The following is a 461,373-nucleotide window of genomic DNA, read 5'->3' on the forward strand; positions in this document are numbered from 1 at the left end:
AGCCGCAGCGCGCTGCCGCCGATGCGGCCGTGGCTGCGGCCACCGAGCGGCTGGAACAGGCTGCGGCGCGCTGCGCCCAGAATCGTGAAGCCCTCGCCGCTAAACAGCGCGAATGGGCTGAGCGGTACCCGAGCTTCACGCCGGAGGACGCCGCCCGGCTTATGGAGTCCTTTGCTGCCAAGGATCGGCTGGCGGACGACCTGCGGGGCAGACTGGCGGTGAGCGTGCCGTTCATCGAAGAGAAAACGGCGAAGATGCAGGCGCTGTCAGGCGAAATGATCGAGCTGGACAAGACGCTGGTGCAGTGGGAAGTCCAGGAGCAGGGGAAACGGGAGCTGCAGCGGGAGAAGCAAGAGAGACTGCATGCGGTGGCCGGGGAGCGCCCGGTCGACGAGCTCCTTGCCGAAGCGCGGGAGAAGCTGGCCACCCTTCGCCAACAGGCGGAAAGCGGCCGGGGCCGGCAGACGGAAACCGCTGCCCGCAGTCACGAACTGGCTAAGGCGGAGGCGCTCGCCGTTCAAGCGGCCGCTGCCGCCCGGGAGCAGGAGGCGGAGCTTCACGCCCGCTGGCTTCAAGCGCTGGCGGCATCGCCCTTCGAGGAGGAGGCCGCTGTGCTGGATCATCTGCTCGCCCCGGGAGAAGCGGATTCCATCACCGCGACGGTGCAACACCACCGCAGCCGAGAACAAGAGCTGGCGATCAGCCTCAGCGAGCTGGACGTGAAGCTGGCAGGACAAACGGTCAGCGACGAGGAATGGCAGTTCAGCGAAACGGCGCTAACCGCAGCGAAAGAGCAGGATGAGGCGGCGTTGCAGCGGAAGGCCCGTGCCGAGCGGGACTGGGAGGACCTGCAGGTCCGTCACGTTCGCTGGCAGGAGCTGGAATCGGCCCGCGTCCAGTTGGAGCAGGAAGCCGGCCTGCTCGCCAAGCTGCAATCGGCGCTGCGCGGAAATGCATTTGTGGAATACGTCGCGGAGGAGCAATTGATGAACGTCAGCCATGCCGCATCCCAGCGCTTGAGGTTCCTGACGAAGCAGCGGTATGCGCTGGAGACCGACTCCGGCGGCGGCTTCGTGATCCGCGACGACGCGAGCGGCGGCGTGAAGCGCCCGGTCGCAACGTTGTCGGGCGGGGAGACCTTCCTGGCTTCGCTGGCGCTGGCCCTGGCTTTGTCGGCGCAGATTCAGCTGCGCGGTCAATATCCGCTGCAGTTCTTCTTCCTGGACGAGGGGTTTGGAACCCTGGATCCGGAGCTGTTGGATACGGTCATCACATCGCTGGAGCACCTGCACCACGAACATCTATCGGTGGGGATCATCAGCCATGTCGCGGAGCTGCGTTCGCGGTTGGCCCGCAAGCTGGTGGTTATTCCCGCGGAGAGCGGCGGCGCGGGTTCCCGCATCGAATTGGAACGGTTGTAACGGAAATGTACGAAACGGAGGAGCGGCATGAAAATACGGGTGCTGATCGCAGACGACAACTCTTTCATCCGAGAGGGAATGCGGATCATCTTGAACAGCTTCGAGGAATTTGAGGTGGCGGAGACGGTGCAGGACGGCCAGGAGGCGGTTGATTACTGCCGCCGTCATCCGGTGGACGTTGCGCTGCTGGATGTGCGGATGCCGAACCTGAACGGCGTCGAGGCCACTCGGCTGCTCACCAAGGAGGGATTGGCGAAGCCGCTGATCCTGACCACCTTCGACGATGATGAATACATCATGGAGGCGATCCGCTCCGGAGCCAAAGGGTATTTGCTGAAAAACAACGACCCGGAGCGGATCCGCGACGCGATCAAGAGCGTGCATTACGGCCATAACGTCCTCCAGGACGTAGTGCTGGATAAGCTGAAGCAGTCGCTTGCCACAGGTGGAGCTCCTAAGGAGGAAGGCGCGCAGCCAAAGCCCGAATCCGCGGACGCCCGGGCAGACCTCCCCGCACCCGGTCTCCATTCGTCCGCTGCATCTGTCCCGGAAGGCTCCGGACCGCCGCCAATTGAGGTGGAACGGTTCACCGAACGGGAGCTGGAGGTCATGGCGCGAATTGCCAAGGGCTTGTCCAACAAGGAAATCGCCAAGGAGATTTTCATTTCCGAAGGGACTGTGGCCAATTACATTACGTCCATCCTGAACAAAACCGGGCTCGAGCATCGCACGCAAATCGCCATTTATTATCTGACCGGGAGGGTCCGCTAAGCGATGGAACGATGGAGCATCGGCAACAGATGGCTTGTGCTGGGCCTGGCGGTAGCCTTGATTTATGCGGGTGAAGCCTCGCCGTCGCCGTGGCTGGTCTTGTTTGTTTTGCTATATCTGGCGCTGGATCTCACTGCGCTCCTGCTTCCCAAGGCGGCCTATCGGAATGCGATCTATGGGGGAATAGTCGTGTACAGCGCCTGCTGCGCGGTTTACGTCAACCCGGAGTTCGTGCTCCTGCTCCCGCTAAGCGCCTATGAAACGGCGAGAGGGACCGCGACGCGTGTCGTCATTACGGCATTGCTGGCGATCCCGCTGCTGTTCCTGGAGGGGGCGCTTGCCGTGGTCTACGCGTTTATTGTGGCGCTCAGCCTCCTCGCCGGGATCTGCGTCCATCGCCTTCTGCTGCGCCTGAGCCAGCAAGAGGAGCAACTGGACAAGCTGCGTCTGGATCAGCAGAAGCTGCGTAAGCAATTGCACGGCAACCAGGAGTTTATCCGGGCTTCGGAATACACCTTCAAGCTGGAGGAGCGGAACCGACTCTCTCAGGAGATTCACGACAGCATCGGTCATTCCATGACCGGGGCGCTGATCCAGATGGAAGCCGCCAAACGGGTGCTGCATCCCGATCCGGCGGGAGCGGAGAAGCTGCTGCAGAATGCGATCGGCATCGCCCAGGAATCGATTGAGCAGATTCGGCAAACGCTCAAGAACATGAAGCCCCCGGTGGAGCAGCTAGGGATTCATCGGTTGAGAAACGCCGTGGAGGCCTTCGGCAGCCGGTCCGGACTGCAGACCTCGTTCGTTCACAGCGGGGAGCTTGAGCAGATTACGCCGCTTTATTGGAAGGTCATTCATGACAACGTGACGGAGGCGCTGACGAATACGGCCAAATACGGGGAGGCTACCTCTGTGCAGGTCGAAGTGCGCGTGCTGGGCAAATGGATTCAAGCCGTCGTCACGGATAATGGCCGGGGACAAGCCAAAATCGTCAAAGGAATGGGGCTGCTCGGCATGGAGGAGCGGACGGCCGCGGTTAACGGCACCGTCATCGCGGACGGGTCGCACGGGTTCAAGGTGACGACCTTAATTCCATACGTTCCGCTTGCCGAATGAAGAATCTCACCCGCCGGGGGTCCCGTCTCCGCGATAATATGAACTTTCTCATGCACAAAGGATGAACTTATGCACTGACATAAGGGCATCCTTTTTTTCTACAATAAGGTCAAGAACGAAGCAGGAATGGAGAGGTTGGAATGAATGTATTGGAGATTCGCGATCTGACGAAGAAGTTCGGTGACTTTATCGCGGTTGATCATATGTCTCTATCGGTGAAGGAAGGAGAGATCTTCGGATTCCTCGGCTCCAATGGTGCCGGCAAGAGCACAACGATTCATCTGGTCGCCTCGCTGCTGCGCCCGACTGACGGGGAGATCCGCATCCTGGATAAGGATATCGCGAAGCACAGCCGATTCGCCAAAATGAATCTGGGGATCGTCCCGCAGGATTTGGCGATTTATCAGGACATGACCGCTTATGAGAACGTGAAGTTCTTCGCCGGGCTGTACGGCTTGCGGGGAGCGGAGCTCAAGGAACGGGCCGAGGAAGCGCTGCAATTCGTCGGCTTGACGGATAAAGCCAAGAGCTATCCGAAGAACTTCTCCGGCGGGATGAAACGCCGGTTGAACATCGCTTGTGCCATTGCCCACCGGCCTAAGCTGATCATCATGGATGAGCCGACGGTCGGGATCGACCCGCAATCGCGCAACTATATTCTGGCCTCTGTCCGCAAGCTGAATGAGATGGGCTGTACGATTATCTATACCAGCCATTACATGGAGGAAGTTGAAGAAATCTGCTCACGGATCGCCATCATCGATCACGGCAAGATTATCGCGGACGGGACGAAGGAGCAACTGATCGCCACGATCACCGACGTGAAGGAAGTGCGCATTGAGCTGAAGCAGGAGGGCGAAGCTTTCCTGGGGTTGATCCGGTCATTGCCCGGAGTGCGCACGGTAACGGCACAGGATGAAGTTATTCGGATCTATAGCGATCTGTCGGTGGATAACCTTAGCAGCATCCTGAAGCAACTGCTCGAGGGCGGTGCTGTCATCCGTTCTGTCGAGGAGCAGGACCCGAACCTGGAGACGGTATTCCTGACGCTGACGGGGCGAAATTTACGGGACTAGAGCGCGGTCGTTAACCCGATCGCACAGGGAGGAGACACAAGATGAATACATTATCGATTGCGCTCAAGGAGTTCAGGCGGGAGACGCGCAACCGTTGGACGTTGGTGTTTATGCTCGCGTTCCCGATCGTGCTGATGTTAATTCTCGGCACAGCCCTGTCGGACACCTTCAGCGGAACGGCGGAGATAGGCGACATTCACGTACTGGTTAAGGATCATGGCGGAAACCCGGCCTTGACGCAAGCTTTTCAGGCTTTTGCCCAGGAAACCGCTGACATGGGATTGTCGTTCGAGCGGATCCCCCCGGATGTAGACGGTCAAAAGGAAGTTGAAACAGGCCATTACGACGAATACCTTGAGCTGGGGGACTCAGGCATATCGCTTTACTTAAGCGGGCGGAATGCTATCCAAAGCAATGTCGTGCAAGGGTTGCTGACGGCGTTTGCGGAGCAATTCAATGCGGTTCTGGCCATTGAGAAGAACGCTCCCGGCCAGGCTGCCGAAGTTATGACCGCAGGTTCGGCGAATACGCGGGATTACATCGAGGAAACCTCAATCACCGCCGACCGGCAGCCGGGCTCGCTTGATTATTACGCGCTGGCTATGACCTCCATGATTGCCTTCTGGAGCTCGATTTCTGCCAGCCGGCTGATCTCCGGTGAGATTCGGCAGGGGACGGGCATGCGTCTGGCGGCATCGCCGGTGCGCAAAGGCGAAATTTTCGCCGGCAAGGTGCTTGGAAGTCTGTTGATTAACATGCTGTGTGTGCTCATCCTTATGGTTTTCAGTAAATTTGCCTTCAAGGCTTATTGGGGAGAACACTCGATTGCGGTGCTTACCGTATTGGGCTCAGAGGTTGTAATGGGCGTCAGTCTGGGGCTGGCGATCAGCTATGTGCTGAAAGATACGGCTACGCGGGGCGTGCTTATGATCCTTACTCAAGTGGCGGCATTCTTCGGCGGAGCGTATTTTCCCATGGGGGCGGATGAGAACTTGGGTCTGCTTGGTTACGCAGCCAATCTCTCGCCGATACGGTGGGTTAATATCGCGATAACACGGATGATCTATAACGATCAGGTCGCGGCAATGTGGCCGGTGGTGGTCTTGAATCTCAGTTTAGCCGCTGTGTTACTGCTCACGGCAGGGTGGATGATGCGGCGCAAGGAGGGGCTGTAACATGCTGAAAGATATAGGGTGGCTGGCTTCCCATATTCTGTGGACGACGTTTCGTAAACGCAAAAATTTGATTTTATATCTGGGCTTGCCGCTGGGCGGGATCTTGTTGACGGTCATCCTCTACGGCGGTGTCGGAGCGACCGGACTGCGGGTTGGCGTCGTCAATCAGGACGGGAACCACAAGGTTGCAGCGGATACGATTCAATTTCTGGAAGGGCTCGATCAGATTCGCCTGACGGAAGTCACGGAGACGGAGCTGCGAGAACAACTCGCTTCCGGGGAGTTGGACAGCGGGCTTGTACTGGGAGAAGGCTATTCGCAAAGCCTGCTCGCCGGAGAGCCGGATCACCTCCGCATTCAGTCCGTCAAAGGCGCGCAAGTCACCGCCTACCTGAAGGCAATGTTATATAATTATACAGGAAACATGGCGGCCCTCAGCCGGGCAGCGCAGGGCGACGAGGCGAAATATGCGCAGCTTTACGCGGATTACCAGAACTCCGGCTTGAAACTGATCGTCCAGTCAGCCGACAGCTCCGGAGAGAAAAGGCAAGCCATGACCTATCTAACGATCGGCTTCCTGATCTTGTTCATGATGATGTCGGCGGTGAATTTGTCGGAATTGATTCTGAAAAGCCGGGAGGACCGGACCTTCTTCCGTGTGATTTCCTCCCCGATCAACGCTAGAAATTTCGTGATCGCCAACCTTATGGTGAACTTGGTGGTAATGACGGTGCAGATCGCGGTTACCCTCTTCTTCATGGAGGAGGTGTTCCGAATCGATACCGGCATTCCGTTCGGGCAGATGGCGCTGCTTCTGATGCTGTTCTCCCTCGTCTCGATCAGCCTCTCGCTTGTGATCGTCGCCTTCTCCAAGAACAGCGGCGTATCCGGCGCATTGCAGAACATCATCATTACGCCGACTTGCCTGCTCGCGGGCTGCTTCTTCCCGAGCGAGATCATGCCGGAGACGGTGCGGCGGATTTCCGAGTTCATGCCGCAGCATTGGGTCCTGCAGTCGGTTGAAACGCTGCAGCAAGGCGAAGGCTTCGACCGGATTTGGTTTAACCTGACCGTGCTGGCCGCGTTCACCCTGGTGTTCTTTCTGCTCGCAGCCTACAAGATCGGACGCAACAACGACACGCGCAATTTCATATAAGGTAGTTCAAAAGTCGTCTTTTGATCATGAAGCTTTAACGATGAAGCGAATTCGACATCGAATCTTGAATTCAACCGGGCCTTCCGTTGCTCACGTAGCTACCACTACGCTCCGCTACTCAGTCCCTAGTTTCATCCAACCTTCTCGATGCTCAAAACCCGACTTTTGAACCTTTATTAAAATGACAACTCCCAGAAAAATAACATTTCAAGTAGTGATGTACATCACAGATACAGTATCACCCTGCTGTTATACTACAGTTAGCCGACATCATATTTGCAAGCACCCCGCCGGACGTATTGGTGACTGAGAACGAGATGCGATTTTCCGTCCAATACGTCCGTGCGAACAGCCAACTCAGTTATTGAGGACGCAGGGTGCTTCTTTTTTTTGTCCATTTTCGGTATGATGAGAAGTAGCAAATAGGATGCTGAGGAGGCTTTTCGATGGAAAATTGCTTGTTTTGCAAAATCGTAGAAGGTTCAATTCCCTCAAGTAAGGTTTACGAGGATGAACGCGTTCTCGTATTTCACGATATTCAGCCGGCTGCACCGGTGCATGTGCTGATCATCCCGAAGAAGCATATCGCCTCGATGAATGATGTCGCTTCAGAGGATCTGGCTTTGATCGGCGAGATGCATCGGATCGCGCAGGAAACCGCGAAGCAACTGGGCGTTGCGGAGAGTGGATACAGGCTGATCAACAACTGCGGACCCGACAGCGGACAAGCGGTGGCGCATCTTCATTACCACCTGATCGGGGGCGCTAAGCTCGGCGCTCTGGTGCAATCTTCAAACTCGCACGCGCTCTAAAACTTCTTTTAGAAATTGGAAGAGAAAAATGCGGGCGCTCAGGTTGACACCCTATTTCTCTTTCCCCTATAATGAAGTTTGATGAACCGTGTTATGCTCTTGGACGGTCTGGTCGGAGGGAGGGAAAACTGGTGTCTGAAACTAAAGTTCGCAAAAACGAGACAATTGATGCTGCACTTCGTCGCTTTAAACGTTCCATCGCGAAAGATGGAGTATTGGCTGAGGTGAAGAAACGTAAGCATTATGAAAAGCCAAGCGTAAAGCGCAAGAAAAAGTCCGAGGCTGCTCGTAAGAGAAAGTTTTAGGAGGATTTAATCAGCGATGAATCTTAGCGAGCGATTGAACGAAGATATGAAGCAAGCGATGAAGAGTCAAGACAAGTTCAAGCTCTCCACCATTCGAATGGTTCGTGCTACGATGAAGAATCTTGAAATAGATTTGAAAAGAACTTTGAACGATAATGAAGTGCTTGATATCCTAAGTCGTGAAATCAAACAGCGCAAAGATGCCCTCCAAGAATTTGAAAAAGCAGGTCGTGACGATCTTGCCGAGCAAGTGAAAGCGGAAGCGGAGATCCTTGCTGTGTACCTTCCTGAACAGCTAAGCGAAGAAGAAATTAAAGTCATTGTACAGCAGACCATCCAGGAAACCGGTGCTTCTTCGAAAGCCGAAATTGGGAAAGTGATGAGCGCGCTGATGCCTAAGGTGAAAGGCCGGGCAGATGGCAAACTCGTAAACCAGACGGTTCAACAGCTTTTGCCATAACTTCGAGAGACAAACACCTTTTACGATTTGATTCGTAGAAGGTGTTTTTTCATTTGTTACCCCTTAGAAAGCCAAGGTTGCCGCCCGAAGCAGCCTTGGCTTTTTGTTCTCCTTTTCCTCTCTCATAAATCCAAGCAGGGCCGCATAATTTGTACAGTAGGGGAAGGAGGATTGCCTCATATGAGCCGGTTTGTCCGCAAAATTCGCAAATGGACGGTTGATGCGCTCGACCTGCCCAGCGACCTTGTATTCGATTTGCCGAGGCTCACCTTAATTGGAGGTCAGCAGCTGTATATAGAGAATCATCGGGGCGTTGTCCACTTTTCCCCCGAAGCGCTGCATTTGGCGCTCAGTCAAGGCACGCTGGAGGTTGAGGGCAGCGGACTGGTCATTAAAGCAATCATGCCTGAAGAAGTGGTCGTGGAAGGCCGGATCTTTGGCATCAAATATCGTGGAACGGAGGAATGAAGCGTGAAATCACCGGCATTAAGCCAGTTGAGGGGCATCGTGACCATCACGGTCCGCGGAGGATCGATCGAACAGCTCGTGAACGAGCTGTCCCGCCAGGGGATCGAGATCTGGGATGTCCAGCCCCTGCCCGGAGGGCAAATGGATATGAAGATCGCGTTATCCGATTTCTTCCGCTTGCGGCCGCTCCTGAAGCGGACAGGCTGCCGGATGTCGGTCCGAGGGCGCTCCGGATTGCCGTTCATATGGGTCCGAGTGTGGAAGAGAAAGGGGTTCATCGCCGGATTTGTCCTGTTTCTGACGGCGATTTTTTGTTTGTCCTCCCTTGTCTGGGACGTCGAGGTGAGAGGGAATAAGGACATCGCTTCGCAGGACGTGCTTCAGGCGGCGAAACAGGAAGGCATCTACCCGTTTCAGTGGATTTTCCGTTTGCCTGATCAGGACAAGCTCTCTGCAGAATTAACCCGCAAGCTGCCGGGCACCTCCTGGGTAGGGGTTACCCGCACGGGAACGAGAATCACGATCCAGGTGGTGGAAGCGACGAAACCCAAGGATCAGAAGCTGGTCAGCCCCAGTCATCTGGTCAGCAAGCACGATGCTGTGATCACGCATATCTATGCGGAGAAGGGACAACCCGAGGTTGGCAAGAACGATCGGGTGAAGAAGGGCCAGGTGCTGGTATCGGGATTTCAGGGCGGCAAGCCGGTCGTTCCGCAAGCGGAAATCCGCGGTATCGTCTGGCATGAGTACAATATCCAGGTGCCGCTGGTATACAAGCAGAAGGTGTATACCGGAGAGAGAAAGCAGCGGGGATATTTATTTTTCGGCAATACGGCGATTCAGTTGACCGGCTACGGCAAAGTCGCTTACATGGCGTCGGAGACGATGATCGATCAGGACCCGTTGACTTGGCGCGGCTGGAAGCTCCCGATTGGCTGGATGACGGAGAAGGTCATGGAGACGACCGAACTGGAGCTGAAACGGACGGAAGAGCAAGCCAAACAAGAGGGGATCGAGCGGGCAAAACGCGATATTTTGGCCAAATACGGCACGGACAGCGTCGTAATGGATCAAAAAATTTTGCATGAGAAGGCCGACAATGGTAAAGTTTATATAAAAGTGCATTTCGAAGTAGAACAGAACATTGCGGAAGAAGTGCCGATAGTACATGATCAAGGAGAATGAGGCTATTTGTCGGAACAACTGGTGAACATCAAATTACCGCTGCACAGTGCGGCTGAAGGACTTTCGTTATTCGGCCCTCAGGACGTATTTCTGAAATTGATTGAACAGCATTTACCGGCAAGCATTGTATTGCGGGAATCGGAAATTACCATCCGCGGGGAGCAACGTGAAGCGGAGAAGGTAGAACAGTTGTTTGAAGTGTTACTTGAACTGATTCGGAACGGATACATCTTAACCGAACGGGACGTATTATATGCAATCGATTTGGCGAAGGACTTCCGTGCGGATCAGCTGCTTGATTTATATAAAGGCGAAATCGCCATCACCTACCGAGGCAAGCCGATACGGGTGAAGACCATCGGACAGAAGCACTACGTGACAACCATCAAGAAGCGGGACGTCGTCTTCGGCGTCGGCCCGGCCGGGACAGGCAAGACGTATTTAGCCGTTGTCTTAGCCATCACGGCGCTGAAGGAAGGCTCGGTCAAACGGATTATCCTGACGCGTCCGGCGGTTGAAGCGGGGGAAAGCCTTGGTTTTTTACCGGGGGACCTGCAGGAGAAGGTGGACCCGTATCTGCGTCCGCTGTATGATGCATTGTACGATGTTATGGGGCCGGAGCAAACCGCCAAGGCCTTGGAGCGCGGGCTGATTGAGATCGCTCCGCTCGCCTATATGCGGGGCCGCACGCTGGACGATTCCTTTATTATTTTGGACGAAGCGCAGAACACAACCCCGGAGCAAATGAAAATGTTCCTGACCCGGCTTGGCTTTGGTTCCAAAATGGTCATTACCGGCGACGTGACGCAAATCGATCTTCCCAAGGGGAAGAAGTCGGGGCTGGTGGAAGCCAAAGCGATTCTGAGCGGGATTGAAGAGATCGGGTTCGTTCAGTTTGCCGAATCGGATGTCGTTCGCCATTCGCTGGTGCAGAAGATTATTGTAGCGTACGACCGCGCTGCCGAAAACCAAGGGTAAGCTTGCATACGCTTTTAGGGTTTACCATGTTCAGGAGGGCTGTCTGAGATGACAAATGACGATCAGCAAAAGAAAGGGGCGTTTCAATCCAGAATTACGGGATGGAAACATAGCACCGGCGTGCGTTATGTTCTGTTCGCGTTGCTTGTCGTTATGTTTTACGTCAGTTTGGCGCCCAAGCTGCTTCCCGAAACGTATGACATCGCGGTAGGTTTGCCCAGCGACAAGGAAATTATGGCGCCGATGGACATTCCCGATACCAAGGCGACGCTGAAGGCGCAAGAGGAAGCGGCCGAGAAGGTAGGACAGGTCTATACGATTCTCCCGCTCCGCAATGAGACGCTGGTTGCGCAAATGCTTGACCGGATTTTTCGGTTAAACCAGGACGATCAGGTTACCGAGGACGACAAGATCAAGATCTACCGTGAGGAACTGCCGCAACGCGTGAAGGATTACGTGCAGAACTTCATCATGAATAACCGGAATTCCAGCGTTTATTCGCCAACCTTGTTTGAAGAGGTAACCCAGCGCGTTGATGAGCAGCAATACCATATCTCGGAAGAGACTTTTATCAAGATTCCCCGCTTGACGGCGGAGGATATCAATGAGATGAAGCCGGTTGCTGCGGATATCGTTGCCCGGCTGACCGCCGACCCGATCGTTGAGGCGCAGGCTGCGCGGGCGAAAGTCGCCGAGATGGTCAGTACCAGTTCCCTGAGCAAACGGACTTCACGTGAAGTCGTACAGGAGCTGGCTCGTTTGTCGATCACCGCCAACAAGTTCTACGACGAGGAAGCAACGAAGACGGCGAAGGTGGAAGCGCGCGAGAATACGCCTACCGTCTATATCAAGCAAGGGGATGTGCTCGTCCCAAAAGGCGAGAGAATTACCCAGGAAATGTACACCTTGCTGGAGAAGAACGGCCTGTTGAAAAATGAGGTTGATTATTCGCCGCAATTTGGGCTCGTTTTGCTGTCTTTGCTGATGGCGACCGGGCTGATTATGTTTATCCGCCAATCGGAAGGCGCAAGTCGGTTCAAGTACAACAATGCGCAGTTCGTCATGCTGCTGTTGATCATTCTCATCACGATCATATCCATGCATGTCATTAATATTTTGCAGACGGAACAGCAATCCTATATCGGTTATTTGGCGCCGATCGCTACCGGTGCAATGCTGATCACGCTGCTGCTGGATCTGCCGCTCGCTTACATATGCTCGATCCTGTTCGGGATTCTGGCCAGCATCATCCTCAATCAACGGCAAAGCGAAATTTTTGATTTTCAGTTCGGGTTCTTCGCTTTGGTGACTTCGTTTGCAGCGATTTTTGCCATTCACCGGGCCAGCCAGCGTTCCACGCTCCTTAAGGCGGGGATCATGATCTGTTTGTTTGGCGCATTGTCGATTTTTACGCTGCAGTTGATCGACAATCAGGACTGGACGCAAACGAGCACGTTGTATGCGCTTGGTTTCTCCGTGGCCGGGGGGCTGGTGACGACGATTTTGGTGATCGGTTTGATGCCGTTCTTCGAGGTTACCTTCGGGATCCTCTCCGCGCTCAAGCTGGTGGAGTTGTCGAACCCTAACCATCCGCTGCTTCGCAAGTTGTTGACGGAGACGCCGGGCACCTACCATCACAGCGTTATGGTCGGCAATCTGTCGGAAGCGGCAGCCGAAGCGATCGGCGCCAACGGGTTGCTGTGCCGTGTTGGCTCTTATTACCACGATATCGGGAAGACCAAGCGGCCGAGCTATTTTATCGAAAATCAAAACAACATGGAGAACCCCCACGACTTTATCGATCCGAAGCTAAGCAAATCCATCATTATCGCCCATGCTCGGGATGGGGTGGAAATGCAGAAGGAATATAAGCTGCCGAAGCCGATTCGCGATATCGCTGAGCAGCACCATGGAACAACGTTCCTGCATTATTTCTATCACAAGGCGCTGCGGTTGGCGGAAGAACAAGGGGTGGAACCGGATTTCACCGAAGAGGATTTCCGCTACCCGGGGCCTAAAGCTCAATCGAAGGAAGCGGCTGTGGTTGGCATCGCGGACAGTGTTGAGGCGGCGGTGCGCTCCTTGCGCAAGCCGACGGTGGAGCAAGTCGAGTCGATGATCGAGAAGATTATTAAGAGTCGTCTGGACGATCACCAGTTTAACGAGTGCGACTTGACGATGCGGGAACTGGATTTGATCGCACAAACGCTGAAGGAAACGGTCATGGGCATCTTCCACTCGCGGATTGAATATCCGGAAGAAGTGAAGAAGAGTAAAGAGAACGAGGAGAAGGACAGGGGGCAAAACGTAAATGGGCCTACAGCTGGCTTGGAGCAATGAGCAAGATAAAATGGAGATCCAGCAGGAGTTGATCGATCTCTTGGATCGCGTGCTGCAGATCGCCGGACAGGCCGAGGGCATTGCCGAAGGCGAGGTGGCGCTGACGTTCGTAGACGACGAGGCGATTCATGAGCTGAACCGCGATTACCGCGGAATCGACCGGCCGACGGATGTCCTGTCGTTCGCCATGAACGAATCGGTTGAGGAAGAACCGGAAATCGTTTATGAGCTCGAGGAAGATGAAGAGTTGGACGATTTGACCGACGTACTTGGAGATATCATTATCTCCGTAGACCGGGCCAAAGCGCAAAGTGAGGAATACGGCCATTCGCTGGAGCGGGAAATCGGGTTCCTGTTTGTGCACGGTTTTTTGCATCTGCTCGGCTATGATCATCAAGACGCCGCCAGTGAAGCGGAAATGATGGGGAAGCAGGAAGCGGCATTGGCCGAGGTTGGGCTTGTTCGCTGATGAAGCCATCACGCCGCTGGAGTTCGTCCTTTCGTTATGCGCTGGAGGGAATCGTCACGTCGTTGAAGACCCAGCGGCATGTGCGGTTTCATTGCGTTGCGGCCGTGATCGTGATTGCCGCGGCGATTGCGTTGTCTCTTCCTGGGAGAGACATGGCCTTGCTGCTGCTCGTCATCGCTTTGGTCATCTCGCTTGAGCTTGTCAATACGGCGATCGAAGCCGTCGTTGATCTCGCAGCCCCGGAGTGGCATCGTCTTGGCAAGATCGCCAAGGATGCCGCGGCCGGGGCCGTGCTGGTCGCAGCGGTTTTTGCCGCAGCGATCGGGATCTTGATCTTCTACGAGCCGGTGATGAGATGGCTGGGGCTGTCTTAACCTCGGGCAAGCCGGCGGTTCGAATAAGCTGTACCCGTACTTATTTTGCCTTTGTGAAGGAGATGCTAGGAATATGGATTACGGACAATTGATGCAAGAAGCCATTGAGGCCCGCAAGACGGCTTACATTCCGTATTCGGGATTTGGCGTTGGGGCAGCTCTGCTGGATAGTCAAGGCCGTGTACACCGTGGCTGCAATATAGAGAATGCCGCATACACGCCTGGGAACTGCGCCGAACGAACCGCGATGTTCCGGGCAATCGCCGACGGACACCAACCGGGGACGTTCCAGGCGATCGCCGTCGTTGGCGACACGGAGGAGCCGGTGGCTCCTTGCGGCGTCTGCCGCCAGGTGCTGCTGGAGCTGTGCGGCCCGGACATGCCCGTGATCCTGGGCAATCTGAAGGGCGACATCCGCGAGACGACGGTGCGGGAGCTGCTTCCCTACGCCTTCGCCCCCTCCCATCTAGACTAGAAGATGTATGTAGTGCAAAAAGACGTCTCCGGATCACGAAGCGGATGCAGCGCTGCAGATTCGGCGTCGAATCTTGGATTCAGCCGGGCCAAGTGGGTGCTTCCGAAGCATGTTTCCTACGGAAACATTTCAGGTGCTCACGTCCCCCAAACGTACGCTCCGCTCCTCGTGTCCTAGCGAGTGAGTGGTCCCTGCGGTCCGCTAACGGAAACAGGAGACGTTATTTACAGGTATAAGAGCACGGTGGGATTCTAACGGAAACAGGAGACGTTATTTCGGACAAAATGCGAGAAATGGACGTCGTAAGCGCCGAATAAAGGCCCTGGGTTCCGTTAGAGCGGGAAATAGCCGGGAAATGGGCAAATAAGGTCATTACGTTCCGTTACGCGCAGTTCGATCAACGCCAACAGGCGATCCACCTGCCGCACACGATCCACATGTCGCACACGATCCATATGTCGTATACGATCCACATGTCGCACACGGTTCACATGTCGCACACGGTTCACATGTCGCATCACGGTCCACATGCCGAACCACCGACCAACTAGCAACCAGGACTGGCCTGTATTCCAGTACCTCCTGCCCGCGTGCTAACGCGGGTTACTAGAACCAACACGGACATTGACGGTCAGAGCATGACCAGGTCATAACGAAAGGAATTCTATTATGGCAAAAGCAAAATTCAAATCCGGCTTCGTGGCGATTGTCGGACGGCCGAACGTGGGGAAATCCACGCTGATGAACCAGATCATCGGGCAGAAGATCGCCATCATGTCCGATAAACCGCAAACGACGCGGAATAAAATTCACGGCGTATACACGTCGGAAGAGATGCAGATCGTGTTTCTGGATACCCCGGGGATCCATAAACGCCAATCCAAACTTGGCGACTATATGAACACGACGGCGCTCAACACGCTTGGCGAGGTCGAGGCGGTGCTGTTCCTCGTCGATGCCGCGGAAGGGCTGGGGGGCGGCGACCGGTTTATCATCGAGCGACTCAAGGACTTGCGGACCCCTGTCATTCTGGTGCTGAACAAAATCGATCGCGTGGAGCCGGAGCAATTGCTGCCGCTGATCGAGGAGTACAGCAAGCTTCACTCGTTCAGCGAAATCGTGCCGATTTCAGCGATGCACGGGAACAACGTCAATACCCTGCTGGAACAGATCGGCAAATACCTCCCGGAAGGCCCGCAATATTACCCGGAAGATCAGGTTACGGACCATCCGGAGCAATTCGTTTGCGCCGAGCTGATTCGGGAGAAGATCCTGCACCTGACCCGCGAGGAAGTCCCGCATTCCATCGCCGTCACGATTGAAGACATGCGTGTCCAAGAGAACGGCGTGGTGAACATTTCCGCGGTGATTTTCGTCGAGCGCGATTCCCAAAAGGGGATTATCATCGGCAAGCAAGGGGCTTTGCTGAAGGAAGTTGGCAAGCAGGCCCGGCAAGACATCGAGAACCTGCTCGGGTCGAAGATTTTTCTCGAGTTATGGGTCAAGGTCAAGAAAGATTGGCGCAACCAGGAGCGCATCCTGAGGGACCTTGGGTTCCATAAGGACGCTTAAAGGGCTATTAAGGGGCTTTTATTTCCAAAAAACGGAAATGTTTCCGTAGGAAACATGCTTAGGAAGCATCCGCTTGGCCCGGGTGAATTCAAGGCGAAATCCTGCTGGGATTGAAGCTCGTGATCACAAGTCGACGAAATAAACCTCCTCTATACTGGGAGTTATTGCAACGCATAGATCCCGCTCATGCGCACATCCTATCTTTGAAGATGCAGGCGTCATTTCCGAAGAAAGGGTGAATACGAATGCGAGATTTTTCGTGGAAGTATTTTGCGATGACTGGAGATGTCGATGCTTACTTGCTTTATAAGGAAGCCAGCGGCCCGTACGAGGAGGAGGCTGCGGCTGCCGAAGAGCTGATTGTAGAGGAAGAAGCCGAGTAATACCGATCTTGCGGGAGAGGCGAGTTTGGGGGAGAAGAAATGCTCTACAGAGTGGAAGGAATCGTCATCCGCAGCATGGATTATGGGGAAGGCAATAAAATCATTACCTTATGCACCGAACAGAACGGCAAAATCGGGGTGCTGGTGCGCGGGGCCAAAAAGGTCAAGAGCCGCCACGCCGCCCTGACCCAGCCTTTTACACATGGAGAATACGTGTTCTTCCGTCAGAACGGCGGTTTGGGTACCTTAAACCAAGGTGAGATCATCGAATCTCACTTTTCTTTGCGTGAGGATCTTTTTCTGGCGGCCTATGCTTCGTATGCTTGCGAGCTGCTAGACAAGACGCTGCAGGACGAAGAGGTCGGCAGCTTCTGGTATACCCAGTTGAAGGCTTGTCTAACCGGCTTATCCTCGGGGAAGGATCCCCAGATCGTCATCCATCTATTTGAGATGAAAATCCTGCAGGCGGCCGGCTACGGCCCCTCGTTCGAGAGTTGCGTGTCCTGCGGCCGTGCCGACGATTCACCTTATGTCAGCCCGCGTCTGGGCGGAAGGCTGTGCAGAGCTTGCCGTCATCAGGACCCCGCTGCGATGCAGGTATCGCCGGGGGTACTCAAGCTGCTGATGCTGTTCGAAAAGATGGACCTGCGCCGGCTCGGCAACGTAGAGGTCAAAGACGAAACGAAACAGGAGCTGAAAACCGTGATGCGCGCATTTATGGATATGCAGCTCGGACTCAAGCTGAAGTCGCGCCATTTTCTCGATCAGCTCGACAAGTATGAAATTTGACGAACCAGATAAAATTAGTTAATATATAAAAGAATTTCTGTGCGTTGAACGGGAAGAGTAACGAGGCAAGGTCTATACATCGGCTGAACGGATCTTAAAGGATCTCCAGTCGAAGCAAGCGACCGGGGACGGTGAGAGCCCGGATAGACGGTCTTGTGAAACGGCGTCCCGGGAGCATAACCGATCGTGAAAAGCGGATTTGTCGGCAAGGGTCACCGATAGGCGGCCAGCGGCAAATCAAGTAGGGTGGAACCGCGGGAAGCAACAGCTCTCGTCCCTACGTCTGACAGCAGGCGTAGAGGCGGGGGCTTTTTATATTGCCCTGAACCGAGCTTGCTGAACAAACCTGAAGGTTAGGAGATGAGGTTCGCCATGAGTATTAACTTTCAACAAATGATCTTAACGCTGCAGCAGTTCTGGGCGGAGCAGAATTGTATCGTCGTGCAGCCGTATGACGTGGAAAAAGGAGCGGGTACCCTGAACCCGATGACGTTCCTGCGCTCCATCGGCCCTGAGCCGTGGAACGTAGCCTACGTTGAGCCTTCCCGGCGCCCGGCGGACGGCCGTTACGGGGAGAACCCGAATAGGCTGTACCAGCATCACCAGTTCCAGGTCATTATGAAGCCGTCGCCGGACAATATCCAGGAGATCTACCTGGAGAGCTTGAAGCGGCTCGGCATTAACCCGCTGGAGCATGACATCCGATTCGTGGAAGACAACTGGGAGCATCCGGGCCTGGGCGCCTGGGGCCTCGGCTGGGAAGTCTGGCTCGATGGGATGGAAGTGACGCAGTTTACTTACTTCCAACAGGTCGGCGGGATCGAGACGAATCCGGTCGCCGTGGAAATTACCTATGGCATGGAGCGCCTGGCCTCCTATATCCAGGACAAAGAGAATGTGTTTGATCTCGAATGGGTGGACGGGACATCGTACGGCGATGTTTTCCATCAGGCGGAATATGAGCATTCCAAATACACATTTGAAATCTCCGACGTGAAAATGCTGTTTACGCTGTTCAACATGTACGAGCAGGAAGCCGGCAAAGCGATGGAGCAGCATTTGGTGTTCCCGGCTTACGACTATGTGCTGAAATGCTCGCATACGTTTAACCTGCTGGATGCCCGCGGCGCGATCAGCGTGACCGAACGGACGGGATATATCACGCGGGTGCGGAATTTGGCGCGCCAGGTTGCCGCAACCTATCTCGAGGAACGCGAGAAGCTCGGCTTCCCGATGCTTCAGAAAGGGGGTGCCGCACGTGGCTAAGGACCTGTTGTTCGAAATCGGATTAGAGGAAATGCCGGCCCGGTTCATCCGCGCTGCGATGGAGCAATTGAAGGAGCGGACGGTGAAGTGGCTGGAGGAATCGGTCATTCAACACGGAGCGGTGGAAGCCTATGCAACCCCGCGCCGGTTGGCGGTTTGGGTTAAAGACGTCGCCGAGAAGCAAGAGGACGTGCATGAGGAGGTCAAAGGGCCTTCGCGCAAAATCGCCCTGGACGAGAACGGCGAATGGAGCAAAGCGGCGCTGGGTTTTGCCCGCAGCCAAGGGGCCAGTCCGGAGCAGTTCACGTTCCGGGAGGTTGGCGGCACCGAGTATGTCTACGTCAGCAAGAGCCGGATTGGCGTAGAGACGTCCAGCCTGGTCGCAGAGGGATTGCTGGGCATCTTGCAGGCGATGAATTTTCCGAAAAATATGCGTTGGGGGAATTACGACTTCAAGTTCGTTCGCCCGATCCGCTGGATGGTGGCGTTGTTCGGCAAAGACGTGATCGACCTGGAAATCGCCGGTGTGAAGTCCGGCAATGTGACGCGGGGACACCGGTTCCTGGGGAAAGAGACGGTCATTGAAGAGCCGGCGGCTTATGTGGAAACGCTGCGCGCCCAGCATGTCATCGCGGATGTAAATGAACGTCAAACCTTAATTCAAAACCAAATCAACGCCCTGGCGCAGGAAAAAGGCTGGCATATCGCAGTGAAAGAAGATTTGCTGGAGGAAGTGCTGTTCCTGGTGGAGACGCCAACCGTGTTGTTCGGCACGTTTGAGGAATCGTTCCTGAACATTCCGCAGGAGGTGCTGATCACCTCGATGCGCGAGCACCAGCGGTATTTCCCGGTGTTGAACGAGCAAGGCAATCTGCTTCCTTACTTCGTGACCGTGCGCAACGGCAACAACACCTCGCTGGATCTGATTGCCCGCGGCAACGAGAAGGTGCTTCGTGCCCGCTTGTCTGACGCGAAATTCTTCTATGAGGAAGATCAGAAGCTGGCGATCAAGGACGCGTTGTCCAAGCTGGAAAGCATCGTGTTCCATGACGAGCTCGGCACGATCGGGGACAAGGTGCGCCGCATCCGTCGCAATACGGAGAAGCTGTCGGCGATGCTTGGCACCGATACCGGGACGGCGGAAGCCGCCGCGCGTACAGCCGAGATTTGCAAATTCGACCTGGTGACGCAAATGGTCTACGAATTTCCTGAATTGCAAGGGGTCATGGGCGAGGATTATGCCCGCAAAGCAGGCGAACCCGAAGCGGTGGCACGAGGCGTATTCGAGCATTATCAGCCGCGTTTCGCCGATGATGCCGTACCGGCTTCTTCCGTTGGTTCGATCGTCAGCATCGCCGACAAAATCGATACGATCGCCGGGTGCTTCTCGATCGGCATTATCCCTACCGGGTCGCAGGATCCGTACGCATTGCGCCGTCAAGCGGCCGGGATTGTGCAGATCATCGTCGAACACCAGCTGTCGGTTTCGTTGACCGACATTTTCAAGCTGGCGCTGGAGACGCATCAACAATTCCGCGGACTCAAACGCAGCGAAGAGGAAATCTTGAAGGATCTGATGGAATTCTTTGGCCTCCGCGTCAGAAAGACGCTGTCGGACGAGAATCTCCGCTATGACGTTGTGGATGCGGTCCTGTCGGCCGGCTATGATGATGTCGTCTCTTCGGTTGCTCGCGGCAAGGCGCTGATGGAAGCCGTTGATACGAAGGAAGACTTCAAGTCGACCGTCGAATCGTTCGGCCGGGTCAGCAACCTTGCGGCGAAAGCGACCGGCGAGAAAGTTCGCTCCGATCTGCTCGCCGAACCGGCGGAACAAGCCTTGTATGAAGCGTGGCGTTCGGTCTCTACTGAATACCGGAATACACTCGCTTCGCGGGATGCCGCCGGTGCGTTGGAACGGATCGGCGGACTAAGAGAGGCAATCACCGTATTCTTTGATGCCGTTATGGTTATGGCTGAGGACGATGCGATTCGGACGAACCGCTTGGCCTTGCTGGCTGCAATCGATGAGGATCTCAAGGCATTTGCCGATTTCGGCAAATTGGTTTGGGCCTAATAGTTGGGAAGTGATGAGCGTGTGGCTGACGGTAAGCGAAGGGCTTGCCGTCAGCCATCCCTCGCTTATCGGCCAAAAACGCTGAGATTCGGCTTGTCCTTGTTTAGAATAGGCCGATTCAAGGTTATATTGTAATACATGGAGGCATGGAGGATGCGGATCGTCGTCGATGGGGATTCCTGTCCGGTCAAGACGGAAATTGCCGAAACAGCCGGCAGGTTTGGCGTACCGGTGCTGATGGTGGCCTCATACGATCATGTTTTACAGCCCGAACCGGGAGTGAAGGTTGTTCAGGTTGACCGGAGCGGTCAAAGCGCCGACCTCTATATCGCCGCTCACGTCGAGAAAGGCGATATTGTTGTGACCCAGGATTATGGCCTGGCAGCCCTGGTGATTGCGAGAGCTTGCTACGGCTTATCTCCCCGCGGCGATGTCTACCATGCCGGGAATATCGACTATTTGCTGGAGCGCCGCCACTACCAGGCTAAGGCAAGGCGCGCAGGGCACCACAGCAAAGGACCAAGGCCGTTTACCGGCGAAGATCGCGAGCGGTTTACGGAGGCTTTGTCAAAACTTTTGTCACGTTTGCAGGAGAATGTATAGTTTTAGCGAATTACTATTTACGTGTCACCCGAGAACAGCAAAATGTCGGTAATTTTGACATTTTCGATGATTCTCACGCGTGAAAGATGAAGGTGATTGGGATGAGTACCGGACGTGGCATTCCGGAGGAAGTCATCGAGGCGGTTCTGCGTCAGCATGATATCGTCGACACGGTCAGCAAGCACGTTCATCTAACGAAACAGGGGAAGTATATGAAGGGGTTATGCCCGTTTCATTCGGAGAAAACCCCGTCGTTTACGGTCACACCCGAACGCCAAATCTTCCATTGTTACGGCTGCGGCAAAGGCGGGAACGCCATCAAATTCAGGATGGAAATCGAAGGATTAACCTTCCCCGAAGCGGTCAGAGTTATGGCGGAAGAGGCGCACATCCCTTATGAGGATAAGGGGAGAGGCTACGGCGATTCACCGCGTAGCCAGGAGTTGGAAGAGCTGCTGCAGGCCCATGAATGGTCCTCCAAGCTTTATCATTATTTGTTGAAGAATACCGAATACGGCAAGCCGGCGATGGAGTATTTGAAATCCCGCGGCTTCACCGACAAAGCCATCGATACGTTCCAGATCGGTTACGCGCCCGCGAGATGGGATACGCTCGTCCAGTTTTTGGACAAACGATCATTTAATCTGGAAGCGATGGAGAAGGGTGGCTTGTTATCGTCCAGGCAGGACGGTTCCGGATTTGTGGACCGTTTCCGCGACCGGGTGATTTTCCCGCTTCATAATCGAAGCGGCAAAGTGATCGCGTTTGCGGGAAGAGTGCTGGGCGACGGGCAACCGAAATATTTGAACTCGCCGGAAAGCAAGCTGTTTACCAAAAGCCGAGTTCTGTACAATCTGCATCAAGCGAAGAACGAGATCCGCAAGACGGGGCAAATCGTCCTGTTCGAGGGTTACGGCGACGTGATCAGCGCATGGGAAGCCGGAGTTCATAATGGGGTAGCTACTATGGGGACCGCCTTAACGGAGAGCCATGCAGCAATCATGCGCGGCCTGGCCGACGAAGTGTTGGTCTGTTATGACGGCGATTCCGCCGGACAAGCTGCCGCATTAAAGAGCATACCGATTCTTGAAGGCGCAGGGTTTACCCAGGTGAAAATTGCATTGCTCAGCGAAGGGCTGGATCCCGACGAATTCATCCAAAAGTACGGAGCCGAGCGGTTCCGCCATCAAGTTTTGGACGGCGCGGTTTCCTCCGTCAAATTTAGGCTTATATATCTGAGGAAAAACCATATACTGCTAGAAGAAGACGGAAAGATCGCATATATCAAAGAGGCGATGCCGATTATTGCCGCGCTCTCCTCCCCTAGCGAACGGGAGATCTATCTGAAGGAGCTCTCCGCCGATTTGCAGGTCTCCTTCGACAGCTTGAAGCAGGAATGCAATGAGCTGAGAACGGTTATGCAAAAAAAGGCAGATGCCGGGGATAATAAGCCCGAAAGGTGGAATAATGGTAGGCATAAAAAAGGGCAGGCATCCATGCCGACGTTGCTGCCCGCTTTTCATGCGGCGGAACGGAGACTGCTCTCCTTCATGCTGCAGGACGAAGAGGTGTCCCGGTATGTAGGCGAACGCCTGGGGACAAATTTTAACATCGAAGATCATGTGGCGATTGCCGCTTATCTATACGCCTATTATGCGCAAGGGAAAACCCCGGATGCCAGCCGTTTCATCTCCTCACTGCAGGATGAGCGGTTAGAGCAGACGGTCATTTCAATCGCGATGATGGATACACCGGCCGAATGGACGACGCAGGAGCTGGACGATTGTATTCGCGAAATTCAGAAGGTTCCGCTGCTTGATCAGATCAAACGCAAGAAAGAAGAAATGGTAGCCGCGGAACGGGCCGGCGATTTTATGCGAGCGGCGCAAATTGCAAGTGAGATTATTGCCCTAGAGAGACAGTAAGACGACGGACTTTCGGTGATGTTTCTAGGGAGGAGGGAGCCAGAAATGACGAATGATCAACATACTGAACTAGAAACGGAATTAACGCTGGATCAGGCAAGGGATCAATTGATCGAACAAGGGAAGAAAAGGTCATCCTTAACTTATAAAGAAATCATGGAGAAGCTTTCGCCTTTCGATCAGGATCCGGAGCAGATGGACGAGTTTTTCGAACAATTGGCCGATCTCGGCATCGACGTAACCGGTGACGGCGACGAAGATCACCGGCGCGGCGGAGAAGGCGACGGCTCGCATGACGGCGACGATTTCAATTACGACGACGATCTCTCGCTTCCTCCGGGAATCAAGATCAACGATCCCGTCCGAATGTATTTGAAAGAGATCGGACGTGTACCGTTGTTGTCGGCAGACGATGAAATGGAGCTGGCCAAACGCATCGAGAATGGGGACGAAGAGGCAAAGCGCCGCTTGGCCGAAGCCAACCTGCGGCTGGTCGTCAGTATCGCCAAGCGGTATGTTGGCCGCGGCATGTTATTCCTGGATCTGATCCAGGAAGGGAATATGGGATTGATCAAGGCTGTGGAGAAGTTTGACCACAAGAAAGGCTTTAAATTCAGTACCTATGCAACCTGGTGGATTCGTCAGGCGATCACCCGCGCGATTGCGGACCAAGCCAGAACGATTCGGATCCCGGTTCATATGGTGGAAACGATCAACAAGTTGATCCGGGTATCTCGCCAGCTGCTGCAAGAGCTGGGCCGCGAACCTACGCCGGAGGAAATCGCGGCGGAGATGGAGCTTAGCGTGGAGAAGGTCCGGGAGATTATGAAGATCGCGCAAGAACCGGTTTCGTTGGAGACGCCGATCGGGGAAGAAGACGATTCCCATCTCGGTGACTTTATTGAAGACCAGGAAGCTCTGGCCCCGGCGGACGCTGCCGCTTACGAACTGCTCAAAGAACAGCTGGAAGATGTGCTGGACACGCTCACGGAACGCGAAGAGAACGTGCTTCGATTGCGCTTTGGACTTGACGACGGACGCACAAGAACCCTTGAAGAAGTGGGGAAGGTCTTTGGCGTTACACGGGAAAGAATCCGGCAAATCGAAGCGAAAGCGCTCCGCAAGCTGCGCCATCCTAGCCGCAGCAAGCGGCTGAAGGATTTCCTCGAATAGGCGGACCGGACCGCCTGCAACCTTGACCTTCTGCAGCTAAGCAGCAAGGTCATTTTTGTTGAACGGCGTAACGGAACGTAAAGACCTTATTTTAGGATTTCCCGGCGTTTTTCCGCTGTAACGGACTCTAGAGACCTTATTTCGCCCGGTTGACGGCCATTTGACTACTTTGGACCTTAATAAGGTCTTCTCGATCCGTTAGAATTCGGACCCGCTCAAATGCCGGTCGATAACGGCTCTGGGTTCCGTTAGTCGGTTGCGGAAGGCGCGGCGGCCTGGCTGAATTTCTTGAACAACCATGGGAGAAGGTGTTCTGCTTGGATCAGGATAAACGCAAGATCATTTTGAAGGAAATCGATCACTGGCGCAGAAGCCGCCTGTTGCCTGAGCAATATTGCGATTTCCTGGAAAATCTATATAAAGATCAGACCGAAGGATCGTCATCCCGTTCAGGTTTCACGCTGAAGACCCTGATTCAACAAGGAAGCCTGAAGCTATGGTCCCTTTCATTTGGAATAATTTCCTTCTTTTTCTTTATTGTTTTTTATTTTAACGTTTTTCCCTGGGGTTTGCAAATCGCCGTGGCGCTGCTGCTTTCGGCGGCCTGCTATGCCTTGTCGGCCTATTATCGGCGGAGTAAAACGTTGTTCTCCATGTCGATGGCCGGACTCGGCAGCCTGCTGCTGCTGGGCTTCGGCAGCTGGATCATTACCATCCAGGGGTGGCCGTCCGGCATCGGAACAACGCTGCTGATCGCTTTTTGCGGGTTCGTCTGGCTTGTCTTGGGGTACGCGCTGCAGCTTGGGATAATCAGTTACTGCGGGTTTGCCTGCGGGATGCTGTTGTACGCTTTCTTGCTCGGCCAAATGAACCCGGACGCGTCGTGGGGGATGCTGCAGGTGTTTTGGCTTCCGCTGGCGGCGATCTTCTTCTGGCTGAGCTGGCTCGGGTACCATCGGCTTAAGGCGATGGCTCCTGTGTTCTTTGCCGTTTCGGTTTCCTTATGGGTTATGCCGGAAGCCGATGCCTTCCTGCTGCGGGACGCCGAACTCTCTGCCATGCCGGCGTTGATTCTCCTAAAGATCATTGCGGCCTTTGTTATTTTGTTTGGATTACGGAAAAAATGGGTGGTGTGGATAACGACATGAAACTATCAGCTAGATTGCAGCTCATTGCCGATTGGCTTCCGCCCGGATGCCGGTTCGCCGATATCGGCTCGGACCACGCGCTATTGCCGGTTGCTGCGGTGCGCAGCGGACAAGCGGCCTTCGCCGTTGCCGGCGAGGTGAACGACGGCCCGCTGGAAGCGGCACGCCGCCAGGTGGCCGAGGCAGGAGAGGCGGGGCGCATCTCCGTGCGCAAGGGGGATGGACTCGCTGTCATCGCCATCGGCGAAGTGGACGCGATCACCATCGCCGGGATGGGCGGCGCGCTGATCGCTTCTATATTAGACGAAGGCCAAGCGAAGCTGGCCGGCGTCAAGCGGCTCGTGCTGCAGCCGAACGTAGGCGGTGAATTTGTCCGCCGCTGGCTGCTTGCGCACGATTGGTACTTGGCTGAAGAGGCCATTCTCGAGGAGGACGGCAAAATTTACGAGGTAATGATGGCCGAAGCAATGCCCGATGCGGAGGTGAGGAACGACGAATTGTACCGCGAACGCGAATTGGAGGACGGGCGGGTCCGTCTGACCCGCGAGTTGCAGCTTATGATGGGGCCAAGGTTAACGGCGGCACCTAACGCTGTCTTTTTCACCAAATGGGAATCGGAGCTGCGCAAGCTGGAGAGCATTCGCCGGTCGGTCGCCTCGTCAACGCTGGAGTCGTCCCGTCAGAAGGAAGCCGAGCTCGCCCGGTTATCGGAACAAATCAAGGAGGTGCTGGCATGTTTGCCAAGGGACAAACGGTAGTGCAATACGTGGAGCAGCTCGCTCCCAAGCATGTCGCAATGGAAGGAGATAAGATCGGACTTCAGTTGGGCAGCCTCCAGAAGGAGATTCGCAACGTGCTGGTCGCGTTGGATGTGAACGAGGAAGTGGTGGACGAGGCGATCTCCCTGGATGTGGACTTGATTGTCGCCCATCATGCCATCATCTATCGTCCGCTGCCCCATTTGCAAAGTGATACGCCGATGGGGAAGGTGTATGAGAAGCTGATCAAGAACGACATCACCGTGTATATTGCCCATACGAATCTCGATGTCACGGACGGCGGAATGAACGATTGGATGGCGGAGGCCTTGGGCATCGAAAGCGCCGGTTCGCTTGAAGATGTACATACGGACAACCTGTACAAACTCGTCGTATTTGTGCCGAAGGATCATCATGAGCAGGTGTTGAAGGCGATGCTTAACGCAGGGGCGGGTCATATCGGCAATTACAGCCATTGCAGCTTCAACCTCGAAGGTTACGGCACATTTAAGCCAGGGGAGGGAACCGATCCGTTCATCGGGACCGAAGGCAAGCTGGAGCGGGTGGAGGAGGTGCGTATCGAGACCGTTGTCCCCCACAGTTTGCGCAGCAAGGTCATCCAAGCCATGCTGAAGCAGCATCCTTATGAAGAGGTTGCGTATGATCTGTATCCCATGGATTTGAAGGGCCGCACCTTCGGATTGGGGCGGGTCGGCAAGCTGACGGAGCCGGTTACACTGCGGGAATTCGTAGAGCGGGTCAAAGCGCGGCTGGAGGTGCCGATGGTTCGGGTTGTCGGCGATTTGGACCGGCCGGTTCGCAAGGCGGCTGTCTTGGGCGGTTCGGGCGGACGGTACTGGAAAAACGCCCAGTTTCGCGGCGCCGACGTGCTCGTGACGGGGGATGTGGATTACCATACCGCGCAGGATGCCTGGATGGCCGGGGTCGCGATCGTGGATCCGGGGCATAATGCGGAGAAGATCATGAAACCCCGTGTTGCCGCCTGGCTGACCGAGAGGTTGACCGAGGACAAATACGCCACTCGCGTGCACATTTCCCAAGTCAATACGGAGCCGTTCCGGTTTCTGTAAGAGACTCGAGGGCAGCGGGAATCCGGAGCTGCCAATGCTGGAACTATACGTCAGGGTTACCGTCAATACGCTCTTGTCAGCAGACGGCAATGCCTGTATACTATCAAGTGTTGCCTTTCGAAAGTTTGACAGACAATCGCCGGCGGCTGAAGAGCCGCGGGAGGAAAGTCCGGGCTCCATAGGGCAGGGTGCTGGATAACGTCCAGTCAGCGCGAGCTGAAGGATAGTGCCACAGAAATGGACCGCCGATGGACTTCTCCACTTCGTGGAGTCGTCACAGGCAAGGATGGAACCGAGGTGTAAGAGACCCCGAGGAACGCTGGCGACTTCGTTCCTGGTAAACCCCACCTGGAGCAAGACCTAATGGGACGCAGCTTCTTCGCGAAGCGGCCTTAGCCCGAGGCGCGTCCGGGTTGGTTGCTGGAGCCGCCCAGTAATGTGCGGCCTAGATAGATGATTGTCACTCAAGGCGGGAGGGTAGTTCCCGTTATACCGCAACGAGTACAGAACCCGGCTTACGGCAAACTTTCAGCACTAAAGGGAACATGATTTATATCTATGGATAAAGCCTCCGCATCGCCTGGATGAATTCCGGCGATGCGGAGGCTTTTGGTTTAAGGGGTTATTGGATTATTGGACTCGTTCCACCGCATGCTCCATTTTACGCTGGATCGATTGCGGCCAGAATTGCAGCGGCGCTTCGCCGCCCCCGGCGGCCTGCAGCGCGGCATACACGTCGATTTGCCCGTATCCGTAGTATTTATCGCGCCCGGTATCCCCGAGATCGACCACGTTCTTCCGGATGATATCCATGACCTCGGTATTTTTCAAATCAGGGTTCACCGACCGGATCAGGGCGGCAAGAGCCGCAACGTGCGGACTGGCCATCGAAGTCCCTGACAACGCCGCATATTGGTTATCCGGGTAAGTGCTGGCGATGCTTTCGCCCGGGGCCATGACGTCGATGTAATCCCCGTAATTGGAGAAGGAGGCTTTCTGCAGATTGTAGTCTGTCGCCGACACTGACAACACTTCCGGATAAGCGGCCGGATAACCGGGGCGTTCGGTATTGTCGTTGCCCGTGGCAGCGATAAGCACGACATCCCGCTCGAAAGCGTATCTGATCGCTTCATGTAAGAACTGGGCATCGGCGTAGTTGCCAAGGCTCATATTGATCACCTTTGCGCCGTGGTCCGTCGCCCAGATGATGCCCTGCGCCACGGAATACGTTGTCCCCGAGCCGGATTTGTCCAGCGCCTTCACCGGTAAAATCTTGCCCCCCCACATCATCCCGGCAATTCCTTCACCGTTATTCACGTTGGCGGAGATGATGCCGGCCACATGGGTCCCGTGCCCGACATCGTCAAAGGGTTCCTTGTCCGGTTCAATGACGTTGTAGCCTTTCAGCAAGCGGCCCTGCAAATCGGGATGCTTCAGGTCTACCCCGGTATCGACGATGCCTACGATGACATCGTTGCTTCCCTTGGACAATTGCCAGCCCCGGTTCGTTTCGATAATCGGCAGATTCCATTGATATTCGGAGAAAAGCATGTCATTGGGGATCTCCGGCGTTTCTTCGGAAGAGCGGTTCTCCTCCTCGTTGAAGAAGCTCCCCGGATCGTCCCAGATGCTTCCTCCGCTCTCGTTGGTCAGATATAAATAATGCGGCTCGAGATACTTCGGCTGCCAGTTCTTCTGGAAATACTGGTGAAGCTGCTTCATGGACATCGTGTCCGAGCGAAATATATAGGTGCTGTTCAGCTGACGCGGCGGTTTACCCGAGATCTCCGTCAGGATTTGCTTCATTTGATCGGGGCTCGGCTTGCTCTGGAACGTGACGACGATTTCGTTCTCGTAATAATGGCTTGCCTTCTCGTTGTCATGCCCTGTTTTCACCGTAATGTCTTTCAGCGTATCCGCATGCACTGACTCCACCTTGAACCTGCCTTCCTTCGGGTAAGGGATCAGGCGCAGGTTCTTATGCTGATGGTCCTGAACTCGCCCTAATATGCCGATGTCCATCACCGCAATAACCCCTTGCTTCTTGCCCTTCGCCGGCTCTGCGGCAACGAAGTATTTCGGCTGCTTCTCCGGAAAACAAGGCGATTCGTAGGAGCTCGACTTGTTCAGCGCCTTTTTCGCGTAGTTTAAGTAGGTGTTCAACTGCTTCTTCACAGCCGGATCCGGGTTGAAGTCTTCCCGCCGGAATTGCCGGGTCCCGGCTGCGGCATCGTACCACAGGATGGCTTGAAACTGCTTGTGATCCTTCTGCAAATCCTGGGCGGAGTCAGGCAGCTTGCCGCCCGGGCTTTGAGCGAAGTCGGCCGCCAGCGAACGAAGATGTCCCCGAGCGTCCAATCGGGATAACCGTTCCGTTGCGGTCATATCGCGCTTCAATATGCTTTGCTTCAATTTCTGCTCCTCCGCCGGTTGCGGTACGGATAGCCGGCTTACGGAATTCCGCGGAGCTGCCTTGTCAGTGTCCGAGGAGGGGAAAAGAAGTGAAACCGCAGCTACTGCGGCGGCTCCCGTTAACCCCAAAGCGGCCCATCTGCGCCATTTCATCGGTTAGCCTCCTTTAAATCTGTCGATAGCCATAGCGTGAGGTGATGTCCCTGTTTTTATTCCTTGAGGGATACCGCATTCAGGTAAATTGTGTTACGATAATTTCGTTAATGACTATACCGATCATTACAGGTGAAGGAGAATTGTTCGCATGCCACAAGCCAATAACATCAGGCAGCTGTGTGAAGCCACTCGAGAGAAGCTGAAACAGGCGGCCGACAAGCTGGAGACCTTCTTGAACGAGCATTCGCTGCCAGAGCTTATGGAAGGCCAAGACGAAGACAGAGCATTGTTTTACCAAGGATTTATGTCCGACCTGCGGCATCTGCTCGTGTTCAGCGAGGTATGCTACGAGAAGCTGGGCGTTACTCTGCGCCGCGGCACCTTTGACGAAGAGGCTGCTGAGAAAGTGCTGTACCATGTGTATCATGATTGCGTGAATAACTTCTTCTATCCTAAAAACGAAAGCTACTCCGAAGACGGAAGGTACGCTTATACCGGGCAGGATGCCATTCGATTCCGCAAGAAGCCGGTTCGTGCGGCGCGCGACATCGTGCTGGATATCACCGGGGTCTTCGAGGAATTGCGCGATGACCTGACCTATTATGAAAGCGACTATTTGACCCAACTTCGGTTAAGACGTTCCGCCCAATAAATAACGAAATTAAAATCCAAGGATGCCGAGCTGCCGGCATCTTTTTATTTTGGGAACGATTATCTAATCGTCTGGCGCATAAGGGACTGGGACTGGGGAGAAAATGATACGCGAGGTGATCAACATGCCAAATGGGGAAAAACCCATGGTCAAATGTAGCGTATCCAACTGCACCTATTGGGGAGAAAAAAATGTGTGCAACGCCGACGTCATTATGATCGATGTCGATCAGCACGCGAACAGCCGCTATTCCGCGGAATTCGCCGGCGAAACGTTTGATACGGAACACCGAGATACCGCTCCGTCGTCCGCTGCCACTTGCTGCCATACGTTTTAGCCCAAGTCCAAATCGTCGTAAGAACAACATCATTTTAATGGAGGTGTTTGTGATGACGGATAACAACCCAAACAAACCGGGGCAACCATCCTTCGGCACAGGCCGGACCGATTATCCGCGCAAAGTGGACCGCGAGCACCGCGAGGAATATGCGGCAGAGGTTACTCCGGCAGGGACGTTCAGCGGCAATGTCGTTCGCAACGATCGTGCCGAAGAGACTCGCGATGCAGATCAAACGGAACGCACGGATCGCGCTAATACAGCCGGACGTACGGTGGGCTACGTCGGCGTCGGCCTGGGGATCGCTTCGTTATTCCTGTGGTCGATCATTTTGGGGCCGCTGGCAGCAGTGATGGGCTTCTATGCCTACAGCCAGGGCAACAAAACATCCGGAGCTTGGGCCATTGGCTTAGGCATCGTATCCACGTTAAGTTATTTCGTACTCATGCCGTTTACCCGCTGACAGACGTCCGACGGGCAACTGATGGCGGCGAAATCATGAACCGTTATTCGATCCGGCTAACGTCGCCTTCTGGACGTTGGCCTTTTTCCATTTCTGCAGCTTTTATCGAAAAAGGGTGGTATGCGTCGCGGATTGCGTGTAAAATATAGGCATCGAACTTGTTAATCCCCCAAAAAGAGGAGCTTATAGGTATGCAAATCGATCCGCGAACGATGGGACAATGGATTCAGCTTCAGTCCTTGAACCCTTTAGACTTGCAAGGAACCTCGGCGCAGCCGTCTTCCGGTAGTACGGACGGTTCGTTGTTTGATATATTGCTTCAGGAAATGATGATGGCAGAACAAGGCGAGAGGGCGTTGGGCGATACAGCTGATGCCGATCCACGTTCCTTATTCGAGTCGCTTCAAGGATATTTGTATTCCGCCGGGTCTGGCGACACCGCTTCGCTGGATGCGCTATTGGCTGAAATGAGTTTTCCCGATGGAACGCTCAGCGCGGTTGGGACGGTGGAGGATTCCACCGGAACGGCTCCGGCCGCACCGTCGGATTTACAGTCTTTGATATCCCAAGCCAGCGCAAGATACGGAGTGCCGGAAAGCCTGATTAAAGCGGTAATTGCGACGGAGTCGTCGTTTAATCCGCAGGCGGTCTCATCGGCTGGCGCCAAAGGCCTGATGCAGTTGATGGACGGTACGGCAAGAGGGCTGGGGGTCAGCAATCCGTTTGATCCCGCACAGAACATTGACGGAGGCACTAAATATCTGTCTTATCAGATCAACCGCTTCGGCGGGGAGATCAAGACGGCGCTTGCGGCGTACAATGCCGGTCCGGGAAGGCTGCAGCGGCTTGGAATCGCCAACGATGAGCAATTAATGGAGAAGTTCCATCTGTTGCCGCAGGAAACGCAAGGTTATATCGCCAAGATTATGAGAGCCCAAGCCAAATTCGAAGCCTAAGAAACCTAGTGGGTTTATCGTAAATGCGGTACATGAATTTGAAAGATCAAGTGGAAAACGCTCCGGTCGCGGTTGTCTCGGGTGAACGCGTTTTTCATTTGATCTTTTTTGAGATGAAGGTGATGAGATGATCTATTTCGACCATGCGGCGACGACACCGCCCTATGATGAGGTTGCCCGGACGGTAGCAGAAGTGATGGCACGTCACTATGGAAATCCGTCTTCGCTGCACCGTCTAGGCGAGGAGAGCGCCAAGCTGCTGGATAAAGCAAGGGAAGTCAGCGCAGCGGCCCTGGGAGTTCGGCCGGGGGAAATCGTGTTTACCGGCGGGGCGACGGAGAGCAACAATATGGCGATCAAAGGGGCTGCCCTTCAATATGCCAGCCGCGGCAAGCATTTGATCACGACCGCGACGGAGCATCCCTCCGTGCTGGAAAGCGTGAAGCAAATGGGGGCCTGGGGTTGGGAGACAACTATTTTACCGGTTGACGGGAACGGCTGCGTTACGGCTGAACAGGTGCGGGATGCGCTGCGTCCGGACACAGTGCTCGTGTCGGTCATGCAGGTGAACAACGAAATCGGAACCGTGCAGCCGGTGGAAGAAATTGGACGGGTCCTGAAGGCGTCCGCGCCCCGGGTTCTGTTCCATGTCGACGGAGTTCAGGGCTTTGGGAAGCTGCCGTTATCTTTGAAGGACAGCGGGATTGATATGTACAGCTTGTCTGCGCACAAGCTAAGAGGGCCCAAAGGGGTGGGGCTGCTGTACGTCCGCGAAGGGCTCCGACTTGCACCGTTGTTGGTTGGAGGCGGTCAGGAGGGGGGATACCGTTCCGGTACGGAGAACATCCCTTATATTGTGGCCTTCTCCAAAGCGCTGCGTTTGGCGGCGGAAGGCCGGGAAGTTCGAGCAAGCCGGCTGTATAGCTTGCGGGAGCGGTTGACCCAAGGTCTTGCGGAGCTGCCGGAGCTGACGGTGAATTCGCCGGCGCAAGGCGCTCCGCATATCGTGCATTTTTCTTACCCCGGCATGAAAGCGGAGGCTTTGCTGCATATGTTGGAGGAGGAAGGGTTTTATGTATCCACCCGCTCGGCCTGCTCTTCGAAGCGAAGTGAACCCAGCCGCATCCTGCTGGCTATGGGCAAGTCCAAGGATGTCGCCTCATCAGGCATTCGTATCAGCCTTGGCGATGAACATGAAGAACGAGACATAGACGCCCTGCTGGCCGCTTTGAAGCATTCGGTTATGCGGCTGCAGGCTTTACGATAGGAGAGAAACTAGAACATGCTGGAATATGATATGCTGCTGCTCCGTTTCGGAGAAATCACCCTCAAAGGGCGGAACCGGTCGCGTTTCGAGAAGGTGGCTCACCACCATGTCAAAGCGCTGCTGCACCCGTTTCCCCGGGCCGAGATCATCAAAGAATATGGTCGAATCTACATTGCATTAAACGGAGAGCCGCTGACGCCGATCGTCGATGCGATGAAGAACGTGTTTGGCGTCACCTCGATCTCCCCGATCAAGGTCGCTCCGTCCCGCCTGGAGGACATTATCCAAACCGCAGTAGACTTCGTCAAAGAGCTGAACCCGTCGCCGGGAACGAGATTTAAAGTCAGCGCGCGTCGGGTCTGGAAGCCGTTTCCCCAATCCACGCAAGAGATGAACAAGCTGGTCAGCGGACCGGTTCTGAACGCCTGTCCGGAGCTTCAAGTCGACGTCCATAATCCTGAACTGGATTTGCGAGTGGAGATTCGGGAACAAGGCACCTATTTGTTCTGCGAGGTGATTCCCGGTGCAGGGGGATTCCCGCTCGGTACGAACGGGAAAGCGATGCTGCTGTTGTCCGGAGGAATCGACAGCCCCGTTGCCGGCTGGTCCGCGCTGCGGCGCGGGTTGGAAATTGAATGCGTTCATTTCCACAGCTATCCGTTTACGAGCAAGAAAGCCGAGCAGAAGGTCATCGACTTAGCTGCGGTATTGGCGAAGTTTGCCGGGTCGATCAAGCTGCACCTCGTTCCGTTTACCGAAATCCAAACCAAGCTGGCCCAATCCGGTCAGGAGAATCTGATCATCACCCTGATGCGAAGATCAATGCTCCGCATTGCGACCCAGCTGGCGGAGCGGAATGGAGCCCTGGCTCTGGTAACCGGGGATAGCCTGGGGCAAGTCGCCAGCCAAACGTTGTCCAGCATGAATGCGATCGGACGCGTCACCGATCTGCCGCTGCTGCGGCCGCTCGTCATGACGGATAAAGTAGATATTATCGCTCTGGCTCAGCAGATCGGCACGTATGACCTGTCGATCTTACCCTACGAGGATTGCTGTACCTTGTTCGTTCCAAAGTCGCCGGCAACGAACCCGAATTTGCATGTATTGGAAAATGTCGAGCGCTCGCTGGAGGATCTGGACCCCATGATAACCAAAGCCGTAGAAGATACGGAGACCATCGTGATTCGTCCCGGGCGCAAGGTAGTGCGGCGAGAGCCGGCGGTGGATAACGTGGTGCAGGAGCAATGGTTTTAAGTCGCAAAAAAACCCGCCAAAGCCATGATTCATGGCTAGAGGCGGGTTTTGCTGTTCCTAGCGGGTTGCCGGATGGGTCTGCCGGCTCTCCGATTCCTTGCGATGTTGACGCTTCTTCCTATAACCTGCGAACAATACTCCGATGACGACAATCGCGATCAAGAGATAGCGCAGGACCGGGTTCTCCTCGAAGAAATGCAAGAAATGGCGTTCCTCGGTAATCATATTCGCGGCGGTATAAGCCAGCACCGCAGCACCCAGGTAGGCGATCCAAGGGAACTTGTCCAACAGCTTAATGAACAGGGTGCTTCCCCATACGACGATGGGCACACTAATCAGCAGCCCGATGGCGACCAGGACCATATGTTGTTTGGATGCACCTGCGACCGCGATGACGTTGTCGAGCCCCATGGCCGCATCGGCAATAATAATCGTCCGGACCGCCGGCCACAGCTTGTCTTTGGCTTCGATGTTCTCATGATCGCCCTCATCCGCCAGCACCTTGTAGGCGATGTAGATGAGCATCAATCCTCCGATCGCCAGCAGCCAGGGGATTTGCAGCAGCCAGACGACAATGAGAGTCGCGGCAATCCGCAGCACCACAGCCCCGGCCGTCCCGTAAAGAATAGCCTTCTTCTGGACGGTGTGAGGCAGCTTTCTGGCCGCCATCCCGATGACGATGGCATTATCACCTGCCAAAATAAGATCGATAAAAATGATGTTAATCAGGGCGAGAAAAAATGCAGCACTAAATAAGTCCACGTTATGTCACTTCCTCTATAGACGTATATACGTATTAAATCGTTAAATGGATTCATTTGTCCAGAGTGTTTTTTGTAAAGTGGCATAGCTTGGCTTCATTCCTCATACAAGTTGTAAGGGAGGGATGAGCCTTGGAACAATTGCTGCTGCTGTCGGAAATTTTGATCATTAATTTAGTGCTCAGCGGCGATAATGCCGTTGTTATAGCTATGGCCAGCAAGAACTTGCCGCTTAAGCAACGTAAGCGGGCCGTATGGTGGGGGGCGCTGGGGGCCGTAGTGCTGCGGTGCATCTTAACCTGGGTAGCCGTATTGCTGTTGAAAATTCCGTTTATTCATGCGGCGGGAGGCCTGCTGCTGGTTGCTATTGCCTTCAAGCTGCTGATGCCGCAGGAGGAGCATTCCCGCGTGGCTGGCGCAGGCTCGATGTGGAAGGCGGTGCAGACGATCCTCGCCGCCGACTTCATTATGAGCCTGGATAACGTGCTGGCGATCGCCGCGCTCGCAAAGGGCGATTTGTCGATCCTCGTCATCGGGATCGCCATCAGCATTCCGATCGTGGTATGGGGCAGCAACCTGATCGCCGATTGGCTGCAGCGCCTGCCGATCCTGGTGTATGCCGGGGCGGGCATCCTCGGATACACTGCAGGGGATATGCTGCTGCAGGATCCGCAGCTCGGACCGGCCCTTGCGGCGGCCGCCCCAGCATGGGCACATGCCGTCCCTGCGGTGACCGCCGCGGTCGTTATTATGTTCGGCTGGCTGCGAAAATATAACGCAGGCCGCGGTTGATCCCCTGAGGCAGTTCCATCCACGCCAACCGAAAAAAAACATCGCACCTGGACTTAGGCCGAGTGGTTTTTTGGGCCGATTTCATATAAACTGGAAGAGAAGGGGATGTCGTATTTTGCTGCGGCTTGTCCCTCATTGTCTTCTGGAAGGTGTGTGATGGATATGTCCGACAACAACAAGCTGATGACTGGCATCTTGATTCTCGCTGCCGGAGTCATTATCCTGCTCGGAAAATTAGGGGTGTTCAGCTTTCTCGGCAGAGCGCTATGGCCGCTGCTGCTGCTGATCCCGGGGATCGTGCTTCACTTATGGCATTTTTGGCGCAAAGGTCCAGCGGAACTGCTGCTTCCCGGCGCTATTCTGATCATTTACAGCCTCGTCTTCTTCACCGGCGTAATCGGCGGATGGCACACCTTGAAGTACACCTGGCCGTTCTTCTTCCTTGGCTTGGCTGTCGGTCTGTTCGAATACGGCTATTTCTCGCCTCAACGCCAGAACGGAATATTCATTGCTGCCTTGATTCTGGGGGCCATTTCGGTCCTGTTGCTCGGGTGGACGCTGTTCGCCTCGTCGATCGTGTATTTCTTGGCAGCGCTGCTGATTATTGCCGGGATCTGGTTGATCGCGGCCCGCGGCAATCGCCGCAGATCGTGGTGATGGATTGCGGCTCTTGAAAAATTCGAAATTTCGCGTATAATATAGGGGATATGTCAAGCGTCGGCATTTAGTCGACGCTTTGTTTTGTGGTTCAGGAGGCTGCACTTGGTTCTGTCGGGTAATCACCGTTCGAAGTGCAAACTTTATTTATATAACTTGTCATTAATCTATAGAGACGAAAGGATATGGAGATAAACCTATGCATGAAAGAAATCAAATTCGCAATATTGCGATTATTGCTCACGTCGACCACGGGAAAACGACCCTCGTCGACAAGTTGCTGCAGCAATCCGGGATTTTCCGGGAAAATGAGGCAGTTCAAGAACGCGCCATGGACTCGAACGATCTGGAACGGGAGCGCGGGATTACGATCTTGGCCAAAAACACCGCCATTACGTACAAGGACTATTTGATCAACATCGTGGATACTCCGGGACACGCCGACTTCGGTGGGGAAGTGGAACGGATTATGAAAATGGTTGACGGCGTTCTGCTCGTCGTGGATGCCTATGAAGGCTGTATGCCGCAAACGAAATTCGTGTTGCGTAAAGCGTTGGAGCATCACCTCACCCCGATCGTCGTGGTGAACAAAATCGACCGTCCGGCCGCACGCCCGGCGGAAGTGATCGACGAAGTCCTGGATCTGTTCATCGAATTGGAAGCCAGCGATGATCAGTTGGAATTCCCGGTGGTTTACGCTTCGGCTTTGAACGGGACGTCCAGCCTGGATCCGGAGAAACAGGATGACAATATGCTGGCGTTGTACGAAACGATTATCGATCATATTCCGGCACCGACGGAGAAGGTAGACGAGCCGCTGCAATTCCTCGTGACGCTGATGGATTATAATGAATATTTGGGCCGGATCGCCATCGGCCGTGTGAACCGCGGCATCATCCGCCAAGGCCAATCCGTGGCGGTCATGACACGCGAAGGCGGCAAGAAGACGGCGCGCATCGAGAAGCTGTTCGGCTTCCAAGGCTTGCGCCGCGTGGAAATCGAAGAAGCCGGAGCCGGCGACATCGTAGCTATTGCCGGGATCAAGGATATCAATATCGGGGAGACGATTGCCGATCCGAACCAACCGGAAGCTTTGCCGGTATTGAAGATCGACGAGCCGACGCTGCAGATGACGTTCCTTGTTAATAACAGCCCGTTCGCCGGCCGCGAAGGTAAATGGGTGACTTCCCGGAAACTGCGCGAGCGCTTGTTCAAGGAGCTGGAAACCGATGTTTCCCTGCGCGTGGAAGAAACCGACAGCCCGGACGCATTTATCGTATCCGGCCGCGGGGAGCTTCACCTGGGCATCCTGATCGAGAACATGCGCCGCGAAGGATATGAGCTGCAGGTGTCCAAGCCTGAAGTTATCGTGCGGGAGATCGACGGAGTCAAGATGGAGCCGATCGAACGGCTGCTCATCGATATCCCGGAAGAAAGCATGGGGGCGGTGATGGAAAGCCTCGGTTCCCGCAAAGCGGAAATGGTGAACATGATCAACAACGGAAGCGGCCAGGTTCGCTTGGAGTTCCTGATTCCGGCCCGCGGACTGATCGGCTACACCACGCACTTCCTGACGCTGACCCGCGGTTATGGCGTTATGAACCATGCGTTTGACAGCTACGGTCCGTTTATCGGCGGCCAGGTTGGCGGACGTCATGAAGGCGTATTGGTTTCCAGTGAGAATGGCGTTTCTACACTTTACGGGATCTTGTCGATCGAGGATCGCGGTATCCTGTTCGTGGAACCGGGCACGGAAATCTACGAGGGCATGATCGTCGGCGAGCATACCCGCGATAACGACATCGTCGTGAACATTTGCAAGGAAAAGCAGTTGACGAACGTGCGCTCCGCAACGAAGGACGAGACCGTGAAGATGAAAACGCCGCGGTTATTCTCTTTGGAGCAAGCGCTGGAATATCTGAATGACGACGAATATTGCGAAATCACACCGAAATCGGTTCGGTTGCGCAAGAAGATTTTGAACAAAAGCGAACGTGAACGGGCGGAAAAACATCGCAAAATGTCGGAAGCCAATTTATAATAGGAATAATGTTGCCATTTGAAGGAGGGATTCGTTATGCAGGTCTGGTTTGCGGACCATCCGGTCATTTCCTACGTGCTCATCTTCGTGCTGATTGTTTTTGTTTACAATAAAGTATTCCGGGCACAGCAGAAGCTGCCGCTGTTTAAGGAGATCATCCTGTACCTTCTCATGGCGCTGGGTTCGTTCTTGCTGCTCATCTTTCAGATCGACAAGCTGCCGATCATCCAATGTCTGCTGGTCGCTGTCGTTCTGATGCTCATGGTACGGATCCGTTATTTTGTTGAGGGACGACGGAAAAAGGAGAAAAATGAAGGCCCGCCGGCCGGGGATCCATCGGCATAATTTGCCTCCTGTAGGTGATCCGTAACTTTTCTTAAACCCGTTACGTCTTAATGGATGCGACAACATTTATAGAGAAATAAGGTGTTTGAGTTCATGAGTTCTAATCGCAGCGGCTTACCCCCTCGGGGGAACAGCCAAAGAGACAAGGCAAAAGGTTCGACAAAAGGTGCGAAGCCGGGTTCCGCTCGAAAGAGAAAAACCAGCGGCATTAAACGTTTTTTCCAAATCGTCCTGACCCTTGTGATTATCGGGGTGATCGGGGTTGGGCTTTATGCCGGTTATTTGTTCTATACGGCGGATCAAGTCATTGACGCGACCGGGACCACGGGGGAAGTAGCTCCTGAGAAATCGGCCAAGGTCAAGCCGATTACGATGCTGCTCCTCGGCACGGATTACCGTCCGGAGACCGGCACTCATCTTAGCGATGTGATGATGGTCATCGCCATGAATCCCGATACGAAATCCGCCACGGTCGTCTCTTTGCCCCGGGATACGAGAGTGAAGATGGACGGGTACAAGACGAACAAGATCAATGCGTTTTATCCGAACTTCCTGGCGGCCGAGAAGAAAACGGGAATCTCTGCTACACAGGAAATGAAAACGATGATGAGCAAGTTTTTTGATATCCATATCGACTATGTCACGGTGCTGAACTTTCAAGGGTTCCGCGATATAGTGGACGCGCTGGGCGGCGTGGACGTCAATGTCGATGCGAATATGTGTTACCGCGATAAGGCGGACGGTACGAACATCAACCTGAAGAAGGGTGCACAGCACCTGAACGGCGAAGATGCATTGGGTTTCGTGCGGTACCGCAAATCGAATTGCAAGCCGCAGACGAAAGGATCGGATGATTTCGACCGCAACCGCAGGCAAAATGAAGTGTTGCATGCTCTGATTGACCAGGCGAAATCGCTGAACGGTGTCATGGGCGCGGGGAAAGTGATCGAATCCGTCGGCAAGAATATGGAGACGGATCTGGAATCGCAGCAAATGAAGAACATGATTCAAGCCTATTGGAGCATTTCCAAGGAGAACGTGGATTTCATGCCGGTGACCGGGGATTGGAAGAGCCCTTTCGTTTACTTGCATGAAGATGAACTGGAAGCGGCCAAGCAGGCCTTAAAGAATCAGCTCGCCGGCATAAAGACGCCGGACCCGCAGCAGGAGAATGGCGAGGAGCCGGTCAACTGACGATTGAATGCAAGTTTTGCCGCATGCTATAATACAATTGATTTATAGGATAGCTGAAGCGTCTTATCGTTGGAATCCCATGCAACGCCGTACAGGAGGGCTGGTCATCATGTCCGAGGTCGTTACCCAATTGTCCGATTCGCTTTATTCGATTCTCCAGTCCGAGACTTTTGTATTGTTGAACACGGTGGATCAAGAGTCCGGCGGACCCACGTCCAGTGCGATCTCTTGGGTATATGCCGTGGATCATACGAAATTGCGGTTAGCCTTGGACCATCGCTCCAGGCTGGTTGGCAACCTTAAGGCCAATCCGCGGGTCACCGTAACGGTATTTGGCCGGGAGACCATTTATGCCGTTAACGGCCGAGCGGAGATCGCTCAGGATCCGCTCGAAGGTGTGCCGTTTAAGATGTGCTGCTTCGATATTTATATCGATGCGGTGCGGAACGCTTTGTTTTACGGCGCGCAATTGGTCTCTCCACCGGAATATACCAAAGTTTATGACCAGCGTGCTGCGGACATGCTGGATCGTCAAGTGTTTGAAGCCATGAAAAAAGCCTAGCGAGGTTGTCGCTAGGCTTTTTTTCCATCTTGGGACAAACTTAACGTAGATTTTGCCGCGTATTTCCACCGCCAGGGGCGATTTGCATTTGTTTCGGATTCTGATTTTGGTTCTGGTTTTGATTCTGATTCTGATTCTGATTCTGATTCGGATGAACGCCCTCGGGAGGACGGGTATCGTTCGGCAATTGCGGTACAATCCGTCCGATAATGTCCGCCAGCTCGGTGGCGAAACCGGAAACCGGCCGTCCTTCCCGAATTTTGTTGCCGATTTCGGCAATGCGCTGGTTCAGGTCGATATCGGCAGTGACGATGGCTCCCGCCCCGTGCGGATCTTTTCGAAGCGCTTCAGCTACCGTATATTTAATGCTTCCCACTCTTGCACGTTCGAGGCGGCTGTCCACGTCGATGCCGACGACGGCGGTTTTGCCCATGATGACACAATGCGCGCCTTTGACGCCGGGAACCTTTTTCACAAGCTGCTCCAAATAAACTTGTCTGTCACGGTCCGACATCGCCCTGTTGCCGTCGGTATCGGTGGTGGCGTAAGGGTCTACACTTTGCGCTCGGGGCGTATTCTCCGTTTGATTTCTTGGAGAGGGTGATGCCTTTTCAGAAGCAGTTCCGCAGCTGGTAAGCAGGGAAGCCGTCATTAACAAACACAGCCATATTCGCATGTTCGATCCGTCCTTTCGGAATTGATCTCTGAAGTACCGGGTTCAAATATCGATTTTAGATTTCCCGGGACGGGAAAAAATATGTATGGATCTCATTAGGCTGCACTGACCGCGGTGGAGGGGATAAGGGTGAAGAAGATCTTTGTATTGGATACGAATGTATTATTGCATGATCCGCGTGCCGTTTTTGCCTTTGATGAGCATGATGTGGTGATTCCGGCGGTGGTGTTGGAGGAAATCGACACCAAGAAGCGGAATGCCGACGAGATCGGCCGCAATGCGCGGGGGGTCTCGCGATTGCTTGACGGTTTACGGGAAACGGGGCATTTGCACGACGGCGTACCGCTGGAGGGCGGCGGGCGAATCAAGGTGGAACTCAACCATCGCAGCTTCATCAAAGTCCAGGAAATGTTCGGCGAAGTTACGAATGACAACCGGATTCTTGCAGTAGCTCTCAATTACCACCTGGAGCAATCGGAGTCGGCCACGCCGCGCCCCGTCATTCTGGTCAGCAAAGATGTGCTCGTCCGGATCAAAGCGGATGTTCTGGGGCTACATGCCGAGGATTACTTGTCAGACCGGACCGTTGGCCCCAGCGACCTGTATGCAGGTTACTCGACCATCAAGGTTCATCCGTCGGTGATCGATGAATTCTATTCGTATCGATTCCTGCCGATAAAGCCGCTCGGGCTAAATTATTCTCTGTACCCTCATGAGTTCGTGATTCTGAAAGATGAGATGGGTACGGGAAAATCCGCTCTGCTGAAAGTCAATGAAGACGCCACCCGAATGGAGCCGCTGTATCTCAGCAATGAGCCGGCTTGGGGCATCAGCGCCCGGAACGCCCAGCAGCGGATGGCGTTGGAGCTGCTGCTCAATGATGAGATTCCGCTGGTCACGATTACCGGCAAAGCCGGAACCGGGAAGACGCTGCTGGCGCTGGCGGCCGGTCTGCTGAAGGTAGAGGATGAACATAAATATAAGAAGCTGCTGATCGCACGCCCCGTCGTCCCGATGGGGAAGGATATCGGATATCTGCCCGGGGAGAAGGAAGAGAAGCTTCGTCCCTGGATGCAGCCGATTTACGATAATCTGGAATTCCTGTTTGATACGAAAAAATCCGGCGACATCGAGAAAATCTTGATGGGGCTTGGCAGCATTCAGGTCGAAGCGCTCACGTATATTCGCGGCCGCTCGATCCCGGGGCAGTTCATCATCATCGATGAAGCCCAAAACTTATCGCGTCATGAGGTTAAAACGATCGTGTCGCGCGTCGGGGAAGGCAGCAAAATCGTGCTGGTTGGCGATCCGGAGCAGATCGATCATCCTTACCTCGACGCGACAAGCAACGGCTTGACCAGCCTGGTCGAACGCTTCCGCGACCAGGGCATCAGCGGGCATATCACGCTGGAGAAAGGCGAGCGTTCGAAGCTGGCGCAACTGGCGGCGGATTTGTTGTAAAAGATTGCTCGCCTGCCTGGAGTCGCCGTTCATCCGCAGCGAGAAACCAGTGGCAGCTGAATCCGGCCGAATCAACGGAAGCAAGTAACGATCTCAGCCCTCTCTTGTCCGCCGCACTCCGCGGCGAGAAGCAACAGCCCGGCGAATCTTCGTGTGATTTTGATTCGCCGGGCTGTTTTTGCGGTTTGGAAGAACGCTAACGGAACCCAGAGACGTTATTCTGCAGCAGATAAGTAACTTGGAGCGCTAACGGAACCTAGGGACCTTATTTGGACACTTTTGGTGCTGCCAGTTACGTTTTGGGTCAAATAACGGCTCATAGTTCCGTTAGAACGGGAAATATCCGGGAAATGTGCAAATAGCGGCTCTACGTTCCGTTACAGCGGAAAGGGAACCTCACGCCATTCCGCCTCATATACATTTTTTTACGGGACAACTCCTTTGGCGATTTGCTACAATACGGAGTATCGGAATGTTTATGGACTTACGCTCCTAAATCGTGGAGAGGAAGAACAGGCGTGAAGCGAAAAAATCATTGGGTGCTGTTTGCCATCCTCCTGCTCGCTTTAATCAATCTGTCCCCAAGCGAAGAGACAACGATGGTTCGCCCGGAGAACCGCGGGGAGGCTCAGCCGGCAGCGCCGCCTGAATCCCGGACCTTGCAGGAGACGGGCCATATTCAAGTGGCGGTGCAGCTGAACGAGTCTGATTTTCGCCGCTTGGAGGAAATGAACCGGCAGTTTATGGCGATCTATCCGGTAAAGGTCGATCTTGTGAATGTCCCGGCGGAGGAGACCTATGCCACGTTCCAACGCCAGCAAATGAAGCTGGGGGAATCGCCGGACGTCTTGCTGCTGGATAATGTCTGGATTCGGCGCTTTGCCGCGGACGGCTACTTGCTGCCCACGGAAGGTTATTATTCCGGCTCATTGTCGGGGGAAGTGTTAAGCGCTTCCTTAATCCCGAATGAATGGAACGGTTACGTCTGGGGAGTCCCGCTGGATGTCGATCCTTACGTGATGGTGTATGACGCAGCCAAGCTGAAGCAACTGGGCCTTGAGCGTCAGCCGGCTTCGGCGGACGATTGGAACGCCCTGGTATCGACCTTCAAGAAACAACGAACCCAGCCCTACCTGTTAGGTTTGGATTTTCGGGATCCTTACGCGGCGGCAACGTTGATTTGGCAGCTTGGAGGAGGCTGGAAGCCAACGGGTTCCGAGCCCTTTTTTGCAGTGAAAGGCAACATGCCGCTCGCCTTGCAGCAATTGGAGCTGATCCGCCCTTGGCTTCTCGATGCGGGCCTGGACGGCTCCGACCCGTGGAGTAAGCTGAATGGCGGCGAGCTGACGATGCTCCTCACCACAGCGTCCGAGGCGCAGAAGCATACGCACTCCCGCACGAAAGTGTGGATGCCGGAACTGCAGCCGAATCTCGCGTCAGCCTGGATTCAAGGCCGCAGCTACGCGGTTTCTTCGCAATCGGACAACGCCGAAGCAGCCGGATTGTGGATTTCAGAAATGACCTCCGCGTTAAATCAAATGCGCTGGCACGAAGCGAACAGACATCTTCCTGTTATGAAAACCATTTATTACGAAGCCGCCCATAATAAGCTGCCGGATTGGCTCCCTGCCACGTTGGCCGCCGGATCCGGATCAGCTGTCCCGGCTAGCCCGTCGTTGCCGGGACAGCTGGGAGCCTTTGCGCCGCTCACCAACGATTATTTAAACGGAGCGATAAACGCCAAGCAATATCGCAGCCGGCTGACCGAACTCAGCCAGTAACGATGCCGCTTCTATAAAGCCAATTTCAATTTTACGGTTAACGTCCCCTCGGAGATGGCCGCATCGGTCGCTTCTACGAAGGGGACGATTTTTTTCGGATAAAATCCAAGATCGAAGTCCCGCTCCAATTCGGCCCGCGTGGTATCCGGCAGCGTCAAGCCGTTAAACAACAAGCGGTCCACGTGGAAGACGATCGAATTTTCCGGTTCCTGCTCAACCGTATAATGACCCTCAACCTCCAGTTCCAGACCCTCCCGGCTGCCCCGCGCAATGATCCTGTCCTTCTCAAAGCGGAAGCTCATGTCTTTCAGCAGCTCGCTCTTGCTATAGAGAAATGCGTTCAGCTCTTCTTCGCGGATCTCCAGGCGATAACCGCCCTTTTCGGCAACCAGGCTGTTCTCGTTCTGCTGTAAAAAGTCGGGGAACTGCGACATGGCGGAGCTGAGAGCCTGAAAATACTTACGCAGCTCATGTAATCCGATGTTCTTCCAATAAGCCGTAAGCTCTTGGATGAGCGCTTTGAGTTTCTCGGGGTCGGCGCTCAGTCCAAGGGTCTGATCAACGCTTTGCTGGAGCGCGGCCACCCGATTGCGCTGGAGTTGAAGATCTTCCTTCATCCGGGCGAGCTCGGCGGTGGTGGCATCCAGTTTCTTCTTGGTGCGAGCCAGTTCCGCATATTCCGACTTGTATTGATTTATTAGGGTTCGATCCCGATCCATGATGAGTTGATAATAGTCCAATACGGTAAAAAAATCCTTCAGGCTGTTCACGCTAAGCAAGGCGTACAACAAATTTTCCCGTTCCCCCATATAATAAGCGCGCAGCCGTAAGCCGGCTTGTTCCCGGCTGGTGCGGATTTGTTCGTTTTTATCGGTCAGTTGCCCTTGCAGCTCAAGGAGGGCGGTTTCCGCCGCCCGCTGGCGGGTTTCGATTCGCCCGATTTCCCGATCGATTTCCTGAATCGACAAGCTTTGTTCCAGGATCTGTTGTTCTTCGGCGGTGAGCGGTGCGGCAGCAACCGGGATGCCGATAAGATGAAGGGCCGCAAGCGGCAGCAACAGACAGAACGTTATGACGCGTTTCTTCAACAACGATCCTCTCCCGTCAGTGGTTGTACTATATATATGATAACAGGTTTGGAAATAGCAGAGCTCACAAAAAAAGGCGCCCCGGCCTGCGGCCGAAACGCCTTTCTGGAACTTATAAACTTTTGGGATTAGAGGGGCAAACCCATTTTGAAGACCGTCCAATAGCTGAAGCCGGTAAAAGCGACGATCATGTATCCCCAAAACAGCAGGATATAGGTTCTCTCGGTAAACTTCAGGTAGCCGAAAAGAACGAAAAAGGCGGTTTGCAAGAAGAACAGCAGAGCCATTTCCGTCAGATCGCCCGCAAAGGCCATAAGCCCAATAGCCAGAGTGAAGAAGCCAAGGACGCGGAACATGCGTGCCACGAGGTAATCCCCCTTTCTTATGTATCAACGAACCTTCCATTTCTTTTCCCATTATACCCGTTAGGCCGAAAAGTGTAAATGAAAAGTCGATTTTTAACCTGATTAATCCAGTGGTGACGTGACTTTTCTAACAGTAGTATCGGTGAATATGTGCAGTTGTTATTCGTTTCCGAAAACGTGAGGTATGGAGTCCCTTGATTTTGGAAATACATTTTAGTATCAAATAGATTCTATGAACTCTATGAGAGGCATAGAAATGGAGTAAGAAGCATTTTACCCATACGCCTGCCGGAGACCGCCGGTTGGAAGACGGTTAGACTAGGATGTCGTTAGGAGGTTTTTATAGCATGACAGCTGTGAGACAAGATGCATGGAGCGCAGAAGATGATTTGATTCTGGCCGAGGTGACTCTTCGGCATATACGGGAGGGCAGCACCCAATTAAACGCTTTCGAAGAGGTAGGGGAACGAATCGGCAGAACAGCGGCGGCTTGCGGTTTCCGGTGGAACAGTTGCGTCCGGAAGAAGTATGAAGCGGCCATCAGCATCGCTAAGGCTCAGAGACAGAAACGGAATTATATGAAAAAACAAACCCCGCTGACCGTGGGTTCCGGTATGGCTTCGCTCGCTTCCGTCGAAATGGACGACGGAGGGTATCGCAGCGATGGAGTAACGGAGGAAACGATCTCCATCGACGCGGTAATCCGGTTTTTGCGCGGATGGAAGAACACGGTTCAAGAGACCAACCGCCAAATGAAGGCGCTTGAGAAGGAACTGCGCGAGAAGGAAGAGGAGCTTGCCACGCTTCGCGAAGAAAACGAACGGTTATCGGCGCAGGTGAATGAGGTGCAAACCGATTATCGGGTGGTCAACGATGATTATAAGGCGTTAATTCAAATCATGGACCGGGCCCGGCGTTTAGCTTTCTTAAACGAAGAGGATGAGGAAAGCAAATCCAGATTCAAAATGGATGCGAATGGAAATTTGGAACGAATCGAATAAGAGGGATCTGTCACAAAATCTCGCCGGGATGGCGGGATTTTTGTGTTTTAGGGGGAGATTTTGATATAAAAGAAATAGATGAAGGAAAGGGCGTGGAATATCGTGCAATTTGACATCATCGGCGCTGGAGCCCTGGGGCTGTTGTTCGGCGGCAAGCTGGCGGCGTGCGGTGCGGCGGTGCGGTTCTGGACAAGAACGGCTGAGCAGGCCGATATGCTGAAGAAGAAGGGGATTCGGCTTGCCGAATCGGATGGGACCATGACCCTGATACAGGACCCTCAATTCGAGGCGTATTCTATTGAAGAAATCGGCGGGGGCCTTAAGTTGGATCCAGCCGATTGGCTGCTGTTGACCACGAAACAACGGCACTTGGATAACCGGCTCCTGGCTTCGATCGGCCGGCTTGTAGGTTCGGATACTAAGGTTGTGTGCTTTCAGAACGGAGTAGGGCATCTGGAACGGATCAGTACGGCGTTGCCCGGCGTGCCTCTTTATGCAGCAATTACAACGGAAGGTTCGAAACGGATAAGTCCATCTCACATTGAACGGGCGGGTTGCGGGATGACCCAAATCGGGGGGTACCGCGAATCGGCCGCTTTAGCTCAGCCTGCAGAAAGTTTCGTGAAAATGCTTGAGATAGCAGGATTTACCGCGTTTTTGTCGAAAGACATCGAGAGGGAAATCTACAGGAAGCTGCTGATCAACGCGGCCATTAATCCGCTGACGGCTTTATGGCGGGTAGCTAACGGACAGTTGCTGGAGAACGAGGAGCGGCTTAAGATGCTTCGTCAATTGTGCAATGAAGGCGTAGCTGTCTACGAAGCCTACGGGATTCCCTTTGATACGGACATGTTTGACCAGATCGCGGCAGTGTGTCGGGCAACCTCAACCAATACCTCATCGATGTTAAAAGATGTGCAGCAAGGCGTGCCCACGGAAATCGATTATATTAATGGAAGATTGGTCGAAATGGCGCGCCGCAAAGGGATCTCTGTTCCCGGACATGAGATGGTGTGGCAATTGGTTCGAGCGTTATAACCTAACATGGATATAAAAATATAGTTACTTACTTTGTAAGTAAGCTTTTAGTTTACAAAATTGATGCGGAGGTGAGGCGTTGGAAGCGTTGGTCTCTTCCTTTATCGTGTTGGCCATGATACCGGTCATCCCGTTTGGACTTGTTTATTTCATTTATTCCTATGTTAAACACGACAAGAAAAAGGCGCTGAAGCTGGCGATGGATGTGACGACGCTGTTTCTGATCTTCTCGGTTTCGGCATTGTTCAATAATGTATTTCATTCCACTTTTGGCTTCTATTTAATCCTCATGATCCTGCTGGTCGTTGGAGGGTTGATTGGCGGGGCTCAGACTCGCTTGAAGGGGAAGGTTGACGGCCGCAAGCTGATGCGTGTGGTATGGCGTCTGGCATTTGCGGCAACCGGAGTAGCCTATGTTCTTTTGTTCTTGATCAGCTTCCTTACATATATTACAGCGGCCTAGACCGAACTAAGGGGACAGCCGGTAAAATACCGAATAAATGGATGACATCCTTGGTTAATTGTTAAGAAAAACAAAAGTCAATATTGTATATTGGACTATTTTGTTAAAGAATCGCGCGGAATTTATCAAAATGCGCGATAAATCTTTAAATTTATGTTGGATTTTTTTGACCGCTGGTTGTATAATCTAAAAACATATACCAAAACATTTTAAGGGGGATATTGCTAGATGAAGAAGAGTAAAAGTCTTTTGCTTCTTCTGACGCTCGTTCTTGCAGTCGGCACTTTGCTTGCCGCATGCGGTTCGAACGGCGGGAACAATGGCGCCGCCAATAACGGCGCAGCTAACGGAGGCAATACGGCTTCCGACAATGGCAACAGCGGTGAAGAGAAGTTGGCCGCAGATCAAACGCTTAGAATTAACCTGAGCGCAGAACCGCCAACATTCGATCCTGCTCAAGCTCAAGACAGCCAAGCCAACACCGTGCTGAAACTGATGTACGAAGGCCTCACACGCATGGATGAAGGCGGTCAAGTTATCCCCGCTGCAGCTGAAAGCTGGAAGATCGACGGTACGAAATACACGTTCAACCTTCGCAAAGATGCAAAATGGAGCAACGGGGACCCTGTTACGGCGAATGACTTCGTATTCGCTTGGGAACGCGTGCTGAGCCCGAATACCGATCCTACAGCTCCTTATGCTTATCAATTATTTTATGTGAAAAATGCTGAAGACTATTATAATGGTAAAATCAAAGATTTCAGCCAAGTCGGCGTAAAAGCGGTCGACGATTACACGTTGGAAGTTGAATTGGGATCCCCAACGCCTTACTTCCTGGGCTTGACTTCCTTCTATACGCTGTATCCGGTTCACCAATCCGTGAAGGATGACCCGAAATGGGCGGTTGACCAAAGCAAAATGATCGTGAACGGCGCATTCACGTTGACCAACTGGATCAAAGGCCAAACGATCGAAGTAACCAAGAACGAAAACTACTGGGATAAAGCCAACATCAAACTGAGCAAAATCACGATGTCGCTGGTCAACAGCAGTGCGACGGAGTTGGCGTCTTACCAAAACGGCGAATTGGATCGCGCCGGTCATCCGAACGGCGAAATTCCAACCGACCAAATCCCGATCCTGAAAGATCAGTTGAAAGACGAACTGCAAATCAAAGGGATTGCAAGCACGTACTACTATGAATTTAACGTAACGGCTAAACCGTTCGATAATGTGAATATCCGCAGAGCTTTTGCGATGGCCATCGATCGTCAAGCGATCGTAGACAACGTAACCCTTGGCGGTCAAGTTCCGGCGTTCGGCTTTGTGCCTCCAGGTATCAAAGGCGCAAATGACGGTGATGAATTCCGCACCGTTCACAAAGACGACTACTTCACGGAAAACCTTGAAGAAGCCAAAAAACTGTTGGAACAAGGCATGCAAGAAGAAGGCTACACGAAACTGCCTGAAATCACTTTGATCTATAACTCCAGCGATGCTCATAAGAAAATCGCTCTGGCTGTAGCTGATATGTGGAAGAAAAACCTTGGCGTTGACGTGAAATCGGAAAACCAAGAATGGGCCGTATTCATCGAAAACCGTCAAAACCTGAACTATCAAGTTGCTCGTGCCGGCTGGACTGCCGATTACAACGATCCAATGACGTTTATGGATATGTGGGTGACCGGCGGCGGCAACAACGACACTGGTTTCTCGAACGAAGAATATGACAACTTGATTAAAGAAGCGAAATCCAGCGACGACATGGCAAAACGCGATGCTAACTTCGCGAAAGCCGAAGAAATCCTGATCAAGGACAACCAAGTTCTGATGCCGTTGTACTATTACACGAATGTTGCGGCAACCAAACCGTATCTGAAGGGTGTTTCGCTCGACTTCAGCGGCGCGATTGATTACAGCCGTGCTTACATTACGGATGAGCGTAAATAAGTTGTTGCAAATTGCATAGGAATTTCGGGATATATATGTGGGTATTCCATATATATCCCGTTTTTTTTGTGTGCGGTCTTCTTCCAAGCATTGCGTCCTTATACAAATATATGGAATAGACAAAGTAGTTCTTTTCACCTAAAATCGATATATGTCGAAATTTTATAAGAAGGAGGTGTGAACGGGCATGGTACGTTATATCGCCAATAAGTTTTTTTACATGTTGGTTTCGCTGTTTGTTCTTATATCGGCTACCTTCTTTCTGATGAAAGCTATTCCAGGGAGCCCTCTGACGTCAGAGAAACAAGTGCCTCCGGCCATCAAGGAACGCTTAATTGAACAGCTTGGACTCGATAAGCCCGTTTATCAGCAATATTTAAAATATTTGGGTGACATTGCGCAGGGTGATTTGGGAATTTCCATGAAAATGATTAACCAGGATGTATCCCACATCATCGGTCAAACGTTTTCAGCGTCTTTGAAGCTTGGGGCGGTTGCCATCGTAGTTGCGTTAATCGTTGGGGTACTGCTTGGTATGTTGGCAGCGCTGTACCATCGCAAATTGATCGACAATGTGGCGATGGTGTTAGCGGTGCTGGGCATCGCGGTACCTAGCTTCGTGGTAGCATCTTTACTGCAGTATGTGTTTGCTTCGAAGCTGCACTGGCTGCCGACGATGGGCTTCAAGGGGCCGATGTATTACGTGTTGCCTGTAGCTGCCTTAACGGCGCAACCGATTGCGTTTATCGCGCGATTAACCCGTTCTAGCATGCTTGAGGTCTTGCACGCCGATTATATCAAAACGGCCAGGGCGAAAGGCTTGGGCTGGATGGCGATCCTGTCCCGCCATGTCATCCGCAACGGGATTATGCCGGTGATCACGTATGTGGGACCGATGACGGCGAATATTGTGACCGGTTCCGTGGTTATCGAACAAATCTTCGGGATCGGCGGCATCGGCAAGCAGTTCGTGCAAGCCATCAGCGTCCGCGATTATCCGCTGATTATGGGGATAACGATCTTCTATGGGGTGTTGCTGATGGTGGCTCGCTTCATTACGGACATTCTCTACGTGCTTGTAGATCCGAGAATTAAACTTACGAAAGGGAAGGAGGGATAATGCGCATGGATACGAATCCGATCAAAGTGATGCCGACTCCGGTCGATCTGACAGCGGACGATTTCCGCAAAATCGGAACGGACGAGAAAGAAGCCGAAGTGATTCAACGCGAAAGTATTTCCGCTTGGCGTGACGCTTGGCAACGTTTGCGCAGCAACAAGCTGGCGATGACGGCATTGGTCATCTTGGCGCTGATTACGTTAACCGCGATTATCGCTCCTTTGCTCATCGGCAAGATTTACGGCTACAACTATTATTCGAACGATCTTTTAAATACGAACAAAGGGCCATCATCTACGCACTGGTTTGGCACGGATGACCTTGGCCGAGATATGTTCATCCGGACCTGGATGGGGGCGCGCATTTCCCTGATCGTTGGTCTGGCGGCAGCGTGTATCGACCTCTTGATCGGCGTCATTTACGGCGGAATCATGGGATACTTTGGCGGCCGCGTCGATGAAATTATGAATAAATTCTCAGAGATTTTATATTCCATTCCTTACTTGCTCGTTACGATTCTTCTGCTGGTCGTGATGGAGCCAAGCTTGGGAACCATTATCCTGGCTTTGACGATTACCGGTTGGATTAACATGTCGTGGATCGTCCGCGGCGAAATCATGCAGTTGAAAAACCGTGAATATGTGCTGGCTTCCCGCTCGATGGGTGCAGGACATGGACGCCTGTTGTTCCGCCACCTGCTGCCAAATGCGGTTGGCCCGATCATTGTTACGGTGACGTTGTCCGTACCGAACGCCATTTTCGCTGAAGCATTCCTTAGCTTCCTTGGGTTGGGCGTACAAGCTCCGATTGCCTCGCTGGGCTCGATGATCAACGATGCTTTGACCGGTTGGTTGTATTACCCTTGGCGCATGCTGTTCCCGGCGGTTCTGATCAGCTTGATCATGCTGGCGTTCAACATTTTCGGCGACGGTCTTCGCGACGCGCTGGATCCAAAATTGAAGAAATAGGAGGTGGAATGAATGGAGCCGATTTTACAAGTCAAAGATTTGCATGTTTCCTTCCAAGTCAAAGGTGGAGAAGTGAAAGCCGTCCGCGGCATGAACTTTGAAGTAGGGAAAGGTGAAACGGTTGCGATCGTCGGCGAATCCGGAAGCGGCAAAAGCGTCACGGCCCAAACGATTATGCGCCTGATTCCATCCCCTCCTTCCATCATTAAGCAAGGTGAAATTATTTTCCAAGGGCAAGACCTGTTGAAAAAGAGCAACAAACAAATGGAAACGATTCGCGGGAAAGATATTGGCATGATATTTCAGGACCCGATGACCTCCTTGAATCCTACGATCAGAGTAGGCCGACAAATTACTGAAGTATTAATCAAACATCAGAATATGTCAGCGGGTGAAGCGAAGAAACAGGCGATCGAGATGCTCAAGCTTGTTGGCATTAAGAATGCGGCAGCCCGCTTTAACCAATATCCACACGAATTCTCCGGGGGCATGCGGCAGCGCGTCATGATCGCGATTGCTCTCGCTTGCCGGCCTTCGTTGCTGATCGCGGACGAACCGACGACAGCGCTCGACGTAACCATCCAGGCGCAAATCATGGATGTGATGAAAGAGATGCAATCCCGTCTTGGAACCTCCATCATTTTGATTACTCATGACCTTGGCGTTGTCGCTGGCATGTGTGACCGCGTCATCGTTATGTATGCCGGTGAAGTGGTGGAAACCGGGACGAAATGGGAGATCTTTAAAAACCCGCAGCATCCTTATACCAAAGGTTTGTTGCGTTCGATGCCTCGTTTGGACCAAAAGAAAGGCGAACCGCTTATTCCAATTATCGGCACGCCGCCGGATTTGATTAAGCCGCCGATCGGTTGTCCTTTTGCGGCCCGCTGCGATCAGGCGATGAAGATTTGCGAACGCATCGATCCCGGTGCGACCGTATTCAGTGAAACCCATATGGCCCGTTGCTGGGATCTTCATCCGATGGCCAAGGAGGTACAGTCGTCATGAGCAAAGACAAAACCTTGATTGAAGTCGAAGGTCTCAAGAAATACTTTAACGTCGGCGGCGGTAACGTGCTGAAGGCCGTTAACGACATCAGCTTTTCGATCGCCGAAGGCGAAACGCTTGGCCTCGTTGGTGAATCGGGCTGCGGTAAATCGACCGCAGGCCGCACGATTCTGCGCTTGTATGAACCGACAGCCGGCAGCGTCCGCTTTAACGGCGTGGATATCAACAAATTGCCGCCGAAGAAAATGAAAGCGATGCGCCGCGACATGCAGATGATCTTCCAGGATCCGTATGCCTCGCTGAATCCGCGGTTTACCGTGACCGATATTATCGGCGAAGCGCTGGACATTCACGGTTTGGCCGGTTCCCACGCAGAACGCAAGAAACGCGTTGAAGAATTGCTGGATATGGTCGGTCTGAATCCGGACCATGCGACGCGTTATCCGCATGAGTTCTCCGGCGGTCAGCGCCAACGGATCGGGATCGCCCGCGCACTTGCGGTGAATCCGAAGTTCATCATCTGCGACGAACCGATTTCGGCTTTGGACGTATCCATTCAGGCGCAGGTCGTTAACTTGCTCGAGGATCTTCAAGAACGTCTGGGGTTGACGTATCTGTTTATCGCGCATGACTTGTCCATGGTTAAACATATCAGCGACCGGGTTGCTGTAATGTACCTGGGCCGAATCGTGGAGTTGGCAGAGAGTGAAGAGCTGTATGCCAACCCGATGCACCCTTACACGAAAACCCTCTTGTCCGCGATTCCGATCCCGGATCCGGAGGTTGAAGCCAACAAGAAGCGGATCCATTTGGAAGATTCCGCGAGCGGCCCAATCGGCAAGGAAGGTGCTGCAAGCGGCGGGTTGTACGACTTGGATAACTCTGAACTGGTTGAAGTGTCCAAGGGACATTTCGTCTCCATGCCGAAAAAAGGCTGATTGAACCTGTGAGCTCCCGCAACCGCAATTGACGGTTGCGGGAGTTTTTTGCGCCTATTCGTTACGGAAAGTTAGAAGTTCTGCAAAAGTAAGGATTTCTTTGACGGAGCAGCCGGACATCCGGTACAATCAAGGAAGGTTTTGATGCAGACAGGAGGACGCTACCGGATGAATGTCGTTCAAGAGCAATTATCGTTCGCGGGACCGCTGGCTGAAGTATACGTCAACCAGTTCTCCGCGGTTGAGTCATTATATGAGAGCGACCCGGGCCAGGCCGATTGTTGGGCTGAACGGGCCCTGTGGTTAGATCAAACGGAGCATACGCGCGTAGATCGGAAAGCCTTGGCTGCCCGGCTCCGAGAATATAACGGGCTTTATAACCCGGACCCGTCCGTCCAACGGGCGATCGATCAACTGGAGTTGCCCGGGACGGCGGTGATTGTCGGCGGGCAGCAGAGCGGGTTGTTCACCGGGCCGCTGCTTGTGGTCTACAAAGCCGTGACGATTCTCAAAGCGGCGAAGGCGGCTTCAGCCCAACTCAACCGCCCGGTCGTGCCGGTGTTCTGGATCGCCGGCGAGGATCACGACTGGGAGGAAGTCAATCATGCTTATGTGTTATCGCCGGAGCTGCAGGTGCGCCGGATCCGCATGCACCGGGGAGCGATGGACCGGCTGCCGGTCAGCTTCACGAAGGTGAGTGCCGAGGCTTGGGAGAAGGCCCTGTCGGAGCTGGAGTCGCTGCTTCCCGACAGCGGGCACAAGGCGGCGATCATGGAACTGGTACGAAGCTCGTGTGCGGATGCGGATCATCTGACGGCAGGTTTTGCCAAGCTGATCGGAGCCTTGTTCGGAAAACACGGCCTGGTGCTGCTGGATTCGTCGGATCCTGAGCTGCGCCGATTGGAAATCCCGGTGTTCGAGCGAATGATCCTGCAAAATGAGGAGCTGGAGTCGGCCTACCACGAGACGGTCCGCGACATGGCGGGGCTGGGGTACGAACCTTCCGCAGAAGTCGCTGAAGGCGGAGCCAATTTATTCTACATCAGCGAGCGGGAACGGCTGCTGTTGTTTAAGCGGGAGGGTCGGTTTGAAGATCGCAAGGGGAAGGTCTCTTTTACAGCAGACGGGCTGCTGGCGGAGCTGCAGGAACATCCGGAGCGGTTCAGCAACAATGTATTAACTCGTCCGTTAATGCAGGACAGCTTGCTGCCTGTGCTGGGCTCGGTTCTGGGACCCGGAGAGATCGCCTATTGGGGACTGACGCGAAAGGCGTTCCGCAAGCTGGGGCTGAGAATGCCGCTGCTGTTGCCGCGGGAGGCTTTTACCGTGGTTGATGGCACATTGCAGAAGTATATGAAGAAATACGAGCTAAGCTGGCATGAGGTGAAGGACGCTGAAACCTTCCGAAGCAAACGCGAAGCGTGGCTTGCCGCGCAGGAGCGGATGCCGGTCGATCAGCGGTTTGATGAAGTTGTTGCGGCGTTTGAGGCGTTGTACAATCCGCTGCTTGAGGAATTGGCCGGGGTGCAAAGCGGGCTGTCCCGAATCGGGGCGGTGAACCGGGGCAAGATCATCGACCAAATCGAATATTTGCGCGGCAAGACGAAGGATGCGATGGAGCAAATTCATGCGACCGGCTTGCGCCATTTTGACCGAATTCAATTAACGCTGTTCCCCTTGAACAAGCCGCAGGAGAGGGTTTACAATCTCTTGGATGCTTTGAACCGGTATGGGATCGATTGGATCGAAGACCTGATGGATATTCCTTATGAGTTAACTGGCAAACATCGAATTATCTATTTATAGGAGGCGGAGTAAATGAGTTCACAAGCGATTCAAAACAGCATCATTACCGATCTGAAGCTGGCGCCAGAGGGTCATTTGAAAATCGATTGGGTGGAAGCCCACATGCCGGTGCTGAACCGGGTCCGCAAGCAATTTGAGGCAGAGCAGCCGTTTAAAGGACTGAAAGTGACGATCTCGCTTCATTTGGAAGCCAAAACGGCTTATTTGGCCAAGGTTGTACAAGCGGGCGGGGCCGAGGTGACGATTACCGGCAGCAATCCGCTGTCGACGCAGGACGATGTGTGTGCGGCATTGGTTGAAGACGGCGTTACCGTCTATGCCAAATATAACCCTGAGCCGGAAGAATACAAGGCATTGTTGATCAAGGCGCTGGAGACGAAGCCGGATCTGATCATCGATGACGGCGGCGATTTGGTCTCGATTTTGCATGCGGAGCGGACGGACTTGCTGGAGAACGTGCGGGGCGGCGCCGAAGAGACAACCACCGGGATTTTGCGTTTGAAAGCGATGGACAAGGACGGACAGCTTAAATTCCCGATGGTAGCGGTGAATGACGCTTATTGCAAATACTTGTTCGACAACCGTTACGGCACCGGTCAATCGGTGTGGGACGGGATTAACCGGACGACCAACCTGGTCGTGGCCGGCAAAACCGTCGTTGTGGTCGGTTATGGCTGGTGCGGCAAAGGCGTAGCGATGCGGGCTAAAGGATTGGGCGCGAACGTGGTCGTCACGGAAATCGACGCGATCAAAGCGGTGGAAGCTGTGATGGACGGCTTCCAAGTGATGCCGATGCTGGAAGCTGCAAAAGTCGGCGATTTCTTCATCACCGTTACCGGCAACCGCGACGTGATTCGCGGCGAGCATTATGATGTGATGAAGGACGGCGCGATTTTGTCCAATGCGGGGCACTTCGACGTCGAAGTGAACAAGCCGGAACTTGCGGAGCGTTCTGTCTCCGTTCGTACGGTGCGCCGCAATATCGAGGAATATCAGCTGAAGGACGGACGGAAAGTGTATCTGCTGGCCGAAGGCCGATTGGTCAATCTGGCCGCAGGCGACGGGCATCCGGCGGAAATCATGGACATGACGTTTGCATTGCAGGCGTTGTCCTTGAAGTACGTGAATGACCGTTATCAGGAGATCGGTAAGGCGGTGGTAAACGTGCCTTATGAACTCGACGAGAAAGTGGCCCGCTTCAAGCTGGAAAGCCTGGGGGTAAGCATCGACACCTTGTCGGCCGAGCAGCGCGCTTACCTGGATAGCTGGCAGGAGCATTAACTGTTCATCATTCAGCAAACAGGACTATCTTGTGCAGAATAATCTGCCGGGATAGTCCTTTTTTTGTCGTGATTTCCTGAACCTCCTTGAAACAGCGGCAATCGCTGGCCAAGCGAATTCCAACATCGCGCTCACCTCCCGCCAAAAAAAATTATGAACAATAGAAGGATTTTCTCCTTCTATGCAGAATAGTTACATATCACAGTGGTGTAAAGTGGTGTAAAGTGGGGGAAAGAGGTAAGGAGTGAGTCACCAATGTTTATGGGGGAATTCCAACATAGCATTGACGATAAAGGCCGGATTATCATCCCGGCCAAGTTTCGTGATCTCCTCGGCAACTCTTTCGTGGTCACGCGCGGCTTAGACCAGTGCCTCTTCGTCTACCCGATGCAGGAGTGGGAAGTGCTGGAGCAGAAGCTGAAAGCCCTGCCGCTGATGAAATCCGACGCCCGCGCGTTTACCCGCTTCTTTTTCTCGGGGGCGACGGAATGTGAATGGGATAAACAGGGAAGGGTAAACTTGCCAAGCAATCTAAGGCAGTATGCCAAGCTGGAGAAGGATTGCGTTGTCCTGGGCGTGTCGAACCGGGTAGAAATATGGAGCAAAGACACGTGGGAGCAATATTTCCAGCAGTCGGAAGATACCTTCAATGAAATTGCAGAGAAACTGGTCGATTTCAACTTCGATCTTTAAGTGTGTGTTCATAAAGATGACTTTTTTGAACAACCACTTTAAAAATGAATTCAGGTTTGGGGGCGTAAGTCTTGTTCCATCACATCACGGTACTCAAAGAAGAAGCGACAGAAGGGCTGCGCATCAAGCCGGACGGCATTTACGTGGATTGTACGCTAGGGGGCGGCGGCCACAGCTCGGTGATCTTGTCCAAGCTGGGTCCAAGCGGAAGGCTGATTGCCTTCGACCAGGACGACTGGGCGCTGGACAATGCCAAAGAACGGCTCGCAGCCTATGCGGATAAATTAATTTTGGTCAAAAGCAATTTTCGTTATATCGAGCAAAAACTGCTGGAAATCGAGGGCGTGCCGCAGGTAAACGGGGTTCCCCAGGTGGACGGCGTATTGTTTGACCTTGGCGTGTCCTCTCCCCAATTTGATGAAGGGGAGCGGGGATTCAGCTACAACGCGGACGCTCCGCTCGACATGCGGATGGATCAATCGGCGCCGCTGACGGCACGGGAGATTGTGAATACGTGGCCGGAACGCGAAATCGCTCGTATCCTGTTCCAATACGGTGAGGAGAAATTTTCCAGGCGCATCGCCAGGGTCATCGCGGAACGGCGCGGGCAGGAGCCGATCGAAACGACCGAGCAACTCGTCGAACTGATCAAGGAAGGGATTCCGGCGGCCGCGAGACGGACGGGCGGACATCCGGCCAAACGCAGCTTCCAGGCGCTGCGCATCGCCGTCAACGACGAGTTGGGCGCCTTTGAGGAAGGGCTGCATGCAGCGATACGCTGTTTGGCGCCGGAGGGCCGAGTTTCCGTCATCACCTTTCATTCGCTTGAGGATCGAATCTGCAAGCAAATTTTCGCAAGCTATGTGGAGAAATGTACCTGCCCGCCCGATTTTCCCATGTGTGTGTGCGGCGGCAAAGGTTCGCTTAAATTAATCAATCGGAAACCGCTGGTTCCGTCGGAACAGGAGCTGGCCGATAATCCGCGGGCCCGCTCGGCAAAATTGCGCGTGGCGGAGAAATTGCAAACCAGTGTGGAGGTATCGTAAATGGCTTATACGCGTGGAAATCTGGCAGTTAAAGAGAAGCAAGCGGAACGCAGCCATCAGCCGCAGCGTTACCGGGAAACGACAAAGGTGGTCACCCGCCGATCGCCGCTGCCGGTTCGCGAGAAGCTTTTGTATATGATGACGGTGATGTTTTGCGTAGCGGTTATGGGCGGTCTGTTATGGCAAAATGTGTCACTTTACAACATCAAACGTCAAATGTTTAATTTGAATACGGATATTCAGGCGATCAATGCAGAAGTAAAGGAATTGGCCATCCAGAAAGAGAAGCTGGAGGAACAGATTCCGGCGAAGGCGAAGGAGCTCGGATATGTCCAGCCGGAAGTGGAAGGATTCCATGTCCAGGTTCCACCAGGAATGCTGGAGAAGGACGGCGTTAGCGAGGATACCGAGACGGCGGAAGCGAAGGAAGGCGTGGCTACGGCCAAGAAATAAAGTCTAAAGAGGTTTTGCCATGATCAAGCGAATAAAGCTTCGAACACTGCTGATAGGGGGATGTATTACCCTCTTTTTTGCTGTATTGATGGGTAGAGCGTTTTGGCTGCAGGTGGTGCAGGCGGATTTCTGGCAGGCGCATGCCGAGGTGTTATGGTCGACCAAAAAAACGCTGCCGGCGACGCGGGGAACGATTACCGATCGGAACGGCGACGTTCTGGCGGTAGACGCCCCGGCCTATACGGTTGCCGTTAATCCGGAGCTTATTAACAAATATGGTCTTCAGGACGAGGTGGTCCAAGGGCTCGGCAAAGTTCTCGGGAAAGACGAAGGCGAGCTGCGGGCCATTGTCAACGCCAAGAAGGAGTCCGGCGAGTTCTTTACGCAACGCGAAGTGCGGAATGAGGGCTGGAAAATTGACCAGGACCTGCGCGACCAGGTGCAAGCTTTCATCAACGAGCTGAAGACAGAACATGAGAAAATTCAGGACATCGGCATTTATTTGATCAAGGATCAGAAACGGTATTATCCGCATGAAAGCATCGCCTCCCACGTGTTGGGATACCTCGACCGCGAAGGGAAAGCCGTATCCGGGCTCGAGGCCTACTTCGACGAACAGCTCGAAGGCGTCGACGGCTCGATTGAGTACAAGCGGGACGGGCGCGGGATTGAAATTCCGAAAGCCAGCGAAATCTATAACCCGCCCAAAAACGGAAACAATCTGAAGCTGACCCTCGATTACACGATTCAGTATTATATCGAGCAGGCGATGAAGGAAGCGTATGATCAACTGCAGCCGATCAGTATGACCGTCATCGCAGCCGATCCGAAGACGATGGAAATTCTCGGCATGGCGAATATGCCTACCTACAACCCCAATGAATATTGGGCGGATGTCGATCAGAAGAACTTCTATAACCATGCGATCAAATCGGTCTATGAACCGGGCTCCACGTTCAAAATCGTAACCTTGGCCGGGGCGGTGCAGGACGGTTTGTTTAATCCAAACGCCACGTACAAGTCCGGGAACATTCGGGTGCCGGGGCAAACGATCCATGACTTGAAGCGATCCGGCTGGGGCGAGATCACTTATTTGGAGGGCGTCAAGCGCTCCAGTAACGTGGCGTTCGTCAAGCTGGGCTACGAAATGCTGGGGCCGGAACGGCTGAAGACGTACGTCGACCATTTCGGATTCGGGAGAAGGACCGGCATCGAACTGCCGGGCGAGTCCAAAGGGATCGTGGATCCGGTTCAGCAAGCCGACTTTGCGGCCATGGCTTACGGCCATGGCAAGCTGCTCGTTACGCCGCTGCAGCAAATTGTAGCGGTATCGGCAATCGCCAACGGCGGCAAGCTAATGGAACCTCATATCGTCAAATCGATTGCGGATCCGCAGACGGGAGAGACGTTGAACACCAAACCGAAAGTGGTCGAGCAGGTCATCTCTCCGGATAAGGCCAAGGAAGTCGGAACCTATTTGGAGCAGGTTGTCTCCGACCAAAAAATCGGCACCGGCCGCCACGCCTACATTGAAGGCTATCGGATTGCCGGCAAGACGGGGACCGCGGTTAAAGTTGTCAACGGCAAATACGATTATACGAAGCAGGTCGTTTCGTTTATCGGTTACGCGCCGGTGGATGATCCGAAGATCGCCGTGATCGTTCTGATCGATGAACCGAAGGATTCCGAGCTGGGCGGGGGAACCGCGGCAGCTCCGGTTTTTAAGAAAATCGTAAATCAAACGCTCCAGTACATGGGAGTTCCGAAGCAAGTGGAAGGCGGCGCGGCGGATGGCCGGACGAAAACAGTTGCCTCGGGTCCGAAAGTCCCTGATGTGGGCGGGCTGTCGGTGCTACAAGCCAAGGACAAGCTGTCGGCAAGCGGTATTTCCTACGCGACTTACGGGAAAGGAACCGAGATCATTTCCCAGTTCCCCAAGGCGGGCAGTACGCTGAAATCCGGGCAATTCGTTTACCTGCTCACGGAGAAAGGGTCGGACATCAATGTGCCGAACCTGCAGGGCGAATCGCTGCGCGATGCCATGGAAATATTGTCCGTGCTGCAGATTCCGGTCACGGCGAAAGGCGAAGGATACGTCGTTTCGCAGGAAGTCGTCAATGAAGACGGGGGCAGACGCGTGATTCTTACGTTGGAACCGCCCGACAAGGAGGAAGCTCCCCCCGGCGACGAGCAGACAGAAGAGGCAAGCGACGCCGGCGATGAAGGCGGCAATACGGGAGAGGATACAACCCAGGACTCACCATAGCTTGTTCTAACCCCTGGTTGTCCTGAATAGTCATGTGATGAGTACAATCATGATGATGTGTCAGGATGGGTTAGGGGGGCGACCTGTGAAAGTATCCAAGTTTACCGTCAGACGAAGACTGTTCTGGCTGTTGATGGTGTTGTGTTTGCTGTTTGCGGCGCTGGCCGTACGTCTTGCCTATGTTCAAATCGGGAAGGGCGCTGAGTTGTCGGCCAAAGCGGAGGATTCCTGGCGCCGCAATATCCCTTATTCGGCGAAACGCGGCGAAATCAGCGACCGGAACGGCAACGTGCTCGCTTATAATATTACGACGCCAACGGTCATGGCCATTCCGGTGCAGATCAAGAACCCGGAACAGACGGCCAGAAGCCTGGCGCCGCTGCTTGGAATGACCGAGGATTCGGTTCTGAAATCGATCACCAAGAGACAATCCATAGTCAGGCTGCAACCCGGCGGACGCAAAATTACGATGGAAAAAGCGCAGCAAATTCGTGATTTGGCTCTTCCGGGTATTGTTGTCGCCGAAGACAACAAGCGCTACTACCCGTTTGGGGGGCTGGCAGCCCATATTCTGGGGTTCACCGGAGGGTATAACCAAGGGCTGACCGGCGTGGAAAGCAAATACGACAGCCTGCTCAGCGGCATGAACGGCAGCGTGTCTTATCTGTCCGATGCCGGCGGACGACTGATGCCGGGTTCCTCGGAGAAATATGTGGAGCCCAAGGACGGCTTGAATTTAACGCTGACGATCGACAAAACGATCCAAAGCATCATTGAACGTGAGCTGGATCAGGCCATGGACCGGCTGCAAGCCAATTCCGCGCTGACGATCGCGATGGATCCCAAAACGGGCGAGATCCTCGGCATGGCGGCCAGACCGGGGTACGAACCCGGTGCCTATCAGGAATATGATTCGGCCGTGTATAATCGGAATTTGCCGATCTGGATGACGTACGAGCCGGGCTCCACCTTCAAGATTATCACCCTGGCGGCAGCGCTTGAGGAGAAGAAGGTCGATCTGCTGCATGACCGCTTCTTCGATCCCGGGTATGTCAAGGTGGGCGGAGCGACGCTGCGCTGCTGGAAGAAAGGCGGCCACGGCAGCCAAACGTTCCTGCAAGTCGTGGAGAATTCCTGCAACCCCGGATTTGTAGCCTTGGGTCAACGGTTGGGGAAAGAAACGCTGTTTCAGTACATCAAAAATTTCGGTTTCGGCAGCAAAACCGGGATCGACCTGAACGGGGAAGAAAACGGGATTTTGTTCAAGCTGCCGCAAGTGGGGCCGGTTGAACTGGCGACGACTTCGTTCGGGCAAGGCGTCTCGGTCACTCCGATTCAACAGATCACCGCGGTATCCGCGGCGATCAACGGGGGCAAGCTGTTTAAGCCTTATGTAGCCAAGTCCTGGACAAATCCGGACACCGGCGAGGTGGTTTCGGAGACGAAGCCGCAGCTGGTGCGGCAGGTCATTTCGGAGGAGACTTCGAAGCAGATCCGCACAGCGCTGGAAAGCGTCGTTGCCAACGGGACCGGCGGGAACGCGTTTATCGACGGGTACCGGGTCGGCGGGAAAACAGGGACGGCACAGAAGGTTGTAAACGGACGTTATTCGCAAAATGAGCATATCGTCTCGTTTATCGGCTTCGCCCCGGCGGACGATCCGCAGATCGTCGTATACACCGCCGTGGATAACCCGCAGGGCATCCAGTTCGGCGGGGTCGTCGCAGCGCCGATCGTTCGCAACATTATGGAAGATGCGCTGGAGTATATGAAGGTTCCGCCGCGCCAACAGCAGGTGGCCAAGAAATACAAATACGGAGAGACGCCGATCGTTACCGTGCCGGACCTGATTGGACATACCACGCAGGAGATCTATGAGGATATGAACATGAACTTCAATCTGGCAAGATCCGGCGCCGGCAACGTGGTTATCAATCAGGCTCCGAAAGCTGGATCCCGGGTGGAGAAGGGCTCGACCATCCGCATTTACATGGGCAGCGAAGCCGATGCTGAACAACAGCATGATCATAATCCGCTCACAAGTGAATAATATTCCTGAACTAAGCAATTTTTGGTGATAATATAGAAGAAGTGTAATTCACTCATAGAGCATGTAGTTGAAAGACGGAGGGGTAACCGATGCGGCTTAAGGAACTGGCAACATATTTAATGACTTCACAGATACGAGGGGATGGGGAAACGTCCTGTTCGGGAATCGCCATCGATTCACGCAAGGCGCAGCCGGGGGATCTGTTCATCTGCCTTCCCGGGCATACGGTGGATGGTCACGATTATGCCCGGCAGGCTGCGGAGCAGGGAGCGGCCGCGCTTGTGGTAGAACGCTGGCTGGATGGCGTTGCACTTCCGCAGCTTAAGGTGAAGGACAGCCGGCTGGCGATGGCGGTGCTCGGGGACGTGTTCTTCGGATCGCCAAGCTCGCGTCTGAAGGTGATCGGAGTGACCGGTACGAACGGCAAGACGACCACGACTTATCTGATCGAGCGGATTTTGCAGGATCAGGGCCGGGAAACGGGCTTGATCGGCACGATTCAGCGCCGGTTTGCCGGGCAGACCTATCCGATGTCAGGGACGACGCCGGAAGCGCTTGAGCTGCAGAAATATTTATATGACATGACTGAAGGCGGCGGAGCGTATTGCGTGATGGAGGTCTCTTCCCATGCATTAGACCAGGGCCGCGTCAAAGGGACCCGCTTCCGTACGGCTGTATTTACGAACTTGACCCAGGATCATCTGGATTATCATAAAACGATGGAAGACTACCGCGGCGCCAAGGCGTTATTCTTCTCCCGGCTTGGCAATACGTATGCCGAGAACCCGGAGGAACGCAGCTACGCGGTGCTGAATGCGGACGATCCGGCGAGCGCTTATTTCGCCAAGCAAACGGCGGCTGAAGTGATTTCTTACGGCGTGGAGCAGGAGGCGGACGTGCGGGCTTCGAACATCTCCATCACCGCCCGGGGGACGTCGTTCCATGTGGATACGTTCCGCGGCAGCGCGGATATCTCCCTGCGGATGGTTGGCAAGTTTAACGTATACAACGCGCTGGCCGCCATTTCGGCGGCGCTGCTGGAGGGCATTCCGCTGGAGCGGATCAAAGCCAGCCTGGAATCGGTCCGAGGCGTCGAGGGGCGGGTAGAGGCCGTTGACGAGGGCCAGGAATTCGCCGTGATCGTCGATTATGCCCACACGCCGGACGGATTGGAGAACGTGCTGCGAACCGTCAACGAATTCGCGAAAGGCCGAGTGATTTGCGTGTTCGGCTGCGGCGGGGATCGGGACCGTACGAAACGGCCGATCATGGGACGCATTGCCGCGAAATACGCGCAGCAGGTAATCATTACTTCCGACAACCCGCGAACCGAAGATCCGGATGCGATCCTGCGGGATATTGAGCAGGGGCTGGTCGACGACGGGGTGGATCGGGCGCGTTACGAGCTGATCGTTGACCGCCGGGAGGCCATCCAAAAGGCTATTGAAATGGCAAGCCGTGAGGATGTAGTATTGATTGCGGGGAAAGGCCATGAAACCTATCAATTGGTCGGCTCCAAGGTGCTCGATTTTGATGATCGAATCGTAGCAAAAGAAGCGATAAGGGGTTTGGCAAAGTGATTAATCGAAATTTAGCGGAAATTGCCGCGATGTGCGGCGGACAAATTCGGGATGCCGGCGATGCCGATATCCGGGTGCAAGGCGTGGTGACGGACTCCCGGCAAATTACGCCAGGCTGCTTGTTCGTACCGCTTGCAGGGGAGAGATTCGACGGCCACGATTTCGCCGCAGACTGCCTGCAGGCCGGGGCAGGCGCTTGCCTGTGGGCCAGATCCAAGGGGACGCCGCCGGGTCCGGCAGTGCTTGTGGACGACACGCTGGCCGCGCTGCAGGCGCTGGCCAAATCGTATTTGGCCGACACCGGGGCCAAGGTCGTCGGCATTACCGGCAGCAACGGGAAGACCACAACCAAAGACCTGGTCTACGCTCTGTTGTCTACGACTTACCGAGTGCATAAAACCAAAGGCAACTTCAATAACCATATCGGTCTCCCGCTGACGCTCCTGGCCATGCCGGAAGATACGGAGATTGCCGTGCTCGAGATGGGCATGAGCGGCCGCCATGAAATCGAGCTGCTCTCGAAACTGGGCGAACCGGAAACGGCGGTGATCACCAATATCGGCGAATCGCATCTGCAGCAGCTGGGTTCCCGGGAAGAGATCGCCAGGGCCAAGCTGGAGATCCTTGCCGGTATGAAGTCAGGGGGGCTGTTGATCTACAATGGGGACGAACCTCTGATCCCTCAGGTATTGGCCGAGCCGTCTACCGCGAAGCCGCAAGGACTGCATACGGCAACGTTTGGGCTTCGTCCGGAGAATGACGCCTATCCGACCGGCATTCTGCACACGGATCATCGGACCTTGTTCACGCCGTACGGCAGTGAAGGCGAGCCGATTGACCTGCCGCTGCTGGGCGAGCATAATGTAACGAACGCGCTTGCTGCCATTACCGTTGCCCGTCATTACGGCGTAAGCGAGGCGGCGATCCGCGAAGGCTTCGGGAAGGTCGAGCTGACCGGAATGCGCATCGAGGTGATTACCGGTCTGAGCGGCATCACAATCCTGAATGACGCGTATAACGCCAGTCCAACTTCCATGAAGGCGGCCATCGGCGTGCTGAACCATATGAAGGGCTACCGGAAGAAGGTTGCGGTGTTGGGCGATATGCTGGAGCTGGGCGCTTCCGAAGCGGAGTATCACCGCGAAATCGGCGAGCTGCTCACGCCGGGCAAGGTGGATCTGCTGTTTGCCTACGGGCCGCTCTCCCGCCATCTCGCTGAAGGGGCCAAGAAACAGATGGACCCGGATGCCGTTTACGCATATACTGATAAGTCTGAACTGATCCGCAAGCTGGTTTCACTGCTGCATCCGCAGGACGTTGTCTTGGTTAAGGCCTCCCGAGGGATGAAACTCGAAGAGGTCGTCGAGGCGGTTAAAACTAGCGAGCTGACACACTAATACCGGCGAAAGGGGGGGATCCCATGGATTTTGGACTCATCTTGCTAACGATCGGCGTATCCTTTATTCTGGCGGTCATCTCGGCTCCGCTGGTCATTCCGCTGCTGAGACGGCTGAAATTCGGCCAGCAAATCCGCGGTGAAGGGCCGCAAAGCCATTTGAAGAAAGCGGGCACGCCAACGATGGGCGGCATTATTATCCTGCTTGCGTTTACGCTGTCCTATCTTAAGTTTTCCGTCGTGAATATCGACTTCTACGTCCTCCTGATCGCTACACTTGGCTTCGGGCTGGTCGGATTTCTTGACGATTATATCAAAATCGTGTTTAAACGGTCCTTGGGTCTCACACCCAGACAGAAATTGATCGGACAGCTGCTGTTCGCCGGGATCATGTGCGCTCTGCTGATTTCGAAAGGTCACAGTACGGCCATCGGCGTTCCGGGGACGCACTTCGCGTTCGATTGGGGGCCGTGGTTCTACTATCCGTTTATTGTCATTATGATGATGGCGGTCACCAATGCGGTTAATTTTACCGACGGGGTGGACGGCTTGCTGTCCGGCGTCAGCGCGATTGCGCTGGGCGCGTTTGCGGTGATCGCGATGCAGGTGACTTCGCTTCCGTCCGCGGTTTGCGCGGCGGCCATGATCGGTGCCGTGCTCGGCTTTCTCGTGTTTAACGCCCACCCGGCCAAGGTATTTATGGGCGATACCGGCTCGCTGGGGATCGGCGGGGCGATCGGAGCGATTGCCATCGTGACCAAAACCGAGCTGCTGTTCCTGATCATCGGCGGGATTTTCGTCATCGAAATGCTGTCCGTCGTCATTCAGGTGATCTCCTTCAAGACACGCGGCAAACGGGTATTTAAAATGAGTCCGATTCACCATCACTTCGAATTGTCCGGATGGTCGGAATGGCGCGTTGTCGTTACATTCTGGTCGGTTGGCCTGGTGTTGGCGGTCATTGGACTTTACTTGAACAAGGGGTTGTAAATAAGATGAATCATCCAGAAGAATACCGGGGGCGCCAGGTCGTCGTTCTCGGTTTGGCGAGAAGCGGCGTTCAGGTCGCCAAAACCCTGCATAAATATGGAGCCGTCATTACGGTCAACGATAAAAAAGAAAGAGAACAGTGTCCCGAAGCATCCGAATTGGAAGCTTTGGGAATTTCTGTTGTATGCGGCGATCACCCGGACGGGCTGATCCACGAAGGCATTTCGCTGGTCGTCAAAAACCCCGGGATTCCGTATACCGCTCCTCCCGTGGCCAAAGCGCTCGAGCTGGGCATCGAGGTCGTGACGGAGGTAGAGGTGGCCTATCTGCTTAGCCCGGCTCCGATTCTTGGCATCACCGGCTCCAATGGCAAAACCACGACCACGACTTGGGTCGGCAACATGCTGGAGGCCGCCGGGATGAGACCGATCGTCGCCGGCAATATCGGCATCCCGCTGTGTGAGGCGGCGGAAGAGGCGGATGCGGGGAATTGGCTGGTCGCCGAGCTTAGCAGCTTTCAACTGAAGGGGACCCGGGCATTTCGACCGGAAGTCGCTTGCCTGTTGAACCTGGCGGAGACGCACCTGGATTACCACGGGACGATGGAGGATTACATCTCGTCCAAAGCCAAGCTGTTCAGCAATCAACGGGAGACCGATCGCGCCGTCATCAATTGGGACGACCCTGTGTGCCGGGAGCTTGTTCCGTATATTCACGCGAAGCTGATCCCCTTCTCCATGACCGAGGAGTTGAAGTCGGAAGGCGTCTACGTGGCGCCGTCGTACATTCCGGACGTCGAGGACGGGCTGTCCCGGCGCATCCTGTATCGCGGGCCCGACGGTGAGGTTCGCGGCATTATCGACGTTGACGAGATCGGCTTGCCGGGCCGGTTTAACGTCGAGAACGCCCTCGCGGCTGTTGCGGCGGCGATTGCAGCGGGAGCTGCGCCTGAAGCGCTTGCGGAGCCGCTGCGGACCTTCCGCGGCGTGGAGCACCGCTTGGAGTACGTAGACGAGAAGCAAGGCGTCGCTTATTACAACAACTCCAAAGCAACCAATTCGAAAGCCACGGCGATGGCTCTGGGCGCCCTGCAGGCCCCTATCGTGCTGATCGCCGGCGGTTTGGACCGGGGATCCGATTATATGGAGCTGCTGCCGATTTTCAAAGAGAAAGTCAAAGCCGTCGTTACGCTGGGTCAAACGAAAGAAAAAATCGCTAGAGTTGCCGAATTGGCGGGTCTATCGCATATCGTGCTGGTCGATACTGTGGACAACGCCGCAGATACGCTGCGTACCGCGCTGAAGGAGGCCTCCGGCCTGGCGGAGCCGGGAGATGTGGTTCTGCTCTCTCCGGCATGCGCCAGCTGGGATATGTTCCCTTCTTATGAAGAGCGTGGACGCATTTTTAAAGAGGCGGTGCATACCCTTTAAGTAGGGGGGTGGAAAAGCCCCTACTTTCTGTCAAGAGGTGGCATCCACGATGGGCAAGAGCCGTACGGCGCCGGATTTTTGGCTGGCGGCCAGCATTCTCGGACTGCTGGCGATCGGAATCGTGATGGTATACAGCGCGGGTTCCGTACTCGCTTTCCATGATTACGGCGATTCTTTCTACTTTGTTAAGAGACAGCTGCTATTTGCGGGGCTTGGATTCATTGCGATGGTTCTGATGATGAATTTGGATTACCGCCTGCTGCGGAAATACGCTAAAATCGGGCTGGTCCTCTGTTTTGCACTGCTCGTGATCGTGCTCATTCCCGGGATCGGGGTCGTACGCGGCGGAGCGCGCAGTTGGCTGGGGATCAGCTCCTTTGGGATTCAGCCGTCCGAATTTATGAAGCTGGGGATGATTCTGTTCCTATCCTACTGGCTCAGCAAGGAAGATTACAAGATTACGCATTTTACCAAAGGACTGCTGCCGCCGCTCGGTATTATCGGACTGGCCTTCGGCTTGATCATGCTGCAGCCCGATTTGGGAACGGGTACGGTGATGCTGGGCGCCTCTCTGTTGATCGTGTTTACTGCAGGTGCGCGCATCCGGCACTTGGCCGGCTTGGCTGCTGTGGGAGCGCTGGGGTTCGTCGGTTTGATTCTGGCGGCGCCCTACCGCCTGCAACGCATCACCGCCTTCCTGGATCCCTGGTCGGATCCGCTGGGAGCGGGGTATCAGATCATTCAATCGCTGTATGCGATCGGGCCGGGAGGTTTAGCGGGCTTGGGACTTGGGATGAGCCGGCAAAAATACAGCTACGTGCCCGAGCCGCAAACCGACTTCATCTTCTCGATCCTGGCCGAGGAATTGGGCTTTATCGGCGGACTACTGGTTCTGCTGTTGTTTCTGATCCTGGTATGGCGCGGCATGCGCGTGGCCATGACGATCGACGACACCTTCGGCAGCTTGCTGGCTGTCGGTATCGTTGGGATGGTCGGCGTGCAGGTTGTAATCAACATCGGCGTCGTCATCGGCCTCATGCCGGTCACCGGCATTACGCTGCCGCTGATCAGCTACGGAGGGTCGTCGTTGACGTTGATGCTGACTGCGCTGGGCATTTTACTTAATTTATCCCGTTACGCGAGGTGAGAATATGCGCGTCGTACTTAGCGGCGGCGGAACCGGGGGACATATCTACCCGGCGCTGGCCGTCGCCAGCCAATGCGCTGAGGAAATTCCCGGCTCCGAGTTTTTGTATATCGGGGGCAAGCGCGGGCTGGAAAGCTCGCTGGTTCCCAAGCAGGGAATTCCGTTTGAAGCAATTGAGATTACGGGCTTCCGCCGGAAGCTGTCGTTTGATAATGTGAAAACGATTCTGCGTTTTCTCAAAGGGGTGCAAACCTCCAAGAAGCTGCTAAAGGAGTTCAAACCCGATGTCGTGATCGGCACAGGCGGCTACGTCTGCGGCCCGGTCGTTTACGCGGCGGCCAAGCTGGGTATTCCCAGCCTCATTCATGAACAGAATGCCATTCCGGGATTGACCAACCGCTTCTTAAGCAAATACGTTTCGACCGTTGCCGTCAGCTTCGAAGGTTCCGGAACGGCGTTTCCTTCGGCCCGCAACGTCGTTTATACCGGGAATCCCCGGGCAACCACCGTTTGTGCGGCCGACAAGCGCAAGGGGTTTGATACCCTTGGTTTGCCGGAGTCGAGCTCCGTCGTGCTGGTTGTCGGCGGCAGTCGCGGTGCCAAAGCGATCAATGAAGCGATGGTTGAGATGGCTCCGCTCTTGAAGCAATCGGAGCATTTGAAATTTGTTTACGTGACCGGGGACAGTTACTATGCCTCGACGGTGGAGGCGATTTCGGCGAAGACGGGCGATTTGCCCGCCAATTTGCAGGTGCTTCCTTATGTACACAACATGCCGGAAGTTCTGGCGTGCACCTCGCTGATCGTGAACCGCGCCGGGGCTTCTTTTTTGGCGGAAATCACAGCGCTTGGCATTCCGTCCATCCTGATTCCGTCTCCTAACGTCACGAACAATCACCAGGAGAAGAACGCCCGCACGCTGGAGAGCGCCGGCGCGGCGGAGGTGATTCTGGAGCCGGAGCTGACGGGCCAAAGCCTCTATGCTTCCATTGAACGTGTCATGGGCGATTTACCGCGGCATCGTGCGATGTCGACCGCTTCCCGCACTTTGGGCAAGCCGGATTCCGCCCATCTCGTCGTGGAGGAGATGCGGAGGCTGGCGCAACAACGCACAAGCCGCAGTTAGCTGCGGTATGCCGGGGTCCAAGGTCTGGGCGAGTGTCACACTCTCCGTGAGGGAGGCATAAGATACTCTATAAATCGTGACAACCAAGCGGGGCGGAACGAGAATCCCCGCAGGACCCGGGCTCCGGCAGTCAGTCGGCTGCCGATTTGGTACAGCGGCACTTTGGCGTTTGATGCCGAACAGGATCCGCCAAACAAGTCAAGGAGGGTTATACGATGCAGCAGTGGATATCACAATTGACCAGACTGGAGGCTTTGGAGGTCTTGCCAGACGAGCCGATGTCGAAGTATACGACCTGGAAAATCGGCGGCCCGGCAGATGCGATGGTCGTTCCGCAGACTGCCCGGCAGCTTGCGGAGCTGATGCGTATTCTCCATGCGGAAGGCATCCCGTGGATGGTCGTCGGGAAAGGCTCCAACCTGCTCGTCTCCGACAAGGGCATCCGAGGCTGCGTCATTCGGCTGGGCGGTGAGCTGGAGCAGATTGCCTTCGACGGTACGGAAGTATGTGCCGGCGGCGGCGCGTCCACCGTCAGACTCAGCATCATGGCAGGCAAAGCGGGATTAACCGGCCTGGAATTCGCCGGGGGGATCCCGGGAACGGTTGGGGGCGCGGTCTATATGAATGCCGGTGCTCACGGGTCCGATGTGTCACGTATATTTAAATCCGCTGACATTGTTCTGGAGACGGGTGAATTGGTTGCATATACAGCGGAGGATATGAAGTTTGCCTACCGGCATTCCGTCCTGCATGAACAGCGAGGGATCGTGGCACAGGCATGTTTTTCGCTTGCCGCGGGGGATCGGCTGGAAGTTGCGGCAGCCATGGCGGCATACAAGGACCGCCGCCGCAAGACGCAGCCGCTGACGCAACCTTGCGCAGGCAGCGTGTTTCGCAATCCGCCCGGCGATCATGCCGCCAGGCTGATCGAAGCGGCGGGACTTAAAGGGACGAAGGTCGGCGGGGCCGAAGTATCCGTGCTGCACGCCAATTTCATCGTCAATACCGGGCAAGCGACAGCAGAGGACGTTCTTGCGCTCATGGAGCAGGTCAAGGCCGCCGTTCAAGGCGAATTCGGTGTGGCGCTGGTGCCGGAGGTCTTCTTCGTGGGTGAACGGTAAACTCGGAGGTGATACATTGGACAAATTGGTGATCGAAGGCGGGAAACCCCTATCAGGAACCATTCGTATCCATGGAGCGAAAAATGCCGCACTGCCGATCCTGGCCGCATCGCTGCTGGCGGAAGGCAAGGTACAACTTCGAAATGTCCCCCGCCTGCTCGATATTGATGTCATGTTGGGCATTCTCGGTCGATTGGGCTGCAAAGCCGTCCATTTGGGAGATACGGTGACCGTCGATACGTCGGGGGCGGATTCCAGCCATGTGCCGGAGGATTTGATGAAACAGATGCGCTCCTCTATTTTTTTGATGGGGCCGCTGCTTGCCCGATTTGGGGAAGTCTGCATCTATCAGCCTGGCGGCTGTGCGATCGGGGAACGGAAAATCGATCTGCATTTAAAGGGACTCGAAGCTTTAGGAGCAAAGATTGAGGAATACGATCAGCAAATCTGGTGCAGGGCCGGCAAGCTGGTTGGCACCGACATTCATCTGGATTTTCCCAGTGTGGGGGCGACTGAGAACATCATGATGGCGGCCGCACTGGCCGAAGGTACCACCATTATAACCAACGCGGCGCGGGAGCCGGAAATTCAGGATTTGCAGGACTTCCTGAATGCCATGGGCGCAAGCATTATCGGCGCCGGAACCGATACGATTACGGTCAGAGGCGTGGAGCGCCTTCTCCCTTGCGATTACGAGATCATTCCGGACCGCATCGTTGCGGGAACTGCACTGATTGCCGTCGCTGCAACCCGCGGCAGCGTCACGCTGACCCATAGCAATCCTTCCCATCTGGTATCCTTGCTGCATGTGCTTAAGCGGGCTGGTGTTCAAATTGGAGTAACCGATGATATAATAACCCTGAGCAGTGCGGGTCGTCCCAAAGCGGTGGAACGGATCGTGACTTCGCCGTATCCGTCGTTCCCTACGGATTTGCAGTCCCAGGTCATGGTGCTGTTATCCTTGGCGGACGGACTCAGCGTGATGAAAGAGACCGTATTCGAAGGCCGCTTCAAGCATGTCGGCGAGCTTGTCCGCATGGGAGCCGATATTACGGTGGACCTGAATTCCGCATTTATTCGCGGTGTTCCCCGGCTGTACGGAGCGACCGTCGAAGCGACCGACCTGCGTGCAGGAGCGGCGCTGGTGATCGCCGGTCTGGCGGCCCAAGGCCAGACGGTGGTCGAGCAGGTTCATCATATCGACCGCGGCTACGATCGGATCGAAACGATGTTTCAGCGGCTGGGAGGCACCGTGCGCCGTGAATCTCCCGCCCTGCGGCAGTTGGATCTGGCCTAAGCCAATGACTTGCCGTTATCGCGAACCTTCGTTGGTTAACAGCCCTAAGCTTGTGTCCCCTCCTCCGGAGGGGATCATAGGCTTTGTAATACTTATTCAGAAAGTTGCGGAGAGATGACATGCCAAAAGCAAATGTACCCGTCCTAAAAGAACCCGCGCCGAAGAAGAGAAGCGGCCGTAAAATCAAAACGATACTCATCTTGTTGTTCCTCGCCTTGCTGTGTGTCCTGTTTTTTCGTTCATCTCTTAGTAAAATTTCCGTGATTACGTTTGAAGGCAATACGTATACGACTGAAACGGAACTCCTTGAAGTTTCGGGTCTTCAGGTGGGAGCCCCGTTCTTCGCTGTCAGCGCAGATCAAATCGCCCGCAAGCTGGAAGGGGTTCCTTCAGTGAAGCAAGCTACGGTGGACAAGTCCTTTCCGGGCGGGATATCGATCCATATCGAGGAATATAAGGTCGCGGCATACGAGTTGACGGAGGACGGCGCATTGCGAGGTTTGCTTGCCAACGGGACCCGCATCGGCCTGAAGGGCGGATCCATGCCGGTGGACAAGCCGATCCTGACCGGCTGGAAGGCGGATGACGCAAGCTTGATCAAGCTTTGCCGAACTCTATCGCAAATTCCGGACGAGCTGACCGCCGACATTTCGGAGATCGTGCCTTCGCCGACCTTATCCTATCCGGACCGAATCAAGATGTACACCCGCTCTCGATTCGAGATCATCTCAGCCATATCGCTTCTGGCCAAAAAAGCGGAATACATGAACGAAATTCTGCAAACGCAGGACCCCGGAAAGCTGACGATGCTGGATGCCGATTCTTATGTTCCATACTCCGCGGAGGAGAACGGGGAGAGTGGACAAAATGATACTACTCATGATTGAAAAACAATGTTAAAATACATTTTATGGGCTAGTTGACGATCTCCCTCTTTTTTCTTCTAATTTTGCAGATATGGCCAGGATCTAACTCCGCAGGGTCAAGTGCTTCCTGCTTACTGGATGTAAAACTTGGAAGTCAAAAAATTTGTAGAAAAAAGAGGGAAAGGTTAACTGGCGTTGAATTAAGTAGATAGTGCATCTAACACGGCAAGTATATTTTGATGGGGAAATAGGAGGTGCCAGGGGCTTGAGCAACAATGACATCATTGTTAGTTTGGACATCGGTACATCCAAAGTTCGTGCTATTATTGGGGAAATTAGTAATGGAACCTTTAATATTATTGGGGTTGGATCTGCCGACTCGGAGGGAATTCGAAAAGGCGCGATTGTAGATATTGACCAGACGGTGCAGTCGATCCGCAGCGCTGTGGATCATGCGGAACGGATGGTAGATATTCAGATATCGGAAGTGTATGTCGGCATTTCGGGAAATCACATCGGACTCCAAACGAGCCACGGGGTTGTAGCCGTACAAAATGAAGACCGGGAAATTGGCGAGGAGGATATCGAACGCGTGCTTAAGGCGGCCGAGGTCATCGCTTTGCCGCCGGAGCGGGAAATTATCGATGTTGTGGCCAAGCAGTACATCGTGGACGGGTTGGAAGGAATCTCCGATCCGCGCGGGATGATTGGCGTGCGGTTGGAGGTTGAAGCGACGATCGTTACCGGTGCCAAGACGGCGATTCATAACCTGCTTCGCTGTGTGGAGAAGGCCGGACTGAAGGTGCGGGATCTGGTACTGCTATCCCTTGCCTCCGGGCAGCTGGCGTTATCCAAAGACGAAAAAACGATGGGATCCGTCCTGGTCGATATCGGTGCGGGTTCCACGACGATCGCTGTATTCGAAAGCGGCACGATCGTAGCGACATCCACGCTTCCGATTGGGGGAGAATTTATAACGAACGACATCGCTTACGGTCTTCGGACGTTGACGGACCACGCGGAGAAGGCGAAGCTGAAATATGGCTGCGCTGCGATTGAAGACGCGGCGTCTGACGTGACCTTTAAAGTCACGCGGATCGGAAGCAATGTGGACAAGGAGTTTACGCAGGAGGATCTGGCCGCCATTGCGGAACCTCGCGTGCAGGAGATTTTCCAGTTGATCCGCCAGGAAGTGAAACGTCTTGGCTACAGCGAACAGCCGGGGGGATATATTCTGATCGGCGGAACGGTATCCATGCCGGGGCTGCTCAAGATTGCCCAGCAGGAGCTGGAAGCCTCCGTACGGATCGCGGTTCCGGATTTCATCGGCGTTCGCGATCCCGCTTATACCGGAGGCGTCGGGATCTTGCATAAAGTGATCAGGAACTTTCGGATCCGCAGCGGCGGTTCGAATCCCAAGAAGAGCGCCAACCGGAGCAAGGCTCCAGGACCGCAGGAAACCGCTCGTCCGAAAACCGGCTTGATGGAACGACTCAAAAATTTGTTTAGCGAATTTATATAGGAGTACAGGAATGATGCACGGGCCATCCATGCATATTGAGGGGGAGATGGAAGAGTATGTTGGAATTTGATTTCGAAATGGAGAGCTTGGCACAAATCAAGGTGATCGGGGTTGGCGGCGGCGGAAGCAACGCGGTGAACCGGATGATCGAGAACGGCGTGCAGGGCGTAGAGTTTATTACGGTCAACACGGATGCTCAAGCGCTGCATCTGGCCAAGTCCGAACATAAATTGCAAATCGGGGACAAGCTCACCCGCGGTCTCGGCGCCGGCGCCAATCCGGAAGTCGGCAAGAAAGCGGCGGAAGAATCCCGCGATTTGATCGCGAATACGTTGAAAGGCGCGGACATGGTGTTTGTCACTGCCGGGATGGGCGGCGGCACCGGGACCGGCGCAGCGCCGGTGATCGCCGAAATCGCCAGAGAGTGCGGCGCGCTGACGGTTGGCGTTGTAACCCGTCCGTTTACTTTTGAAGGACGCAAGCGCTCTTCGCAAGCGGAGCTGGGCATCGAAGCCCTGAAGGAGAAGGTCGATACGCTGATCGTCATCCCGAACGACCGCTTGCTTGAGATTGTTGACAAGAAGACGCCGATGCTGGAAGCGTTCCGTGAAGCGGACAACGTCCTGCGTCAAGCCGTGCAAGGCATCTCCGACCTGATCGCCGTGCCGGGTCTCATCAACCTCGACTTCGCCGACGTGAAGACGATCATGACCGAACGCGGATCCGCCCTGATGGGGATCGGTCTTGCGACCGGCGAGAACCGTGCAGCCGAGGCGGCGCGCAAAGCGATTATGAGCCCGCTGCTGGAGACTTCGATCGAAGGCGCGCGCGGCGTGATCATGAACATTACCGGCGGAGCCAACCTGTCTCTGTACGAAGTGAACGAAGCTGCCGAAATCGTCATTTCCGCTTCCGATCCGGAAGTGAATATGATCTTTGGTGCGATTATCGACGAGAACATGAAGGAAGAAATCAAAGTGACGGTCATCGCCACCGGCTTCGAGAACAAGCCATTGCCTAATCGCAAGTCGGCGGCGTCTGCTCCCGGCGCTCCGGAGCCTCAGGAATCCCGTCCGAATTCGGCCTCCACGTTGCGACCGTTCGGCAATCAGCCAAGCGGCGACCAGTTGGATATTCCGACGTTTCTCCGCAACCGTTCGCGGAACAACAACGAATAGGTGATCAGCTTTTAATACGTCTTCCCCAAGACCTTGACCCGAATCCGGGACAGGGTCTTTTTTCTATTTCTCCATTCTGCGAATCTCTCCCGCTGTGTCGACAAAAATAGTGGCATTCTACTTTCAATTTTAGACAGACTTTCTCGTTCGTTCTCTTTATACTGATAAGCATCTACCCAGGCAGGTGAATGCCGTTGGTTGTCTATATCGATCTCCTATTTCTGATGAACCTATTGATCGATGGAAGCTTGCTCCTGGTTACGGCCTGGATGCGGAAGCAACAAATCATCCTTTGGCGGCTGGCTTTGTCCGCAACTGTTGGAGCGATGTATGTCGTCATGATGTTTTTGCCGGAGCTCTCGTTTCTGTACACGTTTCTGGTAAAGTTTCTTTTCTCTGTCGCGATGTTGTGGATCGCGTTCGGATTTGGAAGTTTGCAAAACTACTTACGGAATATGGGAGCTTTTTATATTGTCAATTTTGCGGCAGCCGGCGGGATTCTGGGTGTGCATTATTTGCTGCAGGACTCCGGGGAAATCTGGAGCGGAATTTGGTATTCGGCATCCGGCGGGCTTTCGTTCTCGCTTAAAATCGGAGCCGTGTTTATTCTGATTTGTTTTTTTGCCGTTTTGTTCTGGTTTAAGCGGGTGATCGATTCCCGTCAGCGGCAGGAACGGATTCACTCCTTTTTAGCTGAGCTTGAGGTGCGCGTCGAAGAGACAACGATTACCTGTACAGGACTGATCGATACGGGCAATCAATTATCGGATCCGCTGAGCCGGCTGCCGGTCACGGTTATGGAGGCTTCGCTTTGGGAGCGGGTTCTCCCTCCGTCGTATCGGGAGAAGCTGGCTGACGAGCGTGCGGACAACCTCATCCTGGAGCTGACGGAGGCCGGGGATTTTCCTTGGCCGGAGCGGCTGCGGCTGGTTCCCTACCGAGGAATCAACAAGGGAACGCAGTTTATGCTGGCGCTCAAGCCTGACGAAGTGACGGTGCGTCTGGAGGGGCGGGAGCATCGTTCGACCCGGGTGCTGATCGGCCTGGACGGGGGACGGTTATCGACGGAGGGAACCTACCGGGCGATTGTTCATCCCGCGCTGGTAGAGACAGCAGAGGCTAATGACAGTACAGGCACCATACGTAAAACGGGAACGTAACTTAGGAGGACACGAAACCATGCATGTAAAGTGGAAAATGATGCTGCAGCTGCAGTATTACCGGCTGCTGTTTCTTTTTGGACTAAAAAGCGAAGAAATCTACTATATCGGTGGCAGCGAAGCGCTGCCGCCCCCGTTGACGCGCGAAGAGGAGGAGTATTTGCTGCAGCGGCTGCCGAGCGGCGATTCGGCGATCCGGGCCATGCTGATCGAGCGCAACCTGCGGCTTGTGGTTTATATCGCCAGAAAATTCGAGAATACGGGGATCAATATCGAGGACCTGGTCTCTATCGGCGCGATCGGCCTGATCAAGGCGGTGAATACCTTTGACCCGGAGAAGAAGATCAAGTTGGCTACTTATGCGTCCCGGTGTATCGAAAACGAAATTTTAATGTATCTGCGCCGCAACAGCAAGATCCGCACGGAGGTGAGCTTCGATGAGCCGCTCAACATCGATTGGGACGGCAATGAGCTGCTGCTCTCCGACGTGCTTGGCACCGAGAACGATACGATCTACCGCAACATTGAGGAGCAGGTGGACCGCAAGCTGCTGCACAAAGCGCTCGATAAATTAACCGAGCGGGAACGCATGATTATGGAGCTGCGATTCGGGCTGGTTGACGGCGACGAGAAGACACAGAAGGATGTGGCCGATCTGCTGGGGATTTCCCAATCCTACATCTCACGTCTGGAGAAACGGATTATTAAACGGCTGCGCAAGGAATTTAACAAGATGGTCTAAATACGATCCTTCAGCAGGATTCGACATCAATCAGCTTCGTGATTTTGCTTCGTCATCGAAAGAGGGTTGCGGAATAAAAATACAGCCCCGGGAGATACTGTTCATTAGTTTCTCCTTGGGAGGTTTAGACACGATGACCCGAAACAAAGTCGAAATTTGCGGTGTCGATACCGCAAAATTGCCCGTTCTAACCAATGCGGAAATGCGTGAATTGTTCCACTCGTTGCAGCAGGACCACGTAAGATCAGCCAGAGAAAAGTTAGTAAATGGCAACCTGAGACTCGTGCTGAGCGTCATCCAGCGATTCAACAATCGGGGGGAGTATGTGGACGACCTGTTCCAGGTTGGCTGCATTGGACTCATGAAAGCCATCGATAATTTCGACTTATCGCAGAACGTCAAATTCTCCACGTACGCCGTGCCGATGATCATCGGGGAAATCCGGCGTTATCTGCGGGACAACAACCCGATCCGCGTCTCCCGCAGCCTGCGCGACATTGCCTACAAAGCGCTGCAAATGCGGGACAACCTGACCAATCAGAACTCGCGCGAACCTACGATTTTCGAGATCTCAGAAGCGTTAGGCTTGCCGAAGGAGGACGTCGTCTTTGCCCTTGACGCCATCCAGGATCCGGTCTCCTTGTTTGAACCGATTTACCATGACGGCGGCGACCCCATTTACGTGATGGACCAAATCAGCGATGACAAGAACAAGGACGTGTCCTGGATCGAGGAAATTGCTCTGCGCGAAGCGATGCAGCGGTTAGGCCGCCGTGAGAAAATGATCTTGTCCATGCGTTTCTTCGAAGGAAAAACGCAAATGGAGGTCGCCGATGAGATCGGGATCTCCCAGGCGCAAGTATCCAGGCTCGAGAAATCCGCCATTTTACAAATGCAGAAGCATGTGAAGTCGTAAGTTCGGTCCCTGCGGGGACCTTTTTTTGTTGTGAACATTCCCATATCCTGAACGGCTGCCTCTTAGGTATCATGGAAGTGATGCAGTACGCGTGTGAAGCGAGAGATGCAGGAGGGAAATAGGATGAAGTATTACATTGGCGAGTTTTCCTCGCTGCTGGGCATCACCCGGGATACGCTGAGGTTGTACGAGAAGCATGACATCGTCAAGCCGGTCAAGGACCGTCGCAACAGCTACCGCTATTTCAATGACCTGGATGCCAGGGATCTGCTGATGAGCCGGTGGTATCGAAGCTTGCAGATTCCGCTGCAGGACGTGGCCGGCCTCATTCGGAACGCTTCGCTGGGTGACATTCTCGACAAACTGGAGAGCAGCAAACAGGAGCTGGAGGAGGAAATACGTAAAAGCACGATGCTGTTACATAAGCTCGGCGAACTGAGCCGGGAAATTCAGAGCTTGGAGCGCCGGCTCTACCAATGCAGGGTGGTGAACAGGCCGGGTCTATATCGATTGAAGCAGACGGACAAGAATGATCTGCTCAACACAAAGGGCCTGGAAGGCACGATTAACGCATTGATGGAAGTGTTGCCTTACTCCTTTTATTGCTTCCGTATTGAGCGGGATTCCATCGAGTCGGAGGGGGACTCATTGGATTTCAGCTGGGGCTTATCGATCTCCGAAGACGAGGTGAGTCAGCTCGGAATTGAACTCGATGAGCATCTGGAGTATATTCCGCCGTCCCGTTGTGTGTCTTCCGTGATCCTGTCGCCTCAAAGCGAGGATTTCACCAAGGAATCGTTAAGATTTATGTTGGAGTACATGGCTGAGCAGCGATATACGATTTCCGGCGCGGCGACCGGGCGGTTAATGTTAACCGAAAATCATATAGGGACAAAGCGATCCTTCCTGGAAATACAAATCCCTATAGAGGAAATCTGTTGACCTTAGTGCGGCACCAAGGTTTATGATTGGAAAGAAGCCATTTTTCATCATTATATGTGAAAATAATCACAACAAATAGGCTTCGATATGCAGGAAGGGGAGATTAAGCAATGCGCAGCAAACGATTTAACAAAATGCTCATGTTATCCATCTGCATCGTTTTGGTTGCGGCGATGTTTGGCTGGGGGTGGCAATCCGGGAAATTGGGAAACCGCTCTTCGAAAGCGGAGGCCGCTTCGGAGTTTAAGGCGGGGACCTATACCGGGGAGGCCGAAGGCAAAGACGGCGTAATCCAAGTCAAAGTGACGATGGAGCAACCGGATCGGATCAAGGACATCGAAATTGTCAGCCAGACAGAAACCGAAGGACTTGGCGATTCCGCTTTGAACAAAATCAAAGAGCAAATTCTGGAGAACCAGTCGCTGGCGATCGACGCGGTAAGCGGCGCAAGCTTATCAAGCGAGGCCATGCTGAAAGCCGTGGAAGATGCCGTGAAGAAAGCGGGCGGCGATGTCAACGCCTTGAAATCGGTCAGCGTCAAGAAGCCCGGCGTAGGCAAGACGGAGAAGCTCCAGGCGGACGTTGTCGTGGTCGGCGCAGGGGCATCCGGCGTATCGGCAGCGGTGACGGCGGCGGACAAAGGGGCTAAGGTCGTGATCATCGAGAAAACCGGGGTGATCGGCGGGGCGAGCAACCTGTCTTGGGCCGGCAAATTCTATAATTCTTCCGCAGCGGTTTCCAGCGGATTAAAGGTGAATGTGGAGCAGGAAATCTCCAATTGGATCGTCAATAACCACTGGAGAGTGGATGCGGCGGCTATCCGCCAATATATTACGAAATCCGGGGACACCTACGATTGGCTGAAAAGCAAAGGGTACGTGACGACGTTTATGAACTTCGGCGGTGAGCAACTTCACGTGCTGCCGGCTTATAGTACCCGCGAGCAGACCCTTCGCAAGATGCTGGCGGCTTCCGTGGAGAAGAACGGCGGCAAAGTCATTACCGAAACGACCGCGAAGAAGCTGATGACGGACGCCAAAGGTGCCGTAACCGGCGTCGTAGCGGAGAAAGCGGACGGAACTACGCTGGAAATCAGTGCGAAGAGCGTGGTTATGGCAACGGGCGGATACGCCGGAAACAAGGAAATGGTGAAGGAAGCTTTTGGCTTTGAAGGCGTTAACGGCGGACTTGCGCAGAACATTGGCGAAGGTCTGAAAATGTCCTGGGCGGTTGGCGCAAAGGTGCCGGACAACTTCGGCGGTCAAATGCTGCATCAGACGTTGGCCAGAGGGACAAGCAACCTGAAGAAGCAATATTCGTCCTTTGAAGCCACCTATCCGATGATGCTGAGTTATCTGCCAACCTTGATGAACGTGGGTCCTTCGGGAGCCCGATTCCGTGACGAGGCGGCTACTCTGACAGCGGTCGCAGCGGCCAACACCAGTGCGTTTAACGGGCCGTATCATCTGGTGATCGTCTCGCAATCGCAGTTGAAGGCTTTGGAAGCGAAAGGCATGAACGGGATCAAAGCGCCGGGGCTGCCTGGACTGCCACCGGAATTTTACGCGGATTTCACCGAACAATTCAAGCTGGATACCCCATGGAAGAACGTCGTATCCGTGTTTGACTCGATGGTGAAAAATGGGGACGGGTTTAAAGGCAACACAATTGAGGAGTTGGCCAAAAATGCCGGAATGGACGCAGAGGTATTCAAAGAGGCGTTCAACAAATATACCCAAGCAACGAAAACCGGCGTAGACACCGAGTTTGGCAAATCCAAAGACTACTTGCAGCCGATGGGCGACGGTCCTTATTATGCAATCATCGCCGAAATCAACAACCTGGGTTCGGTTGGCGGCTTGCTCGTAAATCCGAAATTCCAAGTGCTGAACGACAAACGGGTGCCGGTGCAAGGACTTTACGCAGTTGGGCTTGAATCCGAAGGCGTGCTGTTTAACGACACTTATGTCGGCAATGGCGTAGGCATCGGTTATTCGTTCACCTCCGGACGTCTGGGCGGTGAGAACGCGGCTGCGGGGGCGTTGGGTAAATAATAGAATAGATGGAACCTGACTTGCGGGAGGACTTCATTTCCGGGATCTTTGGATCCCGGGTGAAGTCCTTTTCGCATTGCCTCCCGTTTCTTTTCCCGTGGCCAAGGGCGCATGTGCCGAATCTCTCGCACATATAGTAAAGGGACGGAGTGAATCAGACGGGACGGGGGCGGTAAAACCATGGATAATGTGGTGAGGGCGAGTATGAAAATATCCGATTTCCAGACGAAGGATGTCATTAATGTCGTGGACGGGAAGCGGCTCGGGCATATCAGCGACCTGGAGCTGGACTTGAGACAAGGGGTCATCGAAGCGATTGTCGTACCCGTCGGGGCTAAATTCATGGGGTTATTTGGCGGCGGCAGCGATTTGATTATCCCCTGGAAAAACATCGTAAAAATCGGATCCGATGTCGTTCTGGTCAAAATGGAGGAGCTGCGCGAATCCCGAACGCAAACGACCTACGATACTACCGTGTACATCGATCGGGACGGGCGGGCGGAGCGGCGAAGCTAGAAAACCGCAAGCGGCGCCGGGCTGATTTGTGGTAGACTTGTACTATTAGACGGAAGCCTCCGCTTGGCCCGGCTGAATTCAAGATTCGATGTCGAATATGCTTCTAGGAACTACTTCGTGATCAAAAGCCGTTTTTTTAATTACCTTAAGGAGATGGATGATGGAACCGTTTGTAAGGAATGCTAACGATCAACAACCGGAACGGTTCGAGCTGGCCCCTTGGTCGGAGCTGATCCCGGGATTAAGCGTTGGATTTACCGGTAGAACGGGCGGGGTCAGCGAACCGCCGTACGATCAATTGAATCTTGCCTACCATGTCGGCGATCATCCGCAGCAGGTCTTGGAGAACCGGCGCCGGTTAGCGAAAGCGCTGGGCTTCTCCCCGGAAGGCTGGACCTGCGGGGAGCAGGTTCACGGCAACGCCGTCGCCGTGGTTCGGTCCGAAGACCGCGGCAAAGGCTATCTGGACCGCAGCAGCGCTTTTCAGGAAACGGACGGGCTGTTGACGAACGCGCCGGGGGTGCTGTTGACTTCGTTTTATGCGGACTGCGTCCCGCTGTACTTCGCCGATCCCGTGCAGGGCGTCGTCGGCTTGGCTCATGCCGGCTGGAAAGGGACGGTTCGCCTGATCGCAGCAGAGATGGTCCAAACGATGGAGCGCGTGTTCGGCAGCCGGCGCAGCGAGATACGAACAGCGATTGGCCCCAGCATCGGGGACTGCTGCTACGAGGTAGACGAAGCGGTTATGGAGAAAGTCCGGGAGGCGTTGCCCCCTGAAGATGAACTGGCGGGGAAGAAGCCTTATGCTCCTGTACCTAATCGTGCGGGGAAAACGATGCTGAACTTGAAAGAAATGAATCGAATCATTATGATTAAAGCAGGAATATTGCCGACTCATATCGAATGTACAACATGGTGTACAAGCTGTCATCCGGAGTATTTCTACTCTTATCGGGCGCAAGGTGGCGTTACCGGGAGGATGGCAAGCTGGATAGGCATAAGAGAGAGGTGATCCTTCCCGTGTCGCTGAAGGAACGGATACAGCACGTGGAAGAGCGGATAGCTGCGGCTTGCGAACGTAGCGGAAGGAAACGCGAGGAAGTACATGTTGTCGCCGTAACCAAATATGTATCCGCCGAAGCTACGCGTGAAGTGCTGGAGGAAGGCATTAAGCATATCGGCGAGAACCGCCCGCAAATCGCCGTTCCCAAATGGGAAGCGCTGGACGGGCAAGGAACCTGGCATTTCATCGGCCATCTGCAGAGCAATAAGGTCAAGGATGTCATTGGGAGATTTCAATATATTCATTCGCTGGACCGGCTGTCGCTGGCCCGGGAATTGGAGAAACGGGCTGCCGCGCTGGGAATTAGCGTTACGGCTTTCCTGCAGGTGAATGTATCCGGCGAGGAGTCCAAGCAGGGGATTACGCCGGAGACGGCGGCGGATTTTCTGCGGGATCTCGCGGAAATGAAGCATATCCGGATTGCCGGACTGATGACGATGGCCCCGATCGAAGAGGAGGCAGAGCGGACAAGACCGGTCTTCCGACGGCTTCGCGAGCTGCGCGATCAACTGAACGCCTTATCGATTACCGCAGAGCCGTTGACGGAGCTGTCGATGGGCATGTCGGGTGATTTTGAAGTCGCGATTGAGGAAGGGGCCACTTGGGTGCGCCTAGGAACGATTTTAGTGGGGAAAGGGGAATTGACGTAATGGGAGTAATGAACCGGTTCATGAACTTTCTGGGCTTGCAGGAGGAGGAAGAGATCGTGGAACGCGAACGCTTTTCCGGGCAAGAAGATGCGGAAATTGAAACCCCAAGCTTTGAACCCCGTAAGAATCAGAGAGGAAACAACGTGGTCAGCATTCACTCCCAGAAGAATGTCAAAGTGATCCTCTATGAGCCTCGCTCCTATGAAGAAGCGCAGGAAATCGCTGACCATTTGCGTTCCCACCGTTCGGTCGTGGTTAATCTGCAACGGGTTCGCAATGATCAGGCGATGCGTATTATCGATTTCTTGAGCGGGACGATTTACGCACTTAGCGGCAGCATTTCCAAGGTTGGCGCGAATATTTTTCTGTGCACGCCGGATACCGTCGAAATTCAGGGGTCCATCACAGAAATTTTAACGGAGGATTCCGATTACAACAGAATGAGGTGATGACAGCTTGATAGGCTATATCGATTCCATCGTTTGGCTGCTGTACAATATTTATTTCTATATGATCCTGGTTTACATTTTGATGTCTTGGGTGCCTAACGCCCGCGACAGCTTTATCGGCGAACTGCTCGGCAAGCTGGTGGAACCTTATTTGGCTCCTTTCCGGCGGTTTATCCCCCCGATCATGGGGATGATTGACATTTCTCCGATTATCGCCTTGTTCGTTCTCCGATTGGCTGCTTTCGGATTAATGAGCGTTCTTCGCTTTATCTTCGGGTATTGAGATGAAAGCCGATATTTATGAACACTTCAAACCGGAGGAACGGCCGTTCGTCGACCGGGCCTGGGAATGGGTGGTGAATGCCGGGGATTATCATGAAGTCAAGCTTAGCGACTTCCTGGATCCGCGGCAGTGTTATATTCTGGAGTCTCTGGCGAATCGACATCCGGACACGCAAATTCGGCTGGACGGCGGTTATGAGGGCGCGGAACGACGCCGGGCGCTGATTGCTCCGGATTACCGGGATCTCAGCCAAGAACCGATGGGAATGAAAGTGCTCGACATCACCTCGGGGGACCAAAAGTTTCTTGCCCTTCAGCATGGTGATTATTTGGGGGCCATTTTGGGATTGGGTCTCAAACGCGACAAAATCGGCGACATACATGTCCGGGAGGACGGATGCCATGTCGTGGTTGCCGAAGAGATTGCTCCCTACCTGCAGTTGAATCTGCGTCAGGTGCATCGCGTCAGCGTATTCACCGGGCTGCTGAACCTGAGCGAACTCAGGACGATGGAGAAGGAGCTGGAGCCGCTGGAATTAACGGTGGCTTCTTTACGGCTCGATGGCATCGTCAGCGACGTTTTTCGCCTAAGCCGCAGCAAAGTGTTGATCCCGATCAAAGCGGGCCGTTGCCGGGTAAACTGGAGAACGGAGGAAGATCCCTCCACACCGCTGAAGGCGGGTGACGTGATTGCACTGCAAGGTTTCGGGCGGTTTAAAGTGCTGGAAGCGGGCAGCCTGACCAAAAAGGGCAGACATCGTGTCAAAATCGGTAAATTTGTGTGAGGCGTTTGCAGGAGATGGCGGATTCTTGTCGAATAAGATAGTTCGAACTGTTTCCTGAATGTATCTCGTGATTGGATTGACCACGTCTTCCCGTGAAGTGCGAGTTCATGAATTCCAAGCTTATGAACCATCGCCTTGCAGGGAAGTTTCGAAATTTCTAGGAGGTGGGGATCATGCCATTAACGCCGCTGGATATACATAACAAAGAGTTTTCCAGACGTATTCGCGGTTACGACGAAGATGAAGTCAACGAGTTTCTCGACCAAGTGATCAAAGACTACGAGATCGTGATCCGGGAGAACAAGGAGCTACATAACCAACTGTTGACTTTGCAAGAGAAACTGGATCATTTCGCCAATATCGAAGAAACGCTCAGCAAGACGATTATCGTTGCGCAGGAAGCGGCTGATGAGGTGAAGAACAACGCGAAGAAGGAAGCTCAGCTGATCGTGAAGGAAGCGGAGAAGAACGCGGACCGGATCGTGAACGAATCGCTGGCCAAATCGCGTAAAATCGCCATGGAAGTGGAAGAGCTCAAGAAGCAGGCTTCCATCTACCGGGCTCGGTTCCGTACGCTGGTGGAAGCGCAGCTGGATTTGCTCAGCAGCGACGGCTGGGATACGCTGGAGACCCGCGAACGTCCCGCTGACAAAGGGCAAGAAGTACAAGAATTGTATTAATCACAACAAACGCCATGGGGCTTCCAACAGAAGCATCCCATGGCGTTTTTTTATCTATCTCCGTCTATCCGATCGATTGGACGGGCTTGCCGGCGATATTCGGAAGGAGAGCTGCCGAGAGTTTGCCTGAACAGGGATAAGAAATGCTTCCTGTCCGCATAACCGACGGCTCGCATGATCTCCTGTACGGGGAGCCGGGTGGAGACCAGCAGTTCGCAGCTTGTCTCGATTCTTCTCTTCTGTACGTAATCGTTAAATGTGCAGCCCGCGTATTGCCGGAATAAGCGGTGAAAATGGCGTTCGCTTATATGATTGGCGGAAGCAAAGCTGCGGGCGGTCAGGGGGTGATGCAGGGACGTGTTGATTTGGCGAATGATTTCCTCCATACCTCGGTTTCCCGGCGCAGTTGCAGAACCGGACGCCTCGCGTTCCAAATGGCGTTCCAGCATGACGGCCAATTCGATGAACAAACTGTACAGCTTGATGAGATAGCCGGGGGCCCTTTCCGTAAATTCGCGGTAAGCCCTTCGGAACCAGGTACTCCATTGGCTGTCGCAATCCCGTAAATGGAGCCAACCCGGCCGACCCGGCGTGGCGGCCTCTTCTCCAAACAGGCAGCGTCTGGAACGGTTCAGCTCTTCAAAGCCTGGCAGGTGCTCCAAGCAGGACCGCAGTTTGCTCGGTTCATACAAGCAATTATATACGGTCAACGGTCGGCGGGAACCCGTGTGGCCGGGGCGAAACACATGTTTTGCTCCGGCCGGCAGCAGGAACAAATCGTTGGTTGCGACGCGAACAACCTCATCGTCTATAAAGTGAAACCCCTCTCCATCAGTGACGAGCACGATCTCTACAAACCGATGGCTATGCATTTGCAAATCAAACGTCTCCTCGGCACGGTTGAAGAACAAAGGCAGCGTATCTGTAAAAAAAGCGCTCCCGTCCAAAACCTTCTCCCCTCGGTACAAAGACAACCTGGATCCCTCCTTGGCTGCGGTTGCCCCTATTATAGGCGCAAGCCCAAGCGCGGGTCAATTTAGTTGACCGGGCCTGGGCTTTAGGTAGAGTTTATTGTGCCGGAACGGAACTTGCGGCCAATCGAATATGCTCGATGACGACTTCAACATCTCCCGGAGGTTGCACCTCGATATCGACGGCTTCCGGGGAAGCGATCCGCAGATGCATCCGAGCGGGGGCGGGCGCCGCCGCATGCGGGGCAGGCCGGACACCGGCCGCTGCGCCGGCGGACTTCGGCGATTCCAGGCGCCAGGAGACGTCGATTCGCCCGCCGCCCGGAACGGGGACCGAACCGCGGGCCCAGGATAACCCGCCGCAAGGCTGCGGTGCGATGAGGACCCGGCTCCAACCCGGCTCAAGACTGCGTACCCCGAGAACGTAAGCACCCAGGAAGTAGGCCGGTCCTGCGGACCAGGCGTGGCAATGGCTCCTTGTCAGCAGGTTCGGGTTCGCCCGATTTTCGGCGAAATGCGGATACATTTCCCAACAGGTCGTAGCCCCCCAATCGATCATTTGCCCGTATTGGTGGCGAATGTCTTCGATCATGACCTCCCATTCGCCCAGCTTGGCCAGCGCCTCGTAATAGAAGAAAGACATAAACGGGCTGCCGATTTGCACGAAGGAGCGAGGCGGGCGCCGAATGAGACCTTCAACGGAAGCGAGCCTGCGGGTCTTCGCCCCGGCTTGCTCAGGGATGCCGCACAATAAGGCGATGACTTGCGTCTGAATGCTGAAGATGTCGGAAGGCCGCCCGTCCGCATGGATGCAGTCGAGGTAGGCCTCGCGTTCTTCCGACCATAAATGAGCATTGATGGCCTCGGCCAACTGGTTGGCCTGAACGGTGTAGAACTTTTCAGCTTCGGCATTGCCGAGAACCGAAGCCAGTGCGGCTGCGGAAGACAACGCTTTAACCAGGAACATGTTCTGGTGCGTAACGATGCCGTCGTTAGGCTGGTCCATCGGAGCCCAATCGAGCAGGTTCCAACTGCGGATCTGCAGCAGCCCCTCGTCATTCAGCCGGCTTAAATAATGTTTCAGGGTGTACTCGATGTGCGGGAAGATATCTTTAGCAAAGGTGTTGTCCCCCGTTTGGCGATACAGCTCCAGACAGGCGATCACCCAGAAGAACGTCCAGTTGGGGATCACGCTGTTCCATCCGCTGGGCACCTGGTTGGCGTAGAACGGGGTCTGGAACTTAGAACCGGGGACGAGCCGCAGACAACGTTCCACGATCCGGTCAGCCCCGAACAGATAATAATTGATGAGCGCCTCATTTCGAGCGTCGCCGACCCAGAAGGTTTGCTCGTACATCGGACAGTCGACGAAGGTGTCCTCCATACAAAGCCGGGTCGTATGTTGACTGATTTGCCAAATCTCATTTAAGCGCGGATCGGATGACTGGAACTGGCCGATCTCAGCAATGGGATAGTTGCTCTGCAGCATCCGAAGGGAGTAGATGCGAACCGGGGCAACCGCGTCCCGTACCGTAACCTGGCAGTAACGCAGCCCTCTTCTCACCGGAGAAGTGTAGCGACGGCGCCCCCCGGCACAGATGTAGCGAAGCGTGTGATCCAGTCCATACGTATCCTGACGTTGTCCCTCATGCATAAATTCAAATCCGTAGAAATCAAGAACGGTTCCTTCCGGCGCCTCCACCTCGAACTCCAGATATCCCGACAGCTCCTTGCCGAAATCGATCACCAGCTCGGTATCCGCGTCAGGGAACCAGGGGACTTCGCCGGGGGCGGGACCGGGGATGACAACATTCTGCAAAGCGGCGGGAATGGACAGGGGGACTTCCTGCCTCTTCCATACGGAGAGGATAAAGACATCTTCCCGGCTGACCAGCGCTTCAGGAACGGGGCGAAGCCAAGTCGTAAATCCCAGCAGACCTGCCGCATCCGAGATTCCTTTGGCTCTCACATAATCCGGATGTGCGTCATTCATCGGCGGGGCCGGCTGATGATCGTAACGAATGCCGCCGTCGAAGGGGCCGAGGGTTACAAAAGCGGACGCATCATCCCGTTGGGTGAGGTTGTTATCCTGAAGGAACGAGAGGGGAGACAGAAACTCTAGCGGCTCCTCTGCATCCATGGCAAAATGATACCCGCCCCCGTGCGTGCCCCCGCTTACATCGATCAGCAATAAATGGTCGCCCGGTTCGAGATCCAACTGAAGGAAGCGTTCAGGGGCTTCCCCGGTGAGCGAGGTCTCGTCGTAATGAACCCCATCCAGGCTGCAGCTCCGAAAAGTCCCCCCAACATCGATAAATGCTAGCGTGGCTTTACCCTGCTGTTTACAGCGTATCACGGTCGCTAACCATCCTAGGAACTCCGCCGGGTTGGCCGTATCCGTGCTCTCTTCATAAAAATGGTTGCGCAGGTCGATTGCCGCGGTATACTGTACGGGCTTGACCTGACTAAGGCGCTCGATGCGCCGGGGATAAACGGGCTCTTCCGTCAAATAAGGAATGTCCCTCGGCACCGGCATTCCCCAAGGCTCGCAACCCGCCGGACCGATGACATCGGCTGGCTGCCACTCCGGGCCGGGTTTGTAATCCGGCCGAATCCAGGCGTCGTTCCAGAGCCGGGCGTCGATTTTCTCGGCAAAAGCGTGCTGGCAGGACATACGGGGGGAACGCCGGTCATGACCCGGGTGGATGACGGTTAACCAGGTGCCGTCGGTCGATACCTTCACACTGGAAGAGGCTGCTCCTGGATTGTGCCGGGCGCTCCCAACCTCCAATTGAGCCAGCAGCCCGCCGCGCCCTCGCAGATAATAGAAGTTGCTGATGCCAAAATGCATAACCATGACCGCAATAACATTGGTTTGTCCCGGTCTCAACAAATGGCTGATCTCGTATTCGTCATAGGCTAAACGGAATGGCCAGGATCGCGGAGGGCCTTGCCCAACCCGTTGTCCGTTGACGTATAGCACGTACCTGGAGTCGGCCGTCAATTTGAGATATACCTGCTCGTGATTCTCATCCGGCCACGTAAATGTTTTGCGAAAACAACTCCAATCGTTGCGCGGGCTGGCCTCGCCGGAGTGCCAGATCCATTTGGCTTGCCAGAGGGTCTGCATCGGTGTACTCGCTCCTTTTCGTATCAAGTGATCTCCCTTCCATTATAAGAGAGGAGGGATTGGAACAAAGGAGGGCATTCCGTACTCGTGTGGGGGAAAACGGACATTTAGGCATAACACAACCTTCCGTGAGGCAACGGCCCAAAGCGCCGGTTTGCTTGATGTTGACATAAGGGAGTCAATACGATATAACTATTTACATATTGTACTTGCATCATGGAAGCATTCGATGATGGGAACCAGTACGCTGCGATTTTGTTCCCCAGAGAGTTGGCGCCTTGCTGAAAGCCAACGTTCAAAGCGCGGACGGAAGATCCTCCCGGAGAAGCAAAGCTGAACTCTTTTTAATCGGATTTTCATCACCGAGAAGGTTGGATGAAGCTAGGGATGAATTTCCGCTTAGTAAGCTTTGCCGGTTGTCGGCCGTTATACCGACCCCATATGAAGCGTATGGGATCGAGGTGTCATGCCTATTTGCGGCCGCGTTCAGTCGGCGGCTGCGTTTGAAGCGCATGAAACAAGGGTGGTAACGCGAGCAACAGTCTCGTCCCTTTTAGGGGCGGGGCTTTTTTTATTTTCCAGGCTGAACCAAAGAAAGGAAGAGAAATATGAAGAAAGTCGACGTCAAAGAAAATGCGCGTACGCGCGACTTGCGGATTCTGGACAAATGGAGCCGCGAAAACACGTTCAAGCGGAGTATCGAAAACCGGGCGGGCCGGCCGAATTACGTTTTCTTCGAAGGACCGCCAACCGCCAACGGCTTGCCGCATATCGGGCATGTGCTGGGACGCGTCATAAAGGACTTTGTCGGCCGCTACCAAACGATGAAAGGCTATCGCGTCGTCCGCAAAGCGGGCTGGGATACGCACGGCCTGCCGGTCGAACTGGGCGTGGAGAAGGAGCTAGGCATCTCCGGCAAGCAGGAGATCGAGAAGTACGGAATCGAAGCTTTCGTGAAAAAATGTAAAGACAGCGTGTTCGGCTACGAAAAACAATGGCGCGAGTTTACCGAAGCGATTGCATACTGGGTGGATCTCGACGATCCGTACATCACCCTGAACAACAGCTACATCGAAAGCGTGTGGAACATCCTGGCGACGATCCATGATAAGGGCTTGCTGTATCGCGGTCATCGCGTCAGTCCGTATTGCCCTTGCTGTCAGACATCGCTGAGCTCCCACGAAGTGGCGCAAGGTTATGAAGACGTCAAGGACCTCAGCGCCACGGCCAAATTCAAGCTGAACGATACCGGCGAATATGTGCTGGCCTGGACGACCACGCCTTGGACGCTGCCGTCCCACGTGGCTCTGGCGGTCAATCCGGACATGGAATATGCCCGGGTACAGCAGGGAGACGGCGTATACATCGTCGCGAAGAATCTGGTCGAGAAAGTCATGAAAGGCGATTACACGGTATTGTCGACGCATAAAGGCTCGGAATTCGTGGGCAAAACCTACACGCCGCCATTCACCTACATTCAAGCGGAGAACATCAACGTCATCGTAGGCGCTTCGTTCGTCACCGACGCCAGCGGTACGGGGATCGTCCACATGGCGCCGGCGCACGGCGAAGACGACTACCGCGTCTGCCGCGAGAACGGGATCAGCTTCGTCAGCGTTGTCAACGGCCAAGGTCGTTATACCGACGTGGTGACTGATTTTGCCGGCCGCTTTGTGAAGGACTGCGATCTCGACATCGTCAAGCTATTGTCTGAGCAAGGAACGCTGTACAGCAAGGAGAAATACGAGCACAGCTATCCGTTCTGCTGGCGTTGCAAATCGCCGCTGCTCTATTATGCGATGGAGAGCTGGTTTATTGAAACGACCGCGGTGAAGGATCAACTGATCGCCAACAACAATTCGGTGGAATGGTATCCGGGGCATGTCCGTGAAGGCCGATTTGGCAAGTTCCTCGAAGAGCTGGTCGACTGGAACATCAGCCGGAACCGTTATTGGGGGACGCCGCTGAACGTGTGGGTATGCCCGGATTGCGGCGGGCAGTTTGCACCGCACAGCATCGCCGATCTGCGGGAGCATGCGGTCGGCCATGTCAGCGAAGATCTGGAGCTGCATAAGCCGTATGTGGACGAAGTGAAAGTCCATTGCCCGCACTGCGAAGGCGGCGTGATGGAGCGGACGAGCGAAGTGATTGACGTCTGGTTCGACAGCGGTTCGATGCCGTTTGCACAGCATCATTATCCGTTCGAGAACCAGGAGACGTTCGCGGAGCAATTCCCGGCAGACATGATCTGCGAAGGGATCGACCAGACGCGTGGCTGGTTCTACAGCTTACTGGCCGTATCCACGCTGTTCACCGGCCAAACGCCGTACAAGGCGGTTATCGCCACCGGCCACGTGCTGGACGAAAACGGGCAGAAAATGTCCAAATCCAAAGGCAACGTCATCGATCCTTGGGAAATCATCAATGAGTTCGGCACGGACGCATTCCGTTGGGCGCTCCTGTCCGATAGCGCACCTTGGAACAGCAAGCGGTTCTCCAAAGGGATCGTGGCCGAAGCTAAATCCAAAGTAGTCGACACGTTGGTGAACACGCATGCGTTCCTGACACTGTACGCCGGCATCGACGGCTATAAACCTGAGGATCATGCTTACCGTCCTTCGGAGAATAAGCTGGACCGCTGGATTCTGTCTCGTCTGAACAGCTTGATTCCGGTCGTTGACAAGGGGCTGGCCGTTAATGATTTCGTCAACTCCTCGCAAGCGATCGAAGGGTTTATCGACGAGCTGAGCAACTGGTATATTCGTCGTTCCCGCGACCGCTTCTGGGGCAGCGGCTTGACCGAGGACAAATTGTCCGCTTATCAGACATTGACACATGTGCTGCTGACGGTATCCAAGCTGATCGCTCCATTTGCTCCGATGATCGCCGAGGATATCTTTACTAACCTGGGCGGCGGAGAGAGCGTCCACCTGGCGGATTACCCGCAAGCGGATGAATCGCTGATCGATCTGGCTCTGGAAAAAGACATGGAAAGCGCGCGGCAAATCGTCGAACTCGCCCGCAATGTGCGTAACGAGAGCGGCATCAAAACGCGTCAGCCCTTGTCCAGCCTGATTGTGTCTATGGATCGCGAGTTTGCGGTCAGCGAATATGAGGAGATCATCAAGGAAGAGATCAACGTTAAGGCGATCGACATCGAAACGAGCGACAGCGGCTTCGTTGATTTCACCCTGAAGATGAACCTGAAGGTAGCCGGCAAGAAATACGGTAAAAATGTTGGCTTCCTGCAAGGATACCTGAAGAATCTTGCGCCGAATCAAACCCGCGCCATTGTGGAGCAAGGTCAATTTACGGCAACCTCTCCGGAAGGCGAGGAGCTGACGGTAACTGCGGATGAGTTGCTCGTCGAGAAACAGGCGAAGCCGGGGTACGCTTCCGCTTCCGGTTACGGATTAACCGTAGCGCTGAATACGGATATCACGCCGGAGCTGGAGCAAGAGGGCTGGGTGCGCGAAGTCGTTCGCGCCGTGCAGGATACCCGTAAGAAGCTGGATTTGCCGATTGAGAAACGCGTGCACCTCACCCTTGAGGTGGATGACGAATTGAAAGCGGCCATCACCGCGTTTGAGCATGTTTTGCGGGAGAACGTACTGATTACCGACGTTGCTTTCGGCAAGCCGCAAGGCCCTGCAGAAACGGTGGATCTCGGCAGCAAAACGATCGCTATTTCGATCGACGCATAAACGCCTGAATGGAGCTTTTCCAGGAGGGCCATAATAGTAGCAATTGAAGCAAACGAGCCTGCGGTCTCCCTAGAAGGGGAACGGGCTCGTTTGTGTTTTAGCAAACTCTGGGGAGCAAAGGATGGGGTGTACATGTCTCGTCGTAAACCGGCGCCCGAACCTGCGGCGGAGCCCTTGCCGGAAACGCCGGAGGAGCAGATGAACGCCATATACCGCCTAACCCTGAACTGGACCAGGCAGTTGGAGAAATCGCGCATCGCCGAATACACCGAATTGCTGAATCGTCCCTGGCGTCTGATTTGGCTGAATCTGTTGTCAGGCACAGCCCGGGGGGTAGGCGTGGCAATTGGCTTTACCTTTTTTGCGGCAACGATCATCTACATCCTGCAGGTTCTCGGGGCGCTAAACCTTCCGATTATCGGCGACTATATCGCGGACATCGTGCGAATTGTACAAAGGCAGCTTGAGCTTAATACGTATTAGAGCCGGTTCCCAGCGAATCCTCGCTGTCTAAATGCTCCGTTGCACTCATATGTTTCCGGTATACACCGTTGCGGTAAAAGCATACGTTCTTCCCGTAGATATCGGTGGCAACGAAGGACTCGTAAGGCTCAACGAATCCGTCCAACTCTTCGGACGCTTCGATCTCCATATCATTGTAATCGTCGATTTCTGAATCCTCGGCCAAAGCCGGCGAATTCGAGGTGCCGTAGCTCTCCACGATCTGCCAGGCGTCTTCCCCGTCAAACCCGTTTTGGTCGTCGCGTTCATCGAGGCTTGTTCGTCCGAACGGAGGGGACAAGAAGCTCTCCTCGACCGGCCGTTTGGCAGAAACGAAGGACTGCGGACTATGTTCTTTACAATACGCCGTTTCCGGAATGGCGCTGAGTCGTTCGTAACTGATCGGCTTGCCGCAAGTTGCGCAGTAGCCGTAGCTGCCGTCCTCGATCCGTTCGAGGGCATCTTCGACCCGGGCCAGATGCAGCTCATGATGCTCGGCGAGGGCCAGATCTTTTCCCCGCTCATAAACCTCCGAACCGAGGTCCCCGGGGTGATTATCGATCGGGCTGAGCTCATTCGTTTGATCACGCATCGATTCATTCATTCCATAATGATCATTGTCCGTTAGCTGATCGATTAAGGCGGTTTTCGCTTCCTTCAATTTTGCGGTGAGTTCCGCAAGTTGTGTTTTGGTTAAATGCGGCATGATTTTTGCTCCTTCCTTCCTGTGTCTAGAGCGGTTGGAGTAACGTCTCTCCTAGCGGTATTTTGTGCAGAACCATGACGAAATACCTAAGGAAAATCCTTTCGCGCATGGACGGGTCATTTCCGGCTGTGCTACAATATACAAGGCTTAGTAGAGGAATATCCTGCCGCTGTAGGGGCGGGAAATGAAAAACGAGGTGACTGACCGCGTGGTATATTTTTTGATTGCATTAATCGTTTTTCTGGTCGACCAAGGCACGAAATATTGGATCGCAACCGGACTGACGATCGGAGAGCAAATCCCGGTGATCGGCAACTTTTTCCTCATCACCTCCCATCGGAACCGCGGTGCGGCGTTTGGCATTTTACAGGATCAGCGCTGGTTTTTTATCGTGGTGACAACGGTCGTGGTGGTTGGGATCATCTGGTACTTGCTGAAAGTGAGAAAGCAACCCAATAAGCTGCTGCCTGTGGCGTTGTCTCTGGTGCTCGGAGGAGCCATCGGGAACTTCCTGGATCGCGCCGTTAGCGGGGAAGTCGTCGATTTTTTGATGTTTAACTTTGGGACGTACACGTTTCCAATTTTTAACGTAGCCGATACTTGTATTGTCGTTGGCGTGGCGCTGATCATTCTGGATTCGCTGCTGGAGCTTCGCCGGGAGAAGCAGGCTGCGGCCCTTCAGGAGCATGAGGAAAACGCATGAGTCTGGACAGCATACAGGAAGATTTCGAAGAAGAGAAGCTCGAGTGGGTGGCCGGTCCGGCCGACGCGAAGGAGCGAATCGATAAATTTGCCAAAACGCAGCTTGGGGAGGAGGTCTCCCGCAGCCAGGTGCAACTGTGGATTGAAGCGGGGAACCTGGTCGTTAACGATGCGCCGGTCAAAGCAAACTACAAGCTGGCGGAGGGGGACCGGGTAGTTCTGATTATCCCGGAAGCTGAGCCGACGGAAATTGTGCCGGAGAACCTTCCGCTCGATATTTATTATGAAGACGGGGATGTCATCGTTGTGAACAAGCCGCCGGGCATGGTGGTGCACCCCGCACCGGGACATGCTTCCGGGACGCTGGTGAATGCCTTGATGTTTCATTGCAAGGACTTATCGGGGATCAATGGCGAGCTTCGGCCCGGCATTGTCCATCGGATCGATAAAGACACGTCCGGTCTAATTATGGCGGCCAAGAACGACAAGGCGCATGCTTCGCTGGCAGCACAGCTGAAGGCGCACTCCGTCACCCGGAAATATTATGCCTTGGTTCATGGCAATGTGAGCCATGATCAAGGCACGGTTGATGCGCCAATCGGCCGTGATCCGCATGATCGCAAGATGTACACGGTGATCGAAAGAAACAGCAAGCATGCGGTGACCCACTTCCAGGTGGTTGAACGCTTTGGCGACTATACGTTGCTTGAGCTCAAGCTGGAGACCGGGCGGACGCATCAAATCCGCGTGCATATGAAGTTCATCGGCCATCCGTTGGTGGGAGACCCGCTTTATGGTCGCAGCAAAGGGATCAAGATGGACGGACAAGCCTTGCATGCCGCCGTGTTAGGATTCGAACACCCAGAAGACGCGCGTTATTTGGAATTTAGCGCGCCGATTCCTGACGATATGGAAGCGGTGTTGCACACGCTTCGAAACCGTTAAGCAACCGTTCAATGTTCATCTCCAGGAGACAGCTTGATCAAAAAGTACAAACGATCTGGTGATTAATCCATTCTCTAAATAGGCCGAATTCCTGCATTATTTAAAGTGCGAGTTCGAACCATTTGAGGATGGATTTTTCATGTAGATAAAGGAGATGGCGTTGGACATGAGTACGTTGAGCGGACAAGAGACATTCATTCAACAGCAGTTTGCAGAGCGCATTGGCGGGGCGAATTACGGCAAAGATACCGCTATTTATAAATTTGAGAAAATCAAACGTGCCAAAGCGGCAGCGAAGAAGGATTTTCCCGAGGTCGAGCTGATTGATATGGGCGTCGGGGAACCGGACGACATGGCCGATGCCGGGATCGTCGCCAAATTGGCGGAGGAAGCGGCCAAACGCGAGAATCGCGGTTATGCTGATAATGGGATCGCCGAATTTAAGGAAGCGGCAGCAAAATACCTTCACGAGGTATTCGGCGTAGAAGGCATCGATTCGGTCACTGAGGTGGTGCACTCGATCGGCTCGAAACCGGCCATTGCCATGCTGCCTTCCTGCTTTATTAACCCTGGCGACATCACGATTATGACCGTTCCGGGATATCCGATCATCGGCACGCATACGAAGTATTTGGGCGGAGAGGTTTATACGGTGCAACTGACCGAGGAGAACGATTTCCTGCCGGACTTGGATGCAATTCCGGAGGATATCGCCCGTAAGGCGAAGCTGATGTACTTGAATTACCCGAACAATCCGACAGGGGCAAGCGCGACGAGAGAGTTTTTTGGCAAAGTGGTGGATTGGGCAAAGAAATATCAAGTTGTCATCGTTCACGACGCTCCTTACGCAGCGTTAACTTATGACGGGCTAAAACCGCTGAGCTTCCTGTCTGTTCCAGGGGCGAAGGATGTAGGAGTTGAGCTGCACTCGTTGTCCAAGTCTTACAACATGACGGGATGGAGAATCGGGTTCGTCGCTGGCAATCCGCTTGTGGTGAAAGCATTCAGCGATGTGAAGGACAACAATGATTCCGGCCAGTTCATCGCCATTCAGAAGGCAGCCGCTTATGGGCTCGCCCATCCGGAGATTACAGAGCGGATCGCTGAGAAGTATTCGCGCCGCCATGAGTTGCTGGTTCACGCACTGAATAATTTGGGCTTCAAGGCGAAGAAGCCAAAGGGATCGTTTTTCCTTTATGTCGAAGCGCCAAAGGGTGTGGAAGGCGGACCGACGTTTGCTACAGCGGAGGAATTCTCGCAGTTTCTGATCCGGGAGAAGCTCATCTCTACGGTGCCATGGGATGATGCGGGTCATTATGTCAGATTCTCCGTCACGTTTATCGCCGACGGCGAGGATGAAGAACGTCGTGTCATTTCCGAGATTCAGCGCCGCCTCGGCGACTTGAAGTTTATATTCTAAACGTTTGGTGGTGCAGCGCGAAGCCGTCCCCAGGGCCGATAAATGACCTGAGGGGCGGTTTTGTTGTTTTTTCACGTAGTATTCAAATTGCCCCCTTCACATAAGTAGCTTATTGCTTCCCTTCACACATGTACCTTTTAGCTTGGCTTTTACACAGTACCTATTAGCTTCCCTTTTGCAATTGTACTTTTTGGCTTGGCTTTCACACATGTACCCTTCAGCTTTTCTTTCGCACACGTACCTTTTAACTGCGCTTTTATAGATGTTACCCTTAACTTCGCTCTCATACATGTACCTGGCCCCCCTTTTGCATGTTTATCCCTTTCGTTCAGTGGATGGAGTTTGAGACAAGGGGAGGGGAATCGATAAATGAAGAAAAACGAGGGCAATAAGTGAGAATTTACATGTCTTGATATAGGAACGTATGTTTGCTATAATAAATTCGAGCGAACATATGTACGGATTCTTTGTGATAGGGGGAACGAACGATCATGAATGTGGATGCGGTAATTGATCTCGAAACTTGCGCAACCCGTTATCATAGCGAGGAGGACTGTATGGAGGCGTTAATCGCTATGAAGTGGGCGAACGGCTTTGTTTGTCCACGCTGCAGTCATTCCCAGTACAATCGTCTGGATTCCCGGCGAATCCCCTTGTTTGAGTGCAGGAAATGCGCACACCAAACCTCCCCTTTGGTTGGTACGATATTTGAAGGAACCCATCTGCCCCTGATGAAGTGGTTTCATACTATGGAGTTATTTCTGCTCCCTGATGGTATTACGGCGATGCGGCTAAGCCAGATAATCAGGGTAACCTATAAGACCGCTTGGTTGATGCTGCACAAAATTCGCCATACCCTCGGAGAATTCAATGCCCGTGAGCTTTTGCGTGGAGAGGTGAAGGTGAACTGCGATCGATATGGAGGAGATCCTTCCCGTTGCAATCAGTTTCCGCATCCTAATGCGTTAGCGGTTGTAGCTGGCTGTACGGTAACGGAATCAGGTGAGTTGGAACAACTGAGAATCGACCTGGTATCGCAGAGAAAGGGGGAAGAGAGCAGCGCCACCCGGCGTAAACTCGTTGCATTTATCAATGGGCATGTAGATACGCATGCCTCGGTCATGCAGACATTCCCGTTGGCCTTCCGCTCTTATACGCCCTTGCGGAAAGTGGTAAGAGAAGCGTGGGGTTCGCTGAAGCGTACATATGTCGCCCTGGGACCCAGATATCTGCAGGCCTATTTGGATGAGTATACTGGACGTCGCCAATTGGACCGGCTTGGAGCAAGGGAAGTGCAGCATCAGCAGTTGTTGCGCATGTGTTTGGCGATTCCGACGATCTACTACAAAACGCTGATCGCACGCCAACCGCATCTGCCTCTTGCCGCCGCAGCCTAACTGACCGTACGCTAATTTATCCGTCGATTGGGTCTGTCAAGAATTTTGTGTAAACACTCCTAGAGAAATCCTACAGCCTACTTAAGGCAGATGAGGGCCGATGCGGTCGGGGAAGAAGACCGAGAGCTGAAGCAGGATCTGCCCCCAGTTTTGAACACGGCCTGTCCATTTGCGAGTAACGTCCATTGTCGCGAGGTAGAGCATTTTGAGCAAGGATTCATCCGTCGGGAAGATACTCTTTCCCTTCGTTACCTTGCGGAGCTGGCGGTGATAGCTCTCAATCATATTGGTCGTGTAGATCAGCTTTCGGATCTCCGGAGGGTACTTAAAGAACGTGGCAATCTCGTCCCAGTTCGTACGCCAAGAACGCACGATCAGCGGGTACTTGGATCCCCAGGTCTCTTCAAACCGGTCCAGCTCAACGAGGGCCATATCCTCCGTAGTAGCCTTGTAGATTGGCTTTAGATCAGCCGTTACTTTCTTTAGATCTTTGTACGAAACGTAGCGAGTGGAATTGCGGATTTGGTGAATCACGCACTTCTGAATCTCCGTCTTCGGAAAGCACGCCGAAATCGCCTGAGAGAAGCCCGTGAGGTTATCTACGCAGGTAATGAGAATGTCGCCCACGCCTCGGTTTCTGAGGTCGTTGAGCACGCTTAGCCAGAACTTCGAGGACTCATTCTCGCCAATCCACATGCCGAGGACGTCCTTGTTTCCATCGAGATCAATGCCGATGACCATGTAAGCTGCCTTGTTCACGATGGCGCCGTCTTGCTTGACCTTGAAGTGGATCGCGTCCATAAAGACAACGGCATACACGCCTTGTAACGGTCGATTCTGCCACTCTTTGATCAAGGGAATGAGTTTGTTCGTCACGTTCGAGATCATCGTCGGAGAGACCTCAATCCCGTACAGATGGTTCAGGTGATCTTGAATGTCACGGGTGCTTACGCCCTTGGCGTACATCGCGATAATCTGGTCCTCAATGCCGGTTACGTTCGATTGATGTTTCTTTACGATCATAGGTTCAAACTCACCTACTCTTAGACTTGCTTCCTTCTTAGACATAACCACTTCCTAAGTGTCTTACTGAATTAAACGTGTATACTTCCTATACGTATACGTAAATATTTCCTGAATTTTCTTGTTTTCTAAATGTGTAAATTTACTAAGTTAAACCTGCCTACTTCATAAACTCCTACTTCATGAACTCGTCTCCTTCACAAACCTGCTCACTTCACAAACCTGCTTACTTCATAAACCCGGTTACACTTGTCCGACCTTTGTTCGATCCCCTGTTCTAGATTTCAGTGCTTGGAAGTTTATACTGTTTATTTTCTTCTTTACACCACACGTTTTAACGAGGGGGCTGTTTTTGGATGTCTGATCAAAAGGGATAATCCTTCAAAGGGACCAGAAAGAAGAGGTGGCCTGCTGGATAAGCCGGGAAAAGTTACGGTTGAATAAATATAACACAGAATGTATAATTATAAACAATCATCCACACAGCAGGCTTCCACACGGGAGATAGAATGACCCTTATCCTCGGTACCTAACGGTCTTGGGCCGGGTGTCTTGACAGGCTAACCTCATTCTGTCATAATTCATGTAAACCATAAGCACCTTTAATTCAGTCCCGTGAGGCTGGCAAGGTAACGTGAATGGGGAATTGGGCGGACTTCGCTTATTTGCGGCGATCCTCTATGTCCAAGACCTACATGACAGTCATAGGCTAACTGTGGCTTAAGACTCCTTGCCTGGATTTCCGGCAAGGAGTTTTTTTATGCGCCTATCACGGACGATGCGAGGTGACCCTATCCCTTAAGGAGGTCGCAGGCTGTGAGCAACGAAAGTCATATCATAATGGACGAGACAGCGATTCGGAGGGCACTGACAAGAATTGCGCATGAAATTTTGGAGCGAAACAAAGGTATTGAAGGATGTGTGCTGGCCGGGATCAAAACAAGAGGTGTCTACCTCGCGAAGCGGCTGGCTGAACGCCTTGAGAGCATTGAAGGAACCGTTATTCCGTGGGGGGAGCTCGACGTAACGAATTACCGTGACGATAAAGAAGGACCCGCCCAGGGATCAGGCAAGGCCACCTTCCCGGTATCGATTCAAGGCAAGAAAGTCATCCTGTTCGACGATGTACTGTATACGGGACGTACGATTCGGGCGGCGATGGACGCAATTATGGACTGCGGCCGCCCAGAGTCGATCCAGTTGGCGGTGCTCGCCGACCGGGGGCACCGGGAGCTGCCGATCCGCGCCGATTACATCGGAAAGAACGTGCCGACCTCACGCGCAGAAGAAATCGAAGTGCTCTTGACTGAGCACGATGGCACTGATCTGGTTCGCATCCTGCAAGCGCGGGAGGGGAACTAAGATGGCGCTGACGGCAACTGCAGTGAAGGAACGCAGCCTCCTTGGACTAAAGGAACTAAGCGCCGCGGAAATCACCGCAATTCTCGACCGAGCTGCTTACTGGGATGCCAAGGAAGAGAAGATGATTCCTGTATTGAAGGAGAATTTCGTCGCAAACATGTTTTTTGAGAACAGCACGCGCACCCGCTTCTCGTTCGAAATGGCGGAGAAACGGCTGGGTGCCCAGGTGCTGAACTTCGCGGCCGCTGCCTCCAGCGTTGAGAAGGGCGAGTCGATTTACGACACGGTGCGCACGCTGGAATCGATGGGCATTGACGCGGGCGTGATCCGTTTGAAGCCTATCGGGATGCTGGAGGAGTTGGCCAAGCGAGTATCGGTGCCGCTGGTTAACGCCGGAGATGGCAATAATGAGCACCCAACGCAAGCGCTGCTGGATCTATATACGATGAAACAGCATTTTGGAGAACTCAGCGGACTGAAGGTGTCGATCATCGGGGACATCAAGCACAGCAGGGTCGCCCGCTCCAATCTGTGGGCACTGCAAAAATTCGGTGCCGAAGTGAAGCTCTGTGCGCCGGAGAACATGCAAGCCCCGGAACTAAGTGCATACGCGCCTTACGTTCCGATGGATGAGGCACTGTGCGCCGATGTAGTTATGATGCTGCGAGTGCAGTTGGAACGACATGCTGGCGGGTTGATCAAGTCGGCCGATGAATATCGTCTGCAATACGGCTTGACGGAAGAACGGGCCGCGGCCCTCGCGCCGCATGCGTTGATCATGCATCCGGCTCCGGTGAACCGGGGCGTCGAGATCGACGATGCGGTGGTCGAGCACCCGCAATCCCGGATCTTCAAGCAGATGCAAAATGGGGTTCCGATCCGCATGGCGGTCATGGAACGCGCTTTGCTGTAAGTCGGGGCCGGATAGCGAGTTGTTGCTGTCCAGACGGCGGACGTAATTTTCGGTACGTACTTCAATCAGCGGGAGGAGATTAAACGATGCGGCTTGTCGTAATCCATAATGCCAATATTTTGAACGAACAAGGGGAGCAGGAATTATCGCAAATCACGATCGAGGACGGTGTCATTGCCAAGGTCGAGAAAATGGGGCAAATCGGACAGAAGATTGACGATAACGGAGCACAAGTGATTGATGCCGGCGGCAGACTGGTTACTCCGGGATTTATCGATATGCACGTCCATTTACGAGAACCGGGGTTCGAGCACAAAGAGACGATTGAAACCGGCTCCAGATCCGCCGCGCAAGGGGGATTCACCACGATCGCCTGCATGCCGAACACCCGGCCGGTGACCGACAATCCTGATACGGTAAGGTTCGTATTGCAGAAGGCGGAGGAAGCCGGGCTGGTGAACGTACTGCCTTATGCAGCGATCACCAAAAGCGAGCTTGGCCGCGAGCTGACGGATTTCACTGCCTTGAAAGAGGCCGGCGCGATCGGGTTCACCGACGACGGCGTGGGCGTGCAAAGCGCGCAGATGATGAAGGATGCGATGCGGCAGGCCGCTTCGCTGGGAATGCCGGTGATTGCCCACTGCGAAGACAATTCGCTTGTGGAAGGAGCGCCGGTGGCTGAAGGGGAATTCGCCCGAAAGCATGGTCTTAAGGGAATTCCGAATGAATCGGAGGCGATTCACGTTGGACGGGATATTTTGCTGGCGGAAGCGACCGGGGTTCACTACCATGTGTGTCACGTCAGTACGGAGCAGTCGATTCGGCTGATCCGCCAAGCGAAGCAAATCGGCATCAACGTGACCGCAGAAGTGTGCCCGCACCATCTGATTCTGTCCGAGGAGGATATTCCGGGCCTTGATGCCAACTGGAAAATGAATCCGCCGCTGCGCTCCCGCCGAGACGTGGAGGCCTGCATCGCGGCGCTGGAGGACGGCACCCTCGACATCCTCGTAACCGATCATGCTCCGCATAGCGAAGAGGAGAAAGCGAAAGGCATGCAGCTGGCACCGTTTGGCATCGTTGGATTCGAGACGGCCTTCCCGCTGTTGTATACGAAGTTCGTCGCAACGGGCCGCTGGAGCCTGGCGATGCTGGTGCAGCGGATGACGGCGGATCCAGCTCGCGTGTTCGGTTTGGAAGCAGGCCGTTTGGTGCCGGGGGCTCCGGCTGATCTGACGATCGTGGATCTGGACGCGGAACGGACGGTGGATCCGGCGGCTTTTGCCTCGAAAGGCCGAAACACGCCGTTTGCGGGTTGGAAGCTGAAGGGCTGGCCCGTCGCGACGATCGTTAAAGGAAACCTGATCTGGAATGATGCGATCGAACTGGCCCGCTAATGGGCGGATGAGAATATAGTATTTCAGCTTATGGATAAAGGAGTGCTGCAGGATGCAGGCAAGACTATTGTTGGAGGACGGCACGCTGTTCACCGGAACCTCATTTGGAGCGGAAGGGGAAATGACGGGCGAAGTCGTTTTTAATACGGGAATTACGGGATACCAAGAGGTGCTGTCCGACCCTTCCTACTGCGGTCAAATCGTCACAATGACGTACCCTTTGATCGGGAACTACGGCATTTCGCGCGACGACTTCGAATCCATTGCACCGTCAATTCACGGCTTTGTGGTTCGCCGCTATGAACCGACCCCAAGCAACTGGCGGGCTCAATACAATCTGGGCGATCTGCTCAAGGAATACGGTATTCCCGGTATCACCGACATCGATACGCGGATGCTGACACGCCTGATTCGCCATCAGGGGACGATGAGAGGGATCCTAACCACCTCAACGAAATCGGTGGACGAACTGAAGGAATTAATGCTGGCCACCAGCATTGCCGAGCTGCGCAACCAGGTGGCGCAAACCTCGACGCACCATGTCTATAGCAGTCCGGGGTCCAAGGAACGGATCGTGCTGGTTGATTTTGGCGCGAAAAGCGGGATTCTCCGCGAGTTGAACAAACGCGATTGCGATGTGGTTATCGTGCCGCATGATACGACCGCAGATGAAATCCGCCGCCTGCATCCGGATGGCATCCAGCTGTCCAACGGGCCCGGGGATCCGAAAGATGTTCCTTACGCCGCTAAAATGATTGCAGAACTGCTCGGCGAGTATCCGATCTTCGGCATTTGCCTGGGTCACCAGCTGTTCGCTTTAGCCTGCGGCGCCGATACGGAGAAGCTGAAATTCGGCCATCGCGGCGGCAACCATCCGGTTAAGGAACTGGCCACCGGCCGCTGTTACATTACTTCGCAGAACCACGGCTACACCGTAAACGAGGCGTCCATCGCCGGCACGGAGCTGGAAGTGACGCATATCAACAACAATGACAAAACGATTGAAGGATTAAAACATAAGAAGTACCCGGCCTTTTCGGTTCAATATCATCCGGAGGCGGCCCCGGGACCATACGACAACAGCTACCTGTTCGACCGGTTCATCGAGATGATCCGCGAACATAAGCGGCAGAACCCGCAAAAGCCCCGCCAAGCCGAACTGATGGCCGCTGCGAAAGGAGAACTGTAAACCTATGCCGATCAACAAAGATCTAAAGAAAATCCTCGTCATCGGCTCCGGACCGATCGTGATCGGCCAGGCAGCCGAGTTCGATTACGCCGGAACACAAGCCTGCCAGGCGCTGAAGGAAGAAGGCGTTGAGGTGGTGCTGATCAACAGCAACCCGGCGACGATTATGACCGATACGAACATGGCCGACAAGGTTTACATTGAACCGATCACCTTGGAATTCGTTACGCAAATCATCCGCCAGGAGCGGCCGGACGGCTTGCTGCCTACGCTCGGCGGGCAAACCGGCCTGAACATGGCGGTCGAGTTGGCACGCGCAGGCGTTCTGGAGCGCGAGAATGTGAAGCTTCTGGGCACACAGCTGACATCGATCGAAAAAGCGGAGGATCGCGATCTGTTCCGCGAGCTGATGCGCGAGCTCGAACAGCCGGTGCCGGAGAGCACCATCATCACCACAGTGGATGAAGCGCTGAAATTCGCTGATGAGATCGGCTATCCGGTCATCGTCCGTCCGGCGTATACGCTGGGCGGTACCGGCGGCGGGATCTGCGCTACGGAAGAGGAGCTGCGCGAGACGGTAGCTTCGGGGATTCGCTACAGTCCGATTGGCCAATGTCTGATCGAGAAATCGATCGCCGGGATGAAGGAAGTCGAATACGAAGTGATGCGCGATGCCAATGACAACTGTATCGTAGTCTGCAATATGGAGAACTTCGACCCGGTAGGCGTACATACCGGGGACAGCATCGTCGTCGCACCAAGCCAGACGCTCTCCGACCGCGAATACCAGATGCTGCGCTCGGCTTCGCTCAAAATCATCCGCGCGTTGAACATCGAAGGTGGCTGCAACGTACAGTTCGCGCTGGATCCGCAAAGCTTCCAGTATTACGTCATCGAAGTGAATCCGCGGGTCAGCCGTTCTTCGGCGCTCGCGTCGAAAGCGACGGGCTACCCGATCGCAAAGATGGCGGCCAAAATCGCGCTGGGCTACACGCTCGACGAAATCGTCAACCCGGTAACGGGGCAGACTTACGCCTGCTTCGAACCGACGCTCGACTACATTGTCAGCAAAATCCCGCGCTGGCCGTTCGATAAATTCATCCATGCCAACCGCAAGCTCGGCACGCAGATGAAGGCGACCGGCGAGGTCATGGCGATCGGCCGAACGTTCGAGGAATCGATCCACAAGGCGGTCCGGTCGCTGGAAATCGGCACGCATCGCTTGTACCTGAAAGGCGCAGAGAAGATCGACGAAGAAACGCTGAATAACCGCCTGATCAAAGCGGACGACGAGCGGCTGTTCCTGGTCGCCGAAGCGTTCCGCCGCGGCTACAAGCTGCAGCAAATCCATGATCTGACTGGAATCGACTGGTGGTTCCTGGACAAAATCGAGCGTTTGGTGGAATTCGAGAAGACGATTGCGGGGGAAGAGTTCTTTTCTTACGAAACGCTATACGAAGCGAAGCGCTTAGGGTTCACCGACCGTGCGATCGCCGAGCTGCGCGCCGCAGGCCAACCGTCCGGCACGCATCGGACCGAAGCGGACGTGAGAAGCTTCCGCAAGGAGCACGGGCTGAAGCCGGTTTACAAAATGGTCGACACCTGCGCAGCCGAATTCGAGGCTTCGACGCCTTATTACTATTCGACCTATGAAACGGAGAACGAAGTCGTCCAAACCGACAAGGAGAAGATCGTCGTGCTTGGCTCCGGACCGATCCGGATCGGGCAAGGGATCGAGTTCGACTACTCGACGGTGCATGCGGTCTGGGCGATTCAGAAAGCCGGCTACGAAGCGGTTATCATCAACAACAACCCGGAGACGGTATCCACCGACTTCAATACGTCGGACCGCCTGTACTTCGAGCCCTTGTTCTTCGAGGACGTGATGAACGTGATCGAAGAGGAGAAACCGGTGGGCGTCATCGTTCAATTCGGCGGCCAAACGGCGATCAATCTGGCGGCTCCGCTGCAAGCAGCAGGCGTGCGTATCCTCGGCACGTCGCTCGAGAGCATCGATGAAGCCGAGGACCGCAAGAAGTTCGAAGCCCTCCTGTCGAAGTTAGGGATCGCGCAGCCGAAAGGCAGCACGGTAACTTCGGTGGAAGAAGCGGTGGGAACGGCGCAGTCGCTTGGCTACCCGGTGCTGGTCAGACCGTCGTACGTGCTCGGGGGCCGGGCGATGGAAATCGTATACTCTGACGAGGAATTGCTGCGCTACATGGAAGAAGCGGTGAACATTAACCCGCAGCATCCGGTGTTGATCGACCGCTACATGCTGGGCAAAGAGGTGGAAGTGGACGCCATCAGCGACGGTGAGACAGTGCTCATCCCCGGCATTATGGAGCATATCGAACGCGCTGGCGTTCACTCCGGCGACTCGATTGCGGTGTATCCGCCGCAGCATCTGTCCGATGAATTGAAAGAGAAAATCGTGGAGATCACGGTGAAAATTGCCCGCGAGCTGAAGACGATCGGTCTGGTAAACATCCAGTTCGTCATCTATAAGGATGAAGTATACGTGATCGAGGTCAACCCGCGTTCATCCCGGACGGTACCGTTCCTGAGCAAGGTAACGAACATTCCGATGGCGAACGTAGCGACTCAGTGCATCCTCGGTACGAAGCTGAGCGACCTTGGTTACCAAAACGGCCTGTGGCCGGAAAGCGCCCAGGTTGCGGTCAAGGTGCCGGTGTTCTCCTTCGCCAAGCTGCGCCGCGTCGAGCCAACGCTCGGACCGGAAATGAAATCGACCGGTGAGGTGATGGGGCGCGATCCGCAATATGCCAAAGCGCTGTATAAAGGCTTGATCGGCGCGGGGATGAAAATCCCTTCGACCGGAGCGATCATCGCCACAGTCGCCGATAAGGATAAGCAGGAAGCGGTTGACCTGCTGCGCGGTTTCTATCGCCTGGGCTACAAAATCATCGCTACGGACGGCACGGCGTCCGCGCTGATCGAGGCGGGCATCCACGTGACGACGGTCTACAAGCTGTCGGAAGGGGTACCGAACATCCTGGATCTGATCCGAAACGGCGAAGCTCACTTCGTCATCAATACGCTGACCAAGGGTAAAGAGCCGGAACGCGACGGCTTCCGCATCCGCCGGGAAGCGGTGGAGAACGGCGTCGTCTGCATGACTTCGCTGGATACAGTCCGCGCGCTGCTGGAGATGCTGGAGACGATCAACTTCTCCTCCCAGGCTATGCCGGCACTTTAATGGCTGGCTAACGGACACCAGAAGCGTTATTGACCCGGTGTTGGGCAGCTTCCGTTGCTAACGGACCGAGGAGACCTTATTTCGCTTCATAGCAGCTGTTCGGGCGCCGTGGGGGCTGAATAAGGCCCTTGGAGTCCGTTACAGCGGGAAATACCCGGGGAATGGGCAAATAAGGTCTTTCTGGTCCGTTGCTAGGGTTCACCCGAATCAATACACTTAAAGCAGCGGCTCGGAAGCATTATGCTTCGGAGCCGCAGGCATGAATGGAGGAGAGCGGATTTGCGTTCATTTGAAGAAGCGGCCGGAAGATTGATCGTCGGATTGGACTTCCCCGATGCCGATCAGGCGCGGGAGCTCCTGAAGGAACTGGAAGGGATTCCTTGCTATATGAAGGTGGGGCTGCAGCTGTTTTATTCGGCCGGTCCGGATCTGATTCGCGAGTTGAAGCAGCGGGGGTACTCCGTTTTTCTCGACGTGAAAATGCATGATATCCCGAACACGGTCAAAGGCGGAGCAAACAGCGTGACGAAGCTGGGCGTGGATCTGTTTAACGTGCACGCCGCAGGCGGGCTGGACATGATGAAAGCGGCCCGGGAAGGAGCATTGGCGGCGCTGGAGGACAATGGCGCGCTTACGATGCCGAAGATTATCGCGGTTACGCAACTGACGAGCACGAGTCGGCGAGTGATGAACGAGGAGATTGGCATCCCGGGAGAAGTGGAAGGTTCTGTTGTGCATTACGCAGAGCTGACTCGTCAGGCAGGGCTGGACGGCGTTGTCGCTTCACCGCTGGAGGTGACGGCGATCAAAGCGAAGTGCGGACAAGCCTTCCTGACGGTGACACCGGGGATTCGTCCGACGAACAGTCCGCAAGGCGATCAGTCGCGCACGCTAACTCCAGGGGAGGCGATGGCGCAGGGGACGGATTATATTGTCGTCGGCCGGCCGATCATCGCTGCACCTCATCCGCGCGAAGCGGCGGAATCGATCATTAAGGAGATGATGTAGTCATGACAAATGCAACCTCAGTTGAAGCACAAATCGCCGGCAGTCTGCTGGACATCGGAGCGGTGGCGCTCCGGCCGCATCAGCCGTTTACCTGGACCTCGGGGATCCAATCGCCGATCTATTGCGATAACCGGCTTACGATGTCGTACCCGGAAATCCGCGATTTGATCGCCGAATCGTTTGCGGCTCTCATTCGCAAGGAATACCCCGAGGCGGAGGTCGTCGCCGGAACAGCAACGGCCGGCATTCCGCATGCGGCTTTCGCATCGCAGAAGCTGGGCCTGCCGATGGCCTACATCCGCGATAAGGCCAAAGGCCACGGGAAAGAGAATCAAATCGAAGGATTGATCAAACCGGGGCAGAAGGTTGTCGTCATCGAGGACTTGATCTCCACCGGCGGCAGCTCGATCAAGGCGGCGCAAGCGGTGCGCGACGCCGGCGCAGAGCCGCTGGCTGTACTGGCGATTTTCAGCTATCAATTGGATAAAGCCGTGCGAGCGTTCGCCGATGCCAGCCTCCCGCTGCAAACCCTGTCCAACTATACGGCGCTGATCGACGTTGCCGTGAAGCGGGGCGACATCCAGCTGGAAGACCTGGAGCTTCTGCAGTCCTGGCGGCAGGATCCAGCTTCGTTCGGGAAAGCGTAATTTTCTATCCGGTTAGCGGAAAAGCAGCCTCTCATCGCGAAGAGAGCTGCTTTTTTACGTTCGACCGTCGGACATCGATTCCCGGTCGGCAGGTTGGCTTTCATAAGCTATTGCAGATAGGCTTCGGCCAGCTTGATCAATTGCTCCTTGCTGACTTGGAGGCCGGTTTCGATGTGGTAGTGGACGGAGTGCTTGCTGTTCGGCACATCTTCGACCCATTGAATGTTGCGGCCGCCGATGCCGGCATCCCCGCCGCTGAATTCTGTATACACCATATCCACGCCTTGCACTTGGAGGCTTTCCCGGTTTAAGCCGGCATCTTCGGGCACCAAAATGGTTTGCTTGCCGGGGATTCTGGCTATGGAAACCCGGATTTCCTGTTCGCCTTGTTTATAGGTTCCATTAATTCTCCAGTGGTCCGGGGAGGTCTCCAGCGGCATCATCGCGTAGCCTTTGGCCGACTCCTCGGCCTGTTTGCGCAGCGTTTCGGCGAGTTTCGATTCTTCCTGCGGCGTCATCGGCTTCTCGATTACGGTCGGAAAGAAGAAGACGGTGGCCCGCTCGAACTTATAGTTCCCGCCGATTCGCTCGAGCAGCTTGGCCGGTTGATCGGCCATTCGTTCGCGCAGTTGGGTCAGATCGTCGAAGTTGACCGGACGATACTCGACGTTGAGTTTATGTTCCGGATTGTTCGAGGCCAGGTAGAAAACGGCCGCCGTTCCTTCCTTCAGCAGATCGTCCGACAACCCGGCGCTCTTGAGCGAGCGGATCTGTTCGTCCAGGGAAGGCTTATGATACTCGGGACTGCTCTTGTCCAAAGTCCTTTCCTCTACTACGATTTCACCCTGTTTATTTTTAAGTATGTAGTGGTTCGTTGCCGCAACCGCGGTGGATACCGCCAACAACATCCCAGCTAACACCAGTGCGCTGACTTTACGTTTCATAATGAATCGCTCCTTCGGTTTGTGTTCGGTATACAGCCTGCTCATGACTTTGCCGCTCAGATCCGTATCGGGCAGCCGGTCTTCATGAAACAGGTGTCTTAGATCCTGATCCTTGTCCGATATCATAAGGCTCTACTCCCTTCGCTTGGGCATAATACTTCCGGAATTTGTCCACCGTGCGCCCATATTTCTTGCGCAGACTCGCATTGTTTTGCTGCAGGATCAGGCCGATCTCGTCATAGCTCTTTTCCTCCACACAGCGCAGAATGAGCAAGTTGCGCTCCTCCGCGGACAACTTCGTCAGGGCTCGCTGCACAAATTCATTGTAGCAGTTCTCCTCCACCCACCAATCGACGGGTCTATGCTGCCGCTCATCCCGGTAAAAGAAGGGGAGGTATTTGGCGAGCTTCCGCTTGCGCAGTACGTCGATGCAATGATTATAGGCGATTTTATACAGCCACGCCCCAAACGGGATCTCCCGGTTATACTTTCCCATGGAACGGTAGGCTTTCAAAAAGATCTCCTGGCCGCTGTCCTCGGCATCGCCGGCATCCCCCAGCATACGGAAGCAGTAATGAACAATCGGTTTCTGGTAGGCTCGGATAATTTCCGCGAATTTTTCCGTCTCTCCTTCCAGTACGTCGGTGATGATCCGCGACAACCTGACGTCGTCCACATCTCTCACATCCTTTCCACCCTATACAACGGTTTGCCCGGCCCATGATGTGACGGATCGAGTGAAAAAAATAAACAACCCCTGCAAAATGTCTGCTGGGGTTGAAGAAGCTCGGGCGTACTTGCCCGATTTATTTAAAATCATATCCTTCGTATCTTTCCGCATTTTTCAAGCTTGTCCACACGTCCGGCGACTCTCCGCCGATATGCCAGTAGGCATACCCTGCGACGCCGTATTTCACTCCTAACCGAAATTTCTCAGAAAGGGATCGGGCGTCCTCCAGCCAAATCTTGTGCTGTGTACCGTTCTTGCGGTACTCCAGGGTATATTGGCCGACCGTATCGTTCCATTTGGGCGTGCCGCCGTACTGGTTTACTCGTGTATTTTGCTCAGGGAGAGAAAGGTCCTCCGACGACACCGTAGCTCCGCTGCCGCTGATGCTCCAATCCCGCGTATACAGCGGCATTCCGAGGATGAGCTGGTCCGCCGGGACTTTGGCGAGCAGTTTGTCGAGGTGCTTCTGCACCCAGCCCAGCGACGCCACCGAACCGGCCGAAGCTCCGCTCCAGTGCTCATCATAGGCCATGATGACCAGGTAGTCGGCGCTCTTGGCCAATTCCGCGTAATCGTACGCATCCGACCAGTCGCTGCCGAGATCCGGCGGAAGATCGACGGACAACACCGCCGATACGGCATGCAGTTCCTTGGCCAGCTTGGAGATGAAGGCGGTGAACAAATCCCGGTCGGAAGCCGCGACGTTCTCAAAGTCGACATTGATGCCGTGCAGGCCATATTTTTGAACATAAGATTTCAAGCTTTGGATCGCGTCCGAGGACATGGAGCTCGAAGCAAGAAGCTTGTGGGTCGTTTCCTGATCAAACCGGTTGCCTACCATGGCCCAAACCTGTTTGCCGTTATTTTTGGCCCAGGCCGCCAGGGAGGGGACGCTGGAATCGGTTATTTTCCCGGTGCTTTCAAGAAAAAACCACCGCGGCACCAGCACGTTTACGTTTGATTGCATCACGGACTTCTGATAGGCTTCGGTCGATTGGCCGTACTGCCAGCCGAGTTGGAGCGGAGCCACCGCAGCGCTGGCCGCCATCGCATCGGTCCAGCGATTGTCCCGCAGCAGACGATCCAGGATCACCGCCGTCTCCTGTCGGGTGATCGGCTGTGTCGGATAGAACATCCCGCCGTTGCCCTGCATCAGCCCAAGCTGCGTAATGGATCCGATATACGGCTTGGCCCAGACGGCGGTCGCCGCTTCGTCCTTGTAGCCGGTCTGTGCGCCAGTCGATGCCGATGCCGTTGTTTGCTTCAGCGCCCGGATGATCCATGCAGCCGCCTCTTGGCGGGTCAACGGTTGATTCGGCTTGAATATTCCGTCACCCAGCCCTTCCGTCAAGCCCAGCTCGGTTGCTGCCTGGATTGTACCGTAATACCAGGCGCTCTTCGGCACGTCGCGGTAAGCGGGAATGGCGGATGCCGCCGGTTCCACGCGAAAGATCCGCGTCAGCGTCGTCAAAAATTCCGCTCTCGTAATCGAGCGAGCGGGAGAAAACAGGGTCTCGGAGGTTCCCTTCATCACGTGATCGGCATGTAAGCGAAGGATCGAATCTTTCGCATAACTGGCCGATATATCGCTATACGGGAGTTTGTCGGCAACTGCCGGATCCAGCCGAAAGATTAAGGCGGTAAATAGCAGTGCCGCAACGAGCAGAGAGGGGATCATTTTTTTCATGAAGTAGTTCTCCTTGCCGATTCTAGTAGAATTACCCTTAATTTTAACAGAATTGTAACCTATCATCAGCGCTTAAAATATGGAAAGAAAAAGTTCGAATTCGTTAATTCCGTTGTAACTTTTTGCCATAGTATTTCGTTTATAATGCAAGACGTGAGTAAATTGCTAGACAAGGCCAAGAAAACCAAGTTGAGGCAGAATTACAAATTAGGAAAATGGGAGAACGATACACGATGATGCGATGGCTTCGCAAAACAGAAAAAGTCGAAGTTCAATCCGGAGCGGACTCTCCGGTCCCGGAAGTGGATGAGGAAGCCGCCGCGGCCGCGGAGAATACGGCCCTAGAGAATGCAGCCGCCGAGGTCATTGTAGCTCGTGCGCAAGAGGAAGAGCCGGAGAAAGAAACCGGACCGATCCTTTCGGTCAAGGAGGTCACCCGTTCTTTTCCGGTAGGCGGAGGAGAAATCCAGGTATTGAAAGGGATTGACATGGAAGTGCTTCCCGGTCAACTCGTGATGCTTAAGGGCCGTTCCGGCTCGGGCAAAACGACGCTGCTTAATATGCTTGGCGGATTGGATCAGCCGACGTCGGGCGAAATTTGGTTCCGGAATCAGCCGCTGCATCAGCTGAACGATGACAACCGAACGCTGTTGCGCCGGGATCAGATCGGCTTTATTTTCCAAGCGTATGCCTTGCTTCCGCTGTTGTCTGCCTGGGAGAATGTCGAGCTGTCGCTGCGCATGGCGGGCGTCCCGCCACAGGAATGGAAGCGGCGCGTGACGCATTGTCTGGAGCTCGTCGGGCTGGGGAAACGGATGTTCCATCGTCCGTTTGAGCTGTCCGGCGGGGAGCAGCAGCGGGTGGCTATCGCCAAGGCGATCGCACACCGGCCGAAGCTGCTGCTGGCGGATGAGCCGACGGCCAATCTCGACTCGCAAATGGGAGCACAAGTCATGGCAGTATTCAAGAACATCATACAGACTGAACGCGTGACGATCTGTATGACTACACACGATCCTACAATCCTGGAGGTAGCGGACCATGTTTACGAAATGGTGGATGGCAAATTTATCGGGTAAAAGGGGGAAATCAAGACTAATTCGGACGCTGGGAGTCCTGTCCATCAGCTTGACGCTGGTTGCATCCACGGGCTGCGCCCTGCTGCCGAACGAAGAGGCGGAGGAGGACCTTCCGGTTATTACGCCGCCGACGATCTCGAAGAAACCGGAGTATGAGGTGCGAACGGAGACGATTGAGATCGGCGTGAGCGCTGTCGGCAAGATTATGAGCCAGCGGGAGGAACCGTTGTTTTTCACGGAGGATAATCTTCACGTCAAAGAAGTTTTGGTCAAGGCGGGAGACAAGGTTAAGCAGGGCGATGCTTTGATTCAACTGGACGTCGAAGATCTGCAGAAGGATTTACGCAAGAAGAAGCTGGAGTTCCGCAAGCAGGAAATCTCCATGAAGGAACTGCTGCGTACCAAGGATGAGAAGGACCCGATCGAATTTGAGGAGGCTTCCATCGTCTTTGAGGAACAACGCCAGGCGCTGGTGGATTTGGAGAAGACGATTGCGGACGGAACCCTGCGGGCGCCGTTCTCCGGCACGGTGATCTCCGTCTCCGCCCAGAAAGGCGCCGCCATCAAGGCTTATGATACGGTTGCGGTCTTGTCCGATACTTCTTCATTGGTTGTAGCGGCTCAGTTTGCCAAGGAGGATTTGGCGAAGGTCGCCGTCGGGATGAAGGCCAAGGTCGACATCAATGCGGCCGGGGTGTTCAATGGCAAAGTCAAAGTAATGCCGGTTGAGACCGGATCATCCGATAACGGGAACGGGAACGGCGGAGGAGGGAATCCTCCGGAGAAGGATACGATCGATAAGTATCTGATCGTCCAACTGGACAAATGGCCTGAGGGAATTGAACGAGGCCGGCCGCTTAGCGTATCCATCGTGACCCAGCGCAAGGAAAACGCCGTTTTGATTCCGATTTCCGCCCTGCGAACCATCGGCTCGCGTACTTACGTCCAGGTTGTAGAGGAGGACGGCTCGAAGCGCGAAGCCGACGTTGAGGTAGGCTTGCAAACCTCGACGGACGTGGAAATCATTAAAGGACTCACGCCGGGACAGAAAGTAGTGGGTCGTTAATGGGAGTACCTTTATTACGCTTGCTGTTCCGCAAAATGTGGAACACGAAATGGCTGACGTTGAGTACTTTACTGGGCCTGATCGTCGCCGTCTCGTTTACGGTCAGCATCCCGATGTATTCCGACGGGGCGTTGAAACGAGTCGTCGCAACTACGCTGAAAGCCGAAAGCGAAGGGCTTCCTGCAGGTTCGCTGATCATGAGCTATCAGGCGCCGGGCGGCGCGAAGACCGATGCGGCCGCGTTAACCGCCGTCAATCAATATATTGTGGATGAGGTGCCGAAGGAAATCGGCTTCCCGTTCGACGCTTACGTCAATACGCGGTCGATCCGCAGCACGGAGGTATTTCCGGAGGATCCGACCAAAGTCGATGCAAGCCGTACTCGGACGATGTCGATCATGTCCATGAGCGGGTTGCAGGATCATATCTCGATCTCCGGCGGCCAGGCGTATTCTGAGAAGGCCGACGGGAATCAGATCGAGGCCTTAATGCTGGAAGAGGCGATGTATCGTCAGGACCTGCATGTTGGGGACGTAATGGAGTATCCGGTGTACAGCGGCGTTGACGTGACGCTAAAAGTCAAGATCGTCGGCACCTTCCAGCCAACCAACGAAAATGATCCGTATTGGTATCAGGGTTTTGAAGGGATGATGAACAGCTTTTACGTCCCGGATCAAGTCTTTAATGACGACTTGCTGAATCGCTTATCGATTCCGCTGCACAGCTCCAACTGGTATTACGCCTTCGATCTCGGCGAGATCAAGACGGGTCAGCTGTCGCCGCTCTCCGATACATTGGACCGGCTGAATGTGGATTTGTACCAGAAGCTGAAGGACACGAAGGTGGATGTATCCTTTGGCAGTCTGTTAAACGATTTCCGCAAGCAAAGCTTGCAGATGCAGACGCTGCTGTTTACCCTGGCGGCACCGATGATTGCCATGGTGTTCTATTATATTGTCATGAACGCCCGCCAAGCGCTTGACAAGCAGCAAAGCGACATCGCCGTCCTGCGCAGCCGCGGAGCTTCCACAAATCAGATCATTTTGATCTATTTATTTGAGAGCTTAATCCTTGGGGTGGCTGCATTAATCGCGGGTCCTTTGCTCGGCTGGTTCATGTCGAAGAGCATCGGATCAGCGGACGGCTTCTTGACCTTTGTCAACCGGAAGTCCATTCCGGTAGGATTCAACTTTGACGCACTGGCGTTAGGAGCGGCGGCGGTGATCATCGCCATCTTGGCCACGCTGCTGCCGGCGGTCTCGTTCGCCCGCTCCTCGATCGTCAAGACGAAACAGAAGCAAGCCCGCTCCGACCGAGCGCCGTTCTGGCAACGTTGGTTCCTGGATCTCGTTCTAATGGGGATCTCGGGGTACGGCTACTACATGTTTAATCAGCGGCAGATGCTGACCTTCCAGACGGGGATGACCACGGATGAGCTGCAGGTGCAGCCGTTCCTGTTCTTCGTCCCGGCGCTGGCGATCTTCTCGATCGGGTTGTTCTTCCTGCGGGTGTTCCCGTGGCTGTTGAAGCTGATCGGCTGGATCGGCAAGAAGTGGCTGCCGGTTCCTTATTATCTAAGCTTGACGCAACTGTCCAGATCGTCCTCTTCTTATTATCCGCTGATGATTCTGCTCGTGTTGACGCTGGGCCTCGGGGTATACAACGCCTCCGCCGCGCGGACAATCGACCTGAATTCAACGGAGCGGACGCTGTACAAATACGGGGCGGATGTCATCATGCGGACGGTTTGGGAAGGCACGCCGGAGATGACTCGCCCATCCCAGGGAGGCTCCGGGCAAGGTCAAGGCGGCGGCTCGGGAGCTCCGGGCGGCGGCGGGAACCCGGGTGGAAGACCTGGCGGCGGGCCGGGCGGCGGCGGACAAAATCCGACCCCGACCAAGGTGAATTATTCCGAACCCCCGTTTGAAGTTTTCCGGAAGTTGGACGGGGTCGAGCACGCGGCGCGCGTGCTGCAGACGAAGGGGAACATCATCGTCTCCGGCCGCTCGGCGGGCCAAGGGAATGTGATGGGGATCGATAATATCGATTTTTCCAAGGTCGCCTGGTTCCGGAACGATCTGTTCCCAACGCACCCGTATCGTTATTTGAATTTCCTCGGGATGAACGAAAGCGCGGCTTTGGTGCCATCCAATATGGCCGAGAAATATAAGCTGAAGCCGGGGGACGTGTTTACGGTGGCCTTGGGCGAACAGACGGTGGAATTCGCCGTCTATGGGATTTTGCCCTATTGGCCTAGCCAATACCCTGATCAAACGCCGTTTATCATCGCGAATTTGGATTATATCTACGACCAGGTTCCGCTTATTCCTTACGAGGTGTGGCTGAAAATGAAGCCGGGCGCGAAGGTCGCTCCGCTGATTACCAAGCTGGCGGACGAAGGGATCGAGCTTTATTCGGTTGACGATGTACGCAGCGAACTTGCGGCGCAGAGCAAGCACCCGACGCGGGGCGGGGTATTCGGGATCTTGAGTCTCGGCTTCCTCGTCTCGGTGATCATATCGCTGATCGGGTACGTGCTTTATTGGTTCTTCAATTTGTCCGGCCGGGTGGTCCAGTTCGGGATATTACGGGCGATGGGCTTATCCCGCAAGCAATTGACGTTTATGCTGCTGGCCGAACAAATTTTGACCGCAGGTCTGTCGATCGTGCTCGGGATCGTCATTGGGAAGATCGCCGGGAAGCTGTACCTGCCGTTCCTGCAAACGGCGGACAACGTAACGACGCAAGTGCCGCCGTTCCGTATTGTGTTCGATAACCAAGACACGCTTCAGCTCTATGTCGTCGTGTTCGTAATGCTCCTGATGGGAGCCGGCCTGCTCTTCTGGCAAATCCGGCGCCTGCGCGTGCATCAGGCGGTAAAAATGGGAGAGGAGCGCTAAGAAATGATTCATTGCGAAGGACTTGTCAAAATTTTTAAATCCGAAGATATTGAAGTCGTTGCGCTCCAAGGCTTGAATTTGACCGTTGAACAAGGCGAAATGATGGCGATTATCGGCAACAGCGGCAGCGGCAAATCGACGCTGCTGAACATCCTCGGCGGGCTGGATCGGCCCTCGGCCGGTCAGGTGACCGTCGGGGGCTGGGATTTGCTCAAGATCCGCGATGACCAGCTGGTCGAATATAAACGGAATACCGTAGGTTTCGTTTGGCAGAACAACGCCCGCAACCTGCTTCCTTACTTGACGGCGTTGGAGAATGTGGAGATGCCGATGCTGCTGACCGGCAAGCTCGACCGGGCTTACGCGAAGGAACTGCTGGAGCGGGTCGGGTTGAAGCACCGGATGCATAACAAACTGCACCAGCTCTCCGGCGGTGAACAGCAGCGGGTGGCGATCGCCATTTCGCTATCGAACCGGCCAAAGCTGCTGCTGGCGGACGAACCGACCGGGTCAGTCGATACGGCAACCTCCGATCAAATCATGCAAATTTTCCGCGAGGTGAACCGGGAGCTTGGAATCACCGTGGTCATCGTCACGCACGACCTGACGCTGGCAGGGAAGGTGGACCGCGTGGTCGCCATCCGCGACGGCTTAACGAGCACCGAGTTCCTGAAACGGAATCCGAATCTCGATTTGGCAGCGGCTGAGTTGGGAGCCGGGGGATTGCAGGAAGTGCATGAAGCGTTCGTCGTTGTCGACCGCGTGGGTCGGCTTCAGGTTCCGAAGGAATACCTGGAGACCGTCGGGATCAGCGGCCGGGCGAGCATGGAGTTTGATGGGGAGAAGATCATTATCACCGCACCGAAATCATTAGAGGGGGATCCATCATGAGGTTAAGAAAATTGTTATCCGTATCGCTGGCCGCAACGCTGGCGCTGGGCCTGCTAGCTGGCTGCAACGGCGGCAAGGCGGCGGAAACCGAGCAGGAGAAGGTGCTGCGCATCGGAGTGCTTTACGGAGGATATGATGATTCTTATTTCCGTCAACAATATACTGATGTTTACGAGTTCACGCATCAGAATGTCCGCATCGAGGTGGTTCCGGCTATCGACCAAAGCCAATACCGTTACCAGGATGGCTCGCAGCCTTACGTACAGCCGGATTACCTGGACAGCATGAAGAAAATCATGACCGGCAGCAATCCGGTGGATGTCGTGGTGACCGATACGACCGTGTTAAATCAGCTGATCAAGGAGAATATGGTCAAACAGCTTGATCCGATGATTCAGGAGGATAAATTCGATACGTCGGACTTCGTGCCGGCGGTGCTTGACGGGATTAAGGATCTGGGAGAAGGCAGCCTGTATGCGTTAACGCCTTCGTTCTCTTCCTCTGCCTTGTACTATAACAAAAAAATCTTTGCGGATGCCGGCGTAGAGCCGCCAACCGATAACATGACTTGGGACGATATTTTTAATCTGGCACGCCGCCTGGCCAAAGGCGAGGGCAAGGATCGGGTATTCGGATTTTCATTTAGCCGGTACCAAGGCAATGATCCGTTCTGGGATATGCAGAACAATTATATAAGCGCGTTGCAGCTTAAAACGTTTGATGATAAAGCGGAAACGATGACCGTGAATACAACGCAATGGACCAAGGTTTGGGAAACGATCAGCAAGTTGGCCAAGGACAAAATCATTCCTGACAACAACAGCGGGATGATGGACGGGGAATGGAGCCCGATCACAAGCGACTTCTTCCTCTCCGGCAAAGTAGCGATGACGATCGGCGAGAACTATTATGTAAATGAAATTACAGACGCCAACAACAACGCTTCAAAAATTAAAAACTTCAAACCTGTAGATTGGGACGTGGTTACTGTCCCGGCTCATCCTGAGAAACCGGGTGTCGGGGGCAACATCTGGCTTAGCAATACGTTTGCCATTAACAGCGCGGCTTCAAACCCCGAAACGGCTTGGGACTTCATTAAATTTATTAACGGTGAGGATTGGGCAAAACTGAAATCCCGCAGCAATACTTATGAAATGCTGGCCCGCAAAACGTATATCAAGCCGAAGTCGGGGCTCGATTACAATATTCAAGCGTTTTATTTGCTGAAACCAGTACCTCCTACCGATCCGAAGCAGGATAAGCTGATGAGCGAGAAACCGGGGTTATATAGTGTGACCGACAGCGGGCGCAAGTTCTTCCAGGAGGTCCTGGAGAACAAGAAGACACCGGCAGAAGCGCTTAAGGAATGGGAAGAGAAGGGGAACAAAATGCTGCAGGAGATTAAAAACAATCCGAAAACCCAATTCCAGGAGGATGGTACGCCATTCGTTCCGAATGAAGGGGCTGCAGCAGGCGGAACCGTTATTAAAGGTTAAAGCTAAGGATTGCATAGGAAAGAACAGAAATTACCAGAGCGAGAAGAGGCCGCCGGACGGAATCCGGCGGCTTTTTTTGTTAAGGTTGGGTATTCTATAGGCAAGGACAATTTGCTCTAATTTACGAAAGGGTGGACGGAAAGTCATGCGTTGGGTCTATTTTAATAAATTGTACAGAACGAAATTTCAAGCCGGTTGTTTGGCTCGCCGATTGGAGCAGGACGGTTGGATCTACGGGTTCGACGATATGCGGCAAATCGAAATCTTCCGTTCCCGCAAGGGCAAATACGGTGTGCGATTTATTCCATAACGTATGGCTTGACGTGCCCTGCACAAATCGTGTATATTAATACTTGTCGCTATTTATTGACGCGGGGTGGAGCAGCCCGGTAGCTCGTCGGGCTCATAACCCGAAGGCCGCAGGTTCAAATCCTGCCCCCGCAATCCAAGTTTTCCCGGGCCCTTAGCTCAGTTGGTTAGAGCGGTCGGCTCATAACCGATTGGTCACAGGTTCGAGTCCTGTAGGGCCCATATGCGCGAAACCCCTTGCCTAGCAAGGGGTTTTTGCTATGTTTGGGGTTGGATTTGATAGTGAATTTGCTAATGGCGAAAAGGGAAATTTTCTCATTGAATAAAGAACATATATTCGCATATAATACAAACAAACGTTCGTATTTATTCAAGGGGGAGTTATGGTGAAATCGGCTAAGCGTATGATCATGCTTGGTGATTGCCAGTCCTTTTATGCCAGTGTGGAGAAAGCGGAGAACCCGCAGTATAAGGACCGTCCGTTAGTGGTTGCAGGAGATCCGGAGCGCAGGTCCGGGATCATTCTGGCAGCTTGTCCGCTCGCCAAGCAACAGGGGGTGACGACGGCGGAAACATTGGGGACCGCATTGGCCAAGTGCCCCGATCTCGTCGTGATTAAGCCACGGATGCAGACGTATATCAATGTCTCGATGCAGATCACGGATATCTACAAATCGTATACGGATTTGGTCGAGCCGTACTCCATTGACGAGCAATTTCTGGACGTCACCGGGTCTTTGCATTTATTTGCAGATTCCCCGGAGGAACTGGCGCGGATCATTCAAACCCATGTACAGGCAGCCACCGGTGTTTATGCCCGCTTTGGGATCGCGGAGACGAAGGTCCTCGCCAAGACCGCTTGCGACAATTATGCTAAGAAAAATCCGTCGGGTATATCTACCTTGACCAGAGAGATGCTCCCGGAAACCCTCTGGAAACGACCGGTGAAAGACATGTTTATGGTCGGGAGTCGGATGCATAAGCATTTTATGGCTATGGGATTACCCACCATCGGCAGCATCGCCCAGACTCCTCTGGCCAAGTTAAAACAGATGATGCGACAGAAGTTCGGTAAAAACTCGGATATTCAAGCTGAACTCTATTGGCGAATCGCTAACGGCATCGATGACAGTCCTGTAAAGCCGGGGACGCACCAAGTCCCTCCCAAATCAGTGGGTCACATGATGACCTTGCCTCGCGATTATTACAAGCTGGAGGATGTAAAGGTAGTATTGCTCGAATTGACGGAACTTGTCTGCATGCGCTGCCGTGAGTTGGGTTTCATGGGGGAGGTTATATCCGTCGCCTGCATGGGGGCGGATTTTGATCGCCCCACCGGTTTTTCGCGCCAGATGAAGATGCTGGACCCAACCAACGTTACCAAGCAAGTTTTCGAGGGGGTTATGACATTGTTCCGCCGACATTGGAACGGCGAGCCGGTCCGTAAGGTCGGCGTTTCTCTGTCCGGGTTGGTGGGGGCTGAAGAATACCAGATCACGTTGTTCGACGATCGCCCCAAGTATCAGGCGCTTGAAAAAGCGACCGATGAAATCAAACGTCGGTTCGGGGACTCGGCGATACTGCGGGCATCTTCGCTTACGACGGCGGGTCAAGCACGGCGGAGATCGCAACTGATAGGAGGTCATTTGAAATGAAAAAGCTGGAGGGAAACGGCCTTTGGGAGTCCAGCCGGATGATGCTGCCAGAGCATAAAGAAACCATTATTCGCAAGCAGGTCGAAGAGGGGAGGAAACCGCGACCCGAGCTGGATCCTCAGGAAGTGGAGCGGATCGAGCGGGCGATCGCTGAGGCGTTCCGGGAGCGCCGGCGGATCACCCTTCGCCTATGGGGCGAGTATGAAGATACGGAACTTCAAGGGGGAGTGGTAACCGTTCAGACTCATCTGCGTGAGATTAAACTATCTACTGGGAATGGAGAGTGGCAGTGGGTAAAGATATCGGATATTAGGGATGCCACCCTCTAAGCGGCCGCCCGCGAACCCCCTTGATCCTCAAGGGGGCTTTTTTCTACGAATAAGCTTGCTATAGAACGATCACGAGAACCGCCCAGACTAGAAAATAGCCTCCGATCCCAAGACAAATGAGCCCCCGGAATCTCATGGATTCCAGATAGGACTCGCTGGGTTCGGCTTCGCCTCTAACTTTCCAAGCCTCGCCCGTTCGCCAGAACACATCGGGTTTTCTGCGGACGAGAATCCCCAGCCCGATAAAGACAAGAGCGATCAGAACAAGTAAAAATCCGATGATAAGCCCTCCTTGCAACTATTGGATCCATTTCAAAAGGAGACGAGGCAAATACGCAATGAGGTCCGAGATCCAGGTTATCCTATCTGCCCATTGGGTGAAACGGGTGTTGTTGGTCTTCATCAATACCTCCTGCACGAAACGTTATCGATATTAAAATATACGGCTAACCTTATCATGAGTTGCAGTGTCTGAGAAAATCCTCCCCCTTAGTGGATTTCCGCCGGAACTCTTATCCAGAGAAAAAGGAGCCGCTTAAGCGGCTCCCTGAATCATTTGACTTGCTTCTGGATCACCAAACGATGGTATTCGTTGAGCAATTCGTCCAGTCGTTGACTTACTATGACCAGTTCCCTATCGACCAAACGTTTGTTTCCGGCGAGTCGGTTTAATTCCATCCGGAGCTCTTCAATTTTGAAGATTAGATCCAAGGCGAACAACTCCCAGAATTGAAGTATCTATGTCATACGTCCGCTGTGCACTGGCGACCGTCCTGCGGATCCCACTTTATATCTGTCCGCACCAGGCTAAAGTGGTACCTATACTTTCTATGTCCGTTTTTGTAAATCCTCCCTAAATCCTGAGATAAATTGCAAAAATCTGTCGATTCAGCGGAATTTATTCAAATTGCAAGTTTTTCGGAAACTAAAAAGGACCGCACAAGGCGGTCCTTCCTCAGAGAAAGAGCAGGGCAATTACTTGCTGTTTTGCGTTGGTGCAGGGTGGGCAGCTAAATATTCAACCGCATTGTAAGTCAGAACGGCGGCTTCCGCACGAGTTATCCGATCCAGAGGATGGAATTGCTCGTTCTCATCCAGCTTAGCAATTCCCAGCACGAGTGCGCGTTGGACGGTTCCCTGGTAGGAGACGGTGAGTTGGTCATCATCGGCAAATTCAACCGGTTTGATGTTGATTTTCGGAAAATCGCCATGCTTCTCCATCGCCAAAATCAGCTGGTGGGTGAACTCCTCACGCGTCATCGGCTTGTCTGGATCTACGGCGGCATCCAGATCAAACCCGTTGTTTTGAGCGATGACGAACGCAGGGGCATACCAAGCCCCATCCTTGACGTTGGTGAAAGAATCGCCGGCTCCCTTTGCGGCCTCCGTCTTCAGTTCCAGTCCCAGCAGGGTGACGATAAGCTGGATGCCTTGGCTGGTGGTCAATTGGTCGTCCGGCAGGGAGCTGTCGGGATTTTNCGCGTCATCGGCTTGTCTGGATCTACGGCGGCATCCAGATCAAACCCGTTGTTTTGAGCGATGACGAACGCAGGGGCATACCAAGCCCCATCCTTGACGTTGGTGAAAGAATCGCCGGCTCCCTTGGCGGCCTCCGTCTTCAGTTCCAGTCCCAGCAGGTTGACGATAAGCTGGATGCCTTGGCTGGTGGTCAATTGGTCGTCCGGCAGGAAGCTGTCGGTATTTACACCGCGGACGATACCTTTGGCCTGCAGTATGGATATGCTGTCTTTGGCGGCGGAGTGGCTGACGTCCTTAAAGGAGGCGGCAGCCGCGAAGCTCTCTCCGGCAAGCGACAGACTCAACATGGCGGCAGCAGACAACAGGGTTAGATTACGTTTGAACAAGGGGATCACCTCTGTCTTGTTATTATTGACAATTACTAGACGGAGGTTGGATGTGAATGTTGCAGTGAACCTTATGATTTTCCAAATGGAATAATTCTCGTCACGTGATTAATTTCATCTAGCCGAACCCAGACCGCTCCTTCTGTCGTCCGCAGCTGTACCTGGTCTGTTGCGGAACCCCATTTGGGCAGCCCGGTCATCATTTGCCCGTTATGCAGTTGAATAACTACCTGATGGCCGAGCGTGACCGCCATTTTTAATTCATGCATGAAACTAAATCCTCACCTTTCCTGAGATTCAAGCCGATCGGTTGATCCTTGATACCCTTAACTTACCATAAATCACATTCTTATAGTTTATCGGATGGGAGGAGGTTCGATTTTGGGTTGAAATTGATGCGAGTTCTGTATATAATCATAAATACGGGATTTTTCTGATGATGTGCCGGGGTGGCGGAATAGGCAGACGCACAGGACTTAAAATCCTGCGGTTGGTGACAACCGTACCGGTTCGAGCCCGGTCCTCGGCATTCAGTTCGGAAAGAGCGTATTCGTTAGACGAATGCGCTCTTTTTTTATAGGACAAAGGGATTATTTTCCTGAGAAAAGGTTACGAAATATCTCCTAAATGTCGATATAAAACGCAGAGGGCTGGAAAAGGGTTCCGGTAATTCAGCAATGAGACAAAGGAGAGGAATCAATGATTGCGAACAGGAAAGTGACGTATTGGATGCTCGTTATGACGCTGCTCCTTTCGGTGATGGCTCCGACAGGCGTGTTTGCCGCGGCTGGGGACATCAACTCGATCAAAATCGATGGGGAAAATACGACGATCGAGCTTGGGGTAGGCAAGACGAAACAACTCAAAGTAAATGCATCCGTTGAAGGTACCAGTTCAACCAAAGATGTGACTACAACCGTAGTCTGGGCAACCTCCGACGAGAGCGTTGTTAAGGTTGAAGAAGGATTGGTGACTGCGCTCAAGAGCGGAACCGCCACCGTCACGGCCTCTTATAATAATGCCACGACCCATGTCGGTGCCAAATCCTCAATCACCTTTAAGGTTACAGATACATACACCAAATTAACTTTGGATTACAAACTGGACGGGAAATACAGCCTGGACAGTTCCGCATCGGATCTAACCGTTACGGCCAAGGCGAAGGTGGACAATGCATCGATTGATCCGAAAGATGTGACAGAGGATGCGGATTGGACCTCCTCCAATGAAGGGGTGCTGACCATTGAGAAGGGCCAGATTACATTAAACGGTTCGGGGGAAGCCACAATTACGGCCAAGTATGCCGGATTGACCGCTTCTTTTAAAGCAAAGGTCACTTCGCCGTATTCCGGATTGAAATTGTATCAGGTCCATTCGAACTCGTCCGAAGATGAAATCGGGGAGAAGGAAGACCTCGAGCTGATCTTGGCGGACAAGGAAGTGAAACTTAGGGCCAAGACGATGTTGGCCAGCGGTTCCAACAGCACCAGCGATGTTACGGATAAAGCCGCCTGGGCTTCTAGCGATAATGGCGTAGCTACCGTGGAAGACGGAGTCGTCAAGATCGTGTCGACGGGGAAAGCGACGATCACAGCCACTTATCTGGGTACACAAGTCAAAGTGGATCTTTATGTGCGCGCTCCCTATGAGACGATCCTGTTGACGCCGTCCGGCGATCAAACGCTGTTTGTTGCGGAAACGCTGTCCGCAAGTGCCGGCGTGAGAGAAACAGCGAATGTGACGACGCCGGTAAAGGCAGAGTGGTCTTCTTCGAATAAATTAATCGCCACCGTGGACGAAAATGGTTTGATTTCCGCCAAAGCGACGGGATCAACTACGATTAAAGCCAGCTACCAGGGGGTAAGCAAGAGCTTCAAGTTAACCGTGCTTCCTACGGTGACTAAGCTTGAAGTTGAGAAGGAGCAGCTCGATATCTATCGCGGAGGCTCGGCAAGCTTGCCGAAGGTGACGGGCACGAAGCTGGATGGGGAAACCATCGATCTCAGCGATGCCATCACCTGGACTTCGAATCATGAAGACATCGCGGTAGTGGAAGATGGGAAGATCGTAACCAAGGATTTGGATGACACGGTTGTATCCACGGAAGTTACGCTAACCGGGAAGCTTGCTGAAGCCGGGACTGGACTGACACCCAATGCGAACTTCCCGATTCGGGGAACAACGGTCACGGTTAAAGTGAGCGTGAAGGAGAAGGTATTGACCTTGCTTGCTTCGCAAAATTCGATGAGCATCGTCATCGGGGAGGAAACCGCGCTGCCGCAAGTCACGGCCGTCTTCGAGAACGGGATGGAGCAGTTGAACCCAACCGGCGTGGAATGGACGGTATCGGGTTCCAATGCGGTGCTGAAGACGACGGCGAACGGGAAGAAGCTTAAAGGTCTCAGCAAAGGCTCGGCATCGTTGAAGGCGACCTATGAGAACAAAACCGTCAGTTTATCGGTTACCATCGAACCGAAGATTTCCCGAATTGTCGTGGAGCCGCAATCGATTGAGCTGAATATCAAGAAATCGAAATCGATCAAGGTTACCGGCTATTATACAGATGGCAAGAAGATAACCCTTTCCTCCAAAATGGGTTGGGTTTCCTCCGATGAGAAGGTCGCCACGGTGTCTTCCTCTTCGGTGAAGGCCGTTGCGGAAGGCTCGGCAACGTTAACCGGTTCTTATCAGGGCCAAACGGTAACCGTGAAGGTGAAAGTAATTCCGAAGCTGATGAAGCTGGAGGTCAGCGAGAAAAGACTGCAGATGGCTCCGGGATCGGCCAAAACGCTCGTGCTTACGGCAACTTATGACACCGGCAAGGTAGAGACGGTCACGGGCAGCGCCACTTGGACCAGTTCGAAAACCAGCGTTGCCAAAGTGTCGGCCGGCAAGATCGAAGCGATAGCGAAAGGCTCGGCTTCTGTCAAAGCGAAATATGGCGGCAAGTCGGTGTCGGTTAGCGTTTCGGTCAAACCATAAGCTCTGGAATAGGGAGTCTGCCTGAAGGAAGGCAGGCTCTTTTTTCTTGGAGTTAGCAAGTTTTGGTTGATTTCAACGTGGAGTATCCCCTATAATTAGAACAAATGTTCTGGGAAGAGGACTATCATCTATGATTACACAGAAGACAAGATGGACGTTCGTTTGGAGTTTCTTGCTTGGGTTAGGCGTACTCCTAACGGGCTGCACGCTGGAGAGCTGGGACCCGGTCGGGGGACCCTCGGCCGAGAACGCCGCATGGACTTCCGAAGTGCAGGGAGAAGGTCAACTCCGGGTGATCTACCTGGATGTCGGGCAAGGCGCTTCACAGTTGCTGATCTGCCCCTCCGGGCGCACGATGCTGATTGATGCCGGCAACAATGACAAGGAAGAGGAGATGCTGCATTACCTGCAGGCCTATGGGGTCAGCCGCCTGGATCTCGTGATCGGCACGCATCCCGATGCGGATCATATCGGCGGGCTGGATCGGGTGATCGACCGCTTGGATATCGGCGAAATATATATGCCGAAGATTCAGTCCAATACGAAGACGTTTGAGTCGCTTTTGAACTCCATTCGCCGCAAAGGGCTGAAGGTCAAGACCGCCAAAGCGGGACGCGAGCTGGCTTGGGACGAGCAGGTTCAAGTGAAGATGCTGGCCCCGGTTGCGGAGACAGACGACAACAACAACATGAGCGTGGTGATGAAGGTGACGTATGGCAAGACGTCCTTTCTGTTAACCGGAGATGCGGAGGCGGAAAGCGAGCGGGCGATGCTTGAATCGGGGGCGAACCTCAGTGCCGATGTTCTGCTGGTGGGGCACCATGGTTCGAAATCGTCGACCACGGCGCGGTTCCTGAACGCGGTGAAGCCAAAGTACGCGGTGATCCAGGTTGGCGACAACTCCTATGGACATCCGACGAAGACCGTACTGGATCGGCTGGCCAAGCAGCAGGTGAAGGTGTATCGCAATGATCTGCATGGAACTGTGGAAATTTCCAGCGACGGCGGAGGGTATCAAATTACGACGGAAAGGCCGGGGTGAAAATGATCCATATCGTGGAGGGTTTTGAAGGGGAAGTCTGTATCCTGGAGTCTGACGGGCACACCCGGAGCATTCCGCGGTCTCAAGTCGACCCTTCTGTCAAGCCGGGGGATGTCGTGGAATGGGACGGGGGGAAATGGGTCCCCAACCGGCAGGAGACCGAACGGAGAACCCGTCACATTCGTGCGTTAATGGAAGAAGTGTGGGAAGAAGAGTAGGGGAGCGTCACGACACTTTCAAGGAGGAATGATGAAGATGTTGATCAGGCCGCAGGCAGGAGAATACGCGAAGCATTTTGCCCCCTATATTGACGAGGTACCTGAGGGCGATTTGTTAGCCTATCTGGAAAATCAGCCCAAGCTCCTTCGTCAGAAATGGGCTGGCGTCAGCGAGGAGCAAGCCAACTATCGGTACGCCGAGGGGAAATGGAGCGTGAAGGAAGTGCTGGGGCATATGACCGATACCGAGCGGATCATGAGTTACCGGATGCTGCGAATCGCTCGAGGGGATTCGACGCCGCTTCCGGGGTTCGAAGAGGAATTGTTCGTCCGCCAAGCCGGGTTTGACCGATTGTCGATAGAGGAGTTGCTGCGCGGCTTCGAGATCGTGCGGGAAGCGACGCTGGCGTTGGTTCGCCAATTGGACGCCGCCGCCTGGACCCGGATGGGTACTGCCGCCGGAGAACCGGCCTCCGCCCGATCCTTGGCCTATAATATCGCGGGGCATGCGCAGCATCATGCGCGGATCCTGAACGAACGGTATATGCAAGAAGCCTAAACGAATCCGCGGGATCAACCCAAAACGGACGGGAGCAGCCATCTCAAGATGATTGCTCCCGTCCGTTTGTTTGCTTGCCGGAGATTATTCGTGGGACATGATCATTTCAAGCTCTCCGCTTAGGCGGTAAGGGCCAAAGCCGGCAGGCAAAATGAAGTGCTCGCCTTTGGCCAGATCGTAAGTATGGCCGCCCGCCGTAAGCGTACCGCTGCCTGCAAGTACGCTAAAGATCGTATACTTCTCGTTTGCGGACACCTCGGCTTCGGCGCCGGCAACGTTCCATTTCTCCACCGTAAAGAAGGAATTCGAGACGAAGGAAGTGACCGTCAAGCCGCCTTTTTGCGTGGTTTCGTAGGTGACAGGCACATAAGCTTGCGGAACGGTAGTAACGTCAATCGCCTTCTCCAGGTGCAATTCGCGCGCGTTGCCGTCTTTGTCGCGGCGATCATAGTCATAAACGCGGTAGGTCGTATCCGAGCTTTGCTGCGTTTCGAGCACCACGATGCCTTTGCCAAGCGCGTGCAGGGTACCGCTGGGAACGTAGAAGAAATCGCCCGGCTTGACCGGCACTTTGGTCAGGAAGCGGTCCCAGTCGCCGTTGTCAATCATCGCAACGAGCTCATCCTTCGTCTTCGCCTCATGGCCATAAATGATGACGGCACCGGGTTCGGCATCCACGATGTACCAGCATTCGGTTTTGCCAAGCTCGCCGTTCTCATGTTGGCCCGCATATTCGTCGTCCGGGTGAACTTGCACGGACAAATCGTCGGAGGCGTCGAGGATCTTCGTCAGCAGCGGGAATACCTTGGACGTGGAATGAAACAATTCCGGATGCGAGGTCCACAGATCCCCCAGCTTCATGCCTTGGTGCGGTCCATTCTTGACCACGCTTTGTCCGTTCGGATGCGCGGATACGGCCCAACATTCGCCGGTACGATCATTCGGGATATGATAACCGAACAGGTCTCTCAGCTTGGTCCCGCCCCAGATACGCTCTTGAAAAATCGGCTGCAAAAAAATCGGTTCATTCATCGTTATCGGACTCCTTTGTCTATGAATCAGTATGGAATATGGACTAAAGCTGCGGCGCCGATCAAGCCGGCATCCTGATGAAGCGCGGCAGGAACGATTGGCGTCTGCCGGCCCGAAGGGTTTAGCGCATACTTGGACACGTAGTCTCGCACGGCGTTAAACATTGGGGCGCCAACCTGGGAGACGCCGCCGCCAAGGACGAGCTTCTCCGGATCAAACGTATTGATCAGGGTTACGCAGCCTACGCCAATGTTCTTGAACACCTTGGCCACAAGCTCCTGAATCGAAGTATGCCCGGCCGCCGCCAGATTGAAAGCTTCCTTCGAGGAGACTTCGCGGCCGAGCAGGGCCGAGGCTTGTCTGGCGACCGCCGTGCCGGAGGCCACGTATTCCCAGCAGCCTTGCTGGCCGCATACGCAGGTGCCGGCGGAAGGGTCAACGACGAAATGCCCGACATCGCCGGCATTGCCAGTAGCGCCGGTGATGAGCTTGCCGTGGGAATAGATCCCCGCCCCGATCCCAGTGCTGATCGTGACGAACACGAAATGATCGGCATCCTTGGCGGCCCCAAGCCATTTCTCGGCCAAGGCGGCAGCGGTGGCATCGTTCTCAAGGCGGATCGGCCGATCAAAATGGCGCGCCAGCGAGGCCACGACGGGGAAGTTCCACCAGCTCCGCAGGTTCGGCGGCTCTGCGATTTTACCTTCCTTCGTGTTCAGCGGCCCCGGAGCCCCGACCCCGATCCCTACGAGCTCGGATGCTGCAACGCCTTGATCAGCGAGGATGTCCTGGACTGCGGCAGCCATCCGGTCCACCATGACTTCCGGCGTTACCGTCTGGTCGGTGGGCAAGGATACCTTCGCCTGCACATCCCCTGCGGCGCTGACCAGGCCGATGGCGGTTTTCGTGCCGCCGATGTCGATACCTATTGCATAACTCAACGTTCATTCCTCCTGTGGAAGTGAAGATCGCTTCATCACTTGACAAACTTGACAAAACTATGATTTGTAAAGTAGGATGTAGGCTAAGTGTAGCATGTTTCGAAAGGAATGAAAAGAATGGGCCGCAAAAAGAAGATATCCATGCAGGATATTGCCGACCAGCTCCAGATCTCTAAAAATGCGGTATCGCTTGCGCTGATGAACAAGAAGGGCGTCAGCGAAGAGATGCGCCGGCTCGTGCATCAAACCGCCCGGGAAATGGGGTACGGTCCTTATGCGCCCCAAGACCGCAGCAAGGCGAACATTCTGGTGCTCGTTCCCGAGCGAATTATGAGTTATCAGGATAATGACCACTTTCAATTTTTTCACGATATGATCTGGGGATTGGAGCGTTGCGCACGCAAAAAAGGCCTTAACGCCGTCATCATCCCTCTTGACCGGGAGACGGAAGCCGCACGTTCGCTGCCCGGACCGTTTACCGATATTCCGTATCGGGGCGTAATCCTGTTCGGGATTATCGACCGGGCATATGCCGAGCGTGTCTGGGAATTGGATACGCCGCTTGTGCTGATGGATTCCTATTACCGGGACCTGCCTTGTCCGGCGGTGACTTCCGCCAATCTGGAGGGGGCTCATACCGCTGTTGCCCATTTGATTCAAGCCGGGCACCGGCAAATTGGGTTTATCGGGCCGACGAACCTGTCGACCAGTCATGAGGAGCGCTGGTTCGGGTATCAGAAAGCGATGAAGGAGCATGGGATGGCCATCCGGGGGGCGGACTGTCTGACCACCTCTCGGGGGTACGACTATACTGCGGCGGAGCTTGCGGCATTTATGGACGGGCTGGAGGAATGGCCAACGGCATTCTTCTGCAGCAATGACCGGATCGCTTATTTACTGGCCGGCCTGCTGAAGGAGCGAAACAAGCGGTTGCCGGAGGACGTATCCATCGCGGGGTTTGATGATTTGCCCTACGTCAACAGCGAGGGGTTAAACATGACGACGATGCGGGTGGAGAAGGAGCGCATGTGCGATGCGGCGATTCAACTGCTGCTGTCAGACCTCGGCCGAGCCCGGGAAGCGATTCACTGGCAGGTCCGGCCGACGCTAGTGGTGCGCGAGTCCGTCGCCTTGAGGTCGTGAGGAGACGGAAATGGGCATGAAGCCCGTGTTGGATGAAAAAAAGGGTGCCCCGAGGATCGGTTAGCCGGTCCGTCGGGACACCCTTCTTCGCGATGCAGGTGTGTTGCCTGCACCCCAGATTATTTGTTCAGTGCTGCCTCGTAACGTTTCTCCACTTCGGACCAGTTGATCACGTTGAAGAAAGCGGCGATGTAGTCTGGACGTTTGTTTTGATATTTCAGGTAGTAGGCATGCTCCCATACGTCCAGGCCAAGGATTGGCGTTTTGCCTTCCATGATTGGCGAATCTTGGTTAGGCAAGCTGTAGACGGACAATTTGCCGTTAGCGTCTACGGCCAGGAACGCCCAACCGCTGCCGAAACGGGTTGTGGCTGCTTTGGAGAAGTCTTCCTTGAATTTGTCAAAGCCGCCGAGTTCGCTGTTGATTGCTTCAGCCAGTTTGCCGGAAGGTTGACCGCCGCCGTTCGGGCCGATCGTTTCCCAGAACAGGGAGTGGTTGGCATGGCCGCCGCCGTTGTTGCGAACGGCGGTGCGGATGCTTTCCGGTACGCTGTCCAGATCGGCAATCAGCTCTTCCACCGATTTAGATTGCAGTTCAGGAGCGGATTCCAGAGCTGCGTTCAAGTTCGTAACGTACGTATTATGGTGACGATCATGGTGAATCATCATCGTTGTTTCATCGATATGAGGCTCAAGTGCGTTGTTCGGGTAAGGCAAAGCAGGTAATTGATGTGCCATTTCGAATCATTCCTTTCTTCTCCAATATGTAATAGTAATTCCGACAAAACTAATTATAAATCTGCATTCCGCCTTAGTCAACATAAATGTATGTTAAGTATGTTAAATGAGGTTCAGGCATTGACAAATAGGCGCACGATCCTCATAATGATGGTTCAAGCAGTTAGAGTCACAAGTTTGGGGTGAACGACGTCATGGGGTTGGGCATCGTAATCGTTGAGGTGTGCGACAGCAACCTGATGAGCGCGCTTGAGCTGGAGAAGCTGGAGGAGGAGTATCCCGAAATTGCCGTGATGCGTCAGGACTGTCTTAGTTTATGCGGCTTATGCAAGCTTAGACCGTACGCGCTGGTGAATGGCAAACGAATCGCCGCCAAAACGACGGAGGAGTGTATCCGGCTCGTCAAGCAAGCCATCGAAGACGAGTTAAGCGTCTATGATAGATAACAAAAAGGGCAGCCCTTGGGCTGCCTTTTTTGAATTCGGATTGTTCCTCGTATTACCGGTTCCGATTCCGCTGACGAATCACATACACGCACTTCTTCCCTTGCTGGGCCAGGCATTCCGTGCGTTCGACATCGGCGTCCAGCAGGGATTCGAATAAATTCAGTTCGCAGTCGCAGGCATGATTGTAGCGGTTGGCGATTTGCGAGATTGGACAGTTATGCTCCATGAGCACATATTCGCCGCCATCGTTCTGCTGGAGCTCGGTCATATATCCGTTGTCGTTCTGAATTTCCGAGAGCGTCCGCACTTTCTCGGTCAGCGATTTGCCCTGCATGTCGGCCATGTATTTGCGACTTAGCTTCTCCTTGCGGCGGTCGAACAGGAGGTCAACCATTTCTTCACCGCTTTCCTCCGCCAGTTCGTCCAGCAGATCCAGCGTTAGCGAATGATATTTCTTCGGAAACAGCCCCTCAGCCAGCTCGGTTAATCCATACACCGCCGTTGGCCGGCCAGGCGTTTGTCGGATCATCTTCGATTCGATCAACCCGTCGCGTTCCATCGTGCCCAGATGGCGGCGTACCGCCATTTCCGTTATCAGCAGCTCCGACGTGAGTTCCTTGGCACTTAGAGGTCCGGCGGTTTTCATCAGATGAAGAATCCGCTCGCGGGTAGACAGGTCTTTGTTTGCATTCATGCGCGACACTCCCTCTCGGGTGATAGTTCCGGCGGTCTGTTAGCCTTGCGGGACGGCGAGGGCCGCTTCCCGGCACGCATCTGAGCAGAAGCCGTGATGCTCGTCTTCGCAATCCTCGCAGCACACATACTGCAGGTTGCACACGGGACAGTTGATATAACGGTCATGCGTCGTGCCGCAGTGGTGACAGCTGGCGATCACGATGTCCTCGTCCGTGCGGTTGATCGGCACGGAGATTCGTTCGTCGAAGACGTAGCATTTCCCGTCGAACAGGCGCCCGTTCACCTGCGGGTCCTTGCCGTAGGTAACGATTCCGCCCTCCAACTGGGCGACATCGTTGAAGCCCTCGTTGATCAGGAAGCCGGTCAGCTTCTCGCAGCGGATGCCCCCGGTGCAGTAGGTCAAGATCTTCTTATCCTTGTGCTCGCTCAGGTTCTGACGAATCCATTCCGGAAACTCGCGGAAAGAATCGATGTCCGGCCGAATCGCACCGCGAAAATGGCCGATATCGTATTCATAATCGTTGCGCCCGTCCAGAACGATCACGTCATCCTGCTGCAGCTGCTCGTAAAATTCAACGGGGGAGAGGCGTTTGCCGCTGACGGCGTTCGGGTCAAGTTCCTCCTCGTAGCGGAAGGTGACCAGCTCTTGTTTATGGCGAACGAACATTTTCTTAAACGTATGGCCTTCCGCTTCGTCGATCTTAAATACAATATCGGCGAACAGCGGATTGGCTCTGAGGTCGTTCATATATTTCTCCGTTTGCTCCACCGTGCCGGACAACGTCCCGTTGATGCCTTCGGCGGCGATCAGAATCCGTCCCTTGACGCCCAGCTCCTTGCAATACTGCAGATGCTCGGCGGTCAAGGCGGCGGGATCCTCGATTCGGACAAATTTATAAAATAATAATACGCGGTAGGCGTGTTGTTCCATTATTTTAATCACCCATCTATTCTATGTTGAATTCTACTGCATTGTAGTCCAAGGCTCCCGACTTAGTCAATATATAAGTATAGTAAGTATATTAATGCGGGTCTAGCGGATATTCTTTCCTTACCGGGCGAAGGAAGGATTAAATTTGAAATAAAGGTTGTCGATTCAGGCGCATGCTGGAGAGGGGGATATCTTTTTGAAAAATGGCTATGTCCGGTCTTGCTTGGCTTCCTGTTTGCGGTGCTGGGCTGCTGCTGATCCTTTTGTTGATTGCCAGCCGCTTGTATTTGGGTGTGCATTATGCCAGTGATATTGTTGGCGGCTTTCTGGCAGGTGCCGTGGTCGCCGTGATTTGCTCTTGGGGCGCTGTACGCCAGAGCCGCAGATAAAGAAGAAGACCCTCCGTCCGGAGGGTCTTCTATCATTGACGCGTTCGTTATGCCGTGCGTTTCACGTCCAGCGGTTGTTTAGGCGCCGGGGTGTGCGTTCCGGCCTCGTTTTTCTTGTGGAACAGCTTGCGGAGGTAAGGAAGTACATAGTAGTCGAGGCCGATTTTACCGGCATTGGCGGCAGCGACGAGAACCAGGACTTCAAGAATCAGCATTTGTGCGTTCGTGCTTACCGTACCCGAGAAGAGGAAGGCGGCGTTCATCACGAAGCCCATCAGTGCGGCGAAGGTGGTGAAGGTACCGAGAATGAGACCCAGGCCGACCAGGAATTCGCCGTAAGGCACCAGGACGTTGAAGAGATCGACGTTCGGCAGGGCGACGTGTTGCAGGAAGGTGGCCCACCAGCCTTGCACGGCCGGGTGGTCGCCGGCGCTGTTCGCGATCGCGCCGTTCAGGAAGCCTGCGGCATCGAAGCCGCCGGTGATTTTATGATAGCCGGCTTCGATCCATTGATAGCCGAGGTACACGCGGATGACAGTCAAGATCCACATCGCAACTTTGTTGGTTCTCAGGAAATTGTTAAACATGATTCCCACTCCTTTGGTTTATCGTTCTTTTTTGTTTTTTTGGATGATCATCTTTGATGTCTTTATTATATGTGATATTTTTCACTTGATATGTGATTTAAATCACAATTATTAAAAATTAAGAAAATTAATTTTAAATTAAAAAGCAAGGCGGGTTCGCGACCTGCCTTGCTGCATGTGCGTTATGGTTATGTCTTAGCTGGTTTCTTGGTGGGATTCTCGCGGTGATCCTCGCCCGTAAAGGTCTCCGCCCATTCGTCCATCATCTCGCCGACGAAATCCTCGAGCGTTTCCGTAGCGGAGGTTGGGTGTTTAGGTACGGGAATCGGATCGACGCCGGAGCCTTTGCCGGGAGGCAGGTTGCCTTGCGCCTTGTCGATGTCCATTCGTGCCTGCTCCTTTCCCATAAAGTCTAATGGTTGACCTTAATATGATGATCCGGCGTCACCTTATGCGTCAGCAGCTCGGATACGGTTACGAACCGATAACCTCGGCTTTGGAGTTCAGGCAAGATCACCTTTAACGCCTCGATCGTCTGCGTGCTGTTATGGACATAATCATGCATCAGGATGATATCGCCGTTGCGGGCGTTATTTAGCACCTTGCGCACGATCCTTTGAACGCCGGGCGACGCCCAGTCCTTCGTATCCTGGTGCCAGGACCAGAGGACCATTTGCAGGTCGTTGTGTTTGGTTAACTCGACGATAGCTTCATTATAATAACCGCCCGGCGGGCGGAAGAGGACCGGTTTACGCCCGGTTGTCTCAAGTACGGCTTCCTGGGTCATGTCCAATTCTTCCTTCAAAGTCTTTAACGCCAACCGTTGAAAGGAAGGGTGGTGATAGGAGTGGTTGCCGATTTCGTGTCCCTGAGCTTGCTCCAATCTGACGATATCGGGAAACCGCTTGACCCGGTCGCCAACGACAAAGAAAGTTGCCTTCGCATGGTACTGCTCCAGAAGTTCAAGAATCTTCGGGGTTTGCTGGTCATCCGGCCCGTCATCGAATGTTAAAGCGATATATTTTTCCGGCATCGGCACTTCCCATACAATGTCCCCGCGTTCCTCATAGTAGCTTCTTTCCTTACCCTGAGCCGGGGAGGATGCCTCCGCTGCAGGGGGGAGAAGCGAAGCGGAAAGGGCGATCGCAAGCGCAACCCCCAGTTTAATTTTTAACATCGGTTCTGCGTGCCTCCATCAACTGAACTTAAAAAGCTTATCCGGCCGGGGGAAAAAGTCCTTCCGGACGGCGCTGTCCGTTTAGTTTGGCTGAATAGCGACACTTTTATCCTTGTTCGCGGGCATTGTCCTCTTTTTCAAAAAAATCTCCGCCCTTCAACCGGTCGACAAACTGCTGCAGCCACTCGTAATAACTTACGGCATGCTTTAGCTTATGCAGATCCTCCAGGCAGCGCATGCGCTCCTCCTCGGAGGTCTCCATCTCCAGAATCGTCTCGGAGAGGGACGGAATGACAGCATCGAGGGCACTGCGCATCACATCGATTTCCCGTTGCAGCTTCGTGGCAAAAAAGGACTGAAACGCTTTGAAAAAATCCGTTTCTGCGGCATAGAGGTCTTTGCGGGCGTCCTTCTCGTCCAATTTGGTCACCATTTTCGAATCGATTAGCGAGCGGACGGCATAACTCATATTGCTCTTGCTCATATTCATGCTTTGCTGCATTTCCTCCAGCGTCATGGGCCGATCCTCGAAAAACATGATGCCGTACAGCTGCCCATAGGAGTAATTGACGCCGTATAAGTCCATCGTCTGTGCAATCGCATCGATCACCTTGGCGCGCAGCTCTTCCCGAAAATTTTGCGGTTCCGGCATTTTCCCTGATGTTGGCTTCTTCACCGTAACACCTGCCCTCGAAAAATTTACACACAGTTAATCGCTGCTTCACGCAGCGATAACCCATTGAAATCCAATTGATCGTACAATAAATATTGAACAGAACAAATTAATCATTAAATTCAGCTCTATTATAGCAAACATTCAATAAATATTGAATGAAATAAAAGGAGGATTTATGAAGCGTTCGATTTGGGCGGAAGAGGGCCGGGCATTGCTGTTTACGCTCCCGGCGATGGTGCCGCTGACGATGTTTTGGTTCTATCCGCTTGGGTACATCATCTACCTTAGCTTCACGGAATGGGACTTCATGAGCCCGGACAAGCTGTTCGTCGGCCTGCAAAATTATCGTGACCTGTTTACGAACCCAACCTTTTACCAATCGCTCCGGGTCACCGCGTTATTTTGCGCCGGCAGCGTAATTCCGGTCGTTGTATTTGGCTTGGCGCTGGCGCTGCTGCTGAATCGGAATATGAAGGGCGGCGCCGTCTACCGGATGCTGATGTTCTCCCCGTGGGTGACCCCTACAGTGGCGGTCTCTATCGTGTGGTCCTGGATTTTCGAACCCGAGGTGGGTTTGGCGAACACGCTGCTGAAGGTTATGGGGCTGGAGGGCATTCGCTGGCTGGAGGATCCGAGTTGGGCGCTGGTTGGCATCCTGCTCGTTACCGTCTGGAAATCGGCCGGGTGGGGGATGATCTTCTATCTCGTGGCGCTGCGAAACGTCCCCGCAGAGCTCCTGCAAGCCGCCTCACTGGACGGTGCAACCCGTTGGCGCAGGTTCTGGAACGTGACGCTGCCGCTGATCTCGCCAACGACTTTTTTCCTGGTGGTGGTTCAGTTGATTCAATCCTTGCAGGCATACGACCAGATCAATGTATTGACTCAAGGAGGTCCGGCCGGATCGACGCGCACGTTGCTATACCTGTACTATCAGTCGGCCTTTGATGCGTTTCAAATCGGACAAGCCTCTTCTGTCGCTATCACGCTGATTCTCGGGTGTGTCGGACTCTCGTTGCTCTCGTTCTGGGTTGGCCGCCGCACGGTACATTATTCTTCGTAGAGGAAAGGAGACCCTCCATGCAAGGTTTCAAAAAATGGGGCGCCGCGATCCGCCACCTACTTCTGGCGGCGGTATCGCTGCTGATGGCGTTTCCGTTCTATTGGATGGCGACCAGCGCGCTGAAGAGCAAGGATGAGATCTGGCAATTCCCGCCCACGCTCTGGCCGCATAACCCCAGATGGGGACAGTTCGCCGAGGCCTGGGCTGCCGCTCCGTTTGAACGGTACATGTTCAACAGCATTTTCGTTGCCGCCGCTATCGTTGCCATTCAAATCGTCAATTCGGGGATGATGGCTTACGCCTTGACCCATATGAAGTTCCGTTTGAAAGGGGCGTTTACGGCCTTGGTATTGGTAGGCTACATGGTCCCGAGTACCGCCGTATATCTGCCGGGTTATATTGTCCTGGGCCGGCTTGGTTTGCTGGATTCCTATGCCGGGTTGATCTTGTCCAACTGCGTGAGCGTGTTTTCGATCTTCTTGATTCGGCAAGCTTTCCTGCAGATCTCGCATGAGTTGGTTGAAGCCGGACAGATCGACGGGGCGTCGCATTTCCGCATCCTTGGGACGATTCTGCTGCCGCTTGCGCGCTCTTCGTTTGCGGTACTCGGACTGATTACCTTTATCGAGCAGTACAACAATTATTTCTGGCCGATGCTGATCACCAAAAGTCAAGACCTGCAGCTCGTTTCGGCCGGTCTGCGCAGCTTCTTCGTGGAGGGAGGTGCTTACGGGCTGAAATGGCCGCTCATTATGGCCGCCAGCGCCTTCACGATCGCACCGCTGCTCGTGTTGTTCGTGCTGACCCAGAAAACGATCATGCAAAGCGTCAATTTGTCCGCAGGTGCTAGTAAAGGATAGGCAACTATTTTTGAAATCATGGAGTGGAGGTTAGGAAATGTCGAATTGGAAAAAATCTTGGTTCGGGTTGTTCATGACTTGTACGTTCCTTCTTATCAGTGCTTGCGGCGGTGGCTCCGGCGCAGCGGGGAATACGGCGGATCCCGCCCAGGCGGCGCCGTCCGGGAACGCGGCAAATTCCGAAAATACAGCCCAAACGGCAGAACCGGTCACGATTGAGTTTTGGTACGGCCTTGGCGGGAAGTTGGGCGAAAACATGCAGACCTTAATCGAGAAGTTCAACCGCTCGCAGCAGGAAGTGATCGTCAAGCCAGTCGTGCAGGCCGACTACAGTGAGACGGAACAAAAGCTGCAGGCAGCGATTGCCTCCGGAACCGTACCGGCTGCGGTCCTGTCGTCCAATGTGGACTGGGCGCGCAAGGGTTATTACGCTCCCCTGGACGAGCTGATCGCCGCTACGCCGGATTTCCGTTCGGAGGATGTGGTGCAGACGTTCCTGGAGCAGGGGAAGGTTGACGGCCAGCAGTTTTTCCTGCCGATGTACGGCACGACGCAAGTGATGTATTACCGGAAGGACGCCTTCGAGAAGAACGGCGTCAAAGCCGAAGAGTTGACGACCTGGGAAGCGCTCGCCGAGGCGGCGGCGAAGATGACCGTGAAGGAAGGCGGCAAAACGGTGTTCTACGGCTGGGAGCCGATGTGGGGCTCAGGCAATATGATCGATGCGGTGTATAGTAAGGGCGGCAAAATTTTGAGCGAGGACGGCAACACGGTGCTGATCGATTCCCCGGAATGGGTGGAAACGTGGGAGCTGTTCCGCAAATGGATCCATGAGGACAAAATCATGCGCATTCATTCCGGCGGTCAAGGCTGGGAGTATTGGTACAAAACGATCGACGATGTGATGAAAGGCCAAGCGGCGGGTTATATCGGGTCCAGCGGCGATCAAGGCGACCTCGATTTCAACATGGTTGCAGCGATGGAGCAACCGGGCTGGGAAGGTGTCGGCGAGGGCCGGCCGGTTGCCGAGGCGATTATGGCGGGGATTCCGTCTGCAGCAAGCCCCGAGCAGCAGCAGGCCGCGATGAAATGGTACAGCTTCTTTATGAGTCCGGAGAACACCGCGTTCTGGTCGATGAACACCGGTTATATTGCGGTACGTCAATCGGCGCTGGAAGACCCTGAGTTCGTGGCTTACAGCGAGCAGAACCCGCAGGCAACCGTGCTGTTGAAGCAGGCGACGCATGCCTCGAAGCCGTTCCAGGACCCGACGGGCGGCAAAATCAGCGATGCGCTGAAGATCGCCGCCGACAAGGTGCAGATCAGCAATACGCCGGCAGCCGAAGCGCTGAAGGAGGCAAAGGAGACGGCGCAGCGTGAACTCGACCGAATCCGGAAATAGTCGTTCTCCTGGGGTTCTATTAACCGCAGCAGGGAAGGAGTTTGAGATTGAGGCGGTTCTGTTCGATAAGGACGGCACGCTGATGGACTTTATCTACACGTGGGGAAGGTGGGGCGAGCGGCTGCTCGCCCGTTTTTCCTCCGAATTAGCAAAGCGTCGGCGGCCGTCGCTATCTTCCGATTTGTTGCAGCTCTGGGGAATTCAGTACAATGCTGAGGGGCAAATCTCCGGATATGATCGGAACAGCCCGTTGTCGATGGGCACGGTGGATGATCTGCTGACGCTGCTGGCGCTGGAAGGCTACAAAGCGGGCCTCTCCTGGGCGGCAGCCAGGGTGCTTGCCGCGCAGTGCCGCATGGCCGCAGACGAGGAGCTGGAACGCTCCCGCACCGCCCGGCTGCTGCCGGGAGTTCAGCCGTTCCTGGAGCAATGCCGTCAGGCGGGGCTCCGGCTCGGCATCGTTACCTCCGATGAGACTGAGGCAGCGGAGAAACATCTGGAATGGCTGGGCATTCGTTCGTATTTCTCCGTATGCGTCGGGGCGGATCGGGTGGGCCGGGGCAAACCATATCCGGAAATGGTGGAGCTGGCCTGCCGGGAACTCGGTGTGGAGATTGGCAAGGCAGCCATCATTGGCGATACGGACGGCGATATGCAGATGGCCCGCGCCGCCGGGGCGGCGGCAGCCCTCGCTTTGGCTGAGGGTCAGGCCGAGGTGAGGGAAGGTTTCCCGTCGGCGAATGCCGTGATCGCGGGATATTACGAGCTGCGGCTCGGGCAAGTTCGGTAATACCGGAAAGGTGGAAGAAGATCATGGGGTGGTTATTCCTGGCTCTGGCCATCGTGCTGGAGTTGTCCGGCACGGTGTCGATGAAGCTGTCGGATAGCTTTACCCGGCTGGTTCCTTCGGTGCTGATGTTTATTTTTTACGGAGCCAGCTTTACTTGCTTGAACTTTGCGCTAGGATATATGAAAGTAAGTACTGTATATGCCATTTGGTCGGGGGTGGGCATCGTATTGATCTCTTTGGCGGGAGGCCTCCTGTTCCAGGAGAAACTGTCGGTGCCTTCGATCCTGTGGATCGGGGTGATCGTCCTCGGCGTCATCGGACTGAATTTGAGCGGCAAGGGAGGATAATGAAATGGGAGATCGAAATGTGACGCAAGAGGGCGAGGGCCGGCGGGACGAGGAGATTTTGCTTAGGTTTCAGGTGATCACCGACACGCATGTACGGAGCGACGAACAGCATACGCATAACGTCAATCTAGAGCGGGCTTTGCAAGATATCGCGGAGAACGGGGCTGGAAGCGTCGGAATCATGCATGCGGGGGACGTGACCGATCACGGGTTCCCGGAGGAATACGAAGTGTGGAATCGGATCTGGGAACGGTTTGGCGGGGCGTTGCCTCCGCTGTATGTGACGATGGGGAACCACGATGTCGCGCTCGGAAATTGGGAGGCGCGTTTGGGGCAATTTTTGCGCGGCACGGGGGCGGAAGGCATTTATCATGATCATTGGATTCACGGGTATCATTTCCTCTTTCTCGGAACGGAGGAAGGGTTGGAGTTATTCAGCTCTCTTTCGGCGAAGCAACTGGCTTGGCTGGACGAGAAGCTGGGGGAAAACGCAGCGGCGGACCGCCCGGCGTTCGTATTCCTGCATCAGCCGCTGCTGAACACGGTGGCCGGCTCCTACGAAGCGCAGCGCTGGTACGGCGTCGTGCAGGATGCCGAGCTGCGAGCCGTACTGGCCCGTTATCCGCAGGCGATCCTGTTTACAGGGCATACCCATTGGGAGCTGGATGCGCCTCACACTTCCTATGGCATCGAGGGCCAAGGGCCGGCGATGTTCAACGCGGCTTCGGTCGCCTACCTATGGACCGATGAAGACGAACACAAGGACGGCAGCCAGGGCTTCTACGTGGAAGTCTACCGCGACCATGTCCTCGTGCGCGGCCGGGACTTCGCCCGCGGCGAGTGGGTGGAGGCGGCGCAGTTTCGGGTCGAGTATCCGCGGGGTAGCAGGTGAATGGGTGGACGTATGGTGAACAGTAACATACTTTAACGAGAACGCGTTAACGAGAACGCGTTAACGAGAACGCGTTAACGAGAACGCGCTAACGAGAACGCGCTAACGAGAATGCGCGCCGAAAATGGCGCGTGTTTTTTGCGCGGTGCTAGGGAGGGGCGTAATACAGGCAAGAAGCAACCAGTCCGTTTGCTGGTGTTGGTAGTTGAATGGTGAATGGTGGTAGCTGAATGCTGAATGGTGGTAGCTGAGTGCTGAGTGCTGGTAGCTGAGTGCTGATGCTGAATGCTGAATGCTGAATGCTGAATGCTGAATGCTGGTACCGGTGCCGGTAGTTGAATGTTGATGCTGGTAGAGCTGTTTTGCTTGCTAGTTGCTAGCTCGGTTGCGCTAACGGAAACCAGAGCCGTTATTTGAGTCCGAACACAATGCCTCCCCTGTTAACGGAACTCACAGCCCTTATTTGGGCTTGAAGAGGTGAAATCGTCGCCGAAAGCGTCAAATAAGGTCACTCCAGTCCGTTAGCGCGGGAAATACCCGGGAAATGAGCAAATAAGGTCGCTATATTCCGTTAGAATTAGCTACTCTCCAATAGAGTTGGCAATCTGAACAAGCTCAGAAATCCGGTACAAAGGAACAAAATCACCATCTTCCACCTTGTTCGCCGCTAATGCATAGGTTAATCCTTGATTTCTCCAATATAACCCGCTTAAGTTCGGTGTGCTTTGGATCCAGGTTTGTGTCCCGTCGTTTAGTTTAGGGCCCTTTTTTCCCTCCGGCTTGGATTTATCCGGTGAATTGGAAACAGCCCAGATCAGTTGTTCTCCACGATCCTCATTCGCAAAGGTCAGTTGTATCAAATCGAAATTAGCAGGGACGATATCGGCAGCCTGATGGGTAATAGCAAAAGGAACCTTAGGAATAGGAACCTCAAAAGGTACCGCAAGCCGAGTTTCTTCAAAAGATTTGCAACACTCTGTGCCCGGTTCCCATACGGCTACTCCATTACTTATTGATAATCCTGCAGAATGCCGGGGAGTTTGATGGATATCCTCAGCAATGGGTGAGGCGCTTTTCGGTTTCTCAGTTCCACAACCACTAGCTAGGAGCAGAAGAGCAACAAGTAAACACACCTCTATTATTTTTTTCAAATTTATCGACTCCTGTTAAAGGTACCCATAGTCTAGATTATGAACAAATTTAGCCCGATCCTCTCCCATTAATACTAAGGAGCCACTAATTCAACCTTTATTCGGTCGGGGTCTTCAAAAAATAGAGCATAATAATTTTCTCCACCCGCGAAAGGATGCTTCTCTTTGTAAAGCACGTTCATTCCCTTGGAGCGAACTTTTACAGTCAACTCATCCACTTGTTCTCTCGAAGTCGCATGGAATGCCAAATGGTTCAGTCCAACCCGACAACGATGGTAGGGCACATCCAAGTGTTTTTCTTTTGCTTGAACAAACACAAGGTAGGTGTCTCCTAATTTCCAACTACGACCTTCTTCCCATTGCTGATATGGCGTATAACCAAGCTCTGACAGAAACCACCCCCAGAACTCAGCCGAACGCTTGAGGTCGGATACATATATCTCGATATGATGTAGTAATCCCAAATGATTTCGCCCCCTCTTTCAATTTCGTCATGGCCCTGATTCACACAGCCCTCATCAAAAATACCGCATCTACTTTTATAATCACGGAAAATCCAATGCGCCAGCACTGGAGAACAGTTCAATAATTCTGTGCTGGTTTTCCAGGACAAGACGTTGATCCGCTGATTTATTTTATCAAAAATTAATACTTATCACTATCGAGATATGGTTGGTATCCAGGGGGAATCATTAAGAAGGTGAGTACAGATATTGAGCGGCGCCGGGCAACTGGAGAGCAGATTGAGCCGCTGAAGAAGCGGGAAAATAGCAAGCGGATCGCCGAGCGGATGGGCTGGTCCAGCATTAAGATGCTAGACAGGTATTCTCACATCACGCCGCACATGCAGCAGGAGGCAGCGGACGCATTGGGAGAAATATTTTCTCGGCACCAAACTGAATAATTTGGAGGCTTATTTGAGTGCAAATAAGCCCCCATAAAACGCGAAAAACCCTTGATACCCAAGGGTTTTCGCTCTATGATCTGCAGTGGGCTCGAACCACTGACCCCCACCCTGTCAAGATGGTCAAGTAGTTTTGAGATGTAAGAAAATTATGTCAGCAAACCACGCATGACAGGGGATTTTAAGTATGAGAAGTTTAATTATTTAAGGGAATGAAGGGATAAAAATAGATAAATTCTTGACCAGTAGATTGACCAAATCAAAGTGTCAAAAGTATTACATCCAAATTGCCTGAGCCACAATATTATCAATTCTTTCAACCCAATATGTCCCTATATCATGTAAGCTTGCAATCGACTCTTGCTTGGTATTAACTAACTCCCCAATTGTGTTTATACCAGCACTTTTCAATATCCCTAAACGGTAACTAGTCAAACCGTAAGGATATGCTTTAGATTTTTCTAACCTTTCTATCGGCATGTTTAAAATTCCTAAATCCTTGTCTAATGAGGTTTCGGGCATTGTAATTTTCGAAAACTCATTTGCTGTGTCTCCTGCTTTAAATACTTGAGCGAACTCTTTTTCAGCTAAAAGTAGTTTTGAATACAAATCCGATGTAAGTCTAGAAGGAGAAATATATTCTAATAGAGTACAAATATTTATTGCATAGCGTGGACCTCGACCACCTGACTTCAAGGCCCTAGAGGTCTCTCTTTTAGAAATAAAACCTATATACTCCAGAATTTCAAAAACTTTCTTCAAGCGTTCTGTATGGTCTCTGTGTATAAGACATGATGCACCATAATCTGGTTTGCTAATAGAATCTGCAACAATTTTGAAAAGCAGTTCAGCAACTTCTTTCGCCGGGTCTACCAAGGGCTCATATGGACCCAGTTTTGGCTGCAATTCTTCAAAGAGAGGCCAGTAATAATCATTGCTTAAAAATTTTATGGTTTCTTCGAGATCAGGTAAACTGATTCCATCGTTTCTTTTTCTATCGAATAAAAAATTGCATGCATATATAAAAGCTCGGACATTGCCCATTACTGCCCTTCCAAGAAAAGTTGCAACCTCATCAAGCTTAAGCATTCTTGAGAATTCAATCTCAGAAACAAATTCTGGATATCTCTTTTTCATAATATCTGTAAAAAATGTACTAAATGAATTTGATAACTCGGTTCTAGCAATATCGATCACAACAGCATCATTTAATAAATCAAATCTATCCCCAAAAGCAGTAACTCCAGGGTAGATAGTAGCCTTGCAAGATATTTGGTTACTTGATAACGTTCTGAATACATCAAAAAATTCTTTTAGAGAAGCTTCGCGGCCTATGTGGGCAACATCATCAAAATATAATACTATTCTCCTACCGGAAAGATCAGATAATTGTGTTAGTTGTCTTTGAATATCAGATACGTCAGATGAAGGACTTAACTCTTGATATTTATAGTCTATTTTTCTTAAATGGGCGTTTACATGATTTACCAGAAATTCACATAGAATTCTTTCATATTCCAATCCAGTGGATCTTAATAGGGGTAAAGAACGACAACTTACATATATCCCCATTACTTTTTCCTCTATCGAAGGCGTTCTATTTATACGGTAGTACGCTTCTTTGAAGAGAGTACTTTTTCCAATTCCACGTCCACCGCGTAGCAGAACAGGACCATGAGCTATTAGTTTTAATATTATTCTATCCTCATACTCAGTGAATGTGTGATAACTTTCAAAATCCTGATCTGTAAAATCCTCTGCCGCAAGTGCTAATAAAATACTATTTTCATCCATCATAGAACCACCGATCCTTACTTATAAGTTTCTTTTATACCTAAATATGTTTCATAAGCTTCTTCAAGTAATACTGTGCAACTACTCGTATCAATAAAATGACTCAATAAACCAACTGTTGATATAAACTTCATCAAATCTTTTAAAGTGTCCTTTATTGTATTAGCATCAAGTGTATTTTCCAAATTTATTATCAACTCACTATGTACACCTTTTGATAAAGTTGAGTACAATTTTGTTACATCCTGCCTTAATCTTGGAGCAAGTTTGTCTATCGTGAAATCATCACCGTAATCGACAAAAAAGTGCGTTCCCAGATCCCTGTAGTCTAAAGCTTTAACAAAAGCAGGCTTCCAGAAAATTTCAAAGAAATATATGCCGAACAGTGGTCTTCCAACTTTGTCAGAAGACAATTCATTATGCCATAAATCAGAAGGGACCTTATCCCCATACTTTTCAAAAACATCTCCTGCCCACTGTACAGCAATTGGCATCCGCTTATCGGCAGAAAAGTTCTTCTTCTGTACATTTTTAATCGAGATTAATCTGACTGGATCAATCCTTCCTATCATTGTATTACAAAATGCTTCTAAAAGTTTTCTTCCGTAAAAGGAGCCTAGTAAACTAATATTCTCTTCCTCTTCCATGTTCATCAGCATGGGAACAATTGCATTTTCCATCTTTGTTATTATGTAAGATTGATACTGAAAAACATCTTTTAGTTCTGTATGCCTATTAAATTCCCCACAAATTAATCTAGATAAATTGCTCTGTAAAATATTCATATTCATTAGTACAAGACCCCATTAGTTTTAATTACATGACAAAATTATATCATGTATTATTGAATTGTAAGATACTACTTTTCTGGTTATTCTTTCAACAAAATGAGTTTCAGCGATTGAGAAATCCATAGTAGTTTCTCACAGCTTTATATTTTTTGAAATCACAACACTTCTACTCATCTGGAGAGGCAAAGAGGGTTAGGTGTGTTGTGAATTTTGGAATGGCCTTATTAATAAGGATTTTAGTGAAAGTTGACCATTTACTCAAAAATATCATCGCTGCTTTTTTGTAAAAACAGTTCAATTGCCCGTTTTTCTTCAGCATTTAACTCTGAATAAAGTACATCCTCTTTTAAGTTACTGATTCGCTCTGTGAGTTCATCCAAATCAAAAAACTCACCTATATTTTTTTTATTAATTTTCCAAATTCTTCGCCCAACATAATCTCCAAGTGAAGACACAGTTCCTTCACCGACAAAGTGGGAGATGAAAACAACCAAATCTCTATCATTATTTTTTAGTTCGTTGAGATAGCTATTAAGCAAATCGTGCTCCCCGTATCGTTTCCAGCAAAATAGCAGAGAAGCAAACTTTTTATGTTCTATAAGCCTTTTGTCTTTAGACCATCCTATGATTTTCGAGAGTAATTCAGCCTCTACGTTAGTAAGCTTTTCCTCGGACATAGTTTGTTTTTCTTTTGGTTCAGCTGGCCTTTCGTCAGTACCATATTCTCGTCGTAAATAACTCAAAAAGTGGGAGGGAGAATAGATACTGTTGTTACATGATTGAATGACTTCAAGTATTATTTCCTCTCTTTTCTCAAGAATATCAAAACGCCAAAATAAATTATAAAGTACTCTTGATAATCTGAAACTTGAATCAATAAATCCCCAAGCATCTGTTTTTTCAGGGAAACTATCCCCTAAATCAAGAAGCACTGAAGCAATTATTTTGATATTTTCAATAGGTACGATGTCTATATAATCCACGATTTTTTCAAGAAATCTGTTAATTCGATTATCATTAATTAGGCCTTGGACAAACTCTTTGAATTCAAATTTATTAATAGCTGTTTGATAAATAGCTGTTTTAATTACTTGGCTTGGTATCTCTTCCTTAGCCAGAGTTAATCTAAAATAGTTATCAAAATAGTCTGAACTACAAATTCTCTTTTGCTTTCTCCATTCAGATTGCCAGCCAGAGTCATACCTCGTTCCTCCCAGTATTTCCTCTAATCTAAGGAAGATTCTCTTTAATAGTTCAGTAATCTCTATGCCTTCAGATGAGGAGGAAATTATCTCATCATACTTCTTCTTCATCTCATCTTTCTTGTATTGTATATTCCAGAAAGAATCAATCGTTTCAATAAATAATCCTTTATTTTCTCTTATCTGGTGGTAAAGATCAGGGAGAAAAACTTGAATCGCTACAATGGAAATTAAGTCAACAGGATTAACATCATCTTTTATCATTTCAAAACTAAAAGAAAGTACATTGCAAAAGCGGTTAATATCACGCATGTTCTTTATAAACTGCTTAATACCTCCGAGATACACATTTCCCCAATATGTTATATCGAAGGACTCTTCTGGAATATCGTTAATAATGCTGTTCAACTTACTAAAAAATACTTCTTCCATTTCACTTTCATTAGCAGCTGGAACAGCAATCGGGACCTGAATAATCTTTTCCAAATAGTCGTCACCGGAACCACCTTGGAGTTCTTCCAGAGCAGCCACTACAACATCTTTATCAAAAGCTACTAAGTAAATGGTATTATTAAAATCCCCTAACGACTTTATTAATTGAAATATTTGTTTTATTTCTTGTCTGTTAAGCCTATCGATATCATCGATAATTATTAGTACTTTTACTTCTAAACTTAAAAGAAGTTCATTAATTTCGTTTTTTAATTCAGATAATTCTTTTGTGTCCTCTTTTAAAACTTCCGCGATATCAGAGCCTAGTTCGGAATATTGTCCGACTACCGGTATATACTTTAGAGGTTTCAACACCCTGGAATAAGATAATATTTTTTGGGTGATCATTTTAGCCTTTTCTGCGATTGTTTTTTTCTTAATTACAGCTATCATTTCATTGAAAAACTGTTGAATTAATTGATTTTGATCAGAGTAGTTCCATGGATTAAACTTAAGAATTATCATTCTATTTTCAAGATTGATTTGTTGGTCTTCGATAAATTCAAGACAAAGGTTGATAATTGAAGTTTTCCCCGTACCCCAGCTTCCGTATAGTCCAACCACAAAACTTTCTGGATTCGTATACCTCAAAAAAGCTTGCCCCAGAGAATGCGAAAAAGATGTTCTTCCTAGTGAATCTTCTTCTTTACGCTTAATAGGAATATCGCTGTTAAACATACGTTCCTCCTTGATAAGGGCTCTCTTCAGATAGATTTATACGAATTTTCATTCTGGAGACTCCTGTATTGTAAAAGTATTAAACCGTCTTAACATACTTTCGAATTGGGTCAAATTACATTGTTCTCCCAAAAAATATTATCACCTTCCGAACAATTGGTCTATTATCGGAATACATGTGTATTTCGTGAATTGCCATTTTTCAAATCTATATTATTGATTGGATACGCAAGCAAAATTAAGGGAGGAATAGCTTTTATGGACCAAGATATCTTAAAAAATCTAGTTTCAGATTCTCTGAGAGAATCCAGTGACAGCTATACAATTCAAGGATTATTTGAATGTTTTCCTACCACAAAAGAGTTGATTGGGGCATCGGAACAGCAATTATTGTCGATTAAAGGAATAGGAAAAGGAAAAGCAAGACAAATAACAGCAATGTTAAAGCTTGCAAAAATACTCACTTGTCCCGAGCCTTGTCAAAGCGTAATTAGAAGTCCTCAAGATGTATTCAATCTCCTTGAGCCAGAACTCCGTTTCGAGCAAAAAGAACACTTCATATGTCTCTTCCTTAACAGCAAAAACTGCCTTATCTTCAAGGAAATCATCTCTATTGGCTCTCTGAACGCAGCTATCGTGCATCCAAGAGAAGTATTCAATGCTGCTATCAGACGTTGCAGCGCTTCGCTTATTTGCGCACACAACCATCCTAGCGGCGATCCAGAACCTTCCCAAGAGGACGTTGCACTAACAAAGAGGCTGGTGGCAGCTGGTGAAATCATAGGAATTGATGTTCTGGATCATGTCATCATTGGTAACAATCGATTCTATAGTCTGAAGGAACATGGTCATTTCTAAAAAGTACGTCTAGCGCTTAAATTTTCGAATCATATATTTCATTCCATGCTTTTATCCACGGTTTAACCACGCTCTGTACCAATTCCTTACTATATCCACTTAAATCCGTACTATATCCTGTTGAGCCTCTTTCCTAAAAATTCTATCGTTTGATTAGGGGTGAGGGGAAATGAGCAGCATTGAATCTATTGGAGAAAATATAAGGCTCTTACGAAATAAACGCGACCTGAGTCAGGAGCAACTTGCTTTAAATGCTGGGGTAAATACGTCATACATAGGACAAATCGAACGGGGTGAAAAGAACCCAACGATTAAGACATTAGAGAAAATTTCATCGGCACTAAATATCGATTTGATCGATCTATTGTATCCTTCTTATCCCCCAAAAGGAGGTGTACAAGCTTTCTGTAAATATGTAGACGTCAATCTTACCCCTGAAAAGATAAAGCAGTGTCTGTTGGAAGTGTTAATTGATACAAAAATAGTCGGTGATAAAACCAATATTCTAAAAGAAGAATAATTGAGGAGGATTAGATGGGCGAAAAGATGATGGAAACAACGGGCAGAGCCGCAATAGCTGGAGGAGGAGCGCTTACGGGCGCTGCTCTTGGCGCTGCCTTAGGAACATTAGCTTGCCCTGGTATTGGGACGGGTATTGGTTACTTGGTAGGAGTTGGAGTAGGTTGTCTTGGAAGTATAAAGCTCACAAATAAATGGTTAAAGAAGGAGAGATTTTCTTGAATGAAAAATGGGAGCAAATCATAACATCAGCCAAAGACGCCGTAAGCCTTACTCTGGAAAACGGCTTTGATGTTTTTAAAACGGCCAAGGACTTGAATGATTCCTATGGCAAGAAATCGGATTCCGAGAAAAAGTAGTAATCCCAACAAATAAAAAAAAGGTGAGAAGAAAATGTTGAAAAGACTTGTTATTTTTACTGTATCAATCATAATATCATCTAGCTTGATCGGACAGAATTTTGTATCTGCTGCTGAGGCTCTGAATAAACGAATCATTCTTAAAGTCAACGATGCCGGGATGTTTATCGATGATGCCCAATTAACGACTTATATCGATCCGGTAACATATGCTGCACCAACAGTTGTTGATAACAGAGTTTTGTTACCTATAAGTAACATCATTAAAGAGTTTGGCGGGACATCAACCTGGGAACCAGCTCAGAAAAAGATAACCCTTAATCTGAACACGAACAAAGTGACTCTTACTCTCGATAGTAGGAAAGCGTATGTCAATGGAACACAAATTAGTCTGGATGTTGCCCCAACTACAATATCCGGGAGAACCATGGTTCCGTTAAGATTTGTTAGCGACCACTTAGGCTTGCAGCTTGTTTGGGATCAAAAAAATCAAATTATAGCGCTGTATCAAGGTGATTTTGACAATATACCTACAGACTATAGCGGATATTTCCTTCCGATCACCTCGGAGGATTCGAGCAGCGGTTCTTCTCAAGATAACAGCAGTCAAAATACCACAAGCGATAAACCTATATCTAAAGAAGGCGTAACCATCAAGGTAGGAGATCGCGTCCAATTCAGCTTCTTTTATGGTGAAGTAACAAAGATTGACGGTGGCCGAATTCTTGTTTATTGGGACAGTAAAGACAATCTATGGCTCAAAGACGAAGATGCAGATTTTATGGCTATGTTAGCGGGGATCAAGTACAAATCAAGCAGTTGGATTGATGCAAGTGATTTGACAGTCGAACAGTAGTATTAAAAAGCAGCAGACTACAAAGCGGTCTGTTGCTTTTTTTGGGTAAATTCCAGCTCTATCATTTTACGCAATCCTCTTAATTTTTTGAATTTGTGGTTATCTGGTAATGTAACCGGGTTTATATCCATTGCTCGTAATCTCTGTATTAAACTACTGAACTCTTTTGAGGCTTTTAAAGTATCCTGGCTATTCATAATAAAAAGGCTTTTTGCCCGATATATACTTCCAACTTCATTTATGCTTTTGATAATTCGAGTAAGTTTGATGCGCATTAAATTGCTTTTTTCATTTTTACGGACATGATCAATTGCATCAGTAAAAGCAAGGTAATCTCCTGAACCTACAATATTATCGAAAAAAGTAAGAATTGTTTTTTGACTAAAACTAGGGTTGAGAAAATGATATAGTTCTCCAGAACAGTTTCTGTATTGAATCTCTAATCTGAGAGTGTTTCTAACTGGTTCGATATTTACTTTCGGAATTAGTCCCTCTTGAATTTTTTTACCGAGCACAATATATCTAAAGTAAAAATTTACGGTTACATTTTTCGAAGCAATATAGAAATTATGTCTCGAGCCCATAAATAGTTGTGTTCTTTTATCATTCAACATATATGACGGTATATTAGATTTTTTGAAGAGGAACAAGTAAGTAAGAATAAGTTCTTCTTCAACTTGAAGATCAACGGCTGGGTCAATTCTCTTTACTTTCCAATGTAAAAGATCAGGCAAATATTCAAAGATCCCCATTATCTTTTTGAAGCTTTGCCGGGCCTTCTCAAATTCATAACCTTGGATAAGGTCAAAGTAATTTCCTTCATCAACAAGAAGTTTAGGACGGAGAAGAATCTCAATCGCTCGATAATTCTTTTCGCGGTTATATCTCAGTCTAATTTCCTCAAGTCCATATTTAGAAAGACAGAATGTAATATATGCGTTCTTATCCCCGGGAGCAGGAAATAACTTTGAACCAGATAAGCTGTAGCTAAGTGTGTTCAATCGTTCAAAAAGATCGTTATACTCCGTTTTGGTTAACTGATAAAAAATGTACATGGTATCAAACATAAGATAGTCACTCCAATCACAGTGTAGGATTTAACGAAGGTAAGAGGTACTCTACCAGAAGAGGGGGTAGTATATCTTAGCACTTCGATTAATACTCTGTTTGGAGTATGATGATTTATAACACTAAATAAAAAGGTACATAGACATTTAACATCATGTCTATGTACCTTTTTATTCATTCATAAATCCCTCAATGACCCATAATATCCAAATCTTCAGCCATTTTTTTTAATGATGTGGGCCTTGGCTTTCTCCATGATCTATCCTGTTCAAGTTCAACCATCTGTGCTCCCGATTCCTTTATAATGGAATTACGTTTTTGAATCTTACTATCTACAACTTCCATTATTTCAGGAATCATTTCTGTTTTAAAATTAATAACACGACAATAATCCATGTTACCGTTATTTTTGGACTTATATTGTGTTGTAGTATTATGTTCATTAAAAGTTATCAGATTGGAGTCATCTAATAATTTGGCGATCTTTTTATTACCAATAAAGATAGTTCGATTATCTAGTGAATCGCGAATACGATTTGATATTAATGTATAAATAGTTTCCCAATGTAATTTTAGCACTTTCTGCTGCTTCTCAAACTTAATTGTTCCATAAACATTACGGTCAAAATCTAAATGTGAACTCTCTTCAGAAATAATAATTTCGTCATTCTTAATTAATTCATATAGAGTTTCTAAAAAGAGTTCTACATTTGGTTCAAATATTGTTTTATATTGGTCATCAAATAATTCAAGAAAAACTTTTTTTGCTTTGTTACAATTGGATATACACTCTTCAGGTGTGATAAATCCTCTCTCAGTGGCGTATGTCATATAGAAATTATAAGCAATTATTTGATGGGCGAACCCATCTGTATACCTAGCGTTTGATTTTTTGTTAAGTTCGTCTCTTAACTTCTCAAAGTCCTTTTTGTAATCTTCGATAAAAGTCGAGTTAAGTTTACCGCTTAGCCACTCAAGGTAGTATTTAATAGAAGTTGGTATAAAAAAAGTGTCTTTGTACTTGTTATAACTTTTTGCCCTAATGGGATCAAAGGACTTTTTCTCCTGATTAAATAAATTATCCATCTTGACTCGAATGATACGTCTTATTGATGATTCATTTTTATCACTTTGATCTAAGAACCTTTCACCAGTTATAAGCAGCATTCCTTTGGAAATTCCACTATCGTAAGACAAAACAGTTCTATCTCCAAGTTCTCTAATTACGTCTTCGACCTTATTGATAACTGTGTATTCCTTTTGTGTAGTCTTCGATGTTCCAAAATCATCGATGATAAAAACACAGTCTTTTTGTTCTTGAATATTAGGTAGAAGCTCTAAAGTCTTGTGGGCGTCTACTCTAGCGACATTTTCCATCGTGAAAATGTTAGTAAAGAAAGTAGTAATTGTAGTTTTACCAAGCCCGGTGCCTCCCATAACCCATAGTAAATAATTTGGGGATAACGCTTTAGTCTGCATTAACGGGGTGGTTACTATTGCTGTTAATAAGAAACTTAGTAAGGAATAGGATAGTTTCAAATCAAATACTTCAGTAATCTCCATAACTCCAAGAAAAGCTTCTTTTTCTGTTAATTTCTCATCAATCTTTAATCTAAACTTGTTACTTTTAGTTCTTACATCCTCATTGACTTCCCCAATGTATCCACCACCATGTAGATAGAACCATTTGTTGCTGTAATAATGCCATCCAATGGTGTCATACTCAATCCAATTTTTTACTTGATCTTGTGCGTCAAAGAGAAGATCGAGAATGACCTTATAAGTAACTGCTTTTTTCCCATATAGTTCACAAAAAGGGCTCCATTTTTTAATCCAGTTACTGTTATGTAATTCCGAAAATGACACTTCGATTCTTTTCAATACTTGTTGCCCCCTTACAACTCCAATAAAAACGTATTTATAAGGTTCTACATCTCCAGTGTCTTTTGAGACCTTTTTTACGAGTTCTAAAGGGATAATAAAAAAGTTAGCAAGAGGTAGTTCTTTATTAAACAGTACTTGGCACAATTCACCATGTTTATTTACTCTGAACTTATCTTCTGAATAAAACCATCTGAAACGATTTATCCAGTCTTCCACTGTGAGCTTTTCTTCTTTTTGATTCATTTTGATTGCCTCACTTAAAAAAATATGAAAATACGATGGTAATGATGAATATCTAACAGATTTTCAGATTTTTTCTTTGTAATGAGAAAAGAGTAATGATTATGATTGATTATACTTAATTAAATCCAATTTTCAATAAACAATATGGTAATCGTATTGCCTAAAATTGAAAGTTTATATTATTTCTTTGAAAAATAAAGGAGGAATGGCGATGCTCGAAGACTATGATGATATTGTTGACATTGAATGCATGATGGGAATTCTTGCGATTGGACGAAATAAAGCGTATGAATTACTTAGGTCAGGCCAAATCAAATCTTTCAAAATAGGAAAATCATATAGAATTCCAAAGCAATGTATCAATGACTACATTTGGAAGAAAATTGAGCAAAAGCTAAAATGAATTGAGTCATGACCAATCGGTCGTGACTTTTTTGTTTTGAGATTAATGGAGGGAAACATAATGGCGGGTAGAACAGTAAAGAAAGACGGCAACAGTTGGTATTTCGTTCTTACACATGGAAAGAAAGCAAACGGGAAGCCAAATCAGTACAAAAAACGAGGGTTTAAAACGAAGCAAGAGGCGATACAAGCACTCAATGAACTGGAACACACATTACTTACCGGAACCTATATAAAGCCCCACAAAATGACCTATCGGCAATACATGCTTGAACAGTGGCTTGAGGATAAACAAACTAGGGTAAAGCAGCAAACCATCGGAACATATCGTTGGTTGGTTGAGCTACATATTTTACCAACACTAGGGCATGTAGAACTTACCCAGCTTACGCCAATGATGATTCAGCAACTTTACAACCGTCTTACCAAGGAGAAGTCGTTATCCGATGAAAACATTCAAAAAGTCCATACGCTAATAAATGATTCGCTTAAAAAAGCTGAACGTTGGGGACTTATCCAGAAGAATCCCGCTTCGCTGGTTGATCGGCCTAAGGCGGTAAAAAAAGAAATACAAGTTTGGAATCTGGAGCAAGTTAAGCTGTTCCTTAAGAACGCTGATTTAAATGCTCGGTATTTTATAGCCCCGCTTCTGGGATTAACCACTGGAATGCGAATAGGTGAGATATTAGGTTTGCGTTGGAAAGATGTAGACCTTGAACGGGGATTTGTTCGTGTAACGCAAACCTTAAGCAGTGATGGAAAAGAACTTATGCCTTACACCAAAACTGCCTCAGGAACGAGAACAATCGACTTGCCCCCTGAGACGATCTCATATTTGGAAATGCATAAGAAGCGAATTGATAAGGAACGTAAGTCCCCGTTGTATCATGATTTGGATTTGGTCGTTTGTACGGAGTTCGGCACTCCTACCAACAAGAGCAACATCAGGAGATTTTTCAATGCTCAGATCAATAAGCTGGGACTCCCCAAAATCCGATTTCATGATACGAGGCATACCCACGCCACACTTCTTCTAATTCAAGGCGTAAATCCGAAGATCGTTAGTGAACGTTTGGGCCATGCAGACGTCAGAATAAGCCTCGATACTTATTCGCATCTACTTCCGAGTATGCAGAAAGAAACCGCAATTATGTTTGGTAAAATGCTATTTGAGGAAGAAAAGGAGGAGGTTATTTTGAACTAGCCAGAGGTTCGAAAATTACTTTTAAGTACTGAGAACCCTTACGTGGTAAGGGTTCCTTCATTACAACTATCAGTGGTGAAACAATTGGGGAGTGGGTTCGGATATAATTCATGATGATTTACATTCTTCGTTATATCAACTAGATCTTAAATTGTTTTTCTTAGAAATTTGTGAAAAAGATACTGGTGAGAAAGGTAAATCTAATACGAATATAGAAAACTTATTATAAAAATAGGAGGTAGTAAAAGTGATCAAATCTAAATATTTTATTGAAAAATTTAACCAGCATAATATTAAAGTGCTTGCCGGTTTAATGACGGCTGACAAAATAGACATTTTCTTTAACTATAATGATATTGATGAGTTTTTAATTTTTACTACTGAGTTAGAAATGAATTATGTTTTTATGAATGTTGACTATTTGAAAGAACATGAGATTGAGTTTATAACAAATGAAGTGCTCGAAGATTATGGATCGCCACACGAGTATGTACGTGATATACAAAAAGAAGTTCAAGCCTACAATGAAAAAATGAAGAAATTGCAGAAGCGGGTTGGTGAAGAGCAAAGTATTCACTTTTTCTTTTCACATAATGGATCAATTTATTCATGGTTGTCTGTTGACGAAGAGTTAGAATACGAAGATGCAGATACTTTTCTTGAGGAACTTATTGACAATTATGACAATGAGATCAAAGAATATAAAGAAAACCAAAGAAGTTCAAATATTAGCATGCTATTAAAAAACAGAAATGAAATTGAAAGGCTTATACTCTCGGATAATGATTTTAAGTACCATACAACAAAAGATCTCAGAAGAACTTTTTCTAATATGTTGTATGAAGCGAATAGAGATTTTTTTAAATCGATAAAATTGCATGAGTATCAGTTATTTGATTTTGTTGAAATAACTTGGAATAAATACAAAGATAATGTTAAAAAGAAATAGTGCAAATTATTTGCGAATTCTAAGAACCTGAATTAAAGGAGGTAGAACATGTCTGTTACATACAGTTCAGAATATACGAATAGTTTCGCTCTTATTATTGGAATTAATAACTACCAATTTGTCAATCCATTGGACTATGCCTGCAATGATGCTCAAGAAGTTGCCTCAACATTAGTTAAGGAATTTGGTTTTTCAGAAGATAACGTTACACTATTACTAAATGAAGATGCGAGTAAAGCGAATATAATGAAACACTTTTTGAAATATGCAAACGGTAATACTGATACTGACGACAGGGTATTTATTTTTTATGCTGGACATGGACATACGATGACTGGAAAGCGCGGTGAAACTGGATTTTTAATTCCTGTAGATGGAAATCCTGAAGATATTTCAACCTTCATCAGGTGGGATGACTTAACACGAAATTCAGATTTGTTTAAAGCAAAGCATGTATTATTTGTTATGGATGCATGTTATGGTGGATTAGCTATTACAAGATCACTTCAACCAGGGAGTGCTCGATTTCTTAAGGACATGCTAAGAAGGTATACGCGCCAAGTATTAACAGCAGGGAAAGCGAATGAAGTTGTAGCTGATGCAGGAGGGCCTATTCCGGAACATTCTATATTTACTGGACACTTTTTAGAGGCGTTACAAGGGAAGGCTGCACAACCTGATGGTACAATTACAGCGAATGGAGTAATGGCATACGTATATCAAAAAGTCTCAAATGATATCCATTCAAGTCAAACACCACACTTTGGTTATTTCGATGGTGATGGTGACTTTATATTTAAAGCCCCTATTTTAAATTCATTAGTCGATGACAAGTATGATACAGATGTAATTGTAGAAGTTCCAGCTACTTTTACTGATAAAACGCTAAAGCGTGATACTGAATTAATTGAACTAATAAAAGAGTACTTATCTGAAGAACGGTTCCGTATTAAATTGGATGATTTAGTCAACACACAAATAAGAAAATCAATACAGTTATTGAATCAAGAAGAGTTTTCTATGGACGATAAAGATTTTACAAATCAAAATGTGGAAATGCGATTGTTTAAATATGAACAAGCAATTACCGAGCTTCAGCTTATATCAATATGCCTAGCTTATTGGGGAAGAGAAGTACAACAAATATCTATAAAGAGAATTATTCTTAGATTATCAGAAAACGTTAAATCAAATTCCGGTTATCAATTATGGGCTAATATGGAATGGCACCCATTGATGTTTTTGATTTATTCAACTGGCATAGCAGCAATAATAAATGAGGATTATTCAATGCTGAAGGCGATATTAACTACAAAAATCGCAACAAGATATGATGACAGCAAAGAATTAGTAGTAACTTTGTTGGATAAAATAGATGAACAATCAGTTGATATATATAAACAACTTTCTAATTACGAAAGAATGTATACGCCAAGGAGCGAGTACTTATTCAAAAAGCTTCAACCTTCTTTAGACGATTTACTCTTTCTCGGAGCCGGTTATGAGGAAGCGTTTGATAAATTTGAAATTATGCTTGCCCTAATCTATGCTGACAAATCTAAAAGGAGCGATGAGTGGTTCTGGGGACCTCCTGGAAGATTTGCATGGAAGTATAGAAGCCAAGGACGTGGTCAATTTGTGCAGATTAAGGAAGAGGCCAATGAAATGAAGAATGAATGGCCACCATTAAAAGCTGGGTTATTTAATGGGTCTATTGATCGATTTAATGAAATATACGCAAAATACCAAACGTTTTTACATAAACTCGGCTGGCATTGATAGACTTGACTATAGATGGAATTCAAAATATATTTTTTTCACTAAAATAAAATGGCTATAAGCGATCAGATAAAATTCTGATCGCTTTTTCTTTTATAACAATTGCCATTGGACATAAAAAAGAGACCTTCTTGACCAAATCTTGACCATTTGTATGAAATTGATTCATTTGCTACTTCTAAAAAAGTAGCGAGAAAGCAAAGAACCCTTACGCTGTAAGGGTTCTTTGAGTATGATCTGCAGTGGGCTCGAACCACTGACCCCCACCCTGTCAAGATGGTGCTCTCCCAGCTGAGCTAGCAGATCAAACTTATAGTAAAGACAAAATTTATCTTATCAGGCGGAGGGATTCTTGTCAACACTTCCCTGAAGTATAAGGAGCCGGGACCCTGCCAACAATGGAGGAGGAGCGACATCCGGTCAGGAAACGCTCTGCGAAGGGCACACTTGCGTCAGCGGAACGCTTTACATTCGGGGATTCGTCATGCCCTACATTCAGCGGAACGCCTTACATTTGGGGGATTCGCCATGCCCTACATTCAGCGAAACGCTCTACATATAGAAAGGAAGTTGAACAGATGCGTCGGACCTACCCAAACCGCCGGATCCGCCTTAACCCACATAACCATGATCACACTCCATCGCCAAATAATGAGATGAAGCAGCCGCGGGCTTGGTCCCTCTGGGCAGCCGTGGCCGGAGCCGTCCTGCTGCTGGCTATAACCAGCGCCTGCCGTCTGGCGCCGGACCCGGAGACGATGAACCAGCAAGCCCGCGCCTTCCCTTGGCCGTTTGGCCCATCGGTATCGGACGGCGTATATTCGCCCACGATCGTGGAGGATGTGTATTCCACGGAATAGACGCCTATTCCTCGTCCCACTTGCGGGAATAACCTTTCTTCGTCACGTAAAACATGGAGACGATCAGCAAAGCCGCGATCAGCACCGCAGCGGCAATCGTGATGCCCATGATCATAACCCCTTTGCCAGCTCCTTTCCGCCGATATATATGTAGAATAACTATACATGAAAATGATTTTTTTGTATAATGATGCAGTTTAAACAAACCAACAGACAAGCTTTAACGGGGAGGGGAACGAAATGTCGGCTGCAACGATCATCCATGTGGAGCACGAAGAACAATTGCACAAATGCCTGGACATCCGTAAAGAGGTGTTCGTCGAGGAGCAGAAGGTCCCCATTGATTTGGAGATTGACGAACACGATCAGATCGGCCCGGATGTACATCATGTGCTAATTGAATTGGAAGGGGCTTATGCCGCGACGGGCAGGCTGATTTACTATAAAGACAACGCGGCCAAAATGCAGCGGATCGCCGTTCGCCAGGAATTCCGCTCGAAAGGGGTCGGCAAAATCCTGCTGCTCGCCCTGGAGGAGCTGGCACGGGAGCTGGGGCTCACGAAATCGGTGCTGGATGCGCAATGCCAGGCCGAAGGATTTTATGCCAAACTCGGATATGAGACGATTTCGACCGAACCATTCGATGATGCCGGGATTCCGCACGTCCGGATGGTCAAACCGTTGAAATCCTAAAAACATAGATTATGAGGTTTCGGGGCAAGCTAGATCTAACCTGATGAAGAGGAGATGAACCAGTCAATGGCCCTGAATACCAGAGAAACCATTATTGCGATAAGAAAGAACGGCGACGGGGATTTGGAGGCGTTTAAAACGTCCAGCGGACGCGTGTTGGATTACCAGCAGGCACTGCAGGAAGTCAAAGCCGGTGCGATCGCCGGTGTCAACGTGTTCAAGGGGCGGGACGGAGAGATGTATATCCGCGGCGATGCCGACGGGGATCCGTCCAATAACCTCGACAATTTGCCTGGTTTCGAATAACGTTGACCATTCCCTATAACGAGAGAACCCTGCGGGCGTATGGCCCGCAGGGTTATTTTTTTACAGTGTATATACTTCGTGCTGACGCAGAAACTCCATTTCCCCGGTGGCCCCCCGGAACGACTCCATCTCATCCCCGTAATGCATTAACAGGGTCTTGCGTTGGAATTCGGCAGGCAAGGTCAACAATTCCTGCAGCGTCGTATGCACCTCGCCCGAACCGGTCAGTTGAACCTCATGCAGGATTCGGCGGCAACCTCGTTCGCGCACAAGCTTCTCCAGGAGCTCCGGTTGAAACGTCTTATCCGCACTGTAAAAAATCTCGTCATTGATATAAAGCGAATAACTCGGTTTCCCCGGGATATGCGGCGTTCGGATGATCTCCACCTTCAATTCAGGCGCAAGCTGCGCCGGCTGGCCTTCCGCCAACAACCGCACCTCAAAGACATCGTCCAGCGAGTGAATCACGCCGTCCTGGCTTAACCCGCCTTTCAGCGTATTTTCCCATAACGGCTCCACCAGATTCTCGGCGATATACAGGATCGGCTTCGGTGCTGTCCCGAATTTTCGGCGGAAGGCCAGTTCTTCCAATCCCCCGACATGATCGCCATGGATATGGGTAATCAGCACGGCGTCGATCTCCTCCACCGGTTTGCCGATCGCGTGCAGCGCCATGGGGGCGGTGATTCCGCAGTCGATCAGCAGGGTGAAGCCTCCGGCATAGAGGAGCGCGTTGTTGTTGAAATATTTTTTGGCAAACGCTCCGCCGGTACCCAGCATTTGCAGTTGCAATGGCATCAGGAATCCCCCTTTAGCAAAGTATGGATCATCTTTTAACTGTACACAATTTCCATAAGAAACAAAAGCCTGGCATCTCTCGCCAAAAAAAGTGCCGTCTTTTCCCATCACCACCGCAACTTGACCGGGATCGGAGAGTATAACTTTACATCAACAGGAATCAAATGGAGGGTCAAATTCATGAGATGGAGAAGAGTTGCATTACTGGTGGTTGCTTTCTCTCTAATGGGGGGTTCCCTGCTGTTTGCCGATGCCGCAAGCCAGAAGGTGAAATTGCTGCTGAATGGCCGCGAGCTGGAGGACGGCGGATATATCGTGGACGGGAAAACCTATGTGCCGGTTCGCAATCTTGAAGGCTTGGTCCAATATGACGACAGCGCCAAAACGGTGAATTACTATAAACCCAATGTGCACATGTTTCTCTTCACGGATGATGCGGTGTTTGGGGATGTGAAGAAGACGGGAAAGCTGAAGTTCAACGTATTTTCACAAATCGATAATTTACGTACGGATATCGCTGCGGTACGGGTGTCCATTACTGCTCCGGACGGGGCATCCAAAGAAATTCAGACGGATGAAATCAAAGAGCAGCGGGATAACTTCTGGTTCCGGACAAAGGATTTCACATACGATTTCAAGTCGCCGGGCCGGTATACCGTAGGGTTCTACATGCAGCCGTCGAACGGGTCGGATTTCGTATTAGTCTCGGAAAAGAGCATTAATGTCTTGAAATAACCGCATGGGGAGCCGCCGATCCGGCAGGATTCACGAAAATTGACCTGTCCCACCCAAAAGTGTTACGATACGGGGGAAAGAAGCGGGAGACCCTGCTTTGCTCCATTAAAACATACTTAAAGCGAGGTAATTTCATGAGCGACCACAATCACGAACACGGCGAAGCATGCGGCCACGATCATGACCATGATCATGAGCATGAAGAGTTTGTGTTGACGCTGACCGACGAAGAGGGGAACGACGTAGAGATGGTTCTTGTCGAAACTTTCGACGTTGGCGAGAAAGTATACGCGCTGCTGCTCGAGCGCAACAATCCGGAAGCGGACGGCATCATTCTCCGCATGGAAGAAGAGAACGAGGAAATGGTGCTTTACAATATCGAAGACGAACAAGAATGGAAACAGGTGGAAGCAGCTTATAACGAGCTTGTCGCCCAAATGGATGAAGCCTGATCTGAGTTTCGTCCCCTGGTTTTAAGATAAAAAGCTCCCCGGAAGCGGGGAGCTTTTTGATTACTTTGACTCAGAAAATCGGATCGGCTTCCACAATCACCTTAACCTTATCGATATACCGGTCCTCCGGCCCTTTCACCGGCAGGCCAACTTCGACGTGATCCACGATATAGTCAATATTGTCCTGGGAAATGACCTCGCCCGGAAGCAGAATCGGAATCCCCGGCGGATACACGTAGATAAACTCGGCGATAATCCGCCCGGCCGATTCCTTAAACGGAATCACTTCGGTATCCGCATAGAAGGCATCCCGCGGAATCAGGGAAAGATGCGGGATTTCCGGGATCTTGACGATCAGCTCGTTGGCGTTATTTTCTTTATAGTAGGTTTTGGACAATTCGCGCAGGGCGGTCAGCAAAATTTCAGCCGTTTCCTGCGTGTCCCCCGGCGTAATCAGGCACAGGATGTTGTACATGTCGCTGAGCTCCACTTCGATGTTGTAGTGCTCGCGCAGCCAGTTTTCCGTCTCATATCCGGTAATTCCCAAGTGCCGGACATGAATCGTCAGCTTGGTCGGATCATGGTCATACGTCGCTTCTCCGCCTAAAATCTCCCGCCCGAAGCAATACAAGCCTTCGATTTGGTTGATTTCCGACCGCAGGTAATGCGCCAGTTCCATGGCCCGTTCGGCCAATTCCCGTCCGTGCAGCGCCAGATTGCGGCGCGCCGTGTCGAGGGAAGCCAGCAGCAGATAGGAGGTGGACGTGGTCGTCAGCATGCTGATGATCGTCTGTACGCGCTGCGGGTTAACGTAACCATTCTTGGTATTCAGGTTGAGAACCGAGCTTTGCGTCATCGAACCGCCGAGCTTGTGCACGCTGGTGGCTGCCATATCGGCTCCCGCCTGCATGGCCGACATCGGCAGTTTCTCATGGAAATGAATATGCACGCCATGCGCTTCATCGACCAATACCGGCACGTGAAAGCTGTGGGCCAGATCGACGATTTCCTTCAAGTTGGCGCAAACGCCGAAATACGTCGGGTTAATCACCACAACCGCCTTGGCGTCGGGATGACGCTGCAACGCGCGGCGGACGGAAGAGGTTGTAATCCCGTGATCGATGCCGAGATTGGCGTCTTGCGCCGGCGAGACAAAGACCGGCTTCGCTCCGGCGAAAATAATCGCCGACATCACGGATTTATGAATATTTCTCGGGACGATAATTTTATCACCCGGCGAACAAACGGATAGTATCATAGTCATGATGGCCCCACTGGTCCCTTGCACCGAGAAATAGGTATAGTCGGCGCCAAAGGCGTCTGCGGCCAGCTTTTGCGCCTCTTCGATGACGCCGGTAGGCTGGTGCAGGTCGTCCAGGGGAGCGATATTGATCAAGTCGATGGACAAGGCGTTGTCGCCGATGAACTCGCGGAATTCTTTATCGGTGCCGAGCCCTTTCTTGTGCCCGGGAATATGAAATTGAACGGGATTGCCGGCCGCGTGCTTTTTCAGCGCAGTGAAGAGCGGCGTGCTTTGATGATCCATACGGGCCATCCCTGCCTTTCGTCTACATAATTTTCAAACAAGCTTGAGTATAGCAAAATGCGCCCGGAATGCAAGCGAATGACGACGGTTTTACGCAAAATTGACGGAATGCGGGTTAAATTGCCGAGTAAAACGGACAGAATGAGAAGGAAGACGTGATCGGAAACCAGGAGAGGGGGCTTTTTCGTGGAACTGACAAGCGGAATCACGCGAAAAAAATGGCTGAATCCCACGTTCGCCAGCCTGTGGCTTATCATGTTTTTGGTGGAATTCGTCAAGGGGTCGTTAATCGTATCCATCCTGCCGGTCTACATGGGGGATGTGTTGAGCCTTAGCGCGTTTGCAATCGGTTTGTCTTTTTCGATGCAGTATATAGGGGATAATCTGTTTCGCAGCCCGGCGGGCTGGCTGATTGAACGAATCGGCTTTCGCCGGACGATGAGCCTGGGGCTGTGCATCACGCTCGGCGCCGTGGCGATGATCGCGTTTCTCCCGTCCATGGGGTTTCTCGTGCTTGGCTGCGCGCTGCTGGGCATCGGAACCGCGCCGCTGTGGCCTTGCGTCTTAATGGGGATCACTGCCGTCACGGAGGAGAACAACAACTTTGCGACGGCGATGGGCGTCATTCAGATTTCCAGCCTTGGGGGAACCGGACTTGGGCCCGTGATCATCAACTTTTTCCTGCATGATTCCTATCGGCCCGTGTTTTGGTTCCTGCTCGGATGCATAGCGCTGGTCGTCCTGGTGTCGTTGTTCTTGCCGGGAAAATCGGGCGGTACTGCCGCCGCAGGCAAGGCGAAATCCGCCGTCTCGGGAGACGCCTCCCCCTTTGCCAAGAGCGGGGGGATCTGGAGGCAAATGCGCGCCTCCTTTCGTCATATTCGCACGCATCTGAACGTCAGCCCGCTGTTATATCCGGCGCTGTTCCTCCAATCGTTCGCCGTCGGTCTGCTGACGCCGGTGATCACGCTGTATGTTCGCAGCGAGCTCGGGCTGTCGCCGGAGACCTTCAGCGCCATGCTTGTCGTCGGCGGCGGGATTACCGTCCTCGGGCTGATTCCGATCGGCAAGCTGGTCGACCGTCTGGGGACACGCTGGTTTCTGCATACCGGCTTCGCCCTGGCGGCGGTGTCCATCGGCTTGTTTGCCCTGACGCGGGAGGTGGCGCTCGTTTGGTTGCTCGTGATCTTGATCGGTTGCAGCTATGCGTTTATCCTCCCGACGTGGGACACGATGATCTCGCATATGCTCCCCAGCGGGGAGAAGGGGACGGTCTGGGGCTTGTTCCTGACGATCCAGGGCTCGGGCATGGTCGCCGGGCCGATCATCTCCGGCAAGATGTGGGACCTGATCGGCCCGAACGCTCCGTTTCTGGCCAGCTCGGCTACGATGGCGCTGCTCTTCTTCCTGCATATCGGCCTCGCTCGCACGCCAAAAGCCTCCCCGAAGCCGTAAGGCAGGGGAGGCTTGATGCGTTTGAGGGCAAGCGAGGGGAGGCGAACCTAAAACGCGTTCTTGTACAGCGGCAGCAGCGTTTGGAACGTCTCTTCGACGGTGTGAATCAGCTTGCTTCCGTCGGACACAATCGGGTCGTTCCGTTCCAGCCGCAACCCGCACAAGGCTTCGGACTTCTTCACCGTCTTCAGCTGTCCGGCCCAGGCCTTCAACTGCTTGGCATCGGTATCCCGGTGCAGCGTCCCTTCCGGACTCATATGATCCAGGGACCAGTAGAATTCGGCCGGAATTGTCTTCTTGATCTGTGCTGCCTGCTTGTCCAGGTAATTTGCAAACACGGCCTTATTCGGACTTTCATAAATCACGGCGAAAATGATGAACAGATGCGTGGAGAACATCCCCACCTGAAAATGCGGCAGCGCTTTATACCCGCGTTTGCTGGCCGCCCAGGCGACCCATGTGTCGTTCGGCGGGTTGACCGTCCGGCGGGCATGCTTGGCCACATGCGGGAACATCTCTTCCCCGCTTAAGGCGGACAAGAAGGGAGCCAGCTCCGTGCCCAGCGTCTCCAGCTTCGGTCTAATGCGGCTTATGATCGCTTCCATCCGGGGCTCCAGGCCGGGGACGGTTAAGGCGTCGAAATCTTGTGTCGTAAATCCTTGAAAGGACATCGATAAATACCTCCAACTTGAGCATGAATCTGATGCGGTGCGATTTGCACGGTACCAGTATAACATATTTTCTGCGTCATCCCCGGCCCGTACCGGGTAAAAATAATCAATAAACCAAGTTCCCTTACATAAGATGAAGTATAAAATAAGGTAAACCGTTAGGAGGGAGTGCCGTGAACAAAAGTTACGAAGTGGAATACTGCAACCTGGAACTCCGATTCGACCGCCGGCACATTCAACAATTGATCCGCGACTTGATCCAAGACGGGTATTCTTTATATTGGAGCGAGAACGAATCGCTCTTTATCATCTCGGTCCGCACCGGACGAAAGCTGACCAAGCTGCGGTTTCAGCGTCTTCCCAAAGGATACAAGCTGGTAGGCGATTACGTCATTCGGGATGTCAAGCTGGCCGAATGGCTGGAGAAGCTGATCGGGGATCTGCGCGGTCATGCGGTGGTCAAACGGTTTAAGGATCGTCAGATCCTGGTCGAGAATATTTTGTTCGGGGAAGTCATACGTCTGGTTGAAATCTCGGGAATGGAGCATCGCGTCATCTATCAAAAAGGGCCGGTCGTCGACACGGCGCAGATGGCCGAATTGTTCGCATCCGAATCCGCGGAGCAGCAACTGGCGCAGCTGCAGGAGGAACTCGACGCCGAACTGGAACGATTGTTCGAAGCGATCCAGCAAGGGGACGCCGAAGCCTCCGAAGCCTGCAAGGAGAAGCTGCGCAAGCTGCGGCTCGAGTTGATGCAGTTGGAATGGTAACCCGGGAAAAAGCTCATCCTAAGGGAGGGAGTGCCTGTTCGATTTCGGCAACCTACCCAAGTCAATCCAAAGGCAAATCCTTGGCTCCCACGGCGTTGGGGGTTGTTTTTTGGGCGAATGGCGCGGGGTTCACTTCTGTACACAAAAGAGTTAAAATGATACTATTGAAAAAAATATAGTGTGCAAAGGATGGAGACCATGTCAAAACAACAAATCGGCGTCATCGGCTTGGCCGTCATGGGCAAGAACTTGGCCCTTAATATTGAAAGCCGGGGCTTTACCGTGTCGGTGTTTAACCGCTCCCCGGAAAAAACGCATGACCTGCTCGAAAACGAAGGCAAAGGCAAAAATCTCGTCGGCACGTTTTCCATCGAAGAGTTCGTGAACTCGCTGGAAACGCCGCGTAAAATTTTAATCATGGTACAAGCTGGTCCGGCGACAGACAGCACGATTGAACAATTGCTGCCGTACCTGGATCAAGGCGATATTATCATCGACGGGGGCAACGCGCATTTCCCGGATACGCAGCGCCGCAGCAAAGAGCTGGAGGCCAAGGGGTTCCGCTTTATCGGCACCGGGGTATCCGGCGGCGAAGAAGGCGCTTTGAAAGGACCTGCGATCATGCCGGGCGGCCAGGAATCCGCGTATAAGCTGGTTGAACCGATTTTGACGGCGATTTCCGCCAAGGTGAACGGGGACCCTTGCTGTACATATATTGGTCCGGACGGAGCCGGCCATTACGTGAAAATGGTGCATAACGGCATCGAATATGGCGATATGCAGCTGATCGGCGAAGCTTACCATCTGTTGAAAGACGTGCTGGGCGTCGATGCGAAGGAACTGCACGAGATTTTCAGCGAATGGAACAAAGGCGAGCTCGACAGCTATCTGATCGAAATCACCGCCGACATCTTCTCTCAATACGATGAAGAAACCGGCAAACCGATGGTTGACGTGATCCTGGATGCCGCGGGCCAGAAGGGAACCGGCAAATGGACAAGCCAAAGCGCCCTCGACCTGGGCGTGCCGCTGTCCATGATTACCGAATCGGTCTTCTCCCGGTTCCTGTCCGCGATGAAGGAAGAACGCGTGGCCGCCAGCCAAATCCTGAACGGACCGGCGAAGCAAGCGTTCAGCGGCGATAAGAAGGAGTTCATCGAGAACGTGCGCAAAGCGCTGTTCGCTTCGAAGATCGTCTCCTACGCCCAAGGGTTTGCGCAAATGCGCGCCGCTTCCGACGAATACGGCTGGGATTTGAAGTACGGCAATATCGCGATGATCTTCCGCGGCGGCTGCATCATTCGCTCTCAATTCCTGCATAACATCAAGGAAGCGTACGACCGCGACCCGGCGTTGAAGAACCTGCTGCTCGACCCTTACTTCAAAAATGTCGTGGAAAGCTACCAGGACGCCTGGCGCAACGTTGTATCCGCCGCCGTGGCGAACGGGATTCCGGTGCCGGGCTTTGCGAGCGCTTTGTCGTATTACGACAGCTACCGCACGGAACGCCTGCCGGCCAACCTGCTGCAAGCGCAGCGCGATTATTTCGGAGCGCACACGTTCAAGCGCGTTGACAAGGAAGGCGTATTCCATCATCAATGGTTCTAAGCCGAAGCGAACGGTTTGCCACGAAGCCGGAGGGACGATTACGTCTCTTCCGGCTTCTTTTTTTTCGAGTTGAAAATTGATGGGCCTGTGTTATGATATGAAAAAGTTTACTCTGCGCAAGTAGGTGAAAAGAATGGGACATCAACCGCTAAGCAATATCGTGTTGATCGGCATGATGGGCACGGGGAAGTCGACCGTTGGCTCGCTTCTGGCGGCCGAGACCGGGTTGACGCTCGTCGATCTCGACCAGCGGATTGCCGCGGAAGCCGGACGGACGATTCCGGACCTATTCGCGGCGGAAGGGGAAGCGTACTTCCGTGAACTGGAGTCCGCCGCGCTGCGGAGAACGCTGCAGGAGCGCGGAATCGTGCTGGCGACCGGCGGGGGCGCCGTACTGCGCGAAGAGAACCGCTTGGTCATGCGGGACGGCGGTCTGGTTGTGGCGCTCCAGGCGACGGCGGCGGAGATTATCGCGCGAGTTGGAGAGGATCCGGGCCGGCCGCTCCTGGCCGGAGGCGCGAAGGAACGGGTGACGGCGCTGCTGGAGGAGCGGAAGGAAGCATATACGTTTGCCCATCTGACGATCGATACTTCGGGCAAGAGCGCGGAACAGGTGGCGGCTGAGATTTTAACGCATTACCGCGGTTCTTGATTAATTACACTAAAGGGGAATGTGAACACTATGGACGTTATCGTAAGGCCTACGCCGGAGCTGAAGGGCGAAATCGGAGCATTGTCCTCCAAAAACTATACGACCCGGTACCTGCTGGTTGCCGCTTTGGCGGAAGGGACAAGCACGGTATATTACCCGGCGCACAGTGAGGACAGCGATGCCATGCGCCGCTGTATCGCCGATTTGGGCGCGGTGCTGGAAGAGGACGAGGAGAAGATCGTCATCACCGGGTTTGGGCGTCGGCCCAAGGATGTGAAGGAGCTGAATGTCGGCAACGCCGGCGCGGTGCTGCGCTTCCTGATGGCGATCGCGGCATTGTGCCCGGAGGTGACGTTCGTGAACACGTTTCCGGATTCGCTGGGGAAACGTCCGCATGACGATCTCATTGATGCGCTGGGTCAACTGGGCGTCGAGGTCAGCCACAACGAAGGCCGCCTGCCGATAACGATCCGCGGCGGGGCGCCGAAGGGCGGGAAGATCCGGGTATCCGGTTCGGTCAGCTCGCAGTACCTGAGCGCCTTGCTGTTCCTGACGCCGCTGCTGGCCGAAGACAGCGAGATCGAAGTGCTGAACGACCTGAAATCGAAGGTGGTCGTCGGGCAAACGCTGGAGGTGCTGGAGCAGGCGGGCATCGTGATCCATGCCAGCGACGATTATATGCATTTCCGCGTGCCCGGAGGGCAAAGCTACCAGGCCAAGACGTACACCGTGCAGGGCGATTATCCCGGCTCGGCGGCGATTTTGGCTGCAGCCGCGGTGACGAAGTCGGACGTCAAGGTGCACCGGCTGGCGGAGCGCAGCAAGCAAGGGGAACGCGCCGTCGTGGACGTCCTGCAGATGATGGACGTACCGCTGACCCATCGGGACGGTACGGTGCATGTGCAAGGGAACGGCCGGCTGCGGCCGGTGGAATTCGACGGCGATGCGGCGACCGATGCCGTGCTGGCGATGGTGGCGGCTGCGGTGTTCGCGGACGGGACGTCCCGCTTCTATAACGTGGAGAATTTGCGTTATAAGGAATGCGACCGGATCACGGACTTCTTGACCGAGCTGAGGAAAGCCGGAGCGAACGTGGAGGAGCGCCAGGCGGAGATTATCGTGCATGGCCGCCCATCCGGCCTGGAAGGCGGCGTGACGATCAACGCGCACTACGACCATCGCGTCATTATGGCATTGACTGTTGTCGGCTTGCGCTGCCGGCAGCCGCTGGTGATTAAGGACGCCCATCATGTGGCGAAGTCGTATCCGCAATTTTTTGACCATATCGTCTCGCTTGGCGCATCTGTGGAACGGGTAGAATAAACTTGAACTAAGAGGCAAGGCGTCGGCTGGGGCCGGCGTCAGCATAAGGAGGCATTGCAAATGGCATTTGAAAATCCAAGCCGTGAGGAAATTAAGGAGATTCTGCTGAGTGCCGGGAACATTGCGGTGGTCGGGCTGTCGGACAAAACCGACCGGACCTCGTACATGGTCGCTCAAGCGCTGCAGCAGAACGGGTATCGCATCATCCCGGTCAATCCGATGGTAAGCGGGGAGATCCTGGGCGAGAAGGTATACCCAAGCTTGTCGGACATCCCGGAGCCGGTCGATATCGTGAACGTGTTCCGCCGCAGCGAGCAGACGCCGCCGGTGGCGGAGGAAGCGGTGAAGATCGGGGCACGCGTGCTCTGGCTGCAGCTGGGGATCGTGAGTGAGGAAGCGTATGAAATCGCCTCGAAAGGCGGTCTGACCGTCATTATGGACCGCTGCATCAAGGTCGAGGACAGTATTTTGATCGGAAAACGAAGTTAAACGAATTATGCCAAGAGGACCCGTCCGAACCGGAGGGCCCTTTTTTGGCTTCTCGTTTTTCCTTTGACAAATTTAAGGGGCTAGGATTACCATAATGAAATAGACAGAGGGCATCCTATAGAGGAAGTTCATAAATCATCTTTTGATCACGAAGCTATACCTGAAGCTTATTCGACATCGAATCTTGAATTCAGCCGGGCCTTCCGTTGCTCACGTACCTCTATGTACGCTGTGCTACTCAGTCCCTAGCTTCATCCAACCTTCTCGGTGCTGAAAAGCTGATTTTTGAACTCTTATTAGAATGGAACTTACAAGCAGGACTAGGGGGTCACTACATGATACAGGGGATCGGAGCAGCAGGGGGCGTCGCCATCGGCAAAGCTTTTGTGCTGCCCGCCTGGGAATGGGACGTACCGGATCGCCGAATGGAGAAGGTGGATCTCGCCAAGGAATTCGAGCGGTTGTACGAAGGCATTCGCACGTCCAAGACCGAAATCGAAGTGATGAAGAACGAGATTAAGGAGACGGTGGGCGCGGAGGAATCCGGCATTTTTGACGCCCATCTGGCGATCCTGGAGGATCCCGTCTTTATGAGCGAGATCCGGGGAATCATCGAACGCCAATACAAGGCGGCGGAAGTGGCCGTTAAGGAAGCGATCGACCATTTTGTCACGATGTTTGACCTGCTGGACGATGAATATATGAAAGAACGGGCGCTCGACATCAAGGATGTCGGCAATCGCTTGCTCAAGCACTTGCTTGGGACGCCGGACATCACCTTGCCCGCGGATACGCAGCCGTATATATTGGTGGCCAAGGAGCTTTCCCCCTCCCAACTGGTGCATTTGAATCCGGAGAATGTGCTGGGCATGGTCACGATGGCCGGCGGCAAAACGTCGCACTCGGCGATCATGGCGCGAGCGCTTGGTATTCCGCTTGTATCGGGGCTCGAGAACAAGCTGGCCGAGCCGCTGCAAACCGGCGATATGCTGGTGATCGACGGGGACGAGGGATTGGTCTACCTCCATCCCGAACCGGCCGTCGTCACGCGGTACACGGAGCTGGCGGAGAAACAGCGTCGCCGCAAGGAGCAACTGCAACTGTTGGCCGCTGTGGAGGCGGTGACCAAAGACGGCGTACGCCTGCGGCTTGCCGGGAATATCAGCTCCGTCAAGGATTTGGAGCTGGCTTTGAAGCATGGAGCGGAGGGCGTAGGCTTGTTCCGCACGGAATTTTTGTATATGGACCGATCCACTTTTCCAGGCGAAGACGAGCAATTTGAGGTGTATCGTCAAGTCGCGGAGAAAGCCGGGCCGCATCCGGTTGTCATCCGGACGCTGGACATCGGCGGCGACAAGCAGTTGGAATACTTCGAATTGCAGGAAGAGGAGAACCCGGTGCTGGGTTATCGCGGGATCCGCATCAGTCTGGACAGCCGCGAGCTGTTCCGGACGCAGCTTGCTGCGGTGCTGCGCGCCAGCGCCTACGGCAAAATGAAGATCCTCTATCCAATGATCTCTTCGCTGGAGGAAATCCGCGGGGCGAAAGCGATTTTGGAGGAAGCCAAGCAGGACTTGACCCGGCGTGGACTCCCCTATGACCCCGATATTCAAGTGGGCATTATGATAGAAATTCCGGCTGCGGCCGCGATTGCCGATCTGCTGGCTCAGGAAGTGGACTTCTTCAGCATCGGCACGAACGACCTGGTCCAGTACGTGCTGGCCGTCGACCGGATGAACGAGAAGATCGCCCATATGTACCATCCGTTCCATCCGGCGGTACTGCGGCTGCTGCGCCAAACGGTGCAATCGGCCACAGAAGCGGGCATCACCGTCAGTGTCTGCGGCGAAATGGCCGGGGACGAGAAGGCGGTGCCGCTCTGGCTGCATCTGGGCGTCACCGATCTGAGCATGTCGCCGCAGGCGCTGCTGCGGGTGAAGCACCGCATCTTGAACTCCGATGCGCGGGAGAGCAAGGAAGTGGGCGCCGCCTGCTACCGCTTGTCGACCAGCGATCAGGTCGAAGCCGAGCTGATCCGCTATGCGCAGGAGCTGGAGCAGGAGCGGTTGAGCAGATAAGACGATCCTGCGAATAAAATAAGCCGTCCCCTAAGTCGGGTTCGACTCAGGGGACGGCTTATTTCGTTTCAGGCTCGGAATGAAGGGGTTGCTTGTTCGTGCAATTTGACCCCTGAACTGCAAAAGTGCAGGCGGTTTTTGTCGAAAGCGCCCGCGAGGCTCGTTGAAATGCAAAAGTGCATTTGATATTGGCGAATCGGACCCAATGAGGTCATTATAGCCGATGTGAACTGCACTTTTGCATTTGAATCCCGAATTTCGGGGAGTTCGGTTAGAATAGACTGCACTTTTACATTTGGCGGGAGCAGGCGCGGCGCGGGGAACTTTGCCCGGTGCGTCGTCAGTCATGTCCAAATCATGTCACACCGTTTCAGGGCAGGACGGAGGAGAGCCGATACGGCTACCGCAGTTCAGCCACCGCATCCACGAACGCTTTGCCGTAAGCCGGCAAGTCCGGCGGACGGCGGGCTGAGATGATATGCCCGTCCACAACGACGGGCTCGTCGAGCCAGATCGCCCCGGCGTTTTGCATATCGTCGCGGATGCCCGGCGTGGACGTTACGGTCACGCCTTTCAGGATTCCGGCGGAGATGAGCACCCAGCCGGCGTGGCAGATCTGCCCGATCGGCTTCTTCGCTCCGTGTAGCTCGCGGACAAGCTGCAGCACCTTATCGTAACGCCGCAGCTTGTCCGGCGCCCAGCCGCCCGGGACCAGAATCCCGTCATACGCGCTGGCATCGATTTCCTCAAAGGCCCATTCCGCTTCGGCGGGGACGCCGTATTTTCCGATGTATTTTTTGCCTTTCACCGGACCGGCCAAATGCACTTCAGCCCCCTCTTCGCGAACGCGGTAGATCGGGTACCATAGCTCCAAATCCTCAAATTCCTCATCCACCAGAGCAATAATTCTTTTGCCAGTTAATCTCAAATCCAACTCCTCCTGTCTTTTATGGTGCTTGACGAAAATTCGAATCAATATTTTAATTGTATCAAAAATGATGACTATTACTATGCCCGGCGGTTTCTGAAACCTTTCCAAATATGGCAATTTAAAGTATCATTCGCCAACAGAAGGAGATTCTCGCAGACGGGTCGAATAAGATCTATATACACGATAAATCATCGAAAAATAAAATGCAGAGGACTAAGATGAGGTGGTACCGTGCGAAAGCACTGTCATTGCGGGGAAATGATGAACCTAGGCTTCAGGCTGGTCATTTTTGAAGGAATCTATGAAATCGATCGCGTTCCCATCTACGAGTGCGAGGATTGCAGCTATTACGAGGTGCTTCCGGAAGTAAAGTCGGATTTGACGGACATGCTGGCCGAGCTTAAGAAGGAGCAGCCTCACGGCCGCGTATATTTTACCGAGCGGAACGAGCTGGCTGATCTGATCTTCGGCATTTACCGCCAATGGAACCGAACCGAGAGCGCTTCCTTTGAGAGCCTGCTCGAGCAGCAATGCGAGGAGCGAATCAACCTCTTGCTGGACTTGTACGGGGGAGCGAAGAACATCGGCGATCTGGACTGGATGAACGACATCTCCAAACGGCTTTCTCAATTGTCTAATTATGTCAAGAATCGACAACTTTCTAGGGCCAATTGACGACTTTACTCGATTTTTGCAAATCACTTTGTAAATGATGTTGTATTTTCATTTCTCTTTTTGTTAAGATATCAACAGAACATCTGGAGATTCTTATTCGAACAAAAGGGGATGAAACGTCATGTCCAAATGGATGAGAATACAATCGATCCAGGAGCTGAATGATGCGATGGAACGCTCCTTCAGTCAGCCGCTATTGCTGTTGAAGCACAGTACCCGCTGCCCGATCAGCGCCGGGGCACATAAGGAAGCGGAGGCTTACTTGAATGGGACTCCGCGTGAAGACGTTACATACGGGCTGATTTACGTCATCGAGAACCGGGACGTATCCAATGAGGCGGCCGAGCGGCTTGGCGTCCAGCATGAATCCCCTCAAGCCATCCTGGTCAAGGAGGGACAAGCCGTCTGGAACACGTCCCATTCCCGGATCACGAAGGCGGCGCTGCAGGAGATTTTACGCTGAATGAAGCGTTATCATTGCATAAAGTAGTATTTTGTCGTATCATAAATTTAATTGAAGCTCTGGAACTTTACCGGATGAACGAGTGAAAATCTATTGGCAATGGAGAGAAGAATGTGACGGTTACCATTTACGATGTGGCACGTGAAGCAGGCGTCTCGATGGCCACGGTTTCCCGGGTTGTCAACAACAATCCGAATGTGAAGCCGCAGACCCGGAAAAAGGTTTACGAAGCGATAGAACGGTTAGGCTATCGGCCGAATGCCGTAGCCAGGGGTCTTGCCAGCAAGAAGACCACCACGGTTGGGGTGGTCATCCCCGATATCTCGAATTCGATCTTTGCGGAAATCGCTCGGGGCATCGAAGATATTGCAAACATGTATCACTATAACATTATTTTGTGTAATGCCGACAAACGCAAGGAGAAGGAGATCCGCGTCATCAACACTTTGCTCGAGAAGCAAGTGGACGGGCTCCTGTTCATGGGCGGGACCGTAACGGAGGAACATATTCAAGCGTTCCAGACGTCCGCAGTGCCGATCGTGCTTTGCGCAACGAGCGACGAGAACGGGATGTATCCTTCCGTCGATATCGACCACGAGTCGGCGGCGTTTGACGCGGTCAGCACGCTCATCCGTCATGGCCATCGCGAGATCGCGATGATCAGCGGAACGCTGCAAGATCCGGCGAACGGCTATGCCAGATTCCAAGGGTACAAGCGCGCGCTGGAGACGGCGGGCATTCAGTACCAAGAGGATCTGGTGCGGATCGGCAACTATCGCTACGAATCCGGTGTGGAAGCGATGAAGTATTTCCTGGGGCTGAAGAAACGGCCGACAGCGATCTTCGCGGCAACGGACGAAATGGCCATCGGTGCGATCCACAGCATTCAAGACGAGGGCTTGAAGGTGCCGGACGACTTCTCGATCATCAGTGTGGATAATATCCGCATGGCTTCGATGGTTCGTCCTCAATTGACGACGGTCGCTCAGCCGATGTACGACCTCGGTGCGGTTGCGATGCGTTTATTGACGAAGCTGATGAAGAAGGAAACGGTTGAGAACCCGCGGGTGATTTTGCCGCATGAGACGATTTTGCGGTTGTCCGTCAGCCACGTTTAAAGGTCCGGCGGCTCGAAGCGTTTCTTGTAGAGAGATAAGCTACACATAGAAAATATATATGAAAAAGGTTAACTACGGATCAAAAAAGCTCCTTAATGCAAGGAGCTTTTTTGAGTATTCGGGGACGCACATTTGAGCCCGCACGGATGGACGGGAGAACAGGAGGGAGTGACAGGCATGAACCAAACGATTGGCCTGATGGGGGCCATGGATGAAGAAATCGCGCTGCTCCTTGAAAAAGTGGAGAATCAGGAGACGGTTGAGACGGCGGGAGTACGTTTCATCAAGGGGATCCTGCACGGACGGGACGTAGTCGTGTGCAAATCCGGCGTTGGCAAAGTGAACGCCGCAGCCACGACGCAAATTCTGATCGATCGCTTTGGCGCTGAGACGATTTGGTTTACCGGGGTGGCTGGAGCCGTCCACCCGGATTTGAAGGTGGGCGATATGGTGATCTCGTCAACTTGCCAGCAGCATGATATGGATGTGCGGCCGCTTGGCTATGCGCGCGGGGTTACGCCGTACCAGGATGTCTCCGACTTTCCGGCCGATCCTGCCCTGATTCGCTTGGCAGAGGAAGCGTGTGCCCGCCAATGCACAGACCATCAATTCCGAGTCGGACGGGTGCTGTCCGGCGACCAGTTCATCGCAGATCCGGAATTCGTCAGCACGGTTCTGTACGCGGAGTTGGATGGCGCTTGCGTCGAAATGGAAGGGGCGGCGCTCGCCCAGGTCTGCCATCGGAACGGGGTGCCGTTTATTGTGCTCCGTTCCATCTCGGACAAGGCCGACGGCTCTGCGGATATCACTTATGCCGAGTTTACGGTCTTGGCTGCCCAGCGCTCGTTTGCGATATTGGACGACATGGTGAAGCATGCCGGCGAGCTAAAACAATAAGACTCAGGTGGGGGTGCTAACCTCACCTGAGTCTTAGGGATAATCCTGCAAAGCGACCGCGAGAGTCTCGCGGTTTTTTGTCGTGATCTCCGCTCGGCGGGGGATGCCTTCCCAATGGGATAGGTCATCCAGCCAAGCGGCAGGGAGTCCGTACGAGGTCTGCGCCTGCCAGCGGTCAATCCAGGCTTGCGGCAGCGGGAGCAGCGGATCGCGGCGCAGGGCGGCGGCAAGCGGATGACCGCTCATCTCCAGCCAGAGCAGGCTCCATGCGCGGGGGACGACCCGCCAGAAGTCGTATCCGCCGCCGCCCATGGCGACCCAGCGGCCTTCACAGTACGTGTGGGCCAGCTCGTGCAGGATCGCCGGCATGTCCCGGTAGATCGACATGCTGCAATGCATATGCGACAGCGGATCCAGGGCATGGGCGTCGCAGCCGTGCAGGCTGACGATCAGATCCGGCTGAAAATGGGCGGCTAGCCGCCGGATCGACTCCTCGAAGCATTCCATCCAGGAGTCGTCTTCCGTATAAGGCTGCAGCGGCAAATTCATGCAAGCGCCGTAGCCTTGATGTTCGCCGCGCTCCGGCAGGAAGCCGGTGCCGGGAAACAGGTATTTGCCCGTCTCGTGGATCGAGTACGTGCACACGTCGGGGTCCGAATAGAAGCTCCACTGAACTCCATCGCCATGATGAACGTCGGTGTCGACGTACAGGACGCGTGCACCATAGTTGCGGCGGGCGTAATCAATGGCCACCGCGGCGTCGTTATAAACGCAGAAGCCGGCCGCTTTGGCCGACAGGGCATGATGGAGTCCTCCGCCGAGATGCAGGGCATGCGTCGCATGGCCGGAGAGTACTGCCTCCACGGCCGTAATCGTCCCCCCGGCAACCCAGGCTGCCGCTTCATGCATGCCGGGGAAATACGGCGTATCCTCGTCCAACAGCCCATACTGCTCGCCGCGCGTGATCCAGTCCGCCCCCGGATTCGGTCGGCTCAGCTGCTTCACGGCTTCGATATAGGCCGGCTGATGAACCCAGAGCAGCTCTTCATCGGTCGCCGTCCGCGCCAGGTGCATCTGCTGCGGCGTCAGTGCGCCGAGCTCCTGCAGTAAATCCATCGTTAGTTCCAGCCGGATCGGATGGAACGGATGGCCATCGTGAAACCGGTAATTCATCGCTTGCTCATGGTGGACAAATAAAGCGCTTCCAGGCATGGATGCATCACGCCTTTCTTTTTACTGTCAGTACATAAATCGCTGCTGAAAACGAATCCGGTCAAACTGCTCCTCGGAGGACAAAGGAACCTCCTTGCCGATCCGCACCATCAGGCAGTTGGCCGGATGGGAGCAAATCTCCGGGTCGTCGGTGGCATACCAGACCATGTCGACCGTCTTCATCAGCCGCTCCATCATACTGCGGTAATCCCACACGGAGAGGCCGCTGTTTTTCAAATCCCAATGCCAATAATATTCGGTTGTAAAAACGATGTATTTCTCCATCTGACCGTCTTCAAACGCCGTGCGGATCATCTTCGAACCGAGTCCGAGCGACCGGTAGTCATCCGCGACTTCGACGGCTCCGAGCTCGATCAGATCAGGCATGTTGCCCTGCGACCACCGTTCCATTTCGTCCGGGTAGTGAAAGGTCACATAACCTACGATGGTCGATTCCTCTCGGGCCAGGATGATGCGTCCCTCCGGAAGGCCGGCGATCTCCACCAATGCGGCGTGCTGGTCCGCCGGCTTGCGGAACGCGTCCAGATCGGGATGCATCTGTAAGGTTTGGAGATTCGAGGGGGGCACGGGGCCCTCTACTACAATTTCACGATTCTGATGGGGCAGGGTGTGGCGGATATACGTTTTTCGGTGTTCCATGGAACCGCCTCCTTTGCTCGTTCCCCTCACTTATAACAGAAAAATGAAAATTTGAAAAGTGTAGCCTGTGTGCGAAAACGTGTGCTATAATGTTCTCCGACATAAAATTTTCACAATTTCAGGCCGCATGTGTGATCGTTGTACTCGAAATATCGCCTCAATCGTTTGAGTTCAGTCGTTGCTTTTTCGATCAAAACGGATGCCCTCACCCATGAAGCTGAATTAAGCTTTCAACTTACACTGCTATGTATCCGTTTTCATAAACTTTGATCTATTGCTTGGGGATTTCCAAAGATTAAGGGAGGATGAAACGATGAGTCAACTGCAAGGGGAAGTCATTTCACCGGGCGTTCCGTCGTCCAACATGGGCAGCTACGAAGAGGCGTATAAGAATTTTCAATGGGAGGATGTCGAGAAGCAGTTCTCCTGGTACATCACGGGCAAAGTGAACATGGCTTATGAGGCGATCGACCGCCATGTAGATGCGGGTAAGGGCGAGCGGGTGGCGCTCCGCTTCAGCGATCCTTCGCGGGAGGAATCCTATACGTACGAGGACATGCAGGGACTGACGAACCGCTTCGCCAACGTATTGCGCAAATACGGCATCACGAAGGGAGATCGGGTCTTCGTCTTTATGCCGCGGACGCCGGAGCTCTATGTCAGCGTGCTGGGCACGCTGAAGGTCGGCGCGGTCGTTGGGCCGCTGTTCGAAGCGTTTATGGAAACGGCGGTCAAGGATCGCCTGGAGGACAGCGGAGCGGTGGCGCTGGTCACGACGCCGGCTTTGCTGCCGCGGGTGAAACGCGAGGAACTGCCCACGCTGCGGACCATCATCGTCGTAGGCGACGAAGTGGCAGCCGGGGACGGCATCGTCGATTATAAGGCGGAGATGGATGCCGCTTCCCCCGAAGCCGAGATCGAGTGGGTGAATCGCGAAGACGGCCTGATTTTGCATTATACGTCGGGGTCGACCGGCAAGCCGAAAGGCGTTTATCATGTGCATAACGCTATGATTCAACACTATCATACCGGCAACGTCGTGCTGGACCTGAAGGAAGGAGACGTCTATTGGTGTACGGCGGACCCGGGATGGGTGACCGGCACGTCCTACGGCATTTTCGCCCCGTGGCTGCACGGCGTGACCAACGTCGTCCGCGGCGGACGCTTCAGTCCGGCGGACTGGTACGAGACGATCCAGAAGAACCAGGTGACCGTCTGGTACAGCGCGCCTACCGCGTTCCGCATGCTGATGGGAGCGGGGCAGGACATCATCCAGCAGTATGATCTGTCATCGCTGCGCCACGTTCTCTCGGTTGGCGAGCCGCTCAACCCCGAGGTTGTTCGCTGGGGGATGAAGGTATACAACCGCCGTATCCACGACACCTGGTGGATGACGGAAACGGGCGGGCAGTTGATCTGCAACTACCCGTCGATGCCGATCAAACCCGGCTCGATGGGCAAGCCGGTGCCGGGTATCCAGGCGGCGATCATCGACGACAACGGCAAGGAGCTGCCGCCGTACCGGATGGGCAACCTGGCGATCCGTACGCCGTGGCCGTCGGTCATGCGGCTGATCTGGAACAACGCGCCGAAGTACGAGGAGTACTTCCGCATCCCCGGATGGTACATCTCCGGGGATACGGCTTACATGGACGAGGACGGCTACTTCTGGTTCCAAGGCCGGATCGACGACGTGATCAACTCCTCCGGCGAACGGATCGGCCCGTTCGAGGTCGAGAGCAAGCTTGTCGAGCATCCGGCCGTGGCGGAAGCCGGGGTCATCGGCAAGCCGGATCCCGTGCGCGGGGAGATCATCAAGGCGTTCATCTCGCTGCGCGAGGGCTTTACGCCGTCTGAGGAACTGAAGGCCGAGATCGCCAAGTTCGTCAAGGAAGGGCTGTCCGCCCACGCCGCCCCGCGCGAAATCGAGTTCAAAGACAAACTGCCTAAGACCCGCTCTGGCAAAATCATGCGCCGCGTGCTCAAAGCCTGGGAGCTCAACCTCCCGGCCGGCGATTTGTCGACGATCGAGGATTGAGGCAAGCAGAAAGAAGGTAGGAAGAAAGGAAGTCCCTTCAAGCGAAAGCTTGAGGGGACTTTTTTGGGTGGGGACGCGGGAGCCAGCCCTTTGGGGACGTGCCTCTGCTGCCGAATCGGAATTATATATGAAAATTCGAACTTATTCGCCCCTCTAAGGTGGATTGCCCCCAATATATATGAAATTTCACATATAATCGCCCCATTGAAGCCCCAGCCTTGAGATTATATATGAAAAATCGATGATATTACCTCCAAACGGGAGGTTCGCTACGGATTATGTTCGAAAAATCAGATATATCTACGGTTAGATCGAATCGCGCCCTATCGGCGAATTCCCCAACCTTGAAGTGAGCAGCAAAAAGCAGCAGGCGGGAGCCTGCTGCTTTTCCATTACTTGCTATACTGCACCGACGCCGACGGCGAAGATTCGCCCAGCACGTTGACGGCGGTGACCTGGACCCAGACGGAGCTGGAGTCGGTCTTGAAGGAGAAATGCGGGTCCGAGGTGGAGCCCACCTTCGTGTAAGAGCCGCCTTGGGCATCGGACACATAGACATTGTAGCTCGTCACCAGGTCGAGGGCGCCGTTCGCCTCCCAGCTGACCGTGAACCCGCGGTCGTCCTTCTTGACGCTCACGTTGGCGGGCGAAGCAGGGAGCAGGCCGCCGTCGCTGTTGTCGCCGATCGTCCCGCGGTTCCCGCCGTCGCTGCCGCTGCCCGCCGTCTCGCCGCTCGAGTCCGGCGTCGAGCCGCCGTCCGTGAACCCGCCGCCGCCAAAGGCGCTGACGATCGCGCTAGGAGCCGCTTCCTTGCCGGCTACGTCGACCGCCGTGACGTAGTACGCGGTGGCGCAGCTGGCCGAGCCGCCGTCCGTTATTGNAAGCTGGCCGAGCCGCCGTCCGTTATTGCGGCCGAGTCGCCTACCAGCGCCGCTTTCCCGGTATATTGGAACGTTACGCCGTCATCCGCGCGGTACAACCGGTAGCCGACAACGTCTTTCTCCGTATTTTCGCTAAACGTAATCGTAGCCGCTCCGCTGCCGCCGGACAAAGTCACATTCGCCGGAGGCGCTGGCGGTTGACCGTCGTCGACGCGCGGATCCGGTTTGTAAGGCGCATCTTCACCGGCATCCTTCGGCAGGTAGAAGCTCAGTGGTTTATGGCTGCCGGACATGCCGGCGAACGCTTTCTCCAGCTGTTCCTTGAGCTCTTCGATCGGCGTCTCGCGTTTGACCACGACCTTCTCGCGCAGCATATCGGAAGGCGTCGTTTCCTGCGGCACGTAGTTGATCCCTTCATACGTTACGTACTTGGCCCGAATCAGGACGTCGTCCGGTTCCTTTGGCACATACTTGACGTTGAAAATATCCGTAACCAGCTTGCCTGCCTGCTGCGTCAGTTGGGTCGGCAGTTTGCCGCTGTAACCGGACACCGTCTTCGACACGATGCCGTCCGGTTTGGTAAACGCTTCGGTTGCGAACAGCTCCGGTTCATTTGCGCTAACTTCATTCATGACGAGCGCCCAAATTTTGCGCGCCCGCGATTTCCCGGCTTCCGACAGCGTGTTCACCGGCTCGCGGTACCCGATCCATACGCCGAGCGTGACGTCCGGAGAGTAGCCCATAAACCAGACGTCGGCGTAGTTTTGCGTTGTTCCTGTCTTGCCGACGACCGGGATTTTGCCATAGTTCTTGAAGTCGCTCTTGATCGATTTGCCGGTTCCGTCCTTGATGACGGTTCGCAGCATATCGGTCATCAGGTAAGCCGTTTGCTCGGAGAAGACCTGCTGTGGCTCGACCTCATGCTTATAGACGATATCCCCTTTGGCGTCGGTGATTTTCTCGATCATGTAAGCATCGGTAAATTTCCCGCCGTTGGCAATTGAACTATACGCGTTGGTCAATTCCTCAACGGTGACGCCGTACTTCAAGCCGCCGAGTACGCCGGTTTGCGCGTTGTAGTCTTCGTCCTCCAGCGTCGTGATCCCCAGCTTCTTGGCGAAGTCCCAAGCTTTGTCGATGCCCACGATGTTGTTGAACACCCGGAGCGCCGGGATGTTCCGGGATTCGTTCAGCGCGGTCCGCGCCGTTACCAGGCCCTTGTAACCGCCGCTGGAGTTCACCGGAATGTGGAAGCCCTTCTGATAGTCCTTCAGAATGATCGGCGAATCGTCGATGATGCTGGCCGGCTGAACGAGCCCGGTTTCCAGGGCCGGCAAATAAGCGGCGATCGGCTTCATCGTGGAGCCTGGCTGCCGTTTCATTTGCGTGGCATAGTTCATTTGCTCGGTGTAGAAGTCGCGTCCTTCAATCATGCCGAGGATCGCGCCGGTCTTGTTGTCGATCATCATCGAGGCGACTTGCTCCAGGCCTTTCTTCTCGCTGAACGGAGAGAAGTTGTCGGCGTTGTCCGAGACCTTGTGCATCGAGTTATAGACCTTCTTGTCGATCGTTGTGTAAACCCGATAACCCCCGGTCAGCAGCTCCTGCCGGGCTTCCTCGAGGATTTGCGTGTTAGCGGCGACTTCCTCTTTGGTCATCTCGGGATTGTTCAGCATCGCAATCACAATCGCGCCCTGCCGTTCCGTCTCCAGCATCAGATACGGGAAGGTATCGTAAGCCTTCTTCGTTGATTTGGCCAGCGAACCCTTGATGTCGAAAGCCATTGCTTCGTCATATTGCGCCTGGGTGATTTTGCTCTCTTCGAGCATGCGCTGCAGCACCAACTGCTGGCGTTTGACCGCCCGGCCGAAAGCCTCTTCGTTAAACTCCCCTTTCCCGTTAAAAGCGGAATACGAGGAAGGAAGCTGCGGCAGACCGGCTAAATACGCCGCTTGAGCGATATTCAGATCCGCCAGATTGCTGATGTTGAAGATGCCTTTGGCCGCGGCTTTGATGCCGTAGACCTGATACCCGTTCGAGCCGTTGCCGAAGGGCACCTTATTCAGATAAGCCGTAATAATTTCTTCTTTGGATAAAAAACGCTCCAGCCGAAGCGCCAGCAGCATTTCCTTGACCTTCCGATCCTCGGTCTTATCCAGGTTCAGGAACACGCGCCGCGCCAACTGCTGCGTCAGCGTACTGCCGCCGGTTTGCACGTCCTCATGGAGCAAGCGCTGCTTGACCGCCCGCAGCGTCCCTTTGAAGTCGATGCCGAAATGTTTCTCGAATTGATTGTCCTCAATGGCAATTACGGCATCGAGCACGGTTTGCGGGATCTCCTTGTAAGTGACGGGGCGCCGGTCCTCTTCGGAGCGAAGCTGACCGATCGGTTGACCGTCCCGGAAATAGGCGAAGCCCGTCATTTCATTATGATTGATTTTCGCTTCAATGTCGGCACGCGACCGTACTGGATCGTCCTTGACGATGGAGGAGACGTATCCGAATACGGCCCCCCCGGCAAACAGAGCGCCGGCAAAGCCAAACAGAACGAGCCAACCCGTTATCGCCCAGGCGATCCGGCCTTTTTTGCGTTTCCGGGCGGGTTTAGCGGGTTTTTCGCTCCGGTTAGTGCGCCGCAGCTTGCCGGAGTTTTTGTCGTTCTCATGATCCATGCATGATCCTCCTTTATAAACAGCAACATTATAGCATAAAAAAGGGGATTTGGATGTTTTTTCAGCGCATTTTGGCGTGTTGTGGAGCCTGCGTTCGAATGCATATGACCTAGTTTTCGTAGGTTTGACTTTGCGGATGCATCTATGTTATATATTATTTTAAATCGCATATCGACAAAAGGCTTGGAAAGACTCAGTAGAAGGCGGAATCCCGTCGCTCAGAGAATCGGTGGTGGCTGCGAACCGAATGGGCGGATCCCTTTTGAATTACCGTCTGGAGCCGTCCGGGGGAACGCGCGGGTACGTACCCGAAAGAATCGAAGCGCCAGTAGTCCGGTACCGGGGGATCCCGTTATGTGAATGAAGTGAAAACCGTGAACCGTCCGTTTGGCATCCTTGCCGCGAGGACCGGGCAGCGGTTTTAATTAGGGTGGTAACGCGAGCGCTCCTTCTCGTCCCTTGGGATGAGAAGGAGCTTTTTTGCGTTCAATTTCATAGGTGGAGTCAACAATTTGGATGGAGGTAAGTGAAATGAAATGGGAAGAATTAAACGCAGCGCAGCAGGCCGAGGTGGAACGCCAGCTTCAGGTGATTTCCCGCGGCGTGGTGGAGATCGTGCCGGAAGACGAGCTTAAGCAGAAAGTCATCAAGTCGGTCGTGACCGGCAAGCCGCTGAAGGTGAAGCTGGGGTTAGACCCTTCCGCACCGGACATTCATGTCGGTCATACGGTGGTGATGCAGAAGCTTCGCCAGTTCCAGGAGTTGGGGCATCAGGTGCAGCTGATTATCGGCGACTTCACGGGGCGAATCGGCGACCCGACCGGGAAATCGGAAACCCGCAAGCAGTTGACCGAAGAAGATGTACAGCGAAATGCGGAGACATACCGCCAGCAAATTTTTAAAATTTTGGACCCGTCCCAAACCCAAGTCCATTTCAACTCCGAATGGCTGGCGCCGATGACCTTCGCCGATGTGGTGAAACTCTCTGCCAAGGTCACGGTAGCACGCATGCTCGAACGTGACGATTTTACGAAACGGTACTCGAGCGGGCAGCCGATCAGCATTCACGAGTTTTTCTATCCGCTCATGCAGGGCATGGATTCGGTGGCGCTGGAAAGCGACATCGAGCTGGGGGGAACGGACCAGAAGTTTAACCTGCTCATGGGCCGGACGCTGCAGAAAGAATACGGCAAAGACACGCAAGTCGCGATCATGACCCCGATCATCGAAGGTCTGGACGGCGTGCAGAAGATGAGTAAGAGCCTTGGCAATTACATCGGCATCGATGAAGCGCCTAATGAGGTATATGGCAAGGCGATGTCCGTGCCGGATGAGCTCATGACGAAATACTACGAGCTCGTGACGGACTTGTCACTGGAGGATTTGGCTGCCCTCAACGAAGGCCTCAAATCAGGGGGAGTTCATCCGCGCGATGCCAAGATGAGACTCGCCCATACGCTGGTGCGGATGTACCACGGCCAGGAAGCGGCCGATGCCGCCCAGGAGCATTTCGTGACCGTCTTCCAACAGCGGGCGCTGCCGGACGATATCGAGGAGAAGGAGATCCCTGCGGCCGAGCTGGAGAACGGGAAAATCCGCCTGATCAAACTGCTGACGCTGATCGGATTTGCGGCCTCCAACGGAGAGGCCAAACGCAGCATCCAGCAAGGTGCGGTGAAGCTGAACGAAGAGAAGGTGAGCGATCCGAATGCGGAAGTGGAGCTGGCCGGCGGAGAAATCATCCAGGTCGGCAAACGCAAATTCGCCAAGCTGTCGCTAAAATAATCAGCTTTCACAGATCGGAACGTAGAGCGATCCTTCGTTCCGATTTTTTTTATTGGGGCGGGCAAGCACGAAAAAACCGGCCGAAGTCGATAAGGACTTCGGCCGGTTTGGCATTGATCAATCTTAACGGTTGTAGAACTCGACGATTTGCTTCTCGTCGATGTCTTGCGACAGCTCGGAACGTTCTGGCAAACGGATGTATTTGCCTTCCATAGCGGTGTCGTTGAATTCCAGGTAAGCCGGAAGATGCGAGCGGTTCTCGAGAGCTTCCTTCACCGAGGACAGGCTGCGGCTTCTTTCGCGAAGACCGATCACATCGCCGATGTTCACACGGTAAGAAGCGATGTCCACTTTCTTGCCGTTCACGGTGACGTGGCCATGGGATACGAGCTGACGCGCGCCGGCGCGGGAGTTCGCGAAGCCCAGACGATAAACCAGGTTGTCCAAACGGCTTTCAAGCAGGAACATGAACGTTTCGCCCGCGATACCAGGCATATGTTGCGCTTTCTCGAACAGCGTGCGGAATTGCTTCTCGCCCAAGCCGTACATGTGGCGCAGTTTTTGCTTCTCGAGCAACTGTGCTCCGTAGTTGCTGATTTTTCTGCGTTGGTTAGGACCGTGTTGCCCCGGAGGGAACGGACGCTTCAAATCTTTGCCTGTACCGCTCAAGGAAATGCCGAGACGGCGGCTGAGTTTAAATTTAGGACCAGTGTAACGTGCCATTGTATAGGTAGACTCCTTTGTTAGTTAAATTTCGTATAGGGTTCTACTTGCGCGGGTTTTGTTTGGATGAGCGAAGGATAGATGGAAAGATACGCTCCCTGACAGGAAAGTTCAGCCGCTGTCCCGTCAGCAACAAAAACCGAGAGGGTGCTCGCATGCGTTACGCCCTAAGCAAGACTCTATCCAGTCTTCATCAACAATATATATTATATGATTTGAGGAGATAAAGTCAATAAGTGTTTTTGTTGGGAAAGGCGGTATTTTGTCGATAGGGCTTTTGACCTAAAAAAATGCTTTAAACCTTAGGAATTATAATGCAAAACGCTAAGGAACATAGTAAAATAGAGATAACAGACAAAATCAGATCCGGCGGAAAATGGACAAGCTTAAACTTCATGGAAGGGTAGCTTGTCCGTTTGGTATTTATCGCAAGTTGAGGGGTACATTCCAACGCAGCATATAAAGGAGCTTTTTTATGGCCGATCAATCCCTGGGTCAGCCGATGCTGAACCTGAATAACGCTTTCGGCCTGCCGCGGCTTGAGGATGGCGACAACGATACGGATTGGCTGCGGCAGCTTGATATTACCGTTCATGATTTTCCCTACATCGATTCGATCTTAAAACAAGGTTATGAAGAATGGCGCAAACGCTTAAGCGAAATGCCGGAGCTGGGCAAAGCCGGGTTCTTCATCGCCGGAAGTCGCGGCGAGAAGCTGCTTGCTGATTCGCCTCAACCCGGGCAGCGAATGGATCATTCCTGGCCCGTTCAAGTAGAAGAGATGATCAAACAGTGCCTTCACGAACGCCAAACGATGGCATCCGAGACCGCGGACGGGGTCTATGTGGCTGTGCCGGTGTTTACCCGCATCCACGGCGAGTTGTTCGCTGCGTTCGGCTGCTGCTTGCGCGACTGCGGGGTTACGGCGGCCGTCTTGTTCGCCAAAACGGCGGCACAACTGTTTCAAACCTGCTTCTATAATTGCTTTGAAGGCTTGTTCGTTGCCGACTTGCTGCGTATTCAACGGCAAGCCAAACGTGAGGAGCAGCGCCGCTCCAAGCTCTTTCAAATGGTGCAGAAGCTCCATGACAAGATCGACGTAGATTCGGTCCTGACGGAAGTGTTCGAACGGGTAGCCGGCATGTATCCGGCAGCCAGGCTGGAGCTGTTGATGTCTCAGGATCATTTAAGCCGCGATCCGCGGGTCAAGTCGCTGCAACTGCACGGGCAGGGAGACGAGTTGCCGATGAGGGCTTTCATGGAGGGCCGCATGCAGGTCAGGGAATCGGCGGATCCCGATGACGGGAGCGAAAGACGGCTGGAGATTGCCGTCCCCCTCAGCGGGAAACAAGGCGTATATGGGGTGTTCCACTTGCAGATTCGGCGGGAAGAGATGGATCAAGTGGATTTGCAGCTCATCGGAATGATGGCCGATACGGCGGGTACGGCGTTCGAGAACGCCAAGCTGTACGAGCAGTCCAATTTGCTGATCAACGAGCTGAGGCTGATCAATGAATTAACCAAACGATTGAACCAGAGCCTGCGGCTCAAGGAAGTGTTCCAGTTCGCTACCGAAGAGCTGTTATCGATTTTCAAGGCGGAGTACTGCTGTATCTCCCAACTGAACAAAGAGCGGGAAACGTTCGAAATCATGTCCAGCAACGTGCCGGGGCTGTCGAAGGAGCATTTTCCGAAGAACTACGGGTTCAGCGGGTTGGTCTACTCAACACAGGAGCCGATCATTCTGTCTGACTTTCAGGCTTATGGGAAGGTATCTTCGAGATTTATGGAGGAGACGGATTCCCGCTCGCTGATTACCGCACCTTTAATCGTCCGCGGTGAGGTCAACGGAGTCATTATGCTGGCGCACCGCAAGACTCGCTTCTTCTCCTATGACAATTACAAGCTGCTTCAGGTTCTGTCTTCACACATCGGACTGGCGATCGCCAATGCGTCGCTGCATGCGGAGGTTCGCCGGATGGCCAACCGCGATATGCTGACCGGACTTTACGCCCGTCACTATGTCGATGACGCCATCCAGGATTTCCAGAAGAAAGACATGAACGGGTCGCTGATTATCGTCGATATCGACCAGTTCAAGCAGGTGAATGACACGTTTGGCCACCAGACCGGGGATAAAATCCTAAAGCAGGTTTGCGCGATTGTCAAAAGCTCGATCCGCAAAACCGATATCGCCGCCCGCTGGGGAGGCGAGGAGCTGGCCGTGTACTTGCCTGGCGCGAGTGCCGAGAACAGCTATCAAATTGCGGAGACGATTCGGCTGCGGGTCGAGATGAATACCGATCCGCCGGTGACGGTTTCATGCGGGATCGCCGAATGGGTACGGGGCGACGATAAGCTCAGCGTGGAATCGCTCTTCTATCAGGCGGATATGGCTCTGTATAAAGCCAAGAACAACGGGCGCAATCAGACGCAAATCGGATCAAGAGACAACGCCCTCTAGATGCAGAACACCCCGACGGTACTCCGGGACCGCGGGGTGTTCTTATGTGTACGGCTGCATCACGCGAATAGAGCAGCCGTCCCCGTGGCAGGATACTGCTAGAACAGGCAAAGGGAATATCCGGTGAGATCCCGGTGTATTTTTCTAAAGGCGGGGGCTTGCGTATGTGGGGAACGATACAGAGAGGGCGGGTTTATCGGTTAGCGTTCATTGTGAACAGCCTGCTGTTCACGCTAGTGCTGGCGTCCTGCGGGATGAACGAATCGAAGACGCCGGAGCAGTGGTTCAACTTCACCTGGTCGGGGCTTGCGGGCTGCGATTCGCTGACGTTCCGCGGGCTGGCCGCCCTGCAGCGCGGGGACGGTCAAGCGCAGGAGGAGAGTCTCAGCTATACGGGCCGTCTTCAAGAACACCGGGAATTAAGCATTCGGGCCCATCCGGCGAACAGCGGGGCAGGGAACCTTGGCGGTCGGCTGCAGACGGCGGGGTTCCCGCAGGCCAGCGGATGGGAAGCCAAATTGCGGTTCGAGAATGGAAACTGGCTGGTCCAGTCCGAGAATCGCAATGCGCTGCTACAGGGGGTTGTTCGGTTGAATCCGCTGGATCAACTGGAGGAAATCCATACGGCCGCCAAGAAAACAATCACCTCGGAGAGCGGTGCAGCGCGGGGAACGAAAGTGCTTCGGATCGAAATGGATCCGGCCGAAGCCAGTATGCGGATAAAGGATCGTCTGCTGTCCGAAATGGAGCTGACGCGCGAGGGCGGGGGCGAACTGCTGGAGAAGGTTCCGGCGGACCGGCAGCAGCAGATGCGCAGCGAATTATCGAAGATTTGGACAGCGGGTCAGGATCAGTTGTCCGCCATGCTGGAGGAGATGAGAGCCACGGTCATTTACCATTTGACGATCGATCGCAAAACAGGATTGCCGGCCAGGCTGACTTCCGAGACGACGCTTCATTACTTGTCCGCTAAAGGCGTGCCGCAGCGCGAGGTGCTGCGAACCGATAACCGGTTCGAGAGCTATAAGTAACGCGACCTCTTGACTTAGGCTGACTTTCCGACCCCATCGTGCTACAATAACAGAAGAATTAACCAATGGTTAAACTATGCGGGACGATTGAACGGCAGAGCGCCACACATAGTCCCGCTGCGATTTTTTTTGGAGGAGAGTGAGCCAGATGCGAGATCCTAGAATTCAGAAGCTGGCGGAGAACCTAGTTGGTTACTCCGTTAATGTACAACCGGGAGAGAACGTCCTGGTCGAAATGATCGGCGATGAACGTGATTTGCTCAAAGCAGTGGTGGAAGAGGTAGGGAAGAGAGGCGGCCATGCCTTCGTAGAGATTACCGACCGCACTGTGCAGCGTTCCCAATTGAAGTATGCCACCGAGGACGGGATGAAAACCTGGGCCGAATACGATTTGAAGCGGATGCAAATGATGGACTGTTACATCGGCATTCGCGCGGGTGCGAACGTCAATGATATGTCCGACGTACCTGAGGAGAAGATGAAGCTCTACAACTCGCTTTATTCCCATCCCGTACATAGCGAGCAGCGGGTGAAGCACACGAAATGGGTCGTGCTCCGTTATCCGAACGCCAGCATGGCTCAATTGGCCAATACGAGCACGGAAGCTTTCGAAGATTTTTATTTCGACGTATGCAACCTGGATTATGCGAAAATGGACCGGGCCCAGGATGCCTTGGCCGAACTGATGAACCGAACGGACAAAGTTCGAATTCTAGCTCCGGGCACCGACCTGAGCTTCTCGATCAAAGACATTCCCGCGATCAAATGCTCCGGTCAGAAGAATATCCCGGACGGCGAAGTGTATACCGCTCCGGTGCGCGATTCCGTAAACGGCACGATCAGCTACAATGCGGCCACGCTGTATAACGGGAATACCTTTGAGAACATCAAATTCCGCTTCGAGAACGGCAAAATCGTGGAAGCCACGAGCAACAATACGAAACGGATGAACGAAATTCTGGATGCCGACGAAGGGGCCAGATATATCGGGGAGTTTGCCATCGGCTTCAACCCGCATATCCTGCATCCGATGAAGGACATCCTGTTCGATGAGAAAATTGCCGGCAGCCTGCACTTTACCCCGGGTCAAGCGTATGAGGAGGCCGACAACGGCAACCGTTCCTCGATTCACTGGGATCTCGTGCTGATTCAGCGTCCGGATTACGGCGGCGGAGAAATTTATTTCGATGACGTGCTGATTCGCAAAGACGGCATTTTCGTTCTTCCAGAGCTGGCAGGACTCAACCCGGAAAACTTGAAATAAGAAGAAATTTCCTTGCTAGGAAAGCGGATTCAATGTATGATTAAAGTATGTTATTTCCAAAGTTAAAGACGGAGGGATCCCTATGGCCACGAACAATGAAGCGGTAGTTGAAATTGCCCAAACAGCCGGCAAATTCACTTCTTCCATTGTGCTCCAAGCGGACAACAAGTACATCGATGTAAAAAGCATTCTAGGCCTCTTCACCACGCTCGTAAACACGAAGAGCTATGAGCTTCACGTTCACGGACCGGATGCGGAAGAAGCGAAGAAAGCCGTAACCGAAGCGTTCACCAAACACGGTTTGGATGTAAAAGTCGTCGCTGAATAAGGTAACGAAAAGAAACACTCCCGCTGGCGGCGGGGGTGTTTTTTAAATGCCTGCAAACGGCGGCGGTCAAGCGGTTTTTTACGAGAGAGGTTAATTTCAGCAGGTTCTTGTATTGGCCCTCAATTTCGTCTAATATTAAGATTAGAGCTAATGGTAGGCGATTTTGGACATAGGGGGGAAGAAGCATGACTTCATCTGAGTTGCAGGAGCAACTGAACCTGAAAGCACTTAATCTTCTGAAAGAAGATGCAGATAAAATTGAGAAGCTGATTGAAGTACAGATGGAGAACTTGGCCACCCGTTACTGCCCTCTCTATGAGGAAGTGCTGGATACCCAGATGTATGGATTCTCCAGGCAAGTAGACTACGCGATTCGCGTCGGACTTATTCAAGAGACGATAGGCAAGCAAATTCTCAGCAGATTGGAACGGAATTTGGCCTCCCTGTACGAAGCCATGAACAATAAGCAGCAGTAACTTGTTTGTTTGCTGTTAAATCATACAAGCGTATGTTCCCGCAAATCTTCGGGAGCACACGCTTGTTTTGTTTAGCGGGGAGTTATACGAGATAGAACGAAACGCCGAGAATGGCGTATACCGCGAGCAGCAGCAAACCTTCATACCAGTTGGTTTGGCCGTCCTGCGTAATCGACTTGGCGATAAACACGGAGACGCCGATCGCGGCCAACTCGATCACGGTAAAGACGATATCCATCGGATTGCCGAACAGATGGCTGACGAAGATGAGCACTGGAGCAACGAACAGCGCAATCTGCAAGCTCGAGCCTACGGCGATTTCTACGGCTGCCCCGATTTTGTTCTTCAAAGCCAGCATGATAGCGGCGCTGTGCTCGGCGGCATTGCCGACGATGGCCACGACGAACGCCCCGACAAACAGCTCGCTCAGCCCGAATTCGGCCGTAAAGGTATCCAGCGTATCTACAAGCCACTCACTGACGAACGCTACCATAACGGTGGCGATCACCAGATAGAGAATGGATTGCCCTTTCGACCAGGCCGGAGCGTGTTCGTGCGGCAGCTCTTCCGCGTCTTTCTCGCTGATGTCGGCAAGGTAATTCTTGTGGGTGACCATGGAGAACACCAGCCAGAGCAAGTAGGCGACGATCAGAATGCCGGCGACGACCAGGCTGAGCGTGGAACGGTCCTCTTCGTGCAGCACATGGGTTTGCAGAAAGATCGCCGGGACGAATAAGGCGATGATCGCCACGATCATCAGCGAGCCGTTCATACCGGCCAAGGCTACATTGTATTTTTGCACCTTGTGCTTCAAGCCGCCGGCGAACAAGCTGAGACCGAGCACGAGCAGCAGGTTGCCGATGATGGAGCCGGTAATGCTGGCCTTCACCATGTCAAACAGCCCTTCACGCACCAGCATGATGGCGATGATTAATTCGGCGGCGTTGCCGAAGGTGGCATTCAGGAAGCCGCCGAGCCGCTGCCCCGCGTAATGCGCCACACTTTCCGTCGCCCGGCCGAGAAAGCCCGCCACCAAAACCACGGCGATCGCGGAGATGATAAATTCCAGAGTTGGTGACCAATGCGCGTAATGCCCGATGGCACTAAGTGCAAAGAAAATCAACAACAATGCGGGGGAGATATACTTTTTCATGGAACACCTCGGGTTAGTCATTTTTTGGCAAAAAGCCGAATGTAACAATTTTACTCAAAATGATGCCAAAGGTCTATATTTGCTTTAAATCGACTTCCGATTTACAATAAAATTAATGAGGTTGAAGGAGGAATGACCATGACCGAACAACTGCAGTTGGATAATGGGCTGATTCGGATTTCAGACGATGTCGTCGCGAAAATCGCCGGAATGGCCGCTCTGGAGACACCGGGGATCGCCGCGATGTCCGGCGGGCTGTCCGAAGGTTGGGCAAAACGATTAAGCGGCAAAAATGTGCAAAAAGGCGTGACGGTCGAGGTCGGTCAATTGGAGGCGGCCATCGATCTGCGAATCATCGTATTGTACGAGACGCCGATCCACGAGGTTTGCCGGATGCTTCAGCAAAATGTTCGAGAAGCGGTAGAGAGCATGACGGGGCTTAAAATTGTAGAAGTGAACGTGAAAGTCGAGGGCGTTGCGTTTAAGGACGATGAAGTCTGATCGATCCTTCCTTGACCTTCTGCAGCATATAAAGTTTCGCTTTCGGCCTCGAATGACCGGACTAAACTGGCATAAGCAATAAGCACAAAGAAGACTACGGAGCGATTGTTCCGTAGTCTTCTTTGTCGTCAGCGCCGCATTTGGCTGCGCATTTCGAATGGCGTTGATTCGCGGATGACCACCGATTTGGTGCGTTCCTGCTTCACCGGCAGGGACGATTCGCGCGAAATGCTGAGCACGATGCCCATCGACACCATGGTGACGAGCAGCGAAGAGCCGCCGTAGCTGATGAAGGGCAAGGTGACGCCGGTCACCGGAATGGTGTTGGTGACGCCGCCGATATTGACGAAGGCCTGGATGGCGATCAAGCCCATGATCCCCACCCCGGTTAATGTGCCGAACGTGCTGTGGCAGCGCAGCGATACGAGCAGCCCGCGCCAGATGAAATAAACATAAAACAGCAAGAAGAGAAGCGTACCGATAAAGCCAAATTCTTCGCCGATAACGGAGAAAATAAAGTCATTGTACGCATTCGGCAAATAATGCAGCTTCTGAATGCCTTGTCCAAATCCGGTGCCGGTGAGCCCGCCGTGGCCGATCGCGGTGAGCGATTGAATCAAGTTGTAGCCGGTTCCCTGCGTGTCATGCCAAGGATCCAGGAAGGCTTCGATCCGGCCCATGCGGTAATCGCTACCGGTTGCGGAGGCAGGGTCGGGCGGGTTGATCTTGTCCCACAACGCCCCGACGCCTAGCACGATGCTGGCGCCAAATACGAGCAGCGCAATCGAGCCGAGAATGTGCTTCAAATTGGCACCGCCGGCGAAAATAATCAACCCGGCGGTAGCGACAAGAATGAGGCAAGAGCCAAGATCGGGCTGGAGCATGATCAAGCCGGCGATGAAGCCGACGATCACCATGACCGGGATATAGCCGGTTCGCAAATCGCGAAAGCGTTCGCCTTTCTTGGAAATCAGCGCCGATAAATACAGGATGGTCGTAATTTTCGCCAACTCCGTCGGCTGAATGCCTAATGACCCCAGCTTAAGCCAACTGCTCGCCCCATTGATGGCTCCCGCGAAGGGAACGATCAACAGCAGAATAATCGCCAAAATGAACACGGGGACAAACAGCTTCTTATATTTCTCATAAGGGATATTCATCGTCACGAACATGCCGACAAGCCCAAGCAAACCAAATATAATTTGCCGTTTGGTGAAATACATCGGGTTATAGTCGAAGTTTTCGTTGACCAGCGTGATGCTGGAGCTGGAGCTGAACACCATGACGATTCCGAAACCGACCATCAACAAAGTTAAGATGAGCAATTGAAAATCGGGGGCTCCGCGTCTCGGTTTCTCTGTGCCTTCTTTCATCGCCGCTTTAGGCCTCGAGAAGTTCCTTTAATTCCGTCAATTTATGATTGGCGGTCTTCATCACCATCGCGGGAATCTCAGACTCATACTCCAATCCGTGCGGAAAAGTGGCCCGCCCCATATAGACCGCTTCGATCGCCAGAACCGTGTCCGGACGTTCCAGTTTGCCTTCTACCGCCCGTGTGTTGATGCGGAGGTAATAGTCGCTGTTATTGTATTCGATTTTATAATCGTATGTAGCGCGGTAGTACTCCCATTGCCAACGTACGAAGCCAACCTTCTCTGCAGCTTCGTCCAAATAAGCCAAATCGCTTTGCAGTCCGTCCAATCCGGTATTTTCTACGATCATTGTAAAGAGTGCCCCCTTAAAATATTGGTTCAAAAGCTCACGGATCCAAATGTGAACTTTCCTCAAACTTATCACACTTATCCCCATGATATTATGTTTCCATCGGTTGTGCAAGCATGGGAAACCCTCGCAAATCAGCGGAGAACTCGCAAGGTTGACCTGATCTCCAAACCCATTTTCTGCTACAATAAGCTAAACAGGATCGTGGAAGAAAAGAGGAGTGGGACGATGGAGGAAAAGCTGTTGAGCGAATTGTTTCCGTCCATGGTGAAGCGGCGGCGGCATTTCCACCGCCATCCGGAGCTTTCTTTTATGGAGAAGGAGACATCGGCGCAGATCGCCGGGATCTTAAGGGAGCTGGGAGTCGAAACAAGCGTCAATGTTGGGGGATTTGGGCTTGTGGCCCGTATCCGAGGGGAGCTGCCCGGCAAGACGGTGGCGCTGCGGGCCGATATGGACGCGCTGCCGATCCAGGACGAGAAGACCTGCGAGTATGCCTCGCAGCACCCCGGTGTGATGCATGCCTGCGGGCATGACGGCCACACGGCAACGCTGCTGGCGCTCGCGGAATATTACAGCCGGACCAAGTCGAAGCTTCGCGGGGAAATCCGGCTGATCTTCCAGCCGGCCGAAGAGGTCTGTCCCGGCGGAGCGCTAGCGATGATCGAAGAAGGAGCGCTGGACGGGGTGGATGTCATCTACGGAGTGCACCTGTGGACGCCTATTCCCGTCGGCACCGCGGCAAGCGCGCCGGGACCGCTGATGGCCTCGACCGACGAGTTCTTCATCGAGGTGCAGGGACGCGGGGGACATGGCGGCATGCCCCATAAAACGGTGGATAGTATAGTGGCCGCCTCGGCGCTGGTGCTGCAGTTGCAAAGCGTGGTAAGCCGCTCGGTGGATCCGCTGGATCCGGCCGTCGTGACGATCGGCTCGATTCAGGGAGGCACGGCGCAGAACATTATCGCCGACCGCTGCAAGCTGTCCGGCACGGTTCGCTGCTTCCGCGAGGAGACGCGGGAGCTGATCCGCAATCGAATTCACGTCCTGGCGGCCAATACGGCCGAGGCGTACGGCGCAGAAGCCCAAATCAACTATATGATGGGCTACCCGAGCCTGGTGAATGACGAAGGGGAATACCGACGTTTTCAGAAAGTGGCTCCAGGAGTGTTTGGGCTGCGGGCGGAATTGTCGCCGAAGATCATGCCGGCCGAGGATTTCGCCTACTATTTACAGCAGGTACCGGGCTGCTTCATGTTCGTGGGAGCCGGGAACCCCGATAAAGGGGCGATTTATCCGCATCATCATCCCAAGTTCGACATCGATGAGGAGGCCATGCTGCACGCGGCCGGCTTGCTTGCGGCGATGGCGGAATCGTATCAGAACGAACACGCATAAACAAGCGCCCTCTTAGGCACGCTATGTCCGAAGGAGGGATTTAGTTGAGAAAAGTCAGTGAAATCATGACCCATGATGTCGTTACCGTGACGCCGCAGGATAATGTGTATGAAGTAGCTGTGAAGATGAAAGAAAACGATACGGGCTTCATTCCGGTGGTAGAAGGCGGAGATAAGCTCATCGGTGTCATAACGGACCGCGATTTGGTGATTCGCGGCATCGCGGAGAAACGTCCCGGCTCGACGGCGGTCGACGAAGTGATGACCAAAGGGATTAAGACCGCTTCCCGCGACATGTCCGTGGACGAGGCGGCCGAGTTGATGGCCCAGCAGCAAGTGCGCCGGCTCCCGGTATGCGACGGGGACCGCTTGATCGGGATCGTGTCGATCGGTGATATGGCCGTGCGTAATATTTTTGCCGATAATGCCGGTGAGGCGTTGTCCGACATCTCGGAGCAGGTCCATTAGTACGAAGAGAGAACAAGCGGGAGAGGTTCGCAGTCATAGAGGCGGACTTCTCTTTTTGCTGGCTGCGGCCAGCTGACCGAAAAGGAGGGCATAACCGATGACAGAAACGGGTGCATGCATCGTACAGCGAGACTTGACGGTGCTGCTGGAAAAGGAGCATCCCGGCTTCGAAACGGCACGGGAACGACTCTCCCATTATGCCGAGTTGGTGAAGAGCCCGGCTTATTATCATACATATCGAATGACTCCGCTCACCCTCTGGCATGCCGCCTCCTGCGGGATGAGCGCGGATACGGTACTGGAGGAACTCGCTTCCCTGGCCCGGTACGGGCTGCCCAGCGGAGTTTCGGAAGACATCCGCCGTTGGATGGACCGTTACGGACAGTTAAAACTGCGTCCGATGCCCGGCGAGGGTAACCAGTTGGAACTAGAGTACGGAGGCGTTGAAGGGACGGGCTTTCTGGAGCGTTTGGCCGGCAAGCTCGTTTTACCTGCAGGAACATGGAGGCTAGTGGACGAGCATCATCTCCTGCTTCCAGCCTCCTGGCGCGGGCGGTTAAAGCAGGAGCTCGCCCGTATGGGTTATCCTGTGATTGACGAAGCAGGGTATCACCAAGGCCGCAACCTGGAGTTTGCACTCCGCCAGGAGCTGGAAGGGGGGCGGCCGTTCCGGCTCCGACCTTACCAGCAGCAAGCGGTCGCCGCTTTTACAGGCAAGGCCGACGAGGGCGGCAGCGGTGTCGTGGTTCTCCCTTGCGGAGCGGGGAAAACCGTAGTGGGATTGGCGGCGATGGAACGTTTCCAATGCGAAACGCTGATCCTAACCTCCAATGTAACCTCGGTACGCCAATGGATTGCCGAGTTGAACTCCAAAACCACGCTTCCCGCCGAGGCGATCGGGGAATACTCCGGCGAGAAGAAGCAGGTTAAACCGGTCACGGTATCCACGTATCAAATCTTGACGCACCGCTCGCGGAAAGAAGAAGGCTTCAAGCACATGTCCTTGTTTAATGAACGCGACTGGGGTTTGATCATCTATGACGAAGTGCATTTGCTCCCGGCTCCGATCTTTCGGGCGACGGCGGATATTCAGGCGACGAGACGTCTTGGCTTAACCGCCACATTGATTCGTGAGGATGGCTGCGAAAGGGACGTCTTCTCCCTGATTGGACCGAAGCGGTACGACGTTCCATGGAGAACGCTGGAGGAGAGCGGATTTATCGCCCAGGTGGATTGTCAGGAAATCCGGGTGGAGATGCCCGCAACTCAGCAGGATCAATATGTTCAGGCCGAAGGGCGGGAGAAGTTTCGCATCGCCGCGGAGAATCCGTATAAGAATGAGATCGTGCGGCGGCTTCTCGACCGTCACCGGGATCGCCAAGTGCTGATTATCGGGCAGTATTTGGACCAACTGCAGAGCTTGGCGGGGGAGCTTCAAGTCCCGCTGATTACCGGAAGCACGCCGCAGGAGGAGCGGGGCAGATTGTTTCAGGCCTTCCGCGCGGGAGATTTGCGGGTGTTGGCGGTATCGAAGGTGGCCAATTTTGCAGTGGATTTGCCGGATGCGTCGGTGGCGATTCAAATCTCCGGCAGCTTTGGCTCGCGGCAAGAGGAAGCGCAGCGGCTGGGACGGATTTTGCGTCCAAAGCGGGACAACAGCCGGGCTTATTTCTATACGCTGGTTTCGGAGAACACCCGGGAGCAGGAGTTTGCGCTTCGGCGGCAGTTATTTTTGCTGGAGCAAGGGTACGAGTACGTCGTGCAGCGGGAGCAAGAGGGGGCTAGAGAATGAGCAAGGGATCGGGATTGCCGGCTTATGAAGATGAAGGGGCTCCGACTTCCGGGGAGCTGGGCGGGCCTCGGCCAAAGGCATCGGAACTGGGGGTGCTCCGGCTTTTGTTTCACCGTTATGCCGGGCAGCCGTTCAAGCTGGAGCAAGCTAATGCCGCTGCAGCCGGGAGTATATGCGGGGCTGACATACGCGCCGCGCTGCCTGCGCTGCTGCGCTCCGGAGCCCTTGCAGCGGTGCGCAAGGCCTGGGGCGAGAAGTTGTACTACATTCCGCTGAGCCAACTGCTGGAATTTTGGAAGATATGGGGATATGCGGAGCTTCAGGAGCAGAATCCGGCCCGTGTAGAGCTGATAAGGGAAGCGAAACCCGGCCTGGCGCTGGATCTGTTCCGTGCCTTAACCTGGATTGCGGGCAGCGGGCTGCGGATGACGGCCAAAGGGACGATTCATCAGAAGGAACGCGGCAAGCTGGAGAACCGGATAACGCTCCAAGCGGAGGATGTCGCGGGGCTGCGGCTGAATTATCCGCATCCGGATGTTTACTCGCCTGCGCTTGCGGTCGTCTTGGATCTGCTGTTGTCGCTGGGATTGATCGCCAAGGAAAGGGCGGTTTGGCGGGTCGCTCCCCCGGGATTGGCAGCCTGGCTGTCGCTAGACCTCCCGCAGATGAACCTCATCCTGCTGCACGAGCTGCTGCAGCGTTATATTCCGGCTGACGCCGTACTCCAGCATGTTGCTCTGCGAATGGCAGCGGCGGACCTGCGGCCCGGCGTCTGGTATTCCCTTGAGGAACTGCTGGGGTCTCTCCAAGACGAAGGGGGAATAGGGGCGGAGGGGGCTCCTTCCCCCGAGCAGGAAGCCTGGATCGCAGGATGGCTTGACGCCATGAGCGGATTCGGCTGGATGGAGCTTGGCCGCCATCCTGAGGATGGGGTGATGTTTCGCTGGTTGATCGAACGGGAGCCCGTCCAATCACCGACATCCCAAGCTCCTGCGGGCAAGCTAATTGTTCAGCCCGACTTCGAGATCTTCGTACCGCCGGACGTGCCGTTCTCCGTGCGTTTCGAGCTGGAGGCCTGTGCCGAACTGGCCTCCTTCGGCGTGATGAGCGTCTATCGTCTGACGCGGGCAGGGGTGGAGCAGGCGAGCCAGCAGGGCCGCCCGCCGCAGGAGATCCTGCGGCTGCTGGAAGCGCATTCCGCCGGCGTGCCGGATCCTGTCCGCGATGCACTGCTTCAGTGGGGCCGGGAGATCGGCCGCACGTCGCTGGCAGATGTGAGGCTGCTCAGTTGCCAAGACGCGGAAGCCGCGGAGCGGATTGCCGCCCTGCCGCTATTGGCGGGGAAGCTGGAGCGGATTGGCCCGCTTCATTTTCGGGTCAATCCAGCTTTTGAGGCGGAGATCATGAAGGCTCTGGATGATGAGCGGTTAGCTCCTCTTAACCGGGGAGAAGATTCGGACGAGTGGGAGGTTCCGAAGCTGACGGAAGTGACCTCGCCTGGCTTAGAGTTGCTGATGCAGCAAAAGGGTCAGGGATGGATTTACAAAGGCGCGGATCTGCATTTCTACGAGCCGGAACATGGTTCGCCGGACGAGGCGGAGCTGTTCCCCGGATTGTCCGAGATCCCCGCCATGTGGTGGAAGGAGTTGCGGCGCTATCACGCCTCAACCGCCCGGGAACTGGTCGAACGAGCCCTGGTATGGCACGCCAAGCTCCTGCTGCAACTTGGCGGGGAGACGGTTCTATGCGTGCCGCTAGCCGTAGAAGGGGAAGCGGAGTGGCAGGTAAAGGTCCGGCTGCTTCATTCGTCCGAGGAGCCAAGAGAGGAACGCGTAATCTCTCCCGGAGATTGGCAGGCGATCCGCCTGATCCTCCCGGAAGGTTTACGCTAAACGGGAGATTAGGAAGGATGAACCTCTTCTGCTCGCTAAAGGATTGTGGTATGATAATGACGTCTACCCTAGGGTGGAACAATAACCGCAAAAGCGAGATGAAAATTCATGAGCGTAATCGCAAAGAACACGGTCGACATGGCCGAAGTGCTGACAAACGCCTATGAATTGGGCGATATGATAAATCAATCCGCCGCTGTTTCCGAATACTTGTATTGGAAGCGGCGCGTGGAGGAGGATCACGAGATTCAGGCTTGGGTCAAGAAATTGGAGGCTCAGAAGGAGTTGTTCCGTGAGACCGAACGCTTCGGACACTTCCATCCCAACTACCACGAGGCCAAGGATAAAGTGGCTGAGGTGGAGCGGGAATTGGAGCGCTTCGAGGCGGTCCGCAGGTTCAAAGCGGCCGAGAACGAGTTGGACGATATCCTTCACCAGATGTCAGAAATGATCGCTTATGCCGTCTCCAATTCGATCAAAGTACCGAGCAATGATCCGAATCCAAAGGGTGGATGCGGCAGCGGAGGAAGTTGCAGCTGCGGCTAATGGCATAGGCAGCCGATAATTCCGGAAGCAGCGGCAGCGCCGTTGTTTTTCCGGAATTTTCATAGTTGAGGAACGGGAGGGGAAAGTCATGTTTCCGGAGCGTACAGGCTATATCATTTGGGTAAGCGACTTGAAAGCGGCAAGAAACTTGGATAAATACGGAAGCGTGCATTATCTGTCCCGCCGGATGCATTATGTGGTCATGTATGTCAATGCCGACCGGGCGGAGGAGACGATGCGGAACATCCGCAAGCTGTCCTATGTTCGCAAAATCGAGCGGTCTTACCGCGGGGAAATCAAAACGGAATACAGCAAAGACGTCCCGGATAAAACCCGTTTCTACGGATTGTAAAGGGAACAGCCTGACCGTCGGAACGTCAAAGCCGTGCAGCGATCCTCGTTGCGCGGCTTTTTTTGCCCAAGATACCATTGGGACGAAGGACCTGGAATTTGTCGTAAGTCTAAAGTTCTAAAATTCTCCTTATTCTTGGAAAATAAGCGCTGTGACCTTGTAGAAATTTAGGGATTGATGTAATATAATAGGCAAAAGTGCTTAGTTAAAAAGACCTAATCACTTAAGTTTCTATTTACATAGACCTATTTAATGCGAGGTGCGGCATGAGAGACAGGGCAACGGAACGCTGGAGAACCTATGAATCCTTCTATATTGCGCTAGGGGACAAGAGAGTTGCCGATATCGTAGTGACGAACCATGCCAAGCTCAGATATCAGGACAGAATCGATCGGGACAATATCGGGTTCGAGCAGATCGCCGGATGGGCCTGGGAATGTCTGAAGCAAGGTCGGATTACACCGTATTATCGGAAGGAAGAAGACGTCTATCTGATTGATGACGATCTTGTGATGGTTGCGGAATTTGCGGAGATTCCCGGCGAATTCGATTTAGCCGGAAGACCGATGCATCGGATGATCATCGTCACCTTTCTGGGGCGGATGTCTGAAACCATCGAGCTGCGCGATTTGAAATCCTATTATTCCTGGCTTCGCCACTCCCGGCGGATGACCCTGATGAAGAACAGCCGCAAGCGGAGATAGGACGATGTGGGATCATAGATACCGAGGGTTAAGAATCAAGCATGTCGGCGAGCGGCATGCTTTTTTTGTTAGCCGGGTCATGCTATTGTAAGGGAAAGAAAGCGAAAGGGGAGTGCCGGACGATGGCGTTGAACTACCACCAGCTGCATATTTTCTATACGGTGGTGCAGCGGGGCAGCTTCTCGGCAGCCGCCCAAGCTTTGCACATGACGCAGCCTGCCGTCACGATGCAGATCCAATCGTTGGAAGACTACTTCGGTACCAAGCTGCTGGTCCGATCTACGAAACGGATCGAATTAACCGAAGCCGGCCAAATCCTGCTTCCGTTCGCCCGTCAAAGTGTGGAGCTTATCCGCGAAACGGAGCAGGCTATGTCTCGGCATACGTCTATGCTGGAGGGGCGGCTTGTGCTTGGCTCCAGTCTGACGATCGGGGAATATGTCCTGCCTCGGCTGCTCGGCCCGTTTGGTCAGCGGTACCCGCATATCTCGATCGTGATGAAGGTCATCAATACGACGCAAATTATCGAGGAGATCGTCAACCATCAGTTGAATTTCGGTCTGGTCGAGGCGCCGGTTCAGCACCCGGACCTGGTATCCGAGCCCGTCATGGAAGATGAACTCAAGCTGATCGTTCCTTCAGGTCACCCGTTGTCGGGGAGGAAGTCCGTCACGGTGGAGGAAGCCGTCCATTTCCCTTTTGTGCTGCGGGAGAAAGGCTCCGGCACCCGTCAGGTGATGGAGGATGAAATGCGAAGACGCGGTGTCGATATCAGCCAACTCCATACGGTCATGGAGCTTGGCAGCACCGGTGCGGTGAAATCGGCGGTAGAAGCCGGAATCGGCCTCACGATTATTTCACCTTCCTCCGTCAAACATGAACAAGCGCTGGGACTCCTGGAAGTCCTGGACATCGAAGGGTTGTCGTTCAAACGGATGTTTTATTCGATCCACTTGAAATCAACGCTGCTGCCGGTAACTGCGGTAACTTTTCTGACCTTCCTGCGGGAATATTCGCAAACTACTTAAGAACAAAATGAAGGATGGGATAGGCATGGAACCATATTCAGCCAATGAACGCTACGACCTGCATTCGCATACCCAAGCCTCGGACGGGATGAATCAACCTGCGGAAAATGTAAGGCTGGCGAAGGAGAAAGGACTCACGGGCTTGGCCATTACGGATCACGACACCGTTGCCGGGATCGCGGAGGCGCTGTTGGCCGGGAAGGAGCTTGGCGTGGATGTCGTTCCCGGCATCGAAATCAGTACCCGTGCCGGAGGGAAGGATATCCACGTGCTGGGGTACTTCCTGAATACGGAAGACGAGCAACTTCTGGAGCGGTTGGCTCGACTTCGCTCGGTCCGCGATGAGCGGAACGGGCTGATCCTCGCCAAGCTGCAGCAGTTAGGCTTGTCGATTACACTGGAGGAAGTGAAAGACGGGTTGGCTCGGCCATTGCGTCCGGATGAGAGTCTGGGTCGCCCCCATATCGCCGATGCCCTCGTTCGCAAGGGCTATGCGACCGATATGCGCGATGCGTTTGACCGGTATTTGGCCGAAGGCAAACCGGGATACGCATCGCTGCCGCGCATCGCGCCGGAAGAAGCGATCGCATGGATCCGCGAGGCGGGCGGTGCGCCGGTGCTGGCTCACCCCGGGTTATACGGGGATGACGAGTTGGTTCGGTCGATCCTGGAGCGCGGGAAGCCGGACGGGATTGAAGTGTACCACTCGGATCACGGGCCGGAGGAAGAGCTGCGGTATACCGCCATGGCCGAGCAATACGAGCTGATCGTGACCGGCGGTTCCGATTACCACGGGGTACGGCAGGGCGTCGTCTTCCACGGCGACTTGGGCGGACGCACGGCGCCGCCGGGGGCGGTGGAACGGCTGAAGCAGGCGGCGGCAGCCGGGCGGGCTGCGAGAAATTAATAAAACGGTGCGTCCAAGGGCTTAAGAGCTCCCTGCGGCGCACCGTTTTTTATATACTCAAATGCAAAAGTGCAGCTCATTCTGCGGAAAAGTGCTTGTTTGGACAGTTGAACTGCAAAAGTGCAGCTCGTTCGGTGTTCAATCCTCCAAAATCCCCGCGATGCCTGGAATCTACTGCACTTTTACATTTGATTGACTCCATTTGGCGATTTCGGAGGGGATTCAACTGTACTTTTACATTTGGAATTGCAGGCGGGAGAGGGAGCAGGGGGCTCCCATCGAGCATCCGCACCGTGCTCCAACATCCGCATCGAGCATCAAGCACCCGCACCGTGCTTCAGGCATCCATTTGCAGCTTCATCCATCCATTGCGGCATCAGGCATCAGCCATTCTTCACCGTATTCGGCAGCGCCTTGATCAACTGCTCATCCGGCGTGACGTACAACGTCCGCTGATGGTCGTAAATCACGAAGCCGGGTTTGGCGCCACTGGGCTTGCGGACGTGGCGAATCAGCGTGCAGTCGACCGGGACGCTGCTGGACTCCTTCGCCTGGCTGAAATAAGCGGCGAGCTGCGCGGCTTCGTTCAGCGTTGCGTCGCCGTACGACTCGCTGCGGATCAGCACGTGCGAACCCGGGATGTCCTTCGTATGCAGCCAGGTATCGTTGGGTTTGCCCAGCCGGTTCGTGACGTATTCGTTCTGCAGGTTGTTTTTGCCGACGTAAATTTCGATGCCCTCCGACGAGGTATAGACGTGCAGCGTCGGACGGTCGGATTTTTTCTTCTTCTTGCCCCGTTTTGCCCGATCGCGCAAGTATCCCTGCTGGGTCAGCTCTTCGCGGATTTCGTCGATATCGCTTAACGTCGCGTCGTTTAGTTGCTGCAGCAAGCCTTCGAGATAAGCGATTTCCCCTTTAGCCAACTCCATTTGCTCATCGATTACGGCGAGGCTGTTTTTGAATTTATTGTACTTCTTAAAATAACGCTGCGCGTTCTCCGAGGGTGTCAGCAGCGGATCGAGCGGAATCGTCTCCATTCCCTGCTCCTCATCGTAGTAGTTGACGAGTTCCACGCTGGCGTCGCCTTTGCGGATCGCGTGCAGCGAAGGAAGAAGCAGCTCGCCCCAAATGCGGTAGCGTTCGGCATCCTCCGCTTCGTTCAAGTCCTGCTCCAGATTGGTCAGCTTCTTTATGTTCTTGTTCCGCTCGTTCTGCAGGAACCGCAGCAGGTCGCTCGTTTTCTGCTTGACCGTGTCCCGCAGCGCTTTATCTCCGTAGTAATCCTCCATGCATTCGCTGATCGAAGGATAGGTGCGAATCTCCCCGCTTGCGCTGGTGAGCCGGATGGCGGAGAAGATGCTCTTTCCCTTGGCGTTCTCACCGGTCATCGGGGCGTACCGCTGGTTGCGAACTTCCTCCATCAATCCGGAAAAAGCCAACCACAGCCGCTCCGCCTCCTCCGGGTTCAGCCCGATCTCCATCGCGGCACCGCCAACCCCCGCGCGGGCATAGATTTCGCCGGCGATCAGCGGGCTCAGGCCCCCGAACGCGTCGACCAGCCAGCCGCTGCCGGCGCCTTTGCCTTCGGCCGCCGCCGCTTGCCATGCGGCCAGAAAAGCCTCGCGATCCGCCTCGAGCGGATGGCGCTTATGCTGTTCCGGCGGCGCCGTATAGGCGAAGCCGGGCATCACAACCCGATAGCCGGAGATCGCCGGCGTCACGTGATGAATTCCGTCCAACTGGGTGCCGGTGGCCGGATCTATCAGGATGATGTTGCTGTGCCGTCCCATCAATTCGATGATGATTCGCTTGATGGACAAATCGCCAAGCTCATCGCGCGTACGGACGTCAATGTGGATGATGCGCTCCATGCCGACCTGGTTCACCGCTTCGATAGTTCCGCCTTCGCAGTATTTGCGCAGCAGCATGCAGAACATCGGGGCTTCCAGAGGGTTCGGGAATGAGGCATCCGTGAAATGAACCCGCGGATACGTCGGATTCGCCGACAGCAAGAGCCGTTTGTTCCCGGCCTGCGTGCGCAGGTGAAATACAAGGTCGCTTCCTGCGGGCTGATGTATTTTATTGATGCGACCGCCGATACAGACTTGCAGCTCGTGTACGATCGCTCTGGTTACGATGCCGTCCAATGCCATTTGATGATATTCTCCTGTTCTTCACCTTGGAATGATAGAAAGGCTGTTCAGCTAGGTAGCCCCCCTCTATGATGCCATACTTCAGGCAAAAACTTAAGGGCCCCCTTGTGATAATTTGGGACGGGCCGGAATACATTTACCCTAGGTGGAAAAGCCTTCACGCCGATACTGCATAATAAACGGAAGGGGAATAAGGAGGATGGAACAAAAAAACTGGCACCAGTGGAGCAGTGAAGCGCTTCTGGAACGCTTCGGCGTCACGCGTGAACAGGGCCTGACCGATGAAGAAGCGCAGAAGAGACGCGAGGAGTCCGGCTGGAACGAGCTGCAGGAAGGAGAGCGCATCTCCCCGATCCTGCTGTTCCTGAACCAGTTCAAGGATTTTATGATGCTGGTGCTGATGGGCGCCACGCTGATTTCCGGTTTTCTTGGCGAATATCTGGATGCCGTTACGATTATCGCCATCATTATTCTGAACGGGGTGCTTGGATTTATCCAGGAATTCCGCGCGGAGCGTTCCCTGCGGGCCTTGAAGGAGCTGTCCGCGCCCCATGCCAACGTGCTGCGCCAGGGCGCCGTCAAGAACATTCAGGCCAGGGAGCTGGTTCCGGGAGATATCGTCCTGCTGGAGAGCGGAGACCGGATTCCGGCTGACATTCGCTGGTTATCCACGAACAGCCTGGACGTGGAAGAATCCGCTCTGACCGGCGAATCGCATCCGGTGGGCAAGCACGCGGGAGTGCTGAACGAAAGCGATGTTCCGCTGGGCGACCAGAAGAATATCGGCTTCATGGGCACGATGATCACCCGCGGAACGGGCCGTGGAATCGTCATTCGCACGGGCATGGACACCGAGATGGGGAAAATCGCCGATCTGATCCAAAATACCGAGGTTCAGGAAACCCCGCTGCAACGGCGTCTGGAGCAGTTGGGCAAAATCCTGATTTATATGGCGCTTGGCTTGACCGTCGTCGTGGTGCTCCTGGGGATCCTGCAAGGGCAGCCGGCGAAGAGCATGTTCTTCGCGGGGGTCAGCCTGGCGGTAGCCGCCATTCCGGAAGGCTTGCCGGCCATTGTGACGATCGCGCTGGCGCTGGGCGTACAGCGGATGATCAAACGCAAGGCGATCGTCCGCAAGCTGCCGTCGGTGGAAACGCTCGGCTGCGCTACGGTCATCTGTTCGGATAAGACCGGCACGCTGACCCAGAACAAGATGACCGTTACCCGGTTATGGCTGGAAGGGCGGTCGCTCGAAGTGACAGGCGAAGGGTACGAGCCGGTTGGCCATATCCTCGACCAGGGCATCCCCGTCGATCTGCGCAAGGACCAAAGCTTGCGCCGGCTGCTGCAGATCAGCGCCTTGTGCAGCAATGCGGTCATCTATGACGATGATCCGGAGAAGCACGCCCGCCGCAAAACAAAGGAGGATGCCGCCGCATCCGGTCCCGTGTGGAAGCTGAAGGGCGACCCGACGGAAGGAGCGCTGGTGACGTTGGCCTCCAAAATGGGCTTGTCGCCGGCGGCGCTAAGCGGGATGTATGTGCGCGATCAGGAGTTTCCTTTCGATTCCAAGCGCAAGCGGATGTCCGTGATCGTCTCCCACCAAGGCGGCAAAATGGCGCTGGTCAAAGGCGCACCGGACATGCTGCTAGAACGCTGCTCGTATATCCTGTGGGATGGCAAAGTAGTCCCCTTCACCGGTACGTTCCGGCAGAAGGTGCAAGCGGCCAATGAGCAAATGGCCCGCAGCGCATTGCGCGTCCTCGGGTTGGCTTACCGCGATCTGAAGCCCGCGGAAGGGTTGGATCACGAAGATCATGTGGAATCGCAGCTGATCTTCGTTGGCCTCACCGGAATGATCGATCCGCCGCGCCGCGAAGCGCGCGATGCGATCACCGTCTGCCGCCGGGCGGGCATCAAGACGGTGATGATCACCGGCGATCACGGACTGACTGCGGAGGCGATCGCAGCCGATCTCGGCATCTTGCCGCGCGGCGGAACCTCGATGTCGGGCCAACAGCTGGAGCTGCTCAGCGATGAGCAACTGGAGAAGCAGGTGGAGAATATCTACGTCTACTCCCGGGTATCTCCGGAGCATAAGCTGCGGATTGTGAAGGCGCTGCAACGGAACGGGCATGTCGTTGCGATGACCGGTGACGGCGTGAATGATGCGCCCGCGATTAAGGCGGCTGATATCGGCATCGCTATGGGGATGACGGGGACGGACGTGTCCAAAGAGGCATCCTCGCTGATCTTAAGCGATGATAACTTTACGTCGATTGTGGCGGCGATTGAAGAAGGCCGCAGCATTTACGAGAACATCCGAAAGTTTATCCGTTATTTGCTGGCCTCCAATGTCGGCGAAATATTGACGATGTTCTTCGCCATGCTGGCCGGGTTGCCGCTGCCGCTCTTGCCGATCCAGATTTTGTGGGTCAACCTGGTGACCGACGGCTTGCCGGCGATGGCGCTGGGCGTTGACCAGCCGGAGAAGGATCTGATGGAGCACAAGCCGCGCGGCGCGAACGAGAATATCTTTGCCCGCCGGCTCGGCTGGAAGATCATCAGCCGCGGGGTGCTGATCGGCGTCTGCACGCTGGGCGCCTTCTGGCTGACGCTGCGGGTCGCGCCAAACGATCCGGCCCAATTGATCAAAGCGCAATCGGTCGCCTTCGCCACCCTGGTCATGGCGCAGCTGATTCATGTGTTTGACTGCCGGAGCTCGCGCTCGATTTTCCATCGCAATATTTTGCAAAATAAATATCTGGTCGCCGCGGTTCTGTCGTCGATAGTCCTGCTGCTTGGCGTAATGTACATCGAACCTCTGCAGCCGATCTTCAAAACGATTCCGCTCGGCACGCGGGAGTGGGCCATCACGCTCGTGGCCGCAGGCATTCCAACCTTCCTGATGGGGGCGGGCAGCGTCTGGTCGGGCAAGCGGAATCGGCGCAGCAGCGGGCCGCGTCCATTCGTCACCGCGAAAAGTACAAATATTCGTGCATAAAATCAATAGCCTTCGCGCCGATCAAAAGATAGACTAACCCTATCAATTTGATGATGCAGGAGTGGGGTTAGTATGGAATTTACGAAAATGCACGGGCTGGGCAACGACTTCCTGGTGTTTTACGGTGAGAAGCAGCTCCCGGATCATGTATCCGAGCTGGCGATCCGTTGGTGTAACCGCTATTTCGGTGTCGGCGGGGACGGGCTGGTCTTCATCCTTCCGTCGGAGCGAGCGGATTTTAAAATGCGCATCATCAACTCCGACGGCACGGAAGCGGAGCAGTGCGGGAACGCGATCCGCTGCGTAGCTAAATATGTATACGATCACCGCCTGGTTGAGAAGGACAGCGTCACGATCGAAACTTTGGGCGCTGGCGTGCAGCAGGTGAGCTTGCAGGTGGAGGATGGAGAGGTCAAGACGGTTCGGGTCGACATGGGCGAGCCGATCCTGGACGGCCTGGCCGTACCGACGACACTGGATCAACATCCGGTGCTCCATCAGCCGATTGAGACGAACGGCCGGGAATTTAGGTTCACATCCGTCTCCATGGGCAACCCGCATTGCGTCATCTACGTCGATGATGCGCCGAACTTCGATTTGACGACATGGGGCCCGAAACTGGAGGTGCATCCGTACTTCCCGCGCAAGATCAACGTTGAATTCGCCACCGTTACGAACCGTCAGCGGGTGGAGATGCGCGTATGGGAACGCGGGGCGGGTCCAACGCTCGCTTGCGGAACAGGCGCCTGCGCCACGCTGGTGTCCTCCGTGCTGAACGGATTGACGGATCGCGCCGCGTGGATCGGCCTGAAGGGCGGCGACCTGTTCATTGAATGGGACGAACGCGACAACCATGTATACATGACGGGGCCGGCGGAAGCGGTGTACGAAGGCAGAGTCGAAATTTAATGAGGAACGCGGCACGATCACGGGCGTTGTTGCGAGCAAGCCGGGTTCTCCCTAGCGGAGGCCCGGCTTTTTGCGATACGTTTGGGAATCCGGAAACATACCTTATCATTCTGGGGGATTTATGATAAATTAGGATGATAATAGTTTGCGCCGGGGTTGATCAAGAGGCGATAAGACATCACGGCAGTCAGGGGGCAGAAGCATGAAACCGGATTTGCGTACGACTTGGGAACGCGAAATTATCGTCGGCGACGGAGCCATGGGGACCTATTTGTACCAGTTGGGTTTTCCGGTCGGCATTTCTTATGAAGAATTTAATTTGCTGCGCCCGGACGTGATCGGCGACATTCATCGCCGCTATCTCGATGCCGGAGCTCGGCTGTTGGAAACCAATACGTTTTCGGCGAATTACTATAAATTGTCTAAATTTGGCCTGGAAGCCAAGGTAGAGGACATCAACCGGGCCGCAGTACGGATTGCCAAGCAAGCGGCAGGGGACCGCGCCTTTGTTGCGGGAGCGGTAGGTTCCATCCGCGGCGGCAAACGGGCGAACGTCACCACTCAGGAACTTGGAATCTACTTCGAACAGCAAATCGCCGCCATGCTGGCCGAAGGGGTAGACGCGCTGCTGTTCGAGACGTTTTACGACCTGGAGGAGATGCGGATTGCCTTGGAGCGGGGTCGGAAGCTGACCGACATCCCGGTGATTTGCCAGTTTGCCGTCGATCAAATCGGACGGACGCTGGACGGGTTTACGATCCCGGAAGCATTTGGGATCTTGCTCCAGGAGGGGGCGGATGTGCTCGGTTTCAACTGCCATTCCGGTCCGAAAGGAATCATGGGCGTGATGGATGGAGTAGGAGGACCCCTCGATGTACCGATGTCCGTATTCCCGAATGCAGGTTTGGCGGACTATGTTGATGGAGAATATGTATATGGAGCCACACCGGAATATTTCGGGGAATGCGCTCCATCCTTTGCCGATTTGGGGGCCAGATTAATCGGAGGATGCTGCGGCACGACGCCGGAGCATATCGCGGCCATGGCAGGTGCGCTTAAAGGGTATGCCGCTACGCCGCTGGCGAGCGAACCGAAGCTGCCGGAGCCTCGTCGGTCCGTTGCTGTGTCGCTGGCAGAACGGCGTGATGCAGATGCCAACACAGGCGGCGGGAGCCTTGGGCTGCCGAGTCTGACCGAGCTCGTGAAAGAACGTCACACCGTCATCGTCGAGCTGGATCCGCCGCGCGACCTGGACATCGGCAAATTCATGGAAGGGGCGGCCGCTTTGAAAGAGGCGGGCGTCGATGCGCTCACCCTGGCGGATAACTCGCTTGCCGTAACGCGGATGAGCAATATGGCGCTCGGGCATCTCGTTCAATCTCGGCTGGGCCTGAGACCGCTCGTGCATATCGCCTGCCGGGACCGCAATCTGATCGGTACGCAGTCGCACATGATGGGCTTTGATGCGCTGGGCATCGACCATGTGCTTGCCGTGACGGGCGACCCCGCCCGCTTCGGCGACCTGCCGGGAGCCAGTTCGGTGTACGATTTGACGTCGTTCGAGATCATTCGCATGATCAAGCAGTTGAACGACGGGATCTCCTTCTCCGGCAAGCCTCTTAAGCAAAAAGCCAAATTCGTCGTCGGCGCCGCGTTTAACCCGAACGTGAAGCATTTGCACAAAGCGGTGGAGCGGTTGGAGAAGAAAATCGCCTCCGGCGCCGATTACATCATGACCCAGCCGGTCTACGATCCCGAGTTGATCGTGGCGATCAAGCAGGCAACGGCGCATTTGGACATTCCGATATTCATGGGGATCATGCCGCTGGCCAGCGGCAAAAACGCCGAGTATTTGCACAACGAAGTTCCTGGGATCCAGCTGTCTGCGGACGTCCGCAAGCGAATGGAAGGGCTGCAGGGCGAAGAAGGACGGGCGATGGGGGTAGAAATCGCCAAAGAATTGCTCGATACGGCGATGGAGCATTTTAACGGGATCTATCTCATGACGCCGTTTATGTTCTACGAAATGAATGTCGCCTTGATGAATTATGTCCGCGAGAAGTCCAAACGGAGCACGGCCCACTTGTCTCGGTTGACATAATCAATTACAATAGGGTAACGGATGTGATGCCTATGTCGCACAGTATGACAGGGTACGGTGGGGCCGTCAGAACGCATGGCGGTTACGTCGTCCAATTTGAAATCAAGTCTGTCAACCATCGGTACGCCGAGGTTGTCCTGCGGATGCCGCGGGAATGGACGTGCTATGAAGACGGACTGAGGCGTCTGGTTCTGCGCCACATCAAACGGGGACGCATTGATGTATACATCAGTAAAGAACGCGATGAATCCGGCACCCTCCCATACGTTTTGAACCGACCGGCTGTCGAAGCCTATTTGGAGGCTGCCGGCGAGCTCGCCAAGCATTACGGTGTCGAGGCGAAGCTGAGTGCCCGGGATCTGCTGTCCCTGCCCGACGCCTTGACGGCGCCAGCAGAGATCACCCCGGCCGGCGGTGCTGAGCCCGATTGGGAACAGATCCTGAGCGATGGCCTGGAGGAAGCCCTGATCGGGCTTCTGGGGATGCGGGAGCGGGAAGGGAAGCATCTGGCTGCGGATCTGGGGCAGCGCCTGCAGCGGCTGGAGGCGATCCACGGCGAGTTGGTTCGGTTGGCCCCGGAGGTCGTGAACGAATATCGAAGCCGTCTGAAAGGGCGGCTTGCCGAATTGCTGGAAGGGAGCTATGACGAACAGCGATTTGCGATGGAAGTGGCCGTATTTGCCGATCGGTCCAACATCGATGAAGAGCTGATTCGCTTGAAGAGCCACTTCGAGCAGTGTCGCAGCCTGCTTCAAGCGTATGAACCGGTAGGGCGAAAGTTGGATTTTCTCATACAGGAAATGAACCGGGAAACCAATACGATCGGATCTAAAGCCAATCATTTGGCTCTAGTCAACCTGGTCGTCGAGATGAAGGCAGAATTGGAGAAGATCCGCGAACAGGCGGCGAATCTCGAGTAAGCCATCCTGCCCGGCGCCGGGTGAGTCAAGCAAATTAGGGGGAACTACCTGAACATGGCAATCAAACTTATTAACATCGGCTTCGGAAATATCGTATCGGCCAACCGGATCATTTCGATCGTCAGCCCCGAGTCCGCGCCGATCAAGCGGATCATTCAGGAGGCGAGGGATCGCCATATGCTGATCGACGCTACATACGGGCGGCGGACGCGCGCCGTGATCATCACGGATAGCGATCATGTAATCTTGTCGGCGGTGCAGCCGGAGACGGTTGCTCATCGTCTGTCCACCAAAGATGAAGACAACGACGAATAAAATGGAGAGAGATATGTCTAAAGGGTTACTTATCGTATTGTCTGGACCATCTGGCGTTGGCAAAGGCACGGTATGCACCGAGCTGCGCAAACGGATGCCGGAGCTGATTTATTCCGTCTCGGCCACCACGCGGCAACCCCGGCTCGGGGAAGAGAACGGCGTGAATTACTTCTTCAAGAGTCGTGAGCAGTTTCTGGAAATGATCGACAAGGATCAGCTTCTGGAATATGCGGAGTACGTTGGCAACTATTACGGGACTCCCCGCGATTTTGTGGAGGAGACGCTGGCCGGCGGGAAAGATATCATTCTGGAAATCGAAGTTCAAGGAGCGCTCAAGGTCAAGGAGAAATTTCCCGAGGGCGTGTTTGTGTTCCTACTGCCGCCGTCGCTTGACGAGTTGAAGGGTCGGATTCAGGGGCGTGGAACGGAGAACCAGGCGACGATCGATCACCGCATGAGCGTGGCGGCCCACGAGATCGGACTGATGGAGAATTATGATTATGCCGTCGTCAATGATGAGATCGATTTGGCCTGCCAGCGAATCCAATCCATTATCATCGCCGAACACTGCAAAATCAGAAAGTCGTGTTAACACTTGCGCGTTCCTGCGGCGGTGAGTCCAAATAAGAAGAGGTGTTTTTAAACATGCTGTATCCATCGATTGACAAAATGCTCGGAAAAGTCGGCAGTAAATACTCTTTGGTTGTCGCGGCTTCCCGGCGTGCTAGACAGCTGCGCGAAGGGGACAAGAGCGAACTGAAGCAGCCGAGATCGCACAAGCAGGTGGGCATCGCCCTTGAAGAGATCTACGGCGACTACATTAAGCTGAAACACCAAGACGTAGTGCCTGAAGAGAACACCAAAGACTGATTCAGAGAAATAGCTATATACGAAAGGCCTCCGGGCTTCTTTTTACAACAACCGCGAGGTTGTTATTTTTTTCTTTTGGGGAAAGCGAGGGGTAGCGATGTTAACCGGCAAAAAGGTTTTGTTAGGCGTAACCGGCGGCATTGCCGCATTCAAAGCGGCGTCCTTGTGCAGTAAGCTGGTGAAGGAAGGCGCGGAGGTCCGCGTCATCATGACTGAATCCGCGACCAAATTTATCACGGACCTGACGTTGCAGGTATTATCGAAAAATTTCGTGTACACCGACACCTTTGACGAGAAGTATGCCGATTCCATTCTGCACATTAATTTGGCGGATTGGGCGGATATCGTGCTGGTGGCGCCGGCAACGGCCAACATTATCGGCAAAATGGCGGCAGGCATCGCCGACGACATGTTGTCGACGACGCTGCTGGCAACCCAGGCGCCGATCATGCTTGCGCCGGCGATGAATGTCCATATGTACGATCACCCGGCCGTTACCCGCAATTTGGCGGAGCTGGCTGCGCGCGGCGTCCTGATGATTGAGCCTGGGGAGGGCCTGCTGGCGTGCGGATACACCGGGAAAGGACGAATGGAGGAACCGGAATCGATCGTGCAGGTCGTGAAGGATTATTTTGCCCGGGAAGACCGCATCTCGCAAAAGCCCTTGTTCGGCAAGAAGGTCGTTGTGACGGCGGGAGGCACCGTGGAACGGATTGACCCTGTGCGCTATATCACCAATGATTCTTCAGGGAAAATGGGATTCGCGATCGCCAAAGCGGCGCGACGTCTGGGCGCAGAGGTCGTGCTGATCGCGGGGCATACGCAGGTGGAGCCGCCGGTCGGCATTCCGGTCACCCGCGTGTTATCGGCGCAGGACATGTACGAGGCGGTGCAGGCGGTGTGGGCCGACACCGATATTCTCGTGATGGCCGCCGCCGTCGCGGATTACCGGCCGAAGGAAGCGGCCGTGCAGAAAATCAAAAAAAGCGAGGATGCTCTCGTGCTGGAGCTCGTGAAGAACATCGATATTCTGGAAACGCTGGGCAAGCAAAAAACAACGCAGTTTCTAATCGGCTTCGCGGCCGAGACGGAAAACGTGGAACAGCATGCCCTGGATAAGCTGAAGCGCAAAAACTGCGATCTTCTGGTAGCCAATGATGTTACCCAGCAGGGAGCGGGGTTTGGTTCCGACACCAACATCGTGAACATCTACGATGCGTCCGGGTTAGTTCGATCCGTGCCGCAGTTGGCGAAGGATGAGGTAGCTCTGCAAATCCTGGAGCTGGCTGGCGAACGTTTGGCAGGAACGAACCAATGATCTACCGCATGGCCAAAGTGATTGTCGATGTGCCGAGCCGGGAAACCGATCGGCCTTTTGACTATTTAATCCCTGAATCGATGGCCGGCTGGATCGAGGTAGGCAGCCGGGTGGGCGTTCCGTTCGGGCGCCGTACGGTTCAGGGGTTTGTCGTATCCCTGCATGAGCAGCCGGAGATGGACCGGGCGCGAATGAAGCCGATTCAGGAGCTGCTGGATATGACGCCGCCGCTGCCGCCGGACCTGGTGGAATTGGCGGAATGGATGAGCCGCAAGTATGCCTGCAGCCTGATCGCAGCGCTGCAAGCGATGATTCCGGCGGCGCTGAAAGGCAAAGCCGAACGATACATTCGAGTGGCGGAGGAAGATCCGACGGAGGAAGGCACAGCAGCCGCTGCGGATCGCACCGATTCTCTGTATGCACTGCCGCGTCTGCTCACACCGGAGGAACAAGAAATCCTGGAGTTTGTCCGGGCCTCCGACACCGTCACGATGACCCAGCTTGGCGACAGATACCCGGATGCGGCAGGTCTGATCAAAGAAATGCTGAGCCGGGGGGTACTGACGGAAAGTCAGGCGATCAAAGACAAGGTGCGCAAGAAGACGGTCAAGACGGTGGCGGCTGCGGTGAGCGGCCAAGCGGCGCAGGAGGCGCTTGCATCTTTCGGTCCGCAGGCGCGCCGGCAGAAGGAAGTGCTGTCCTACCTGCTGGAGATCGGTTTGCCGATGTCGCTCCAGGAAGTGCTGTCAACGCTGCAGGTGACGGCCGGAACGGTGAAGAAACTGGCGGAGAAAGGTTTCGCCGTGATCGAGGATGTCGAGGTGTTCCGCGATCCCTATCAAGGCCGGCGCTTCCAGCGTAGCGAGCCGCTGACGCGGACGCCGGAGCAGGAGCTGGTCTACCGCCGTCTGGCGGAATCGCTGGATGCGGAGCGTCATGAAGTGTTCTTGCTGCACGGAGTCACGGGCAGCGGCAAAACCGAGGTGTACCTGCAGACGATTGAGCGCTGCATCGCATCAGGGCGCCAGGCGATCGTGCTGGTGCCGGAAATTTCCCTGACTCCGCAGATGGTCGAACGGTTTAAGGGACGGTTCGGCGTGAAAGTAGCGGTGATGCACAGCCGCTTGTCCACCGGCGAGCGGTACGACGAATGGCGCAAAATCCGTGAAGGACGGGTGGAAGTGGCGATTGGCGCACGCTCGGCCATTTTTGCCCCGTTCAATCGCTTGGGGTTAATCGTCATGGACGAAGAGCATGAGACCTCCTACAAGCAAGAGGAGACGCCGAAATATCATGCCCGCGATGTGGCGGTCAAGCGAGCGCGCCAGCATGGCGCGGCCGTGATCCTCGGTTCGGCCACCCCTTCGCTGGAGAGTTACCACGCGGCGCGATCGGCAGGCGGCGATCACGGGGAGTACGCCCCGGTGTTGCTGGAGATGAAGCAGCGTCCGGCCGGCAGCCAGCTGCCCGGCGTTCAAATCGTCGATATGCGCGAGGAGCTGAAGGAAGGCAACCGCTCGATGTTCAGCCGCGCGCTGCATCAAGGCATCGCCGCACGGCTGGAGCGTGGCGAGCAGACCGTGCTGCTGCTGAATCGGCGCGGGTATTCGACTTTTGTCATGTGCCGGTCCTGCGGTTACGTGGCGGGTTGCCCGGATTGCGACATCTCGCTGACCTACCATCAGAAGTCGAACAACCTGCGCTGTCACTACTGCGGCTACGCGGAAGTTGCTCCGTCGGTATGCCCGGAATGCGGCAGCGAACATATCCGCTATTTCGGAACCGGAACCCAGCGGGTCGAAGGGGAGCTGGCCAAGCTGTTCCCCGGCATCCGTGTGATTCGCATGGACGTTGATACGACCAGCGAAAAAGGAGCCCACGAGAAGCTGCTGCAAGCGTTCCGCGAGAAAAAAGGCGATGTCCTGCTCGGAACCCAGATGGTGGCGAAGGGATTGGATTTTCCGGATGTTACGCTGGTCGGGGTCATCGCTGCGGATACCGCGCTAAACTTCCCTGATTTTCGGTCGGCAGAGAAGACGTTCCAGCTGTTGACGCAGGTCGCCGGCCGCGCGGGACGGCATCATCTTCCCGGCGAAGTCTTCATTCAATCCTATATGCCGGAGCACTATTCCATTGTTCATGCCAGCGGCCACGACTATTTGTCCTTCGTTCGCGAGGAGCTGAAAACACGCAAGGCGCTGCATTATCCGCCTTATAGCAGACTGATCCTCGTCACGCTGTCGCATGAGAAGTTGCCGTTGCTGCTGCGGATGGCCGAGAATTTTGCCGGCGATCTGCGGGCCAAAGCCCAGCGCCAAGGCTGGTTCGGCAGCCTGGATCGGTTTGCGCCGGCGGCACTGGACATCCTTGGCCCGGTGGCCTCGCCGATCCCGCGCATCAAGAATCGCTACCGGTTCCAATGCATGGTCAAATACCGCGGCGAACTTGACGCGGTGGGGCTGGTTCGGGAGACGGCGGCGGCGACGCTGGATCAATTGCGCGACGCTTTGCTGCAGATCAGCATCGACGTAGATCCGCAAATGCTGATGTAATTTTTCGCAGTTTGAAATGATCCATTTTTTATCTGCTGACATATATTTGGGTTAGAATAGGAAAAGACCAATCGAAACTAGCAAAGTGAAGACGGGAAAGGGAGTGCCATCATGGCGATTCGGATCATCGTGAAGGAACCGGATGAAGTGCTGCACCAGGTAGCGAAGGAAGTCAAGAAAATTACGCCCAACATTCAGAAGCTGCTGACCGATATGGCGGATACGATGTACGATGCGGAAGGGGTCGGTCTTGCTGCGCCGCAAATCGGGATCCTGAAGCGGGTGATCGTGGTGGATGTGGGGGATGAGAATGGATTAATCGAGCTGGTTAATCCGGAGATCGTATCCACGGAAGGCGAACAATTCGGGCCGGAGGGCTGCCTCAGCATTCCGGGGTATCGCGGCGATGTACGCCGGGCGATGACGGTCACGGTCAAGGGGCTGGACCGCAATGGCAAGGAAGTGACTTATACCGGCTCCGAGCTGTTGGCGCGGGCGTTTCAACATGAAATTGACCACTTGAACGGCGTATTATATACGGACGTTGCGGAAAGAGTGTACGAGATTACCCCTGAGGGGGAAGAGAAGGAGTGAACCGCGCCCGATGAATATCGTATTTATGGGAACGCCGGCATTTGCGGTCCCGTCGCTGGAAGGGCTGCTGCGCGAGGGCTACAACGTCGTTGGCGTCGTCACGCAGCCGGACCGGCCGCAAGGACGGAAAAAGGTGCTGACGCCAACGCCGGTGAAGGAAGCCGCATTGCGTCACGGGCTTCCCGTGCTGCAGCCGTTGCGGATGCGCGCGGCGGAAGCGGTGGCGGAAGTCGCTGCGTTAAAGCCCGATTTGATCGTCACTGCGGCGTACGGTCAAATCCTGCCGAAAGGCGTGTTGGATCTGCCGCAATATGGCTGCCTGAACGTGCACGGTTCGCTGCTGCCGAAATACCGCGGCGGGGCGCCGATTCAGCGGGCGATCATGGACGGCGAGAAAGAAACGGGCATCACTTTGATGTACATGGCCGAGGGACTCGATACCGGCGATATGATCGCCAAAACGGTTGTGCCGATCGATGATGAGGATACGTCCGGCACTTTGTTCGAGAAGCTGAGCGATGCCGGGGCGCGGCTGTTGCTTGCGCAGTTGCCGCTGATCTTGGCCGGGACGGCAGCGCGGATTCCCCAGAACGATGAGGAGTCGACCTACGCGCCTAATCTGACGCGGGAGGATGAGCGCATCGATTGGAGCGCGACCTCGCGGCAAATTTATGATCGCGTGCGCGGGCTTGTGCCTTTTGCCGGAGGGTTTACAACCTGGAATGGCGAGGTGTTCAAGGTGTGGGCGGTGGCCAAGCCCGCGGTGAGCGGAGCTTCAGCGGAGGCGGGGCCATCGTCGAGCGAACAAGCGCCCGGCACCGTGCTGGAGTTATCGGAGCGGGGCATCCGAGTAAAAACCGGCGACGGTTCCGTCTGGCTGACCCGAGTTCAGCCTGCCGGAAAGAAGGCGATGGAAGCCGGTGAATTCATCCGCGGCGGCGTGATGAACGTCGGGACGGTACTGTCATGAGCGGCGCAAGTCAGGGATCGGGCTCTGGCTCGGGCGGCGGCCAAGGGCCGGGCGCTGGCCAGAAAGCGGCGGGACAAGCCGGCCGGGGCCGAGGGCGGACTGAGTCGTCCGGAGCATCGGCATCCCGTGGGGGCGGCCGGAATTCAGCGGCACCGACGGCCCGCAGTGTTGCGCTGCAAGTGCTGACCGCCGTCGAGCAGGAGGGCGCTTACAGCAATCTGCTGCTGAACGGGGCGCTGCAGAAATCCGGATTAACCGGACCGGATGCAGGACTCGCTACCGAGCTGGTGTATGGTACTATTCAACGGTTGAATACGATCGACTATTTTCTGGAGCCGTTTGTGACGAAGGGGCTGGCCAAATTGGCGCCCTGGGTGCGTAATTTGCTGCGGCTCAGCTTCTACCAGCTGCATTACCTTGACCGGATACCTCCGCATGCTGCCGTGAACGAAGCGGTGAATCTGGCTAAGAAGAAGGGGCATCAAGGCATTTCCGGCATGGTGAACGGCGTGCTCCGCAGCGTGCTGCGCCGCAAGGAGGAGCTGCGCTTGCCGGAGGGGCTGGATTCCGTGCGGCGCATCGCACTTGAGCATTCCCATCCGGAGTGGATGGTCTCGCTCTGGATCCGGCAATATGGCGAAGCGGCGGCGGAGGCGATTTGTCGTGCCAATAATGAACCGCCTTCGGTCAGCGTAAGGGTTAACCGGTTGAAGACGGGCAGGGATGAGATGCTGCGCCTGATGGAGGCGCAGGGGTTGAGGGTTTCGGCTTCGCCGATCTCGCCGGATGGCATCGTGGTACATAGCGGCGGCAATATGGCGCTGACCTCGTGGTACCGGGACGGGCTGATTTCCGTCCAGGATGAGAGCTCGATGCTCGTAGCCGAAGCATTGGATCCGCAGCCGGGGATGACCGTGCTGGACTGCTGCGCGGCACCCGGAGGCAAGACCTGCCACATCGCCGAAATCATGGAGGGCCGCGGCCGGGTGCTGGCGAACGACATCCATCCGCACAAGGCCAAGCTGATCGAGGATCACGCCAAACGGTTGGGACTTACGCCGGTGGAACCTATATCGGGCGACGCGCTGCAGTTGACTGACCGGTTTTCCGCGGCCTCCTTCGATCGAATCCTGCTGGATGCCCCTTGCTCCGGGCTGGGTGTGATCCGGCGCAAGCCGGATTTGAAGTGGGCCAAGACCCCGGGTGACATTCAGGAGATCGCCGGCGTTCAGCAGGCGCTGCTGGATTCGGTGTGCGGGCTGTTGAAGCCCGGCGGACTTCTGGTTTACAGCACTTGCACGATCGAGCCGCGCGAGAACGCCGAGAGGGTCGTTTCCTTCCTCAGCCGTCACCCGGAATTCGAGCTGGAGGACGGGCCTGACGGCTGGAAGGGACGCGGCCCCTTGGAAGCGGCCGCAGGAAGGGTGGAGGCCGGACTGCAGATTTTGCCGCAGGACGCCCATTCGGATGGATTCTATATCGCCCGGCTGCGCAAGAAGCTGGAGAAAAAGTAACGACACGATAGGTCAAGCGGCCGCCGTGAACGGCGGGCTTGGCCTTTTTGCGCGGCCGCGGCGGGGCGGATGACTTTAGTCAGAAAGCGATTTATGATAAAATAGGAAGAATGAGTGGGCAAATTTCGAAATTAAATATGGACAGGTGTGTGAAGATGAAACCTTTTATATATGATTATACGTTGGAAGAATTACAGGAATGGGCCGTTTCGCAGGGGGAACCTGCGTTTCGCGGCGGTCAGATTTTCGACTGGCTGTACGTGAAGCGGGTCAGCTCCTTCGAAGAGATGACGAACCTGTCCAAGTCGCTTCGGCAGAAGCTGCACGACGAATTCGCTTTCGTTACGCTGCAGGAAATCACCAAGCTGGAATCGAAGGACGGAACGGTGAAGTTCCTGTTCGGATTGCATGATGATCATGCGATCGAGACGGTCATCATGAAGCACAATTACGGCAACAGCATCTGCGTAACCACCCAGGTCGGCTGCAAAGTGGGCTGTACGTTTTGTGCCTCGACACTGGGCGGCTTGAAGCGGAATCTGACGCCGGGAGAGATCGTTGCCCAGGTGGTGCAGGCGCAGAAAATCCTGGATGCCAGAGGAGAACGCGTCAGCAGCATCGTCATTATGGGAACGGGCGAACCGTTCGAGAACTATGAGGCCACGATGAAATTTTTACGGATTATGATCCATGAAAAGGGCTTGAACATCGGACAACGGCATATTACTGTATCAACGAGCGGGATTGTCCCGAACATTTACCGGTTTGCGGACGAGAACACGCAGATTAACCTGGCGATCTCGATCCATGCGCCGAACGATGCGCTCCGCTCCAAGCTGATGCCGGTCAATCGGCGATTCCCGTTTGATGATGTGATGGAGGCGCTCCGCTACTATATCGCTAAAACCGGCCGCCGCATCACATTCGAGTACGCGCTCATCGGCGGGGTGAACGATCAGCCGGAGCATGCGGAGGAGCTGGCCGGCGTAATCAAGGATATGCTGTGCCACGTCAACTTGATTCCGGTCAACTATGTGCCGGAGCGCAAGTACGTGCGAACGTCGCGCAACGATATTTTTCAATTTCAGCGCATATTGGCGGACAAGGGCATCAATGTGACGATCCGCCGCGAGCAAGGCCATGATATTGCCGCAGCCTGCGGGCAACTGCGGGCGAAGCACATGGAGTCTGGTGCGAGGTGAGTGAATGTGATGAATTGCGTTTATGTGAGTGATGTGGGACGAGTCCGTTCCGTCAATGAAGACAGCACCTGGGTCAATCCACTGGAATCGGGTTATACCCTAGCGATCGTCGCGGACGGGATGGGCGGCCATCAGGCGGGAGACATCGCCAGCCGCATGGCGGTCGAGACGATCACCGAAGATCTGGGGGCGCTGCCGGCCGGGTTGTCCGCGGAGGCGTGCGGGGAAGAACTGAAGAGAGCGATTCTGCACGCGAATGAGGTCGTCTATCGCAAGGCAGCGGAACATGTGGAGTATCACAGTATGGGCACCACGGTAGTCGCCGGCATCTTTGCCGGCAACGACGGGGTAATCGCCCATATCGGAGACAGCCGGGCTTACCATTTCCGGCAAGGACGGATCGTCCAGTTGACCGACGACCACTCGCTGGTGAATGAGCTGCTGAAGAACAAACAGATCAGCGAGGAAGAAGCAACCGTGCATCCGCATCGCAATGTGGTGACCCGTGCGCTCGGTACCGATGAGCGGGTGGAAGTTGACTTGAACCGGGTGTCGCTGGAGCCGGGAGATATATTGCTGCTGTGCAGCGACGGGCTCAGCAACTATGTGACGCCGGAACAAATGGTCCTGACGCTTGGCTCGGACGATCTCGGATTAAAGGATCGCGCCGACCAACTGCTCCAGCTGGCACTGAACGCAGGAGGCGACGATAATATCAGCGTCGCTCTGCTGGAACAACAAGAGGATGCCGGGTCAGGCATAAAGGAGTGGAATTCATGATCGGACACGAATTGGGCGGTCGTTATCAAATCATCGAAAGGATCGGCGGCGGGGGCATGGCGCTTGTCTACAAAGCGCAGGACCTGCTGTTGAACCGCTACGTAGCCATCAAAGTGCTGCGTCAACAATTTGTGAACGACGAGGAATTTATTCGGCGCTTCCGCCGGGAGGCGCAGTCTGCCGCATCCTTGTCGCATCCGAATATCGTCAGCGTCTACGATGTCGGGCAGGAAGACGAAGTCCATTACATCGTCATGGAATACGTCGAAGGACAGAACCTAAACGAAATCATCAAGGAACGGGCGCCGCTGCAGGTCGAAGAAGCCGTCCGGATCGCATCGCAAATCGCCGATGCGCTGGACCATGCCCATCACAACCAAATTATTCACCGTGATATTAAACCTCACAATATCTTGATCGGACGAAACGGACGAGTGAAGGTGACCGATTTCGGGATTGCGCGCGCCGTCACCTCAGCGACGATTACGCAGACCGGTTCGGTGGTTGGTTCGGTGCATTATTTCTCGCCGGAGCACGCGAAGGGCGTTGCCACCGGGGAGAAATCCGACCTGTATTCGCTCGGGATCGTGTTGTATCAAATGCTGACGGGGCGTCTGCCGTTCCTCGGAGAAAGTCCGATTAGCGTCGCGTTGAAGCATCTGCAAGAGCAGTTCGATGAGCCGCGGACGGTCAATCCGATGATTCCGCAAAGCGTGGAGAACATCATTCTCAAATCGATGCGGAAAAATCCGGCCGAACGCTACCAATCCGCCAAGGAAATGCTGCGCGACCTGGAAACTTGCCTGCTGCCGGAACGAAAAATGGAATCGAAACTGGCCTTTATTGAAGATCATGACGAAGACAGCACGCGTATCATTCCGGCGATTCGGCCGCAAAATCAAGGTCCGTCGGCAGGGCCGTCCAAGCTGTCCCGCGATAGCGGGACGACGGTAGAGGAGCGGGGCAGCTCTCCAAAGAAGAAAATTTGGGGCAAGCCGGCGCTTTGGATCAGCTTGACGCTGGTCGTTCTGCTGGCATTGGCCGGTGTGGCTTGGTACGTTACGAGCCTGGTTACCGTACCGGAGGTCGCCGTGCCGAACGTGCTTAACCTGGAAGAGGAGAAGGCTATTCAAACTTTGACTGATAAAGGTATTGCCGTCGGAAATATCGCCCGGGAATACAAAGAAGGTGTGGACGAGGGCATCGTTTATGAGCAAAGCAAGCCGGAAGGGACGATGGTGAAGGAAGGTTCGGCCATCGATCTGAAGGTCGGCGCGGAGCAGCCGCCGCAGAAAATGCCGGCATTAACGGGAAGCTATGATGCTGCGCTTCAGCAACTGAAGGATCTGGGCGTTGACGAGGCCCGTGTGACGAAATCGGAGGAAAACAGCAGCGAGATTGAACCCGGCAACATTATCAGCCAATCGCCGGACGCCGGATCGGAGTTCGATCCGGAGACGGTAAATGTGGTTCTGAAGGTCAGCAAGGGACCCTCAGAAGTGAAAATGCCGAACCTCGTCAATAAGACCCAGGCGGAAGCGGAGAAAGCGATAAGAGATCTCGGGCTGGAGCTGGCTGAAGACGGGATCAAGGAGGAAGCGAGCTTTGAGGTCGAGGCCGGCAAAGTAACGAAGCAGTGGCCATACGCTCCGGAAGAACTGGTGGCGCCGGGTTCGAAGGTGACCTTGTTTATCAGCACCGGCTACCCGCCGGAAGCGATCAACTATACCTTCCAGGTGCCGGCCGTCCCTGCGCAGGAAGGCCAAATCAGCAAGTACACCATCGTGTACGGGGATGCTCGCGGCGAAGGCCGCGAATGGGGCACGCAAAAGGTAGGCAAAGCGCAATACCTGGCGGTCGACCTGGTACTGGCGCCAAACAAGAACGGTTATGTCACGGTAACGCGCGACGGCGTCATGCTGGACACCTATCCCGTCTCGTACATCGATGCCAAGCAAGGAACTGTTCCGGTGCCGCAATTCCCGGATAACAGCGGGACGGATGAGGATACGATGGATATGAATTCGGGCGATAACCCGCCCGATACCGGCATGATTTCATCCGGCAGGCTGGCCTCGCTTCATGTCGAGCAAGGTGCAGTCGAAGGTAAAGGAAAGGCGGGTAAACGAAACAAACATGGCAAATAAGTCAGACCGATTCGAAAGCGAGGCCGTCCCCTATGCCTGAAGGCTTGATTGTGAAGGCATTAAGCGGTTATTACTACGTAAAGCCGGCGACGGCGCAGGGCGGGGCAACGGACGGGGCCAAGGAGGCTTACGTCCAGTGCCGCGGCCGCGGGATTTTTAAGAAGAGAGGCGAGAGTCCGCTGGTGGGCGATCGAGTCATCTATTCCCCGACCGAGAACGGGGAAGGCACCGTGGACGAGATCCTGCCGCGGGAAACCGAGCTGATCCGACCGCCGATCGCCAACGCCAAGCTGGCCGTGCTGCTGTTCTCGCTGCGCGAGCCGGATCTCAACCTGCAACTGCTGGACAAGTTTCTGGTACATATCGAGCATGCCGGCTTGCAGGCGTTGATCTGCCTCACCAAGGAGGATTTGCTGGAGGAGGACGGAGCGGAAGAAATGCCCGAGATCATTAGCCAGGTCAAGGCGTTGTATGAATCGATCGGCTATGATGTCATCGTCACCAGCTCGGTAACCGGGATGGGGACAGAGGATGTGAAATCTCGCCTTGCCGGAGAGATCAGCGTCTTCTCGGGGCAGTCCGGCGTCGGAAAATCGTCGCTTCTCAACGCCATGCTCGGGCTGTCGCTGGAGACAAGCGAAATCAGCCTCAGGTTGGGCCGGGGACGCCATACGACGCGGCATGTCGAGCTGATTGAGCTGGAAAACGGCGGCTACGTGGCCGACACTCCGGGCTTCAGTCAGTTGGATTTCCTCGAGCTGGGCGTGGAGGAGCTGTCCAGCTGCTTCCGAGAGTTCGCGAATTACGCGGAAGAATGCAAATTTCGCGGCTGCAGCCATTTGCACGAACCGGGATGCAAGGTGAGAGAGGCTGCAGACCGGGGCGACATCGCCGCCAGCCGCTATGCGCATTACGTGCAGTTCCATGAAGAGATGAAGGACAAGAAGCGGAGGTATTGACGTCATGAGTAACAACGTATATATTGCACCGTCCATTCTGTCGGCCGATTTCGCCAAGCTGGGCGAGGAGGTCGCCGACGTAGAGCGGGGAGGAGCCGATTGGCTGCATGTGGACGTGATGGACGGCCACTTCGTACCGAACCTGACATTCGGTCCGCTGGTGCTGCAGGCAATCGCTCCGCAAACCAAACTGCCGCTCGATGTCCACCTGATGATCGAGAAGCCGGAAGAGTATGTTCCGGCCTTCGCTAAAGCGGGCGCGCATCTGATCACCGTACACGCCGAGGCCTGCGTGCATCTGCACCGGGTACTGCATCTGATAAAGGAGCACGGGGCGAAGGCCGGGGTAGCGATTAATCCGGCCACGCCGGCCTCCGCCGTTCGCGAGGTGCTGGAGGACGTGGATCTCGTCCTGGTGATGACAGTGAACCCCGGCTTCGGCGGGCAAGCGTTTATTCCGGGCACGCTGCGCAAGATTCGCCAGCTGAAGGCCTGGAAGGACGAGCTCGGCTTAAGCGATTTGCGGATCGAAGTGGACGGCGGGATCGCCGCTGCGACGGCGCCGCTGGTTGTGGAAGCCGGGGCGGATGTCCTGGTTGCCGGGAATGCGGTGTTCGGCCAAGCCGATCGGCGTGCGGCGATGGCAGAAATCCGCGAGAGCCTGGTTGGATTGGCATAGGCGCCTCAAGATGCGCATACAATGGGTTACATGAGCGAAGGTTCTCATGTAGCCTTTTTTTTGTGGCGGGAATACACGGGTAAATGACATCAAACATAGAATATGGGTGAAGGCATGAGCACGACGGGGAGGGTGAACGATGAAATTTTACACATTCAAGCTGCCTAAGTTTTTGGGAGGATTCGTTAAGGCGGTACTGAACACGTTTCACAAGAACTAGCGGGCGGGGCCTGAGAACCCGCCCCAAGCAGCGAAAGGGCGCGCCTGGCGGTTCCCGCCATAAAAGGAATGCCATGGAATAGACCGAGGCTAGAAGGCAACTGGCGTCAGCCTTTTTGGCGGCAATTACGACCGACTTCAAAGAAAAAGCACAGTAAAAAAGCACCTCCATAGGAAAAGGTGCTTTTTGTCTATAGTTCGTCCCGTGCCTTACACGCGGGTCACTTTACCGGATTTCAAAGCCCGAGTGCTTACGTATACGCGCTTCGGTTTGCCGTCTACCAAAATCCGGACCTTCTGCACGTTTACGCCCCAAGAGCGCCGATTGCGATTGTTTGCGTGAGATACATGGTTACCGCTGCCTGGCTTCTTGCCAGTCACATAACATTTGCGAGCCATTCATTACACCTCCTGTTCCAGTACACCTGTCTTGAAAATAACAGCTTCATCTCTAAATCACGGTTATTGACAACACTTAAATATAATATCACAGTAAAAAAAGCCCCGTCAACAGATATTGACGTTGGACTCTTTTATTTATTTCTCTCTGTTCTTATAGTACAATATGGTTTAGTCCATAATAATTTCTATGGAAGGAGTGAGTTTGGCGTGGCTGTAAATCTTACGACCGAATATGGACGAATCGATATTTCGGAAGAAGCCATTAAGGTTATCGCCGGATCGGCCGCCATGGAGTGTTATGGACTGGTAGGAATGGCAAGCCGAAAGCAGTTGAAAGACGGGATTGCCGAATTGCTGGGGCGTGAGAACTTAGCCCGGGGTGTGGAAGTGAACCTGGATAATCATCGATTAGCTATTTATCTTTATATTATAGTCAGTTATGGCACGAAAATTTCCGAGGTCGCACACAACATACAGCTCAAAGTGAAATACGTATTAAATCAAATCGTTGGACTCGAAGTGGATCAGGTGAATATCGTAGTCCAAGGCGTACGCGTATCAAGCTAGGAAGGGGAATTTTCATTGAGTAAGCGTTCTTTAACTGGAACAGATTTCACCGCTATGGTATTGGCCGGTGCGCAGCAGCTGACGGAGCATGCTGAACACGTCAACTCCCTGAACGTATTCCCGGTTCCCGATGGGGACACCGGTACGAATATGAATTTGACGATGACCGCCGGCGTAACGGAATTGAAAAATCACGGAACCGGAGGTTTGGGCAGCAGAGCGGCCACTTTATCCAAAGGTCTTCTGATGGGCGCGCGCGGCAACTCCGGCGTGATCTTGTCCCAGCTGTTCCGTGGCTTTAGCCGTTATGCCGCTTCATTGGAAGAAATGAATACAGCTCAATTTGCCGCCGCTTTGCAAAGCGGGGTGGATACCGCTTATAAAGCCGTCGTCAAGCCGGTGGAAGGAACGATTCTGACGGTTGCAAAGGAAGCGGCCAAGCATGCGGTATATTATGCGCGCAGAACAACGGATATTACCGAGTTGATGACCGAAGTGCTGGCTAAAGCGAAGGAAGCGCTCGCGAACACACCGGAGCTGTTGCCGGTGTTGAAACAGGTTGGCGTTGTGGATTCGGGCGGTCAAGGACTTGTTTATATTTATGAAGGATTTTTGCAATGGTTGACCGGCGGCGCGAGCATTGAAGCGGCGGCGACTTTAGGACAAGCTCCCGCGGCCATCGCCCAGCCGGAGCTTCGTACACAAGCGGCTGCACCGGTTCATGTTCCGGCTTCCGCGCAAGCCAAGCTGGAGACCGAGGACATTGAGTTCCTCTATGACATGGAATTTTTCATTAATCGAAAAGTCGGTGAGATCAAGGATGCCGCATTCGACGAGGATCAGTTCCGGAAAGCGCTTTCGGTCAATGGGGATTCGATTATCGTGATCGCGGACGACGAGATCATCAAGGTCCACGTCCATTCCAAAACGCCGGGCGACGTGCTGAATCTGGCGCTGCGCTACGGTGAGATTACACAAATTCATATTTTGAACATGCGCGAGCAGCATCGGGATCTGTTGATCGCCGGGATGGATGCGGCGCCGATGCCGGAGCTGTTTGCCGAAATTCCGGCGGAGCCGGCCCGTCCGGTTGATCCGGCCGGGATGCCAGCAGATGAACTGGCGCCTTATGGTTTCATCGCTGTCGCTTCGGGTCAGGGGATTTCGGAGATCTTCACCAGTCTGGGTGTCGACGTGGTCCTGTCCGGTGGCCAGACGATGAACCCGAGCACCGAGGACTTCGTGAACGCGATCCAGTCGATTTCGGCTCAGCATGTCTTTGTGCTTCCGAACAACTCCAATATTATTCTGGCTGCCCAACAAGCGCGTGATTTGCTTGAAGGGGAGCGCAGCGTTAGCGTCATCCCAAGCAAGAGCATTCCTCAGGGAATTGCGGCGGCGTTTGCTTTCCAAGAGGAAGAGAGCGTGGAAGCCAATCAGGAGAACATGCAGAATGCCGTACATCATGTGAAGACGGGCCAAGTGACGTACGCGGTCCGGGACACGATGTTTGATGATCTGGAGATCAAGGCCGGGCACTATATCGGCATTGCCGATTCCAAGATCGTGGCGACCGAAGAAGGTTTGCTGGAAACGAGCCAGGGGTTGTTGGCCAAAATGTTGACCGACGGCGACGAAATCGTGACGGTGCTCGCCGGCGAAGAAGCCGATGGGGGAATGACGGACACGCTGGTAGCCTGGATTCATGAGGAATATCCCGACGTCGAGGTAGAGGTCCATAACGGCGGTCAACCGATTTATTATTATCTGTTTTCGGTAGAATCCTGATCTCGATGAGAGGATGAAGATACCTATGAATCAGGCGGTCATCATTGCCGACAGTACGGCGGATATCCCGCAGGCGGTCGTATCGGAATACGGCATTCACATCGTACCGATGCGCCTGGCCTTCGGCGATCAATCTTATCTCGAAGGCATCGACATCACCGCGGAAGAGTTCTACGACAAGCTGACCCAATCGAAGGACCTGCCAACCACTTCGCAGACTTCGCCTTCTCAGTATGTTGAGGTCTACCGTAACCTGCTGGCGGCCTACCCCGGTTCGCCGATCATTTCAATCCATATCTCCTCCGGGATGAGCGGGACTTATCAATCCGCCGTACTCGCCAAGGAGATGTTGGAAGAAGAGTTGGGCCACTCGGTTGACGTAACGGTGATCGACTCGTTGTGCGCGACGTACGGCTTCGGGCTCCAGGTCGTGCATGCCGCGCGGATGGCGAAGCAAGGGGCTTCGGTTGAAGAGATTCGGGCAGAGGTCGAACGTTTGGGCAAGGCCCGGCGGCTGTATTTTCTCGTAGATACGTTGGAATATTTGCAAAAAGGCGGGCGGATCGGCAAAGCTGCGGCGATTCTTGGAAACTTGCTGAACATCAAGCCGATCCTGTCCGTAGACCAGGAAGGCGTGATCTACGCAGTCGATAAAGTCCGGGGCCGCAAGAAGGCGATGTCCCGGGTCATCGATTTGTTCGTGAACGATTTCGGCGGATTGAAGGATATCAATGTCGCGGTTTGCGACTGCGTGAATCCGGAAGGCTCCGAGGAAATCCTGGAGATGCTGCGCCAGCATTTTACGCTGCATGAGATCGTTCGCACCAGCATCGGCGCGGTCGTTGGCACGCATGTCGGGCCGGGCACGGTTGCGACGTTTATCTGGCCGGCGAAATGATCTTCAGGCGGCGCGCGTTGAAGCAGAGCCGGTTTTGATAGTAGCGTGGGTGCTCGGAGCTGGATTTGACGGTACTGAAGGTGCTCGGAACTGGATTTGATGGTACTGAAGGTGCTCGGAATTGGATTTGGCGGTGCTGAAGGTGCTCGAACTGGATTTGATGATGCTGAAGGTGCTCGGAACTGGATTTGATGGTACTGAAGGTGCTCGGAGCTGGATTTGATGGTACTGAAGGTGCTCGGAACTGGATTTGATGGTACTGAAGGTGCTCGGAACTGGATTTGATGGTACTGATGGAGCTCGGAACTGGATTTGACGGTACTGAAGGTGCTCGGAATTGGATTTGATGGTACTGAAGGAGCTCAGAGCTGGATTTGACGGTGCTGAAGGTGCTCGGAACTGGATTTGGTGGTACTGATGGAGCTCGAACTGGTTTTAACGGAACTGAGAGCCCTTATTCGCTCATTTCCCGGTTATTTCTCGGGCTAACGGAACTCAGAGACCTTATCGGGCCTTTATGGCAGCCATTCGGCTGTTTTGGTCCGAAATAAGGGCTTCTGGTTCCGTTAGCCAGAGAGATCGCCCAAAACACGGACAATAACGTCTCTGAGTTCCGTTAGGCGGAGCTCAGGAGCCCGTTGGGCTGGGTTTACCGCTATACTGAGAACCGTTAGGTGAAGTGCGTTAAGCTTAGTTCCGCTTGGCTGAGTTTCGTTTGTGCTAAGAGAGAGTGGCGGGGGCAGCGGGGCTGCCTCGATAAAGCGAGGGATTATGTGTGTTGGATTTGCATAATATCCCCGTAAAGCAAGTCAGCGGCGTGAGCGCTCTTAAACAAGAAGAGCTTCACGCCTTTGGCATCTTTACGGTGAATGATTTAATCGAATATTATCCGTTCCGGTACGAGGATTACCGGCTGCGTTCCCTGACTGAAGTAAAGGATGGGGACAAGGTGACGGTCCAAGCTAAAATCATGGGCCTCCCGGTGCTGCAGCGTTACGGGCGGAAATCTCGCCTTACGTGTAAAATGGTCGCAGAGGATTGGATGTTCACGGCGACGTGGTTTAACCGTCATTTCCTTAAGGATCAGCTGACGACGGGGCGGGAGATCGTCCTGACCGGGAAATGGGATATGCGGCGCAGCCAGCTTACCGTGACGGAGTCGGAGTTCCCCGACCGCGGAACGCTGCGCAGTGGAAGTCTGCAGCCGGTCTATTCCGTCGGCGGCAAAATCACGCAGCAGTGGATACGCAAGACGATCGGACAAGCGCTGCAGCAATATGGGGAGATGATCCCGGAAAATCTACCGCCTGAGCTGCTTCGCAAGTACGGCCTGATGCCCCGCAAAGCGGCGATCCTGCGGCTGCATCAGCCGCAGGATAACGAGGAGGGGCAACTTGCCCGCCGCCGCATGGTGTACGAGGAGCTATTCCTGTTCCAGCTCAAGCTGCAGGCGTACCGGGCGATGAACCACGATCGAATGGACGGAGTGGCGCATGTCGTCGATAACGCGACGATCCGAGAATTTGTGCGCAGCCTGCCGTTCGAGCTGACCGACGCGCAGAAGAAGGTGGAGCTGGAAATTTTGCAGGACATGCGCTCACCTTACTGCATGAACCGCCTGCTCCAGGGGGATGTCGGCTCCGGCAAGACGGTCATCGCCGCGATCGCCTTATACGCGGCGGTGAAGTCGGGGCACCAGGGCGCTTTCATGGTGCCGACGGAGATTTTGGCCGAACAGCACATGCGCTCGCTGACCCGGCTGTTTGAGCCGTTCGGCATCACGGTGGGCCTGTTGACCGGCAGCGTGACGGGGCGCAAGCGCAAGGATTTGCTGGGCTCGCTGCAAATGGGGCTCACCGACATCGTTGTCGGCACGCATGCGCTGATACAGGAAGACGTATTTTTCCGTTCGCTCAGCCTGGTCGTGACCGACGAGCAGCACCGGTTCGGCGTGAATCAACGCAGCATTTTGCGGCGCAAAGGCTTTAATCCCGACGTACTGACGATGACGGCGACGCCGATTCCGCGCACGCTGGCGATTACCGCCTTTGGCGATATGGACGTATCGACGTTGTCGGAGCGCCCGAAGGGACGCAAGCCGATCACGACCTATTGGGTTAAGCACAGCATGATGGACCGCGTGCTTGGCTTCATTGAACGGGAGGTCTTGCTAGGCCGGCAGGCGTACGTGATCTGCCCGCTCATTGAGGAGTCGGACAAGCTGGACGTACAGAACGCCATCGACCTGTACGTGTCGATGCAGCAGGCATTCCCGAGCATGAAGGTCGGGCTGCTGCACGGCCGGATGACGGCGGCCGAGAAGGACGAGGTGATGCGCGCGTTCTATGAGAACGAGGTGCAACTGCTCGTCTCGACGACCGTGGTCGAGGTCGGCGTCGACGTGCCCAACGCCACGCTGATGATCGTGATGGACGCCGACCGGTTCGGCTTGTCCCAGCTCCACCAGCTGCGCGGGCGCGTAGGCCGGGGGGAGCACGCGTCGTATTGCGTGCTCATCGCCGATCCGAAGTCGGAGGTCGGTCAGGAGCGGATGAAGGTCATGACCGACACGGACGACGGCTTCGAGGTGGCCCGGCGGGACCTGGAGCTGCGCGGTCCCGGGGATTTCTTCGGCACGAAGCAAAGCGGCGTGCCGGATTTTCGCGTCGCGGACATGGTCAGCGACTACGCGGTGCTGGAGGCGGCGCGGGACGACGCCGCCCAGTTGGTGGGGGGCGAGGCGTTCTGGACCTCGCCCGAGTACGGGCCGCTGCGGGATTACCTGCGGCGGGAGCAGGTATTTCAAGGCGAGTTGATCGATTGAAAATCCGATATACGAGGCAGTGTGAACCGTCCGCGGTCGAAGCGGGCGGTTTTTTTTTATGTCCAATTGGAAAGTCTAGAAGCAGGATTAAAATGTCGATAACTGAAATATAATTTTATGTAAAAAATAATATATTGAAATAATGTTTCGATTGAATTATAATCGAGTCGAAAGCGGTTGCAGCCTTGTATTTTACATCAAAGGAGAGGGACCTATGCTGGAAAATCTGACAACTGAAGCGAGAAACGAACGGACGATGAGCCTGGACGAAATGAGCGTTGCCGAATTGCTGACGGTCATGAATGAAGAGGATGCGAAAGTAGCGGGAGCGGTAAAGAGAGAGATTCCGAAAATTGCCGAGGCCGTAACCGCCATTACCGAATCTCTTCGCAAGGGGGGAAGGCTGATTTATATGGGGGCCGGGACAAGCGGCCGGATCGGACTGCTGGATGCGGTGGAATGCCCGCCGACTTTCGGAACTTCCCCGGATCAGGTTGTTGGGCTGATCGCTGGAGGAAGCAACGCTTTTATCAAAGCGGTAGAGGGGGCGGAGGACCGGGCCGAGCTTGGTATGGCTGATTTGCAGAACCTTAACCTCACCGCCGATGATGCGGTCGTCGGCTTGGCTGCAAGCGGTCGGACGCCTTATGTCATCGGCGGGGCGGAATATGCCAAGCGGATCGGTGCAGCCACGGTCAGCATCAGTTGCAACAAAAATGCGGTGATCAGCTCCAAAGCGGATATTGCCATCGAAATCGAGAACGGTCCCGAAGTGCTGACCGGATCGACTCGACTGAAGGCGGGAACCTCACAGAAGCTGGTTTGCAATATGCTGTCAACGGCGTCGATGATCGGTCTGGGCAAGGTCTACGGCAACCTGATGGTAGACGTGCAGCCGACCAACGAGAAACTGGCTGACCGGGCCAAGCGGATCGTGATGGAAGCGACCGCCTGCGATGCTGAAACTGCCGCAAACACCCTGAACCTTGCCGAAGGGAAACCTAAGCCGGCGATCCTGATGATCCTGACGGGATGCACGTATGCGGAAGCCTTGAAGAAGTTGGAGCAAAGCCGTGGTTTTATCGGCAAGGCGGCTAAGCTGACTTTGAATTAAAGATTTCAACCACATCTATGGGCAGGAGGCTGACCAATGAGTAAATTTGAGGTTATGGCGAAGCGGATTCTGGAATCGATCGGAGGTTCCGGGAATGTGGAACAATTTACGAACTGCATGACCCGGCTCCGCATTTCGACGCTGGATCGCAGCCGGATCAACGAAGCGGAATTGAAGCAAATCGAAGGGGTCCTCGGCGTGGTCGATGACGAGACCTACCAGATCATTCTCGGACCGGGTGTCGTTAATAAGGTAGCGGAGGAATTCGGCAAGTTGCTGCAGGCCGATGGACATGGCGGCGAAGGAGCTTCCTCCGGCAGCCCGGCGGCACCTCTGCGCGAAGGTTCGGACATCAAGGCTGAGCTCAAGCAGAAAAACAATACTCCCTTTAAAAATTTCCTGCGGAAAATCGGCAACATCTTTATTCCGCTGATTCCCGCTTTGGTGGGGGCCGGGATTATCAACGGCATCGCCGGCTTGATCAACAACTTGATCACCTCCGGCAACGGAGCGGATTGGCTTCTTACGCTCCAACCGATCATCAGCGTGATCGGCTCGGCGTTCTTCGGATATTTGACGATCTTCGCCGGGATCAACGCCGCCAAAGAGTTCGGCGGGACGCCAGCCCTCGGGGGCGCCGTAGCCGCGATCATCGTAGCTCCGGCGGTAGCGAACATCTCTTACGCCTATCCTCTCTTTGGCGAAATTAAGCTTAACGCAGGGCAAGGCGGGATTATCGGGGCTATTTTAGCGGCAGGGCTCATTTCTATGATGGAGAAATGGATCCGCAAACGGATGCCAGCCGCCATTGATATTATTGTAACGCCTACTCTTTCGCTGCTCGTCGTAGGTCTCATTACCGTGTTCTTCCTGATGCCGGTCAGCGGCATTATCTCCCAGGGAATCGGACAAATTACCACCTGGTTGCTGGCCCATGGCGGACCGTTGTCGGGGTTTGTTCTAGCTTCGCTGTTCCTGCCGCTGGTGATGTTCGGTTTGCACCAGGCGTTGATTCCGATCCATGCCGAATTGATTTCTCAGGTCGGCTACACGGCACTGCTGCCAATTCTGGCTATGGCGGGCGCGGGGCAGGTCGGCTCGGCCATCGCGATCTATATCAAGCTGAAACACAACGCGCGGTTGCGCAATATGATCAAGGGCGCATTGCCCGTCGGGTTCCTCGGGATCGGCGAGCCGCTCATTTACGGCGTAAGCCTGCCGCTGGGCCGGCCGTTTATAACGGCTTGTCTCGGCGGCGGCTTTGGCGGCGCCCTGCTCGGGTTGTTCGCGATGACGGGGAATTTCGTCGGTTCGGTGGCGATCGGTCCTTCCGGCCTGGTCCTCATTCCGCTGATCCAAGGCCCGATGGGGATCGGCATGACCATTCTGGGTTACTTGTCCGGACTGATTCTCTCTTATGTTGCGGGCTTCTTGCTCACTTACTTCTTTGGTTTTACAAAACAGATGCTCATAGAGCATAATAGATCATAACAGCTGGCGGAGGAACGTTTGGCGGCCTGTTACCGGGCCGCCGCGTTTCTTTTGCGTTTGCGGAGATGAAGGCAAACGTAGGAGAATACGGAGGGGATACGCGTGACGACTGGAAGCATACTTACGCAAATGGAGGCGATGCTGGGGCAACTGCCCGAATCGGAGAGAAAGGCGGCTCAATATATTTTGGCTGCCTCGACGGAGGTCTCCGGTCTAAGCATCCATGCGGTGGCCGAGAAAGCCGGAACCAGTGCGGCGGCGATTACCCGGTTATGCCGTTCGCTTGGCTTGGGCGGCTTTCCCGATTTGAAGATGCGCTTGTCCGTCGACAATGCCAAACCGCAAAGGCCGGGGTATTACGATATTGAGCGGGGCGAGACGGTTCAAACCGTGATTCAAAAGACGATTTCCAACAGTGTCCAAGCCATTCAAGATACGATGCTCCACCTGCAGCCGGAGTTGATCGAGCAGGTGGTCGACAGCTTCCGAAAGGCTCCCGTCATTCATATGTACGGTGTCGGAGCTTCGGCCATCGTAGCGGCGGATGCCGCTCAAAAGTGGCTGCGGCTCGGCAAGCAGGCGTTTGCGCTTCAGGATGAGCATCTGATTGCCGCCGCGCTGGCCAGCGCTCCGCCCGGCGCCTTGTTTATGGGCATTTCATACAGCGGGAATACCAAGGAAGTTCTGCAATTGTTCCGGGTTGCTCAAAAGTACGGAGTACGCACCATCGGTTTGTCCCGTTTTGGCAATCATAAAGTTTCCGAACTGGCCGATTTGATGCTGTACACGCCGCAGGCGCCGGAAGCGACGCTGCGCAGCGGGGCGTCCGGCTCCCGATTGGCTCAACTGGTCATGATCGATATTTTGTTTTTTGCATACGCCTCGACCCAATATGAGGAAACGATCGTCCGGTTGGGACAAACCCACGAAGCGACGGCGTTCCTTAAACAAAGCTAACCGCTTCGTTAGAGGCCTGATTTTTTTCGTGCACTATGTACAGCCTTACCGTCATATATTAGGGTTGAAGTCCGGAATTGACGGGACAGGAGGTGCTAGTCACGGTGCCGAGTTATCATCAATATGGAATCAGTCCGCAACTGGTCGAACGGGTTAAACTCAAAATGAAAAATCCGGCGATCAAAGAGCGGATCAAACAGGTCGTCGATGGCCTCACCCGCGCGGATCTGCAGGATCGCGTCAAGGTGCGCAGGCTCGTCAGAACGGCCGCTTCCGTGCTTGGCGAACGGCTGAGCGGCGCTCAGGAAGAGCAGATCGTCCAATTCGTCATCGATCAGCGAATCGACCCGCGCAATACGCTCCACTTGCTGCGGTTATGGGGAATGTTCCGGTAGACACGAGAAAGGCCGTCCCTTTTGAGAAATGGGCAGAAGGGATCATTTTGATGTGCAGGACCCTGGGAATGAATGGATTCCGGCGGTCCTTCTTTTTTTCTGCCGCAAAAAAAAGAGACCTGCCGATATTATCGACAAGTCTGTGGGAGGGGCAATGATTTACTGAGCACTTGCTTTACGCAAAATTTCATCCGCCTCAGCCTGCGTCATCTTGCCGTCCTTCACCTGCTGATCGCAGTATGGCTTCAATTCCGCAAGCAGTTGTTCTTCGGTATCAAAGGGTCCGAAATTGACGGTGTTGCCCTTGCCGTCTTCAATGGCCATGCTATAGCTGGTCGTCGGCTTGAGCTCGCTCAAGCCGGAAGAGATCACCACGTCATTTTTCCCGTCGACGGTTTTGGATACCTTTACGCCATTTTTAATCTCCTCAAGGGTCCGTTCATACATGGCGATGGTTTCATCGACCTTCTCCTGCGTCCAGACATACCAGCCGTCGCTCGGGTTCCAGCCCTTTGAGCCGATCATCGATGACAGCGACTTTTTCTCTTCCTTCAGCCAGGCTTTGTATTCATCATAGGTCCACCAAACCAACTCAGGGATTGGGTAAGCTTTGGCGTATTCTTGCTCGCTCATCCAAGTTTTGCCATGATCGGTGCTGAACTTGGTTTCCCCCGTTTCATCCGTATAAGCGTAAACGACGCCGGATCCAGTTTCGATCGTGCTTTGCCCATCGTCATTCGACTCATCCGCGTTGGAGAACTCGCTTCCTTCCGGAACGCCCAGCTCCTGCTTCTTCGCGGCGAATTCTTGCTGGAGTTGTTCTTTTTCCGCCGTGTTCCGAGCGAATTCCGCTGAGCTTCTTTTTTGCACACCGCTCAGCTTTCCGTGCTCATAGACCGCGCACAGGTCAACGGTCCCCTCCATCATCGATTGCCCGACTCCGGCTTGTTCATCGTAGAAGTCGCGCACCTTCTCCCCCTGATAAGACAGCACGCCGGTTTTTTCGTCATAAATCAGCCCGAAGGGTTCATAGGCCTTCATTGCGGCGGCCATCGTCTTCCGATCCAGAGCTTCTTGTTCCTGATCCGTCAGACTCCCGGACAAGTTGCCGTTTTCCGTGGCCATTGCCGGAGCCGTGTCGGTATCCGCCTTGACGGCACTGGTGGTGGCGAAAGCGGTCAACGTGCCTCCAACCAGAAGCAGCGCTGCGGCTGTTCCCGCTACGGTCCATTTTTTAATTTTCATAATCGCCATAATCCTTTCTTCAATCGCATATTTGCTAAAATTGTTGAACAAAGGGGTGATCTTGCTCTTCTTCTCCTCCATCTCGATTAACGTCAACGCGTAGGCGGATTTCGACGTTTCGCCGCAGATCCGCACCACCGTTTCATCACAAGCCAGTTCCATATCGCGGTTGGTGAGCACATACATCACCCAGACCAAAGGATTAAACCAGTGTACGCACAAAGCGGCGGCCAGCACCCATTTCGTCAGGGCGTCGAACCTTCGGATATGCACCATTTCATGGGTAAGGATATACCGCAAGCGGGTCTCGTTCGTCCAATCGGTGGCTTTAGGGAGGAGGATTACGGGCCGGAACAAGCCGTAGGTCAGCGGCGCTTTGATCTGATCGGATTGTCTAACTTGCACCTGCCGCCGCATCGGATGCTCCCGCAGCCAATGATCGACGAAATCGTTCTCTACAGGCAGGGAAGCTTGAAATTCCCTAAGGCACTTCACATAAGCTGCGATAAAAAACAAGGCAAACGTCCCCATGCCTGCTGCCCAAATGATCCATACGACCGATACCGTCTCCGTCGGCACCATCTGGACACCGGAGCCGGTTCCGATCGATGCACCGATCGGATAGGGGGCGATGGCGATTCCGCTCACCTCGTAGCTTCCTTGTATTCCCGCCGTCGCAGGAGGAGCCTCCGGTTCTATAAACATCTGTTTTAGGGCGTCCACGCCAGAAAAAAAGCTGAAGCGCGATGGAACGGAAAAAGGGAAGAGCAGACGGCAAACGACCGCGCCCCAAAGGAGGAGAAACGTTTTTTTGGGCAGCTTGTGCAGCGCCAGCCCGCGGATGATCACGATGGCGATCACCAGAACCGCTGCCGACAGGCTCATTTGAAAAATATTCATACGGGCCACCTCATTGCAACTTATCGACAAGCCGCTTCAAGTTTTCAATTTCGGCTTTGGACAGCTTTTGGCTGTTGATAAGGGAGGCGAACAGCAAATGGGCCGAGCCGTCAAACACTTTGTTAATCAGCTCCGACGTTTCCTGTTCCTGGACCTGTTCTTTGGTAATGGCGGCACGGCATAAGAAGTTGGGTTCGAGCCGCTCAATCGCCCCTTTGGCCATGCATTTCTTGATGACGGTATAGGTGGTGTTCTTATTCCAGCCGACCTGCTCAGCCAGAATTTCGCTGAGCCGCTTGGCCGTCAGCTCCCCCTCCTTCCACAAAATATCCATCACTTTCAATTCGGAATCAAACAGTTTGATTTCCATATGCAGTTCTTCCTTTCAGACTATTGCAATAGTTTATAATCATACTACTCCGATAGTCTGTCCGTGTCAAGACTATTGGAGTAGTATGAGTGGAAATGGTAGGAGGGGAGTGTAATCCCTTGCTATTTGCCTGCTGTTGTTTTATATTGACATAATAGTAGGTCAAAAATAAAAGGAGGCCGAATCTGAAATGACTCCGCGCACGAAGGAGCAAAATGAAGAGATCCGCCTGCGGCGTCTTGCTCAAATCCGCAGAGCGGCGGCGGACGTGTTTCTCGATAAGGGCATGACGCTGGATATTCGGGATGTCGCGGCGGCGGCCGGGCTTGGCTACGGGACAGTGTATCATTACTACAGCAACAAAGGGGATTTGCTGTACGACGTGCTTTGGACGGCGATGGACCGGGCCGGGGAATGGCTCGTCGCGGGGAATAAAGGCGATCCTCTCGTCGCAGCAGGCGTCCGGCTGTTGGAGATGTGGGCCGAGGACCACGGCGTCTACCTGTTGTATAAATTGGCCGCAGAGGAGTTCCGCCTGCTGCCCGAGGCGCGGGCGGCGCCGCTGGCCGAAGCTTTTCGCCGCGAAGTGCTGCTGCCGTTTGCGGCCGGGCTGAGCAGCAGCCCGCCGCTTTCGGGCGATCCTCCGGCTTCCGCCGAGCACTCCGGCCAATCCAGCGGTGATCTGGCCTCGTACGTCCGGCAGGCGGAATGGCTGCTCGCCGCCTTGGCTGGCTGCGCTGGCTTCCCGCTCCGCCGCGGGACATTGGATCGCGAGGCAGCGGGCATCGCGCGCTTGTTATTGCATCAGCTATCGGAGCGTACCGCTTCCGATGAATTATTGAAGGGGTGAAAGTCTAATGATTATCTTAAAATCGCCGCGGGAGATCGAAGAGATGAAGCGGGCGAACCAGATCGTTGCGGATTGTCACCGGGAGGTGGCCAAAATGATTGAACCCGGGATCACGACGCAGGAAATCAATGATTTCGTAGCCCGGCATATTACGAAGCTGGGCGGGAAGCAGTTTACCAAGGGATATAACGGATTCCCTGCCGAAACCTGCGCTTCGGTTAACGATGTTGTGGCTCACGGGTTTCCGTCGAACCGGCCGTTGAAGGAAGGCGACCTGCTCAAGCTGGATATTGTTGCGGAAGCGGACGGCTGGTTTGGCGATTCGTGCTGGTGTTACGCGGTGGGCCAGGTGAGTCCCGAGGCGGAGAAGCTGATGCGGGTAACGGAGGAATGCCTGGAGCTGGGAATTGCCCAAGCGCTTCCGGGCAACCGACTGGGCGATGTGGCTTCGGCGATCCAGAAGCATGCAGAGGCGAACGGTTATTCCGTCGTGCGGGATCTGCTGGGTCACGGGGTGGGTCGCCGCCTGCACGAGGAGCCCAACTACGAGCATGTCGGCGCGGCGGGCAAAGGCATTCGCCTCAAGGAAGGCATGGTGTTTACGATCGAGCCGATGATCAATGAAGGGACGTTCCGTATTGCGATTGACGACGATGGCTGGACGGCGCGGACCGCGGACGGCAAATGGTCGGCCCAGTATGAGCATACGATCGCGCTAACGGCGGACGGACCGCTGATTTTAACGGCCCAATAAGCGGTCAACAGGAAATTAAGGCGGATCCCCCAAGTCCGATGGGACGGGGATCCGCCTTTTTTTAATGCGCTTTCACCCTGCCAAATTATCCAACATAAACCTGTTGCTGCGGGGAATGTTTGTTCGTATGATGAATATAATAGGAACAAACGTTCTGACTGAAGGGGGAGCTTATGACAGACAGCATGAAGAAGGAAGCAGCATGAACCCCGTTCCTTGGCAAACGCAGGAAGAAGCAGAGATGATTAAACAGTATGTGCTGCTTCCCTTGCTGATCGACGCGCTGGAACGGGACCGGCGCGTTTTGGCGTCGGCTTCGTTGAAGCTACCGCAGGTATACAAGGGGATGATCGACTTGCTGCAGAACGCCGCAACGGCTGATCTGACCCGGGTGCGCCAAAGTATGCGCGAGCATGGATTGAGAGTGTTTGAAGAGCGGCGGACGAATCTGGGGATTGAAGCCCGCTATTTATGCCGGGGCTATACGTATGAGTTCTCCATGCTGTGGGGACTGGTCAAGGCGGAGCTGATCAGCCGGCTCTGCGCCTACCTTGGGGTGGATGTAACGACGGAAGGGATGTTCGGATGAACTCGAAATCGGAAGGCCGGTGCGCCTTGAGACCGAGAACGGTTCGGAATGGATCGCATTCACGGATATTGTCGGAGCCGAGGCGGATTAGCCGGGTCAACGACAGGTAAAATGGCGTAAACCAGAGGTAAACGAAAGAAGCTGCTGATCTGCCGCGGGGGGATCGGGAGCTTTTTTTTGTAAACGCCCAGTGAAATCTATCCTTCGCGTCCCGAAATCGAAAAGTGCGGGAAGACGTCATTTTTTAGGAAGGAAGTCGCCAACCAAGGCAGGATGGCCCGACGAAAAAACGTCATCCGAAACGACGAAAAAACGCCAGTCCCAGGCTGGGACCAGGGAAGCGATTTTTGACAAGGGCTGTAACCTTAGCAAGTCGCGAAAAACCGCAGAATGACGCGATTTTCAGACAAGACTTTGGTATCAATTTTGTAACCATTATGGAAAAGGGTGTAAAAATTGAGCGAAACCTAGTTGAATTTCAAGCGTCTATTATCACGAAATGGCCAAGCCGGACAAGAATGCCGAAAATCCGTCTCCCCCGGAAAACGGCCCCAGCTGTAAAACACTCCCATTAGCCTAGTTACACGATAGGGGCGCTTGGTTCATGATAAATAGTGATTTCGAGAAGCGGAGGTGCGAATCGGCCATACTGAAACATCACCTGCACAGCTGCATAGAAAGCGGACGTTTGAAAGAACGGTCTCCGGGAAATGCCGCGCACGGCTGGGGGATTCGATATTTTCGAAACGTGCATGAAAAGAAGAACAGCGAGGTGAACCAAGAGTAAATCCGATGACGACATTAGCGAAAAAAAGATTGGCGATCGGACTCGTTCTGGCGGGCGTCTTGATTGCAGGTTGCGTGGTCCTGGCCGTCTTAAATTGGCCGCCGCCTCATTACAGCTATGCGGCAGAGGACGGGACCGAGCTGAAATTCCGCACCGAAGGCGACAAATTTCTCGCCTATGACGGGGAGAGCAACTGGGAGGAGTTGTTCGTCAAGGGCGTCAACCTGGGGGCGACGGTACCGGGACATTTTCCCGGAGAATTTCCGATTACGGAAGAGGATTACTTGCGCTGGTTCCAGCAGATTGACGACATGGGCGCAAACGTCATTCGAATCTATACGGTGCATAATCCGGTGTTCTACAAGTCTCTGGTCAAATACAACCGGGACAAAGGGAAGGATCCCCTCTATTTCATCCAGGGCATCTGGTCGCCGGAGGAGCAACTGATCGAGCAGCAGGACGCTTACCTTCCGGGGATTAAAGAGGCGTTTCACCGAGAGATCGAGAAAGCAGTCAAAGCCGTTTACGGCGATTTGAAGGCGCCGAAGCAGCCGGGAACGTCAGGCGGCAAGTATACCGCCAATGCGGGTCCCTACCTGATGGCCTGGCATATCGGCACCGAATGGGATCCGGAAATGGTGGACAATACCAACCGCAAGCACGCGGATATTCAGCCGTATCAAGGAGTGCATTTTGCGGCTACAGACGAGGCTAGTCCGTTCGAGAGCTGGCTGGCGGAGCTCGTGGACGATGCAGCCCGGCAGGAGCGAGCTTATGGATGGGAGCATCCGATCACGTTTACGAATTGGGTCACCACCGATGTGCTGGAGCATCCCGGCGAACCGCTGTTCGAGGAGGATCTCGTCAGTGTGGATGCGACCCATATCCAGCCGGTGAAGTGGGAAGCGGGTTATTTCGCCGCTTATCACGCGTATCCGTATTATCCGGACTTCTTCCATCTGGACAAGTCGCTGGAGACGATTCCGGACGGGAACGGGGACTTCAACACCTACAAGGCTTATTTGCAGGAACTGAAAGCTTACTATAAGGACATCCCGGTGATGATTACCGAATACGGCGTTCCGTCCTCTCTGGGCGTCTCCCACCTCGGCCGCGGAGGCCGGAACCAGGGGGGGCACAACGAGCAGGAGCAGGGGGAGATCAACGTCTCCCTTACGCAGGATATCTATGATACCGGATATGCTGGCGCCATCCTGTTCATGTGGCAGGACGAATGGTTTAAGAAGACGTGGAATACGATGCGTTTTGAGATTCCGGAGGACCGGCGCGCTTTTTGGCTTAACGTACTGACGAACGAGAAGCAGTTCGGGTTGTTGTCGATGGGCCCCGGGAAAGAAGACGACCTCACGATCGACGGGAAATTAAGCGATTGGGAGGCGCTGCCGGAGGGAGAAGTCCAAACCTGGGATCGCCCGTCGGCTGGAATCGAGCGGCTGCAGGTGACGCACGACGAGGCCTACGTCTACGTTGGGCTTCAACTGACTGAGCCGTTCGATCCGGCCAAGCGGCTCATCCGACTTGGCGCGAATACGCAGCCCGGCGGGGACCAGCCGAAGGTGGAACTGCCCGGAATTCAGTTCAGCGACGGCTTGGAAGCGATCGTGGCCATCGGGAACGATGAGGAGACCGAAGTGCTGACGGCGCCAAGCTATGATTTCCATCGCCGCCTGTATGGTCGGTACGGATATTGGATGCTTGACGATCCCACAGAGGAGCAAACGGTGCAGTTTCAACCGTGGAAGCTGGCGGTCAGCTTAACGATGACGCCGCCGGACACCCGGTCGGCTCATCCGTTTCAGGACATGACCGTTGGCAAGCTGATCCGCGGCACGACCGATCCGGAGAGCGCTGATTTCAATTCGCTTGCTTCTTGGCAGTACAGCGGCAACGAGGTAGAACTGCGCATCCCCTGGATGCTGCTGGGTTTTGCGGACCCCAGCTCGCGCCAGGTTATCGACTATCGGGCTTTGAAGGAGGACCGTGCCTTCTCAACGGCCGAAGCGGACGGCCTGACTCTCGTGCCTTGGGTCGAGGACCGGGGCAAAGGGGAAGCCCTGGGCCTGGGAACGAAAACCGGGGAATCCGGGGGAGCTCTTTCGATGGACACGTTCCCGAAATACGTATGGCAGCCATGGGAGACGGTGCAATATACCGAGCGGCTCAAGTCCGGCTATTACGCTTTACAGGCATTCTACCAGAGCTTGCCGGATCGCCGGAGCACGGGGGAATGACCTGGAATTGAAGGGAGGAACTCATGATGGCGGGTCAGCATCTTGGCCTGGCAATTGCTTTCATTTATGTATGCCTGGGGCTGATCGGCATAGGCATCCTGCTCTTGTTCACCATGAAAATCCGTTATTTGCGCATTCAGCGCAAAACGAAGGAATATCTGCAGAAACATCAGGATTACTTCCTGTTCCTTCAGGCTCATCTGGGCGATGCCGAAGAGCTTCCGCTGCCGCCCGGCAAGCTTGGGAGCCTGGAGCGGCGGGTGATCCAGCAGCGGGTAACCGAGTGGATTGAACAATTTAAGGGCGATTTGCAGCAGAAGCTGATTGATTTATGTTATAACGCCGGTTTTGTCCGGGATGACCTGAAGCTGCTCGACAGCTTGCTTTACGGCCGGCGGATCGCCGCCGCCTACCGCCTTGGCGGGATGCGGGCGGCCGAAGCGGTGCCGAGGCTGCTGGACATGCTGAAGCATCAGAAGTACAGTCCGCTGAGCATCGTGATCGCCCGTTCGATTGCCAAGAGCGCGGAACATGAGCAGCAGCTCAGGGATATGCTGATCCATCTGCTGCGTCACGGCAAGCCGATTCACCATCTCGCCGCCGATATTCTGATGGAGACGCGGCTGGACGCCAGCCGGCTCCTGCTCCAATTGATGAGGGAGGACAACCCTGATCTGGTGAAGGTGGCGCTGGCGGCGATGCGAGGACAAGAGCTGCCGGAGGCGACTCCGGCACCGGGACGCTTGGCGATTGCGCTTGAGAGGAGGGAGACCACTGCTTAGAGATATTTTGCTGATCTACGGCCTGTTTGCAACTTATTACGTTATGACCGTCAACCTGGTGTATTTCTCGATCATGACGTTCTCATTCCGCCAGATTCTGACGATCTTCCGCCGGGCCGCCTACTCGAAATACAACACGTTGTCCGGATCCGAGCTGGTACCGCCGGTTTCGTTGCTGGTCCCCGCCTATAACGAGGAGATCACGGTGATTGAGAACGTGAAGTGCCTGATGACTTTGAATTATCCGACCTATGAGGTCATCGTCATTAACGACGGCTCCCAGGACAACACGCTGGGCGTCCTGCGGGATGAATTCGGGCTGATGCCGCTGCCGAACCCGGACATCCGTCATACGATCGACTGCCAACCGATTACGGCGGTGTACCATAACCCGAAATACCCGCAGCTGTACGTGATCGACAAGCCAAACGGCGGCAAGGCCGATTCGTTGAATGCCGGCATCAACCTGTCGCATTATCCGCTGATCTCTTCGATCGATGCCGATTCGCTGCTCGAGAAGGACGCTTTGATCCGGATGGCTCGCATGTATATGGAGAATCCGGAGGAGACGGTCGCCATCGGCGGCGACGTACGGATCGCCAACGGCTGCGTGATTGAGAACGGGGCGGTGAAGGAGGTTTCGCTGCCCCGCAAAATCTGGCCGATGTTCCAGGCTACGGAATACCTGAAGGCCTTCCTCGGCGGCCGGATCGGCTGGAGCTCGATCAATGGACTGATCATCGTGTCGGGCGCGTTTGGTTTGTTCCGCAAGGACTATGTCATCGCCGTCGGCGGCTATCGCGGCGGATACCCCGGCGAGGACATGAACATCATCATCAAGCTCCACCGCTATATGCTGGAGAACAAGCTGAAATACCGCATCGCGTTTTGCCCGGAGGCGGTGTGCTGGACGCAGGCGCCGGATACGTACCGGATTTTGTCCAACCAACGCAAGCGCTGGGGCCGCGGCAATCTCAAGAACATGATCGAGAACTACGATATGGCCTTTAATCCGAAGTACAAGGTGATGGGGCTCCTGACGATGCCGTACAACATCATTTTTGAAGCGCTGAATCCCTATTTCAAAATCACGGGGCTGCTCGCTCTGATCGGGTACACCTTGATGGACATGACACACTGGCGAATCCTGGCGATTTTCTGGCTGATCAATTTCCTCAGCGGCTACGTGCTCAGCATCGGAGCGCTGCTGCTGGAGGAGCTCGCATTCAAGCGTTTCAACAAACTGTCGGATTTGTGCAAGCTGTTGTTGTTTTCGGTATTCAAGTTTTTCGGTTACGCGCAGCTCGGGGGATTATGGCGCATTCAAGGGCATATCCAGTTTCTGCGCAATAACAACTCCTGGGGGACGATGACCCGCCAAAGCTGGCAGGACAAAGGGGAGACGGCAGCCAAAACGGCGAAACCGGCCAAATCCGCTTAAGAGTCAGCGCATTTCTCCTCCCCCGCTTTGCGGCCGGCGGCCGGAAAGGGGATGATCGGGCAAAGGAAAGGCTTGGATCCAAGAAATAACCAAACGGATGGATAAACTTACGGAAGAAGAAAGGCGGGAATGAATGATGTCAAACCTGACGGCACTGCATAACCAAACGGAACGATCCGGCTTATATGCCGGCATAGAGCAACGCGTGAGGGAAACGGCCCAAGAGGTGAACGGGGTGCTGTTCATTTATTCCACCGGCGGCCCCTCTTACGTGGCTTCCCAAGTGCGGGGAATTCTGGAATCTGAACCGGGTCTGGAGTGTGAAGTGTGGAGCGGAGACGAGCCGGGAAGCGTGGCGGTGCTGCTGCCGGGCCTGGCGCTGGATGCCGTCCACTATCAAGGCTTGCGGCTGAAGCAGCAGCTTCAGGAACGCATCGCCGACTATCGTCCGCGGATGGCGCTGGCCAGCTTCGCCGCACAGGCGGAGATTACACCGCAAGTGCTGAGTCAAATCGAGGAAAAAGCCAAGCAAAACTATTCCGATGATATTCATATTTTTACAAAAGCGGATCTGCTGCTCGTCAAAAGCCGCATCCTGATCGTGGAGGGCGATCCGGCGGTACGTGAGTTTCTGCAAATCCGGCTGAACATGCAAGGGTATGAGACGATGACGGCCGATAACGGCATCACCGCCCTGGATTTAATCGCCGATTGGAAGCCGGATCTGGTGCTGACGGAGCTGAACCTTTACGGTATCGATGGGCTGCCCTATATCCACCAAATCCAGCAGTCCGGCGGCGAGGAGGCGCCGAAAATCGTCGTCCTCACGGAGCAGCGGGTGGAGAAAACGATCAGTTTATGCTTCCAGAACGGAGTGGAGGACTACATCACCAAACCGTTCTCCCCGGTCGAGCTGGACGCCCGAATTCGCCGTGCGATTCAATAAATACGGGCTGGCAAAATAGACAAAAAACGGAGGTAGAAACCTGTGAATAAAGATTACCAGAAGCTGATGAATGCGATTGAGTCGAAAACCGCCGTGCTGGGCGTTGTAGGGCTGGGTTATGTAGGATTGCCGCTGGCGGTCGAAATGGTAAAGCAGGGTTTCCGGGTTGTTGGCATCGATCTCGACGCCGCGAAAATCGATAAAATCCAACGGGGGGATTCGTATATCCACGATATCTCTTCCGAGATGTTGGCGGGAGCGATGGCGACGGGCCGTTTCCTCCCGACCACGGATTATGCAAACTTGTCTGAAATTGACGCGGTCAGCATCTGCGTGCCCACACCGCTGAGCGAAAATCAGGACCCCGACACCTCCTATATCGTCACGGTCGTGGATCAGTTGAAACGGTATATGAAAAAGGGCATGCTGATTACGCTGGAAAGCACCACCTACCCCGGCACAACCGAAGAACTGATCCAGCGGGAGCTGGAACAGCTGGGATATACGGTCGGCGAAGACTTCTTCCTTTGCTTCTCGCCGGAGCGGGTGGATCCGTCCAATTCGAAATTCAATACCTTCAATACCCCGAAAGTCATTGGAGGAACAACGAAAGCCTGCCTGGACTTGGGCACGGCGCTGTATTCCCGGTATGTCCAAACGGTCGTACCGGTTTCTTCGCCCAAGGTGGCGGAGATGTCCAAGCTGCTGGAGAATACATTCCGCAGCGTCAACATCGCTTTTGTCAACGAAATGGCCATGATGTGCGATCGCATGGGCATTGATATCTGGGAAGTCATCGACGCAGCGAAGACCAAGCCGTTCGGGTTTATGCCGTTCTATCCGGGTCCCGGCATCGGAGGTCACTGCATTCCGCTGGACCCGATGTACCTGAGCTGGAAAGCGAAGGGATTCCGCTTCTACAGTCAGTTCATCGAGCTGGCGCAGTCGACCAACGACAACATGCCTTATTACGTTGTTAACAAGACGTCTAAAATCATGAACGAATACGCCAAATCGATCAAGAAGTCTCGTATTCTGATTCTCGGCATGGCTTACAAGCCCGATATCGCCGACCTGCGCGAATCGCCGGGGTTGTCCGTGTACGAGCTGTTTAAGGACAGCGGGGCGAAGGTGGACTATTATGATCCGTATGCCGCAAGCTTCCGTGAAAAATCCGGCGGCGTGGTACACAGCGTGGCTTACGACCTTGACAAATTCAAAGCCTACGATTGCATCGTTTTGGTCACCAATCACAGCAATTTCGACTACGAGGGCATCGCCCGTCTCGGCGTGCCGATCGTCGATACACGCAACGCATTCCGCGATTATCCGCTGCCGCATGTGTATAAGATCGGCCACTCCGTTGCACAGGTCAACGAAGAGTCTCCGGCGCTGATCGTCGGTTAAGCAGGGCAAAGGACTTTGAAATTCAGAAAGCCGATATTCGTTCGCCTGCGGGCGTTCTCGGGAAGCAAGCGTTCCGCACTGCTTGCGATCGGCGGGATGGTGATCCTGGTTTTGCTTGTATTATTGTTATTGGCCGTAATCCGGCCAACGGGTTCGCAAGCGAAAGCTACCTGGATCTGGGAGACGGCGGTCATCGAACGGCATCCGGCTGAACTCCTGAGCTTTGTCAGCAAGCAAGGCGTGGATACGATCTTCCTGCAAATCGGCGGCGAGGTGAAGCCGGAGAGCTATCGCAGCTTCATCCGGGCCGCTGCTCAAGAAGGCATCCGGGTACACGCCCTTAGCGGGCATCCGGATTGGGCGCTCCGGGAACACCGGAACGAGGCGGAGACGTTCCTGAAATGGGTGATCGACTTCAACCGGGAGGCGGACCCGAATGAACGGTTCGCTGGCGTGCAGCTGGACGTCGAGCCTTATTTGCTGGATCGCTGGCAGAAAGATCAAGCCGCGGTGGTGGAGCAGTGGATGGAGGGTGTCCGCACCTGGACGGAGGAAGCGAGATATAACGATCTCGCCATCGGTGCGGCCGTTCCGTTCTGGCTGGATCAGATCGACCATCCAAGCGGGACCGTGAAGCTGGCACTTGGCGATTGGATGGTGAATCAGTTCGATTATTTGGCGGTCATGGCATATCGCGATGCCGCGGGCCGTATCTATGAGATCTCGCAGCGTACGCTGCGAGAGGCGGATCGGCAGAACAAGCGGGTGTGGGTTGGCGTCGAGCTGGGGGAGAGCCGGGAAGGACCCGGCATTTCCTTCCACGAACAGCCGCTCGCCGCGCTGAATCGAGAGATGAAAAGGTTGGAGGAGCTGGGAAGGAAACACGGCTCGTTTGCCGGAATTGCCGTTCACAGCTATGAGGCTTGGCACAGGAAGCTGAACGGCCCGTAAAGCGAAGGCTGTCCCCGGGGTGGGACAGCCTTCTCCATTTTTGCTATAATATGAATAATTGCGTTTTGTGGAAATGGAGAGATTGGCATGATCTTACATAAAGGCGAAATCTTGTTCCGGCAAGGGGATGACGGTTCTTATCTGTACCATATCAAGAGCGGGCTGTTCAAAGTAACGCGTCTGCATGAGAACGGGAACATGGTGTTGTTCAATATCTTGTACCCGGGGGAGACCGTGCCGCATCACTCCCTGATTACCCCGAAGGAGGTGCACGGGACGGCGATCGCTCTGATGCGCAGTGAGGTTGAAGCGATTCCCGCGCAGGTCTGGTACCGCGAGCTTCAGGACGATCCGAAGAAGCCGCTGGAGGTCGCGCAGCTCCTGCAGGAGAAGGTGCGCTTCATGCAAGAGCGGCTTGACCATCTGACGGTCGGCACGCCGGCCGAACGCCTGGAGCTGCTGACCAAATGGCTGGGGCAGCACGCGCATGGCGTGCCGTTGACCGATTACTTGACCCAGGAAGAAATCGGGCAGTTGATCGGCGTGCGGCGGGAGACGGTCAACCGGCTGCTACGCGGTCATAGTCACGAACGGGCATAGGCCGGTAGTATGACAAAAGCGCGGACTACGGGAGGTTTCCCGAGTCCGCGCTTTTGTCTGTCTGCAGGGGATACACCTTATTAGCTGAGCGTATCTTCCAGGCTGTCCGCCGGGCCGAAGAATTCAAAGTGGATCCGTTCGTCCGGCACGCCCCAATCCTTCAAGGCGCGGCGAACGGTCTTCATAAACGGAACCGGCCCGCAGAAATAAAAATCACTGTCAGCCGCAGCGACCGTCTTCAGCCAAGGCAGGTCGATGTAGCCGGTTTTGTCGCTGCTGTCGCCGGCTTCCGGCGTTTCATAAACGGTGTAGGCGCGCAGATGATCATACGTCCGGGCAAGTTCGGCGATCTGGTCGTTCATGGCGTGGAGCCTCGCGCTGCGGGCTGCATGGATATAGACGATTTCCCGCTTCGTTCCGCTTTGCAGGGCGGTCTCCAGCATGCTGACCATCGGTGTAAGACCTACGCCGCCGCTGATCAGCACAAGCGGGAGATCCTTCGTTTGGTCCAGCGTGAAGTCGCCGGCCGGCGCGCTAAGCTCCAGCACATCGCCTTCTCCGATGCGAGAGTGCAAATAAGTCGAGACTATGCCGGCCGGGCGATCCCCAGCGGCATCCTCCCGCTTCACCGATATCCGGTAATACGGATGACCCGGTGCCGTAGATAGGCTGTAATGGCGCAGATGGGTAAATTCCTGGCCTTCGGGCTTCACGCAGACGGTAATATATTGCCCCGGCTCATAGGAGGCGATCGCTTGACCGTCCTCCGGCTTCAGATAAAACGAGGTGATCCCCTCGCTCTCCTTGACTTTACGGTCAACGATAAACCGGCGGAATCCGCGCCAACCGCCTTTTTTCTCCTCCGCCTCCCGATACATCTCCGCCTCCACGCTGATAAACACATCGGCGATCACGCCGTAGGCCTTGGCCCAGGCATCGAGAATTGCTTCAGTGGCGGCGTCGCCAAGCACCGTTTTGATGGCGGCGAGCAGGTTCTCGCCGACGATCGGGTAATGCTCCGGCCGGATTCCGAGCGCCCGGTGCTTCTGGGCAATCCCTCGAACGACCGGGAGAATCTCCTCCAGACGGTCGATATGCGCTGCGGCGGCATAGACCGCGTTGGCCAGCGCTGCAGGTTGTTTTCCTTGGCGCTGATTGGCATGGTTAAATACGTTCAGCAGCTCGGGATGATTTTTGAACATCGTTTGATAGAAGGTTTTCGTAATCGTTTGTCCATGGACTTCCAGCACCGGGACGGTCGATTTGATGATTTCAATGGTTTTAGCGTCTAGCATGGGTGGACCCTCTTTCCTGGAAATTTCGTTCCACCTCAGTATAGGGAGCGGGGGGAGTCAAAAAGGTGACTTCTGTCACAACGAAAGTTGCCAAAGTGTGAACTGTTCCTAAAATGCAATGATAAGTATCACATTATTCGCTAAAAATAAAAAGGCTTATCGGCATGAACGTGGAGTCATGATTTGAATTGTGGTATAATATGAATAGAAGAAATTCTAACAGAAAGGATCAGGATACCATGTGTCCCCGAAGGACGAAATCCCAAAGGACGATTTGGAAACGTTGTGATCTCTCTTATACTTAGCTCCCTTCGTAGCTAGTCGGTATCTCGGCGACAAACCTACGAAGGAAGCGTGAAATCATGCGAAGGATCTACTCCTCATGGACTCACTCCGTAGGGCGTTGCCGGATGGTCAACCAAACTACGATAAGAGGGATTCCAAATGAGGACAAAAGCAAGATGGCAAACGTACGGCATTCGATTGTTGACGATGTTGGCAGGGTCTTGTCTACTGGCGTTTACGTATTACCACATCAATTTTCAGAACGGATTGTCGGAAGGCGGATTTGTCGGTCTGGCCTTGCTGGGCAAATATCTGTTTAATCTGCCCCCGGCATTAACCATGATCCTGCTGGATCTGCCGATTCTGGTACTCGCTTGGTGGCTGAAGGGCCATAAATTTGTGATGAATACGATGGTGGCGTCGCTGACGTTCTCGCTGGTTTACGAGCTGTGCGAACGATATTCTCCACTGACGATGAATCTGCAAGGCAATCTGCCGTTGGCCGCGTTAATGTCGGGCCTCCTCACCGGTTTCGGAGCAGGACTTGTCCTGCGGGCAGGCGGAGCGAGCGGCGGAGACGATATTTTGTCCATGCTGCTGAGCCAGTGGTCCGGCATCAAAATCGGTACGATGTTTATCATCATGGATGCGATTGTGCTGACGGTCTCGTTGTTATATTTACCATTTAAAGAAACGATGTTTACGATATTAGCGGTACTGATCGCCGGCAAGATGATTACCTGGACGGTTCATTACGGACAGGGACAGTTGACGCCGATGCGGCGGCTGCCTTACCCGATCAAAGAGAAAACGGCTCGAGCTTGAGGCTCGGGCCGTTTTTTTTTTACATTTCATTTATCCCGGACGGAGAGGCGGGGAGAAGGGCGGTTGCCTTAGCTTTACTTAGGACCTCCAGGAGCCTTGCTGTCTGCGGATCAGCACGATTTGTCCGGCATGGTAGGCGTCATGGAGCATCCAGCGGGATAATTCGCGTCCCACAGATTCGTTCGTATTCGCGTACGGCGCTTCCAACTCATCCTCGGATAAAGAGGCGATCACCTCGCGCAATTCCAGCTGAATCCGTTTGGTTTCTGCCATCACGTCCGTCCACGAGGCTTCATCCGCTGTCCCCACGGCAAAGGTCTCCTCGTTAGTTTCCACGCGTGCGCCCGGTTCCACCCCTGTTAGACGGCTAAGCATCCGCTCGTTGTAATAATTGATGTGATTGACGGTTTGCCAGATGGTGTTGCCGCCTCCCGGCGGAGCCCAAACCGCTTGTTCGGCAGTCAAACCTGCCAGCGCCGTCGATAATGGGACGATCCATTCCTCTTCTTCCCAGGTGTTGTCTTTCTGCAATGCCAGCAAATCGGTGGCTCTTACGCTCATTTCACAGCTCCTCCTTAGGTTTGTAACTGGTTAGTTCGAGTTTTAAGGGTTACAATGGTATTGTAGCAGAAGTTGAATTGAATGTAACCATTAAAATAAATTTTAGATCGTTACATCCTTGGGGGTTGGCGGAATTGGAGACATTGTGGAGTGATTTTTTGAATAGTGAGTGGCATGATTGGCGGGGAAGCGGGCGCAGCGAAGATCGGCTGGAGAAGCCGACCTGGCAGGAGCGGCTCCTGAGCGACTGGCATTTAGTCGCACCGGTCCCCATGCCTGCGGAGGAGGCAGAGGCGATGCGTCGATTTCGGGAGCAACTTCGCGCATTGGCGGTTAAATTGGCAGAAGGCGGGAAGATGGATAATGGGGATTGGCAGCTCTTAAACGAGTATCTATCGCCGGATACGGTGACCCGCCGCTTGATCGGCGAACCTGGGACCCTCCGGTTGGAATATATTCCAGTGACGGAGGATTGGCGTCATGTGCGGGCGGAAATCGCCGCAAGCTTCGGCGAAACGCTGCTTGGCGGAGAGACAGGGAGGATTCGGGTATGCGATAATTCCGATTGCCGCTGGATTTTTTATGATGACACGCGCAACCGTACGAAGAAATACTGCGATGATAAAATGTGCGGCAACCTGATGAAGGTGCGGCGGTTCCGTGCCCGGAAGAAAGCGGGAGCGGGGCAGGGCGAGGAATAGAGTCATATTGTTCGTTGAAATGAGAACAAGGCTGCCGGGATCGGCAGCCTTGTTTATGAATAGAGATGGTTTACTCGTGCGCATCATCAAACAGGTAGAGATATTCCCCGTACCCTTCCTTCTCCAGGTCCGCCTTCGGTACGAACCGGAGTGCTGCGGAATTTATGCAATAGCGCAGTCCGGTTGGTTCCGGACCGTCCTCGAAGACGTGGCCAAGGTGAGAATCCCCCAATCGGCTGCGCACCTCGGTACGGATCATGAAGTGGCTGGTATCGGTTTTCTCCTTGATATGATAGCTGTGCAGCGGGCGCGTAAAGCTCGGCCAGCCGCAGCCGGCATCGTATTTATCACGGGAGCTGAACAGCGGCTCTCCGGACACGACATCCACGTAAATCCCCTCTTCTTCGTGATCCCAATACTCGCCGGTGAATGGCCGCTCGGTTGCGTTATTTTGCGTCACCTCATATTGCATGGGGGTCAGCCGGCGCTTCAGTTCTTCCTGATCGGCAGGGCCGGACCAGTGGCGTTCCAGGAAGTCCTCACGGCCGGAGCCTTTGCGATACAGCTTGTAATGCCCCGGATTTTTCTTATGGTATTGCTGATGATATTCCTCTGCGGGATAGAAAGGAGCCGCCGGCAGAATCGGGGTAACAATCGGCTTATCGAAGCGGCCGCTTTGCGCAAGCTCCTGCTTGGACGCTTCCGCCTCCAGACGCTGCTGCTCGTCATGGTAGAAAATCGCAGTGCGGTACGAGTCGCCGCGATCATGAAATTGCCCGCCCTCGTCCGTCGGGTCGATCTGCTGCCAATAGAGCTCCAACAGCTTGCGGTAAGGAAACACAGCCGGGTCGTACGTGATCTGTACGGCTTCGTAGTGGCCGGTATGTCCGGCGCAAACCTGCTCGTAGGTAGGATTAACCGTATGACCGCCGGTGTATCCGGATATAATGCCATGGATGCCGGGGAGCTCTTCGAATGGCGATACCATACACCAGAAGCAGCCTCCGGCAAAGGTGGCGAGTTTGACATGGATATTTGACGCTGGACTCATTGTGATCCCTCCATTTCGATCTTTATTATAACTTGTTTTGTCACCAAACCCAAAACGTTGGCATAAAAAAGCTGGTGCTCTCCCGAAGTACGTGCTATAATGATTCCATTAATCATGCATGGTTCCCAAAGGGGAGTAGCTGCTACAATAAAGTCGTCATTACGGGAGTGATACATACCCCCGGCTTTATTGGCAACGATACGTTGTTAGCGAGACCTTTGCCCGTAGCGAGTATTGGGTAAAGGTCTCTTTTGATGCATAAAATTGCGTCGTGCCCAATACGGACACGGCGTATTTTTTTTGGATCCAGATGGGGATTGTTCCCGTAGCCCCAGCCGCATCAATTGTCCGCCGGCCAGTTACAATATCCTTATCAGCCAGCGGTCGATCGCAAGGCGGTTTTCCAGAAAGAATAGGTCCGCTGCATGGTACATTAGAAAGGGGAGAGAACATGGAGTTATTTTCGCCGGAATTTTGGATGGCCCTATTATCCATCGTCCTGATCGACCTCGTCCTTGCAGGGGATAACGCGATCGTTATCGGGCTGGCTGCCCGTAACGTGCCGCATCAGGACCAGAAGAAAGTCATCATTTGGGGAACCGTGGGCGCGATCGTCATCCGGGTGATCATGACGCTGCTCGTCGTGCAGTTGCTCAACATCCCGGGCCTGCGCCTTGCCGGCGGTCTTGCCTTGGTCTGGATCGCTTACAAATTACTGGTTGAGGAGAAGAACCACGAAATTAAAGCAGGCAACCGGATGTGGGCGGCGATCCGCACGATCATCATCGCCGATGCGATGATGGGCCTGGATAACGTACTCGCTGTCGCGGGGGCCGCGCATGGGGACACCCTGCTGGTGATCATCGGTTTGGCAGTGTCCGTTCCGATCATGGTTTGGGGCAGCACGATGATCCTGAAGCTGACCGAGCGTTTCCCGATTGTGATTACAATCGGCGCGGCTGTACTCGCCTGGACATCGGCCAAGATGATCGTGGAAGAGCCGCTGATTCATGACTGGTTCGCCAGCCCGTGGATCAAATACGGCTTCGAAATCCTCGTTATCGCTGCCGTTGTGCTGCTGGGCACCTACATGAAGAAGCGAAAAGCACGCCTTCGCCCAACCGTTCCGCAAACGAACGGAGGATAAAGCTTAACACTGGAACAACGCCGCAGGCGGCCATTCTCATGGGCTGCTCGCGGCGTTGTTTGCATTGCGGGGATGCTTAAGTGCTGTTATCCCTGGCGGTTAAGCGAAATTGCTTCGGCGACATGCCAAACCGCTTGCGAAATACTTTATGGAAGTAGTTGTAGCTGGGGAAGCCCGAGCTTTCCGCAACATGTTCGAGCGACAAAGGGCTGAAGATGATCCGCTCGCGCGCCATGTTGAGCCGCACTTCCAGGGTGTATTGAATCATACTGGTACCAAACGCCTGTTTGAACAGATGCACCGCCCGCGACACGCTGATGCCGACGTGGGCCGCCGCATCCTCCAGCTTAAAGGGGGAGGAGGCATTCTCTTCGATATAATTTTTCAGGCGGTGGGCAAGATAGGTTGGATAGGTAGGCTGCGGCTGCTCCAGCAGGTTCCGTTCAATCTCCAGGCACAGGATTTTCAAATAATACTCCGATATTTCCGGGGTCGGATTCGAGATGCGGCGCTGCTCCAGCATGATCTGCCGGAAGGCTCCGACGATGCCCTCGGACAAAGGGACTTTCAAGCGATGAGGAAGCGGCCGACGATTCCACCAGGCTTCAATCCATTCCCCGGACAAAAAGATATAGTAATCTCCGCTGGACACCGCCGTTTCGCCCGTGCCGTTCGGCTCGGCTTCGATTATGAGCTCATAGGGGTCTCCCGGGGCAAACAGCAGCAAGTCGCCGGGCTCCAGCAATTCCAGCCGCCCGTTCAGCCGTGAACGGCATTTGCCTAACGTCTGCAGGCGAATCAAATAATTCTCGTGCCCATCCCCTTGCGTCGTGTGGAACGGCTTGCGGTGCAACGAATAGCCAGCATGCAAAATTTGCAGGTTTGCTTCCTCTTTCATAGCTGTCCTCCATAGGGTTTTCCAAAAAAATGACCAGATTGTTCATGTTTCAATCACATTATTCATTTTACAATGGAGCGTTTTGAAATACCATGGTACATGGAAAGCGCAGTCTCCCCAACAAGCATCGGCTTGGAACCTGTGTTCCTTGGGGCAATTCGGGAGGAGCATTCTTGCGCAGACTGAACAGCGTCCTTAGAAGGCGCACGAGGGGACGGAGAAATCGCAAATGAAAACGCATTCACCGTCAGGCAAAACACAATGGCTTAGCTGTATGCACCCAATACAAAGGAGAGGTGGACAAAAATCATGACACAGATCGGTTTGCAGTTGTATACGGTAAGAGAGCATTTGGAACGGGATTTTGAAGGAACGCTGCGCAAGGTGGCGGAGCTTGGCTATAAAGGCGTGGAGTTTGCCGGATTTTACGGGCGTACGGTGGAGCAGGTACAGAAAATTTTGCAAGAAACGGGATTAACCGCGATTGGTGCGCATACTCCGTACAACCGCTTGAAGGAAGCTCTGGATGAGGAATTGGCGTTCAACAAAGCGATAGGTAGCCGCTATATCATCGTTCCTTACTTGGCGGAGGAAGATCGTAACCGCTGGTCGGAAATTATCGAGGATCTGAAAAGATTCGGTGAGCGCTGCAAAGAGGAAGATTTGGTGCTTTGCTATCATAACCATGATTTTGAGCTTACTTTGCAGCATGACGGCAAACCGGTGCTTGATGCGATCTATGAGCAAGTGCCGGCCTCCTTGCTGCAGGTTGAGCTCGATTCCTGCTGGGTTGCCTTTGCCGGGGCGAATCCGCTGGATTATATCGCTAAATACCAAGGGCGTCTTCCGCTGGTGCATTGGAAGGACCTGGTCAAGAAGGCGGACGGTTCGCCGGATACGGTCGAGCTTGGCCGTGGGGAAATCGCCATCACGGAGATCGGCGATGCTGCGATTGCCGCGGGGGCGAAATGGCTGATCGTCGAGCAGGATCATTGTGCAGGAGATGCCTTGGAAAGTATCGGAACAAGTATGGAGTGGGTACGCTCCTACGCGCAAAAGGGAGGAAACATTCGTGTCTAGAACGTTGAAGGTAGCTGTCATCGGCTGCGGCGGAATTGCGAACGGAAAACATTTGCCAAGTCTGGCGCAGCAGCCTGAGGTGGAAATGGTCGCGTTCTGCGATATCGTCGAGGAGCGGGCAGCCAAAGCCGCCGCGCAGTACGGCGCGGAGGGAGCTAAGGTCTACACCGATTTCCGTCAGTTGCTGGCGGAGAGCGATGCCGAGGTAGTGCATGTCTGCACGCCTAATGATTCCCACGCCGAAATTACGGTGGCTTCGCTGGAATCCGGCCGCCACGTGATGTGTGAGAAGCCGATGGCCAAGACGGCCGAGCAAGCCCGTCAAATGCTGGATGCGGCCAGACGCACGGGGAAAAAGCTGACGATCGCTTATCAGAACCGCTTCCGCAGCGACAGCTTGTACTTGAAGGAGTTATGCGAAAACGGCGAACTCGGCGATATCTATCTCGGCAAGGCGCTGGCGCTTCGCCGCCGGGCGGTACCAACATGGGGCGTGTTCCTGGACGAGGAGAAGCAAGGCGGCGGCCCTTTGATCGACATCGGCACTCACGCCTTGGACCTCACCTTGTGGCTGATGAACAATTACGAGCCGAAGAGCGTCACCGGATCCGTCTTCCACAAGCTCGGCAGCCGCGAGAATGCGGCTAATGCGTTCGGTCCCTGGAACCCCGAGGAATTTAAAGTGGAGGACTCCGCCTTTGGCTTCATTACGATGAAGAACGGGGCGACGATCATCCTCGAATCGAGCTGGGCGCTGAACGTCGTGGATATCGGCGAAGCCAAGACGCTGCTGTGCGGAACCGAAGGCGGCGCGGACATGACGAACGGCTTGCGCATCAACGGCGAGAAGAGAAGCCGCTTGTATGAGACGAAGATCGATCTGGGTTCGGGCGGCGTAGCCTTCTTCGAAGGGAAGCAGGAGACCGATGCAACGAGGGAAGCCAGAGCCTGGGTGCAGGCGATCCTCGAGGATCAGGAGCCGCTCGTGAAGCCGGAGCAGGCGCTTGTGGTGACGGAAATTCTGGAAGCCATTTACGAGTCGGCGAGAACCGGAAAGACGGTATATTTTAATTGAAATTCAACAAGTTCGGATGGAGGATTCTGCCGCCGAAATGTGGTGGGTATAAGTTACAATCAGGGTAATATACTATATTAGCGGCCGCCGCCTGGGCGGTCGTTTTTTTAAATGACCCGGAGGACCCCCTTACTTTCCAAGGACAAATGTGCTAATATGAAATATACTAACAAAATGTAAGTCTTGAGCCTTTAGGCGGGCAATGATAATGAGGTGAATTTTATGGATGAGCATTCTCACGCGATGTGTCCTCGGTTTGAATCGGCTTTTTCGTTTCTGGGCAAGCGTTGGAACGGATTGATCATCAACACGCTGATGAGCGGGCCGAAACGATTCAAGGATATTTCCAATCAGATTCCTTCCATGAGCGATAAAATGTTGTCGGAGCGGATGAAGGATTTGGAATGTGAAGGGATCTTGATCCGTCACGTTTATCCTGAGACGCCGGTTCGGATTGAATATGAATTGACCGAGAAAGGGCGGGCACTTCGTCCGGTCATGGATGAGGTTCAAGCCTGGGCAACCGAGTGGATTAAGTGAACGACATGCCGTTACCGGCGAGCGGGCGGCATGAATACAATAGAAAGTGGGTGTACTTGTGGCTGAGGTAATTGTTATCGGAGCAGGACCGGCGGGAGCCAGCGCAGCGCTCTTCTTAGCCAAAGCGGGCAAAGAAACGCTCGTTCTGGACAGCAACGCCAGCATGACCAAACGGGCATGGATCGAGAATCATTACGGCGCGAAGGAGATTTCCGGGCCGGATCTGCTGAAGATCGGGCGGGAGCAGGCGGAGAAATTCGGCGCGAAATTCATTGAGGAAAAAGTGACGGGCATCGACACGAACGGCGGATCGAAAGTCACCGTCAAGACCGAATCCGGCCGCAGTTATGAAGCGTCCCATATCATATTGGCTACCGGTGCGTTAACCGAACTTGCAAGCGCTATCGGCTTGGAGCTGCAGGAAGGCCGCGAACCTAGAATCAAAACGGTCATTGCAACAGACGGCCAGGGCCGTACGAGTATTCCGCGCGTTTGGGCGGCAGGAACGGTAGCCGGAGTAAGCGTGCATACGATCATCACCGCCGGCGACGGTGCGAAGGTAGCGATTGAGCTGATCAGTGAGCTGAACGGCGAGCGCTACGTGGATCACGACGTACTTAAGTAATTACTATGAACATACGACAGGCCTCCTATTCCGGGAGGCCTTTATTTATGCGGAAATGAAGCCATGTACCGCAAAGTGAGCACAATCGCCAAACGGATTGCCTTCCTGCCGCCGATTCGAATAAAATTTGAGAACCAGCGCCTTGTCCGGTATCCTTAAGATAGGAATATTCCTATGCCCGAGTTGGGACAATGATAGGAGAAAGGCGGGGCGGCAATGCGCAAAAGATGGCGATGGCTTGTAGGATGGTTGGCAGGAATGGCGTTAATCGTGTCGGCGTGCGCCCAAGGCCAGATTACCGATCAACCGGCACCAGCGGAAACGCAGAGAATTGAGAAAGAACAGCCTAGCGACGATATTACGTTGACGATCGACGGAGGCACATTTATCCCTGACGTAACGCGCAGCCTGCATTATGACTATATGGAGGGCTTAACGGCGCGCTATGCCCTGGAAAGCAGCGGGATCGTCAGATTCACAGAGGATCGGTTGGCGATCTTGTCCGTTGGGGAGGTATCGCTGGATTCCACGCTGGAATGGGGCACTCGTCTGAACGACAAGGACCTGGCTTCCAGCAGTTGGGATCAGGAGCTGAAGGCCGGGGACAAGCTTCTCGTCTATGTCAAGACCGTGGACAGTTATGAAATGATCCCGCAGCAAGCGTCATTGCTGTTGACGATCGACGGGGGCAGCCAGAAGAAATATTATGTCAATAAATATGACGACAACACCACGGTCCGGGATCTTTTGAAACGAAGCGGCATCGTTCAGTTTAATCCCAACAACAAATCGATTGTGTCCGTCGGCGGTTATATACCTCAGGAGAACGAACAGTGGATTCTGAAGGTGAACGGGAAGAGGCTGCTGGACAATGGGCTGGACATGAGGTTAAAGCCGCAGGACAATGTGGAGGTTAGTTTAAAACATAAATAGCGACATGAAGGTTTTGATGGATCCGTATTCCTGGGTGTAGCCGGGGATGCGGATTTTTTCAATAGGTTTCACAAAAAAAATATGACAAAGTTTGTGTTAAATTTCACAATTTATGTGAATGCAATCACAAACTATCTTTGATTTGAACTTTATACTAAGTTCATCACTTAAAAATTGAACTATCGTGAAGAGAGAAGAGAACCCCGTTATTTATTTGGAGGAGGTATTGCGAACATGGGAACTGACAGAGAGAAACTGGTCGTAATCGGTAACGGAATGGCTGGTATCAGCGCCGTAGAGCAAATCCTGAAGCTGACTACGAAATTCGACATTACGGTATTCGGGAGCGAGCCGCATCCGAACTATAACCGGATTATGCTGTCATATGTACTGGAAGGCAGCAAAACGATGGACGATATCGTCCTGAACGACTTGAATTGGTACCAGAATAACGGAATTACGCTGCATATGGGAACCACCGTCGAACGCATCGATGCGGATGCCAAAGAGGTGGTGGCTGAAAACGGGCTGCGCGTTCCCTATGATAAGGTGCTTATTGCTACGGGCTCCACTTCGTTTATTCTGCCGATTCCAGGCAGCGACAAGGAAGGGGTCGTCGGTTTCCGCGACATTGCGGATTGCGAACAAATGCTGCAAGCGGCGAGAACCTGCAAGAAGGCCGCCGTCATCGGCGGCGGACTGCTCGGACTGGAAGCGGCTAAAGGCCTCGTACAGCTTGGCATGGATGTCACCGTCGTGCATTTGATGGAGGATCTGATGGAACGCCAATTAGACCCTCAGGCGGCCGGCATGCTGCAGGCGGAGCTGGAGCGGCAGGGCATTAAGTTCAAGATGGGCGCGCAGACGACGGAGCTGCTCGGCGATCGCCGGGTAAGCGGACTGCGCTTTGCGGACGGCACGGAGCTGGAAGCGGAGTTCGTCGTGATGGCAGTCGGGATCAAGCCGAACGTCGCCGTTGCCAAAGCCAGCGGACTCGAGGTCAACCGTGGGATCGTCGTCAACGATTACTTGCAGACATCGCTGGAAGGCGTATATTCGGTCGGTGAATGCACTGAACACCGCGGAATCTGTTATGGTCTGGTAGCGCCATTGTTCGAGCAGGGGATGGTGCTGGCCAAGCATATCAGCGGGGTGGAAACCGCTCCATATGAAGGCTCGGTCGTATCGACGAAGCTGAAAATTTCCGGCGTGGACGTCTTCTCCACCGGCGAATTTATCGACGGACCGGAGCATACGGTGATCGCCAGCAAGGACGATTGGAAACGGACGTACAAGAAAATATTGCTGAAGGATGGCAAGCTGGTGGGTGCGGTCCTGTTCGGCGACATTTCGGATTCGGCCGAACTGCAGAAGCTGATCAAGCAAGGCGCGGTGATGACCGACGAATTGTATGAATCGCTGATGGGCGGCGGCTGTTGCGGCGGAGCCAAGAAGAAGGCATCGGTCGAGACGATGAGCGACGATGAAATCGTCTGCGGCTGTAACGGAGTCACGAAAGGGACGATCGTGGATTGCGTCGTGAACCAGGGAATGACCACGGTGGATGAAATCAAGGCATGTACCGGGGCGACCCGTTCTTGCGGCGGCTGTAAACCGGTTGTAGAGCAAATCCTGCAGTATGTGCTTGGCGACGGCTTCACGCAAACGGCGAAGCAGGGCATTTGTGGCTGCACCACACTAAGCCGCGATGAAATCGTGGCAGAGATCAAGGCGAAAGGGTTGCAGACCACCAAAGAAGTGATGAACGTACTGGGATGGTCACAGCCGGAAGGCTGCTCGAAATGCAGACCGGCGATCAATTATTACCTGGGAATGATCTACCCGGACACGCATGAGGATGAGAAGGCTTCGCGGTTCGTCAACGAACGGTTGAACGCCAACATCCAGAAGGACGGCACGTATACGGTGGTCCCGCGGATGTACGGCGGCGTAACGACACCGGAAGATCTGAAGAAAATCGCCGACGTTTCTTTGAAATATGACGTCAAAGTGGTGAAGGTCACGGGCGGACAACGTCTCGACCTGATTGGCGTGAAGAAAGAGGATCTGCCGAAGGTTTGGGCGGAGCTGGATATGCCGTCGGGTTACGCCTATGCAAAATCGCTGCGTACTGTAAAGACCTGCGTTGGTTCGCAATTCTGCCGATTTGGCACCCAGGATTCGATGGGCATGGGCGCATTGCTGGAGCGTAAATTCGAGCGTCTGGACTTCCCGGCCAAATTCAAAATGGCCGTGAATGGCTGCCCGCGTAACTGCGCTGAATCGTGCACGAAGGATATTGGCATCGTCGGCAATGACGGCGGCTGGGAAATCTTCATCGGCGGCAATGGCGGGATCAAGGCACGGCTCGCGGATTCGCTGTGCAAGGTGAAAACCGATGAGGAATTAATCGAGCTGTGCGGTGCAATTATGCAGTATTACCGTGAGACCGGCAACTACTTAGAGAGAACATCGGAGTGGGTGGAACGGATGGGGCTTGAACATATCCGCTCGGTTGTCGTTGACGATCCGGAGAACCGCAAGGTGTTGATGGAACGCATTGAATTTGCCTTGAAGCAAGTGACCGATCCATGGAAAAAAGTGCTGAATGACGAGGAGCAGCGCGGCAAATTGTACCATTCATTGGAAATGAGCAGCCAGTTGTAGGACCACGTTCAAGCGAAAGGGGTTAAGGAGCATGAAGATGGAGTTGAATGGTGAAACGTTATACCCTGTCGGCGCCCTGGAGGATTTCCTGCCGCAGATCGGGCGTGTTGTGGAGGCGGGCGGTCGGCAGATCGCCGTCTTCCGCACGTCGGATGACCGCCTATTTGCAGCGTTAAATCAAAATCCGCATCCGAAGGGCGGCCCATTGGCCGAGGGCATGGTGTCGGGTCATTATCTGTACGATCCGTTGTACGACTGGAAAATCGATTTGACGACCGGGCTTGTTCAAGCGCCGGATACCGGTCAAGCCGTGATGTTCCCGGTTAAGGTGGAGAACGGGCAGGTATTCGTTGCCGCAGCCGGGCTGCAGCAGGTGTAACGCGGCGGGCAAAAGCGCGGTGATCGGAAGGTCGCCGCGTTTTTTTAACCTAAGGAAACGAGATGGGGGAGGAACTGAGATGTTTACGCCAAATGTGGAAGCGATTGTGGAAGTAGCAGTTAAGAAAAAGGAGAAGATGAATGAAAGCTTGCCCAGGTATCTCGTGTCAGCCATGCTGGCAGGGGCTTATGTCGGTTTAGGCATCATCTTGATCTTTAGCATCGGCGGGCCGCTGGCCGCGGCTAAATCGCCGTACCAGACGATGCTCATGGGGATGTCTTTCGGATTAGCGCTGACGCTGGTCGTATTTGCAGGCTCGGAGCTGTTCACCGGCAACAATATGTTCTTTACGGCAAGCACGCTGGCGAAACGGACGACGGTTGGAGATACGGCCAAGAACTGGACCCTCGTATTCCTCGGCAACCTCGCCGGCGCGCTGGTGCTCTGTCTGCTGATCGTCGGCAGCGGGTTGTTCAAGACGGCTGCGCCGGAGCATTTGATCTTTGCCGCTTCAGCCAAAAAGATGGGCGCCCCGGTGTCAGAGCTGTTCTTCCGCGGCATTCTGTGCAACTGGCTCGTCTGTCTGGCGCTCTGGATGGCGAACCGGGCCAAGGAGGATATCGCCAAGCTGGTCCTGATCTGGTGGTGCCTCTATGCGTTTATCGCCAGCGGTTACGAGCACAGCGTCGCCAATATGACCCTGCTCAGCTTGTCGCTGCTGCTGCCGAACCATCCGGACACGATCACGATGGCCGGTTGGCTGCACAACATGGTGCCGGTGACGCTGGGCAACATGGTTGGCGGAGGCGTCTTCGTCGGCATGGCTTACTGGTTTATTTCGCCTGTTCGCAAGAAAGCCTAAGGCACACGAGATGCGCCATCCCCCAAGCCCATTTGGCTTGGGGGTCTTTGCCTTGCCTTGCGTTGTCTTGCAGGGATAGACCCAAGCAAAAAACCGCCCAACCAGGAAGGACGGTTCGGATCGCTAGAAGGCGGTACTAGCGTCTATAGGAAGGAGCTGTCGGCGCTTAGATGCGGCAAATTTCGTTCGGACAAAGCTCACAGTGGCAAATATCCTGCAGCATGACGAGATCCTTGATCACGATCATGCCGTTCTCGTACTCCAGTGCATCTTTCTTACGCAGGTCGCTCAGCATCCGGTTGACGCTCTCGCGCGTTGCGCCGATCATATTGGACAAGTCGGTGTGGGTGATCTTCTTGTTGATCAGAATCGTGTCCCCATGCTGCTCGCCGTAGGTATTGCTGAGGCGAATCAATGTCGAACATAAAGCGCCTGGTTTGCCGTACATCATCAAATCGCGGAATTTCGTCTGCGTCAAACGGTGGTGGATCCCCATCCATTTCATGAAATCGATGGCGAAATCGCAATGCTGGCAGATCATAATCTCCAGATCCTTCTGCTCGATCACGCCGATTTCGCAGTCTTCGATGACTTCAGCGGTAAAGCTGTGCTTCGTGCTGAAGAACGGATCGGCTTGACCAACCATGTCGCCGCGCCCATACATGTAGAGGATCAGTTCCTTGCCTTCGTCCGTCGATTTGGTCAACTTCACGCGGCCGCGCTTGATGTAGAACAGTTTATCGGAAAAGTCACCTTCCCAGAACAAATGCGTCCCCTCGGGATAAGCTTTGTCTTTCATCGTAACGAGAAGGCGATTGAAGTTTTGCTCTGTAAAACAGCTCGTATTGCCGCGGGGCAGGGTGGCATTTACAATTTCACTCATCATCGATTTCCCCTTTGTGTTCCAAATTTTTCTGAAAATTTTAAATTAATTATATAACGTTTTTTCGTGATTTTGGGGGCCGTAAAGCCTGAAAAAGTGTCGAAATTTCAACATTGTGAGAAAATTCACTTTGTTAAGCGAGAGAATCCGTTATAGATTGGGCAAATTAACGGGTTATGAAGGCCATGATCGCAAGGGCAAAACTCTACACTATGTAAAGTATATATGAAAATAAACTCATGGCAAGTGAAAACTTTCAATTTTCTTTAAAGTATGTGAAATAATTCACTATACATCGATCATGCCCTGTGCTATGATCAAGACATAAAGAGAAGCGCACAAGCTTCATAAGGGTTCGCTTGCAAGTGAAAATTTTCACGAATTGATATTCACTCCATTCGCAGGCAAATCCTTAACCCAATCTTAGGAGGATGAGAGAGATGGCCGTTAAAAACGAAGTGGCTCCAAAAGCGCAGGCAACCGCACAAGATTACATTCAAACCTTGATCAACAAAGCAAAGAAAGCTTCTGAAGCCTTCATGAGCATGGATCAGGAGCAAATCGACAACATCGTGCAGGCGATGGCTTTGGCCGGTCTCGACAAACACATGCATCTCGCAAAACTGGCAGTTGAAGAAACGGGACGCGGGGTCTACGAGGACAAAATCATCAAGAACATGTTTGCGACCGAATACATCTGGCACAGCATCAAGTACGACAAAACCGTAGGCGTGATCGAAGACAATCCTTACGACAGCTTCCAAAAGATCGCCGAGCCGGTAGGGATTATCATGGGGATTACCCCGGTGACCAACCCGACGTCGACCACCATCTTTAAATCTCTGATCGCCATCAAAACGCGCAACCCGATCATTTTCGGTTTCCACCCCTCCGCTCAAGCCTGCAGTACGGAAGCCGCTAAAATATTGCTCGAAGCCGCCGTTAAACACGGAGCGCCGGCTGACTGCATCCAGTGGATCGAAAATCCTTCCATGGATCGCACAAACGCGCTGATGAATCACCCGGACGTAGCTTGCATCTTGGCAACCGGCGGATCCGCCATGGTTAAGGCTGCATACAGCTGCGGCAAACCGGCTCTGGGCGTTGGCCCTGGGAACGTTCCTTGCTTTATTGAGAAGAGCGCAGATCTGGATCAAGCGGTGAACGACCTGATCCTGTCCAAAACGTTCGACAACGGGATGATTTGCGCATCCGAACAGGCTGTCATTATTGAAGAACCGATTTTCGACCAAGTGAAGAAGAAAATGATCGCCAACGGCTGCTATTTCGTAAATAAAGACGAGGCTGCCAAGCTGACTGCAGGCGCCATCATCGCCGACAAATGTGCGGTGAATCCTTCGATCGTTGGCCAGTCGGCGATGAAGATCGCGGAAATGTGCGGCATCGACGTACCGGCCGGGACGAAAATTCTCGTTGCCGAAATTGAAGGCGTGGGTCCGAAGTTCCCGCTGTCCGCGGAGAAATTGAGCCCTGTGCTTGCGTGCTATAAAGTGAAAAACGCCGAGCAAGGCATCGAACGCGCTCTGGAAGTTGTTCAATTCGGCGGCATGGGCCACTCTTCGGTGATTCACTCGAACAACGAGGAAGTCATTCAGAAGTTCTCGGATCGGTTGCCAACCTGCCGGATCCTGGTGAATCAGCCTTCCTCGCAAGGCGGGATCGGCGATATCTACAACACGAACCTGCCGTCGCTGACGCTGGGCTGCGGATCGTACGGGCGCAACTCGACTTCGTCGAACGTGACAGCCATCAATTTGATCAACGTGAAAAGGGTGAATCGTCGGACCGTGAACATGCAGTGGTTTAAGGTGCCAAGCAAAATTTATTTCGAGAAAAATTCGACGCAATACTTGGCCAAAATGCCGGATATCTCCCGCGTGCTGATCGTCACCGACCCGATGATGGTCAAACTGGGTTACGTGGAAAGAGTCGAGCACTATCTGCGTCAACGGCAAACGCCGGTTGCCATCGAAGTCTTCTCCGACGTCGAGCCGGATCCATCGACAACGACGGTGGAACGCGGTACCGAGCTGATGGCCAAATTCCAGCCGGACTGCATCATCGCTTTGGGCGGCGGTTCGCCGATGGACGCCGCAAAAGGCATGTGGCTGTTCTATGAATATCCGGATACCGATTTCCATAACCTGAAGCAAAAATTTATGGATATCCGGAAACGGATCTACAAATATCCGCGCCTGGGCCAAAAAGCGAAATTCGTGGCCATTCCGACGACGTCGGGGACCGGTTCCGAAGTCACTTCGTTTGCGGTCATCACGGATAAAATCAACGGCAACACGAAATACCCGCTGGCGGATTACGAGTTGACACCGGACGTGGCGATCATCGATCCCGAGTTCGTTTACAGCTTGCCGAAGGTTGCGGTAGCCGATACCGGGATGGACGTCCTGACGCATGCGATCGAAGCTTATGTATCGGTGATGGCCAACGACTATACGGACGGTTTAGCAATCAAAGCGATCCAACTGGTATTCCAATACCTCGAGAAATCGGCGCTCACCGGCGACAAGCTGGCCCGCGAGAAAATGCACAACGCATCGACCCTTGCCGGCATGGCGTTCGCCAATGCGTTCCTTGGCATCAACCACAGCTTGGCGCACAAGTGGGGCGGTCAATACCATACGGCGCATGGGCGCACCAATGCGATCCTGATGCCGCACGTCATCCGCTACAATGCGAAGAAACCAACGAAGTTCGCGGCATGGCCGAAATACACGAACTTCGTAGCTGACGAGCGTTACGCGGAAATCGCCCGCATTCTGGGTCTGCCGGCACGCACGACGGAAGAAGGCGTGAAGAGCTTGATCAAGGCGATCCGCGACCTGAACAAGAAACTGGGCATTCCGGAAACGTTCCAAGAGCTTGGCTTCGATCCGAAGGATTTCGAATCGCGCGTCGACTACCTGGCGGACCGTGCATTTGAAGACCAATGTACGACGGCGAATCCGAAGCTGCCGCTGGTCAGCGAGCTGGCGGAAGTTTACCGCGATGCCTTCTACGGAAGATTTGAAGAATAAGTGAACAGCCCTGAATGAAAACGTGACAAATATCACTTAATGTGATATTTGTCACAATCTTTTTAGCGGGGTTAAGCTATGATTACAATATAAATGATCCCTCATAGATTTATGATGGAATGAAACCCGGTCCTCAAGCCCGGGCACAATAATTGACTAAGTTGTGAAAATTGTCACAAATTTTAAGGGATCATGAGGCGCGGAATATACCTTCAAACCGCGACCACTATATAAATGGAGGGAATAAAGATGTCGGTGATCGAAAAAGAAGTACAAGACGTGCAAAACGCATGGAGAGGCTTCAAACCGGGTAAATGGATGAATGAGGTGAATACCAAGGATTTCATCGATACGAACATCACGCCTTATCACGGCAACGAAGCTTTCCTGAAAGGCCCAACATCCAACACCAAGGCGCTGTGGGATATCGTATCGACCTTGTCGAAGAAGGAGAGAGAAGCAGGCGGCGTACTGGATGTAGACGTAAATACGCCATCGACCATTACTTCTCATGCTCCTGGATATCTGGACAAAAACAAAGAACAAATTGTTGGTGTACAAGGTTCCGCGCCTTTCCAACGCACGATCCGTCCTAACGGCGGCATCCGGATGGTCATTACCGCTTGCAAAGCCTACGGCTTCGAACTTCCGGAAGAAATCGTGGATCTGTATACGAACGTTCGCAAAACACATAACCAAGGCGTATTCGATGCCTATACAGCAGAAATGAGAAATGCCCGCCATACCGGGATTATTACCGGTTTGCCGGATGCTTACGGCCGCGGCCGCATCATCGGCGACTACCGCCGCGTAGCTCTGTACGGCGTGGATTTCCTGATCAACCAAAAGAAACAAGAGCTTGACGAGCTGGACGTCGACGTGATGAGCGAAGAAATCATCCGCCAACGCGAAGAGTTGTCCGAGCAAATCCGCGCTTTGGGCGAGTTGAAGCAACTGGGTCAAATGTACGGATTCGACATCGCCAGACCGGCAAACAATGCGAAAGAAGCTTTCCAATGGCTGTATTTCGGATACCTCGCAGCTGTTAAAGAACAAGACGGCGCTGCAATGTCCCTTGGCCGCGTATCTTCGTTCCTGGACGCTTACATCGAACGCGACTTGGCTGAAGGCACATTGACGGAAGAAGCGGCTCAAGAATTGGTCGACCACTTCGTCATGAAGCTGCGGATCGTGAAATTCCTGAGAACTCCGGAATATAACGAACTGTACAGCGGCGACCCGACATGGGTAACCGAATCGATCGGCGGGATGTCCGTGCAAGGCGTAACCCGCGTCACGAAGAACAGCTTCCGCTTCCTGCACACGCTCTACAACCTGGGAGCTGCTCCAGAACCTAACCTGACGGTGCTGTGGTCGGATAAATTGCCGGATGCGTTCAAGAAATATTGCGCGAAGGTATCGATCGAGACCAGCTCGATTCAATACGAGAACGACGACCTGATGCGTCCGATCTACGGTGACGACTACGGTATCGCTTGCTGCGTATCCGCGATGAGAATCGGGAAGCAAATGCAATTCTTCGGCGCCCGTGCGAACCTGGCCAAATGCTTGCTGTACGCAATCAACGGCGGCAAAGACGAAAGATACGGCACGCAAGTAGGTCCGGAATATCCGGCGATCACCTCCGAATATCTGGATTACGACGAAGTGATGAAACGCTTCACTCCGATGATGGAATGGCTGGCCAAATTGTATATCAATACGCTGAACGTCATTCACTACATGCATGACAAATACGCTTACGAACGGATTGAAATGGCGCTGCATGATCGCGACATTCTGCGGACGATGGCTTGCGGTATCGCCGGCCTGTCGGTTGTGACCGACTCGCTCAGCGCGATCAAATACGCGAAGGTTAAACCGATCCGCAACGAAAACGGCATCGCCGTTGACTTCGAAATCGAAGGCGAATTCCCTTGCTACGGCAACAACGACGAGCGCGTTGACCAAATCGCCGTGAATCTGGTGGAATCGTTCATGAGCATGATTCGCAAGCACCAAACTTACCGGAACGCCATGCCAACGCAATCGATCTTGACAATCACCTCGAACGTTGTATATGGTAAGAAAACAGGTACAACGCCTGACGGACGTAAAGCCGGCGAACCGTTCGCACCTGGTGCGAACCCGATGCACGGCCGCGATAAGAAAGGTGCCTTGGCTTCCTTGAGCTCGGTCGCAAAACTGCCTTACGAGCACAGCTTGGACGGCATCTCGAACACCTTCTCGATCGTACCGAAGGCGCTCGGCAAAGACGAAGCAACCCGGATCTCGAACCTCGCTTCGATGATGGGCGGTTACTTCGGCAGCAACGCGCATCACTTGAACGTTAACGTCTTTGACCGTGAGACGCTGCTTGATGCGATGGATCATCCGGAGCAATATCCGCAATTGACGATCCGCGTATCGGGTTATGCGGTGAACTTCATCAAGTTGACTCGCGAACAACAGCTGGATGTTATCAATCGGACGTTCCACGGCACAATGTAAGGACCTGCTGACAAGCAGCAACAATTGAAGCTGAACGATAGAATGGGGAGTTAGGCATGATCGCCTTTCTCCTCATTCCTTTCTTAGAGCTTATTATAGAAAGGGTGACGAAGATGCTTAAAGGTCGCATTCATTCATTGGAAACTTTCGGAACGGTAGATGGACCGGGGATTCGTTTCGTCCTCTTTATGCAGGGCTGCTTGCTGCAGTGCCAGTATTGCCATAACCCGGACACCTGGAGCCTGACGGAAGGCAAGGAGATGACCGTGGAAGAAGTGCTCGCAGAAATCGAACCGTACTTGAGCTATTACCGCTCGTCCGGCGGCGGGCTGACGGTATCCGGCGGCGAAGCGACGCTGCAGGCGCCGTTCGTAACCGAATTGTTCCGGGAAGTGAAGAAACGCTGGAACCTTCATACGACGCTGGATACAAACGGCTACAACGAAGGGGACAAGATTCGTGATTTGCTGGATGTCACTGATTTGGTCCTGCTGGATTTGAAGCATATCGACAACGAGAAGCATATCAAGCTGACCGGGAAACCCAATGACCGGATGCTGAAAATCGCACGCTGGCTGTCCGACCATGACCGGAAAATGTGGATTCGTCACGTTTACGTGCCGGGCATCCATGGCGATGAGCAGGATTTGCTGGAGCTGGGCCGTTTTATCGGCAGTCTGCAGGGGGTAGAGAAGTTTGAAATCCTCCCTTATCACCAAATGGGTGTTTACAAATGGCAGGAACTCGGTTGGGCGTACCCGCTCGAAGGCGTTCCTTCTCCAACGGACGAAGAGATCGAACGAGCTTATCGTTTGATTCATGAAGGCGAGCGGCAAGTTGCAGCTAATTCGTAAGTTCGCGTAATGTTTTCTTACACTAAAAAATGATTTTCGAACCTAAAGCGGTTAAACCTTTCGATAGATGTTAGGTTTAACCGTTTTCATTTTGCAATTTAGATGATATTATCCCCTTAATAGAAAAATGTCCTCCTTATCAAAGGTGATGGCGCTTTCTATAATGAGGGTGTATCCCATAAACGAGTTTGAGGAGGGTCTATCAAACATGAGGAAGAGTTTGGTGCTGCTGCTGTCTTTGGTGTTTATCGCATCCGCATTGTTAGCGGGCTGCGGCAATTCCGGCAACAACGGGAAAAATGCTGCCCCTACCCCGGCGAACGAAGGCCAGGGCACGTCCAATGCGGGGACGGAAACGGAAACGAATAACGATCCGTTTGAAATTACGATCCGCCACACGCAGGTAGGGGAATCCAAGAAGTTCCGCCTGGCGATGCTGGAGGATGTCGTCAAACAAACGGAAGCCGCTGTACCGGGCTTAACCATTAAGCTGGATGCGGTTGACTCCGAAGTGAACCGCAAAGAGAAATTGCGGGGCGAAATGGCTGCGGGCAAACCGCCGGAAATTTTCGACGTATTCGGCAGCCCGGATGCCCAGCTGTACGCTAAGGAAGGCTTGATGCTGGACTTGGCGCCGATCATCGAAGAATTAGGGATTAAAGATAAATTTACGACACTCGATCCGTTTACCTTGGACGGGAAAGTGTACGGTCTGCCGATCGGCGGCTCGATCGAAGGTTACTTCTATAATAAAGAGTATTTCGAATCCAAGGGCTTAACGGTGCCGAAGACGCTTGGGGAACTGGAGCAAATCGCCGAGAAAATCAAGGCGGACGGTAAAATTCCGTTTGCCCAATCGTCCAAGGATGCCTGGATCCCGCTGATGACGACCAACAACCTGTGGTCGTATTATGCCGGACCGGAGATCACGTACGGCTTCAAGGCGGGCACAACCAAATGGACGGACGAGAAGATGGTCGCGGCCATTGCCAAACATCAGGAATGGGTGAAAAAAGGGTATTTCAAAAAAGGCGAGCTTGGTTTTGAATACGCGGATATGAGAAACCAGATCATTACGGGCGAAGCGATCATGATGATGGACGGCTCGTGGGCGAACTCCGTGTTCCGCGATCCGGCCCAAGCCGGCGATATGGTCGGCAAAATCGGCTTCTTCAACATGCCGCCGGTGAATGCAGGCGATCCGGTCGTTGTGATGCAGGACGCGAACAACGGGTACGGCTTCTCCAGCGCTGTTGCGGACGATCCGCGGAAGCTTGCCGCAGTGAAAGAGTTTATCAAGAACATGTGGACGGATGAGATGCAACTGCGCGGCTTGAAGGAAGACGGCGTGCTGCCGGCGATGAAGATGGATCTGGAGCAGATGAAGACGGCGTCCGACGACCCGTTAATGCAGGATATTTTCAAAGCGGTGAGCGAAATTGGCACTTCCTTCCCGGCGTTTGACGCACTGGTGCAAGCCGAAGTGAATACCGCGCTCAGCATGGGGATCCAACAGATTATCGGCGGTGAAATCGAGCCGGCGAAAATGCTGGAAAATGTCCAGGCGGCGCAAGATACGGCCAATGCCGCGGCGGAATAAATTTTAGTATGAAAAACGAGCAAGGGCGTCACCCGCCGGCAGCGGTTCAGGGGACGCCCTTGCTTCCAACTACGGAGGTATTGGCATGAACAAAGCGCTCAGAAGTCCTCTGATTTATAGTTTGTTTGTTCTCCCGGCATTGATCTTGTTCCTTGCCTTCTTTATCTATCCGATCTTTACGGCCGTCAATAACAGCTTTACCAGCTGGAACGGGATTTCCAAGCATATGACTTATATCGGATTCGATAATTACGCGATGGCGTTCGAGGATCAAGCTTTCTGGAAATCGGTGCGGAACAACGTGTATTTTATTTTGTTCTCCTGCCTGATCCAGGTGCCATTGATCGTTTTCTTCTCTCTGTTAATCGCAAACGTCAAGAAGCTTAAGGGGTTGTACAAGACGGCTGTTTTTATGCCGTCCATTATGTCGACTGCCGTCATAGGCATTTTATGGGGGTTCATCTATAACCCCGATTTTGGGCTCATGAACCAATTGCTAGGGGTGTTCGGCATTTCCCCGGTATATTGGCTGTCCGACAAAAATTGGGCGATGATCTCCATCCTGATCACGAATGCCTGGCAGTGGACGGGGTTCTACATCGTCATGGTGCTGGCGGCCATCCTGGCGATTCCGCGCGAGTTGGACGAAGCGGCGGCGATCGACGGGGCGAACGGCATTCAACGGGCCGTCAAAATTACGATCCCGCTGATTATGCCGATCGTTAGCGTTGTGATCATGCTGTCGGTGGCCGGCGCCATGAAAGCGGCCGATATCGTGCTGGTGATGACCAAAGGCGGGCCGGCCGGTTCAACCGACGTGATGGCGACCTACATGATCCGCTACGCTATTACCAGCTTCCGCCACGGGTTTGGCAATGCCATCGCCGTGCTCATTTTTGTGTTTACAATCATCATTACCGCCTTGTATCAAATTCTCGTTGTTCGGCGTACAGAAAGGATTGAATACTGATGAGAATGCTGAAAAAGTCGATCCCGCATCTGTTTCTGATGGCTTATTTGCTCATCATTTTATATCCGTTTCTGTTCGTGTTGTTCTCCTCGGTCAAAACCGACAACCAGGCGATCGCATCGAATCCGTTTGGTCTGCCGTCGTCAATCATTTTCGACAACTATGTCAACGCTTGGGTAAACGCCAAAATCAGCACGTTTTTCTTTAACAGCTTGTACATCGGCGTGTTGTCGGCATGCTTATCCATTCTGTTTGCCGCAATGCTCGCCTTTGCCGTCACGCGGATGCGGTACAACCGGATCAGTGCGATCTTGTTTCAGCTCATCCTGCTGGGGATGTTGATCCCAAACAACTCGCTCCTGCTGCCGATTTACGGGATGATGCGCAACCTGAATGTACTCGACACGCATATGGCGCTCATTTTGCCTTATGTGGCCAATGCGATTCCGTTCTCGGTCATCATCCTGGCGGCGTTCTTGCGCTCCATTCCCGGTGAAATCGAGGAAGCTGCCGTCATGGACGGCTTGTCATCCGCCGGCATGTTCTTCCGAATCATGCTCCCGCTTACGGTTCCGGCGATCGTGACGGTGTTCATCATCAATTTTCTCGGCAACTGGAATGAATTTTTGCTGGCCAACTATTTCTTGTCCAGTGAAGAGTTGCGTACGCTTCCGGTTGGCATGGTTGGCTTCCGCGACGCTTACAACACGAACTATGCGCAGATGTCCGCCGGCATTGTGTTCAGCGTTCTGCCCGTCATGATCATCTATGCGGTGCTTCAGGAAAAAATAATTGAAGGCGTCACGGCCGGCAGCGTTAAAGGATAGACGGAGGCGTGATAGAATAAGGTTAGTCTTACCATTTGGGAGCTGCCGCCGATGAATTTGCGAATCAAGCTGTTTACCGCTTTTTTGGGCCTAGTGATCATTCCTTTATTTATACTTGGGATCATTACGTTCCTAATCACGTTTAACTCTATCGAGAAGAAATACAGCCAGCAGGCGGAATATTCGCTGAAAGCCATCGGCTACAGCATCAAGAACGTCTTCCAGGAGATGGACAATGTCACCGATAACGGCATTGCCAAAGGGGTATTCCAGGCTGCATTGTCGGCGAAGGACCCGGATACCCAGGATTTGACGGCCACGACCCAGTTGGAGCTGAATGCCAATCAGCGAAATTTCCGGTCCTTGCTGTACAGTCATCCGGCCATCGACTACGCGTTTCTATATAACATCCACGGGGGCCGGGCATCCAATGTCATTGCGATTTTCAACAAGGAAAATTTTGAGACGCTGCCGTACGAGAAATTCAAGGAGCATCCTTTATATAGCGAAGTGATGGCCCTTAACGGCCAGCCTAAATGGATTGCTCCCCACGAGTACCCGGAATTAACCGGGTCGGACAACGTGTTCACGCAAATTCGCCTGATTAAGGAGCTGAGCAATCTGGATCGGGTGGGCGTACTGGTGGTGCAGATCAAGAACTGGGAGTTCGAGAAGATTTTCCAGAACCTGAAGCTGGGCAGCCAAATGCGGGATACCCGGTTTATGCTGGTTAATGATAAGGGCTTGATTTTGTACGATTATCAATCCGAGCTGGATGGTCATCAAATCGGGGCCTATCTGCCGAAGGAATGGGAACTTGGCGAGGGTTATCGGAGTTTTAAAGGCAAATTTAACAGCCAGGAGAGCGTTATATCGATCTACAAACTGCAAGATTACCCGTGGAGCCTCGTCTCGGTAACTTCCTGGAGTTATTTGTCGCAAGAGGTAACCACCTTTGCCAAATGGTTTGTCGCCATTATCTGCATCTGCGTGCTGACGGCGATGTTGTTCAACTTCATCTTTATCAATCGGATTACCGGAACGATCGGCGTGATCGTAAGGTTTATGCGCAAGGTGGAGAGCGGGGATCTGAACGCCCGGGTCGATGAGAAAGGGGATGACGAGCTGCTCCTGCTGCAGAAGGGCTTCAACAACCAGATGGATAAAATCAATGAGCTGTTTGAGCAAGTCAAGCGGGAGCAACTGCAGAAAGCCAATGCCGAGCTGCGCGTCCTCCAGGCCCAGATCAAACCGCATTTCCTGTTTAATACGCTGGAGTCGATCAACGTGCTTGCGGTTCAGAACGAGGGGCGCAAGGTCAGCGAAATGGTGCTGCGGCTGGCCAGCATTTTGCGAATCAGCATTCAGGATAAGGAAGAAATCAAGCTAAGCCTGGAAATTGAGCATTTGCGAAGTTATTTGGAAATTCAGAAATTCCGGTTCGACGAGCTGTTTGAGTATACGATTGAGATACCGGACGAAATGAAGAATTGCCTGCTGCTCAAGCTGACTTTGCAGCCGCTTGTGGAGAACAGCATTCAGCACGGGTTTGAGGGGATCGATTATAAAGGCAGGATCACGGTCACGGGGAGAATGGAACAAGACCGCATCCTGCTGCGGATTGAAGATAACGGAATCGGGATGACGAACGAGCAGTTGGCGAAGATCCAATATGCGGATTTGGACGATCCGGCGTATCGTTCCTTGGCGCCTTACCCCAGTCATGAACGCCGGGGCCTGGGACTTCGCAGTGTGTATGACCGGCTGAGATTTCAATACGGAAGCAGATATGGCTTGTTTATTTGTTCGCAGCCCGGATTGGGGACGACGATTCAGTGTGTAATACCAAGATATGGGGCGGGTGATTCCGATGAGATTAAAAGCGCTGCTGGTTGACGATGAAATTCATATTCTCACGAACTTGTCGAAGGTATTGCCTTGGGAAGAAATAGGGTTCGAACATGTCTTGATGGCCAAGAACGGCAAGGAGGCGTTGGAGTTAGCCTCTCAACATCGTCCTGATTTGATCTTGAGCGATATTCGCATGCCGGTGATGGACGGCATTCAATTGCTGCAGGAGCTTCGGGAGCGGGAGATTCCTTGCGAAATCTTGCTGTTGACCGGTTATCAGGAATTTGAATATGCTCGAACGGCGATCCGGTACGGGGTTAAGGATTACATTTGCAAGCCGATTAATTACTTTGAGCTGGAGGAGACGGTTCGGACTGTCGCCAAGCAGATCCGGGAGAAGCGCAAAAATCTGAACAAAGAACAACGACTCCATCAAGTGGTCGATTTGGCCAATGAGAATTTTCTATTGCATTCTCTGCTTGGTCAGGAGACTGACGGGGAAGGGCTCCTATGGGACGAGGAGGACGGTCAAATGGAGCAGCGCCGTTATTCTATGCTTCTGTTGGATCTCGAAGGATATTCGCATCGTTCCATCGTCTGGACGCTTCATGAGCGAAAGGCCTGGAATTTGCACATCAGACATGCGTTGAAGGAGATATTTGGCGAGCTGCTGCCCGATCTGACCGTCCTGCAGATTCGTGAAGGCGAATGGTGTTTGGTATTCCCCGCCTCCGCCGCGGATGAGCCCCTCGATGAGGAGGCGCTGATGGCGGGGTATGAGCAGATTCGGCAGCTTATCCGAAGCAAGGAAGAGCTGCCGGTACGTATAGGCATGTCCGCTCAGCCCTCTCGGCTGCAGGAATTGTCGGTACTGTACCATCGCTTGCAGCACCGGTTGATTTTAGGCTCGGCGCAGGGTGGTTTGGTGGAAGCGGATTGGGTGTCGGCGGATGAACTTCGAGCGGATACGGATGCCGTGGACTTGCAATGGGGCTGGATCGAACAGCTGGGAACCGGACTGCGCAACGGAAGCCATGAGGCGTTGGAACGCATCACCGGGGAACTGAAATCGTTCTATGGCCGACTCGACGAGCAACGGGCCGGTGCGGCGGAGAAGCTGATGCATTATTTGCTGATTCATCTGCTGCGGGAAATGCGCGAGCTGCAAATGCTGCCGCTGGAGCAGGAAGAAGCGTTATGGCAGCGGCTGCGGGAGCCGATGAGCCTGAAGGAGCTGCTGTCGCTGATTCTCTCGCTTATCGAGCAGTCGCGCAGTTGCCTGTCGGCGAAGAAGTCCACGGAACTGCTGATGATGTCCGCGCAAAGCTATATCCAGAACCATCTTGGCCACGACTTTGGAATCGAGGACATCGCCGATTACCTCGGGATCAGCAGCAGTTATTTCTGTTTGCTCTTCAAGAACCATTTTGGCGAAACGTTTGTGGAATATTTGACGAAGCAGCGGATGGAGATGGCCAAATGTTTGCTGCGAAGCAGCGAGCGTTCGATCGCCCAGATCGGGATCTCCATCGGCTACCAGGAACGACGTTATTTCACCAAGGTCTTTCAGAAGTATACCGGGATGACGCCGTCGGACTTTCGGCAGAAGGAATCGAATGTATCTTAGGTCGGATGGAGCTTACGGTTGGGGATTTACGATTTGATGAGGGGGACGGCACGTGGATTTGAAGGCATGGACGTTGGAGGAGAAGATCGGGCAGCTGTTTATTTGCGGATTTCACAGCTTGGTGCCGGACGAACAGATTCGGACGTTGGTGGAGCGATATCATGTAGGCGGCGTAGTCTACTTCCGCCGGAATATCGCTTCGGTGGAGCAGCTCGCCGCGTTGTCGCGGAGCCTGCAAGCGTTGCCGCGGAGCAAGCCGGAGCTCCCGCTGTTCATCTCGATCGACCAAGAGGGCGGCATGGTGGCCCGGCTGGATCACGAAGGAATGAGCCGGATTTCCGGCAATATGGCGCTGGGGGCCGTCGATGAACCGGCGCTGACGGAGGAGGTTGCGAGACTGGCCGCGAAGGAGATGCTGCAGCTCGGCATCAATTTCAACTTTGCGCCATGCGTCGATGTCAACAACAATCCGGCGAATCCCGTGATTGGCGTCCGTTCATTCGGGGAACGCCCGGAGCGGGTAGCCGTACATGGGGCCGCAGCGGTACGCGGGTACCAGGCCCGGGGCGTGATCGCAACGGCGAAGCATTTTCCGGGCCATGGGGATACGGCGGTGGACTCCCACCGCGGCTTAGCCAGCGTCCCGCACGGGAAGGAGCGGCTGAACCAGGTGGAGCTGGCGCCGTTCCGCGAAGCGATTGCGGCGGGCGTCGACGCGATTATGACGGCGCACGTGATCTTTCCGGCGTTCGAGCCGGAACGGATTCCGGCGACGCTGTCGCACCGCGTGCTGACCGGCTTGCTTCGCGAGGAACTGGGCTTCGGCGGGCTGATCGTCACCGATTGCCTGGAGATGAAGGCCATTGCGGAGCATTACGGGATCGCCGAAGGGGCGGTGCAGGCGATCGAAGCCGGCGCGGACCTGGTGCTCGTGAGCCATACGCTGGCCGACCAGCGTGCAGCGATCGAGCGGGTGGCCGAAGCGGTGCGAAGCGGCCGAATCCGCGAAGCGCGAATCGACCGCTCGCTGGAGCGCATTTTGGCGCTCAAGGCGAAGCGGATCGGCAGCGCGGCGCAGGCGGTGGCCGCAGCGACCGCGGAGGCAGGGCCGCTGACGCCGGAGGCGGAGAGCGGCGCGCTGCTGCGGAGAGCGGCGGAGCGCAGCGTGACGCTTGTGAAAGGGACGGGCAGCCTGCCGCTCGAGAGCGACCGGCCGGTGCTGGTCGTCTGGCCGGAACTGCGGCATCGTACCGAAGTCGACGAACCGGCGGTGCATCCCTATACGCTGGCGGATGCCCTGCGACCGCTGCATGGCCAGGTGGTCACGGCGGTGATCGGGACTCAGCCTAGCGATGAGGAGATTGCCGCGGTGCTGGAGCGGGCCCAAGAGTTCGGCCAGATCGTCGTGGCTACCTATACGGCGGAGGGAGCGATTCCCGAAGGCCAGCAAACGCTGGTACGGCGTCTCGGGCAGCTCTCAGGCAAACGAGTGATGGTTGTGTCTACGCGCAATCCTTACGATCTGAACGCGTTTCCGGAGATCGAGACGTACCTCTGCTTGTATGAGAATCGCCCGTATTCACTGGATGCGGCGGCCAAGGTACTGGTTGGCGAGACGCAGGCACGAGGCGTCTTGCCCGTCAGTTTAGTTCAAGCTTAACGCAGGTTTAACCGTAGCGCCCGGGATGGATTTCCGGGCGTTTTTTGCGCCGGTTTGTCAAAAAATAAAGGAAAATGCGGCAGTGAACGACGGCTTTTGCTATTTTATTGTGGATTCTGTCAGCAACTTTTCGTTTTAACCTGCGTTTAATACATTGTGAGATTAAAGGGTGTTTTACAAAATGGGAGAGTAAGGGAGTTTAAGCATGAATTTAAAGAGAGTGTTAATTACCACGATGTTGGTGGCATCCCAAATTGCCATGGTGCTTCCGGCTAGTGCGGAGGAATTGGGACAAGGAAACGGCGTGGATCCGGCGACCGTAACTCAGCAGCCTGCGGATAACGGGACGGGGGCACCTCCAGCCGATGCAGTGCAGACGGACGATCCTTCTCTGAATCCAGGAACGAACGAGGGAACGACAGGGGATACGGTCCCGGGAGATGGTCAGGAAGGCACGGAAACGGGGGACGAATCGACCCCGCCAACCAATCCGGTCATACCGCCGGTTGATCAAGTGACGCAAGACCCAAGCAACTCGGGTCAATTGATTTTGATGATGAACAGCAAGAAGATGTACCAGAACGGGAAGGAATACCTTGCCGGCTACCCGATGGAAGTGAAGGACGGGGTCTCTTACATTTCAATTCGGGCGATTGTAGAGCGGGCCGGATTCCAAATGTCTTTTGACAATGCAACGAAGGAAACGATCATCAAGCGGGGCAGCGATGAGCTTCGGTTCAAGCTGAATACGACTTCCTATAAAGTCAACGGCGTAACCCAGACGATGCGGGGGAAATCCTATTCCGCCAAAAACAACTTCATGGTGCCGTTAACGGCGATCACGAAGGCTTTGAATATCACCTATTCGTATGACTCGGTTGGCAAACGGGTGATCGTCAATTTGAACACACTGCCGACAGCTTCGTTTACAATCGGCAACAAGGAAGTGGTCGCGGGCGAAACACAGGTCCAATATGTGACGAATTCCTCCTCACCGATCGGGCTTCCTATCGTGAACGAGGAGTGGATCGGGCGCCAGGATATGTTCATGACACCTGGGGATTATACCGTGACTTACCGGGTTCAGGATTCCAGCGGACAATGGAGTAATCCGTTTACGTTGACGATTCATGTCAGCAAGCCGCATACGCCGCCGGTGGCGAATTTTACGACGGACAAAGACACCTATAAAATGGGTGAATTGATCACTTACAACGACCTCAGTACGGACGAAGTAGGCATCACCGAACGAATTTGGGAAAACAAGCAGCTAGCGTTTTTTACGCCGGGTCAAACGACGATCCGTCTGAAAGTCGTCAATCAATTCGGCTTGTATTCGACCGTAGAGAAGACGATTACGATTACGAACGAAACGCTCTATACGCAGGATGAATTCAATAAACTGTTCATGCCGGTAGGCGAGAAATATACATTCGACGGCACCCAGGTGCCGAGCTGGGAGCGGATCAAATACGACTTCACTTCCGAGGCGGTCACGTTGATCCGCAGCAACAGCCCGGAAACGGTCTATTCCAAAGGAATCGTGTACAAGGAAACGGCTATCGGAAATACGCGTTTTATGGTCCACCACGCCAATGCTACGGGGAAACCGGTCAAAATGTACGTGATCGCCACGAACAACAACGGCGAAACGGCACGTCTGACGCAAAGCAACCTGGGCTTTGGCGGTCCGAGTAATTATGCCACGGCCGCAGGGAAAGCTTCGGTACAGCGTTATTACGAATCGATGCAAACCGGCAGCAAATACAAGGAAACGTGGTTTGCTCCAGGGGAAAGCAAAATCATCCTGAACGAGCTAAGCGCGACAGCGATGAAGCAAGGCGACGTCATCTCGTTGTTTGCAGACTTGTACAGCGACCATACGTTAAACTACACGGTTATTATGGTCGATTCAGACCAGGATCCGTTTAAGACTTTGCCTTATTTGAGCGCGCTTGAACCCGACATTCATAATCGCGGTACTTATATGGAGGCCAACCGAAATATTGAAGTGACCGAGTTGATCGGCAACAAGCCATCCCGGCTGCTGATCGGCGATAACTCCAGCGACCCGTTCCTGGTAGGTGCCGATGGCATAAAAGGCGACTATCGACTGAACGCCGGCAACTTCGGTGTCCTGTACCGGATTAAGCTGTACCGCGTTGCGCCAAACACACTGGTTTCGTTTAACCCGCGCGGCGGGAATTATTCGGGCGCAGTCATGGTCAACGGGGATATCGTAGGTTTGCCGACGGTCGGAGGAATTGGCGCGCCTAATGAGAATGCCGTGTTGTTCCGGACCGGCGAACGCGAGCAAACCGTGGATCTGGTGTTCACGGCTGCTCCGGGCAGCAACCTGTCCGTAAACCTGCTGTTCCAGCAGATGCCGGAGAAGAAAAGCGAATAAGACAGGAAAGGCACGGCGCTGAGGCGCCGTGTTTTTTTATGTATTAAGGGCAGAGGATGAAATGTTGCAATTTGTGCAATATTTCAATCAGTAGCCAGGGGGATGGGGAGGGAATGTTGTAAAAAGTGCAACAATCCGGGGGAGTTAGGCATGAAATCCCCTGAAATGCTGCACTTTGTGCAACAATTTGCTGTTAGGAAGCCGTTCACCTCTTGAAATGCTGTAGTTTGTGCAACATTTAGAGTTTAGAGGCTCGCAAGATGCCTTAGGGACTTGCTGTATCCCATCGCATTGACGGAGCTTTTGATTTGGGGCATTATTAGAGAAGACGCATGGAGTAAGGGTAGACGGGAGGAATGTCACATGCTGTCGACCGAGGAAATTATTAAAGTGATGTCCAGCCGGGGGCTGCGGATTACCGATCAACGCAAAAGCCTGGCCAAGCTGTTCGCCGAACGGGACGGTTATCTGACCCCGAAGGACGTCTATGAATATATGGGCAAGGAGTACAGCGGCCTTAGCTTCGATACCGTATACCGAAATCTCCGGGTCATGGAGGAGCTGGGCGTGCTGGAGCAAGTCGTATTTGAAGACGGCTTGAAGTTCAGAGCCAGCTGCAGCAGCGAGGGGCATCATCACCATCATATGATCTGCCTGCAATGCGAGAAGACGTATCCGATCCATTTCTGCCCGATGCCGCTGACAGATGCGCCGGAGCAGTTCCAGGTCGTGAAACATAAATTCGAGGTTTTCGGGTATTGTAAAAACTGCCGCCCGGACGGTAAGCCGCAAAATGCCGCGCCGGACCCAAACGAGGTGTCCTGAGATGGGCGTAGTCCGCAAAACGTTCCAGGCGCCGATCCATGTTTACCGCAAGTTTATTTCGCCGCTCAAGCCGCCGACCTGCCGGTTCTATCCGACTTGCTCGGCGTACGCTTTGGAGGCGATTGAGGTGCACGGCCCGCTGAAAGGGTCCTGGCTGGCGGCCAAACGGATCGTCAAATGCCAGCCGTTCCATCCCGGCGGGTATGACCCGGTTCCGCCTAAGGCGGGGAAGACACGCGGGGGCGAGCAGGAGCAGGGAACGCCGCCGCTGAATGGCGGACAAGCCTGATCCCATCAGGGAAAAGGCCGCCTCAGTGCGGCTTGACACAGTTTGGAAATTTTTTTAATATAAAATATAAAGCAACAACGATAGGTTTCCAGGGAACGGATGAGTACAGGGATAAGATCCAGCCACAGAGAGCCGGGGGAGCTGCAAACCGGTCTGGAGCGTCTTTGGAATATGGTCCGGGAGGAATCGTTTTCGAGCCTAGCGCAGGGCTTCCGCGCAGCGCACAGGTGAGGGAATGGCGTAGGGTCCGGCGTTAACGGACGGTCGGATTCGACCAATGGAGCCCGTTGCCTGTGAAGGTGCGGGGAATTTGGGTGGTAACGCGTGAGAACTCTCTCGCCCCATGATGGGGCGGGAGTTTTTTTGTTGTAATGAAATCAAAGTTCAAAGGAGATGAAAGGTAGAATGTCCAACAAACCAACTTTCTACATTACGACGCCGATCTATTATCCCAGCGATAAGCTGCATATCGGCCATGCCTATACGACGGTGGCCGGAGACGCCATGGCGCGGTACAAGCGGCTGCGCGGATTTGATGTCCGCTATTTGACGGGGACGGATGAGCACGGGCAGAAGATCGAGCAGAAAGCGAAGGAAAAAGGCCAAACCCCGCAGCAGTTCGTAGACGGTATCGTGGCGGGGATCAAGCAGTTGTGGGAGAAGCTGGACATTTCCTACGACGACTTTATCCGCACGACGGAAGCGCGGCATAAGCAGGTCGTGGAAGAGATTTTTGACCGCTTGTTGAAGCAGGGGGATATTTACAAAGGGGAGTATGAAGGCTGGTACAGTATTCCCGATGAGACGTATTACACGGAATCCCAACTCGTTGACGTGGTTCGCAATGACAAGGGCGAAGTCATCGGCGGGAAAAGCCCGGAAAGCGGCCATGCCGTGGAGCTGGTGAAGGAAGAGTGTTATTTTTTGCGTCTGAACCGCTACGTGGATCGCTTGCTGAAGTATTATGAGGAAAATCCGGATTTCATTCAACCGGAGTCCCGAAAGAACGAGATGATCAACAACTTCATCAAGCCGGGATTGGAAGATTTGGCCGTGTCGCGGACGACGTTCGACTGGGGCGTGAAGGTGAAGGGCGATCCGAAGCATGTCGTGTACGTATGGATCGACGCCCTGTCCAACTACATCACGTCGCTTGGTTACGGCACGGATCACCCGGAACTGTATGAGCGTTATTGGCCGGCGGACGTTCACCTGGTCGGCAAAGAGATTGTACGCTTCCATACGATTATTTGGCCGATTATGCTGTTGGCCTTGGGGCTGCCGCTGCCGAAGAAAGTGTTCGGTCACGGCTGGTTGCTGATGAAAGGCGGCAAAATGTCCAAATCGAAAGGCAACGTCATGGATCCCAACGTGTTGATCGATCGGTATGGGCTCGACGCGACCCGCTATTATTTGCTGCGCGAGGTGCCGTTCGGCTCGGACGGCTCGTTCACGCCGGAAAGTTTCGTGCAGCGGGTGAATTCCGATCTGGCGAATGACCTGGGCAATCTCTTGAACCGGACGGTAGCGATGGTTGAGAAGTATTTCGGCGGCGAAGTGCCGGCTTACGAACCGAACGCCACGGCGTACGATGCCGAGCTGGAGCAAGCGGCGCTGGATACGGCTCACAAGGTGGAAGAAGTGATGGAGAAGATGGAATTCTCCGTGGCGCTCACCCATATCGGAGCGTTTATCAGCCGCACGAACAAATACATCGACGAGACGCAGCCTTGGGTGCTGGCCAAAGACGAAGCGAAGCAAGGCGAACTCGCGTCGGTGATGGTGCATCTGGCCGAGTCGCTGCGGATCGCTTCGATTCTGCTGCAGCCATTCCTGACGCAGGCCCCTGCGAAAATCTGGGCGCAGCTCGGGATTGCTCCCGGGGAGCTGACGACCTGGGAGAGCACCAAGACGTTTGGCCGGATCCCGGCCGGAACGAAGCTCGTCAAAGGCGAGCCGATCTTCCCGCGGCTCGACGCGGAGCAGGAGATCGAGTTCATTTCGAACTCGATGAGCGGGGGGGCGCTGGCGGCGCAGGCAACAGCCCCGGCTGCTGCGGCCGCGCCAGCTCCGGCGGCAGAACAGCCGGAGCTGAAGGACGAAATCGGCATCGACGATTTCGCTAAGGTAGAGCTGCGCGTGGCGCAAGTGCTGGCCTGCGAACCGGTGCCGAAGGCCGACAAGCTGCTCAAGCTGCAGTTGGATCTCGGGTACGAGCAGCGCCAGGTTGTGTCCGGCATCGCCAAGTTCTACAAGCCGGAGGAGCTGGTTGGACGCAAGGTGATTTGCGTGACGAACCTGAAGCCGGTGAAGCTGCGCGGCGAGCTGTCGCAGGGGATGATCCTCGCTGCCTCGCAAGGCGACCAGCTGACGCTGGCGACGGTGCCGGATTCGATGCCAAACGGCGCGATTGTGAAGTAACAACAACCAAACCGCTCTTGCATGGGCTGCTTTGCTGCCCGCTTGACCGCCAGGGGATTCTCCTCTGGCGGTTTTGTTTGTCTCGCCGCAAATAGAGGAAGAATAATAGTGGTTGACAATCGTTCCAGATAGGCCCTATAATCCTTGTTGGTAATCATTACGATTAAGAAAGGAAGTCATTGATGTTTATACATAGATTGAAACGGGGGTTCGTCTTTACGGCGGCGGCGCTTACGTTGCTGCTGATCTTGGCAGGCTGCGGGAAGAACACGAGCGGCGGTTCTATTGTGGAGGGGAAAGTCAATGTCATCACCAGCTTCTATCCCATCTACGAATTTGCGCAGGCGATCGGGGGAGAAGACGCGAATGTCATCAATTTGCTGCCGACCGGCGTTGAGCCGCATGATTGGACGCCCCGCAGCCAGGATATTCTGAATGCATCCAAAGCCCAGTTGTTTTTGTATAACGGCGCGGGTCTGGAGGGCTGGGTTCCGAATTTTCTGAAGGGCTTGGGAAGCGACAACAAGGTCAAAACCGTGGAGGTCAGCCGGGGCATCGAGTTGATCGAAGCGAATGGGGACGACGGCCACGATCATGGCAACGACGGTCATGGACATGGCGAAGAAGCGGGTCATGAGGCGGGGACGGACACGGATCAGGAGGAGGAAGCGGCCGATCATCACGTTGATCCGCACACCTGGGTCAGTCCGAAATCCGCCATCGTCATGGCGGAGAATATCAAGAACAGCTACATTGAGGCAGATCCGGAGCATCAGGCGGCCTATGAGGCCCGGTATCAGCAGTTGCTCGGCCAATTGCAGGCACTCGACGCCAAGTTTACGGAGCAGTTATCCGCGTTGCCGAACAAGGAGATTGTCGTATCTCACCAAGCTTTTGGTTACTTGTGCCGGGATTATGGCTTAACCCAACACGCCATTATGGGACTCTCGCCGGAAGCCGAACCGCGGGCCCAGGACCTGGTAGCCCTGTCGAAGATGGTGAAGGAAAAGGGGATCCGATACATTTTCTTCGAAGAGCTCGTCTCGGATAAACTGGCGAAAACGCTGGCTTCCGAAGCGGGGGTGGAGACCCTGGTCCTCAATCCGGTCGAAGGATTAACGAAAGCTCAAGCGCAAGCCGGGGATAATTACTTTACGTTGATGGAGAAAAATTTGCAAAATCTGATCCAGGCTCTACAATAAGAAGAAAACTACATGTATCGGAAGGACGCTAAGCAAATGAGATCCGACGCAAACACGGCACAGGATGCCGTTTGTCATGACAGTGTTATCGAGCTCAACCACGTCTCCTTCGCTTATCAAGAGCAAAAGGTCATCACCGACTTCAGTTTTCGGGTTCGCGAGCGGGACTTCGTCGGCGTAATCGGTTCGAACGGGGCAGGGAAAACAACGCTCCTGCGGATGATGGTCGGCTTGCTGCCTCCGACGGAGGGGCAAATCCGCTTGTTCGGCGAGCCGATTCGACGCTTTCGCGATTGGGAGCGAATCGGGTATGTGCCGCAGAAGAACGCCTTTAACCCCCTGTTCCCGGCGACGGTTCGCGAGGTTGTGTTGTCCGGCCTCTACAACAACAAGAAGCTGTTTCGCCGCATTGGCCGCGAGGAGCAGCGCAAATGTGACGATGCGCTGGAAGTGATGCGAATCAGCGAGATTCAGGAGAAGCGAATCGGTCAGCTTTCGGGCGGCCAACAGCAGCGCGTGTTCTTGGCGCGGGCGCTCGTCAACAAACCCGATCTGCTTGTACTGGACGAACCTACGGTCGGGATCGACGCGCAGACGCAAGCCGACTTTTTCGAATTAATCTTTCATATGCACGCCCATCATCATATGACGTTCCTGATGGTCTCTCATGATATCAGCATGATCGAAGGGAAGCTGGGCCAGGAACCTCGCGAGCATTGCGGGGCGATTAAATTTTACGTGCGCCACTCGCACGAGCAGGACTGCGCGATCCCGGATCTGCAGCATTCGTTGGTTTAGGAGTTGTTCAAATTGGAGATTTTATCCGCTGACTTTTTTCAAAGAGCGTTGGCCGGCGGTCTGCTGATCGGGCTGACGGCACCGCTGATCGGGATTTTTCTGGTGCTGCGCCGCCTGTCGATGATTGGAGACACGTTGGCTCACGTGACCATTGCCGGGGTGGCCTTAGGTTTTCTGATCGGTGTCTACCCCGTTGGCATCGGCTTGGTATTTGCTGTCGTTGCCTCGTTTGCCATTGAGAAGCTCCGCAAAGCGTATAAAGGGTATGCCGAACTGTCGATCGCCATCATTATGTCCGGGGGCGTCGCGCTGGCATCGCTGTTCTTCACCCTGGGGATGGGTTACAATACGGATGTGGTCAGCTATTTGTTCGGCAGTATTTATACGCTGGATACGACGGATCTGTACGTCGCCTTAGGGGTCACCTTGGTCGTTGTAGTCGTTGTGGCTGCTTTTTTCAAGGAGTTCTTCCTTCTGACCTTTGAGGAAGATGCCGCTGCAGTGAGCGGTCTCCCGGTCAAGCTGTTGAATTTGCTGCTCACGGTTATGACGGCGCTGGTGATCAGCACCGCGATCAAAATCGTCGGCGCTTTGCTGGTCTCGGCCCTGCTGACGATTCCGGCGGCCTGCAGTCTGTTGATCGCCCGTAGCTTTAAGTCGTCCGTTCTATTCTCGGTCATCATTGCCGAAATCGCGGTTGTGGCGGGCTTGGTCGTAGCAGGCATCTGGAATTTGGCGCCGGGCGCGACGATCGTGCTGCTGCTGATCTGTATGTTGATACTAACCTTGCTGGGCAAACGGGGATTATCCGCCTAGCCTAGCCCGCAAGGGTACATAGGGGGTTCTTATGGCTGACATCCATCTCGGGATCGCCTTCGGTGCGGGGATTGCTTCTTTTATCTCGCCCTGCTGTTTGCCTTTATATCCGTCTTATTTGTCCTATATCACCGGGATGTCCGTGCAGCAATTGAGAACGGAGCAGAGCAAGAGGGACGTCCGGTTCCGGACGATGACGCATACGCTGGCGTTTATCCTCGGTTTCTCGGTAGTGTTCTACACGCTGGGCTTTGGCGCCGGTCTGTTTGGGGAGTTTTTTAACCAATACCGCGGGTTAATCCGGCAGCTGTCCGCTATCTTGATTATTTGTATGGGCCTTTTTCTAATGGGAGTCTTCCAGCCGCAGTTTCTGCTCAAAGAACGGAAAATGGACTTGAAATTCAAGCCGGCCGGCTATGTGGGTTCGTTTATTTTCGGCATTGGTTTCTCGGCGGGGTGGTCCCCTTGGTTTGGCCCGATCCTGGCCGCGATTATCGCTTTAGCCGTGACGGAACCGGGAACCTGGATTGGACTCATCACCGCCTATACCTTGGGGTTCGCTTTGCCTTTTTTTGCGCTGGCTTTTTTTATCGGTTCGACCAAATGGATTCTCCGCTATTCCGCCGTCATGATGAAGGTGGGGGGAGCGCTGATGCTGTTGATGGGGGTGCTGCTGTTTACGAATCGCATGGCCCAAATTACGATTTGGCTGCAGCAAATTACCCCCGAATGGCTGAAGTTCTAAGAGGGGACTCGGGAAAAGTGTGCGGATGTGCACTTGCCAACGGACAATCAGAACATGTATCATTAACAGAGTAATGTTAACCTGCGTACATGTTTTGTCCGCGTCAACTCATGGAAAAGAGGGAATCGATAGATGCCAACGCCCAGTATGGAGGACTATTTGGAGCGTATTTACAAACTGATCGACGAGAAGGGATACGCGCGTGTGTCCGATATCGCGGAAGGTTTGGAGGTTCATCCTTCCTCCGTTACGAAGATGATTCAAAAATTGGACAAGGATGAATATTTGATCTACGAGAAATACCGGGGCCTTGTTCTGACCAACAAAGGGAAAAAAATCGGCAAACGGCTCGTGGACCGGCATCAGCTGCTGGAGGAATTCCTCGGCATGATCGGCGTCGACCACGAGAACATTTATAAAGATGTCGAAGGCATTGAGCATCATTTAAGCTGGGATTCCATTACGCGTATCGCAACGCTGGTGGAGTATTTCAAGCGCGACAGCTCCCGGATTCGGGATCTGGAGACGGTTCATCAGGAATTGATCAGCGAGTCATAGAAGAAGCATCTGTCCTTTGAGATAAGGCAGATGCTTTTTTCTTTCCGGAGCGCAACTCTTCCCTTCCACCAGACGTTTAAGAGAGTAGCACGGTTTGTCCGTACATAACGATGATGTGGAGGATTCTGATGAAATTTCGCAATTGGTTTATTCCTTTCCTAGTGTTGCTCTTCTTATGGCCTTATCCCGGAAATGTGCCGGCGGCTGCGGCCGCAACCGATATTCGGATTATGCTTGACGGAGAAGCGTTGTCCACCGATGCTTCGCCGTACATTAAGCCTGGGGTGAACGTCACCATGGTGCCGCTCCGGGTGATCAGTGAGAACCTGGGGGCCCAGGTTGCCTGGTCCCAAGTCAATAAAACGGCGACGATTCAAAAGGACGGCAGTTCTCTCGTGTTGACCTTAGGGTCTTCTGCGGTGCAAGTGGACGGGAGTCCCGTCAACCTGGAAGCTTCCGTAGAAATCAGCTCCGGACGGACGATGGTACCGCTTCGCTTTGTGAGCGAACAGCTGGGGATTGCCGTCGATTGGAACGGGCAGACTCGCATGATTACGCTGACAAGCGGATCTGCGGGAGCGCCGTCGGTTCCCGGGACGGGCGAGGAGGTTCCGCAAGGCGATTTGCCTGAACCTCCGGTTACGGGCGAAACGGCTAACGGGCTGCGCGGCGTTTGGGTATCCACCGTCTCCAACCTGGACTGGCCAAGCAAAAGCTCCTACGGCAAGGCGGAAGCTCAGAAAGCCGAATACGTCAAGCTGCTGGACGAAGTGCAAGCGATGGGGATGAACGCAGTGTTCGTCCAGGTGCGCCCTTCGGCGGACGCCATCTACCCTTCCTCTTTGGTGCCGTGGACCTCTTATTTGACGGGAACCGCCGGCAAGGATCCGGGTTACGATCCGCTGCAGTTCCTCATTGAAGAGACGCACCGCCGCGGCATGGAATTTCACGCCTGGTTCAATCCGTTCCGCGCCAGCACGGGCAGCGACACCAGCAAGCTTCCGGCCAATCACGTGGCGAACCAACATCCGGAGTGGATAGTCAAATTTGATGGCAAACTTTACCTTAATCCAGGAATTCCGGAAGCCCGCGATCACGTGATCAGCGCAATCATGGAAGTCGTGAACGGGTATGAGATCGACGGCGTTCATTTGGATGATTATTTCTACCCGACGGGGGAGACCGCCGCGAAGAAATTTGCGGATGATGCTGCGTTTAAAGCCTATAATGCTAAGAAAATCGCAAACAAGGGCGATTGGCGCCGCGATAACATCAATCAGTTTGTACAGATGCTGGGCCAAAGCATCGACCAGGCCAAACCCAACGTGTCCTTTGGCATCAGCCCGTACGGTGTTTGGCGGAACAAGTCGAGCGATTTGACCGGCTCCGATACAAAAGCGAGCGTAACGGCTTACGACAGCACCTATGCCGATGTTCGGACCTGGATTAATAACGAGTGGATCGATTATGTGGCTCCGCAGATCTATTGGAGTATGACGCGCAAGGAAGTCCGGTATGACCTGCTGGCCGACTGGTGGGCCGGAGAGGTTAGAGGGACCAACGTGAAGCTTTACATCGGCCACGCGCCCTATAAGCTGGGAACGCCGGAGATCGGCTGGTCCAGCGCCCAGGAAATCATCGATCAGCTGGATTACAACCGGCAGGTTCCTGAGATCAGCGGAAGCATCTTCTTCAGTGCCAAGGATTTGCGCAAGAACCCGCTGGGTTTGATCCCGTTGCTGCAATCTTATTTTGGGATGCAGCCTTGACAGGAAGCATTAAATTCGGTAAATTCATTTTCAATATTAGTTCAACGTTCCATCAGCTGTGATCAAGGATTTGAAATTGACGACTGCGTCCTCAGAGAGGAGGCCCTGAAGCTGGAAGGTCTCTGTCGCTCGTGAATTTTTCCCGCCTTGTGAGCTGTACGGGGAGGTTTCCTGTCGAAACTTTAACTCGTACCGGTCGCCAGCCGTTACCTTGGTCTAAGCGCCACAGAATTTTTCAGTGGTGGAATTAGGGTGGTACCACGACACATTCGTCCCTTGACGGATGTGTCTTTTTGTTTTCTAGATGAAGGAGGTCGTTGAAATGCGCCAAAGTCGATTATTGTCTCCAACCTTAAGAGAGGCTCCATCTGATGCCGAGGCGAGCAGCCATCAACTTCTGTTGCGCGGCGGCTATATTCGCCAATTAGCAGCGGGAATCTACACTTACCTGCCTATGGGACGAAAAGTTCTGCATCGAATCGAACGGATTGTGCGGGAGGAGATGGACCGGGTCGGGGCTCAAGAGATGCTGCTTCCCGCAATGCAGCCGGCGGAGCTGTGGCGGGAATCCGGTCGGTATGAACGTTACGGCTCCGAGCTGATCCGCTTCAAGGACCGTAATGACCGCGAGTTTACTCTCGGACCGACCCATGAAGAGGTTATGACTTCGCTGCTGCGGGATGAAGTGAGCTCTTACCGTAAGCTGCCTCTTATCTTATATCAAATTCAAACGAAGTTCCGTGACGAACGGCGCCCCCGGTTTGGTTTGCTGCGCGGGCGGGAGTTCCTGATGAAAGATGCCTATTCCTTTGATCCCGATTGGACCGGCTTGGATCGCGCATACCATGCCATGGTTGCCGCTTATGAAAGAATATTTCAGCGCTGCGGCTTGGAATACCGGGCAGTTGAAGCTGATCCTGGAACGATTGGTGGGGAAGGAGGTACCCATGAGTTTATGGCGCTAGCCGATATCGGCGAGGATCTTGTGGCCGTATGCGGGAATTGCGATTATGCGGCGAATCTTGAAAAGGCAACTTCGGCACCGCCGAGCGGAAGCCAACCGAATCAAGCGCTGGATGGGGCCTTTCCGGAGGAAGTCAATACACCTGACGTGCATACGATCGAACAGTTGTGTGAGTTCTTTCATGAAAGCCCTACACAATTCCTTAAAACGTTGATCTACATCCCTGAGGGAAAAGAACCGATTGCGGTCGTCGTGCGCGGGGATCACGAAGTGAACGAGCTGAAGGTAGCAGCTCGGCTAGAGGTGGATCAGGTGCAGCTTGCTGATCGCGAGACGGTAGAGAAAATAACCGGCGCCCCGGTTGGATATGCCGGTCCGATCGGCCTTAATATCCCGGTGTTCCTGGACAAGGAAGCTTCGTGCATGAACAACGTCATCGCAGGGGCAAATGCCGCCAACACCCATTTGCGCTCGGTCCAACCGACTCGCGATGTGCCGGAGGCAATCGTCGGCGACTTCCGTAACGTTGTTAACGGGGATATCTGCCCTCACTGTCATGAGGGGCGGCTCCACTTGCTGCGAGGAATTGAGGTTGGCCATGTGTTTAAGCTTGGAACCAAGTATAGTGAGCAGCTTGGCGCTGTAGTTTTGGATGCTCAGGGGCGTCAGCAGCCGATGATCATGGGCTGTTATGGAATCGGTCTTTCCCGGCTGATGTCTGCGATCGCCGAACAACATCATGATGAGCATGGCCTGAAATGGCCGGTAGCGATCGCTCCTTACCATGTTCACATCATTCCGATCTCCGTGTCGCATCCGCAACAAATGAACCTTGCCTTGCAGCTGTATGAGCAATTGACTCAGGCCGGCGTTGAGGTCCTGCTGGATGATCGGGAAGAGCGTCCGGGCAGCAAATTCCATGATGCGGATCTGCTTGGGATTCCGTACCGGGTGATTATCGGTAAAACCGCAGATCAGGGCCAGGTCGAATGGGTGGAACGATCCTCGATGAAGCGGGAGTTGATCCCCTTAAATGAAGCAGTACAACGGCTCCATCCGACACAAGTTCTTTAGGCATACGTACAGCCCCTCCCAACATACATAAGCAGTAGACTGAATGTGGGTTGGGGGGAAGGCATCTGATGCTGATGAACGGGGTGTTTGAAGGCGGCGGGGTCAGGGGGATATCGCTGGCCGGCGCAGTCAAGGCAGCCGAGAAGTACGGAGCACGGTTTCATCGCGTAGCCGGAACCTCTTCCGGCTCGATCATCGCTTCCATGATTGCCGCAGGTTATACCGCCGACGAAATGAAAGGTCTTATCCTGACGACTTCATTTTCGAAATTTTTGAAGCGGGCGCCGGTCTTTAATCTGGCGTTGATCGGTCCGGCCCTGCGGGTCTTATTCAAAAAAGGCTTATATGCAGGCGAGGCGCTGGAGGAGTGGATCCGCCAGATTTTGCTGGCCAAAGGGATTCGTACCTTCGGCGATCTTGCCCCGGGGAAGCTGAGCATCATCGCTTCGGACATTACCAGCGGCAAAATTATGGTATTGCCGGACGATTTGGAGAAGATGGGCATCAACCCGGCGACGTTTGAGGTGGCCCGGGCGGTTCGCATGAGTTGCAGCATCCCCTATTTCTTTGACCCGGTCCTGCTGCGGCTGCCGCCTAAGCAAGCGAAAGGCAAACCGTTCGCCGAGCAATTTCTGCATATCGTGGATGGCGGGTTGCTCAGCAATTTTCCGCTCTGGTTGTTTGACCGCGACCAGCCGCGGCACGGAGAGAAGCGGATTCCGACCGTCGGCTTTCAAATGGTGGGGAAAAATACGAATAAGCCGCATGGCATTACCGGGCCGTTTACGATGCTGCAGGCGATCGTAGAAACGATGTTGTCCGCCCATGACGAGCGATACATCGAGCAGTCCAACCGCTATCGTACGATTAAGATTTCGACGTTAGGCATCGGCACGACGCAATTCGATATCAGCGAAGAGGAGAGTCTGCTGCTGTACGAATCGGGGTTCTTGGCGGGAGACCGCTTCTTCGGCAGTTGGAACCTTCAGCAGTATGAGGATCAGTTCAAGAAATACCAGCAAATGTTTACCGCGCACAAATAGAATGAAAAAGGACGTTCCCGTTATTCACGGCAACGTCCTTTTGTCGTTTAATGATACTTAGGCAAATCGTCGTCGTTCTTGCCCTTTTGCCCCTCAATGACTTGGAACGGATACGCTTTGCGTTTACTCTCGCCGCGGGCGGGCTTCCGCTCTGCGGCTACCTTGGCCATCGTACGTGCCGAAGGCTTGATCTTCGGCTGTGACTTCCGGTATTTCCGCGGCGGGAATTTATACAACAGGAAGACAACGCCAACGACAACGACCGGCACGATGATGCTGCCCCACGCGATCTGATGGCTGATAAACAAACCGTCGATCAAGTAAACCGCAACCAGGAGGACGATGACCCAAAACATGATGCCTTGTTTTTTCATGTGACCTCATCCTTTCAAAGGATCCAAAGCCGTACGAACAGGCGTCGGAGTGACGCCAACTTGCTCCCATTGGGCATCCAGCTCGCGCATCCGATTAAACGAAGCAATGGATACTTCGACCTGATCATCGGTCGGCTCCTTTGTCGTTAACAGTTGCAGCCAGAGCCCCGGGTAGCCGAGGAAGCGAAGGACCGGAATGTCGCGAACCGCATTGGTGAACCGCAGCAATTCGAACGAGAGTCCGATGACAAGCGGGAGCAGCAGCACCCGAATGTAGACGCGCTCCCAAAGTGAATCCCAACTGAAAATAGGCAAGGAATAGATGATAACCCCAACGATCACCGTCAGAATAATAAAGCTGCTGCCGCAGCGGTAATGCAGGCGGCTGTATTTTTGCACATTGGCTGGGGTCAATTCTTCACCCGCTTCATAGGCGGAGATGACTTTATGCTCGGCTCCATGGTATTGGAACAACCGTTTGATGACAGGCGTCTGGGACATGAGCCACAGGTAGCCAAGCAACAAGACGATTTTGATCCCCCCTTCAATGAGCGAATGCAGCGTTTGGTTGGCAAAAGCATGCTGGAACAAGTATTGCTCCAGGAGCGCGGGAACCAATGTGAAAATCAACTTGCCTACGATAAAAGACAAGACCCCGACCACGGCTACCCCAAGCAGCATGGTGAGGGAGAAGCCGGATTCCTCCTTCTCCTTCTGTTTGGCGCGTTCCTCCGGATCCATCTCGTCATCGGCCATGGCTTCTGCCGAATAATTCAGGTGTTTGGAACCTTTGGCGCTCGAGTCGACGATGCTGACGATTCCGCGGATCAGCGGGATTTTGCGCAGCCGTTTGACCCAAGCCTTGTCTTCTTTAGGGACCTCCAGAAAACTGATTTCCCCCGTCTTCCGGCGTACGGCGGTCACGTTGACATATTTTCCACCAAACATAACGCCTTCTATAACGGCTTGGCCGCCGTAAATCGTCGGTGCAGATTGTTCAGGCAAAACTTTCACCTTCCTACAATAGATAAGTTTAGTGTGGCGTAAACGGGATAACCTCAAGATTTGTAATGATTCCATTGTAACGGACTTTGCGGGCAAATTCTAGTTGGTTTAGTCTTTTTGGAAATGCGCATACTAATCTTCAAAAAAAGGGATGAAAATATTTCTATAGAAGGGAAGGATGCGAATGACAGCGAACAAAGAGAAACCGCGGACAAGGGTTCAACCCTGGCGGCAGCAGCGGCGGGAAAACACCAACATTTGGAAGTTCTCGCTGGAAATCGGATTTTTTGCCGGATTGATTTGGGGGGGAGTCAAGGGACTGTTTTTCTTTATGTCCTTGACCTCGGTGTTGCCCGGCTATCTGGTAGAGCCCTTCTTCAAAAATTCGTTCCTGCAGAGTCAGGCCGGATATTACGTGGGGTGGTTGTCGTTTATTGCCTTTTCCATTCTGGCGACAATCCTCTATGTGGTGGCATTTCGTAAACTGCGGGGACCTGGTCCGGGGATCCTATACGGCATCGCTTGGTGGGGAATCTTATTCGGGGTGCTGGGGCCGCTGTTTGATCTGATCCCCCCGCTGCGGGAGCTGTCGCGGACCACGATCATCAGCGAGTTCTGCCTGTATCTGTTGTGGGGATTGTTCATTGGTTATACCACTGCGGAGGAATATACGGATGAACGTTCGCGTGAACCGAACAAAGCCCGCGAGAAGGCTCTTCAATAGAAGCTGCTTCAAAAAAGTTATAGCTTCTCAAGCGACTCCCTCGTATGTTAAAATTATTTTTGGTTATTTTTCGGAAAGGGGGAGCCGCCATGTATCGCATCTTGGTCATGAACGGACCGAATTTGAACATGCTTGGCGTGCGCGAGCCCGGCGTTTACGGATCGGAATCGCTCCGTGAGATCGAAGACAAGCTGAAGGCCCTGGCTGCGCCTAATGGGTTGGAGCTATTCTTCTACCAGTCCAACCATGAGGGCGGGCTGATCGACCAAATTCATGCCGCCTTCGGAAATACAGACGGGATTTTGCTGAATCCAGGTGCGTTGACGCATTACAGCTATGCTCTTCGGGATGCCTTAACCTCGGTGAATATCCCCGTAGTTGAAGTTCACTTGTCCAACATCCACGCCCGCGAGGCGTTCCGACATACCTCGGTGATTGCGCCGATCGCCGTCGGTCAAATCTCCGGTTTCGGATCCTATGGCTATGAAATGGGATTGCTGGCGTTGAAGCATCATTTGGAGCGAGGATAGTGAAGTTACTACCTTATAATAAGGGAGAGTTTGGTATGGCGAGTACACGAGTAAATCGGCTCCGCGAAGCGCTTGCATCGCAGCGGATCGAAGCCGTATTGATTACCGGAGAAGTGAACCGCCGCTATTTGACGGGATTTACGGGAAGTTCCGGCTATGTCCTGATTACGCCGCAGAAGGCATGGTTGTTGACGGACTTCCGTTATTTGACGCAGGCGGCCGAACAGGCGCCCGGATTCGAAATCGTAGATCACGGGGCTTCGGTCACCGGAATGATTCAAAGCCTGATGACGCAAGAAGGCATCGATCGACTCGGATTTGAAGAAGAACAGATGGTGTTCGCGACCTATCGGACTTATGAGCGCGAGCTTACGCCGATAACGCTTGTTCCGCTGAGCGGTCTGGTTGAAGAACTGCGTCTCTTCAAGGACGCGGAGGAACTGGCTGTCCTGAAGGAAGCGGCTGAATTGGCAGACCGAACCTTCCTGCATATGCTAGACGTTCTGAAGCCGGGAATGAGCGAATGGGACGCTGCGCTGGAACTGGAGACGTTCATGAAGAAGAACGGCGCGACCGGCCCTTCGTTCGATACGATTATGGCTTCCGGAGAGCGCTCCGCATTGCCGCACGGCAGAGCCAGCGAACGGATCATGCAGGCGAACGAGCTGGTTACGATGGACTTCGGCGCGTTGTACAAAGGCTATTGCTCCGATATCACACGGACGGTCGCCTTGGGAACGCCAAGCGCCAAGCTGCGTGAAATTTATGATATCGTCCTGGAAGCCCAGCTTCATACCCTGGAATTCATGCGGCCGGGCATGACCGGACGGGAAGCCGACGCTTTAGCGCGTGATGTGATTACCCGTTACGGTTACGGCGAGCAGTTCGGCCACAGCACCGGGCATGGCCTGGGCATGGAAGTGCATGAGGCGCCGCGCGTATCCAAAGCGAGCGATACGGTGCTGAAGCCGGGGATGGTCGTCACGGTGGAGCCGGGGATTTATTTGCCTGGCATCGGCGGCGTTCGCATCGAGGACGATGTGGTGATCACGGAGACCGGAATCCGCCGGTTGACGGAATCGACGAAGGAATTTATCTCGCTTGGTTAAATCAGGGTTGCCGCCGGTCCACATCGGGTCGGACACCCGGCTGTTGCATCGTTTCGCAGGGAACTCCAAACGTGGGGGAACAGCAACTAACGTGGGCAGCTTGAATTTTGGGTATTTTTCAATTTTAATAGAGATGTTAACCCACTTGAGGAGGTACTTTTGTGATTTCAGTAAACGATTTTAAGACAGGCTTGACCGTCGAGGTGGACGGCGACATTTATACGGTGCTGGAGTTCCAACACGTGAAACCGGGGAAGGGCGCTGCATTCGTCCGCTCCAAGCTGAAAAACCTGCGTAACGGCAACACGGTGGAAAAAACGTTCCGTGCCGGCGAGACGATCGGCCGGGCTATGATTGAAAACCGCGACGTGCAATACCTGTATGCCAGCGGTCAAGAACATACGTTCATGGACAACGAGACTTACGATCAATTCACGTTGACTTCGGATCAGTTGGAATGGGAACTGAACTTCCTGAAAGAGAATATGAACGTGAAGATCGTCAGCTACCAAGGCGAAATTCTCGGGATCAACCTGCCGAACAGCGTTGAGCTGAAGGTCGTTGAAACCGAACCGGGGATCAAAGGCAACACGGCTACCGGCGCGACCAAAAATGCGAAGGTCGAAACCGGCCTGAACGTACAAGTGCCGCTCTTCATTAATGAAGACGACGTGCTCTTGATCGATACGCGCGAAGGCAAATATATTTCGCGGGCATAACTTGAACCGGCAGTAGTAAGGTACAAGGCTCCGCCAGCAGCGGGGACTTGGCCATCCAGCGGTATCCTCCACCTGACTTGGGTGGGGGAATTTTTGTTAATATCCGCAAAACCATTGACGAACTTCGGGTCTTTCGTATTATACTGGTTTAAAGCGTTACTGGATTCAATGGGCTGAACGCTCCGAATTGGGGCACCATTAGGGAGGGTCTGACTTGGCTTTATACGTGATGAAATTTGGAGGCAGTTCCGTAGGCGATACGGAACGCATGCAGCGCGTCGCCCGGCGCGTGGTGGAGAAACAGCAGGAAGGGCATCAGGTCATGGTCGTGGTCTCCGCGATGGGCGATACAACGGACGATTTAATCGATCAGGCGAAGCTGCTGAATCCGAATCCGCCTTTGCGTGAAATGGATATGTTGATGACGACCGGTGAACAAATCTCTATCGCTCTTTTGGCGATTGCCATTGATGCGTTAGGGGGGAAGGCCGTTTCTTATACGGGCTGGCAGGCGGGCTTCCGTACGGAAGCGGAGCATGGAAGAGCTCGGATCACTGATATTCAGCCGGAGCGGGTGCTGAAATCGCTCGAAGAGGGAAAGATCATTATCGTTGCCGGCTTCCAGGGCATGACCGAAGATGGGGAGATTACCACGTTCGGGCGCGGTGGTTCCGACACGACGGCGGTGGCTCTGGCTGCGGCAACGGGGGCGGATTATTGCGAGATTTATACGGATGTGGACGGGGTATATTCGACGGATCCGCGGATCGTGAAGAACGCCCGCAAGCTGAACGAAATCTCGTATGACGAGATGCTTGAGCTCGCCAACCTGGGCGCGGCGGTTCTGCACCCCCGTGCGGTGGAGTACGCGAAGCACAACAAGGTCCGTCTCGTAGTTCGCTCCAGCTTTAACTATCATGAAGGTACGGTCGTGAAGGAGGAAGTCAATATGGAACAAGGTGTGGTAGTCAGCGGGATCGCCTATGACAAGAACGTGGCCCGAATCAGCATATTAGGCGTGTCGCATGTCCCCGGCGTGCTGGCGAAGGTGTTCGGCTCCCTGGCCGAAGCGAAGATCGATGTGGATATTATCGTCCAAAGCGGTGTAACGGACGGCAAAGCAGATTTCTCCTTTACGGTAGCCCTGTCGGAATGCGACAAAGCGGTGAAGGTGCTTGAAGGCATTCGCGCCGAGCTGCCTTATGAGAAGGTCACCTCTGAAGAAGGGCTGGTGAAGGTGTCGATCGTAGGTGCCGGAATGGTCAGCCACCCGGGCGTTGCGGCGCAAATGTTCGACGTGATTTCGAAGCAAGGCGTAAATATTGAAATGGTCAGCACCTCGGAAATCAAGGTGTCCTGCGTCATCGACGGCAGCAAGTTGAACGAGGTCGTGACCGCCCTGCATACAGCCTACGGCCTGGATGCGGAAAGCACCGCTTTCGTTGGCGGACCGAAGGATCGCCGCTAAGCTGCGATAACTGAATATATCAATTGCACCGTGAGAATCCCCTGAAGCTATGGCTATGGCTTCGGGGGATTTTTTTTTAATAAATAGAGAAATTCGGGCATATCGTTAAGAGAACAGATGGGACAAGAAGGAGGTACATATGCTTGATAAATTTGTGACCAGTATGGCGGCATTGCGAATCTTCTCGGGAACGATCGAGATTTTGGCGGCGCTGCTGATGCTGAAGCTGGGCAGAGTGGACAAGGCGCTGGCCGTGAATTCCGCGCTGGCGTTCGTGGGTCCAACCATTCTCCTCGTCACTACGTCTATCGGACTCGCCGGCATCGCCGACAAATTGTCCTGGGGGAAGATGGTATGGATTGGCTGCGGGGTGGCTTGTCTCTTAATCGGGATTTTGAAGAAATGATAGATTTCCCTAGCATAATGGCAAAGTACAAGCATACACATGTGATATAGCAAAAAACAATTCAATTAAGAGAAAGCTTTAGGCGGTATGGACATGCACGAAAGTAAGAGTTTTGGGGGTGCGTCTATGAACCCGAGTTGGTTGACCGTATTTCCCGACAATCTCCGGGCTCTACTGCTCAAGCTCCCGCCCTCTATCTTTCCGGGTTTAGAAGAAATTCGCATTCGGGAGGGCCGGCCATTGGAGATTAACGCGGAAGGCCGGTATTATTTCCTGACGCCCGACGGAGAGATGACGAGGAATCCGGATGCCGCGTACAAGCCGAGCAAGCAGGACGGCAATCGCCTGCTCGATCTCATCACCAACCATTCGCTGTACACGATGGAGGAAGAGCTGCGCAAAGGGTTTATCACGATCGCCGGCGGCCATCGCATTGGATTGGCGGGCAGAACCTTGCTTAGCGGGGGAAAGGTGGAGCACCTTCGAGATATTAGCGGGTTTAACATGCGGATCGCCCGGGAAATCCGGGGGATTGCCGATCCGATCCTGCCGAAGCTGCTGGACTTCCGGCATAAAACCGTGCATCACACTTTGATTCTGTCGCCGCCGCAGCAAGGGAAAACGACCTTGATTCGCGATCTGGCCCGCCAGATCAGCTGCGGTACCTGGGGACATCCCGAAGCGTCCTGGCCGGGACTGAAGGTCGCGGTGATTGACGAGCGTTCCGAGATCGCCGGCAGCAAACGGGGGGTACCGGGTTTTGACGTCGGTCCCCGCACCGACGTGATGGACGGATGCCCGAAGGCGGAGGGGATCATGATGATGATCCGATCCATGTCGCCGGATGTGATCATCGTTGATGAGATCGGCCGACCGGAGGATGCCGAGGCCTTGGCCGAAGCGCTCCATGCCGGAGTGCGGGTGATCGCCACAGCACACGGATCAAGCGTGGACGATTTGGCGGCCCGCCCGGCGTTGTCCAAGCTGGCCGAGAGCTCCTTCTTCCAGATGTATGCGGTGCTTGCACGAACGGAGAAGGGACTGGCTTTCAAGCTGTGGGACGGCAAACGCCGAGGAATCCCGCCAGCCGCACCCGGCTGGAAAGGGAGGGAAGAGCATGCTTAAGATGTTCGGAGCTGCGCTCGTCCTGCTGACCGCCACATTGGCGGGTTGGCTGCAGGCCAGGCAATTCGCCGCCCGGCCAAGCCAAATTCGGCGGCTTATCCTCGCGTTGAAACGGCTGGAGACCGAGATCATGTACGGCTTCACGCCGCTGCCGGATGCGCTGCGCCGAATCGGCGAGCAAAGCGGGGAACCGATCCGGGCCATCTTCGTCCATGCGGCGGACAATATGGGCGCGGCCCAGCCGTGGACCGCCCAGGAAAGCCTGGAGCATGCCGTGACGAAGCTGTGGAAATATACCGCCATGAAGGCGCCCGAGCAGGAGGTCATTCGGCAGCTCAGCTTAACGCTCGGGACAAGCGACCGGAAGGATCAATTGGGTCATCTGGCTACGGCGGTGCGGCAGCTGGAGAGCGAGGAAGCCGCTGCACGGGAAGAACAAGCCCGCTATGAGAAAATGTATCGAAGCTTGGGTCTTTTGTGCGGAGCGTTCATCGTTATTTTGTTCTACTGAATACCATTTCCCTCCACGGCTGATTGCCGCCTGTGAAATCGTTAGTGAGGTGCCAAGTCAATGAACATAGAAGTGAACGCTATTTTTCAGATTGCGGGCATCGGTATTATTATCGCCATGATCCATACGGTGCTGAAACAGATGGGGAAAGAGGACATGGCGCATTGGGTGACGCTGATCGGGTTCGTGGTCGTCCTGTTCATGGTCATTCGGCTGCTTGACAGTCTGTTTCAGGAAATCAAATCGATCTTCTTATTCCAGTAGGTGAGCGCACCGTGGAAATCATCCAAATTGTAGGGCTTGGGCTCATCGCAACCGTGCTGGTCCTGGTCGTCAAGGAACAAAAGCCGATGTTCGCTTTCCTGATTGCCGCGAGCACGGGCGTTCTGATATTTCTGTACCTGATCGGTAAAATCGGAGGAATCATTGAGGTCTTGGAGGATCTAGCTGATAAATCCGGCGTCCAGATGATCTATTTAAAGACGATTCTGAAAATCATCGGGATCGCCTATATCGCCGAATTTGGCGCTCAGATCGTAAGGGATGCCGGGCAAGAGAGCATCGCCAGCAAGATCGAAATGGCGGGAAAGGTGCTCATCATGGTGCTTGCCATTCCGATTATCAGCATCATTATCGAGACGGTCATCAAGCTGCTGCCGGCTTAGAAGGTTGCTTCGGATTGGGGAGAAGGACTTATGCTCACTACGAATGAACGATGGCGCGGCCCTACGCTGTTCCTAATCTTGCTAGGGATGCTGCTGTACGGATACATGCCCGTTATCGCCTCCGCGGAAGGGGAAGGAGATAATTGGATCCAGCGCCAAGCTGAGGATCTTCCCACCGATCAGGTCGAACGATATTGGCAGCAACTCATGAAGGATTACGGCGGTTTTTTCCCGGATCAGAAGGTCCCGTCTTTTATGGATATGCTCCTGCAGCAGGATCAAAGCTTCAGTCTGAAATCGGGACTGGGCGGTCTGATGCGGTATATGTGGCATGAAGTGCTGTATAACGGGCACATTCTGGTCACCATCGTGCTGCTCTCCATCTTCAGCATGATTCTGGAAACCCTGCAAACGGCGTTTGAACGCAAGCAGGTCAGTAAAGTCGCTTATTCGATCTGCTATATGGTGATTCTGGTGCTCGCGATCAACAGCTTCCATGTTGCAATCACCTATGCCACGAATGCGATCACCGGAATGATCGACTTCATGATGGCGATGGTTCCGCTGCTGTTCATGCTTCTGGCTTCGCTGGGGAATGCGGTGACGGTTACGGTAACCCATCCGTTGGTCGTCTTCATGGTTCACGCGGTTGGAACGACCGTGCACACGATCGTGTTCCCGCTGCTGTTCTTCTCGGCCGTGCTGCACATCGTCAGTTCGTTGTCCGACAAGTACAAGCTCACTCAACTGGCGAATCTGCTGCGAACGGTCAGCATGGCTTTGCTGGGAGTACTGCTCACCGTCTTCCTCGGCGTAATTTCCGTTAAAGGCATCGCTGGGTCGGTGGCGGACGGGGTGACGCTGCGGACGGCCAAGTATCTGACCGGCAACTTCGTGCCGGTGGTCGGCAAGGTGTTCGCCGATGCGACGGACACGGTCATCTCGGCTTCCCTGCTCGTTAAAAATTCGATCGGCCTTGTCGGGGTCATCATCCTGTTGTTCCTCTGCGCATTTCCGGCGATCAAGATCATCACGTTGGCGCTGATCTTCAACCTGGCGGCGGCGGTGATGCAGCCGCTCGGCGATTCGCCGATCATCACTTGCCTGGAGACGATCGGCAAGAGCATGCTGTATGTTTTTGCAGCGCTGGCGGCGGTGGGCATGATGTTCTTCCTGGCGATTACGATCATGCTGACCGCCGGGAATATCACCGTCATGATGAGGTGAACTCCGGGAGCAAGTAACAACTTATAAGGGGTGGTGATCATGGGTGGACTGGTTGGCGGAGTGGCTGAAAGAAATTATCTTCATCGTGCTGATTGCGGTGTTTATCGATTTGCTGCTGCCCAACCGCGCGATGGAGCGCTACGTCAGATTCGTGGTCAGCCTCCTGATCCTGTTGACGCTGTTGTCCCCGGTGATGCGATTCTTCGCGGCGGATGCCAAGGATCAGCTCGAGGCTGCGTTCTCAGCCAGCTGGGACGGTCTGGGCAGCGACTCCCAGAGCCAAAGCACAGAGGCCATTCTGCAGCAAGGCGAGAAGCTGAGACAGAAACAGGAATCCGAAGCGCTCGCCTGGGCGGGAGAAGAAGCGTCTAGGCAAATGAAGGAGCAAATCGAACGGACGACAGGCCAGCAGGTAGATCGAGTCACCGTCAAACTGAGAACAGAGCCTGCACGAGCTCAGGCCACAGGGGAAACCAATCCGCATGCTGCCGAGCCGGTCATCTCCTCCGTTGAGGTCGTTATGGCGCAGGTGAAGCAAGAAGAGAACGCGGCAGAAGCCGGTGCAGCCGGACGGGGGCCGGAGGTATCGATCGCACCGGTAGAAAAAATAAAAGTCAGCGTAAAGACAACCGATCCTTCCGGCAAGGCCGGCAGTTCGGACGGGATTGCCGAAACGCCTAGCGACGCGGCCATGGCATCCGGTGACGACGCGTGGGATGAAGCGACAGGAGAAGCCGGGGATAAGGCAACGGAAGATACCCGGCCGGCGGCAGCCGCATTGGTTTCGCAAATCGAACAATTGCTTCAGGTGAACTGGGGCGTGGATAGAGAGGCGGTAAAGGTCCTTGGGACCGCAAGTCTAGACGGCGGAAATGCCGGGAGGTGAGGAAAGTGCCGGGATGGTTGAAGAAATTGGAGCAATGGCTGGGCCGGGGAGCGGAGGGCAAAAAAACGGCAAGTACATTTCGCTGGCTGCTCATTCTCGGGTTGGTCGGAATTGCCATTATGCTGTTCAATTCCTTCGTCAACGTGAAGCAACTGGATACGAACGGCGAGGGGAGCCGCGAACCGCCAATGATGCAGGACATCTCCGGTTCGCCCGGAGCTTTGGGCGGAACGGGGGAAGATGAGTTCAGCAGCATCGAAATGGCGCTTGAAAGCAAAACCAAGGAAATTCTGGAGAAGATCGTTGGCGTTGGCGCGGTGGACGTACTTGTCACGATCGATTCGACGGAGGAAATCGTGGTTCAGCGGAACATCAAAGACTCCCAGGAGTTAACGGAAGAAAGCGATGCGGACGGGGGCAAACGGCACATCACCCAATATACCCGGGACGGTCAAATCGTCACTTACGAGGCTTCCGGCAGCGAGCAGCCCATCGTTACCAAGAAGATCAAACCGAAGGTGCGCGGGGTGCTGATTGTAGCCCGGGGAGCCGAGAATAAAACGGTGAAAAGCTTGATCGTGGATGCCGTTGAGAAGGGGCTGAACGTCCCTGCCTATCAGATCTCCGTTGTACCGCGCAAGCAGTCTCAATGATCAGAATCGCTATCAGGGTTGAAGTAACAAGAATCAAGAGTCAAGAATCAAATTACAAGTTTGAGGGAGCACTTCTTTCATTTTAAATTTTTAGGAGGAATTCCATTATGAAATCCAAAAGACAAACGATTTGGCTGGTATCCATGCTGAGCTTGATGGTCATCTTATCCGCCTACTATTTATTTACAGAGGACGGTCCGCAAACTTCGACGCCAACCGACGGACAGCAGGTCAGCACGACAAATAACGGCATGGCCGGAAATGCGGCAGGGGACGACGTTATTCTGTCGGAGGTTACAACGGACGGCGGTGAGAACAGCAGCGTCATCACGGACGATACCGCGGCGGCAGATCCAGCCGATCAAAGTGCTGAAGACAGCAACGCCGTAAATCCGGATGCGGCCAAAAGCGAGGATAATGCGGCGGCCGAGGATCCCCAAACAACGGACTCCGATAAGGCAGCGGAAGGCAAGCCGGCTGCGAATGACGGCCAGAAGCCAGCCGCCACGGATGAAGAGGTGCTGAATCAGTTGGAAGCTCAAGGCGTATCTTCCGCAGACACGCTGAATGCTTACCAATTCGCCCGTACGCAAGAGAACATGAAGAAGCAGGAAGAGCTGATGCAAGCGATTAGCGATGAGAACAAAACGTTGGACGAAGCTGCTATGGCTCAACAGGAATTAAGCGCCTTGGAGGAGAAGGAAGCGAAGATTTATGACATCGAGGAAAGACTTAAACAGCAATATGCGAATGCGGTTGTAACCGAAGCGGACGACAAATATAAAGTGGTCGTCGTCAGCGAGAAGATGGAGGCCAAGGAAGCCGTCAGCATCATGGACTTGGTGATCAAGGAACTTGACGTATCCCAGGATAAAGTCAGCGTACAATACGTTAAGCAATAAGGAATCCAGCTCTATAAACAAGCGAACCGAAAGTTCCAATCGTAGGAAGGGTCCGAGGCAACTTGGACTCTTTCCATTTTGATCGATTATGATATAATACATAAAGTTATGAGCCGAGAAGGCTTATGGTTTAAGGCCAAGGCTTTTCCTACAAAGCTGAAGGAGAGAGTGAGAATATGTTTAAGCTGAGTGAAATCAAAGAATTGATCGAACTGCTGGACCAAACGTCCGTGCATGAACTAGAAATCGAAAATGAAGGCGCTCGCTTGTCCATTCGCAAGAACGGCGTGAGCGAAGTCGTTCACGTGCAGCCGCAGATGGTTGCCGCTGTTCCGCAAAATATTTCGGCTGCCGTACCGGCTCCGGCCCTGCAAGAAACGGCACCGGCACCTCAAGCGGCCGAAGCGTCCCGCTCTGCTGCGCCTGCAGCTAACCTACATACCATAGCTTCGCCGATGGTCGGGACGTTCTATCGTTCTTCCTCGCCGGAAGCCCAGCCTTATGTGAACATCGGCGACAAAGTCGGCGAGAAGACGACGGTCTGCATCATCGAAGCGATGAAGCTGATGAACGAGCTGGAGGCGGAAGTCAAAGGCGAGATCATCGACATCCTCGTGGAGAACGGGCAGATGGTTGAATACGGGCAGCCTCTCTTTTTGGTGAAGCCGGAGTAATGCGCGGAGTACCGGCTAATGCTTGATGCAGCTTCAAGGGCCGCTACCCTAGCTTTCCAAAGGAGGATACGAGAATCTCATGAAATTTCATAAAATATTGATTGCCAACCGCGGCGAGATCGCCGTGCGGATCATTCGCGCTTGCCGCGAGCTCGGTATTTCCACCGTAGCGGTCTATTCCGAAGCGGACAAGGATTCCCTGCACGTACGACTGGCCGACGAGGCTTATTGCATTGGACCAACTTTATCCAAAGACAGTTACTTGAATCTGACCAATCTGATGAGCGTAGCGACATTGACGGAGTGCGACGCCATCCACCCCGGTTACGGCTTCCTGGCAGAGAATGCCGACTTCGCGGAAATTTGCGGATCCTGCAACATTACGTTCATCGGCCCTTCTCCGGAAGCGATCACCCGCATGGGGGATAAAGCGATGGCGAAGCAAACGATGAAGGAAGCGAAGGTGCCTGTCATCCCCGGCTCGGACGGTCTGATTGAAGATCTGGATGAAGCGGTGATGGTGGCTCGCGATATCGGATATCCGGTCATCATTAAAGCGACGGCCGGCGGCGGAGGCAAAGGGATTCGCATTGCCGAAGACGAGGAATCCTTGATTAAGCAAATTACAACGGCTCAGCAGGAAGCGCAAAAAGCTTTCGGCAATGCCGGCGTGTACCTCGAGAAATACTTGACCGGCATGAAGCACGTGGAAATCCAAATTATCGCCGACAAGCACGGCAATGCGGTATACCTGGGCGAACGCGACTGCTCGGTGCAGCGCCGCCGTCAGAAGCTGGTCGAAGAAGCTCCTTGCCCGGTACTGTCGCCGGAGAAACGGCGGGAAATGGGCGAGGCCGCAGTTCGGGCCGCGCAAGCGGTTAACTATTCCGGTGCGGGAACGCTGGAATTCCTGTTAGGTCAAGATGGACAATTTTATTTCATGGAAATGAACACGCGGATTCAGGTGGAGCATCCGGTCACCGAAATGGTCACCAACGTCGATTTGATCCAGGAGATGATCTCTGTCGCTGAAGGCAATCCGCTGTCCTTCACCCAGGAGGATATCAAACTGAACGGCTGGTCGATCGAATGCCGGATTAACGCTGAGGATCCGGCGCGCAACTTCATGCCGTCTCCGGGCAAAATCGGGTTCTATTTGCCGCCGGGCGGACCCGGCGTTCGCGTTGACAGCGGGGCTTATCCCGGATATACGATTTCGCCGCATTACGATTCGATGATCGCCAAGCTGATCGTTTGGGGACCTACGCGGGAAGAAGCGATCGCGAAAATGAAGCGGGCGTTGTCTGAGTTCGCGATCGAAGGCATTCATACCACGATCCCCTTTCACCAGAAGCTGCTGGAGCATCCGACCTTTATCAAGGGTGACTTCGATATCAAATTTCTGGAAGAAAACGAGATATAGAAACCCGCCGCAAGTTTGTCATAATGAACCCAAAATGATATAGTATGTATAATAAGTGCGCGGTTTCTATCGTAAGAGCAGCGTCATACTTATTGAGAGGTGGATGAATAGAATGAGCACTTTGCCAACGGAATTCGAACGTACGGATATTGGTGAAATTCAAATTGCCCCGGAAGTCATCGAAGTGATCGCTGGACTGGCTACCGTTGAAGTGAAAGGCGTTGCCGGAATGAGCGGCGGATTCGCCGGCGGCATCGCAGAGTTGCTGGGAAGAAAGAACCTTTCCAAGGGCGTTAAGGTGGAAGTTGGCCAACGTGAAGCTGCGGTGGACGTATCCGTTATCGTCGAGTACGGCAACCGTCTCCCGGAAGTCGCCTCGGAAATCCAGCGCAATGTTAAGCGTTCCATCGAAACCATGACGGGGCTGAATGTCGTTGAAGTGAACGTACAGATTCACGACGTCATTTTCAAAGCGACCGAACGTGTGGAAGAAGTGGAAGCGACTCATCGCGTGAAATAAAGCCTTGTTATGAACCCCCGACCGCTTCCCAGGTCAGGGGGTTTACTGTAATTTTCAGCTGGGACAAGCTGAAGCAAACCTCTATTAAGGAGGCAATACCTGTCGTGGCCAAAATTTTAGACCGAATTTTGATGTTTATTTACAGCTTAAGCATCGCGATCCTCTCTGTATTCGTCATTCTATTGCTCACGGATGCGGTTCCTCTGAACCTGAAAGTCCTGGAGCAGCAACCGTTTTATATCGGTACCTGGGTTGCAGCGATCGTACTGCTGCTCATCAGCATTCGTGTTTTTTACATAGCGATCAGCAGGGACCGCAGCTCGGCGACTTCAATTGATCAGCGGAATGAATACGGCGATATCCAAATCTCGGTGGATACGATCGAGAATCTGTCTTATAAAGCCGCCTCCCGCGTGCGCGGCATCAAGGAAGTCAAGACGCGGATTCGGATCATGGAGTCGGGACTCGAAATCGTGGTTCGTGCGCTGGTTGATGGAGAAACGTCAATTCCGGCATTGACGGAGGAAGTTCAGCGGCAGGTTCATGACCATGTCGAGGAAATCACGGGGATTCCCGTCTCCTATGTCTCGGTTTATATTGCCAACCTGGTCCATTCGCCGGTCATCAAAAGCCGGGTTGAATAGGGGTGAGCAGCGGGGTGTTCTGGAAGCAATTGTGGGAGAGTCACAAAGGACGCCTGCTTGGTATTGCGGCGGCCGTGTTTTTATGCCCGATCTATCTGTTTTTCGGATTCTGGAATATGTTGTTCTGCGCCTTGCTGCTGTTTATCGGTTATACCATCGGCAAGCAGAAGGACTTGGAGGGGGGCCCGCTGTTGCCTTGGGGCACCATCTGGGAATGGCTGTCTACGCGCTGGCGTCCCTTTAAATGAGAATTCGAATTCCTCATTACCGTTTCCTGTGATATGCTTACTCCGGAAAAGAGCTAGGAACGTGTTCTTGCCCCTTTTGTGGAGTAAGCCTATTGCGGGTCTTTTTTTGTGTTAAAGCAAAGTGCGAGTGGATGGCATGTAGTGATGAATGCGTTGGTTTTGGTCCATGCTGAAGGATAAGAACCGGTGGATGAATACAGTGTAAAAACTTTCTAGGAGGAAGCAGATGAAACGGCGTTTGGCGAGAGAGATTGCGGTACAGAGTATGTACCAGATGGAAATGAACGAAGTGGACGCGAATGAAGCGGTCACGATGCTGCTAACGGAAGCCATGGAAGAGAACGAAAGCGAGGTGGAGCTGTCCGATGTGGACGCGACCCGCTCATTCGTGCTGGAGCTGGTTAACGGCACCTGGAGCCGGAAGGAAACGATCGATGCCCTGCTGGAGGATTATTTGAAGGGCTGGCAAATCAGCCGCTTGTCCAAGGTGGACCGTCAAGTGCTGCGTCTGGCTACGTACGAGATGATCTTCCGCGATGACGTGCCGGGCAAAGTGGCCGTGAATGAAGCGATCGAGTTGTCCAAGCATTTTGGCACCGCGGAATCCGGGAAGTTCGTTAACGGCGTGCTTGGGAAAATGATTCAGGATGTTGACCGGTTGAAAAGCAACCGATAATTTCAATTTAAGGTAGAGGAGAGGACGAGCATGACAGCACCTATCATTAACGGGAAACAAATTTCGGAAGAGATTCGCAAGGATTTGCGTGAAGAGGTAGAGCGGTTGGCGAAGCAAGGCCTTACGCCGGGACTGGCGGTCGTGCTCGTCGGCGAGGATCCGGCATCGCAGGTCTACGTGCGGAACAAGGAGAAAGCTTGCCATGAGCTGGGGTACTATTCGGAGGTTCATCGCTTGTCGGCGGAGACGTCCCAGGAGGAATTGCTGGCCCTGGTGGACAAGCTGAATCATCAGACCAATATCCATGGGATTCTAGTACAGTTGCCGCTGCCGAAACATATTGACGAGAAAGCGGTTATCGATGCGATTTCCGCAGAGAAGGATGTGGACGGTTTCCATCCGGTCAACGTCGGGAATTTGATGATCGGCGACGACAGCTTGCTGCCTTGCACACCGGCGGGGGTCATCGAACTCATCAAGCGGACAGGCCTCGAGATTGCCGGCAAACATGCAGCTGTCATCGGCCGCAGCAACATCGTGGGCAAGCCGGTGTCGCTGCTCTTGCAGCGGGAGAACGCCACGGTGACAATGTGCCATTCGCGTACGGCCAACATGAAGGAATTGACCCGGTTGGCGGACATTCTTGTCGTAGCGATCGGACGCGCCAACTTCGTGGACGCCTCCTATGTGAAGCCGGGCGCTGTGGTCATTGATGTCGGCATGAACCGTCTGGAGAACGGGAAACTGGCCGGGGATGTCGACTTCGACAGCGTGAAGGAGGTCTCCGGACCGATCACCCCGGTTCCTGGCGGCGTTGGCCCCATGACGATCACCATGCTGATGCAAAATACGTTGATCGCGGCGAAACGGCTGCAGGGATTGGCCTAAGCGGGGATTGTTGGAACCGGAGGGGGCTGAGACGGTCGCACAGACGGTCTCGCCAGACTGGTCCCGCAGGCTGGTCCAAATAAATAAGGGAACAAAAGGGCCTTATTTAACTCAAAAGTGGGCATTGAGGGAGAATAGAGGACTTTTATGTCCTTATTCCTAAGGAAAGTGTGTAAAAAGTCGCTTGCAGGGGCATGGAAGATAAAATAAAGGAAAAAAGTACGCTTATTTTTTCGAACAGGGACATCGAGCGCCGAATAAGGGTACGAAATTCCCTTATTTCTCGGAAAGGAGGCGGCACCTTTGGAGCAGCAGCGGATTTTATCGGTGAAGGATTTGAACCGCTACATCCGGATGAAGCTGGAGTCGGATCAGGTGCTCACCGACGTCTGGATTCGCGGTGAGATTTCCAATTTCACGCATCATTCCAGCGGGCACATGTATTTTACGCTCAAAGATGCGGACAGCCGGATCAAATGCATTATGTTTGCGTCCCATAACCAGCGGCTGCCGTTTCGTCCCAAGGAAGGGGCGCGCGTTATTGCACGCGGCAACGTCTCCGTCTACGAGCGGGACGGGCAATATCAGTTCTATGCGACGCATATGCAGCCGGACGGTGTCGGCAGCTTGTACCTGGCTTTTGAGCAGCTGAAGCAGAAGCTCGATGCCGAAGGGCTGTTCGCGCCGGGACGCAAGTGGCCTTTGCCGCGGTTCCCGAAGACGATCGGCGTCATCACTTCGCCAACCGGGGCGGCGGTCCGCGACATTCTGACGACGCTCGGGCGGCGTTACCCGCAGGCGGCGGTGATCCTGTACCCCGTGCTCGTCCAGGGCAAAGGGGCGGCGCCTTCGATCGTGAAGGCGATCCGGACGCTGAACGCCATGGGTGAGGCCGACGTGCTGATCGTCGGCCGCGGCGGCGGCTCGCTCGAGGAGCTGTGGGCGTTCAATGAGGAGCAGGTCGCGCGTGCCATCTATGAATCGGCGATTCCCGTCATCTCGGCCGTTGGCCATGAGACGGACTTTACCATCGCCGATTTCGTCGCCGACCTGCGCGCCGCCACGCCCACCGCAGCCGCCGAGCTGGCCGTGCCGCACACGGCCGAGCTGCGCGCGCTTCTGCGCCAGCGCGAGCAGGTGCTGCAGCAGGGCTTGCAGCACCGCCTGCAGCNCGCTTGCTGCGGCAAGCCATGCAAGGCATCCTGCGCGAGAAATCCGGCCAGCTGGCTTCGGGCATCCGCCATTTGGACGCACTGAGCCCGCTGAAGGTAATGGCGCGGGGGTACAGCCTCGTCTACGATGAACAAGGTCGACGGCTCATCAAGTCGTTGTCGGATGTGAATCCGGGCGACCGGATCACGGTGAAAGTCACGGACGGAGAACTGGATTGTCAAGTTTGGGGCATGAGGCCGGAAGGAGCGGGAGAAGAAGATGAAGGAACAGGAAACCAAGCTTAGCGCGGAAGCGCAGCAACCGGAACTGAATTTCGAAGAGGCGATGAACCAGTTGGAGGACATCGTATCCCAACTGGAACACGGGGATGTCCCGCTGGAGAAAGCGATTGATCTGTTCCAGCAGGGCATGCGGCTCTCGCAAATTTGCGGTCAGAAGCTGGCGCAGGTGGAGCGGAAGATCGAGATGATCGTAGAAGAGGATGGGGCGGTAGAGAAACAGCCGTTTCAGCCGCCGCTAAGCGATAGCGCGGATTTCTGAGGAGAGCGGTGATCTTGTTGCGTCAGCAATTATCGATAGAGGAATACATGAAGGAGATTCGCGAAGTCGTCTCCGCCCGCTTGGCGGCCAGCGTTCCGGCGGTCTGGGAAGTGCCGGGAACGCTGCGCCAGGCGATGGATTACTCGCTGATGGCGGGCGGGAAACGACTGCGTCCGCTGCTCGTCGTGGCTGCGGCGGAAGCGCTCGGCGGCAGCCGGGAAGCGGCATTGCCCGTCGCTTGCGCCGTAGAAATGGTGCACACCTATTCGCTGATCCATGACGATTTGCCGGCCCTGGACAACGATGATTTCCGGCGCGGCAAACCGACGAATCATAAAATATTCGGGGAAGCGATGGCGATCCTGGCCGGAGACGGCTTGTTGACGCATGCTTTCTACAGCGTCGTGCAAGCGAGCCGTGAGCATGGCGTTCCGGCGGAGGCGGCGCTCGCGATCGTGGAGGAATTGTCGCGGTACGCCGGGCCCAGCGGCATGGTCGGCGGCCAGGTTGCCGACATGCAAGGCGAGCAAGGGGTGACCCGTCTGGATCAACTGCGCTATATCCATGAGCATAAGACCGGCGACCTGATCGTATTCTCGGTAAAGGCGGGCGGGCATGTCGCATCCGGGACCGCGGAGCAGCTTGAGGCCTTGGAACGTTACGGACGAGCGCTGGGACATGCTTTCCAAATTCAGGACGATATCCTTGATCTGATCGGGGATGAGAGCAAGCTGGGCAAGAAAACGCAAAGCGACGTGGTCCAGCAGAAGGTGACCTACCCTTACTTTATTGGCATCGAATCCTCCCGGGCTGAAGTCGAACAGTTGACAAGCGAGGCGAAGGAAGCGGTGCAGGGAGGGGCCGTTCCTAACCCGCAGCGGCTGCTGGAAATCGCCGATCAGCTGCTTCGCCGCGATCATTAGTCCTTCATTCGTCACGGGTCGAAATCAGGGAAAAATGACTCGTTTATCCGTTGCAAGTGATTTCGACATCATCGTGACATATGGTATAATGAAGGCTATTATCATCTATGCAAGAAGGAGCCGGTAGCAGGAAACGGCTTTTTGAACCATACATTAAGGAAAGCGGGGAATGGCTGTGCTGCTTTCGCAAATACATGAGCCTGCCGATCTGAAAAACTTGTCCCTGGAGCAATTGACGCCGCTCGCTGAGGAAATCCGTCAGTTCTTGATCGAAAAGCTGTCGGTGACCGGCGGGCATTTGGCTTCGAATTTGGGCGTGGTGGAATTGACGATCGCCCTGCACTATTGCTATAACAGTCCGCAGGATAAATTTATCTTTGACGTAGGCCATCAGGCTTATGTACATAAAATATTGACCGGGCGGATGGACCAGTTCGACACGCTTCGTAAGCTTCACGGATTATGCGGATTTGTCAAACGAAGTGAGAGCGAGCATGACGTGTGGGAAGCAGGGCATAGCAGCACCTCGCTTTCAGCGGCGATGGGGATGGCCCTTGCCCGGGATCTGAAGGGCGAGTCGAACCGGGTGATTGCGGTCATCGGAGACGGCGCGCTGACCGGAGGCATGGCGTTTGAAGCGCTGAATCATATCGGTCATGAGAAGAAGGATCTGATGGTGATCCTGAATGACAACGAAATGTCGATTGCGCCCAATGTCGGAGCCCTGCACAATTACTTGACCAAAATCCGTTCCGACCGCAATTATCTGCGGGCCAAGGACGAGGTCGAGCAGCTGCTGAAGAAGATTCCGGCCATCGGCGGTAAAGTGGCCAAAACCGTGGAGCGGGTGAAGGACAGCCTCAAATATTTGATGGTATCCGGCGTCTTGTTCGAGGAGCTGGGCTTCAAATACCTGGGGCCGGTAGACGGCCACGACTTGCCGGGGCTGATCGATTCCTTCAAGCAAGCGAATAACGTGAGCGGTCCGGTGCTGGTGCATGTCCTGACCACCAAAGGCAAAGGATATACGCCGGCAGAGCAGGATTCGTACAAATGGCATGGCATTACGCCGTATAAAATCGAGTCTGGCCAGCTGCTGAAGGCGGTTGGCAACCCGATGTACACAGAGGTATTCGGGCAGACGCTGATCGAGCTGGCCGAACAGGACGAACGCATCGTAGCCGTGACGCCGGCCATGCCGGGCGGTTCCGGGCTGATCAAATTCGGGGAACGGTTCCCCGGCCGCATGATCGATGTCGGCATCGCCGAGCAGCACGCCGCTACGATGTGCGCGGCCATGGCGATGGAAGGTATGAAGCCGGTATATGCCGTCTATTCCACCTTCATGCAGCGAGCCTATGACCAGATTGTCCATGACATTTGCCGCCACAACGCCAACGTGATGTTCGCCATTGACCGGGCCGGATTTGTCGGCGCAGACGGGGAGACGCATCAAGGGGTATACGATATCGCTTTTATGCGCCATATTCCGAATCTCGTCTTGATGATGCCGAAGGATGAGAATGAACTGCGCCATATGATGAAGACGGCGCTCGAATATAACGACGGGCCGATCGCTTACCGCTATCCGCGGATTAATGTGCCGGGAGTCCCGCTGGACAAAGAGCTGGTGCCGATACCAATCGGAACCTGGGAAATGCTGCGGGAAGGCGACAGCGTGACGATCATCGCGGTTGGACCGATGGTCCAGGTTGCCGAGGCCGCGGCGGAAATGCTGAAGCGGGAGGGGGTGTCCGCTGCGGTTGTGAACGCTCGCTTCTTAAAGCCGCTTGACGGAGATATGCTGGATCGATTAGCGGAGGGCAGCGGGAAGATGATTGTGCTGGAGGAAGCTTCGCAGGCAGGAGGCTTAGGCAGTGCGATATTGGAGCATTATGCCGAGCGTGGAATCCACGGGCTTGACATTCATCTGATGGGAATCCCGGATCGCTTTATCGAACACGGCAGCATCAAGGAACAATTGGAGGAAGTGGGCTTAACGGCCGAAAACGTCGTCCTCGAGGTTCAGAAGTTACGGGGCAATTCGCATTTAACCTTAGGCAAAAAAGTAAATTATTGACGGGAGATTGGCATGTCGGTTTCCAAGGAACGCGTAGACGTCCTGCTCGTGGAGCAGGGATATTTCGATAGCAGGGAGAAGGCAAAAGCTGCGATTATGGCCGGACTGGTATTCGGCGGACAGGAGCGGCTTGAGAAGGCGGGAACGAAAATTCCCCGCGATACCGCATTGTCCGTGAAAGGAGCCATACACCCTTATGTCAGCCGGGGCGGGTTGAAGCTGGAAAAGGCGATCAAGCGCTTTGATCTCGATCTGGCGGGGCGAACGATGCTGGACATCGGCTCATCCACCGGAGGATTCACGGATTGTGCCCTGCAGCATGGCGCCGACTACGTATATGCCATCGATGTTGGATATAATCAGCTTGATTGGTCGCTGCGGAATAATCCGCGGGTGAATGTCAAGGAGCGGACGAACTTCCGTTATATGACGCCGGAGGATCTGGACGGCCCTAAGCCGGATTTTGCCAGCATCGACGTGTCCTTCATTTCGCTCCGAATCATCCTTCCGCCGCTGCTCGCGCTGCTGCAGCGTCCGGCGGATATCGCCGCGCTGATCAAGCCGCAGTTTGAGGCCGGCCGTGAGAAGGTTGGCAAATCAGGCGTCGTTCGCGATCCAAAGGTGCATCAGGAAGTGCTGGAGACGGTGCTGAGTTTTGCGGTGGAACAAGGCTACGAAGTGGCCGGGTTAACGTTCTCGCCGATCACCGGCGGTGAAGGCAACATCGAATTTTTGGCCCACCTTAGGCTGGAGGATGCCGCGGGTCGCGGGGAGGTGCCGGCGGAGGCGCGGTTCTCCCAGATCCGCGAAATGGCCGCGAGCGTAGTCCAGGAAGCATCCAACACCTTTGCCGGAGGCTCATCCAAGTGATGGGTCTTTTTTTGCATGCTTGGGCTTGCAAATCGAACGCCTGTTCCCTATAATGAAATCAAAACCGTGCATTGTCCTCATTTCCCCCACATTTTGTGATTGATCTGACAGGAGCTGATCATGGCGACGTCGAACTAAGTGGATGAGGTGATCATCGTTGGGAGCTTATTCGGATGGTATTCTGATGGTAGTGATCGCGGCAATTGCGGCTTATTTGCTGTACCGTGGTTTCCGCTCTTGGGTTCGCAAGCCGTTCTCCTTAAGATCCGGCATCGGTTTTGAGATGAATGAGGAGATTCTGGAGCACCCTGCTGTAGATCTGCTGGAGCAGGCAGGCTACGAGGTCGTTAGCGATAAATTGAAGGTGCCGCTCACTTTCAGTGTGGACGGCGAGCTCTTGCACAGCAGGCTGTTTATCGACTATATTGCGGTCAAGAACGGGGAATTCTATCTGGTAAGAACCGCGCGGGAACGCTTCCCGGTGGAATGGACAGGCAGTGGCTTGCGCCGGGATCTGCTGCCATTCCTGCTGCTGTATCCGGAATGCGCCGGCGTGTTATACGTGGACCCGGATCAAGGGGAACTTAAGCGAATCTCCTTAACGACAGATGACGACGAAGAAGATGAATCGGCCTGAGTCGACACTCTCGATCCACAGGCAAATGGAGGGCACAATGAAAGGGCATAGACATATCAAGATTCGGGAAATTATTTCGGCAAGAGAAATCGAAACGCAGGATGAGTTGGTGGAAGCGCTGCGCGAGGCGGGATATCAAGTTACCCAGGCGACGGTCTCCCGCGACATCAAGGAGCTGATGCTGATCAAGGTGCCGACGGATGACGGCAGATACAAGTACTCCATGCCGACGGCGCAGCGGTATAACCCGGTGCAGAAGCTTCAACGGGCTCTGGTGGACAGCTTTGTGCACATCGACCACACCGGCAATTTGGTCGTGATGAAGTGCCTTCCAGGGACGGCGAATTCGGTGGCCGTACTGCTTGATAATATGGAGTGGCCGGATTTGCTCGGCACGATTTGCGGAGACGACACGATTTTGCTGATCTGTCGTAATGAGGAATACAGCCTGTTTTTGATCGAACAGATCATGGGATACATATCGAATTAAGTTTGGGTTTAGGAAGGAGTGCCTCGCATGTTGGTTCATTTATCCATTCGTAATCTGGCAGTGGTTGAAGCCGTGGATGTATCGTTTGGTTCCGGCTTTCATGTCCTCACGGGGGAGACGGGCGCGGGGAAATCGATTATTATCGATGCGCTGGGCTTGATCGCCGGCGGCCGGGGTTCGGCTGAATTGATCCGTTATGGCTGCGACAAGGCCGAGATGGAGGCCTCCTTCGATCTTCCGGCGGGACATCCGGTCTGGGCAACGCTGGAGGGACTCGGCATCGCCGGGGATCCCGGGGAGCATCTGATCATTCGCCGGGAGATCAGCGTTCAAGGCAAGAGTTCGGCCCGCGTTAACGGCCAACTGGTTAATTTATCGATGCTGCGCGAGGTGGGGGACGAGCTCATCAATCTCCATGGTCAACATGAGCATCAAACCTTGCTTCGGCCGGAACGTCATCTTGAGCTGCTGGACGCTTACGGGGCAGAATCGATTGAACCGGTCAAGGCGGCGTATCAAGCGACTTATGCAGAATTTGTTCGCATCGATAAGGAATATCACGAGCTTCGCAATACGAGCCAACAGGCGCTGCAGATGCTTGATTTATACCGTTTTCAGCTTGGTGAGATTGCGGCAGCCGAGCTAAAACCGGGGGAAGATGAATTACTCGCGGAGGAAAAGGTCAAGCTATCCCATAGCGAGAAAATGATGGAGTCCATCTCGAAAGCTTATGACCTCTTGTACGGTCCCCAGGGACTTGATGCGATCGCCAAAGCCGTTTCGAAATTAAGCGAAGTATCGGCTTATGACAGCAAAGGAATTTCGCCTCTTCTGGAGCAACTGCAATCCGCTTATTATCAACTTGAGGATGCGTCTTACAGCTTGCGGACCTACCGGGAACGGATCGAGTTTAACCCCGAACGGCTTGAGGAAGTGGAGGAACGCCTGGATTTGATTTCAACGCTCCGGCGCAAATATGGAGACGACATTCAAGGAATTCTTACTTACTATGAGAAGATTCGCCAGGAAACCGATGTTTTGGAGAACAAGGATGAACGCTTGGAGCAGCTTCAGATGGAGCGGGAGAAATTAACGGCCAAGCTGATGAAACAAGCCTTCGAGTTGAGTGCAGTACGGCAGCTTATGGCGGATGAGCTCGCAGCTCAGATTGAGACGGAGCTTAAGGACCTGCAGATGGGACGAACTTCTCTGCAAGTGAAGCTGACCCTTCTGGAGGACGCGCACGGTTTGGAATGGGAAGGGAAGAAGATCCGTCCCAGCAAACACGGCATCGAGAATGCCGAATTCCTGATCTCGCCGAACCCTGGAGAACCTCTCCGACCGTTAAGCAAAATTGCCTCCGGCGGCGAGTTATCCCGGATGATGCTGGCGCTCAAGAGCATTTTTGCCCGGCATGAGCAGGTTCCCGTGCTGATCTTCGACGAAGTCGATACCGGTGTCAGCGGCCGAGCGGCTCAGTCGATTGCCGATAAATTATCGCGGTTGTCCGCGATGTGTCAGGTATTCGCCATTACCCACCTGCCGCAGGTGGCCTGCATGGCCGATCGACAGTATTTAATTGAGAAGGTCGTTGAAGACGGCCGCACGATGACGCGTGTCGAATCTTTAGATGAAGCGGGACGGGTGAATGAATTGGCCCGCATGCTCGGCGGGGTCGAAATCACGGAGAAGACGCAGCACCATGCCCAGGAAATGCTGAAGCTGGCACAGGCACAAAAGGATGCTTTATTAAGTCCGGCACAATGATTGACAGTAATAAAACACCTGACCCGGGGTATCTTATAGGTACGCAATTGGCGACCACCTTTTCGTCAAGCGAAAGAAGCTAAGGGAGCGTGACAGCCATTGAACCCGAACCTCAGGAATAGAATGCTCGGTCTTTTTCTTGCCTTCTTCTTTTGTTTTCTCGGCACGTCGGCCGCTGAAGGGCGGCTTCCTGCATTGCCGGACGAGTTGCGCCTGTTTCAGGGTCAGGGAACTCAAATTTCATTAGCTCTGCCCGTACAGGCCGAAGTCAGTGTGGATCGGCCCGATGTGGTGATGTTGAACGGGCAGGCTAACCCATCCATGAAAGTATCCTTGGGAAATCCGCTCAAGCTTTCGTCGCTTCGGAGTGGAGAAGCCAACCTCCGTATGAAATTATTCGGTCAAATTCCTCTGAAGACCGTCAAGGTCAATGTCATTCCGGACCTCAAAGTGATTCCCGGCGGGCAAACCATCGGCGTGAAGGTGAAGTCCGCCGGGATCTTAGTGGTCGGCCATCATCAGGTTATCACCGATACCGGCAAGGTCTCTCCCGGCGAAACTGCGGGAATTCAAGCCGGTGATTTAATCACCCACATTAATGGAACCAAACTGCAGGATGTCCGCGAGGTGGCTGATATAGCGGCAGATGCCGGCAAGCATCAGCGGCCATTGAAGATTACCTATGTGCGGGACGGGAAAGAATTTAACACGTCCTTAAGTCCGGCGTTCGATCAGCAGGATCAGGCCTGGAGACTGGGTCTGTATATCCGGGATTCCGCCGCAGGGGTGGGTACGCTAACCTTCTATGCCCCCGATCATGGGGTATATGGAGCCTTGGGCCACATCATCACCGACATGAACACGCAGACGCCGATTGTAGTCGGCAGCGGCCAAATTCTTCAATCCAGCGTAACCTCGATCTCCAAGAGCGAAAGCGGAGAACCCGGGGAGAAAAGGGCTCATTTTCTGAAGGAAGGTAAAATCTTAGGCAATATCGAGCGCAATACGCATTTTGGGATCTTCGGGAAGATGTCGCAAAATCCAGAGCACAGCGTATTTCAGAAACCGGTCCCCGTTGCTTTTGCGGAGGAAGTGAAGGAAGGGCCGGCGGAAATTCTCACGGTGGTGGAAGGTCAACGCGTAGAGCGATTTAAGGTTGAGATCGTCCATGTTTCCAAACAGAATGCTCCGGAAACGAAGGGGTTGGTCATTCGCATTACGGATCCGCGCCTCGTAGAGAAAACGGGCGGGATCGTTCAAGGCATGAGCGGCAGTCCGATCCTTCAAAACGGAAAGCTGATTGGGGCGGTCACCCATGTGTTTGTCAACGACCCGAAATCAGGGTACGGTTGCTTCATTGAATGGATGCTGCAGGATGCCGGCATTCTGAAAGGGAAGGATACGCAGCAAAATCTTAAGGCGAGCTAATCGCTGCCTTAAGATTTTTTTTATCCAGAAGGTGTAGAAGGGGACAACGGTATCGACAAACAACACCGAGTTCCTGTATGCATTTGTCGAATGAATCCGAACTGAATCAGATTGTGTAGATAAATATTTTATTATATCTCATGCCTGTAAAAAAATAAATAAAAATAATTTTCGACAGAAGGAATTTACTTTTGCATGTCGAATCCTTATTCTGGGAAGAGGAGAAACAAAGAAGAACATCCATTTACCTGAAGGAGGAAGTAGGCAGTGCAGAAAATCGAAGTGTTGTTGGCGGATGATAATCGAGAATTTACGAATTTGCTCGCGGAGTACATTTCAGAGCAAGACGATATGGTCGTCTCGGGTATCGCTTATAATGGGGAAGAAGTGCTGGAGATGATCGATAATGCCGCAAAAGTTCCGGATGTCTTGATCCTGGACATTATTATGCCTCATCTGGACGGGCTGGGTGTGTTGGAGCGCATCCGCGACCTTAACCTGAGCCCGCAGCCCAAAATCATCATGCTGACCGCTTTTGGTCAAGAGAACATCACACAACGAGCCGTTCAGCTTGGCGCTTCTTACTACATCCTGAAACCATTTGATATGGAAGTCCTGGCGAACCGCATCCGTCAGCTTGTTGGCGTTCAAGCCTTAACGACCAGCGCGCCGTCCGCCTCGTTTGGGAAGTCGAACGTGGTGCCGCTGGGCAAAGGCAAGAATCTTGATGCAAACATCACTTCGATCATACATGAAATCGGAGTTCCTGCGCATATTAAAGGGTATCAATATCTGCGTGAAGCAATTACGATGGTTTATAATAACATCGAAATTTTAGGCGCCATCACAAAAACGCTGTATCCGGCGATCGCTGAGAAATTCAAAACCACGCCATCCCGTGTGGAGCGCGCCATTCGCCATGCGATTGAAGTGGCCTGGACGCGCGGCAACATCGATTCGATCAGCCATCTGTTTGGCTACACGATCAACATCTCCAAATCCAAGCCGACCAACAGCGAATTCATCGCGATGGTGGCGGATAAACTGCGGATCGAGCATAAAGTGTCGTGAAAGTCTGAGGAAACCTTGAAAGATAAGGATTAATAGAGTGCACTCGGTATATGTAAAAATAAATGCTTCTTTGTTGGTATGAGTAAACACCAACAAAGGAGTGTTTTTATTATCAGCGATAGAGGAAGAGACAGGTGACAGGATTAAATTGGAGAGAGGGCGTTCTCTGTGTGGGCTGTAAAATATGACCCAAGATGGATATCAAGAAAGGATATACCTATATCAATTGGGATATATGCATGGTTTACCAAGGACACTGATGAATTAATATATATCGGGAAAGCAACTGGAAAAGGTGGATTGAGAAAACGGATCTGGTCACAGCATTTAAATCCTAAGTATTTAGAAAGTAGAAAAAATAAGTTTACGGCCAAGGATAGTTATCAAGTAAATAATCCTATTTACCATAATAATCAATTGGTAATTGACAAATCTGCTTTCCGAAAGAATGTTTCTCGTGCTTTTTTGTTAAAAGCGGGTGTCGAATCGGTAGAGTATATTACAAATAATTTCTTGTTTGCTTTTAAGGCATTTAATATCGATGAAGTCGATACAGTGGTTGAACTTGAAAAACAATTAATACAGGAAATTAAACCAAGATTAAATATTTCTTATACATAGAAAATTTCTGCTCAAACCCAAGGCGGCCCTTCTCGGTGTAGACCGGGATGCGGCCGTTTATTTATGGGAGTCCATATTTCTGAAGATACCGATTGACAAATCAGGATTTCAGGGATAATCTATATATGAACATATGCTCATATAATAAATATCAAAAAAGAGAGGTACTCGCAAATGGAGAAGGATGTACACACATATCTCAGCCCGGATACACTGGAGCAGGTATCTACGATTTTTAAGGCATTATCCGACCCGACCCGGATTAAAATTCTCTATTTGCTGTCGGAAGAGGAATGCTCCGTGACACATATGTCGGACGTGCTGAATTTGTCACAATCGGCGGTATCCCATCAGTTGAGCTTGCTGCGAAACCTGCGGCTGGTGAAGTTCCGGCGGGAGGCCAACACGATGTATTACAGCTGTGACGACGAGCATGTAATCTCGTTGTTAACTCAGGCGATTCAGCACGCGAAATGCGATTAGGGAGGAAAAATTTCATGGCACATCAACATCATCATCACGACCATGCCGGTCATCATCATGATCATCATGCAGCACGGTCGGGGAATACCAAAGGGCTGCTGATTGCTTTGCTGATTACGGCTTCGATCGCTGTCCTCGAATTTGGCGGCGGATTGTTTACGGGAAGTTTAGCTCTATTGTCCGATTCAGGTCATATGCTAAGCGACGCCAGCTCGCTGGTGCTTAGTCTGGTGGCATTTTGGTTTGCTGCCCGTCCCGCTTCGAAGCGGAACACGTACGGATTTCACCGGATGGAGATTTTGGCGGCACTGCTGAACGGCGTTACCTTGTTTGTGATCGCCGGGTTTATCATATGGGAAGCCTACGGTCGTTTGCTGGACCCGCCAACCGTATCCAGCAACACCATGATCGTTATCGCGGTAATCGGATTGCTCGCCAACCTTGCGAGTGCGGCTGTATTGCTTAAGAAAGGGGACGTCAAAGGCAACGTGAATCTAAAAAGCGCCTATCTGCATGTCCTTGGAGATGCGTTAGGCTCTGTTGGAGCCATCCTGGCGGGGATCGTTATGTCGTTGTTCGGATGGTACATTTTCGACCCGATTATTAGCGTTGTCGTTGCGTTGTTGATTCTTCGCGGTGCCTGGGGCGTAATGGCCCAGTCGGTGCACATTCTGTTGGAAGGATCGCCGGCGACGATGGATCAAGCGGAGGTCAAATTATGCCTGGAGGGGATTCCCGGTGTGATTGAGGTACATGATCTGCATATCTGGACAATTACATCCGGGATGGATGCGCTTAGCTGCCATTTGACGATTGAGGATGGCAACCAGAGTCAAGCCGTGCTGCAAGAAGCGATTTCCGCTCTGGAGAAGACGTTCCAAATCACTCACTCAACCATCCAAGTCGAAACACCGCACATCCGACACCCGGAGCTTATGGTATAATCAGAGCGAAGAAAGGATGAGTAATCATGTCCCAAGATAAGGATCTGGCGGTTTATCGGAATATGCTGGAGGACACCAACCTCGAAGAATCGAAGCGGCAAGTGTTCCTGGAGCTGATCGATCATTACGAACAGGTTCGTGCGGAGAATGCCAGATTACGCAAGGCGTTACTTCGTGTATCTGCCCAGCAGGGCTCGCGGATGTCGACTAAATTGAAGGAAGCCCTCTATGAATAAGTATGCAAAAAAAACCTCTACCGCTGATTTTCAGGCGAAAGAGGTTTATTTTTTGCTTGCGGCACAGAGCGGTTCAGTCGTTCTGCAATGCGGCCGGTTCCGGTTCCTTGACGGCAGCGTTGTCCTTCTTGCGAAATCTTGGCCCGACATAATTGCGCTTGCGGTCCCGGAAGAAAATCCAACCGCCCAAAAACCCGGCGCCTGCAGCAAATAGGACTATGCCCAGCCCAAAGTTCAGCCAATCAAATGCCACGCGGGATAAAGCATCGTCTCCGTGTGCGGACATATAATTAAAGAGGGAGTCTTTTATTTTCAGAAATCCGATCATCGCCGTTATGCCGGGAATCACCAGCAAAATGATAGCGATAAAACGGGAAATCTTCAGCTTCATGAGCAAATCGTCCTTTCCATCCCAAATGGCTTATGTATTGTTAAAAATATCATACCTTTTTCCTGGGGGGATGTCTATTTGCAGCGCTGGTTTGTATTCACGGAAAAACAAGGTAAAATAGGGGAAAGCGACAGAATTGAAAGAATGGGTGGAGATCTGTTATGGCAATCACATGTGATGTAGCGGTGCTGGGCGGAGGAACGGGCGGATATATCGCGGCCATTCGCGCAGCCCAATTGGGGAAAGAGGTCGTCATTATTGAGCGGGACAAGCTGGGCGGAACCTGCCTGCATCGGGGGTGCATCCCCAGCAAGGCGCTGCTGCGCAGCGCGGAGTTGTACGCGCAAATGAAGGACAGCGCAAGCTTCGGAATCGAAACAAGCGAAGTGAAGTTGGTGTTCCCGAAAGTGCAGGAAAGAAAGCAAGGCATCGTGGATCAGTTGCATAAAGGGGTCCAGTATTTGATGCGTAAACATAAAATTCGCGTGATCGAAGGGAAGGGTCGCGTCATTGGGCCGTCGATTTTCTCGCCGAAAAGCGGGGCCGTTGCGGTGGAGCTTCCGGACGGCGAAATGGAGACGGTGGTGCCGACGAATCTGATTATCGCGACAGGTTCGCGGCCGCGGACGTTACCGGGGCTTGAACCGGACGGTACCTACGTTCTCAGCAGTGATGAAGCGCTGCAATTGGCTGATCTCCCCGGCTCGATGCTGATCCTAGGGGGCGGTGTCATCGGGGTTGAATGGGCATCACTGCTGAACGATTTTGGCGTGAAGGTGACCGTAGTGGAAGCGGCAAATCAACTGTTGCCGGCAGAGGACGAGGACGTTGCCCGCGAATTGCAGAAGCAGTTGCAGCGCCGTGGGATTGAGGTATACACAGGGGTGTCGGTTGATCCGGCTACCTTGGAAGTTGGCAATAACCGGGTACAACTCTCGGCGAAGCGGGGAGACGAAGGGGTCCGACTCGAGGCGGACAAGCTGCTGGTATCCATAGGACGCCAAGCCAATGTGGAGAATATTGGGCTGGAAAATACCGATATCGGGTTAGAACGCGGCTTCATTCGGGTAAATGAACATATGCAGACCACAGAACCGCATATTTATGCCATCGGGGATTGCATCGGCGGGCTTCAGCTGGCGCATGCCGCCAGCCATGAAGGAATAACCGCAGTGCATCATTTGGCAGGGGTAGCTTCGCACGGGTATCAGGAGAGTCAGGTCTCCCGCTGCGTGTATACACGCCCGGAGGTTGCTTCCGTTGGAATCACGGCTAAAGAGGCTAAGGCGAAGGGACTGGATGTGAAGATCGGCAAGGTTCCGTTCTCGGCGATAGGCAAGGCATTGGTGCACGGCGAAGCGGAAGGTTTCGTCAAGATGGTGGCCGATGCCCGCACGAACGATATTCTGGGCGTACAGATGATCGGGCCGCATGTGACCGAGCTGATCAGCCAAGCTGCGTTGGCCCAGGTCCTGGATGCGACGCCATGGGAAGTGGGACAAGCGGTATTTGCTCATCCGACGCTGGCGGAAATTATCGGCGAAGCGGCGCTGGCCGTAGACGGGAACTCCTTAAACGCTTGAGGGAATAGGCGGGGAAAACGAATATTTTCCTTTTCGTCGTAAAAGGATTATAATAAACTTATCCCAAGTCTTAGTACCTGGTGTTAAGATTAAGTTATATACTTCCCAATCGAAGGAGGTAACTCCCATGAATGCCAAAAGTGTAGTTCAAACCGAGCCCAAACATAAGCAGCTTGGATTAACAGATGCAGAAGTTGTTGAGATGTACAGATATATGGTGATCGCTCGCAAATTTGATGAGCGGAACTTGCTGCTGCAGCGTGCCGGGAAGATTAATTTCCACGTCTCCGGAATCGGGCAGGAAACGGCACAGGTTGCCGCAGCTTTTGCGCTGGATCGGCAGCGGGATTATTTCTTGCCCTACTATCGGGACTATGGATTTGTCCTGGCAGCAGGCATGTCGTTGACCGAACTGATGTTGTCGGCTTTCGCCAAGGCAAGCGATCCGAACAGCGGCGGCCGGCAGATGCCGGGACATTTCGGCAGCAAGCGGCTGCGGATTGTGACCGGCTCCAGTCCGGTAACGACTCAGGTTCCCCATGCAGTGGGCGTCGCTTTGGCTGCGAAAATGCAGAAGAAAGACATCGTTTCTTTCGTCACCTTTGGCGAAGGCTCCAGCAATCAGGGGGATTTTCATGAAGGGCTGAACTTTGCCGGGGTCCAGAAGCTTCCGGTGATTTTCATGTGCGAAAACAATCAGTATGCCATCTCGGTACCCGTGAAGAAGCAATTGGGCGGGCGCGTATGCGACCGAGCTCAAGGGTACGGGTTCCCGGGTCTCCGCGTAGATGGCAACGATGCGCTTGAGGTGTACCGGGTTGTGAAGGAAGCGCGGGAGCGTGCCGTGCGCGGCGAAGGACCAACGTTGATTGAAGCGATGATGTATCGGTTGTCTCCGCACTCCACCTCGGATAATGACCTGGCGTACCGGACGAAGGAAGAAGTCGATGAGAATTGGAAGAAAGACGGCATCCCGAAGATGAAATCTTATCTGATCGAGGCCGGCTTGTGGAGCGAAGAGCAGGACGACGCGCTGTTGAAAGAAGTGAATCAACAGTTGAAGGAAGCGGTGGAAGCGGCAGACAACGCCCCCTTCCCGAAACCGGAGGACACCTTACTGCACGTGTACGCCAGTGAAGGGGAGGGGCAATAATCATGCCGGTAATGGAATATATCGACGCGATTCGTCTTGCGATGAAGGAAGAAATGGAGCGGGACGACAGCGTGTTTGTCATGGGGGAAGACGTCGGCGTCAAAGGCGGCGTATTCACGACAACGAAAGGCCTGCAGGAGCAGTTCGGGGAAATGCGTGTCATTGACACCCCGCTGGCCGAATCGGCAATCGCCGGGGTTGCGATCGGTGCGGCCATGTACGGGCTGAAGCCAATCGCAGAAATGCAATACTCCGACTTTATGCTGCCGGCCACGAACCAGATTATTAGCGAAGCGGCAAAAATCCGTTACCGCTCCAACAACGACTGGAGCTGCCCGGTGGTCGTTCGTGCTCCGATCGGCGGCGGGATTTTCGGAGGGCTGTACCATTCCCAATGTCCGGAATCGATCTTCTTTGGTACGCCCGGGCTCAAGATCGTAGCTCCTTATTCGGCCTATGATGCCAAAGGCTTGCTGAAGGCGGCTGTTCGCGACCCGGATCCGGTGTTGTTCTTTGAGAACAAGAAGTGCTACAAGCTGATCAAAGAAGATGTGCCGGAGGACGATTATGTGGTCCCGATCGGCAAAGCGAATCTGCTGCGCGAAGGCAGCGATATCACGGTGATCAGCTACAGCCTGCCGCTGCATTTTGCAATGCAAGCGGCGGAGGAGCTGGCTGCAGAGCAGGGGATCAGCTCTCATATTCTCGATTTGCGCACGCTGCAGCCGCTGGACCGGGAAGCGATCGTGACGGCCGCTCGCAAGACGGGCAAGGTGTTGATCGTCCATGAAGATAATAAAACCGGTGGTGTAGGCGCCGAGGTCTCGGCCATCATCTCTGAGGAGTGTTTGTTCGAGCTGGATGCGCCGATTGCACGACTGTGCGGTCCGGATGTTCCGGCGATGCCGATCAGTCCGCCGATGGAGAAGTTCTTTATGCTTAGCAAAGATAAGGTCAAGGAAGCGATGCTTCAATTGGCGCTTTATTAATGGGGAGTGAGGATACCGATGGCATCCAGTAAAACATTGATTGACGTGCAGTTGCCCCAGCTCGCCGAATCGCTCGTATCGGCAACGATCGGCAAGTGGCTGAAGAAGCCGGGGGATCCGGTCGAGCAATACGAACCTATTCTTGAGGTCATTACAGATAAAGTAAATGCGGAGATCCCTTCGACGGTAGACGGAGTGATGGGCGAGCTGCTGGCTGAGGAAGGGCAGGAGGTTCAGGTTGGCGCCGTGATCTGCCGAATTGAGACGGCAAGCGCCGAGGAGACGGCGCCGGGCAGCCAGCCGGTGAATGAGGCGGCCGTTCCGGCTGCGGGAACGACAAGCGCGGGCGAGCGGCCTGACGAGTCGCAGCGGAGCCGTTATTCGCCGGCGGTACAGACGCTTGCCGCCCAGCACGGCTTGGATCTGCGGCAAATTGCCGGCACAGGGCTTGGCGGACGAATTACGCGTAAAGATGTGCTGGCCTTTATCGAACAGGGGGGCCAAGGGGCTGTAGCCGCTCCCCCTGCTGCTCCGGCAGCTACGGCGATTGCAACGCCTCCCGTATCGCCGCAGGCAGCGCCTTCCGCTGCACCGGCATCCCAAAGCGCAATTCCTGCCGCGCTGAACGCAGCCGCCGGACCGGTACGCCATTCCGGCTTGCATTTGACGGAGAATCCGCCGATTCCGACGATCGAAGTGGAGGGGGGCGACCGTTCCGAGTATTTTATCGACGTCACCCCAATCCGGAACACGATCGCTACCCGGATGCGCCAAAGCGTGTCGGAGATTCCACACGGCTGGATGATGATCGAAGTCGATGTTACCAATCTGGTCCAGTTGCGGAACAAGATCAAACAGGAATTTATGCAGAAAGAAGGCGTCAATTTGACGTACCTGGCTTTCTTGCTGAAGGCAGTGGTGGGGGCGATCAAGGATTATCCGATCATGAACTCGGTGTGGGCGGTGGACAAAATCATCGTCAAACGCGATATCAACATCTCTCTGGCGGTGGGCACTGAAGATTCGGTATTGACGCCGGTCATCAAGAAGGCAGACCAGAAGAATATCGCCGGATTGGCTCGGGAGATCGAGGAATTGGCGACGAAAGTGCGTTCCGGCAAGCTGAAGCTGGATGACATGCAAGGCGGCACGTTTACAGTCAACAACACCGGTTCTTTCGGCTCGATTCTGACGCAGCCGATTATCAATTATCCGCAAGCCGCGATCCTAACGTTTGAATCGATCGTGAAGAGACCGGTTGTGATCAACGACATGATCGCTGTTCGTTCGATGGCCAACCTCTGCTTGTCTCTGGACCACCGGATTCTGGACGGAGTTATTTGCGGCCGCTTTATGCAGCGGGTGAAGGAAAATATGGAAAGCTACAATTTGGACACGCAGGTTTATTGAATTAAACGTCAAGAGAGAATCGAGGCGAGGATGCGATGAACGAGGGCTTGAGAGTACGCTATTATCCGATGATGGAGTATGGGGAAGCCTGGGATTTGCAGAAACGGCTCATCAAAGAGATGGATGCGCAGCAGCAGGGAGAACACCTGCTGCTGTTGCAGCATCCGCCGACCTATACGATCGGCTCCCAGCGCCATCCCGAGCACCTGCTCCTCAACTCCGAGCAGCTGCAGGAACGGGGCATTACCGTGTTTGAAATTGACCGCGGCGGGGATATTACCTACCACGGCCCCGGTCAACTCGTCGGTTATCCGCTGCTCCGGCTGGAGGCCGGGCGGGGATTGGATTTGCACGGTTACCTGCGCCAACTGGAGCAGGTAATCATTGATTATTTGGCCGAATTCGGCATTGAAGGCTCGCGGAAACCGGAGTATACCGGGGTGTGGGTCGGTGACGTGAAAATTTGTGCCATCGGGGTAAAATTCAACAAAAGCAGGCACCATAAAGGGTTCATCACCAGCCATGGATTTGCCTTCAACGTGAAATCCGGAATTCAAGAGGAAGGCTTCGGCGGAATCATCCCCTGTGGAATTCAACAATATGGGGTAACCTCGCTGGAGGATGTGACCGGCCGATCGTTTACGGTTGAGCAAGTCGCGAGAGACATCGTTCCGAAGTTCAATGCGGTATTTGGTCGTTCGGGGGCTTGGACGGAAGCATAAAGCATAAAGCATAAAGCATAAAGCAGCCCCCGTTGGGGTCAGCGAATAAAGAAAGGCTCCAGGAAAGCGACCAGCGTGGACGCGATCATGGCGAACAACATTAAAAATACAACGATTTTCATCCGATTTTTGCGCATAACGGTAACTCCTTTTGCTTAAACGTATATTATTCTCACCTCTATTATCGTAACGAAGAAAGCGAGGAAAGTCCAATGATTCACGAGGAACGCGTCATCGGACAATTTTTGGAACTGGTGCAAATCGACAGCGAAACGAAACATGAGCGCCAGATCGCCGATTATTTGAAACGCAAATTCAGCGAGCTGGGACTGGATGTTGTCGAGGACGAATCCCAGGCGGAGACGGGCCATGGCGCCGGGAACCTGATTGCCACGCTGAAAGCAAGCCAGGGGGTCACCGCAGAACCTTTCCTGTTCACCTGCCATATGGATACGGTGACACCCGGCAAAGGTATTAAACCGATCGTTGGAGAGGACGGCTGGATCCGCAGCGACGGTACCACGATACTTGGGGCGGATGACAAAGCGGGCGTAGCGGTGCTTCTGGAACTGATTCAAGTTCTGCAGGAGGAGTCCATTCCTCACGGTCAAATCCAGTTTGTGATCTCGGTGGGCGAGGAGTCCAGCCTGCGCGGGGCACGGGCGCTGGAATCACGTTACGTGGATGCCCGATTCGGCTTTGCCATTGATACGAACGGCGAGGTGGGGACGATTTGTGTGGGCGCTCCAACCCAAGCCCGCGTCGAGATCGAAATTTACGGCAAGGCTGCCCATGCCGGAGTTAACCCGGAGGATGGCGTCAGTGCGATCCAGGTTGCCGGCAAAGCGTTGGCCCGCATGAAGCTGGGACGGATCGATCAGGAGACGACGGCGAACATCGGCAAATTCGAAGGCGGCGGAGCCACCAATATCGTACCTGACCACGTAACTTTATATGGTGAGGCGCGCAGCATGTCCCAGGAGAAAGTCGACAAGCAGTTGGAGGAAATGAAAGAAGCGGTAGAATCCGCCTGCCGCGATTTTGGGGCGAAAGGGGAATTCCGCAGCGAGGTGCTGTACCATGCGTTCCGGATTGCCGAGGAATCTTCTGTGCTACGGATCGCCAAGCAAGCGGCGTCTGTACTAGGGCTGCCGGGAACGACGTTTACGACAGGCGGAGGCAGCGATGCAAATGTATTTAACAGCCTGGGCATTCCAACTGTGAATTTAGCCATCGGTTATGAAGACATCCATACGACGAACGAGCGAATTAAGAAGGAGGATATCGTCAAAACTGCGCAGTTTGCGCTGGAAATTGTCCGACAATCCGTCTCCTCTCCACTCTAAACGAGAATCAGATGCCCGGTGCGGGATACGCGCCGGGCTTTTATCGGGTCTAATGCATCAAAGTGGTCGGTTTTTCCGGGAAGTGGCAAGCTTGCGCAGGATTCCACTGGGTATGCCAGCCTGAGGTTTGAATGAGACTTAAGGCATGGTGAAAATCCTCCAAATATTTGCAGATTTTCTCCTGCTCCGATTTGGGCGGATGATACAGCTGGATTCTTCGCTCCAAATTGACGATCGCCTGCTGCAAGTAACAGGAAGCTGCTCCAAAGCGAGCAGCCGCGTAATCGGGCTGTCGATCCGCAATCGCTTCAAAGATTGGGGCCGCTTCGTCATATCGCCCCTCATCGTAGCAGATTTCTGCCCAAATCCGACATAGATCCAAAAATGGGGGGGAGGGCTCGCGAAGCAAACGGGGGTCCAGCTGCATTAACCGTTCTTTGGCTAACGCAATGTAACCTTCTTTATATAAGGACTGTACCAGCTCACTAAGCAAATAATCGTCTCTTTGCCCGGTCAGCTGTTCGGCGACGTCTAGCCGTCCTGTCGTAACGGCGTTTTGAATCATTTCTACGATTTTACCCATATTTTGAGGTTGTCCGGTAGGACTACGCATAATTCACCCCCTCCTTATATTAACCGGAATAATCGTGACTGAATAACTAGTTTTATAGGATTGGAGAAGATCTGAGATTTTTGCGTCGCGTCCGGCTTCTTTCATCCATTGGGACAGCAGGATGCGGATTTGCCAGCCTTTGCCCTGAGCGCGTACACGATCCGCCGTGAAATAGCTCTTCATGAGGGGGACTCCTTTCCGAACAGGTTTGGTATAATAACACCATATGTCCCGTGTGGACAAGTTATGATGGGATGGAGCGGTTTTGGCATCAAAAAGGAGGAAATGAAATGGCAGCCCACGATAAATTAGTTGAAACCACAATCTCCACCGAGCCGGTATTCAGCGGCAGAGTGATCTCCTTGCAAATCGATACGGTCCAATTACCGGATGGAACGACAGCGACCCGTGAAATCGTAAAACACCCGGGGGCCGTAGCCGTGCTGGCTGTGCACGAGGGGCGGTTGCTGCTGGTCGATCAATACCGGCAGGCAATGGGCCGATGTGAATTGGAGATTCCGGCGGGCAAGCTCGAGCCCGGGGAAGATCCCGCCGAAGCGGCGGTTCGCGAGCTGCAGGAGGAGACCGGGTTTCGCTGCGGCAAATTGACGCATTTGCATTCGTTTTATACGTCTCCGGGGTTCGCGGATGAAATCATTCATCTCTATCTGGCCGAGGAGCTCACCGCCGGAGAAATGTCGCTTGATGAGGACGAATTCCTTGAGCTGCAGGAAGCGACGCTGGAGGAGGCGCTGAGCTTGATCGCCGATGGACGGATTGCCGACGCCAAAACGATTCTGGCGGTTTACATTTGGCAGTTGCGGAATGCCCGGGGATTGGCGGGAGCCGGGGTATGAGCCAACCTACCGATACCGCTGCGGATCCGCTGAAGACCGTATACGCCGATTTGCATATCCACATCGGCCGAACCGGTCGGGGAGAGCCTGTTAAGATTAGCGGCAGCCGGAATCTAACCTTTGCCGGTATTGCCAAAGAGGCTGCACAGCGCAAGGGCATAGGGCTTGTAGGCATCATTGATTGCCATTCTCCCGGCGTGCAGGAGGATATCGAACTCTGTCTGGAGCGAGGCGAGATGCAGGAGCTGAAGGACGGAGGAATCGCCTATCAGGAGACGACGATTTTGCTAGGAAGCGAGCTGGAAATTCGCGAACCGGGGATGGGGCCTGCGCATTTGCTGGCTTTTTTTCCACATCTGGAGACGATTCGCGGCTTTACCGACTGGCTTAGGCCCAGAATGAAAAATGTCGGCCTCAGCTCGCAGCGGGTGTATGCTCCAGCCGTCACGCTGCAGGAGGAGGTGTATGCCCGGGGCGGCCTTATTATACCGGCTCATATTTTCACGCCGCATCGCAGCATTTACGGGAGCTGTGCGCCGCGCATGTCAGATGTGCTGGACCTGTCCCTGATCAGCGCCGTGGAACTGGGACTCAGCGCCGATTCCGAGATGGCCGGATGGATCAGCGAGCTGGATTCTTATACGATCTTAACCAATTCCGATGCTCATTCGCTGGGGAAAATCGGCCGGGAGTACAATGAATTGCGGCTGAAGGAAGCGAGTTACCTTGAATTCACCAAGGCGCTGCGGCGCGAGGAAGGGCGTCATGTGGCCGGCAATTACGGGCTGAATCCGCGCCTCGGCAAATATCACCGCACCTATTGCAGCAACTGCAACTATATCATTGACGAGGCCGAGGTGGCGGTGGAACGTTGCCCGTATTGCGGCAGCCCGAAGCTGGTGCGAGGCGTGCTCGACCGCATCCGCTCGATCGCCGATCGCGCGGAGCCTCTCGTTCCGGCGAATCGCCCGCCATACCATTATCAGGTTCCCCTGGAGTTTATCCCGGGATTGGGGCCGGCGAAGCTGGAGATGTTATTGGAGAGGTTCGGGTCGGAGATGAATATTTTGCACCGAGTACCAGAGGTGGAGCTGGCGGAGGCGGCGGGAGCCGAGCTGGCCGAACGGATTATCCTGGCCCGAAGCGGCAAGCTGGAGCTTAGTGCCGGAGGCGGCGGGGTTTACGGCAAAGTGAAGAAATCCTGATCCGTCGGAGGCGAAACGGTAAGAAGCAGGCATAGGAAGGCGGACTTGTTCATAGTTTAATATAGAACCCTATTGAACAAGCTAGGAGGCAAATTCGATGCTGCAACCGATTCGCCATTCATTCAAAGACCAAACGCCGCTTTATGTTTTTGTTTCCGTGCTGTTTCTGATGGGCGTCGTTTTCGGCGCATTGATGGTCAATGCTTTGACTTTGGAGCAACAGCAGGATATCTCCCGTTACTTAGGGGACTTTTTTATGTCGATTAACGAGGGCGGAGCCGAGTTCCAGCCGCATTCGTTCTGGGATGTGGCAGCCTTGCATCTGAAATGGCTGGGGTTGATCTGGCTGCTGGGTTTATCCGTCATCGGGCTTCCGGGCATCCTGATCCTGGATTTCCTGAAAGGGGTGCTGATCGGCTTCACGGTCGGCTGCCTGGTTGGCCAATATACCTGGAAAGGGCTGCTGTTCGCCCTGGTATCGGTCGCTCCCCACAATCTGATCGTCATCCCGGCGCTGCTGATTGCCAGCGTAGCGGCCGTCGGCTTCTCTCTGAATATCATCCGCTCGCGCGTGCTGATGAGCCGGACGGGGCATGCCACCCGTCCGTTCCTTTCCTATACAGGGCTGACATTGGTTATGGCCGCGGTGCTGCTCGCCGTATCCTCATTTGAAACCTGGGTGACCCCGGTGATGATGAGCTGGGTTACGCCGCTGATTGCCTGATATTTTGAAAATTGAACACGCAGAGAATAACCCGTTCCATTAGCGCTGATTTTAAAGTGATATATGAACCTGCTATACCAAAATGTTTGACTTTGTTGAATAACTCCCCCTATAATGAAAGAAGTGGTTATAGAACTTTTTTTGGATGTGCGGCAAGGGCTGGGGGAGGGATAACATGGAAGCGAAGATCGAAAAAATCAAACAGCAGTTACAATCCCACGGTTACAAATTGACGCCCCAGCGGGAAGCCACGGTACGCGTATTGCTCGAAAATGAAGACGATCATCTCAGTGCGGAAGATGTTTTCATGCTCGTCAAGGAGAAAGCGCCGGAAATCGGCCTGGCCACGGTCTATCGAACTTTGGAATTGCTCAGCGAGCTTCATGTCGTGGAGAAGATCAATTTCGGTGACGGCGTAGCCCGGTACGACCTGCGTACCGATACGACCAAACATCATCACCACCATTTGATCTGCGTTCAATGCGGGGCAATGGATGAAATTCGCGAGGATTGGCTTGGACCCTTAGAGGAACGCTTGGAGAAGGAATTCAATTTTACGGTGCTCGATCACCGCTTGGATTTCCAGGGCATTTGTTACCGCTGCAAGGACAAGAACAACGACTCGCCGGGAAATGGCAATAAGGAATAAGATCATTAAGCCGAGCTCTTTACGGCCCTGCCGTAGGGAGCTTTTTACGTCCCTGCGCGGAAAGCGGAGGTTACCTGCCGATTGAACCTATTGGCGCATACTCGCCGCCCCCTCTCTATATACTGATTACATAGAGCGTCCAAGCGGGTGTCGGACGCGGAACGAACGAGGGAGAGGAAGAGGCTAAATGGTCATATCGCTTCGTAAATGGCTGAGATCGGGGAAATATTTGATCCTATTCGTCGCGCTTGCGTATACTTTTTATAAGGCGCTGGGATTTCTGGACGATTATGTGTTCCGCGAGGACAAGTACCGCGTTCCCGAAGGCTCAGCGGTGAAGGTGTTCCATGAAGGCGTTTCGGGAAGTGCGGAGATGGGGACGATGGCGGATCGGCTCAAGCTGTTTTTTTGGTATGGAGAGTAGTCCGGCGCCAAGAGCAGCAGGGAATTCCCGACACGATGTGGAAGTAGTAGACAAGGTGAAAAGGTAACTTACAGGCTATCGACAACCTAGAAAGGAGGCGCAACGCATGGAACGGGATGCGGCCTCTTTTATTTCATTTTTGGCCGGGCGGCGGGGGTTAAGCGATGCGACTCGGGAATCTTACGCGCGGGATCTGAAGCAGTACATCGATTATTTGCAGGACAAGCAGATCGACGATTATCGCCAGGTGACCCGTGCGGGGATTCTACTCTATTTTGCTTACCTGAAAGACGGCGGTAAAGCTCCGGCAACCATTCAGCGTGTATCCGTGACCCTTCGTGCTTTTTTTCAGTATCTGCTGAGAGAGCGGCGGGTTGACCAGGATCCCTTTGTGATGCTGGAGGTACCGAAAGCAGTCAAAAAACCGCCGCAAACGCTGACCGTCGAGGAGACGGAACGGCTGCTCGACACGCCCAAGCCCGAAACGCCGTTAGGGCTGCGGGACAAAGCGATGCTGGAGCTGCTTTATGCGACCGGGATCCGCGTATCCGAGCTGATCTCGCTGAATAGGGATGATGTCAATGTGGAGCTCCGTTTTCTCCGCTGCTCCGGCGAGCAGGGGAAAGAGCGGATCATTCCGTTTGGCGGCGTTACGGCGGAATGGTTGGACCGGTATTTGCGGGAAGGACGTCCCCATTTGGGGGCGGTCGAAGCGGATCAGCTCGCTTTATTTCCGAACAGCCGCGGTGGGCGGATTAGCCGCCAAGGCTTCTGGAAGCTGATCAAGAAATACGGCCAGGAGGCGGGGATTACGAGCGATATCACGCCGCATACGCTGCGCCATTCCTTTGCCGTTCATCTCTTGGAGCGGGGTGCGGACGTCTGGTCGGTTCAGGAGCTGCTGGGACACTCCGATGCCTCAACGATTCAAATGTACGTCAACCGTTCCAGGTCCAATCTCAAAACGGTTTACGATGCCTTTCATCCGCGAGCTCAACGGGAGCCGGATGCTTCGGAAGCCGCGGAGGAAGCCATACCGAAGGACAGGCAGAATGTTTTCCCTGCAGGCAAGGGATAACTATAGCTGCATAGATTAAAGGAGTGATAGAAGATGCAAAACGGAAATCGTTTTAGAAAAATGACCGTCATCGTCCTCGACAGCGTGGGGATCGGCGAGCTGCCGGACGCCAAAAAATTCGGCGACGAGGGTGCGCATACGCTGGGGCATATTTTACAAACTGTACCGGGTACAAAGTTGCCGAATTTGCAGAAATTGGGATTGGGCAATATCGCGGAGCTGCCGAACTTAAGCCCGGTGGACGAGCCGGCGGCGTACTTCGGCAAGATGGCCGAGATCTCCTCAGGCAAGGATACGATGACCGGCCACTGGGAGCTCATGGGGCTGAAGATCGAAACGCCATTCCAGACGTATCCGAACGGCTTTCCGCGCGATTTGATCGCCCGCTTCGAGCAGGAAACCGGCCGTAAAATCATCGGCAACAAGCCGGCCTCGGGTACGGAGATTCTGGTGGAGCTTGGGGAAGAGCATATGAAAACCGGCAAATGGATCGTATACACCTCGGCGGACAGCGTGTTCCAAATCGCCGCTCATGAAGAGATTATCCCGCTGCCGGAACTTTACCGGGCTTGCGAAATCGCTCGCCGGCTAACGCTTGAGCCGGAGCATTCCGTCGGGCGCGTGATTGCCCGTCCGTTCGTCGGTCAGCCGGGCAACTTCCAGCGCACGCCGAACCGCCACGATTACGCGGTGAAGCCGCCGGAACCAACGGTGCTGAACGCGCTGAAGAATGCCGGCAAGGAAGTTGTGGCCATCGGGAAAATCGGCGATATTTTCTCCGGGGAAGGGATTACTGCCTCGTATCCGACGAAGAGCAACCAGCACGGGATTGAGGAAACGCTGCAGCGGATTGGCCAGGATTTCTCCGGCATGCTGTTTACGAATCTTGTCGATTTCGACTCGCTGTACGGACACCGCCGCGACCCGCAAGGTTATGCCCGTGCTCTGGAGGAATTTGACGCAGCGCTGCCTGATTTGCTGAAGAATGTAGGGGAGAACGATCTGCTGATCATTACCGCCGACCACGGCAACGATCCGATTCACGCGGGAACAGACCATACGCGCGAATACGTGCCGTTGCTCGTCTACGGGCCAAGCCTGAACAAGCCGGGCAGCCTGGGCGTCAGAGCCACGTATGCCGATTTGGCGGCGACGATCGCCGACAATTTCCGGGTGCATGCCACCGAGCACGGCAAGAGCTTTTTGTCCGAGCTGGTCTAAGAGAGGGAGTTCAAGAAGAGCGAGCTTTTATTTATGATTTGGAGGATTTCGATATGACGACTACATTGACCACTGGCATGATCCGGGAGGCGGCGGAATATATCCGTTCCCGGTCGGCGCTTGCGCCAAAGGTAGGATTAATACTGGGCTCCGGGTTAGGCGTTCTGGCCGATTACATCGAGCAGCCGGTCAGCATAGCTTACGGCGATATCCCGTTCTTTCCGCAGTCGACGGTGGAAGGCCATACCGGTGAGTTGCTGATCGGGACGGTGCAGGGTACGCCGGTTGTCCTGATGAAGGGCCGTTTCCATATGTACGAAGGGTACGGGCCGGAAATGACCGCATTTCCGGTGCGGGTCATGAAGGAGCTGGGCGTCACAACGCTGCTCGTCACAAATGCCGCCGGCGGGGTGAATACCTCCTATGAGCCGGGGGATTTAATGCTGATTTCCGACCATCTGAACCTAACCGGCAGAAATCCTTTGGTCGGTCCGAATGACGAGGAGCTCGGGGCTCGCTTCCCGGACATGTCCCAGGCGTACAGCCGTCGACTGCGCGAAATCGCACGGAAGATTGCTGGGGAGAGAGGGATTCCCCTCCAAGAAGGCGTCTATGCCGGCTTGCTTGGCCCAACCTATGAGACGCCGGCAGAAATCCGCATGTTGCGGATGCTTGGCGCCGATGCGGTGGGCATGTCCACCGTCTCAGAGACGATTGTAGCCCGCCATGCGGGGCTTGAGGTGCTGGGGATTTCCTGCATCAGCAATATGGCTTCCGGCATTTTAGACCAGCCGTTGTCCCACCAGGAGGTCATGGAAACGACCGAGCGCGTGCGCGAGAAGTTTCTGAGCCTGGTGTTGTCCATCATTCCGCAAATCGGCGAAGCCTAAGGAACGGAGGTAGGGAGCGATGAGAGCGGTAGATCTGATCCGTAAAAAAAGGGACGGCCAGGAGCTGACAAGCGAGGAAATTGCTTTCCTGGTGAAAGGGTACAGTGAAGGGCAGATCCCTGATTATCAAATGTCGGCGTGGGCGATGGCCGTTTTTTATCAAGGGATGAGCGCCCGGGAAACGGCCGATCTGACGATGGCCATGGCTGCGTCAGGGGATACGATTGACCTCGGCTCCATTCACGGCATCAAGGTCGACAAACATTCGACCGGCGGAGTGGGCGATAAAACGACCGTCGTACTTGGTCCTCTTGTGGCGGCGGCGGGGGTGCCGGTAGCGAAGATGTCGGGCCGGGGCCTGGGGCATACCGGCGGGACGATCGACAAGCTGGAAGCGATCTCCGGATTCTCCGTAGAGCTGGGGAAAGAGCAGTTCTTCCGCCAGGTGAACGAAATCGGCCTGGCGGTTGTCGGGCAGAGCGGCAATATGACGCCGGCCGACAAGAAGCTATATTCGCTGCGCGATGTGACCGCCACGGTCGATTCCATCCCGCTGATCGCCAGCAGCGTCATGAGCAAGAAAATCGCCGCCGGCGCGGACGCCATCGTGCTGGATGTGAAGACCGGCAGCGGCGCGTTCATGAAGACGCTGGAGGACTCGATCCGCCTGGCCAAGGCGATGGTCGATATCGGCACCCAGGTCGGCCGCCGCACGGTCGCCGTGATCAGCGACATGGACCAGCCGTTGGGTCACGCGATCGGCAACGCGCTGGAGATCAAAGAAGCCGTCGCAACGCTGCGGGGCGAAGGTCCGGCTGACCTCGAGGAGGTCTGCCTGATCCTGGCCTCGCACATGCTGATTCTTGGCGGCAAGGCGGAGAACGAAGAGGAAGCGCATGCCCTGCTGACCGCGCAGCTCGACAGCGGCGAAGCTTTGGAGAAGCTGAAGCAAATGGTAGCCGCCCAAGGCGGAAATACGGAGCAGATCGACCATCCGGAGCTCCTGCCTACCGCGGAGCTGAAGGTGGACGTGAAGGCGGCAGCCGGCGGTTTCGTCGAATCGATTCAGGCCGAAGAGATCGGCATTGCCGCCATGATGCTGGGCGCTGGACGGGAAACGAAGGAATCCGTCATCGACCTGGCAGCCGGCGTGGACCTGCGCAAGAAAATCGGCGACCCGGTCGAGGTTGGCGAAACGCTGGCCGTGCTGCATTTGAACCGCAGCCATGAAGCGGGCCGCGCGGAGGCGGAACGGCGCATCCTGAACGCCTACGGCATTTCCGGGACCAAGGTGCCGAGACGGCCGCTGGTCTTCGCGCTGGTGACGCCGGATGGCGTCAAGCGGTTCTGAGCTTGTGCGCGTGAGACCCCGGCTGCGGACACCCGGCCGGAAACGGTAACGGGAGGCGGGATCGCATGAAATAGCGGTCATTTAGGGCCTTATTTTCGCTGAACAAGGAGTTCGCCGCTAAATAGAGGAATTATTTGTTCCTATTTGGGGCCGTAGAGGGGATAACTAGCTTGGTTATGCGCCCATTTCGAAGAATAAAGGAAGAGGATTCCTCTATGATCGCCGCGATCCCCCGTTACGTCAAAATAAGGCCCAAATCTTCCCTTATTCAAAATGATGTGGCAACCAAACCACGAACCCAAACGCCGAAAGGCGTTTTTTCTTTTTGTTCAGGAATATTATCCCACTTTCATGCCGATACTAGGTTAGCAGAATCCAGACTGATGTCCAAAGGAGGACGAATCTTGAAAAGACGGGTGTTGATCTGGTTTGCCGCGATCGTTCTGGCTGTGTCGGTTTGGCCGACCTACACCAGCGCGGAGCATGGCGGACCGCATGTCGGGGATGATGAAATCACGTTGGCGGAAAATGCGCTGTCCGCTGTATTGCTTGATGCCGATACCGGGACGGTCATTTACGAGAAGAAGAGTCACGAGAAGCTGCCTCCGGCCAGCATCACCAAAATTATGACGATGTTGCTGACCATGGAAGCGATCGATAAGGGCTCGCTCAAGCTGACCGACAAGGTGACAGCCAGTGAATATGCCGCTTCCATGGGCGGATCGCAGATCTTTCTGGAGCCGGGCGAAACGATGACGGTTGATGAGCTGCTGAAGGGGGTGGCTATGGCTTCGGGGAACGATGCCTCCGTGGCCCTTGCCGAGAAAATCGCAGGCTCTGAAAAAGCGTTCGTCAAAATGATGAACGCGCGGGCGCAGGAGCTGGGACTGAAGGACACACATTTTGCTAACTGCAACGGCCTTCCGGTGGCGGATCACTACAGCTCCGCGCATGATATTGCCATGATGAGCCGGGAGCTGCTCAAGCATGAAGGGATCACGAAATATACCGGCGCTTATCAGGATTACTTGCGGCAGGGAACGGAGAAGCCGTTCTGGCTCGTCAATACGAATAAGCTGGTTCGCTTCTACAGCGGGGCGGATGGGCTGAAGACCGGCTATACGTCGGAAGCGAAGTTCTGCCTGGCCGCCACCGCGAAACGCGACGGACTGCGGCTGATCGCTGTGGTGCTGGGTGAGCCCAACACGAAAACGCGGAACAGCGAAATATCGGCCATGTTCGACTATGCCTTCTCGCAATACGCTTTGCTGCCGATTTATCAAGCGGGGGAAACGATCGGCAAGGTGAAGGTGCAGAAGGGGATGAGCGCCCAACTGGAGCTGGCCGCTGCGAAACCGCTGAGCGTACTGGTGAAGAAAGGCGTGAAACAAGATAGCATTACGCACAAGCTGATCGCACCGGACAAGTTGGCTGCCCCGATCAAAGCGGGCCAATCCATCGGCAAGCTGGTGGTTTATCAGGATGGCCGGGTGTTGACTGAATATGAGCTCACCGCGCCACACGATATCGATAAAGCCGGCTGGTGGACGTTATTCAAACGAACGGCGGCACACTTGTTTTTTGTAGATTCATAGGGCTTTTCTTCTAGTTTTGTCAGTCGGCAGGAATCGGGCCCGGGATCGTAGAATTGTTGTGTTCATGTCAGGGAGGAGAGTGAACAGACGTGAATTTGCATGTGGAAATGGAAAAACACCGCGAGACGTTAATCGTACGCTTGAGCGGGGAATTGGATCATCATACGTCGGACGATGTCCGTATGCGGATGGATGAGGAGATCGCCCGCGGAAACTGCCGCAATCTCGTATTAAGCCTAAAGTCGCTGCAGTTTATGGATAGCTCCGGCATCGGTGTGATCCTCGGAAGATATAAGCTGATCAAGCACAAGGGCGGGAAGATGGTCGTATGCGACGTTAACCCGCCGGTATACCGGCTGCTGGAAATGTCGGGATTGTTTAAGATCATGTCCATCTTCGAAAACGAGGATATGGCGTTGACCGATCTGGAGGTGGCTCTGTGAATACCAACGCGAATCAAACCGGAAATTTTATGTCGCTTCAGTTCGCCGCGAAGTCTGAAAACGAATCGTTTGCCCGGGTGACCGTTGCTGCCTTCGTTTCGCAGCTGGATCCGACGATGGATGAGATCACCGATTTGAAGACGGTCGTGTCCGAGGCGGTCACGAATTCCATTATCCATGGATATGACGGGAACCCGGAAGGGGTTGTATCCATCTCCGCTGCGATTGAGGGCGACACCGTGACTTTGATTATTGAGGATCAAGGCCGGGGGATCGAGGATGTGGAGCTGGCGAAGCAGCCGCTATATACATCGAAGCCCGAGCTGGAACGCTCCGGCATGGGCTTTACGATCATGGAGAATTTCATGGACGAATTCGATGTGACCAGCGAGATGGGCGGAGGTACGCGCATTCGGATGAAGAAGAGGATTGTATCCAAGAAAGCTTTATACAATTAGGGGTTGGATCTATGGATGCCGAAGTGAAGCAAATCTCGAGAGAGTTTTTGGACGACACGGAAGTGAAACGGTTGATCGCCCTGAGTCAATCCGGGGACAACGCTGCCAGAGACCGGCTGGTGAACTGCAACATTCGGCTTGTTTGGTCCGTCGTGCAGCGGTTTATGAATCGGGGATACGAACCCGAGGATTTGTTTCAAATCGGCTGTATCGGCCTGCTCAAGTCGGTGGATAAGTTTGATCTCAGCTATGATGTGAAGTTTTCTACGTATGCGGTGCCGATGATCATCGGGGAAATCCAGCGTTTCCTGCGCGACGACGGGACGCTGAAGGTCAGCCGTTCGTTGAAAGAAATGGCGAACAAGGTTCGTAAGAAGAAGGATGAATTGTCCAAGCTGTTGGGCCGGCTTCCGACGGTCAAGGAAGTCGCCGACGAACTGGGGGTTACGCCCGAGGACGTTGTGTTTGCTCAGGAAGCTAACAAGCCGCCGGCGTCCATTCACGAAACTGTGTTTGAGAATGACGGCGACCCGATCACACTGATGGATCAAATCGCCGATGAATCCCAGGAGCGTTGGTTCGACAAGCTGGCGTTGCACGAGGCGATTGACGGCTTAACCGACCGGGAGCGGTTGATCGTGTACTTGAGGTATTACCGCGACCAGACCCAGTCGGAAGTCGCGACCCGGCTGGGCATCTCCCAGGTTCAGGTCTCCCGGCTGGAGAAGAAAATATTGCAGAGCATTCGCGACCAGATCGCGCAATGACCTGACCCGTACCTCCCTTCGGGCAGCGGTGGCCTTCCATAGGCGCACTCGCTTCCGAAGGGCTTTTTGCATAGGCGAAATTTGGGCGCGATGTGAATCCATATACGTTGATTGTCGCATCCTATATAATAGGGGAGTGGCAGTTATTCCAAAATTGTGAGCAAGGGAGATACCAGGAACATGAGTGTACATATCGCAGCGAAACCGGGAGAAATCGCCGAAACGATCCTGCTGCCGGGGGACCCCCTCCGGGCTAAATTTATCGCGGACACCTATTTGAGCGATGTCATCTGTTATAACGAAGTGCGCGGGATGCTGGGGTTCACCGGCACCTATCAAGGAAAACGTATTTCCGTACAAGGGACCGGCATGGGGATTCCGTCGATCTCGATTTATGTTAATGAGCTGATGAAGGAATACGGTGTCAAAAACCTAATTCGCGTTGGCACCTGCGGCGGCATGCAGCAGCATGTCCACGTGCGCGACGTGATCTTGGCCCAGGCTTCCTGCACCGATTCCAGCATGAACCGCCATGTCTTCAGCGGGTACGATTTTGCGCCGATCGCGAGCTTTGACTTGCTGAAGGCGGCCTACGAGCGCGGGGTGGAAAAGGGGCTGAAGCTGCATGTCGGCAATATTTTCAGCTCGGACATGTTCTACCGCGACGATACGAGCGTCACTTCGCTGCTGATGAAATACGGCGTGCTGGGGGTAGAGATGGAAACGACGGCACTGTATACGCTCGCTGCCAAATACGGTGCCAAGGCGCTGACGATCTTGACCGTTAGCGATCACCTGCTGACCGGCGAGGAGACGACCGCAGAGGAGCGGCAAACGACGTTTAAACAAATGATGGAAGTGGCGCTGGATACGGCCGTATCGCTGTAAACCCGGAGCAGTCCAACCGAAGAATCAAGCATGGGGATCGATGCATTGGCATCTCCCCATGCTTTTTTTGCGGCCGCAAAATAATCATGGGGAGTAAAGCCCCCCCTCGCTTGGCATACTATGGGCAATACGCTTGTGGAAGGGTGGTCAGCATGGATAAGGACGCTGCGTCCATCGTCTATTTGCGTCTGCGCAAGCAGGTTGGGCTGCCCGCCGGGGCGCCGATCCGGCTGCGGGACGTGGCTCGCGTGCTGGCGGAGCCGGAACTGGAGACCCAGCTGTTGGAGCTGGTGCTGGTGCGTCCGGAGCAGCGCGACGGGAATTTGATCGTGATTGATATGCTCCAGGTCATCTCCGCCATCCAAACCCGTTATCCCGGGCTGCGCGTCGAATTGCTCGGCGAACCTCATGTGCTGGTGGAGATGGTGAAACCGGAGAAGAAGCCGTCCCTGTTGCTGTTTGCCTTGGTATGGCTGCTGCTCTTCTTCGGGGCGGCCTTGACCATCATGAACTTCCATGCCGATGTCAGCATGCCGGAAGTACAGGTGCGGATCGTGGAGATGATTACGGGTGAACGGGACGAGCACCCCTATCTGTTTCAAGGCGCTTATTCTGTGGGCATCGGATTCGGGATGATCGTCTTCTTCAATCATTTGTTCAGGAAGAAGTGGAATGAGGAACCTACCCCGCTGGAAGTCGAAATGTTCCTCTACCAGGAGAACCTTAACCAGTATGTCGTGGCCGAGGAGTACAAGAAAATGCACCGCGCGGAATCCGCAGCGAAGCGAACATGATATCGCCTATCGCTGCGGGGGTGACCCTCTTCCTGGGCTTGGCCGGCGGCATCGCCGTGGGCGGGGGCGTGATCGCTTTATTTATTGTGCTGGACATGATCCCGCGCCTGGCCCAGGTGACGAATTCTTACGACAAGGTGCATTGGTATGAAGGGGCGATGATCACCGGAGCGGTGGTGGGTACGGTGGCGGACTTCTGGAATTGGCGGATTGCGGGACCTGGGTTCGTGACGGGAGTTGTCGGCTTATTTAACGGCATTTTTGTCGGCATGCTGGCAGCCGCTTTGACCGAGGTGCTGAACGTCCTGCCGATTTTGGCCAAGCGGTTGCATATGCAGCGATATCTGTTTGGCTTCTTGCTCGCGATGGTGTTTGGCAAAATGGCGGGTTCCCTGTTCGAATGGTTTATTTACAGACCGTGAAATCAAGAAACGGAGGTTGACGCTGAATGGAGCAGGATACACAAGACACGAAGCAGGACGAGATGGATCGTCCCCAGGCGGTCCCGGACTTCGTCCCCGAGGAAGAGGAGAATTATCTCCAGGAGAACTATCCGGAAGACGAGGCGATCAAACGGAAACGCGAAGCCGAGAGATCCGATAATGTCGAGGAGTCGGTCATCTATTGGCAGCAAAGCGATGCGATCAGCCGCAGCCTGACGACTACGAAACATACGCTGAAGGAAGTCGTTGGCCTGGGGGAAAGCTTTGACGTTGTGTTCCGCGATATGACTTTCGGAGGCAAACGCACTTGTCTCTTCTTTATCAACGGGTTTGCCCGGACCGACGTGATGCAGGAAATCATTAAACGGTTGACCTACTTGACCCCGGAAAATTTGACGACTGGAGCACTTCGATCCTTTTTTGAACTCTATATTCCTCATATTCAAGTGGAGAAAACAGAGAAGCTGAGCGATGCCATCAACAAAACGTTGACCGGCATGAGCGCGTTGTTTATCGAGGGGGAAGAGACCGCGCTGCTAATGGATACCCGGCAATATCCGGTGCGAAGCCCGGAGGAGCCGTCGCTGGAGCGGGTCGTACGCGGAGCCCGGGACGGGTTCACAGAGACGCTGGTGACCAACATTACCTTGGTTCGCCGGAGATTGCGTGATCCGGGACTTAAACTGGAGATGGTCAGCGTGGGCCGGCGGACCCGCACGGATGTGTGTATCGCCTACATCGACGATATCGTGGATAAGACCCAGGTTGACTCCATTCGCGAAAAAATCAAAGCGGTCAACATCGACGGCATCCCCTTGGCGGATAAGCAGTTGGAGGAGGCGATCATTCATAGGGGGTGGAATCCTTATCCGCTCGTACGATATTCGGAACGTCCGGATGTCGTCGCGTCGCATCTGCTGGAAGGCCGGGTCGTCGTATTCGTGGATACCTCGCCGAGCGTGATGATCCTGCCGACTACCTTCTTCGATCTGTGCCAGCATGCGGAGGAGAACCGGCAGACCCCGTTTATGGGCACGTATCTGCGCTGGGTTCGCTTCTTCGGCATATTCGCCTCGCTGTTCCTGCTGCCGATCTGGCTGCTGGTCGTGATCCATCCGGAGCTCAAACCGGCGGGACTCGCCTTCATCGGGCCCCAGGAGCAGGCCAGAATCCCGCTGATTGCCCAGTTCCTGCTGGTCGAATTCGGCGTTGACCTAATGCGGATGGCAGCCGTACATACGCCCACACCGCTTGCGTCGGCAATGGGTTTGATCGCTGCGATCCTGATCGGCGATATTGCCGTCAAGACGGGGCTGTTCGTCAATGAGGTTGTTCTGTATATGGCGGTTGCCGCGATCGGGATGTTTGCGACGCCGAGTTATGAGCTGGGTCTTGCCAATCGCGTTGTGCGGCTGGCCTTGCTGCTGGCGGTAGCAATTTTCGGTGCCCCCGGATTCGTGATCGGGGTCACGGCGTTTATCGTGCTGCTGACTTTGCGCCGCTCGAATAACTCCTCTTACTTGTGGCCATTTATACCTTTTAATGCAAAGGCGATGGCAGGGGTGTTGTTCCGTGTTCCGGTGATGACTTCCAAGCAAAGACCGTCCTCCAACCGGCCTCGGGACAACACGCGAATGCCGGGTAAACGGTGATATTTAGGCTTGTTTAACAAATAACACAAATGTTATTCCGAAAAATCCATTTTTCAGGTTGCCGGTTGTTTGCTATACTGGTGTAAAATTTGAAAGTGGAGGACTGCATAGATGTATTTACACGGGACCAGCAAAATTAATACAAAAGGCCATCTCGAAATCGGCGGCTGCGATACGGTTGAGCTTAAGGAAACCTACGGAACGCCGCTGTATGTCGTAGATGAAGCCCTTGTGCGGCAAAGATGCCGTGAATATATGAATGCCTTTCGGGCATCGGGCCTGACGTTCCAGGTCGCTTATGCCAGCAAGGCGTTCTGCGTCATGGCGATGTGCCGGCTGGCCGAAGAGGAGGGCTTGTCCCTGGACGTCGTATCCGAGGGTGAATTGTTCACGGCCCTTCAAGCGGGATTCCCCGCGCAGCGAATCCATTTTCATGGCAACAACAAGACGCCGGATGAATTGGAAATGGCGATTTCCGCCGGGATCGGCTGTTTCGTCGCGGACAATTTTACGGAGCTGCACATGCTGCAGGCGCTTGCCGCTGAGAAAGGGGTTACCGTAAACGTTCTGCTTCGGGTGACACCGGGTGTGGAGGCGCATACGCATGAATATATTTCCACCGGTCAAACCGACTCGAAGTTCGGGTTTGATATCGGGAACGGCTCCGCCCTGGATGCTGTGGAATTGGCTAACCGCAGCTTGAATCTCCATTTGCTTGGCGTGCACTCGCATATCGGATCGCAGATTTTTGAAGTCGAAGGCTTCCAGATGGCGATTGAGCGGGTTGCGGCTTTTGCGATGCAGGTCAAGGAGAAACTGGATGTCACCTTTAAAGTCGTCAACCTGGGCGGAGGATTTGGGATCCGTTATACGGAAGGCGATACGCCTCTGCAAGTTTCCGACTATGTTGGCGCGATTACGGACGCCGTTAAACGGGAATTTGCCGGCTATCCGCAGCTTCCGGAGATTTGGGTTGAACCGGGTCGCAGCATCGTGGGGGATGCGGGCACAACGCTTTATACGGTGGGTACCAGCAAGGATATCCCTGGCGTGCGCAAATACGTAGCTGTGGATGGCGGCATGACGGACAACCCGCGCCCGGCGCTTTACGGCTCTAAATATGAGGCGATGCTCGCCAACCGCGGGAACGATGCGAACGAAGAGACGGTTTCCATCGCCGGCAAATGCTGCGAGAGCGGGGACATGCTGATTTGGGACGTCGATCTGCCTAAGGTGAACAGCGGCGATCTGCTCGCGGTCGCCTGCACCGGCGCTTACAATTACGCGATGGCCAGCAACTATAACCGGCTTCGTCGTCCTGCAGTTGTGTTCGTACAAGACGGCCACAGCGATCTCGTCGTCAAGCGGGAGTCGCTGCAGGATCTGGTCGCCTGCGACGTGATCCCCGAGCGGATCGCCAAGCAGCCTTCGCTGAAGTAAGCGGCGAAAAGGGGAAAACGAGGTTGAGGGGAGCCCGGATGATCCGGTCCTCTCGGCCTTTTTTGCTTGAATTCTTTTTTTTTAGTAAACTAGAAGAGGTTTGTCCAAGGATGTTAGAGAAGAAGGGTGTGTGTACGAATATGAAAAAAGGTAAAATTGTATTGGAAAAAGGCGGCGAGGTGGAAATTCAGTTCCTGCCGGAAGAAGCTCCCGGTACGGTCGCCAATTTCGAGAAGCTGGCGAATTCCGGATTCTATAACGGTCTTACGTTCCATCGCGTGATCCCGGGGTTCGTAGCTCAAGGCGGCTGCCCGAACGGAACAGGCACAGGCGGTCCCGGTTATACGATCAAATGCGAGACGGATACGAATGTTACCAAACACGAGCGTGGCGTGCTATCGATGGCTCATGCCGGCAAAGATACCGGCGGCAGCCAGTTCTTCATCGTGTATGAGCCGCAGCCGCATTTGAACGGTGTGCATACCGTGTTCGGCAAAGTGACTTCGGGGATGGAACACGTGGACAATGTCCGTCCTGGCGACAAAATGAAAGAAGTTTCCGTTTGGGACGAAGCTTAATCCGTTAGAAACGAAGGGGTGCCCCGCAGGCCATGCAGTCTGGCCACGGGGCACCCCTTATGTTGATTTTACGATTTTCTCTGGTGAGCGGCTTCGTCCTTCACTTCCTCACGGAAACCATTAATCGCATGCAGCCGTTTGTCGTTCTTTTCCTCGATCTGCTTCTTCTCCTTGACGGAGATTTCGTCAGCATGCTCGCTGAGATAGTCTTCTCCCTCGCGGAAATTCTCCACGGTGTTCTGAATGCTCCGCTGCAGCTTATCCACGTTATCGGAGCGATTGTCCGGTTTAGCCACGTTCATTCCTCCTGAATCTAGAGATTTGCATTACGATATCGCTTTTAAGATTGGCTCTTTGCGAAGGTTTTTATGCACAGGGACATCTGCTGCAGGCGTGCAGAATTGGAATGCAAGGAGCCGCGCGTCACAGGTTAAGGCAGGTGCAAAAGGCGTATTGCACGGTTTACAACTGTTAAATGCAGATGTATTATGCAATCAATCCAAGACGATTCACAAGATTGGATTAAGGAAACGGAGGTCTGGCTAATGCCACGGATATTTTTGGTTGAGGACGATAAGGCAATCGCTAAGAACCTTATACTTTTGCTCCGCTCGGAAGGATTTACTGTCACCCACGCTCCTACGCGGAGTGAAGTCCTTGTCGCACTTGCCGGGAATAAATTCGACTTAGCGCTCGTTGATATTTCTTTGCCTGACGGAAATGGCTTTACGGTTTGCACGGATATCAAAGAAACAGGGGATGTTCCCGTTATCTTTCTGACGGCTTCCGGCGACGAGGGGAGTGTGGTTACCGGTCTGAACCTGGGTGCGGACGACTATATCACCAAGCCTTTTCGTCCGCGTGAATTGATGGCGCGAATTGGCGCCGCCTTGCGAAAAAGCGGGCGCTTCCGGTCGGCTTTTGAAATCTGCGGGCTTCATGTCGATACGGCAAGCGGTGTTGTGAAAAAAAACGGGAGCGAGGTTTTTCTATCCGCCTTAGAATACCGCTTGTTGCTTGTGTTTATTAACAACCCCAAAAGTATGATTACGAGGGGGAGGCTGCTTGACGAATTGTGGGACGCGGCAGGCGAGTTTGTCAATGACAATACACTGACCGTGTATATCAAACGTTTGCGGGAGAAGATCGAGAATGATCCGTCAAACCCGCAGATCATTCTGACCGTGCGCGGGACAGGGTATAGATTGGGGGGCGAGTATGCTTCGGAATAGGGAGTTTCGACGGTTTGCCATTCTGTTCTCCTTCATGGCCGCCGCCGCCGTAATGCTGGGATTTGCCATCAATACGGCGACGGGAATCCTTGCCGCCTCTTCTTCTGCCGCCTTTGGCACGGCGTTTTTCGTGTTTACCAAAGCCAGATACAATAGCATTGCGCGGATTTCAAATCAAATCAACCTTGTGCTTCACAATGCTGACCATCTGTATATTGGTGAGTCGGACGAGGGTGAGCTTTCCATTCTGCACAGCGAGATCACAAAAATGACGTTGCGAATTCGGGAGCAAAACGACGCGCTGAAAAAAGAAAAAGAACATCTTGCCGATTCGTTGGCCGATATAGCCCACCAACTCCGCACCCCGCTCACCTCCGCGAACCTCATTTTGTCCTTATTAGCGAATCATCCTGATGAAAACGAGCGAAAAGCCTTTGTGCGGGAAACAGAGGAATTGTTTGTACATATGGATTGGCTGATTACTTCCCTCTTGAAATTGTCCCGTTTGGACGCGGGCATTGTGGTATTCCAAAGCGAGCGGATCGAGGTAAACGCTCTTGTATGCACCGCGCTTCGCCCGCTCCTCATCCCTATGGAACTACGCGATATTAATTTGCAAATCGACGTTCCGAAAGGGATGATGATTCAAGGCGATTCCGGGTGGCTGTCGGAAGCCATTCAAAACATCCTGAAAAATTGTCTGGACAGCGCAGGCGAGCACGGGAAGATTGAGATTGTTTGCACGGACAACCCCCTGTTTGCCGAGATGGTTATCCACGACAACGGCGCGGGTTTTGAAAAAGAAGATTTACCCCGCTTATTTGATCGGTTTTATCGCGGGAAAAGCGCAAACGCAACAGGATACGGGATTGGACTGGCTCTCTGCAAAATGATCATAACCCGGCAAGGAGGGACGATTACCGCCAAAAACCACCCGCAGGGCGGCGCGATCTTTACCATTCGTTTTCCAAAGTGACGAATCTCTCACCGGAAAGTCACAGAGATGTAAGTCGAAAGCTTTATGATAGGGGTAACCATGAGAAAGGGAGGCTTGCATCATGGAGCTCCTAAAAATTGAAAATCTATGTAAGGTCTATGGCAAGGGCGAAAACCAAGTTGCCGCGCTTGACCATGTTTCGCTTACCATCGAAAAAGGGGAGTTTACCGCCATCATCGGTTCCTCCGGCTCCGGCAAATCCACATTGCTTCACATCATCGGCGGTGTGGACGTGCCGACAAGCGGTAAGGTATATTTGGACGGGCAGGATGTATATGCCCAAAGCAATACAAAACTTGCTGTTTTCCGCAGGCGGCAAGTTGGGCTGATTTACCAGTTTCACAACCTCATTCCTACGCTGAATGTGGTGGAAAACATCACCTTGCCGATCCTGATGGACAAGCGGAAGGTCAATAAAGAGAGGCTTGATGACTTGCTCGAACTGCTTGGGCTGCAAGACCGCAAAACACATTTGCCCAATCAGCTTTCGGGCGGCCAGCAACAGCGTGTATCCATCGGACGCGCTTTGATGAACGCCCCGGCGGTCATGTTGGCTGACGAACCCACGGGCAGCCTGGACAGCCGGAATGGGCATGAAATCATCAAGCTGTTGAAAGAAAGCAATCAAAAATATGGGCAGACCCTTCTCCTCGTGACCCATGACGAGAATATCGCCTTGCAAGCGGACCGCATTATCGGCATATCAGACGGCAAAGTCGTGAGGGATGAGCGGGTGCGGCCATGAACATTTTCAACAAAGTCACCCTGCAAAGTATGAAAAAAAGCCGTACCCGAACGGTTGTCACGATCATCGGAGTGGTATTGTCCGCCGCGATGATTACGGCTGTCTCCACCTTTGGCACTTCTCTGTTAAATTATCTGACAAACAGTTCGATTGCGAAATACGGTGACTGGCATGTTGAGTTTATGGCTGTGGATTCCTCTTTCGTGCAGGAACAAGTGAACGACAAAGAAGTTGCAAACACCGCATGGTATGAGAATATTGGCTATGCTATGCTTGACGGTGCGAAAAGCCCAGAAAAACCCTATCTTTTTATTTCCGGGTTCAATGAGGAAACCTTCGACAACCTGCCCATCAGCTTGATTTCCGGCAGGCTACCGAAAAACAGCAGCGAAGTTCTTGTTCCGTCTCACATCGCAGCCAAGGCCGGCGTTAAAATTTCGGTGGGCGATACCCTTACCCTTGCGGTCGGGAACCGCGAGGCGAATGGTGAAACGCTCACCCAGCACGATTCTTATCGCGCTGGGAAGGAAACGCTGGTGCCTGTGACGGAGAAAACCTACAAGGTTGTGGGGATCTGCGACCGACCGGGATTTGAAGAACATTCCGCGCCGGGATATACCCTGATAACCAGAGCAGACGCAGCAGATCAGACTGACAATTTCAGCCTGTTTGTCACATTAAAAAATCCGTACAAGGTGAAAGCTTATACATCCGCTGTAGCCGGAACGGGCGACTATGTTCTGAATGATGATGTGTTGCGCTTTATGGGGGTCTCAGAAAACAAACTATTCAATACCCTGTTGTATTCGGTTGGTGGTATTTTGATTGTCATCATCATGGTAGGCTCGATTTTCCTGATTTACAACTCGTTCAATATCTCGCTTAACGAACGTAAACACCAGTTTGGTATTCTCATGTCGGTGGGGGCCACTGCCAAGCAACTGCGAAATTCGGTGCTATTTGAAGGCCTTTGCATCGGTGCAATCGGCATACCGATTGGTATTTTGGTCGGCATAGGCAGTATTGAATTGATTATTCCTATTGTTGCAAGTAATTTTAGCACTATTCTCAGCAGCACGGTACCCTTAACCCTGTCGCTGTCTGCCCCCGCACTGGTTGCGGCGGCGGCGGTCAGCTTGATCACCATTCTGATCTCAGCCTATATTCCGGCCAAGAAAGCCGTCGCCACTCCCGTGATGGAGTGTATCCGTCAGACCAACGAGATCAAAACCGAATCGAAAGCCGTTAAAACGTCAAAACTCGCGCAGCGTATTTATGGTTTGGAGGGAACGCTTGCGCTAAAGAATTTTAAGAGAAACAAAAAACGTTATCACAGTATTGTGCTATCTCTTACTTTAAGCTTCGTACTGTTTGTATCGGGAAGTGCTTTTGGAACCACATTGAAACAGCTTGCAAAAGAAAACACCGTAGAAGCAGACGGCGACATCGTTTTCTATACACAAAATATGGAGGAAAACGGATTTTTCCAACTATATGACAAGCTCAAAACCGCTGACGGCGTTTATAAAAGCACCTATCAAGGGAATCTGACCTACTCTTGCATGACAAGCGATCTTCCAAATGATTTTGTGAACGCCTACCGGGAGTCCGCAGGTGACCTAAACACAGAGAAAACGTTGGAACTACCGTTGGATGTTCAGTTTATTGAGGATGACATCTATTACGACTTTATCGAGCGCCTTGGCCTGCCGACAGCGGAATATACCGGACAGGACGCAAAGGTTCTTATCGTAGGGATGAACACAATCGAGCATACTACTTATTTTACAAACAGTTCTATGGATTTCACGCTTACCTCTGTCTCTGGGGAGCAAGCGAAAACGATCCGCGCCACTTTTGTGGATTCCTACCCGTTGGACACACTACCCAAGGATAAGGATTCGATGCCTACTTACCTTTTTATGGTAGTTGCCCCATGGCAAATCAAAGCGCAGTTTGACGAACTGGGTGTGCCTGCCAAGTATGGCTTGAATTTCTGGTCAGAAAATCCAGCACAGTCTATGGCGCAAATGCAGTCGATGATCGAGGAAGCGGGCTTTACCTCCGACTATAGCTTGTTCAATATGTCCATGGCCCTTGACTTATACCGCAGTATCATCTTTGTGGTCGATGTATTCACCTATGTTTTTATCATCATGCTCTCGTTGATCGCGGTTGCCAATGTGTTTAATACGATCTCTACCAACATCAGGCTGCGGCGGCGTGAGCTTGCGATGCTCCGCTCCGTTGGAATGTCCGATCCTGATTTCAATAAGATGATGCGCTTTGAATGCGCCCTTTATGGAGTGCGGACGATGCTTTGGGGGCTGCCCCTCTCCGGTATCCTTTCATGGCTGATTTACAAAGTGGTGATGTTCGCAGAAAAGCTGGATGACTTCGCTTTTTCATTCCCGTGGAGCAGTATGATGGTCAGTGTGCTGGGTGTATTCCTTGTCGTTTTCATTACGATGCTGTACGCTACGGACAAGATCAGAAAAGAAAATATCATTGACGCACTTCGGGATGATATGACTTAAATTAGCGGCGGGAGTCCTTGCATTTTTCATTTTGTGGTGGTAACATTACCGCAGAGCCTGTGACAGGATTGGTCGGATCGTGGTAGGATTTTGGTGGGAGACAGTCAGAACCCAAACGACTATTACGCATCGCAAACCTAAAGGTTGTCATGGGATCCAATTAAATAAGCAGCAATCCTTCGGGGCAGGGTGAAATTCCCTACCGACGGTGATGGCGCATCGGATGGTTATCCGGTGTAGCACAAGTCCGTGACCCGCCAGCGCTCTAACAGCGTTTGCGGCTGAGCCGGTGAGATTCCGGGACCGACAGTATAGTCTGGATGGGAGAAGGAAAACGCGGGAGCACGTACGTGATTTCATTTGCGACGGTGCTCATACCTAAAGAGCTTCAATTGATCAAGTTCTATTTTTCACAAGGATTATTATTTTGTGAATGTTCTTGATGATGCCGGCTTTTTGTCTTTACGTTGTCGTCCTGTCGATTCAAGGACCTGTGGTGACAACGAGGAGGCGAGGCGCTCTTTTGATTTTGCGTAGAACTACTCTCATGATCAACCCTGCCGGATTGCGGTAGGGTTGTTTTTGTATCTTTAGCGATACGGATTGGCGGAAGGAGGGACGGCGGATGAAAGTGATCGACGATGAATATTACATGGCGCTGGCGCTGGATATGGCAGAACGGGCGCTCGGACAAACCGGAACCAATCCGGTTGTCGGCGCTGTTGTCGTCAAAGACGGAACGTTAGTAGGCCTCGGCATCCATCTGGAGAGGGGAACTCCGCATGCCGAAGTGCACGCCTTGAACATGGCCGGTTCCCGGGCGGAGGGCAGCACGGTCTATGTTACGCTGGAGCCTTGCAGTCATTACGGTTTGACACCACCTTGCGCGGAGCGATTGATTCAAGAGAAAGTCCGACGTGTCGTGGTTGCTTGCAAAGATCCGAATCCTCTCGTCGCCGGGAAAGGGATTGGATGGCTTCGCGCCGCTGGGATTGAGGTGGAAGTTGGTGTGCTGCGCGAGCGGGCTTTGAAGCTGAATCGTCGCTTTATTAAGTTCATCACGACCGGCATGCCGTATGTGACGATCAAATCCGCCAGCACGCTGGATGGGAAGCTTGCGAGCCGCACCGGGGACAGCAAATGGATCTCCAACGAGAAGGCGCGCGAAATCGTGCACACGATGCGCCACCGCCATCAGGCGATTATGGTCGGGGTTTCGACGATTGCCGCCGATGATCCGCAGCTAACGACCCGCTTGTCCGTTCCGGGCTTGTCGCCGATTCGCGTGATCGCGGATTCGACGCTGCGCATCCCGGAGACGGCAAAGGTGCTGAGCGACGGGGCGGCGCCAACGTGGATTTTAACTACGGAGCAGGCGGACCCGGCCAAAGCCGAGCGCCTGGCCGGACGCGGCGCGGAGATCATCCGCTGCGGCAGCGGCCCGCGGGTGGATCTCCGGGAAGCGCTCAAGCAGCTTGGCAAACGGGGAATTTCCTCCGTACTTGTCGAAGGGGGAGGACAACTGAACGGCTCGCTGTTGGAACAGCAGCTCGTTGATGAAATCGTCCTGTTCTATGCCCCTAAGCTCGTGGGCGGTAGCGAAGCACCTGCAAGCTTTCGTTTCTCTGGCTATGATTTCATGCGAGAGGCTGTCTCCTTGCGCGACATGGAAGTGGAACAAATCGGGGATAATGTGTGCATCCGAGGAATCCCGGTCTGGGCGCAGGCTGAAAGGAAGGAGGGAGATCACTGATGTTTACAGGACTTGTGGAGGAAATCGGCATAATGAAATCGATCAGCCGCAAGGGCGAGGCGATGCTGCTAAACCTCTCGGCCAAGGTTGTCACGGAAGGCATCAAGCTGGGCGACAGCATCTCGGTTAACGGGGTATGCTTAACCGCCACTTCGTTCGACGCTTCCTCTTTTACGGTGGATGTGATGCCGCAAACGTACCGCAACACCAACCTGAAGGATTTGAAGCCCGGGAGCCGCGTTAATCTGGAGCGGGCAATGGCAGCAAACGGGAGATTCGGCGGCCATATCGTTCAGGGGCATGTCGACGGAGTCGGCACCATCGTCGGAACGAGTCAGGATCAGAATGCGGTCGTGTATACTATCAAGCCCCATAAGCCGTCTTTGTTCAAATACATTATTCCAAAAGGTTCGATCGCCGTGGACGGCATCAGCTTGACGGTGGTGGAAGCGCACGGCGGCACGTTTACGATCTCGATCATCCCGCATACGTTGGCCGAAACGGTGCTGGCCTTCAAGCGGGCCGGGGACACGGTCAATCTGGAATGCGACGTGCTCGGGAAATACGTGGATCATCTGCTGAAGCATGGCAGAGGTGGCGTTGATGAGGAAGAGGTAAGCGACGGCGGGGAGTCGGGAATCAACCTGCCTTTTCTGGCCGCGAACGGGTTTGTTTAATGAAGGCTGGGGCGTTATGCGATTGATTGGCGCCGAACGAGAACCTATCCCGTTTTGGCTGTAACTTGTAACGGAACGGAGAGCTCTTATTGTCTCATTTCCCGGCAATTTCCCGATATAGCGGAACTCAGAGACCTTATTGAGGTCAATTGGCAGTAAATCGGCCGTACAGTCTCGAAATAAGACCTCCTGGTTCCGTTAGAGCAAGAATCGCCCAATTTGCAGCGAAATAACGTCTCTGAGTTCCGTTAGCCAGGCACCCAGGACCCACTCGCCGCCGAAACCGCCGCTTTGAGTTGCTTCGTGATCCGAAGAACGGCATTTTGAGCTACCGCTTCAATAGAAGTTCAAAAAGTCGAATTTGGAGCACCAAGAAGGTTGGATGAAGCTAGGGACAGAGCAGCGGAGCGTAGCTGGAAGCTACGTGAGCAGCGGAGGGCCCGGCTGAATTCAAGATTCGCCGCCGAAACCGCCGCTCTGAGTTGTTGCTCCGTGATCCGAAGACGGCATTTTGAACTACATATCATAAGGAGGGGAAGAGATGAGTGATATTGTATTAGACCGGGTCGAAGAAGCCATTTACGAACTGATGCGGGGCAAGGTCATCATCGTCGTTGACGACGAAGACCGGGAAAACGAAGGAGACTTTGTAGCCCTGGCTGAGAAAGCAACGCCCGAGGTGATCAACTTCATGATCACCCAAGGCCGCGGTCTGGTCTGCCTGCCGATTACGGCTGAACGGGCAGAAGAGCTGGACCTGCAGCCGATGGTGGCGCAAAATACCGATAACCACGGGACGGCCTTTACCGTTTCCATTGACCATAAGGAGACAACGACAGGGATCTCGGCATATGAGCGTTCCTTGACGGTGAAGGCGATCATGGATCCCAACGCCAAGGCTTCGGATTTCCGCCGGCCGGGCCACATGTTCCCGCTGATTGCCAAGAAGGGCGGCGTGCTGCGGCGCGCCGGACATACGGAAGCAGCGGTTGACTTGGCTCGGATGTGCGGTGCGTATCCGGCTGGCGTGATCTGCGAAGTGATCAAGGAAGACGGGACGATGGCCCGGCTGCCGGATCTGGTGGAAATCGCGAAAACCCATGATCTGAAAATGATCAGCGTCAAGGACCTGATTCATTACCGCAATGAGAAGGAGAAGCTGGTCACCCGCGAGGTTGAGGTGCGCATGCCAACCGATTACGGTGAATTCCGCGCCGTCGCTTATACCAACGACGTGGACAACAAGGAACATGTCGCCCTGGTTAAAGGCGAAATTCATGGCGACGAACCGGTGCTGGTCCGGGTGCATTCCGAGTGTCTGACCGGGGACGTATTCCATTCCCACCGCTGCGACTGCGGCCCGCAGTTCGAAGCCGCCCTGCGTCAGATTGAGGAGGCAGGCAGAGGGGTGCTGTTGTATATGCGCCAGGAAGGCCGGGGCATCGGCTTGATCAACAAGCTGAAGGCCTACAAGCTGCAGGAGCAAGGCTTCGATACGGTCGATGCCAACCTGAAGCTCGGATTTCCGGCGGACCTGCGCGATTACGGAATCGGGGCGCAAATCCTCAAGGATTTGGGGATCCGTCAAATCCGCTTGATGACCAACAACCCGCGGAAGATTAAAGGCTTGGAAGGATACGGGCTGGAGGTTGTAGAACGCGTTCCGATTCAAATGAAGGAGAACGAGGATAACACCAAATACCTGCACACCAAACAAGCCAAATTGGGACATATGCTTACCTTTGATGATTTGGAGCAGGACGAATCCTCCCGCGTTTAAGAATAAAGCCGTTTATTGAAGAAATAATCCACTAACCCACTTATAGAAAGGTTTGATTCATTCATGGCAAACGTATTTGAAGGACATTTAGTATCGGAAGGGTTAAAATACGCGATTGTTGTTGGGCGGTTCAACGAATTCATTACCAGCAAGCTGCTGTCCGGTGCGCTGGATGCTTTAAAACGCCACGGGGCCAAAGAGGAAGAAATCAACGTGGCCTGGGTGCCCGGGGCATTTGAAATCCCGTTTGCGGCGCAGAAGTTGGCCGAAAGCGGCAAATACGACGCGGTGATCACGCTGGGCACCGTCATCCGCGGCTCCACCACACATTACGATTATGTGTGCAACGAAGTCGCCAAAGGCGTTGCCGCCGTTGGACTTAAAACCGGAGTACCGACGATCTTCGGCGTCGTGACCACCGAAAACATCGAGCAAGCGATCGAACGCGCGGGGACCAAAGCGGGTAACAAAGGCTGGGATGCCGCGATGGCGGCCATCGAGATGGCGAACTTGACGAAACAGCTGAACTAGTGCTTATCTTAATGTAGTACCCCGGATTCGCAGGGGTACTACATTTTTCTTTTGCAACAAACCATTTTTAAGGTAAACTTATGTACATACATGTTTGCTTACGGGTGGAGGATGTTCATTGACGACAGTAACGTACAAGCTGGAAACTTTCGAGGGTCCGCTGGATTTGCTCTTGCACCTCATCGATAAAGCGGAGATTGATATCCATCAGATCTCGATCAGCGAGATTACCGATCAGTACCTCGAATATTTACAAGACATGCAGGAGCTTGAGCTGGAGGTGACCAGCGAATTTCTGGTCATGGCGGCGACGCTGCTGTCGATCAAGAGCAAACAGCTGCTGCCCAAACCACCCGTGATCGAATTGGATGATGAATTCGATTATTTGCTTGAGGATGAGGAAGACCCGCGGGACGAGCTGATCCGCAAGCTGATCGAATATCGCAAGTATAAAGGAATCGCCGAGCATTTGCATGAGCGCGAATGGGAACGAAGTTTAATTTTCTCCAAGGAACCGGAGGATTTAACCCCGTTTATGCCGGAAGTGCAGGAGAATCCGGTCAAAGGACTGCACGCCGCCGACTTGATCGCCGTCTTTCAGAAGGCGATTCGCCGGGCTGCCAAGCGGAACACGGTCGCTCGAATTCATCGCGACGAGATCTCCGTCAAGGACCGAATCAAGGAGGTCGTATCCGCGCTTGAGCAGGCGGGCAAGGGGGGGCGGCTGTTATTTTCCAAGCTGCTGCACCCCGAGATGTATCGGCATGAAATCGTCGTGACATTTCTGGCTGTACTGGAGTTGATGAAGATGAAACAAATCGTCTGCTATCAGAACAAGCTGTTCGACGACATTGTTATGGAGTGGAGAGGGGAAGGAAAGATCGATGAATTTTCAGGAATTGAAATCGATTATTGAGGGGCTGCTGTTCCTGGCAGGGGAAGAAGGCTTAAGCCTGAAACAGCTGGCCGAAGTGACGGAACAACGGCAGGAGGTGGTTTCGGATGCCCTGCTCGACATGAAGACGTCCTTCGAGCGAGCTGGCAGAGGACTGCAAATTGTGCAGATTGCCGGGAACTACCAGCTGGCGACGCTTCCGGAACACGCCCCCTATTTCGAACGTCTGGCTTATTCGCCCTCGCGTTCGACCTTATCCCAGGCTGCGCTCGAGACGTTATCGATCATCGCCTACCGTCAACCCATTACCCGGGTGGAGATCGAGGAGATCCGCGGAGTGAAATCCGAGAGGGCTATTCATTCGCTGGTGAATAAGGATCTGATCGAGGAGGTTGGCCGCGCTGAAGCGATTGGACGCCCGATTCTTTATGGCACAACCAAAGCGTTCCTGGATTACTTCGGGTTGGCTAGCCTGAAGGATCTACCGGATTTGGCCGACTTCGAGAGCGCGGAGCAGCTTGAGGAAGAAACGCAATTGCTGTTTCAGCGGCTGGAAGAACAGCAACTGACCTTCGACGACGTCAACGGTGAGGTTTTAGCGCCTCAGGAAGAGCCGCAAGCGAAGCGGGAAGAAGAAGTGCATGAAGGATTCCAAGAAGAACCGCAAGAAGGGCTGCAAGAGCAGCCGCAGGGGAACGAAAACGATCACTAAAAATGAATGGGTGTTATGAAAGCCGGAGAGGAACCTCCGGTTTTTTTGTGCTTCATTGTTGTGAAGTCAACATCCCAACGAATTTTTTCCTATTGGGGAAGCCATACTACGATGGAGAATTTTTATCTGATAGGTATGGAGGGCTTTCCCGTGTGGATTTGGCTCGGAGGCATCCTGATCCTGCTGCTGCTTATAGCCGCCTTGATTTTGCTGTCTACCATCACGCTTCAATTAACCCTGCGCAAGAAGAACCGGGACGATACGATTCTGCTGGATGTCACGATGCTTTATGGCTTTGTCCATCTGCGTTATCAGGTGCCCTCCATTTGGTTGAAGAATTGGAGCGACGGCCTGCAAATCGAGGAAGATCGGCCCGGGAACGTATTGCAGAAAGAGTCTTCCAGCGTTGACCAGCAAGTGAACAAGGATCAGGTTCAGCAATGGAAAGACCAGTTCGATCGGATGCTTAAGGCGACCAGCGGGTTGCGGGTTTGGCTTCGGGCCACACTTCGGCGCGTATCGTTCCACCAACTGGAATGGTCAACAAACGTCGGTTTGCAGGACGCGGCTCATACGGCGACCTTGACCGGAGCTCTATGGGGGGTCAAAGCCACGCTCATCGGGTGGCTCAGTCATCACATTCGATTAAAGCAAAGACCTAAGCTTTTTGTCGTTCCGGTATTTGACGGTACGCCGTTATTTTCCATGGAACTTCGCTGCATAGCGGAAATTCGCTGCGGTTATGCTATATATGCTGGACTGGTACTTATAGTTCGCGTGCTAAAAGTGAAGGGAGGAGTGAAGAAATGGCTGACCATCCTATTCAAGGGTTAATGCAAACTGCCATGGAAAACATCAAGGAAATGGTTGATGTTAACACGATTGTGGGCGAGCCAGTTGAAACGCCGGACGGCAGTGTCATTCTGCCGATCAGCCGAGTCGGTTTTGGTTTTGCCGCCGGGGGTAGTGATTTCAATATTGAGGACGGCCAGGATAAATCGGCTTCTGATACGTCCGAGCACGGCAAAGCCCGTCCGTTTGGCGGCGGCAGCGGCGGCGGGGTCTCGATCAATCCGATCGCGTTCCTCGTCGTTGGGAAGCCGGGGGTACACATCGTTCCGCTCGATAACCAGACCCATCTGGTCGAAAAAATCATCGATTCGGTCCCTGGTGTCATCGACAGAATCCAGTCCATGTTCCCGAACCAACAGGCAACGGAACAAGCCGCACAACAACAAGCGATGCAGGAATCGGCTGCCCGAACCAGCGTCAATCCGTTCGCCTAAACACCTTTCGACCGTTGATCCTTTCCGGGCTGCCGGGAGGGGTCTTTTTCTTGATTCCAAGGTGGGACATACTCTCTTGGATCATCGCATATAAGTAAACAAGGACTAGCTACAGTACCTGTTACCGGAGGAATCAGCTTATGAGGAAAAATACACCTGACCGCAAATTTCGTGCTCGCTTCAGCTTGCTGGCCGCTCTTCTCCTGCTCGGTTGGCTGAACCCGCAAGCGGTACAAGCAGCCCCTGCTGCTGCACCCTCGATCCATGCTCAAGCCGCTGCGGTCATCGACGTTACTTCGGGCCGTCTGCTGTACAGTTTGCACGGGGACGAGCCATTGCCGATCGCCAGCTTGACCAAAATCATGACCGCCATCGTCGCCATCGAACATGGCAAGCTGTCGGATACGGTTACGGTCGGTAGAAATGCTTATGCGAAGGAAGGCTCCTCGATTTATCTCCAATTGGGAGAAGAGATGAGCCTGGAAAATATGCTCTACGGGCTGATGCTTCGTTCGGGCAATGATGCGGCAACAGCCATTGCCGAGCATGTCGGCGGCTCGGAAGAAGGCTTTGTTTATTTGATGAACGAGAAAGCCAAGCTGCTTGGATTAACGCATACCCACTTTCAGAACCCCCATGGCTTGGATGCCAAAGACCACTATTCGACAGCAAACGATTTGGCCAAGCTGACCGGCTATGCGCTGAAAAATCCGCATTTTAAGGAGATCGTCCGTACCCCAAGCAAAACCGCGCCTAATCCTAACGATCCCTGGGATTATAAATGGCTGAACAAGAACAAGATGCTGCGATTCTATGACGGGGCGGATGGCGTCAAAACCGGATATACCAAAATCGCCAAACGGTGCCTGGTAAGCTCGGCAACCCGCGGCGGACAGCAAATTGCTGTGGTCACCTTAAATGACGGCGATGATTGGAACGACCACCGGAAGCTGCTGGACTATGGCTTCGCCAATTTTCCGCTGACAACGTTGATCAAGGAAGGGCAAGAGATCGAAAATGGACTGATCACCGGGGCGGCGTTCAAATATGCGTTAGCCCCCGAGGAGGCGGACCAGATTGAGCGGAGGCTAAAGCTGACCACGGCACGCACAGGCTCGTTTGGTTATCGCGGAAATATCAGCGTTCTTTTGAAGGGCGAAGAGATCGGCACGGTGCCGGTGTACGAAAAAATCAGCTATCGACCGTCTCCATCGGAAGGTCAAGGCGCGCCGAAAGCGGGGGGTGCCTTTGGATCCGCCCTGGACCGTCAGATGATTCGGCTGCCAGCCGATTGGACCGGGTCGCTGAAGAAAGTGCTGAGATCCCTGCTGTTTGATGTGTAATCACTGTAGCTTAGCTGGACAGGGCCGAGGAGGGAGAAGGAAGAATGGTCAATAAAATTTGGCTTGCACTCATTTTGATCGGTTTTCTCTTTGCTGCCATTAAGGGGGACATCGGGACGGTGACGCAAGCGGCATTTGATGGGGCGGCGACCGGCGTAACCGTCTGTTTCGGCTTAATCAGCGTCCTGGTATTTTGGCTGGGGATCATGCGGCTGGCAGAGGACTCCGGGCTGGTCAAGACCATTTCCCGGCTGCTCGGGCCGGTTGTGGCCTATTTATTCCCCGATGTTCCGAAGAACCATCCGGCTATGGGGTATATCTTGTCGAACATGAGCGCCAATCTGCTGGGGCTTGGGAATGCGGCAACGCCAATGGGGATTCGCGCCATGCAGGCTTTGCAGGAGCTGAATCCGGACAAACAAACGGCTTCCCCGGCGATGTGTACCTTGCTGGCCTTAAACACCGCAAGCATTACGTTGATTCCGACCACGCTGATCGCCATCCGCATTAACTTCCATTCCGCGAATCCGGCAGAGATCGTTGGTTCAACGCTGCTCGCGACCGCGATCGCCACGATGGCGGCCATTGTGGCCGACCGCTGGTATCGCAGGCGGAATACCTATCGCACCCCGCCGCAGACTACGGCGCCGCCCAATATCTCGCTGAAAGGGTGAGGCACGTTGCTGGACTGGATCAATCTAATATCTGCCTGGGCCGTACCTGTAATGATTGCCTTTATTCCGCTTTATGCGTATTTCAAAAAGGTACCGGTCTACGAATCGTTTGTGGACGGGGCGAAGGATGGCTTCTCCACCGCGATTGGCATTATCCCGCACCTGGTGGGCATGATGGTGGCCATCAGCGTATTTCGTGCCTCCGGTGCGCTGGATTTCTTCGTCGGTTGGATGGCTCCCTTCCTGGCCTGGTTGCAGGTTCCCCCGGAAGTGCTGCCGCTCGGTTTCCTCAGGCCTCTGACGGGGACGGGTTCACTCGCATTTACTACCGACCTGATTAAGACCTATGGACCGGATTCGATGATCGGCCGAATCGCCTCCACGATTCAAGGGAGCACGGATACAACGTTATACGTATTGACCGTCTATTTCGGCGCCGTGGGAATTCGCAATGGCCGTTACGCCTTAAAGGTTGGATTATTCTCGGATGTGGTCGGCTTTATCGCGGCGATTGCCGTATGTCTGCTCTTATTCGGATAATTCCTTACATATATATGACTCCGTTTGGCAAGAACCGTTCAGGACCGCTTTGAGCTGCCCAGCTCTGAGGCGGTTTTTGCTGTTTCTCCGCGCGGCTATTGTGATTTTAGCTTTCGGTGGGTATCATGTGTATGAGGTGACTTAGCGAAAATGGAGAGATTACAGAAAATATTAGCCGCTGCAGGTGTAGCATCGCGCCGCAAATGCGAGGAATTAATTCTGAGCGGCAAAGTTCAGGTGAACGGAGAAACCGTTACGACGCTCGGCACGAAAGCCGATCCGTCCACGGACGTCATTACCGTTGACGGCAAAGCGATCGGCGCGGAGAAGAAGCTGTACCTTGTGTTCAACAAACCGAAAGGGGTTATCACAAGCGCTTCCGATCCCCAGGGCCGTAAAATCGTCACCGATTATTTAAAAGGAATTACGGAGCGGGTATATCCGGTAGGCCGGCTCGACTACGATACGGAAGGACTGTTATTGCTGACCAATGACGGCGAATTCGCTCATTTGCTGACGCATCCGAAGCATCATGTACCGAAGACGTACCATGCAACAGTCAAAGGGGTGCCGCACGGCTCGGCCTTGGACAAGCTGAAGCAGGGCGTGATGCTGGAGGACGGAATGACGGCTCCTGCCGAAGTCGAATATCAAGATATCGATCCGGAAGGGAAGTTTTCGACGATTTCCATCACGATCCATGAGGGGCGAAATCGCCAGGTACGACGCATGTTTGATGCGATCTCGCACCCGGTGACGAAGCTGAAGCGCATCTCCTTTGGCGATTTGTATTTGGGCAACCTGAAGCGCGGCCTCTACCGCCATTTGACCAAAGAAGAGGTCGAAAGCCTCTATAAACAAGCCCGCACCACGACTCCCCCCACCCCTAAGCGCTAGAAATGCGGTGAAAGTGGTAACGAAGAAGGGAAATAGAAGCTGAAACGGCTAATGTTCTAAGAACATGAACTCTAAAGTTGAACTTAGAAAAAGCGGAGAATGGCAAAGTGTGAAATGATTCTGAAGAAACGGCAGTGGTTGCCCTTGTGAGCGGATTTCTACCCTATATGAATTTAGGAAATCAGAGAAATCCGCGAACAAGCCTAAAATTCCGCACGGAGTTACCAAAAATCACCTCATTTCTAGCGCGTCACATAATATTCATATTTCCCCGGGCTGAAACTGCGGCAAATTTCGTTATAATGTTCATAGAGTGTTCACGATTTGTTCAACACTTATGATAATTATCATAGAAAGGAAGTTCACTATGGGGAAAGCGAGACGGCCGATCCAAATCGTCATTTTGCTGCTGATCGTTGTCCTTGGCGGCTATGCCATCGGGACAGCGGTGTCCGGCGGCGAAGCCGATAAACCGAAGCAAGGCGGTAAGCCGCCGGCCTTTAAGCTGCTCGGTTTGGATGGACAGGTACATACCCTGGACGACTACAAGGGCCAAGCGGTCGTTCTGAATTTCTGGGCCACCTGGTGCACCTATTGCGTGAAAGAGATGCCTGCACTGCAAGCCCAGGCGAATAAATGGCGCGATCAAGGCGTTGTTGTGCTGGGGATTAACACGGGCGAAGACGAGATGACCGTGCAAAATTTCGTCAAGCAGACGGGTGTGGATTTTCCCATTTTATTTGATTCCGATAATACGACGACGCGCGATTACGGCATCGTACCGATGCCAACGACCTTCTTTATCGGCAAGAACGGCAAAATCTCCTCCATTCATCAGGGCGAGCTGAACTTGGATACGCTGGATGACCAAATCAGGCAGCTGGTGGGTCTTTGACAACGAGAGGAGGACATGATTGGTGATCCAAAATACAAAATGCGAATGCGGCCACCAAAATCGGGTTGGAACCGTGTTATGCGAAGCTTGCGGCAAACCGCTGTTCGAGGACGAGCAGCCGGGAGGGCTGCTGGAGATGCGATACGACGGGGTGGCCCGGCGGTCGCAGCGAGCCAATCCAAATGTGATTGATCGGATCTGGAATTTCTTCTCCTCCGTGAAAGTTGCCGTCTATCTGATCCTCATCACACTGGTTGGCGCGATGTTAGGGACGATATTTGAGCAGGAAAGCAATTTCATTAATTTTGACCCCTCTACCTTCTATAAGAATAAATACGGGACGATCGGCGAGATCTATTACCGACTGGGTTTATCTCATACGTATGAATCCTGGTGGTTTATCCTGCTGCTGGTCATGATCGGCGCTTCGCTGGTCATCTGCAGCCTGGATCGCGTGCTTCCGCTTTACAAAGCGCTTTCAAAGCAAAAAGTGCGCAAGCACCTGGAATTCCTCACCCGCCAGAAAGTGGTATACCAGGGGGAGATCCGCGAAGAAGGCGCAGACTGGGTTGAGCGGGCCGTTCAGCCTTTGCGGAAGAAGCATTACCGCGTATACACGGAAGGCAGCGCCTTGCTGGCTGAGAAGCAGCGGTTCAGCCGCTGGGGCCCGTATATTATTCATATCGGGCTGATCGTCTTTCTTCTCGCGGTTTTGTTCCGCGGTTTGCCGGGATTACATCTGGACAAACATTATTGGTTCCCGGAAGGGGAGGTCACACGGATTCCGGAAACCAACCTGTATTTGAAAAACGAGAAGTTTACGGTGGAGTATTACAGCGAAGATGAAATGTCCGAAGACTTCAAAGCAAGAGGCAAAGTAGTTCCTAAGCTGTTCGAGACGCAAGCGGTTCTGTATGAATGCACGGCCGATTGCGACGATCCGTCCAAGGAGCCGCAGCTCCGGGAAGTGAAGCGCCATGCCATTCAGGTCAACGATCCGCTCAGCTACAAGGGATTTCAGGCGTACCAGTTCGACTTCGATCTCACGCCAAAGCTGAGATCCGTACAGCCGGCTTTAGTTAATGCCCAAACCGGAGAATCGTACGGCAAATTCCAATTGGATATGAGAAATCCGCAGCGCGAGTTCGAAGTTGGCCCTTATCGGCTCACCCTGCAAAACAAATATATGGATTTTTCCCTGAACGACCAGGGGCAGCCGGTGTCCATCTCCGGCGAGCCCAATGCACCTGCCTTTTTGTTCTTGATCCAGGGACCGGATCTTCCGGACGAAGGCACGCAATACCTTTATTTTCCCAAGCAGATCGACAAGGAACGGTTCCAACAGGATGCAATCAACAAGCAGCTAGGCGGCGCTCAATCGAAGCTGCAGCTCGATGTGCTCGGAATGGAGGACGTGGATTTTGTGGAAGCGTCCAGTTATCTGAACATCCGGATTGACCGGGCGATGCCGTTCGTTTGGCTGGGACTGGGGATCGTCATGCTTGGATTGATCTTAGGATTTTACTGGCAGCATCGCCGCATTTGGCTGCGTGTGGACGGCCGTCAGCTGACGCTGGGCGGACACACGACGAAGAATTGGTTTGGCATGCGCCGCGAAGTCGCCGCCTTCCTCCAATCAATGGGCGTGGAAGCGGATGAGAAGTCATTGGAAAACAGGGGGAAACGTCCATGAATTTTCTGGAAATCAGTAGAGTCGCCTTTATGACAGCCTTTTTGCTTTATTGCGCGGCTTTTATTTTCTATGTGGTGGCTGTAACGGGAAAAACGTGGCGCAATCGCGATCCGGAGCGACATGAGGCGAAATGGGGGCGTATTTCGTTTAGCGTCTCCTCGCTTGGCCTGCTGTCGCATCTGATCTATTGCGGTACTCGCTGGGCTTATAGCGGACACGTGCCGGTCAGCAATATGTACGAATTTATGTCTTTTTTGTCGATGATGATTATGGTGGCTTTTACTATCGTCTTTATCATTTACCGTAAAATCTTGCTGGGGATGTTCGCCCTCCCGCTGGCGATCCTGATTATGGCGTATGCCGCGGTTTTCCCGCAGGATGTACAGCCGTTGATTCCGTCGCTGCGCTCCATCTGGCTCTACATTCACGTCACGCTGGCCGCTACCGGCGAGGCATTTTTCGCCGTTGGCTTTATCGCCGGGTTGATGTATCTGCTGCGGGCCGTGGATTTCTCAGCCACCGACCGGCCAGGCCGGCGGCAAAAATGGTGGGTTGAATTTACGCTTTTTTCTATTATTATAGTATTGGGCTTTATTGTTTCCGTTTTCGCCTTCCGGGCTGCCGGATATGAAGCTGTATTCGTACAAAATCAGACAACGATTGACAGCCAAGTAGATCAAGATAGTACAATAGAAGATAAAGAAATCTATAATCTGCCACCGATCGTCGGTCCGCATCACAGTGAACCCGAGCAAATTCAGCCGTTCCTCGGCATGAAGAAACCGTTATTTGACGCACCTTCCTGGATGCGGGGAGATACGGCCGGCCGTAAACTGAACACGGTGATTTGGGCTATACTAACAGGGACCGTGCTTTATCTGCTGCTCCGATTGATCCTTCGCAAACCGCTCGGCACGGCGCTGTCACCGGCACTGCGAAGCATCGATCCGGATGATCTGGATGAGATCAGTTACCGGGCGATCGCGATCGGGTTTCCGATCTTTACGCTGGGGGCGCTGGTCTTTGCAATGATCTGGGCTCAGCAGGCTTGGGGCAGATTTTGGGGCTGGGATCCGAAGGAAGTATGGGCGCTCATCACCTGGCTATTTTACAGTGCCTATCTGCATTTGCGCTTGTCGCGGGGATTTCAGGGGCGCAAGTCGTCGTGGCTGGCCGTCCTGGGATTCCTGGTCGTCATGTTTACGCTCGTAGGGGTGAACCTGATCATAGCGGGTCTGCACTCCTATGCGGGTACCGATTAACCCAGACAAGAAGACCATATGGATTGCTCAACTGATTGGGTAAGATGATGAAGGGGTTGTTGTTAATGTCAGATCAAACAAACCGCATTCTGGTCGTCGATGATGAAGAGCGGATTCGCCGGCTGCTGAAGATGTACTTGGAAAAAGAAGGCTACGAAATCGATGAAGCGGAAGACGGGGAGACCGCGCTGAAAATGGCGACCTCCGGCGACTACGGCCTGATTCTGCTCGACGTTATGCTGCCGGGCATTGACGGCGTCGAGGTCTGTAACCGATTGAGACAAGTCAAAGCTACGCCGGTGCTGATGCTGACGGCCAAAGGCGAGGAGATTAACCGCGTGCAAGGCTTTGAGGTCGGGGCGGACGATTATGTCGTGAAGCCGTTCAGCCCTCGCGAGGTCATCTACCGAGTCAAAGCGATTATGCGGCGCGCTTCCGCAACGGCTTATTTGACCAAGGAAAGCGGGACTAGCAACAATATCGTGTTCCCTCATCTCGTGATTGAGCATGATGCCCATCGGGTGACAGCCAGCGGCCAAGAGGTCAGCTTGACTCCGAAGGAGTATGAGCTGCTGCATTACCTGGCGGTTTCGCCGGATAAGGTGTTCTCCCGGGAAGAATTGTTGAAGGATGTATGGAATTATGAGTTTTTTGGCGATTTGCGCACGGTCGATACCCATGTCAAACGGCTGCGCGAGAAGCTGAACAAGGTCTCGCCGGAATCCGCCGCGATGATCACCACGGTATGGGGCGTCGGCTACAAGCTGGAGGTTTCGAAATAAGTGAACTTCTGGAGAACGCTCGTCGGTAAGCTGTGGATTACGATCATTTGCCTGGTGGCCTGCGTCCTAATGTTGATGGGTTTGTTTCTGCTGCCGTACATCGATACGAATTTTACGAACTCCGGAGCGGTCAAACGACTATTCGTTATCGTTGCGATGATCGGATTTTCGCTCACGACGTTTTTCGCGTTGTTTCTGTTCACCAAGATCACCCAACCGATGCAGCAGCTGATCCAAGCTACCGATTCGGTGCGCAAGGGCAAGTACGATACTCGCCTGTCGCTCCGTACGAGCGATGAGATCGGCGAACTGGCGATCACGTTCAATCATATGGCGGAAGAACTGGACAATACGATCCGCAGCCTGAAGCATGAGAAAGAGCATCTTTCCAGCGTGCTGCGCAGCATGAACGATGCGGTGATCACCTTGAATCGGGACGGCTATGTCATCTTGACCAACCCGCCGGGCGATCAGATTCTGCAGATGTGGGGCGATCTGACTGAGGAAGAGGGGGAGGATCGGCCTGCCCCCATCGGTGAAGGTCAGGTGGTTCCGCAGCCGCTGCTTCCGATGTTCCGTCGGCTGCTCAGCCAGGAAAGCGACCAGAAAATGAACGTTCACGTCATGAAAGGCGTATGGTCCGTGCATATGGCGCCGCTGTCTTCGGACGGCGAGATCCGCGGGGCGGTTGCGGTGCTCCGCGATGTGACCGAAGAGGTGAGTCTGGAGAAGATGCGGCGCGACTTCGTTGCGAACGTGTCCCACGAAATCCGGACCCCGCTCTCGATGATGCAGGGCTATAGCGAAGCGTTGCTGGACGGTATGGCTTCGTCGCCGGAAGAGAGCGCGGAGCTCGCTCAGGTGATTTACGACGAATCGCTGCGGATGGGAAGGCTGGTTCGCGATTTGCTGGACCTGGCACGCATGGAGGCGGGTCATACCGATATGGTGATGCGCCAGCTCGATTTCCGCGAATTGGCCGAGCGAGTGTATCGTAAATTTCAAGTTCGCGCCAAGGAGAACGGCGTTGAGCTTGTGTTGGAACTGGAAGCTAGCGAGCTGAAGCTGCAAGCCGACGAAGATCGGATGGAGCAGGTGCTCACCAACCTGTTGGATAATGCTTTCCGGCATACGCCGGAAGGAGGGAAGGTGGAAGTGACGGCCCGCATGGAACCCGGGGGATCAGGCCACCAGCTTCACGCGACCGTGGCAGATACGGGCGTCGGTATACCCAGCGACGATGTACGGTTTATCTTTGACCGCTTCTACAAAGCCGACAAGGCCCGCGTTCGCGGGGAGAATGGGGGCACGGGACTCGGGCTCTCCATCGTTAAGAACATTATCGACGCGCATCACGGGAAGATTTGGGCGGATAGCGAAATCGGCAAAGGTACGATATTCCATTTTGTGCTTCCTGTCGAAAAGGAACAAACCGCGTAATCAACAAAAAACATCCTTCGCGAAGAAGGATGTTTTTTTGTTGAATGCCGCAGATAAATCTTGTTCATCGTGGAACAATACTTCGGGATTCAGGTCCAGGCGGACTTAAGCAAAGATGATTTGCAGCGCTTTGTTAAGCTCCGGAAGCTTCGTCAGCTCGTCCAGAACTTCCTTCGTCACGGCTTTATCCACCGTCAGCACCATAATGGCCTCGCCGCCAACCAGCTTGCGTCCTACCTGCATGGAGGCGATGTTGACATCGTTCTTCCCAAGCAGCGTGCCGACGTGTCCGATAATTCCCGGTTTGTCGTTATGCGAGATGAAGATCAGATGTCCCTCCGGCGCTACGTCGACCGGGAATTTATCGATTTGCACGATCCGCGCGCCATATCCGTTCAATAGCGTCCCGGCAACCCGGCGCTCCGAACCGTCCTGGGTTTTCAGCGCAACGGAGATTAAGTTCGTGAAGCCCTTCGTGGCCGAAGCTTGTGATACGACAACGTTGATATCGCGAACTTTTGCCAGATGCATCGAGTTGACGATATTGACATCCCCTCCGAAATGGCGGGACAGCACCCCTTTGATAATGTAGCGGGTGAGCGGCTGCGTATCAACTTCTGCCAGATCTCCGGCATAGTCGACATGAATTTCCTTCACGGCTTGATTATTCAGCTGCGAGAGGAAGATGCCGATTTGCTCACCCAGCCCGAAGTAAGGCTGCAGCTTGTTCATGACACTGGCCGCTACCGGCGGCATGTTCACGGCGTTCTTGAACGGCTCATTCCGCAGGATATGGAGCACTTGCTCCGATACGTCGATCGCCACGTTCTCCTGGGCTTCCACGGTGGAGGCGCCGAGGTGCGGGGTTACGATGATTTTCGGATGGTTCAGGAAAGGATGGTCGGCTTCCGGCGGTTCTTTCTCGAACACGTCGAAGGCGGCACCGGCGACAATGCCTTGGTCAATCGCTTCAACCAGCGCCATTTCGTCAATAATCCCGCCGCGGGCACAGTTAACGATGCGCATCCCTTTCTTCATGACTTCAAACTGCGGACGGGCGATCATATGCTTCGTTTCCGGCGTCAACGGCGTATGCACTGTAATAAAGTCGGCATTGCGAATGATCTCATCCACGGTAGCGAGCTTCACGCCGAGCTTCTCGGCCCGATCCTCGGTAAGGAAGGGGTCATACCCGAGAATGTCCATGCCAAATGCTTTAGCCCGTTTTGCGACCTCGCTGCCGATCCGGCCCATACCCAGGACCCCCAACGTTTTGTTGCGCAGCTCGACCCCGAGGAATTTGCGATCCCATTCCCCGTTAATCGTCTTGGCGTAGGCTTGCGGAATATGACGGGCCAGCGCCATCATCATCGCGAAGGCATGTTCACACGTCGTGATCGTGTTGCCGTCCGGAGCGTTAATGACGATGATCCCGCGCTTGGTTGCGGATTCCAGATCGATGTTGTCGACCCCAACGCCTGCGCGTCCAATGACTTTCAAGCGGGTCCCGGCTTCCATGATTTTTTCGGTTACTTTCGTTTGGCTGCGGACCAGCAGACCGTCATACTGCGGAATAATCTGCACCAATTCGTCTTCGCTGAGTCCCGGCTTCTTGTCCACCTCAACGTCGGCGGCTTCCATCAGTTGTTGAATCCCCAAGTCACTGATCGGATCCGATACTAACACTTTAAACATGATAATTGACCCTCCTAAAAGTTTTATATAGCAAGGCTTCCTTGGAAAGAATGCATTCATCGCTTTCTTCAGAAGCATAAGCTGATGTGGTTCATAAGCCAGGATGTGTTTTCTCGTCAACGCTGTGTCCTGTCACCGCGCAAAAGAGCAGAGGTGCTCCGAAGCGCCGATGTTCCGCCGTAAGCATTAGCTCCATGGGTGGAAATCAAAAAACTCTCGATCCGCACACTACTTCCGTAGTAAGGGACGAGAGTTGTTCGTGGTACCACCCTAATTCGCTGCGCCTTCACAGAAGCAGCCTCAGTTGTCATTGCTGACAGAACGATAACGGGTTCACCGGCTGCGCCTACTCAAGCTTCAACGCAGCGACTCTGGAGCGCTAAAGTATTCGTTCCGCTGCCGGTTTGCAGCACCACCGGCTCTCTGGAAGCTTTCCGAACACTTTTTTCCTTCAACGTGTTTCATGAGATGTAATTTTTCATAATGTAACACGCCCCTCGGTAAAGTGTCAACACTAACCTGAACATTTTTACAAAGTCAGACGGTTTCGTTCGGATTTAGCCCAAACTTGAATCCACCTAAAATTTTGGTTATGATTTTACTAATGTCGAAAACCGTCTGATTAAGGCGATGAGCCCTAAACGCTTAATCCTCTGTAAAGAAAGGCAGCTCCGGCAGTGATTCGGAAGCATAATACGTGGACTTCCATTTCGCGAACTCCTTGTTTTTGACGGCATCGGTTTCCGTTAAAACCTTAACAATCGAGGTGACGGAGGATAAATTAAGCGCATCGGCCTTCCCGCTTGCAATCAGTTGATCGATCTTGGCGGTCATGTCCTGCGGAAGATACGATACATAAAGCTGCTCGTTCACCATCATATCGGTAATGGCTTTATTTTTCACAGCCAGCGAATAGCCGGCCCATTCTTGGGTCCCGATGTTCGTCTTGCAAGTGTAATCGGCGGGAATCCCGCTTTTCACTTTTGCGGTCCATTTCAAGATCGAGGAGTAATATTTCTTCTGGGCCTGCAGGCCGTAGTTCTTTGCGCTTACCGTGAATTCGTCCTGGGCGAACGCCTTGGCCAGCTCTGCCCCCTTTTGGCTTCCCGCCTTGGCCTTCACCTGGTCAACGCTATCCGAGAACAGCTTCAAGCTCTTTAAATAATCGGTTTGAGCCTCTTTCAGCAAGGGGGAGGAATCCGTAATGGACTGCGCAGCGATTTGCTCGTAGCTGGTTTTCGCTTTCTCGCGGATTTCCTTCATCGCGCCTGAAGAGACCGATTTCGAGTTGCTGCGGGACATGTCTTCGACCAGGGTGAGATAGTCTTCCTTAAATTGCTGATAAGGCTGGAACACCACGTAGTAGAACGTGACCAGGTCCTGCTGCTGATAAGAGACTTCGTTTTCCTTGCCGGGCGGCACGGCTTTGAGATAGGCGTACTTCGCTTCGGTCTTGTCGATTCCGATATTGAGCCCGATGAAGAAAGTCCCGAACGCAATAATCAGCGTGGCGAGAAAACCAAGGGCGAACAGCATTTCGAATTTGGTATTTTTTTTACGAATCATGAGGATGCTCCTTACCATATTGATTTGAATGCGCTAGAATAATATAAAGGACAGGGTTTGACAAAAACTATGAAAAAGTTCAAATTCCGTGAAGTAAAAATTCAAAAAGTCGACCCCGGTCAACTGAATGATCGTCTGCTGCTTATTAACTTGTATCTAACGCAAGGACTTACCTTATTTATCGGTCTGGTCATCCTGTTTTTTCAGAAAAGAAACCCGTTACACCTGCTGGTTTTTCCGAAAAGTGTCGAATTTTTGTACTGGGGGGCGGGATTAGCGGTCGTGATGTTCGTCGCGGACATGCTTCTGTCCCGGTTCATCTCCGAGGAAAGCATGGACGACGGCGGCATTAACTCGCTGCTTTTCCGCAATCGTCCGATCTGGCATATTGCCGTGATCTCTGCGATGGTGGCGCTCTGTGAGGAATTGTTGTTCCGGGGGGCCATCCAGCATGGGATAGGTCCTTACTGGACAAGTATCCTGTTCGCGGCCATTCATGTCCGATATCTTCGGCACTGGATTCCAACGGCATGGGTGTTCGCGAGCAGCTATGGACTTGGATTCATCTATGTCCAAACGGGGACGCTTTGGGCGCCGATCCTATGTCACTTCCTGATTGATATGGTATCAGGACTGGTGATCAAATTCCGGAGGGAGTCATGAACGAACATTTAAGCCGAATGGACCGTTACGGTCAGCAAAATCGAACAAAACTCAGCGCTTCCGCAGCATCATGGACTCTTGCCTCCGGAATGGCTGCAACAGAACCCGTGCCGGAAGCTGCAGACGCTGTACGGCCGGCCGCAGCCGCCCGATCCCAAAGTGCGAAGAGCATAGAGGGGTTGCCCCTCATTCTAGAAGAGGGGGTACCCCAACCGCCTGCGGAGAAGAAGCCGGCAATTGGGGACGAGACGATGGTTCGATTGTTGATCCCGCGATTGACCGGGCCTGACGAGCGGCGGCGGGGGAGACCGGCTCCGGCGGTGTCGAAGCCGGAATCCGTCAAACCGCGAGCCGCTAGCGACGATAAATTTGAGTCCGCGGCTGTCGCGGCATTGGCGAAGTTGAAGGAGCCGGTTCAGCCGCTGCCGCTCGTCTCAGAGATGATTTCCGGTCAGGCGCCGGGAGGGCAGCTGGGCGACGAACGGGGTGATTCGCTTGCGATCCCGGGAATGGAGCCGGTTCTGGAAATGTTGCCGACACGCAAAGAACTGTATCCCTCGCAGCGATTGAAGATGACTCGTTGGTTTTATAATTCGCTCCTCTACATCTTTGTTATTATTCTGATTTATTTGTTGTGGTGGGGGGTTAGCGATTCGCCGTGGGGCAAAAGCCATGGTTTATAGTTTGCCGAACCTTAACAAACCGTCAGGAGACATGCTCCTGACGGTTTTGTATTGCAAGCATCTCTGAGTTACTTCCCGCTCTCGGTCTTGGCTGGGGCAGGTCCGATACTCCGCGGGTCCACAAATCCATAGCCTTTCTGTTCCAACTGGGTGAGGAGCTCATCCAACGCTTCTACGGTCCAAGGGAGCTCGTGCATCAGGATGTTGCTGCCCGCATGGAGCTGTTCAAGCACATTAGCGATAACCGCTTCCGGCTTGTTTTTGTTCTTGCTGTCCCAGTCGAGAGAACCGTTGGACCAAGTCATGTAAATTAAGTCGTTCTCTTCCGCGATTTGATGGGTTGTGTCGTTGCCCGATCCGAAGGGCGGACGGAAGAACCGGGGCGCTTCGCCCGTTGTTTCCTTCACGATGGCTTGGACATCCTCGATTTGTTTGCGCATGCTCGCTGCGGATTCTTTCTTCAAGTCGATGTGATCCCAGCTGTGATTGCCGATGATTTGTCCGCGATCTTGAATCAGCTGCAGCAATTCGGGATGAGCTTTCACGCGGTACCCGTTCACGAAGAAGATCGCTTTGGCCTGATGCTTATCCAGCGTGTCGATCAGGCCGTCGATCATTTCCTTCTCTTTCGGTCCATCGTCAAATGTGAGCAGAACGACCTTCTTGTCAATTGTCTCATCGTTTGGAGCAACATTATAGGCTTTATTAATGTGGTACTGCAGCGTTGGCGGAGCTTCGACCGTATTGCCGGAGGCTGCGTCCGGTTCAGCCGCGATTGAACTTTCCGTCTGCCCGCTGGCTTGACCTGTCGCCGTACCGCCTTCCGGCGAGGTTGCTTCTGCCGCAGGGACATTTTGGTTGGATACCGCTTGGTTCATTGATGCATTCGTTTGGCCGCATGCGCTAAGAATAAGACAAGCGGCGGCGAGGGGCAGGAGTTTCTTGGGGAGCAAAGGGGTCATCTCGCTTTCCTGTATTTATGCCGCATGAGTTTAAAGTAAACCGCGAACACTACAGATGATTTTAACATAACCAAGGAGGTTTTTTACGTGAAATCTTCCTCATTTTTAGGTGGGATTCTGGTTGGCGTCTTTGCTACAGTGTGGGCTTCAAGACGGAAGCAAAGTCTGATGTCCGTAATGAACGGTGCGGGTTCGGCACTGAAGTTCGCCGGGACCACCTCGAATCGTCAAGGGGCGACCGAGGATATTTCGGCAGCGCTGAAGACGGATGCTTCGGCGTCCCCACCCGCAGCGAAGGCAACAGGGGCAAATGCCCAGGTGTTTCCCAGTTCCGGCTCAAGTTCAGCGGCCGGTTCGAATCATTCGAAGGAATACAGTTTGAAGCAGCTGAAGGACTTCATTAAAGGCGATGCGGATGTGCGCCGCGAGGTCGAAGCCATTCTCAAAGAGACGAATACACCGGTACCGGGATTGTAAAATCGGCTGCACGAAAACCAGCTTAAGAATCATTTTCTGTCCCCTGATTCGGGGAACGGAAAATGATTCTTTTTTGGTCTATTTTAAAGCGTGCATTTAGAGGAAATAAGTGATAACATACATACAAAGAACCATTTCCAGCACATTTGACAGCAGGTTTCATAATCTGTTTATAACACGGATAGAGAGAGGAGGATCCTGTATGAAGATAGAAAGACTAGGCCAGGATAAGATACGGATTTTCCTCACGTTTGACGATTTAAGCGAACGCGGTATACAGAAAGAGGACATGTGGCAAGAAATCCCCAAAGTCCATGACCTGTTCACTGAAATGATGGATCAGGCTTATAATGAAGTGGGCTTTGACGCCACCGGGCCGTTGGCTGTGGAAGTGTTCGCCCTTCCTGCACAAGGAATGGTCGTCATCGTAACGCGCGGCAAATACGATCACCATCAACACGGGATCGGCTCGCCTTATGAGGATGAACTGCCGGAAGAAGTCTACGAGATGGAAGTTACGCTGGAGCAAAGTGATACGATTCTGTATTCCTTTGACGATTTCGAAAATCTGATCGAAGCGGCGCATGTGCTTAAATCCATGATTCAGAACGCCGGCAGACTGTATAAATATAATGGGAAATGGGTTCTTCAGCTGGAACCGGAGGAATTGGAGGAGGGCAAACACCCTGCTTTGATTGCGGTATTAGCTGAGTTTGGTGAAGCAACTTCGGTGACGACAGCGATGCTGGAGGAATACGGGAATTTGATTATGGCGGATCACGCAGTGGATACGATTTGCAGCCACTTCAAACGTCAGGATTGATATTGTCCGAATTGCACGAAGGCATCCTCGTGAAACCATATGAGAGAGAGACAAGGAACGGCATGCGGCGAATAAGGGGGGATCACCGTTGCTCTTTTTCTCGATAGCAAGCGCAGCGGTAGCTCCCGGTATTGCACTGCTTACTTATTTTTATCTCAAGGACAAGTATGATGCGGAACCGCTGCATATGGTCATCAAGGTATTCTTGCTTGGCTTCTTGATCGTCTTACCGGTGATGATCATTCAGCGAGGGCTGACGATGTGGCTGGGCGAAGGACCGCTGGTTACGGCATTTGGCATTTCGGCCGGCGTGGAGGAAGTACTGAAATGGTTCGTATTGTTTCATATGATCTACAATCATACAGAGTTCGATGAACCGTATGACGGGATTTTGTATGCAGCAGCCATTTCACTGGGTTTTGCAACGGTTGAGAACGTTCTGTATGCCTTTGCGAGCCATGCTTCGATTGGCACCTTGATCGTTCGGGCGCTGCTGCCCGTCTCCGGCCATGCGATGTTTGGCGTCATGATGGGCTACTACTTGGGCCGGGCCAAATTTTCAACCGGGTGGCAGAGCCAGAAGTTCCTGATCTATTCGCTGTTGTTCCCGTGGTTCTGGCACGGGGTGTATGATTGGATCTTGAATAATACAACCCAATACTGGATTTGGTTTATCGTGCCGCTTATGGCCTTCTTGTGGTATGGAGGACTCGGCAAGATGTACCGGGCCAATAACCGTTCCCCGTTCCGGTTGACACCGGGAGCCAAGGGGCAAGATTAATCTGGTAAAGAATAGGGCATCCTGATTCTAGCGATAAGTGCGTCTGCCGCTGGGCAGACCGCGAAATTGGATAGAAAGGGGTGCCTTTTTTCGTGCGCGTCAAGGTCCGGATTACTTGTAAAGCGTGCGGCGAGCGGTTTGTGTTGCGCGGCAAGAAAGAACGCGGCCAGATCGAAACCGGCTTTAAGCAATGCTTGTGCAACAATCAGCATGACTTCGAGATCGAGGAAGAAGCTCAGTAACTGGGGAGCCAATTTCGTGATCGGAAGCCGCTTTTTGAACTACCGTTACGATAAAAGTTCAAAAGGGGGGGGGTCGAGCACCGAGGAGGTTGGATGAAGCTAGGGAGCGAGTAGCGGAGCGTAGCTGGAAGCTACGTGAGCAACGGAGGGACCGGGTGAATCCAAGATCCGACGCCGAGCTGCTTCAATGGAATAACTTCGTGATCGGAAGCCGCTTTTTGAACTACCGTTTCAATAAAAGTTCAAAAAGCGGGTTTTGAGCACCGAGGAGGTTGGATGAAGCTAGGGAGCGAGTAGCGGAGCGTAGCTGGAAGCTACGTGAGCAACGGAGGGACCGGGTGAATCCAAGATCCGATGCCGAGCTGCTTCAATGGAATAACTTCGTGATCGGAAGCCGCTTTTTGAACTACCTTATTCATATGCATAAAGTTCTTTCCTTCTTGTCACACTAATCCCAACCTAGTTGAAGAAGGGAGAGAGCTAAGCCCAATGTACAAACGACTGAGTGCGATCCTGTTTCCGGTGACCGCGGTACTATTGATTGGTGCGCTGGTATGGGGGTATCAAGAGAACCAGGAGAAAAACTCGATTCTAATCAAGGCGGAAAACCAATATCAGCGGGCGTTTCACGATTTGTCCTATCACGTGGACAAGCTGCATGCAGAATTGGGCAACACCCTGGCTGTCAATTCGGCATCCACCGGCTCACAACGCAGAGGATTGGTGAACGTCTGGCGGATCACCAGCGAAGCGCAAAATGAAATCAACCAGCTTCCGTTAACCTTGCTCCCATTTAATAAAACGGAAGAGTTTCTGTCGCGGATCGCGAAGTTTTCGTACCAGACCGCCATTCGGGATTTGACCAAACAGCCGCTGAACGATAACGAAATGAAGAATCTGAAGGAGCTCTACAAAAGTTCGGCGCAAATCGCCCAGGATCTTCAAGGAGTGCAGAATAAGGTTATCGCCAACCGCTTGCGTTGGATGGACGTTGAAACAGCGTTGGCCAGCGAACAAGAACCGCGGGATAATACGATCATCGACGGTTTCAAGACAGTTGACAAGAAGGTCGGCGAATATCCGGAGCTCGATTGGGGGCCGTCGATTTCCAGCATGTACAATAAACGTTCGGTGAAGAAGCTGGGCGGAAGTCCAATCACGGCGGAGGAAATCAAACGCAAGACGGCAGAATTTACCGGGATTCAAGACGCCGGTGCGATCCAGGTTGTGGAGAATGGGAAAGGGACGGAATGGGCGTCGTATACGGCCAATCTGAAGAACGGCAAGGACGGAGAGTCCTGGTCGCTCGACTTCACCCGGAACGGCGGTCATTTGATCTCTTATGTGTACCATCGCCAATTGGGTCCGAAAGCTGTCGACGTCGGAACAGCGAGAGCCCGGGCCAGCGAATTCTTGGAGAACAAAGGGTATCCGGGGTTAACGGCAGTGTCGTATGACGAGTTCGATAATGAAGGAAACTTTACCTTTGTCAGCAAAGAAGGCGATGTGCTCATTTATCCGGAGAAGATCACAATCCGGGTTGCTCTGGATAACGGACAGGTCACCGGGATGCAGGCCAGTGATTATGTTTATGAACGGGAAAGCCGCGAGCCGGTAGGAAAGCCGAAGTTAACGCTCCAGCAGGCGCGGAAGTTCTTGAATCCGGAATATAAAGAGAAATATCACCGCCTGGCGCTAATCGAAAACGAACAGTCGGAAAAGGTGCTGACCTACGAGTTTGGCGGTTCGATTAACGGTTCGCAGTACCGGATCTACATTAACGCAGAGAACGGGAATGAAGAGGTCATCGAAGAAATACGGAACCGCAACAACAAAGGAGCCACGCCATCCTGATCCGGCTCACAGCGATCAAAGGAATGTTCCGGTCATCCGGAAGATTCCTTTTTTGACTTGCAGAAAATAAATTAAGGCCCGGCCCTCCCTCGCCGTGCTATAATCAGAAGGTAGCAATACGACCAATGGGTATAGGACGGTGGGGGAACTTGTTTCCTAAAGTGAACGATCTCGTATACATTCAAGTTGCGTCGGCGGACAAGCCGAACGAAGAGAAGGAATGTAAATCACGGATCGCGGACGTGGAAGAGGAATCGTTTTTGATCGAAGTTCCGATCGAGAGCGGAAGCGGTCGCATCAAGAAGCTGTACATCGGGGACGAGTTATCCGTGTATTTCTTGACGGAATCCGGAGTGAAAAACTACTTTAATACATACGTGTTGGGCTTCGCCGACGACGTTGTCCAATTGGTGCGAATTCGCAAGCCCGAACCGGAAACGATCACCAAAATTCAGCGGCGAAATTTTCTGCGGGTCGTTGCCGAGCTGGAGATCGCCGTGTTGATGAAAGACGGCGTTCGTTTTGTTGCACATACGGAGGATGTGGGCGGCGGCGGGGTCTCCTTTAGCTGCAGCAGCGAGTTCAAGCTTGCCCAGGGGGATCAGTTGTTCTGTTGGCTGCTCATTCCATTCAAGAATGGCTCCATTGATCACGCGCCTTTTGAAGCCGAGGTCGTCCGGACGAAGAAGCTGGAGACGGGGCGCACGGTCGTCATGCTGAAATTCGTAAGCATTGCGGACCTTGAACGGCAGAAGCTGATTCGCTATTGTTTCGAAAGGCAATTCGATTTCAAAAATCGCTGAAATCATCCCGAGAACAACGTATTCCCGTATTCCTGAAATGGATAAGCTAGACAAGGAAGATGTGATGTTGAACGCACTGATCCACCAGGAGGGAAACGAATGAGAAGGATGCAAGACGACGAGATCTATACGGAGTTGTTTCTGTCGTTTTCGGACAAGGCGGAGCGGTGGCTTAAACGGGGGCTGTTGGTTATTTTGGCGGCGCTTTGTTTGTTTCAATTGCTGCTGCGGATCCCGGAGATCCGATATTTTTTGGCTTCGGCGGATAAATATGAAGGTGTGCCGATACACCGGGAGCAGGGGAATTAAACGGGGGAAACCAGAGCGATTCTTTTGCATCCCTCTGCTATCTGTGGTATAATTTTCACGTCGCAGGCAATGCCTGCTTTTTTCTTGAGGATTTGTTTTGAGGAGGAATGCCCCTTTGGCAAGCGAGACGTCAACAACCCGTGATAAAATCAACATCGCCATCGACGGTCCTGCGGGGGCAGGGAAAAGTACGATAGCTCGAATGGTTGCCGGCAGACTGCAATATGTGTATGTCGATACCGGTGCGATGTACCGGGCGGCCACTTGGTATTTTCTGCAGCGGGGTGTCGGACCGGACGAAGTGGACAAAGTGCTGCGTGACTTGCCGGAACTCGAAATCGAATTGATGCCTGGAGAACAGGGGCAGCTGGTTCGGGTGAACGGTCAGGACGTCACGGAGGAAATCCGCTCGTTGGCCGTCAATGCCCAGGTATCCCGATATGCGCAAATCGAGGGGCTGCGTGAACGGCTTGTCTCTTTACAGCGGCAAATGGCTTTGCGCAAAGGCGTCGTCATGGATGGACGCGATATCGGTACCTGCGTTTTACCGGATGCAGAAGTGAAAGTGTTTATGACCGCGAGCGTCGAGGAGCGGGCACGCCGACGTTATAAGGAAATGAAGGAGCAGGACGAGATTTCGTTCGATGAGCTCGTGCGATCGATCGAGGAGCGGGACCGGCTGGACCGGGAGCGGGAAGTTTCTCCGCTGCGCCAAGCTGAAGATGCCCGGTTGCTGGATACGACGCAGATGTCCTTGAACGAGGTGGCCGACCATATCGTAGCCATGTGCAGAACCTATGGAAGTGAGAGTTGAGCCAGGATGATCTATCGTTTTTGTCGAAGCGTACTTCGGATCCTCTACAAGCTGTTCTTTCGCCTTGAGGCGAGCGGCTTGGAGCATATTCCGAAGGAGGGCGGGGTGCTCTTATGCTCCAACCATCTAACCTTGCTGGATCCCCCGACCATCGGGATCTTGCTGAAACGCAAGGTGCATTTTATGGCCAAACAGGAGCTCTTCCAGATCTTCGGATTCGGTTGGCTGATCCGACAGTTAGGGGCTTTTCCTGTTAAGCGCGGAGGCGTAAGCAAAGAGTCGATCAAAACCGCGTTAACCTTGCTCCGTAACGGACATGTGATGGGGATCTTCCCCGAAGGCCGACGGGTTAAGGGCGCCGAGGATAATGTGATCGGCAAGAAAGGCGCAGCAACGTTTGCGCTCCGCAGTGAAGCTGCGGTGATTCCGGTTGCGATTATTGGCACTTATCAACTGTTTCGTAAAATGCGCGTCGTATACGGACAGCCGGTAGATCTGACGGAATTCAAGGAGAATGGCGGGGCAGACGCGGCCGAGCGGGCCACGGAGAAGATTATGGCCAGCATCGCCGAGCTCAAGCAACGTTAATTTCTTCATGTCTTTGCCTGGAAGTGATGCATGAAGGTGGGAGACATTAGGGAAGCTATATTTTAAAGGCAAGTTTTGAACCTCGCTGCAAGTGGAAGTTCGACTCGTTGAACAACCATCGGGCGGGTTTAAATAAATGGGTTTTTGAATTGAGGAGGTTATTGACATGTCGGAAGAAACAAAAAATGTTCAAGAAGCTGCGGAAATCGCAAGCCAGGATGAGATGGAGCAAATCGTCTCTTTGAAAAAAGGGGACACCGTCAAAGGAACGATCGTCAAAATCGAAGATAACCAAGCTTATGTAAGCATTGGATATAAATACGACGGTGTAATTCCTATCCGCGAGCTGTCCTCCGTACACCTGGACAATGCGGCAGACGTTGTTGCGGTTGGCCAGGAAGTAGAAACGAAAGTGGTCAGCATCGACGACGAGAAAGAGCGCCTGGTACTTTCCAAACGCGCGATCGACAGCGAGAACGCTTGGGAAGAGCTGGAGAAGAAGTTCCAAGACGGCGAAACGTTTGAAGTCACGGTAGCGGACGTCGTTAAAGGCGGCATTGTCGCTGACGTGGGTGTTCGCGGCTTCATTCCGGCATCGATGGTGGAGCGCCATTTCGTTGAGGATTTCAGCGACTATAAAGGCCGCACTTTGCGCGTAAAAGTCAAAGAGCTCGACCGCGAGAACAACAAAGTGATCCTTTCCCAAAAGGACGTGCTCGACGAAGAGTTCGAAGCCAACAAGCTGAAAGTTATGGCCGAACTGAACGAAGGGCAAGTGCTGGAAGGCACGGTGCAACGCTTGACTCAATTCGGGGCTTTTGTTGATGTAGGCGGCGTTGACGGATTGGTTCACGTATCCGAAATCGCTTGGAGCCATGTCGACAAACCGGCTGATGTCTTGTCCGAAGGCGACAAAGTGAAAGTGAAAGTTCTCAAAGTCGATCCGGAAAAAGGCAAGATCAGCCTTTCGATCAAAGCGGCACAACCAGGTCCTTGGGATACCGCAGCCGAGCAATTCCATACCGGCGATATCGTCAGCGGCGAAGTGAAACGTCTGGTGAACTTTGGCGCCTTCGTAGAAATCGCGCCGGGGGTAGAAGGACTTGTTCATATCTCTCAAATTTCGCATAAGCATATCGGTACTCCGCATGAAGTGCTGAAGGAAGGCCAAACGGTACAAGTGAAGGTGCTGGACGTGAATCCGAACGAGAAACGGGTTAGCCTCAGCATTAAGGAAACCGAAGAAGCTCCGGCTCCTGCACCGAAGAGCGAAAGACCTTCCAAAGGCAGCAGCGTGAGAAAAGAAGACTTGGGCGATAACCCTAACGTATCGCTGAGCAACCAAGGCTTGAGCATCACGCTGGGCGAACGCTTTGGCGACAAACTCAGCAAACTGAAATAATCAGGTTTTAGTGGCTCGAACATCGGCGGACCCTGAAGAAGCGGGTTCGCCGTTTTTGTTGTTGCCCGTTAGCCAAGCAAACGTTTTTTTGCTATGATGATTAACGTGTATCTGTGAATAAACGTGTGAAACCTATATAGAGGATCGGTATTACGGGGTTTGAAAAATAAGGAATTAGGAGGGATGTCTATGGCAAGACCTGTAGTGGCTATCGTCGGGAGGCCGAACGTGGGGAAATCAACGATCTTTAACCGAATTATTGGCGACCGCCTGGCGATTGTCGAAGACAAGCCGGGGATTACGCGCGACCGGATTTATGGCGCCTCGGAATGGAACGGGAAGCCGTTCAGTATCATTGATACCGGAGGGATTGAGCTTGATGATGAGGAGCCGATTTTGAAATCGATCCGCATGCAAGCTGAGCTCGCCATCGAAGAGGCGGACGTCATCGTATTTATGTGCGATGCCAAGGCCGGCGTAACTTCATCGGATGAAGAGGTCGCCAGTTTGCTGTATCGGTCGGGCAAGCCGGTGATCGTTGCGGTAAATAAGGTGGATAATATCGGCCGGATCGATAATATTTATGAATTTTACAATCTTGGATTCGGGGATCCCATCGGGGTTTCGGGAAGCCACGGTACCGGGATTGGCGACTTGCTGGATGCGATCACTGACAACTTGCCGGAGCTTGCGGATGACGAGTACGATGAGGACGTGATCCGCGTCGCTCTGATTGGCCGGCCGAACGTAGGCAAATCCTCGCTGGTCAATGCGATCCTCGGGGAAGAGCGGGTCATCGTCAGCGACATCGCAGGGACGACTCGCGATGCGATCGATACCCCATTCGAGAAGGACGGGCAGCGTTACGTTTTGATCGATACTGCAGGGATGCGCAAACGCGGCAAAGTTTACGAGACAACCGAGAAGTACAGCGTCATGCGCGCGATGAAGGCCATCGAGCGGGCGGATGTTGTCCTGGTGCTGATCAACGGCGAAGAGGGAATCATCGAGCAGGATAAGCATATCGCCGGATATGCCTACGAAGCCGGGAAAGCCTCTATCTTCGTGGTTAACAAATGGGACGTGGTTGAGAAGGACGATAAAACCATGCATCAATTCGAGCAAAAGATTCGGGACCACTTCCTGTTCATGACTTACGCGCCGATCGTCTTCCTGTCGGCCAAAACGAAGCAGCGTTTGCACAAACTATTGCCTGTGGTTCAGCATGTGGCAGACCAGCATACGAAACGCGTGCAAACCCATCTACTTAACGATGTCGTATCCGATGCAATCGCCATCAATCCTCCGCCAACGGACAAGGGACGGCGTCTGCGAATCAATTATGTGACGCAGGTTGCCGTCAAACCGCCAACGATTGTGGTGTTCGTCAACGACCCGGAGCTAATGCACTTCTCCTATGAACGGTATTTGGAGAATAAAATTCGGGCCGCATTTGATTTCGAGGGAACGCCCATTCGGCTGTTTACACGGCGCAAGTCTGATGAAGGTTAGGGGAGAATAAAGTGATTTTACCCGTAATAGCTGTAATTGTGTGTTATTTGCTAGGTTCAATAAGCTTCAGTGTGGTGCTGGCGAGAGCGCTGAAAGGAATCGATATTCGCCACCACGGCAGCGGCAACGCAGGGGCGACGAACACGCTGCGCGTACTGGGAAAAGGCCCGGCGATTCTCGTTCTGGCGCTTGATGTGCTCAAAGGGATTGCGGCTGTTTGGATTGGCCGCTGGCTCGGCGACGGTGTCCAATGGACCGCTGCACTCTGCGGTATCGCGGCCATCATTGGTCATAACTGGCCGCTCTATTTCCGCTTTCGCGGCGGGAAAGGGATCGCCACCACGATTGGCGTGATGGCTACCCTGTTCTTCTTCCCTGCGCTGTACGCGGGGATTATCGCGATATTATCGATTGTGATCACCCGGTACGTCTCGCTGGGTTCGCTTATCTTCGTCTTGTTGACACCGATTTTTTTGGCGGTCTCCGGCGAATTCGGCCCTTATTTCTGGACGAGTCTCATCATCTTCGTATTCGCCTTCTGGAGACATCGCACGAACATCGTTAAGATCGTGCACGGCAAAGAGAATAAGCTGGGTTCCAAAGGAGGAGATCGCGTTGTCTAATAAAGCCGCCGTGCTGGTGGCGGGCAGTTGGGGAACGGCACTTGCCAGCGTGCTCGCCGACAAAGACATGGAAGTCGCCTTGTGGACACGTAACGCAGAGCAGCAGAAAGAGATCAACACCAGACATCGGAATGAACGGTTCTTGCCCGGCATTGAGCTGTCGCCCAAGCTGGCCGCGACTACGGATTTGGAGGCGGCGGTCACCGGCGCGAAAGCTGTGGTGATGGTCGCGCCTTCCTCGGCTGTACGCGAGGTGGCCAAGTCGTTAAAGCCTTTCTGGCATGAGGATATGCTGGTGGTGCATGCCACGAAAGGGTTTGAAATCGAGAGCATGAAGCGGATATCGACCGTGATTGCCGAAGAGCTTGGCTGTGATGAGGGGCGGATCGTTGTGTTGTCCGGACCAAGCCATGCAGAGGAAGTGGTGAAACGCTGCCCTACCACGGTAGTTGTTGCTTCACAGATCGCCGCCCAGGCCGAACTGGCGCAGGATCTGTTCATGAACCCGTATTTCCGCGTATACACGAACCGCGATATGGTTGGAGTAGAACTGGCCGGAGCTTTAAAGAACATTATCGCGCTGGGCGCAGGAATGTCCGACGGATTGGGCTACGGAGACAATGCCAAGGCGGCGCTGTTGACCCGCGGCCTTGCCGAGATTACGCGTGTTGGCGTTGAGATGGGAGCCAATCCGTTAACTTTTGCTGGATTGGCGGGGATCGGGGACCTTGTCGTAACCGCGACCAGCCGGCATAGTCGGAACTGGCGAGCCGGTTTTATGCTGGGCGAAGGCAAGGCGCTGGAAGCCGTATTAAGCCAGATGGGCATGGTGGTAGAGGGAATTCGCACCACGAAAGCCGCTCATGCCATTTCTGAGAAATATCAAGTGCAAATGCCGATTGCCGCGCAATTGTACCATGTTCTCTTTGAAGGCCTGGACCCTAAGACCGCCGTAGAGGCGCTGATGGGACGCGACCGGAAGACGGAGATGGAGGTTATGTCCCTGGAAACCTGGGAACAATGGCACACTTGAGTGGAAGTTCAAAAGCCGGCTTTTGATCACGATGATACTCAAAGAAGCAGATTCGACATCGAATCTTGAATTCAGCCGAGACAAAGCGGATGCTTCCGAAGCATGTTTCCTACGGAAACATTTCAGTTGCTCACGTACCCAAAACGTACGCTCCGCTACTCAGTCTCTAGCTTCATCCAACCTTCTCGGTGCTGAAAAGCACGATGAGCCCGTTTTGGCGAGGGGAACTCACCTTTATCTGCGCCTCCTCATATCTTGGTGGAAGAGGACAGCGGAGGAGGCGAAAGCGTGAGCAAAATATCCAAAGAGGCCCTGAATGCCATCAACAAGAAGACGGGGAAGACCATCTCGGAAGGCTCGGTCAAAAAGCTGGCCAGCACCGTAAAACCGTCAACCATGCAAAATGAAGCCGAATTGCGGAAGCTGATCAAGCAGGTGTCGGCGGTGGCGAAAGTCCCCGTATCGGAAAGCACGATTCAGGAGATTGTGAGCGCCGTGAAAAAGAGCGGCATGAATCCATCCAATATGGAAGCCTTGATGAAATTAATGATCAAAAAATAATCGAAGGTGTTCCTTGTTGCCCCTAAGCTCTGCGGTCCTATGCCGCGGGGCTTTGTTTAGTTTCCGGCTCTGCCTGGATTTGCCTCAAGGAAATCCCGGGGGTACATAGCCTGAAAGGCGGCATAATGCTATAATATGGATCATATTAAGCAAAAAAATAGTAGGAGAAACGAACATGGATGCAATGACGAAGATGTGGCTATCGATCGCGGCCGTGCTGATCATGGGGATTTCCGTTTTTTTGATCACGTTTGCACGGACGAAAACGAAAGGGATCGTCAAGGGGATTTTATCGTTGCTTGCTTTTTTTATTATGCTGGCCGGTTTCTTGACCGGACTCGTGTCAATTACTTGACAGCAGCCTCTACACCATGGAACCCAAGAGAAGAGGAAAATGTATGCAACAACAAGATAGCAAGGCCTATACCGAGTTGACGGAGGATTTAGGCAAGCTTGCCGCCGCCTGTGAAGGGGTGGAGGGGGCCTGGCTGCTTGGAGGCAGCTGTGGATTGTGGCTGCAAGGGGTTGAACTCGCGGCTGCCCCGCGGGATATCGACATCTATGCGGATCTTGCGACCACAGACCGCTTGCATGAGCGGCTCGAGCGGTTTGCGACAGATGCGCCGCACCGTGACCGAAGCGGGATTTACACCTCTCTGTTAAGCCACTACCGGATGGGAGAGTCGACCGTCGAGCTGGTGGGCGGGTTTGAAGTTCACCCCGACGGCGCTTTATATCGGACTGAGGTGGAGGCGTTGCTGGCGCCGACAGCCCCGCGTGTGATGCTGCGAGAGGCTGCTTTTTCGGTGATGCCGCTCGCTCATGAATTGGTATTTAATCTCTTGCGGGAGCGCCCGGATCGTTATCTGCCGATTGCCGCCAGAATTCGCAAGGCGCCCGAACGTCACCTGCCCTTATTGGACGAGCTGCTGAAACGTAATGGGTGGTCGGCGGATTTGGTTGGACGTATGGCCGAACTTCTGGACCAACCGCTGCTCTCCCGTCCATGGAGCGAATATCGCGGCGGGGAGGTCTAAGAGCTCATCGTGGAAGGGCGTATCACGTTTCAGCCGACAGGGAAAACCATTCAAGTCCGGCCAGGCACCACGGTATTGAGAGCGGCTCGCGAAGCAAGGATTCCGATTGTGACTCGCTGCGGCGGGAATGCGGGTTGTCTGATGTGTAAAGTGCAGGTTGAACCGGAGCAAGCAGCGATGTTAACCCCTCCCAGCGCTGCGGAACGCCGCAAGCTTGGCCCTCTGCTGGAGCAGGGGGTTCGATTAGCCTGTCAGGCGGTGATCCGGGGGGAGGTGGCCGTCCAGCTTCCCGAGGATCCGCTCAAAGCGGCGATTCGCAAGCAGTTGGAACGGCAGCGGGATGAAGAGGAGTTATGGTAAGTACGAAGGGGACAAAGTGAGGATTACAACATGGTGAAGTTATCAGTTTTGAAGCCAACCGGGGTAAGGATAGCCGCTTTGGTTGTTATTTTGACGTTGATGACCTCCTTGCTGTCGGGATGCTTATATCGCGGAGACAGGCAGCAGGGAGGAACGGTTTCCTACATGGAGAGCGTGGACCGGGTTCAGCGGGCGCTGGACCGATTTCAGGAGGACAAGGGCATCCTGCCGATCGTTACCGCCGGGGAGGAAACGCCGCGGTATGAGAAGTATCGAATTGATCTGGAGCAGCTGAAACGAGAGGGTTATTTGGAGGAACTCCCGGCGGCGGCTTTTGAGCAGGGGGGAACCGTCTATTTTCTCGTTATCGATGAAGAATCCGATCCCACGGTGAAAGTCATGGATTTGGGCACGATGCAGAAAGTGAACGATGTCCAGCGCAAAGTACTGAGCTACCGATCGAGCCAGGGAGGAGCATTGCCGGGCGAGGCAGAAGGGGAGACCTATCCGGGGCTATACCCCGTAGATCTTCAGCTAATGCAGGCAGAGAGTTTAGCGCTGGCAAGCGTATACTCCGGGGAGACGCTCCCCTATCTGATGGATGCGCAGGGCAATGTGTACGTAGATTATGCTTTTGATATTATGCAGGCGATCGATCAGTCCGGCAAGACGCCGCAGGATGATGAAGACCTGCGCACCTGGCTGACGGACAGTTCCGTGTTCGTTCCGGTGAAGTCGCTGCCTTACCGATGGAACGGGAGTGAACCGGTTGCTCATATCAACTGAAGAGGAAGCCTTTCGGATGGATGTCCGGGAGGCTTCTTTTAGGTTGTGGACTGGGTTTCAGTTTCTTTCGTTTCCCCTCTTCCAATAGCGTCATATTTTCTCCGATAGACTCATACAAATGGGAGTATGGCGGTTAAGTGCCCGCCTTGTTCGGGTTGAATGAGCGGCCCCGCAAAAAAAACGGGCTTGGACGGTTTTAACCGTCATATTCTCGCATCTGGTACATAAGATGTTACTAGTCCAAATGCATGTACGAGTTTACGCCGCTTCGTTCAGGTTCCTTCCACAGGTTTGCGGCGGCGGACACGGGCAAGAGGGGCTGCCGCTCCTGCCGCAGCAGCGAGGCCCAAAATCATGGTGAATCACGAAGCGGATGCTCTCGGGGCATTTTTCCTTCGGCGAAATTTGAGGAGGGGATATCATTGGTATTGGAGAAAGTGGACATTTTTAAGGACATTGCCGAACGAACCGGAGGCGACATCTATCTGGGGGTCGTCGGTGCGGTCCGTACCGGGAAATCGACCTTTATTAAGCGTTTCATGGAAACGGTCGTTCTCCCGAACATCGCAAACGAAGCCGATCGGGTCCGCGCGGTAGATGAACTTCCGCAAAGCGCCGCCGGCAAAACCATCATGACGACCGAACCGAAGTTCGTCCCGAACAATGCGGTGCAGATCAAGGTAGCTGAAGGACTCGAGGTTAACGTAAGACTCGTGGATTGCGTCGGATACGCCGTGGAAGGCGCAAAGGGCTACGAGGATGAGAACGGGCCTCGGATGATTTCTACGCCTTGGTTTGAAGAGCCGATTCCGTTCCAGGAAGCGGCGGAAATCGGGACTCGCAAAGTGATTCAAGAGCATTCCACGCTGGGCGTTGTCGTGACGACCGACGGAACGATCGCTGATATTCCGCGCTACTCGTACGTTGAATCCGAGGAGCGGGTCGTCGCGGAATTGAAGGAGGTCGGCAAGCCGTTTGTGCTTGTGATCAACTCAACGCGGCCAAACAGTGAGGAAGCGCAGCAGCTTCGCGGCGAGTTATCCGCCAAATATGACATTCCGGTCATTACGCTCAGTGCGGCGACGATGACGGAAGAAGACGTGACCGGTGTGCTCCGGGAAGTTCTCTATGAATTCCCGGTTCATGAAGTCAACGTCAACCTGCCTAGCTGGGTAATGGTGCTCAACGAGAACCACTGGCTGCGCAGCAACTATGAGAACTCCGTCCGAGACACGGTTAAGGATATTCGCCGTTTGCGGGATGTCGATCGAGTCGTCGGAAATTTCATGGAATATGATTTCATCGATCGGGCTGGACTAAGCGGGCTCAACATGGGCCAGGGCGTTGCAGAGATTGATCTGTACGCTCCGGACGATTTGTACGACCGTATCCTGATGGAAGTCGTTGGCGTGGAAATCCGCGGGAAAGATCATTTGCTGCAACTGATGCAGGAGTTCACCCATGCCAAACGGGAATACGACCGGTTTGCCGAGGCTCTTGAAATGGTCAAAACAACCGGTTATGGCATCGCCGCACCTACGTTGGCGGAAATGGCGCTGGATGAGCCGGAGCTCATTCGCCAAGGCTCCCGCTTTGGCGTAAGGCTGAAGGCGACGGCCCCTTCCATCCATATGATCCGCGTCGACGTCGAGTCGGAATTTGCGCCGATCATCGGAACCGAGAAGCAAAGCGAAGAGCTGGTTCGTTATCTGATGCAGGATTTCGAGAACGATCCGATCAAGATTTGGGAATCCGATATTTTTGGCCGATCCCTTCACTCCATCGTACGCGAAGGCATTCAGGGCAAGATCGCCATGATGCCGGACAACGCTCGCTACAAGCTGCAGGAAACGCTAGGGCGGATTATCAACGAAGGATCCGGCGGCCTCATCGCCATCATTTTGTAGGCCTACTCGGTGCTCAGAAGCCGACATTTCGACTCATTGAATCACCCAACTCTAGGCAATTCCTCCTCAATGACCGCGCGCATGCTGATTCTGGCTGCGTGCGGTTGTTTTGTCGTTTAGGGGGCAGATTCCCTGAATTTATAGGGCGAATTGAGGAAAAATCGCCGGTAAGCCTTGAAATAACTTGAAATTATGCATGGGCTGTATTACTATAAATTTGTTCCGCGACCCCCGAAGGCGCGATTTCATCATGTTTTTGGGGAATTTGTACGTAATGAATTGCATAAAACACGTATATTCTGCGGTAAAACGGAAACACAAATAGCAAGTGGTATTATTTTCCTTGGTGGGGAGGTGAATCACACATGAATAAATCCGATTTGATTTCTCAAGTTGCAGAAAGCACGGAGTTGTCTAAGAAGGACGCGACTAAAGCGGTTGACGCCGTATTCGAGGCCATTTCCGAAGCGTTGCAAAACGGAGACAAAGTTCAACTGGTCGGCTTTGGTAACTTTGAAGTCCGCGAGCGTTCCGCCCGTAAAGGCCGTAACCCGCAAACCGGAGAGGAAATCGAAATCCCTGCGAGCAAAATTCCTGCTTTCAAACCAGGTAAAGCGCTCAAAGACGGAATTAAATAAAGATTTCTACATATCTTTCCGTGCAAAAGACCGTGGGCATCTTGTTCACGGCTTTTTCTTTTCACGGGGAGCGTAGAGGGTGAACAGTCTGTCAAATCGAGAAGGGGGAGGCGCAGCCATATGGATAACCAACACAGCGGCGGTAACGAACAAGCTGCAGGCGGGGACTATTTCGTCGTGAAGGCCAAGGAGCAAGGGGTTACGGTCATCGGGTTGACCCGGGGGAAGGATACACGGTTTCACCACACCGAGAAATTGGATAAGGGTGAGGTGCTGATCGCCCAATTTACCGACCATACGTCCGCGGTCAAGGTTCGCGGCAAAGCGCTCGTTTACACGAAGCACGGGATGATCGATACGGAAGAATGATTTTGCATTCTGCAGGCATAGCCTGCTTTTTTTCTATGTAGAATGGGGTATAGGAATCTTTTGGACAGGACGGAAGCGCCGCTGTCCGAGTGAACTGAAGGGGGAGTGCCCCATGAAACGAAAAATTGCCGTTCGGGCAGTGTTGCTCACGTTCGGCTGCGCGCTGGTGATGGCGGGTGTCGCTTGGCTCAGCGAACACCCGGCTCAGCCCCGGCAAGCGGCCACGGTGTTCGCCGGACCGATTCCGGCAGAGTTGACCGATGACAACCTCGTAGATGCTTTGGACCCGCTGCAGCTTCCGTTGCCGATCGCCAAGGTGGAGCTGAACGGGGGGATCCTCTCCATCGACCTGAAGGTCGAAGGCGACCAAATGGGTGCTGGCGACGTCTACCGGGGAATGGCGGAAATGATCTCCTTCGCGTTCGAACACACCAGCAATATCGATCAGCTGCTGCTGCGGTTGATGGCTGAAGATCGTTGGCTTGGCACGAAGTATCTGCTGCTGGCTGCCGATGTCAGACGCAGCGAATTTTCCGCAGAGGAGCTGGAAGTTTTGCGGCATACCGGGAGCGGGGAGTTGCCCGAGACGCTGCGGCTGCGCATGCGGGTGACGGAAACCCGGCTTTGGAAGTCGCGCTTTCTGCAGGAGTAGCCGCCTTAGGCATTCGATGCGTTGAATTCGCGTCTTGCCACTGTGCGCAGTGAAAAAACATATGCTATAATAGACAAGATTGTGACAGTTGTGACAGTTTTATTACTGAAAGATCAGCGGCTCGGAGGCAAAGGATGAAACCTTATCGCATTACAGAATTGGCAAATAAGTATGTCAGTTATGACATGATTACCGCATACACGGCGCTTCCGGAGTTCCCGGTGCCCCGTGTTCGTTTGCTTTATACGTTTCTTAACGAGCGCGAGGGCCAGTCGCCCGAGTCGGCGGAGACGTGCGCGCTCGCCGCATTCCTCGTGCAGCTTGGCATGGATACCCATGATCGCATCGATCTGGCGTCCGGACTGGGGGAGGCTACGCGCGAAATGCGTTCTCGCCAGCTCAAGGTGCTCGCCGGCGATTATTTCAGCGGCGTCTTCTATCATCTGCTCGCCGGAGCCGGGGAGACCGGCATGGTTCCGCTCCTGAGCTCGGCGATCTGTGAGGTCAACCGCCTGAAGGTCCAGCTGTACAGCAAGTTGAAGCAGGCCGTATTGCCTGCGGAGGAATATCTGAAGGAATGCGTCCATGTCAAAATGGGGCTTTTTCTTTCTTTTACGGAGCTGTTGGACAAGTCGGTTCACAATGTATGGCAGAAGCTGCTGGCCGAGCTAAGCCGCTGCGAAGTCATGCTGGACGAACTTCACTCTTCTTCTGAATTGCCGCATGACCGCAAGGGATACGCGTATTTGCGCATTATGGAAACCGGGTCCTCCGAGGATAAAGATACGCTCTCCGCACGCAAGGTTGGCGAGCGCGACTGGTCGCTGATGCTCGTGAAATATAATATCAAGGAACAGCTGATGTCCATGCTGCACCAATCGGTGGATCATGTTCAATCGCTGCTGCATGAGTGCAAGAAGGAATCGGCGCGCACGGAGCTGAAGTCCATCCTGGAGCCGTTTATCGCCGTGCTGTCGCCGGCACGCCGTTCCGTGCAAGAAGGGTAGGGAGATAAGCAAATGAGTCAATCGTCTTCATCCGAGACCAAAGAACAGTTCGTGCATTCCGTATTCGAAAGCATCGCTCCGAAATACGACATGATGAACGACCTGCTCAGCTTCAGACGCCACAAAGCGTGGCGAAAGTTCACGATGGCCAAAATGAACATGGCCCCCGGGGATACGGCGCTTGATCTGTGCTGCGGCACCTGCGATTGGACGATCAGCATGGCCGAAGCCAGCGGGGGGCCGATCATCGGCCTGGATTTTAGCGAGCAAATGCTGGAATACGGCCGCCGCAAGGTGAAAGAACGCCAGCTCGATTCGCGGATTACCTTGGTTCAAGGCAACGCGATGGAGCTGCCGTTTGAAGACAATCGATTCGATTACGCCACGATTGGCTTCGGACTGCGCAATGTGCCCGATCTGCGCCAAGTGCTGCAGGAAATGCGGCGTGTGGTGAAGCCTGGGGGCATGGTGGTTTGTCTGGAGTTGTCCAAGCCCACCTGGCAGCCGTTCAAAGGACTTTATTATTTTTATTTTCAAAAAGTACTTCCGATGCTTGGCAGACTGGTAGCGAAACGATATGAGCAATACAAATGGCTGCCCGATTCCCTCGTCCAATTTCCCGGACGTGCAGAGCTGGCGGAAATCTTCCGCGAGACGGGACTTGCCAGGGTCGAAGCGTATCCTTTAACCGGCGGAATTGCTGCCTTGCACATCGGAACGAAGGAGACGCAGCATGATTAAGAAGATCGTAATTTTTCTGCAGATGATTAAATTTGAACATACCGTATTTGCTTTGCCATTTGCTTTCATGGGCGCGTTGCTTGGATCTGAAGCGATCAACCATAAGCTCCCGTCCTGGGAACAGATCGGCTGGGTGCTGCTAGCGATGTTTGGCGCGCGCAGCGCGGCCATGGGGCTGAATCGACTGATCGATCGGGTCAGTGATGCCAAGAATCCCCGTACAGCCAACCGCGCCATCCCGGCGGGGCTGCTGAAAATCGGTGAAGTGGTGTTATTCGTGCTCGCTTCATTTGCCCTGTTGTTCTGGGCGGCTGCGGAGCTTCATCCCTTGGCGCTCAAGCTGCTGCCCATCGCCGTGATCATGCTGGTCTTGTACTCGTACACGAAACGTTTTACCTGGCTCTGCCACGTCGTCCTGGGCCTGACGATCGCATTAGCTCCTCTCGGCGGCTGGGCGGCCGTGACTGGACAAGTTGGTTGGACCGCGCTGGTGTTCTTTGTGACGATTACGTTTTGGATCGCCGGCTTTGATATTATTTATGCCTGCCAGGACGTAGAATTTGATACGAAGGAAGGCCTTTATTCCATTCCCGTAAGGTTTGGCGTCGCCAAATCGCTTAAGATCGCTCAAGCGTTTCACATCATCACCGCGCTTGGTTTCATCGCTTTGCTGTTGATGACGGATTTGGGCTGGTGGTACATCGCAGGGATGGTCATTGCGTACATCATTTTATTTTATGAGCACCATATCGTGTCGCCCGGCGATCTCAGCCGCTTGCAAACCGCCTTCTTTACCATGAACGGCGTACTTAGCATCGTCGTATTTTCCTTCACATTGATTGATTTGGTGGTGCGTCATTACTAATGGATACAACGAAAACGATCGTCGTCGGTATCACAGGGGCCAGCGGTTCGATTTACGGGGTGAAGCTGGTCGAGACGCTGTTAGGAATGAACTTTCTCGTCCATCTCGTGGTTTCGAACGCGGGGTGGCGGGTAATTAAGGAGGAGCTCGGCTGGAACACGAGTGACCGGGAAGCATCGCTGAATGAGCATTTTGGAACGCTTCCCGGGAAGCTGGTGTATCATCCGATCGCCGATATCGGGGCTTCCATCGCCAGCGGTTCGTTTCTTACGCATGGGATGATCGTGATGCCTTGCTCCATGGGGACTTTATCGTCGATTGCGAACGGGACATCGGACAACCTGATCGCCCGGGCCGCCGACGTCATGGTGAAGGAAGGCCGCCCGCTCGTGCTGGTGCCGCGTGAAACGCCGCTGCATGCCATTCATCTGGAGAACATGCTGAAGCTGGCCAGACTCGGCGTCCGGATCATTCCGGCGATGCCGGCGTTTTACTTCGGACCGCAAACCATTGACGATCTGGTCCGGTTCCTGGTTGGCAAGGTGCTCGACAATCTGGGGATCGAGCATGCGTTATTCCGAAGATGGGGGGATCAAGATGAACAACAAGGAGAATAAGGACATCCTCATCGGCAAAATCAGATATAGCAACGTTTGGCCCGTATTTCACTATTTCGACGTTACGCGCCTGCCGCAAGCAAGCCAATTGGTCACCGAGGTGCCTTCGAAGCTGAACCGCCGTATGCTCGGCGGAACGCTCGAGATTTCCCCGGTGTCTTCTTTTGCTTACGGGTATGGATCGGATCGCTTTGTCTTATTGCCGGATCTGTCGGTCAGCTCCGATGGACCGGTGAATTCGATCCTGTTGTTCTCGCGGAAGCCGCCGGAGCAGATTGCGAACGGCCGGATCGCGCTAACGAATACTTCGGCTACCTCCGTTAACTTGCTGAAGATCATTATGGAGAAGGCTTACGGCGGCAAGCCGGATTATTGGGACAGCGAGCCTGATCTGGATGCGATGATGGCCGACAGCGATGGGGCGCTCTTGATCGGTGACCACGCCATTGAGGCTTCGTGGCGAGATCATGGTTTTATCGTCACGGATTTGGGGGAAGTCTGGAAGTTATGGACCGGATACGGCATGACGTTTGCGGTATGGGCCGTGCAGAAGACGTTTGCGGAAGCAAATGGCGGCTATTTGGCCGAAGTGGCGGAAGCCTTCGCCGACAGCAAACGCAGGAGCCTCAGCGACCTTTCTCCGCTCGTAGCCAAAGCCTGCGCCGAGATCGGCGGGACGGCGGACTATTGGCAGCACTATTTCAACAACCTACGTTATGATTTCGGCGAATCGCGCCGCAAGGGCCTCGCCTTGTATTTTGAATATGCCTACGAGATGGGTTTACTGGACCATCGGGTCGAGCTGGAACTTTGGAGTCACAATTCGCTGATACGGGTGAAAGAATGAAACTACTGGATATTTTCGGTACATTAAAAAAAGATATGGATTTCATCGAACGGCAGCTGTATCGCAGCATCGACGGCGATGACGAGCTGCTGAGCGAGACGTCCCTGCATCTGTTGAAGGCGGGCGGCAAGCGGCTGCGTCCGATCTTCGTGCTGCTCGGCGGGAAGTTCGGGAACTACGATCTGCAGAAGCTGCAGTATATCGCCGTTCCGCTGGAGCTGATCCATTCGGCGTCGCTCGTCCACGATGATGTGATCGACGATGCCGATACGCGGCGGGGCAAAGCGACGGTGAAGTCGAAGTGGGACAACCGGATCGCCATGTATACCGGCGATTACATCTACGCCAAGGCGTTGACCCAGGTGTCTGAGCTAGGAAACCCATACATACACCGCATTCTGTCCAAGGCGATGGTCCAGATGTCGATCGGGGAAATGGAGCAGATTCGCGACTTTTTCAATACTGAGCAAAGTGTGCGCAATTATTTATTGCGGATTCGCCGGAAAACGGCGCTGCTCATCGCCATCAGCTGCCAGATGGGAGCGATTGCGGCAGACGCGCCGGATAAAGTGAACCACCTGCTGTACCGGTATGGCTATAACGTCGGTATGGCTTTCCAGATCCGCGACGACCTGCTCGATTTGCTAGGTACCGAGAAGACGATCGGGAAACCGCCGGGCAGCGATATGCGCCAGGGCAATATCACGCTCCCGGTGCTCTTCGCCTTGCAGGAGCCGGAGCTCCGAGAGCCGTTGCTGCGGGAAATCCGCGGCATTCAGGCGGGAGACGGAAGCGGGGAGGTATCCCGGGCGATTGAAATGATTCGCACCAGTCCCGGGATCGGCAAAGCCGAAGCGCTGGCAGACCGCTTCATTGCCAAGGCGCTGGACGCGCTGCAGCAGCTGCCGGCGACGGGAGCGCGCTCCCATTTGGAGGACATCGCGGAATTCGTCAACAAGCGTTCCTATTAGAATCTTATGGCTTTACCTGTTTCGCAAGTTTCTGGTAAAATGCAGGTGAAACCGCCTTCTTGAAAGGCCGGTCATTTTATATCGCATAAAGATGCTGTTTTATTTCGGGAGGGGAACCATGGAAAGAACGTTTTTAATGGTTAAGCCGGACGGCGTGCAGCGCGGGCTGGTCGGCAGAATCATCAGCCGGTTCGAGGATAAAGGGTTTCAACTGATCGCAGGCAAGCTGGTCCAGGTCACGGAGGCTCAGGCGAAGAAGCATTACGCAGAGCATGAGGGGAAACCTTTCTTTGACGAGCTGGTCAGCTTCATAACTTCCGGGCCGGTATTTGCCATGGTATGGGAAGGGGACGATATCATCGCCTTATCCCGGATGGTCATTGGAAAAACGAAGGTGACCGAGGCACTTCCCGGTACGATTCGCGGTGATTTTGCCGCTCATACCCCGTTTAATCTGATTCATGGTTCCGATGGAGTGGAAAGTGCGGAGCGGGAAATCGCCAATTTCTTTGCGCCGCAGGAGCTTGTGCAGTACGCAAGAAGCGTGAGCCCATGGATCTGAATCGAATCATTCCTGACACGGCTCGGACAGACCAGGCAGAGACGGCACCGGACCCGGATTACCTCGGCTTTATCCAAAGCATCAAGAAAAGCACGGGCATCGATTTGGCCCAATATAAGGAAGCGCAGATGAAGCGGCGGCTGACGACGTTGCGCAACAAAAACGGCTATGCGACATTTGCGGATTTCTATACGGCGATGATGAGCAATAAGCCGCTGTTTTATGAATTTCTAGACAAGATGACGATTAACGTCTCCGAATTCTGGCGGAACCCGAACCGTTGGGAAGTGCTGCGGGATTCGGTGCTGCCGGAGCTGGCGGCCGAGCGGCCGAAGCTGAAGGTTTGGAGCGCGGCCTGCTCAACCGGGGAAGAGCCTTATACGCTGACGATGATTCTCGCGGATTTGGGACTTCTGCCGAAGACGTATCTGCTGGCGACGGATATCGACGACGGGGCGCTGGGGAAGGCGCAGGAGGGATTGTACCTGGAGCGCTCCCTGAAGGATGTGCCGAAGGCGGTTGCAGAGCGTTATTTTTCGCCGGAGGGCCATATGTACCGGTTTGATCCGAAGCTCAAGAAGGCGGTCACGTTCAAGAAGCAAAACCTGCTGCTGGATCCGTTCGAAGAAGGCTTCGATCTGATCGTTTGCCGCAACGTCATGATTTATTTTACCGAAGAAGCGAAGCAAGGGCTTTATCATAAGTTCTCACGAGCGCTGCGTCCCGGCGGCGTCCTGTTCGTCGGCAGCACGGAGCAAATCTTCTCTCCCGGCCAGTACGATCTGGAGGCGGCGGAGACGTTCTTCTACCGCAAGAAGGAGTAGGGTATAGAAAGGCGGGTTCTTTCCGATACTTGGACCATACCGTCATTGGAGGTCAGGTCATGGACAAGCGCAAAGTGATCGAAGCTTATCGGCGGGGATTCTTGACGCCGCAAGAATGCGCGCAGGTGCTGGGCATTGAAGGCGCGCACCTTCAGCGGATGCTGGAGGATTTCCCGCTCGAGGTTCAGCGGACGTCTTCCTTGGAGAATCAACCCGCCTCAGGACTGAGATAAGCAACAATACGGGCCAAAAGCAAACAACGATTGGCAGCGTCGGGGTCGCCCTGCAGGGCGAAAGCGGCGCTTTTTTGCGTTGAGAGATCAGGGGATTCTTGACAGCCGCGGCAGGGCTTTCTATAATATTTATAAATTCAGGTCAGGAGAGGTTTCTTCGATGAGCGATTCGGACGACCCGGAGAGTAGCAACACAGTACAACTGAAGATCAGCCTATTCATCATCTGCGGAGTTCAGGCATAACCTGCGTCATTTTTAATTGGCGGCGGGTTATGCCTTTTTGCGTATAACCGCAGCGCGACAGCCCCAAACTAAGCCGGGGAAATTTTTGGAGGTGGAATGGATTGTTGGAACTATTGATCATCTTGATCCTTATTTTAATTAATGCTTTTTTTGCCGCATCGGAAATCGCCTTAATCTCCCTGAATGATAATAAAATCAAAGCCATGGCCGGGCAAGGGCACCGGAAAGCGAAGGTCATCGTCGGTTTGCTCGGTGAGCCCAGCAAATTCCTGGCGACGATTCAAATTGGCATTACCTTGGCGGGCTTTTTTGCCAGTGCCTTCGCCGGGGAGAGCTTTGCCGGCGACCTGGCGGCTTATCTTATCCAACTCGGAATGCCGATTCCCGAGAACGTGCTCAGTACGATTTCGCTCATCGTCATCACGTTGCTGCTCTCCTACTTCCAACTGGTCTTGGGCGAGCTGGTGCCAAAGCGGGTGGCGATGAAAAAGGCTGAAGCTATGGCGATGTTCGCGGCCACAACGTTATCCGTGTTGTCCAAAGTCACCGCACCGTTCGTGAAGCTGCTGACAACGTCGACGAACCTGCTCGTTCGCTTGTTTGGGATTGATCCGAACGCGAACGATGAGGAGGTCTCCGAGGAGGAGATTCGCATGATGCTGGACACCGGGGAGGAAATGGGAACCATCCAGCCCAGCGAGCGCTTGATGATCAACAACATTTTCGACTTCGACAACTTGACGGTGTCCGATATCATGACGCATCGGATCGACGTCGTGGCGATTCCGGTTGATGCCGACCAGCATACCGTGGCTGAAATTGCCGACAAGGAACAATATACCCGGTTCCCGGTGTATGAGGATACAGTGGATAACCTGATCGGGATTTTGCACAGCAAGGACCTAATTCGCTTCCTGCGCACCGGGGAGACAGAGAATTGGAATCTGAAGGAGCTGGTGACGCCGCCGTATTTTATCCCGATCTCGAAAAAAACCAACGAGCTGTTCGAGGAAATGCAGCAAAATCGCATCCATATGGCGATCGTCGTAGACGAATACGGCGGCACCGCCGGCATCGTGACGATGGAGGATTTGCTCGAGGAAATCGTCGGCAATATTTATGACGAGCACGATGAAGAGGAACGCGAATACGAGCAGGTTGGCGAAGGCCGCTATCTGTTCAGCGGCACGATGTCCTTGGACGATGCCCAGGATATCTTGGATATTCAGCTTCCCATCGAACACTACGATACGTTGAGCGGGTTCATGATCGGGCAGTTGAGGCGCATCCCGACGATTAACGAGAAGCCGGAATTCGAATACGGCGGTTATGTGTTCGCCGTGCGCGAGGTTGGCCAGCATCGCATCCGCAAGCTGGAAGCCATCAAGCTGGCGGAGCCGGATCAGACATTCGCCGTGAATGCGGTTCCGGCAGAGTAATCGGACATGCGGCAGCCCCCCGGATTTGGGAAGCGGGCCTCGAAGCGGAGGCCGCGCGGAAATCCGGGTCGGGCACGGCCGCGCACGGCCTGCGGCGAAGGGATTGCAAGGCTTTACTGAAGGAAAAGCGAATCACCACGTGACAGAATGCAGCAATCAATATTATAATGAGCAAAGATATCATCGGGTTTTAGTTCTTTACAGTTTAACAGTTTAAAGGGGGAACGCAACATCATGAGTTTGCGATACTTAACAGCCGGGGAGACGCATGGACCCCAGTTGACTGCGATTATTGAAGGCTTGCCAAGCCATTTGCAGCTTGATTTTGAAGCGCTGAATTTTGAACTGGCCCGCCGCCAGAAAGGGTACGGCCGCGGCCGGCGAATGCAAATTGAGAAGGATACGGCTCAAATTGTCGGCGGCGTCCGGCACGGCTATACAACGGGAGCGCCGGTGGCGCTGGTCGTGGAGAACAACGACTGGAAGCATTGGCAGAAGATCATGAATATCGAACCGATTGAAGGCACGGACGAGGAGAAGCGCAGAGTGCATCGTCCCCGCCCAGGCCACGCCGATCTGAACGGCGGCTTGAAGTATAATCATAAGGATCTGCGCAATGTGCTGGAGCGGTCCAGCGCGCGTGAAACGGCCGTGCGCGTAGCTGTCGGTGCGGTGGCCAAGCAACTTCTGGAGCGCTTCGGCATCCGGATCGCCGGCCATGTCATCCGCATCGGTGAAATCGAAGCGCCTCCCCACAACCTGCCGCTAGACGAGCTGGCACGGGTAACGGAAGCTTCCTCGGTACGGGTAGCCGACGCCGAGACGGAGAAGAAGATGGAAGCCTACATTGATAAAATCAAGGAAGAAGGCGACTCCATCGGCGGGATCGTCGAATGCATCGTTGAAGGCGTGCCGGTCGGCTTGGGCAGCCATGTGCAATATGACCGCAAGCTGGACGGACGGATCGCACAAGCGGTGATGTCGATCAACGCGTTCAAAGGCGTGGAGATCGGCATCGGGTTCGAAGCCGGGACGCTGCCGGGCTCGAAGGTTCACGACGAAATCCTGTACAGCGAGGAGCGCGGCTACTACCGAGCTACCAATCGGCTGGGCGGTTTCGAGGGCGGAATGACCAACGGCATGCCTATCGTTGTCCGCGGTGTGATGAAGCCGATCCCCACGCTGTACAAACCGTTGCAAAGCGTTGATATCGACACCCGCGAAGCATTTGCGGCCCAGGTGGAGCGATCGGATGCGTGCGCCGTGCCGGCGGCCAGCGTTGTGTTGGAGCATGTGGTTGCCTGGGAAGTCGCCAAAGCGTTCATGGAGAAGTTCGGCGGCGATTCGATCGGGGAGATGGAGCGCAATTACCAGGGATACCTGGCGCAACTGGAGGAGTATTGATGAGAACGCTGCAGGTCGACTTAGGCGAACGTTCTTATCCGATTTATATCGGCGGCGGCTTGCTGGGAAAGGCCGGGGATTTCTTCGAGCAGCATAAGCTGTCGATGAAGAGCCCGGTGCTCATCGTTACCGATGCCCATGTTGCGCCGAAGTATTTGCCGGTCGTTGAGGCATCCCTTCAGGCCAAAGGTTACCGAACCGTCAGCAAGGTGGTCCAGGCGGGCGAGAAGTCCAAATCGCTGGACGTCTACGAAGAAGTTATGACCACAGCGATTGAGGGCGGTTTGGACCGCCGCTCGGTGGTGGTGGCGCTTGGCGGCGGCGTTGTCGGCGACCTGGCCGGCTTCGTGGCGGCGACCTATATGCGCGGCGTGGCGTTTGTCCAGATGCCAACCACAATCCTTGCGCACGACAGCAGTGTCGGGGGCAAGGTAGCAGTCAACCATCGGCTGGCCAAAAATATGATCGGCGCATTTCATCAGCCGGAAATGGTGCTGTACGATGTGGACAGCCTGCAAACTCTGCCGCCGCGCGACGTCCGTGCCGGTCTGTCCGAAATGATTAAGCACGGCTTGATCTGGGATTCGGCATTCGCCGATTGGTGCCGCGAGCATACGGCTGACCTGCTGGCGCTTGATCCCGAAGCACTGGGATACGGCTTAACACAGGGCTGTTCGATCAAAGCCCAGGTGGTGTCCGTAGATGAGCGGGAGAACGGACTTCGTGCGATTCTCAACCTGGGGCATACGCTGGGCCATGCGATCGAAGCCATCGGCGGGTATGGCGAATTTTTGCACGGGGAAGCCATTTCAATCGGGATGGCCGCTGCAGCGAAGCTGGCGGTGAACCGGGGCAGGGACCCGCAAATTTATGAGGAAACGGTATCCGTTCTGCGCGGTTTTGGCTTGCCGACGACCATGCCGGCCCGGCTCAACGAACAGGATCTCCTCAGCGCGATGATGCACGACAAGAAGTTTAAGGAACAGACGATGGTGTTTATTTTGCCTGTAGCGATCGGGAAGGTGGAAATTGTCTCTGACGTGACATTGGATGAAGTACGCCAGGTGATTGCTGAATTGAAAGAGGAGGGACAACATGTATAACCGAGGCATTCGCGGAGCAACGACGGTAGCCCGCAACGACGAGCAGGAAATTCTGGACGCGACGGCTGCGTTGTTGAAGGAAATTGTGGCGCGCAATGAAATCGAACCCGAGGATATTTGCAGTGTCTGGATTACGGTGACACCGGATCTGGATGCTACCTTTCCAGCCCGCGCGATCCGCGTGCTCAGCGGCTGGGATATGGTGCCGCTGATGTGCTCCACGGAAATCCCGGTGCAGGGCGCGTTGCCCAAGTGTATCCGCCTGTTGATTCAAGTCAACACCACCAAAGGACAACGGGACATGAAGCATGTCTATCTGAATGAAGCCCGCAGCCTCCGCCCGGATCTCAGCGCCTCCAATTCCTGAGCGCAGAAGGAGACAGCAAGAAGCAAAGGGCGGGAATTCCGCCCGCAGTTTTGGGTTGCCAAACCGGCGGCCGATGAGGTATAGTTATTTTAGATTTTAGATAAGAGCAAGTTGAGAGCTAGTGAGAAGAGAGCAAGTCAGATGAGTTTATAGTTCAATAGCATGGATAGAGCTGAGTAGAGATAAGTTGAGATGAGCTGAGTTTAGCTGAGCGAATAGCCTGTTTCCGGGTGTGTTTGTTGATCTTTTCCTTTCGTTGGGAGAAGGCGGCAGGACACATCATTCGGGGCGGAGCTTTCCCATAAACCGCAAATCCCAGAACCTCTACTTCGGTAGAGGTTTTTTATTTTGGCTCTAGACCAACCCGAAAAGGAAGTGAGAGACATGGCAACCCCGCAAGTAGAACAGGTTATAGCTTTGGCGAACGAATACAATCTGATCCCGATTGCCCGGACGCTCCTCGCCGACATGGAAACCCCGATCCGAATTTTCCGCCGCATCGCCCAGCGGGAGCGGGCATTTCTGCTGGAGAGTGTGGAAGGTGGCAGTCAATGGGCGCGGTATTCCTTTATCGGCACCGATCCGTTCCTGATGATCTCGGCCAAGAAAGGCGAGATCACGATCGAGCGGGAAGGCGGCAAAGAACAGCTGCGCTCGTCCCGGCCCGTCGATGAGCTGAAGGCGATTCTGCGGGGTTACCGCAGTCCGAAGCTTCCGGAAATGCCGCCGTTTACGGGCGGGGCGATCGGGTTCTTCGGCTATGATCTGCTGCAATACTATGAGAAATTGCCGGCCCATCCGGTCGATGACCTGAACCTTCAGGATATGCAGTTTATGTTCTGCGACCAGGTGATCGTGTTCGACCACGTGAAGCAGCGGATTTTGCTGGTGGCCAACGTGCACGTCAAGCCGGGCGACCGCGACGAGGATATCCGCCGGGCTTATGCGGAGGCGGAGTTGAAGCTCGACCTGGCGGCCGATCTGCTGCAGCAGGAAGGGCCGGGGGAGAGCTTCAATCGCCGGCCGCTGCCGGCAGTGACCGACCTTGGCGACGTCCGTTCGAACTTAACCAAGGAGCAGTTCATTGCGAACGTAGAGAAAGCGAAGGATTATATCCGCGCCGGCGATATTTTTCAGGTGGTGCTGTCGCAGCGATTCCATATCGAAACCGAAGTGGATCCGCTTCACGTCTACCGCGTCCTGCGGACATTGAATCCGTCGCCGTACATGTATTATCTCAAGTTGGACGAGGAAATTATCGTCGGGACGTCTCCCGAGGCGTTGGTGAAGGTTGAGAACGGCCGAGTGGAAACCCGCCCGATCGCCGGGACGAGACCGCGGGGGGCGACGGAAGAAGCGGATCTGGCGCTGGAAGCCGAGCTGTTGCAGGATGAGAAGGAGCGGGCGGAGCACCTGATGCTGGTCGACCTGGGTCGCAACGATTTGGGCCGGGTATCCGAATTCGGCAGCGTCACTTGCGAATCGTATATGGATATCGAGCGGTACTCCCACGTGATGCATATGGTGTCCAAGGTGTCCGGCAAGCTGAGGGATGACAAGGATTTCTTCGATGCGTTTCTGTCCTGTCTGCCGGCCGGTACGGTGTCCGGGGCGCCGAAGCTGCGGGCGATGGAGATTATCGCCGAGCTGGAGCGGGAGGCGCGCGGCACGTATGCCGGGGCGATCGGTTACCTTGGATTTTCAGGGAATATGGATTCCTGCATTACGATCCGCACGATCGTATTCAAGCAAGGAAAAGCGTATGTGCAAGCGGGTGGAGGGATTGTGTGGGACTCCATTCCCGAGAACGAATTCCAGGAGTCGGTGAACAAAGCCAAGGCCTTGCTGACGGCGATCCGCACCGCGGAGCAGATGTTCCCGCCATCCGCCAGACATGACGATGTGATCAACCAGGATTACCTGTATGAATATACCCCGGGGAATTAAAGAGAGGAGCGAATCGAGATGACAGGTCAGCAAACCGTTCAGACCGGCATCAGCCGTTTGATTGAAGGACAACATTTGGCGCGGGAAGAAGCACGTGGTGTGATGGAAGCCATTATGAACGGGGAATCGACGCCGGCCCAAATCGGCTCCCTGCTCACAGCGCTGCGGATTAAAGGGGAAACGGTCGAGGAGATCACCGGTTTCGCCGAAGCGATGCGCGGCGCTTCCAGCCGGATTCATACGGAAACGCAGAAGCTGCTGGATACGTGCGGGACGGGGGGATCCGGCATTCACAAAATCAACGTGTCGACCACGGCGGCGATCGTCGCGGCTTCGGTATCGGTCCGGGTGGCGAAACACGGCAACCGCTCGGCCTCCGGCCGTTCGGGCAGCGCCGACGTGCTTGAAGCGCTGGGCGTCAATATTCAACTGGATGCGGGACAGGCGAAACGTTGCCTGGACGACATCGGCATCTGCTTCATGTTCTCGCAGCTGTACCATCCCTCGATGAAGCATGCCGCCGGTCCCCGCAAGGAGCTGGGAATTCGCACGGTATTCAACATGCTGGGCCCGCTGACCAATCCGGCGGGGGCCGATCGTCAGGTACTGGGCATTTATGACGGCGGCAAGACGTCGACGATCGCCGAAGTGCTGCGCGAATTGGGCTCCAAACGAGCCCTGGTCGTCAGCAGCCGGGAAGGGCTCGATGAGATCAGTATCTCGTCCCCAACACGCGTATCTGAACTGAAGAACGGCGAAATCAAGACCTATGATCTGCGTCCGGAGGATCTGGGGCTGCATACTTATCCGCTGGAAGCGATGATCGGCGGCGATCCGCAGACGAATGCGGAGATCGTCCGGCGCGTGCTGCAAGGGGAGCGCGGGGCTCATCGGGACGTGGTGCTGGCAAACGCTGGCGCTTGTGTATATGTAGCCGGTCTGGCGGACGACGTTCGTGAAGGGGTCGCCATCGCGGCGGAAGCGATTGACTCGGGGAAGGCCTATGCCAAGCTGGAGCAGCTTATTCAGACAACGGGGGAATTAAGTTATGTATCTTGAGCGGATTGTGGAGACGAAGAAAACAGAGGTTGCACGCTTGGCGGAAGGGTTCTCCCTTACGGAAGCCGAACGGCGTATCGCTGTGATGGAGGCGACACGGGGATTTCACGCCGCCCTGACGACAGGCCGGAAGCGGAACATGGGGTTAATCGCCGAGGTGAAGAAGGCTTCGCCGTCCAAAGGGCTGATCCGCCCGGATTTTCATCCGGTTCAGCTGGCGGCGGCTTATGAAGCGGCGGGAACCGACTGCATTTCCGTATTGACGGACGAAACGTATTTTCAGGGCAGCGGCGCTTACTTGAGCGCGATTCGCGAGGCGGTGAGTGTACCGCTGCTCCGCAAGGATTTCGTGATCGACGAGCGGCAGATTTATGAAGCCCGGCTGCTTGGCGCCGACGCCGTGCTGCTGATCGCAGCGATTCTGAGCGACGCCCAGCTGCGCGATTACCTCGCCCTCGCCACGGCGCTGGGACTTGATGCCTTGATCGAAGTGCACGACCGCGAGGAGCTCGAACGAGTCCTGACGCTGCCTGCGGCGAAGCTGATCGGCATTAACAACCGGAACCTGCGGACCTTCGAGGTGTCGCTGGAAACGACGGCCGCACTGGCGGAGCTGGTGCCATCCGATGCGACGCTGATCAGCGAGAGCGGAATTCGCACGCAGGAAGATGTGGAATACTTGCGGCGGACCGGTGCCCGGGGCGTGCTGATCGGGGAAACGTTCATGCGGCGGGAGAACGTGGAGGAGGCGGTACACGACTTGATGGGGCCGTTGCTTCCTGCCGGAGCATCTTCTTATTCTGCGGAAGGGGCGGGACAGCATGGGTGAAGTGGCCGTAAAAATTTGTGGACTTCAAAGCGTTGAAGTGCTAAAATCGATGATAAACTTACCCGTAGATTATGTCGGATTCGTGTTTGCCAGAAGCAAGCGCCAGATCAGCGGAAGCCGTGCGGCAGAGCTGCTTCCCGTACTTCAAGAGTGGAGCGCGGGGGCGGTTCCGCAGAGCGTTGGGGTGTTTGTCAATCCGACCTTGGAGGAGCTGGACATCGGTTTGCGGCAGGCGCCGCTAGACATCCTGCAGCTCCATGGGACGGAAACCCCGGCGTTTTGCCGGCAAGTCAAGGACGCTTATGGTGTCAAGATCTTCAAGGCGTTTTCGGTCAAAACGGACGGAACGATCCATGCCGGTGCAACCCTGGCGGAGTATGACGGTGTACTGGACGGGCTGCTGCTCGATACGTACGACCCGAAATACGGCGGAGGCTCCGGCATTCCTTTTGATTGGGAGGCCGCTGAGCCTTATCGCAAGTGGGCCAAGGAGCGGGGAATTCCGTTCCTGGCGGCAGGTGGTTTGCACTCTGGCAATGTTAGGACGCTGATCGAGACTTTGCAGCCGGACGGAGTGGACGTCTCTAGCGGGGTTGAAACGGACGGCGTGAAGGATATCGCGAAAATGACCGCATTCGTAGAGAGGGTGAAGGGATGATGAAGCAGGTACCGGATGAGCAGGGACGGTTTGGCCCTTTTGGCGGCCGTTACGTGCCCGAGACGCTCATGAACGCACTGATCGAATTGGAAGAATCCTATTTGAACTATAAAGACGATCCCGAGTTTCAAGCCGAGATTGCTTATTTGCTGAAGCAGTATTCCGGACGGGAGACGCCGCTGTATTATGCGGAACGCCTGACGGAGCAGCTGGGCGGGGCGAAAATCTACCTGAAGCGCGAGGATTTGAACCATACCGGCGCTCACAAGATCAACAATGCGATCGGGCAGGGAATCCTGGCTAAGCGCATGGGCAAACAGAAGGTGATCGCCGAAACCGGCGCAGGCCAACACGGCGTGGCCACCGCGACCGTTGCCGCGCTGCTGGGCCTTGAATGCAAGGTGTTTATGGGCGAGGAGGATACGAAGCGGCAACAGCTGAACGTGTTTCGAATGAAGCTGCTGGGGGCAGAGGTGGTACCGGTTATGTCCGGCACTCGCACGCTTAAGGATGCCTGCAATGAAGCGCTGCGCTATTGGGTCAGCAACGTGCATGACACGTTTTACATTCTCGGATCGGCTACCGGGCCGCATCCCTACCCGATGATGGTGCGGAATTTCCAACGTGTGATCGGCGACGAAACCCGGGAGCAGATTTTGCAGGCCGAAGGCCGGTTGCCGGATATGCTCGTTGCCGCGGTAGGCGGCGGCAGCAATGCGATCGGGATGTTTTATCCGTTTGTGGAGGATCAGGCGGTTCGTCTCGTGGGTGTGGAAGCAGCCGGCAAGGGAGTTGACACCGAATTTCACGCCGCTACAATGACCAAAGGAACGAAAGGCGTCTTCCAGGGCTCGATGAGTTATCTGCTGCAGGACGCTTACGGTCAAGTGCTGCCGGCTCATTCGATTTCAGCCGGTCTGGATTATCCGGGGATCGGACCGGAGCATTCTTATCTGAAGGATATCGAACGCGCGAAATATTACCCGATTACGGATCGTGAAGCGCTGGAGGCGCTCCAACTGCTGAGCCGGACCGAAGGGATTATTCCGGCATTGGAATCGGCGCATGCGGTGGCGCAAGTCGTGAAAATGGCCCCGGCCATGAGCCGGGACGAGATCGTCGTCATCTGCTTGTCCGGCCGCGGAGATAAAGATGTCGAATCGATTATGGCGTATACGGAAGGCGGGGAGACGATATGAGTCCAATAACAGGCCATTTGCTCGACGACACATTTGCGAAGTTGAAAGCGGCGGGGAAAACGGCGCTGATTCCGTTTGTGACCGTTGGTGACCCGAATCCGGAGACGACCCTCGACATTTTGGCGGTGCTGGAGGAAGCCGGAGCCGATGTGGTGGAGCTCGGCGTACCGTACTCCGATCCGCTGGCGGACGGCCCGGTGATTCAGCGGGCGTCCGAACGCGCCCTTGCCCACGGCGTCACGGTTGCTTCCTGCATCGAGGCGGCTGCTCAAGCCCGGGAACGGGGGATTCGTCTTCCGTTCGTTTTGTTTACGTACTACAATCCCGTGCTGCAAATGGGCACGGAGCGCTTTTTTGCCGAGTTGCAGGGGGCGGGGATCAGCGGCTTGATCATTCCGGATCTGCCGTATGAAGAGGCAGAGGAGGTCCTGGGGCTGGCGGATGCGGCCGGCGTCAAGTTGATTCCGCTTGTAGCGCCAACCTCCAGCGGGCGGATCGCCCGGATTTTGGAGCGTGCCCGCGGGTTCGTTTATTGCGTATCCTCGCTGGGCGTAACCGGAGAGCGCGCGACGTTTAATGTAAGCGTTGACGAGTTTATCGCGTCCGTTAAAGCGCAAACGGATCTGCCGGTCGCCGTTGGCTTTGGCATCTCGAGCCGGGAGCAGGTGGAGCGGTTTGCGGCAATCTGTGACGGCGCGGTCGTCGGCAGCGCGATCGTGCGAAAGATCGAAGAAAGCTTGCCGCTGTTGGCGCAGGCTTCAACCCGGGATCAAGGGCTGTTGCAAATTCGCGACTTTGTGGCAAAATTGAGATTATAGTTTTTTTAGGGAACGCACAACAAGTCACATGAGGGAGGAAACCATCCATGTTGCCGAAACCCCAGATCGTTAATCTGCCGGTGTATCAACCCGGCAAACCGATTGAAGAAGTGAAGAAGGAGCTTGGGCTTGAGGAAGTGATCAAGCTGGCTTCCAACGAAAATCCGTACGGCTGTTCGCCGCGCGTCCGCGCCGCCATTGAGCAGGAGCTGGCGAATTTAAGCTTGTACCCCGATGGCAGCGCCGCAGAGTTGACGGAATTGTTGGCGGGTCAGCTTGGCGTTGGGAAGGACCAAATCATCTTCGGCTGCGGATCGGACGAAATTATCGCCCTGATTGCCCGCGCATTTTTCCTGCCTGGCGACGAGACGGTGATGGCGGACCAGACGTTCAGCGTGTATAAGAGCAATGCCGACATTGAAGGGGCCGTCAGCATCGAGGTGCCGCTGAAGGAAGGCACCCACGATCTGGAGGGGATGCTCGCTCGGATCGGGGAGAAAACGAAGGTTGTCTGGATCTGCAATCCGAACAATCCAACCGGGACGATCGTGCCTCATGCCGAGCTTGCCTCTTTTCTGGACCGGGTTCCGGGACATGTACTGGTCGTCCTGGATGAAGCGTACGCGGAGTATGTAACGGATACGGCATACACGAATGGGATTGCTTTGCTGAATCAATATCCGAACCTGGTGGTGCTTCGCACGTTCTCCAAAATTTACGGCCTCGCCTCGCTGCGTATCGGCTATGGCGTGGGTCAGCCGGGTGTGATCCAACTGATCAACCAGGTGCGCGAACCGTTCAACACTTCGAGAATCGGTCAAGCGGCGGCGAAAGCGGCCTTGGAAGACCAAGATTTTGTGGCCGATTGCCGTACCAAGAACCGTGAAGGGATCGCTTATCTGTACGGCGAGTTCGAACGGCTGGGCCTTTCGTATTTCCCGGCGCATGGCAATTTCATCATGGTCGATGTTCAACGTCCGGCGCGTGAGATGTTTGGCGCGCTGCTGAAGCTGGGCATTATCGTGCGAGCCGGATTTTCGAAATATCCGAATTCCGTGCGGGTGACCGTTGGATCGGCTGAACAAAACGCGAAATTCGTCACGGCCCTGGAGCAGGTGCTGGGCAAATCGGCAACCCGCGTCTGATTCCTAATTTTATTCGCAGAAAATGAGTGAGATACGATGACAACAAAAATTGCCATTTTTGGCGTGGGTTTGATCGGGGGTTCGCTGGCGTTATGCCTCAAAGGCAAGCCGGGAATCACGGTCGTCGGCCACGCCCACCGTCCGGAATCCCTGAAGCGCATCGAGGAGCGCGGCGTCGTTGACGCTGTGACGCTGTCGATTGAAGAGGCGGCGGCGGATGCCGACTTTATTTTTTTGTGCGTGCCGGTAGGGCTCCTGGAGGATTATCTGCAGAAGCTGACGGAGCTTCCGCTGAAGCCGGGTTGTATCGTGACCGATGTGGGCAGCACGAAGGCGGCTGTCGCCGCAAGTGCGGCGAGACTCGCCCGCCCGGGCGTGCATTTCATCGGCGGCCACCCGATGGCCGGCTCGGAACGTTCCGGCGTAGAAGCGGCTTCTTCGCTCCTGTTCGAGAACGCTTATTACGTGCTGACGCCATCCCCTGAGGTGCCGGAAGAGGCTTATGCGCGTCTGGAGCAGCTGTTGATGCACACGAAAGCGCAGATTGTTCGCGTTGACCCGGTGATGCATGATGAAATCGTCGGAGCGATCAGCCATCTGCCGCATATTATCGCAGTAGCGCTGGTCAACCAGGTGCGCGATTACAACGAGGACAACGGATTGTACCGTATGCTGGCCGCGGGCGGATTCCGTGATATCACACGGATTGCTTCAAGCGACCCGGTCATTTGGCGGGACATTCTGCTCAGCAATCGCCAGGTGCTGCTCGGCTTGTTGAAGGATTGGAACCGAGAGATCGAGGGCTTCATTTCTCTTCTCGAGGACCAGAATGGGGAAGGGATCGAGGCGGTGTTCCAGAAGGCGAACCGGTTTCGCAGCGAGCTGCCGGAGCGGCGCAAGGGGGCGATCACCTCGTTGTTCGACATCTACATCGACGTGCCCGATACGCCGGGGATCATCGGGCAAATTGCCACTGAGCTGGGCCTGCGCCACATCAATTTGAGCAACATGCAGATCATTGAGAGCCGCGAGGATGTTCCTGGCGTGCTGCGTCTGTCCTTCCGTCAGGAAGGGGAGATGGAGAGGGCGAAGGCGCATCTCCAATCCCTCGGCCACACGGTTTACGTATAAGAGGAGTCAAGGAGAGAAGCCCGGCGTCGAATCTTGAATTCAGCCGGGCTTTGTGCTTTGTGGCTTTGTGGCTTTGTGCTGCTCCGTTCAGTGGCTTGCGGGAATCTGCATGCGTGCTGATAACCTAACGGAACCTAGGGACGTTATTTACGCATTTGTGGGCAATCTCCTCCTCTAACGGAACGAGGTGCCCTTATTTGGGACTCAAGCAACGATGCGGCGATTAAAAGTGTCGAATAAGGTTTCTGGGTTCCGTTGCAGCGGGAAATGACCGGGAAATAGAGAAATAAGGTCATTTCGATCCGTTAGCACTCCGTCGAGACTTAGCTGGCTCATGAGCGGAGGGGAGCAACTTGATGATAAGGCTTTGGCGGTCAATGTCGGCATGGCGAAAAGGGACTACGCCTTATCATGTAAGCGCTAAAAAAAGTTGTTGACAGAATGAAAACGTATACATATAATAAAAGTACAGTATGGTTTCTCTCCACTCCTATCCAATAACTTCTTGCTCGTGAGTGAGCAAGGACCGCTTCGAAGGAAGCGGTCTTTTTTTTGTCCTTTTTGTTGCGTGGCGGGGCAATATGGATGAAATTTCGAATAGATTTCAGTTGTTTTAACGATTTCGGCGGGTTATATATGAAATTTCATACATATTGGGGCTTGAGATGGGGGAACGGCGATAATCTATATGATTTTTCGAATATATCCTGTACTTTTGGGCGATGGCGAACGATTATATGCGAAAAATCGAATACGATGCAAATTGCTATAACCATACTGCTACAACCATACTGCCAGCTGCCAGTTGCCAGCTACCTAGTGTGCGACCTTTACCAGTTACTCACTAATTATGGGACCTGATATGTTCCGGGAATGAGTTACAATCACGCGCCACCGTCACACTACCGTCATGCATTACCGTCACTTCGAACCATTATTACAATTACCCATCATTTCCCCACCGTCTCACGGTTTCGAGCATAATGATGCCCCCGTCACACATCAGTACATATCAACCGCACGCACTTTTGCAGTTGAACGAACCCGAGCGGAGCGGGCGCTTCCGTCGGATTAGTCAGAAGTCGGGGCGCCCGTTAACGTCTCGATATCATTGGAACCGTAGAAAAACAAGACCACCAAAATGATGATCACGATCAGTTCCGAGAATCCTTCGCCATCAAATTGACTCATCGTGGTAAACCCCCGCTTCGTGTGGTTAATGTTAATAACCCAAGGGCGAATACGCCTCCAATTGGAATAGCTGGTAAGGTTGAACGAGCTGGCACTGTCTGGTTCAGCATGGGGTCAGGAGGAAGAATCCGCTTTTTTCTTCATGGCGTTTATGATGTCATTAAGGGTGATATCCCCGTTTTCATTGAGGAAGTTGAGCAGTTTATCGGCATTCGCGTCGCTGCTGATCGTCTTGTATTCCCCGACCAGGGAGACAAACATCGTTGCGTTTCGGTATAACTGGACGGAATCCACGCGAAGCTTGCCGGAGAGCAGCAGTGCGGCTACGGTATATTCCGGGGTTTTGGGCCGGAAACCGCCCTTTTTCCCATTTTTTTTGCTGGAGGAGGAGGACTTGTTCTTTCCGGCTGAGTTCATGGCGTAACCTTCCTTAACTTTCCGGAGTCCGGTTGCTTGTCATAGGAAGCAGCTCAAACGAGAGTTCCCTGTGATTCATGCTATGCAGCCAGGCGGGGATGGTGTAGACGATCGCAGGAAGAAATCCAACCATCTTTCGCTGGACGGGATTGACAATCCAGGTAGGGATCGGTAGAGTAATAAATGAATTAAATAGGAAATCCACTAGGGGCGCCGTAAACGGCTGAGACAAGAGACCATCTTGGACCCTTTGAACCTGATCTAGTTCATACTAGCGTAGGAAAGTGGAGCTGGCCCCATGTGAACTGCGCTTAGGCTGTCGGATACCAACCAGCCTAGGGCTTGATCCAAGCCGCTCCCTCTACGGAGCGGCTTTTTTTGCGCTCTGTGAGCAGACCGTTTCCCGTTGCCTTCTCTGGGGATTTCCAAGTCCAATCATTATGGGAGGTGGAGACGATGGGATTTTCACAAGAGCTGCGCCGGCAGGCGGACGGCATTTATCAAGCTATCTTTGAACACCCGTTCGTCAGAGGGATTGCAAGCGGCCAATTAAGGCCGGAACAGCTCATTCATTACGTGAAGCAGGACTACGAGTATTTAAATGCGTATATGCGGATGTATGGCATCGCGATATCCAAATGCCGAACCCGCGAAGAGATCGCGATGTTCAATGAACAAATCGATTTCATCCTAAACCGCGAAATTCATCCTCATCATTATTTTTGCCGAGCGGCGGGCGTGGACTTTAAAGATCTGCAGGGGTTTCCGCTTGCGCCTACGGCGCATCATTACATCCGCCACCTGCTGACGGTGGCTCATGAAGGCAGCTTGGGCGAAATTTATGCGGTGCTGCTGCCTTGCCCGTGGACGTATCTTGAAATTGGCCAAAAGCTGATGAAGGAAGTGCAGCCAACGCCGGAGCATCCCTTCTGCGAATGGATCCAGTTCTACGGTCAACGTTCGGGAAGCGGGACGGAGAAATTCACTCAAGCGCTGGACCGGTGGGCGGAAACGGCCGGGGAAGCGGAGCGTCAGAGAATGGCCGAGCATTTCCTGCAAAGCTGCCAATTGGAATATCTCTTCTGGGACATGGCTTATCGGCTGGAACAGTGGCCGGTAGCGATGCCTTCGGAGTCCGGCGTTCCCCGCCGCGAGCCGCTGAGATACCCGGGGTTGACGACAAATGAAGCGAAAGCGAGGGAGTTCAACCTATGAGTTTGCTGGAGAAAGATTTATGTGATTTGTTGGAGAAAGTACAAAAGACGAAACCTCTCGTTCATAACATGACGAATGGGGTCGTTACCAACTTTACGGCGAACGGTTTGTACGCGCTGGGCGCTTCGCCGGTGATGGCCTATGCGCCGGAGGAAGTCGCCGATATGGCCCGAATCGCCGGGGCCCTCGTTCTGAACATCGGCACGTTGTCCACCCCGCAGGTAGACGCGATGATCCTGGCCGGCCGGTCGGCGAATGCCCACCACGTACCGGTGCTGCTTGATCCGGTTGGCGCGGGGGCGACCGCCTTCCGCACCGAATCGGCCCAGCGCATCCTGCGCGAGGTCAAGGTGTCGCTCGTGCGCGGCAACGCGGCGGAGATCGCCCATCTCGTCGGGGAATCCCGCGAGATCAAGGGCGTCGACGCCGGCGACACCGCAGGCGCGGAAGCGGTCGAGCTCGCGGTACGGGCCGCGCGGGCCTTGAATACGGTCGTGGCGATCACCGGCCGTGAAGATGTGATCACCGACGGGCTGCAGTGCCGGATCGTTAGCGGCGGAGACGCGCTGCTGACGCAGGTAACCGGCACGGGCTGCCTGCTCACGTCGGTGCTGGGGGCCTTCGCCGCGGTGGAGCGCGATCTGCTGCTGGCCGGCACCGCCGGGCTGGCGTTCTACNGCGGTGCGCGAAATGCAGGCGACCGGTACCGGCGGATGGTGGGTCGGATGAGCAAGATCGCCAGAGCGCTGACGATCGCCGGGTCGGACAGCGGCGGCGGGGCCGGCATCCAGGCGGACCTCAAAACGTTCCAGGAGCTGGACGTTTACGGGATGTCGGCAATCACCGCCGTGACGGTCCAGAACACGCTCGGCGTGTCGAATGTTTACCCGCTGCCGCCGCGCGCCACGGCGGAGCAAATCGAGGCGGTAGGCTCTGATCTCGGCGTGGACGCGCTGAAGACGGGCATGCTGTTCAGCGCCGAGATCATCGAAGCCGTTGCCGCTCAGATCCGCGCCTTTGGCTGGACCCAGGTGGTTGTTGATCCGGTGATGGTTGCCAAAGGCGGCGCTTCCCTGCTTCAGCCGGAAGCGGTACGGGCGCTGCAGGAGAACCTGCTGCCGCTGGCTAACATCGTTACGCCCAACCTCCCCGAAGCGGAGGTGTTGTCCGGCCTTTCCATCCGCAGCATGGAGGATCGCCGCGAAGCGGCGAAGCGCATCTGTGCGTATGGGGCGCGGCAGGTTGTGATCAAGGGCGGTCACGATGCCGAAACCGGCGAGCGGCTGATCGATGTATATTATGACGGATCGGCCTTCACGGAGCTGGCCGGTCGGCGGATTCCCACGCGGCATACGCATGGCACGGGCTGCACCTTCTCCGCTGCCCTGACGGCGGAACTGGCCAAGGGGAAGCCGGCGCTGGAGGCGGTACGGATCGCGCGGGCCTTCATCCAGGCGGCGATCGAGCAGGGGATCGAGTTGGGGAAGGGGCACGGCCCGACAAACCATTTTGCTTACCGCCGCCGGCAAGGGGCTTCCCGATGAGCAGGGGAGGCAGAAGCGGCCGGATGGAGGTTGACCGTTTGCGCAAGCTGCTGCGGACGTATCTGGTGATCGGCAGCCCGAATTGCCGCGAAGATCCGCTGCAAGTACTGGAAGCCGCGCTGGACGGCGGTGTGACGCTCGTGCAGTTCCGCGAGAAAGGGCCGGGCGCCCTTGCCGGAGAGCCGCTGCGAGCGCTGGCCGTCCAACTGCAAGCTGCCTGCCGCCGGCGGGGCGTACCGTTCCTCGTCAACGACGACGTGGAACTGGCCCTTGCGATCGACGCCGACGGCGTGCACGTCGGCCAAGAGGATGAGACGGCCGCACGAGTCCGCGCCCGGATCGGCGACCGCATTCTCGGCGTGTCCGCGCATACAGCTGCCGAGGCGGAGCGCGCCGTGGAGCAAGGCGCGGATTACCTGGGGATCGGCCCGATCTATCCCACGGCCTCGAAAGCGGACGCCAAGCCGCCGCAGGGGCCGGCCGTCCTCCGCGAGCTGCGCGCTCTTGGCATCGCCGTGCCGCTGGTCGGGATCGGCGGGATCACCGCGGAGACGGCCGGGGAAGTGATCCGCGCCGGGGCCGACGGCGTTGCTGTGATATCCGCGATCACACTGGCGGATGAGGTTCGCGAAGCGGCTTCCCGTTTATTTAATGAAGTAGCTGAGGCATCATCCTGAGGGCTTCCGCATATCGTATAGAACAGACCTTTGCCTATTCGGCAAGGGTCTGTAAATTTATGGGGGTTATGGGAGGAGGAGTACGCGTTTCTTCGTCTTTTGCCATGAAATCAGCATGAAGGGATATTTTTTTAAATCCAACTCCTGTGGTATAATATTCTCAATGTTTGGCTACACTGTTAAATTTGCTTTCGTGTCGATGAAAATTTTTTTGTGGAAGTTACATAGATAACCGCAACTTTTTTGGCCCTGTTCGGTAATAATGGTTGAAAGAATCGAACGGGAAGATGGCCCATGGAAGCGCGAGGAGGATCGCACCAAATGACGGATTCCCAAATGATTCGTGAGATTAAGGAAGGCAATACGGAGCTGTACTCAGAGCTGATGCGAAGGTATCAGCGGAAGATCTTGGCCTTCGTTTATCACATGTTAAAGAGCGCTCATATGGAGCTGCTTGCCGAAGATCTATGCTCGGAAACGTTCTATAAAGCATTTCGCAGCTTGCATTCCTTCAGAGAAGTCGATGCTTCGTTCTCAACCTGGTTGTATACAATCGCCCGGAACACGGTGCTCAGCGAACTCCGCAAACAGAGAAGCGGCAACGTCCCCTTGGACGAAAGCGGGATTATTCCGGTAGCTCCGAGCGAGGTCGCCCCCGAGCAAGCGGTATTGCGAAGCGAGAAAGTGGGCATGGTGAGAGAAGCCATCAACAATCTGCCGGAGAAGCAAAGATCCGCTTTGATCTTGCGCGAATACGATCAATTGGATTATCAGGAGATCGCGAATATTCTGGGACAAAGTGTCAGCGCCGTCAAGTCGCTGTTGTTCCGGGCGCGCAGCAGCGTAAAAAGTCAGCTTGAACCCTACTTTTATGAACCCATCTACGAGCATTACGAAGGGATGAAAAGCAGATGAATTGTAAAGAGGCCCAAGAATTGTTCGGATTGTTACGGGACTTGCCCGAACAACACCCTCAGCGAATTATGCTGGAGCGGCATCTTTTGGGCTGCGAGACTTGCGCAGGCGAATATCAACAATGGGAAGAGAGCCTGGACATGCTGCAGTACATACCGGTAGAAGTGACGGAAGAGCAAGCGGAGGCGGTTAACCGTCGGGTGATGGACCGCATTTATGCGGAGTCGCCATGGCTCGCTCCGGATGTCAAGCGCGGCGTCACTCGCCGTATTCGTCGGAGAGTTGTATTTTGGGCCGCCAGCTTCCTGGCGATCTTCCTGTGCAGCTTTGTATTCCTGCTGATGGGTCACACAACACCAAACCGTGAAGCGGCAGAACCGATGACCGGAATTCTTCCGACCGCCGTTGTGGCCGCAGGATCGGAGTCGGACACGTACGAGGATTTCGCATTTGCCTTGCCTAGTGTCTCGCGAGGAATTGTAGAGCCGTTTGCCGTGCAAATGAGCCCGGCGTATCCGCAGTACTGGATGGTATTGTCTATGGCGGGAATGCTGCTGGCGCTGTTCTCCTGGAGAGGGTTGCGCCGTACCAGAAGATAAGCTTGGGTCCGCAACGCTTCTCCCGCTATTGGAGCGGGTGAAGCGTTTTTTACATCTAAAAGGGGGATGATTATGCTCGTTGGTTTAATTCGCCACGGACTTACCGATTGGAACGCAATAGGAAGGATTCAAGGGCAAAGCGACATTCCCTTGAACGACGAAGGGCGGCGGCAAGCCGGCCTGCTAGGCAAGAGGTTGAAGGAGGAAGGCGAATACCGCTGGGATTTCGTACTGACGAGCAATTTATCGCGGGCGCGGGAGACCGGTGCCATCTTGGCCGAGACGTTGGGGATTCCGCTGTATGATCCCGACTCGCGCTTGATGGAACGGTCGTTTGGTCAGGTTGAGGGCATGACCCTTGCAGAAAGGGAGACCTTATGGGGCAAAGATTGGGATCAACATGATCTGGGGCAGGAGAAAGAAGCGGAAATCCGCGAGAGGGCCTTGTCTTTTATGGCGGATTTGGCGGAGCGGTACCCTAGCAACAATGTGCTGGTCGTTTCGCACGGCGGCTTGTTGGCCCAGCTCTATATCGCCTTGTATCAAGAGAAATGCCAGGAGCGGATCGGCAACTTGTCTTTGACCATTCTGGAGAAAAACGAGCAATCCTGGGAGATGCGTTTGTATAATTGTACGCGTCACTTGCAGGAAAGCATCAAGGAATCCAAGTAAACCGGCTTAGGCCGGCTTATTTTTTTTGCCTTTTTTTCGGGATAATTTCGCGGCTCGGGAATAAACGCCGGAAAACCTTCCCATAATGGGATTAAAACGGCGAGGCGGTAAAACTATGAATCTGGCGGATATGCTCACTTTTGCCGATATCGGGCAGCTTAGCAGAATAGCGGATCATTACCGCTGCGAATGCAGCGGGCATTCGAAACATGAATTGATTCAATCCATCCTGCAGACGGTAGGCCGGCGCGACTTCATCGAGCGGCATATCGGCAGCATGAGTCTGGAAGATTTACGCTTCCTGAACACCCTTCTGTTCGATGGAAGACGTCAGTTCAGCTTAGAAGAGTTGATTGCCTGTGCACAAGGCTCGCGGTTTACCGACGACGCCAAGGAACGGGAAAGTCCGCGGGAAATGATTACCCGCTTTCGCCAGCAAGGCTGGCTGTTTAACGGGACGACCCAGCAGACCCGCTATTTGTTTGAGGTTCCCGAAGATTTAAAGCGGCGCTTCCGGGAAGCTCTCGAACGCCGCTTTCTCGCCGAAGTGAAGGCGGCCGCCGCCGAACCGCCGATGTACCGGGAGGAGCCGGATATGTTGTCCGCCGATCTGCTGCTCTTCCTGCAGTATGTCTCCAAGCACGATATTCCGCTGAACAGCGAAGGCGTGATGTATCGGAGAAACCAGATGCAGATTCTGGAGACGCTTCACGTGTCCGAGGGATTGGTTGGGAAAGGGTGGCGTTTCGGTTATGGGCGACGCTTTAAGGATTACCCGAACCGGTTTGCGCTGCTATACGATTATGCCTATCATTCCCGGCTCATTCAAGAGAACAACCATCGATTGGAACTGACGGATGCCGGAGCGGCCAGCCTCGCGGAGGAACGCAAGGAGTCCATGATCCAGTTCGTCCGCTTTTGGTTAAGACTTTATAAAGGGCCTATTCCTAACTTACTGTCTCTAGTCTATTGGATTGTGAGCTGCTCGAAAGATTGGGTGACAGTCCCCTCGTTGTTCGACCGGGTTGAACCATTGATCAAACCGTTCTTCTATGATTCTCCTGCTTCGATCTTTGAAGAGCGGATCTTGCAGATGATGCTCCACTTGGGAATGGTTCGCTTCGGTGAAGACGAGCGACATGAGCGGTATGTACAAGCGTCCCCGTTTGGGAAGCAGGCTGTTCTGCAAATCCATAAGGCTTAAGTTTGAAAAGCGATCAACACCCTTACATAAACTTCTGTTATTCGGCCATCAAGGTGGGCGTAGGTTCGCAGAATTGCCGCAAGGTGCGGGGGAGGCTGCATTATAGGCACAGGCACATTCATCAGCAGGGGGGCGATTGTCCTAAACGGTGTGAATGTCGTTGAATATGCTTTAGTAGAGCCAGGTTCTGTCGTGACGGAAAGGTTTAGACAGGTGCAAGGCAAGGAAAAAATGCCCGTTCCGGGGATGGACGTTCACCATTCATCTGTCGGAGGGGAAAGAAATCAGGGAACGAGGGTTTGGAGGTGCATCCTATGGATCAGATGAAGGTTACTTATGAAGCAATGCTTGGATTGGCGGCGGAAATGATATGGGACGAAGCGCTCCGGAAGCATCGCTCGGAACAGATCTACAACGAGATCGACTCCGCCTTGGCGAACGGCGATGAGGTTGCCTTCCGGCTCCTGACGGATGAACTGAAAACATTGGAAGAGCGCTAAAAAGCAAACCGCCCCGTCGGTTCACAGGATATGTGAACGGATGGGACGGTTTTTTTGCAAGAATGGATTTGTCAAGGATCCCTGTTTATAATGGGAAGACATCGATCAAAGAAGGGGTAATCACATGAAATTCAGTGAAATTGAAGCTTCCGCATGGGAGGAGCTGCGCCCATACTTGGATACCTGCCTGATCCCAGTCACGGGATTAACCGGCTTGGAACAGCCGTATGAAGTGACCGAAAAGTTGGAAAGACTGAGAGATGTCCTCGATTGGGTGGAAATCCCTTTCAAAGGGAGGGTGGTCACCTATCCGTCTTACCAATACCAAACGGTGGAAATGCCTCAGGCGATAAATGACCTGTGCCGAAATGTCAAGGCCAGCGGATTTGCCTATGCTATCGTTGTTTCAGCGGACTTCGAGTGGTCCGACGAGGCGCTTCCGGATGCCGATCTCCTCGTGACGCTACGCCGATTTGCGCCGGATTCCAAGGAGGGAGCAGCAGGCCGGGTCAAGGCGGCGGTGCAGGAATTATGGCAAACCGCCAAGCGTTTGTGATTGTGACAAAATATCGACAATTTCAAGCGAGACAAGCTTTTTGAAGGCCAAAAAAATGTGTCAAATTCTTGACGCTCTTAAAACGCTAATATATTATTAATATGTCTTACGCGATGTTGTGATAAATATCATTGAAACGCTCGGAAACAATTGCTTGACAAAGGGGGTTGAAGACATATGAGCAATCAGCATGACCAGCAGGAATCCTCGCATAAACCGCCTATTCGCAAAGAGATGTCCCGTCGGCAATTTCTTACATACACGCTTGGGGGGGCCACTGCATTCATGGTGGGTGGGGTGGCGCTTCCTATGGTTCGTTTCGCGGTGGATCCGATTCTGCACAAGAAAGGCGAAGGCACCTTCGTCAAAGTTGTGGAAGTCAGCAAAATCACGGACGAACCGCAGGAATTCTCGTTCGAGCTCAAGCAGCAGGACGGTTGGTACCTAAGTACAGCCTCCCTAACGGCTTGGATTCGCAAGGACGAGAGCGGAAATATTTATGCGCTTTCACCGATCTGTAAGCATTTGGGATGTACGGTCGGTTGGAATAACGACAAGAGTTTCCCGGATGAATATCATTGCCCTTGCCATGGCGCGCACTACACCAAGGAAGGCAAACAGTTGGCGGTCGCGTCGAAGCCGCTTGACGAGTACAAGGTTATGATTAAGGACGATTGGGTCTATCTGGGGGATATCATCCCGAACACCATCGTGAAATAAGGAGGCGTAGATTCAGATGTTTAAAAATGTTTACAACTGGATTGACGAACGTCTTGATATCACGCCGATCTGGCGCGATGTAGCCGATCACGAGGTTCCGGAGCACGTGAACCCGGCGCATCACTTCTCCGCGTTTGTGTATTGCTTCGGCGGCTTGACGTTTTTTATTACGGTCATCCAGATCCTGTCGGGGATGTTTCTGACCATGTATTACGTTCCCGATATTATTAATGCTTATGCCAGTGTGGAATACCTGCAGACCCAGGTCGCCTTTGGCCAAATCGTCCGCGGGATGCACCACTGGGGGGCGAGCTTGGTTATCGTTATGATGTTCCTACATACGCTTCGCGTGTTCTTTACCGGCTCCTACAAAGCACCGCGGGAAATGAACTGGGTTGTCGGAATGTTGATCTTCTTCGTTATGATCGGTCTCGGTCTGACGGGATATTTGCTTCCGTGGGATAACAAAGCTTATTTCGCTACGAAGGTTACCTTGGAGATCGCCAACTCTGTACCGGTGCTGGGTCCGGTCATTAAGGAACTGCTGCAAGGCGGTTCGATCGTTGGGGCGGAAACGTTAACGCGGTTCTTTGCCATCCATGTGTTCTTCCTTCCTGCGGTCTTGCTGATCCTGCTGGTGGGTCACTTTATCATGATCCGCAGACAAGGGATTTCCGGTCCATTGTAAGAACCGATGGAATGCAACCTAATTGAAGATGAAATAAAGTTTGATCGAAATGCGCGCTAGATTACCTCTATAAAAGAAGGGGGGCAAAAGGGACATGGCTCATCAAGACAATTCTAAGGAAAAAGTCGTATTCGTCGGTGATTCCCGCGTCCGCAAGGGCAACGGTTTTATCACGCCGCCGGACTATACGGCTTACCCCGGCAAGTCGGAAGCGTTCATTCCTAACTTTTTGCTGAAGGAATGGATGGTTGGCGTTGTCGTGCTCGTCGGCTTCCTGGTGCTGACCATTTCGGAACCGGCTCCGCTTGGCTTCCCGGCCAATCCGACGGCTTCGGTCATCCCGATGCCGGACTGGTACTTCCTGTTCTTGTATCAATATCTGAAATATCCGTATGCCTCCGGCGATTATGTCGTGCTCGGCACGATGGGGATCCCGGGCGTAATGTTCGGCGGGTTGCTGCTCGCACCCTTCCTGGATCGGGGCAAGGAGCGCCGCTTCTATAAACGTCCGATCGCATCGTCGCTGATGTTGTTGTCGATTGCTGCAGTCGTCTACTTGACGAACTTCGCCTGGACGCATTACCAGAACGAGCTGGAAGCGACGGGTCAAGTGCCGGAACACATTCAGCGGGAAGAGAAAGCCCGCGAGAACCGGGAGAAGGGCTTGCCTACCTCGAACGCAACGCGTCAGGAAGAAGTCGCAATCGTAGACAAGGACGACCCGGCAATGGAGATCTACAAGAAGGCCACTTGCGTATCGTGTCATGCCGCGGACCTGAAAGGGGCGGGCGGACCTTCGCTGCGCGGCGTGGGCGACAAGCATGACAAGGAAGCGATTCTCTCCATCATTAAAGAAGGCTATAACGGTAAGATGCCTGCAATGTATGATACCGCCATCAGCGCAGGCTTGACGGATCAGGACATCGACCACTTGGCCGAATGGCTTGCGAAACAAAAGACGGAACAGTAAAATAAAAAAGAAATGGAAAAACCTGATCGTGTTGCGGTCAGGTTTTTTTAAATATGTGCACGGAGATGACGCTATATGCTGCGGCTGGCGGTGTCATTCTCGTGAAAAAGAGGGATAACGCGTTGAAAGTATCGGATTTGTGGAGCACCTCATTTCTATCCTCCCGTTTCATTTTATGGGCCCTGTTCGTCTGTAATCTGCTTGGCACGATTTACGGCTATATTTGGTATGATGCGCAGCTGTTGGACACCTGGCGGAATCACCCGCATTGGCAGATCGTATTCGTTCCGGATAGCCCCACGGCCAGCTTGTTCTTTACGTTAAGCTTGCTGTTTCTGATGTTTCCAAAAGCATTGAAGAAGTATTATCGCCTTCGCACCCTGATCGAGGGACTGGCTGTCGTGACGAGTGTGAAGTATGGCGTATGGGCGGTATCGATGATCTTTGCCGGAGCTTATCAAGGCGGGGATCTGGTGTGGCAGGACTGGATGCTGGTCGCCTCTCATTTGGCTATGGCCGTGGAGTCTCTTTTGTTCGTCCGATTGTACAAGTTTGGTCCGTTCATGCTGCTGGGGGCGGGTGCCTGGACACTGCTGAATGATACGGTGGATTATACGTATGGGGTATACCCTTGGCTTCCGGAAACCTTATGGGATGATGTGTCCGAGGTCGCCGTCTTTACCGTGGCCCTGACGTTTGCCAGCATCGCCGCCGGCTGGCTTGCGCTAAAACGGGCCAAACGCGCTTAAGAGCCAGGTTCTAACGGGGGACAGCCTGCCATACCATGATGGTAGGGAGGGGATTGTCCGTGAGAAGAACTTGGATGAAGGGGGCGGCAGCCGCAATGGCTTTGCTTGCCGCGATGCTGATCGGGGATACGGCGGTACTCGCTCAGCCGGCAGGGAGCGAAGCGACAGGGAAGACGGGAACGCCGTCGACCGGTGTGCCTGCTTTATCAGAGCAGGAGCACAGCGAGCGACTGAAACAGCTGGAAACGGCATCGGAGCAGCTGTACGAGCATATGCAGCAGGGAAACGCTCCGGAGGCGCTGGCTGATATGGAAGTGCTGATTGCCGCGTTGGAAGGCGTATCCTTTAAGGGATTAACCTCGGTCGAAGGCATCCATGCCTTGGCGGAAACGATCATGGACACCAAAGAGACGCTGGTTAAGGCGGAAGTTCAGCCGGAGGCGTGGGCGTTGTCCTCAGCGCGGCTTCGGCTGGCAGTCAACAGCCTGCTGCATCCGGACAAGGCCTTATGGCAGCAGTATTATAAGGTGATGGCCGATGATTTGCGGCAGATGAACCAGGCGCGAGCCGGCGGGAAACCGGCGGAGGTACGCCAGGCGTTCCAGGCTCTGCAAGATCATTATGAGATGGTTCGACCCGCTGCGGTGATCCGGCGTCCGGCATCCGATATCGATCGGTTCGATTCTTGGCTGTCCTACGCCGGTCGACTGAGCAACGATCAAACCTGGGATGAAGCTGCGCTCAAAGGAGCGATCGCACAGGGGGAAGGTGCGCTCAAAGGATTGTTCGGCCGCCGGGGAGACGAGCCGGTATTTCTGCCGATTACCGGGTTCGACAGCCCCTGGTATTGGAGCGTTCTCATCGGGCTTTGGATTGTGCTTGCTCTGACCTACACGGGTATCCGGAAGTACCGCGCCTCGCAGACGGTCACGTCCGTGCGGGAGCCGCATCGCGAAGAAGACGCGTACCGGTATCGGCTGTAGCTGACAATGAGGCAAGTTCGAGTGACAGCGGTCAATGCAAAGGAAGCAGAGAAGCTAGGGGGTCCCTTGCTCTCTGCTTCTTTTGCATTTTGGCCGGAGTTCAGCTTAATCCTCTTTAAACCCTTCGCCATGCACGTCATGCACGTCGCTGATGATGATGAACGCCCGCGGATCAACCGATTTGGCAATGGATTGCAGTCGCCGGATCTCTTGCCTTGACACGACGCAGTACGCCATATGTTTCGCTTGCTTGGAGTATGCGCCGATGGCGGGAATCAGCGTCACGCCGCGTTCCATCTCCTTCGTAATCAAGTCGGCAATGGCCGGCGCATGATCGCTGATGATCGTAAATGCCTTGGCGGAATACGCGCCTTCCTGGATGAAGTCGATCACCTTGGAGGCAATAAATACCGCCACAAGCGTATACAAAATATTTTCCTTTCTTATATAGAAGAGCGATAAACCAATAATGATGATGTCGATGGTCAAGATGACCTGCCCCATACTGAACCCATATTTGCGCCCGAGGATCCGCGCGACGATATCCGAGCCACCGGTCGTGCCGCCAAAACGAAACACGATTCCGAGCCCGGCACCGAGCGTCACCCCCGCATAGAGCGAGACCAGGATATAATCCGTTTGCGTCTCGAACGGCAGGATCCAGCCTTCCTTGATCATCCGTTCGAACAGCCACAGGAAGAAGGTCAGCGAACCAATCCCGATTCCGGTCCAGAGGATCTGGCGTCCCCCGAGGATTTTCCAGCCGAGCAGAAACAGCGGGATGTTGAGCAGCAGGTTCGACAGGGAAGGCGAAATGCCAAACGCATAGTTCAGCAGCAGCGTTACGCCGGTGACTCCACCTTCCATCAACTGGTTGGGTAAGATAAAATAGAGGAGTCCAAACGCATATATCGCCGTACCCAGCAAAATGGGCAGCAGCGTTTTCATAAATCCGGAAAATTTGCTCGAAGCCATGAAAAAACCTCACCTGTCCCTAACGTAGTTAATTTACAGAAGCGTCCTATCCGCCATTTGGATAGATCTGCCTCTCCTAGTATACCTTTTTCCGGGCCGATTAAAAAATGATTTGTTTTCGTCACCTACTTACGATAACATAGGGAAAAACGGGACAATCAGCGGAGGGATCGGCGCTTGAGTACAGACAAAGAGAAATCTCTCGCGGAAATGCAGCGCGAAGTAGACCGTTACATATCGCAGTTTAAAGAGGGTTATTTCAACCCGATGACCATGCTGGCCCGAATGGCTGAGGAAGTGGGCGAGCTGGCCCGCGAGGTCAACCATTCTTTCGGGGAGAAGCCGAAGAAGAAAGATGAACCGGACAATTCCATCGAGCTGGAGTTGGGCGATATTCTGTTCATTACGATATGCTTCGCCAATTCGCTGGGCATTAATCTAACGGAAGCCCATGATCAAGTCATGCATAAATTTGCGACCCGGGATGCGGATCGATGGACGAAAAAGGACACCGAATAGGGATATCCTTCATATGCTGTTAGCATGATCATCCCTACAGTAAAGGGGGATAGCACATGAAGGCGGAGGATTATTTGCAAAGAGCTTACCGAAGCATTTACGAAAACGACTTTGCCCAGGCGCTTCACTGGTTTGAGCGGGCGCTGGACATCCAGCCGGATCACGCCGACATTCATTATCGCTACTCGATAACTTGTGCCCGGAGTGGACAGTTGGATAAGGCGCTACAGCATGCGCGTCTGGCTGCTTCCCTGGAGCCTGCACAGGACGAATATAAACTGCATTACGACCGCTTGCAGTCCATGGAACTGACTCAGATGGCCAAACGGCAGCTGGAAGAAGCGGGCGGCAGACGAAAAGCGGCAGCCGAGCCGGCAGCCCGCATGCTGAAGCGCGCGGTGGAGCTTGATCCGTTGTCGTTGGATGCGCAGGTTTGGCTGGCGATCGCCTACGGGGAGTTGGAATGCTACGACCTCGCGCTGCAAGCCGTTCGCGACGCGTCGGTGCTTCCTTTGGACGCCGGTGCGGCGGGCCAGCTGAAAGAGATAGAACAGCGGCTAAAGCAGCAAATGAAGCAATCATCCTAGTAGAGAATGTGAGGAGATCAAGATGTCGGGACCAATTAAAGTAGCTGTGGCGGGCGCCGCAGGCAGAATGGGCAGAGAAGTGGTGAAGATGGTGCTCCAGGATCCGGAGCTTCAACTGGTCGCTGCCGTGAATTTGTCGAATGCCGGCCTCGATGCCGGAGCGCTGGTCGGCCTCCCGGCTTGCGGCGTGCCATTGACCACGGATTTAGATAAAGCGCTTGGCGAGACTTCGCCGCAGGTGCTGGTAGACTTCACGACGCCGCAATTTGCTTACACCAATACGGAGCTGGCGATCCGGCACGGCGTATCGCCGGTCGTCGGCACGACCGGTTTTACGCCGGAGCAAATCGAGGAACTGGACAAGCTGTGCCACATTCAGGGGATTGGCGGGCTGATCGCTCCGAACTTTTCGATCGGGGCCATTTTGATGATGCGTTTTGCCGCCCAGGCGGCGAAATATTTCCCGCATCTGGAAATCATCGAATACCATGGCGACCAGAAGCTGGACGCCCCTTCGGGGACGGCGGTGAAGACGGCCGAGCTGATTGCCCAGAACCGGCAGGAGCTGCGCCAAGGGAACCCGGACGAGGAAGAGACCATCGAAGGGGCGCGCGGTGGTTATTATAATGGCTTTCGGATACATAGCGTCCGTTTGCCAGGCGTATTTGCTCAGCAAGAGGTCATTTTCGGCGGTTTTGGCCAAACGCTCAAAATTCGGCACGATTCCTATGAGCGTGCCGGCTACATGCCGGGCGTCAATTTGGCGATCAAGAAGGTGATCGAATGCAAAGGCATGATCTACGGGTTCGACCATTTTATGGATGAATAAAGGGGATATCGCATATGTTAAACATCGCATTTATTGCTCATGACCGTAAGAAAGAGGATATCGTTAATTTCGCTATTGCTTACGAGCACGTATTTAAGGATAAACGACTTTATTCCACCGGAACGACCGGACAGCAAATCATGGAGAACACGTCGCTGCAAATCCATCGGTTCTTGTCGGGTCCGCTCGGCGGGGATCAGCAGATCGGCGCGCTCATTGCCCAGAATGAAATGGATCTGGTTATTTTCCTGCGCGATCCGCTGATGGCGCAGCCTCATGAACCGGATATCACTGCATTGCTGCGCTTATGCGACGTACACGGCATCCCGGTTGCCACTAACATGGCGACGGCGGAAATTTTGGTGCGCGCTTTAGATCGCGGCGACTTTGGCTGGCGAGAGCTGGTTGAGCAGCATAAACCGGGGTTATCGAAATGAGCGAGCAACTGGATATCTTGATCTTCGGGGCGCATGCGGACGATGCCGAGATTGGCATGGCCGGCACGATCGCCAAGCATACCGCCGCGGGTTACCGCGTTGGCATTTGCGACTTGACCGAAGCCGAGCTGTCCTCCAACGGCAATCCCGTTCTGCGCAAGCAAGAAGCCGAGGCAGCGGCTGAAGCGCTGGGATTGGCGGCACGCGTAAATTTGGGACTGCCTGACCGCGGGTTAACAGGGTCGGCGGAACAACTGGCTGCGGTCACCGAGGTGATTCGCCGCTTTGCGCCGCGCCTTGTGTTTGCTCCCTATTGGGAGGACCGCCATCCGGATCATATCGATTGCAGCAAGCTGGTGGAGGCGGCGGTATTTAACGCCAAGCTGCGCCGGTATCTGCCGGACAAGCCGGCGGTGCCTGCGCCCGAGCTTTATTTTTATTTCATTAATGATTGGACAACGCCGGATCTGATCGTGGACGTAAGCGCAACCTATGAACAGAAGGAACGGGCGCTGCGGTGCTACCGCTCCCAATTCGAGGCGGGATCGCCTGGAGAAGACGTTGCTCTGACCCCGCTAAATCAGGGTTATGTGGAACGGGTTAAAGCTCGGGATTCGCTTATCGGGCAACGTTCGCTGATTCCGTTCGCGGAAGGATTCATGACGAAGACAGCTTATCCGGTAAATCTATTTGGCTCCCTGCGCACATAAGCTGGAAGAGGGAATAACAACAAAGGAGGCCCCCACCATATGGAACCATTTTTGAAAATCGGCATCACCTGTTATCCATCCTTGGGCGGTTCGGGGGTTGTGGCCACCGAGCTGGGAAAATTGTTGGCGGAGAAGGGCCACGAAGTCCATTTTATCTCGCATAGCGTTCCCTTTCGCTTAGGGAGTTACCATAAAAATATTTTCTATCATGAGGTCGAGGTCAGCGATTATTATGTGTTCCGATATCCGCCTTATGATTTGTCTCTGGCAACCAAGATGGCGACGGTAGCCAAAACGCAAGGCCTCGACATTCTCCACGTCCATTATGCGGTGCCGCATGCCGTCTGTGCGTTCCTGGCCAAACAGATGGTCGGCGATTCGTTAAAGGTCGTGACGACGCTGCATGGGACAGACATTACGGTGCTGGCGCAGGATGAATCGCTGAAGGATTTGATCCGCCTGGCGATTAACGAAAGCGATGCGGTAACTTCGGTGTCGCGTGATCTGATGCGAGAAACCCGGGAGGTGCTGGATATCACCCGGGATATCGATTTGACGTATAACTTCGTGGACGAACGGGTGTATTATCCGCGGGATGCCAAGAGCTGCCGAATGGATTTTGCCGCGCCGGGGGAGAAAGTGCTGATGCACATCTCCAACTTCCGGCCGGTGAAACGGGTCAGCGATGTCGTTGATATTTTCCATCAGGTGAATCAGCAAGTTCCGTCCCAATTGCTATTTGTGGGTGAAGGTCCGGACCTGCCGAAGATCCAATGCAAAATCAAGGACCTGGGCCTATCCGACCGAGTGCATTTCCTCGGCAAGCAGGACGATATCGCCCATGTGATTTCCATGGCTGATGTGCTGCTGCTTCCTTCGGAGAAGGAGAGCTTCGGCCTGGTTGCCCTGGAAGCGATGGCCTGCGGCGTGCCGACGGTCGGCTCGATCGCCGGCGGGATTCCGGAGCTGGTAACCCATGGGGAGAGCGGGTTCTTGGCACCGATCGGCGATACCCAACAGATGGCGGAGCACTGCATCACGCTGCTGAAGAATCCGGAGCTGGCGGAGCGGGTGCGCGAAGCTTGCTTAACCCGGGCGAGAACCGAATTCAGCAGCGAGATGACGACGGCGGCCTATGAGGAAATTTATTACCGCGTGTTGAATCGTCAACTGCCAATGTTAAATCCAGCTTGCAGTTGAGGTTCGCACAGAGCGGAAATGAAGGGTTGACACCGGCGCAGGGCATCAAGCCCTGCGCTTGCTGTGCCGGTGGTGGGGAAACCCAAAGATTCTATTGGAAGGAGGTGTCCGCAATCGAAACGAATCGTTGGCGTCAGGTAGACCCCCTTATGCGGGTTCAAGGGGAGAACGTGCTGCGCGTTTTGCAAGATGGCGGGCACCAGGCTTATTTTGTCGGGGGCTGCGTCCGCGATGAATTGATGGGGCGTCCGGTTCACGACATGGATATTGCGACTTCCGCCAAACCCGACGAGGTCGTTCGCCTGTTTGAGCGCACGATCCCGACGGGAATTCAACACGGCACGGTCACGGTTCTGATGGAAGGTCATGCCTTTGAGGTGACCACGTTCCGCAAGGAGTCGGATTATGCGGATCATCGGCGTCCGGCTTCGGTGGAGTTCGTAGATGCGGTCGCCGAGGATTTGCAGCGGCGCGATTTCACGATGAACGCCATCGCACGGGGACTTGACGGGGAGTTGATTGACCCGTTTGACGGGCGGAAGGATATCGAGCGCGGGCTCATCCGCTGCGTCGGCGTTGCGGAGGAACGGTTCGAGGAGGACGCGCTGCGGATGATGCGGGCGGTTCGTTTCGCCTCGACCTTTGGCTTCCGCCCGGTCAAGAGCTTGTGGGCCGCCCTGATCGCAGGCAAGCACAAGCTTGGCTATATCGCGACGGAGCGCGTGCGCATGGAGCTGGAGAAGATCGTGCAGGGCCCGGACCCGCTCCGCGGGCTGGCCCTGCTGGAGCGCAGCGGCTTGCTGCGCCATGCGAAGGCGGCGCAGGGCGGGACAGCGGCGGAGGCGGACGNCGGCGAAGTGCTGCAAGCCATCGGCCGCAAAGGCGGCCCCTGGCTGGGAGAGCTGATGAGGGAGCTGCTGCTTCAGGTTGCCGCGGGCGAGTTGTCCAACGACCGCCGCTCCCTTTTGGAATATGTGAAAAAGGGCGGAGAGTAGCAGATGGAAACCAATCGATTGATTGACATGCTCCTGGAGCATCCGGGGCAATATATATCCGGTGAAGAGCTCAGCCGCCGGCTGTCGATCAGCCGCACGGCGGTGTGGAAGCAAATCGCCAAGCTCCGTGAAGAAGGCTACGAGTTCGAGTCGGCTCCCCGGCGGGGGTATCGTTTGACCCGTCAGCCGGACAAGCTGAGCCAGGTGGGTCTGCTGCATGCGCTGCAGGAGAACCGGATGTTTGGACGCAAATTAAAGCTGCTGGAATCCACTTCTTCCACGCAGGAGGAAGTCCGGAAGCTCGCGGAAGAAGGAGCGCCCCATGGCACGCTGGTGCTGGCCGAAGAGCAGACGGCAGGACGGGGACGCCAAGGCCGGCGCTGGTATTCCCCACCCGGCAAAGGGATTTGGATGAGCCTCCTGCTTCGTCCGGAGCGGCAGCCTTTGTCAATCGCCCCCCAGTTGACGTTGCTTGCGGCTGTGGCGGTGTGCCGGGCCATCCGTAAGGTTGGCGGCGTGGATGCCGGAATCAAGTGGCCTAACGACATTTTGGTGAGCGGCCGGAAGCTGTGCGGCATCATCGTCGAGTCGGCTGCCGAGGATGAACTGATTCGGTTTGCCGTAGCAGGCATCGGGATCGATGTTAATCTGGAGGCCGATGAGATCCCGCAGGAGCTCAAGCCAGTCGCTACCTCTCTTTCGCTGGAGAGCGGCCGCCGAATCGATCGTGTCGTGCTCATCGGCGCCGTTTTGAAGGAAATGGAGCAGCTATACGAGTTGTACTTGCAGGAAGGATTTGCTCCGATCGCTCATTTGTGGGAGGCGTTATCGGTCACGTTAGGCCGGGAAATCACCGTCCATACCCCGAGCGGGGTGCTCCTGGGGACGGCCACCGGACTGGATCCCAGCGGCGCTTTATTGCTTCTGGATCAGGATGGCAAACATTTCACGATTTTCTCTGGGGAAGTACAACTTGGCGGATGAAAAATGTAACGGATTTTGTTATACTGAGCACAGGAGGCGGTATCGGCAAAGATCCGAACTGCACTCCGGGCGCTCGTCGGAGGTTGGAAAGGAAGGTTCAAACCGTCGGCAGACGATTTGAACACCCGCGAATCAAGTTGCGTTGGATTCTGCTCTGAGCCGTAAGAAGGACCGAGACAGAAGAACGAGGAAATGGACTCTTCTTTGGACTTCGGACCTTTTTAGTGCCAAACTAAAAGGTTTTTTTGTTGTGCGCGTTTTTCCTGGACTCGCACCTCCCTAAACCGAAGGAGATGGATCGAATGGCAGGTAAACAGGCTTTAAATGTTGTGAAAATGAAAAAGATGAAGCAAGACGGCATTCCGCTGGCTATGATCACCGCATATGATTATCCGTCGGCCCAGTTGGCCGAGGAAGCTGGCGCGGATCTGCTGCTGGTCGGCGACTCGCTGGGCAACGTAGTCATTGGGTATGACTCGACAATCCCCGTGACGCTGGACGATATGGTGTATCACTCCCGTTCGGTAGCACGCGGAGCGCAGCATACGTTTATCGTGACGGATATGCCGTTTATGACGTATCACGGAAGCATCGACGAAACGCTGCGGAATGTCCGCCGTATCATGCAGGAAGGCCATGCCCATGCCGTGAAGATGGAGGGCGGCGCTGAGATTGCCGGAACGGTTCAGGCGATCGTCCAAGCGGGTGTCCCGGTATTGGGGCATATCGGACTGACCCCTCAGTCTGTGAATCAGATCGGCGGTTACCGGGTGCAGGGCAAAGATGCGGCCGATGCCAAACGGCTGATGGACGATGCCAAAGCATTGGAACGTGCCGGGGCGTTTGGCCTTGTGCTGGAGCTGGTCACCGAAGAGGTGGCGACGGCGATATCCCGGGAGCTGTCCATCCCAACCATCGGCATTGGGGCTGGTCGCGGCTGCGACGGCCAGGTGCTGGTGTATCATGATGTATTGAAATATACCGCGGATTACCGGGACAAACGGTTCGTTAAGACATACGCCGATCTTGGGGCTCAGATTCGCCGCGGGATCTCGGAGTATGTTGCCGATGTCAAGAACCGCTCGTTTCCGGCAGAAGAGCATGTGTTCCGTGCGGATCAGGGCGTGCAGGAATCCTTGGGTACGCTGTACGGCAAAGGAAAGGTGGAAATTCGGTCATGATGACCTTTACGAATATACGTCCTCTTCGTGAACAACTGAAGGAAGCGCGGTTCACGGCGGCCAAGGACGGCCAACAGATCAGCATCGCGCTCGTGCCAACGATGGGATATTTGCACGAAGGCCATGCCAGCCTGCTGCGCAAAGCGCGAGCGGAGAACGATCTGGTGGTGCTAAGCATTTTCGTTAACCCGATCCAGTTTGGGCCAAACGAGGACTTTGCGCGGTATCCCCGCAATCCCGAGCAGGATCTTGCCTTGGCTGAGCGGGAGGGGGTAGATTATGTCTTCATGCCCAGCGTAGAGGAGATGTATCCGCAGGCGACCCGAACCCACATCAAGGTCGCCGGTTTGACGGACGTCTTGTGCGGGGCGTCGCGCCCGGGCCACTTTGACGGCGTGACGACGGTGGTTGGCAAGCTGCTGCATATCGTGCAGCCGGATCGGGCATATTTCGGGCAGAAGGATGCTCAGCAAGTGGCGGTCATTGCGCAGATGGTGCTGGACTTGAATTTTGATGTTGAAATTATTCCTTGTCCCATCGTGCGTGAGGCCGATGGCCTTGCGCTTAGCTCCCGCAATGTATATCTCAGCGAGGAAGAACGGCGCGCAGCGTTGGTGTTGTCCCGCAGCTTGCTGGCGGCGCAGGCGAAGGCGGATGCGGACGCAGGAGCAGGCACAGGGTCGAAGGTGACAGCAGGTGAGCTGTTATCCGAACTACGCGATTCGATTGGGGCTGAACCGCTTGCCGTGATCGATTACGTAGAAATCGCTGATTTTCCGGGATTGACCCCGCTGGCGGAAGGGGAACGAATCGATGTTGCCGGGCGCCGAGACGATGTGCTCATCGCTGTTGCCGTGAAATTTGGCACCACTCGTTTGATCGATAACGTTATTTTGACGAAGAAGGTGAAGAACTGATGTATAGAACGATGATGAAATCGAAAATCCACCGTGCGACAGTAACGGAAGCAAATTTGAACTATGTCGGCAGCATCACGATCGATGAGGATTTGATGGAAGCTTCCGATTTGCTGGAGAACGAGAAGGTGCAAATTGTTAACAATAATAACGGCGCTCGCCTGGAAACGTACGTTATTCCGGGCCCTCGCGGCAGCGGAGTGATTTGTCTGAACGGCGCGGCGGCTCGGCTGGTGCAGCCGGGCGACAGTGTCATTATCATCTCCTATGCGCAGTTGTCTGCCGAGGAGGTACGCAGCCATAAGCCAACCGTCGTGTTCGTCGACGAGAACAATAAGCCGGTGGAGAAGGCACATCAGGAACTCCACGCCATGATCCGCTAAAGCGGCAGTGGGGTTTAAAATCACGAAGTTGAGCTCTAATGGAGGTGGGGGCCTTGGCGTCGAATCTTGGATTCAGCCGGGCCTTCCGTGTTTTCACGTAACTAGTTAGACACGCTGCTCTATGCATCACACCGCTGAATTGGATTCGGTTTTTCATACATAATTGCGCTTGTTGCCCATCCGCCTCCGTAATATGTATGAAATATCGAACACATTTTGCCAAAATCGCTGAACCCGCCCGCAATGTATTCGGTTTTTCAGATACATTGTGTCGCGAAGGACCCCAAGTACCGTAATCTATTCGGTTTTTCATACATAATGCCGCCCCCGTTGCCCGTTTCCCCCTAATATGTATGAAATTTCGAACACATTCGGCCAAAGTCACCGAACTCGCCCAAATGTGTTCGGTTTTTCAGATACAAAGTGTCGCGAAAGACCGAAAGTGTGGTAATCTATTCGGTTTTTCATACATAATCGCGCCTGTTGCCCATCCGCCTCCGTAATCTGTATGAAATTTCGAACACATTCCGCCAAAGTCGCCGAACTCGCCCAAATGTATTCGATTTATCGCACACATCCCCCGCAACCGCGGCGGCAACCAAAGGAAGGACGGAGGGGTTCGCCGCCCAGCTCCCACGCGGAAATCAGCGATGAAAAAGTGTAATTCCTCCCTGCGGGAATGAAATCGGCTCCCGGAACAAAAAATGAACGTAAGGCTCGGACTGATTTCATTTTCGTTAGGGGGGATGCGAATGATGTTTCAGCATGTGTTTGCGGAAATGAATGAGATGTTGGACGAAATCACACGGAAATACCCCTTGGCCGGCAACGCCCAAAAGCAGGAGTTGGCGAAGAAATGGAGTTTGCTTCAACACATGAGCGATGGCATTATTGAAGAATGGCTGTGTTTTGAAGAAAAGATGGGCGGTTTGCGCCATGCGTTCGGGAGCCTGGAATCCAGGGAGTTGCCCGATCTTCCTGAGCTGGAGGACCCCACCTTTGTTAAAGGGCAAGGGTATTACAAGCTGCTGATGTTCGCCCAGGCTGTAGCCCAATTTGAGCGGGTGATACAGCAGTTTCCGGACAGCGTGCTTGCCCGGACCTATTTGGGGATGTGCCACCTGCATCTGGAGCAATCCGACAAAGCCGCCAAGCATTTCTGGCTGGTGCTGGAGAAGGCGGGGAACAAGCGGCTGCGTTCCGTCATTTATAACGCATTAGGTTGTATCGAGGCGCAAAAAGGCGTCTACCCCAAAGCCAAAGAGTACTTCAAATTAGCCCATCACAGCGATCCGTCCTTGCCCGAGCCGTTGGCTAATTTGGAGGCTTGTACGCACAGTACGGGAAAACTGCATTACGGTCCCGAGTTGACTTCATTATTGTAGGATTCTGATCCAATCGATCCATCCCGCACTTATTTTGAAGGCTTGAATCACGAAGCGATGCGTATTCCCGCTCTATGCGGCGCATCGCTTGTTTTCTTTTGTGATTTTTATTACAGATACGTTTGTATTAATTTTCAAATTGGCTATCTTCTGTTATGCTGTAAGGAGACTGGAATGAAGGGACATCGAATCGCAATGAAATATGCAGTGCTTGATTTTGAAACGACGGGTAACCAGTCCTCTGATGAAATTATTCAAGTGGGACTTGCCATTATAGAACCGGATAAATCAATTTCGCAGGTGTACCGTTCCTTCGTCAAACCGAACGTTCCCATCCCCCCGTTTATTACGGGGTTGACGGGGATTACGGAGGAAGACGTCAAGGATGCGCCGGAGCTGGACGAAGTGATGATGGAGATGGTACCGCTCTTGAACGATGTCGTCCTGGTCGGGCACAACGTTGCGTTTGATTTTAATTACCTGCAGAGTGCGTTGGACCAAACAGGTTATTTGCCGTTCACCGGCCGCATTCTGGATACGATGGATTTCCTGAAAATCCTGTTCCCTTCGCTCACTTCCTATCAGCTTGGCATGGTTGCGGCGGAGTTCGAGGTGGAGCATGATCGTCCGCATCAAGCCGACAGCGATGCGCTGGCGACAGCGCTCATCTTCCTGAAATGCTTGGAGGAATGTGCGCAGCTGCCACTTTTGACCTTACAGCGTCTGGCCGACCTGTTTGCCGGAGAGGACAGCGATCTGGGGTGGTTCTTTGATGCGATGGTACAGGAGAAGGAACGCGAGGCGATGCCAAGCGAGGACGGCTTCGTGTACTTCCGCCAATTCGCCTTGCAGGCCGAGGATTGGATGGACATCGAGGCGCCTCGGGACAGTGCGGAACGAAATCCGCTGACCAACGTGACCTTTGAGCAGTTCATGGAACAGGTCCGGGAACGGCTGCGGGAGCGATTGCCGCAGTATGAGGAGCGGGAAGCCCAGAACATGATGCTAAATGAGGTGATGCGGGCTTTCGAGGAAGACAAGCATTTGCTTGTCGAAGCCGGGACAGGAACCGGGAAATCGCTGGGCTACCTGCTGCCCGCCATCTACCACAGCGTCAAGAATGAAGAGAAGGTGATGGTCAGTACGCATACCATCAACCTGCAGGAGCAGCTCCGGGAGCGCGATGTGCCGCTGTTGACGGAGGTCGTGCCTTTTCCTTTCCGCGCTGCCGTATTTAAAGGAAGGCAGCATTATTTGTGCTTGCGCAAATTTGAACATAAAATGAATAGGAAAGACTTCGCGACACCTAAAGAAGAGGTGATGACGGCCGCGCAAATGGTCGTGTGGCTGACGCAAACGGAAAGCGGCGATGACGAGGAGCTGAATCTCGGCAATCGTGGCGGTGATTTCTGGGAGACGGTGGCCAGTGAATCGGATTCCTGTCTGGGCCGATCCTGCCCCTGGTTCCGCAAATGCTTCTATCATCGGGCGAAACATGAGGCCGCCGTGGCGGATGTGGTCATCACGAACCACTCGAAGCTGTTTACGGACATTCAGGCCGGTCATCAGCTGTTGCCCGGATATGAGCGGCTGGTTATTGATGAAGCGCATCATCTGGAAGATGTGGCCGGCAAGCATCTTGGAATTCATATGAAGTACTTTACGGTTGTCCATACGTTGACCCGGTTGTTCAAAGACAGCAAGACCGGGCAACTGGCCAACCTCCGAGGCTCGCTGGAGGCGTCCGCCGCGGAGAAAGCATCGGAATGGTGCGCAGTGATCGATGGGATCTACCCGACGCTGGTGGATGTGAAGGAAAGCTGGGACAAACTCAGCGAGCTGCTGTTCAGCTTGATGCCGGACCGCAGTGACGCAGCCCCGGGCGATCCCGGGCAATTCGTGTACCGGCTGCTGCCGGCGCGAAAGCCGAAGGATTGGGACACGCTTAGTGCGCTCGAGAACCAGATTTATGTGGGACTGGGCGACGTGCTTCGAAAAGGGGATCGCCTCCTCTCCGAAATCCGGGAGGAGCAGGACGACTATGCGGCGGAGAGTCTCTTAACCGATATCAGCGGCTTGTTCAAGGATCTGGCGAGCGAACGGGAAGCGCTGCGCTTCTTCATGAAGCTGGAGAGCGAGGACACCGTCTATTGGATGGAGGCGAACGGGAACTACCGCAGCCGATCGCTGCAGATGTACGCGGTGCCGATTGACGTCAGCGCCCAGTTGAAGGAATTTTTCTTCGACCGGAAGAAGAGCGTCGTCATGACGTCCGCGACTTTATCGGTCGATAAGTCGTTTCAGTATATGATCGAGCAATTGGGCCTGACGGAGGCGGCGGAAGAGGACCAACTGATCACCGCGATGCTGCCCTCCCCGTTTAATTATCGGGATCAGGCGCTGCTGGTCATTCCGCGAGATTTTCCAAGCGTGAAAGGCAGCGTGGGGGATGACCACTTCATCCATACGCTGGTACAGTCGCTGGCGGATGCCGCGGTGGCCACGCAAGGCCGCATGCTGGTGCTGTTCACCTCCTACCGGATGCTGAGACAGGTGTATGACCCGCTGAAGGAGCAACTCTCGGCGCAGGGAATCACTGTGATCGGACAAGGGATGGACAGCGGCAGCCGCACCAAGCTGACCCGCCGGTTCCAAGGCCAGAACGCGTCCGTACTGCTTGGAACACGCAGCTTCTGGGAAGGGGTTGATATCCCGGGCGAGGCGCTGACGAGCTTGGCGATCGTTCGCCTGCCGTTTCAACCGCCCAACCACCCGCTGGTGGAAGCCAAGAGTGAACGACTGCAGCGGGAGAAGAAGAATCCGTTCATGAAGTTGTCCGTCCCGCAGGCGGTGATCCGCTTCAAGCAGGGCTTCGGACGGCTCGTTCGCTCGTCGCAAGACCGCGGCATTGTGATCGTCTATGATACCCGTATTCTGGAATCCTACTACGGGAAGTATTTCTTATATTCTTTGCCCGGACNCTTCTGGGAAGGGGTTGATATCCCGGGCGAGGCGCTGACGAGCTTGGCGATCGTTCGCCTGCCGTTTCAACCGCCCAACCACCCGCTGGTGGAAGCCAAGAGTGAACGACTGCAGCGGGAGAAGAAGAATCCGTTCATGAAGTTGTCCGTCCCGCAGGCGGTGATCCGCTTCAAGCAGGGCTTCGGACGGCTCGTTCGCTCGTCGCAAGACCGCGGCATTGTGATCGTCTATGATACCCGTATTCTGGAATCCTACTACGGGAAGTATTTCTTATATTCTTTGCCCGGACCGAAGATGGAGCATATGCCAATGAATCAAATGGTACCGCGCATCTCGGAATGGTTGAATCCGGAAGCGTAAATTCGCTTCATGGATCGCACTTGAATGATTAGGGGGAACGAAGGATGAAATCAGAAAAAATTTCAGACGCGGTCGTCCGCAGACTACCGGTATACCTGCGCTTCTTGAACGAACTCAGCCGCCGGGAGGTCCCGACGGTGTCCTCTCAGGAGCTGGGCCAGAAGCTGGACCTGAATCCTGCGCAGATTCGCAAGGATTTGGCGTATTTCGGTGATTTTGGCCGGAAGGGAATCGGGTATGACGTCGCTTATTTGATCGAGAAAATCCAGCAAATTCTCAATCTCGATCAGCAGATTAACGTCGCGTTGGTCGGTGCCGGTAACTTGGGTCAAGCTCTTTCCAATTATAATGCTTACTTGAAGGATAATATGAAAATCGTTGCCGTGTTCGACGCATCGCCCGCGAAGATCGGCACTCAGATCAACAACATTACGATTCAGCCGATCGAAGAGCTGGTGGATACGGTTCGGGCGAAGAATATCCGCATCGGGATTATTACGGTGCCGGACACCGAAGCCCAGCGTGTAGCAGACGAGCTGGTGGCCGCCGGGATCGGAGCCATCCTGAACTTTGCGCCGACGATTCTGAAGGTTCCGCCGGAAGTGCGGATTCACGCCGCCGATTTCACTACAGATCTGCTGAGCTTGGCTTATTATCTAGAGAACGGAAAGGAACAAGCCTCGTATGAGTCGTAAATGGTTGATCAAGAACGGAACGTTTGCCGTCCTGGAGAAGGAACGTCCCGTGATTCAGGGATATATGCTCGTTGAAGGCGACTCGATCACCTATATAGGCGAAGAGCGGCCTGAAGGGGTCGAAGGTGCCGAGACGTTTGACGGCAAGGGTTTGTTATTTCTCCCGGGGCTGATCAATACCCATGGGCATGCGGCAATGTCGCTGCTGCGCGGCTATGGGGATGATATGGTGTTGCAAACGTGGCTGCAGGAGAAAATGTGGCCGATGGAAGCCAAGTTTACAGCGGCTGATGTCTACGCCGGAACCGCGTTGTCTGTACTGGAAATGCTCAAGGGCGGGACAACGACGTTCCTGGATATGTACGATCACATGGATGAAGTAGCCAAGGTCGTCGAGGAGTCCGGCATTCGCGCGGTGCTGATGCGCGGGGCGATCGGACTGTGCTCGCCGGAAGAGCAGGATCAGAAGCTGAAGGAAGCGATCGCGTTTGCCCGGAATTGGCACGGCAAGGCGGAAGGCCGAATTACGACGATGATGTCGCCGCACGCCCCGTACACCTGTCCGCCGGCCTTTATCGAGAAATTCGTGCAAGCCGCACATGATCTCGATTTGCCGATGCATACGCATATGTCGGAGACGCGCGCCGAAGTGGAGCAGAACGTGAATGATTACGGCGTTCGTCCGGTAGAGCATCTGCGGAAGCTGGGGGTATTCTCCCGGCCGACGCTGCTGGCCCATGCCGTCCATTTGACGGACGAGGAAATCGACGTGTTGGCGGAGTATGGCGTGACGATCTCGCATAACCCTGGCAGCAATCTGAAGCTGGCCAGCGGCGTAGCCCGCGTACCGGAGCTCCTGAAGAAAGGCGTAGTTGTCTCGCTTGGGACGGATGGTGCCGCCAGCAACAACAATCTCGACATGCTGGAAGAGATCCGATTGGCTGCGTTGATTCACAAAGGCGTATCCGGCGATCCCACGGCCGTGCCTGCACTGGAAGCGCTCAAGATGGGGACGGAGTATGGCGCGAAGTCGGTCTTTTTACCCAATACGGGGAAGCTTGCCGCCGGTATGAAGGCGGATTTCATCGCTCTGAATACGGAGCAGGCTCATTTCCTGCCGAGAACGGATTTCATCTCGCACACCGTGTATTCCGCGGGACCGAAGGATGTGGAGCACGTATGGGTGAACGGGAAGCAGGTTGTCAAACACGGAATCTGCCTGACGCTGGATGAAGAGCGCATTCGGCATGACGCCCAAGCGGCTTTCGAAGGATTGCTGGCACGGTAATACGCGCTTACAGGAAGGAAGAGAAGGTTGAGGAAGCGAACCCAATGGATCCTGCTGTCTATCGTGATCCTGTTGATTGTGCTCCTGGGTCTCCATCGATTTTATCTATACATTCATGAAGATACATGGAGAGCCGAAAGAGCGGCCATTCAGCAGGCAAAGCAGGAGACGGACCTGGTCCGGGGCGATAAGGTATGGAAGTCGGTATGGGATGAAGTCACCTGGGTCGTGCAAGGGGAGGACGAATCCGGCCGTGAAATGATAGTTTGGCTCCAGGATGGACAAGATCCTGAGGTGCGCTTGTTGTCCGACGGGAAGTCCGAAAGTCAAATCCGTGCGATCATCAAGCAAACCTTGCCGGACATCCGGGTTGTTCGGCTGCTCCCGGGAATTTATAATAACCAGCTGGTTTGGCAACTGTTCTACAAACAGAAGGACCATCATTATTACCGGTTCTTCAGCTTTACAACCGGAGAGTCTTTGCCGGAAGTGTTTACCCTGCCGAATCGCTGACGAAAAGTTAGAACGGATGCACAAATAAACGGTTTCGGTGTTTAGGCAGAAGGCCTGAATGGCGAAACCGTTTTATTTTTAAGGAGGGAGCGGCTTGGAGCAGTTTGATCAAGCAGGGCAAGAGGAAAGGGTATTGGATGACTTGAAGCAGGCGTTTGCCCATCACTTCTCCAGTCCAATCCGGCAGGCTATACCGATCAGAAGAGGTTGGTTGAATTACAAATGGAAAATTGACACGGATCTCGGAGACTTTGTCCTCAAGCAATACAATCAGGAGCGTTTCAAGTCCTATAAACCGGAGACTTTGCAACTGGCTTTATCGCAGCAACTGCGATTAAGCGAGCAGGGGTTTCCTTGCCCTAAGCTCCTTACGTCGAATGGAGAGCTGATGCTGGAGTCGGCGAACGGCGAGAGATTCGTTGTGATGGATTATTGTCAGGGGCAGCTTGTTCCGCCGGGACATACCAACATCCACCAAATCTATGATTTAGGCCGGATTACAGGGCAAATGCATCGGATGCTTAATGATGGAACGTTAGGTCGGAAGAGCTCCACCTTGTTTTGCCCACCGGCACGTGAGGAACGCTTAAGGCATTGGTTGGATCTTCAGGAACAAGCTCGGCAAAGCGGGGACGATCAATGGCTCGACCTCATCGAAAGGCAGCGGATGGCAACGGAGAACGTCGAGCTGGAATGTATTGAATCGATGGAACCCGGCTGGGCACATCGGGATCTTTGGATGGATAACTTGCTGTTTGACAAGAATGCCGTAGCCGCAGTTCTGGATTTCGATCGGCTTAATTATGATTTTCCCCGACTGGATATTGCCCGTGCTGTCATGTCTTGCGCATTTCGCGATTCGTTGGATTTGTCTTTGGCTGCGGCATTTATGGAGGGATATCGACAAGAACAGCCAACCGCCACCGAAGATCGAATATTAACGCATTCCCTGCAATGGTTGTGGTACATGGAAAGCGTCTGGTGGATCCATGATCATATGGAGCTTCATAGCCCGCCTCCGGTAAGATTCGCCAAGGAGATGAACTGGCTGGCTGAACATCTCAATGACTTGCCGGCAATGCTTGAGAATTTGTAGCATTTCGGGGTAGAACTACTAGCTTCAATTTTTAAATATCTTCACACTTTTTTTCGATATTTGATATACGATGTGATATACTCTTATTTGTGGTTATGATATACGGATTGATATATCTATGGATATAACTATAAATAAGGGGGACATCACGTGAAACTGCGTATTGGACCAATAGCTGCAAGCATCGTCATTTCCGCCGTCGTGTTGTTTGGTGGATGGTTCCTATATCGGCAGTGGGCGATTGAGCGTCCGCTGGAGAATATTGTAAAAAGTGTAGAGGGTGTAAATCAAGTCGAGATGGAGGTCAAGCCCGACGAATTGGCGCTGAAGTTGAGTTTGCAGCCAGGAACGGATCTGGGAGCCTTAGTCCGGCAGATCGAACAGGAAGGGAAAGAGCATATCGGAAACCGTATGTTAAAGCTGGATGTAGAGGATCATTCGTCCCCTGCGCTCGACCAGTTGTGGGAGAATGCGATGTTTACCATCGCCCAAGCGATGGAGAACAAACAATACACGCAAATCACCGCCGCTCTGGAGCAAATGGAGCAAGAAAACAGCAAGCTGAAGGCTAGGGCGGAAATGGATGACAAGAACGTTTATATCACGTTAACGGACGGACAATACAGCAAATTTGTGATTTTGCCGCGTACGCCGGAACGACTGGGGGCATGGCCGAATGCGTAAATGGATGATTGAAGCGGCTATCGGGTTTATTCCGGTCCTGATCGTATTCTTGGCGGTAACCGGCGTCAATGTTGTCCCGCTTGTGATTGCGATGGTGCTGTTTGGCGCCTTGTTTGCCGCTATTAAAATGCGCGGCGGCGGCATCACGATTGGAGCCGCTCAGGATCGGAAACGCAAGAAGCGTGGGCCGGCGAAGCTGACCTTCGAGCAGATCGGCGGACAAGAGAGCGCGAAGCAGGAGCTTCAGGAAGCGCTGGATTTTATGGTGCGTCAAGAGGAGATCAGCAAGTTTGGTATCCGGCCAATCAAAGGTATTTTGTTGACAGGCCCTCCGGGGACGGGGAAGACGCTGCTCGCCAAAGCGGCGGCGCATTACACGAACGCCGTGTTCGTCGCGGCTTCGGGCAGCGAATTTGTTGAAATGTATGTGGGCGTAGGGGCAAGCCGGATTCGCGATTTGTTTCAAGAAGCCAGAACCCGTGCTGCCAAAGAGAATAAGGAAAATGCCGTCATCTTCATCGACGAGATCGAAGTGATCGGCGGGAAAAGAGAAGGCGGACAACAGCGCGAATACGATCAAACGTTAAACCAGCTGCTCACGGAGATGGACGGGATTTACTCCTCCGACACGCCGCGGATCCTGCTGATCGCCGCGACCAACCGCAAGGAGATGCTGGACAGCGCTTTGCTGCGCCCCGGCCGGTTTGACCGCCATATCCAGGTGGATCTGCCGGACAAGAAAGGACGCCGTCATATCCTCGAGCTGCATGCGAGCAATAAACCGCTGCAGGAAAGCGTCAATTTGGACAAGATCGCGGAGGAATCATACGGCTTCTCCGGCGCGCAGTTGGAGAGTGTGATGAATGAAGCGGCGATTTACGCGATGCGCGATGGGATGGATCAAATCACGCAAGGGCATTTATCCATGGCGATCGACAAAGTGCTGATGGGAGAGAAAACCGATCGTCAGGCTGCGGAAGAAGAGAAACGTCGCGTCGCTATACATGAGCTTGGCCATGCGATTGCTGCGGAGGTCGTTGCTCCGGGCAGCGTGAGCCAGGTGGCGCTCAGTCCACGCGGCAGGGCGCTGGGGTATGTCCGGCACAATCCGCAGGATGAGAAGTATCTGTACACGAAATCGTATTTGGAAGGCCAGATCATGATCGCCTTGGCCGGGGCAGCCGCGGAAGAAATCTATTACGGCGGACGCAGTACCGGCTCGAGTAACGATTTTGAACAGGCGCTGAAAATTGTGCACACGATGATGACGTCCGGCTTGACCTCGCTTGGCATTGTCAATATGGACATGGTCACCACAGAAGTGTTGATGAACGAAAACACACGGATTTTGGAGGATCTTTCCGCGAAAACAAAGGAAATGCTGCAACAGCATTCCGCCGTTTTCGACACCTCCCTTGAGATCTTATTAAAAGAAGAGCGCCTTTCCGGCGAGCAATTCCGTTGTCAATTTCGTGACAGCGTCCATTTACCGGCATAATTCATGATGCCGGTTATTTTTTTTTACTTTTTCTTCGTGCTAAGATATTATTATATGTTGGGTGTCAGAAGATGTATGATTCGACATCTGGGAAACCATATTATGTACAGACGATGAAAGGATGGAGCGAGAGGACCATGAACTACAAAAGAATTGGTGTCATCGGCGGCGGCACGATGGGTCAGGGCATCAGCGAAATGCTGGCGGCTAAAGGGCTTGACGTGCTGCTCGTGGAGGAGACGGCCGATAGATTGGATCATGCCTACAGCATGATTGAGACGAGTCTGGATAAACAGCTCGAGAAATGGGCGATCACGAAAGCGGAGAAGAAATTGATCTTATCCCGTATTCATAAAGTAACTCATTTTGCCGAACTCGGAACCTGCGATATGGTGATCGAGACCATTTCGGAAGATTTGAATGCCAAGAAAGAGGTATTCCTGCAGCTGGATCAGGTTTGTCCCAGCAATATTATTTTGGCCAGCAATACTTCGACGCTGAGTTTGACCGAGATTGCCGGAGGCACGAAATATCCGGAACGCGTGATTGGCATGCACTTCATTTATCCCGTCGCCAAAATTAATCTGGTGGAAATTATCCGCGGGCTCAAAACTTCGGATACAACGTTCGAAGAGACGAAACGGTTTGTGGAAGAGGTTGTGGAGAAACGCGGCATCATGGTTTACGAATCCCCGGGCTTTGTTACTTCCCGGATTATTTGCGTTATGATCAATGAAGCGCTGCATGTGCTTGGCGAAGGCGTTGCATCCGCGGAAGAGATCGATGAAGCGATGCGCATGGGCTACCAGTTCCAATACGGACCGCTTGAGATGGCTGACCGCTTTGGTCTGGATTCCGTGCTGGCTGCGTTGGAACGCATGTTCCGCGAATTTGGCGAACTGAAATACCGTCCTTCCTTCGTGCTTAAGAAAATGGTTCGCGCCGGCAGTTTAGGTGTTAAAACGGGCGAAGGCTTCTTTAAATACGATAAGGACGGTGACCGACTGTGAAAATTCTAGTCATTAACGCAGGGAGCTCCTCGCTCAAATATCAGCTCTACAACATGGAAGATGAATCCGTTATGGCCAAAGGGCTTGTTGAACGGATTGGCATGGATTCCTCCATTTTGACCCATAAGCCAACAGGCAAAGAGGAAGTCACCGAAGTCAGCGACATTCTGGAACACACGACAGCGATGCGCAAAGTGCTGGATAAGCTCATGGACAAAGAGCATGGGGTTCTTCGCTCCATCAATGAGATCGATGCGGTAGGCCATCGCGTCGTCCATGGCGGCGAGGCCTTCAAGAATTCGGCGCTGATTACCGCGGAGGTTAAAGCGGAAATTCGCCGTCTCTACGACCTGGCGCCTCTCCACAACCCGCCAAGCATGATGGGGATTACAGCGGCTGAAGCCAATCTGCCGAATGTGCCGCATACGGTCGTCTTCGATACGGCGTTCCACCAAACGATGCCGGAGAAGGCTTATCTGTACGCGATTCCGCAAGTGCTTTACAAGAAGCATAAGGTTCGCCGTTACGGGTTCCATGGAACTTCGCATGATTATGTAAGCAAGACGGCCGCCAAATTTCTGAATCGTCCGCTGGAAGAGCTCAAGATCATTACTTGCCATATTGGCAATGGCGCCAGCTTGACAGCTGTTCAGGGAGGCGTATCGGTCGATACTTCCATGGGGATGACACCGCTGGAAGGTTTGATTATGGGAACGCGAAGCGGTGATCTGGATCCGGCAATCGTTCCGTTTGTCATGAACAAAGAAGAACTGACCATCAATGAAGTGAACCTGATGCTGAACAAGCACAGCGGATTGCTGGCTATTTCCGGGACCAGCAGCGATATGCGCGACATTACGGACGGCTGGGAAGCCGGCAAGCCGAATGAAACGCTGGCGTTCGAAATGTACGAATACCGTCTGCGGAAATATATC

The 461,373-nt window shown here is 53.8% G+C and carries 448 protein-coding genes, 4 tRNA genes, 1 other RNA gene, 5 pseudogenes, 2 riboswitches and 2 other annotated features (2 of these 462 only partly in view); of the genes and pseudogenes, 391 read left to right on the forward strand and 67 right to left on the reverse strand.

Annotation, left to right across the window (positions count from 1 at the left end):
• From BN3795_RS12100 to rnpB, 28 genes are all read left to right on the forward strand, one after another.
• Positions 1-1,421: the 3' portion of an AAA family ATPase gene (locus BN3795_RS12100; protein ID WP_068784914.1), read on the forward strand. The gene continues 739 nt to the left of window position 1, outside the view; the window shows 1,421 of its 2,160 coding nt (coding positions 740-2,160); the start codon falls outside the window, past its left edge; it ends in the stop codon at positions 1,419-1,421.
• Between the two features lie 27 nt (positions 1,422-1,448).
• Entirely contained in the window at positions 1,449-2,192 is a 744-nt protein-coding gene (locus BN3795_RS12105) for a response regulator transcription factor (RefSeq protein ID WP_068784915.1), read from the forward strand.
• 3 nt (positions 2,193-2,195) lie between these two features.
• The gene (locus tag BN3795_RS12110; protein ID WP_068784916.1) at positions 2,196-3,308 is read left to right on the forward strand and encodes a sensor histidine kinase; all 1,113 of its coding nucleotides are present in this window, start codon (positions 2,196-2,198) and stop codon (positions 3,306-3,308) included.
• A 140-nt stretch (positions 3,309-3,448) separates the two neighbouring features.
• Positions 3,449-4,384 carry an ABC transporter ATP-binding protein gene (locus BN3795_RS12115; RefSeq protein ID WP_068784917.1) on the forward strand — a complete coding sequence of 312 codons (936 nt, stop codon included), beginning with the start codon at positions 3,449-3,451 and terminating at the stop codon, positions 4,382-4,384.
• Between the two features lie 41 nt (positions 4,385-4,425).
• Complete coding sequence (locus tag BN3795_RS12120; RefSeq protein WP_068784918.1) at positions 4,426-5,559, forward strand: ABC transporter permease; 1,134 nt, start codon at positions 4,426-4,428, stop codon at positions 5,557-5,559.
• Position 5,560: 1 nt separating this feature from the next.
• Positions 5,561-6,715: an ABC transporter permease gene (locus BN3795_RS12125; RefSeq protein WP_110945145.1), complete on the forward strand. Its 1,155-nt coding sequence runs from the start codon at positions 5,561-5,563 to the stop codon at positions 6,713-6,715.
• A gap of 446 nt (positions 6,716-7,161) precedes the next feature.
• Positions 7,162-7,527, forward strand: coding sequence for a histidine triad nucleotide-binding protein (locus BN3795_RS12130; protein WP_068784919.1), 366 nt, complete (start codon positions 7,162-7,164; stop codon positions 7,525-7,527).
• A gap of 131 nt (positions 7,528-7,658) precedes the next feature.
• Positions 7,659-7,832: a 30S ribosomal protein S21 gene (gene rpsU, locus BN3795_RS12135; protein ID WP_005547957.1), complete on the forward strand. Its 174-nt coding sequence runs from the start codon at positions 7,659-7,661 to the stop codon at positions 7,830-7,832.
• Positions 7,833-7,848: 16 nt separating this feature from the next.
• Positions 7,849-8,292: a GatB/YqeY domain-containing protein gene (locus BN3795_RS12140; protein WP_068784920.1), complete on the forward strand. Its 444-nt coding sequence runs from the start codon at positions 7,849-7,851 to the stop codon at positions 8,290-8,292.
• A gap of 180 nt (positions 8,293-8,472) precedes the next feature.
• Positions 8,473-8,760, forward strand: a complete 288-nt coding sequence (gene yqfC / locus BN3795_RS12145) for a sporulation protein YqfC (protein ID WP_059044175.1) — start codon at positions 8,473-8,475, stop codon at positions 8,758-8,760.
• A gap of 3 nt (positions 8,761-8,763) precedes the next feature.
• The gene (gene yqfD / locus BN3795_RS12150) at positions 8,764-9,945 is read left to right on the forward strand and encodes a sporulation protein YqfD (protein WP_068784921.1); all 1,182 of its coding nucleotides are present in this window, start codon (positions 8,764-8,766) and stop codon (positions 9,943-9,945) included.
• A gap of 6 nt (positions 9,946-9,951) precedes the next feature.
• Complete coding sequence (locus BN3795_RS12155) at positions 9,952-10,923, forward strand: PhoH family protein (protein ID WP_068784922.1); 972 nt, start codon at positions 9,952-9,954, stop codon at positions 10,921-10,923.
• A 48-nt stretch (positions 10,924-10,971) separates the two neighbouring features.
• Positions 10,972-13,263, forward strand: a complete 2,292-nt coding sequence (locus BN3795_RS12160; protein WP_068784923.1) for an HD family phosphohydrolase — start codon at positions 10,972-10,974, stop codon at positions 13,261-13,263.
• Complete coding sequence (gene ybeY / locus BN3795_RS12165) at positions 13,235-13,732, forward strand: rRNA maturation RNase YbeY (RefSeq protein WP_068784924.1); 498 nt, start codon at positions 13,235-13,237, stop codon at positions 13,730-13,732. Before BN3795_RS12160 ends, ybeY begins: the two co-directional genes overlap by 29 nt.
• Positions 13,732-14,106 carry a diacylglycerol kinase family protein gene (locus BN3795_RS12170; protein WP_068784925.1) on the forward strand — a complete coding sequence of 125 codons (375 nt, stop codon included), beginning with the start codon at positions 13,732-13,734 and terminating at the stop codon, positions 14,104-14,106. Before ybeY ends, BN3795_RS12170 begins: the two co-directional genes overlap by 1 nt.
• Positions 14,107-14,179: 73 nt before the next feature.
• Positions 14,180-14,581 (forward strand): cytidine deaminase, encoded by a 402-nt coding sequence (locus tag BN3795_RS12175; protein WP_068784926.1) that lies wholly within the window; start codon positions 14,180-14,182, stop codon positions 14,579-14,581.
• A gap of 669 nt (positions 14,582-15,250) precedes the next feature.
• On the forward strand, positions 15,251-16,153 hold the full coding sequence (gene era, locus BN3795_RS12180; RefSeq protein ID WP_068784927.1) for a GTPase Era: 903 nt from the start codon (positions 15,251-15,253) through the stop codon (positions 16,151-16,153).
• A gap of 245 nt (positions 16,154-16,398) precedes the next feature.
• Complete coding sequence (locus BN3795_RS25065; RefSeq protein WP_110945146.1) at positions 16,399-16,536, forward strand: YqzL family protein; 138 nt, start codon at positions 16,399-16,401, stop codon at positions 16,534-16,536.
• A gap of 39 nt (positions 16,537-16,575) precedes the next feature.
• Positions 16,576-17,325, forward strand: coding sequence for a DNA repair protein RecO (gene recO / locus BN3795_RS12185; RefSeq protein ID WP_068784928.1), 750 nt, complete (start codon positions 16,576-16,578; stop codon positions 17,323-17,325).
• Between the two features lie 378 nt (positions 17,326-17,703).
• A complete protein-coding gene (glyQ, locus tag BN3795_RS12190; RefSeq protein WP_068785381.1) occupies positions 17,704-18,591 on the forward strand; it encodes a glycine--tRNA ligase subunit alpha in 888 nt (295 codons plus the stop codon).
• Positions 18,584-20,665: a glycine--tRNA ligase subunit beta gene (glyS, locus tag BN3795_RS12195; RefSeq protein WP_068784929.1), complete on the forward strand. Its 2,082-nt coding sequence runs from the start codon at positions 18,584-18,586 to the stop codon at positions 20,663-20,665. The genes glyQ and glyS overlap by 8 nt, the downstream gene beginning before the upstream one ends.
• A gap of 153 nt (positions 20,666-20,818) precedes the next feature.
• Positions 20,819-21,268 carry a YaiI/YqxD family protein gene (locus tag BN3795_RS12200; protein ID WP_232729917.1) on the forward strand — a complete coding sequence of 150 codons (450 nt, stop codon included), beginning with the start codon at positions 20,819-20,821 and terminating at the stop codon, positions 21,266-21,268.
• A 101-nt stretch (positions 21,269-21,369) separates the two neighbouring features.
• Positions 21,370-23,193: a DNA primase gene (gene dnaG / locus BN3795_RS12205; protein WP_068784931.1), complete on the forward strand. Its 1,824-nt coding sequence runs from the start codon at positions 21,370-21,372 to the stop codon at positions 23,191-23,193.
• A gap of 45 nt (positions 23,194-23,238) precedes the next feature.
• Positions 23,239-24,366, forward strand: a complete 1,128-nt coding sequence (rpoD, locus tag BN3795_RS12210; RefSeq protein WP_068784932.1) for an RNA polymerase sigma factor RpoD — start codon at positions 23,239-23,241, stop codon at positions 24,364-24,366.
• A 317-nt stretch (positions 24,367-24,683) separates the two neighbouring features.
• Positions 24,684-25,514, forward strand: coding sequence for a hypothetical protein (locus BN3795_RS12215; protein ID WP_068784933.1), 831 nt, complete (start codon positions 24,684-24,686; stop codon positions 25,512-25,514).
• Complete coding sequence (locus BN3795_RS12220) at positions 25,511-26,272, forward strand: tRNA (adenine(22)-N(1))-methyltransferase (protein WP_068784934.1); 762 nt, start codon at positions 25,511-25,513, stop codon at positions 26,270-26,272. Before BN3795_RS12215 ends, BN3795_RS12220 begins: the two co-directional genes overlap by 4 nt.
• Positions 26,248-27,363, forward strand: a complete 1,116-nt coding sequence (locus BN3795_RS12225; RefSeq protein WP_068784935.1) for a Nif3-like dinuclear metal center hexameric protein — start codon at positions 26,248-26,250, stop codon at positions 27,361-27,363. The genes BN3795_RS12220 and BN3795_RS12225 overlap by 25 nt, the downstream gene beginning before the upstream one ends.
• A gap of 120 nt (positions 27,364-27,483) precedes the next feature.
• An RNA gene (rnpB, locus tag BN3795_RS12230) (RNase P RNA component class A) lies at positions 27,484-27,896 on the forward strand.
• A 97-nt stretch (positions 27,897-27,993) separates the two neighbouring features.
• Here rnpB and BN3795_RS12235 read toward each other — a convergent pair.
• Positions 27,994-29,928: a S8 family peptidase gene (locus BN3795_RS12235; protein WP_068784936.1), complete on the reverse strand. Its 1,935-nt coding sequence runs from the start codon at positions 29,926-29,928 to the stop codon at positions 27,994-27,996.
• 151 nt (positions 29,929-30,079) lie between these two features.
• Between BN3795_RS12235 and BN3795_RS12240 the strand changes: the two genes are divergently transcribed.
• The 6 genes from BN3795_RS12240 to thiI all read left to right on the forward strand — a co-directional run bounded on the left by BN3795_RS12240 (position 30,080) and on the right by thiI (position 34,860).
• A complete protein-coding gene (locus BN3795_RS12240) occupies positions 30,080-30,583 on the forward strand; it encodes a YpuI family protein (protein ID WP_068784937.1) in 504 nt (167 codons plus the stop codon).
• Between the two features lie 145 nt (positions 30,584-30,728).
• Positions 30,729-30,920 carry a DUF1540 domain-containing protein gene (locus tag BN3795_RS12245; protein ID WP_232729918.1) on the forward strand — a complete coding sequence of 64 codons (192 nt, stop codon included), beginning with the start codon at positions 30,729-30,731 and terminating at the stop codon, positions 30,918-30,920.
• 52 nt (positions 30,921-30,972) lie between these two features.
• Positions 30,973-31,383: a hypothetical protein gene (locus tag BN3795_RS12250; protein ID WP_068784938.1), complete on the forward strand. Its 411-nt coding sequence runs from the start codon at positions 30,973-30,975 to the stop codon at positions 31,381-31,383.
• 191 nt (positions 31,384-31,574) lie between these two features.
• Positions 31,575-32,339, forward strand: coding sequence for a lytic transglycosylase domain-containing protein (locus BN3795_RS12255; RefSeq protein WP_068784939.1), 765 nt, complete (start codon positions 31,575-31,577; stop codon positions 32,337-32,339).
• Between the two features lie 127 nt (positions 32,340-32,466).
• A complete protein-coding gene (locus tag BN3795_RS12260) occupies positions 32,467-33,606 on the forward strand; it encodes a cysteine desulfurase family protein (RefSeq protein WP_068784940.1) in 1,140 nt (379 codons plus the stop codon).
• An 18-nt stretch (positions 33,607-33,624) separates the two neighbouring features.
• On the forward strand, positions 33,625-34,860 hold the full coding sequence (gene thiI / locus BN3795_RS12265; RefSeq protein ID WP_068785383.1) for a tRNA uracil 4-sulfurtransferase ThiI: 1,236 nt from the start codon (positions 33,625-33,627) through the stop codon (positions 34,858-34,860).
• 57 nt (positions 34,861-34,917) lie between these two features.
• On the opposite strand, the gene BN3795_RS12270 is transcribed toward thiI, so the two are convergent.
• A complete protein-coding gene (locus tag BN3795_RS12270) occupies positions 34,918-35,622 on the reverse strand; it encodes a TerC family protein (RefSeq protein WP_068784941.1) in 705 nt (234 codons plus the stop codon).
• 131 nt (positions 35,623-35,753) lie between these two features.
• On the opposite strand from BN3795_RS12270, the gene BN3795_RS12275 reads away from it, so the two are divergent.
• The 6 genes from BN3795_RS12275 (at position 35,754) to BN3795_RS12300 (ending at position 41,212) form a co-directional block, all read left to right on the forward strand.
• Positions 35,754-36,413, forward strand: coding sequence for a TerC family protein (locus tag BN3795_RS12275; RefSeq protein ID WP_068784942.1), 660 nt, complete (start codon positions 35,754-35,756; stop codon positions 36,411-36,413).
• A gap of 162 nt (positions 36,414-36,575) precedes the next feature.
• Positions 36,576-37,070: a hypothetical protein gene (locus BN3795_RS12280; protein ID WP_068785384.1), complete on the forward strand. Its 495-nt coding sequence runs from the start codon at positions 36,576-36,578 to the stop codon at positions 37,068-37,070.
• A gap of 199 nt (positions 37,071-37,269) precedes the next feature.
• On the forward strand, positions 37,270-39,111 hold the full coding sequence (gene typA / locus BN3795_RS12285; protein WP_068784943.1) for a translational GTPase TypA: 1,842 nt from the start codon (positions 37,270-37,272) through the stop codon (positions 39,109-39,111).
• Positions 39,112-39,147: 36 nt separating this feature from the next.
• Positions 39,148-39,456, forward strand: coding sequence for a YlaH-like family protein (locus tag BN3795_RS12290; protein ID WP_068784944.1), 309 nt, complete (start codon positions 39,148-39,150; stop codon positions 39,454-39,456).
• Positions 39,457-39,549: 93 nt separating this feature from the next.
• On the forward strand, positions 39,550-40,650 hold the full coding sequence (locus tag BN3795_RS12295) for an LCP family protein (RefSeq protein ID WP_068784945.1): 1,101 nt from the start codon (positions 39,550-39,552) through the stop codon (positions 40,648-40,650).
• 109 nt (positions 40,651-40,759) lie between these two features.
• The gene (locus tag BN3795_RS12300; RefSeq protein WP_068784946.1) at positions 40,760-41,212 is read left to right on the forward strand and encodes a pyridoxamine 5'-phosphate oxidase family protein; all 453 of its coding nucleotides are present in this window, start codon (positions 40,760-40,762) and stop codon (positions 41,210-41,212) included.
• Between the two features lie 40 nt (positions 41,213-41,252).
• Here the strand turns inward: BN3795_RS12300 and BN3795_RS12305 are convergent, their stop codons facing one another.
• Positions 41,253-41,888 (reverse strand): YhcN/YlaJ family sporulation lipoprotein, encoded by a 636-nt coding sequence (locus BN3795_RS12305; RefSeq protein WP_068784947.1) that lies wholly within the window; start codon positions 41,886-41,888, stop codon positions 41,253-41,255.
• A 129-nt stretch (positions 41,889-42,017) separates the two neighbouring features.
• Here BN3795_RS12305 and BN3795_RS12310 point away from each other — a divergent pair, with 129 nt between their 5' ends.
• Positions 42,018-43,349, forward strand: a complete 1,332-nt coding sequence (locus BN3795_RS12310) for a PhoH family protein (protein WP_068784948.1) — start codon at positions 42,018-42,020, stop codon at positions 43,347-43,349.
• A gap of 518 nt (positions 43,350-43,867) precedes the next feature.
• Entirely contained in the window at positions 43,868-45,130 is a 1,263-nt protein-coding gene (locus tag BN3795_RS12315) for an extracellular solute-binding protein (protein WP_068784949.1), read from the forward strand.
• 11 nt (positions 45,131-45,141) lie between these two features.
• Here BN3795_RS12315 and BN3795_RS12320 read toward each other — a convergent pair whose 3' ends face one another.
• Both BN3795_RS12320 and BN3795_RS12325 read right to left on the reverse strand, forming a co-directional pair.
• Positions 45,142-46,218, reverse strand: a complete 1,077-nt coding sequence (locus tag BN3795_RS12320; RefSeq protein WP_232729919.1) for a coiled-coil domain-containing protein — start codon at positions 46,216-46,218, stop codon at positions 45,142-45,144.
• A gap of 128 nt (positions 46,219-46,346) precedes the next feature.
• On the reverse strand, positions 46,347-46,583 hold the full coding sequence (locus tag BN3795_RS12325; RefSeq protein ID WP_068784951.1) for a DUF2626 family protein: 237 nt from the start codon (positions 46,581-46,583) through the stop codon (positions 46,347-46,349).
• Positions 46,584-46,930: 347 nt separating this feature from the next.
• Here BN3795_RS12325 and BN3795_RS12330 point away from each other — a divergent pair, with 347 nt between their 5' ends.
• From BN3795_RS12330 to BN3795_RS12515, 38 genes are all read left to right on the forward strand, one after another.
• Positions 46,931-47,584, forward strand: coding sequence for an RsfA family transcriptional regulator (locus tag BN3795_RS12330; RefSeq protein WP_068784952.1), 654 nt, complete (start codon positions 46,931-46,933; stop codon positions 47,582-47,584).
• A gap of 102 nt (positions 47,585-47,686) precedes the next feature.
• Positions 47,687-48,622 carry a ketopantoate reductase family protein gene (locus BN3795_RS12335; RefSeq protein ID WP_110945186.1) on the forward strand — a complete coding sequence of 312 codons (936 nt, stop codon included), beginning with the start codon at positions 47,687-47,689 and terminating at the stop codon, positions 48,620-48,622.
• Positions 48,623-48,701: 79 nt separating this feature from the next.
• Entirely contained in the window at positions 48,702-49,085 is a 384-nt protein-coding gene (locus tag BN3795_RS12340) for a DUF3397 domain-containing protein (RefSeq protein WP_110945148.1), read from the forward strand.
• Positions 49,086-49,313: 228 nt separating this feature from the next.
• Entirely contained in the window at positions 49,314-51,035 is a 1,722-nt protein-coding gene (locus BN3795_RS12345) for a peptide ABC transporter substrate-binding protein (RefSeq protein WP_068784954.1), read from the forward strand.
• Between the two features lie 187 nt (positions 51,036-51,222).
• Complete coding sequence (locus tag BN3795_RS12350) at positions 51,223-52,155, forward strand: ABC transporter permease (protein ID WP_068784955.1); 933 nt, start codon at positions 51,223-51,225, stop codon at positions 52,153-52,155.
• A gap of 5 nt (positions 52,156-52,160) precedes the next feature.
• Complete coding sequence (locus BN3795_RS12355; protein WP_068784956.1) at positions 52,161-53,123, forward strand: ABC transporter permease; 963 nt, start codon at positions 52,161-52,163, stop codon at positions 53,121-53,123.
• A 12-nt stretch (positions 53,124-53,135) separates the two neighbouring features.
• The gene (locus BN3795_RS12360) at positions 53,136-54,131 is read left to right on the forward strand and encodes an ABC transporter ATP-binding protein (RefSeq protein WP_068784957.1); all 996 of its coding nucleotides are present in this window, start codon (positions 53,136-53,138) and stop codon (positions 54,129-54,131) included.
• The gene (locus BN3795_RS12365; protein ID WP_068784958.1) at positions 54,128-55,069 is read left to right on the forward strand and encodes an ABC transporter ATP-binding protein; all 942 of its coding nucleotides are present in this window, start codon (positions 54,128-54,130) and stop codon (positions 55,067-55,069) included. Before BN3795_RS12360 ends, BN3795_RS12365 begins: the two co-directional genes overlap by 4 nt.
• Before the next feature lie 168 nt (positions 55,070-55,237).
• Positions 55,238-56,875 carry a bacillithiol biosynthesis cysteine-adding enzyme BshC gene (gene bshC / locus BN3795_RS12370; RefSeq protein WP_068784959.1) on the forward strand — a complete coding sequence of 546 codons (1,638 nt, stop codon included), beginning with the start codon at positions 55,238-55,240 and terminating at the stop codon, positions 56,873-56,875.
• A 12-nt stretch (positions 56,876-56,887) separates the two neighbouring features.
• Positions 56,888-58,156 (forward strand): adenosylhomocysteinase, encoded by a 1,269-nt coding sequence (locus tag BN3795_RS12375; protein WP_068784960.1) that lies wholly within the window; start codon positions 56,888-56,890, stop codon positions 58,154-58,156.
• A gap of 255 nt (positions 58,157-58,411) precedes the next feature.
• Positions 58,412-58,849: a division/cell wall cluster transcriptional repressor MraZ gene (gene mraZ / locus BN3795_RS12380; RefSeq protein WP_068784961.1), complete on the forward strand. Its 438-nt coding sequence runs from the start codon at positions 58,412-58,414 to the stop codon at positions 58,847-58,849.
• A 71-nt stretch (positions 58,850-58,920) separates the two neighbouring features.
• Positions 58,921-59,895 carry a 16S rRNA (cytosine(1402)-N(4))-methyltransferase RsmH gene (gene rsmH, locus BN3795_RS12385; RefSeq protein WP_068784962.1) on the forward strand — a complete coding sequence of 325 codons (975 nt, stop codon included), beginning with the start codon at positions 58,921-58,923 and terminating at the stop codon, positions 59,893-59,895.
• Positions 59,896-60,348: a hypothetical protein gene (locus BN3795_RS12390; protein WP_232729920.1), complete on the forward strand. Its 453-nt coding sequence runs from the start codon at positions 59,896-59,898 to the stop codon at positions 60,346-60,348.
• Between the two features lie 19 nt (positions 60,349-60,367).
• On the forward strand, positions 60,368-62,614 hold the full coding sequence (locus BN3795_RS12395; RefSeq protein WP_068784963.1) for a penicillin-binding transpeptidase domain-containing protein: 2,247 nt from the start codon (positions 60,368-60,370) through the stop codon (positions 62,612-62,614).
• An 85-nt stretch (positions 62,615-62,699) separates the two neighbouring features.
• Positions 62,700-64,664: a stage V sporulation protein D gene (locus BN3795_RS12400; protein WP_068784964.1), complete on the forward strand. Its 1,965-nt coding sequence runs from the start codon at positions 62,700-62,702 to the stop codon at positions 64,662-64,664.
• Between the two features lie 89 nt (positions 64,665-64,753).
• Complete coding sequence (locus BN3795_RS12405; protein ID WP_068784965.1) at positions 64,754-66,244, forward strand: UDP-N-acetylmuramoyl-L-alanyl-D-glutamate--2,6-diaminopimelate ligase; 1,491 nt, start codon at positions 64,754-64,756, stop codon at positions 66,242-66,244.
• Positions 66,241-67,641 carry a UDP-N-acetylmuramoyl-tripeptide--D-alanyl-D-alanine ligase gene (locus tag BN3795_RS12410; RefSeq protein ID WP_068784966.1) on the forward strand — a complete coding sequence of 467 codons (1,401 nt, stop codon included), beginning with the start codon at positions 66,241-66,243 and terminating at the stop codon, positions 67,639-67,641. The genes BN3795_RS12405 and BN3795_RS12410 overlap by 4 nt, the downstream gene beginning before the upstream one ends.
• 23 nt (positions 67,642-67,664) lie before the next feature.
• Positions 67,665-68,630 carry a phospho-N-acetylmuramoyl-pentapeptide-transferase gene (gene mraY / locus BN3795_RS12415; RefSeq protein ID WP_068784967.1) on the forward strand — a complete coding sequence of 322 codons (966 nt, stop codon included), beginning with the start codon at positions 67,665-67,667 and terminating at the stop codon, positions 68,628-68,630.
• 5 nt (positions 68,631-68,635) lie between these two features.
• Positions 68,636-70,060 carry a UDP-N-acetylmuramoyl-L-alanine--D-glutamate ligase gene (gene murD / locus BN3795_RS12420; protein ID WP_068784968.1) on the forward strand — a complete coding sequence of 475 codons (1,425 nt, stop codon included), beginning with the start codon at positions 68,636-68,638 and terminating at the stop codon, positions 70,058-70,060.
• 49 nt (positions 70,061-70,109) lie between these two features.
• On the forward strand, positions 70,110-71,207 hold the full coding sequence (spoVE, locus tag BN3795_RS12425) for a stage V sporulation protein E (protein ID WP_068784969.1): 1,098 nt from the start codon (positions 70,110-70,112) through the stop codon (positions 71,205-71,207).
• Positions 71,208-71,211: 4 nt separating this feature from the next.
• Positions 71,212-72,333, forward strand: a complete 1,122-nt coding sequence (murG, locus tag BN3795_RS12430; protein ID WP_068784970.1) for an undecaprenyldiphospho-muramoylpentapeptide beta-N-acetylglucosaminyltransferase — start codon at positions 71,212-71,214, stop codon at positions 72,331-72,333.
• Positions 72,334-72,548: 215 nt separating this feature from the next.
• Positions 72,549-73,454, forward strand: a complete 906-nt coding sequence (gene murB / locus BN3795_RS12435) for a UDP-N-acetylmuramate dehydrogenase (RefSeq protein ID WP_068784971.1) — start codon at positions 72,549-72,551, stop codon at positions 73,452-73,454.
• A gap of 16 nt (positions 73,455-73,470) precedes the next feature.
• On the forward strand, positions 73,471-74,751 hold the full coding sequence (murA, locus tag BN3795_RS12440; RefSeq protein WP_068784972.1) for a UDP-N-acetylglucosamine 1-carboxyvinyltransferase: 1,281 nt from the start codon (positions 73,471-73,473) through the stop codon (positions 74,749-74,751).
• 119 nt (positions 74,752-74,870) lie between these two features.
• The gene (locus BN3795_RS12445) at positions 74,871-75,638 is read left to right on the forward strand and encodes a cell division protein FtsQ/DivIB (RefSeq protein ID WP_068784973.1); all 768 of its coding nucleotides are present in this window, start codon (positions 74,871-74,873) and stop codon (positions 75,636-75,638) included.
• Positions 75,639-75,882: 244 nt separating this feature from the next.
• Positions 75,883-77,139: a cell division protein FtsA gene (gene ftsA / locus BN3795_RS12450; RefSeq protein WP_068784974.1), complete on the forward strand. Its 1,257-nt coding sequence runs from the start codon at positions 75,883-75,885 to the stop codon at positions 77,137-77,139.
• A gap of 56 nt (positions 77,140-77,195) precedes the next feature.
• Entirely contained in the window at positions 77,196-78,317 is a 1,122-nt protein-coding gene (ftsZ, locus tag BN3795_RS12455) for a cell division protein FtsZ (protein ID WP_068784975.1), read from the forward strand.
• 188 nt (positions 78,318-78,505) lie between these two features.
• Entirely contained in the window at positions 78,506-79,477 is a 972-nt protein-coding gene (gene spoIIGA, locus BN3795_RS12460) for a sigma-E processing peptidase SpoIIGA (protein ID WP_068784976.1), read from the forward strand.
• 19 nt (positions 79,478-79,496) lie between these two features.
• A complete protein-coding gene (gene sigE, locus BN3795_RS12465; RefSeq protein WP_009225609.1) occupies positions 79,497-80,219 on the forward strand; it encodes an RNA polymerase sporulation sigma factor SigE in 723 nt (240 codons plus the stop codon).
• Between the two features lie 133 nt (positions 80,220-80,352).
• Positions 80,353-81,135 (forward strand): RNA polymerase sporulation sigma factor SigG, encoded by a 783-nt coding sequence (gene sigG, locus BN3795_RS12470; protein ID WP_036621413.1) that lies wholly within the window; start codon positions 80,353-80,355, stop codon positions 81,133-81,135.
• 123 nt (positions 81,136-81,258) lie between these two features.
• Positions 81,259-82,077, forward strand: a complete 819-nt coding sequence (locus BN3795_RS12475; protein WP_068784977.1) for a MerR family transcriptional regulator — start codon at positions 81,259-81,261, stop codon at positions 82,075-82,077.
• Positions 82,078-82,187: 110 nt separating this feature from the next.
• The gene (locus BN3795_RS12480) at positions 82,188-84,131 is read left to right on the forward strand and encodes an FAD-dependent oxidoreductase (RefSeq protein WP_068784978.1); all 1,944 of its coding nucleotides are present in this window, start codon (positions 82,188-82,190) and stop codon (positions 84,129-84,131) included.
• 180 nt (positions 84,132-84,311) lie between these two features.
• Positions 84,312-84,647, forward strand: a complete 336-nt coding sequence (locus BN3795_RS12485; protein ID WP_068784979.1) for a YlmC/YmxH family sporulation protein — start codon at positions 84,312-84,314, stop codon at positions 84,645-84,647.
• Positions 84,648-84,807: 160 nt separating this feature from the next.
• Complete coding sequence (pgeF, locus tag BN3795_RS12490) at positions 84,808-85,659, forward strand: peptidoglycan editing factor PgeF (protein ID WP_068784980.1); 852 nt, start codon at positions 84,808-84,810, stop codon at positions 85,657-85,659.
• 8 nt (positions 85,660-85,667) lie between these two features.
• Positions 85,668-86,360 (forward strand): YggS family pyridoxal phosphate-dependent enzyme, encoded by a 693-nt coding sequence (locus BN3795_RS12495; protein WP_068785386.1) that lies wholly within the window; start codon positions 85,668-85,670, stop codon positions 86,358-86,360.
• A complete protein-coding gene (locus BN3795_RS12500) occupies positions 86,360-86,809 on the forward strand; it encodes a cell division protein SepF (protein ID WP_068784981.1) in 450 nt (149 codons plus the stop codon). The genes BN3795_RS12495 and BN3795_RS12500 overlap by 1 nt, the downstream gene beginning before the upstream one ends.
• A gap of 7 nt (positions 86,810-86,816) precedes the next feature.
• On the forward strand, positions 86,817-87,092 hold the full coding sequence (locus tag BN3795_RS12505; protein ID WP_110945149.1) for a YggT family protein: 276 nt from the start codon (positions 86,817-86,819) through the stop codon (positions 87,090-87,092).
• Position 87,093: 1 nt separating this feature from the next.
• The gene (locus BN3795_RS12510) at positions 87,094-87,876 is read left to right on the forward strand and encodes a YlmH family RNA-binding protein (RefSeq protein WP_068784982.1); all 783 of its coding nucleotides are present in this window, start codon (positions 87,094-87,096) and stop codon (positions 87,874-87,876) included.
• A gap of 173 nt (positions 87,877-88,049) precedes the next feature.
• Positions 88,050-88,556 carry a DivIVA domain-containing protein gene (locus BN3795_RS12515; protein ID WP_068784983.1) on the forward strand — a complete coding sequence of 169 codons (507 nt, stop codon included), beginning with the start codon at positions 88,050-88,052 and terminating at the stop codon, positions 88,554-88,556.
• A 50-nt stretch (positions 88,557-88,606) separates the two neighbouring features.
• On the opposite strand, the gene BN3795_RS12520 is transcribed toward BN3795_RS12515, so the two are convergent.
• Together BN3795_RS12520 and BN3795_RS12525 are read right to left on the reverse strand one after the other, a co-directional pair.
• Entirely contained in the window at positions 88,607-89,530 is a 924-nt protein-coding gene (locus BN3795_RS12520) for an AraC family transcriptional regulator (RefSeq protein ID WP_068784984.1), read from the reverse strand.
• A 94-nt stretch (positions 89,531-89,624) separates the two neighbouring features.
• The gene (locus BN3795_RS12525) at positions 89,625-92,657 is read right to left on the reverse strand and encodes a family 78 glycoside hydrolase catalytic domain (protein ID WP_068784985.1); all 3,033 of its coding nucleotides are present in this window, start codon (positions 92,655-92,657) and stop codon (positions 89,625-89,627) included.
• A 220-nt stretch (positions 92,658-92,877) separates the two neighbouring features.
• Positions 92,878-93,212 (forward strand) — a binding site (T-box leader).
• Between the two features lie 53 nt (positions 93,213-93,265).
• On the opposite strand from BN3795_RS12525, the gene ileS reads away from it, so the two are divergent.
• Complete coding sequence (gene ileS / locus BN3795_RS12530; RefSeq protein WP_068784986.1) at positions 93,266-96,361, forward strand: isoleucine--tRNA ligase; 3,096 nt, start codon at positions 93,266-93,268, stop codon at positions 96,359-96,361.
• A gap of 132 nt (positions 96,362-96,493) precedes the next feature.
• A complete protein-coding gene (locus tag BN3795_RS12535; protein WP_068784987.1) occupies positions 96,494-96,844 on the forward strand; it encodes a DUF5665 domain-containing protein in 351 nt (116 codons plus the stop codon).
• On the opposite strand, the gene BN3795_RS12540 is transcribed toward BN3795_RS12535, so the two are convergent.
• Positions 96,831-97,568 carry a TraR/DksA C4-type zinc finger protein gene (locus tag BN3795_RS12540; RefSeq protein WP_068784988.1) on the reverse strand — a complete coding sequence of 246 codons (738 nt, stop codon included), beginning with the start codon at positions 97,566-97,568 and terminating at the stop codon, positions 96,831-96,833. The genes BN3795_RS12535 and BN3795_RS12540 overlap by 14 nt on opposite strands.
• A 208-nt stretch (positions 97,569-97,776) precedes the next feature.
• Here BN3795_RS12540 and lspA point away from each other — a divergent pair, with 208 nt between their 5' ends.
• From lspA to BN3795_RS12565, 4 genes are all read left to right on the forward strand, one after another.
• Entirely contained in the window at positions 97,777-98,271 is a 495-nt protein-coding gene (lspA, locus tag BN3795_RS12545) for a signal peptidase II (RefSeq protein WP_068785388.1), read from the forward strand.
• Positions 98,268-99,215: an RluA family pseudouridine synthase gene (locus BN3795_RS12550; RefSeq protein ID WP_068784989.1), complete on the forward strand. Its 948-nt coding sequence runs from the start codon at positions 98,268-98,270 to the stop codon at positions 99,213-99,215. The genes lspA and BN3795_RS12550 overlap by 4 nt, the downstream gene beginning before the upstream one ends.
• Positions 99,216-99,381: 166 nt before the next feature.
• Positions 99,382-100,635 carry an LL-diaminopimelate aminotransferase gene (locus BN3795_RS12555; RefSeq protein WP_068784990.1) on the forward strand — a complete coding sequence of 418 codons (1,254 nt, stop codon included), beginning with the start codon at positions 99,382-99,384 and terminating at the stop codon, positions 100,633-100,635.
• A 491-nt stretch (positions 100,636-101,126) separates the two neighbouring features.
• Positions 101,127-102,032, forward strand: a complete 906-nt coding sequence (locus tag BN3795_RS12565) for a transposase (protein WP_068784992.1) — start codon at positions 101,127-101,129, stop codon at positions 102,030-102,032.
• Positions 102,033-102,113: 81 nt separating this feature from the next.
• Here BN3795_RS12565 and BN3795_RS12570 read toward each other — a convergent pair.
• Positions 102,114-103,076 (reverse strand): annotated as a pseudogene (locus BN3795_RS12570) (IS256 family transposase); the annotation flags it as partial.
• A gap of 795 nt (positions 103,077-103,871) precedes the next feature.
• Here BN3795_RS12570 and pyrR point away from each other — a divergent pair.
• From pyrR to pyrE, 7 genes are all read left to right on the forward strand, one after another.
• The gene (gene pyrR, locus BN3795_RS12575; protein WP_068784993.1) at positions 103,872-104,417 is read left to right on the forward strand and encodes a bifunctional pyr operon transcriptional regulator/uracil phosphoribosyltransferase PyrR; all 546 of its coding nucleotides are present in this window, start codon (positions 103,872-103,874) and stop codon (positions 104,415-104,417) included.
• A gap of 1 nt (position 104,418) precedes the next feature.
• Positions 104,419-105,330 carry an aspartate carbamoyltransferase catalytic subunit gene (locus BN3795_RS12580; protein WP_068784994.1) on the forward strand — a complete coding sequence of 304 codons (912 nt, stop codon included), beginning with the start codon at positions 104,419-104,421 and terminating at the stop codon, positions 105,328-105,330.
• Positions 105,331-105,416: 86 nt separating this feature from the next.
• Positions 105,417-106,727, forward strand: a complete 1,311-nt coding sequence (locus tag BN3795_RS12585; protein WP_068784995.1) for a dihydroorotase — start codon at positions 105,417-105,419, stop codon at positions 106,725-106,727.
• A gap of 52 nt (positions 106,728-106,779) precedes the next feature.
• Positions 106,780-107,916, forward strand: coding sequence for a glutamine-hydrolyzing carbamoyl-phosphate synthase small subunit (gene carA / locus BN3795_RS12590; RefSeq protein ID WP_068784996.1), 1,137 nt, complete (start codon positions 106,780-106,782; stop codon positions 107,914-107,916).
• Positions 107,917-107,920: 4 nt separating this feature from the next.
• On the forward strand, positions 107,921-111,133 hold the full coding sequence (gene carB / locus BN3795_RS12595) for a carbamoyl-phosphate synthase large subunit (protein ID WP_068784997.1): 3,213 nt from the start codon (positions 107,921-107,923) through the stop codon (positions 111,131-111,133).
• 240 nt (positions 111,134-111,373) lie between these two features.
• The gene (gene pyrF, locus BN3795_RS12600) at positions 111,374-112,141 is read left to right on the forward strand and encodes an orotidine-5'-phosphate decarboxylase (RefSeq protein ID WP_068784998.1); all 768 of its coding nucleotides are present in this window, start codon (positions 111,374-111,376) and stop codon (positions 112,139-112,141) included.
• 2 nt (positions 112,142-112,143) lie between these two features.
• Entirely contained in the window at positions 112,144-112,788 is a 645-nt protein-coding gene (gene pyrE / locus BN3795_RS12605) for an orotate phosphoribosyltransferase (RefSeq protein ID WP_068784999.1), read from the forward strand.
• Positions 112,789-112,895: 107 nt separating this feature from the next.
• On the opposite strand, the gene BN3795_RS12610 is transcribed toward pyrE, so the two are convergent.
• The 3 genes from BN3795_RS12610 to BN3795_RS12620 all read right to left on the reverse strand — a co-directional run bounded on the left by BN3795_RS12610 (position 112,896) and on the right by BN3795_RS12620 (position 116,149).
• Positions 112,896-113,858 carry a hypothetical protein gene (locus BN3795_RS12610; RefSeq protein WP_068785000.1) on the reverse strand — a complete coding sequence of 321 codons (963 nt, stop codon included), beginning with the start codon at positions 113,856-113,858 and terminating at the stop codon, positions 112,896-112,898.
• Positions 113,815-114,408, reverse strand: a complete 594-nt coding sequence (locus BN3795_RS12615) for an RNA polymerase sigma factor (protein ID WP_068785001.1) — start codon at positions 114,406-114,408, stop codon at positions 113,815-113,817. The genes BN3795_RS12610 and BN3795_RS12615 overlap by 44 nt, the downstream gene beginning before the upstream one ends.
• 130 nt (positions 114,409-114,538) lie before the next feature.
• On the reverse strand, positions 114,539-116,149 hold the full coding sequence (locus tag BN3795_RS12620; protein ID WP_068785002.1) for an S-layer homology domain-containing protein: 1,611 nt from the start codon (positions 116,147-116,149) through the stop codon (positions 114,539-114,541).
• A gap of 233 nt (positions 116,150-116,382) precedes the next feature.
• Between BN3795_RS12620 and BN3795_RS12625 the strand changes: the two genes are divergently transcribed.
• The 10 genes from BN3795_RS12625 (at position 116,383) to BN3795_RS12665 (ending at position 125,874) form a co-directional block, all read left to right on the forward strand.
• Positions 116,383-117,228 (forward strand): ABC transporter ATP-binding protein, encoded by an 846-nt coding sequence (locus tag BN3795_RS12625; protein ID WP_110945150.1) that lies wholly within the window; start codon positions 116,383-116,385, stop codon positions 117,226-117,228.
• A complete protein-coding gene (locus BN3795_RS12630) occupies positions 117,191-118,294 on the forward strand; it encodes an efflux RND transporter periplasmic adaptor subunit (protein ID WP_068785003.1) in 1,104 nt (367 codons plus the stop codon). Before BN3795_RS12625 ends, BN3795_RS12630 begins: the two co-directional genes overlap by 38 nt.
• The gene (locus tag BN3795_RS12635; protein WP_068785004.1) at positions 118,294-121,194 is read left to right on the forward strand and encodes an ABC transporter permease; all 2,901 of its coding nucleotides are present in this window, start codon (positions 118,294-118,296) and stop codon (positions 121,192-121,194) included. Before BN3795_RS12630 ends, BN3795_RS12635 begins: the two co-directional genes overlap by 1 nt.
• A gap of 3 nt (positions 121,195-121,197) precedes the next feature.
• Positions 121,198-122,085, forward strand: a complete 888-nt coding sequence (locus BN3795_RS12640) for an ABC transporter ATP-binding protein (RefSeq protein ID WP_068785005.1) — start codon at positions 121,198-121,200, stop codon at positions 122,083-122,085.
• Positions 122,082-123,581: an ABC transporter substrate-binding protein gene (locus tag BN3795_RS12645; RefSeq protein ID WP_068785006.1), complete on the forward strand. Its 1,500-nt coding sequence runs from the start codon at positions 122,082-122,084 to the stop codon at positions 123,579-123,581. The genes BN3795_RS12640 and BN3795_RS12645 overlap by 4 nt, the downstream gene beginning before the upstream one ends.
• A 145-nt stretch (positions 123,582-123,726) precedes the next feature.
• Positions 123,727-123,891: a hypothetical protein gene (locus BN3795_RS25555; protein WP_009225643.1), complete on the forward strand. Its 165-nt coding sequence runs from the start codon at positions 123,727-123,729 to the stop codon at positions 123,889-123,891.
• A 60-nt stretch (positions 123,892-123,951) separates the two neighbouring features.
• Positions 123,952-124,025, forward strand: a tRNA-Met gene (locus tag BN3795_RS12650).
• A gap of 13 nt (positions 124,026-124,038) precedes the next feature.
• Positions 124,039-124,112 (forward strand) — tRNA-Ile (locus BN3795_RS12655).
• A 161-nt stretch (positions 124,113-124,273) separates the two neighbouring features.
• Positions 124,274-125,545 (forward strand): DNA polymerase IV, encoded by a 1,272-nt coding sequence (locus BN3795_RS12660; RefSeq protein ID WP_068785007.1) that lies wholly within the window; start codon positions 124,274-124,276, stop codon positions 125,543-125,545.
• The gene (locus tag BN3795_RS12665) at positions 125,542-125,874 is read left to right on the forward strand and encodes a YolD-like family protein (RefSeq protein ID WP_068785008.1); all 333 of its coding nucleotides are present in this window, start codon (positions 125,542-125,544) and stop codon (positions 125,872-125,874) included. Before BN3795_RS12660 ends, BN3795_RS12665 begins: the two co-directional genes overlap by 4 nt.
• Positions 125,875-125,932: 58 nt before the next feature.
• Here the strand turns inward: BN3795_RS12665 and BN3795_RS26145 are convergent, their stop codons facing one another.
• From BN3795_RS26145 to BN3795_RS12690, 5 genes are all read right to left on the reverse strand, one after another.
• On the reverse strand, positions 125,933-126,172 hold the full coding sequence (locus BN3795_RS26145; RefSeq protein ID WP_332835601.1) for a DUF6199 family natural product biosynthesis protein: 240 nt from the start codon (positions 126,170-126,172) through the stop codon (positions 125,933-125,935).
• A gap of 254 nt (positions 126,173-126,426) precedes the next feature.
• Positions 126,427-126,585 carry an aspartyl-phosphate phosphatase Spo0E family protein gene (locus tag BN3795_RS12675; RefSeq protein WP_068785009.1) on the reverse strand — a complete coding sequence of 53 codons (159 nt, stop codon included), beginning with the start codon at positions 126,583-126,585 and terminating at the stop codon, positions 126,427-126,429.
• A 264-nt stretch (positions 126,586-126,849) separates the two neighbouring features.
• Positions 126,850-127,320, reverse strand: a complete 471-nt coding sequence (locus tag BN3795_RS12680) for an S-layer homology domain-containing protein (RefSeq protein ID WP_232729921.1) — start codon at positions 127,318-127,320, stop codon at positions 126,850-126,852.
• A complete protein-coding gene (locus tag BN3795_RS12685) occupies positions 127,317-127,700 on the reverse strand; it encodes an S-layer homology domain-containing protein (protein WP_456319972.1) in 384 nt (127 codons plus the stop codon). The genes BN3795_RS12680 and BN3795_RS12685 overlap by 4 nt, the downstream gene beginning before the upstream one ends.
• A 110-nt stretch (positions 127,701-127,810) precedes the next feature.
• Positions 127,811-128,008, reverse strand: a complete 198-nt coding sequence (locus BN3795_RS12690; RefSeq protein ID WP_068785010.1) for a hypothetical protein — start codon at positions 128,006-128,008, stop codon at positions 127,811-127,813.
• A gap of 174 nt (positions 128,009-128,182) precedes the next feature.
• On the opposite strand from BN3795_RS12690, the gene BN3795_RS12695 reads away from it, so the two are divergent.
• From BN3795_RS12695 to BN3795_RS12715, 5 genes are all read left to right on the forward strand, one after another.
• Positions 128,183-128,268 (forward strand) — tRNA-Leu (locus tag BN3795_RS12695).
• Between the two features lie 170 nt (positions 128,269-128,438).
• Positions 128,439-130,721 carry an Ig-like domain-containing protein gene (locus tag BN3795_RS12700; protein WP_068785011.1) on the forward strand — a complete coding sequence of 761 codons (2,283 nt, stop codon included), beginning with the start codon at positions 128,439-128,441 and terminating at the stop codon, positions 130,719-130,721.
• 130 nt (positions 130,722-130,851) lie between these two features.
• On the forward strand, positions 130,852-131,763 hold the full coding sequence (locus tag BN3795_RS12705; RefSeq protein WP_068785012.1) for a ComEC/Rec2 family competence protein: 912 nt from the start codon (positions 130,852-130,854) through the stop codon (positions 131,761-131,763).
• A gap of 2 nt (positions 131,764-131,765) precedes the next feature.
• Complete coding sequence (locus BN3795_RS12710; RefSeq protein ID WP_068785013.1) at positions 131,766-131,981, forward strand: DUF3006 domain-containing protein; 216 nt, start codon at positions 131,766-131,768, stop codon at positions 131,979-131,981.
• Positions 131,982-132,018: 37 nt separating this feature from the next.
• Complete coding sequence (locus BN3795_RS12715) at positions 132,019-132,540, forward strand: DinB family protein (RefSeq protein WP_068785014.1); 522 nt, start codon at positions 132,019-132,021, stop codon at positions 132,538-132,540.
• An 84-nt stretch (positions 132,541-132,624) separates the two neighbouring features.
• Here BN3795_RS12715 and manA read toward each other — a convergent pair whose 3' ends face one another.
• Together manA and BN3795_RS12725 are read right to left on the reverse strand one after the other, a co-directional pair.
• Positions 132,625-133,572, reverse strand: a complete 948-nt coding sequence (gene manA / locus BN3795_RS12720; protein WP_068785015.1) for a mannose-6-phosphate isomerase, class I — start codon at positions 133,570-133,572, stop codon at positions 132,625-132,627.
• Between the two features lie 26 nt (positions 133,573-133,598).
• Positions 133,599-134,513 carry an ROK family protein gene (locus BN3795_RS12725; protein ID WP_068785016.1) on the reverse strand — a complete coding sequence of 305 codons (915 nt, stop codon included), beginning with the start codon at positions 134,511-134,513 and terminating at the stop codon, positions 133,599-133,601.
• A 117-nt stretch (positions 134,514-134,630) separates the two neighbouring features.
• Between BN3795_RS12725 and BN3795_RS12730 the strand changes: the two genes are divergently transcribed.
• Positions 134,631-135,656, forward strand: coding sequence for a LacI family DNA-binding transcriptional regulator (locus BN3795_RS12730; protein WP_068785017.1), 1,026 nt, complete (start codon positions 134,631-134,633; stop codon positions 135,654-135,656).
• Between the two features lie 119 nt (positions 135,657-135,775).
• Here the strand turns inward: BN3795_RS12730 and BN3795_RS12735 are convergent, their stop codons facing one another.
• Positions 135,776-136,393, reverse strand: coding sequence for a superoxide dismutase (locus BN3795_RS12735; protein ID WP_068785018.1), 618 nt, complete (start codon positions 136,391-136,393; stop codon positions 135,776-135,778).
• Between the two features lie 194 nt (positions 136,394-136,587).
• Here BN3795_RS12735 and BN3795_RS12740 point away from each other — a divergent pair, with 194 nt between their 5' ends.
• On the forward strand, positions 136,588-136,839 hold the full coding sequence (locus BN3795_RS12740) for a DUF1450 domain-containing protein (protein ID WP_198524703.1): 252 nt from the start codon (positions 136,588-136,590) through the stop codon (positions 136,837-136,839).
• Between the two features lie 52 nt (positions 136,840-136,891).
• On the opposite strand, the gene BN3795_RS12745 is transcribed toward BN3795_RS12740, so the two are convergent.
• Together BN3795_RS12745 and trhO are read right to left on the reverse strand one after the other, a co-directional pair.
• The gene (locus BN3795_RS12745; protein WP_068785019.1) at positions 136,892-137,533 is read right to left on the reverse strand and encodes a helix-turn-helix transcriptional regulator; all 642 of its coding nucleotides are present in this window, start codon (positions 137,531-137,533) and stop codon (positions 136,892-136,894) included.
• A 39-nt stretch (positions 137,534-137,572) separates the two neighbouring features.
• Positions 137,573-138,466: an oxygen-dependent tRNA uridine(34) hydroxylase TrhO gene (gene trhO / locus BN3795_RS12750; RefSeq protein WP_068785020.1), complete on the reverse strand. Its 894-nt coding sequence runs from the start codon at positions 138,464-138,466 to the stop codon at positions 137,573-137,575.
• A gap of 203 nt (positions 138,467-138,669) precedes the next feature.
• Here trhO and BN3795_RS12755 point away from each other — a divergent pair, with 203 nt between their 5' ends.
• On the forward strand, positions 138,670-138,855 hold the full coding sequence (locus BN3795_RS12755) for a phosphatase PAP2 family protein (RefSeq protein WP_068785021.1): 186 nt from the start codon (positions 138,670-138,672) through the stop codon (positions 138,853-138,855).
• A 47-nt stretch (positions 138,856-138,902) separates the two neighbouring features.
• On the opposite strand, the gene BN3795_RS12760 is transcribed toward BN3795_RS12755, so the two are convergent.
• The 4 genes from BN3795_RS12760 to BN3795_RS12775 all read right to left on the reverse strand — a co-directional run bounded on the left by BN3795_RS12760 (position 138,903) and on the right by BN3795_RS12775 (position 141,271).
• Positions 138,903-139,442 (reverse strand): DoxX family protein, encoded by a 540-nt coding sequence (locus BN3795_RS12760; protein WP_068785022.1) that lies wholly within the window; start codon positions 139,440-139,442, stop codon positions 138,903-138,905.
• A gap of 188 nt (positions 139,443-139,630) precedes the next feature.
• On the reverse strand, positions 139,631-139,828 hold the full coding sequence (locus tag BN3795_RS12765; RefSeq protein ID WP_068785023.1) for a hypothetical protein: 198 nt from the start codon (positions 139,826-139,828) through the stop codon (positions 139,631-139,633).
• A gap of 26 nt (positions 139,829-139,854) precedes the next feature.
• Positions 139,855-140,619 carry a polysaccharide deacetylase family protein gene (locus BN3795_RS12770; protein ID WP_068785024.1) on the reverse strand — a complete coding sequence of 255 codons (765 nt, stop codon included), beginning with the start codon at positions 140,617-140,619 and terminating at the stop codon, positions 139,855-139,857.
• Between the two features lie 106 nt (positions 140,620-140,725).
• Positions 140,726-141,271, reverse strand: coding sequence for a GbsR/MarR family transcriptional regulator (locus BN3795_RS12775; RefSeq protein ID WP_068785025.1), 546 nt, complete (start codon positions 141,269-141,271; stop codon positions 140,726-140,728).
• A gap of 199 nt (positions 141,272-141,470) precedes the next feature.
• Here BN3795_RS12775 and BN3795_RS12780 point away from each other — a divergent pair, with 199 nt between their 5' ends.
• Genes BN3795_RS12780 through BN3795_RS12805 form a run of 6 tightly spaced genes read left to right on the forward strand, consistent with a single transcriptional unit; the run spans position 141,471 to position 146,646 of the window.
• A complete protein-coding gene (locus BN3795_RS12780) occupies positions 141,471-142,355 on the forward strand; it encodes a carbohydrate ABC transporter permease (protein ID WP_068785026.1) in 885 nt (294 codons plus the stop codon).
• A gap of 17 nt (positions 142,356-142,372) precedes the next feature.
• Positions 142,373-143,215, forward strand: a complete 843-nt coding sequence (locus BN3795_RS12785) for a carbohydrate ABC transporter permease (protein ID WP_068785027.1) — start codon at positions 142,373-142,375, stop codon at positions 143,213-143,215.
• Between the two features lie 37 nt (positions 143,216-143,252).
• Positions 143,253-144,617, forward strand: coding sequence for an ABC transporter substrate-binding protein (locus tag BN3795_RS12790; RefSeq protein WP_068785028.1), 1,365 nt, complete (start codon positions 143,253-143,255; stop codon positions 144,615-144,617).
• Complete coding sequence (locus BN3795_RS12795; RefSeq protein ID WP_068785029.1) at positions 144,592-145,407, forward strand: HAD family hydrolase; 816 nt, start codon at positions 144,592-144,594, stop codon at positions 145,405-145,407. Before BN3795_RS12790 ends, BN3795_RS12795 begins: the two co-directional genes overlap by 26 nt.
• Before the next feature lie 23 nt (positions 145,408-145,430).
• Entirely contained in the window at positions 145,431-145,754 is a 324-nt protein-coding gene (locus BN3795_RS12800; protein WP_059043857.1) for a DMT family transporter, read from the forward strand.
• Positions 145,755-145,758: 4 nt separating this feature from the next.
• Positions 145,759-146,646, forward strand: coding sequence for a metallophosphoesterase family protein (locus BN3795_RS12805; protein ID WP_068785030.1), 888 nt, complete (start codon positions 145,759-145,761; stop codon positions 146,644-146,646).
• A 581-nt stretch (positions 146,647-147,227) separates the two neighbouring features.
• Here BN3795_RS12805 and BN3795_RS12810 read toward each other — a convergent pair.
• Together BN3795_RS12810 and BN3795_RS12815 are read right to left on the reverse strand one after the other, a co-directional pair.
• Positions 147,228-147,797, reverse strand: coding sequence for a hypothetical protein (locus tag BN3795_RS12810; protein ID WP_068785031.1), 570 nt, complete (start codon positions 147,795-147,797; stop codon positions 147,228-147,230).
• A gap of 74 nt (positions 147,798-147,871) precedes the next feature.
• Positions 147,872-148,261, reverse strand: a complete 390-nt coding sequence (locus tag BN3795_RS12815; protein ID WP_068785032.1) for a VOC family protein — start codon at positions 148,259-148,261, stop codon at positions 147,872-147,874.
• A gap of 236 nt (positions 148,262-148,497) precedes the next feature.
• Here BN3795_RS12815 and BN3795_RS12820 point away from each other — a divergent pair, with 236 nt between their 5' ends.
• Entirely contained in the window at positions 148,498-148,701 is a 204-nt protein-coding gene (locus tag BN3795_RS12820) for a hypothetical protein (RefSeq protein WP_068785033.1), read from the forward strand.
• A 276-nt stretch (positions 148,702-148,977) separates the two neighbouring features.
• Here BN3795_RS12820 and BN3795_RS12825 read toward each other — a convergent pair whose 3' ends face one another.
• The 3 genes from BN3795_RS12825 to BN3795_RS12835 form a co-directional block, all read right to left on the reverse strand.
• The gene (locus BN3795_RS12825) at positions 148,978-150,498 is read right to left on the reverse strand and encodes a hypothetical protein (RefSeq protein WP_198524704.1); all 1,521 of its coding nucleotides are present in this window, start codon (positions 150,496-150,498) and stop codon (positions 148,978-148,980) included.
• A 14-nt stretch (positions 150,499-150,512) separates the two neighbouring features.
• Entirely contained in the window at positions 150,513-151,286 is a 774-nt protein-coding gene (locus BN3795_RS12830; protein WP_068785035.1) for a hypothetical protein, read from the reverse strand.
• A 254-nt stretch (positions 151,287-151,540) separates the two neighbouring features.
• Positions 151,541-153,658, reverse strand: a complete 2,118-nt coding sequence (locus BN3795_RS12835) for a KAP family P-loop NTPase fold protein (RefSeq protein WP_068785036.1) — start codon at positions 153,656-153,658, stop codon at positions 151,541-151,543.
• A 258-nt stretch (positions 153,659-153,916) separates the two neighbouring features.
• On the opposite strand from BN3795_RS12835, the gene radC reads away from it, so the two are divergent.
• From radC to BN3795_RS12855, 5 genes are all read left to right on the forward strand, one after another.
• A complete protein-coding gene (radC, locus tag BN3795_RS12840; RefSeq protein ID WP_068785037.1) occupies positions 153,917-154,516 on the forward strand; it encodes a RadC family protein in 600 nt (199 codons plus the stop codon).
• A 169-nt stretch (positions 154,517-154,685) separates the two neighbouring features.
• Positions 154,686-155,036 (forward strand): helix-turn-helix domain-containing protein, encoded by a 351-nt coding sequence (locus BN3795_RS25070; RefSeq protein WP_110945154.1) that lies wholly within the window; start codon positions 154,686-154,688, stop codon positions 155,034-155,036.
• Positions 155,037-155,050: 14 nt separating this feature from the next.
• Positions 155,051-155,257 carry a hypothetical protein gene (locus BN3795_RS12850; protein WP_068785038.1) on the forward strand — a complete coding sequence of 69 codons (207 nt, stop codon included), beginning with the start codon at positions 155,051-155,053 and terminating at the stop codon, positions 155,255-155,257.
• The gene (locus tag BN3795_RS25560; protein WP_198524705.1) at positions 155,254-155,394 is read left to right on the forward strand and encodes a hypothetical protein; all 141 of its coding nucleotides are present in this window, start codon (positions 155,254-155,256) and stop codon (positions 155,392-155,394) included. Before BN3795_RS12850 ends, BN3795_RS25560 begins: the two co-directional genes overlap by 4 nt.
• A 34-nt stretch (positions 155,395-155,428) precedes the next feature.
• Positions 155,429-156,250 (forward strand): copper amine oxidase N-terminal domain-containing protein, encoded by an 822-nt coding sequence (locus BN3795_RS12855; RefSeq protein WP_068785039.1) that lies wholly within the window; start codon positions 155,429-155,431, stop codon positions 156,248-156,250.
• 17 nt (positions 156,251-156,267) lie between these two features.
• Here the strand turns inward: BN3795_RS12855 and BN3795_RS12860 are convergent, their stop codons facing one another.
• Together BN3795_RS12860 and BN3795_RS12865 are read right to left on the reverse strand one after the other, a co-directional pair.
• Complete coding sequence (locus BN3795_RS12860) at positions 156,268-157,317, reverse strand: hypothetical protein (protein WP_068785040.1); 1,050 nt, start codon at positions 157,315-157,317, stop codon at positions 156,268-156,270.
• A 190-nt stretch (positions 157,318-157,507) separates the two neighbouring features.
• The gene (locus tag BN3795_RS12865; protein WP_068785041.1) at positions 157,508-159,445 is read right to left on the reverse strand and encodes a hypothetical protein; all 1,938 of its coding nucleotides are present in this window, start codon (positions 159,443-159,445) and stop codon (positions 157,508-157,510) included.
• A 211-nt stretch (positions 159,446-159,656) separates the two neighbouring features.
• On the opposite strand from BN3795_RS12865, the gene BN3795_RS12870 reads away from it, so the two are divergent.
• The 4 genes from BN3795_RS12870 (at position 159,657) to BN3795_RS12885 (ending at position 163,779) form a co-directional block, all read left to right on the forward strand.
• Positions 159,657-159,848 (forward strand): helix-turn-helix domain-containing protein, encoded by a 192-nt coding sequence (locus tag BN3795_RS12870; protein WP_068785042.1) that lies wholly within the window; start codon positions 159,657-159,659, stop codon positions 159,846-159,848.
• Between the two features lie 60 nt (positions 159,849-159,908).
• A complete protein-coding gene (locus tag BN3795_RS12875; RefSeq protein WP_068785043.1) occupies positions 159,909-161,051 on the forward strand; it encodes a site-specific integrase in 1,143 nt (380 codons plus the stop codon).
• A 247-nt stretch (positions 161,052-161,298) separates the two neighbouring features.
• On the forward strand, positions 161,299-162,000 hold the full coding sequence (locus tag BN3795_RS12880; RefSeq protein ID WP_068785044.1) for a hypothetical protein: 702 nt from the start codon (positions 161,299-161,301) through the stop codon (positions 161,998-162,000).
• Between the two features lie 48 nt (positions 162,001-162,048).
• Positions 162,049-163,779, forward strand: coding sequence for a caspase family protein (locus BN3795_RS12885; protein WP_068785045.1), 1,731 nt, complete (start codon positions 162,049-162,051; stop codon positions 163,777-163,779).
• Between the two features lie 233 nt (positions 163,780-164,012).
• Here the strand turns inward: BN3795_RS12885 and BN3795_RS12890 are convergent.
• Positions 164,013-164,085: transfer RNA gene (locus BN3795_RS12890), tRNA-Val, on the reverse strand.
• 272 nt (positions 164,086-164,357) lie between these two features.
• Here BN3795_RS12890 and BN3795_RS12895 point away from each other — a divergent pair.
• From BN3795_RS12895 to BN3795_RS12905, 3 genes are all read left to right on the forward strand, one after another.
• Positions 164,358-164,639: a hypothetical protein gene (locus tag BN3795_RS12895; protein WP_068785046.1), complete on the forward strand. Its 282-nt coding sequence runs from the start codon at positions 164,358-164,360 to the stop codon at positions 164,637-164,639.
• A gap of 240 nt (positions 164,640-164,879) precedes the next feature.
• Positions 164,880-165,332, forward strand: coding sequence for a GNAT family N-acetyltransferase (locus BN3795_RS12900; protein WP_068785047.1), 453 nt, complete (start codon positions 164,880-164,882; stop codon positions 165,330-165,332).
• A 66-nt stretch (positions 165,333-165,398) separates the two neighbouring features.
• Positions 165,399-165,638: a DUF3892 domain-containing protein gene (locus BN3795_RS12905; RefSeq protein ID WP_068785048.1), complete on the forward strand. Its 240-nt coding sequence runs from the start codon at positions 165,399-165,401 to the stop codon at positions 165,636-165,638.
• 60 nt (positions 165,639-165,698) lie between these two features.
• On the opposite strand, the gene BN3795_RS12910 is transcribed toward BN3795_RS12905, so the two are convergent.
• Positions 165,699-166,436 (reverse strand): MBL fold metallo-hydrolase, encoded by a 738-nt coding sequence (locus BN3795_RS12910; RefSeq protein ID WP_068785049.1) that lies wholly within the window; start codon positions 166,434-166,436, stop codon positions 165,699-165,701.
• Positions 166,437-166,616: 180 nt separating this feature from the next.
• Between BN3795_RS12910 and BN3795_RS12915 the strand changes: the two genes are divergently transcribed.
• Both BN3795_RS12915 and BN3795_RS12920 read left to right on the forward strand, forming a co-directional pair.
• Positions 166,617-167,171 carry a copper amine oxidase gene (locus BN3795_RS12915; protein ID WP_068785050.1) on the forward strand — a complete coding sequence of 185 codons (555 nt, stop codon included), beginning with the start codon at positions 166,617-166,619 and terminating at the stop codon, positions 167,169-167,171.
• Between the two features lie 134 nt (positions 167,172-167,305).
• Complete coding sequence (locus BN3795_RS12920; RefSeq protein WP_068785051.1) at positions 167,306-167,623, forward strand: DUF1292 domain-containing protein; 318 nt, start codon at positions 167,306-167,308, stop codon at positions 167,621-167,623.
• Positions 167,624-167,693: 70 nt separating this feature from the next.
• Here BN3795_RS12920 and BN3795_RS12925 read toward each other — a convergent pair whose 3' ends face one another.
• On the reverse strand, positions 167,694-169,169 hold the full coding sequence (locus BN3795_RS12925; protein WP_068785052.1) for an aminotransferase class I/II-fold pyridoxal phosphate-dependent enzyme: 1,476 nt from the start codon (positions 169,167-169,169) through the stop codon (positions 167,694-167,696).
• A gap of 186 nt (positions 169,170-169,355) precedes the next feature.
• Between BN3795_RS12925 and BN3795_RS12930 the strand changes: the two genes are divergently transcribed.
• Positions 169,356-170,624 (forward strand): MFS transporter, encoded by a 1,269-nt coding sequence (locus BN3795_RS12930; RefSeq protein ID WP_068785053.1) that lies wholly within the window; start codon positions 169,356-169,358, stop codon positions 170,622-170,624.
• 47 nt (positions 170,625-170,671) lie between these two features.
• Here the strand turns inward: BN3795_RS12930 and BN3795_RS12935 are convergent, their stop codons facing one another.
• On the reverse strand, positions 170,672-171,295 hold the full coding sequence (locus BN3795_RS12935) for a YktB family protein (protein ID WP_068785054.1): 624 nt from the start codon (positions 171,293-171,295) through the stop codon (positions 170,672-170,674).
• A 173-nt stretch (positions 171,296-171,468) separates the two neighbouring features.
• Between BN3795_RS12935 and BN3795_RS12940 the strand changes: the two genes are divergently transcribed.
• From BN3795_RS12940 to ptsP, 6 genes are all read left to right on the forward strand, one after another.
• Positions 171,469-172,065, forward strand: coding sequence for a hypothetical protein (locus BN3795_RS12940; RefSeq protein ID WP_068785055.1), 597 nt, complete (start codon positions 171,469-171,471; stop codon positions 172,063-172,065).
• 198 nt (positions 172,066-172,263) lie between these two features.
• On the forward strand, positions 172,264-173,673 hold the full coding sequence (gene gndA / locus BN3795_RS12945; protein ID WP_068785056.1) for an NADP-dependent phosphogluconate dehydrogenase: 1,410 nt from the start codon (positions 172,264-172,266) through the stop codon (positions 173,671-173,673).
• A gap of 133 nt (positions 173,674-173,806) precedes the next feature.
• Positions 173,807-174,325 (forward strand): shikimate kinase, encoded by a 519-nt coding sequence (locus tag BN3795_RS12950; RefSeq protein WP_068785057.1) that lies wholly within the window; start codon positions 173,807-173,809, stop codon positions 174,323-174,325.
• A 30-nt stretch (positions 174,326-174,355) separates the two neighbouring features.
• Positions 174,356-175,648, forward strand: coding sequence for a 3-phosphoshikimate 1-carboxyvinyltransferase (aroA, locus tag BN3795_RS12955; protein WP_068785058.1), 1,293 nt, complete (start codon positions 174,356-174,358; stop codon positions 175,646-175,648).
• Positions 175,649-175,708: 60 nt separating this feature from the next.
• The gene (locus BN3795_RS12960) at positions 175,709-176,137 is read left to right on the forward strand and encodes a CoA-binding protein (RefSeq protein ID WP_068785059.1); all 429 of its coding nucleotides are present in this window, start codon (positions 175,709-175,711) and stop codon (positions 176,135-176,137) included.
• 335 nt (positions 176,138-176,472) lie between these two features.
• Positions 176,473-178,215 (forward strand): phosphoenolpyruvate--protein phosphotransferase, encoded by a 1,743-nt coding sequence (ptsP, locus tag BN3795_RS12965; RefSeq protein WP_068785060.1) that lies wholly within the window; start codon positions 176,473-176,475, stop codon positions 178,213-178,215.
• A 400-nt stretch (positions 178,216-178,615) separates the two neighbouring features.
• Here ptsP and BN3795_RS12970 read toward each other — a convergent pair whose 3' ends face one another.
• Positions 178,616-179,143 (reverse strand): type 1 glutamine amidotransferase domain-containing protein, encoded by a 528-nt coding sequence (locus tag BN3795_RS12970; RefSeq protein ID WP_068785061.1) that lies wholly within the window; start codon positions 179,141-179,143, stop codon positions 178,616-178,618.
• A 234-nt stretch (positions 179,144-179,377) separates the two neighbouring features.
• Between BN3795_RS12970 and BN3795_RS12975 the strand changes: the two genes are divergently transcribed.
• From BN3795_RS12975 to BN3795_RS12990, 4 genes are all read left to right on the forward strand, one after another.
• On the forward strand, positions 179,378-179,821 hold the full coding sequence (locus tag BN3795_RS12975) for a hypothetical protein (protein WP_068785062.1): 444 nt from the start codon (positions 179,378-179,380) through the stop codon (positions 179,819-179,821).
• 121 nt (positions 179,822-179,942) lie between these two features.
• Positions 179,943-180,284 carry a bacillithiol system redox-active protein YtxJ gene (gene ytxJ / locus BN3795_RS12980; RefSeq protein WP_068785063.1) on the forward strand — a complete coding sequence of 114 codons (342 nt, stop codon included), beginning with the start codon at positions 179,943-179,945 and terminating at the stop codon, positions 180,282-180,284.
• A gap of 113 nt (positions 180,285-180,397) precedes the next feature.
• A complete protein-coding gene (ccpA, locus tag BN3795_RS12985; RefSeq protein ID WP_068785064.1) occupies positions 180,398-181,402 on the forward strand; it encodes a catabolite control protein A in 1,005 nt (334 codons plus the stop codon).
• Between the two features lie 177 nt (positions 181,403-181,579).
• On the forward strand, positions 181,580-182,299 hold the full coding sequence (locus BN3795_RS12990; protein WP_068785065.1) for a 5'-methylthioadenosine/adenosylhomocysteine nucleosidase: 720 nt from the start codon (positions 181,580-181,582) through the stop codon (positions 182,297-182,299).
• A 33-nt stretch (positions 182,300-182,332) separates the two neighbouring features.
• Here the strand turns inward: BN3795_RS12990 and BN3795_RS12995 are convergent, their stop codons facing one another.
• Both BN3795_RS12995 and BN3795_RS13000 read right to left on the reverse strand, forming a co-directional pair.
• On the reverse strand, positions 182,333-183,511 hold the full coding sequence (locus tag BN3795_RS12995; RefSeq protein ID WP_068785066.1) for an acetoin utilization protein AcuC: 1,179 nt from the start codon (positions 183,509-183,511) through the stop codon (positions 182,333-182,335).
• 27 nt (positions 183,512-183,538) lie between these two features.
• Positions 183,539-184,171: a GNAT family N-acetyltransferase gene (locus BN3795_RS13000; RefSeq protein WP_068785067.1), complete on the reverse strand. Its 633-nt coding sequence runs from the start codon at positions 184,169-184,171 to the stop codon at positions 183,539-183,541.
• 313 nt (positions 184,172-184,484) lie between these two features.
• Here BN3795_RS13000 and acsA point away from each other — a divergent pair, with 313 nt between their 5' ends.
• On the forward strand, positions 184,485-186,209 hold the full coding sequence (acsA, locus tag BN3795_RS13005) for an acetate--CoA ligase (protein WP_068785068.1): 1,725 nt from the start codon (positions 184,485-184,487) through the stop codon (positions 186,207-186,209).
• Between the two features lie 392 nt (positions 186,210-186,601).
• Here the strand turns inward: acsA and BN3795_RS26320 are convergent, their stop codons facing one another.
• Together BN3795_RS26320 and BN3795_RS13010 are read right to left on the reverse strand one after the other, a co-directional pair.
• Positions 186,602-186,781: a hypothetical protein gene (locus BN3795_RS26320; protein WP_332835602.1), complete on the reverse strand. Its 180-nt coding sequence runs from the start codon at positions 186,779-186,781 to the stop codon at positions 186,602-186,604.
• Between the two features lie 302 nt (positions 186,782-187,083).
• A complete protein-coding gene (locus BN3795_RS13010) occupies positions 187,084-189,762 on the reverse strand; it encodes a transglycosylase domain-containing protein (protein WP_332835603.1) in 2,679 nt (892 codons plus the stop codon).
• A 531-nt stretch (positions 189,763-190,293) separates the two neighbouring features.
• On the opposite strand from BN3795_RS13010, the gene tyrS reads away from it, so the two are divergent.
• Positions 190,294-191,547 (forward strand): tyrosine--tRNA ligase, encoded by a 1,254-nt coding sequence (gene tyrS / locus BN3795_RS13015; RefSeq protein WP_068785069.1) that lies wholly within the window; start codon positions 190,294-190,296, stop codon positions 191,545-191,547.
• Between the two features lie 123 nt (positions 191,548-191,670).
• On the opposite strand, the gene rpsD is transcribed toward tyrS, so the two are convergent.
• On the reverse strand, positions 191,671-192,270 hold the full coding sequence (gene rpsD, locus BN3795_RS13020; RefSeq protein WP_068785070.1) for a 30S ribosomal protein S4: 600 nt from the start codon (positions 192,268-192,270) through the stop codon (positions 191,671-191,673).
• Between the two features lie 475 nt (positions 192,271-192,745).
• On the opposite strand from rpsD, the gene BN3795_RS13025 reads away from it, so the two are divergent.
• From BN3795_RS13025 to BN3795_RS13045, 5 genes are all read left to right on the forward strand, one after another.
• A complete protein-coding gene (locus BN3795_RS13025; protein WP_068785071.1) occupies positions 192,746-194,734 on the forward strand; it encodes a diguanylate cyclase in 1,989 nt (662 codons plus the stop codon).
• Between the two features lie 164 nt (positions 194,735-194,898).
• Entirely contained in the window at positions 194,899-195,765 is an 867-nt protein-coding gene (locus tag BN3795_RS13030) for a hypothetical protein (protein ID WP_068785072.1), read from the forward strand.
• A 148-nt stretch (positions 195,766-195,913) separates the two neighbouring features.
• Positions 195,914-197,029: an aminopeptidase gene (locus BN3795_RS13035; protein ID WP_068785073.1), complete on the forward strand. Its 1,116-nt coding sequence runs from the start codon at positions 195,914-195,916 to the stop codon at positions 197,027-197,029.
• An 82-nt stretch (positions 197,030-197,111) separates the two neighbouring features.
• Complete coding sequence (locus BN3795_RS13040) at positions 197,112-197,357, forward strand: HPr family phosphocarrier protein (RefSeq protein WP_068785074.1); 246 nt, start codon at positions 197,112-197,114, stop codon at positions 197,355-197,357.
• A gap of 185 nt (positions 197,358-197,542) precedes the next feature.
• Entirely contained in the window at positions 197,543-197,833 is a 291-nt protein-coding gene (locus BN3795_RS13045; RefSeq protein WP_059043781.1) for a DUF1507 family protein, read from the forward strand.
• 82 nt (positions 197,834-197,915) lie between these two features.
• Here BN3795_RS13045 and cax read toward each other — a convergent pair whose 3' ends face one another.
• Positions 197,916-198,986 (reverse strand): calcium/proton exchanger, encoded by a 1,071-nt coding sequence (gene cax, locus BN3795_RS13050; protein WP_068785075.1) that lies wholly within the window; start codon positions 198,984-198,986, stop codon positions 197,916-197,918.
• A gap of 138 nt (positions 198,987-199,124) precedes the next feature.
• On the opposite strand from cax, the gene BN3795_RS13055 reads away from it, so the two are divergent.
• A complete protein-coding gene (locus BN3795_RS13055) occupies positions 199,125-199,487 on the forward strand; it encodes an Asp23/Gls24 family envelope stress response protein (protein ID WP_068785076.1) in 363 nt (120 codons plus the stop codon).
• 128 nt (positions 199,488-199,615) lie between these two features.
• Here BN3795_RS13055 and ftsW read toward each other — a convergent pair whose 3' ends face one another.
• Both ftsW and BN3795_RS13065 read right to left on the reverse strand, forming a co-directional pair.
• Complete coding sequence (gene ftsW / locus BN3795_RS13060) at positions 199,616-200,860, reverse strand: putative lipid II flippase FtsW (protein ID WP_068785077.1); 1,245 nt, start codon at positions 200,858-200,860, stop codon at positions 199,616-199,618.
• A 7-nt stretch (positions 200,861-200,867) separates the two neighbouring features.
• Complete coding sequence (locus BN3795_RS13065) at positions 200,868-201,209, reverse strand: YugN family protein (protein ID WP_068785078.1); 342 nt, start codon at positions 201,207-201,209, stop codon at positions 200,868-200,870.
• 228 nt (positions 201,210-201,437) lie between these two features.
• Here BN3795_RS13065 and BN3795_RS13070 point away from each other — a divergent pair, with 228 nt between their 5' ends.
• From BN3795_RS13070 to BN3795_RS13110, 9 genes are all read left to right on the forward strand, one after another.
• Positions 201,438-202,607 carry a M20 family metallopeptidase gene (locus BN3795_RS13070; RefSeq protein ID WP_068785079.1) on the forward strand — a complete coding sequence of 390 codons (1,170 nt, stop codon included), beginning with the start codon at positions 201,438-201,440 and terminating at the stop codon, positions 202,605-202,607.
• Between the two features lie 44 nt (positions 202,608-202,651).
• Positions 202,652-203,074: a CBS domain-containing protein gene (locus tag BN3795_RS13075; protein WP_068785080.1), complete on the forward strand. Its 423-nt coding sequence runs from the start codon at positions 202,652-202,654 to the stop codon at positions 203,072-203,074.
• A 97-nt stretch (positions 203,075-203,171) separates the two neighbouring features.
• Complete coding sequence (locus BN3795_RS13080) at positions 203,172-204,866, forward strand: DNA repair helicase XPB (RefSeq protein ID WP_068785081.1); 1,695 nt, start codon at positions 203,172-203,174, stop codon at positions 204,864-204,866.
• Positions 204,863-206,758 (forward strand): helicase-associated domain-containing protein, encoded by a 1,896-nt coding sequence (locus BN3795_RS13085; RefSeq protein ID WP_068785082.1) that lies wholly within the window; start codon positions 204,863-204,865, stop codon positions 206,756-206,758. The genes BN3795_RS13080 and BN3795_RS13085 overlap by 4 nt, the downstream gene beginning before the upstream one ends.
• 108 nt (positions 206,759-206,866) lie before the next feature.
• Positions 206,867-207,304, forward strand: a complete 438-nt coding sequence (locus tag BN3795_RS13090; RefSeq protein WP_068785083.1) for a YlbF family regulator — start codon at positions 206,867-206,869, stop codon at positions 207,302-207,304.
• An 88-nt stretch (positions 207,305-207,392) separates the two neighbouring features.
• Positions 207,393-207,656 carry a YlbG family protein gene (locus BN3795_RS13095; RefSeq protein WP_059043766.1) on the forward strand — a complete coding sequence of 88 codons (264 nt, stop codon included), beginning with the start codon at positions 207,393-207,395 and terminating at the stop codon, positions 207,654-207,656.
• A gap of 266 nt (positions 207,657-207,922) precedes the next feature.
• A complete protein-coding gene (locus BN3795_RS13100; RefSeq protein ID WP_068785084.1) occupies positions 207,923-208,360 on the forward strand; it encodes a hypothetical protein in 438 nt (145 codons plus the stop codon).
• A 122-nt stretch (positions 208,361-208,482) separates the two neighbouring features.
• Entirely contained in the window at positions 208,483-209,388 is a 906-nt protein-coding gene (locus BN3795_RS13105; protein WP_068785085.1) for a selenium metabolism-associated LysR family transcriptional regulator, read from the forward strand.
• Between the two features lie 25 nt (positions 209,389-209,413).
• Positions 209,414-210,295, forward strand: coding sequence for a PHP domain-containing protein (locus tag BN3795_RS13110; protein ID WP_068785086.1), 882 nt, complete (start codon positions 209,414-209,416; stop codon positions 210,293-210,295).
• Positions 210,296-210,678: 383 nt separating this feature from the next.
• Here the strand turns inward: BN3795_RS13110 and BN3795_RS13115 are convergent, their stop codons facing one another.
• Positions 210,679-212,448 carry an Rqc2 family fibronectin-binding protein gene (locus BN3795_RS13115; protein ID WP_068785087.1) on the reverse strand — a complete coding sequence of 590 codons (1,770 nt, stop codon included), beginning with the start codon at positions 212,446-212,448 and terminating at the stop codon, positions 210,679-210,681.
• Between the two features lie 199 nt (positions 212,449-212,647).
• Here BN3795_RS13115 and BN3795_RS13120 point away from each other — a divergent pair, with 199 nt between their 5' ends.
• From BN3795_RS13120 to spoVM, 18 genes are all read left to right on the forward strand, one after another.
• Positions 212,648-215,452 (forward strand): calcium-translocating P-type ATPase, SERCA-type, encoded by a 2,805-nt coding sequence (locus BN3795_RS13120; RefSeq protein WP_068785088.1) that lies wholly within the window; start codon positions 212,648-212,650, stop codon positions 215,450-215,452.
• Between the two features lie 72 nt (positions 215,453-215,524).
• Positions 215,525-216,361, forward strand: a complete 837-nt coding sequence (gene dapF, locus BN3795_RS13125) for a diaminopimelate epimerase (protein ID WP_068785089.1) — start codon at positions 215,525-215,527, stop codon at positions 216,359-216,361.
• A gap of 202 nt (positions 216,362-216,563) precedes the next feature.
• On the forward strand, positions 216,564-218,462 hold the full coding sequence (locus BN3795_RS13130; RefSeq protein WP_068785090.1) for a bifunctional homocysteine S-methyltransferase/methylenetetrahydrofolate reductase: 1,899 nt from the start codon (positions 216,564-216,566) through the stop codon (positions 218,460-218,462).
• A 32-nt stretch (positions 218,463-218,494) separates the two neighbouring features.
• Entirely contained in the window at positions 218,495-219,382 is an 888-nt protein-coding gene (locus BN3795_RS13135) for a YicC/YloC family endoribonuclease (protein ID WP_068785091.1), read from the forward strand.
• Positions 219,383-219,436: 54 nt separating this feature from the next.
• Entirely contained in the window at positions 219,437-219,697 is a 261-nt protein-coding gene (remA, locus tag BN3795_RS13140) for an extracellular matrix/biofilm regulator RemA (protein WP_018751582.1), read from the forward strand.
• A 13-nt stretch (positions 219,698-219,710) separates the two neighbouring features.
• On the forward strand, positions 219,711-220,289 hold the full coding sequence (gene gmk / locus BN3795_RS13145) for a guanylate kinase (protein WP_068785092.1): 579 nt from the start codon (positions 219,711-219,713) through the stop codon (positions 220,287-220,289).
• Between the two features lie 53 nt (positions 220,290-220,342).
• Positions 220,343-220,567 (forward strand): DNA-directed RNA polymerase subunit omega, encoded by a 225-nt coding sequence (rpoZ, locus tag BN3795_RS13150; RefSeq protein ID WP_068785093.1) that lies wholly within the window; start codon positions 220,343-220,345, stop codon positions 220,565-220,567.
• 97 nt (positions 220,568-220,664) lie between these two features.
• Positions 220,665-221,885 (forward strand): bifunctional phosphopantothenoylcysteine decarboxylase/phosphopantothenate--cysteine ligase CoaBC, encoded by a 1,221-nt coding sequence (gene coaBC, locus BN3795_RS13155; RefSeq protein ID WP_068785094.1) that lies wholly within the window; start codon positions 220,665-220,667, stop codon positions 221,883-221,885.
• Positions 221,882-224,437, forward strand: a complete 2,556-nt coding sequence (priA, locus tag BN3795_RS13160; RefSeq protein WP_068785095.1) for a primosomal protein N' — start codon at positions 221,882-221,884, stop codon at positions 224,435-224,437. Before coaBC ends, priA begins: the two co-directional genes overlap by 4 nt.
• Positions 224,438-224,548: 111 nt before the next feature.
• Complete coding sequence (def, locus tag BN3795_RS13165; protein ID WP_068785096.1) at positions 224,549-225,031, forward strand: peptide deformylase; 483 nt, start codon at positions 224,549-224,551, stop codon at positions 225,029-225,031.
• 10 nt (positions 225,032-225,041) lie between these two features.
• The gene (gene fmt / locus BN3795_RS13170; RefSeq protein WP_068785097.1) at positions 225,042-226,001 is read left to right on the forward strand and encodes a methionyl-tRNA formyltransferase; all 960 of its coding nucleotides are present in this window, start codon (positions 225,042-225,044) and stop codon (positions 225,999-226,001) included.
• Positions 225,998-227,515: a 16S rRNA (cytosine(967)-C(5))-methyltransferase RsmB gene (gene rsmB / locus BN3795_RS13175; protein ID WP_068785098.1), complete on the forward strand. Its 1,518-nt coding sequence runs from the start codon at positions 225,998-226,000 to the stop codon at positions 227,513-227,515. Before fmt ends, rsmB begins: the two co-directional genes overlap by 4 nt.
• 155 nt (positions 227,516-227,670) lie before the next feature.
• Positions 227,671-228,717 carry a 23S rRNA (adenine(2503)-C(2))-methyltransferase RlmN gene (gene rlmN, locus BN3795_RS13180; protein ID WP_068785099.1) on the forward strand — a complete coding sequence of 349 codons (1,047 nt, stop codon included), beginning with the start codon at positions 227,671-227,673 and terminating at the stop codon, positions 228,715-228,717.
• A gap of 6 nt (positions 228,718-228,723) precedes the next feature.
• A complete protein-coding gene (locus BN3795_RS13185; RefSeq protein WP_068785392.1) occupies positions 228,724-229,497 on the forward strand; it encodes a Stp1/IreP family PP2C-type Ser/Thr phosphatase in 774 nt (257 codons plus the stop codon).
• Positions 229,494-231,644, forward strand: a complete 2,151-nt coding sequence (gene pknB, locus BN3795_RS13190; protein WP_068785100.1) for a Stk1 family PASTA domain-containing Ser/Thr kinase — start codon at positions 229,494-229,496, stop codon at positions 231,642-231,644. Before BN3795_RS13185 ends, pknB begins: the two co-directional genes overlap by 4 nt.
• Positions 231,645-231,676: 32 nt before the next feature.
• Positions 231,677-232,603, forward strand: coding sequence for a ribosome small subunit-dependent GTPase A (gene rsgA, locus BN3795_RS13195; protein WP_068785101.1), 927 nt, complete (start codon positions 231,677-231,679; stop codon positions 232,601-232,603).
• A 4-nt stretch (positions 232,604-232,607) separates the two neighbouring features.
• Positions 232,608-233,282 carry a ribulose-phosphate 3-epimerase gene (rpe, locus tag BN3795_RS13200; RefSeq protein WP_068785102.1) on the forward strand — a complete coding sequence of 225 codons (675 nt, stop codon included), beginning with the start codon at positions 232,608-232,610 and terminating at the stop codon, positions 233,280-233,282.
• A gap of 139 nt (positions 233,283-233,421) precedes the next feature.
• Entirely contained in the window at positions 233,422-233,502 is an 81-nt protein-coding gene (gene spoVM, locus BN3795_RS13205) for a stage V sporulation protein SpoVM (RefSeq protein WP_036621610.1), read from the forward strand.
• A gap of 209 nt (positions 233,503-233,711) precedes the next feature.
• On the opposite strand, the gene rpmB is transcribed toward spoVM, so the two are convergent.
• On the reverse strand, positions 233,712-233,900 hold the full coding sequence (gene rpmB, locus BN3795_RS13210; RefSeq protein ID WP_009225259.1) for a 50S ribosomal protein L28: 189 nt from the start codon (positions 233,898-233,900) through the stop codon (positions 233,712-233,714).
• A gap of 210 nt (positions 233,901-234,110) precedes the next feature.
• On the opposite strand from rpmB, the gene BN3795_RS13215 reads away from it, so the two are divergent.
• From BN3795_RS13215 to BN3795_RS13250, 8 genes are all read left to right on the forward strand, one after another.
• Positions 234,111-234,470: an Asp23/Gls24 family envelope stress response protein gene (locus BN3795_RS13215; protein WP_068785103.1), complete on the forward strand. Its 360-nt coding sequence runs from the start codon at positions 234,111-234,113 to the stop codon at positions 234,468-234,470.
• Between the two features lie 15 nt (positions 234,471-234,485).
• Complete coding sequence (locus tag BN3795_RS13220; RefSeq protein WP_068785104.1) at positions 234,486-236,258, forward strand: DAK2 domain-containing protein; 1,773 nt, start codon at positions 234,486-234,488, stop codon at positions 236,256-236,258.
• 25 nt (positions 236,259-236,283) lie between these two features.
• The gene (locus tag BN3795_RS13225; protein WP_068785105.1) at positions 236,284-237,156 is read left to right on the forward strand and encodes a DegV family protein; all 873 of its coding nucleotides are present in this window, start codon (positions 236,284-236,286) and stop codon (positions 237,154-237,156) included.
• A gap of 775 nt (positions 237,157-237,931) precedes the next feature.
• Positions 237,932-239,980, forward strand: a complete 2,049-nt coding sequence (gene recG, locus BN3795_RS13230; RefSeq protein WP_068785106.1) for an ATP-dependent DNA helicase RecG — start codon at positions 237,932-237,934, stop codon at positions 239,978-239,980.
• A 214-nt stretch (positions 239,981-240,194) separates the two neighbouring features.
• Positions 240,195-241,094 carry an N-acetylmuramic acid 6-phosphate etherase gene (gene murQ, locus BN3795_RS13235; protein WP_068785107.1) on the forward strand — a complete coding sequence of 300 codons (900 nt, stop codon included), beginning with the start codon at positions 240,195-240,197 and terminating at the stop codon, positions 241,092-241,094.
• A 36-nt stretch (positions 241,095-241,130) separates the two neighbouring features.
• Positions 241,131-242,585, forward strand: a complete 1,455-nt coding sequence (locus BN3795_RS13240) for a PTS transporter subunit EIIC (protein ID WP_068785108.1) — start codon at positions 241,131-241,133, stop codon at positions 242,583-242,585.
• Positions 242,586-242,687: 102 nt separating this feature from the next.
• On the forward strand, positions 242,688-243,542 hold the full coding sequence (locus BN3795_RS13245) for a MurR/RpiR family transcriptional regulator (RefSeq protein ID WP_068785109.1): 855 nt from the start codon (positions 242,688-242,690) through the stop codon (positions 243,540-243,542).
• A gap of 104 nt (positions 243,543-243,646) precedes the next feature.
• A complete protein-coding gene (locus BN3795_RS13250; RefSeq protein ID WP_110945155.1) occupies positions 243,647-243,937 on the forward strand; it encodes a stage VI sporulation protein F in 291 nt (96 codons plus the stop codon).
• A 159-nt stretch (positions 243,938-244,096) separates the two neighbouring features.
• Here BN3795_RS13250 and BN3795_RS13255 read toward each other — a convergent pair whose 3' ends face one another.
• Complete coding sequence (locus tag BN3795_RS13255) at positions 244,097-246,082, reverse strand: M56 family metallopeptidase (RefSeq protein WP_068785110.1); 1,986 nt, start codon at positions 246,080-246,082, stop codon at positions 244,097-244,099.
• A 10-nt stretch (positions 246,083-246,092) separates the two neighbouring features.
• Positions 246,093-246,452: a BlaI/MecI/CopY family transcriptional regulator gene (locus BN3795_RS13260; RefSeq protein WP_068785111.1), complete on the reverse strand. Its 360-nt coding sequence runs from the start codon at positions 246,450-246,452 to the stop codon at positions 246,093-246,095.
• A 190-nt stretch (positions 246,453-246,642) separates the two neighbouring features.
• Between BN3795_RS13260 and BN3795_RS13265 the strand changes: the two genes are divergently transcribed.
• From BN3795_RS13265 to BN3795_RS13310, 10 genes are all read left to right on the forward strand, one after another.
• Entirely contained in the window at positions 246,643-247,302 is a 660-nt protein-coding gene (locus BN3795_RS13265; protein WP_068785112.1) for a TetR/AcrR family transcriptional regulator, read from the forward strand.
• A gap of 7 nt (positions 247,303-247,309) precedes the next feature.
• Complete coding sequence (map, locus tag BN3795_RS13270) at positions 247,310-248,056, forward strand: type I methionyl aminopeptidase (RefSeq protein WP_068785113.1); 747 nt, start codon at positions 247,310-247,312, stop codon at positions 248,054-248,056.
• Between the two features lie 241 nt (positions 248,057-248,297).
• Entirely contained in the window at positions 248,298-248,645 is a 348-nt protein-coding gene (locus BN3795_RS13275; protein ID WP_232729923.1) for a hypothetical protein, read from the forward strand.
• A gap of 792 nt (positions 248,646-249,437) precedes the next feature.
• Positions 249,438-251,684, forward strand: a complete 2,247-nt coding sequence (locus tag BN3795_RS13280) for a hypothetical protein (protein ID WP_068785115.1) — start codon at positions 249,438-249,440, stop codon at positions 251,682-251,684.
• Positions 251,685-251,710: 26 nt separating this feature from the next.
• On the forward strand, positions 251,711-252,466 hold the full coding sequence (locus tag BN3795_RS13285; RefSeq protein WP_068785116.1) for a hypothetical protein: 756 nt from the start codon (positions 251,711-251,713) through the stop codon (positions 252,464-252,466).
• Positions 252,467-252,509: 43 nt separating this feature from the next.
• Entirely contained in the window at positions 252,510-253,907 is a 1,398-nt protein-coding gene (locus BN3795_RS13290; protein WP_068785394.1) for a glycosyltransferase family 2 protein, read from the forward strand.
• 133 nt (positions 253,908-254,040) lie between these two features.
• Positions 254,041-254,853, forward strand: coding sequence for a response regulator transcription factor (locus BN3795_RS13295; protein ID WP_110945156.1), 813 nt, complete (start codon positions 254,041-254,043; stop codon positions 254,851-254,853).
• Positions 254,854-254,919: 66 nt separating this feature from the next.
• On the forward strand, positions 254,920-256,260 hold the full coding sequence (locus BN3795_RS13300) for a nucleotide sugar dehydrogenase (RefSeq protein WP_068785395.1): 1,341 nt from the start codon (positions 254,920-254,922) through the stop codon (positions 256,258-256,260).
• 15 nt (positions 256,261-256,275) lie between these two features.
• On the forward strand, positions 256,276-257,211 hold the full coding sequence (locus tag BN3795_RS13305; protein ID WP_068785118.1) for a hypothetical protein: 936 nt from the start codon (positions 256,276-256,278) through the stop codon (positions 257,209-257,211).
• A gap of 87 nt (positions 257,212-257,298) precedes the next feature.
• Positions 257,299-257,811 (forward strand): Crp/Fnr family transcriptional regulator, encoded by a 513-nt coding sequence (locus BN3795_RS13310; protein WP_068785119.1) that lies wholly within the window; start codon positions 257,299-257,301, stop codon positions 257,809-257,811.
• 80 nt (positions 257,812-257,891) lie between these two features.
• On the opposite strand, the gene hmpA is transcribed toward BN3795_RS13310, so the two are convergent.
• On the reverse strand, positions 257,892-259,106 hold the full coding sequence (gene hmpA / locus BN3795_RS13315; protein ID WP_068785120.1) for an NO-inducible flavohemoprotein: 1,215 nt from the start codon (positions 259,104-259,106) through the stop codon (positions 257,892-257,894).
• Positions 259,107-259,550: 444 nt separating this feature from the next.
• Between hmpA and BN3795_RS13320 the strand changes: the two genes are divergently transcribed.
• Complete coding sequence (locus BN3795_RS13320) at positions 259,551-260,216, forward strand: YitT family protein (RefSeq protein WP_068785121.1); 666 nt, start codon at positions 259,551-259,553, stop codon at positions 260,214-260,216.
• A 78-nt stretch (positions 260,217-260,294) separates the two neighbouring features.
• Here BN3795_RS13320 and BN3795_RS13325 read toward each other — a convergent pair whose 3' ends face one another.
• The gene (locus BN3795_RS13325; RefSeq protein ID WP_068785122.1) at positions 260,295-260,777 is read right to left on the reverse strand and encodes a DinB family protein; all 483 of its coding nucleotides are present in this window, start codon (positions 260,775-260,777) and stop codon (positions 260,295-260,297) included.
• Positions 260,778-260,920: 143 nt separating this feature from the next.
• Between BN3795_RS13325 and BN3795_RS13330 the strand changes: the two genes are divergently transcribed.
• Positions 260,921-261,478 carry a CGNR zinc finger domain-containing protein gene (locus BN3795_RS13330; protein WP_332835605.1) on the forward strand — a complete coding sequence of 186 codons (558 nt, stop codon included), beginning with the start codon at positions 260,921-260,923 and terminating at the stop codon, positions 261,476-261,478.
• Between the two features lie 70 nt (positions 261,479-261,548).
• On the opposite strand, the gene msrB is transcribed toward BN3795_RS13330, so the two are convergent.
• Positions 261,549-262,529 (reverse strand): peptide-methionine (R)-S-oxide reductase MsrB, encoded by a 981-nt coding sequence (gene msrB / locus BN3795_RS13335; RefSeq protein WP_068785124.1) that lies wholly within the window; start codon positions 262,527-262,529, stop codon positions 261,549-261,551.
• A gap of 451 nt (positions 262,530-262,980) precedes the next feature.
• Between msrB and BN3795_RS13340 the strand changes: the two genes are divergently transcribed.
• Entirely contained in the window at positions 262,981-263,676 is a 696-nt protein-coding gene (locus BN3795_RS13340) for a TerC family protein (protein WP_068785125.1), read from the forward strand.
• A gap of 76 nt (positions 263,677-263,752) precedes the next feature.
• On the opposite strand, the gene BN3795_RS13345 is transcribed toward BN3795_RS13340, so the two are convergent.
• Positions 263,753-264,574: a helix-turn-helix transcriptional regulator gene (locus BN3795_RS13345; RefSeq protein WP_068785126.1), complete on the reverse strand. Its 822-nt coding sequence runs from the start codon at positions 264,572-264,574 to the stop codon at positions 263,753-263,755.
• Between the two features lie 309 nt (positions 264,575-264,883).
• On the opposite strand from BN3795_RS13345, the gene BN3795_RS13350 reads away from it, so the two are divergent.
• The 8 genes from BN3795_RS13350 (at position 264,884) to BN3795_RS13385 (ending at position 272,735) form a co-directional block, all read left to right on the forward strand.
• On the forward strand, positions 264,884-265,654 hold the full coding sequence (locus BN3795_RS13350) for a sugar phosphate isomerase/epimerase family protein (RefSeq protein WP_068785127.1): 771 nt from the start codon (positions 264,884-264,886) through the stop codon (positions 265,652-265,654).
• Positions 265,647-266,729, forward strand: a complete 1,083-nt coding sequence (locus tag BN3795_RS13355) for a Gfo/Idh/MocA family protein (RefSeq protein ID WP_068785128.1) — start codon at positions 265,647-265,649, stop codon at positions 266,727-266,729. Before BN3795_RS13350 ends, BN3795_RS13355 begins: the two co-directional genes overlap by 8 nt.
• A gap of 222 nt (positions 266,730-266,951) precedes the next feature.
• Positions 266,952-267,269 carry a winged helix-turn-helix transcriptional regulator gene (locus BN3795_RS13360; protein WP_068785129.1) on the forward strand — a complete coding sequence of 106 codons (318 nt, stop codon included), beginning with the start codon at positions 266,952-266,954 and terminating at the stop codon, positions 267,267-267,269.
• Positions 267,270-267,327: 58 nt separating this feature from the next.
• Positions 267,328-267,894, forward strand: coding sequence for an FAD-dependent oxidoreductase (locus BN3795_RS13365; protein ID WP_068785130.1), 567 nt, complete (start codon positions 267,328-267,330; stop codon positions 267,892-267,894).
• 216 nt (positions 267,895-268,110) lie between these two features.
• The gene (locus BN3795_RS13370) at positions 268,111-268,827 is read left to right on the forward strand and encodes a hypothetical protein (protein ID WP_198524706.1); all 717 of its coding nucleotides are present in this window, start codon (positions 268,111-268,113) and stop codon (positions 268,825-268,827) included.
• A gap of 234 nt (positions 268,828-269,061) precedes the next feature.
• Positions 269,062-271,494 (forward strand): nitrite reductase large subunit NirB, encoded by a 2,433-nt coding sequence (gene nirB, locus BN3795_RS13375; protein WP_068785132.1) that lies wholly within the window; start codon positions 269,062-269,064, stop codon positions 271,492-271,494.
• 31 nt (positions 271,495-271,525) lie between these two features.
• Positions 271,526-271,873, forward strand: coding sequence for a nitrite reductase small subunit NirD (gene nirD, locus BN3795_RS13380; RefSeq protein ID WP_068785133.1), 348 nt, complete (start codon positions 271,526-271,528; stop codon positions 271,871-271,873).
• 79 nt (positions 271,874-271,952) lie between these two features.
• Positions 271,953-272,735, forward strand: a complete 783-nt coding sequence (locus BN3795_RS13385) for a formate/nitrite transporter family protein (protein WP_068785134.1) — start codon at positions 271,953-271,955, stop codon at positions 272,733-272,735.
• A gap of 166 nt (positions 272,736-272,901) precedes the next feature.
• On the opposite strand, the gene BN3795_RS13390 is transcribed toward BN3795_RS13385, so the two are convergent.
• The gene (locus BN3795_RS13390) at positions 272,902-273,618 is read right to left on the reverse strand and encodes a Crp/Fnr family transcriptional regulator (protein WP_068785135.1); all 717 of its coding nucleotides are present in this window, start codon (positions 273,616-273,618) and stop codon (positions 272,902-272,904) included.
• 440 nt (positions 273,619-274,058) lie between these two features.
• Here BN3795_RS13390 and adhE point away from each other — a divergent pair, with 440 nt between their 5' ends.
• From adhE to BN3795_RS13495, 21 genes are all read left to right on the forward strand, one after another.
• Complete coding sequence (adhE, locus tag BN3795_RS13395) at positions 274,059-276,674, forward strand: bifunctional acetaldehyde-CoA/alcohol dehydrogenase (protein ID WP_068785136.1); 2,616 nt, start codon at positions 274,059-274,061, stop codon at positions 276,672-276,674.
• A gap of 249 nt (positions 276,675-276,923) precedes the next feature.
• Positions 276,924-279,185 carry a formate C-acetyltransferase gene (gene pflB / locus BN3795_RS13400; RefSeq protein WP_068785137.1) on the forward strand — a complete coding sequence of 754 codons (2,262 nt, stop codon included), beginning with the start codon at positions 276,924-276,926 and terminating at the stop codon, positions 279,183-279,185.
• Between the two features lie 113 nt (positions 279,186-279,298).
• Positions 279,299-280,039, forward strand: coding sequence for a pyruvate formate-lyase-activating protein (pflA, locus tag BN3795_RS13405; RefSeq protein ID WP_068785396.1), 741 nt, complete (start codon positions 279,299-279,301; stop codon positions 280,037-280,039).
• A 208-nt stretch (positions 280,040-280,247) separates the two neighbouring features.
• The gene (locus tag BN3795_RS13410; protein WP_068785138.1) at positions 280,248-281,639 is read left to right on the forward strand and encodes an ABC transporter substrate-binding protein; all 1,392 of its coding nucleotides are present in this window, start codon (positions 280,248-280,250) and stop codon (positions 281,637-281,639) included.
• An 85-nt stretch (positions 281,640-281,724) separates the two neighbouring features.
• Positions 281,725-282,609, forward strand: coding sequence for a carbohydrate ABC transporter permease (locus BN3795_RS13415; RefSeq protein WP_068785139.1), 885 nt, complete (start codon positions 281,725-281,727; stop codon positions 282,607-282,609).
• Complete coding sequence (locus BN3795_RS13420) at positions 282,609-283,436, forward strand: carbohydrate ABC transporter permease (protein WP_068785140.1); 828 nt, start codon at positions 282,609-282,611, stop codon at positions 283,434-283,436. Before BN3795_RS13415 ends, BN3795_RS13420 begins: the two co-directional genes overlap by 1 nt.
• 51 nt (positions 283,437-283,487) lie before the next feature.
• Complete coding sequence (locus BN3795_RS13425) at positions 283,488-285,332, forward strand: cache domain-containing sensor histidine kinase (protein WP_068785141.1); 1,845 nt, start codon at positions 283,488-283,490, stop codon at positions 285,330-285,332.
• Positions 285,307-286,914: a response regulator gene (locus BN3795_RS26075; protein ID WP_068785142.1), complete on the forward strand. Its 1,608-nt coding sequence runs from the start codon at positions 285,307-285,309 to the stop codon at positions 286,912-286,914. Before BN3795_RS13425 ends, BN3795_RS26075 begins: the two co-directional genes overlap by 26 nt.
• Before the next feature lie 52 nt (positions 286,915-286,966).
• A complete protein-coding gene (gene nagZ, locus BN3795_RS13435) occupies positions 286,967-288,574 on the forward strand; it encodes a beta-N-acetylhexosaminidase (RefSeq protein WP_068785143.1) in 1,608 nt (535 codons plus the stop codon).
• A gap of 205 nt (positions 288,575-288,779) precedes the next feature.
• A complete protein-coding gene (locus tag BN3795_RS13440; protein ID WP_068785144.1) occupies positions 288,780-290,981 on the forward strand; it encodes a stalk domain-containing protein in 2,202 nt (733 codons plus the stop codon).
• Between the two features lie 363 nt (positions 290,982-291,344).
• Complete coding sequence (locus BN3795_RS13445) at positions 291,345-291,806, forward strand: Fur family transcriptional regulator (RefSeq protein WP_068785145.1); 462 nt, start codon at positions 291,345-291,347, stop codon at positions 291,804-291,806.
• A 1-nt stretch (position 291,807) separates the two neighbouring features.
• On the forward strand, positions 291,808-292,095 hold the full coding sequence (gene yidD, locus BN3795_RS13450) for a membrane protein insertion efficiency factor YidD (protein WP_068785146.1): 288 nt from the start codon (positions 291,808-291,810) through the stop codon (positions 292,093-292,095).
• A gap of 405 nt (positions 292,096-292,500) precedes the next feature.
• A complete protein-coding gene (metG, locus tag BN3795_RS13455; protein WP_068785147.1) occupies positions 292,501-294,516 on the forward strand; it encodes a methionine--tRNA ligase in 2,016 nt (671 codons plus the stop codon).
• Positions 294,517-294,698: 182 nt separating this feature from the next.
• Entirely contained in the window at positions 294,699-295,718 is a 1,020-nt protein-coding gene (locus BN3795_RS13460) for a metal ABC transporter solute-binding protein, Zn/Mn family (RefSeq protein ID WP_068785148.1), read from the forward strand.
• 36 nt (positions 295,719-295,754) lie between these two features.
• On the forward strand, positions 295,755-296,516 hold the full coding sequence (locus BN3795_RS13465; RefSeq protein WP_068785397.1) for a metal ABC transporter ATP-binding protein: 762 nt from the start codon (positions 295,755-295,757) through the stop codon (positions 296,514-296,516).
• A 12-nt stretch (positions 296,517-296,528) separates the two neighbouring features.
• On the forward strand, positions 296,529-297,332 hold the full coding sequence (locus tag BN3795_RS13470) for a metal ABC transporter permease (RefSeq protein ID WP_068785149.1): 804 nt from the start codon (positions 296,529-296,531) through the stop codon (positions 297,330-297,332).
• A 31-nt stretch (positions 297,333-297,363) separates the two neighbouring features.
• A complete protein-coding gene (locus BN3795_RS13475; RefSeq protein WP_068785150.1) occupies positions 297,364-298,077 on the forward strand; it encodes a cytochrome c biogenesis CcdA family protein in 714 nt (237 codons plus the stop codon).
• Between the two features lie 132 nt (positions 298,078-298,209).
• Positions 298,210-298,635 (forward strand): transcriptional regulator MntR, encoded by a 426-nt coding sequence (mntR, locus tag BN3795_RS13480; protein ID WP_068785151.1) that lies wholly within the window; start codon positions 298,210-298,212, stop codon positions 298,633-298,635.
• Between the two features lie 128 nt (positions 298,636-298,763).
• Complete coding sequence (locus tag BN3795_RS13485) at positions 298,764-300,404, forward strand: family 10 glycosylhydrolase (protein ID WP_068785152.1); 1,641 nt, start codon at positions 298,764-298,766, stop codon at positions 300,402-300,404.
• Positions 300,405-300,726: 322 nt separating this feature from the next.
• On the forward strand, positions 300,727-302,442 hold the full coding sequence (locus BN3795_RS13490; protein WP_068785153.1) for a proline--tRNA ligase: 1,716 nt from the start codon (positions 300,727-300,729) through the stop codon (positions 302,440-302,442).
• A 68-nt stretch (positions 302,443-302,510) separates the two neighbouring features.
• Entirely contained in the window at positions 302,511-303,485 is a 975-nt protein-coding gene (locus tag BN3795_RS13495; RefSeq protein WP_068785154.1) for a patatin-like phospholipase family protein, read from the forward strand.
• Positions 303,486-303,532: 47 nt separating this feature from the next.
• Here the strand turns inward: BN3795_RS13495 and BN3795_RS13500 are convergent, their stop codons facing one another.
• Positions 303,533-303,859, reverse strand: a complete 327-nt coding sequence (locus tag BN3795_RS13500; RefSeq protein WP_068785155.1) for a hypothetical protein — start codon at positions 303,857-303,859, stop codon at positions 303,533-303,535.
• A 6-nt stretch (positions 303,860-303,865) separates the two neighbouring features.
• Positions 303,866-304,864, reverse strand: a complete 999-nt coding sequence (locus BN3795_RS13505) for a DUF1385 domain-containing protein (RefSeq protein WP_068785156.1) — start codon at positions 304,862-304,864, stop codon at positions 303,866-303,868.
• 184 nt (positions 304,865-305,048) lie between these two features.
• Here BN3795_RS13505 and BN3795_RS13510 point away from each other — a divergent pair, with 184 nt between their 5' ends.
• The 36 genes and pseudogenes from BN3795_RS13510 to BN3795_RS13680 all read left to right on the forward strand — a co-directional run bounded on the left by BN3795_RS13510 (position 305,049) and on the right by BN3795_RS13680 (position 334,125).
• Positions 305,049-305,588: a YqhR family membrane protein gene (locus tag BN3795_RS13510; protein ID WP_068785157.1), complete on the forward strand. Its 540-nt coding sequence runs from the start codon at positions 305,049-305,051 to the stop codon at positions 305,586-305,588.
• Positions 305,589-305,677: 89 nt separating this feature from the next.
• Positions 305,678-306,118, forward strand: a complete 441-nt coding sequence (gene aroQ, locus BN3795_RS13515) for a type II 3-dehydroquinate dehydratase (RefSeq protein ID WP_068785158.1) — start codon at positions 305,678-305,680, stop codon at positions 306,116-306,118.
• A 35-nt stretch (positions 306,119-306,153) separates the two neighbouring features.
• Entirely contained in the window at positions 306,154-307,227 is a 1,074-nt protein-coding gene (locus tag BN3795_RS13520) for a M24 family metallopeptidase (protein WP_068785159.1), read from the forward strand.
• Positions 307,228-307,388: 161 nt separating this feature from the next.
• The gene (gene efp, locus BN3795_RS13525; RefSeq protein WP_068785160.1) at positions 307,389-307,946 is read left to right on the forward strand and encodes an elongation factor P; all 558 of its coding nucleotides are present in this window, start codon (positions 307,389-307,391) and stop codon (positions 307,944-307,946) included.
• A 214-nt stretch (positions 307,947-308,160) separates the two neighbouring features.
• Positions 308,161-309,414, forward strand: a complete 1,254-nt coding sequence (locus BN3795_RS13530) for an aspartate kinase (RefSeq protein ID WP_068785161.1) — start codon at positions 308,161-308,163, stop codon at positions 309,412-309,414.
• Between the two features lie 139 nt (positions 309,415-309,553).
• A complete protein-coding gene (locus tag BN3795_RS13535; RefSeq protein ID WP_068785162.1) occupies positions 309,554-309,820 on the forward strand; it encodes a YqhV family protein in 267 nt (88 codons plus the stop codon).
• 126 nt (positions 309,821-309,946) lie between these two features.
• Positions 309,947-310,945, forward strand: coding sequence for a stage III sporulation protein AA (gene spoIIIAA / locus BN3795_RS13540; protein WP_068785163.1), 999 nt, complete (start codon positions 309,947-309,949; stop codon positions 310,943-310,945).
• The gene (gene spoIIIAB / locus BN3795_RS13545; RefSeq protein ID WP_068785164.1) at positions 310,938-311,456 is read left to right on the forward strand and encodes a stage III sporulation protein SpoIIIAB; all 519 of its coding nucleotides are present in this window, start codon (positions 310,938-310,940) and stop codon (positions 311,454-311,456) included. The genes spoIIIAA and spoIIIAB overlap by 8 nt, the downstream gene beginning before the upstream one ends.
• Positions 311,457-311,516: 60 nt before the next feature.
• On the forward strand, positions 311,517-311,720 hold the full coding sequence (gene spoIIIAC, locus BN3795_RS13550; protein WP_009225775.1) for a stage III sporulation protein AC: 204 nt from the start codon (positions 311,517-311,519) through the stop codon (positions 311,718-311,720).
• Positions 311,721-311,731: 11 nt separating this feature from the next.
• Positions 311,732-312,121 carry a stage III sporulation protein AD gene (spoIIIAD, locus tag BN3795_RS13555; RefSeq protein ID WP_068785165.1) on the forward strand — a complete coding sequence of 130 codons (390 nt, stop codon included), beginning with the start codon at positions 311,732-311,734 and terminating at the stop codon, positions 312,119-312,121.
• An 87-nt stretch (positions 312,122-312,208) separates the two neighbouring features.
• Positions 312,209-313,348: a stage III sporulation protein AE gene (gene spoIIIAE / locus BN3795_RS13560; protein ID WP_232729934.1), complete on the forward strand. Its 1,140-nt coding sequence runs from the start codon at positions 312,209-312,211 to the stop codon at positions 313,346-313,348.
• Between the two features lie 43 nt (positions 313,349-313,391).
• On the forward strand, positions 313,392-314,234 hold the full coding sequence (gene spoIIIAF / locus BN3795_RS13565) for a stage III sporulation protein AF (RefSeq protein WP_068785167.1): 843 nt from the start codon (positions 313,392-313,394) through the stop codon (positions 314,232-314,234).
• 5 nt (positions 314,235-314,239) lie between these two features.
• Positions 314,240-314,887 carry a stage III sporulation protein AG gene (gene spoIIIAG / locus BN3795_RS13570; protein ID WP_068785168.1) on the forward strand — a complete coding sequence of 216 codons (648 nt, stop codon included), beginning with the start codon at positions 314,240-314,242 and terminating at the stop codon, positions 314,885-314,887.
• Between the two features lie 107 nt (positions 314,888-314,994).
• Positions 314,995-315,789, forward strand: coding sequence for a SpoIIIAH-like family protein (locus tag BN3795_RS13575; RefSeq protein ID WP_068785169.1), 795 nt, complete (start codon positions 314,995-314,997; stop codon positions 315,787-315,789).
• A 176-nt stretch (positions 315,790-315,965) separates the two neighbouring features.
• Positions 315,966-316,463, forward strand: a complete 498-nt coding sequence (gene accB / locus BN3795_RS13580; protein WP_068785170.1) for an acetyl-CoA carboxylase biotin carboxyl carrier protein — start codon at positions 315,966-315,968, stop codon at positions 316,461-316,463.
• A 79-nt stretch (positions 316,464-316,542) separates the two neighbouring features.
• Positions 316,543-317,886, forward strand: a complete 1,344-nt coding sequence (accC, locus tag BN3795_RS13585; RefSeq protein WP_068785171.1) for an acetyl-CoA carboxylase biotin carboxylase subunit — start codon at positions 316,543-316,545, stop codon at positions 317,884-317,886.
• 112 nt (positions 317,887-317,998) lie between these two features.
• Complete coding sequence (locus tag BN3795_RS13590) at positions 317,999-318,406, forward strand: Asp23/Gls24 family envelope stress response protein (protein WP_068785172.1); 408 nt, start codon at positions 317,999-318,001, stop codon at positions 318,404-318,406.
• Positions 318,407-318,510: 104 nt separating this feature from the next.
• Positions 318,511-319,050 carry an alkaline shock response membrane anchor protein AmaP gene (amaP, locus tag BN3795_RS13595; protein WP_068785173.1) on the forward strand — a complete coding sequence of 180 codons (540 nt, stop codon included), beginning with the start codon at positions 318,511-318,513 and terminating at the stop codon, positions 319,048-319,050.
• A gap of 14 nt (positions 319,051-319,064) precedes the next feature.
• Positions 319,065-319,298, forward strand: coding sequence for a DUF2273 domain-containing protein (locus BN3795_RS13600; RefSeq protein WP_009225785.1), 234 nt, complete (start codon positions 319,065-319,067; stop codon positions 319,296-319,298).
• A 226-nt stretch (positions 319,299-319,524) separates the two neighbouring features.
• Positions 319,525-319,974 (forward strand): transcription antitermination factor NusB, encoded by a 450-nt coding sequence (gene nusB / locus BN3795_RS13605; protein ID WP_068785174.1) that lies wholly within the window; start codon positions 319,525-319,527, stop codon positions 319,972-319,974.
• Positions 319,975-320,004: 30 nt separating this feature from the next.
• Positions 320,005-320,862, forward strand: coding sequence for a bifunctional methylenetetrahydrofolate dehydrogenase/methenyltetrahydrofolate cyclohydrolase FolD (folD, locus tag BN3795_RS13610; protein ID WP_068785175.1), 858 nt, complete (start codon positions 320,005-320,007; stop codon positions 320,860-320,862).
• Between the two features lie 354 nt (positions 320,863-321,216).
• Positions 321,217-321,975 (forward strand): annotated as a pseudogene (xseA, locus tag BN3795_RS13615) (exodeoxyribonuclease VII large subunit); the annotation flags it as partial.
• A gap of 2 nt (positions 321,976-321,977) precedes the next feature.
• Positions 321,978-322,319, forward strand: a pseudogene (locus BN3795_RS26155) (exodeoxyribonuclease VII large subunit); the annotation flags it as partial.
• Complete coding sequence (gene xseB, locus BN3795_RS13620; protein WP_068785176.1) at positions 322,294-322,575, forward strand: exodeoxyribonuclease VII small subunit; 282 nt, start codon at positions 322,294-322,296, stop codon at positions 322,573-322,575. The pseudogene BN3795_RS26155 and the gene xseB, both read left to right, overlap by 26 nt.
• A 47-nt stretch (positions 322,576-322,622) precedes the next feature.
• Entirely contained in the window at positions 322,623-323,498 is an 876-nt protein-coding gene (locus BN3795_RS13625; RefSeq protein WP_068785398.1) for a polyprenyl synthetase family protein, read from the forward strand.
• A 169-nt stretch (positions 323,499-323,667) separates the two neighbouring features.
• Positions 323,668-325,578, forward strand: coding sequence for a 1-deoxy-D-xylulose-5-phosphate synthase (gene dxs / locus BN3795_RS13630; protein WP_408635029.1), 1,911 nt, complete (start codon positions 323,668-323,670; stop codon positions 325,576-325,578).
• A 12-nt stretch (positions 325,579-325,590) separates the two neighbouring features.
• A complete protein-coding gene (locus BN3795_RS13635; protein WP_068785177.1) occupies positions 325,591-326,448 on the forward strand; it encodes a TlyA family RNA methyltransferase in 858 nt (285 codons plus the stop codon).
• 157 nt (positions 326,449-326,605) lie between these two features.
• Complete coding sequence (locus BN3795_RS13640; protein ID WP_110945159.1) at positions 326,606-327,085, forward strand: hypothetical protein; 480 nt, start codon at positions 326,606-326,608, stop codon at positions 327,083-327,085.
• Positions 327,086-327,122: 37 nt separating this feature from the next.
• Positions 327,123-327,575: a transcriptional regulator AhrC/ArgR gene (gene ahrC / locus BN3795_RS13645; protein ID WP_068785178.1), complete on the forward strand. Its 453-nt coding sequence runs from the start codon at positions 327,123-327,125 to the stop codon at positions 327,573-327,575.
• A 27-nt stretch (positions 327,576-327,602) separates the two neighbouring features.
• The gene (recN, locus tag BN3795_RS13650) at positions 327,603-329,342 is read left to right on the forward strand and encodes a DNA repair protein RecN (RefSeq protein ID WP_068785179.1); all 1,740 of its coding nucleotides are present in this window, start codon (positions 327,603-327,605) and stop codon (positions 329,340-329,342) included.
• A gap of 99 nt (positions 329,343-329,441) precedes the next feature.
• The gene (gene spoIVB, locus BN3795_RS13655; RefSeq protein ID WP_068785180.1) at positions 329,442-330,770 is read left to right on the forward strand and encodes a SpoIVB peptidase; all 1,329 of its coding nucleotides are present in this window, start codon (positions 329,442-329,444) and stop codon (positions 330,768-330,770) included.
• A gap of 267 nt (positions 330,771-331,037) precedes the next feature.
• Positions 331,038-331,841, forward strand: a complete 804-nt coding sequence (spo0A, locus tag BN3795_RS13660; protein WP_068785181.1) for a sporulation transcription factor Spo0A — start codon at positions 331,038-331,040, stop codon at positions 331,839-331,841.
• 168 nt (positions 331,842-332,009) lie between these two features.
• A complete protein-coding gene (locus BN3795_RS13665) occupies positions 332,010-332,462 on the forward strand; it encodes a GIY-YIG nuclease family protein (RefSeq protein ID WP_068785182.1) in 453 nt (150 codons plus the stop codon).
• A gap of 174 nt (positions 332,463-332,636) precedes the next feature.
• Positions 332,637-332,945: an ArsR/SmtB family transcription factor gene (locus BN3795_RS13670; protein WP_068785183.1), complete on the forward strand. Its 309-nt coding sequence runs from the start codon at positions 332,637-332,639 to the stop codon at positions 332,943-332,945.
• Positions 332,946-332,959: 14 nt separating this feature from the next.
• A complete protein-coding gene (locus BN3795_RS13675; RefSeq protein ID WP_068785184.1) occupies positions 332,960-333,889 on the forward strand; it encodes a cation diffusion facilitator family transporter in 930 nt (309 codons plus the stop codon).
• Between the two features lie 26 nt (positions 333,890-333,915).
• Entirely contained in the window at positions 333,916-334,125 is a 210-nt protein-coding gene (locus tag BN3795_RS13680) for a hypothetical protein (protein ID WP_068785185.1), read from the forward strand.
• Between the two features lie 73 nt (positions 334,126-334,198).
• Here the strand turns inward: BN3795_RS13680 and BN3795_RS13685 are convergent, their stop codons facing one another.
• Entirely contained in the window at positions 334,199-334,516 is a 318-nt protein-coding gene (locus BN3795_RS13685; protein WP_068785186.1) for a DUF2627 domain-containing protein, read from the reverse strand.
• A 161-nt stretch (positions 334,517-334,677) separates the two neighbouring features.
• Between BN3795_RS13685 and lpdA the strand changes: the two genes are divergently transcribed.
• The 5 genes from lpdA (at position 334,678) to lipB (ending at position 340,373) form a co-directional block, all read left to right on the forward strand.
• The gene (gene lpdA, locus BN3795_RS13690; RefSeq protein WP_068785187.1) at positions 334,678-336,099 is read left to right on the forward strand and encodes a dihydrolipoyl dehydrogenase; all 1,422 of its coding nucleotides are present in this window, start codon (positions 334,678-334,680) and stop codon (positions 336,097-336,099) included.
• Between the two features lie 127 nt (positions 336,100-336,226).
• Complete coding sequence (locus BN3795_RS13695; RefSeq protein ID WP_068785188.1) at positions 336,227-337,252, forward strand: thiamine pyrophosphate-dependent dehydrogenase E1 component subunit alpha; 1,026 nt, start codon at positions 336,227-336,229, stop codon at positions 337,250-337,252.
• 2 nt (positions 337,253-337,254) lie between these two features.
• The gene (locus tag BN3795_RS13700; protein ID WP_068785189.1) at positions 337,255-338,241 is read left to right on the forward strand and encodes an alpha-ketoacid dehydrogenase subunit beta; all 987 of its coding nucleotides are present in this window, start codon (positions 337,255-337,257) and stop codon (positions 338,239-338,241) included.
• Between the two features lie 18 nt (positions 338,242-338,259).
• Complete coding sequence (locus tag BN3795_RS13705) at positions 338,260-339,651, forward strand: dihydrolipoamide acetyltransferase family protein (protein ID WP_068785190.1); 1,392 nt, start codon at positions 338,260-338,262, stop codon at positions 339,649-339,651.
• A gap of 35 nt (positions 339,652-339,686) precedes the next feature.
• Positions 339,687-340,373: a lipoyl(octanoyl) transferase LipB gene (lipB, locus tag BN3795_RS13710; protein WP_068785191.1), complete on the forward strand. Its 687-nt coding sequence runs from the start codon at positions 339,687-339,689 to the stop codon at positions 340,371-340,373.
• A 38-nt stretch (positions 340,374-340,411) separates the two neighbouring features.
• Here lipB and prli42 read toward each other — a convergent pair whose 3' ends face one another.
• Positions 340,412-340,510, reverse strand: coding sequence for a stressosome-associated protein Prli42 (gene prli42 / locus BN3795_RS25075; protein WP_110945160.1), 99 nt, complete (start codon positions 340,508-340,510; stop codon positions 340,412-340,414).
• Positions 340,511-340,585: 75 nt separating this feature from the next.
• Here prli42 and BN3795_RS13715 point away from each other — a divergent pair, with 75 nt between their 5' ends.
• A complete protein-coding gene (locus BN3795_RS13715) occupies positions 340,586-341,719 on the forward strand; it encodes a M20/M25/M40 family metallo-hydrolase (protein ID WP_068785192.1) in 1,134 nt (377 codons plus the stop codon).
• A 49-nt stretch (positions 341,720-341,768) separates the two neighbouring features.
• On the opposite strand, the gene BN3795_RS13720 is transcribed toward BN3795_RS13715, so the two are convergent.
• Positions 341,769-342,332: a tetratricopeptide repeat protein gene (locus tag BN3795_RS13720; protein ID WP_068785193.1), complete on the reverse strand. Its 564-nt coding sequence runs from the start codon at positions 342,330-342,332 to the stop codon at positions 341,769-341,771.
• A gap of 3 nt (positions 342,333-342,335) precedes the next feature.
• Positions 342,336-342,515 carry a Z-ring formation inhibitor MciZ gene (locus tag BN3795_RS13725; RefSeq protein ID WP_068785194.1) on the reverse strand — a complete coding sequence of 60 codons (180 nt, stop codon included), beginning with the start codon at positions 342,513-342,515 and terminating at the stop codon, positions 342,336-342,338.
• A 107-nt stretch (positions 342,516-342,622) separates the two neighbouring features.
• Here BN3795_RS13725 and BN3795_RS13730 point away from each other — a divergent pair, with 107 nt between their 5' ends.
• The 19 genes from BN3795_RS13730 to BN3795_RS13820 all read left to right on the forward strand — a co-directional run bounded on the left by BN3795_RS13730 (position 342,623) and on the right by BN3795_RS13820 (position 359,789).
• Positions 342,623-343,189, forward strand: coding sequence for an NUDIX hydrolase (locus BN3795_RS13730; RefSeq protein ID WP_110945161.1), 567 nt, complete (start codon positions 342,623-342,625; stop codon positions 343,187-343,189).
• A complete protein-coding gene (locus BN3795_RS13735; protein ID WP_068785196.1) occupies positions 343,186-344,394 on the forward strand; it encodes an endonuclease Q family protein in 1,209 nt (402 codons plus the stop codon). The genes BN3795_RS13730 and BN3795_RS13735 overlap by 4 nt, the downstream gene beginning before the upstream one ends.
• A gap of 97 nt (positions 344,395-344,491) precedes the next feature.
• Positions 344,492-345,118 carry a stage II sporulation protein M gene (spoIIM, locus tag BN3795_RS13740; protein WP_198524707.1) on the forward strand — a complete coding sequence of 209 codons (627 nt, stop codon included), beginning with the start codon at positions 344,492-344,494 and terminating at the stop codon, positions 345,116-345,118.
• Between the two features lie 175 nt (positions 345,119-345,293).
• A complete protein-coding gene (gene fur / locus BN3795_RS13745) occupies positions 345,294-345,767 on the forward strand; it encodes a ferric iron uptake transcriptional regulator (RefSeq protein WP_068785197.1) in 474 nt (157 codons plus the stop codon).
• Positions 345,768-345,954: 187 nt separating this feature from the next.
• Positions 345,955-346,191, forward strand: a complete 237-nt coding sequence (locus tag BN3795_RS13750; RefSeq protein ID WP_068785198.1) for a DUF4227 family protein — start codon at positions 345,955-345,957, stop codon at positions 346,189-346,191.
• Between the two features lie 106 nt (positions 346,192-346,297).
• The gene (gene xerD, locus BN3795_RS13755) at positions 346,298-347,269 is read left to right on the forward strand and encodes a site-specific tyrosine recombinase XerD (protein WP_068785199.1); all 972 of its coding nucleotides are present in this window, start codon (positions 346,298-346,300) and stop codon (positions 347,267-347,269) included.
• Between the two features lie 33 nt (positions 347,270-347,302).
• A complete protein-coding gene (deoB, locus tag BN3795_RS13760; RefSeq protein ID WP_068785200.1) occupies positions 347,303-348,490 on the forward strand; it encodes a phosphopentomutase in 1,188 nt (395 codons plus the stop codon).
• Positions 348,491-348,543: 53 nt separating this feature from the next.
• On the forward strand, positions 348,544-349,380 hold the full coding sequence (locus BN3795_RS13765; protein WP_068785201.1) for a purine-nucleoside phosphorylase: 837 nt from the start codon (positions 348,544-348,546) through the stop codon (positions 349,378-349,380).
• A 19-nt stretch (positions 349,381-349,399) separates the two neighbouring features.
• Positions 349,400-350,731, forward strand: coding sequence for a pyrimidine-nucleoside phosphorylase (locus BN3795_RS13770; RefSeq protein ID WP_068785202.1), 1,332 nt, complete (start codon positions 349,400-349,402; stop codon positions 350,729-350,731).
• Between the two features lie 404 nt (positions 350,732-351,135).
• Positions 351,136-352,326 (forward strand): D-alanyl-D-alanine carboxypeptidase family protein, encoded by a 1,191-nt coding sequence (locus BN3795_RS13775; protein ID WP_068785203.1) that lies wholly within the window; start codon positions 351,136-351,138, stop codon positions 352,324-352,326.
• An 89-nt stretch (positions 352,327-352,415) separates the two neighbouring features.
• The gene (gene spoIIAA, locus BN3795_RS13780; RefSeq protein ID WP_068785204.1) at positions 352,416-352,769 is read left to right on the forward strand and encodes an anti-sigma F factor antagonist; all 354 of its coding nucleotides are present in this window, start codon (positions 352,416-352,418) and stop codon (positions 352,767-352,769) included.
• 29 nt (positions 352,770-352,798) lie between these two features.
• Positions 352,799-353,227 (forward strand): anti-sigma F factor, encoded by a 429-nt coding sequence (spoIIAB, locus tag BN3795_RS13785; RefSeq protein WP_068785402.1) that lies wholly within the window; start codon positions 352,799-352,801, stop codon positions 353,225-353,227.
• 11 nt (positions 353,228-353,238) lie between these two features.
• Complete coding sequence (gene sigF / locus BN3795_RS13790; RefSeq protein WP_068785205.1) at positions 353,239-353,994, forward strand: RNA polymerase sporulation sigma factor SigF; 756 nt, start codon at positions 353,239-353,241, stop codon at positions 353,992-353,994.
• Positions 353,995-354,174: 180 nt separating this feature from the next.
• Complete coding sequence (gene deoD, locus BN3795_RS13795; RefSeq protein WP_068785206.1) at positions 354,175-354,882, forward strand: purine-nucleoside phosphorylase; 708 nt, start codon at positions 354,175-354,177, stop codon at positions 354,880-354,882.
• A 152-nt stretch (positions 354,883-355,034) separates the two neighbouring features.
• A complete protein-coding gene (locus BN3795_RS13800) occupies positions 355,035-355,676 on the forward strand; it encodes a stage V sporulation protein AA (protein ID WP_068785207.1) in 642 nt (213 codons plus the stop codon).
• Positions 355,673-356,098, forward strand: coding sequence for a stage V sporulation protein AB (locus tag BN3795_RS13805; RefSeq protein ID WP_068785208.1), 426 nt, complete (start codon positions 355,673-355,675; stop codon positions 356,096-356,098). The genes BN3795_RS13800 and BN3795_RS13805 overlap by 4 nt, the downstream gene beginning before the upstream one ends.
• A 62-nt stretch (positions 356,099-356,160) precedes the next feature.
• The gene (locus tag BN3795_RS13810) at positions 356,161-357,771 is read left to right on the forward strand and encodes a spore germination protein (RefSeq protein WP_068785403.1); all 1,611 of its coding nucleotides are present in this window, start codon (positions 356,161-356,163) and stop codon (positions 357,769-357,771) included.
• A gap of 111 nt (positions 357,772-357,882) precedes the next feature.
• Positions 357,883-359,211, forward strand: coding sequence for a diaminopimelate decarboxylase (gene lysA / locus BN3795_RS13815; RefSeq protein WP_068785209.1), 1,329 nt, complete (start codon positions 357,883-357,885; stop codon positions 359,209-359,211).
• 140 nt (positions 359,212-359,351) lie between these two features.
• Positions 359,352-359,789 (forward strand): peptidylprolyl isomerase, encoded by a 438-nt coding sequence (locus tag BN3795_RS13820; RefSeq protein ID WP_068785404.1) that lies wholly within the window; start codon positions 359,352-359,354, stop codon positions 359,787-359,789.
• A 68-nt stretch (positions 359,790-359,857) separates the two neighbouring features.
• On the opposite strand, the gene tlp is transcribed toward BN3795_RS13820, so the two are convergent.
• The gene (gene tlp / locus BN3795_RS13825; RefSeq protein ID WP_068785405.1) at positions 359,858-360,085 is read right to left on the reverse strand and encodes a small acid-soluble spore protein Tlp; all 228 of its coding nucleotides are present in this window, start codon (positions 360,083-360,085) and stop codon (positions 359,858-359,860) included.
• Positions 360,086-360,334: 249 nt separating this feature from the next.
• Here tlp and BN3795_RS13830 point away from each other — a divergent pair, with 249 nt between their 5' ends.
• From BN3795_RS13830 to BN3795_RS13930, 21 genes are all read left to right on the forward strand, one after another.
• A complete protein-coding gene (locus tag BN3795_RS13830; protein ID WP_068785210.1) occupies positions 360,335-361,021 on the forward strand; it encodes a response regulator transcription factor in 687 nt (228 codons plus the stop codon).
• 34 nt (positions 361,022-361,055) lie between these two features.
• Positions 361,056-361,997 (forward strand): sensor histidine kinase, encoded by a 942-nt coding sequence (locus tag BN3795_RS13835; protein WP_232729925.1) that lies wholly within the window; start codon positions 361,056-361,058, stop codon positions 361,995-361,997.
• Positions 361,998-362,079: 82 nt separating this feature from the next.
• Positions 362,080-362,763 (forward strand): ABC transporter ATP-binding protein, encoded by a 684-nt coding sequence (locus BN3795_RS13840; RefSeq protein WP_068785212.1) that lies wholly within the window; start codon positions 362,080-362,082, stop codon positions 362,761-362,763.
• Positions 362,760-365,300: an ABC transporter permease gene (locus tag BN3795_RS13845; protein WP_068785213.1), complete on the forward strand. Its 2,541-nt coding sequence runs from the start codon at positions 362,760-362,762 to the stop codon at positions 365,298-365,300. The genes BN3795_RS13840 and BN3795_RS13845 overlap by 4 nt, the downstream gene beginning before the upstream one ends.
• 171 nt (positions 365,301-365,471) lie before the next feature.
• Positions 365,472-365,636: riboswitch (FMN riboswitch) on the forward strand.
• A 289-nt stretch (positions 365,637-365,925) separates the two neighbouring features.
• Positions 365,926-367,053: a bifunctional diaminohydroxyphosphoribosylaminopyrimidine deaminase/5-amino-6-(5-phosphoribosylamino)uracil reductase RibD gene (gene ribD / locus BN3795_RS13850; protein ID WP_068785214.1), complete on the forward strand. Its 1,128-nt coding sequence runs from the start codon at positions 365,926-365,928 to the stop codon at positions 367,051-367,053.
• Positions 367,053-367,730 carry a riboflavin synthase gene (gene ribE, locus BN3795_RS13855; protein ID WP_068785215.1) on the forward strand — a complete coding sequence of 226 codons (678 nt, stop codon included), beginning with the start codon at positions 367,053-367,055 and terminating at the stop codon, positions 367,728-367,730. The genes ribD and ribE overlap by 1 nt, the downstream gene beginning before the upstream one ends.
• A gap of 541 nt (positions 367,731-368,271) precedes the next feature.
• The gene (locus BN3795_RS13860) at positions 368,272-369,510 is read left to right on the forward strand and encodes a bifunctional 3,4-dihydroxy-2-butanone-4-phosphate synthase/GTP cyclohydrolase II (RefSeq protein WP_068785216.1); all 1,239 of its coding nucleotides are present in this window, start codon (positions 368,272-368,274) and stop codon (positions 369,508-369,510) included.
• A gap of 63 nt (positions 369,511-369,573) precedes the next feature.
• Positions 369,574-370,041 carry a 6,7-dimethyl-8-ribityllumazine synthase gene (gene ribH / locus BN3795_RS13865; RefSeq protein WP_068785217.1) on the forward strand — a complete coding sequence of 156 codons (468 nt, stop codon included), beginning with the start codon at positions 369,574-369,576 and terminating at the stop codon, positions 370,039-370,041.
• A gap of 118 nt (positions 370,042-370,159) precedes the next feature.
• On the forward strand, positions 370,160-370,957 hold the full coding sequence (locus BN3795_RS13870) for a segregation and condensation protein A (RefSeq protein WP_068785218.1): 798 nt from the start codon (positions 370,160-370,162) through the stop codon (positions 370,955-370,957).
• A complete protein-coding gene (gene scpB, locus BN3795_RS13875) occupies positions 370,926-371,648 on the forward strand; it encodes an SMC-Scp complex subunit ScpB (RefSeq protein ID WP_232729926.1) in 723 nt (240 codons plus the stop codon). The genes BN3795_RS13870 and scpB overlap by 32 nt, the downstream gene beginning before the upstream one ends.
• A gap of 150 nt (positions 371,649-371,798) precedes the next feature.
• Complete coding sequence (locus BN3795_RS13880) at positions 371,799-372,482, forward strand: DUF2953 domain-containing protein (protein ID WP_068785406.1); 684 nt, start codon at positions 371,799-371,801, stop codon at positions 372,480-372,482.
• Positions 372,455-372,934 (forward strand): GerW family sporulation protein, encoded by a 480-nt coding sequence (gene ytfJ / locus BN3795_RS13885; RefSeq protein WP_068785219.1) that lies wholly within the window; start codon positions 372,455-372,457, stop codon positions 372,932-372,934. Before BN3795_RS13880 ends, ytfJ begins: the two co-directional genes overlap by 28 nt.
• Before the next feature lie 140 nt (positions 372,935-373,074).
• Positions 373,075-374,277 carry a D-alanyl-D-alanine carboxypeptidase family protein gene (locus BN3795_RS13890; RefSeq protein WP_068785220.1) on the forward strand — a complete coding sequence of 401 codons (1,203 nt, stop codon included), beginning with the start codon at positions 373,075-373,077 and terminating at the stop codon, positions 374,275-374,277.
• Positions 374,278-374,321: 44 nt separating this feature from the next.
• Positions 374,322-374,951, forward strand: coding sequence for a nucleoside recognition domain-containing protein (locus BN3795_RS13895; RefSeq protein ID WP_068785221.1), 630 nt, complete (start codon positions 374,322-374,324; stop codon positions 374,949-374,951).
• A gap of 6 nt (positions 374,952-374,957) precedes the next feature.
• Positions 374,958-375,491, forward strand: coding sequence for a spore maturation protein (locus BN3795_RS13900; protein ID WP_068785222.1), 534 nt, complete (start codon positions 374,958-374,960; stop codon positions 375,489-375,491).
• Between the two features lie 150 nt (positions 375,492-375,641).
• Positions 375,642-376,388, forward strand: coding sequence for a pseudouridine synthase (locus tag BN3795_RS13905; RefSeq protein ID WP_068785223.1), 747 nt, complete (start codon positions 375,642-375,644; stop codon positions 376,386-376,388).
• Between the two features lie 367 nt (positions 376,389-376,755).
• Positions 376,756-377,283, forward strand: coding sequence for a peroxiredoxin family protein (locus BN3795_RS13910; RefSeq protein ID WP_068785224.1), 528 nt, complete (start codon positions 376,756-376,758; stop codon positions 377,281-377,283).
• Between the two features lie 22 nt (positions 377,284-377,305).
• Positions 377,306-378,976, forward strand: a complete 1,671-nt coding sequence (gene resB, locus BN3795_RS13915; RefSeq protein ID WP_068785407.1) for a cytochrome c biogenesis protein ResB — start codon at positions 377,306-377,308, stop codon at positions 378,974-378,976.
• A complete protein-coding gene (ccsA, locus tag BN3795_RS13920) occupies positions 378,973-380,238 on the forward strand; it encodes a cytochrome c biogenesis protein CcsA (protein WP_068785225.1) in 1,266 nt (421 codons plus the stop codon). The genes resB and ccsA overlap by 4 nt, the downstream gene beginning before the upstream one ends.
• A gap of 65 nt (positions 380,239-380,303) precedes the next feature.
• A complete protein-coding gene (locus BN3795_RS13925; protein ID WP_068785226.1) occupies positions 380,304-381,020 on the forward strand; it encodes a response regulator transcription factor in 717 nt (238 codons plus the stop codon).
• Entirely contained in the window at positions 381,021-382,460 is a 1,440-nt protein-coding gene (locus BN3795_RS13930) for an ATP-binding protein (RefSeq protein WP_068785227.1), read from the forward strand.
• Between the two features lie 105 nt (positions 382,461-382,565).
• Here BN3795_RS13930 and serA read toward each other — a convergent pair whose 3' ends face one another.
• Both serA and BN3795_RS13940 read right to left on the reverse strand, forming a co-directional pair.
• Positions 382,566-384,155 carry a phosphoglycerate dehydrogenase gene (gene serA / locus BN3795_RS13935; protein WP_068785228.1) on the reverse strand — a complete coding sequence of 530 codons (1,590 nt, stop codon included), beginning with the start codon at positions 384,153-384,155 and terminating at the stop codon, positions 382,566-382,568.
• Between the two features lie 239 nt (positions 384,156-384,394).
• Positions 384,395-384,619 (reverse strand) — a binding site (T-box leader).
• A gap of 181 nt (positions 384,620-384,800) precedes the next feature.
• Complete coding sequence (locus tag BN3795_RS13940; RefSeq protein ID WP_068785229.1) at positions 384,801-385,721, reverse strand: hypothetical protein; 921 nt, start codon at positions 385,719-385,721, stop codon at positions 384,801-384,803.
• A gap of 69 nt (positions 385,722-385,790) precedes the next feature.
• On the opposite strand from BN3795_RS13940, the gene BN3795_RS13945 reads away from it, so the two are divergent.
• Together BN3795_RS13945 and BN3795_RS25565 are read left to right on the forward strand one after the other, a co-directional pair.
• On the forward strand, positions 385,791-386,384 hold the full coding sequence (locus tag BN3795_RS13945) for a CPBP family intramembrane glutamic endopeptidase (RefSeq protein ID WP_068785230.1): 594 nt from the start codon (positions 385,791-385,793) through the stop codon (positions 386,382-386,384).
• Positions 386,381-387,067, forward strand: a complete 687-nt coding sequence (locus tag BN3795_RS25565) for a hypothetical protein (RefSeq protein WP_198524709.1) — start codon at positions 386,381-386,383, stop codon at positions 387,065-387,067. The genes BN3795_RS13945 and BN3795_RS25565 overlap by 4 nt, the downstream gene beginning before the upstream one ends.
• Before the next feature lie 68 nt (positions 387,068-387,135).
• Here the strand turns inward: BN3795_RS25565 and BN3795_RS13955 are convergent, their stop codons facing one another.
• Entirely contained in the window at positions 387,136-388,029 is an 894-nt protein-coding gene (locus BN3795_RS13955; RefSeq protein WP_068785232.1) for a polysaccharide deacetylase family protein, read from the reverse strand.
• Positions 388,030-388,116: 87 nt separating this feature from the next.
• Between BN3795_RS13955 and BN3795_RS13960 the strand changes: the two genes are divergently transcribed.
• The 43 genes from BN3795_RS13960 to BN3795_RS14160 all read left to right on the forward strand — a co-directional run bounded on the left by BN3795_RS13960 (position 388,117) and on the right by BN3795_RS14160 (position 425,610).
• Positions 388,117-388,506: a hypothetical protein gene (locus tag BN3795_RS13960; protein ID WP_068785233.1), complete on the forward strand. Its 390-nt coding sequence runs from the start codon at positions 388,117-388,119 to the stop codon at positions 388,504-388,506.
• Between the two features lie 202 nt (positions 388,507-388,708).
• Positions 388,709-389,329 (forward strand): genetic competence negative regulator, encoded by a 621-nt coding sequence (locus BN3795_RS13965; protein WP_068785234.1) that lies wholly within the window; start codon positions 388,709-388,711, stop codon positions 389,327-389,329.
• Between the two features lie 88 nt (positions 389,330-389,417).
• The gene (gene prsW, locus BN3795_RS13970) at positions 389,418-390,110 is read left to right on the forward strand and encodes a glutamic-type intramembrane protease PrsW (protein WP_068785235.1); all 693 of its coding nucleotides are present in this window, start codon (positions 389,418-389,420) and stop codon (positions 390,108-390,110) included.
• A 92-nt stretch (positions 390,111-390,202) separates the two neighbouring features.
• A complete protein-coding gene (locus tag BN3795_RS25570) occupies positions 390,203-390,352 on the forward strand; it encodes a hypothetical protein (protein ID WP_198524710.1) in 150 nt (49 codons plus the stop codon).
• A gap of 489 nt (positions 390,353-390,841) precedes the next feature.
• A complete protein-coding gene (gene ypeB, locus BN3795_RS13975) occupies positions 390,842-392,206 on the forward strand; it encodes a germination protein YpeB (RefSeq protein ID WP_068785236.1) in 1,365 nt (454 codons plus the stop codon).
• Positions 392,207-392,355: 149 nt separating this feature from the next.
• On the forward strand, positions 392,356-393,009 hold the full coding sequence (locus BN3795_RS13980; protein ID WP_198524711.1) for a flagellar brake protein: 654 nt from the start codon (positions 392,356-392,358) through the stop codon (positions 393,007-393,009).
• Between the two features lie 99 nt (positions 393,010-393,108).
• The gene (locus tag BN3795_RS13985; protein WP_068785238.1) at positions 393,109-393,318 is read left to right on the forward strand and encodes a hypothetical protein; all 210 of its coding nucleotides are present in this window, start codon (positions 393,109-393,111) and stop codon (positions 393,316-393,318) included.
• A gap of 115 nt (positions 393,319-393,433) precedes the next feature.
• Entirely contained in the window at positions 393,434-394,132 is a 699-nt protein-coding gene (gene cmk, locus BN3795_RS13990) for a (d)CMP kinase (RefSeq protein ID WP_068785239.1), read from the forward strand.
• 6 nt (positions 394,133-394,138) lie between these two features.
• The gene (locus BN3795_RS13995; RefSeq protein WP_068785240.1) at positions 394,139-394,720 is read left to right on the forward strand and encodes a lysophospholipid acyltransferase family protein; all 582 of its coding nucleotides are present in this window, start codon (positions 394,139-394,141) and stop codon (positions 394,718-394,720) included.
• Positions 394,721-394,886: 166 nt separating this feature from the next.
• On the forward strand, positions 394,887-396,122 hold the full coding sequence (rpsA, locus tag BN3795_RS14000) for a 30S ribosomal protein S1 (RefSeq protein ID WP_068785241.1): 1,236 nt from the start codon (positions 394,887-394,889) through the stop codon (positions 396,120-396,122).
• Positions 396,123-396,311: 189 nt separating this feature from the next.
• On the forward strand, positions 396,312-397,634 hold the full coding sequence (gene der / locus BN3795_RS14005) for a ribosome biogenesis GTPase Der (protein WP_068785242.1): 1,323 nt from the start codon (positions 396,312-396,314) through the stop codon (positions 397,632-397,634).
• Between the two features lie 11 nt (positions 397,635-397,645).
• Positions 397,646-398,257, forward strand: a complete 612-nt coding sequence (gene plsY / locus BN3795_RS14010) for a glycerol-3-phosphate 1-O-acyltransferase PlsY (RefSeq protein WP_068785243.1) — start codon at positions 397,646-397,648, stop codon at positions 398,255-398,257.
• Complete coding sequence (locus BN3795_RS14015) at positions 398,250-399,290, forward strand: NAD(P)H-dependent glycerol-3-phosphate dehydrogenase (protein WP_068785244.1); 1,041 nt, start codon at positions 398,250-398,252, stop codon at positions 399,288-399,290. Before plsY ends, BN3795_RS14015 begins: the two co-directional genes overlap by 8 nt.
• Positions 399,291-399,578: 288 nt before the next feature.
• Complete coding sequence (locus BN3795_RS14020; RefSeq protein ID WP_068785245.1) at positions 399,579-399,851, forward strand: stage VI sporulation protein F; 273 nt, start codon at positions 399,579-399,581, stop codon at positions 399,849-399,851.
• 175 nt (positions 399,852-400,026) lie between these two features.
• Positions 400,027-400,206, forward strand: coding sequence for a DUF2768 family protein (locus tag BN3795_RS14025; protein WP_068785246.1), 180 nt, complete (start codon positions 400,027-400,029; stop codon positions 400,204-400,206).
• Between the two features lie 43 nt (positions 400,207-400,249).
• A complete protein-coding gene (locus BN3795_RS14030; RefSeq protein ID WP_068785247.1) occupies positions 400,250-400,888 on the forward strand; it encodes a hypothetical protein in 639 nt (212 codons plus the stop codon).
• Between the two features lie 9 nt (positions 400,889-400,897).
• Positions 400,898-401,248: a 2Fe-2S iron-sulfur cluster-binding protein gene (locus BN3795_RS14035; protein ID WP_068785248.1), complete on the forward strand. Its 351-nt coding sequence runs from the start codon at positions 400,898-400,900 to the stop codon at positions 401,246-401,248.
• A gap of 30 nt (positions 401,249-401,278) precedes the next feature.
• Positions 401,279-402,034, forward strand: coding sequence for a DUF3939 domain-containing protein (locus BN3795_RS14040; protein WP_068785249.1), 756 nt, complete (start codon positions 401,279-401,281; stop codon positions 402,032-402,034).
• A gap of 428 nt (positions 402,035-402,462) precedes the next feature.
• A complete protein-coding gene (spoIVA, locus tag BN3795_RS14045; protein WP_068785408.1) occupies positions 402,463-403,941 on the forward strand; it encodes a stage IV sporulation protein A in 1,479 nt (492 codons plus the stop codon).
• Between the two features lie 365 nt (positions 403,942-404,306).
• On the forward strand, positions 404,307-404,579 hold the full coding sequence (locus tag BN3795_RS14050) for an HU family DNA-binding protein (RefSeq protein WP_059043418.1): 273 nt from the start codon (positions 404,307-404,309) through the stop codon (positions 404,577-404,579).
• A gap of 120 nt (positions 404,580-404,699) precedes the next feature.
• Positions 404,700-404,948: a trp RNA-binding attenuation protein MtrB gene (gene mtrB / locus BN3795_RS14055; protein WP_068785250.1), complete on the forward strand. Its 249-nt coding sequence runs from the start codon at positions 404,700-404,702 to the stop codon at positions 404,946-404,948.
• Positions 404,949-405,060: 112 nt separating this feature from the next.
• Positions 405,061-405,600 (forward strand): hypothetical protein, encoded by a 540-nt coding sequence (locus BN3795_RS14060; RefSeq protein ID WP_068785251.1) that lies wholly within the window; start codon positions 405,061-405,063, stop codon positions 405,598-405,600.
• A gap of 134 nt (positions 405,601-405,734) precedes the next feature.
• The gene (locus tag BN3795_RS14065; protein WP_068785252.1) at positions 405,735-406,607 is read left to right on the forward strand and encodes a heptaprenyl diphosphate synthase component 1; all 873 of its coding nucleotides are present in this window, start codon (positions 405,735-405,737) and stop codon (positions 406,605-406,607) included.
• Between the two features lie 12 nt (positions 406,608-406,619).
• Positions 406,620-407,348 carry a demethylmenaquinone methyltransferase gene (locus BN3795_RS14070; RefSeq protein ID WP_068785253.1) on the forward strand — a complete coding sequence of 243 codons (729 nt, stop codon included), beginning with the start codon at positions 406,620-406,622 and terminating at the stop codon, positions 407,346-407,348.
• A complete protein-coding gene (locus BN3795_RS14075) occupies positions 407,341-408,213 on the forward strand; it encodes a UbiA-like polyprenyltransferase (protein ID WP_068785254.1) in 873 nt (290 codons plus the stop codon). Before BN3795_RS14070 ends, BN3795_RS14075 begins: the two co-directional genes overlap by 8 nt.
• Positions 408,213-408,830: a UbiX family flavin prenyltransferase gene (locus tag BN3795_RS14080; protein ID WP_068785255.1), complete on the forward strand. Its 618-nt coding sequence runs from the start codon at positions 408,213-408,215 to the stop codon at positions 408,828-408,830. The genes BN3795_RS14075 and BN3795_RS14080 overlap by 1 nt, the downstream gene beginning before the upstream one ends.
• Entirely contained in the window at positions 408,811-409,677 is an 867-nt protein-coding gene (locus BN3795_RS14085; RefSeq protein WP_068785256.1) for a menaquinone biosynthetic enzyme MqnA/MqnD family protein, read from the forward strand. The genes BN3795_RS14080 and BN3795_RS14085 overlap by 20 nt, the downstream gene beginning before the upstream one ends.
• Positions 409,674-410,648, forward strand: a complete 975-nt coding sequence (locus BN3795_RS14090; RefSeq protein WP_068785257.1) for a polyprenyl synthetase family protein — start codon at positions 409,674-409,676, stop codon at positions 410,646-410,648. Before BN3795_RS14085 ends, BN3795_RS14090 begins: the two co-directional genes overlap by 4 nt.
• Positions 410,649-410,766: 118 nt before the next feature.
• The gene (gene ndk / locus BN3795_RS14095; protein ID WP_068785258.1) at positions 410,767-411,210 is read left to right on the forward strand and encodes a nucleoside-diphosphate kinase; all 444 of its coding nucleotides are present in this window, start codon (positions 410,767-410,769) and stop codon (positions 411,208-411,210) included.
• A complete protein-coding gene (locus BN3795_RS14100; protein ID WP_068785259.1) occupies positions 411,201-412,034 on the forward strand; it encodes a CheR family methyltransferase in 834 nt (277 codons plus the stop codon). Before ndk ends, BN3795_RS14100 begins: the two co-directional genes overlap by 10 nt.
• 59 nt (positions 412,035-412,093) lie before the next feature.
• Positions 412,094-412,267: a hypothetical protein gene (locus BN3795_RS25575; RefSeq protein WP_198524712.1), complete on the forward strand. Its 174-nt coding sequence runs from the start codon at positions 412,094-412,096 to the stop codon at positions 412,265-412,267.
• A 345-nt stretch (positions 412,268-412,612) separates the two neighbouring features.
• Positions 412,613-413,950: a hemolysin family protein gene (locus tag BN3795_RS14105; protein ID WP_068785260.1), complete on the forward strand. Its 1,338-nt coding sequence runs from the start codon at positions 412,613-412,615 to the stop codon at positions 413,948-413,950.
• A 234-nt stretch (positions 413,951-414,184) separates the two neighbouring features.
• Positions 414,185-415,354, forward strand: coding sequence for a chorismate synthase (aroC, locus tag BN3795_RS14110; RefSeq protein WP_068785261.1), 1,170 nt, complete (start codon positions 414,185-414,187; stop codon positions 415,352-415,354).
• A complete protein-coding gene (aroB, locus tag BN3795_RS14115; RefSeq protein ID WP_068785262.1) occupies positions 415,354-416,457 on the forward strand; it encodes a 3-dehydroquinate synthase in 1,104 nt (367 codons plus the stop codon). The genes aroC and aroB overlap by 1 nt, the downstream gene beginning before the upstream one ends.
• On the forward strand, positions 416,450-416,824 hold the full coding sequence (aroH, locus tag BN3795_RS14120; protein WP_068785263.1) for a chorismate mutase: 375 nt from the start codon (positions 416,450-416,452) through the stop codon (positions 416,822-416,824). Before aroB ends, aroH begins: the two co-directional genes overlap by 8 nt.
• Positions 416,825-417,208: 384 nt before the next feature.
• Positions 417,209-418,771, forward strand: coding sequence for an anthranilate synthase component I (gene trpE / locus BN3795_RS14125; protein WP_068785264.1), 1,563 nt, complete (start codon positions 417,209-417,211; stop codon positions 418,769-418,771).
• An 18-nt stretch (positions 418,772-418,789) separates the two neighbouring features.
• Positions 418,790-419,830: an anthranilate phosphoribosyltransferase gene (trpD, locus tag BN3795_RS14130; RefSeq protein ID WP_068785265.1), complete on the forward strand. Its 1,041-nt coding sequence runs from the start codon at positions 418,790-418,792 to the stop codon at positions 419,828-419,830.
• On the forward strand, positions 419,820-420,659 hold the full coding sequence (gene trpC / locus BN3795_RS14135; protein ID WP_068785266.1) for an indole-3-glycerol phosphate synthase TrpC: 840 nt from the start codon (positions 419,820-419,822) through the stop codon (positions 420,657-420,659). Before trpD ends, trpC begins: the two co-directional genes overlap by 11 nt.
• Entirely contained in the window at positions 420,652-421,317 is a 666-nt protein-coding gene (locus BN3795_RS14140) for a phosphoribosylanthranilate isomerase (protein WP_068785267.1), read from the forward strand. The genes trpC and BN3795_RS14140 overlap by 8 nt, the downstream gene beginning before the upstream one ends.
• Positions 421,317-422,516: a tryptophan synthase subunit beta gene (trpB, locus tag BN3795_RS14145; RefSeq protein ID WP_068785409.1), complete on the forward strand. Its 1,200-nt coding sequence runs from the start codon at positions 421,317-421,319 to the stop codon at positions 422,514-422,516. The genes BN3795_RS14140 and trpB overlap by 1 nt, the downstream gene beginning before the upstream one ends.
• The gene (gene trpA, locus BN3795_RS14150) at positions 422,513-423,334 is read left to right on the forward strand and encodes a tryptophan synthase subunit alpha (RefSeq protein ID WP_068785268.1); all 822 of its coding nucleotides are present in this window, start codon (positions 422,513-422,515) and stop codon (positions 423,332-423,334) included. Before trpB ends, trpA begins: the two co-directional genes overlap by 4 nt.
• A gap of 47 nt (positions 423,335-423,381) precedes the next feature.
• The gene (gene hisC / locus BN3795_RS14155; protein WP_068785269.1) at positions 423,382-424,479 is read left to right on the forward strand and encodes a histidinol-phosphate transaminase; all 1,098 of its coding nucleotides are present in this window, start codon (positions 423,382-423,384) and stop codon (positions 424,477-424,479) included.
• A gap of 36 nt (positions 424,480-424,515) precedes the next feature.
• Positions 424,516-425,610: a prephenate dehydrogenase gene (locus tag BN3795_RS14160; protein WP_068785270.1), complete on the forward strand. Its 1,095-nt coding sequence runs from the start codon at positions 424,516-424,518 to the stop codon at positions 425,608-425,610.
• Between the two features lie 1,305 nt (positions 425,611-426,915).
• On the opposite strand, the gene BN3795_RS14165 is transcribed toward BN3795_RS14160, so the two are convergent.
• A complete protein-coding gene (locus BN3795_RS14165; RefSeq protein ID WP_068785271.1) occupies positions 426,916-427,218 on the reverse strand; it encodes a hypothetical protein in 303 nt (100 codons plus the stop codon).
• A 196-nt stretch (positions 427,219-427,414) separates the two neighbouring features.
• Positions 427,415-427,518: riboswitch (TPP riboswitch) on the forward strand.
• Between the two features lie 156 nt (positions 427,519-427,674).
• Between BN3795_RS14165 and tenA the strand changes: the two genes are divergently transcribed.
• From tenA to BN3795_RS14235, 15 genes and pseudogenes are all read left to right on the forward strand, one after another.
• Entirely contained in the window at positions 427,675-428,433 is a 759-nt protein-coding gene (gene tenA, locus BN3795_RS14170) for a thiaminase II (RefSeq protein ID WP_110945164.1), read from the forward strand.
• A pseudogene (gene thiM, locus BN3795_RS25890) lies at positions 428,430-429,119 on the forward strand (hydroxyethylthiazole kinase); the annotation flags it as partial. The gene tenA and the pseudogene thiM, both read left to right, overlap by 4 nt.
• 39 nt (positions 429,120-429,158) lie before the next feature.
• Positions 429,159-429,977 carry a bifunctional hydroxymethylpyrimidine kinase/phosphomethylpyrimidine kinase gene (gene thiD / locus BN3795_RS25895; protein WP_068785410.1) on the forward strand — a complete coding sequence of 273 codons (819 nt, stop codon included), beginning with the start codon at positions 429,159-429,161 and terminating at the stop codon, positions 429,975-429,977.
• Positions 429,974-430,654 (forward strand): thiamine phosphate synthase, encoded by a 681-nt coding sequence (thiE, locus tag BN3795_RS14180; protein WP_068785272.1) that lies wholly within the window; start codon positions 429,974-429,976, stop codon positions 430,652-430,654. Before thiD ends, thiE begins: the two co-directional genes overlap by 4 nt.
• A gap of 321 nt (positions 430,655-430,975) precedes the next feature.
• On the forward strand, positions 430,976-431,569 hold the full coding sequence (locus BN3795_RS14185; RefSeq protein WP_068785273.1) for an RNA polymerase sigma factor: 594 nt from the start codon (positions 430,976-430,978) through the stop codon (positions 431,567-431,569).
• Positions 431,566-432,168: an anti-sigma factor family protein gene (locus tag BN3795_RS14190; RefSeq protein WP_068785274.1), complete on the forward strand. Its 603-nt coding sequence runs from the start codon at positions 431,566-431,568 to the stop codon at positions 432,166-432,168. Before BN3795_RS14185 ends, BN3795_RS14190 begins: the two co-directional genes overlap by 4 nt.
• Positions 432,169-432,240: 72 nt before the next feature.
• Positions 432,241-432,840 carry a histidine phosphatase family protein gene (locus BN3795_RS14195; RefSeq protein WP_068785275.1) on the forward strand — a complete coding sequence of 200 codons (600 nt, stop codon included), beginning with the start codon at positions 432,241-432,243 and terminating at the stop codon, positions 432,838-432,840.
• Positions 432,841-432,955: 115 nt separating this feature from the next.
• Complete coding sequence (locus BN3795_RS14200; RefSeq protein WP_068785276.1) at positions 432,956-434,044, forward strand: DUF5302 domain-containing protein; 1,089 nt, start codon at positions 432,956-432,958, stop codon at positions 434,042-434,044.
• A gap of 314 nt (positions 434,045-434,358) precedes the next feature.
• Positions 434,359-434,544, forward strand: coding sequence for an IDEAL domain-containing protein (locus BN3795_RS14205; RefSeq protein ID WP_068785277.1), 186 nt, complete (start codon positions 434,359-434,361; stop codon positions 434,542-434,544).
• Between the two features lie 124 nt (positions 434,545-434,668).
• Positions 434,669-435,100 carry a DUF2487 family protein gene (locus tag BN3795_RS14210; RefSeq protein ID WP_068785278.1) on the forward strand — a complete coding sequence of 144 codons (432 nt, stop codon included), beginning with the start codon at positions 434,669-434,671 and terminating at the stop codon, positions 435,098-435,100.
• A gap of 177 nt (positions 435,101-435,277) precedes the next feature.
• Positions 435,278-435,820, forward strand: coding sequence for a ubiquinol-cytochrome c reductase iron-sulfur subunit (locus tag BN3795_RS14215; protein WP_068785279.1), 543 nt, complete (start codon positions 435,278-435,280; stop codon positions 435,818-435,820).
• 16 nt (positions 435,821-435,836) lie between these two features.
• On the forward strand, positions 435,837-436,508 hold the full coding sequence (qcrB, locus tag BN3795_RS14220; RefSeq protein WP_009226991.1) for a menaquinol-cytochrome c reductase cytochrome b subunit: 672 nt from the start codon (positions 435,837-435,839) through the stop codon (positions 436,506-436,508).
• Positions 436,509-436,602: 94 nt separating this feature from the next.
• The gene (locus BN3795_RS14225; RefSeq protein ID WP_068785280.1) at positions 436,603-437,478 is read left to right on the forward strand and encodes a menaquinol-cytochrome c reductase cytochrome b/c subunit; all 876 of its coding nucleotides are present in this window, start codon (positions 436,603-436,605) and stop codon (positions 437,476-437,478) included.
• 122 nt (positions 437,479-437,600) lie between these two features.
• Entirely contained in the window at positions 437,601-438,227 is a 627-nt protein-coding gene (locus BN3795_RS14230; protein WP_068785281.1) for a DUF1405 domain-containing protein, read from the forward strand.
• A gap of 59 nt (positions 438,228-438,286) precedes the next feature.
• Positions 438,287-439,210, forward strand: a complete 924-nt coding sequence (locus BN3795_RS14235) for a sporulation protein YpjB (protein ID WP_068785282.1) — start codon at positions 438,287-438,289, stop codon at positions 439,208-439,210.
• A gap of 105 nt (positions 439,211-439,315) precedes the next feature.
• Here the strand turns inward: BN3795_RS14235 and BN3795_RS14240 are convergent, their stop codons facing one another.
• Entirely contained in the window at positions 439,316-440,185 is an 870-nt protein-coding gene (locus BN3795_RS14240) for a YitT family protein (protein WP_068785283.1), read from the reverse strand.
• Between the two features lie 210 nt (positions 440,186-440,395).
• Here BN3795_RS14240 and BN3795_RS14245 point away from each other — a divergent pair, with 210 nt between their 5' ends.
• The 21 genes and pseudogenes from BN3795_RS14245 to BN3795_RS14345 form a co-directional block, all read left to right on the forward strand.
• A complete protein-coding gene (locus tag BN3795_RS14245; RefSeq protein ID WP_068785411.1) occupies positions 440,396-440,704 on the forward strand; it encodes a nucleotide pyrophosphohydrolase in 309 nt (102 codons plus the stop codon).
• A 56-nt stretch (positions 440,705-440,760) separates the two neighbouring features.
• A complete protein-coding gene (locus BN3795_RS14250; protein ID WP_068785284.1) occupies positions 440,761-441,291 on the forward strand; it encodes a tetratricopeptide repeat protein in 531 nt (176 codons plus the stop codon).
• A gap of 22 nt (positions 441,292-441,313) precedes the next feature.
• Entirely contained in the window at positions 441,314-442,120 is an 807-nt protein-coding gene (gene dapB, locus BN3795_RS14255) for a 4-hydroxy-tetrahydrodipicolinate reductase (RefSeq protein ID WP_068785285.1), read from the forward strand.
• Positions 442,121-442,134: 14 nt separating this feature from the next.
• Positions 442,135-442,557, forward strand: coding sequence for a methylglyoxal synthase (gene mgsA, locus BN3795_RS14260; RefSeq protein WP_068785286.1), 423 nt, complete (start codon positions 442,135-442,137; stop codon positions 442,555-442,557).
• Positions 442,554-443,267 carry a bacillithiol biosynthesis deacetylase BshB1 gene (gene bshB1, locus BN3795_RS14265; protein WP_068785287.1) on the forward strand — a complete coding sequence of 238 codons (714 nt, stop codon included), beginning with the start codon at positions 442,554-442,556 and terminating at the stop codon, positions 443,265-443,267. The genes mgsA and bshB1 overlap by 4 nt, the downstream gene beginning before the upstream one ends.
• A 39-nt stretch (positions 443,268-443,306) precedes the next feature.
• Positions 443,307-444,467: an N-acetyl-alpha-D-glucosaminyl L-malate synthase BshA gene (bshA, locus tag BN3795_RS14270; RefSeq protein ID WP_068785288.1), complete on the forward strand. Its 1,161-nt coding sequence runs from the start codon at positions 443,307-443,309 to the stop codon at positions 444,465-444,467.
• A gap of 113 nt (positions 444,468-444,580) precedes the next feature.
• Positions 444,581-445,270, forward strand: a pseudogene (locus BN3795_RS14275) (CCA tRNA nucleotidyltransferase); the annotation flags it as partial.
• A 195-nt stretch (positions 445,271-445,465) separates the two neighbouring features.
• The gene (locus tag BN3795_RS14280) at positions 445,466-446,446 is read left to right on the forward strand and encodes a biotin--[acetyl-CoA-carboxylase] ligase (RefSeq protein WP_068785289.1); all 981 of its coding nucleotides are present in this window, start codon (positions 445,466-445,468) and stop codon (positions 446,444-446,446) included.
• 302 nt (positions 446,447-446,748) lie between these two features.
• A complete protein-coding gene (gene panB / locus BN3795_RS14285; RefSeq protein WP_068785290.1) occupies positions 446,749-447,627 on the forward strand; it encodes a 3-methyl-2-oxobutanoate hydroxymethyltransferase in 879 nt (292 codons plus the stop codon).
• On the forward strand, positions 447,624-448,544 hold the full coding sequence (panC, locus tag BN3795_RS14290; RefSeq protein WP_068785291.1) for a pantoate--beta-alanine ligase: 921 nt from the start codon (positions 447,624-447,626) through the stop codon (positions 448,542-448,544). The genes panB and panC overlap by 4 nt, the downstream gene beginning before the upstream one ends.
• Positions 448,544-448,927: an aspartate 1-decarboxylase gene (gene panD / locus BN3795_RS14295; RefSeq protein WP_059043331.1), complete on the forward strand. Its 384-nt coding sequence runs from the start codon at positions 448,544-448,546 to the stop codon at positions 448,925-448,927. The genes panC and panD overlap by 1 nt, the downstream gene beginning before the upstream one ends.
• 752 nt (positions 448,928-449,679) lie before the next feature.
• A complete protein-coding gene (locus tag BN3795_RS14300; RefSeq protein ID WP_408635030.1) occupies positions 449,680-450,312 on the forward strand; it encodes a tetratricopeptide repeat protein in 633 nt (210 codons plus the stop codon).
• Between the two features lie 195 nt (positions 450,313-450,507).
• Positions 450,508-453,654 carry an ATP-dependent DNA helicase DinG gene (gene dinG, locus BN3795_RS14305; protein WP_110945188.1) on the forward strand — a complete coding sequence of 1,049 codons (3,147 nt, stop codon included), beginning with the start codon at positions 450,508-450,510 and terminating at the stop codon, positions 453,652-453,654.
• 44 nt (positions 453,655-453,698) lie between these two features.
• Positions 453,699-454,349, forward strand: coding sequence for a redox-sensing transcriptional repressor Rex (locus tag BN3795_RS14310; protein ID WP_068785292.1), 651 nt, complete (start codon positions 453,699-453,701; stop codon positions 454,347-454,349).
• Positions 454,339-455,637, forward strand: a complete 1,299-nt coding sequence (locus tag BN3795_RS14315) for an amidohydrolase (RefSeq protein WP_068785293.1) — start codon at positions 454,339-454,341, stop codon at positions 455,635-455,637. Before BN3795_RS14310 ends, BN3795_RS14315 begins: the two co-directional genes overlap by 11 nt.
• Before the next feature lie 27 nt (positions 455,638-455,664).
• Positions 455,665-456,150, forward strand: coding sequence for a cell wall elongation regulator TseB-like domain-containing protein (locus BN3795_RS14320; protein ID WP_068785294.1), 486 nt, complete (start codon positions 455,665-455,667; stop codon positions 456,148-456,150).
• A gap of 94 nt (positions 456,151-456,244) precedes the next feature.
• The gene (locus BN3795_RS14325) at positions 456,245-457,246 is read left to right on the forward strand and encodes a phosphotransferase (RefSeq protein ID WP_068785295.1); all 1,002 of its coding nucleotides are present in this window, start codon (positions 456,245-456,247) and stop codon (positions 457,244-457,246) included.
• A 150-nt stretch (positions 457,247-457,396) separates the two neighbouring features.
• Positions 457,397-457,930: a hypothetical protein gene (locus tag BN3795_RS14330; RefSeq protein WP_068785296.1), complete on the forward strand. Its 534-nt coding sequence runs from the start codon at positions 457,397-457,399 to the stop codon at positions 457,928-457,930.
• The gene (locus BN3795_RS14335; RefSeq protein ID WP_068785297.1) at positions 457,923-459,428 is read left to right on the forward strand and encodes an AAA family ATPase; all 1,506 of its coding nucleotides are present in this window, start codon (positions 457,923-457,925) and stop codon (positions 459,426-459,428) included. Before BN3795_RS14330 ends, BN3795_RS14335 begins: the two co-directional genes overlap by 8 nt.
• A gap of 137 nt (positions 459,429-459,565) precedes the next feature.
• Positions 459,566-460,438 carry a 3-hydroxyacyl-CoA dehydrogenase family protein gene (locus BN3795_RS14340; RefSeq protein ID WP_068785298.1) on the forward strand — a complete coding sequence of 291 codons (873 nt, stop codon included), beginning with the start codon at positions 459,566-459,568 and terminating at the stop codon, positions 460,436-460,438.
• On the forward strand, positions 460,435-461,373 hold the 5' portion of the coding sequence (locus tag BN3795_RS14345; protein WP_068785299.1) for an acetate/propionate family kinase. Its footprint extends 267 nt past the window's final position; the window shows 939 of its 1,206 coding nt (coding positions 1-939); it begins with the start codon at positions 460,435-460,437; the stop codon falls past the right edge of the window. The genes BN3795_RS14340 and BN3795_RS14345 overlap by 4 nt, the downstream gene beginning before the upstream one ends.

This window comes from Paenibacillus phocaeensis, from assembly GCF_900021165.1.
Lineage (GTDB): Bacteria > Bacillota > Bacilli > Paenibacillales > Paenibacillaceae > Fontibacillus > Fontibacillus phocaensis.

Coding starts and splice junctions, on each gene's coding strand:
- BN3795_RS12105 (WP_068784915.1), top strand. CDS start 1,449: ATGAAAATACGGGTGCTGATCGCAGACGACAACTCTTTCATCCGAGAG.
- BN3795_RS12110 (WP_068784916.1), top strand. CDS start 2,196: ATGGAACGATGGAGCATCGGCAACAGATGGCTTGTGCTGGGCCTGGCG.
- BN3795_RS12115 (WP_068784917.1), top strand. CDS start 3,449: ATGAATGTATTGGAGATTCGCGATCTGACGAAGAAGTTCGGTGACTTT.
- BN3795_RS12120 (WP_068784918.1), top strand. CDS start 4,426: ATGAATACATTATCGATTGCGCTCAAGGAGTTCAGGCGGGAGACGCGC.
- BN3795_RS12125 (WP_110945145.1), top strand. CDS start 5,561: ATGCTGAAAGATATAGGGTGGCTGGCTTCCCATATTCTGTGGACGACG.
- BN3795_RS12130 (WP_068784919.1), top strand. CDS start 7,162: ATGGAAAATTGCTTGTTTTGCAAAATCGTAGAAGGTTCAATTCCCTCA.
- BN3795_RS12140 (WP_068784920.1), top strand. CDS start 7,849: ATGAATCTTAGCGAGCGATTGAACGAAGATATGAAGCAAGCGATGAAG.
- yqfC (WP_059044175.1), top strand. CDS start 8,473: ATGAGCCGGTTTGTCCGCAAAATTCGCAAATGGACGGTTGATGCGCTC.
- BN3795_RS12160 (WP_068784923.1), top strand. CDS start 10,972: ATGACAAATGACGATCAGCAAAAGAAAGGGGCGTTTCAATCCAGAATT.
- ybeY (WP_068784924.1), top strand. CDS start 13,235: ATGGGCCTACAGCTGGCTTGGAGCAATGAGCAAGATAAAATGGAGATC.
- BN3795_RS12170 (WP_068784925.1), top strand. CDS start 13,732: ATGAAGCCATCACGCCGCTGGAGTTCGTCCTTTCGTTATGCGCTGGAG.
- BN3795_RS12175 (WP_068784926.1), top strand. CDS start 14,180: ATGGATTACGGACAATTGATGCAAGAAGCCATTGAGGCCCGCAAGACG.
- era (WP_068784927.1), top strand. CDS start 15,251: ATGGCAAAAGCAAAATTCAAATCCGGCTTCGTGGCGATTGTCGGACGG.
- BN3795_RS25065 (WP_110945146.1), top strand. CDS start 16,399: ATGCGAGATTTTTCGTGGAAGTATTTTGCGATGACTGGAGATGTCGAT.
- recO (WP_068784928.1), top strand. CDS start 16,576: ATGCTCTACAGAGTGGAAGGAATCGTCATCCGCAGCATGGATTATGGG.
- BN3795_RS12200 (WP_232729917.1), top strand. CDS start 20,819: ATGCGGATCGTCGTCGATGGGGATTCCTGTCCGGTCAAGACGGAAATT.
- dnaG (WP_068784931.1), top strand. CDS start 21,370: ATGAGTACCGGACGTGGCATTCCGGAGGAAGTCATCGAGGCGGTTCTG.
- rpoD (WP_068784932.1), top strand. CDS start 23,239: ATGACGAATGATCAACATACTGAACTAGAAACGGAATTAACGCTGGAT.
- BN3795_RS12220 (WP_068784934.1), top strand. CDS start 25,511: ATGAAACTATCAGCTAGATTGCAGCTCATTGCCGATTGGCTTCCGCCC.
- BN3795_RS12225 (WP_068784935.1), top strand. CDS start 26,248: ATGTTTGCCAAGGGACAAACGGTAGTGCAATACGTGGAGCAGCTCGCT.
- BN3795_RS12235 (WP_068784936.1), bottom strand. CDS start 29,928: ATGAAATGGCGCAGATGGGCCGCTTTGGGGTTAACGGGAGCCGCCGCA.
- BN3795_RS12240 (WP_068784937.1), top strand. CDS start 30,080: ATGCCACAAGCCAATAACATCAGGCAGCTGTGTGAAGCCACTCGAGAG.
- BN3795_RS12245 (WP_232729918.1), top strand. CDS start 30,729: ATGGTCAAATGTAGCGTATCCAACTGCACCTATTGGGGAGAAAAAAAT.
- BN3795_RS12250 (WP_068784938.1), top strand. CDS start 30,973: ATGACGGATAACAACCCAAACAAACCGGGGCAACCATCCTTCGGCACA.
- BN3795_RS12255 (WP_068784939.1), top strand. CDS start 31,575: ATGCAAATCGATCCGCGAACGATGGGACAATGGATTCAGCTTCAGTCC.
- BN3795_RS12260 (WP_068784940.1), top strand. CDS start 32,467: ATGATCTATTTCGACCATGCGGCGACGACACCGCCCTATGATGAGGTT.
- BN3795_RS12280 (WP_068785384.1), top strand. CDS start 36,576: ATGTCCGACAACAACAAGCTGATGACTGGCATCTTGATTCTCGCTGCC.
- typA (WP_068784943.1), top strand. CDS start 37,270: ATGCATGAAAGAAATCAAATTCGCAATATTGCGATTATTGCTCACGTC.
- BN3795_RS12290 (WP_068784944.1), top strand. CDS start 39,148: ATGCAGGTCTGGTTTGCGGACCATCCGGTCATTTCCTACGTGCTCATC.
- BN3795_RS12295 (WP_068784945.1), top strand. CDS start 39,550: ATGAGTTCTAATCGCAGCGGCTTACCCCCTCGGGGGAACAGCCAAAGA.
- BN3795_RS12300 (WP_068784946.1), top strand. CDS start 40,760: ATGTCCGAGGTCGTTACCCAATTGTCCGATTCGCTTTATTCGATTCTC.
- BN3795_RS12305 (WP_068784947.1), bottom strand. CDS start 41,888: ATGCGAATATGGCTGTGTTTGTTAATGACGGCTTCCCTGCTTACCAGC.
- BN3795_RS12330 (WP_068784952.1), top strand. CDS start 46,931: ATGACAGCTGTGAGACAAGATGCATGGAGCGCAGAAGATGATTTGATT.
- BN3795_RS12345 (WP_068784954.1), top strand. CDS start 49,314: ATGAAGAAGAGTAAAAGTCTTTTGCTTCTTCTGACGCTCGTTCTTGCA.
- BN3795_RS12350 (WP_068784955.1), top strand. CDS start 51,223: ATGGTACGTTATATCGCCAATAAGTTTTTTTACATGTTGGTTTCGCTG.
- BN3795_RS12355 (WP_068784956.1), top strand. CDS start 52,161: ATGGATACGAATCCGATCAAAGTGATGCCGACTCCGGTCGATCTGACA.
- BN3795_RS12360 (WP_068784957.1), top strand. CDS start 53,136: ATGGAGCCGATTTTACAAGTCAAAGATTTGCATGTTTCCTTCCAAGTC.
- BN3795_RS12365 (WP_068784958.1), top strand. CDS start 54,128: ATGAGCAAAGACAAAACCTTGATTGAAGTCGAAGGTCTCAAGAAATAC.
- bshC (WP_068784959.1), top strand. CDS start 55,238: ATGAATGTCGTTCAAGAGCAATTATCGTTCGCGGGACCGCTGGCTGAA.
- BN3795_RS12375 (WP_068784960.1), top strand. CDS start 56,888: ATGAGTTCACAAGCGATTCAAAACAGCATCATTACCGATCTGAAGCTG.
- mraZ (WP_068784961.1), top strand. CDS start 58,412: ATGTTTATGGGGGAATTCCAACATAGCATTGACGATAAAGGCCGGATT.
- BN3795_RS12390 (WP_232729920.1), top strand. CDS start 59,896: ATGGCTTATACGCGTGGAAATCTGGCAGTTAAAGAGAAGCAAGCGGAA.
- BN3795_RS12395 (WP_068784963.1), top strand. CDS start 60,368: ATGATCAAGCGAATAAAGCTTCGAACACTGCTGATAGGGGGATGTATT.
- BN3795_RS12405 (WP_068784965.1), top strand. CDS start 64,754: ATGCGGCTTAAGGAACTGGCAACATATTTAATGACTTCACAGATACGA.
- mraY (WP_068784967.1), top strand. CDS start 67,665: ATGGATTTTGGACTCATCTTGCTAACGATCGGCGTATCCTTTATTCTG.
- murD (WP_068784968.1), top strand. CDS start 68,636: ATGAATCATCCAGAAGAATACCGGGGGCGCCAGGTCGTCGTTCTCGGT.
- spoVE (WP_068784969.1), top strand. CDS start 70,110: ATGGGCAAGAGCCGTACGGCGCCGGATTTTTGGCTGGCGGCCAGCATT.
- murG (WP_068784970.1), top strand. CDS start 71,212: ATGCGCGTCGTACTTAGCGGCGGCGGAACCGGGGGACATATCTACCCG.
- murB (WP_068784971.1), top strand. CDS start 72,549: ATGCAGCAGTGGATATCACAATTGACCAGACTGGAGGCTTTGGAGGTC.
- BN3795_RS12445 (WP_068784973.1), top strand. CDS start 74,871: ATGCCAAAAGCAAATGTACCCGTCCTAAAAGAACCCGCGCCGAAGAAG.
- ftsZ (WP_068784975.1), top strand. CDS start 77,196: ATGTTGGAATTTGATTTCGAAATGGAGAGCTTGGCACAAATCAAGGTG.
- spoIIGA (WP_068784976.1), top strand. CDS start 78,506: ATGCCGTTGGTTGTCTATATCGATCTCCTATTTCTGATGAACCTATTG.
- sigE (WP_009225609.1), top strand. CDS start 79,497: ATGCATGTAAAGTGGAAAATGATGCTGCAGCTGCAGTATTACCGGCTG.
- sigG (WP_036621413.1), top strand. CDS start 80,353: ATGACCCGAAACAAAGTCGAAATTTGCGGTGTCGATACCGCAAAATTG.
- BN3795_RS12475 (WP_068784977.1), top strand. CDS start 81,259: ATGAAGTATTACATTGGCGAGTTTTCCTCGCTGCTGGGCATCACCCGG.
- BN3795_RS12480 (WP_068784978.1), top strand. CDS start 82,188: ATGCGCAGCAAACGATTTAACAAAATGCTCATGTTATCCATCTGCATC.
- BN3795_RS12485 (WP_068784979.1), top strand. CDS start 84,312: ATGGATAATGTGGTGAGGGCGAGTATGAAAATATCCGATTTCCAGACG.
- pgeF (WP_068784980.1), top strand. CDS start 84,808: ATGGAACCGTTTGTAAGGAATGCTAACGATCAACAACCGGAACGGTTC.
- BN3795_RS12500 (WP_068784981.1), top strand. CDS start 86,360: ATGGGAGTAATGAACCGGTTCATGAACTTTCTGGGCTTGCAGGAGGAG.
- BN3795_RS12510 (WP_068784982.1), top strand. CDS start 87,094: ATGAAAGCCGATATTTATGAACACTTCAAACCGGAGGAACGGCCGTTC.
- BN3795_RS12515 (WP_068784983.1), top strand. CDS start 88,050: ATGCCATTAACGCCGCTGGATATACATAACAAAGAGTTTTCCAGACGT.
- BN3795_RS12525 (WP_068784985.1), bottom strand. CDS start 92,657: ATGCAGACCCTCTGGCAAGCCAAATGGATCTGGCACTCCGGCGAGGCC.
- ileS (WP_068784986.1), top strand. CDS start 93,266: ATGAAGAAAGTCGACGTCAAAGAAAATGCGCGTACGCGCGACTTGCGG.
- BN3795_RS12535 (WP_068784987.1), top strand. CDS start 96,494: ATGTCTCGTCGTAAACCGGCGCCCGAACCTGCGGCGGAGCCCTTGCCG.
- BN3795_RS12540 (WP_068784988.1), bottom strand. CDS start 97,568: ATGCCGCATTTAACCAAAACACAACTTGCGGAACTCACCGCAAAATTG.
- BN3795_RS12550 (WP_068784989.1), top strand. CDS start 98,268: ATGAGTCTGGACAGCATACAGGAAGATTTCGAAGAAGAGAAGCTCGAG.
- BN3795_RS12555 (WP_068784990.1), top strand. CDS start 99,382: ATGAGTACGTTGAGCGGACAAGAGACATTCATTCAACAGCAGTTTGCA.
- BN3795_RS12565 (WP_068784992.1), top strand. CDS start 101,127: ATGAATGTGGATGCGGTAATTGATCTCGAAACTTGCGCAACCCGTTAT.
- BN3795_RS12580 (WP_068784994.1), top strand. CDS start 104,419: ATGGCGCTGACGGCAACTGCAGTGAAGGAACGCAGCCTCCTTGGACTA.
- BN3795_RS12585 (WP_068784995.1), top strand. CDS start 105,417: ATGCGGCTTGTCGTAATCCATAATGCCAATATTTTGAACGAACAAGGG.
- carA (WP_068784996.1), top strand. CDS start 106,780: ATGCAGGCAAGACTATTGTTGGAGGACGGCACGCTGTTCACCGGAACC.
- carB (WP_068784997.1), top strand. CDS start 107,921: ATGCCGATCAACAAAGATCTAAAGAAAATCCTCGTCATCGGCTCCGGA.
- pyrF (WP_068784998.1), top strand. CDS start 111,374: ATGCTTCGGAGCCGCAGGCATGAATGGAGGAGAGCGGATTTGCGTTCA.
- pyrE (WP_068784999.1), top strand. CDS start 112,144: ATGACAAATGCAACCTCAGTTGAAGCACAAATCGCCGGCAGTCTGCTG.
- BN3795_RS12610 (WP_068785000.1), bottom strand. CDS start 113,858: ATGATATCGGACAAGGATCAGGATCTAAGACACCTGTTTCATGAAGAC.
- BN3795_RS12620 (WP_068785002.1), bottom strand. CDS start 116,149: ATGAAAAAAATGATCCCCTCTCTGCTCGTTGCGGCACTGCTATTTACC.
- BN3795_RS12625 (WP_110945150.1), top strand. CDS start 116,383: ATGATGCGATGGCTTCGCAAAACAGAAAAAGTCGAAGTTCAATCCGGA.
- BN3795_RS12630 (WP_068785003.1), top strand. CDS start 117,191: ATGTTTACGAAATGGTGGATGGCAAATTTATCGGGTAAAAGGGGGAAA.
- BN3795_RS12635 (WP_068785004.1), top strand. CDS start 118,294: ATGGGAGTACCTTTATTACGCTTGCTGTTCCGCAAAATGTGGAACACG.
- BN3795_RS12640 (WP_068785005.1), top strand. CDS start 121,198: ATGATTCATTGCGAAGGACTTGTCAAAATTTTTAAATCCGAAGATATT.
- BN3795_RS12645 (WP_068785006.1), top strand. CDS start 122,082: ATGAGGTTAAGAAAATTGTTATCCGTATCGCTGGCCGCAACGCTGGCG.
- BN3795_RS25555 (WP_009225643.1), top strand. CDS start 123,727: ATGCGTTGGGTCTATTTTAATAAATTGTACAGAACGAAATTTCAAGCC.
- BN3795_RS12660 (WP_068785007.1), top strand. CDS start 124,274: ATGGTGAAATCGGCTAAGCGTATGATCATGCTTGGTGATTGCCAGTCC.
- BN3795_RS12665 (WP_068785008.1), top strand. CDS start 125,542: ATGAAAAAGCTGGAGGGAAACGGCCTTTGGGAGTCCAGCCGGATGATG.
- BN3795_RS12690 (WP_068785010.1), bottom strand. CDS start 128,008: ATGCATGAATTAAAAATGGCGGTCACGCTCGGCCATCAGGTAGTTATT.
- BN3795_RS12700 (WP_068785011.1), top strand. CDS start 128,439: ATGATTGCGAACAGGAAAGTGACGTATTGGATGCTCGTTATGACGCTG.
- BN3795_RS12705 (WP_068785012.1), top strand. CDS start 130,852: ATGATTACACAGAAGACAAGATGGACGTTCGTTTGGAGTTTCTTGCTT.
- BN3795_RS12710 (WP_068785013.1), top strand. CDS start 131,766: ATGATCCATATCGTGGAGGGTTTTGAAGGGGAAGTCTGTATCCTGGAG.
- BN3795_RS12715 (WP_068785014.1), top strand. CDS start 132,019: ATGTTGATCAGGCCGCAGGCAGGAGAATACGCGAAGCATTTTGCCCCC.
- manA (WP_068785015.1), bottom strand. CDS start 133,572: ATGAATGAACCGATTTTTTTGCAGCCGATTTTTCAAGAGCGTATCTGG.
- BN3795_RS12730 (WP_068785017.1), top strand. CDS start 134,631: ATGGGCCGCAAAAAGAAGATATCCATGCAGGATATTGCCGACCAGCTC.
- BN3795_RS12735 (WP_068785018.1), bottom strand. CDS start 136,393: ATGGCACATCAATTACCTGCTTTGCCTTACCCGAACAACGCACTTGAG.
- BN3795_RS12740 (WP_198524703.1), top strand. CDS start 136,588: ATGGGGTTGGGCATCGTAATCGTTGAGGTGTGCGACAGCAACCTGATG.
- BN3795_RS12745 (WP_068785019.1), bottom strand. CDS start 137,533: ATGAATGCAAACAAAGACCTGTCTACCCGCGAGCGGATTCTTCATCTG.
- trhO (WP_068785020.1), bottom strand. CDS start 138,466: ATGGAACAACACGCCTACCGCGTATTATTATTTTATAAATTTGTCCGA.
- BN3795_RS12755 (WP_068785021.1), top strand. CDS start 138,670: ATGGCTATGTCCGGTCTTGCTTGGCTTCCTGTTTGCGGTGCTGGGCTG.
- BN3795_RS12760 (WP_068785022.1), bottom strand. CDS start 139,442: ATGTTTAACAATTTCCTGAGAACCAACAAAGTTGCGATGTGGATCTTG.
- BN3795_RS12765 (WP_068785023.1), bottom strand. CDS start 139,828: ATGGACATCGACAAGGCGCAAGGCAACCTGCCTCCCGGCAAAGGCTCC.
- BN3795_RS12770 (WP_068785024.1), bottom strand. CDS start 140,619: ATGTTAAAAATTAAACTGGGGGTTGCGCTTGCGATCGCCCTTTCCGCT.
- BN3795_RS12775 (WP_068785025.1), bottom strand. CDS start 141,271: ATGCCGGAACCGCAAAATTTTCGGGAAGAGCTGCGCGCCAAGGTGATC.
- BN3795_RS12780 (WP_068785026.1), top strand. CDS start 141,471: ATGAAGCGTTCGATTTGGGCGGAAGAGGGCCGGGCATTGCTGTTTACG.
- BN3795_RS12785 (WP_068785027.1), top strand. CDS start 142,373: ATGCAAGGTTTCAAAAAATGGGGCGCCGCGATCCGCCACCTACTTCTG.
- BN3795_RS12790 (WP_068785028.1), top strand. CDS start 143,253: ATGTCGAATTGGAAAAAATCTTGGTTCGGGTTGTTCATGACTTGTACG.
- BN3795_RS12800 (WP_059043857.1), top strand. CDS start 145,431: ATGGGGTGGTTATTCCTGGCTCTGGCCATCGTGCTGGAGTTGTCCGGC.
- BN3795_RS12805 (WP_068785030.1), top strand. CDS start 145,759: ATGGGAGATCGAAATGTGACGCAAGAGGGCGAGGGCCGGCGGGACGAG.
- BN3795_RS12825 (WP_198524704.1), bottom strand. CDS start 150,498: ATGATGGATGAAAATAGTATTTTATTAGCACTTGCGGCAGAGGATTTT.
- BN3795_RS12830 (WP_068785035.1), bottom strand. CDS start 151,286: ATGAATATGAATATTTTACAGAGCAATTTATCTAGATTAATTTGTGGG.
- BN3795_RS12835 (WP_068785036.1), bottom strand. CDS start 153,658: ATGTTTAACAGCGATATTCCTATTAAGCGTAAAGAAGAAGATTCACTA.
- radC (WP_068785037.1), top strand. CDS start 153,917: ATGGACCAAGATATCTTAAAAAATCTAGTTTCAGATTCTCTGAGAGAA.
- BN3795_RS25070 (WP_110945154.1), top strand. CDS start 154,686: ATGAGCAGCATTGAATCTATTGGAGAAAATATAAGGCTCTTACGAAAT.
- BN3795_RS12850 (WP_068785038.1), top strand. CDS start 155,051: ATGGGCGAAAAGATGATGGAAACAACGGGCAGAGCCGCAATAGCTGGA.
- BN3795_RS12855 (WP_068785039.1), top strand. CDS start 155,429: ATGTTGAAAAGACTTGTTATTTTTACTGTATCAATCATAATATCATCT.
- BN3795_RS12860 (WP_068785040.1), bottom strand. CDS start 157,317: ATGTTTGATACCATGTACATTTTTTATCAGTTAACCAAAACGGAGTAT.
- BN3795_RS12865 (WP_068785041.1), bottom strand. CDS start 159,445: ATGAATCAAAAAGAAGAAAAGCTCACAGTGGAAGACTGGATAAATCGT.
- BN3795_RS12870 (WP_068785042.1), top strand. CDS start 159,657: ATGCTCGAAGACTATGATGATATTGTTGACATTGAATGCATGATGGGA.
- BN3795_RS12875 (WP_068785043.1), top strand. CDS start 159,909: ATGGCGGGTAGAACAGTAAAGAAAGACGGCAACAGTTGGTATTTCGTT.
- BN3795_RS12885 (WP_068785045.1), top strand. CDS start 162,049: ATGTCTGTTACATACAGTTCAGAATATACGAATAGTTTCGCTCTTATT.
- BN3795_RS12895 (WP_068785046.1), top strand. CDS start 164,358: ATGCGTCGGACCTACCCAAACCGCCGGATCCGCCTTAACCCACATAAC.
- BN3795_RS12900 (WP_068785047.1), top strand. CDS start 164,880: ATGTCGGCTGCAACGATCATCCATGTGGAGCACGAAGAACAATTGCAC.
- BN3795_RS12905 (WP_068785048.1), top strand. CDS start 165,399: ATGGCCCTGAATACCAGAGAAACCATTATTGCGATAAGAAAGAACGGC.
- BN3795_RS12910 (WP_068785049.1), bottom strand. CDS start 166,436: ATGCCATTGCAACTGCAAATGCTGGGTACCGGCGGAGCGTTTGCCAAA.
- BN3795_RS12915 (WP_068785050.1), top strand. CDS start 166,617: ATGAGATGGAGAAGAGTTGCATTACTGGTGGTTGCTTTCTCTCTAATG.
- BN3795_RS12920 (WP_068785051.1), top strand. CDS start 167,306: ATGAGCGACCACAATCACGAACACGGCGAAGCATGCGGCCACGATCAT.
- BN3795_RS12925 (WP_068785052.1), bottom strand. CDS start 169,169: ATGGATCATCAAAGCACGCCGCTCTTCACTGCGCTGAAAAAGCACGCG.
- BN3795_RS12935 (WP_068785054.1), bottom strand. CDS start 171,295: ATGTCCTTTCAAGGATTTACGACACAAGATTTCGACGCCTTAACCGTC.
- gndA (WP_068785056.1), top strand. CDS start 172,264: ATGTCAAAACAACAAATCGGCGTCATCGGCTTGGCCGTCATGGGCAAG.
- BN3795_RS12950 (WP_068785057.1), top strand. CDS start 173,807: ATGGGACATCAACCGCTAAGCAATATCGTGTTGATCGGCATGATGGGC.
- aroA (WP_068785058.1), top strand. CDS start 174,356: ATGGACGTTATCGTAAGGCCTACGCCGGAGCTGAAGGGCGAAATCGGA.
- BN3795_RS12960 (WP_068785059.1), top strand. CDS start 175,709: ATGGCATTTGAAAATCCAAGCCGTGAGGAAATTAAGGAGATTCTGCTG.
- ptsP (WP_068785060.1), top strand. CDS start 176,473: ATGATACAGGGGATCGGAGCAGCAGGGGGCGTCGCCATCGGCAAAGCT.
- ytxJ (WP_068785063.1), top strand. CDS start 179,943: ATGTCCAAATGGATGAGAATACAATCGATCCAGGAGCTGAATGATGCG.
- BN3795_RS12990 (WP_068785065.1), top strand. CDS start 181,580: ATGAACCAAACGATTGGCCTGATGGGGGCCATGGATGAAGAAATCGCG.
- BN3795_RS12995 (WP_068785066.1), bottom strand. CDS start 183,511: ATGCCTGGAAGCGCTTTATTTGTCCACCATGAGCAAGCGATGAATTAC.
- BN3795_RS13000 (WP_068785067.1), bottom strand. CDS start 184,171: ATGGAACACCGAAAAACGTATATCCGCCACACCCTGCCCCATCAGAAT.
- acsA (WP_068785068.1), top strand. CDS start 184,485: ATGAGTCAACTGCAAGGGGAAGTCATTTCACCGGGCGTTCCGTCGTCC.
- tyrS (WP_068785069.1), top strand. CDS start 190,294: ATGAAATGGGAAGAATTAAACGCAGCGCAGCAGGCCGAGGTGGAACGC.
- rpsD (WP_068785070.1), bottom strand. CDS start 192,270: ATGGCACGTTACACTGGTCCTAAATTTAAACTCAGCCGCCGTCTCGGC.
- BN3795_RS13025 (WP_068785071.1), top strand. CDS start 192,746: ATGGCCGATCAATCCCTGGGTCAGCCGATGCTGAACCTGAATAACGCT.
- BN3795_RS13030 (WP_068785072.1), top strand. CDS start 194,899: ATGTGGGGAACGATACAGAGAGGGCGGGTTTATCGGTTAGCGTTCATT.
- BN3795_RS13035 (WP_068785073.1), top strand. CDS start 195,914: ATGCGAGATCCTAGAATTCAGAAGCTGGCGGAGAACCTAGTTGGTTAC.
- BN3795_RS13040 (WP_068785074.1), top strand. CDS start 197,112: ATGGCCACGAACAATGAAGCGGTAGTTGAAATTGCCCAAACAGCCGGC.
- BN3795_RS13045 (WP_059043781.1), top strand. CDS start 197,543: ATGACTTCATCTGAGTTGCAGGAGCAACTGAACCTGAAAGCACTTAAT.
- cax (WP_068785075.1), bottom strand. CDS start 198,986: ATGAAAAAGTATATCTCCCCCGCATTGTTGTTGATTTTCTTTGCACTT.
- BN3795_RS13055 (WP_068785076.1), top strand. CDS start 199,125: ATGACCGAACAACTGCAGTTGGATAATGGGCTGATTCGGATTTCAGAC.
- ftsW (WP_068785077.1), bottom strand. CDS start 200,860: ATGAAAGAAGGCACAGAGAAACCGAGACGCGGAGCCCCCGATTTTCAA.
- BN3795_RS13065 (WP_068785078.1), bottom strand. CDS start 201,209: ATGATCGTAGAAAATACCGGATTGGACGGACTGCAAAGCGATTTGGCT.
- BN3795_RS13070 (WP_068785079.1), top strand. CDS start 201,438: ATGGAGGAAAAGCTGTTGAGCGAATTGTTTCCGTCCATGGTGAAGCGG.
- BN3795_RS13080 (WP_068785081.1), top strand. CDS start 203,172: ATGACAGAAACGGGTGCATGCATCGTACAGCGAGACTTGACGGTGCTG.
- BN3795_RS13085 (WP_068785082.1), top strand. CDS start 204,863: ATGAGCAAGGGATCGGGATTGCCGGCTTATGAAGATGAAGGGGCTCCG.
- BN3795_RS13090 (WP_068785083.1), top strand. CDS start 206,867: ATGAGCGTAATCGCAAAGAACACGGTCGACATGGCCGAAGTGCTGACA.
- BN3795_RS13095 (WP_059043766.1), top strand. CDS start 207,393: ATGTTTCCGGAGCGTACAGGCTATATCATTTGGGTAAGCGACTTGAAA.
- BN3795_RS13100 (WP_068785084.1), top strand. CDS start 207,923: ATGAGAGACAGGGCAACGGAACGCTGGAGAACCTATGAATCCTTCTAT.
- BN3795_RS13105 (WP_068785085.1), top strand. CDS start 208,483: ATGGCGTTGAACTACCACCAGCTGCATATTTTCTATACGGTGGTGCAG.
- BN3795_RS13110 (WP_068785086.1), top strand. CDS start 209,414: ATGGAACCATATTCAGCCAATGAACGCTACGACCTGCATTCGCATACC.
- BN3795_RS13115 (WP_068785087.1), bottom strand. CDS start 212,448: ATGGCATTGGACGGCATCGTAACCAGAGCGATCGTACACGAGCTGCAA.
- BN3795_RS13120 (WP_068785088.1), top strand. CDS start 212,648: ATGGAACAAAAAAACTGGCACCAGTGGAGCAGTGAAGCGCTTCTGGAA.
- dapF (WP_068785089.1), top strand. CDS start 215,525: ATGGAATTTACGAAAATGCACGGGCTGGGCAACGACTTCCTGGTGTTT.
- BN3795_RS13130 (WP_068785090.1), top strand. CDS start 216,564: ATGAAACCGGATTTGCGTACGACTTGGGAACGCGAAATTATCGTCGGC.
- BN3795_RS13135 (WP_068785091.1), top strand. CDS start 218,495: ATGTCGCACAGTATGACAGGGTACGGTGGGGCCGTCAGAACGCATGGC.
- remA (WP_018751582.1), top strand. CDS start 219,437: ATGGCAATCAAACTTATTAACATCGGCTTCGGAAATATCGTATCGGCC.
- gmk (WP_068785092.1), top strand. CDS start 219,711: ATGTCTAAAGGGTTACTTATCGTATTGTCTGGACCATCTGGCGTTGGC.
- rpoZ (WP_068785093.1), top strand. CDS start 220,343: ATGCTGTATCCATCGATTGACAAAATGCTCGGAAAAGTCGGCAGTAAA.
- coaBC (WP_068785094.1), top strand. CDS start 220,665: ATGTTAACCGGCAAAAAGGTTTTGTTAGGCGTAACCGGCGGCATTGCC.
- priA (WP_068785095.1), top strand. CDS start 221,882: ATGATCTACCGCATGGCCAAAGTGATTGTCGATGTGCCGAGCCGGGAA.
- def (WP_068785096.1), top strand. CDS start 224,549: ATGGCGATTCGGATCATCGTGAAGGAACCGGATGAAGTGCTGCACCAG.
- fmt (WP_068785097.1), top strand. CDS start 225,042: ATGAATATCGTATTTATGGGAACGCCGGCATTTGCGGTCCCGTCGCTG.
- rsmB (WP_068785098.1), top strand. CDS start 225,998: ATGAGCGGCGCAAGTCAGGGATCGGGCTCTGGCTCGGGCGGCGGCCAA.
- rlmN (WP_068785099.1), top strand. CDS start 227,671: ATGAAACCTTTTATATATGATTATACGTTGGAAGAATTACAGGAATGG.
- pknB (WP_068785100.1), top strand. CDS start 229,494: ATGATCGGACACGAATTGGGCGGTCGTTATCAAATCATCGAAAGGATC.
- rsgA (WP_068785101.1), top strand. CDS start 231,677: ATGCCTGAAGGCTTGATTGTGAAGGCATTAAGCGGTTATTACTACGTA.
- rpe (WP_068785102.1), top strand. CDS start 232,608: ATGAGTAACAACGTATATATTGCACCGTCCATTCTGTCGGCCGATTTC.
- spoVM (WP_036621610.1), top strand. CDS start 233,422: ATGAAATTTTACACATTCAAGCTGCCTAAGTTTTTGGGAGGATTCGTT.
- rpmB (WP_009225259.1), bottom strand. CDS start 233,900: ATGGCTCGCAAATGTTATGTGACTGGCAAGAAGCCAGGCAGCGGTAAC.
- BN3795_RS13225 (WP_068785105.1), top strand. CDS start 236,284: ATGAATCAGGCGGTCATCATTGCCGACAGTACGGCGGATATCCCGCAG.
- murQ (WP_068785107.1), top strand. CDS start 240,195: ATGCTGGAAAATCTGACAACTGAAGCGAGAAACGAACGGACGATGAGC.
- BN3795_RS13240 (WP_068785108.1), top strand. CDS start 241,131: ATGAGTAAATTTGAGGTTATGGCGAAGCGGATTCTGGAATCGATCGGA.
- BN3795_RS13255 (WP_068785110.1), bottom strand. CDS start 246,082: ATGAATATTTTTCAAATGAGCCTGTCGGCAGCGGTTCTGGTGATCGCC.
- BN3795_RS13260 (WP_068785111.1), bottom strand. CDS start 246,452: ATGGAAATCAAACTGTTTGATTCCGAATTGAAAGTGATGGATATTTTG.
- BN3795_RS13265 (WP_068785112.1), top strand. CDS start 246,643: ATGACTCCGCGCACGAAGGAGCAAAATGAAGAGATCCGCCTGCGGCGT.
- map (WP_068785113.1), top strand. CDS start 247,310: ATGATTATCTTAAAATCGCCGCGGGAGATCGAAGAGATGAAGCGGGCG.
- BN3795_RS13275 (WP_232729923.1), top strand. CDS start 248,298: ATGATTAAACAGTATGTGCTGCTTCCCTTGCTGATCGACGCGCTGGAA.
- BN3795_RS13280 (WP_068785115.1), top strand. CDS start 249,438: ATGACGACATTAGCGAAAAAAAGATTGGCGATCGGACTCGTTCTGGCG.
- BN3795_RS13285 (WP_068785116.1), top strand. CDS start 251,711: ATGGCGGGTCAGCATCTTGGCCTGGCAATTGCTTTCATTTATGTATGC.
- BN3795_RS13290 (WP_068785394.1), top strand. CDS start 252,510: ATGACCGTCAACCTGGTGTATTTCTCGATCATGACGTTCTCATTCCGC.
- BN3795_RS13295 (WP_110945156.1), top strand. CDS start 254,041: ATGATGTCAAACCTGACGGCACTGCATAACCAAACGGAACGATCCGGC.
- BN3795_RS13300 (WP_068785395.1), top strand. CDS start 254,920: ATGAATGCGATTGAGTCGAAAACCGCCGTGCTGGGCGTTGTAGGGCTG.
- BN3795_RS13310 (WP_068785119.1), top strand. CDS start 257,299: ATGATCTTACATAAAGGCGAAATCTTGTTCCGGCAAGGGGATGACGGT.
- hmpA (WP_068785120.1), bottom strand. CDS start 259,106: ATGCTAGACGCTAAAACCATTGAAATCATCAAATCGACCGTCCCGGTG.
- BN3795_RS13320 (WP_068785121.1), top strand. CDS start 259,551: ATGAGGACAAAAGCAAGATGGCAAACGTACGGCATTCGATTGTTGACG.
- BN3795_RS13325 (WP_068785122.1), bottom strand. CDS start 260,777: ATGAGCGTAAGAGCCACCGATTTGCTGGCATTGCAGAAAGACAACACC.
- msrB (WP_068785124.1), bottom strand. CDS start 262,529: ATGAGTCCAGCGTCAAATATCCATGTCAAACTCGCCACCTTTGCCGGA.
- BN3795_RS13340 (WP_068785125.1), top strand. CDS start 262,981: ATGGAGTTATTTTCGCCGGAATTTTGGATGGCCCTATTATCCATCGTC.
- BN3795_RS13345 (WP_068785126.1), bottom strand. CDS start 264,574: ATGAAAGAGGAAGCAAACCTGCAAATTTTGCATGCTGGCTATTCGTTG.
- BN3795_RS13350 (WP_068785127.1), top strand. CDS start 264,884: ATGACACAGATCGGTTTGCAGTTGTATACGGTAAGAGAGCATTTGGAA.
- BN3795_RS13360 (WP_068785129.1), top strand. CDS start 266,952: ATGGATGAGCATTCTCACGCGATGTGTCCTCGGTTTGAATCGGCTTTT.
- BN3795_RS13370 (WP_198524706.1), top strand. CDS start 268,111: ATGCGCAAAAGATGGCGATGGCTTGTAGGATGGTTGGCAGGAATGGCG.
- nirB (WP_068785132.1), top strand. CDS start 269,062: ATGGGAACTGACAGAGAGAAACTGGTCGTAATCGGTAACGGAATGGCT.
- nirD (WP_068785133.1), top strand. CDS start 271,526: ATGAAGATGGAGTTGAATGGTGAAACGTTATACCCTGTCGGCGCCCTG.
- BN3795_RS13385 (WP_068785134.1), top strand. CDS start 271,953: ATGTTTACGCCAAATGTGGAAGCGATTGTGGAAGTAGCAGTTAAGAAA.
- BN3795_RS13390 (WP_068785135.1), bottom strand. CDS start 273,618: ATGAGTGAAATTGTAAATGCCACCCTGCCCCGCGGCAATACGAGCTGT.
- adhE (WP_068785136.1), top strand. CDS start 274,059: ATGGCCGTTAAAAACGAAGTGGCTCCAAAAGCGCAGGCAACCGCACAA.
- pflB (WP_068785137.1), top strand. CDS start 276,924: ATGTCGGTGATCGAAAAAGAAGTACAAGACGTGCAAAACGCATGGAGA.
- pflA (WP_068785396.1), top strand. CDS start 279,299: ATGCTTAAAGGTCGCATTCATTCATTGGAAACTTTCGGAACGGTAGAT.
- BN3795_RS13410 (WP_068785138.1), top strand. CDS start 280,248: ATGAGGAAGAGTTTGGTGCTGCTGCTGTCTTTGGTGTTTATCGCATCC.
- BN3795_RS13415 (WP_068785139.1), top strand. CDS start 281,725: ATGAACAAAGCGCTCAGAAGTCCTCTGATTTATAGTTTGTTTGTTCTC.
- BN3795_RS13420 (WP_068785140.1), top strand. CDS start 282,609: ATGAGAATGCTGAAAAAGTCGATCCCGCATCTGTTTCTGATGGCTTAT.
- BN3795_RS13425 (WP_068785141.1), top strand. CDS start 283,488: ATGAATTTGCGAATCAAGCTGTTTACCGCTTTTTTGGGCCTAGTGATC.
- BN3795_RS26075 (WP_068785142.1), top strand. CDS start 285,307: ATGAGATTAAAAGCGCTGCTGGTTGACGATGAAATTCATATTCTCACG.
- BN3795_RS13440 (WP_068785144.1), top strand. CDS start 288,780: ATGAATTTAAAGAGAGTGTTAATTACCACGATGTTGGTGGCATCCCAA.
- BN3795_RS13445 (WP_068785145.1), top strand. CDS start 291,345: ATGCTGTCGACCGAGGAAATTATTAAAGTGATGTCCAGCCGGGGGCTG.
- yidD (WP_068785146.1), top strand. CDS start 291,808: ATGGGCGTAGTCCGCAAAACGTTCCAGGCGCCGATCCATGTTTACCGC.
- metG (WP_068785147.1), top strand. CDS start 292,501: ATGTCCAACAAACCAACTTTCTACATTACGACGCCGATCTATTATCCC.
- BN3795_RS13460 (WP_068785148.1), top strand. CDS start 294,699: ATGTTTATACATAGATTGAAACGGGGGTTCGTCTTTACGGCGGCGGCG.
- BN3795_RS13465 (WP_068785397.1), top strand. CDS start 295,755: ATGAGATCCGACGCAAACACGGCACAGGATGCCGTTTGTCATGACAGT.
- BN3795_RS13475 (WP_068785150.1), top strand. CDS start 297,364: ATGGCTGACATCCATCTCGGGATCGCCTTCGGTGCGGGGATTGCTTCT.
- mntR (WP_068785151.1), top strand. CDS start 298,210: ATGCCAACGCCCAGTATGGAGGACTATTTGGAGCGTATTTACAAACTG.
- BN3795_RS13485 (WP_068785152.1), top strand. CDS start 298,764: ATGAAATTTCGCAATTGGTTTATTCCTTTCCTAGTGTTGCTCTTCTTA.
- BN3795_RS13490 (WP_068785153.1), top strand. CDS start 300,727: ATGCGCCAAAGTCGATTATTGTCTCCAACCTTAAGAGAGGCTCCATCT.
- BN3795_RS13495 (WP_068785154.1), top strand. CDS start 302,511: ATGCTGATGAACGGGGTGTTTGAAGGCGGCGGGGTCAGGGGGATATCG.
- BN3795_RS13500 (WP_068785155.1), bottom strand. CDS start 303,859: ATGAAAAAACAAGGCATCATGTTTTGGGTCATCGTCCTCCTGGTTGCG.
- BN3795_RS13510 (WP_068785157.1), top strand. CDS start 305,049: ATGACAGCGAACAAAGAGAAACCGCGGACAAGGGTTCAACCCTGGCGG.
- aroQ (WP_068785158.1), top strand. CDS start 305,678: ATGTATCGCATCTTGGTCATGAACGGACCGAATTTGAACATGCTTGGC.
- BN3795_RS13520 (WP_068785159.1), top strand. CDS start 306,154: ATGGCGAGTACACGAGTAAATCGGCTCCGCGAAGCGCTTGCATCGCAG.
- BN3795_RS13535 (WP_068785162.1), top strand. CDS start 309,554: ATGCTTGATAAATTTGTGACCAGTATGGCGGCATTGCGAATCTTCTCG.
- spoIIIAA (WP_068785163.1), top strand. CDS start 309,947: ATGAACCCGAGTTGGTTGACCGTATTTCCCGACAATCTCCGGGCTCTA.
- spoIIIAB (WP_068785164.1), top strand. CDS start 310,938: ATGCTTAAGATGTTCGGAGCTGCGCTCGTCCTGCTGACCGCCACATTG.
- spoIIIAC (WP_009225775.1), top strand. CDS start 311,517: ATGAACATAGAAGTGAACGCTATTTTTCAGATTGCGGGCATCGGTATT.
- spoIIIAE (WP_232729934.1), top strand. CDS start 312,209: ATGCTGCTGTACGGATACATGCCCGTTATCGCCTCCGCGGAAGGGGAA.
- BN3795_RS13575 (WP_068785169.1), top strand. CDS start 314,995: ATGAAATCCAAAAGACAAACGATTTGGCTGGTATCCATGCTGAGCTTG.
- accB (WP_068785170.1), top strand. CDS start 315,966: ATGTTTAAGCTGAGTGAAATCAAAGAATTGATCGAACTGCTGGACCAA.
- accC (WP_068785171.1), top strand. CDS start 316,543: ATGAAATTTCATAAAATATTGATTGCCAACCGCGGCGAGATCGCCGTG.
- BN3795_RS13590 (WP_068785172.1), top strand. CDS start 317,999: ATGAGCACTTTGCCAACGGAATTCGAACGTACGGATATTGGTGAAATT.
- nusB (WP_068785174.1), top strand. CDS start 319,525: ATGAAACGGCGTTTGGCGAGAGAGATTGCGGTACAGAGTATGTACCAG.
- folD (WP_068785175.1), top strand. CDS start 320,005: ATGACAGCACCTATCATTAACGGGAAACAAATTTCGGAAGAGATTCGC.
- xseB (WP_068785176.1), top strand. CDS start 322,294: ATGAAGGAACAGGAAACCAAGCTTAGCGCGGAAGCGCAGCAACCGGAA.
- BN3795_RS13625 (WP_068785398.1), top strand. CDS start 322,623: ATGAAGGAGATTCGCGAAGTCGTCTCCGCCCGCTTGGCGGCCAGCGTT.
- dxs (WP_408635029.1), top strand. CDS start 323,668: ATGGCTGTGCTGCTTTCGCAAATACATGAGCCTGCCGATCTGAAAAAC.
- BN3795_RS13635 (WP_068785177.1), top strand. CDS start 325,591: ATGTCGGTTTCCAAGGAACGCGTAGACGTCCTGCTCGTGGAGCAGGGA.
- ahrC (WP_068785178.1), top strand. CDS start 327,123: ATGAAAGGGCATAGACATATCAAGATTCGGGAAATTATTTCGGCAAGA.
- recN (WP_068785179.1), top strand. CDS start 327,603: ATGTTGGTTCATTTATCCATTCGTAATCTGGCAGTGGTTGAAGCCGTG.
- BN3795_RS13670 (WP_068785183.1), top strand. CDS start 332,637: ATGGAGAAGGATGTACACACATATCTCAGCCCGGATACACTGGAGCAG.
- BN3795_RS13675 (WP_068785184.1), top strand. CDS start 332,960: ATGGCACATCAACATCATCATCACGACCATGCCGGTCATCATCATGAT.
- BN3795_RS13680 (WP_068785185.1), top strand. CDS start 333,916: ATGTCCCAAGATAAGGATCTGGCGGTTTATCGGAATATGCTGGAGGAC.
- BN3795_RS13685 (WP_068785186.1), bottom strand. CDS start 334,516: ATGAAGCTGAAGATTTCCCGTTTTATCGCTATCATTTTGCTGGTGATT.
- lpdA (WP_068785187.1), top strand. CDS start 334,678: ATGGCAATCACATGTGATGTAGCGGTGCTGGGCGGAGGAACGGGCGGA.
- BN3795_RS13695 (WP_068785188.1), top strand. CDS start 336,227: ATGAATGCCAAAAGTGTAGTTCAAACCGAGCCCAAACATAAGCAGCTT.
- BN3795_RS13700 (WP_068785189.1), top strand. CDS start 337,255: ATGCCGGTAATGGAATATATCGACGCGATTCGTCTTGCGATGAAGGAA.
- BN3795_RS13705 (WP_068785190.1), top strand. CDS start 338,260: ATGGCATCCAGTAAAACATTGATTGACGTGCAGTTGCCCCAGCTCGCC.
- lipB (WP_068785191.1), top strand. CDS start 339,687: ATGAACGAGGGCTTGAGAGTACGCTATTATCCGATGATGGAGTATGGG.
- prli42 (WP_110945160.1), bottom strand. CDS start 340,510: ATGCGCAAAAATCGGATGAAAATCGTTGTATTTTTAATGTTGTTCGCC.
- BN3795_RS13715 (WP_068785192.1), top strand. CDS start 340,586: ATGATTCACGAGGAACGCGTCATCGGACAATTTTTGGAACTGGTGCAA.
- BN3795_RS13720 (WP_068785193.1), bottom strand. CDS start 342,332: ATGCGTAGTCCTACCGGACAACCTCAAAATATGGGTAAAATCGTAGAA.
- BN3795_RS13725 (WP_068785194.1), bottom strand. CDS start 342,515: ATGAAGAGCTATTTCACGGCGGATCGTGTACGCGCTCAGGGCAAAGGC.
- BN3795_RS13730 (WP_110945161.1), top strand. CDS start 342,623: ATGGCAGCCCACGATAAATTAGTTGAAACCACAATCTCCACCGAGCCG.
- BN3795_RS13735 (WP_068785196.1), top strand. CDS start 343,186: ATGAGCCAACCTACCGATACCGCTGCGGATCCGCTGAAGACCGTATAC.
- spoIIM (WP_198524707.1), top strand. CDS start 344,492: ATGCTGCAACCGATTCGCCATTCATTCAAAGACCAAACGCCGCTTTAT.
- fur (WP_068785197.1), top strand. CDS start 345,294: ATGGAAGCGAAGATCGAAAAAATCAAACAGCAGTTACAATCCCACGGT.
- BN3795_RS13750 (WP_068785198.1), top strand. CDS start 345,955: ATGGTCATATCGCTTCGTAAATGGCTGAGATCGGGGAAATATTTGATC.
- xerD (WP_068785199.1), top strand. CDS start 346,298: ATGGAACGGGATGCGGCCTCTTTTATTTCATTTTTGGCCGGGCGGCGG.
- deoB (WP_068785200.1), top strand. CDS start 347,303: ATGCAAAACGGAAATCGTTTTAGAAAAATGACCGTCATCGTCCTCGAC.
- BN3795_RS13765 (WP_068785201.1), top strand. CDS start 348,544: ATGACGACTACATTGACCACTGGCATGATCCGGGAGGCGGCGGAATAT.
- BN3795_RS13770 (WP_068785202.1), top strand. CDS start 349,400: ATGAGAGCGGTAGATCTGATCCGTAAAAAAAGGGACGGCCAGGAGCTG.
- spoIIAB (WP_068785402.1), top strand. CDS start 352,799: ATGTCGCTTCAGTTCGCCGCGAAGTCTGAAAACGAATCGTTTGCCCGG.
- sigF (WP_068785205.1), top strand. CDS start 353,239: ATGGATGCCGAAGTGAAGCAAATCTCGAGAGAGTTTTTGGACGACACG.
- deoD (WP_068785206.1), top strand. CDS start 354,175: ATGAGTGTACATATCGCAGCGAAACCGGGAGAAATCGCCGAAACGATC.
- BN3795_RS13800 (WP_068785207.1), top strand. CDS start 355,035: ATGGATAAGGACGCTGCGTCCATCGTCTATTTGCGTCTGCGCAAGCAG.
- BN3795_RS13805 (WP_068785208.1), top strand. CDS start 355,673: ATGATATCGCCTATCGCTGCGGGGGTGACCCTCTTCCTGGGCTTGGCC.
- BN3795_RS13810 (WP_068785403.1), top strand. CDS start 356,161: ATGGATCGTCCCCAGGCGGTCCCGGACTTCGTCCCCGAGGAAGAGGAG.
- lysA (WP_068785209.1), top strand. CDS start 357,883: ATGTATTTACACGGGACCAGCAAAATTAATACAAAAGGCCATCTCGAA.
- BN3795_RS13820 (WP_068785404.1), top strand. CDS start 359,352: ATGAAAAAAGGTAAAATTGTATTGGAAAAAGGCGGCGAGGTGGAAATT.
- BN3795_RS13830 (WP_068785210.1), top strand. CDS start 360,335: ATGCCACGGATATTTTTGGTTGAGGACGATAAGGCAATCGCTAAGAAC.
- BN3795_RS13835 (WP_232729925.1), top strand. CDS start 361,056: ATGGCCGCCGCCGCCGTAATGCTGGGATTTGCCATCAATACGGCGACG.
- BN3795_RS13840 (WP_068785212.1), top strand. CDS start 362,080: ATGGAGCTCCTAAAAATTGAAAATCTATGTAAGGTCTATGGCAAGGGC.
- BN3795_RS13845 (WP_068785213.1), top strand. CDS start 362,760: ATGAACATTTTCAACAAAGTCACCCTGCAAAGTATGAAAAAAAGCCGT.
- ribD (WP_068785214.1), top strand. CDS start 365,926: ATGAAAGTGATCGACGATGAATATTACATGGCGCTGGCGCTGGATATG.
- ribE (WP_068785215.1), top strand. CDS start 367,053: ATGTTTACAGGACTTGTGGAGGAAATCGGCATAATGAAATCGATCAGC.
- BN3795_RS13860 (WP_068785216.1), top strand. CDS start 368,272: ATGAGTGATATTGTATTAGACCGGGTCGAAGAAGCCATTTACGAACTG.
- ribH (WP_068785217.1), top strand. CDS start 369,574: ATGGCAAACGTATTTGAAGGACATTTAGTATCGGAAGGGTTAAAATAC.
- scpB (WP_232729926.1), top strand. CDS start 370,926: ATGAATTTTCAGGAATTGAAATCGATTATTGAGGGGCTGCTGTTCCTG.
- ytfJ (WP_068785219.1), top strand. CDS start 372,455: ATGGCTGACCATCCTATTCAAGGGTTAATGCAAACTGCCATGGAAAAC.
- BN3795_RS13890 (WP_068785220.1), top strand. CDS start 373,075: ATGAGGAAAAATACACCTGACCGCAAATTTCGTGCTCGCTTCAGCTTG.
- BN3795_RS13895 (WP_068785221.1), top strand. CDS start 374,322: ATGGTCAATAAAATTTGGCTTGCACTCATTTTGATCGGTTTTCTCTTT.
- BN3795_RS13905 (WP_068785223.1), top strand. CDS start 375,642: ATGGAGAGATTACAGAAAATATTAGCCGCTGCAGGTGTAGCATCGCGC.
- BN3795_RS13910 (WP_068785224.1), top strand. CDS start 376,756: ATGGGGAAAGCGAGACGGCCGATCCAAATCGTCATTTTGCTGCTGATC.
- ccsA (WP_068785225.1), top strand. CDS start 378,973: ATGAATTTTCTGGAAATCAGTAGAGTCGCCTTTATGACAGCCTTTTTG.
- BN3795_RS13925 (WP_068785226.1), top strand. CDS start 380,304: ATGTCAGATCAAACAAACCGCATTCTGGTCGTCGATGATGAAGAGCGG.
- serA (WP_068785228.1), bottom strand. CDS start 384,155: ATGTTTAAAGTGTTAGTATCGGATCCGATCAGTGACTTGGGGATTCAA.
- BN3795_RS13940 (WP_068785229.1), bottom strand. CDS start 385,721: ATGATTCGTAAAAAAAATACCAAATTCGAAATGCTGTTCGCCCTTGGT.
- BN3795_RS13945 (WP_068785230.1), top strand. CDS start 385,791: ATGAAAAAGTTCAAATTCCGTGAAGTAAAAATTCAAAAAGTCGACCCC.
- BN3795_RS25565 (WP_198524709.1), top strand. CDS start 386,381: ATGAACGAACATTTAAGCCGAATGGACCGTTACGGTCAGCAAAATCGA.
- BN3795_RS13955 (WP_068785232.1), bottom strand. CDS start 388,029: ATGACCCCTTTGCTCCCCAAGAAACTCCTGCCCCTCGCCGCCGCTTGT.
- BN3795_RS13965 (WP_068785234.1), top strand. CDS start 388,709: ATGAAGATAGAAAGACTAGGCCAGGATAAGATACGGATTTTCCTCACG.
- ypeB (WP_068785236.1), top strand. CDS start 390,842: ATGTACAAACGACTGAGTGCGATCCTGTTTCCGGTGACCGCGGTACTA.
- BN3795_RS13985 (WP_068785238.1), top strand. CDS start 393,109: ATGAGAAGGATGCAAGACGACGAGATCTATACGGAGTTGTTTCTGTCG.
- BN3795_RS13995 (WP_068785240.1), top strand. CDS start 394,139: ATGATCTATCGTTTTTGTCGAAGCGTACTTCGGATCCTCTACAAGCTG.
- rpsA (WP_068785241.1), top strand. CDS start 394,887: ATGTCGGAAGAAACAAAAAATGTTCAAGAAGCTGCGGAAATCGCAAGC.
- der (WP_068785242.1), top strand. CDS start 396,312: ATGGCAAGACCTGTAGTGGCTATCGTCGGGAGGCCGAACGTGGGGAAA.
- BN3795_RS14025 (WP_068785246.1), top strand. CDS start 400,027: ATGGATGCAATGACGAAGATGTGGCTATCGATCGCGGCCGTGCTGATC.
- BN3795_RS14030 (WP_068785247.1), top strand. CDS start 400,250: ATGCAACAACAAGATAGCAAGGCCTATACCGAGTTGACGGAGGATTTA.
- BN3795_RS14040 (WP_068785249.1), top strand. CDS start 401,279: ATGGTGAAGTTATCAGTTTTGAAGCCAACCGGGGTAAGGATAGCCGCT.
- BN3795_RS14050 (WP_059043418.1), top strand. CDS start 404,307: ATGAATAAATCCGATTTGATTTCTCAAGTTGCAGAAAGCACGGAGTTG.
- mtrB (WP_068785250.1), top strand. CDS start 404,700: ATGGATAACCAACACAGCGGCGGTAACGAACAAGCTGCAGGCGGGGAC.
- BN3795_RS14060 (WP_068785251.1), top strand. CDS start 405,061: ATGAAACGAAAAATTGCCGTTCGGGCAGTGTTGCTCACGTTCGGCTGC.
- BN3795_RS14065 (WP_068785252.1), top strand. CDS start 405,735: ATGAAACCTTATCGCATTACAGAATTGGCAAATAAGTATGTCAGTTAT.
- BN3795_RS14070 (WP_068785253.1), top strand. CDS start 406,620: ATGAGTCAATCGTCTTCATCCGAGACCAAAGAACAGTTCGTGCATTCC.
- BN3795_RS14075 (WP_068785254.1), top strand. CDS start 407,341: ATGATTAAGAAGATCGTAATTTTTCTGCAGATGATTAAATTTGAACAT.
- BN3795_RS14080 (WP_068785255.1), top strand. CDS start 408,213: ATGGATACAACGAAAACGATCGTCGTCGGTATCACAGGGGCCAGCGGT.
- BN3795_RS14085 (WP_068785256.1), top strand. CDS start 408,811: ATGAACAACAAGGAGAATAAGGACATCCTCATCGGCAAAATCAGATAT.
- BN3795_RS14090 (WP_068785257.1), top strand. CDS start 409,674: ATGAAACTACTGGATATTTTCGGTACATTAAAAAAAGATATGGATTTC.
- ndk (WP_068785258.1), top strand. CDS start 410,767: ATGGAAAGAACGTTTTTAATGGTTAAGCCGGACGGCGTGCAGCGCGGG.
- BN3795_RS14100 (WP_068785259.1), top strand. CDS start 411,201: ATGGATCTGAATCGAATCATTCCTGACACGGCTCGGACAGACCAGGCA.
- BN3795_RS25575 (WP_198524712.1), top strand. CDS start 412,094: ATGGACAAGCGCAAAGTGATCGAAGCTTATCGGCGGGGATTCTTGACG.
- aroC (WP_068785261.1), top strand. CDS start 414,185: ATGAGTTTGCGATACTTAACAGCCGGGGAGACGCATGGACCCCAGTTG.
- aroB (WP_068785262.1), top strand. CDS start 415,354: ATGAGAACGCTGCAGGTCGACTTAGGCGAACGTTCTTATCCGATTTAT.
- aroH (WP_068785263.1), top strand. CDS start 416,450: ATGTATAACCGAGGCATTCGCGGAGCAACGACGGTAGCCCGCAACGAC.
- trpE (WP_068785264.1), top strand. CDS start 417,209: ATGGCAACCCCGCAAGTAGAACAGGTTATAGCTTTGGCGAACGAATAC.
- trpD (WP_068785265.1), top strand. CDS start 418,790: ATGACAGGTCAGCAAACCGTTCAGACCGGCATCAGCCGTTTGATTGAA.
- trpC (WP_068785266.1), top strand. CDS start 419,820: ATGTATCTTGAGCGGATTGTGGAGACGAAGAAAACAGAGGTTGCACGC.
- BN3795_RS14140 (WP_068785267.1), top strand. CDS start 420,652: ATGGGTGAAGTGGCCGTAAAAATTTGTGGACTTCAAAGCGTTGAAGTG.
- trpB (WP_068785409.1), top strand. CDS start 421,317: ATGAAGCAGGTACCGGATGAGCAGGGACGGTTTGGCCCTTTTGGCGGC.
- trpA (WP_068785268.1), top strand. CDS start 422,513: ATGAGTCCAATAACAGGCCATTTGCTCGACGACACATTTGCGAAGTTG.
- hisC (WP_068785269.1), top strand. CDS start 423,382: ATGTTGCCGAAACCCCAGATCGTTAATCTGCCGGTGTATCAACCCGGC.
- BN3795_RS14160 (WP_068785270.1), top strand. CDS start 424,516: ATGACAACAAAAATTGCCATTTTTGGCGTGGGTTTGATCGGGGGTTCG.
- BN3795_RS14165 (WP_068785271.1), bottom strand. CDS start 427,218: ATGAACTCAGCCGGAAAGAACAAGTCCTCCTCCTCCAGCAAAAAAAAT.
- tenA (WP_110945164.1), top strand. CDS start 427,675: ATGGGATTTTCACAAGAGCTGCGCCGGCAGGCGGACGGCATTTATCAA.
- thiD (WP_068785410.1), top strand. CDS start 429,159: ATGAGCAAGATCGCCAGAGCGCTGACGATCGCCGGGTCGGACAGCGGC.
- thiE (WP_068785272.1), top strand. CDS start 429,974: ATGAGCAGGGGAGGCAGAAGCGGCCGGATGGAGGTTGACCGTTTGCGC.
- BN3795_RS14185 (WP_068785273.1), top strand. CDS start 430,976: ATGACGGATTCCCAAATGATTCGTGAGATTAAGGAAGGCAATACGGAG.
- BN3795_RS14190 (WP_068785274.1), top strand. CDS start 431,566: ATGAATTGTAAAGAGGCCCAAGAATTGTTCGGATTGTTACGGGACTTG.
- BN3795_RS14195 (WP_068785275.1), top strand. CDS start 432,241: ATGCTCGTTGGTTTAATTCGCCACGGACTTACCGATTGGAACGCAATA.
- BN3795_RS14200 (WP_068785276.1), top strand. CDS start 432,956: ATGAATCTGGCGGATATGCTCACTTTTGCCGATATCGGGCAGCTTAGC.
- BN3795_RS14205 (WP_068785277.1), top strand. CDS start 434,359: ATGGATCAGATGAAGGTTACTTATGAAGCAATGCTTGGATTGGCGGCG.
- BN3795_RS14210 (WP_068785278.1), top strand. CDS start 434,669: ATGAAATTCAGTGAAATTGAAGCTTCCGCATGGGAGGAGCTGCGCCCA.
- BN3795_RS14215 (WP_068785279.1), top strand. CDS start 435,278: ATGAGCAATCAGCATGACCAGCAGGAATCCTCGCATAAACCGCCTATT.
- qcrB (WP_009226991.1), top strand. CDS start 435,837: ATGTTTAAAAATGTTTACAACTGGATTGACGAACGTCTTGATATCACG.
- BN3795_RS14225 (WP_068785280.1), top strand. CDS start 436,603: ATGGCTCATCAAGACAATTCTAAGGAAAAAGTCGTATTCGTCGGTGAT.
- BN3795_RS14240 (WP_068785283.1), bottom strand. CDS start 440,185: ATGGCTTCGAGCAAATTTTCCGGATTTATGAAAACGCTGCTGCCCATT.
- BN3795_RS14245 (WP_068785411.1), top strand. CDS start 440,396: ATGCAGCGCGAAGTAGACCGTTACATATCGCAGTTTAAAGAGGGTTAT.
- BN3795_RS14250 (WP_068785284.1), top strand. CDS start 440,761: ATGAAGGCGGAGGATTATTTGCAAAGAGCTTACCGAAGCATTTACGAA.
- dapB (WP_068785285.1), top strand. CDS start 441,314: ATGTCGGGACCAATTAAAGTAGCTGTGGCGGGCGCCGCAGGCAGAATG.
- mgsA (WP_068785286.1), top strand. CDS start 442,135: ATGTTAAACATCGCATTTATTGCTCATGACCGTAAGAAAGAGGATATC.
- bshB1 (WP_068785287.1), top strand. CDS start 442,554: ATGAGCGAGCAACTGGATATCTTGATCTTCGGGGCGCATGCGGACGAT.
- bshA (WP_068785288.1), top strand. CDS start 443,307: ATGGAACCATTTTTGAAAATCGGCATCACCTGTTATCCATCCTTGGGC.
- BN3795_RS14280 (WP_068785289.1), top strand. CDS start 445,466: ATGGAAACCAATCGATTGATTGACATGCTCCTGGAGCATCCGGGGCAA.
- panB (WP_068785290.1), top strand. CDS start 446,749: ATGGCAGGTAAACAGGCTTTAAATGTTGTGAAAATGAAAAAGATGAAG.
- panC (WP_068785291.1), top strand. CDS start 447,624: ATGATGACCTTTACGAATATACGTCCTCTTCGTGAACAACTGAAGGAA.
- panD (WP_059043331.1), top strand. CDS start 448,544: ATGTATAGAACGATGATGAAATCGAAAATCCACCGTGCGACAGTAACG.
- BN3795_RS14300 (WP_408635030.1), top strand. CDS start 449,680: ATGATGTTTCAGCATGTGTTTGCGGAAATGAATGAGATGTTGGACGAA.
- BN3795_RS14310 (WP_068785292.1), top strand. CDS start 453,699: ATGAAATCAGAAAAAATTTCAGACGCGGTCGTCCGCAGACTACCGGTA.
- BN3795_RS14315 (WP_068785293.1), top strand. CDS start 454,339: ATGAGTCGTAAATGGTTGATCAAGAACGGAACGTTTGCCGTCCTGGAG.
- BN3795_RS14335 (WP_068785297.1), top strand. CDS start 457,923: ATGCGTAAATGGATGATTGAAGCGGCTATCGGGTTTATTCCGGTCCTG.
- BN3795_RS14340 (WP_068785298.1), top strand. CDS start 459,566: ATGAACTACAAAAGAATTGGTGTCATCGGCGGCGGCACGATGGGTCAG.